The sequence below is a fragment of the Erwinia sp. MYb375 genome, from assembly GCF_037479175.1.
Classification (GTDB): Bacteria; Pseudomonadota; Gammaproteobacteria; order Enterobacterales; family Enterobacteriaceae; genus Erwinia; species Erwinia rhapontici.
The window spans coordinates 693,485-1,154,857 of sequence record NZ_JBBGZS010000023.1 but is presented as its reverse complement, the minus strand read 5'-3'; the positions used below and the strand labels follow the sequence as shown (position 1 = coordinate 1,154,857).

Annotated in this window: 392 protein-coding genes, 4 tRNA genes, 1 other RNA gene, 16 pseudogenes, 1 riboswitch and 1 other annotated feature (2 of these 415 only partly in view); of the genes and pseudogenes, 228 read left to right on the top strand and 185 right to left on the bottom strand. The window is 54.7% G+C overall.

What is annotated here, in order from left to right; all coding sequences use genetic code 11:
• Positions 1–1,008, top strand: the 3' portion of a protein-coding gene (locus WH279_RS18225) for an acyltransferase family protein (RefSeq protein WP_339457933.1). It extends 66 nt beyond the left edge of the window; the window shows 1,008 of its 1,074 coding nt (coding positions 67–1,074); the start codon falls outside the window, past its left edge; its stop codon occupies positions 1,006–1,008.
• A 651-nt stretch (positions 1,009–1,659) separates the two neighbouring features.
• On the opposite strand, the gene putA is transcribed toward WH279_RS18225, so the two are convergent.
• On the bottom strand, positions 1,660–5,607 hold the full coding sequence (gene putA, locus WH279_RS18220) for a trifunctional transcriptional regulator/proline dehydrogenase/L-glutamate gamma-semialdehyde dehydrogenase (RefSeq protein WP_339457932.1): 3,948 nt from the start codon (positions 5,605–5,607) through the stop codon (positions 1,660–1,662).
• Positions 5,608–6,047: 440 nt separating this feature from the next.
• On the opposite strand from putA, the gene putP reads away from it, so the two are divergent.
• From putP to phoH, 6 genes and pseudogenes are all read left to right on the top strand, one after another.
• Complete coding sequence (gene putP / locus WH279_RS18215; protein ID WP_339457931.1) at positions 6,048–7,532, top strand: sodium/proline symporter PutP; 1,485 nt, start codon at positions 6,048–6,050, stop codon at positions 7,530–7,532.
• Positions 7,533–7,738: 206 nt separating this feature from the next.
• Entirely contained in the window at positions 7,739–9,079 is a 1,341-nt protein-coding gene (locus tag WH279_RS18210; RefSeq protein ID WP_339457930.1) for a histidine phosphatase family protein, read from the top strand.
• Positions 9,080–9,276: 197 nt separating this feature from the next.
• Positions 9,277–10,110 (top strand): iron uptake transporter permease EfeU, encoded by an 834-nt coding sequence (gene efeU, locus WH279_RS18205; RefSeq protein WP_339457929.1) that lies wholly within the window; start codon positions 9,277–9,279, stop codon positions 10,108–10,110.
• 56 nt (positions 10,111–10,166) lie between these two features.
• A complete protein-coding gene (gene efeO, locus WH279_RS18200; protein WP_339457928.1) occupies positions 10,167–11,294 on the top strand; it encodes an iron uptake system protein EfeO in 1,128 nt (375 codons plus the stop codon).
• Positions 11,295–11,300: 6 nt separating this feature from the next.
• Positions 11,301–12,584 (top strand): annotated as a pseudogene (efeB, locus tag WH279_RS18195) (iron uptake transporter deferrochelatase/peroxidase subunit).
• 548 nt (positions 12,585–13,132) lie between these two features.
• Positions 13,133–13,921 (top strand): phosphate starvation-inducible protein PhoH, encoded by a 789-nt coding sequence (gene phoH / locus WH279_RS18190; protein WP_133841729.1) that lies wholly within the window; start codon positions 13,133–13,135, stop codon positions 13,919–13,921.
• Between the two features lie 76 nt (positions 13,922–13,997).
• Here phoH and WH279_RS18185 read toward each other — a convergent pair.
• Both WH279_RS18185 and WH279_RS18180 read right to left on the bottom strand, forming a co-directional pair.
• Positions 13,998–14,735: pseudogene (locus tag WH279_RS18185) on the bottom strand (NADPH-dependent oxidoreductase); the annotation flags it as partial.
• A gap of 223 nt (positions 14,736–14,958) precedes the next feature.
• Positions 14,959–15,046: transfer RNA gene (locus WH279_RS18180), tRNA-Ser, on the bottom strand.
• A 247-nt stretch (positions 15,047–15,293) separates the two neighbouring features.
• On the opposite strand from WH279_RS18180, the gene phoA reads away from it, so the two are divergent.
• Complete coding sequence (phoA, locus tag WH279_RS18175; protein WP_339457927.1) at positions 15,294–16,697, top strand: alkaline phosphatase; 1,404 nt, start codon at positions 15,294–15,296, stop codon at positions 16,695–16,697.
• Between the two features lie 48 nt (positions 16,698–16,745).
• Here the strand turns inward: phoA and WH279_RS18170 are convergent, their stop codons facing one another.
• Complete coding sequence (locus WH279_RS18170; RefSeq protein WP_339457926.1) at positions 16,746–17,738, bottom strand: hypothetical protein; 993 nt, start codon at positions 17,736–17,738, stop codon at positions 16,746–16,748.
• A 113-nt stretch (positions 17,739–17,851) separates the two neighbouring features.
• Here WH279_RS18170 and WH279_RS18165 point away from each other — a divergent pair, with 113 nt between their 5' ends.
• Positions 17,852–19,066, top strand: coding sequence for a low temperature requirement protein A (locus WH279_RS18165; protein WP_339457925.1), 1,215 nt, complete (start codon positions 17,852–17,854; stop codon positions 19,064–19,066).
• Between the two features lie 182 nt (positions 19,067–19,248).
• On the opposite strand, the gene WH279_RS18160 is transcribed toward WH279_RS18165, so the two are convergent.
• A tRNA-Ser gene (locus tag WH279_RS18160) sits at positions 19,249–19,336 on the bottom strand.
• Positions 19,337–19,619: 283 nt separating this feature from the next.
• Between WH279_RS18160 and ghrA the strand changes: the two genes are divergently transcribed.
• Genes ghrA through WH279_RS18145 form a run of 3 tightly spaced genes read left to right on the top strand, consistent with a single transcriptional unit; the run spans position 19,620 to position 21,901 of the window.
• Positions 19,620–20,558: a glyoxylate/hydroxypyruvate reductase GhrA gene (ghrA, locus tag WH279_RS18155; RefSeq protein WP_200642340.1), complete on the top strand. Its 939-nt coding sequence runs from the start codon at positions 19,620–19,622 to the stop codon at positions 20,556–20,558.
• 17 nt (positions 20,559–20,575) lie between these two features.
• On the top strand, positions 20,576–21,313 hold the full coding sequence (locus WH279_RS18150) for a phosphatase (RefSeq protein WP_339457924.1): 738 nt from the start codon (positions 20,576–20,578) through the stop codon (positions 21,311–21,313).
• Positions 21,314–21,349: 36 nt separating this feature from the next.
• Positions 21,350–21,901 carry a TorD/DmsD family molecular chaperone gene (locus WH279_RS18145; protein ID WP_200642342.1) on the top strand — a complete coding sequence of 184 codons (552 nt, stop codon included), beginning with the start codon at positions 21,350–21,352 and terminating at the stop codon, positions 21,899–21,901.
• A gap of 558 nt (positions 21,902–22,459) precedes the next feature.
• Here the strand turns inward: WH279_RS18145 and WH279_RS18140 are convergent.
• Positions 22,460–23,860, bottom strand: a complete 1,401-nt coding sequence (locus WH279_RS18140; RefSeq protein ID WP_339457923.1) for a CoA transferase — start codon at positions 23,858–23,860, stop codon at positions 22,460–22,462.
• A gap of 20 nt (positions 23,861–23,880) precedes the next feature.
• Positions 23,881–24,792: a DMT family transporter gene (locus WH279_RS18135; RefSeq protein ID WP_133841738.1), complete on the bottom strand. Its 912-nt coding sequence runs from the start codon at positions 24,790–24,792 to the stop codon at positions 23,881–23,883.
• Positions 24,793–25,030: 238 nt separating this feature from the next.
• On the opposite strand from WH279_RS18135, the gene WH279_RS18130 reads away from it, so the two are divergent.
• Positions 25,031–25,753: a glutamine amidotransferase gene (locus WH279_RS18130; RefSeq protein ID WP_200642344.1), complete on the top strand. Its 723-nt coding sequence runs from the start codon at positions 25,031–25,033 to the stop codon at positions 25,751–25,753.
• 239 nt (positions 25,754–25,992) lie between these two features.
• The gene (gene exaC / locus WH279_RS18125; RefSeq protein ID WP_339458778.1) at positions 25,993–27,513 is read left to right on the top strand and encodes an acetaldehyde dehydrogenase ExaC; all 1,521 of its coding nucleotides are present in this window, start codon (positions 25,993–25,995) and stop codon (positions 27,511–27,513) included.
• 52 nt (positions 27,514–27,565) lie between these two features.
• On the opposite strand, the gene WH279_RS18120 is transcribed toward exaC, so the two are convergent.
• Positions 27,566–29,746 (bottom strand): putative bifunctional diguanylate cyclase/phosphodiesterase, encoded by a 2,181-nt coding sequence (locus WH279_RS18120; RefSeq protein WP_339457922.1) that lies wholly within the window; start codon positions 29,744–29,746, stop codon positions 27,566–27,568.
• A 938-nt stretch (positions 29,747–30,684) separates the two neighbouring features.
• Here WH279_RS18120 and WH279_RS18115 point away from each other — a divergent pair.
• Both WH279_RS18115 and WH279_RS18110 read left to right on the top strand, forming a co-directional pair.
• Positions 30,685–31,656, top strand: coding sequence for a glycosyltransferase family 2 protein (locus tag WH279_RS18115; RefSeq protein ID WP_200642347.1), 972 nt, complete (start codon positions 30,685–30,687; stop codon positions 31,654–31,656).
• Between the two features lie 28 nt (positions 31,657–31,684).
• Positions 31,685–32,983: a flippase gene (locus WH279_RS18110; RefSeq protein WP_339457921.1), complete on the top strand. Its 1,299-nt coding sequence runs from the start codon at positions 31,685–31,687 to the stop codon at positions 32,981–32,983.
• Positions 32,984–32,991: 8 nt separating this feature from the next.
• Here the strand turns inward: WH279_RS18110 and WH279_RS18105 are convergent, their stop codons facing one another.
• The 4 genes from WH279_RS18105 to WH279_RS18090 all read right to left on the bottom strand — a co-directional run bounded on the left by WH279_RS18105 (position 32,992) and on the right by WH279_RS18090 (position 36,636).
• Positions 32,992–34,326: a cation:proton antiporter gene (locus WH279_RS18105; protein WP_200642349.1), complete on the bottom strand. Its 1,335-nt coding sequence runs from the start codon at positions 34,324–34,326 to the stop codon at positions 32,992–32,994.
• Between the two features lie 129 nt (positions 34,327–34,455).
• Positions 34,456–35,010, bottom strand: a complete 555-nt coding sequence (gene flhC / locus WH279_RS18100; RefSeq protein ID WP_200642350.1) for a flagellar transcriptional regulator FlhC — start codon at positions 35,008–35,010, stop codon at positions 34,456–34,458.
• A gap of 14 nt (positions 35,011–35,024) precedes the next feature.
• On the bottom strand, positions 35,025–35,363 hold the full coding sequence (gene flhD, locus WH279_RS18095; RefSeq protein ID WP_200642351.1) for a flagellar transcriptional regulator FlhD: 339 nt from the start codon (positions 35,361–35,363) through the stop codon (positions 35,025–35,027).
• Between the two features lie 712 nt (positions 35,364–36,075).
• Positions 36,076–36,636 carry an NADPH-dependent FMN reductase gene (locus WH279_RS18090; protein ID WP_339458775.1) on the bottom strand — a complete coding sequence of 187 codons (561 nt, stop codon included), beginning with the start codon at positions 36,634–36,636 and terminating at the stop codon, positions 36,076–36,078.
• 225 nt (positions 36,637–36,861) lie between these two features.
• Between WH279_RS18090 and hemB the strand changes: the two genes are divergently transcribed.
• Positions 36,862–37,842: a porphobilinogen synthase gene (gene hemB / locus WH279_RS18085; protein WP_339457920.1), complete on the top strand. Its 981-nt coding sequence runs from the start codon at positions 36,862–36,864 to the stop codon at positions 37,840–37,842.
• Positions 37,843–37,883: 41 nt separating this feature from the next.
• Here the strand turns inward: hemB and WH279_RS18080 are convergent, their stop codons facing one another.
• Both WH279_RS18080 and WH279_RS18075 read right to left on the bottom strand, forming a co-directional pair.
• Positions 37,884–38,186, bottom strand: coding sequence for an EthD family reductase (locus WH279_RS18080; RefSeq protein WP_339457919.1), 303 nt, complete (start codon positions 38,184–38,186; stop codon positions 37,884–37,886).
• Positions 38,187–38,259: 73 nt separating this feature from the next.
• A pseudogene (locus WH279_RS18075) lies at positions 38,260–39,084 on the bottom strand (helix-turn-helix domain-containing protein).
• Between the two features lie 206 nt (positions 39,085–39,290).
• Here WH279_RS18075 and WH279_RS18070 point away from each other — a divergent pair.
• The 3 genes and pseudogenes from WH279_RS18070 (at position 39,291) to WH279_RS18060 (ending at position 43,904) form a co-directional block, all read left to right on the top strand.
• Positions 39,291–40,865, top strand: coding sequence for an alpha-L-rhamnosidase-related protein (locus tag WH279_RS18070; RefSeq protein WP_445235238.1), 1,575 nt, complete (start codon positions 39,291–39,293; stop codon positions 40,863–40,865).
• Positions 40,866–40,899: 34 nt separating this feature from the next.
• Positions 40,900–42,294, top strand: a pseudogene (locus WH279_RS18065) (MFS transporter).
• Between the two features lie 23 nt (positions 42,295–42,317).
• Entirely contained in the window at positions 42,318–43,904 is a 1,587-nt protein-coding gene (locus WH279_RS18060; RefSeq protein ID WP_339457918.1) for a carbohydrate porin, read from the top strand.
• Positions 43,905–43,944: 40 nt separating this feature from the next.
• On the opposite strand, the gene WH279_RS18055 is transcribed toward WH279_RS18060, so the two are convergent.
• The 4 genes from WH279_RS18055 to WH279_RS18040 all read right to left on the bottom strand — a co-directional run bounded on the left by WH279_RS18055 (position 43,945) and on the right by WH279_RS18040 (position 49,475).
• Positions 43,945–45,420, bottom strand: coding sequence for a sugar porter family MFS transporter (locus WH279_RS18055; RefSeq protein WP_200642357.1), 1,476 nt, complete (start codon positions 45,418–45,420; stop codon positions 43,945–43,947).
• A 529-nt stretch (positions 45,421–45,949) separates the two neighbouring features.
• A complete protein-coding gene (gene malI / locus WH279_RS18050) occupies positions 45,950–46,966 on the bottom strand; it encodes a Mal regulon transcriptional regulator MalI (RefSeq protein WP_200642358.1) in 1,017 nt (338 codons plus the stop codon).
• Positions 46,967–47,025: 59 nt separating this feature from the next.
• On the bottom strand, positions 47,026–48,525 hold the full coding sequence (locus tag WH279_RS18045; protein ID WP_200642359.1) for a PTS transporter subunit EIIC: 1,500 nt from the start codon (positions 48,523–48,525) through the stop codon (positions 47,026–47,028).
• Positions 48,526–48,743: 218 nt separating this feature from the next.
• Positions 48,744–49,475 (bottom strand): YoaK family protein, encoded by a 732-nt coding sequence (locus tag WH279_RS18040; protein ID WP_339457917.1) that lies wholly within the window; start codon positions 49,473–49,475, stop codon positions 48,744–48,746.
• Between the two features lie 293 nt (positions 49,476–49,768).
• Between WH279_RS18040 and WH279_RS18035 the strand changes: the two genes are divergently transcribed.
• From WH279_RS18035 to flhE, 20 genes are all read left to right on the top strand, one after another.
• A complete protein-coding gene (locus WH279_RS18035; RefSeq protein ID WP_227534625.1) occupies positions 49,769–50,992 on the top strand; it encodes an HD-GYP domain-containing protein in 1,224 nt (407 codons plus the stop codon).
• A gap of 185 nt (positions 50,993–51,177) precedes the next feature.
• Complete coding sequence (gene otsB / locus WH279_RS18030) at positions 51,178–51,957, top strand: trehalose-phosphatase (protein ID WP_339457916.1); 780 nt, start codon at positions 51,178–51,180, stop codon at positions 51,955–51,957.
• A 4-nt stretch (positions 51,958–51,961) separates the two neighbouring features.
• Positions 51,962–53,392 (top strand): alpha,alpha-trehalose-phosphate synthase, encoded by a 1,431-nt coding sequence (gene otsA, locus WH279_RS18025; RefSeq protein WP_200642363.1) that lies wholly within the window; start codon positions 51,962–51,964, stop codon positions 53,390–53,392.
• A 965-nt stretch (positions 53,393–54,357) separates the two neighbouring features.
• On the top strand, positions 54,358–54,711 hold the full coding sequence (gene flhD, locus WH279_RS18020; RefSeq protein ID WP_133841755.1) for a flagellar transcriptional regulator FlhD: 354 nt from the start codon (positions 54,358–54,360) through the stop codon (positions 54,709–54,711).
• Complete coding sequence (gene flhC, locus WH279_RS18015; RefSeq protein WP_200642364.1) at positions 54,711–55,289, top strand: flagellar transcriptional regulator FlhC; 579 nt, start codon at positions 54,711–54,713, stop codon at positions 55,287–55,289. Before flhD (WH279_RS18020) ends, flhC (WH279_RS18015) begins: the two co-directional genes overlap by 1 nt.
• A 130-nt stretch (positions 55,290–55,419) precedes the next feature.
• Positions 55,420–56,304: a flagellar motor stator protein MotA gene (motA, locus tag WH279_RS18010; protein WP_339457915.1), complete on the top strand. Its 885-nt coding sequence runs from the start codon at positions 55,420–55,422 to the stop codon at positions 56,302–56,304.
• On the top strand, positions 56,301–57,332 hold the full coding sequence (gene motB, locus WH279_RS18005) for a flagellar motor protein MotB (protein ID WP_339457914.1): 1,032 nt from the start codon (positions 56,301–56,303) through the stop codon (positions 57,330–57,332). The genes motA and motB overlap by 4 nt, the downstream gene beginning before the upstream one ends.
• Positions 57,333–57,342: 10 nt before the next feature.
• Positions 57,343–59,343 carry a chemotaxis protein CheA gene (gene cheA, locus WH279_RS18000; protein ID WP_339458770.1) on the top strand — a complete coding sequence of 667 codons (2,001 nt, stop codon included), beginning with the start codon at positions 57,343–57,345 and terminating at the stop codon, positions 59,341–59,343.
• A gap of 24 nt (positions 59,344–59,367) precedes the next feature.
• Positions 59,368–59,865, top strand: a complete 498-nt coding sequence (gene cheW, locus WH279_RS17995; protein WP_339457913.1) for a chemotaxis protein CheW — start codon at positions 59,368–59,370, stop codon at positions 59,863–59,865.
• Positions 59,866–60,006: 141 nt separating this feature from the next.
• Complete coding sequence (locus WH279_RS17990) at positions 60,007–61,677, top strand: methyl-accepting chemotaxis protein (protein ID WP_339457912.1); 1,671 nt, start codon at positions 60,007–60,009, stop codon at positions 61,675–61,677.
• Between the two features lie 310 nt (positions 61,678–61,987).
• Positions 61,988–63,655, top strand: coding sequence for a methyl-accepting chemotaxis protein (locus WH279_RS17985; RefSeq protein WP_339457911.1), 1,668 nt, complete (start codon positions 61,988–61,990; stop codon positions 63,653–63,655).
• Positions 63,656–63,859: 204 nt separating this feature from the next.
• On the top strand, positions 63,860–65,539 hold the full coding sequence (locus WH279_RS17980; protein WP_200642369.1) for a methyl-accepting chemotaxis protein: 1,680 nt from the start codon (positions 63,860–63,862) through the stop codon (positions 65,537–65,539).
• A gap of 109 nt (positions 65,540–65,648) precedes the next feature.
• The gene (locus WH279_RS17975; RefSeq protein WP_339457910.1) at positions 65,649–67,205 is read left to right on the top strand and encodes a methyl-accepting chemotaxis protein; all 1,557 of its coding nucleotides are present in this window, start codon (positions 65,649–65,651) and stop codon (positions 67,203–67,205) included.
• Between the two features lie 80 nt (positions 67,206–67,285).
• Complete coding sequence (cheR, locus tag WH279_RS17970) at positions 67,286–68,158, top strand: protein-glutamate O-methyltransferase CheR (protein WP_339457909.1); 873 nt, start codon at positions 67,286–67,288, stop codon at positions 68,156–68,158.
• Positions 68,158–69,207: a protein-glutamate methylesterase/protein-glutamine glutaminase gene (locus WH279_RS17965; protein WP_062746328.1), complete on the top strand. Its 1,050-nt coding sequence runs from the start codon at positions 68,158–68,160 to the stop codon at positions 69,205–69,207. Before cheR ends, WH279_RS17965 begins: the two co-directional genes overlap by 1 nt.
• 36 nt (positions 69,208–69,243) lie before the next feature.
• A complete protein-coding gene (cheY, locus tag WH279_RS17960) occupies positions 69,244–69,633 on the top strand; it encodes a chemotaxis response regulator CheY (protein ID WP_133841764.1) in 390 nt (129 codons plus the stop codon).
• A 9-nt stretch (positions 69,634–69,642) separates the two neighbouring features.
• A complete protein-coding gene (gene cheZ, locus WH279_RS17955) occupies positions 69,643–70,287 on the top strand; it encodes a protein phosphatase CheZ (RefSeq protein WP_339457908.1) in 645 nt (214 codons plus the stop codon).
• A gap of 176 nt (positions 70,288–70,463) precedes the next feature.
• The gene (flhB, locus tag WH279_RS17950; RefSeq protein WP_200642373.1) at positions 70,464–71,615 is read left to right on the top strand and encodes a flagellar biosynthesis protein FlhB; all 1,152 of its coding nucleotides are present in this window, start codon (positions 70,464–70,466) and stop codon (positions 71,613–71,615) included.
• Entirely contained in the window at positions 71,608–73,698 is a 2,091-nt protein-coding gene (flhA, locus tag WH279_RS17945) for a flagellar biosynthesis protein FlhA (protein ID WP_200642374.1), read from the top strand. The genes flhB and flhA overlap by 8 nt, the downstream gene beginning before the upstream one ends.
• Positions 73,698–74,090 carry a flagellar protein FlhE gene (gene flhE, locus WH279_RS17940; protein WP_339457907.1) on the top strand — a complete coding sequence of 131 codons (393 nt, stop codon included), beginning with the start codon at positions 73,698–73,700 and terminating at the stop codon, positions 74,088–74,090. Before flhA ends, flhE begins: the two co-directional genes overlap by 1 nt.
• 149 nt (positions 74,091–74,239) lie before the next feature.
• Here flhE and argS read toward each other — a convergent pair whose 3' ends face one another.
• Positions 74,240–75,970 (bottom strand): arginine--tRNA ligase, encoded by a 1,731-nt coding sequence (gene argS / locus WH279_RS17935; protein WP_339457906.1) that lies wholly within the window; start codon positions 75,968–75,970, stop codon positions 74,240–74,242.
• 662 nt (positions 75,971–76,632) lie between these two features.
• Between argS and WH279_RS17930 the strand changes: the two genes are divergently transcribed.
• Positions 76,633–77,199 carry a VOC family protein gene (locus tag WH279_RS17930; RefSeq protein ID WP_339457905.1) on the top strand — a complete coding sequence of 189 codons (567 nt, stop codon included), beginning with the start codon at positions 76,633–76,635 and terminating at the stop codon, positions 77,197–77,199.
• A 2-nt stretch (positions 77,200–77,201) separates the two neighbouring features.
• On the opposite strand, the gene WH279_RS17925 is transcribed toward WH279_RS17930, so the two are convergent.
• On the bottom strand, positions 77,202–78,347 hold the full coding sequence (locus tag WH279_RS17925; protein WP_339457904.1) for a MalY/PatB family protein: 1,146 nt from the start codon (positions 78,345–78,347) through the stop codon (positions 77,202–77,204).
• 99 nt (positions 78,348–78,446) lie between these two features.
• On the opposite strand from WH279_RS17925, the gene cutC reads away from it, so the two are divergent.
• The 3 genes from cutC to WH279_RS17910 all read left to right on the top strand — a co-directional run bounded on the left by cutC (position 78,447) and on the right by WH279_RS17910 (position 80,232).
• Positions 78,447–79,202 carry a copper homeostasis protein CutC gene (cutC, locus tag WH279_RS17920; protein WP_200642379.1) on the top strand — a complete coding sequence of 252 codons (756 nt, stop codon included), beginning with the start codon at positions 78,447–78,449 and terminating at the stop codon, positions 79,200–79,202.
• 193 nt (positions 79,203–79,395) lie between these two features.
• Positions 79,396–80,016, top strand: a complete 621-nt coding sequence (locus WH279_RS17915; RefSeq protein WP_339457903.1) for a hypothetical protein — start codon at positions 79,396–79,398, stop codon at positions 80,014–80,016.
• A gap of 3 nt (positions 80,017–80,019) precedes the next feature.
• A complete protein-coding gene (locus WH279_RS17910) occupies positions 80,020–80,232 on the top strand; it encodes a hypothetical protein (protein ID WP_339457902.1) in 213 nt (70 codons plus the stop codon).
• A 55-nt stretch (positions 80,233–80,287) separates the two neighbouring features.
• On the opposite strand, the gene WH279_RS17905 is transcribed toward WH279_RS17910, so the two are convergent.
• The 6 genes from WH279_RS17905 to WH279_RS17880 all read right to left on the bottom strand — a co-directional run bounded on the left by WH279_RS17905 (position 80,288) and on the right by WH279_RS17880 (position 85,368).
• The gene (locus WH279_RS17905; RefSeq protein WP_339457901.1) at positions 80,288–81,385 is read right to left on the bottom strand and encodes a glycerol dehydrogenase; all 1,098 of its coding nucleotides are present in this window, start codon (positions 81,383–81,385) and stop codon (positions 80,288–80,290) included.
• A 211-nt stretch (positions 81,386–81,596) separates the two neighbouring features.
• On the bottom strand, positions 81,597–82,565 hold the full coding sequence (cmoB, locus tag WH279_RS17900) for a tRNA 5-methoxyuridine(34)/uridine 5-oxyacetic acid(34) synthase CmoB (protein WP_339458768.1): 969 nt from the start codon (positions 82,563–82,565) through the stop codon (positions 81,597–81,599).
• Positions 82,562–83,302: a carboxy-S-adenosyl-L-methionine synthase CmoA gene (gene cmoA, locus WH279_RS17895; RefSeq protein ID WP_133841776.1), complete on the bottom strand. Its 741-nt coding sequence runs from the start codon at positions 83,300–83,302 to the stop codon at positions 82,562–82,564. Before cmoA ends, cmoB begins: the two co-directional genes overlap by 4 nt.
• An 83-nt stretch (positions 83,303–83,385) precedes the next feature.
• Positions 83,386–83,781: an MAPEG family protein gene (locus tag WH279_RS17890; RefSeq protein WP_200642381.1), complete on the bottom strand. Its 396-nt coding sequence runs from the start codon at positions 83,779–83,781 to the stop codon at positions 83,386–83,388.
• A gap of 86 nt (positions 83,782–83,867) precedes the next feature.
• Positions 83,868–84,692, bottom strand: coding sequence for a DUF72 domain-containing protein (locus tag WH279_RS17885; RefSeq protein ID WP_339457900.1), 825 nt, complete (start codon positions 84,690–84,692; stop codon positions 83,868–83,870).
• A gap of 106 nt (positions 84,693–84,798) precedes the next feature.
• The gene (locus tag WH279_RS17880) at positions 84,799–85,368 is read right to left on the bottom strand and encodes a hydrolase (protein WP_200642383.1); all 570 of its coding nucleotides are present in this window, start codon (positions 85,366–85,368) and stop codon (positions 84,799–84,801) included.
• Between the two features lie 311 nt (positions 85,369–85,679).
• Between WH279_RS17880 and aspS the strand changes: the two genes are divergently transcribed.
• From aspS to ruvB, 6 genes are all read left to right on the top strand, one after another.
• Entirely contained in the window at positions 85,680–87,467 is a 1,788-nt protein-coding gene (aspS, locus tag WH279_RS17875; protein WP_200642384.1) for an aspartate--tRNA ligase, read from the top strand.
• Positions 87,467–87,901, top strand: coding sequence for a dihydroneopterin triphosphate diphosphatase (gene nudB / locus WH279_RS17870; protein ID WP_133841781.1), 435 nt, complete (start codon positions 87,467–87,469; stop codon positions 87,899–87,901). The genes aspS and nudB overlap by 1 nt, the downstream gene beginning before the upstream one ends.
• A gap of 186 nt (positions 87,902–88,087) precedes the next feature.
• Positions 88,088–88,831, top strand: a complete 744-nt coding sequence (locus WH279_RS17865) for a YebC/PmpR family DNA-binding transcriptional regulator (protein ID WP_200642385.1) — start codon at positions 88,088–88,090, stop codon at positions 88,829–88,831.
• Between the two features lie 31 nt (positions 88,832–88,862).
• Complete coding sequence (gene ruvC, locus WH279_RS17860; RefSeq protein WP_133841783.1) at positions 88,863–89,384, top strand: crossover junction endodeoxyribonuclease RuvC; 522 nt, start codon at positions 88,863–88,865, stop codon at positions 89,382–89,384.
• Positions 89,385–89,480: 96 nt separating this feature from the next.
• Positions 89,481–90,095 carry a Holliday junction branch migration protein RuvA gene (gene ruvA, locus WH279_RS17855; protein ID WP_133841784.1) on the top strand — a complete coding sequence of 205 codons (615 nt, stop codon included), beginning with the start codon at positions 89,481–89,483 and terminating at the stop codon, positions 90,093–90,095.
• 13 nt (positions 90,096–90,108) lie between these two features.
• Positions 90,109–91,119 carry a Holliday junction branch migration DNA helicase RuvB gene (gene ruvB / locus WH279_RS17850; RefSeq protein ID WP_339457899.1) on the top strand — a complete coding sequence of 337 codons (1,011 nt, stop codon included), beginning with the start codon at positions 90,109–90,111 and terminating at the stop codon, positions 91,117–91,119.
• A 36-nt stretch (positions 91,120–91,155) separates the two neighbouring features.
• Here the strand turns inward: ruvB and znuB are convergent, their stop codons facing one another.
• Together znuB and znuC are read right to left on the bottom strand one after the other, a co-directional pair.
• Positions 91,156–91,941: a zinc ABC transporter permease subunit ZnuB gene (gene znuB, locus WH279_RS17845; RefSeq protein ID WP_339457898.1), complete on the bottom strand. Its 786-nt coding sequence runs from the start codon at positions 91,939–91,941 to the stop codon at positions 91,156–91,158.
• Positions 91,934–92,692, bottom strand: coding sequence for a zinc ABC transporter ATP-binding protein ZnuC (znuC, locus tag WH279_RS17840; RefSeq protein ID WP_339457897.1), 759 nt, complete (start codon positions 92,690–92,692; stop codon positions 91,934–91,936). Before znuC ends, znuB begins: the two co-directional genes overlap by 8 nt.
• Before the next feature lie 77 nt (positions 92,693–92,769).
• Between znuC and znuA the strand changes: the two genes are divergently transcribed.
• The 3 genes from znuA to lpxM all read left to right on the top strand — a co-directional run bounded on the left by znuA (position 92,770) and on the right by lpxM (position 96,174).
• The gene (gene znuA / locus WH279_RS17835) at positions 92,770–93,729 is read left to right on the top strand and encodes a zinc ABC transporter substrate-binding protein ZnuA (RefSeq protein WP_200642389.1); all 960 of its coding nucleotides are present in this window, start codon (positions 92,770–92,772) and stop codon (positions 93,727–93,729) included.
• Positions 93,730–93,741: 12 nt separating this feature from the next.
• A complete protein-coding gene (mepM, locus tag WH279_RS17830; RefSeq protein WP_200642390.1) occupies positions 93,742–95,067 on the top strand; it encodes a murein DD-endopeptidase MepM in 1,326 nt (441 codons plus the stop codon).
• Between the two features lie 135 nt (positions 95,068–95,202).
• Complete coding sequence (gene lpxM / locus WH279_RS17825; RefSeq protein WP_200642391.1) at positions 95,203–96,174, top strand: lauroyl-Kdo(2)-lipid IV(A) myristoyltransferase; 972 nt, start codon at positions 95,203–95,205, stop codon at positions 96,172–96,174.
• Between the two features lie 42 nt (positions 96,175–96,216).
• Here lpxM and WH279_RS17820 read toward each other — a convergent pair whose 3' ends face one another.
• The 4 genes from WH279_RS17820 to WH279_RS17805 all read right to left on the bottom strand — a co-directional run bounded on the left by WH279_RS17820 (position 96,217) and on the right by WH279_RS17805 (position 102,852).
• The gene (locus WH279_RS17820) at positions 96,217–97,443 is read right to left on the bottom strand and encodes an MFS transporter (RefSeq protein ID WP_339457896.1); all 1,227 of its coding nucleotides are present in this window, start codon (positions 97,441–97,443) and stop codon (positions 96,217–96,219) included.
• 237 nt (positions 97,444–97,680) lie between these two features.
• A complete protein-coding gene (pyk, locus tag WH279_RS17815) occupies positions 97,681–99,123 on the bottom strand; it encodes a pyruvate kinase (RefSeq protein ID WP_200642393.1) in 1,443 nt (480 codons plus the stop codon).
• A 302-nt stretch (positions 99,124–99,425) separates the two neighbouring features.
• Entirely contained in the window at positions 99,426–101,369 is a 1,944-nt protein-coding gene (locus WH279_RS17810; protein WP_339457895.1) for a methyl-accepting chemotaxis protein, read from the bottom strand.
• Between the two features lie 610 nt (positions 101,370–101,979).
• Positions 101,980–102,852: a MurR/RpiR family transcriptional regulator gene (locus WH279_RS17805; protein ID WP_339457894.1), complete on the bottom strand. Its 873-nt coding sequence runs from the start codon at positions 102,850–102,852 to the stop codon at positions 101,980–101,982.
• Positions 102,853–103,238: 386 nt separating this feature from the next.
• On the opposite strand from WH279_RS17805, the gene zwf reads away from it, so the two are divergent.
• Complete coding sequence (gene zwf, locus WH279_RS17800) at positions 103,239–104,714, top strand: glucose-6-phosphate dehydrogenase (RefSeq protein WP_339457893.1); 1,476 nt, start codon at positions 103,239–103,241, stop codon at positions 104,712–104,714.
• A gap of 223 nt (positions 104,715–104,937) precedes the next feature.
• Positions 104,938–105,576 (top strand): bifunctional 4-hydroxy-2-oxoglutarate aldolase/2-dehydro-3-deoxy-phosphogluconate aldolase, encoded by a 639-nt coding sequence (locus WH279_RS17795; RefSeq protein ID WP_339457892.1) that lies wholly within the window; start codon positions 104,938–104,940, stop codon positions 105,574–105,576.
• A gap of 46 nt (positions 105,577–105,622) precedes the next feature.
• On the opposite strand, the gene purT is transcribed toward WH279_RS17795, so the two are convergent.
• On the bottom strand, positions 105,623–106,801 hold the full coding sequence (purT, locus tag WH279_RS17790) for a formate-dependent phosphoribosylglycinamide formyltransferase (RefSeq protein ID WP_200642398.1): 1,179 nt from the start codon (positions 106,799–106,801) through the stop codon (positions 105,623–105,625).
• Between the two features lie 138 nt (positions 106,802–106,939).
• On the opposite strand from purT, the gene WH279_RS17785 reads away from it, so the two are divergent.
• Positions 106,940–107,236, top strand: a complete 297-nt coding sequence (locus WH279_RS17785; protein WP_200642399.1) for a YebG family protein — start codon at positions 106,940–106,942, stop codon at positions 107,234–107,236.
• A gap of 48 nt (positions 107,237–107,284) precedes the next feature.
• Here WH279_RS17785 and WH279_RS17780 read toward each other — a convergent pair whose 3' ends face one another.
• Entirely contained in the window at positions 107,285–108,103 is an 819-nt protein-coding gene (locus WH279_RS17780; RefSeq protein WP_339457891.1) for a sugar phosphate isomerase/epimerase family protein, read from the bottom strand.
• A 200-nt stretch (positions 108,104–108,303) separates the two neighbouring features.
• On the opposite strand from WH279_RS17780, the gene WH279_RS17775 reads away from it, so the two are divergent.
• Together WH279_RS17775 and WH279_RS17770 are read left to right on the top strand one after the other, a co-directional pair.
• Positions 108,304–108,957: a tellurite resistance TerB family protein gene (locus WH279_RS17775; protein WP_159336498.1), complete on the top strand. Its 654-nt coding sequence runs from the start codon at positions 108,304–108,306 to the stop codon at positions 108,955–108,957.
• Between the two features lie 145 nt (positions 108,958–109,102).
• Positions 109,103–111,163: a S9 family peptidase gene (locus WH279_RS17770; protein WP_339457890.1), complete on the top strand. Its 2,061-nt coding sequence runs from the start codon at positions 109,103–109,105 to the stop codon at positions 111,161–111,163.
• Here the strand turns inward: WH279_RS17770 and exoX are convergent.
• The 3 genes and pseudogenes from exoX to WH279_RS17755 form a co-directional block, all read right to left on the bottom strand.
• Positions 111,160–111,825 (bottom strand): exodeoxyribonuclease X, encoded by a 666-nt coding sequence (gene exoX / locus WH279_RS17765; RefSeq protein WP_133841802.1) that lies wholly within the window; start codon positions 111,823–111,825, stop codon positions 111,160–111,162. The two genes, WH279_RS17770 and exoX, sit on opposite strands and share 4 nt — an antisense overlap.
• 12 nt (positions 111,826–111,837) lie before the next feature.
• Positions 111,838–112,596 (bottom strand): annotated as a pseudogene (locus WH279_RS17760) (carbon-nitrogen hydrolase family protein).
• 68 nt (positions 112,597–112,664) lie between these two features.
• On the bottom strand, positions 112,665–112,895 hold the full coding sequence (locus WH279_RS17755) for a DNA polymerase III subunit theta (protein WP_133841804.1): 231 nt from the start codon (positions 112,893–112,895) through the stop codon (positions 112,665–112,667).
• A 167-nt stretch (positions 112,896–113,062) separates the two neighbouring features.
• Between WH279_RS17755 and copC the strand changes: the two genes are divergently transcribed.
• The 5 genes from copC (at position 113,063) to WH279_RS17730 (ending at position 115,864) form a co-directional block, all read left to right on the top strand.
• Positions 113,063–113,425, top strand: a complete 363-nt coding sequence (copC, locus tag WH279_RS17750; protein WP_339457889.1) for a copper homeostasis periplasmic binding protein CopC — start codon at positions 113,063–113,065, stop codon at positions 113,423–113,425.
• A gap of 1 nt (position 113,426) precedes the next feature.
• Positions 113,427–114,317 carry a copper homeostasis membrane protein CopD gene (gene copD, locus WH279_RS17745; protein WP_200642404.1) on the top strand — a complete coding sequence of 297 codons (891 nt, stop codon included), beginning with the start codon at positions 113,427–113,429 and terminating at the stop codon, positions 114,315–114,317.
• 62 nt (positions 114,318–114,379) lie between these two features.
• A complete protein-coding gene (locus tag WH279_RS17740) occupies positions 114,380–114,718 on the top strand; it encodes a YebY family protein (protein ID WP_133841807.1) in 339 nt (112 codons plus the stop codon).
• Between the two features lie 462 nt (positions 114,719–115,180).
• On the top strand, positions 115,181–115,435 hold the full coding sequence (locus tag WH279_RS17735) for a hypothetical protein (protein WP_339457888.1): 255 nt from the start codon (positions 115,181–115,183) through the stop codon (positions 115,433–115,435).
• A 69-nt stretch (positions 115,436–115,504) separates the two neighbouring features.
• Positions 115,505–115,864 carry a bleomycin resistance protein gene (locus tag WH279_RS17730; protein ID WP_259150473.1) on the top strand — a complete coding sequence of 120 codons (360 nt, stop codon included), beginning with the start codon at positions 115,505–115,507 and terminating at the stop codon, positions 115,862–115,864.
• A 138-nt stretch (positions 115,865–116,002) separates the two neighbouring features.
• Here the strand turns inward: WH279_RS17730 and WH279_RS17725 are convergent, their stop codons facing one another.
• Positions 116,003–117,178, bottom strand: coding sequence for an AI-2E family transporter (locus WH279_RS17725; RefSeq protein WP_200642406.1), 1,176 nt, complete (start codon positions 117,176–117,178; stop codon positions 116,003–116,005).
• A 126-nt stretch (positions 117,179–117,304) separates the two neighbouring features.
• Positions 117,305–118,099 (bottom strand): spermidine synthase, encoded by a 795-nt coding sequence (locus WH279_RS17720; protein ID WP_339457887.1) that lies wholly within the window; start codon positions 118,097–118,099, stop codon positions 117,305–117,307.
• A gap of 303 nt (positions 118,100–118,402) precedes the next feature.
• On the opposite strand from WH279_RS17720, the gene WH279_RS17715 reads away from it, so the two are divergent.
• Complete coding sequence (locus WH279_RS17715; RefSeq protein ID WP_133841811.1) at positions 118,403–118,696, top strand: hypothetical protein; 294 nt, start codon at positions 118,403–118,405, stop codon at positions 118,694–118,696.
• Between the two features lie 284 nt (positions 118,697–118,980).
• On the opposite strand, the gene rsmF is transcribed toward WH279_RS17715, so the two are convergent.
• The 3 genes from rsmF to yebS all read right to left on the bottom strand — a co-directional run bounded on the left by rsmF (position 118,981) and on the right by yebS (position 124,435).
• A complete protein-coding gene (rsmF, locus tag WH279_RS17710; protein ID WP_339457886.1) occupies positions 118,981–120,417 on the bottom strand; it encodes a 16S rRNA (cytosine(1407)-C(5))-methyltransferase RsmF in 1,437 nt (478 codons plus the stop codon).
• A gap of 171 nt (positions 120,418–120,588) precedes the next feature.
• The gene (locus WH279_RS17705; protein WP_339457885.1) at positions 120,589–123,222 is read right to left on the bottom strand and encodes a PqiB family protein; all 2,634 of its coding nucleotides are present in this window, start codon (positions 123,220–123,222) and stop codon (positions 120,589–120,591) included.
• Positions 123,191–124,435, bottom strand: a complete 1,245-nt coding sequence (gene yebS, locus WH279_RS17700) for a membrane integrity lipid transport subunit YebS (protein ID WP_339457884.1) — start codon at positions 124,433–124,435, stop codon at positions 123,191–123,193. The genes WH279_RS17705 and yebS overlap by 32 nt, the downstream gene beginning before the upstream one ends.
• 223 nt (positions 124,436–124,658) lie before the next feature.
• On the opposite strand from yebS, the gene WH279_RS17695 reads away from it, so the two are divergent.
• The 4 genes from WH279_RS17695 (at position 124,659) to htpX (ending at position 129,080) form a co-directional block, all read left to right on the top strand.
• Positions 124,659–125,159: a GAF domain-containing protein gene (locus WH279_RS17695; RefSeq protein ID WP_200642411.1), complete on the top strand. Its 501-nt coding sequence runs from the start codon at positions 124,659–124,661 to the stop codon at positions 125,157–125,159.
• A 96-nt stretch (positions 125,160–125,255) separates the two neighbouring features.
• Positions 125,256–125,948 (top strand): RNA chaperone ProQ, encoded by a 693-nt coding sequence (proQ, locus tag WH279_RS17690; protein ID WP_339457883.1) that lies wholly within the window; start codon positions 125,256–125,258, stop codon positions 125,946–125,948.
• Between the two features lie 19 nt (positions 125,949–125,967).
• On the top strand, positions 125,968–128,013 hold the full coding sequence (gene prc, locus WH279_RS17685) for a carboxy terminal-processing peptidase (protein ID WP_200642413.1): 2,046 nt from the start codon (positions 125,968–125,970) through the stop codon (positions 128,011–128,013).
• 185 nt (positions 128,014–128,198) lie between these two features.
• Entirely contained in the window at positions 128,199–129,080 is an 882-nt protein-coding gene (htpX, locus tag WH279_RS17680; protein WP_133841818.1) for a protease HtpX, read from the top strand.
• Positions 129,081–129,131: 51 nt separating this feature from the next.
• Here htpX and WH279_RS17675 read toward each other — a convergent pair whose 3' ends face one another.
• The gene (locus tag WH279_RS17675; RefSeq protein ID WP_339457882.1) at positions 129,132–130,505 is read right to left on the bottom strand and encodes an MFS transporter; all 1,374 of its coding nucleotides are present in this window, start codon (positions 130,503–130,505) and stop codon (positions 129,132–129,134) included.
• A gap of 188 nt (positions 130,506–130,693) precedes the next feature.
• Here WH279_RS17675 and kdgR point away from each other — a divergent pair, with 188 nt between their 5' ends.
• Positions 130,694–131,485 (top strand): DNA-binding transcriptional regulator KdgR, encoded by a 792-nt coding sequence (kdgR, locus tag WH279_RS17670; RefSeq protein ID WP_133841820.1) that lies wholly within the window; start codon positions 130,694–130,696, stop codon positions 131,483–131,485.
• A 38-nt stretch (positions 131,486–131,523) separates the two neighbouring features.
• Here the strand turns inward: kdgR and WH279_RS17665 are convergent, their stop codons facing one another.
• Positions 131,524–131,760, bottom strand: a complete 237-nt coding sequence (locus WH279_RS17665) for a YobH family protein (RefSeq protein WP_133841821.1) — start codon at positions 131,758–131,760, stop codon at positions 131,524–131,526.
• Positions 131,761–131,990: 230 nt separating this feature from the next.
• On the opposite strand from WH279_RS17665, the gene WH279_RS17660 reads away from it, so the two are divergent.
• The 5 genes and pseudogenes from WH279_RS17660 to rlmA all read left to right on the top strand — a co-directional run bounded on the left by WH279_RS17660 (position 131,991) and on the right by rlmA (position 135,217).
• Positions 131,991–132,266, top strand: coding sequence for a YebO family protein (locus WH279_RS17660; RefSeq protein ID WP_200642415.1), 276 nt, complete (start codon positions 131,991–131,993; stop codon positions 132,264–132,266).
• A gap of 19 nt (positions 132,267–132,285) precedes the next feature.
• Positions 132,286–133,290 (top strand): MBL fold metallo-hydrolase, encoded by a 1,005-nt coding sequence (locus WH279_RS17655; RefSeq protein ID WP_339457881.1) that lies wholly within the window; start codon positions 132,286–132,288, stop codon positions 133,288–133,290.
• A 539-nt stretch (positions 133,291–133,829) separates the two neighbouring features.
• Positions 133,830–133,898, top strand: a pseudogene (locus WH279_RS17650) (DUF2627 domain-containing protein); the annotation flags it as partial.
• An 88-nt stretch (positions 133,899–133,986) separates the two neighbouring features.
• Positions 133,987–134,196 (top strand): transcription antiterminator/RNA stability regulator CspE, encoded by a 210-nt coding sequence (gene cspE, locus WH279_RS17645; protein WP_001062678.1) that lies wholly within the window; start codon positions 133,987–133,989, stop codon positions 134,194–134,196.
• Positions 134,197–134,359: 163 nt separating this feature from the next.
• Positions 134,360–135,217 (top strand): 23S rRNA (guanine(745)-N(1))-methyltransferase, encoded by an 858-nt coding sequence (gene rlmA, locus WH279_RS17640; RefSeq protein ID WP_200642417.1) that lies wholly within the window; start codon positions 134,360–134,362, stop codon positions 135,215–135,217.
• On the opposite strand, the gene WH279_RS17635 is transcribed toward rlmA, so the two are convergent.
• From WH279_RS17635 to manX, 4 genes are all read right to left on the bottom strand, one after another.
• On the bottom strand, positions 135,198–135,656 hold the full coding sequence (locus WH279_RS17635; protein WP_339457880.1) for a DUF986 family protein: 459 nt from the start codon (positions 135,654–135,656) through the stop codon (positions 135,198–135,200). The genes rlmA and WH279_RS17635 overlap by 20 nt on opposite strands.
• 118 nt (positions 135,657–135,774) lie before the next feature.
• Positions 135,775–136,623, bottom strand: a complete 849-nt coding sequence (locus WH279_RS17630) for a PTS mannose transporter subunit IID (protein ID WP_339457879.1) — start codon at positions 136,621–136,623, stop codon at positions 135,775–135,777.
• A gap of 15 nt (positions 136,624–136,638) precedes the next feature.
• Entirely contained in the window at positions 136,639–137,439 is an 801-nt protein-coding gene (locus tag WH279_RS17625; RefSeq protein WP_133841827.1) for a PTS mannose/fructose/sorbose transporter subunit IIC, read from the bottom strand.
• Positions 137,440–137,496: 57 nt separating this feature from the next.
• Positions 137,497–138,456, bottom strand: a complete 960-nt coding sequence (gene manX, locus WH279_RS17620; RefSeq protein ID WP_339457878.1) for a PTS mannose transporter subunit IIAB — start codon at positions 138,454–138,456, stop codon at positions 137,497–137,499.
• A gap of 517 nt (positions 138,457–138,973) precedes the next feature.
• Here manX and WH279_RS17615 point away from each other — a divergent pair.
• Entirely contained in the window at positions 138,974–140,536 is a 1,563-nt protein-coding gene (locus WH279_RS17615; RefSeq protein WP_339457877.1) for a TerC family protein, read from the top strand.
• Between the two features lie 81 nt (positions 140,537–140,617).
• Here WH279_RS17615 and WH279_RS17610 read toward each other — a convergent pair.
• The 4 genes and pseudogenes from WH279_RS17610 to pabB all read right to left on the bottom strand — a co-directional run bounded on the left by WH279_RS17610 (position 140,618) and on the right by pabB (position 145,909).
• Positions 140,618–142,180 (bottom strand): annotated as a pseudogene (locus WH279_RS17610) (EAL domain-containing protein).
• 242 nt (positions 142,181–142,422) lie between these two features.
• A complete protein-coding gene (locus tag WH279_RS17605; RefSeq protein ID WP_339457876.1) occupies positions 142,423–143,787 on the bottom strand; it encodes an L-serine ammonia-lyase in 1,365 nt (454 codons plus the stop codon).
• A 192-nt stretch (positions 143,788–143,979) separates the two neighbouring features.
• Complete coding sequence (locus WH279_RS17600; RefSeq protein WP_200642421.1) at positions 143,980–144,552, bottom strand: CoA pyrophosphatase; 573 nt, start codon at positions 144,550–144,552, stop codon at positions 143,980–143,982.
• Positions 144,542–145,909, bottom strand: coding sequence for an aminodeoxychorismate synthase component 1 (pabB, locus tag WH279_RS17595; RefSeq protein ID WP_339457875.1), 1,368 nt, complete (start codon positions 145,907–145,909; stop codon positions 144,542–144,544). Before pabB ends, WH279_RS17600 begins: the two co-directional genes overlap by 11 nt.
• 116 nt (positions 145,910–146,025) lie before the next feature.
• On the opposite strand from pabB, the gene WH279_RS17590 reads away from it, so the two are divergent.
• Positions 146,026–146,256, top strand: coding sequence for a YoaH family protein (locus tag WH279_RS17590; protein ID WP_133841834.1), 231 nt, complete (start codon positions 146,026–146,028; stop codon positions 146,254–146,256).
• A gap of 37 nt (positions 146,257–146,293) precedes the next feature.
• Here WH279_RS17590 and WH279_RS17585 read toward each other — a convergent pair whose 3' ends face one another.
• Positions 146,294–146,638, bottom strand: a complete 345-nt coding sequence (locus WH279_RS17585; RefSeq protein WP_133841835.1) for a RidA family protein — start codon at positions 146,636–146,638, stop codon at positions 146,294–146,296.
• 132 nt (positions 146,639–146,770) lie between these two features.
• Here WH279_RS17585 and WH279_RS17580 point away from each other — a divergent pair, with 132 nt between their 5' ends.
• The 5 genes and pseudogenes from WH279_RS17580 to rnd all read left to right on the top strand — a co-directional run bounded on the left by WH279_RS17580 (position 146,771) and on the right by rnd (position 153,228).
• The gene (locus tag WH279_RS17580; RefSeq protein ID WP_200642423.1) at positions 146,771–148,690 is read left to right on the top strand and encodes an ATP-dependent DNA helicase; all 1,920 of its coding nucleotides are present in this window, start codon (positions 146,771–146,773) and stop codon (positions 148,688–148,690) included.
• Between the two features lie 49 nt (positions 148,691–148,739).
• Complete coding sequence (gene tsaB, locus WH279_RS17575; RefSeq protein ID WP_339457874.1) at positions 148,740–149,441, top strand: tRNA (adenosine(37)-N6)-threonylcarbamoyltransferase complex dimerization subunit type 1 TsaB; 702 nt, start codon at positions 148,740–148,742, stop codon at positions 149,439–149,441.
• 58 nt (positions 149,442–149,499) lie between these two features.
• Positions 149,500–150,096 carry a Slp family lipoprotein gene (locus tag WH279_RS17570; protein ID WP_200642425.1) on the top strand — a complete coding sequence of 199 codons (597 nt, stop codon included), beginning with the start codon at positions 149,500–149,502 and terminating at the stop codon, positions 150,094–150,096.
• A gap of 216 nt (positions 150,097–150,312) precedes the next feature.
• A pseudogene (fadD, locus tag WH279_RS17565) lies at positions 150,313–151,998 on the top strand (long-chain-fatty-acid--CoA ligase FadD).
• A 120-nt stretch (positions 151,999–152,118) separates the two neighbouring features.
• Positions 152,119–153,228 carry a ribonuclease D gene (gene rnd, locus WH279_RS17560; RefSeq protein WP_200642508.1) on the top strand — a complete coding sequence of 370 codons (1,110 nt, stop codon included), beginning with the start codon at positions 152,119–152,121 and terminating at the stop codon, positions 153,226–153,228.
• Positions 153,229–153,282: 54 nt separating this feature from the next.
• On the opposite strand, the gene minE is transcribed toward rnd, so the two are convergent.
• Genes minE through minC form a run of 3 tightly spaced genes read right to left on the bottom strand, consistent with a single transcriptional unit; the run spans position 153,283 to position 155,112 of the window.
• Complete coding sequence (minE, locus tag WH279_RS17555) at positions 153,283–153,558, bottom strand: cell division topological specificity factor MinE (RefSeq protein ID WP_133841840.1); 276 nt, start codon at positions 153,556–153,558, stop codon at positions 153,283–153,285.
• Positions 153,559–153,561: 3 nt separating this feature from the next.
• A complete protein-coding gene (minD, locus tag WH279_RS17550) occupies positions 153,562–154,374 on the bottom strand; it encodes a septum site-determining protein MinD (RefSeq protein WP_062746173.1) in 813 nt (270 codons plus the stop codon).
• 42 nt (positions 154,375–154,416) lie between these two features.
• Positions 154,417–155,112, bottom strand: coding sequence for a septum site-determining protein MinC (gene minC / locus WH279_RS17545; RefSeq protein ID WP_339457873.1), 696 nt, complete (start codon positions 155,110–155,112; stop codon positions 154,417–154,419).
• A 156-nt stretch (positions 155,113–155,268) separates the two neighbouring features.
• Here minC and WH279_RS17540 point away from each other — a divergent pair, with 156 nt between their 5' ends.
• The 4 genes and pseudogenes from WH279_RS17540 (at position 155,269) to WH279_RS17525 (ending at position 157,919) form a co-directional block, all read left to right on the top strand.
• A complete protein-coding gene (locus WH279_RS17540; protein ID WP_133841842.1) occupies positions 155,269–155,544 on the top strand; it encodes a YcgL domain-containing protein in 276 nt (91 codons plus the stop codon).
• 91 nt (positions 155,545–155,635) lie between these two features.
• Positions 155,636–156,676 (top strand): lytic murein transglycosylase, encoded by a 1,041-nt coding sequence (locus WH279_RS17535; RefSeq protein ID WP_339457872.1) that lies wholly within the window; start codon positions 155,636–155,638, stop codon positions 156,674–156,676.
• A gap of 69 nt (positions 156,677–156,745) precedes the next feature.
• Positions 156,746–157,405: pseudogene (locus WH279_RS17530) on the top strand (fumarylacetoacetate hydrolase family protein).
• A 64-nt stretch (positions 157,406–157,469) separates the two neighbouring features.
• Entirely contained in the window at positions 157,470–157,919 is a 450-nt protein-coding gene (locus WH279_RS17525) for a YcgN family cysteine cluster protein (RefSeq protein ID WP_167863794.1), read from the top strand.
• A gap of 54 nt (positions 157,920–157,973) precedes the next feature.
• On the opposite strand, the gene dsbB is transcribed toward WH279_RS17525, so the two are convergent.
• Positions 157,974–158,504: a disulfide bond formation protein DsbB gene (gene dsbB / locus WH279_RS17520; protein ID WP_133841846.1), complete on the bottom strand. Its 531-nt coding sequence runs from the start codon at positions 158,502–158,504 to the stop codon at positions 157,974–157,976.
• 284 nt (positions 158,505–158,788) lie between these two features.
• On the opposite strand from dsbB, the gene fadR reads away from it, so the two are divergent.
• Positions 158,789–159,508, top strand: coding sequence for a fatty acid metabolism transcriptional regulator FadR (fadR, locus tag WH279_RS17515; RefSeq protein WP_200642430.1), 720 nt, complete (start codon positions 158,789–158,791; stop codon positions 159,506–159,508).
• A gap of 104 nt (positions 159,509–159,612) precedes the next feature.
• Here fadR and WH279_RS17510 read toward each other — a convergent pair whose 3' ends face one another.
• On the bottom strand, positions 159,613–161,151 hold the full coding sequence (locus tag WH279_RS17510; RefSeq protein WP_339457871.1) for a SpoVR family protein: 1,539 nt from the start codon (positions 161,149–161,151) through the stop codon (positions 159,613–159,615).
• Positions 161,152–161,660: 509 nt separating this feature from the next.
• On the opposite strand from WH279_RS17510, the gene WH279_RS17505 reads away from it, so the two are divergent.
• Positions 161,661–162,962 (top strand): D-amino acid dehydrogenase, encoded by a 1,302-nt coding sequence (locus WH279_RS17505; RefSeq protein ID WP_339457870.1) that lies wholly within the window; start codon positions 161,661–161,663, stop codon positions 162,960–162,962.
• 29 nt (positions 162,963–162,991) lie between these two features.
• Entirely contained in the window at positions 162,992–164,062 is a 1,071-nt protein-coding gene (dadX, locus tag WH279_RS17500; protein WP_339457869.1) for a catabolic alanine racemase DadX, read from the top strand.
• Positions 164,063–164,064: 2 nt separating this feature from the next.
• Here dadX and WH279_RS17495 read toward each other — a convergent pair whose 3' ends face one another.
• The 5 genes and pseudogenes from WH279_RS17495 to yeaG all read right to left on the bottom strand — a co-directional run bounded on the left by WH279_RS17495 (position 164,065) and on the right by yeaG (position 172,629).
• Positions 164,065–165,255, bottom strand: a complete 1,191-nt coding sequence (locus WH279_RS17495; RefSeq protein ID WP_339457868.1) for a multidrug effflux MFS transporter — start codon at positions 165,253–165,255, stop codon at positions 164,065–164,067.
• 151 nt (positions 165,256–165,406) lie between these two features.
• Complete coding sequence (gene wbaP, locus WH279_RS17490) at positions 165,407–166,876, bottom strand: undecaprenyl-phosphate galactose phosphotransferase WbaP (protein ID WP_200642435.1); 1,470 nt, start codon at positions 166,874–166,876, stop codon at positions 165,407–165,409.
• A gap of 429 nt (positions 166,877–167,305) precedes the next feature.
• Positions 167,306–169,033, bottom strand: coding sequence for a potassium/proton antiporter (locus tag WH279_RS17485; RefSeq protein ID WP_200642436.1), 1,728 nt, complete (start codon positions 169,031–169,033; stop codon positions 167,306–167,308).
• Between the two features lie 310 nt (positions 169,034–169,343).
• A pseudogene (locus WH279_RS17480) lies at positions 169,344–170,624 on the bottom strand (YeaH/YhbH family protein).
• Positions 170,625–170,694: 70 nt separating this feature from the next.
• A complete protein-coding gene (gene yeaG / locus WH279_RS17475; RefSeq protein ID WP_133841855.1) occupies positions 170,695–172,629 on the bottom strand; it encodes a protein kinase YeaG in 1,935 nt (644 codons plus the stop codon).
• Positions 172,630–173,061: 432 nt separating this feature from the next.
• Between yeaG and WH279_RS17470 the strand changes: the two genes are divergently transcribed.
• Together WH279_RS17470 and WH279_RS17465 are read left to right on the top strand one after the other, a co-directional pair.
• Entirely contained in the window at positions 173,062–173,811 is a 750-nt protein-coding gene (locus tag WH279_RS17470) for a MipA/OmpV family protein (RefSeq protein ID WP_339457867.1), read from the top strand.
• A gap of 82 nt (positions 173,812–173,893) precedes the next feature.
• The gene (locus tag WH279_RS17465) at positions 173,894–174,745 is read left to right on the top strand and encodes an aldo/keto reductase (RefSeq protein ID WP_339457866.1); all 852 of its coding nucleotides are present in this window, start codon (positions 173,894–173,896) and stop codon (positions 174,743–174,745) included.
• Between the two features lie 54 nt (positions 174,746–174,799).
• Here the strand turns inward: WH279_RS17465 and WH279_RS17460 are convergent, their stop codons facing one another.
• Both WH279_RS17460 and gapA read right to left on the bottom strand, forming a co-directional pair.
• Entirely contained in the window at positions 174,800–175,678 is an 879-nt protein-coding gene (locus WH279_RS17460; protein WP_339457865.1) for a D-hexose-6-phosphate mutarotase, read from the bottom strand.
• Between the two features lie 69 nt (positions 175,679–175,747).
• Positions 175,748–176,743, bottom strand: coding sequence for a glyceraldehyde-3-phosphate dehydrogenase (gapA, locus tag WH279_RS17455; protein ID WP_191932526.1), 996 nt, complete (start codon positions 176,741–176,743; stop codon positions 175,748–175,750).
• Between the two features lie 341 nt (positions 176,744–177,084).
• Between gapA and msrB the strand changes: the two genes are divergently transcribed.
• A complete protein-coding gene (gene msrB, locus WH279_RS17450) occupies positions 177,085–177,495 on the top strand; it encodes a peptide-methionine (R)-S-oxide reductase MsrB (RefSeq protein WP_159336546.1) in 411 nt (136 codons plus the stop codon).
• 8 nt (positions 177,496–177,503) lie between these two features.
• Positions 177,504–177,782: a YeaC family protein gene (locus WH279_RS17445; RefSeq protein WP_133841861.1), complete on the top strand. Its 279-nt coding sequence runs from the start codon at positions 177,504–177,506 to the stop codon at positions 177,780–177,782.
• Between the two features lie 75 nt (positions 177,783–177,857).
• Here WH279_RS17445 and pncA read toward each other — a convergent pair whose 3' ends face one another.
• From pncA to sppA, 3 genes are all read right to left on the bottom strand, one after another.
• Positions 177,858–178,472 carry a bifunctional nicotinamidase/pyrazinamidase gene (gene pncA, locus WH279_RS17440; protein WP_339457864.1) on the bottom strand — a complete coding sequence of 205 codons (615 nt, stop codon included), beginning with the start codon at positions 178,470–178,472 and terminating at the stop codon, positions 177,858–177,860.
• 17 nt (positions 178,473–178,489) lie between these two features.
• Positions 178,490–179,503, bottom strand: coding sequence for an asparaginase (ansA, locus tag WH279_RS17435; protein ID WP_200642442.1), 1,014 nt, complete (start codon positions 179,501–179,503; stop codon positions 178,490–178,492).
• 102 nt (positions 179,504–179,605) lie between these two features.
• The gene (gene sppA / locus WH279_RS17430; protein WP_339457863.1) at positions 179,606–181,462 is read right to left on the bottom strand and encodes a signal peptide peptidase SppA; all 1,857 of its coding nucleotides are present in this window, start codon (positions 181,460–181,462) and stop codon (positions 179,606–179,608) included.
• A gap of 193 nt (positions 181,463–181,655) precedes the next feature.
• Between sppA and WH279_RS17425 the strand changes: the two genes are divergently transcribed.
• From WH279_RS17425 to WH279_RS17410, 4 genes are read left to right on the top strand one after another with little or no spacing between them, the layout of a single operon-like run.
• A complete protein-coding gene (locus tag WH279_RS17425; RefSeq protein WP_200642444.1) occupies positions 181,656–182,207 on the top strand; it encodes an NAD(P)H nitroreductase in 552 nt (183 codons plus the stop codon).
• A 9-nt stretch (positions 182,208–182,216) separates the two neighbouring features.
• On the top strand, positions 182,217–183,263 hold the full coding sequence (gene selD / locus WH279_RS17420) for a selenide, water dikinase SelD (RefSeq protein WP_339457862.1): 1,047 nt from the start codon (positions 182,217–182,219) through the stop codon (positions 183,261–183,263).
• Positions 183,264–183,281: 18 nt separating this feature from the next.
• Positions 183,282–185,204 (top strand): DNA topoisomerase III, encoded by a 1,923-nt coding sequence (locus WH279_RS17415; RefSeq protein WP_200642446.1) that lies wholly within the window; start codon positions 183,282–183,284, stop codon positions 185,202–185,204.
• Positions 185,204–185,521, top strand: a complete 318-nt coding sequence (locus WH279_RS17410) for a YnjH family protein (protein WP_133842143.1) — start codon at positions 185,204–185,206, stop codon at positions 185,519–185,521. The genes WH279_RS17415 and WH279_RS17410 overlap by 1 nt, the downstream gene beginning before the upstream one ends.
• A gap of 67 nt (positions 185,522–185,588) precedes the next feature.
• Here WH279_RS17410 and xthA read toward each other — a convergent pair whose 3' ends face one another.
• The 6 genes from xthA to WH279_RS17380 form a co-directional block, all read right to left on the bottom strand.
• Positions 185,589–186,392 carry an exodeoxyribonuclease III gene (gene xthA, locus WH279_RS17405; protein WP_133841867.1) on the bottom strand — a complete coding sequence of 268 codons (804 nt, stop codon included), beginning with the start codon at positions 186,390–186,392 and terminating at the stop codon, positions 185,589–185,591.
• 134 nt (positions 186,393–186,526) lie between these two features.
• Positions 186,527–186,655, bottom strand: a non-coding RNA gene (locus WH279_RS17400) — RtT sRNA.
• A gap of 40 nt (positions 186,656–186,695) precedes the next feature.
• Positions 186,696–186,780 (bottom strand) — tRNA-Tyr (locus tag WH279_RS17395).
• Between the two features lie 72 nt (positions 186,781–186,852).
• A tRNA-Tyr gene (locus tag WH279_RS17390) sits at positions 186,853–186,937 on the bottom strand.
• A gap of 144 nt (positions 186,938–187,081) precedes the next feature.
• Positions 187,082–187,930 carry a formyltetrahydrofolate deformylase gene (gene purU, locus WH279_RS17385; RefSeq protein WP_133841868.1) on the bottom strand — a complete coding sequence of 283 codons (849 nt, stop codon included), beginning with the start codon at positions 187,928–187,930 and terminating at the stop codon, positions 187,082–187,084.
• Positions 187,931–187,969: 39 nt separating this feature from the next.
• Complete coding sequence (locus WH279_RS17380; RefSeq protein ID WP_339457861.1) at positions 187,970–188,431, bottom strand: YchJ family protein; 462 nt, start codon at positions 188,429–188,431, stop codon at positions 187,970–187,972.
• A gap of 106 nt (positions 188,432–188,537) precedes the next feature.
• Between WH279_RS17380 and rssA the strand changes: the two genes are divergently transcribed.
• The 5 genes from rssA to WH279_RS17355 all read left to right on the top strand — a co-directional run bounded on the left by rssA (position 188,538) and on the right by WH279_RS17355 (position 194,048).
• On the top strand, positions 188,538–189,446 hold the full coding sequence (rssA, locus tag WH279_RS17375; RefSeq protein WP_339457860.1) for a patatin-like phospholipase RssA: 909 nt from the start codon (positions 188,538–188,540) through the stop codon (positions 189,444–189,446).
• A 95-nt stretch (positions 189,447–189,541) separates the two neighbouring features.
• Positions 189,542–190,555, top strand: coding sequence for a two-component system response regulator RssB (gene rssB, locus WH279_RS17370; protein WP_339457859.1), 1,014 nt, complete (start codon positions 189,542–189,544; stop codon positions 190,553–190,555).
• Positions 190,556–190,749: 194 nt separating this feature from the next.
• Positions 190,750–191,658 (top strand): UTP--glucose-1-phosphate uridylyltransferase GalU, encoded by a 909-nt coding sequence (gene galU / locus WH279_RS17365; protein WP_133841872.1) that lies wholly within the window; start codon positions 190,750–190,752, stop codon positions 191,656–191,658.
• Positions 191,659–191,684: 26 nt separating this feature from the next.
• On the top strand, positions 191,685–193,025 hold the full coding sequence (locus tag WH279_RS17360; RefSeq protein ID WP_339457858.1) for a UDP-glucose dehydrogenase family protein: 1,341 nt from the start codon (positions 191,685–191,687) through the stop codon (positions 193,023–193,025).
• Between the two features lie 15 nt (positions 193,026–193,040).
• The gene (locus tag WH279_RS17355) at positions 193,041–194,048 is read left to right on the top strand and encodes an NAD-dependent epimerase (RefSeq protein WP_339457857.1); all 1,008 of its coding nucleotides are present in this window, start codon (positions 193,041–193,043) and stop codon (positions 194,046–194,048) included.
• 135 nt (positions 194,049–194,183) lie between these two features.
• Here WH279_RS17355 and hns read toward each other — a convergent pair whose 3' ends face one another.
• On the bottom strand, positions 194,184–194,591 hold the full coding sequence (hns, locus tag WH279_RS17350; protein ID WP_133842144.1) for a histone-like nucleoid-structuring protein H-NS: 408 nt from the start codon (positions 194,589–194,591) through the stop codon (positions 194,184–194,186).
• Between the two features lie 361 nt (positions 194,592–194,952).
• Here hns and tdk point away from each other — a divergent pair, with 361 nt between their 5' ends.
• Positions 194,953–195,579 carry a thymidine kinase gene (gene tdk / locus WH279_RS17345; RefSeq protein ID WP_339457856.1) on the top strand — a complete coding sequence of 209 codons (627 nt, stop codon included), beginning with the start codon at positions 194,953–194,955 and terminating at the stop codon, positions 195,577–195,579.
• A gap of 129 nt (positions 195,580–195,708) precedes the next feature.
• Here the strand turns inward: tdk and adhE are convergent, their stop codons facing one another.
• On the bottom strand, positions 195,709–198,399 hold the full coding sequence (gene adhE / locus WH279_RS17340; RefSeq protein ID WP_133841875.1) for a bifunctional acetaldehyde-CoA/alcohol dehydrogenase: 2,691 nt from the start codon (positions 198,397–198,399) through the stop codon (positions 195,709–195,711).
• A gap of 474 nt (positions 198,400–198,873) precedes the next feature.
• On the opposite strand from adhE, the gene WH279_RS17335 reads away from it, so the two are divergent.
• The 7 genes from WH279_RS17335 to WH279_RS17305 all read left to right on the top strand — a co-directional run bounded on the left by WH279_RS17335 (position 198,874) and on the right by WH279_RS17305 (position 206,891).
• A complete protein-coding gene (locus WH279_RS17335; protein ID WP_133841876.1) occupies positions 198,874–199,521 on the top strand; it encodes a YchE family NAAT transporter in 648 nt (215 codons plus the stop codon).
• A 786-nt stretch (positions 199,522–200,307) separates the two neighbouring features.
• Entirely contained in the window at positions 200,308–201,939 is a 1,632-nt protein-coding gene (gene oppA / locus WH279_RS17330) for an oligopeptide ABC transporter substrate-binding protein OppA (protein WP_200642455.1), read from the top strand.
• Between the two features lie 83 nt (positions 201,940–202,022).
• Complete coding sequence (oppB, locus tag WH279_RS17325) at positions 202,023–202,943, top strand: oligopeptide ABC transporter permease OppB (protein ID WP_200642456.1); 921 nt, start codon at positions 202,023–202,025, stop codon at positions 202,941–202,943.
• A 14-nt stretch (positions 202,944–202,957) separates the two neighbouring features.
• A complete protein-coding gene (gene oppC, locus WH279_RS17320; protein WP_133841878.1) occupies positions 202,958–203,866 on the top strand; it encodes an oligopeptide ABC transporter permease OppC in 909 nt (302 codons plus the stop codon).
• A gap of 11 nt (positions 203,867–203,877) precedes the next feature.
• Positions 203,878–204,894, top strand: coding sequence for an ABC transporter ATP-binding protein (locus tag WH279_RS17315; RefSeq protein ID WP_133841879.1), 1,017 nt, complete (start codon positions 203,878–203,880; stop codon positions 204,892–204,894).
• Positions 204,891–205,892 (top strand): murein tripeptide/oligopeptide ABC transporter ATP binding protein OppF, encoded by a 1,002-nt coding sequence (gene oppF / locus WH279_RS17310; RefSeq protein ID WP_200642457.1) that lies wholly within the window; start codon positions 204,891–204,893, stop codon positions 205,890–205,892. The genes WH279_RS17315 and oppF overlap by 4 nt, the downstream gene beginning before the upstream one ends.
• Positions 205,893–206,027: 135 nt before the next feature.
• Positions 206,028–206,891, top strand: coding sequence for an ion transporter (locus WH279_RS17305; protein WP_445235272.1), 864 nt, complete (start codon positions 206,028–206,030; stop codon positions 206,889–206,891).
• Between the two features lie 25 nt (positions 206,892–206,916).
• On the opposite strand, the gene WH279_RS17300 is transcribed toward WH279_RS17305, so the two are convergent.
• Positions 206,917–207,240 (bottom strand): HI1450 family dsDNA-mimic protein, encoded by a 324-nt coding sequence (locus WH279_RS17300; RefSeq protein ID WP_048915935.1) that lies wholly within the window; start codon positions 207,238–207,240, stop codon positions 206,917–206,919.
• A gap of 46 nt (positions 207,241–207,286) precedes the next feature.
• On the bottom strand, positions 207,287–208,747 hold the full coding sequence (cls, locus tag WH279_RS17295; RefSeq protein WP_339457855.1) for a cardiolipin synthase: 1,461 nt from the start codon (positions 208,745–208,747) through the stop codon (positions 207,287–207,289).
• Positions 208,748–208,917: 170 nt separating this feature from the next.
• Between cls and WH279_RS17290 the strand changes: the two genes are divergently transcribed.
• Complete coding sequence (locus WH279_RS17290) at positions 208,918–209,091, top strand: YciY family protein (protein WP_200642460.1); 174 nt, start codon at positions 208,918–208,920, stop codon at positions 209,089–209,091.
• Positions 209,092–209,134: 43 nt separating this feature from the next.
• Here the strand turns inward: WH279_RS17290 and WH279_RS17285 are convergent, their stop codons facing one another.
• Positions 209,135–209,431 (bottom strand): YciI family protein, encoded by a 297-nt coding sequence (locus WH279_RS17285; RefSeq protein ID WP_200642461.1) that lies wholly within the window; start codon positions 209,429–209,431, stop codon positions 209,135–209,137.
• A 202-nt stretch (positions 209,432–209,633) separates the two neighbouring features.
• On the opposite strand from WH279_RS17285, the gene tonB reads away from it, so the two are divergent.
• Positions 209,634–210,353, top strand: coding sequence for a TonB system transport protein TonB (tonB, locus tag WH279_RS17280; protein WP_339457854.1), 720 nt, complete (start codon positions 209,634–209,636; stop codon positions 210,351–210,353).
• A 414-nt stretch (positions 210,354–210,767) separates the two neighbouring features.
• Here the strand turns inward: tonB and yciA are convergent, their stop codons facing one another.
• The 3 genes from yciA to WH279_RS17265 form a co-directional block, all read right to left on the bottom strand.
• Entirely contained in the window at positions 210,768–211,196 is a 429-nt protein-coding gene (gene yciA, locus WH279_RS17275; RefSeq protein WP_200642463.1) for an acyl-CoA thioester hydrolase YciA, read from the bottom strand.
• A 73-nt stretch (positions 211,197–211,269) separates the two neighbouring features.
• Positions 211,270–211,809 carry a septation protein A gene (locus tag WH279_RS17270; protein ID WP_159336551.1) on the bottom strand — a complete coding sequence of 180 codons (540 nt, stop codon included), beginning with the start codon at positions 211,807–211,809 and terminating at the stop codon, positions 211,270–211,272.
• A 74-nt stretch (positions 211,810–211,883) separates the two neighbouring features.
• Entirely contained in the window at positions 211,884–212,621 is a 738-nt protein-coding gene (locus WH279_RS17265) for a YciC family protein (protein WP_339457853.1), read from the bottom strand.
• A gap of 370 nt (positions 212,622–212,991) precedes the next feature.
• On the opposite strand from WH279_RS17265, the gene ompW reads away from it, so the two are divergent.
• Complete coding sequence (ompW, locus tag WH279_RS17260) at positions 212,992–213,627, top strand: outer membrane protein OmpW (RefSeq protein ID WP_339457852.1); 636 nt, start codon at positions 212,992–212,994, stop codon at positions 213,625–213,627.
• Between the two features lie 62 nt (positions 213,628–213,689).
• On the opposite strand, the gene WH279_RS17255 is transcribed toward ompW, so the two are convergent.
• From WH279_RS17255 to WH279_RS17230, 6 genes and pseudogenes are all read right to left on the bottom strand, one after another.
• Complete coding sequence (locus tag WH279_RS17255) at positions 213,690–214,004, bottom strand: BON domain-containing protein (RefSeq protein ID WP_133841889.1); 315 nt, start codon at positions 214,002–214,004, stop codon at positions 213,690–213,692.
• Positions 214,005–214,155: 151 nt separating this feature from the next.
• Positions 214,156–214,962 carry a tryptophan synthase subunit alpha gene (gene trpA / locus WH279_RS17250; protein ID WP_339457851.1) on the bottom strand — a complete coding sequence of 269 codons (807 nt, stop codon included), beginning with the start codon at positions 214,960–214,962 and terminating at the stop codon, positions 214,156–214,158.
• Positions 214,962–216,152, bottom strand: a complete 1,191-nt coding sequence (trpB, locus tag WH279_RS17245; RefSeq protein ID WP_133841891.1) for a tryptophan synthase subunit beta — start codon at positions 216,150–216,152, stop codon at positions 214,962–214,964. The genes trpA and trpB overlap by 1 nt, the downstream gene beginning before the upstream one ends.
• 14 nt (positions 216,153–216,166) lie before the next feature.
• Positions 216,167–217,528, bottom strand: a complete 1,362-nt coding sequence (gene trpCF, locus WH279_RS17240) for a bifunctional indole-3-glycerol-phosphate synthase TrpC/phosphoribosylanthranilate isomerase TrpF (protein WP_339457850.1) — start codon at positions 217,526–217,528, stop codon at positions 216,167–216,169.
• Between the two features lie 2 nt (positions 217,529–217,530).
• A pseudogene (trpD, locus tag WH279_RS17235) lies at positions 217,531–219,122 on the bottom strand (bifunctional anthranilate synthase glutamate amidotransferase component TrpG/anthranilate phosphoribosyltransferase TrpD).
• Positions 219,122–220,684, bottom strand: coding sequence for an anthranilate synthase component 1 (locus WH279_RS17230; protein ID WP_339457849.1), 1,563 nt, complete (start codon positions 220,682–220,684; stop codon positions 219,122–219,124). Before WH279_RS17230 ends, trpD begins: the two are co-directional and overlap by 1 nt.
• Positions 220,685–220,707: 23 nt before the next feature.
• Positions 220,708–220,806: a sequence feature (Trp leader region), on the bottom strand.
• 156 nt (positions 220,807–220,962) lie between these two features.
• On the opposite strand from WH279_RS17230, the gene rnm reads away from it, so the two are divergent.
• Both rnm and WH279_RS17220 read left to right on the top strand, forming a co-directional pair.
• Entirely contained in the window at positions 220,963–221,874 is a 912-nt protein-coding gene (rnm, locus tag WH279_RS17225; protein WP_339457848.1) for an RNase RNM, read from the top strand.
• A complete protein-coding gene (locus WH279_RS17220; RefSeq protein WP_339457847.1) occupies positions 221,874–222,494 on the top strand; it encodes an L-threonylcarbamoyladenylate synthase in 621 nt (206 codons plus the stop codon). The genes rnm and WH279_RS17220 overlap by 1 nt, the downstream gene beginning before the upstream one ends.
• Positions 222,495–222,550: 56 nt before the next feature.
• On the opposite strand, the gene WH279_RS17215 is transcribed toward WH279_RS17220, so the two are convergent.
• Entirely contained in the window at positions 222,551–223,177 is a 627-nt protein-coding gene (locus WH279_RS17215; RefSeq protein WP_339457846.1) for a serine protease, read from the bottom strand.
• 923 nt (positions 223,178–224,100) lie between these two features.
• Here WH279_RS17215 and WH279_RS17210 point away from each other — a divergent pair.
• From WH279_RS17210 to rluB, 4 genes are all read left to right on the top strand, one after another.
• Positions 224,101–224,418: a metalloregulator ArsR/SmtB family transcription factor gene (locus WH279_RS17210; protein WP_339458764.1), complete on the top strand. Its 318-nt coding sequence runs from the start codon at positions 224,101–224,103 to the stop codon at positions 224,416–224,418.
• 60 nt (positions 224,419–224,478) lie between these two features.
• The gene (locus WH279_RS17205; protein WP_339457845.1) at positions 224,479–225,768 is read left to right on the top strand and encodes an arsenic transporter; all 1,290 of its coding nucleotides are present in this window, start codon (positions 224,479–224,481) and stop codon (positions 225,766–225,768) included.
• Positions 225,769–225,781: 13 nt separating this feature from the next.
• On the top strand, positions 225,782–226,207 hold the full coding sequence (gene arsC, locus WH279_RS17200; RefSeq protein ID WP_133842147.1) for a glutaredoxin-dependent arsenate reductase: 426 nt from the start codon (positions 225,782–225,784) through the stop codon (positions 226,205–226,207).
• Between the two features lie 203 nt (positions 226,208–226,410).
• Entirely contained in the window at positions 226,411–227,304 is an 894-nt protein-coding gene (gene rluB / locus WH279_RS17195; RefSeq protein WP_159336557.1) for a 23S rRNA pseudouridine(2605) synthase RluB, read from the top strand.
• A 63-nt stretch (positions 227,305–227,367) separates the two neighbouring features.
• Here rluB and cobO read toward each other — a convergent pair whose 3' ends face one another.
• Positions 227,368–227,961: a cob(I)yrinic acid a,c-diamide adenosyltransferase gene (gene cobO, locus WH279_RS17190; protein WP_200642473.1), complete on the bottom strand. Its 594-nt coding sequence runs from the start codon at positions 227,959–227,961 to the stop codon at positions 227,368–227,370.
• Positions 227,961–228,722, bottom strand: a complete 762-nt coding sequence (locus WH279_RS17185; protein ID WP_200642474.1) for a YciK family oxidoreductase — start codon at positions 228,720–228,722, stop codon at positions 227,961–227,963. The genes cobO and WH279_RS17185 overlap by 1 nt, the downstream gene beginning before the upstream one ends.
• A 220-nt stretch (positions 228,723–228,942) precedes the next feature.
• Between WH279_RS17185 and sohB the strand changes: the two genes are divergently transcribed.
• On the top strand, positions 228,943–229,992 hold the full coding sequence (sohB, locus tag WH279_RS17180; protein ID WP_133841904.1) for a protease SohB: 1,050 nt from the start codon (positions 228,943–228,945) through the stop codon (positions 229,990–229,992).
• Between the two features lie 35 nt (positions 229,993–230,027).
• Here sohB and WH279_RS17175 read toward each other — a convergent pair whose 3' ends face one another.
• The 6 genes and pseudogenes from WH279_RS17175 to WH279_RS22790 all read right to left on the bottom strand — a co-directional run.
• Entirely contained in the window at positions 230,028–232,046 is a 2,019-nt protein-coding gene (locus WH279_RS17175; RefSeq protein ID WP_339458760.1) for an SWIM zinc finger family protein, read from the bottom strand.
• A 5-nt stretch (positions 232,047–232,051) separates the two neighbouring features.
• On the bottom strand, positions 232,052–233,188 hold the full coding sequence (locus WH279_RS17170; protein ID WP_167863802.1) for a vWA domain-containing protein: 1,137 nt from the start codon (positions 233,186–233,188) through the stop codon (positions 232,052–232,054).
• 9 nt (positions 233,189–233,197) lie between these two features.
• Positions 233,198–235,504, bottom strand: a pseudogene (locus WH279_RS17165) (DUF5682 family protein).
• A 32-nt stretch (positions 235,505–235,536) separates the two neighbouring features.
• Positions 235,537–236,616 (bottom strand): ATP-binding protein, encoded by a 1,080-nt coding sequence (locus WH279_RS17160; protein ID WP_339457844.1) that lies wholly within the window; start codon positions 236,614–236,616, stop codon positions 235,537–235,539.
• 29 nt (positions 236,617–236,645) lie between these two features.
• Positions 236,646–239,036: pseudogene (locus WH279_RS22795) on the bottom strand (DUF4132 domain-containing protein); the annotation flags it as partial.
• Between the two features lie 1,236 nt (positions 239,037–240,272).
• Positions 240,273–240,464 (bottom strand): annotated as a pseudogene (locus tag WH279_RS22790) (WGR domain-containing protein); the annotation flags it as partial.
• 611 nt (positions 240,465–241,075) lie between these two features.
• On the opposite strand from WH279_RS22790, the gene topA reads away from it, so the two are divergent.
• The 4 genes from topA to acnA all read left to right on the top strand — a co-directional run bounded on the left by topA (position 241,076) and on the right by acnA (position 248,958).
• Positions 241,076–243,673 (top strand): type I DNA topoisomerase, encoded by a 2,598-nt coding sequence (topA, locus tag WH279_RS17150; RefSeq protein ID WP_339457842.1) that lies wholly within the window; start codon positions 241,076–241,078, stop codon positions 243,671–243,673.
• Positions 243,674–243,926: 253 nt separating this feature from the next.
• Positions 243,927–244,901 (top strand): HTH-type transcriptional regulator CysB, encoded by a 975-nt coding sequence (cysB, locus tag WH279_RS17145; protein WP_062743153.1) that lies wholly within the window; start codon positions 243,927–243,929, stop codon positions 244,899–244,901.
• Between the two features lie 501 nt (positions 244,902–245,402).
• Positions 245,403–245,561 carry a YmiA family putative membrane protein gene (locus WH279_RS17140; protein WP_133841910.1) on the top strand — a complete coding sequence of 53 codons (159 nt, stop codon included), beginning with the start codon at positions 245,403–245,405 and terminating at the stop codon, positions 245,559–245,561.
• A 715-nt stretch (positions 245,562–246,276) separates the two neighbouring features.
• The gene (gene acnA / locus WH279_RS17135) at positions 246,277–248,958 is read left to right on the top strand and encodes an aconitate hydratase AcnA (RefSeq protein WP_339457841.1); all 2,682 of its coding nucleotides are present in this window, start codon (positions 246,277–246,279) and stop codon (positions 248,956–248,958) included.
• A gap of 63 nt (positions 248,959–249,021) precedes the next feature.
• Here the strand turns inward: acnA and ribA are convergent, their stop codons facing one another.
• Positions 249,022–249,612: a GTP cyclohydrolase II gene (gene ribA / locus WH279_RS17130; RefSeq protein WP_200642483.1), complete on the bottom strand. Its 591-nt coding sequence runs from the start codon at positions 249,610–249,612 to the stop codon at positions 249,022–249,024.
• Between the two features lie 227 nt (positions 249,613–249,839).
• Here ribA and pgpB point away from each other — a divergent pair, with 227 nt between their 5' ends.
• The 3 genes from pgpB (at position 249,840) to lapB (ending at position 252,268) form a co-directional block, all read left to right on the top strand.
• On the top strand, positions 249,840–250,607 hold the full coding sequence (gene pgpB, locus WH279_RS17125; RefSeq protein WP_339457840.1) for a phosphatidylglycerophosphatase B: 768 nt from the start codon (positions 249,840–249,842) through the stop codon (positions 250,605–250,607).
• Between the two features lie 176 nt (positions 250,608–250,783).
• On the top strand, positions 250,784–251,092 hold the full coding sequence (locus tag WH279_RS17120) for a LapA family protein (protein ID WP_200642485.1): 309 nt from the start codon (positions 250,784–250,786) through the stop codon (positions 251,090–251,092).
• A 6-nt stretch (positions 251,093–251,098) separates the two neighbouring features.
• Positions 251,099–252,268, top strand: a complete 1,170-nt coding sequence (lapB, locus tag WH279_RS17115) for a lipopolysaccharide assembly protein LapB (protein ID WP_133841916.1) — start codon at positions 251,099–251,101, stop codon at positions 252,266–252,268.
• Positions 252,269–252,437: 169 nt separating this feature from the next.
• Here the strand turns inward: lapB and WH279_RS17110 are convergent, their stop codons facing one another.
• Entirely contained in the window at positions 252,438–253,430 is a 993-nt protein-coding gene (locus WH279_RS17110) for a 2-hydroxyacid dehydrogenase (RefSeq protein ID WP_200642486.1), read from the bottom strand.
• 190 nt (positions 253,431–253,620) lie between these two features.
• Between WH279_RS17110 and WH279_RS17105 the strand changes: the two genes are divergently transcribed.
• The 3 genes from WH279_RS17105 to WH279_RS17095 are packed head-to-tail and all read left to right on the top strand — an operon-like array spanning position 253,621 to position 256,760.
• Complete coding sequence (locus WH279_RS17105; RefSeq protein WP_339457839.1) at positions 253,621–256,251, top strand: YdbH family protein; 2,631 nt, start codon at positions 253,621–253,623, stop codon at positions 256,249–256,251.
• Positions 256,235–256,426: a YnbE family lipoprotein gene (locus tag WH279_RS17100; protein ID WP_200642488.1), complete on the top strand. Its 192-nt coding sequence runs from the start codon at positions 256,235–256,237 to the stop codon at positions 256,424–256,426. Before WH279_RS17105 ends, WH279_RS17100 begins: the two co-directional genes overlap by 17 nt.
• Positions 256,427–256,436: 10 nt before the next feature.
• Positions 256,437–256,760, top strand: a complete 324-nt coding sequence (locus WH279_RS17095) for a YdbL family protein (protein WP_133841920.1) — start codon at positions 256,437–256,439, stop codon at positions 256,758–256,760.
• Between the two features lie 66 nt (positions 256,761–256,826).
• On the opposite strand, the gene WH279_RS17090 is transcribed toward WH279_RS17095, so the two are convergent.
• Entirely contained in the window at positions 256,827–257,432 is a 606-nt protein-coding gene (locus tag WH279_RS17090; protein WP_133841921.1) for an FMN-dependent NADH-azoreductase, read from the bottom strand.
• Between the two features lie 237 nt (positions 257,433–257,669).
• On the opposite strand from WH279_RS17090, the gene hrpA reads away from it, so the two are divergent.
• A complete protein-coding gene (gene hrpA, locus WH279_RS17085; protein ID WP_339457838.1) occupies positions 257,670–261,569 on the top strand; it encodes an ATP-dependent RNA helicase HrpA in 3,900 nt (1,299 codons plus the stop codon).
• Between the two features lie 54 nt (positions 261,570–261,623).
• Here hrpA and WH279_RS17080 read toward each other — a convergent pair whose 3' ends face one another.
• The 6 genes from WH279_RS17080 to rstA form a co-directional block, all read right to left on the bottom strand.
• Positions 261,624–262,514, bottom strand: coding sequence for an N-acetylmuramoyl-L-alanine amidase (locus WH279_RS17080; RefSeq protein ID WP_339457837.1), 891 nt, complete (start codon positions 262,512–262,514; stop codon positions 261,624–261,626).
• Between the two features lie 121 nt (positions 262,515–262,635).
• The gene (locus tag WH279_RS17075) at positions 262,636–263,442 is read right to left on the bottom strand and encodes a trypsin-like serine peptidase (protein ID WP_339457836.1); all 807 of its coding nucleotides are present in this window, start codon (positions 263,440–263,442) and stop codon (positions 262,636–262,638) included.
• 289 nt (positions 263,443–263,731) lie between these two features.
• Complete coding sequence (gene asr, locus WH279_RS17070; protein ID WP_339457835.1) at positions 263,732–264,250, bottom strand: acid resistance repetitive basic protein Asr; 519 nt, start codon at positions 264,248–264,250, stop codon at positions 263,732–263,734.
• Between the two features lie 289 nt (positions 264,251–264,539).
• Complete coding sequence (locus tag WH279_RS17065) at positions 264,540–266,024, bottom strand: carboxypeptidase M32 (RefSeq protein ID WP_200642493.1); 1,485 nt, start codon at positions 266,022–266,024, stop codon at positions 264,540–264,542.
• A 19-nt stretch (positions 266,025–266,043) separates the two neighbouring features.
• Positions 266,044–267,333, bottom strand: coding sequence for a two-component system sensor histidine kinase RstB (gene rstB / locus WH279_RS17060; protein WP_200642494.1), 1,290 nt, complete (start codon positions 267,331–267,333; stop codon positions 266,044–266,046).
• Entirely contained in the window at positions 267,330–268,058 is a 729-nt protein-coding gene (rstA, locus tag WH279_RS17055; protein WP_200642495.1) for a two-component system response regulator RstA, read from the bottom strand. The genes rstB and rstA overlap by 4 nt, the downstream gene beginning before the upstream one ends.
• 177 nt (positions 268,059–268,235) lie before the next feature.
• Between rstA and WH279_RS17050 the strand changes: the two genes are divergently transcribed.
• Positions 268,236–268,667, top strand: a complete 432-nt coding sequence (locus tag WH279_RS17050; RefSeq protein WP_339457834.1) for a hypothetical protein — start codon at positions 268,236–268,238, stop codon at positions 268,665–268,667.
• Between the two features lie 3 nt (positions 268,668–268,670).
• Here WH279_RS17050 and WH279_RS17045 read toward each other — a convergent pair whose 3' ends face one another.
• Positions 268,671–270,062, bottom strand: coding sequence for an amino acid permease (locus WH279_RS17045; protein WP_200642497.1), 1,392 nt, complete (start codon positions 270,060–270,062; stop codon positions 268,671–268,673).
• Positions 270,063–270,272: 210 nt separating this feature from the next.
• Positions 270,273–271,223: a DUF1471 family protein YdgH gene (gene ydgH, locus WH279_RS17040; RefSeq protein ID WP_339457833.1), complete on the bottom strand. Its 951-nt coding sequence runs from the start codon at positions 271,221–271,223 to the stop codon at positions 270,273–270,275.
• Between the two features lie 518 nt (positions 271,224–271,741).
• On the opposite strand from ydgH, the gene pntA reads away from it, so the two are divergent.
• Both pntA and pntB read left to right on the top strand, forming a co-directional pair.
• Entirely contained in the window at positions 271,742–273,271 is a 1,530-nt protein-coding gene (pntA, locus tag WH279_RS17035; protein WP_167863807.1) for a Re/Si-specific NAD(P)(+) transhydrogenase subunit alpha, read from the top strand.
• A 10-nt stretch (positions 273,272–273,281) separates the two neighbouring features.
• Complete coding sequence (pntB, locus tag WH279_RS17030; protein WP_339457832.1) at positions 273,282–274,670, top strand: Re/Si-specific NAD(P)(+) transhydrogenase subunit beta; 1,389 nt, start codon at positions 273,282–273,284, stop codon at positions 274,668–274,670.
• An 87-nt stretch (positions 274,671–274,757) separates the two neighbouring features.
• Here pntB and WH279_RS17025 read toward each other — a convergent pair whose 3' ends face one another.
• Complete coding sequence (locus WH279_RS17025) at positions 274,758–275,024, bottom strand: DUF2534 family protein (RefSeq protein WP_133841934.1); 267 nt, start codon at positions 275,022–275,024, stop codon at positions 274,758–274,760.
• A 181-nt stretch (positions 275,025–275,205) separates the two neighbouring features.
• A complete protein-coding gene (locus WH279_RS17020) occupies positions 275,206–275,703 on the bottom strand; it encodes a DUF2946 domain-containing protein (RefSeq protein ID WP_339457831.1) in 498 nt (165 codons plus the stop codon).
• 266 nt (positions 275,704–275,969) lie between these two features.
• Here WH279_RS17020 and WH279_RS17015 point away from each other — a divergent pair, with 266 nt between their 5' ends.
• Complete coding sequence (locus tag WH279_RS17015; RefSeq protein ID WP_200642499.1) at positions 275,970–277,376, top strand: PTS fructose transporter subunit IIC; 1,407 nt, start codon at positions 275,970–275,972, stop codon at positions 277,374–277,376.
• Positions 277,377–277,532: 156 nt separating this feature from the next.
• Here the strand turns inward: WH279_RS17015 and WH279_RS17010 are convergent, their stop codons facing one another.
• The 3 genes from WH279_RS17010 to WH279_RS17000 form a co-directional block, all read right to left on the bottom strand.
• Positions 277,533–279,056 (bottom strand): hypothetical protein, encoded by a 1,524-nt coding sequence (locus tag WH279_RS17010; RefSeq protein ID WP_187501638.1) that lies wholly within the window; start codon positions 279,054–279,056, stop codon positions 277,533–277,535.
• Between the two features lie 379 nt (positions 279,057–279,435).
• Positions 279,436–279,672, bottom strand: a complete 237-nt coding sequence (locus WH279_RS17005; protein WP_339457830.1) for a hypothetical protein — start codon at positions 279,670–279,672, stop codon at positions 279,436–279,438.
• 138 nt (positions 279,673–279,810) lie between these two features.
• Positions 279,811–280,377: a TetR/AcrR family transcriptional regulator gene (locus tag WH279_RS17000; RefSeq protein ID WP_339457829.1), complete on the bottom strand. Its 567-nt coding sequence runs from the start codon at positions 280,375–280,377 to the stop codon at positions 279,811–279,813.
• Between the two features lie 186 nt (positions 280,378–280,563).
• On the opposite strand from WH279_RS17000, the gene WH279_RS16995 reads away from it, so the two are divergent.
• Positions 280,564–281,226, top strand: a complete 663-nt coding sequence (locus tag WH279_RS16995; protein ID WP_339457828.1) for a glutathione S-transferase — start codon at positions 280,564–280,566, stop codon at positions 281,224–281,226.
• A gap of 160 nt (positions 281,227–281,386) precedes the next feature.
• Here the strand turns inward: WH279_RS16995 and WH279_RS16990 are convergent, their stop codons facing one another.
• The 3 genes from WH279_RS16990 to WH279_RS16980 all read right to left on the bottom strand — a co-directional run bounded on the left by WH279_RS16990 (position 281,387) and on the right by WH279_RS16980 (position 284,584).
• Positions 281,387–282,547, bottom strand: coding sequence for an IS30 family transposase (locus tag WH279_RS16990; protein WP_339457827.1), 1,161 nt, complete (start codon positions 282,545–282,547; stop codon positions 281,387–281,389).
• Between the two features lie 214 nt (positions 282,548–282,761).
• Positions 282,762–283,712, bottom strand: coding sequence for a universal stress protein UspE (gene uspE, locus WH279_RS16985; protein WP_200642500.1), 951 nt, complete (start codon positions 283,710–283,712; stop codon positions 282,762–282,764).
• Positions 283,713–283,828: 116 nt separating this feature from the next.
• Positions 283,829–284,584, bottom strand: coding sequence for an FNR family transcription factor (locus WH279_RS16980; RefSeq protein ID WP_133841937.1), 756 nt, complete (start codon positions 284,582–284,584; stop codon positions 283,829–283,831).
• A gap of 356 nt (positions 284,585–284,940) precedes the next feature.
• Between WH279_RS16980 and smrA the strand changes: the two genes are divergently transcribed.
• Positions 284,941–285,507, top strand: coding sequence for a DNA endonuclease SmrA (gene smrA, locus WH279_RS16975; RefSeq protein ID WP_339457826.1), 567 nt, complete (start codon positions 284,941–284,943; stop codon positions 285,505–285,507).
• 4 nt (positions 285,508–285,511) lie between these two features.
• Here the strand turns inward: smrA and WH279_RS16970 are convergent, their stop codons facing one another.
• Entirely contained in the window at positions 285,512–286,435 is a 924-nt protein-coding gene (locus tag WH279_RS16970; RefSeq protein WP_200642502.1) for a LysR substrate-binding domain-containing protein, read from the bottom strand.
• Positions 286,436–286,781: 346 nt separating this feature from the next.
• Here WH279_RS16970 and WH279_RS16965 point away from each other — a divergent pair, with 346 nt between their 5' ends.
• The gene (locus WH279_RS16965; protein WP_339457825.1) at positions 286,782–288,107 is read left to right on the top strand and encodes an MFS transporter; all 1,326 of its coding nucleotides are present in this window, start codon (positions 286,782–286,784) and stop codon (positions 288,105–288,107) included.
• A gap of 685 nt (positions 288,108–288,792) precedes the next feature.
• Here the strand turns inward: WH279_RS16965 and WH279_RS16960 are convergent.
• The gene (locus tag WH279_RS16960; RefSeq protein WP_159336720.1) at positions 288,793–289,227 is read right to left on the bottom strand and encodes a DoxX family protein; all 435 of its coding nucleotides are present in this window, start codon (positions 289,225–289,227) and stop codon (positions 288,793–288,795) included.
• Between the two features lie 165 nt (positions 289,228–289,392).
• Between WH279_RS16960 and WH279_RS16955 the strand changes: the two genes are divergently transcribed.
• Together WH279_RS16955 and WH279_RS16950 are read left to right on the top strand one after the other, a co-directional pair.
• Positions 289,393–290,922, top strand: coding sequence for a carboxylesterase/lipase family protein (locus tag WH279_RS16955; RefSeq protein ID WP_339457824.1), 1,530 nt, complete (start codon positions 289,393–289,395; stop codon positions 290,920–290,922).
• 235 nt (positions 290,923–291,157) lie between these two features.
• Positions 291,158–292,810 (top strand): methyl-accepting chemotaxis protein, encoded by a 1,653-nt coding sequence (locus WH279_RS16950; protein ID WP_339457823.1) that lies wholly within the window; start codon positions 291,158–291,160, stop codon positions 292,808–292,810.
• Positions 292,811–292,979: 169 nt separating this feature from the next.
• Here WH279_RS16950 and WH279_RS16945 read toward each other — a convergent pair whose 3' ends face one another.
• The 3 genes from WH279_RS16945 to WH279_RS16935 form a co-directional block, all read right to left on the bottom strand.
• Positions 292,980–293,267, bottom strand: a complete 288-nt coding sequence (locus WH279_RS16945; protein WP_339457822.1) for a contact-dependent growth inhibition system immunity protein — start codon at positions 293,265–293,267, stop codon at positions 292,980–292,982.
• Positions 293,268–293,271: 4 nt separating this feature from the next.
• Complete coding sequence (locus WH279_RS16940; RefSeq protein ID WP_339457821.1) at positions 293,272–294,102, bottom strand: RNase A-like domain-containing protein; 831 nt, start codon at positions 294,100–294,102, stop codon at positions 293,272–293,274.
• A 239-nt stretch (positions 294,103–294,341) separates the two neighbouring features.
• Entirely contained in the window at positions 294,342–295,193 is an 852-nt protein-coding gene (locus WH279_RS16935) for a LysR family transcriptional regulator (protein ID WP_339457820.1), read from the bottom strand.
• 132 nt (positions 295,194–295,325) lie between these two features.
• Between WH279_RS16935 and WH279_RS16930 the strand changes: the two genes are divergently transcribed.
• From WH279_RS16930 to WH279_RS16915, 4 genes are all read left to right on the top strand, one after another.
• Entirely contained in the window at positions 295,326–296,495 is a 1,170-nt protein-coding gene (locus tag WH279_RS16930) for a pyridoxal phosphate-dependent aminotransferase (RefSeq protein ID WP_339457819.1), read from the top strand.
• Positions 296,496–296,519: 24 nt separating this feature from the next.
• Positions 296,520–297,296: a transporter substrate-binding domain-containing protein gene (locus WH279_RS16925; protein WP_133841945.1), complete on the top strand. Its 777-nt coding sequence runs from the start codon at positions 296,520–296,522 to the stop codon at positions 297,294–297,296.
• Positions 297,297–297,366: 70 nt separating this feature from the next.
• Positions 297,367–298,068 (top strand): helix-turn-helix transcriptional regulator, encoded by a 702-nt coding sequence (locus tag WH279_RS16920; protein WP_339457818.1) that lies wholly within the window; start codon positions 297,367–297,369, stop codon positions 298,066–298,068.
• 62 nt (positions 298,069–298,130) lie between these two features.
• Complete coding sequence (locus WH279_RS16915) at positions 298,131–298,499, top strand: VOC family protein (protein ID WP_339457817.1); 369 nt, start codon at positions 298,131–298,133, stop codon at positions 298,497–298,499.
• Between the two features lie 393 nt (positions 298,500–298,892).
• On the opposite strand, the gene pepT is transcribed toward WH279_RS16915, so the two are convergent.
• The gene (gene pepT / locus WH279_RS16910) at positions 298,893–300,125 is read right to left on the bottom strand and encodes a peptidase T (protein ID WP_339457816.1); all 1,233 of its coding nucleotides are present in this window, start codon (positions 300,123–300,125) and stop codon (positions 298,893–298,895) included.
• A 127-nt stretch (positions 300,126–300,252) separates the two neighbouring features.
• Between pepT and WH279_RS16905 the strand changes: the two genes are divergently transcribed.
• The gene (locus WH279_RS16905) at positions 300,253–301,845 is read left to right on the top strand and encodes an ABC transporter substrate-binding protein (RefSeq protein WP_339457815.1); all 1,593 of its coding nucleotides are present in this window, start codon (positions 300,253–300,255) and stop codon (positions 301,843–301,845) included.
• 546 nt (positions 301,846–302,391) lie between these two features.
• Here WH279_RS16905 and WH279_RS16900 read toward each other — a convergent pair.
• The gene (locus tag WH279_RS16900) at positions 302,392–303,315 is read right to left on the bottom strand and encodes a LysR family transcriptional regulator (protein WP_339457814.1); all 924 of its coding nucleotides are present in this window, start codon (positions 303,313–303,315) and stop codon (positions 302,392–302,394) included.
• Between the two features lie 160 nt (positions 303,316–303,475).
• On the opposite strand from WH279_RS16900, the gene WH279_RS16895 reads away from it, so the two are divergent.
• Positions 303,476–304,900, top strand: coding sequence for a M20 family metallopeptidase (locus WH279_RS16895; RefSeq protein ID WP_339457813.1), 1,425 nt, complete (start codon positions 303,476–303,478; stop codon positions 304,898–304,900).
• A complete protein-coding gene (locus WH279_RS16890) occupies positions 304,897–306,168 on the top strand; it encodes an MFS transporter (protein ID WP_339457812.1) in 1,272 nt (423 codons plus the stop codon). The genes WH279_RS16895 and WH279_RS16890 overlap by 4 nt, the downstream gene beginning before the upstream one ends.
• A 35-nt stretch (positions 306,169–306,203) precedes the next feature.
• On the opposite strand, the gene WH279_RS16885 is transcribed toward WH279_RS16890, so the two are convergent.
• Together WH279_RS16885 and WH279_RS16880 are read right to left on the bottom strand one after the other, a co-directional pair.
• Complete coding sequence (locus WH279_RS16885) at positions 306,204–307,244, bottom strand: acyltransferase family protein (RefSeq protein ID WP_339457811.1); 1,041 nt, start codon at positions 307,242–307,244, stop codon at positions 306,204–306,206.
• 476 nt (positions 307,245–307,720) lie between these two features.
• On the bottom strand, positions 307,721–309,610 hold the full coding sequence (locus WH279_RS16880; protein WP_339458759.1) for a sigma-54-dependent Fis family transcriptional regulator: 1,890 nt from the start codon (positions 309,608–309,610) through the stop codon (positions 307,721–307,723).
• A gap of 274 nt (positions 309,611–309,884) precedes the next feature.
• Here WH279_RS16880 and ssuD point away from each other — a divergent pair, with 274 nt between their 5' ends.
• The 9 genes from ssuD (at position 309,885) to WH279_RS16835 (ending at position 320,635) form a co-directional block, all read left to right on the top strand.
• Positions 309,885–311,057: an FMNH2-dependent alkanesulfonate monooxygenase gene (gene ssuD / locus WH279_RS16875; protein ID WP_227534558.1), complete on the top strand. Its 1,173-nt coding sequence runs from the start codon at positions 309,885–309,887 to the stop codon at positions 311,055–311,057.
• A 10-nt stretch (positions 311,058–311,067) separates the two neighbouring features.
• On the top strand, positions 311,068–312,159 hold the full coding sequence (sfnG, locus tag WH279_RS16870) for a dimethylsulfone monooxygenase SfnG (RefSeq protein WP_159336584.1): 1,092 nt from the start codon (positions 311,068–311,070) through the stop codon (positions 312,157–312,159).
• Complete coding sequence (locus WH279_RS16865) at positions 312,152–313,543, top strand: FAD/NAD(P)-binding protein (RefSeq protein WP_339457810.1); 1,392 nt, start codon at positions 312,152–312,154, stop codon at positions 313,541–313,543. Before sfnG ends, WH279_RS16865 begins: the two co-directional genes overlap by 8 nt.
• A gap of 190 nt (positions 313,544–313,733) precedes the next feature.
• Positions 313,734–315,143, top strand: coding sequence for an LLM class flavin-dependent oxidoreductase (locus tag WH279_RS16860; protein WP_227534556.1), 1,410 nt, complete (start codon positions 313,734–313,736; stop codon positions 315,141–315,143).
• Positions 315,140–316,153: a methionine ABC transporter ATP-binding protein gene (locus WH279_RS16855; RefSeq protein ID WP_200644107.1), complete on the top strand. Its 1,014-nt coding sequence runs from the start codon at positions 315,140–315,142 to the stop codon at positions 316,151–316,153. Before WH279_RS16860 ends, WH279_RS16855 begins: the two co-directional genes overlap by 4 nt.
• Entirely contained in the window at positions 316,150–316,854 is a 705-nt protein-coding gene (locus WH279_RS16850) for a methionine ABC transporter permease (RefSeq protein ID WP_339457809.1), read from the top strand. Before WH279_RS16855 ends, WH279_RS16850 begins: the two co-directional genes overlap by 4 nt.
• The gene (locus tag WH279_RS16845) at positions 316,851–317,726 is read left to right on the top strand and encodes a MetQ/NlpA family ABC transporter substrate-binding protein (protein ID WP_339457808.1); all 876 of its coding nucleotides are present in this window, start codon (positions 316,851–316,853) and stop codon (positions 317,724–317,726) included. Before WH279_RS16850 ends, WH279_RS16845 begins: the two co-directional genes overlap by 4 nt.
• Positions 317,727–317,973: 247 nt before the next feature.
• Positions 317,974–319,437, top strand: a complete 1,464-nt coding sequence (locus WH279_RS16840; RefSeq protein ID WP_339457807.1) for an MFS transporter — start codon at positions 317,974–317,976, stop codon at positions 319,435–319,437.
• Positions 319,430–320,635, top strand: a complete 1,206-nt coding sequence (locus WH279_RS16835; RefSeq protein ID WP_339457806.1) for an acyl-CoA dehydrogenase family protein — start codon at positions 319,430–319,432, stop codon at positions 320,633–320,635. Before WH279_RS16840 ends, WH279_RS16835 begins: the two co-directional genes overlap by 8 nt.
• Before the next feature lie 118 nt (positions 320,636–320,753).
• Here WH279_RS16835 and WH279_RS16830 read toward each other — a convergent pair whose 3' ends face one another.
• Positions 320,754–321,704 carry a sulfonate ABC transporter substrate-binding protein gene (locus WH279_RS16830; protein WP_339457805.1) on the bottom strand — a complete coding sequence of 317 codons (951 nt, stop codon included), beginning with the start codon at positions 321,702–321,704 and terminating at the stop codon, positions 320,754–320,756.
• Between the two features lie 160 nt (positions 321,705–321,864).
• Positions 321,865–323,304 carry an aldehyde dehydrogenase gene (gene aldA, locus WH279_RS16825; RefSeq protein WP_339457804.1) on the bottom strand — a complete coding sequence of 480 codons (1,440 nt, stop codon included), beginning with the start codon at positions 323,302–323,304 and terminating at the stop codon, positions 321,865–321,867.
• Positions 323,305–323,377: 73 nt separating this feature from the next.
• Here aldA and WH279_RS16820 point away from each other — a divergent pair, with 73 nt between their 5' ends.
• Together WH279_RS16820 and rhaT are read left to right on the top strand one after the other, a co-directional pair.
• On the top strand, positions 323,378–323,548 hold the full coding sequence (locus WH279_RS16820) for a hypothetical protein (RefSeq protein ID WP_200644099.1): 171 nt from the start codon (positions 323,378–323,380) through the stop codon (positions 323,546–323,548).
• A gap of 137 nt (positions 323,549–323,685) precedes the next feature.
• Positions 323,686–324,720, top strand: a complete 1,035-nt coding sequence (gene rhaT, locus WH279_RS16815; RefSeq protein WP_339457803.1) for an L-rhamnose/proton symporter RhaT — start codon at positions 323,686–323,688, stop codon at positions 324,718–324,720.
• A gap of 723 nt (positions 324,721–325,443) precedes the next feature.
• Here rhaT and rhaR read toward each other — a convergent pair.
• Positions 325,444–326,307, bottom strand: coding sequence for an HTH-type transcriptional activator RhaR (gene rhaR, locus WH279_RS16810; protein ID WP_339457802.1), 864 nt, complete (start codon positions 326,305–326,307; stop codon positions 325,444–325,446).
• 11 nt (positions 326,308–326,318) lie between these two features.
• Positions 326,319–327,140 (bottom strand): HTH-type transcriptional activator RhaS, encoded by an 822-nt coding sequence (gene rhaS / locus WH279_RS16805; RefSeq protein ID WP_133841969.1) that lies wholly within the window; start codon positions 327,138–327,140, stop codon positions 326,319–326,321.
• A gap of 298 nt (positions 327,141–327,438) precedes the next feature.
• Between rhaS and rhaB the strand changes: the two genes are divergently transcribed.
• The 4 genes from rhaB to rhaM are packed head-to-tail and all read left to right on the top strand — an operon-like array spanning position 327,439 to position 331,320.
• Positions 327,439–328,911 carry a rhamnulokinase gene (gene rhaB, locus WH279_RS16800; RefSeq protein ID WP_339457801.1) on the top strand — a complete coding sequence of 491 codons (1,473 nt, stop codon included), beginning with the start codon at positions 327,439–327,441 and terminating at the stop codon, positions 328,909–328,911.
• A complete protein-coding gene (locus tag WH279_RS16795) occupies positions 328,908–330,164 on the top strand; it encodes an L-rhamnose isomerase (RefSeq protein WP_339457800.1) in 1,257 nt (418 codons plus the stop codon). The genes rhaB and WH279_RS16795 overlap by 4 nt, the downstream gene beginning before the upstream one ends.
• A 9-nt stretch (positions 330,165–330,173) precedes the next feature.
• Positions 330,174–331,016, top strand: a complete 843-nt coding sequence (gene rhaD / locus WH279_RS16790) for a rhamnulose-1-phosphate aldolase (RefSeq protein WP_133841972.1) — start codon at positions 330,174–330,176, stop codon at positions 331,014–331,016.
• A complete protein-coding gene (gene rhaM / locus WH279_RS16785; protein WP_339457799.1) occupies positions 331,006–331,320 on the top strand; it encodes an L-rhamnose mutarotase in 315 nt (104 codons plus the stop codon). The genes rhaD and rhaM overlap by 11 nt, the downstream gene beginning before the upstream one ends.
• Before the next feature lie 723 nt (positions 331,321–332,043).
• Here the strand turns inward: rhaM and hpxO are convergent.
• Complete coding sequence (hpxO, locus tag WH279_RS16780; RefSeq protein ID WP_200644157.1) at positions 332,044–333,201, bottom strand: FAD-dependent urate hydroxylase HpxO; 1,158 nt, start codon at positions 333,199–333,201, stop codon at positions 332,044–332,046.
• 253 nt (positions 333,202–333,454) lie between these two features.
• On the opposite strand from hpxO, the gene WH279_RS16775 reads away from it, so the two are divergent.
• Positions 333,455–334,087, top strand: a complete 633-nt coding sequence (locus WH279_RS16775) for a hypothetical protein (RefSeq protein ID WP_339457798.1) — start codon at positions 333,455–333,457, stop codon at positions 334,085–334,087.
• Here the strand turns inward: WH279_RS16775 and WH279_RS16770 are convergent.
• Genes WH279_RS16770 through WH279_RS16760 form a run of 3 tightly spaced genes read right to left on the bottom strand, consistent with a single transcriptional unit; the run spans position 334,084 to position 338,230 of the window.
• The gene (locus tag WH279_RS16770; protein WP_339457797.1) at positions 334,084–335,262 is read right to left on the bottom strand and encodes an MFS transporter; all 1,179 of its coding nucleotides are present in this window, start codon (positions 335,260–335,262) and stop codon (positions 334,084–334,086) included. The two genes, WH279_RS16775 and WH279_RS16770, sit on opposite strands and share 4 nt — an antisense overlap.
• Positions 335,259–336,251, bottom strand: a complete 993-nt coding sequence (locus WH279_RS16765) for a methyltransferase domain-containing protein (protein WP_339457796.1) — start codon at positions 336,249–336,251, stop codon at positions 335,259–335,261. Before WH279_RS16765 ends, WH279_RS16770 begins: the two co-directional genes overlap by 4 nt.
• Positions 336,248–338,230 carry a TonB-dependent receptor gene (locus tag WH279_RS16760; protein ID WP_339457795.1) on the bottom strand — a complete coding sequence of 661 codons (1,983 nt, stop codon included), beginning with the start codon at positions 338,228–338,230 and terminating at the stop codon, positions 336,248–336,250. The genes WH279_RS16765 and WH279_RS16760 overlap by 4 nt, the downstream gene beginning before the upstream one ends.
• Positions 338,231–338,350: 120 nt before the next feature.
• Between WH279_RS16760 and WH279_RS16755 the strand changes: the two genes are divergently transcribed.
• The 3 genes from WH279_RS16755 (at position 338,351) to WH279_RS16745 (ending at position 340,267) form a co-directional block, all read left to right on the top strand.
• Positions 338,351–339,277, top strand: a complete 927-nt coding sequence (locus WH279_RS16755) for an AraC family transcriptional regulator (RefSeq protein ID WP_339457794.1) — start codon at positions 338,351–338,353, stop codon at positions 339,275–339,277.
• Positions 339,278–339,346: 69 nt separating this feature from the next.
• On the top strand, positions 339,347–339,793 hold the full coding sequence (locus WH279_RS16750) for a DUF441 domain-containing protein (RefSeq protein WP_133841980.1): 447 nt from the start codon (positions 339,347–339,349) through the stop codon (positions 339,791–339,793).
• A 48-nt stretch (positions 339,794–339,841) separates the two neighbouring features.
• Positions 339,842–340,267 (top strand): hypothetical protein, encoded by a 426-nt coding sequence (locus WH279_RS16745; protein WP_133841981.1) that lies wholly within the window; start codon positions 339,842–339,844, stop codon positions 340,265–340,267.
• A gap of 460 nt (positions 340,268–340,727) precedes the next feature.
• Here WH279_RS16745 and WH279_RS16740 read toward each other — a convergent pair whose 3' ends face one another.
• On the bottom strand, positions 340,728–342,002 hold the full coding sequence (locus WH279_RS16740) for a Glu/Leu/Phe/Val family dehydrogenase (protein WP_339457793.1): 1,275 nt from the start codon (positions 342,000–342,002) through the stop codon (positions 340,728–340,730).
• A gap of 401 nt (positions 342,003–342,403) precedes the next feature.
• Between WH279_RS16740 and WH279_RS16735 the strand changes: the two genes are divergently transcribed.
• The 4 genes from WH279_RS16735 (at position 342,404) to WH279_RS16720 (ending at position 346,588) form a co-directional block, all read left to right on the top strand.
• Positions 342,404–343,744 (top strand): D-serine ammonia-lyase, encoded by a 1,341-nt coding sequence (locus WH279_RS16735; protein WP_339457792.1) that lies wholly within the window; start codon positions 342,404–342,406, stop codon positions 343,742–343,744.
• A 192-nt stretch (positions 343,745–343,936) separates the two neighbouring features.
• On the top strand, positions 343,937–345,136 hold the full coding sequence (gene fabV / locus WH279_RS16730; protein WP_339457791.1) for an enoyl-ACP reductase FabV: 1,200 nt from the start codon (positions 343,937–343,939) through the stop codon (positions 345,134–345,136).
• 183 nt (positions 345,137–345,319) lie between these two features.
• The gene (locus WH279_RS16725; RefSeq protein WP_339457790.1) at positions 345,320–345,877 is read left to right on the top strand and encodes a hypothetical protein; all 558 of its coding nucleotides are present in this window, start codon (positions 345,320–345,322) and stop codon (positions 345,875–345,877) included.
• Between the two features lie 333 nt (positions 345,878–346,210).
• On the top strand, positions 346,211–346,588 hold the full coding sequence (locus tag WH279_RS16720; protein WP_200644149.1) for a hypothetical protein: 378 nt from the start codon (positions 346,211–346,213) through the stop codon (positions 346,586–346,588).
• A 16-nt stretch (positions 346,589–346,604) separates the two neighbouring features.
• Here the strand turns inward: WH279_RS16720 and WH279_RS16715 are convergent, their stop codons facing one another.
• Positions 346,605–347,636 (bottom strand): LacI family DNA-binding transcriptional regulator, encoded by a 1,032-nt coding sequence (locus WH279_RS16715; RefSeq protein ID WP_339457789.1) that lies wholly within the window; start codon positions 347,634–347,636, stop codon positions 346,605–346,607.
• A gap of 111 nt (positions 347,637–347,747) precedes the next feature.
• Between WH279_RS16715 and WH279_RS16710 the strand changes: the two genes are divergently transcribed.
• On the top strand, positions 347,748–348,752 hold the full coding sequence (locus WH279_RS16710) for a Gfo/Idh/MocA family oxidoreductase (protein WP_200644147.1): 1,005 nt from the start codon (positions 347,748–347,750) through the stop codon (positions 348,750–348,752).
• A gap of 153 nt (positions 348,753–348,905) precedes the next feature.
• On the opposite strand, the gene WH279_RS16705 is transcribed toward WH279_RS16710, so the two are convergent.
• Both WH279_RS16705 and WH279_RS16700 read right to left on the bottom strand, forming a co-directional pair.
• Entirely contained in the window at positions 348,906–349,949 is a 1,044-nt protein-coding gene (locus WH279_RS16705; protein WP_339457788.1) for a Gfo/Idh/MocA family protein, read from the bottom strand.
• A gap of 115 nt (positions 349,950–350,064) precedes the next feature.
• The gene (locus WH279_RS16700) at positions 350,065–350,982 is read right to left on the bottom strand and encodes a bestrophin family protein (protein ID WP_133842155.1); all 918 of its coding nucleotides are present in this window, start codon (positions 350,980–350,982) and stop codon (positions 350,065–350,067) included.
• A 227-nt stretch (positions 350,983–351,209) separates the two neighbouring features.
• Between WH279_RS16700 and WH279_RS16695 the strand changes: the two genes are divergently transcribed.
• On the top strand, positions 351,210–352,547 hold the full coding sequence (locus WH279_RS16695) for an LLM class flavin-dependent oxidoreductase (RefSeq protein WP_339457787.1): 1,338 nt from the start codon (positions 351,210–351,212) through the stop codon (positions 352,545–352,547).
• On the opposite strand, the gene WH279_RS16690 is transcribed toward WH279_RS16695, so the two are convergent.
• Positions 352,544–353,461 (bottom strand): LysR family transcriptional regulator, encoded by a 918-nt coding sequence (locus tag WH279_RS16690; protein ID WP_339457786.1) that lies wholly within the window; start codon positions 353,459–353,461, stop codon positions 352,544–352,546. The two genes, WH279_RS16695 and WH279_RS16690, sit on opposite strands and share 4 nt — an antisense overlap.
• Before the next feature lie 93 nt (positions 353,462–353,554).
• On the opposite strand from WH279_RS16690, the gene WH279_RS16685 reads away from it, so the two are divergent.
• Entirely contained in the window at positions 353,555–354,034 is a 480-nt protein-coding gene (locus tag WH279_RS16685; RefSeq protein WP_200644144.1) for a GNAT family N-acetyltransferase, read from the top strand.
• 913 nt (positions 354,035–354,947) lie between these two features.
• Positions 354,948–357,329, top strand: coding sequence for a TonB-dependent receptor domain-containing protein (locus WH279_RS16680; RefSeq protein ID WP_339457785.1), 2,382 nt, complete (start codon positions 354,948–354,950; stop codon positions 357,327–357,329).
• A 96-nt stretch (positions 357,330–357,425) separates the two neighbouring features.
• On the opposite strand, the gene WH279_RS16675 is transcribed toward WH279_RS16680, so the two are convergent.
• On the bottom strand, positions 357,426–357,713 hold the full coding sequence (locus WH279_RS16675) for a SelT/SelW/SelH family protein (RefSeq protein WP_133841995.1): 288 nt from the start codon (positions 357,711–357,713) through the stop codon (positions 357,426–357,428).
• Between the two features lie 30 nt (positions 357,714–357,743).
• The gene (locus tag WH279_RS16670; protein WP_339457784.1) at positions 357,744–358,358 is read right to left on the bottom strand and encodes a TetR/AcrR family transcriptional regulator; all 615 of its coding nucleotides are present in this window, start codon (positions 358,356–358,358) and stop codon (positions 357,744–357,746) included.
• A gap of 110 nt (positions 358,359–358,468) precedes the next feature.
• Between WH279_RS16670 and WH279_RS16665 the strand changes: the two genes are divergently transcribed.
• The 5 genes from WH279_RS16665 (at position 358,469) to yghX (ending at position 363,221) form a co-directional block, all read left to right on the top strand.
• A complete protein-coding gene (locus WH279_RS16665) occupies positions 358,469–359,131 on the top strand; it encodes a DUF3313 domain-containing protein (RefSeq protein ID WP_339457783.1) in 663 nt (220 codons plus the stop codon).
• Between the two features lie 166 nt (positions 359,132–359,297).
• The gene (locus WH279_RS16660) at positions 359,298–360,446 is read left to right on the top strand and encodes an LLM class flavin-dependent oxidoreductase (RefSeq protein WP_339457782.1); all 1,149 of its coding nucleotides are present in this window, start codon (positions 359,298–359,300) and stop codon (positions 360,444–360,446) included.
• A complete protein-coding gene (locus WH279_RS16655) occupies positions 360,443–361,315 on the top strand; it encodes an ABC transporter substrate-binding protein (protein ID WP_133841999.1) in 873 nt (290 codons plus the stop codon). The genes WH279_RS16660 and WH279_RS16655 overlap by 4 nt, the downstream gene beginning before the upstream one ends.
• Positions 361,312–362,256, top strand: coding sequence for an aliphatic sulfonate ABC transporter substrate-binding protein (locus WH279_RS16650; RefSeq protein WP_212812759.1), 945 nt, complete (start codon positions 361,312–361,314; stop codon positions 362,254–362,256). Before WH279_RS16655 ends, WH279_RS16650 begins: the two co-directional genes overlap by 4 nt.
• 77 nt (positions 362,257–362,333) lie before the next feature.
• A complete protein-coding gene (yghX, locus tag WH279_RS16645) occupies positions 362,334–363,221 on the top strand; it encodes a YghX family hydrolase (RefSeq protein WP_339457781.1) in 888 nt (295 codons plus the stop codon).
• On the opposite strand, the gene WH279_RS16640 is transcribed toward yghX, so the two are convergent.
• Positions 363,202–364,125, bottom strand: coding sequence for a LysR family transcriptional regulator (locus WH279_RS16640; RefSeq protein ID WP_339457780.1), 924 nt, complete (start codon positions 364,123–364,125; stop codon positions 363,202–363,204). The genes yghX and WH279_RS16640 overlap by 20 nt on opposite strands.
• A gap of 93 nt (positions 364,126–364,218) precedes the next feature.
• Here WH279_RS16640 and WH279_RS16635 point away from each other — a divergent pair, with 93 nt between their 5' ends.
• Positions 364,219–365,052 (top strand): SDR family oxidoreductase, encoded by an 834-nt coding sequence (locus tag WH279_RS16635; protein ID WP_339457779.1) that lies wholly within the window; start codon positions 364,219–364,221, stop codon positions 365,050–365,052.
• 38 nt (positions 365,053–365,090) lie between these two features.
• On the opposite strand, the gene WH279_RS16630 is transcribed toward WH279_RS16635, so the two are convergent.
• Together WH279_RS16630 and WH279_RS16625 are read right to left on the bottom strand one after the other, a co-directional pair.
• Positions 365,091–367,025, bottom strand: coding sequence for a PTS fructose transporter subunit IIABC (locus WH279_RS16630; protein ID WP_339457778.1), 1,935 nt, complete (start codon positions 367,023–367,025; stop codon positions 365,091–365,093).
• Positions 367,026–367,077: 52 nt separating this feature from the next.
• Complete coding sequence (locus WH279_RS16625) at positions 367,078–367,782, bottom strand: ribulose-phosphate 3-epimerase (protein WP_197931320.1); 705 nt, start codon at positions 367,780–367,782, stop codon at positions 367,078–367,080.
• A gap of 169 nt (positions 367,783–367,951) precedes the next feature.
• Between WH279_RS16625 and WH279_RS16620 the strand changes: the two genes are divergently transcribed.
• Positions 367,952–369,676 carry an SgrR family transcriptional regulator gene (locus WH279_RS16620; protein WP_339457777.1) on the top strand — a complete coding sequence of 575 codons (1,725 nt, stop codon included), beginning with the start codon at positions 367,952–367,954 and terminating at the stop codon, positions 369,674–369,676.
• Positions 369,677–369,684: 8 nt separating this feature from the next.
• On the opposite strand, the gene WH279_RS16615 is transcribed toward WH279_RS16620, so the two are convergent.
• The 5 genes from WH279_RS16615 to WH279_RS16595 form a co-directional block, all read right to left on the bottom strand.
• The gene (locus WH279_RS16615) at positions 369,685–370,470 is read right to left on the bottom strand and encodes an alpha/beta fold hydrolase (RefSeq protein ID WP_339457776.1); all 786 of its coding nucleotides are present in this window, start codon (positions 370,468–370,470) and stop codon (positions 369,685–369,687) included.
• Entirely contained in the window at positions 370,463–371,305 is an 843-nt protein-coding gene (locus WH279_RS16610; protein WP_339457775.1) for a sugar phosphate isomerase/epimerase family protein, read from the bottom strand. The genes WH279_RS16615 and WH279_RS16610 overlap by 8 nt, the downstream gene beginning before the upstream one ends.
• On the bottom strand, positions 371,305–372,375 hold the full coding sequence (locus WH279_RS16605; protein WP_339457774.1) for a Gfo/Idh/MocA family protein: 1,071 nt from the start codon (positions 372,373–372,375) through the stop codon (positions 371,305–371,307). Before WH279_RS16605 ends, WH279_RS16610 begins: the two co-directional genes overlap by 1 nt.
• 203 nt (positions 372,376–372,578) lie before the next feature.
• Positions 372,579–373,508 carry a LysR family transcriptional regulator gene (locus WH279_RS16600; RefSeq protein WP_339457773.1) on the bottom strand — a complete coding sequence of 310 codons (930 nt, stop codon included), beginning with the start codon at positions 373,506–373,508 and terminating at the stop codon, positions 372,579–372,581.
• Between the two features lie 125 nt (positions 373,509–373,633).
• Positions 373,634–374,029 (bottom strand): (R)-mandelonitrile lyase, encoded by a 396-nt coding sequence (locus tag WH279_RS16595; protein ID WP_339458757.1) that lies wholly within the window; start codon positions 374,027–374,029, stop codon positions 373,634–373,636.
• A gap of 456 nt (positions 374,030–374,485) precedes the next feature.
• Between WH279_RS16595 and WH279_RS16590 the strand changes: the two genes are divergently transcribed.
• Genes WH279_RS16590 through WH279_RS16570 form a run of 5 tightly spaced genes read left to right on the top strand, consistent with a single transcriptional unit; the run spans position 374,486 to position 380,300 of the window.
• Complete coding sequence (locus WH279_RS16590; RefSeq protein ID WP_339457772.1) at positions 374,486–376,582, top strand: TonB-dependent receptor; 2,097 nt, start codon at positions 374,486–374,488, stop codon at positions 376,580–376,582.
• A 40-nt stretch (positions 376,583–376,622) separates the two neighbouring features.
• On the top strand, positions 376,623–377,489 hold the full coding sequence (locus tag WH279_RS16585; protein WP_339457771.1) for an ABC transporter substrate-binding protein: 867 nt from the start codon (positions 376,623–376,625) through the stop codon (positions 377,487–377,489).
• Positions 377,486–378,475, top strand: a complete 990-nt coding sequence (locus WH279_RS16580) for a FecCD family ABC transporter permease (protein WP_339457770.1) — start codon at positions 377,486–377,488, stop codon at positions 378,473–378,475. The genes WH279_RS16585 and WH279_RS16580 overlap by 4 nt, the downstream gene beginning before the upstream one ends.
• On the top strand, positions 378,468–379,499 hold the full coding sequence (locus tag WH279_RS16575) for a FecCD family ABC transporter permease (RefSeq protein ID WP_339457769.1): 1,032 nt from the start codon (positions 378,468–378,470) through the stop codon (positions 379,497–379,499). Before WH279_RS16580 ends, WH279_RS16575 begins: the two co-directional genes overlap by 8 nt.
• Positions 379,500–379,511: 12 nt before the next feature.
• Complete coding sequence (locus tag WH279_RS16570; RefSeq protein WP_339457768.1) at positions 379,512–380,300, top strand: ABC transporter ATP-binding protein; 789 nt, start codon at positions 379,512–379,514, stop codon at positions 380,298–380,300.
• Here WH279_RS16570 and WH279_RS16565 read toward each other — a convergent pair.
• The gene (locus WH279_RS16565; protein WP_339457767.1) at positions 380,297–380,488 is read right to left on the bottom strand and encodes a hypothetical protein; all 192 of its coding nucleotides are present in this window, start codon (positions 380,486–380,488) and stop codon (positions 380,297–380,299) included. The genes WH279_RS16570 and WH279_RS16565 overlap by 4 nt on opposite strands.
• A gap of 591 nt (positions 380,489–381,079) precedes the next feature.
• Here WH279_RS16565 and WH279_RS16560 point away from each other — a divergent pair.
• Positions 381,080–381,293, top strand: a pseudogene (locus tag WH279_RS16560) (putative quinol monooxygenase); the annotation flags it as partial.
• A 44-nt stretch (positions 381,294–381,337) separates the two neighbouring features.
• On the opposite strand, the gene WH279_RS16555 reads toward WH279_RS16560, so the two are convergent.
• Positions 381,338–382,228 carry a LysR substrate-binding domain-containing protein gene (locus WH279_RS16555; RefSeq protein WP_339457766.1) on the bottom strand — a complete coding sequence of 297 codons (891 nt, stop codon included), beginning with the start codon at positions 382,226–382,228 and terminating at the stop codon, positions 381,338–381,340.
• 161 nt (positions 382,229–382,389) lie between these two features.
• Here WH279_RS16555 and WH279_RS16550 point away from each other — a divergent pair, with 161 nt between their 5' ends.
• Entirely contained in the window at positions 382,390–383,220 is an 831-nt protein-coding gene (locus WH279_RS16550; RefSeq protein WP_339457765.1) for an MBL fold metallo-hydrolase, read from the top strand.
• A gap of 25 nt (positions 383,221–383,245) precedes the next feature.
• On the opposite strand, the gene WH279_RS16545 is transcribed toward WH279_RS16550, so the two are convergent.
• Positions 383,246–384,427, bottom strand: a complete 1,182-nt coding sequence (locus WH279_RS16545) for an MFS transporter (RefSeq protein WP_339458755.1) — start codon at positions 384,425–384,427, stop codon at positions 383,246–383,248.
• A 28-nt stretch (positions 384,428–384,455) separates the two neighbouring features.
• On the bottom strand, positions 384,456–385,652 hold the full coding sequence (locus tag WH279_RS16540; RefSeq protein WP_339457764.1) for an MFS transporter: 1,197 nt from the start codon (positions 385,650–385,652) through the stop codon (positions 384,456–384,458).
• Positions 385,653–385,786: 134 nt separating this feature from the next.
• Here WH279_RS16540 and WH279_RS16535 point away from each other — a divergent pair, with 134 nt between their 5' ends.
• A complete protein-coding gene (locus WH279_RS16535) occupies positions 385,787–386,374 on the top strand; it encodes a TetR/AcrR family transcriptional regulator (RefSeq protein ID WP_167864917.1) in 588 nt (195 codons plus the stop codon).
• Between the two features lie 76 nt (positions 386,375–386,450).
• Here the strand turns inward: WH279_RS16535 and WH279_RS16530 are convergent, their stop codons facing one another.
• The 4 genes from WH279_RS16530 to WH279_RS16515 form a co-directional block, all read right to left on the bottom strand.
• Complete coding sequence (locus WH279_RS16530) at positions 386,451–386,807, bottom strand: nuclear transport factor 2 family protein (protein WP_339457763.1); 357 nt, start codon at positions 386,805–386,807, stop codon at positions 386,451–386,453.
• Positions 386,808–387,060: 253 nt separating this feature from the next.
• Complete coding sequence (locus WH279_RS16525; RefSeq protein WP_339457762.1) at positions 387,061–388,164, bottom strand: alkene reductase; 1,104 nt, start codon at positions 388,162–388,164, stop codon at positions 387,061–387,063.
• Between the two features lie 54 nt (positions 388,165–388,218).
• The gene (locus WH279_RS16520; protein ID WP_339457761.1) at positions 388,219–388,800 is read right to left on the bottom strand and encodes a TetR/AcrR family transcriptional regulator; all 582 of its coding nucleotides are present in this window, start codon (positions 388,798–388,800) and stop codon (positions 388,219–388,221) included.
• Between the two features lie 64 nt (positions 388,801–388,864).
• The gene (locus WH279_RS16515; RefSeq protein ID WP_339457760.1) at positions 388,865–389,497 is read right to left on the bottom strand and encodes a TetR/AcrR family transcriptional regulator; all 633 of its coding nucleotides are present in this window, start codon (positions 389,495–389,497) and stop codon (positions 388,865–388,867) included.
• Positions 389,498–389,643: 146 nt separating this feature from the next.
• Between WH279_RS16515 and WH279_RS16510 the strand changes: the two genes are divergently transcribed.
• The 3 genes from WH279_RS16510 to WH279_RS16500 are packed head-to-tail and all read left to right on the top strand — an operon-like array spanning position 389,644 to position 390,920.
• The gene (locus tag WH279_RS16510) at positions 389,644–390,027 is read left to right on the top strand and encodes a nuclear transport factor 2 family protein (protein WP_339457759.1); all 384 of its coding nucleotides are present in this window, start codon (positions 389,644–389,646) and stop codon (positions 390,025–390,027) included.
• 22 nt (positions 390,028–390,049) lie between these two features.
• Positions 390,050–390,289, top strand: a complete 240-nt coding sequence (locus tag WH279_RS16505; RefSeq protein ID WP_339457758.1) for a hypothetical protein — start codon at positions 390,050–390,052, stop codon at positions 390,287–390,289.
• Positions 390,290–390,311: 22 nt separating this feature from the next.
• Positions 390,312–390,920 carry a flavin reductase family protein gene (locus WH279_RS16500; protein WP_159336634.1) on the top strand — a complete coding sequence of 203 codons (609 nt, stop codon included), beginning with the start codon at positions 390,312–390,314 and terminating at the stop codon, positions 390,918–390,920.
• Between the two features lie 103 nt (positions 390,921–391,023).
• Here the strand turns inward: WH279_RS16500 and WH279_RS16495 are convergent, their stop codons facing one another.
• On the bottom strand, positions 391,024–391,407 hold the full coding sequence (locus WH279_RS16495) for a nuclear transport factor 2 family protein (protein WP_339457757.1): 384 nt from the start codon (positions 391,405–391,407) through the stop codon (positions 391,024–391,026).
• A gap of 86 nt (positions 391,408–391,493) precedes the next feature.
• Positions 391,494–392,570 (bottom strand): NADPH dehydrogenase NamA, encoded by a 1,077-nt coding sequence (gene namA / locus WH279_RS16490; RefSeq protein WP_167864919.1) that lies wholly within the window; start codon positions 392,568–392,570, stop codon positions 391,494–391,496.
• A 111-nt stretch (positions 392,571–392,681) separates the two neighbouring features.
• Here namA and WH279_RS16485 point away from each other — a divergent pair, with 111 nt between their 5' ends.
• On the top strand, positions 392,682–393,074 hold the full coding sequence (locus WH279_RS16485) for a winged helix-turn-helix transcriptional regulator (RefSeq protein ID WP_159336638.1): 393 nt from the start codon (positions 392,682–392,684) through the stop codon (positions 393,072–393,074).
• Here WH279_RS16485 and WH279_RS16480 read toward each other — a convergent pair.
• Positions 393,058–393,450, bottom strand: coding sequence for a SecDF P1 head subdomain-containing protein (locus WH279_RS16480; protein ID WP_339457756.1), 393 nt, complete (start codon positions 393,448–393,450; stop codon positions 393,058–393,060). The genes WH279_RS16485 and WH279_RS16480 overlap by 17 nt on opposite strands.
• Positions 393,451–393,680: 230 nt before the next feature.
• Here WH279_RS16480 and WH279_RS22785 point away from each other — a divergent pair.
• From WH279_RS22785 to WH279_RS16470, 3 genes and pseudogenes are all read left to right on the top strand, one after another.
• Positions 393,681–393,776: pseudogene (locus WH279_RS22785) on the top strand (glyoxalase); the annotation flags it as partial.
• A gap of 76 nt (positions 393,777–393,852) precedes the next feature.
• The gene (locus tag WH279_RS16475) at positions 393,853–394,455 is read left to right on the top strand and encodes a LysE family translocator (RefSeq protein ID WP_339457755.1); all 603 of its coding nucleotides are present in this window, start codon (positions 393,853–393,855) and stop codon (positions 394,453–394,455) included.
• A 280-nt stretch (positions 394,456–394,735) separates the two neighbouring features.
• Complete coding sequence (locus WH279_RS16470) at positions 394,736–395,359, top strand: pyridoxamine 5'-phosphate oxidase family protein (RefSeq protein ID WP_339457754.1); 624 nt, start codon at positions 394,736–394,738, stop codon at positions 395,357–395,359.
• 83 nt (positions 395,360–395,442) lie between these two features.
• Here the strand turns inward: WH279_RS16470 and WH279_RS16465 are convergent, their stop codons facing one another.
• Complete coding sequence (locus WH279_RS16465; protein ID WP_339457753.1) at positions 395,443–396,456, bottom strand: LacI family DNA-binding transcriptional regulator; 1,014 nt, start codon at positions 396,454–396,456, stop codon at positions 395,443–395,445.
• Between the two features lie 114 nt (positions 396,457–396,570).
• On the opposite strand from WH279_RS16465, the gene WH279_RS16460 reads away from it, so the two are divergent.
• Together WH279_RS16460 and WH279_RS16455 are read left to right on the top strand one after the other, a co-directional pair.
• Positions 396,571–397,401 carry an SDR family oxidoreductase gene (locus tag WH279_RS16460; protein ID WP_339457752.1) on the top strand — a complete coding sequence of 277 codons (831 nt, stop codon included), beginning with the start codon at positions 396,571–396,573 and terminating at the stop codon, positions 397,399–397,401.
• Positions 397,402–397,410: 9 nt separating this feature from the next.
• Positions 397,411–398,553: a phytanoyl-CoA dioxygenase family protein gene (locus WH279_RS16455; RefSeq protein ID WP_339457751.1), complete on the top strand. Its 1,143-nt coding sequence runs from the start codon at positions 397,411–397,413 to the stop codon at positions 398,551–398,553.
• A 153-nt stretch (positions 398,554–398,706) separates the two neighbouring features.
• Here WH279_RS16455 and WH279_RS16450 read toward each other — a convergent pair whose 3' ends face one another.
• Positions 398,707–399,615 carry a LysR family transcriptional regulator gene (locus WH279_RS16450; RefSeq protein ID WP_339457750.1) on the bottom strand — a complete coding sequence of 303 codons (909 nt, stop codon included), beginning with the start codon at positions 399,613–399,615 and terminating at the stop codon, positions 398,707–398,709.
• A 103-nt stretch (positions 399,616–399,718) separates the two neighbouring features.
• Here WH279_RS16450 and WH279_RS16445 point away from each other — a divergent pair, with 103 nt between their 5' ends.
• Positions 399,719–400,927: an MFS transporter gene (locus tag WH279_RS16445; RefSeq protein ID WP_339457749.1), complete on the top strand. Its 1,209-nt coding sequence runs from the start codon at positions 399,719–399,721 to the stop codon at positions 400,925–400,927.
• A gap of 185 nt (positions 400,928–401,112) precedes the next feature.
• On the opposite strand, the gene WH279_RS16440 is transcribed toward WH279_RS16445, so the two are convergent.
• The 4 genes from WH279_RS16440 to WH279_RS16425 form a co-directional block, all read right to left on the bottom strand.
• The gene (locus tag WH279_RS16440) at positions 401,113–401,727 is read right to left on the bottom strand and encodes a hypothetical protein (RefSeq protein WP_339457748.1); all 615 of its coding nucleotides are present in this window, start codon (positions 401,725–401,727) and stop codon (positions 401,113–401,115) included.
• Positions 401,699–402,229: a GDYXXLXY domain-containing protein gene (locus tag WH279_RS16435; RefSeq protein WP_339457747.1), complete on the bottom strand. Its 531-nt coding sequence runs from the start codon at positions 402,227–402,229 to the stop codon at positions 401,699–401,701. The genes WH279_RS16440 and WH279_RS16435 overlap by 29 nt, the downstream gene beginning before the upstream one ends.
• The gene (locus tag WH279_RS16430; RefSeq protein WP_339457746.1) at positions 402,222–404,429 is read right to left on the bottom strand and encodes a DUF4401 domain-containing protein; all 2,208 of its coding nucleotides are present in this window, start codon (positions 404,427–404,429) and stop codon (positions 402,222–402,224) included. Before WH279_RS16430 ends, WH279_RS16435 begins: the two co-directional genes overlap by 8 nt.
• 76 nt (positions 404,430–404,505) lie before the next feature.
• Complete coding sequence (locus WH279_RS16425) at positions 404,506–405,084, bottom strand: helix-turn-helix domain-containing protein (protein WP_339457745.1); 579 nt, start codon at positions 405,082–405,084, stop codon at positions 404,506–404,508.
• A gap of 63 nt (positions 405,085–405,147) precedes the next feature.
• Here WH279_RS16425 and WH279_RS16420 point away from each other — a divergent pair, with 63 nt between their 5' ends.
• Complete coding sequence (locus tag WH279_RS16420; protein ID WP_339457744.1) at positions 405,148–405,657, top strand: GNAT family N-acetyltransferase; 510 nt, start codon at positions 405,148–405,150, stop codon at positions 405,655–405,657.
• Between the two features lie 235 nt (positions 405,658–405,892).
• Positions 405,893–406,789, top strand: a complete 897-nt coding sequence (locus tag WH279_RS16415) for a DMT family transporter (protein ID WP_339457743.1) — start codon at positions 405,893–405,895, stop codon at positions 406,787–406,789.
• A gap of 145 nt (positions 406,790–406,934) precedes the next feature.
• Here WH279_RS16415 and idnD read toward each other — a convergent pair whose 3' ends face one another.
• From idnD to WH279_RS16395, 4 genes are all read right to left on the bottom strand, one after another.
• Complete coding sequence (idnD, locus tag WH279_RS16410; protein ID WP_339457742.1) at positions 406,935–407,981, bottom strand: L-idonate 5-dehydrogenase; 1,047 nt, start codon at positions 407,979–407,981, stop codon at positions 406,935–406,937.
• Positions 407,968–409,338: an MFS transporter gene (locus tag WH279_RS16405; RefSeq protein WP_339457741.1), complete on the bottom strand. Its 1,371-nt coding sequence runs from the start codon at positions 409,336–409,338 to the stop codon at positions 407,968–407,970. Before WH279_RS16405 ends, idnD begins: the two co-directional genes overlap by 14 nt.
• Positions 409,335–410,636, bottom strand: a complete 1,302-nt coding sequence (locus WH279_RS16400; protein WP_339457740.1) for an MFS transporter — start codon at positions 410,634–410,636, stop codon at positions 409,335–409,337. The genes WH279_RS16405 and WH279_RS16400 overlap by 4 nt, the downstream gene beginning before the upstream one ends.
• 62 nt (positions 410,637–410,698) lie before the next feature.
• Positions 410,699–411,466 (bottom strand): SDR family oxidoreductase, encoded by a 768-nt coding sequence (locus WH279_RS16395; protein WP_339457739.1) that lies wholly within the window; start codon positions 411,464–411,466, stop codon positions 410,699–410,701.
• 259 nt (positions 411,467–411,725) lie between these two features.
• Here WH279_RS16395 and WH279_RS16390 point away from each other — a divergent pair, with 259 nt between their 5' ends.
• The 3 genes from WH279_RS16390 to WH279_RS16380 all read left to right on the top strand — a co-directional run bounded on the left by WH279_RS16390 (position 411,726) and on the right by WH279_RS16380 (position 415,927).
• Entirely contained in the window at positions 411,726–412,433 is a 708-nt protein-coding gene (locus tag WH279_RS16390; protein WP_171148474.1) for a FadR/GntR family transcriptional regulator, read from the top strand.
• A gap of 88 nt (positions 412,434–412,521) precedes the next feature.
• Positions 412,522–413,775: an enolase C-terminal domain-like protein gene (locus WH279_RS16385; RefSeq protein ID WP_339457738.1), complete on the top strand. Its 1,254-nt coding sequence runs from the start codon at positions 412,522–412,524 to the stop codon at positions 413,773–413,775.
• A 190-nt stretch (positions 413,776–413,965) separates the two neighbouring features.
• The gene (locus WH279_RS16380; protein WP_159336646.1) at positions 413,966–415,927 is read left to right on the top strand and encodes a methyl-accepting chemotaxis protein; all 1,962 of its coding nucleotides are present in this window, start codon (positions 413,966–413,968) and stop codon (positions 415,925–415,927) included.
• A 72-nt stretch (positions 415,928–415,999) separates the two neighbouring features.
• Here the strand turns inward: WH279_RS16380 and WH279_RS16375 are convergent, their stop codons facing one another.
• Complete coding sequence (locus tag WH279_RS16375; RefSeq protein ID WP_212812713.1) at positions 416,000–416,209, bottom strand: YdgH/BhsA/McbA-like domain containing protein; 210 nt, start codon at positions 416,207–416,209, stop codon at positions 416,000–416,002.
• A gap of 282 nt (positions 416,210–416,491) precedes the next feature.
• Here WH279_RS16375 and WH279_RS16370 point away from each other — a divergent pair, with 282 nt between their 5' ends.
• The 3 genes from WH279_RS16370 to WH279_RS16360 all read left to right on the top strand — a co-directional run bounded on the left by WH279_RS16370 (position 416,492) and on the right by WH279_RS16360 (position 420,142).
• Positions 416,492–417,745, top strand: coding sequence for an MFS transporter (locus WH279_RS16370; protein ID WP_339457737.1), 1,254 nt, complete (start codon positions 416,492–416,494; stop codon positions 417,743–417,745).
• 125 nt (positions 417,746–417,870) lie between these two features.
• Positions 417,871–419,058, top strand: coding sequence for an aminotransferase-like domain-containing protein (locus WH279_RS16365; protein WP_339457736.1), 1,188 nt, complete (start codon positions 417,871–417,873; stop codon positions 419,056–419,058).
• Positions 419,059–419,281: 223 nt separating this feature from the next.
• Positions 419,282–420,142 (top strand): sugar phosphate isomerase/epimerase family protein, encoded by an 861-nt coding sequence (locus WH279_RS16360; RefSeq protein ID WP_445235236.1) that lies wholly within the window; start codon positions 419,282–419,284, stop codon positions 420,140–420,142.
• A 794-nt stretch (positions 420,143–420,936) separates the two neighbouring features.
• On the opposite strand, the gene WH279_RS16355 is transcribed toward WH279_RS16360, so the two are convergent.
• From WH279_RS16355 to WH279_RS16340, 4 genes are all read right to left on the bottom strand, one after another.
• A complete protein-coding gene (locus WH279_RS16355) occupies positions 420,937–421,914 on the bottom strand; it encodes a LacI family DNA-binding transcriptional regulator (RefSeq protein WP_339457735.1) in 978 nt (325 codons plus the stop codon).
• Between the two features lie 124 nt (positions 421,915–422,038).
• Positions 422,039–423,190, bottom strand: coding sequence for a Gfo/Idh/MocA family protein (locus WH279_RS16350; RefSeq protein WP_339457734.1), 1,152 nt, complete (start codon positions 423,188–423,190; stop codon positions 422,039–422,041).
• The gene (locus tag WH279_RS16345) at positions 423,183–424,256 is read right to left on the bottom strand and encodes a sugar phosphate isomerase/epimerase family protein (protein ID WP_339457733.1); all 1,074 of its coding nucleotides are present in this window, start codon (positions 424,254–424,256) and stop codon (positions 423,183–423,185) included. Before WH279_RS16345 ends, WH279_RS16350 begins: the two co-directional genes overlap by 8 nt.
• Positions 424,257–424,279: 23 nt before the next feature.
• A complete protein-coding gene (locus WH279_RS16340) occupies positions 424,280–425,521 on the bottom strand; it encodes an MFS transporter (protein WP_339457732.1) in 1,242 nt (413 codons plus the stop codon).
• Positions 425,522–425,675: 154 nt separating this feature from the next.
• On the opposite strand from WH279_RS16340, the gene WH279_RS16335 reads away from it, so the two are divergent.
• Genes WH279_RS16335 through WH279_RS16325 form a run of 3 tightly spaced genes read left to right on the top strand, consistent with a single transcriptional unit; the run spans position 425,676 to position 427,399 of the window.
• Positions 425,676–426,338 (top strand): NAD(P)H-binding protein, encoded by a 663-nt coding sequence (locus WH279_RS16335; protein ID WP_339457731.1) that lies wholly within the window; start codon positions 425,676–425,678, stop codon positions 426,336–426,338.
• A gap of 1 nt (position 426,339) precedes the next feature.
• Entirely contained in the window at positions 426,340–426,972 is a 633-nt protein-coding gene (locus WH279_RS16330) for an NAD-dependent dehydratase (protein ID WP_339457730.1), read from the top strand.
• Positions 426,973–427,003: 31 nt separating this feature from the next.
• Positions 427,004–427,399: a hypothetical protein gene (locus WH279_RS16325; RefSeq protein ID WP_339457729.1), complete on the top strand. Its 396-nt coding sequence runs from the start codon at positions 427,004–427,006 to the stop codon at positions 427,397–427,399.
• A 117-nt stretch (positions 427,400–427,516) separates the two neighbouring features.
• On the opposite strand, the gene WH279_RS16320 is transcribed toward WH279_RS16325, so the two are convergent.
• Entirely contained in the window at positions 427,517–428,791 is a 1,275-nt protein-coding gene (locus WH279_RS16320; protein WP_339457728.1) for an MFS transporter, read from the bottom strand.
• Between the two features lie 271 nt (positions 428,792–429,062).
• Positions 429,063–429,161, top strand: a riboswitch (guanidine-I (ykkC/yxkD leader).
• 55 nt (positions 429,162–429,216) lie between these two features.
• Between WH279_RS16320 and WH279_RS16315 the strand changes: the two genes are divergently transcribed.
• From WH279_RS16315 to WH279_RS16275, 9 genes are all read left to right on the top strand, one after another.
• Positions 429,217–430,275: a putative urea ABC transporter substrate-binding protein gene (locus WH279_RS16315; protein WP_339457727.1), complete on the top strand. Its 1,059-nt coding sequence runs from the start codon at positions 429,217–429,219 to the stop codon at positions 430,273–430,275.
• Between the two features lie 24 nt (positions 430,276–430,299).
• A complete protein-coding gene (locus WH279_RS16310) occupies positions 430,300–431,115 on the top strand; it encodes an ABC transporter permease (protein ID WP_339457726.1) in 816 nt (271 codons plus the stop codon).
• Positions 431,112–431,930, top strand: coding sequence for an ABC transporter ATP-binding protein (locus WH279_RS16305; RefSeq protein WP_339457725.1), 819 nt, complete (start codon positions 431,112–431,114; stop codon positions 431,928–431,930). Before WH279_RS16310 ends, WH279_RS16305 begins: the two co-directional genes overlap by 4 nt.
• Entirely contained in the window at positions 431,914–432,621 is a 708-nt protein-coding gene (locus tag WH279_RS16300; protein WP_339457724.1) for an urea amidolyase associated protein UAAP1, read from the top strand. Before WH279_RS16305 ends, WH279_RS16300 begins: the two co-directional genes overlap by 17 nt.
• Positions 432,622–432,632: 11 nt before the next feature.
• Positions 432,633–433,268, top strand: a complete 636-nt coding sequence (locus WH279_RS16295) for an urea amidolyase associated protein UAAP2 (RefSeq protein WP_133842059.1) — start codon at positions 432,633–432,635, stop codon at positions 433,266–433,268.
• Between the two features lie 99 nt (positions 433,269–433,367).
• Positions 433,368–436,964, top strand: a complete 3,597-nt coding sequence (gene uca / locus WH279_RS16290; protein WP_339457723.1) for an urea carboxylase — start codon at positions 433,368–433,370, stop codon at positions 436,962–436,964.
• Between the two features lie 364 nt (positions 436,965–437,328).
• Complete coding sequence (locus WH279_RS16285) at positions 437,329–438,168, top strand: MetQ/NlpA family ABC transporter substrate-binding protein (RefSeq protein WP_339457722.1); 840 nt, start codon at positions 437,329–437,331, stop codon at positions 438,166–438,168.
• A 10-nt stretch (positions 438,169–438,178) separates the two neighbouring features.
• Positions 438,179–439,303, top strand: coding sequence for a methionine ABC transporter ATP-binding protein (locus tag WH279_RS16280; protein WP_445235235.1), 1,125 nt, complete (start codon positions 438,179–438,181; stop codon positions 439,301–439,303).
• Positions 439,284–439,940, top strand: coding sequence for a methionine ABC transporter permease (locus tag WH279_RS16275; RefSeq protein ID WP_339457721.1), 657 nt, complete (start codon positions 439,284–439,286; stop codon positions 439,938–439,940). The genes WH279_RS16280 and WH279_RS16275 overlap by 20 nt, the downstream gene beginning before the upstream one ends.
• Positions 439,941–439,996: 56 nt before the next feature.
• Here WH279_RS16275 and WH279_RS16270 read toward each other — a convergent pair whose 3' ends face one another.
• The 10 genes from WH279_RS16270 to WH279_RS16230 form a co-directional block, all read right to left on the bottom strand.
• Complete coding sequence (locus WH279_RS16270; RefSeq protein ID WP_200641982.1) at positions 439,997–440,995, bottom strand: dipeptidase; 999 nt, start codon at positions 440,993–440,995, stop codon at positions 439,997–439,999.
• A complete protein-coding gene (locus WH279_RS16265; RefSeq protein ID WP_339457720.1) occupies positions 440,992–441,279 on the bottom strand; it encodes a hypothetical protein in 288 nt (95 codons plus the stop codon). The genes WH279_RS16270 and WH279_RS16265 overlap by 4 nt, the downstream gene beginning before the upstream one ends.
• On the bottom strand, positions 441,225–442,610 hold the full coding sequence (locus WH279_RS16260) for an ABC transporter ATP-binding protein (protein ID WP_339457719.1): 1,386 nt from the start codon (positions 442,608–442,610) through the stop codon (positions 441,225–441,227). The genes WH279_RS16265 and WH279_RS16260 overlap by 55 nt, the downstream gene beginning before the upstream one ends.
• Positions 442,607–443,425, bottom strand: coding sequence for an ABC transporter permease (locus WH279_RS16255; RefSeq protein ID WP_339457718.1), 819 nt, complete (start codon positions 443,423–443,425; stop codon positions 442,607–442,609). Before WH279_RS16255 ends, WH279_RS16260 begins: the two co-directional genes overlap by 4 nt.
• Positions 443,422–444,420, bottom strand: a complete 999-nt coding sequence (locus tag WH279_RS16250; RefSeq protein WP_200641985.1) for an ABC transporter permease — start codon at positions 444,418–444,420, stop codon at positions 443,422–443,424. Before WH279_RS16250 ends, WH279_RS16255 begins: the two co-directional genes overlap by 4 nt.
• A 9-nt stretch (positions 444,421–444,429) precedes the next feature.
• Positions 444,430–445,785, bottom strand: a complete 1,356-nt coding sequence (locus tag WH279_RS16245) for an ABC transporter substrate-binding protein (protein WP_339457717.1) — start codon at positions 445,783–445,785, stop codon at positions 444,430–444,432.
• A 120-nt stretch (positions 445,786–445,905) separates the two neighbouring features.
• Entirely contained in the window at positions 445,906–445,980 is a 75-nt protein-coding gene (locus WH279_RS22780; protein WP_445235257.1) for a twin-arginine translocation signal domain-containing protein, read from the bottom strand.
• A 48-nt stretch (positions 445,981–446,028) separates the two neighbouring features.
• The gene (locus WH279_RS16240) at positions 446,029–447,342 is read right to left on the bottom strand and encodes an NAD(P)/FAD-dependent oxidoreductase (RefSeq protein ID WP_339457716.1); all 1,314 of its coding nucleotides are present in this window, start codon (positions 447,340–447,342) and stop codon (positions 446,029–446,031) included.
• 657 nt (positions 447,343–447,999) lie between these two features.
• Positions 448,000–448,701, bottom strand: a complete 702-nt coding sequence (locus WH279_RS16235) for a hypothetical protein (protein WP_339457715.1) — start codon at positions 448,699–448,701, stop codon at positions 448,000–448,002.
• A gap of 103 nt (positions 448,702–448,804) precedes the next feature.
• Positions 448,805–449,821: a lipoate--protein ligase A gene (locus tag WH279_RS16230; RefSeq protein WP_339457714.1), complete on the bottom strand. Its 1,017-nt coding sequence runs from the start codon at positions 449,819–449,821 to the stop codon at positions 448,805–448,807.
• A 579-nt stretch (positions 449,822–450,400) separates the two neighbouring features.
• Here WH279_RS16230 and WH279_RS16225 point away from each other — a divergent pair.
• The 10 genes from WH279_RS16225 to WH279_RS16180 all read left to right on the top strand — a co-directional run.
• A complete protein-coding gene (locus tag WH279_RS16225; protein ID WP_339457713.1) occupies positions 450,401–451,615 on the top strand; it encodes an SfnB family sulfur acquisition oxidoreductase in 1,215 nt (404 codons plus the stop codon).
• 10 nt (positions 451,616–451,625) lie between these two features.
• Positions 451,626–452,834: an SfnB family sulfur acquisition oxidoreductase gene (locus tag WH279_RS16220; protein ID WP_339457712.1), complete on the top strand. Its 1,209-nt coding sequence runs from the start codon at positions 451,626–451,628 to the stop codon at positions 452,832–452,834.
• Positions 452,831–454,183, top strand: coding sequence for an LLM class flavin-dependent oxidoreductase (locus WH279_RS16215; RefSeq protein WP_339457711.1), 1,353 nt, complete (start codon positions 452,831–452,833; stop codon positions 454,181–454,183). Before WH279_RS16220 ends, WH279_RS16215 begins: the two co-directional genes overlap by 4 nt.
• 27 nt (positions 454,184–454,210) lie before the next feature.
• The gene (locus WH279_RS16210; protein ID WP_339457710.1) at positions 454,211–455,011 is read left to right on the top strand and encodes a MetQ/NlpA family ABC transporter substrate-binding protein; all 801 of its coding nucleotides are present in this window, start codon (positions 454,211–454,213) and stop codon (positions 455,009–455,011) included.
• Between the two features lie 2 nt (positions 455,012–455,013).
• Positions 455,014–456,108 carry a methionine ABC transporter ATP-binding protein gene (locus WH279_RS16205; protein ID WP_339457709.1) on the top strand — a complete coding sequence of 365 codons (1,095 nt, stop codon included), beginning with the start codon at positions 455,014–455,016 and terminating at the stop codon, positions 456,106–456,108.
• Positions 456,092–456,742 carry a methionine ABC transporter permease gene (locus WH279_RS16200; protein ID WP_133842077.1) on the top strand — a complete coding sequence of 217 codons (651 nt, stop codon included), beginning with the start codon at positions 456,092–456,094 and terminating at the stop codon, positions 456,740–456,742. Before WH279_RS16205 ends, WH279_RS16200 begins: the two co-directional genes overlap by 17 nt.
• Positions 456,743–456,855: 113 nt before the next feature.
• Positions 456,856–457,869 (top strand): sugar ABC transporter substrate-binding protein, encoded by a 1,014-nt coding sequence (locus tag WH279_RS16195; protein ID WP_339457708.1) that lies wholly within the window; start codon positions 456,856–456,858, stop codon positions 457,867–457,869.
• Entirely contained in the window at positions 457,859–459,388 is a 1,530-nt protein-coding gene (locus WH279_RS16190; protein ID WP_339457707.1) for a sugar ABC transporter ATP-binding protein, read from the top strand. Before WH279_RS16195 ends, WH279_RS16190 begins: the two co-directional genes overlap by 11 nt.
• Positions 459,385–460,416, top strand: coding sequence for an ABC transporter permease (locus tag WH279_RS16185; protein ID WP_339457706.1), 1,032 nt, complete (start codon positions 459,385–459,387; stop codon positions 460,414–460,416). The genes WH279_RS16190 and WH279_RS16185 overlap by 4 nt, the downstream gene beginning before the upstream one ends.
• Positions 460,409–461,373: the 5' portion of an ABC transporter permease gene (locus tag WH279_RS16180; protein ID WP_339457705.1), read on the top strand. Its footprint extends 25 nt past the window's final position; the window shows 965 of its 990 coding nt (coding positions 1–965); its start codon is at positions 460,409–460,411; its stop codon lies beyond the right edge, outside the window. Before WH279_RS16185 ends, WH279_RS16180 begins: the two co-directional genes overlap by 8 nt.

The window sequence follows — 461,373 nt, the reverse complement described above, 5'->3', positions numbered from 1 at the left end:
GTGGTGCTTTATCACGTGGTCCTTCCTGGTTATGCTGATATTGCCCCTTTACTGACCGCCGGGCAGTTACCGGCCAAACTCTGGCTGGCGTTTAATAACCAGCTTTCCCCGTTACGTATGCCGGCTTTTTTCTTCGTTTCTGGCCTGCTGGCGGCCAATGCTATTCTGAATCGTCCCTGGAAACAGGTATTCACCAGTCGTGTAACGAACCTGTTCTACCTCTATTTTCTCTGGGGCTTGATTCAGTGGCTGATGATTAATGGCGTGTCGGTCAGCATGATGGGTGAGCATCTCTCCGGTAATATTAATGCCGCCTGGGCCGACTCGCCGTGGCAGTTTCTCAAACTGATGTTGCTGGCGATGAGTTCCTCCTGGTATCTCTACGCACTGGCACTGTTCTTCGTGTTTGCGCGGCTGTTTCGTCAACAGAAACCGCTGATCATGCTGCTGGCGGTGGGGCTGAACTATGCGGCGGTGACCGGTATCATCCCCGGCTGGGGGCCGGAAAGCCTGTCGCAATACTTTGTCTTCTTCCTGTTCGGCGCATTTTACAGCGAGATCCTGATCCGCTGGAGCGAATGGCGACGCGATAACCTGCTGCCCTGGACGCTGCTGTTGCTGCTGACAATCGCGCACAGCCTGCTTGGCCTGGAACAGAGCCTGTTCCTGTGTGTGCTGGCCATCCTCGGCAGTATTGCGCTCTGCCGCGCACTGAACAGGATGTTTTCGATGCACTGGCTCAACTGGGTGGGGAAGAACACATTGCAGATCTACGTGCTGCACCGCATCTTTATTGAGTTCTTTGGTCTGTCAGCGATCCTGTATGCCGTGGGTCACCAGCTGTTTGCCAGCCAGGCATTTTCGCTGCTGTGGGCCGTGGGTTTCCCGCCGCTGATGGTGTTGCTGTGCGTAGGGTGTTCGGTTGGCGTGTGGACGCTGCTGAATCGCGGCTGGGGTCAGTCGCTGTTTATCTACCCGAAGCTACTGCGGATGAAATTTGAGGGGTGAGAAGAGAGGGGAGACCTCTGAGGATCCCCACAAAACAAGACCTGCATTATTTGCAGCCACCTTCTTTTCTGGTCGGCCAGTGACGCGGGCCTGCACGATGGCCAGGTTCAGGTCAACGTCAAGGGCGTTTCGCTTTCCCGCTGCGCGGGCTGAGCGACCCAGGGCGGCCAGTCGCCGCCGCCCTGGGGACCCGGGCTTTGCGGCAGGCGCTGCGTCCACTGCGTGGATGCCTTCGCAAGCGTCGTTCACCAACGCACTGGTCGTGACGGCACATCCCTGTGCCGGCACTCCCTCTCACCGCCGTCCTGGCGGTTCGTCCTGGTTCACTGCGCTTCCTCAGCGCTGCTGAATGCCGCCTCAACGTCAAAACCCAGGTCAACATCCAAACCAATGCACAGAGAGCGCCATGTTGTTGCGGTTTTAAAACCCACCGCGAGCAACGGTTCTGCGGGGATGGGGCCAGTTTGAGGTAAGCCGGACGTGCCCCGGCCGGGACGCCGCGTGCCGAGGCCCGCAGGGATGCGGATTTTGCCGCTCCGGCGTGCTCAAACTGGCCCCGGGCCTGACGCCAGACGGGAAGCCATTCATTTTTGTGGGTATACCTCAGGGGGCGGCCATTTTTCCGGTCGCCCCGTGTCATGAGATGAGGCGTTAACCGATGGTCATCAGGCTGGCATTCCCCCCGGCCGCCGCCGTATTCACACTTAGCGAACGCTCCAGCAGCAGGCGCTCCAGCAGCAGATTAGTCTCTCCACGGGCAAAGCCCTGTACGGAAATAATTGCACCGTCGCGGGCTGCCACGGCCTGGCACAGGTCACGTAACTGGTCGGCATCACCGTGGTAAATCACCGCATCAATGGTTTTGCTCGCCAGTGGCTGTGCCGCAAAATCAATGCGCTGCTGTACCGCGGGTGGCAGCTGCTGCCACAGGCTGCGATGGAGGTCATCTTCCGTCCACAGTGCACGGCTGCCCACGGCCGTCACGGCCGCCAGTTGCACCAGCGCATCCTGCTCGTTGTCTGCCAGACACAGCACCTGCTCACGCGGCAGCAACGCAAAGGTATTGCGTTCACCCGTAGGTCCTGGCAGCAGGCGGATCGTCCCGCCCTGGCCCAGCTCGGCAAAGCGTGCACAGCAGGCCGCCAGAGGGGAGCGGTCGGCTGCCCATTCACTCAGTGCATCATGTGCGGCCAGCAGTGCCGGACGCAGTGCGGCATCCACCGGGCGCTCTTTGTCCTGGCGATTGAGGGTGACGGACAGCGCGTTGTCCGGGCGTGAGGACAGCAGACGATAAAGGTAAAGCGGGCCACCGGCTTTCGGCCCGGTGCCGGACAGACCCTCGCCACCAAAGGGTTGCACCCCCACCACCGCACCGACCATATTACGGTTAACGTAGAGGTTGCCTACATGCGCCTTCTGCACCACCTGATGAATCGTCTCATCGATGCGCGTATGCACGCCCAGCGTCAGCCCGTAACCCGAGGCATTGATCTGCTCAATCACCTGCGACAGGGTGCTGCGCGTATAACGCACCACGTGCAGGACCGGACCGAAGATCTCGTGGGTCAGGTCTTCTACCTTGTTTAATTCAATCAGCGTAGGCATCACGAAGGTGCCGGTCTGCCACTCGCGGCGGCCCGGTGCCTGCGGTTGCGCCGCCTGGAACACAGTAAAGCCTTTGCTGCGCATCGCCTCAATATGTTGCTCAATGCCCGCTTTGGCATCGGCATCAATCACTGGACCAATGTCGGTGGAGAAACGTTCCGGGTTGCCCATACGGCATTCAGCCATCGCACCCCGGAGCATGGTTAACGTATGTTCTGCTACATCGTCCTGCACGCAAAGCAGGCGCAGGGCGGAGCAACGCTGTCCTGCGCTGTCGAAGGCAGAAGCGACGATATCGGTCACTACCTGCTCGGTCAGGGCTGAGGAGTCGACGATCATCGCATTCATCCCACCGGTTTCCGCCACCAGCGGCGTCGGGCGGCCCTGCTGATCCAGACGTCCGGCCAGATTACGCTGTAGCAGAGTGGCAACGGCGGTCGAGCCGGTAAACATCACGCCGCGTACACGGTCGTCCTGCACCAGCTGCGCCCCCACGGTTTCACCGCTGCCGGGCAGCAGTTGTAATGCACCCGGTGGTACGCCCGCTTCATGCAGAATGGCAACGGCCTGAGCTGCAATCAGGGGCGTCTGCTCTGCCGGTTTGGCCAGCACGCTGTTACCGGCGGCCAGTGCGGCGGCAATCTGGCCGCTGAAGATCGCCAGCGGGAAATTCCACGGGCTGATGCACACCACCGGGCCAAGCGGGCGGTGGGTTTCATTATCGAAATCGTCGCGGACCTGACCCGCGTAATAGTGCAGGAAGTCCACGGCTTCACGGACTTCGGCAATGGCATTATTGAAGGTTTTACCCGCTTCACGCACCAGAATGCCGATGAGGCGCTGTATCTGGCCCTCCATCATGACGGCGGCGCGCTCCAGAATGGCGGCACGCTCCTGCGGCGGGGTGGCGAACCAGATTGGCCCAACGCGGGTGGCAGCATCCAGTGCGGCGGAAACGTCTTCCGGGCTTGCGCTACGGACATAGCCCACCACATCCCGCGGTTCTGCCGGGTTGATCACCGGAATACTGTCGCCAGCGGCCAGTGGGGCATCAATTAGCGGTTGCACCTGCCAGGTCTGGCTGGCGCTGTTCAGCAGTGCGCTCGACAGTGACGCCAGACGATGTTCGTTGGCGAGGTCCAGCCCGGATGAGTTTTGACGGTGTTCACCATACAGCTCGCGCGGTAACGGGATTTTCGGGTGGGGCAGACCGACCGCACCTTCGCTACGTGCCAGAGCTTCCACGGCAGACACCGGGTCGGCCACCAGTTCGTCCAGCGGCAGGGTGGCATCGGCAATGCGGTTAACGAAGGAGGTATTCGCGCCGTTTTCCAGCAGGCGGCGCACCAGGTAGGCCAGCAACGTTTCGTGTGTCCCGACCGGGGCATAAATGCGGCAAGGGCGGTTGAGTTTGCCATCGGCGACTTTCCCTACCACCTGCTCGTACAGTGGTTCTCCCATGCCATGCAGACACTGGAATTCATACTGGCCGGGATAGTAGTTGTTGCCTGCCAACTGATAGATTGCCGCCAGCGTATGGGCGTTGTGGGTGGCGAACTGGGGGTAAATCAGGTTCGGCACCGCCAGCAGTTTGCGGGCACAGGCGAGGTAGGAGATATCGGTATACACCTTGCGCGTGTAGACCGGGTAGCCTTCCAGTCCGTCCGTCTGGGCGCGTTTGATTTCGCTGTCCCAGTAGGCCCCTTTTACCAGACGGATCATCAGACGGCGACGGCTGCGTTGTGCCAGGTCGGTCAGATAGTCGATCACCATCGGGCAGCGTTTCATATAGGCCTGGATCACAAAACCAATGCCGTTCCAGCCTTCCAGCTCCGGTTCAAAGCAGAGATTTTCCAACAGGTCGAGCGACAGCTCAAGGCGATCGGCTTCTTCGGCATCGATATTGATGCCGATATCGTAGCTGCGTGCCAGCAGCGTCAGTGATTTCAGGATCGGGTACAGCTCTTCCATCACGCGTTCATATTGCGCACGGCTGTAACGTGGGTGCAGCGCAGAAAGCTTGATGGAGATCCCCGGGCCTTCATAAATGCCACGACCGTTAGACGCTTTGCCGATGGCATGGATCGCCTGCTGATAGGAGAGCAGATAAGCTTTGGCGTCCTGCGCCGTCAGCGCTGCTTCACCCAGCATATCGTAGGAGTAGCGGAAACCGGTCTCTTCCAGCTTACGGGCATTGGCCAGCGCTTCGGCGATGGTTTCCCCGGTAACGAACTGTTCGCCCATCAGGCGCATCGCCATATCAACCCCTTTACGAATCAAGGGCTCACCGCTTTTACCAATAATCCGGTTGAGCGAACGCGACAGATTGGCTTCGTTATGGGTCGACACCAGGCGGCCCGTAAACAACAGCCCCCAGGTGGCGGCATTGACGAACATCGACGGGCTGCGCCCAAGGTGAGAATGCCAGTTACCGTTGCTGATTTTATCGCGGATGAGGGCATCACGGGTCGGCTTGTCAGGAATACGCAGTAAGGCTTCGGCCAGGCACATCAACGCCACGCCTTCCTGGGAGGAAAGTGAGAACTCCTGGAGCAGACTTTGCACCATTCCGGCGCGTCCACCTGCCCCTTTTTGGTGCCGGAGCTTGTCCGCCAGCTGATAAGCCAGACGATGGGTGGACTCAGCCAGAGGCTGCGGTAAACGCGCTTGTTCCAGCAGCATGGGCACTGCTTCGGTTTCCGGGCGGCGCCAGGCAGAAGTGATGGCGGCACGGGCGACCGACTGCGGCAGGATCTGCTCGGCAAAATCCAGGAAGGGCTGGTGCGTCTCTTCCGACGGGCGTACATCGCTCTCGACAACGAGGGTGCTGGTGGGGAGCTCGGCCAGCGTGGTGCCTTGTTCGATCTGTTGCAGATAGTTGAAAATGGCCTGCTTGATCAGCCAGTGCGGGGTGCGGTCAATCTGTAGCGCAGCCTGTTTAATCCGGTCGCGTGTTGCATCGTCCAGTTTCACGCCCATGGTAGTTGTGCCCATGCCTTACAGCTCCTGAATCAGTAGATAACAAATGATAGGGTGCAATATCACTGATGTTGCAACTTTGTGCAACCTCGTTAAATGTGACCCTCTCCTCAAACTTAAAAATGGGCTTTTTGTTAACGTACAAAAAGCGGCATGGATATTGCTGCAAGAAACTCGCCAGGTTGGTAAAAGCGCCGTTAAGCCTGGTTTTTATGGGGTTGCTGTGCGGGTGAAACCCGGTGAAGTGTGATGGAGTGCAACCTGCTGGCATTTAATAGTAACAACCTGGTGAAATGGATGTGCGAGCTGTGTTAAATCGTTTGTGCCACACAGCCGTTTACGGCAGGATACCGCCCCCGGCTGGATGCCCCCCCGTGCGCCGGTCTGCTACGTTCCGGCAGATGACGCATATGCAGCCTCCCGCTGTGGAAACGAATAATAAGTGGAGAACTTAAATGACTGTAAGTACACCCATGATGGTGACATTTTGTGTTTATATTCTTGGCATGGTGCTGATTGGTTTCATCGCATACCGTTCAACGAAAAACTTTGATGACTATATTCTCGGTGGTCGTAGTCTGGGTGCTGTTGTGACCGCGCTCTCTGCCGGAGCCTCGGATATGAGTGGCTGGCTGCTGATGGGCCTGCCGGGCGCTATCTTCCTCGCCGGGATTTCAAAAAGCTGGATCGCCATTGGCCTGACCCTGGGGGCGTATCTGAACTGGAAAATTGTCGCGGGCCGTTTGCGCGTGCAGACCGAGCATCACGGCAATGCCCTGACGCTGCCGGACTACTTCTCCAGCCGTTTTGAAGACACCAGCAAGCTGTTGCGCGTGATCTCTGCTGTGGTCATCCTGATCTTCTTCACCATCTATTGCGCTTCCGGCGTGGTGGCGGGTGCACGTCTGTTCGAAAGCACCTTTGGCATGAGCTACCAGACTGCCCTGTGGGCCGGTGCTGCTGCGACTATCGTTTATACGTTCGTCGGCGGTTTCCTCGCGGTCAGCTGGACTGACACGGTGCAGGCCAGCCTGATGATTTTTGCCCTGATCCTGACGCCGGTGATGGTCATTCTTGCGGTGGGGGGGCTGGACGATGCGATGGTCGTGATCAAAGCCAAGAGTCTTGCCAATGTCGATATGCTGAAAAACCTCAACTTTGTGGCGATTATTTCCCTGCTGGGTTGGGGGCTGGGGTATTTCGGTCAGCCGCATATTCTGGCGCGTTTTATGGCGGCAGATTCTCACCGTTCTATTCGTACCGCACGTCGTATTGGTATGATCTGGATGATTCTGTGCCTGGCGGGTGCTGTCGCCGTGGGCTTCTTTGGTATTGCTTACTTCCAGAACAATCCTGCCCTGGCGGGCGAGGTTTCCCAGAATAGTGAGCGTATCTTTATTGAACTGGCGCGCATTCTGTTTAACCCATGGATTGCCGGTATCCTGCTGTCCGCGATTCTGGCGGCGGTGATGTCAACGCTCAGTTGCCAGCTGCTGGTGTGCTCCAGCGCACTGACAGAAGATCTGTATAAGAACTTCCTGCGTAAAGGGGCCAGCCAGCGTGAGCTGGTGTGGGTGGGGCGCTTAATGGTGCTGCTGGTGGCGGCCATTGCCATTGGCCTCGCCGCCAACCCGGACAACCGTGTGCTGGGTCTGGTGAGCTATGCCTGGGCTGGCTTCGGTGCGGCATTTGGTCCGGTGGTTCTGCTCTCGCTTGTCTGGAGACGTATGACGCGTAACGGCGCACTGGCCGGGATGATCGTCGGTGCGGTGACCGTGCTGGTTTGGAAACAATACGAATGGTTTGACCTCTACGAGATCATTCCAGGCTTCCTGTTCGGCAGTATCGCCATTGTGGTCTTCAGCCTGCTGGGCAAAGGGCCATCTGCCGCTGCTGAGCAGCGTTTTGATGCCGCTGAAGCCGAATATCAGGCCGACTAAGCTCGCCTCTTCGCTGGTGCCGTCCGGTACCAGCGAATCTTCCCCCTCTGCGATTCGCCCGCTTTCCCGTTTTATGCCCTCGCTCCTGTTTGTCAGCCGTCTTTTGCCAGCCTGACCCACAAAGTGGCAGAACCGCCAAGGTCTGCGTGCCGCCGTTTGCCTAGACTACGCAGTGCAAATCTTTATCACTGACACGGAGTTCTACCATGAGAAACGGATTTATCCTGTCCTGCAGCAGACTGTTGCTGACTGTTTTGTTCTTGCTGCCTGTGCTGTGCAGCGCTGCCGCGAATAACGGGGAGCACGATGGCGTGCTGCGTTTTTACCTCGTGCGCCACGGGCAGACACTGTCCAATGTAAAAGAGATGACGATTGGCGGCGGTGGCAATGCTGAACTGACCCGCAAAGGGCGCTATGACGCCAGCAGTCTGGGGCTGGGGCTGTCTGAGGTGCCGTTTATTGCCGCTTACAGCAGCACCCTCGGCCGTGCATACCAGACGGCAAACCTGATCGTGCGCGGGCGCGATATGAAGGTTGTGCAGATCGATGATCTTAAAGATATTTCCTGGGGTGACGCAGAAGGCGGGCGCATCCACGATCTGACAGCGCAGTTTGGTCATTCAGGGGATGATTTTCTTTACTACTTTGGCCCGGTCAGCGACCCGGATTTTGTCTCCCCGGTTCATGCTGAAAATATGGCTGCCTTCTCTCAACGTTTTGAAGGCGCACTGCGTACGATTGCCCGGCAGCACAGGGGTCAAAGCGGCAATATCCTGGTAGCTGCGCACTCCTCAATGGCGTTTTACCTGCAAAAATACCGGGCCGATAAACCGTTATCCGGGTTATCTAACACCAGTGTATCGGTGCTGGAATTCCGCCGCGGGGAATTCCGCTTAACCGACTTCAACAACCGTCGCTGGTTGCAGTCGGGTTATGAACGAGAGAAAGCGCTGCCGCCGCTGGAAATGGTGGTCGTGGTGAACCCGCTGACGCATCTGAAGCAGATTGGGGTGATGGAAGGGACATCGGATTCTGATTTCTCGCCCGCCGGTCGTCAGGCCAATCAGAAAATCGCGGAGCAACTGCGTCAGACACCGTTTATCGGCGCATGGAGCAGTGCGCTGAACAGGGCGGTGAAAACGGCTGAGACAGTGATGCTGCCGCAGGGGATCACCGTGATTCAGGACAAGCGCCTGAATGAGATGTTCCTGGGGCCGTGGGAAGCGGAGACAATCGCCACCCTTAATACCCGCCCCGCTGCGGTCAACCTGCTTACCCCCGGGAGGGTGATTGACTTTGTCCCGGAGAGAGTAGGGGAGCGCGGACGCGTGGCTGCAGTGCGCTTCGATGAGATGCTGTCCGCGCTGGGCTACCAGTATGAATTCAGCAAGGGCAGGCTGGCGGTCTTTACCCATCCGAGGGTGCTGGATGCATTTTTAAGCCAGCGGATACCCGGTTATGTGCATCCGCAGTGGGACACTGCGTACAGTGTGACGCTGACCTATAAAAATGAAACGTTCAACGTCAAGGACGTTAAAACATTCTGAATCCAGGCTAAATCTCCCGGGCCAGCATGATGCGGGCCCGTCATCGTTACATTTGCTTAATTTTTCCCCCCTCGCAAAACACGAAAATATCGTTCCGCCATCTTGTAATTAGTCGCCCGATAATGATAATCAATATCGTTTTTATTTTACTTATCTTTACTGGTTTTGACCTAATTTCACGCTTTGAGGTGTATGGCATGTTTGTCCCGTTTCTCATTATGTTACGCGAAGGATTGGAAGCGGCGCTGATTGTCAGCCTGATCGCCAGTTACCTGAAACGCACCCAGCGCAGTCAGTGGTTTGGTGCCATGTGGATTGGGGTGTTTGTTGCTGCCGCGCTGTGCCTTGCACTCGGCTGGTTTATCAATGAAACCACGGGCGAGTTCCCGCAGAAAGAGCAGGAGCTGTTTGAAGGCCTGGTCGCCGCCATTGCCGTGGTGATCCTCACCTGGATGGTGTTCTGGATGCGTAAAGTGTCACGTAATGTGAAGGCGCAGCTGGAAGAGGCTGTTGATAGCGCGTTACAAAAGGGCAACAGCAGCGGCTGGGCGCTGATCATGATGGTGTTTCTGGCCGTGGCACGTGAAGGGCTGGAATCCGTCTTTTTCCTGCTGGCCGCGTTCCAGCAGGATGTGGGCTATGCGCCACCGCTGGGTGCGATGCTCGGCCTTGGCACTGCGGTGGTGCTGGGTATGCTGATTTACTGGGGTGGGGTGCGCCTTAACCTGGCCAGCTTCTTTAAATGGACCAGCCTGTTCATTATTTTCGTCGCTGCCGGACTGGCCGCAGGGGCGATCCGCGCCTTTCATGAAGCCGGGTTGTGGAACCACTTCCAGGATGTGGCGTTTGATTTGAGTAACACCCTGACCACCCACAGCGTTGTTGGCACCTTACTGGAGGGCCTGCTGGGCTATCAGGAAGCGCCAAGCGTCAGTGAAGTCGCGGTGTGGTTTATCTATCTGATTCCTGCGTTGCTGCTGTTTGCACTGCCTGCGCGCTCTGTATCGACCTCTGCGCGTACCACGCGCTGAATCTGTCTGGCAGGCTGATGGTCTGCCGTTAACAACACTTTGACTGGGATGACTCAATGACCACACACTTTCGCCGCCACGCACTGAATGCTGCCCTGCTGGCCGCCCTGACTTCATCCGGCGCAGCGCTGGCTGCAGATATCCCACAGGTTAACGTCAGCGTGACCGATAAACAGTGTGAACCGATGACACTGACTGTGGATGCCGGCAAAACGCAGTTCATCATTAAGAACAACAGCCAGAAAGCGCTGGAGTGGGAAATTCTGAAAGGCGTAATGGTGGTGGAAGAGCGTGAAAATATCGCGCCATCCTTCACCCAGAAGCTGACCGCGAATCTGGAAGCGGGTGAGTACGATATTACCTGCGGCCTTCTGAGCAACCCTAAAGGCAAGCTGATCGTGAAAGCGAACGGCAGTAAAGTGAACGACGGCAAGCCGGATGTACTGCAACTGGTTGGGCCGATTGCTGATTATAAGCTGTATGTCACTCAGGAAGTGGCCCAGCTGGTCACCGGCACCAAAGCTTTCACAGATGCCGTGAAAGCGGGCGATCTGGCGAAAGCGAAAGCCCTGTTTGCGCCAACCCGTCAGCACTACGAGCGTATTGAGCCGATTGCTGAGCTGTTCTCCGATCTTGATGGCCGGATTGATGCCCGCGAAGATGATTTCGAGAAGAAAGCAGAGGACCCTAATTTCACCGGCTTCCACCGTCTGGAAAAAGTGTTATTTGCCGATAACACCACCAAAGGTATGGATAAATTCGCCGACCAGCTGTACAAAGATGTGCTGGATCTGCAGACCCGTATCAGTGAACTGGCTTTCCCTCCGGGCAAAGTGGTTGGCGGTGCTGCGGGTCTGATTGAGGAAGTCGCTTCCAGCAAAATTTCGGGTGAAGAAGACCGCTACAGCCGCACTGACCTGTGGGATTTCCAGGCCAACGTTGATGGCGCGCAGAAGATCGTCAACCTGCTGCGTCCTCTGGTGCAGAAATCTGACCCTAAACTGCTGGCGAAAGTGGACGGTAACTTCAAAAAAGTCGATACCATTCTGGCGAAGTACCGTACCAAAGACGGCTATGAATCTTACGAGAAATTGACTGATGCCGATCGCACGGCACTGAAAGGTCCTATTACGGCGCTGGCCGAAGACCTTTCCCTGCTGCGTGGTACGCTCGGTCTGGATTAATCAGAAATGGCAAAACCTGTTGACGGTGTGGCGTTAGCGTCACGTCGTCGTTTACTGAAAGGAATGGGCATCCTCAGTGGTGCCCTGGTAGTGGCGGGCGGTTGCCCGGTTCATGCGGCCAGTGACGAGAAAACTTCATCACCCGGAACGCTGTCACCTGGCGCCCGCCAGGAACGTCAGCCGTTCTATGGTGCGCATCAGGCGGGGATCACCACGCCACAGCAGGCGGCGATGATGCTGGTGGCGTTTGATGTACTGGCCACGGACAAAGCCGATCTGGTGCGTCTGTTCAGGCTGTTAACCGACCGTATTGCGTTTCTGACCACCGGCGGTAAAGCCCCGCTGGTGACCAACCCGCAGCTGCCACCGATGGACTCCGGCATTCTGGGGGAGGATATCTACCCGGATAACCTCACCATTACCGTTTCTGTTGGCACATCCCTGTTTGACGAGCGTTTTGGCCTGCAAGCGTTAAAACCGCTGAAATTACAGCGGATGACGCGCTTCCCTAACGATTCGCTTGATGCCAGCCTGTGCCACGGCGATGTGCTGCTGCAGATTTGCGCCAATACCAATGATACGGTCATCCATGCGCTGCGCGATATTATCAAGCATTCGCCGGATCTGCTGAGCGTACGCTGGCGGCGTGAAGGGTTTATCTCCGACCACGCAGCGCGCAGCAAAGGCAAAGAGACGCCGATTAATCTGCTGGGCTTCAAGGACGGTACGGCTAACCCGGACAGCACCGATAACAGCCTGATGGACAATATTCTGTGGGTCAGCAAAGCGCAGGGCGAACCGGCGTGGACGCTGGGCGGCAGCTATCAGGCGGCACGTATCATTCAGTTCCATGTGGAGTTCTGGGACCGTACGCCGTTACGTGAACAGCAAACCATCTTTGGTCGTGAAAAGCACAGCGGTGCGCCACTGGGTATGCACAAAGAGCACGATGTGCCGGATTATGCGAGCGATCCCAACGGGGATGTCATCCCGATGGACGCGCATATCCGTCTGGCGAACCCGCGTACGCCGGAAACGCAAAGCAGCCTGATGCTGCGCCGTGGTTACAGCTATTCTCTGGGTGTCTCTAACGCCGGACAGTTGGAAATGGGGCTGTTATTTGTTTGTTATCAGCACGATTTATAAAAAGGTTTTCTGGCCGTGCAAAAACGACTCAATGGCGAAGCGCTGGAAGAATATATAAAACCGATCGGCGGGGGGTATTTCTTCGTTCTCCCCGGCGTTGCCGATGCCCAACACTATCTGGCACAGGGATTGCTGGAGGCTTAATCTTAATTAGCGGATTAATCTTAATCCGCTAATTCTAAGCTCATTATGCTGGGATGATTCTTAGCATCAATAAAAGCAAACTGATTAAAAATCACACAACCCATCTTCGCCACCTCGCCATTGTTAATAAACAGATAATCATAACCTTATGATTTTAAATGCATTCACCTGAATGTCATAATAACGTTAAAAAAAGTGTTGCATTTCTTCGCTAATATGAAGAATATGAAATTGCTGTTGATTTTCGCATATAGTTTTCCACTCTGGAGATAGCGAATGCAGAAGTCCTTTACCGGGCCAGTCGTCAAAAAGTCTCATATCGCGAATATTTGCGGGGAAATCATTTCCTCTTCAGCTTTCTCTTCTTTCACAATTCAACGGCTACTCAATTCCTTTAACCCTTACCGGTGCATGGCGGGCATGATTTCTGCTGCGCATTTGTTTCAACGGCCAGACAAGGCTTAAAAGGAAGCCACGACCTCTAAAGCGTTCACGTAATCGCATCGATATACCGATGCGGGAAATGAAACCAACTGTAAGGTGCCACTATGGGAAGACAGAAAGCAGTGATCAAAGCGCGTCGTGAAGCAAAACGTGTGCTTCGTAGCGATTCACGCAGTCATCGTCAGCGTGAAGAAGAATCGGTCACCTCGCTGGTGCAGATGGGTGGGCTGGACTCGATTGGCATGGCACGCGATACCCGTGACCATTCACCGATTGAAGCCAGAAATGAAGCTCAGGCGCACTATCTCCACGCCATAGAAAACAAAAAGCTGATCTTTGCCACCGGCGAAGCCGGATGCGGTAAAACCTGGATCAGCGCTGCGAAAGCAGCCGAGGCCCTGATACATAAGGATGTCGACAGGATCATAGTGACTCGTCCGGTCCTTCAGGCAGATGAGGATTTGGGATTCCTGCCCGGAGATATCTCCGAGAAATTTGCCCCGTACTTCCGGCCGGTGTATGACGTTCTGGTTAAACGTCTGGGATCGTCCTTTATGCAGTACTGCCTGCGCCCCGAAATAGGCAAAGTGGAAATTGCGCCTTTTGCTTATATGCGCGGCCGTACCTTCGAGAACGCGGTGGTTATTTTGGATGAGGCGCAGAATGTCACCGCAGCCCAAATGAAAATGTTCTTAACCCGCCTTGGGGAAAACGTTACGGTCATCGTTAACGGTGATATCACCCAGTGTGACTTGCCGGCTCATGTGAAGTCTGGCCTCAGCGACGCGATGGCGCGCTTCGAGGAAGACGAGATGATTGGCGTGGTACGTTTTGATAAAGAGGACTGTGTGCGTTCAGAGCTTTGCCAACGAGCACTGCTCGCTTACAGTTAATCAGAGATGAAAGCGGGGCGGTCTGCGATCGCCCCGTACGAATCAAAGCCCGGCATTGCCGGGCTTTTTTTGTTTTTTTATCGATGCCGAAACCCTGTTTCAGGATAGCCGGCTGAACGTTCGGGAAATAGATATTCTGATAATAGCTGGCGGTGTTGTTGCCCCAGTTATCACCATCGGTACGCCCGGTACTGTTCCAGTGTGCCACCAGAACCTCGTTGTAAGCTTTAATCACGTCTGGCAATGACGTGCTGTCATAACGTTCTTCATGACGGAAGCCTGCCAGCGACATGCGGGGTTTCTGCACGGCGGGTTGATCAACATAGCCCAGCACCACGCCCGCCACCGGGAAGGTCAGTTCAGGCAGATTCAGCAGCTCAATCATGGCTTCTGGTTCACGGCGGATCCCGCCAATCGGCACGACGCCCAGCCCGTGAGAACGGGCCGCCGTCATCACCGCACCCAGCGCGATACCAATATCGGTCGATCCAGAGATCAGGCTTTCCAGGCTTTCATGCGCAATCTGCGTTTTACCTTCTGCGGCAATACCCTGCTGGCTTTTGTACATATCAAGCACGAAGGTGATAAATACCGGTGCTTTTGCGATCCACGGCTGTCCACCGGCGATTTCGGCAATGCGGGCGCGGGTGGCGGCATCGCGTACAACAACCAGTGATACCTGCTGCGAGTTGACGGAGGTCGGTGCAAGCCATGCTGCTTCAACAATGTCATCAATAATGCTGTCGGCGACAGGTTTATCAAGGTAGCTACGATCGCTGCGATGGCTTTTCAGCAGTTGGGTAATATCATTCATGGGATACCTGGCTGTTATAAGAGGTGAGAACAAAGGGGGTCAAGATAATAAAGGTGGGGGATATTCGAGTAGTCCGTTTGTGCGACAGATCACATTTATTCTTTTGACGGGTCAATCTCTGATCCCGGGGCGAGGCATGCCTCGTTGCGGGTCGGGCATGCCCGACCCCTACGTACAGGCAAAAAAAATGCCTGAACTTTCGTTCAGGCATTCTCTCAGAATATGGTGGTGAGAGAGGGGTTCGAACCCTCGATACGTTGCCGTATACACACTTTCCAGGCGTGCTCCTTCAGCCACTCGGACACCTCACCATATTTTACTGCCGTCACCCACATGGGGTAACGGGGCGGTACTATAGGCAGTCGCCGTTAATGGGTCAAGTAGTATTTTTCCCTATGGTTCTATTCGCTTAACTCATGAGCAGTCGCAAAATTCCCTCATCAGCACACCCGGCGATGAAATCTCCCTGTCACGTGGCTGACACGAAAATGAAATAGTTGTATCGCAGACTGTGGCGCAGAAACATTAAGTTAAATTTATTCATGGAGATCGCCAACAATGAAACACAAAGCCTTTGCTCTTTCCCTACTGACCTCGCTGATTTGCTCCTCTGCTGTGGCGGATATTGCTACCTGGAATCGTGCCGCGCAGGGCGATATCACCCAGCCCGGTGGAGCACGCCGCCTGACCGGTGACCAGACTGAGGCAATCAAAGCCTCGTTAAGCAATACCACGGCGAAAAATGTCATTTTGCTGATCGGCGATGGCATGGGTGACTCTGAAATCACCGCAGCGCGTAACTATGCAGAAGGCGCGGGCGGTTTCTTTAAAGGTATCGATGCATTGCCGCTGACCGGGCAGTACACCCATTACTCGCTGGATAAAAAAAGCCATAAACCTGACTACGTCACCGATTCTGCGGCTTCTGCGACCGCCTGGGCCACCGGGGTGAAATCCTATAATGGCGCCATCGGCGTGGATGTAAACGGTAAAGATTATCCTTCACTGCTGGAACTGGCTAAAGCCGCCGGTAAAGCCACGGGTAACGTATCTACCGCCGAACTGGAAGATGCCACCCCGGCCGCGCAGATTGCCCATGTTACCTCACGTAAATGCTATGGCCCGGTGAAAACCAGCGAACTCTGTGCCACCAACGCGCTGGAAAAGGGCGGTAAAGGTTCCATCGCTGAGCAATTGCTGAATGCCCGCGCGGACGTCACTTTCGGCGGCGGTGGGAAAACCTTCAGTGAGACGGCGAAAGCGGGCGAATGGCAGGGCAAAACCCTGCAAGAGCAGGCGAAGCTGCGCGGCTATCAGCTGGTGAGCGATCTCGAGGGGATGAACGGCCTGAGCGAAGCGGGCGACGATAAGCCGGTACTGGGGCTGTTTGCTGACGGCAATATGCCGGTGCGCTGGAAAGGGCCGAAAGCCACTTATCACGGCAATCTCGACGGGAAACCGATCACCTGTGAAGTGAATGCGGAACGCCCGGCATCAACGCCAACACTGGCCCAGATGACCGATAAAGCCATCTCACTGCTAAGCAGCAAGCCGCAGGGCTTCTTCCTTCAGGTGGAAGGGGCGTCGATTGATAAACAGGATCATGCGGCTAATCCGTGCGGCCAGATTGGTGAAACGGTCGATCTGGATGAAGCGGTACAAAAGGCGCTGGAATTTGCGCGTAAGGACGGCAACACACTGGTGATTGTCACCGCTGACCATGCGCACTCCAGCCAGATCATTGCCAATGACAGCAAGGCTCCGGGCCTGACGCAGACGCTGATCACCAAAGACGGCAGCCCGATGACCATCAGCTACGGCAATTCGGAAGAAGATTCTCAGGGCCACACCGGCACGCAACTGCGCATTGCGGCATATGGTCCTCATGCGGCGAATGTGGTCGGCCTGACCGATCAAACCGATTTGTTCTATACCATCAAAGACGCGCTGGCGATTAAGTAACGATAAGGTGGGGCGACGAACGGTGCGTCGTCGCCATTCTGACGCTGGTTAACGTGACTGCTGGCAGATGTGGAGTACCTCTGAAAAAGGGATGCACACAGAGCGACTCTTCTCTGAACCTGTGGCGTGTTGCAGGATTTTCTTTATAAAAGGCCGGATTTGCTTCACGAACAATCTGGCCTCTTTATCATCAAACAGATAACCCATGACCTTGTCTTCCTGTACGCACAACGCCAGATGGCCTGCGCTGCCATCGGAATAGGTGAAATTGATATCCTGCAGGGTACGCGTAAAAATGCCCGCGCACTCCATCTTTCTCCCTTCCTCGTAATACAGGTCTATCAGCAACGCATCCGTTGGCAAATCTGGCCAGCCTTCATACAGGGGAGGTAGCACAGTGATATCTGTTTGTGGCTGACACGTCCGTTTTTTCTGCTCTTGCTGGAAAGCTTTTTCTCCGTCTTCAGACATCGCCTCATTATAAATCACCAGGTAGATTTTTCGGTCTTCAATGTCTGCGGGGCGCAGGCGTTCCAGTGCGGTGAGGGGAGCCGATGCCGTTCGGCCGGAACGTCGCTGTGACCATCGCAGCTGGGCCAGTTGCAGGTCTTTATCGCTGATGTCGCGTGCTGCTTCCCACTGCCCGGCAAACCACTGATGGATGGCCGCGATTTGTCCGGGGTCCTCGGTTAACAGTCCGGCTTCATCCCACCAGGACTGCTCGCTGCCTTCAAGATTTAACCCGTTAGCGGAAAAATTGGCCGAACCGACCAGTGCCTTTTTCGCCCCGGCGATGACTTTGGCATGCAGTTTGTCCGACTGGCGTATTGTCACGCCCGGCTTATCACGCAGCGCTTTGATCACCTGGGGATTGGTGGCGCCGCTGTCTACATTACAAATCAGCCTGGCGCGCTGACCGACGCGTGGGCAGATCATCGTGTCTGCCCCTTTTCCCCAAAATGCCACTGCCGCAAGCAGTTCTTCTTCGTCTGCTGCCAGCGATGTAACCGCCTGTTGATAATCTGAAGATGTTAAAAACATCGTATTCCCTCTTTATCATGCCAATAAGGCGCTGCCCGACATCAATAAAACATGTTCCTGTTCCGGGCGTCTCGCTATTATCAATGTAATGCCCCCTTTTCAGGAACATTTCCATGGCGCTAACTCTGCTTCGCGTACGTGATGGCCACGGCGCAACGGTGTCATTTTCTGAACTTCTTTTCGACCTGATTTACGTTTTCGCGGTCACTCAACTTTCCCATTATCTTCTGCATCATTTGACGCTCACTGGCGCACTTGAGACGCTGCTGCTGTGGTTTGCCGTCTGGCTCGCCTGGCAGTATACCGCGTGGGTCACCAACTGGTTCGATCCTGAAACCCGACAAATTCGCCTGCTGCTGTTTGGTGTGATGCTGTTGGGCCTGTTTGCCTCTTCAGCACTGCCGCAGGCATTCGGTGACCGTGGCTGGATATTTGCCCTGTTTTACGTTGCGATGCAGGTTGGGCGCAGCGCTGTCACATTATGGTTACTGCCCGCCGGGCATTTGCTGCGGCATAATTTCCAGCGCATCCTCGGCTGGATGTGTATTTCTGGGGTGTTCTGGCTGTGGGGTGGCATTGCAGAAGGGCCGGAACGCCTTGTGCTGTGGGGGATAGCTGTCGCCTGTACCTACTTTTCTCCGATGTTTGGTTTCCCGCTGCCGGGCCTGGGCCGTTCAGACAGCAGCAGTGAATGGACCATAGAAGGGCACCATCTGGCGGAGCGTTGTCAGCTGTTTGTCATTGTCGCACTGGGTGAAACCATTCTGATTACTGGCGCAACGCTCAGTGAAACCGACGTGTGGGATGCGCCGATTATTATTGCCTCGCTGGTGGCGTTTATCGGGAGCCTGGCGATGTGGTGGGTCTATTTCGATACCAGCAGTAAAGCGGGCAGCCACGCTATACAGCATGCCGATAATCCAGGGCAGATGGGCGCCTGCTTCCACTATGTGCACGTGGTGCTGGTCGGCGCGATTATTGTCTGCGCAGTGGCGAATGAGCTGGTGATTGCCCATCCCGATGGACATATCGACATGGCCGCGGCAGCCGTTCTGCTGCTCGGCCCGGCGGTCTATCTGCTGGCCAATGCGATTTACAAACTGATGGTCTACGGCCGGTTTCCGCTGTCGCATATTGTGGGGCTGGTGGCGCTGGCAGGATTAATTCCTGTGGTGTTTATCACCGACAGGTTGATGGTGAATGGTCTCACCACGGTGATTATGATCGTGGTCGCCGGATGGGAGAGCGTTTCACGACGGCCGGGTGAGTGGCATGGGCGTGGTTTGCACGGAGAAAACCCTCAGCACGGGTCGATCGAAACAGACTAATCAAGTCGCACTCGTGTCATCTCTAATGTAGGGGCGAGGCATGCCCGACCCCTACGTACAGGCATTATTCTTGAATAGGGTGAGACTCGTATCCTCCCTGATGTAGGGGCGAGGCATGCCTCGCCCGGGTCGTACAGGCAAAAAAAATTCCTGAACTTTCGTTCAGGCATTCTCTCAGAATATGGTGGTGAGAGAGGGGTTCGAACCCTCGATACGTTGCCGTATACACACTTTCCAGGCGTGCTCCTTCAGCCACTCGGACACCTCACCATATTGTTGCCGCAACCGGGTTGCTGACGGGCGCTAATGTAGGGAAAACTGCGGTTGCGGTCAACACTCATTCCCGAAATATGCGTGCGTTTAGTCAGTTTTAAATCACTTTGCTGCATAAAACGGCAGTGGGAAGGCGTCATCCGCTTTTAAGGCGGGTTGTGCACGGGTAATGGCATAAAAATTCCACCTTATGCAGGCCACCGGGCGCACATCGGGCTAAAGTTTCACTTGCCAGACGTCGCATTTTCCACGAGCTTAAGCAAAAAACAGGAGAAAAAACGTGGATATCATTTTTTACCATCCCTTTTTCAAGGCAGAGACCTGGATCAACGGATTGCAGCAACGTCTGCCTCAAGCCCGCATTCGTCAATGGCAGGTGGGAGACAACGGCCCGGCTGATTATGCGCTGGTGCGCCAGCCGCCCGTTGAGATGCTTAAGGGGCGCGAGCTGAAGGGCGCGTTTGCGCTGGGCGCGGGGGTTGACGATATCCTGGGTCAGCTGCGCGAGCACCCTGAAATGCTGGCACCGGGCGTGCCGCTGTTCCGCCTGGAAGATACCGGAATGGGGCGTCAGATGCAGGAGTACGCGGTGTATCACGTGCTCGGCTGGTTCCGTCGTTTTCCTGAATATCAGAAACAGAAAACCGAAACGCTCTGGCATCACCTGCGTAACCGTAAGCGCGATGAGTTCTCTGTCGGCATCCTCGGTGCTGGCGTGCTGGGCCGCAGCGTGGCGCAAAGTCTGCTGGCCTGGGATTTCCCGGTCAGTTGCTGGAGCCGCTCACCGAAACAGATCGACGGCGTCACCAGTTACCATGGCGAGCAGCAGTTAGGCGACTTCCTCTCTTCTACCCAGGTACTGATCAATCTGCTGCCCAATACGCCGCAGACCGAAGGGATCCTCAATCGCCAGCTGCTCAGCCAGCTCAAACCCGGTGCGTTTTTGCTGAACCTTGCACGCGGTGCGCATCTGGTGGAAGCCGATCTGCTCGCCGCCATGGAAGCGGGCGAGGTGAGCGCTGCTGCTCTGGACGTGTTTAATCACGAACCGCTGCCGGCCGAACATGCTTTCTGGTCGCATCCTGATATTGCGATCACGCCGCATAATGCGGCTGTAACCTTACCAGACGAAGCTATGGACTACATTGCGCGATCAATACTGCGATGTGAGAATGGCGAGATGCCGGAAGGGCGCGTGGATATCAGCCGCGGCTATTAATGTAGAGGAGAAACCCGATGTATCCAGTTGACCTGCATATGCACACTGTGGCCAGCACTCATGCCTACAGTACGCTGCGTGACTACGTGTTACAGGCACAAACCTGTGGCGTCAAACTGCTGGCGATCACCGACCACGGCCCGGATATGGCCGATGCGCCGCACTACTGGCACTTCGTTAATATGAAGGTCTGGCCACGCGTGATTGACGGCGTGGGCATACTGCGCGGGATAGAAGCGAACATCAAAAATAATCAGGGTGAGATTGATTGCAGTGGGCCGATGCTCGACTCGATTGATATCATTGTGGCCGGTTTTCACGAACCGGTGCTGGCCCCGCAGGATAAAGCGAGCAATACCGAAGCGATGATTGCCACGATGGCGAACGGACTGGTGCATATTATCAGCCATCCGGGCAACCCGAAATATCCCATCGATATTCAGGCGGTTGCCGAAGTGGCAGCGAAGTATGATGTGGCACTCGAGCTGAACAACTCCTCGTTTACCACCTCCCGCGTGGGCAGTGAACCTAACTGTCGTGCCGTTGCCGCTGCTGTGCGGGATGCCGGTGGCCGTCTGGCGCTCGGGTCGGATTCGCATACCGCGTTTACCCTTGGTCACTTCGACCACTGCCTGCGCATTATGCGCGAGGTGGATTTTCCAGAGGATCGCGTGTTAAATGTCACGCCACGCCGCCTGCTGGACTTTTTACAACAGCGCACCGGCAGGGAAATTGCTGAATTCGCTGATTTGTGACGGTGTCACATATTACCTTTAACGGAACTGAAACACATGAATGAGTTTTCCATCATCTGCCGCATCCTGGGCTCGCTGTATAATCGTCAGCCTCAGGACCCGCTGCTGGTCCCTCTGTTTACCCTGCTGCGCGAAGGCAAATTGCAGCAACACTGGCCGCTGGAGCAGGATGAACTGTTAACCCGCTTACAGCAGAACAGCGATCCCGCGCTGCTGGCGTCTGACTATAATGCGCTGTTTGTTGGCCCGGAATGCAAGGTATCCCCATACGGTTCTCAGTGGGAAAATGGTCCGCAGGAAGCTGACGTGCGGGCATTTCTCAGCCAGCGCGGGATGCCGCTGACTGACGCGCCTGCCGATCATATTGGTGCCTTGCTGCTGGCATCGTCATGGCTGGAAGATCAGTCTGAGGTCGATGAGTGTCAGGCGCAGATCCAGCTGTTTGATGAGTTCCTGATGCCGTGGGTCGGCGCTTTCCTCGGAAAAGTGGAGGCGCATGCGGGCAGCGCATTTTACCGTACGCTGGCCGCTCTCAGCCGTGAAGCGCTGCAGGCGATGCGTGATGAACTGGAAGACGAGCAGCCGTAAGCGTCGGGCATCGTGATCCCGGTCGAGGCGTGCCTCGACCCTACGGTGAGGGTGATAACCCTGTAGGGGTCAGGCATGCCCGGACCCTACGGTGAGGGTATAACCCTGTAGGGGTCAGGTATGCCCGGATCCTACGGAGAGGGTGATAATCATGTAGGGGTCAGGCATGTCCGGACCCTACGGTGAGGGTATAACCCTGTAGGGGTCAGGTATGCCCGGATCCTACGGAGAGGGTGATAATCATGTAGGGGTCAGGCATGTCCGGACCCTACGGTGAGGGTATAACCCTGTAGGGGTCAGGTATGCCCGGATCCTACGGAGAGGGTGATAATCATGTAGGGGTCAGGCATGCCCGGACCCTACGGTGAGGGTATAACCCTGTAGGGGTCAGGTATGCCCGGATCCTACGGAGAGGGTGATAATCATGTAGGGGTCAGGCATGTCCGGACCCTACGGTGAGGGTATAACCCTGTAGGGGTCAGGTATGCCCGGATCCTACGGAGAGGGTGATAATCATGTAGGGGTCAGGCATGTCCGGACCCTACGGAGAGGTGATAATCATGTAGGGGTCAGGCATGCCTGACCCGTGCGGGTCCACTCCGCCGCTGCCGAACCGAACGGTGAAGGGGCTTTTGACCAGTTTAGCGGCATCCCCGGCAGCCAGAAGGGTGAACGCAGACGATAAGCTACCCCCCATTGAGAAATAACGGCTTCGGCATCTTCGTCCTGAATCTGTCGCGGTCCAAGCCCTGCGGGCTGCGCATCCTGTGGATAGGGCGCATCCGTCAGCAGGCAGGCGGTGCGCGCCAGTGACAGACGGGCAGTAAACCCGGTGTTATGCAGCAGGCGCTGGCGTAATCCTTCCAGTACAGCGGCTGCCATCATATAGCCAGTGGCGTGGTCCAGTGCCTGCACGGGTAACGGCACGGGCGCATCGCTGCCCTGCCACAGGCGGCCGCGCTCAGCGATGCCGCAGGCCATCTGTACCAGGCTGTCAAATCCACGGCGATTGCGCCACGGCCCGGTCCAGCCCCAGGCATTCAGGCTGACATCCACCAACCCCGGTCTGATACGTTGCAGCGTTTCCGTGTCATAGCCCAGATTGCTGAGCGCATCGGCGCGGTAACCGTGCACCAGTACATCGCTCTGGCTGAGCAATTTTTCGAACTGCTGTCGCCCTTCGCTGGATTTCAGGTCAAGGCGTGCGCAGCGTTTTCCCAGGCTGATCTCTTCTTCCAGCGACGGTTCCTGCCAGCCGGGTGGGTCAATGCGCAGGACCTCTGCGCCCAGCCCGGCGAGAAAGCGGGTGGCCACCGGCCCGGCAATGATGCGCGTCAGGTCGAGTACGCGAACGCCGAGCAGCGGACGGGCGGGAAGCAGACGCCAGGTCGGTGCCGGGCCACAGGCCTGAAGGGTTTGTTCGATAAGCGATTCCCGGCTGACGCTCTGGCCCTGAGCATGCTGCTGCCATTCGCTGAAACTGCGCAGGGCAGCGGCGCAGCCTCCGGCATCCACCACGGCCTGCTCCAGATCGCTGCCTGTCCATTGCGCGACGGCTGCCGCCAGCGGCTGACGGTCGGCGTGCTTACCCAGCACCTTTTCCATCGCGGCCCGGTGATGCGGGGCGTTGGTGTGCAGGCGGATCCAGCCGTTCTCTGTGGCGTAATCCCCGGCGAAGGGGTCCCACAGTGGCGGCAACTGACGATTGACCGGGCGAAGGGCATGCTGGAACCAGCGTGAAGCCAGCATCCCGTCCACCTCCAGCGAACAGGGGTTTCCCGTCAGGCTGGCTGCGGCCTGAGCGGCCAGCCCGATACTGGTGGCGGCGAGCTCGCTGACCGGATAAGCCGATACCAGCGCCCGATCGCCGCGGATCGTGAGTGCGGGCAGCGGTGAACTGTTGTTACGCAGTCCGTGCCACAGCTGTTGCCATAGCGCATCGCTCAGGCGGTTATCCATCTGACTCTCCTTACAGGGTTTCAGGGCCGGGTACGGTTTTTCCTGTGCCGGTCATAACGAAAGCGCGGCAAGCGTGCATGCATTTTCAGGTTACGCAGGTTAATCACCGCAATCGCCGTGCCGACAATCACCAGCACGCCACCCATCGCCTTAAAACTGTTCATGCTGTCGCCGAGGACCACCACGCCCATAATCACCGCCAGCACCGGCGTCAGCAGTGAGTAGGGCATAATCAGGTTGACGTTGTAATGCTTCAGCAGGCTGTACCACAGCGAGTAGGCCACAATGGAGGAGCCAATCGCACTGAAAAGAATGCCAAACCAACCCCGCCATGAAGAGTGTAGCAGCAGATTGAGTTGGTCAGATTCGACCACCCAGGAGGCACATCCCACCAGCGGGATGGCAAAAAAGGAGAGCCAGCCGGTCAGCGTCAGCGGGCTGATGGCCGGGGATTTTTTCACGATCATATTGCTGATGGCCCAGCCGAAGGCGCTAAGTAACAGCAGCAGCAGCACCCACCCGTTGGGGATGGTCGGGCTGCCGGCCAGCACCACAACGCCGCTGAGTGACAGAGCAATGCCCAGCAGCTGCACCAGCCGCAGTTTTTCTTTCAGCAGCACCATCGCCAGCAACATGGCGATCGGCGTACCCAACTGCACGATCACCGCCGCCGTTCCGGCATCGGTATAGCTCAGGCTGACAAACAGCAGGGCGAAGTGCATAAAGCCGAACGTAAAGCCGAGCGGCACAAGATAAAGCAGCTGCTGACGGGTGACGCGGGTAAAAGGCACCAGGATTAATGCCACCACCACAAAGCGCATGGTAATCATCAACAGAGGCGGCAGGTCGAGCAGCCCCCATTTAATGGCGATGTTATTAAATGCCCAAATGGACACCACCAGCAAAATCAGCAAAAAATGACGCAGAGCCACTGCACAGTCCTTAGCAAACGAAGTAGTCACGATAATCATGGCATGAAATGCACCAAATGAGGCGCTGAACTCCGTAGTTTTTTTAGCAGCCTGTGGCGCAAACCAGGCGAAAATCGAAGGGCTTAACCCGATGCTTTGTTTAAAGAATGCCAGAAAATGTTATGAGACAGGTTCGTGACAAGCTGCCATGATAATCACCGGGGTGAGCGACTCCGCCGAGATTCGAGGATTGAGCAAGATGACCGTGAGACTTCCGTTAGCCATTATCCAGCTTGAAACACCGCCGCAGGCGGTCAGTACCCTTGTCGGGGAGCAGAAGCAATGGTTCGTTGATGCGCTGAATCTGTCCGTGGAGGACTATATCGTGGTGCGCCCGGACCTGGGCGAACCTTTACCAGCGCTGGAGACGATTTCTGCGGCCATTCTGAGTGGCTCCTGGGCGATGGTCACCGATCATGCTGAATGGAGTGAGCGTACCGCCGCCTGGGTACGCCATGCGGTGGCAGAACAGTTACCGCTGCTGGGTGTCTGTTACGGACATCAGCTGATGTCTTATGCGCTGGGCGGTGAAGTCGGTGATAACCCTAATGGTTGGGAACGCGGCCTGACGGCACTGGAAGCGCGCGCGGAGAGCCATCACGATCCGCTGCTGGCATCGTTGCCAACGCAGTTCTCGGCCTGGCTGTCGCACCGTCAGTCGGTGCTGACGCCGCCGCCGGGTGCCCAGGTGCTGGCGGCATCCGCGCAGGACGGTTGCCAGATTATTCGCTACTCGGCGCAGGCATTATCGGTGCAGTTTCACCCGGAATTCACCGCAGAGATCATGACGGCCTGTCTCAAAAACAGTCTGAAAGATACCGAGATCGACCACCTGGTGCCTGCGCGAGCGGAGCCGGAGTGGCCGCGTCAGTTACTGCGCGATTTTTGGCAGCAGGGCCTGCCAGTGGCAAAACGCGCCTGACCTGCTGAAGCCGCCGGGATAGCCTCTACCCGGCGGCAGTTCGTGCGCTTTCGGCCATCATGAACACCCTGTGCGCTACCTCACACCGCCTTGCTAAAATCCTGATTTCCTTTCGATGCCGTCACAGTTTATTGCCGGGCAATCTGACAAGCTCACTGTTGTCGATAATGTTAATGATGAGTTATTTTATTGTTAACGGTGAAGTCGCTACGGCGATATCTTTCTACAGGAGAGCGATGATGCGCTATGCATATCCGGGCAGTAAAGAGTCACTGATTACCCTGAAGCCGCAGTATGGCAATTACATCAACGGGGAATTCTCCGCGCCCGTGAACGGTGTTTACTTCACGAATACCTCCCCGGTCAATGGATCGGTGATTGGCGAATTTCCCCGGTCTGACAAAGACGACGTTGAAAAAGCTCTGGATGCGGCGCACGCCGCTGCCGATGCCTGGGGAAAAACATCGGTGCAGTCGCGCTCTCTGACGTTGTTGAAAATTGCCGATCGTCTGGAACAGCATCTGGAAACCCTGGCTGTGAATGAAACCTGGGACAACGGTAAGCCAGTCCGTGAGACGCTGGCCGCTGACCTGCCGCTGGCGGTGGATCATTTCCGCTATTTCGCCGGATGCCTGCGCGCTCAGGAGGGTACAGCGGCAGAGATTGATGAATTTACTGCTGCCTACCATTTCCATGAACCGCTGGGCGTGGTGGCGCAGATCATCCCGTGGAACTTCCCGTTGCTGATGGCGGCGTGGAAACTGGCACCCGCGCTGGCGGCGGGCAATTGCGTGGTGCTGAAACCGGCTGAGCAGACGCCATTGTCGATTACCTTGTTTGTTGAACTGATAGGCGACCTGCTGCCCAAAGGCGTGCTGAATGTGATCCACGGATTTGGCCGCGAGGCGGGTGAAGCACTGGCGTCCAATCCGCGTATCGCCAAAGTCGCCTTTACCGGTTCAACCGCCACCGGCGGGCATATTCTTGAACTGGCGGCGAAAAACCTCATCCCGTCCACCGTGGAGCTGGGCGGTAAATCGCCGAACATCTTCTTTGAAGACATTATGCAGGCCGAGCCGTCCTTTATTGAGAAAGCCGCCGAAGGCGTGGTGCTGGGCTTCCTCAACCAGGGTGAGGTCTGTACCTGCCCGTCACGTGCGCTGGTACAGGAGTCGATTTACGAACCCTTTATGGCGGCGGTGATGAAACGGGTAAAAACCATCAAACGCGGTGACCCGATGGATACCGATACCATGGTCGGCGCGCAGGCTTCACAGCAGCAGTTCGATAAAATTCTCTCTTATCTGGATATTGCCCAGAAAGAGGGCGCTGAAATTCTGGCGGGCGGAGGGGTGGAAAAACTGGAGGGCGATCTTGCCACCGGTTACTACATTCAGCCAACTTTGCTGAAGGGGGACAACAGTATGCGTGTCTTCCAGGAGGAGATCTTCGGGCCGGTAGTGGGGATTACCACCTTCAAAGATGAGGCTGAGGCGATTGCGATTGCCAATGACTCTATTTACGGCCTTGGCGCGGGCGTCTGGACGCGTGATATCAACCGTGCTTACCGCGTAGGGCGGGCGATTAAAGCCGGGCGCGTGTGGACCAACTGTTATAACCTCTATCCGGCACATGCCGCATTTGGTGGGTATAAGAAATCGGGTATTGGTCGTGAGACGCATAAAATGATGCTCGATCACTACCAGCAGACCAAAAACCTGCTGATCAGCTACAGCATTCAACCACTGGGTTTCTTCTGAGTGACCTGGCCGGGGTTCCCTGGCCATCTCCATTGGCGTCCTTCATCAATGACTAGCTGGCATGACGCTGATTAATGAACTGTGAGATCTGCTCTTTGGGCACCGCTTCAGAGAACAGAAAACCCTGGAGTTGGTTACAGCCAGCACGGGCCAGCGCGGTCATCTGCCCGGACGTTTCCACGCCTTCGGCGGTCACGATCAATCCCATCGCATGGCCCAGTTTCACCACGGATTCGATGATGGCACTGGAGTTACTGGTCACGCCCAGCGACTGGGTAAACGAGCGGTCAATTTTGATTTTGTCCACGGCAAAATGACTGAGGTAGTTGAGGCTGGAATAACCCGTGCCGAAGTCATCAAGGGCAATGCGGAACCCGGCTTCACGCAGCTCATCGATAATCTTCTTCGCGGCTTTTTCATCGTCAATCAGCACCCCTTCGGTGATCTCCAGCTCAATATGCGACGAGGAAATCTGCTCCTTCCTGACGATAGCCTTAATGCGATCGACAAAGCCGAGTGAGCGAAACTGCAATGGGGACACATTGACGGCGATGGTTAAATCCGGCCACAGGCGGGCAACGCGGCAGGCTTCACGCAGCACCCATTCTCCGAGCGGGGTGATCAGACCAATATCTTCCGCTATCGGGATAAATTCCGTCGGCGAGATCATGCCGTGAACCGGATGTTGCCAGCGCATCAGCGCCTCCAGCCCCACGACCTTTTGCCCGCTGATATCCATCAGAGGCTGGTAATAGACGTTCAGACCCTGTTTGGCCTGCAATGCATGCCGAAGGTCAGCGCCAATCTGTTGACGGGTTTTGAGCGACTCATCCATCGATCTTTCAAACAGGCAGTACTGTCCACGCCCCTGATTTTTCGCTTCATACAGCGCGATATCCGCTTTGCGCATCATCTCCATCCGTTCGGTGGCATCATCAGGCGCCAGCACCACGCCAATGCTGATACCTACCCAGGTTTCATTTCCCAGTAGAGTAAAAGGATGGCTCATTACATCGAGAATTCGCTGGCACAGCGCAGTGGCTTCCTGCGTTGAAGTGATGTCTTTTTGAATAATAACAAATTCATCGCCCCCCAGGCGGCCCACGGTGTCGATATGGCGCACCAGTCCGTTCAGGCGATGGGCAACCTCAATAATCAGTTCATCACCTGCCTGATGTCCAAAGGTGTCATTGATGATTTTAAAACGATCGAGATCGAGCAGCAGCACCGCCACTTTATCCTTCTGCCGTGAGAGGCGCACCAGTGCCTGGGTCATGCGTTCTTCCACCAGTGCCCGGTTGGGCAGGCCGGTCAGCACATCATGAAATGCCAGATGCTGTGCCTGCGCTTCGCTGGCACCCAACTGGAGGAGGGAATCTGAGAGGCGCACGGATGACACCCACAGCCGACGTATCATCAGAATACAAATCAGGGTGATCACCAGCGACACCAGCAGCACCAGCGGTGTCATCACCTTCAGCATTCGTGAGCCGGGGCGGTCAGCCTGCCATTGCAGGTTGCCGATCGGGAACCCGTCGAGAGCGGTGAGCGGATAATGGCCGGTCCCGGCTACGGGCGTGAGACTGTCGGTAAAATTCAGGCCGTGCAACAGACTCCGCTGTGCCAGTGTCTCCAGCCAGGCGCTGTTGAGACGGCGAATACTCAGCATTGAATATTGACCGCTGTCGGCGGCGTCGCCGCTGATCTGCCCGATAGCAACAATCGCCGGGGCATTATCGATCAGCGCGAAGCCCACCCGATCACGGCGCCCGCTATTTGGGCTGTGCGCGTGCAGCAGACTTTGCTGAAAAGGGCGGACGGGGAAGGCAATATGGCCGAACTGCTCCACCGGCACATTACGCCCATCCTCCCACAGATATACGGGGTTGCCCGAAGCATCCAGCAGAGAGATGATTTGATGGTCAAACATGGTGAACAGCCAGGCACCGACATTCTCATTCAGCCATTGAATGTCATGCGTCCCCTGCGCCAGGCGATCGGCCAGCGGCTGCCACTGCGTCAGACTGCGTTGCTGTTTAAGCATATCGCTCAGGCTTTGTGACATCGTGGTCTGAATAATGTGCTGTTGCTGGATGGCTTCGTCGTTATTGGTGCGTGCGCTCGCCCAGTACAAGGTAACAATGCCAGCACTAAAGGTGATAAACAAAACGACAATCAGAGGGAGCAGCACTTCTTTGATGAATTGCTGACGAAAATTGTCAGAGATCTTCATGATTTTAATCATCCAGGAGGCTCTTGAATGTGGCTGGAAGCACTGTAATGAGGCTAGCATAAATGGCAAAGTGCGCGGCTTCGGGGGCGCGGGGATTTGACCCAGGATTGATTTTTCAACCGATTATTTGTTTAGTTTGTGTTAAGTAATAAAATAAATTTATCAGTTTTGCGTAAATACGGGTGTTGGCGCCAGGCTAATGCCTCGCCCCCACGGTATTTTGATGATGACGGTGGTGGGGAAAAGGTTATCCGGTTGACTCTCTTCACCGCTGATAATGTCATCATAACGTCTAACCCAAATTTCCCTCCTCTCTGTTGATGATTTGGTTAATGGTGTTTAAGGGTGTTTCAATCGGATTTGTCTGTTTTTCATCTTTCACGGTGAGTCTTTTTACCTTTCATCTTGGGTGTTTTGTCGTAGCCTGACACTAAAAAGTGTAAAGAACCCTGTCATCAGATCGATCGGCTGTGCGACGACGTGATGGCCTTTGCATGGCTAACATGACGATTTTGTTAGGAAACAGGACCAGAAAAAAAATGTGTATTCACTCCTTGCTAAGATAATCCTCATTTCAGTGTTACGGCATGAAATACTTATGGGCTGAGATTTATCCTGAACGGGAGGCGGGTTTACAGAAGGTTAATGCTGTTGCAATGACGTTTTTTACTGAATGAACCCATGATGAATTCATTAATTATTTATTAATGAATGTTTTAATCTGTGACGTAATTCATTAGCCGTTTATGATTCGTTTATAAATAGATTAATTAATGATTGCCAGTATCTTGTTTATCTTTCGTTTGGGTTGTTCTTATGTAGTTCTAATAATGTTCCAGGTATTTTCCTAAACCCTTGTTCCGCACCGGAAGGCGCGTTGATCTTTGCCGTTTTCTGGTGTTAATTAAACAGATTCCCAAAACGGTGAGACAAATGAGATGACGCAAAAAAATCTGTCGGTGATTATCCCTGCGTATAACGTGGCGAATTATATTGTCGAATGCATTGATTCTTTGCTGGCGCAAATCCCTGCGCCGAATGAATTAATTATCATTAATGACGGTTCGACGGATGACACCCTGGCACGAATAGAAAAACATTACGCCCGGGAAGAGCAGGTCCGTATCTTCACCATCCCTAATGGCGGATTAGGTCAGGCGCGCGATTACGGTATTGCGCTTGCAGAGGGTAAATACATCTTCTGTTGTGATCCTGATGATGTCGTTTGCGAGGGGTTTTATGAGGAGTTAAGTCAAATTACTGCACTTTATCCGGAGCTGGAACTCTTCTGCTTTAATTCACTCATGTTTGAAGACAATAATCCGGCACGTATCTATCCTAAAGTGCAGCATCACCAATTTGGCTTGTTACGTGCGCAGGATATTTTCCAGGGCCTGCTCAATAGTGGCGCTTATACATCCGCTACATGGAATTATGTTCTTAAAAAAGAGATCATAGACCGGTTTCATTTAAGATACATTACACGGTTGCATGAAGATCATAGTTTTACCGTAGAGGCATTTATGCGCTGTCGTATTGCCTGGGTGAGTCGGCATCTTTACTATCGGCAACGTATTCGCAGTGGCTCACTGACGAATAGCCATAAAAGTGACAGTTTTTTTCGCCAACGCTATGACGCCTTTCTCGGTTCGTATGAAAAACTCGTCAAACTGACCGATGGTGTGAATGAGAAGGCCGAGCTTCGTCGTCTTTATCTTATTCACTCATTCAGATTAATGATCCACCTTTCCCTGGCCAGTGGGCAGCGAGTGCCCGACTATGTGATGAATGCGATTTCTTATTTCGGGAAAACACTGAAGCCGGAAGGTGCGGTCAACTGGCTGCTGTTAAGACAACCCGAATTATATTCTCATCTGATCAGGATAAAGCGGAGTCTGCGTAAGGCATGAATGATTTTTTACACAAGGTCAGAGACTGATGGCTAAAGTAATCGATAAAAGTCTGTTAATTAATGTGCTGTCATTGCTGGCCTATCGCGGGACATCCTTTATCTTCCCGCTGGTCACCCTGCCGTATCTGGCGCGCATTCTGGGCGTTGAGCATATGGGGCTGCTGGCGTTGGGCCTGGCGTGCGTGATGTACTGCAGCACGATTTCCGACTGGGGGTTCAATGTCTACACCACCAAGGACATTGCTCAACATCGTGACGATAAGCAGCGCGTGACGCAGCTATTCTGGTCGACGTTTAATGCCAAGTTACTCCTGGGCTGCTCAACGCTGGCGATTTTGCTGTTGGTCACCTGGTTTAACCCGGCGTGGCACGCGCTGTTCTTTATCGTGCTGGCGAACTCTACGGTGCTGTTTGGCCAGCTGCTCTCTTTTGGCTGGCTGATGCAGGGGTTTGAAAAACTGGGTAAAACCTCGATTATTTCCACCCTCGGGCAATTCTGTTCCATCCCTCTGACGTTTCTGCTGGTGAAAACGCCAGAAGACACCTGGCTGGCGGCCTTGATCCCGGGCGTAGTGGCCTTTATTACCGCCATCATCACCATGAGCCTGGTGGTGCAGATGCGGGTTATCGGTTTCTACCGCTTTGAACCGCGCGAAATAATGCAACGCATCAAAGACAGCCTGCATGTGTTTCTGGCGATCTTTGGTGCCAACATGTTCAACAACATTAACGTGCTGATCCTCGCCAGCATGACCAGCACCTATATGGTGGGGCTGTATAACGGTGCTGACCGTCTGAAGAAAGCCGCTAACTCAGTGCCGGAACAGATAGGCAATGCGTTCTTTCCACGCGTCAGTCACCTGTTTCATAAAGACCGCGCCGCTGCGATTGCCGCAACGCGGAAAAGCATCAGTCTGTCGTTTCTGATCAGTCTGTTTATCGTGGTGTTGACCTTCTTTTTTGCGGACTATGTGGTACGGATCCTGTTGGGGACAGCGTTTCATGACTCAGCCAATGTGCTGCGCGTGGCGGTGTGTGGCTTTATCTTTGGCAATATCAGTTACCCGGCCGGACTGCAAATCCTTATCCCGTACGGCCTGGCGAAACAGCGTATGCATGTGATGTTTATTGTCGGGCTGATTAACATCCCGATCTGCTGCCTGCTGGCATGGCAATATGGTGCCATCGGCGCGGCCAGTTCCCTGGTGCTGTCAGAGTTTCTGGTGTTTGCCGGCATCCTGCGCATTATGGTGAAGCACGATATTCTGAAGGTCTATCTTGCCCGGCCAGCGGGATTTAAGCAGCCAGGCAATGAACAGACATAAATCTGACGTTAGTCGCGGCGAAGGCGTGACTGACGCCAGTTCAGTAACGGCGTGACGGAAATACCATGTACCACCACGCTGGCAACGATAAGCGTGAACGCCATATCGGCCATGCGTGCCGCCTCCGGGCCATCCAGCCCGTGGGTATAGGCCCAGGCAATGTAGTTGATACTGCCAATGCCGCGTATCCCCAGCCAGCCGATGGTGGCGCGTTGTAACGGCGGGGTATCGGCTCCCAGTGTGGCAAGCCAGACTGAGAGCGGCCGGATGGCGAAAAACAGCAGGGCAGCCAGCAGGAGCCCGGTAATGTTCCAGTGCTGGGCCAGCGTCACACCCAGCACAATAATAATGGCCGCGGCAAACAGGCGTTCAATTGTATCGCCAAATGAAAGCGCATCGCTCACCACCAGTCCGGCCGATCCGACCGGATTGGTCTGTTCCCCCTGATGGCGGGCATTAGGATTGACCAGTTCCTCCGCAGGTGGATGGTAATCACTCTCCTGAAACTCTTCCGTTGGAAAATGGCGTACCACGCGCATCTCGGCGCGGCGTAAACCGACCCCGGCAGCAAAGGCCGACAGAAAGCCTGAGGCATCCAGAGACTGTGCAATGGCGTAGCTGAGTGCAATCAGCGCCAGCGCGAGAAAATCATTGGGGGCGACATCCTGATGCGTATGGCGCAGGTGCGAGGCATACTGCCCAATCAGTCGACCCAGCACAAAGCCGATCAGGCTTCCTCCTGCCACCGCCCAGAGAACATCCACCAGCGCCCAGTGGCTGAATAACGCCCAGGAGATTTCTCCGCTGCCGGTGAGCAGCAATACTGCCAGCATCAGCAGTGGCAGGGCGGTGCCGTCATTCAACCCGGCTTCACTGGAGAGCGAGACGCGCAGATTATCGTCATCGCGTGCGTCGTTCACCGAGATCAGACTGGCCAGCACCGGATCGGTGGGGGCCACGATAGCGCCAAACGCCAGCGCCAGCGGCCATGAAAACCCGGCCAGCCAGTGTGCTGCCAGCGTGACGCCCGCCACGGTGAATAGCATCCCGGGAAAAGCCAGCCGCAGCCCCATCCGCCAGCCGGGACTGTTCAGCGGCAGGCGCAGTTTTAGCCCGGTAATAAACAGTGAGGCCGCCATTGCGATTTCAGTCAGATTTTTTGCGAGGTGGGCATGAGCAGCAATATCAATCTGTAGCAGGTTAAGCACCCAGGGGCCACACAGTATCCCGGCGATTAAATAGAGAGCAAAAGCCGTCACTGGCCCCCGGCTTATCCAGCCCGATGCCAGCGACATCAATAATAACAACCCCCCTGTGGCAGCGGTCCATCCAAGAAATCCCATCTTTTCTCCTCTTGAGATAATGCATTGTTCTAATGTGCTCTATACAGGATAGAGCTTTTCCAGGCTTTGCCTGGACAAAGCGTGCGCGGGAAGAAAAGGAAAGAAATTTATTATGATGAGTCAGTCGCCCTATTCTGCATTCTCAGGTTGTTGCGAAGAAAGGGCGACGGTTCTGCGTTTTTTTACCGCACGTGAGGGGGGCTGGCACAGGCTGCAAATAAAACTGCCGGTTGGCTGATGCGAATGATTGATAAAACTGCCGCCACAGCATTTGCAATCGGTTAATTCCAGCATGCGGCCCTCAACAAAACGAACCAGAGTCCAGGCGCGTGTCAATGCCAGCAGTGGGGTTTTGTCCTGTTGCGGGCATTGCTCCAGGTAAATGCGATAGGCTTTGATCACGGCTTCTACGCCGGAACACAACCCGCTTTTTACCATGAACTGCCAGGTGTTACAGAATAACGACGAATGGATGTTTTGTTCCCAGGTCATAAACCAGTCGGTAGAGAAGGGTAACATTCCTTTAGGTGGAGAACATCCACGCACCTCTTTATACAATCTAATTAAGCGGGTACGGCTCAGGTGTGTTTCGCTTTCTAACATTTGTAAACGGGCACCTAAGGTGATGAGCTCCATCGCCAACTGAATATCGTGCACTTCCTGTACAATGCTTTTTTGTGTCATTAATTCGCCGCTCTCTATTCCCGATGTTCATTATCTTCCGATATTTCGCGTAATAAATTGCTCGATAGCAGGATGCTCGCATGAATGTGTTGTAAGTCATCCACGCGTGATTCCTGAGTAAGGCGACTGATTGACATGTGGTCATGAAAACGAAACTGGCACACCAATTGATTGGTCTCTGCCAGCCTGAGCATTTGAGTTAAGTTCAGATTCGCCAGCGCATCGGCCATTGGCCCATCGATACCCAGGCGGAACATAGCTGAAGCTTTCTCATGGATAATTAAACGTTGTGCGAGAAGTAAGTATGAAAAATTTATCTCGTAAATATTTTTGAGTAATTTAGAGGTGCCCATTTTTTATCCTGACTGACGCAGTTTTTAACGTGTACGGCTTAGGCCGTTACCCAGGTGCAATATTGGCTTTGGTTGTTGTTAACCAAACTGTATTAAATAAAAATATTTTAGCCCTGTCAATCGATGTTATTACAAGGGGCTCATGTCGTCTATTGGTATTTCTTGAGGGTGAGTGGTGCAGCATTAATTATACGGATTTTTCGTTATCTTCCTGGCGTTTTTATTGTTCTGGTTTTTTTTGATATGAAAATCCCCAGTGGATTTATTGAGTGAGAGAATACTGTGCGTAAGGTTTTCGTGTTACGTGGAGATTCATGCTGATTAGAGTTTGATGTAGCGTGTTGTGGCACCAGTAATGAGTTGGTAATAAACCAAATTTTCACTCTATATAGAGTGGGTTTTTTTTGTTTGCTATGAAGAATCCGAATATTTCCTGTTTCTTATGAATGATGCATCTTGATCATTTTTAATGAGATTACATGTCAAAAAAAACACCGCAATCCATTACGACCGTTTTTCTGGTAAATAAATGAGCGTGATTTAAATCTACGAGGGGTCAGAAATCTGGAAGCCAGGACGATCTCTTCTGATAAATGCTCTGGAAATATTTAATCAATACTGGAAGTAATTAATTTTCATTTGTCGTCCGGTTAAGTCTCTTGAAAAGATATTTATTTCCGGCAGAAAGTCATACTCTCTGCCGGGGCAGCGATTAGCGACGTGCTGCCTGCGCCAGCGCTTCCAGTTGCGCGGTCAAATGGTGGCGGGTGCTTTCATCGGTAATGGTATCGCTCGCGGCATCAATACGGTTGGTGGCCTGGCCAATCATAATTTCGGGTTTATTCAGCACCTGGGCGTTAAGAAAGACCATGCTCTGACGCAGATGATACTGCGCACGTGCGCCGCCAATCATCCCCGGAGAGGCACTCTGGATCGCTACCGGTTTATTGGCAAATGGGTTATCCGGAAGGCGTGACAGCCAGTCGATGGCATTTTTTAGCGCGCCCGGCACCGAATAGTTATATTCCGGCGTCACGATCACCACGCCATCGGCGGCGGCAATCGCTTTACCCATTTCCAGTACCGCTGCCGGGATGCCTTCATCCTGAATATCGGCGTCATAGTGCGGTAAGTCGGCAATGGAACCGAGTGCGTGAATCTCAACCCCAGTCGGAGCCAGCGCAGGGAGGTTGCGTGCCACGACGGCATTCAGTGAGGCTTTACGCAGGCTACCCAGCAGGGTGACAAACGTCAGTTTGGCGTCTTCAGACATCATATTTTCCTTTAATCAGTGTAAGAACAGTGAATCACACAGCGCCATCGTGCCCGATCTTTCAGGGTTTACGGCAATGTGCGGTCAATAAAATGAATCATTCTGTGCCGGGTAACGGCGCAAGGATTGTCATCACGCGCCCGGAGGTATAGTGTTAGCACACTATTCATGTTTATCACCATCGGTGAATATTACCGTTGCGTGACCCGCTAAACCGAGGTTGTTTTGTCCAGCTATTCTCCAGTCCAGCGCCCAAGACGCTTGCGTCAGTCTGCTTCTCTTCGCACTTTGTTCCAGGAAAATACCCTCAGCCTGAATGATCTGGCTCTGCCGATCTTCGTTGAGGAAGGTCTTGATGACTACAAACCCATTACTGCCATGCCGGGCGTGATGCGTATTCCTGAAAAACGTCTGGCGTATGAAATTGAGCGCATTGCGAAAGCGGGTGTGCGGTCAATCATGACCTTTGGGATTTCTCATCATACGGATGCGGACGGCAGCGATACCTGGAATGAGAACGGACTGGTGGCGCGGATGTCACGTATCTGCAAACAGACCGTGCCGGAAATGATCGTGATGTCCGATACCTGCTTCTGCGAATACACCAGCCACGGCCACTGCGGCGTGCTGCACGACCACGGCGTGGATAATGATGCCACGCTGATTAACCTCGGCAGGCAGGCAGTGGTTGCCGCGGCGGCGGGTGCAGATTTTATCGCGCCCTCTGCAGCAATGGACGGGCAGGTGGCAGCGATTCGCCACGCACTGGATGCAGCAGGCTTTACTGACACAGCCATCATGTCTTACTCCACCAAGTTTGCCTCTTCTTTCTACGGCCCGTTCCGTGAAGCGGCAGGTACCTCGCTGAAAGGCGATCGTAAAACCTACCAGATGAACCCGATGAATCGCCGTGAAGCGATTCGTGAGTCACTGCTTGATGAAAGCGAAGGTGCTGATGCGCTGATGGTGAAACCCGCAGGCGCCTATCTGGATATCCTGCGCGACGTGCGTGAACGCACGCAATTGCCGCTGGCGGCTTATCAGGTCAGCGGTGAGTACGCGATGATTAAATTTGGTGCGCAAGCGGGGGCAATCAATGAGCTTGACGTGACGCTCGAAAGCCTGGGTGCCATTAAACGCGCCGGTGCCGATATTATCTTCAGCTACTTCGCGCTGGATCTGGCTGAGAAGAAAATCCTTTCCTGATTTAACGGGGCCAGCAATCTGGCTGGCCCCCTTTTTATCGCTTATTCGACGCGCAAAACGTCGGAAACCAGCTTCACTGACTCAATATTAGAAAAATTCGCCACATCAGCCACAAACTCTTCGCCATGTTCAGCGATGACCTGTTCAAACGTCTCGATATTCGCACAGTAAATATGGCAGGCCGCGATAAATGGCGCGTTGTTATCCAGCGGCGTATCAATTTCATAGCTCAGACAACGTTCACCCATCCGTGATTTGATCAGCGGCAGGTGCACATCGCGATAATAATCATGGTCGAAATGGGCATCGGCCTGACGTGGATAAAGTACGCTGAATTTGATCACAGGTTTCTCCTCTGGTTAAGCAGCCACATAGGATGCTAAGAAAAAGATTATAACCAGTGATGGGCGAAGCGGGTTAGCGCATTGAGCGCTGCTGGCTGGGTGTTTGCCCAAACACCTGTTTATAGCAGGTGGAGAAGTGATTGCTGTTGGCAAAGCCACACAGATAGGCAATATAGGTAATGCTCTCCTCCGTATTGATGATCTTTTCCCGCGCCGAAACCAGCCGCAAACGCTTAATGTAATTGTCGGGCGTAAGTCCGGTGGTCTCTTTAATCTGGCGTTGCAGTGTGCGCTTACTCAGATAGAACTGTTCGCTTAACGCCTCCCAGTCAATCTCTTCAAAACAGTGTTGTTGCAGGAAACCCAGCAGTTTGTGCAACTTGTATTTGGTCTGGCTTTTGGTGTGTTCATCCTGCTGGCAGGCCATATTCATCAGCAACTGAAAGAAGCAGGCTTCCCGCTAGCCGCTGTTCGTCTCCTCGTGGCGGGTTTGTTGACCGCTAAAAAGCTGTCCGATCATCTGTTTACACTGAGCCTTGGTTTGCGGCAGCAGCCAGTGATAACTGCCCGGCTGGGTTGCATCAAAACGCGCCAGTAACGCCCCGACATTGTTCAGCCACTGAAACGGCTGCTGGCGGTTGATCAGCACATTGATCAGGCGCAGTGTGCCCAGCTCATCATAGAAATGGCAGTCACCATCCTTAACAAAGAAAACGTCACCCTCCTGGATAAAATGAGGTTTGCCGTTAATCACATGCAGACCATGCCCGCTCTCAACGATCACCAGCTCATTAAATTCATGGCGGTGCTCACAATTGTTATCTTCCGGGTCACTGGTATAGAGGGAAAACTGGTCACGCGCCGAGCTGAAATACTGGTCAAGCCGCAGGTTATTCATCTTTCACACATCTCACTCACTGATATCCGTTCAACTTAAGGGATTTCTCTAAGGTGGGCGAGTCGGGTTTATCATTTTGTGATCGCTATCGGGGGCACCTTTCCCGCAGCGCCAGTCCCGCGTTTTACCTGGCGGTTTCAGAATAGATCGCCCGCCAACCGTGGCTCTACACTCGCTGACTCTTGAACCGGTTAAAGGAGTCTGTTGTGGTCGCTGCCATGCAAAAACATCGTGAATTACGCACCCGCACTCATGCGGCATTTCTTACCCAGGCCGATGCCATGCGGCCGACGCTTTATCGTCAGCGGGTTATGCCGATTTCTGTCGTCAACATGATACCCGATGCGCTGACTCTTCACGGCTGGCGCAGTGAAGCGCGCTTTACACCGGAGCAACTGAGCCAACAGACGTTTGCCAGCGGTGATGAATTTATTGTGGATTTTGGTCAGCATTGCGTGGGGCATCTCTCGCTGCGCTGTGAGGCGGCAGGCAGTCCCCCGGATGCCCCCGCGCACCTGCAATTTATCTTCGGCGAAATCAGTGCGGAGGTCGCAGAGCCGTTCTCCCAATACGATGGCTGGCTCAGTCGCAGCTGGCTGCAACAGGAGGACAGTTATCTGGATGTTCTGCCCGTGGAGATGACCCTGCCGCGCCGCTACTGCTGCCGCTATATCAAAGTGCGGGTGGTTTCGACGTCACCGAAATACGGTCTGCGTTTCCCCACTTTCCATTTCGACACCGTCAGCTCCGCCAGTGACAGTACCCTGCAACAGGTACAGATTGCCGATCCCTTATTGCGGGAGATCGATGAGATCAGCGTGCGTACGCTCAAAAACTGTATGCAGGATGTCTTCGAAGATGGCCCGAAGCGCGATCGACGGCTGTGGCTGGGCGACCTGCGCTTACAGGCGCTGGTCAACTATCCCACCTATGCGCACAACGACCTGGTTAAACGCTGCCTCTACCTGTTCGCCGGGGTAACGCGCGAAGACGGTATGGTCTCCTCCAATCTGTTTATGCAGCCGCAGGTGATCGCTGACGATACTTTCCTGTTCGATTATGCGCTGCTGTTTGTCGCCACGCTGGAAGACTACGTGGCTGCAACGGCTGACCGGGCAACGCTGGACGATCTGTGGCCGACGGCGCTGCGCCAGATTGAGCTGTCGCTGCAACGTCTGGACGAGCGCCATATTCTGCGTGACAGCGAAGACTGGTGGGCGTTTATCGACTGGCATGAACAGCTCAACAAACAGGCCGCCGCGCAGGGCGTGCTGATCTATGCCCTGCGTAAAGGGATACAGCTGGCCCGGCGCTGTGATAACGCCAACATCGCCTGGCTGGAAACCACGCTTGAACGCGTCAGCCAGGCGGCACTGACCCATCTGTGGGATGACGAGCAGGGCTTTTTTGTCAGCGGTGAAGCGCGGCAGGTTTCCTGGGCTGCGCAAGTCTGGTTGATCCTCGGTGAAGTGGGGGACGTGGCATTTCGTCGGCAGCTGTTAGCCCGCTTGCAGCGCCATCCCCCGATGATAAAAATGCACACGCCTTATATGATGCACCACTTTATTGAAGCGCTGCTCACTCACGGTGAACGTGTGCAGGCTGTTGCTGAAATTAAACGCTATTGGGGCGGCATGGTGCAGGCCGGGGCGGAGACCTTCTGGGAATTATATGACCCGGATAATCCCGACTATTCACCCTACGGCAGCAAATTAATTAACAGCTACTGCCATGCCTGGAGTTGCACCCCGGCATGGCTGATTCGTCACTTTGAACTCTGAACAACAAATAACCTATAAATTCTGAGAGATGATTATGCCAACTTCACTTTTTGCTCTATGGCGTCAGCGGCTGGGCTACGGGGTAGCCGATCTATCCTGCAACCTGGTCTGGCAGTTAATTTCGTTGTACCTGATGTTTTTCTATACCGATATTATGGGGTTGCCTGCTTAATACGCCGGGCTGATGTTCCTGGTGACGCGGCTGGTGGATGGCGTCGCCGATGTGCTGATGGGGCTGGTGATTGATAACACGACGACCCGCTGGGGACGTTGCCGCCCCTATTTATTGCTGGGGGCGCTCCCTTTCGGGCTGCTGTGTATGCTGGCCTTTTATTCGCCGGAGCTCTCCACGACCGGGCGTTTACTCTATGCCTTCGTCACCTATCTGTGTCTGTCATTCCTTTATACGTTCGTGAATATTCCCTACAGCGCAATGCTGCCGTTTATCACCAGTGATTCCCGGGAGCGCACCACGCTGTCGGCGGTGCGCATTGTGATGGGATCGCTGGGATCCACGCTGGTCGCGGTGCTGACGTTGCCGCTGGTAAAAAGCCTCGGACAGGGGGATCAGGCACAGGGTTTTCTGTATACGGCGATGATTTTTGGCGGCATTGCGGCTTTTTTCCTGCTGCTCAGTTTTCGCAGCGTGGAGGAGCGAATTCAGGTTCAACAGGAGCGTATGACGTTACCGCGTGCCTGGCAGGGCCTGAAAAGTAACCGACCGTGGGCGGTATTTGCCGTGAATATCTTCCTGATGTGGGGGGCGTTCTTCTTCCAGACCGGGGCGTTGGTCTATTTCTTTAACTACTACGTGGGGGACGTCAATATTACGGCGGTGGCTGCCGGGATCTCCACGTTTGTGCCGTTGCTGGGGACGTTGACCGTGCCGTTACTCGCTGCGCGGATGAAAAAATGTCACGTCTATCTGCTGTCCAGTGCCATCAATGTACTGGGAATGCTGGTGATGATCGTTGCAGATACGCATGTCACGGGTCTGCTGGTGGGGGCCACCATCCTCTCCATTGGCGCCGGGCAGCGAACCGCGATCTACTTCTCCATGCAGGCCGATCCGGTGGATTACGGTGAATGGAAAACCGGGATTAATACCGCCGGGATACTCACCTCCGTGAACGGCTTCCTCGGCAAAGTGGCGATGGCGGGCGCCGGAGCGATAACGGGTATCCTGTTGTCACTGGGCGGCTACCATGCCAACCATGCGCAGAGTACAGAGGCGCTGCTGGCGATTAAAACCTGCTATCTGTATATCCCGCTAGCGCTGATTATTTTGTCGATGATCTGGATGGGGAAATATTACCGACTGGACAACGACTACGAGAATATCCGCGCGGAATTAGCGCGTCGTAAAGCCTCGTCTGCCACCGGGAACTCACCTTCAGACCCGGATTCGCTGCCCACCCCGCAGCACTGATCACCTTCAAACAGGAACGGATAATGCGTAAAACTCCTCTTTACGTGGTGCTCTGCTGCGCGCTATTTAGCTGCCCGATGACCCAAGGCGCCACAGGATTGACCATAGAACAACGCCTGGCATTGCTGGAGCAGCGGCTGGAAAAAACGGAAGCAGAGGCCAGCAGTGCACGCCTCAGCGCGCAGCAGGCGAGTGAAAAAATGGCCCAGGCCGAGGCGCGCGCCGTGCGTGCAGAACGTCAGCTGGCAGCGGCACAGCCGGCAGCATCGCCTGCTGCCCCAGCGGTAGCGGCCACTGAGAAAGACAATGGGTTTGAGTTTTCCGGCTATGCCCGTTCCGGCGCATTGCTGAGTGGCAGCGGACGCGGTGCTCACGGTGGGCCGGGGGTTTCTCCGGCCAGCTCTGTCGGCGGCGACGCGCATGTTGGCCGTCAGGGCAACGAGAAAGACAACTATGTTGAGCTGAGTTTCATTAAGAACCTGACGTTTAACGATGGCTCCTGGGCCAGATTTAAAACCATGCTGGCCGACGGCGCGAATAATCCCGATCCATGGGTACAGGATAATGACAGCCACCATCTGAATATTCGTCAGCTGTATGTGGAAATGGGTCGCCTTGCCGATTTCGGTGGTCCGGTAAAAAATGCCACGCTGTGGGCCGGTAAACGCTTCGATCGCGATAATTTCGATATCCACTTCACCGACAGCGATATTGTCTTTCTGGGGGGCACAGGCGGTGGGATAAACGACGTGCAGTGGACGCCGGGCTTCCACAGTAACTTCTCGCTATATGCGCGTAATTTTGGCGATCTGGGCAGCGACCGTTACAACGACAACGATGTGCAGAACGTGATGCTGACGGCCAACAACTACTGGGGCAATTTGCAATGGATGCTGACGGGGATGAGTGCCCAGGGCAACGATGACCTGCAAGACAACACCTCGACCACTGGCAGCTATGCCACCCGCAGCGATAACACGGCCAAAAATGGCGTCTATACGATGCTGGCCTGGCATGACAAACAGCATTTTTATGGTCTGCTGCCCGGCACTTCAGAGAGTGCGTTGCAATATGGTCGCGGCCTGGGGGCTGAAGCACGGCAGCCGGGAAGTGATGGCGATCTGACGCGTGATGCACAGTCTCTGCGCTTCGCCTCTTACGGTATTGTGCCGCTGAGTGAACGCTGGGAACTGGCACCGTCAGTGATTGCCCAGCACAGTGAAGACCGTTATCGCGAGGGGGATCGCTATGACTGGGCAACGTTCAATCTGCGTGCTTCACAGGCTATCAGCCGCAACGTTGCGCTGCTGTATGAAGCGTCCTGGCAGTATATGGATCTCGACCCTAATGGCAGAAGCTATCGCAGTGATGGCGCGCTGAATCAATACCAGGCAGTGAAAGGGGACTTTTACAAGCTGACGTTTGCCCCGACCTTTAAGGTGGGTGACGTGTTTGATATTAAGGCGCGACCGGAAATCCGTTTCTTCGTGACGTATATGAACTGGTCGAAGGATCTGGATCGGTATGCAGTGAATGATGATTTTGGCAGCGCCGGGTTTAGTGCAGGAGGGAACTGGAGTTTTGGCGTGCAGAGTGAAATCTGGTTCTGAGTGAGGCTGGCGGTCCGCACCCTGCGGACCGCCAGGGTAATCAGTGCCCCATAGGAACATTAAATGACTCGGTGTTTTTATCACCTGCCTTAGTGCCCAGCAGTTCTGATTCATCCACGTTGACATTGAACTGTTTCAGGACCAGACCGTGAATTTTCTCCAGCGACACGCCAGCCGTCTCTGGCAGATAGCGGAAGGTAAAGAAGTACATACCCAGCGAGAAAATGGCGAACAGCAGCAGCGGGAAACCACCGTGGAACACCTCCAGCAGGAAGGCGTTGCTGTTGAAAATCGGGAAGGTGGTACTGATGATAAAGTTAGCCATCGACATCATGCAGATGGAGATACCGACGCACACCGAACGGATTTCCGTCGGGAAAATTTCGCCCAGCACGGTCCAGACGATCTGGCCCCATGAAATACCGAAGAACACCATGTAAGCGAACAGACCGACCACCGCCAGCAGGCCAGGCAACTGATAATAGAAGGCGACAAACGAGTAGGTCAGAAACACGCTGGAGGCGATGGCACCCATCAGCAGCAGCTTGCGGCGTCCCACCCGGTCAATCAGTGACATACCGATCAACACCCCGACCAGCTGACAGACGGACAGCCAGAAGGTCACCAGCAGCGCGCTGTCGGTGCTGGACGAGACGTTTTTCAGCAGGGAGGGGCCGAAGTACTGGATCACGTTGATACCGCTAATCTGATTACCAATGGCCAGGCCGATACCGATCACCAGCAGAGGCACCGTGGTTTTATCAAGACGGAATTTGGTTTTGTGCTGGTTAGCCGCCTGGTGGCTGAAGGAGCGTTTGATTTCGCTAAACACGGTTTCAGCATGTTGTTTATTCGAGATTTTAGTCAGCGTGTCCAGCGCGGCTTTATCACGCCCTTTGAGCACATTCCAGCGTGGTGATTCAGGAATAAACAGAATACAGAACAGGAACAGCGCGCAGGGGATCAGTGCCGTGGCGAGGATATAGCGCCAGCCCATATCGGTCATGGCTTCCGGTGTCATGGATTTGTTGATGAAGAAGTTGGTTAACAGCACCACTGACTGGCCGCCAACGCAGCAGACAGCGTACAGCGCTGAGGTGCGTCCGCGAAACTTCGACGGTGACAGCTCGGCCAGATAGATCGGGGAGATGACCGACGCCAGACCAATCGCCAGCCCGCCCAGCATGCGCATAATGACGAAGGTGGTGAAGTTATGTGCCACCACGGTGCCCGCCACCGACACGGTGAAGATAAAGGCGGTGATCGCCAGTGAGTTTTTTCGGCCCAGTTTATCGCTGAGTTTTGGTGCGATGAAACAGCCGATCAGGCTGCCGAGCAGAATATTCGACACCGCCCAGCCGGTTTCGCTGGGGGAAAGCTGGAAATAGTCACTCAGTGGTTCGATAGCACCGGAGATCACCGAGGAGTCATACCCCAAAAGCAGCCCACCAAATGCCGCCACCGTGCAACAGAGCATTACGTACTTCATATTATAACGCGTTTGCCTGGTATCCATTTTTTAACCCTTTTCAAAGCTGGCCACAGAACGGCCTGTCACGATGGAACTGCGATTCCCATCTCGTTTTATTCGTTAACTTAGTGGAATGTATGTTCTATTCGGTACGTATTGAATTGAATATTTCGAAATTTGTGAGCGGGTTAAAACTATTTAACCGATTGTTGCAGCGAGAGGCGCTATTCGTGTGAGATAAACAAATTCCATTACCTCTGGTTATGGAAGGATTGAAGGGGTAAAGTAAAAAATGAATTTAATCAGTTATATGTAAAATAGTTACGAATAGGCATTATTACAAAATCGCAGTGTTGGGGGCGGGGATAACCGTTTTACTTTCAGGGGGGATACTATCAAAACCTCTCATTTAACGGATTAAAACTTTCAAATAAGGGTTTTTTTCGTACTGCATGGAATTTACATTCTAATTATTGATCTAAGCCGATATGGATCCCGAGGGCGGTTAGTGTGCTCTCAATGCCCATGGAAAAATATCGGCAAGCGGGTGAATACCGGACAGGGGTAGGCGCGATCAGCCGGATTCTCTGAGCACCAGTTCGCCCGAAACGACAATACGCTGAGGCGGCAGGTCGCTTTGCTGGATTTTACGCAGGATCAGCGCAGCGGCCTGTCGGCCTGTTTCATCACTGGCAGAAGAGACGTAAGTAAAGGAGGGGGAGCTGAGGTTAATCTGCAACATATCTTCAAAGCCCAGCAGCGACACCTGCTGAGTCAGAAATACATCTTTCCCGACGGTACGGCCCACCTGATGGATGCCGTTCAGGCAGCCAATAATGGCATGTGATGAGTGGCACAGCAGGGCGGTGATCTTATTATTGCTTTCCAGTAAGTGCCGGGTGGCCAGCCGGGCCGCATTGGTCTCTTCCTGACAGGAAGGCGTTAATTCTTCTTTATATGGTAAGCCGTAATGCTGCAACGCCATGCGGTAACCGGCCAGACGCTGAGCGCGGATCTGACAGCGCTCTTCCCCGCCAATATAAGCAATATTTCGATGCCCACGCTCAATCAGATAGCGTGTGGCCTGGGCCGCGGCCTGGCGGTTATCCCGCATCACCAGATCGTACTGACCTTCGATCATCGCCTGAGAAACGGTGACCAGCGGCAGTGAACAGTGGCGAACGGGATCGGGTAAGGTGAGCCGCGTGGCATTACTCGTGAGATAAATAACCCCTGCCACACCCTGGCGGTTGAAGGACAACAGACACTGGACCAGGCGCTCTTCATCATCCTGAGGATGGGCAAGAAACACCATATAACCCTGCTGCTCCAGCGCCTGCACAATGCTGGTGATCACCTTCAGGTTAAAGGTATCGCTAAAGTCACGCACGATCAGACCAATCAGATTGGAGGTATTAGAGCGCAGGTTAGCGGCGGCAACGTTATGTACGTAGCCCAGTTCAGCGATGGCCTCTTTTACTTTTTCAATGGTTTGCGCTGAAATCTTCCCTTTTTGACGGAGTACCAGCGACACCGTGGAGACGGAGACGCCCGCCAGTTTTGCCACATCAATGATGCTGACCTTCTTCATTGCAATCCTTGAAAAAAACGCCTCTCCCGTAGCATACAGGAGACGACGATTTGTGCCAGTTACCGCCCGGTCAGCTGCGTCATTTGCTGGGCGATAAACTGCGCCCGTGCACCGAAGATCACCTGAATGCCGTTATCCCCGACGAACACCACGCCGCGTGCGCCCAGATGATACAGCCCGTCTTTATCAACCAGCTCGCTGTCTTCGACTTCCAGTCGCAGTCGTGTGATACAGGCACCCACGCTGCCAATATTTTTGCTGCCTCCCAGCAGACCGACGATCTCCGTCGCCAGTTCGATATCGCTCTTATCTCCGGCATTAGCGGTGATATCAGTGCGGCCCGGTGTTTTCACGTCCAGACGGCGGATAACAAAACGGAACACAACGTAGTAGATCACCGCCATTGGCACACCGACGATCACGGCGCTGAGGAAGTTGGTCTGGAAGCCATTAAAGGAAGGCAGAATACCGAATGAGATATAGTCAATCAGCCCGGCCGAGAATGATTTGGCGATATGTGCATGCAGCAGGTACATACACATATAAGAAAGGCCCGCCATAACGGCGTTAAACACATAGAGGATCGGGGCGACGAAGATAAAGGTAAACTCTACCGGTTCCGTGATGCCGGTCAGGAAGCAGGTCAGGGCGGCAGAGAACAGAATACCGGCGGCAATTTTTTTGTTTTTGGTATTAGCTTCGTGGTACATCGCCAGACACGCAGCGGGCAGAGCGAACAGCATCAGCGGGAATTCCCCCTGCATAAACTTACCGGCGTTCTGATAGCTGTTGCTGCTAAAGGATTTGGTGCCTTCTTCCAGCATCTTGAACCAGATAGTCTGATCGCCGTGGATAAGCTGCCCGGCCTGGGTGGTGTAGTCTCCGAAGGAGTACCAGAAAGAGGGATACCAGATATGGTGCAGGCCCAGTGGGATCAGTGCACGCTCGACCAGACCAAAAATAAAGGTCGACAGCGCCTGATTATCCCCATTCACCACAATCGACAGGGCATCAATGCCGGCCTGGATATGTTGCCAGATATAAGGTAAGACCAGCCCGAGCAGGAAAGAGAGGAATGCGGTGGCGATAGCGACAAAACGTTTACCGGAGAAGAAACCGAGAAACTCAGGCAGTTGTAAGGTGTGAAAACGGTTGAAGCACCATGCCGCGAGGACGCCGCATATCAGGCCGCCGAACACCCCCATCTGTAATGTCGGGATGCCGATCACCATCGCGTACTTACCGCCAGTGGCGGCCATTTCCGGTGTAATGTGCATCACGGTGCCAATCGTCATATTGGTAATCAGCACGGAAACGGTGGCGGCCAGCGCCGCGATACCGGATTCAGAAGCCAGACCGACAGCCGAACCGACCGCAAACAGTAGCGGTAAGTTATCGAAGATCACCCCACCGGCATTCATCATCAGCGGCAGATGGAATTTATCCCCGAAGGCCAGTAACAACCCCGCTGCGGGCAGCAGTGAAATGGGCAGCATCAGCGCGCGGCCTATCATCGACAATTTTGAAAGCGATTTAACGAACCCGGTAAAAAAACGCATGGTGTCTCCTGCTGGGACAGAGTTTTAAGTATGAGTGTGCGTAATTAAAGTCAGTAGAACGTTTTAGTAGAACGTTATACCTATAGTTGTGTAGTGCGTTTATTTCCGCAACGAAAATGTCACAGCGGGTCAGATCAAATTGTTATTTTATGACGCAGCTCTGAAAAGAGCGGCGTCGGGCAGGGGGGGAAAGGGGGATGCCGGGAAAAGAAAAGGCGTTAGCGTCGGGCCATCTGCACGGTGATGGCAATCGAACTGAGGGCGATCGCCACCAGAAATCCCCCCACCGCAATCATTGAACTGAAGCCAAACTGGTTAAATAGCAGCAGCCCGGCGATACCGCCCGTAAGGAATGAGAGAATGGTGATCAGATGGGTAATAAACTGTTTACGCTGAACGCTCACCTCTTTTGACGGATCGCGGCGAAACAGGGTTGCCAGCAAAGACCCCAGCGCAATGCCGGCATCCGTCAGCGTGCCGGTAATATGCGTTGAGCGCACGCGGCCGTTTGAAAGCTGCGTGGAGGTGGCGTTATGGATCCCCATTAAAAAGCCGAGAAACACCAGTACTTCACGGTTATTGCCGGAAGAGTAGAACAACAGTTCAAACGCCGACATCATCATCAACAATACCCCTTCAGTCAGCAGGATAAGGCTGAAGATGGTACGGATATTGTTTCTGATACCGACGATCACCATCATGCGAGCGGTAACGCAGCCAGTCACAAAAGCCGTAATGATGGCGAGGAGAAAGGTCAGGTCACGGATATCAACGCGGGAGATTTCTGTCGAGAGCTGGGAGGTGTTACCGGACATATGTGAAGGGAAAACGCCGAACGCGCCAAGCGCCATGGCATTCAGTAGCCCGGCGCTGGTGGCCAGCACCAGTGCCAGATAACGATCTTCCGTGTGCCGGCGTTCACGCTTTCGTTTGATCATCATGTTTAACATTATCGCCCCTTATATTGCCTGCTGGCGCTTCAGTCGGACTGATGGCCTTATGTGTACCGAAATGTTTTACGCAATGTAGCGCATTGGCGTCGAATGTGTTGGCAGGATGAACTCACTGCCTGATATTCCAGACAGGTCCGATGCTGATTCTGTGGTTACCTTTATTTAGTTCAATTTCTGTCAATAAAAATCCGGTAAATTTCCCGCTGATTTGTCCGCCAGGCCTGCAGTTTTTTTGTTCATGTGCCGATACTAATGGAGGAATGGAATTCACATTGTCAGGGGGAGGCCGGATGATCATAAGTATTGCGGTGAATGAACTGCAAACGGGGATGTATTTATACAAGCTGGATGTGTTCTGGCTTAAGCACCCGTTGGTACACAATGAGATGCTGCTGTCTGACGCCGTGCACATCCATGCCATCCAGCAAAGCGATGTTCGTGAGGTGTGGATCGATCTGTCCCGTGGTCGTGGCCCTGAGGTGAAAAACGCCGACGAGGCACCGTTGCCGCAACCGATCGCAGAGGTTCCCGCTGTTTACGAACCGCAGCCGGTTGCTGAAGATGCCGTCGTGACCATGCAGAGTGAAATGGCACAGGCAAATAAAATCTGTCTGGCGGCAAAAGGCCCGGTGATGGCGATGTTCAGCGATGCACGGCTGGGTAAAACCATTGATGCTGACAGTACCGTCCCGCTGGTGAATGATATCGCCGGATCGCTCAATCGCCATCCGGCGGCATTGCTCAGCGTGGTGCGTCTGAAATCCCATGATGATTACACGTATCTTCACTCCGTGGCCGTCTGTGCACTGATGCTGTCGCTGTCCTCACAGCTGGAACTGAACGAGGCGCAGGCAAAACGCGCCGGGATGGCAGGGCTGCTGCATGATGTGGGCAAAGCGGCAATACCGCTGGCGATCCTCAATAAGCCTGGCAAGCTGACGGATGAAGAGTTCGATATCATGAAATACCATCCGGTGGCGGGTGCGGAGATCCTGCGTCTGAGCGGAGCCGATGACGATTTGCAGGATGTGGCATTACATCATCATGAGAAAGTGAATGGCAGCGGTTATCCGCACGGGCTGCGCGCCAATGGCATCTCGTTGTTATCGCGTATGGCGGCCATCTGCGATGTCTACGATGCCGTCACTTCCGAACGTCCTTATAAAGCAGGCTGGAACCCGGCCAGTGCGATGCACCAGATGGCGAACTGGCCTGGGCACTTCGACCGCAAACTGCTGTACGCCTTTGTCAAAGCGGTGGGCATCTATCCCGTTGGCTCACTGGTGCGCCTGTCGTCCGGGCGTCTGGGGGTGGTGATTGAACCCGGAGAGCATTCGCTGCTGCAACCCAAAGTCTGCGTTTTCTTCTCACTGAACAGCGGAAAGCGGCTGACGCCGCACGTCATTGATCTGGCCAGTCTGCACTGTGAAGATAACATCGTGGGACCCGAAGAGGTGAACCGCTGGCCGGAGTTAGATGTGAATTCTCTGTGGCAGCAGCCTGTTAGCGCCTGATTTCTGGCGGGATCTGGAAACCCCGCTATACTTTAGTCTGATGTTGTCTGCATTGAGGGCCGACGCATGAGATTTCCTGCCCTCGACCACGTCTGACGACAGGTTCCTTTTACCCCGTTCGTCAGGCTACGCTGTCCCCCTCATTGTCAGCAGCATCTTCTGAAACCCTAACTCAGGAGGAATGTGTGACAACGCAAACAGATTTCGTTCCCCCACTCCAGGCAGATACCCGCTACGCCTTTTTCTTTGATGTGGACGGCACCCTGGCAGCGATTAAGCCGCGGCCCGATGAGGTCTCTATTCCGGCGCAGGCGCTGGACGATCTCAAACGGCTGGCACATCGCTGCGAGGGGGCCGTGGCACTGATCTCCGGTCGGCCAATTGATCAACTGGATGCGCTGGCGTCTCCGCTCGTATTGCCGATGGCTGGCGTACATGGTGCGGAACGACGTGACAGCGAAGGGCATATTACGCGCATCGCTCTTGACCCCGACACCGTCAGAACACTCAATCGTGAACTGACCTCGGCGCTCGCCGCACTGCCAGGCACCACGCTGGAAAGTAAAGGCATGGCATTTGCCCTGCACTATCGTCAGGCACCAGAGCATCAGCAGGCGGTGGAACAGCTGGCGGAAGCCTGTGTTGCGCGCTTCCCGGAACTGGTGCAGCAACCCGGCAAGTGTGTGGTGGAGCTGAAACCCCGCGGCGTCAATAAAGGCGCCGCCATTGATGATTTTATGCAGCAGCCTCCGTTTGCCGGGCGTGTCCCGGTGTTTATCGGAGATGATTTGACCGATGAGGCAGGGTTTACCACGGTCAATGCCCTGGACGGCATTTCCATTAAAGTCGGTGCCGGCCCCAGCAACGCGCGGGGACATCTCAGCGATGTTGCTGCCGTTTATGTCTGGCTGGAACAGGCACGATTAAAACTAGATGAAGACGTTTTAACGTCAGAAAGGAGTTAAGGTTATGAGTCGCTTAGTTGTTGTATCTAACCGTATTGCCATCCCCGATGGTAGTAAGGCCAGTGCAGGGGGGCTCACCGTCGGGATTGTCGATGCGCTGAAAACCACAGGAGGCGTCTGGTACGGCTGGAATGGAGAGATTAATGAAATTGGTGAGGATGATGACGAGCTCAATATGCTTGAGCAGGATGGCATCACTTATGCCTCCTTTGGCCTGAACCAGAACGATTATGACCTGTATTACCTCCAGTTCTCGAATGCTGTACTGTGGCCTGCCTTTCATTACCGCCTCGACCTGGTGAATTTCCAGCGCGAAGCGTGGGAGGGTTATCGTCGCGTGAATACCCAGTTGGCTGAACGTTTAAAGCCACTATTAAAAGAAGACGATGTGCTGTGGATCCATGATTACCATCTGCTGCCGTTTGCCGCAGAGCTGCGCAAGCTGGGCATTAATAATCGCATTGGTTTCTTCCTGCATATCCCGTTCCCAACGCCGGAAATCTTCAACGCGCTGCCCCCTCATGCCGATCTGCTGGAGATGATGTGCGATTACGACCTGCTGGGCTTCCAGACAGAAAGCGATCGCATCGCGTTTCTCGAGTGTGTGTCGCTGCTCACGCCGCTGTCCACCCAGGGGAAATCCCATCGTGCGTTTGGTAACCGGTTCTCCACCGAAGTCTATCCGATAGGGATTGAGCCCGACAGTATCAAAGAGATGGCTGAAGGGCCGTTGCCACCGAAAATGGTGGCAATGAAGAAAGATTTAGGTGATGCGCAAAACATCATTGCCTGTGAGCGGCTCGACTACTCGAAAGGATTGCCGGAGCGTTTTCTGGCCTATGAGGCGCTGCTGGAAAACTACCCACAGCATCATGGGAAAATCCGCTACTCACAGATTGCGCCGACTTCGCGCGGTGACGTGCAGGCCTATCAGGACATTCGCCATCAGCTGGAAACGGAAGCAGGGCGCATCAATGGGAAATACGGCACGCTGGGCTGGACGCCACTCTACTACCTTAACCAGCATTTTGACCGCCGCCTGCTGATGAAGATATTCCGTCTGACGGATATCGGCCTGGTGACGCCGTTGCGTGACGGCATGAATCTGGTGGCGAAAGAGTATGTGGCGGCACAGGACCCGGATGATCCCGGTGTGCTGGTACTGTCACGCTTCGCCGGGGCGGCCAATGAACTCACATCAGCCCTGATCGTCAACCCTTACGATCGGGATGAGGTTGCTGCCGCACTGAACCAGGCGATGACCATGTCGCGGACGGAGCGAATATCGCGCTACAACGATATGATGACCGTACTGCGCCAAAACGACATCACCCACTGGCGTGAGAGCTACCTGAAGGATCTGCGGGCGTTGCCGCAGGAAGGGCGGGTGCAGGAAAAGGAGAATAATGTGGCCGCCTTTCCCAAACTAGCCTGATAAGACGGTCCAGCCTAAATAAGAACGGTTCGTAACAGGGGGCGATGCCCCCTGATGTTATCGCCTGCCGCTTAACCATTCCCGATCACCACATCGCTATTTATGCGGTTAATTGTGGAAAAAACACTCATCTGGCCCATAGAAACTAAAAAAAATCCACTTTTCACTAAAGAAATTTGGTCTTTTGTCGATACTCATAAGGTAATTCCTAAAACTCCCGCCAAAACATTCATATCACTTATGTAACGCTTGTTTACATCTGCTGTCACAGGCTGAACGTAAGGGGTTGACTGCTTACAAAGCATTATCACTTCCTGTAAAAAACCTGCGCTATGTCACATTTTTGACTTCATGTAGCGGTCAAATATTCACCGTGAGTAACTAACCATACTCGTCTTCCTTAGTGTCTTTTTTGGCATTAAATCCTGTTTGTTGTATTTAGTGCGATATTAACATCCAGTTATTGCCGCTTCGCCTCAGCCGCTTCGCTTTAATATACCAATTAGTCCGCTTTTGGACTGATGATGGTTACTCACGGTATGAAATTTACAAAAAATGACTGAAATGGTTAGTTAGTGAGCTAATCAACAGTATTGCTGATGGGTTTTTGGGAAGTATTTGCCTTAAAAGTGTGACCTACGTCACACTTTATCTAAAATTTGGCTGGCTTCTCGTTGTATCCCAGGAATAGAGGGGATAGAGTTGCCTTGTTTTCGGAATAGTCTTAAAAGAATGTAACAAGAAGTCACGGACGGGGTCAGGGAAGAGAGGGCTCAGGAATGGCCACTGGCAAAATGAGTTCATGATTATTTCCTGGCTTGGTTTCCCGAAAAACAAGACAGCTTATTTATACGTTTGGCGTTTGCCACTAAATTTTTTGCCATCTTTAGATTTACCAACCAGCAACCATGGTAGCGGCCTCAGCCGCACACGTTAAAAGTAGTGTCAGTCAGGATGGAAAAAAAATGGGTACATCAGAATTACTCAAACATATTTACGACATCAACTTGTCATATTTATTGCTCGCACAACGTTTAATTAACCAGGAAAAAGCTTCAGCAATGTTCCGTCTGGGCATCGATGAGCCAATGGCCGATGCGCTTGCAGGGTTAACATTGCCTGAAATGGTTAAACTGGCCGAAACCAATCAATTGGTGTGTCAGTTCCGTTTCAACGACCACAAGTCAATCAGCCGTCTCACTCAGGAATCTCGCGTGGACGACTTGCAACAGATCCACACAGGCATCTTGTTATCCAGTCGCTTATTACGTGATGTCTCGAAAGATGATGAGACACCGAAAAAGAGGGTGGCGAGCTAATGGCTGAGAAAAGTATTGTTCAGGAAGCGCGCGATATTCAGCTGGCGATGGAACTCATCACGCTGGGCGCACGCTTACAAATGTTAGAAAGCGAAACGCAGCTGAGCCGCGGTCGCTTAATTAAGTTGTATAAAGAGTTGCGCGGTAGCCCACCGCCAAAAGGCATGCTGCCATTCTCTACCGATTGGTTCATGACCTGGGAGCAGAATATTCATGCTTCCATGTTTTGCAATGCCTGGCAGTTTATGGTGAAAAGCGGGTTGTGTACTGGCGTGGAAGCGGTGATCAAAGCTTACCGTCTCTACCTGGAACAGTGCCCGCAACAGGACGAGGGCCCGCTGTTGGCGCTGACACGCGCCTGGACCCTGGTCCGGTTTGTTGAAAGTGGCATGCTGGAATTGACCGGTTGCAAATGCTGCGGCGGAAGCTTTATTAACCATGCGCATCAGCCCGTGGGTAGCTTCACCTGCAGCCTGTGCCAACCGCCATCTCGAGCGGTAAAAAGACGTAAACTTATTCCAGAAACTGCCGATAACAATTCACAACTGCTGGATGAACAGGTTAAACAAGCCGTTTAATAGTGTTCGCCACGTGGAGTGAATCCAGCAGCGGTCTTTGACCGCTGCTTTTTTTTTGCCCCACGTCTGGTGTTCCCCCTGTTTATTCTGGCTCCCTTCCACCCACACGTTTGCAGCGTAAGGATTATTTGTGCTGATTATATTGGGTTACATCCTTGTCCTCGGGTCGGTGTTAGGCGGCTTCGCAATGGTCGGCGGCCATCTTGGCGCATTATACCAACCCTCAGAGGTGCTGATTATTGCCGGTTCCGGTATCGGTGCGTTTATCGTTGGTAACAACGGTAAGGCGATTAAAGCGACGTTGAAGTCGCTACCGTTGCTGATGCGTGGCGCGAAATACAATAAAGCCGTTTATATGGATTTGATGGCACTGCTGTATCGCCTGATGGCTAAATCGCGCCAGCAGGGAATGCTGTCGCTGGAGCGCGATATCGAAAATCCACAGGAAAGTGAGATTTTTGCTAATTACCCGCGCATTCTTGCCGATAAAAGATTGGTGGACTTTATTACCGACTATTTACGCCTGATGGTCAGCGGCAATATGAATGCCTTTGAGATCGAAGCGTTGATGGACGAAGAGATTGAAACCTACGAACACGAGTGTGATGTCCCGGCAACGGCACTGGCGACGATGGGTGACTCACTTCCGGCATTTGGTATCGTGGCAGCGGTGATGGGGGTTATTCATACCCTGGCTTCTGCGGACAGGCCTGCGGCGGAACTGGGTGCGCTGATCGCCAACGCGATGGTGGGAACCTTTCTCGGTATTTTGTTAGCGTACGGTTTTATCTCTCCACTGGCGGGTGTATTACGCCAGAAGTGTGCAGAGAACACCAAGATGATGCAGTGCATTAAAGTCACGCTGCTTTCCAGCCTCAACGGTTATGCCCCGCAAATTGCGGTGGAGTTTGGTCGTAAGACGTTGTATTCAACCGACCGACCGTCGTTTACCGAGCTGGAAGAGCATGTGCGTAATGCTAAATCCACTAAGCAGACTTCGGACCAAGACGCATGAAGCATAACAATCACCCCATTGTGCTGGTAAAGCGGAAAAAGTCGAATAAGCATGCCGGCTCGCACGGTTCATGGAAAATCGCCTACGCCGACTTTATGACGGCAATGATGGCCTTTTTTATGGTGATGTGGCTGATTTCAATCTCGAGTCCTCAACAATTGATCCAGATTGCCGATTACTTTAAAACGCCGCTGAAAGTGGCGTTAACCGGCGGGCAGCGCAGCAGCGATAGCTCAAGCCCAATCCCTGGCGGTGGCCGGGACCCGACGGAGAAGATCGGCGAAGAACATAAAGTCGTGGATATGGATGCGCAGAAACGCAAGCTGGAAGAGATTCGTCTTAACCGCCTGCGTGAGAAGCTGGACCAGCTAATTGAAGCTGACCCGCGACTGCGTGCTCTGCGTCCGCACCTGATTATTAACATGGTGGAAGAGGGGCTGCGTATTCAGATTATCGATAGCCAGAACCGCCCGATGTTTAAAACCGGTAGCGCTGAAGTTGAACCTTATATGCGCGATATTCTGCGCGCCATTGCTCCGATTCTGAATGATATTCCGAACCGGATAAGCCTGGCGGGCCATACCGATGATTTCCAGTATGCCGGGGGTGACCGTGGCTACAGTAACTGGGAACTCTCTGCCGACCGCGCCAATGCATCACGGCGCGAGCTGGTACTGGGAGGACTGGACGGTGGCAAGATGCTGCGCGTGGTGGGCATGTCTGACACCATGAAACTGAAAAACCGCGGCGGAAACGATTCGGTAAACCGACGTATCAGCCTGCTGGTGTTAAACCATGACACCGAAGCGCAGATTGAGCGCGAAAATGCCGAGAGTGATGCAGTACAGATTAACGATGCAAGTAGCCTTAAAGAGATAGCGGCGCCGGAAGTTCCTTCCACTGCCACAAAAAACCAAGACACTCAACAATCACAGGCTGAGCCTGTCAGTAACGCTGCACCGGTAACCTCGTTACCTGCTGCACCGGCACCGACGACCCAGACCGATCGCGACTCACAGCCGAGGTGATACCGTGAGCATGGATATCAGCGACTTTTACCAGACGTTCTTTGACGAAGCCGACGAATTGTTGGCGGACATGGAACAACACCTGTTGGGTCTTGACCCGCAGGAACCAGATTCGGAACAGCTAAACGCTATCTTCCGGGCTGCCCACTCGATTAAAGGCGGGGCGGGTACTTTTGGTTTCACTGTTTTACAGGAAACCACGCATATTCTGGAAAATATTCTCGACGGTGCGCGCCGCGGCGAAATGCAGCTCAGTACCGATATCATCAATCTGTTTTTGGAAACCAAAGATATTATGCAGGAACAGCTAGATGCGTATAAAACCGCCTCGGAACCCGATGCCGCGACGTTTGCATACATTTGTCAGGCCTTACGTCAGCTCGCGCTGGAAGCCAAAGGCGAAGCACCGGTCACCGAGATCGCGCCTGTTGCAGCGGGTGGCACGCCTTCCTTAGCGGCCAGCGGTCTGCGCATTAAACTGACCGGGTTGAAGACGAACGAAGCCGATCTGATGCTGGAAGAGCTGGGTAACCTGGGTACGGTTTCCGATGCGGTAAAAGGTGATGATTCACTGGAAGCCACACTCGACTCCTCTGTCGGTAAAGACGATATCGTTGCCGTGCTGTGCTTCGTGATCGACGAATCGCAGATCCACTTCCCGCAGGCTGATGTGGTGGATATCGCCAGCGCCATGCCGGAAGCCCCGGTTGTTGACGCCGTGGCGGAAGCTGACGTTGCTGCAGAACCTGAACTGGCCAGCGTCAGTGACATTGTGCAGTTGAAGCGCGAGCCGGCGAAAAAAGTCGCTAATCCAAAAGTTAACGAATCCACCAGTATCCGTGTGGCGGTAGAGAAGGTCGATCAGTTGATCAACCTGGTCGGCGAACTGGTGATTACCCAGTCAATGCTGGCCCAGCGCTCCGGTGAACTTGACCCGGTTAACCACGGTGATCTGCTCAACAGCATGGGGCAGTTGGAACGCAACGCCCGTGACTTGCAAGAGTCGGTGATGTCGATTCGTATGATGCCGATGGAATACGTCTTCAGCCGCTTCCCGCGCCTGGTGCGTGACCTGGCCAGTAAGCTGGGTAAAGAAGTTGAACTGACCCTGATGGGTAGCTCGACCGAACTGGATAAGAGCCTGATCGAACGTATTATCGATCCGTTAACGCACCTGGTGCGTAACAGCCTCGACCACGGTATCGAAACGCCTGACAAACGCCAGGCGGTGGGCAAACATGCGATCGGTAACCTGACGCTGTCCGCGGAACATCAGGGCGGCAACATCTGCATCGAAGTCACCGATGATGGTGCAGGTCTGAACCGTGAACGTATTCTGGCGAAAGCCTTGTCCTCTGGCCTGCCGGTTAGCGAATCCATGAGCGACGAAGAAGTCGGCATGCTGATCTTCGCCCCGGGCTTCTCGACCGCTGAGCAGGTGACGGATGTTTCCGGCCGTGGCGTTGGCATGGACGTGGTGAAACGTAATATCCAGGAAATGGGTGGCCACGTTGAAATTTCGTCTAAACAGGGTAAGGGCACCACAATCCGTATCCTGCTGCCACTGACGCTGGCGATCCTCGATGGGATGTCAGTGCGCGTGGCGAACGAAGTGTTTATCCTGCCGCTGAATGCGGTCATGGAATCACTGCAACCGCTGGCGGACGACCTGAAAGCACTGGCAGGCGGCGAACGCGTACTGGAAGTGCGTGGTGAGTACCTGCCACTGGTTGAGCTGTGGAACGTCTTTGAGGTCCAGGGGGCCAAAACCGAAGCCACGCAGGGGATTGTTGTCATCCTGCAAAGCGCCGGAAAACGTTATGCGCTGCTGGTTGATCAACTGATCGGTCAGCACCAGGTGGTAGTGAAAAACCTGGAAAGCAACTATCGCAAAGTGCCGGGCATCTCTGCTGCCACCATCCTTGGTGATGGCAGTGTCGCGCTGATCGTCGATGTCTCAGCACTGCAGTCTCTGAACCGTGAAAAGCGTGTGGCGGGAGCCGCAGCCTGACAATAACTGATTAAGGGTAGAATTATGACTGGAATGGCCACTGTCACTAAACTCGCCGGCGAAACCGTGGGTCAGGAGTTCCTGGTGTTTACGCTGGGTGACGAAGAGTACGGAATTGATATCCTGAAAGTTCAGGAAATCCGTGGGTACGACCAGGTGACGCGTATCGCTAACACCCCGGCGTTTATTAAAGGTGTGACCAACCTGCGTGGCGTTATTGTCCCGATTATCGATCTGCGTATTAAATTAGCGCAGCCTGATGTCGAGTACAACGACAATACCGTGGTGATCGTTCTGAATCTGGAACAGCGCGTAGTAGGTATCGTCGTTGACGGCGTCTCTGACGTGCTGTCCCTGACGCAGGATCAGATCCGTCCTTCCCCTGAGTTCGCGGTCACCATGTCGACGGAGTATCTGACAGGTCTGGGTGCACTGGGTGAGCGTATGCTGATTCTGGTCGACATCGAGAAGCTGTTAAGCAGCGAAGAAATGGCGCTGATGGATACCCTCCGCAGCGCGTAATCGCTTTTTTCAGTGTGTTAAAAAAAGAGGCGAATCACTGATTCGCCTCTTTTAGTTACTAAACTCCCAGCAACATAAAGATCCCCACCTGGTAACCGATACCACCACTGTTATTTCATTTATTTCACCAAGGGTTTACTCATGTTCACGCGTATTAAAGTCGTCACCAGCCTGATTCTGGTGTTGTTTATCTTCGGATTTTTACAACTGGCGGCGGGCGGCTTGTTTATCAACGCGCTCACGCACGACAAAAACAGCTTTGCGGTTTCTGAAACGGCAAATGATAACGTCTCATTCTTTACCGATGCCTGGGTCACGCTCAACCAGACACGCATCACCCTGAACCGTGGCATGTTACGCATTCAGAGTGAAGCCGCGAACAGCGGCAGCAGCGCCTCCCTGTCTACGCTGAGTGCGCAGGCAAAACAGCAACTGGTCACCGCTCAACAATCTTACGATGCCTTCCTGGCAACGCCCGCGACACCGGGTATGGATGCAGAACTGACCGAACGTCTTAAGCAGCGCTATACCGACTATGTGAATGCCCTTGTCGCGATGACGCAGCAGATGGAAAACAAACAGCTGGACGCGATGTTCAAACAGAACATTGAAAAGAAACAGATTGCCATGCAGGCGGTGTATACCGAATGGCGTAAGGTGCAAAACCAGCTGAGTGCGCAGGGCGTTGAACAGAACCACGAAGCCTATGTGCATATGCTGTGGACCATCGCCGCCGTCATGGTGCTGGTGATCACACTGATTGTGCTGTGCTGGTTTGGCCTGCGTAATATTTTGATTCGTCCGTTGCAGGCGACTATCGCTCACATCCGCAGTATCGCATCGGGCGATCTGACGCAGAAAATTGAGGCAGAAGGCCGCAATGAGATGGCCCAGCTGGCCTCCAGTCTGCATGATATGCAGCAGTCGCTGGTGAAAACGGTCAGCGTGGTGCGTGACGGTTCTGATGCCATTTACACGGGTGCCAGCGAAATCGCCGCCGGTAACAATGATCTTTCATCCCGCACCGAGCAGCAGGCTTCGGCGTTGCAGGAAACGGCGGCCAGCATGGAGCAGTTGACGGCAACGGTGAAACAGAATGCCGAGAACGCCCGTCAGGCCTCTCAGCTGGCGCTCAGCGCGTCAGAAACCGCGCAGAAAGGCGGCAAAGTAGTGGATGGCGTGGTGAAAACCATGAATGACATCGCCGGCAGTTCGAAGAAGATTGCCGACATTATCAGCGTGATTGACGGTATTGCCTTCCAGACCAATATCCTGGCACTGAACGCGGCAGTCGAAGCGGCGCGTGCCGGTGAACAGGGCCGTGGTTTTGCGGTAGTGGCAGGGGAAGTGCGTAACCTGGCCCAGCGCAGTGCGCAGGCAGCGAAAGAAATTAAAGGGCTGATTGAAGATTCTGTCTCACGTGTGGACAGCGGTTCTGCGCTGGTGGGCACCGCCGGGGAAACCATGACGGATATCGTCAATGCGGTGAGCCGTGTGACGGACATCATGGGTGAGATTGCTTCAGCCAGTGATGAGCAGAGTCGCGGTATTGATCAGGTCGGCACGGCAGTGACCGAGATGGACCGCGTGACGCAGCAGAACGCCGCACTGGTCGAGGAGTCTGCTTCGGCGGCCGCTTCACTGGAAGATCAGGCCAGCCGCCTGACGCAGGCTGTGGCTGTATTCCGTATTGCCCGTCAGGGCAGTGCGGCACCGGCACCGTTGAAGCGTCCGGCACTGAAGGGCACCCCAGCGCGCAAGGCACCTGCCGTAGCCGCACCCGTGTCTGATTCAAACTGGGAAACGTTCTGATTTTACAGGGGTGATTTTCGATTGCCCTTGCTGGCCGACCGAAACAGACGGTCGGCCACTCCCCATCGCGACATACCTCCTCACCTCCACCTGTTCAGCCTCCGTCGGGGGCGATCGTCTTTTTCGATCGACCCGTAATGCAAGGCGCCAAACATGTTAATAGTTTATCTCCGCAACGATAATAAACTGTTTCATCGTGATGAATAACTCTCCAGCCACATGAGTCACTGGTTTTCTGATTATTTCGCGACATAAAGATCTGAATACGCCTGCCGATAACAGCATCGTCAACTGGCTAATAAGGAACATTATGTTTAAGCGTATGAAGGTCGTCACCAGCCTGATTCTGGTTCTGGTGTTTTTTGGTTCATTGCAATTAATCACTGGCGGTTTATTCTTCCAGGCCCTCAAAGGTGATAAAAATAACTTCGCCGTCTCCCAACAGCTTCGTCTACAACAGTCTGCCCTCAACCAGTCCTGGATCGCGCTGATTCAGGCGCGTAATACCCTCAACCGTTCTGGTATCCGTTACACGCTGGATGCTAACCGCGAAGGCATCAGCGATGCCGTCAAACAGTTGCTGGCCGATGCACAGGGGCAATTGACCATTGCTGACCAGAACTATGAGTTGTGGAACTCCCGCCTGTCAGAAGAAGGGAAAACCGCTGAGAACGTGCAGGCCATTCAGCAGAACTATCAGATTTTGCATGGCGCACTGAGCGAACTTATCCAGTTGATGAATGCCGGGAAAATTAACGAATTCTTTGACCAGCCTACCCAGGGTTACCAGGACGGCTTTGCTCATGCCTATGACGCGTGGCTGGCGAAAAATGATGCACAGGCTGCGGCTGGGGCAGATGAAAATCTGCGCGCATACGGTCAGGCGGTGTGGATCCTCGGCAGTGTGCTGATCCTCTCCCTGATGGTGATTTTCGGCGTCTGGACTGGCATCCGCCATATTCTGTTGCGTCCGCTACAGACCAGCATTGAGCATATTCGTCGTATCGCCAGTGGTGATTTGACGCGTCCGATCGCGGTGGAAGGGCGAAACGAAATGGCGCAGCTGGCTTCCAGCCTGCAACATATGCAGGACGAGTTGGTCAAAACCGTCAGCGTGGTGCGCGACGGATCGGATGCCATCTACACCGGGGCCAGTGAAATCGCTGCCGGCAACAACGACCTCTCATCCCGCACCGAGCAGCAGGCTTCCGCATTGCAGGAAACGGCGGCCAGCATGGAGCAGTTAACCTCAACGGTGAAACAGAACGCCGAGAATGCCCGTCAGGCCTCTCAGCTGGCCCTCAGCGCGTCAGAAACCGCGCAGAAAGGTGGCAAAGTGGTGGACGGGGTGGTGAAAACCATGAATGACATCGCCGGCAGTTCGAAGAAGATTGCCGACATTATCAGCGTGATTGACGGTATTGCCTTCCAGACCAATATCCTGGCACTGACCGCGGCCGTGGAAGCGGCGCGTGCCGGTGAACAGGGTCGTGGTTTTGCCGTGGTGGCGGGTGAAGTGCGTAACCTGGCCCAGCGCAGTGCGCAGGCAGCGAAAGAAATTAAAGGGCTGATTGAGGACTCGGTGTCCCGTGTGGATACCGGCTCTGTGCTGGTAGAAAGCGCCGGGGAAACCATGAATGACATCGTCAGCGCGGTGACCCGCGTGACGGACATCATGGGGGAGATCGCCTCCGCGAGCGACGAGCAGAGCCGGGGTATTGACCAGGTTGGCACCGCCGTGAACGAAATGGATCGCGTCACCCAGCAGAACGCCGCGCTGGTAGAACAGTCCGCTTCGGCTGCGGCATCGCTCGAAGATCAGGCAAGCCGCCTGACGCAGGCGGTGGCGGTGTTCCGCATCAGCCGTCAGAGCAGTGCGCCCTCCGTGCTGCTGAAGCGCCCGACGCTGACCGCTACAGCAAAACAGCCTAAGCTGACGGCACCGTCTTCCAGCGACAGTCACTGGGAAACCTTCTGATAATCTGATCAACCTGAACAGCAGGTCGGGCATGCCCGACTGATGACCGCTGTGAATACGGGTCGGGCATGCCCGACCCCTACAAAATGTAGGGGCGGGCATCCCCCGCCCGCTTCTTTCCCCGTTTATCTGCATTCGCTGATAAAGATCCCCGTGTAATTGCCGATAAATCTCTCAGCAGTAGCTATCCAATTGGGGAAAGGTATGTTTAAGCGTATGAAAGTCGTGACCAGCCTGGTGTTGGTCCTGGTCATTTTTGGTTCATTGCAGTTGATTTCTGGTGGCTTATTTTTCCAGTCTCTGAAAGGGGATAAAGAAAACTTCAGCCTGACACAACAGATTCGCCGGGAACAGGCCAATCTCACCTCTGCATGGATAGCGCTGGTACAAACACGTAATACACTCAACCGCGCAGCAACGCGCTATTTGCTGGACGATAAAGGGCAGGGCAGCGGTTCAACCGTTACTGACCTCGTCGCGCTGGCCAAAACGCAGCTGGCGACCGCAGAACAGCAGTTCAGTGAATATAACAAAGAGCTGCCACCGGATGTGCTCAACCTGCCGCATGTGCAAGGTGTGAACGAGAACTACAAGATCCTGCACGGCGCGTTAGTCGAGCTGATCCAGATGCTGACCAGCGGAGACTTTAAAGGTTTCGTTGACCAGCCCACCACTGGTTTCCAGAACGGGTTCGAAAAAGCCTATGACGTCTGGTTAGCCCATACCGACTCAATGCTCGCAGCGGGTTCGGCACAGAATGAGAGTGCCTATCAGCGTGCTATCTGGGTGTTGCTGGCGATTTTGCTTATCTCTGTGGTGATCATCGCGACGGTCTGGACAGGTATTCATCAGATCCTGTTACGTCCGCTGAAATCCAGCATCGACCATATCCGTCACATTGCCAGCGGCGATCTGACGCAGCAAATCGATGTGGAAGGGCGTAATGAAATGGCACAACTGGCGATCAGCCTCCAGCATATGCAGCAGGAACTGATCAAAACCGTGAGCGTGGTGCGTGACGGCTCAGATGCTATCTACACCGGGGCCAGCGAAATTGCGGCGGGGAATAACGATCTCTCCTCGCGTACCGAAGAGCAGGCCTCCGCATTGCAGGAAACAGCGGCCAGTATGGAGCAGTTAACCTCAACGGTGAAACAGAACGCCGAGAATGCCCGTCAGGCTTCTCAGCTGGCCCTCAGCGCGTCAGAAACCGCGCAGAAGGGCGGCAAAGTGGTGGACGGCGTGGTGAAAACCATGAATGACATCGCCGGCAGTTCGAAGAAGATTGCTGACATTATCAGCGTGATTGACGGTATTGCCTTCCAGACCAATATCCTGGCACTGAACGCGGCCGTGGAAGCGGCGCGTGCCGGTGAACAGGGCCGTGGTTTTGCCGTGGTGGCGGGTGAAGTGCGTAACCTGGCCCAGCGCAGTGCGCAGGCAGCGAAAGAAATTAAAGGGCTGATTGAGGACTCTGTCGCGCGTGTGGATACCGGCTCTGTGCTGGTAGAAAGCGCCGGTGAAACCATGAATGACATCGTCAGCGCGGTGACCCGCGTGACCGATATCATGGGGGAGATTGCCTCCGCGAGCGATGAGCAGAGCCGGGGTATTGACCAGGTCGGCACCGCCGTGAACGAAATGGACCGCGTGACTCAGCAGAACGCCGCGCTGGTAGAACAGTCCGCTTCGGCTGCGGCATCGCTCGAAGATCAGGCAAGTCGTCTGACTCAGGCCGTTGCTGTGTTCCGAATCCGTAAAGAAAATGTCATCGCGGCCGTTAATAACAACAGAGGCAAGGTTTCTCCTCTGCTGACACCCCCGCCAGCCACGCGTAAAGCGCTGCCGCCGGGCAACTCAGACGATAACTGGGAAACCTTTTAAGCCGTTTGTATGAAGTGATGTGATAAAGGGCCAGCCCGTTGAACGGGCGGCCCGATAAAAAGAATTTTTTTTGTTGCCTGTATCAGGTGACCTTCCCGGGGAGTGCGCAATGTTAAGTCGTTTACGTATATCTGGCACGATTATCGCCCTGCTCGGACTTTTCTGCCTGATGCAGATTATTGCCAGTGGGTTGTCCTTCAACTCGTTCCGTCTGGATGCAGACAACATTCATCAGGTAGAAATTAGCGGTGACCAGCGTGATGCGCTGGGTGAAAGCTGGGCGGCACTGCTCAGTACCCGCGTGACATTGAGCCGTGCGGGAACCCGTGCAGCACTCAATCTGCCCCGCGAACAGGTCGTTAGTCTGATGACCAAAGCGCAAAGCGACCTCGATCAGGCCGACAAAGCGTTTAAAACATTCAAAGCTATCCCTGCCGTGACACCGGAAGGGGTGGCGTTAGAAAAAGAGATCGCTGCTACCTATGACGCTTATTACAGCGAACTGGCGCAGCTGATCGCTTACCTGCAAAACAATCAATTGCAGGCGTTTCTTGATTCGCCCACCCAGGGTAAACAGGACAAATTCCAGGTGCAGTACAGCCTCTGGATGAAACATATTGATGCGCTGCGTGACCATGCAGGGGACGCCAGTAAAGGCTTCTACGCGCAGTCGAAAGTGATTTTCTTGGTCGCGGTCGCGCTGTCACTGCTGGTGACGCTGGCCGGATTATGGTGGTCGAAGCAGGGGTTGATTGCCCCCCTGGCGCGCATGCGCAGCCATTTTGAACGTATCGCTTCCGGTGATCTGAACGGAAAAGTGGAAGACGGCGGCAGCAATGAGCTGGGCCAGCTGTTTACCAGTCTCCAGCATATGCAGCAGGCGCTGGCGTCCACCGTGCGTGATGTGCGCGACGGCAGTCGTGCCATGCAAACCGGCATTCATGAAATTGCGGCCGGAAACGATGATCTGTCAGCCCGTACTGAACAGCAGGCGGCATCACTGGCGCAGACGGCGGCCAGCATGGAACAGCTGACGGCGACGGTCTCGGCTAATGCCGATAACGCCCGTCAGGCGTCAGACCTGGCGCGTGAAGCCTCAGGCACCGCTCATAAAGGCGGTTCGCTGACGAGCAACGTGGTCACGACGATGAACGCGATTGCGGGCAGCTCGAAGAAAATTGCTGATATTACCAGCGTCATTGATGGCATCGCTTTCCAGACCAACATCCTGGCCCTGAACGCCGCGGTAGAAGCCGCCCGCGCCGGGGAACAGGGACGAGGTTTTGCCGTGGTGGCAGGTGAAGTGCGTAACCTCGCCCAGCGCAGTGCGCAGGCCGCAAAAGAGATTAAATCACTGATTGAAGAGTCGGTAAGCCGGGTTGATCAGGGGGCGAAGCAGGTGGCCTCCGCCGGGGAAACGATGGATGAAATTGTCCAGTCGGTGAACCGTGTGAACGGCATTATGGGCGAAATCGCCGCCGCCAGCGACGAGCAGCGACGCGGTATTGAACAAGTTGCACTGGCTGTCAGCCAGATGGACCAGGTGACCCAGCAGAACGCCGCGCTGGTCGAAGAGGGCGCAGCGGCAACGGGCGCACTGGAAGCACAGGCAGAATATCTGACGGCGGCAGTCAGCCGTTTCGCGCTGGATGAGCGTGCAGAGTAAAGAGCGCTCCTCAGGCCTTCAGGCTGGCGGGAACGAGACACCCTATTAATATCTTTATCCGCGCTTTGCAGGATGGCTACATGAAGAAATCGACGTTGTTAGCTCCACCGGAAAACGCAACGCTGCTGTCGCAGATGGTACAGCGCTTGCCGTTATCCGATACGCACTTTAAGCGTATCAGTCAGCTGATTTATCAGCGAGCTGGCATAGTGCTCGCCGATCATAAGCGGGAAATGGTTTATAACCGCCTGGTCCGCAGGCTGCGCACGCTGAATATCGATGATTTTGGTCGTTATATGGCGTTGCTGGAAAATGATCCTAACAGCGCTGAATGGCAGGCGTTTGTGAATGCCCTGACCACTAACCTGACGGCTTTTTTCCGCGAGGCGCATCACTTTCCGATCCTGGCAGAGCATGCGAAACGCCGTACTGGCAATTATAGCGTGTGGTGTGCGGCCGCCTCGACGGGGGAAGAGCCTTACTCTATCGCCATGACGCTGGCCGAAACGCTGGGCACCGGTCCGGGTAAATTCCAGATCCACGCCACCGATATTGATACTCAGGTGCTGGAAAAAGCACTGGCGGGTGTGTATCGCCAGGAAGAGCTGCGCACGCTTTCGCCTCAGCAGTTGCAACGTTATTTCCTGCGTGGCACCGGTCCTCATGAGGGCATGGTGCGTGCGCGCCCGGAGCTGGCCAATATGGTCACCTTTGCCCAGCTTAATCTGCTGGCCAACGACTGGGCGCTACCGGGACAGTTTGATGTGATTTTTTGCCGTAACGTGATGATCTATTTCGATAAAGAAACACAGGAAAAGATCTTACGACGCTTTGTTCCGTTACTGAAACCTGGCGGCTTACTGTTTGCCGGTCACTCAGAAAATTTCAGCCAGATTAGCAAAGAATTTTATCTGCGTGGCCAGACGGTCTATGGACTGACTAAGGAAAGATAATGAGTAAAATCAGAGTTTTATGTGTTGATGATTCAGCATTAATGCGCCAGTTGATGACCGAAATTATCAACAGTCATTCCGATATGGAGATGGTGGCCTCGGCACCAGACCCGTTGGTGGCACGGGATTTGATTAAACAGTTTAACCCGGATGTGTTGACGCTGGATGTCGAGATGCCGCGCATGGATGGCCTCGATTTTCTGGAAAAGCTGATGCGTCTGCGCCCGATGCCGGTGGTGATGGTTTCCTCACTGACCGGGAAAGGCTCTGAAATTACGCTACGGGCGCTGGAGCTGGGGGCTGTCGACTTTGTGACTAAACCCTCGCTGGGTATTCGCGAAGGGATGCTGGCCTACAGTCAGATGATTGCTGACAAGGTACGCGCCGCTTCCCGTGCTCGTCTGCATACGCGTGGGCCGCAGCCGGCCCCGGTAATGCTGAAAGCCGGGCCGTTGCTGAGCAGTGAAAAACTGATTGCCATTGGTGCCTCTACCGGGGGAACCGAAGCCATTCGACATGTGCTGCAACCGTTGCCGGCGACCAGCCCGGCGCTGTTGATTACGCAGCATATGCCACCGGGATTCACCAAATCGTTTGCCGAACGTCTGAACAAGTTGTGCCAGATTACGGTGAAAGAAGCGGAAGACGGTGAGCGCATCCTGCCCGGACATGCTTACATCGCGCCGGGAGCGATGCATATGGAACTGACGCGCAGCGGCGCGAACTATCAGGTCAAACTGAATGATGGACCGCCGGTTAATCGTCACAAACCGTCGGTCGATGTGTTGTTTAACTCAGTGGCGCAGTTTGCCGGTCGTAACGCCGTTGGCGTGATCCTGACCGGCATGGGTAACGATGGCGCTGCCGGGCTACTGGCGATGAATAAAGCTGGTGCCTGGACCATTGCCCAGAACGAAGCGAGCTGTGTCGTATTTGGCATGCCACGAGAGGCTATTGCCCTCGGGGGAGCCAGTGAGGTGGTGGATCTTCACCAAATCAGCCAGCATATGCTGGCAAAAATTAGCGCCGGACAGGCGTTGCGTATCTAACGCGGTCCTCGCGGGCTACACATTACGGGAGTAGGTATGGTAGATAAAAATATGCGGTTTCTGGTGGTCGACGACTTTAATACAATGCGTCGTATCGTCCGTAACCTGCTGAAAGAACTGGGTTTCAACAACGTTGAAGAAGCAGAGGATGGTGTGGACGCGCTGAACAAGCTGCGTGCAGGCGGTTTCGACTTCGTGGTGTCTGACTGGAACATGCCGAATATGGATGGTCTGCAACTGTTGCAAACCATCCGTGCAGACGGTGCGCTGAGTAAGTTACCGGTACTGATGGTGACGGCAGAAGCCAAGAAAGAGAACATTATTGCGGCTGCGCAGGCGGGTGCCAGCGGCTATGTGGTTAAACCATTCACAGCGGCTACCCTGGAAGAGAAGTTAGGTAAGATCTTCGAAAAACTGGGTATGTAAGGAGCTGAGATGAACACTATTCCGAAACCAAATGTTGATGCAGCTTCAGCGCAGGACATTATCTCTAAAATTGGTTCACTGACGCGCATGTTGCGCGACAGCCTGCGTGAGTTAGGTCTTGATCAGGCCATCGCAGAAGCGGCAGAGGCGATCCCAGATGCCCGCGATCGCCTTGATTATGTGATTCAAATGACCGGCCAGGCAGCAGAACGTGCCTTAAACTGCGTCGAGGCTGCACAGCCTCGTCAGACAGTGATGGAGAATGGGGCGAAGGCGTTGAAAGTTCGCTGGGACGAATGGTTCGAGAATCCTATCGAACTGTCAGATGCCCGCTCTCTGGTTTCGGATACTCGTGGTTATCTCGACGCGGTACCGGAACATACTGGCTTCACCAATGCTCAGCTGATGGAAATCATGATGGCTCAGGATTTCCAGGACCTGACCGGGCAGGTGATTAAACGTATGATGGATGTGATCCAGGAAATTGAGCGTCAATTGTTGACGGTCCTCATGGAAAACATTCCAGACCAGAGTACGCGCGTGAAGAAAGATACCGACAGCCTGTTGAACGGCCCGCAGATTAATGCGGCGGCCCCCAATGTGGTGGCAAGCCAGGATCAGGTTGACGATCTGTTGGACAGCCTCGGCTTCTGATAACAGGGGCAGAGCCTTTCTGCCCCTGCTTTAAAACGGTGTCCCGCCATCCTGTGCGGGCACTGTCTTTTCTCCATTCCGTAAATAACCCCCTATTTACACGTTTACTCGTGGCATTACCCCTGCGCGAATTTGGCATTCTACCCTCAGTCATTCCGTATTGAAGGTTTGCTACCGTGTCTCAGGATAGCGATGAGGAAAAAACAGAGTCCCCCACGGCCCATCGACTTGAAAAAGCACGAGAAGAAGGGCAAATCCCGCGTTCGCGCGAACTGACGTCTATTTTGATGCTGGTGACCGGCCTGAGTATTTTATGGGCGGGTGGGGAATGGATGGGACGCAAGCTGGGTGCACTGGTCGCGGATGGGTTGGTCTTCAATCATTCCGTAGTCAGTGATACCAGTCAGATGCTGCGTCAGATAAGCGATCTGCTGATGCAGGCGGTGATGGCTATTCTGCCCATGATGTTTGGTCTGGTGGTGATGGCGATTGCAGCACCGATGTTGCTGGGTGGTCTGGTGATCAGCGGTAAAGCCATCAAGTTTGATGTCGGCAAAATGAACCCGATTAAAGGGCTGGGAAAGATGATTTCTGCCCAGTCAGCCGCTGAACTGTTGAAAGCCGTGCTGAAAGCGGTGCTGGTTGGCGTGGTCGCCTGGATATATATCCATAACCACTGGGCGGAGATGCTGCATTTGATCAGCGAATCACCCGTGACAGCCCTGGCGGGCTCGCTGAATATGATTGCCATGTGCAGCATCCTCATCGTGCTGGGGTTGTCGCCGATGGTGGGCTTTGACGTCTTCTTCCAGCTCTACAGCTATTTTAAAAATTTACGCATGTCGCGTCAGGATATTACGGACGAACATAAGCAGCAGGAGGGTGACCCGCATGTTAAAGGGCGTATCCGCCAGCAAATGCGCGCCGCCGCACGCCGCCGCATGATGTCTGATGTTCCGAAGGCTGACGTGATTGTGACCAACCCGACCCATTATGCGGTCGCGTTGCAGTATGACGAGAAAAAAATGAGTGCACCGAAAGTGCTGGCAAAAGGCGCAGGGGAGATTGCCCTGCGTATCCGTGAAATGGGGAAAGAGCACCGCATCCCGATTCTGGAAGCGCCACCGCTGGCACGTGCGCTCTATCGCCACAGTGAAATTGGTCAGCATATTCCCGGGACATTGTACGCAGCGGTTGCTGAAGTGCTGGCCTGGGTCTGGCAACTCCGCCGCTGGAAAGTGGAAGGGGGGCTGATCCCGAAGAGACCTGTTAAATTGCCAGTGCCGGACGCGCTGGACTTTGCTGGAGAACAAAAATCTGATGGCTAATCTGGCCGCTAAACTGCGCTTACCGGGCAACTTGAAAGATACACAGTGGAAAGTCCTTGCCGGACCGATACTGATCTTGCTGATCCTGTCGATGATGGTGCTGCCGTTACCACCGTTTATCCTCGATCTGTTGTTTACCTTTAACATTGCCCTGTCGATTATGGTGCTGTTGGTGGCGATGTTTACCCAGCGCACGCTGGATTTCGCCGCCTTCCCGACCATTCTGCTGTTCTCTACATTACTACGCCTGGCTCTGAACGTGGCCTCGACGCGTGTTATTTTGATGGACGGCCATACCGGTGCGGCTGCTGCGGGTCAGGTTGTTGAAGCCTTTGGCCACTTCCTCGTCGGTGGTAACTTCGCCATCGGTATCGTGGTGTTTGTCATCCTCGTGATTATCAACTTTATGGTTATCACCAAGGGTGCCGGGCGTATTGCGGAAGTGGGCGCGCGCTTTGTTCTCGACGGGATGCCGGGTAAACAGATGGCGATCGATGCCGACCTGAATGCCGGGCTGATTGGTGAAGAGGAAGCGAAGAAACGCCGTTCTGATGTGACCCAGGAAGCCGACTTCTACGGGTCAATGGACGGTGCCAGTAAGTTTGTTCGTGGTGATGCCGTCGCCGGTATCATGATCATGATTATCAACGTGATCGGCGGCCTGCTGGTGGGGATTCTCCAGCACGGTATGGATGCCGGTCATGCAGCCGAAACCTATACGCTGCTCACCATCGGTGACGGTCTGGTTGCTCAGATTCCGGCGCTGGTGATCTCCACCGCGGCGGGTGTGATTGTGACCCGCGTTGGCACCGATCAGGACGTCGGCGAGCAGATGGTTAGCCAACTGTTTAATAACCCGCGCGTGATGATGCTGAGTGCCGGCGTTCTCGGCCTGCTGGGCCTGGTGCCGGGTATGCCAAATCTGGTGTTCCTGCTGTTTACTGCTGCACTGCTGGGCCTGGCCTGGTGGATACGCGGTAAAGAGTTGAAGCCGAAAAGCGCTGCGGCGCCGCAGATGTCCATGACCAAACAGCCGGAAAGTGCGGCCAGCGTCGAAGCCACCTGGGGCGATGTGCAGCTGGAAGATTCACTGGGGATGGAAGTGGGCTATCGCCTGATCCCAATGGTGGACAGCGCACAGGATGGCGAGTTGCTCGGCCGCATCCGCAGTATCCGTAAGAAATTTGCCCAGGAAATGGGCTTCCTGCCGCCAGTGGTACATATTCGTGACAACATGGATCTGACCCCGGCCCGCTACCGTATTCTGATGAAAGGGGTAGAGATTGGCAGTGGTGATGCTTATCCGGGCCGCTGGATGGCGATCAACCCGGGCACGGCAGCGGGTTCGTTGCCAGGTGAAGTGACCGTTGACCCGGCCTTCGGGCTGGAAGCGATCTGGATTGACAGTGCGCTCAAAGAGCAGGCGCAAATCCAGGGCTTCACCGTGGTGGAAGCCAGTACTGTGGTGGCCACCCACCTTAACCATCTGATTGGTCAGTACGCCAGTGAGCTGTTCGGTCGCCAGGAAGCGCAGCAGTTGCTGGATCGCGTGACCCAGGAGATGCCGAAGCTGACCGAAGACCTGATCCCAGGCGTGATTACCTTGACCACCCTGCATAAAGTGTTGCAGAACCTGCTGGCTGAACGTGTTTCTATCCGCGATATGCGGACGATTATTGAGACGCTGGCGGAGCATGCGGCGGTGCAGACCGATCCGCAGGAGCTGACCTCAGTGGTCCGTGTGGCGTTAGGGCGTGCCATTACGCAGCAATGGTTCCCGGGCAATGGCGAAGTGCAGGTTATCGGGCTGGATACCACGCTGGAACGTCTGCTGTTGCAGGCATTGCAGGGCGGTGGCGGTCTGGAGCCGGGTCTGGCTGACCGTCTGCTGGCGCAGGCGCAGACGGCATTGCAGCATCAGGAAGGGTTGGGTGCACCGCCGGTGCTGCTGGTGAACCATCCGCTGCGTGCACTGCTGGCGCGCTTCCTGCGTCGTTCGCTGCCGCAGCTGATGGTGATTTCCAATATGGAACTGACGGACAACCGTAATATTCGTATGACGTCAACAATTGGTGGCCATTGATGAAAGTGATGCTGTGGTTGCTGCTGACGTTGCCCGGCCTGTCGATGGCGGCTGAGGGCGGCTGGCATGCCAGCGCCACAGGTCCGTCACTCTCTAATCGTGGAGTGCAGGCGTCATCACGCCCGCTCACGCCACCAGAACCGGTGACCGGCGTCATGAGTACGGTGGTATGGCGCTATACGCTCACGGCTCCCGCACCCGCCGGGCTGCAGGTTCGTCTGTGTTCAGAAAGTCGTTGCGTGCCTGTGGAAGGGGGCAGCGGCAGTACTCAGGGTCTGACCAATGTGGCCGCCGGAGAGACATTACGCTTTATTTATCAGGTAGAAGGTAAAGGGCGGGTGTTTCCGGTGCTGCATGTTCTGAGTAATGAAGTGATGGTGAATTACCAGTAATCACCAAAACAAAAGGGTCGGGCATGCCCGACCCCTACGAGGATTTATGTCGGGGCCAGGCTCCACCGATCCCCGTAGAGGCGAGGCACGCCTCGCCCGAAAGGTTCACCGGTTTACGTTGGGGTGAGGCACGCCTCGCCCGAAAAGACTTACATCCGCTCTACGGTTTCAATCCCCAGCGTATCCAGACCCTGCTTCAGGGTTTTCGCCGTTAACAGCGCCAGACGCAGACGGCTCTGTTTTGTTGCGTCATCGTCGGCGGTCAGGATAGGGCAGTGTTCGTAGAAGCCTGAGAACAGACCTGCCAGATCGTAAAGATACGCACACATCACGTGTGGCATCCCGTCACGCGCAACCTGAGTAATGGTTTCTTCAAACTGCAACAGGCGGACTGCCAGGGCGGCTTCACGATCTTCAACGATCGCAGTTGCCCCAGAGATACCGTGTTCGTCGATACCCGCTTTACGGAAGACGGACAGCACACGCGTATAGGCATACTGCATATACGGTGCGGTGTTACCTTCAAACGCCAGCATGTTGTCCCAGTCGAAGATGTAGTCGGTGGTACGGCTTTTCGACAGATCGGCGTACTTGACGGCACCGATACCAACGATGTTGGCCAGTGCTTTCAGCTCATCGGCAGGCATATCGGGGTTTTTACCGGCAACCAGTGCTGTCGCACGTTCAATGGCTTCATCCAGCAGATCAGACAGTTTGATGGTGCCACCGGCACGGGTTTTAAACGGCTTACCGTCTTTACCCAGCATCATGCCGAACATGTGGTGCTCCAGTGGCAGGGACGCTGGTACGTAGCCCGCTTTGCGCACGATAGTCCAGGCCTGCATCAGGTGCTGATGCTGACGTGAATCGATGTAATACAGCACGCGGTCCGCTTTCAGCGTCTCGTAGCGATATTTCGCACAGGCAATATCCGTCGTGGTGTAAAGATAGCCGCCATCCTTTTTCTGGATGATCACGCCCATCGGTTCGCCTTCCTTGTTTTTATACTCATCAAGGAACACAACGGTGGCGCCTTCGCTCTCTACCGCCAGACCTTTGGCTTTCAGGTCAGCAACGATGCCTGGCAGCATATCGTTATACAGGCTTTCACCCATCACATCGTCACGCGTCAGGGTGACGTTCATGCGGTCATAAATCAGCTGATTCTGTGCCATGGTGATGTCGACCAGCCGCTTCCACATCTTACGGCAGTATTCGTCACCGCCTTGCAGCTTAACGACATAACTGCGTGCGCGCTCGGCAAAGGCCGGGTCTTCGTCGTAGGTGCGTTTGGCTTCACGGTAGAAAACTTCCAGGTCTGCCAGCGCGATCTCTTCGTGGTTCTCATTCTGCTGCTTCTCAAGGAACGCAATCAGCATACCGAACTGGGTGCCCCAGTCGCCAACGTGGTTGGCACGGATCACATTATGGCCGAGGAACTCCAGCGTACGTACTGCCGCATCCCCGATGATGGTGGAGCGCACGTGACCCACATGCATCTCTTTCGCCACGTTCGGTGCAGAGTAGTCAACTACCACGGTCTGTGGTTCAACGGCGGCCACACCCAGTTTCGGGGCGGCCAGCACGCTGTCGATCTGTGCGGACAGCCATTCAGGTGCCAGGAAGATATTGATAAAGCCCGGCCCGGCGATCTCAACTTTTTTGGCAATCCCCGTGAGATCCAGCTGCTCCAGCACTTTTTCGGCCAGTTGTCGTGGTGGCATACCCAGGCTTTTGGCCACGGCCATCATGCCGTTGGCCTGATAATCACCAAACTGCACTTTTGCCGACTGACGCACCTGAGGCTCGCAATCTGCGGGTGCGCCCACTGCGATCATCGCCTGACTGACTTTTTCTGAGAGAAGGGCCTGAATATTCACCGAGTTACCTTAATTTTTTAAAACCCACACGCAGAGGTGCAGGCCATGGTCTCGACGCCGCGGCATTCCGGGGGACATTCACCCAGGGTGGCAGCGCCTAAAAAAGAAGGGGAAAAGTATACTGCATTTAGGAGCAAGTTATCCAGGAACCTGAGCCCCTGGATAACTTGTGTTTTGCGCGCGGGAAAACAGTGCTGTGAGGCTGTCTTCCACGGAAAGTCAAATTAGCGGCGACGGTGCGGGCGGTGGGGACTTGCCACCGTCGTTTTTCCGTTCCGTACCTTCCAGTGGCGTACAATCGCCAATCCCATCATCGCGATCAGCAGGGCGACAAGTAATAACATAAGCATTTAGCTTTTCCTTGTGTTGATGGTCGGGACAAATCTATAAGAAAGCAGAATAGCCTACAATGCACCCCCGGTGATTTAGGAATTGTCGCATTGTATAAATTTAACTAAACTAAAACATAAAGTTAAAGGCCATTTTCTAAAAAAATCGCTGGTACTGAACCACCAGATGCTGGATGAAATGTTTTCTAAGCGGGCAATTTATATGAATAATTCCGATTAAATGATAAATTTCTATTCCATTATCTGGTCTGTAAAATGAAACGCTTCAGGCGTAATTGATAAGAGTATTTACTGTAAATGAAGGGTTTTGAGATGTTATCCATAAACAATGCAGAAGAATTAAGCGATTTGGCTAATGATTTACCCCGTTTTTTACAATCCCTTTACCAACTGGCACAACGATTAGGTCTTGATCTTGATGTTCTGGAGGTTGACCACATCGCGGTCAGATGTCATCAGAACACCACTGCAGCGCGTTGGAAACAGGGGTTTCTGCGTTGCGGTTCACTGTTTTCGGAAAAAGAGATTGCCGGACGTCCCGTTGCGCTGTTTGAACTGGCCACAGCGCTGGAAGTGGGTCCGTGGAAGATCAGCGTGGTTGAGCTCCCCTGGCCAGGGCAGCGGCTTTATCGCCATGAAGGCTGGGAACATGTCGAAGTGGTTCTGCGCGGCGACGAAGAGACGCTCGGCGCACGTGCTCTGGCGTTGATGGGTGACGAAGGCCTGACACAGCAGGGTATTTCAATTAAAAGCAGTGCGCCAAAAGGGGACGGCGAACGCCTGCCTAATCCAACGCTGGCGGTGACGGACGGGCAGGTGACCATCAAGTTCCATCCGTGGAGCCTGAAAGAGATCGTCGCCAGTGAAGTGGCGCGCTAAACCTAGTGGCCGATAGCCAGCGCCAGCGTCATGCGGCGCAAGGCTTCGTCTAACATCGCACGCTGGCAGCCAAAGTTGAAACGGATAAACTTATCATCACCAAAGTCACGCCCCGGTGAAAAGCCCAGCCCGTGTTTTTCAAAAAACAGGGCCGGGCTGGCAACCTTCAGTTTGCTGGCATCAATCCAGCCCAGATAGCTGCCCTCTGGTGCCACCATGCTCAGTCCCGGTAGCGCATTTACGTGCTGCGTTAGTGCGTCACGGTTGCTGCGCAGGTATTCCACCTGCGCATCCAGCCAGGGTTGTCCGTCCTGCCAGGCGGCCGTCGCGGCGACATAGGACAGGACATCGACATCCGGCACCATGCCTTTGCGTTCCCGGTTAAAACGGTCACGGAGTTCACGATCAGGAATGATCGCCACAGACGCTCCCAGGCCGGCAATGTTGAAGCTTTTCGATGGAGACAGCAGGGTAATGGATCGCTGGGCGGCATCTTCGCTCAGGCTGGCAAACGGGATATGTTCAACGCCCGGCTCCAGCAGCAGGTCGCAGTGAATTTCATCAGAGCACACTATCAGGTCATGTCGCTGGGCAAAGCGCAGCTGTGCTTCCAGTTCCTCACGGCGATAGACGGTACCACCCGGATTCTGCGGGTTACACAGCAGCAGCAGTTTTTCGTTGCCCTTAAGCTCAGGCTCCAGAGCATCCAGATCCAGCACCCAGCGCTGGTCCTGAAGCTGTAACGGGGCGCTGACCTGCGTGCGTCCGGCCAGCTTTGCTGCCAGGCGGAAAGGAGGATAAATCGGTATTGGCGCAATGGTGCCCTGATGCGCCTCGGTAAAAGCACGTACGCACAGATTAAGCCCGGTAACGACACCCGGTAAAAAAACCAGCCACTCGGGTTGAATTTTCCAGCCGAAACGTGAGTTCATGCGCTCAATGACCACCTCAATAAAGGCCTGCGGTGGAACGCCATAACCGAAGATGCCATGTGAGATGCGAGTCTGCAATGCTTCAGTAATACAATCAGCTACGCGAAAATCCGTGTCTGCGATCCACAACGGAAGGATATCCCGATCACCATATTTTTGCCATTTCAAGCTATCGCTGTGACGGCGGTCTATCCGTTGGTCAAAATTGAATGCCATGCTGATGATTCCCGTTAAGATAAATACCAGTAATGCCGATCAGACTAATCATCGGCATGAAAATAAACAACCAGACAGCAGTGATAACCGGAGGATGGGATGCGAAAACTGGAAATATGCTGCTACGGAGTGGAATGTGCCGTGACGGCAGAACGAGCGGGAGCCGATCGTGTGGAGTTATGTGCTGCGCCAACGGAAGGGGGATTAACACCATCGGCGGGGACATTGATGTCAGCTCGTCGTCGTGTCGCGATCCCGGTCCATCCGATTGTGCGTCCCAGGGGGGGAGATTTTTGTTACAGCGATATCGAATTTGAGCAGATGAAGTCAGATATTGCGTTTATCCGGGAGCAGGGGTTTCCGGGGCTGGTGATCGGGTTGCTGGATGTGGACGGGCATATTGATCTGCCGCGCATGCGCTACGTCATGCAGCTGTGCCAGGGGATGGAAGTGACTTTTCATCGCGCCTTCGATTTGTGCCACAGCCCGGTAATAGCACTCAAGCAACTCACCGATTTAGGCGTGGCGCGCATTCTTACTTCCGGTCAGCAGCAGAGCGCAGAAAGCGGTTTACCCCTGTTAAGAGAGCTGACCCGCATGGCGAAGGGGCTAAAAGTGATGGCAGGCGCGGGTGTGCGCCTGAGCAATGTGCAAAAGTTTATTGATGCTGGCCTGCTTGAGTTGCACAGCTCTGCCAGCCAGCGTATCGCTTCATCAATGCGCTACCGTAAAGCCGGTGTTTCTATGTGTTCCGATGCAGAAAATGACGAATTTACCCGCACCTGCGTTGATGGTGATGTGGTGGCCGCAATGAAAAGCGTGATGTCCCTCGGCGCGCCGCTTCACGTTGCCTAGACCCGTTGCCGCCTGACGGGTAACGTGCCGATTTTGCCGCGCAGCACGCCGTTCTCTGACGTGATGTTTGCAAGTACCAGACCCCAGCGCCTTTTGTTGGGGTTTTTTTTGCTCCAGGTGCGGGTTTGTAATGCGTGTTGTACCCAAAAAAAACTACACTGAGTCATCGCCTTAATCTGCCATAAGAGCTGTGATGAAGATTCCGTTTACGGGTTGTACGCTGATGATGACGCTGGCCTTTTTGCTCACCCCGGCTGCGCAGGCGGCAAAAGACTGTGCGCCGGGCTTTCAGCAGGTGGCCAGCAATAACAGCATTGTGATGCTGGGGGGAATGGCCAGAGGCCCGATTAAACAGTTTGTTCTCGGCGAATTTGGTAAGGACGTTAATCAGCAAAAACGCATGATTGGCGAGTTTGATCGCTGCGGAACGCTGAAACGTGCCGATTTGCGCTTCGATAAACAGGAAGGCAAGCTCCAGATCTCACTGGTGCAGAGTATTGAACATGTCAGGGATGGCTGGCTTTCAAGCTATGAAATGACCGTGGCTGAATTAGGTCGTGGCCAGCCGGTGGTGATCAATGAGAAACGAGGCACCACACATTATCAGAAGGGAAGCCGCGGTAATATCATCAGCTCATCGGATACCTTTGTCCTGAATGGTGAAAAAGGCTTCACGGAAACCACCCACCATTTTGATCGTCAGTCGCGGCTGATTAGCAGCGTGGCGCGGGGGTCGGATAGCAACAGTAACGGTAAATTCACCTACCGCTGGAACAAACAGAACCTGCTGGTGGCCTCAGACTCTGAGCGATAAAAAATGACGCTGGAATACGACCGGGATCAGCGTGAGCTACGTCTGAGCAGCCGCTCGGATAACGCGATGAGCAGCATGACGACGCTGGAGGAGTGCCAGCTGTGGGATGAGCAGGGGAACTGTACGTTGAGTTATACGCGTGAAATGGACGTGTTTCCCACCGGGATTATCCGGCGCAATATTACGGCGGCTTACCGCTACGAATATTGGGAATAAACAGCGACAGAAAGTAAAAGGCCGATCGCCCGGATCGGCCTACATCATACAATGGTTATTTCACTGACAGACTAAAGGCATCTACGGCCAGAATGGCGTTCGCCACATCCTCTGCGCTCAGGCCCGGGTTCAGGTTTTTCAACGTGTCCCCTTCGTTGTTGGCCAGCGCGCCAATTTTAACCAGATCCTCCCAACTCACCTTGTCCAGATGCAACTCTTTCAGCGTGGTCGGCATCTTGATGGCGCGGTAGAAACGCACGTAGCGTGCGATCTCCTCATCAGGCCGCTGCTCCAGTACCATCTGGGTCAGGGTTCCATAAGCCACTTTTTCACCGTGCGTCAGATGATGAATATCGCCCTCAATCGCGGTAAAACCGTTGTGAATAGCGTGGGCACCGGCCAGACCGGCGTTTTCGAACCCCAGCCCTGAAAGCAGCGTATTGGCTTCCACCACGGCTTCCACCGCTGGCGTCACCAGCTGTTTTTCCACGGCCTGATAGGCACTCAGCCCCCAGGTAAGGAGTGTTTTTTCACAGGCTTCGGCAATCGCCATCCCGGCAATGGTTGGGTCACCGTTGACCATCGATTTGCTGTGTGAACGTTTCACCGCCTGCGCTTCAACATAGGTCGCCAGGCCATCCGCAATACCGGAGGCAAACAGACGCACCGGCGCACGCACGCAGACCTGCGTATCCACCAGCACCAGATCCGGGTTTTTACTGTAGAAACGGTAGCTTTCGAACACGCCGGTATCAGAGTAAATCACTGATAGCGCGCTGCAGGGGGCATCGGTAGAGGCGATAGTGGGCACGACGGCAACGGGGTGTTTCAACTCATCGGCAACCGCTTTTACCGTGTCCAGGGTTTTACCGCCACCGAGGCCGACCACAATACTTGTTCCGTTGGCTTTCGCCAGTTTAGCCAGGCGGGTGATCTCATTGCTGGAGGCTTCACCGTTAAACTCTTCGTAGTGGAATTCGACCTTGTTCGCGATCAGGGAGGCTTTAACGTCTTTTCCGATCAGCCCCCAGACAATCTTGTCAGCAACGAGGAACGCATTGCTGCCCAGTTCGGCCAGATGCTCGCCCAGGTGGGCTAGCTGACCCGCGCCCTGAATGTATTTCCGTGGTGATGAAAAAACAAATTTACTCATACCAGATACTCCTTTCAGGTGAATTTAACGCACAACGGATCCCACACTAACCCGTAAGTATTAGGCTATTTGATCAAAAAGAGTGATTTAAGAAGAATTATCATTCTCAATGACAGAGATCAGGATTTTGTTCCGCACGTTAAGCGCAGGAAGGCGCTGGGGAATAACACAGGGGGAATACAGGGCCAGCCGGCGGCCAACCCTGTTCGACTTATGGCTTGGTCGCCACCAGCACGGCACGCAGGGGGGCAGGATAGCCTTCGACCGTTTTCGTCGGATCGTTCGGGTCGAGGAACTCGGCCAGGGACTCGCTGGTCATCCAGCTGGTACGACGCTGTTCATCCGTGCTGGTGACCGAGTAATCAGCAATACGGACGTCAACAAATCCACACTTCTCCAGCCAGTTTTTCAGCGCCCCGGTTGACGGGATGAAGTAAACGTTACGCATCTGCGCATAGCGTTCACCCGGCACCAGCACCTGCAGGTCATCACCTTCGACCACCAGGGTTTCCAGCACCAGTTCGCCGCCGCTGACCAGCTGATTTTTCAACTGGAAAAGGTGGTCGAGCGGGGAGCGGCGATGATACAGCACGCCCATTGAAAATACGGTGTTGAACGCCTTCAGCTCAGGCAGTTGCTCGATGCCCAGCGGCAGCAGGTGCGCACGCTGATCGTTGCCCAGCAGTTTACGCACGGCTTCAAACTGGCAGAGGAACAGTTGCATCGGGTCGATGCCGACCACGAGGTTGGCACCCGCGCCCAGCATGCGCCACATGTGGTAGCCGCTGCCACAACCGACATCCAGCACCGTACGTCCGGCCAGTGAGGAGATATGCGGCAGCACTCGCTCCCACTTCCAGTCAGAACGCCATTCTGTATCGATAGTCACGCCGTACAGTGAGAACGGCCCTTTACGCCATGGCATCAGATTACGCAGCAGTTTTTCAATGCCGTCACGCTGGCGTGCGGAAAGATGGCTGCTATCGGCGGTGACGCTGTGCAGTAAATCCAGCGTTTCCGGGGTCAGTGCGGGCAGGTGTTCAACGGAACGGTCCCAGTTTTTAAAGTGACCGTGCAGTGACTCGCGTTGCCAGGCCGCGATCTGCGCAGGCAGGGTTTCCAGCCAGTGAGACAGCGGGCTTTTGGCAATCAGTTGATAAAAATTTCCGAAATCCATCAGGGATGACCTGCTTTTAAGGCCACCAGAGAGCCAAAGTTAAAACACTGGAACCACAGTTCTGCATGCTGGAAACCGGCATTGTGCAGACGCTGTTTATGGGTTTCCACGCTGTCGGTCAGCATGACATTTTCCAGCATGCTGCGCTTCTGGCTGATCTCCAGTTCGCTGTAACCGTTCGCACGTTTAAAGTCGTGATGCATGTTGAACAGTAGTTCACCCACGTCAGAGTCAGCAAAGCTGAACTTTTCAGACAGCACCAGCGCACCGCCGGGTTTCAGTCCCTGATAAATAGTATTCAGCAACTGCTGACGCTCTTCCGGTGCCAGAAACTGTAACGTGAAGTTCAGTACCACCAGGGAGGCATTCTCAATCGGGATCTGGCGGATGTCCGCTTCAATCACCTCAACCGGCGTATCGGCACGGAAGGCGTCAATGTGGCGGCGGCAGCGCTCAACCATGGCGGGTGAGTTATCAACGGCAATAATCTTGCAACCAGCGGCAGTAATATTGCGGCGCACTGACAGCGTGGCCGCGCCCAGCGAACAGCCGAGATCGTAGACCCGGGAGTCGGGCTGGACAAAGCGCTCGGCTAACATGCCAATCATGGAAATAATGTTGGAATAGCCGGGCACAGAACGCTGAATCATGTCGGGGAAGACTTCAGCCACGCGCTCATCAAACGTCCAGTCGCCCAGCTTGGCAATTGGCGCGGAGAACAGCGTATCGCGGTTAGACATAGTGGTAAGTCCGGGGAAGCTAACGGAAAGGGCATATTCTGGCAGAAAGCGCGGCGGGCTGCACCTTTTCTGCCAGCTGAGGGTCAGGAAGTGCCGAGAACCAGGTCCCAGGGCAGGAACAGCAGATTGACAACGACCATGCCGAAGAGCGAAAGCAGCGTCAGGATCATGCCGTTACGGCGCCACAGCACGGTGCGGCTGCGTAAACCATACGCATGCATCAGACGGCCGAAGAAGAAAAACAGCCCGAGCAGATGCAACATCCAGATATCAGCACCGTTCATCTCCATCATCACCAGCAGAAAGAGTGCGATGGGGATATTTTCGACCGCATTACCGTGGATGCGAATGGCCAGCTGTAAATCAGACACCCCACCATCACCGATCGAGACCCGGTACTGACGGCGTAAGCGCACCACGTCGAGTAAAAACTTAAGGATAAAAAGCGTACCAAGGACCACGTAAAGCGCACTGACCATGACTCACTCCATGATGTAATCATTATCTTATTGAGTAGGGTATCGAACAATGCTGGCACTGTCGCCAGGCAGCAGCATAAACCGGTTCAGAATAACGTCTCCTGCTGCGGCCATTCAGGGGCATCACCGATATGCGGGAGCACCTGCTGTAATCCGGGCCACAGCGCACGCACCAAATCAGGCGCAAAACCCACATCCGGGGTATGTATAAACAGCCACGGCTGGGCCGTTTCGCACCACTGCGGTAACCGGTCCCGCCAGGCGTTGAACCAGCGCAGGTTAGCCTCGACGTTGTCGCCGCCGATAAAACGGATCATCGGGGCGTCTGCGGTCATCACCGCATGGACCGGGAGTTTAGGTTTCTTGCGTTGCGCTTCAATAATCGCTGCCGTTGAAGGATGGGCACTGTGCACGCCGCGGGTATCCAGAATCACCCGGTTGACGCAGCGCTGATGCAGTCCGCGATTCAGCGCCTGCTCGGCCTCACCTTTGGCAAAAAACTCAGGATGCCGCACTTCCACACCGTAACGGAATTCAGCGGGCAGGCTATCAAGAAACTGCCAGAGAGCAGGCAGGTCAGCCGGCGAAAAAGCCGCGGGAAGCTGTAACCAGAACTGCCCGATACGATCGGCCAGCGGAGCGAGCAGATCGAAAAACTCTGCACTGAGATCGCCGCACTGGCGCAGCGCGGCCTGATGGCTGATGGTCGCCGGAAATTTAAAACAGAAACGGAAGTCATCGTGCGTCATTGTCCGCCAGCGCTGTACCACTTCCGGACGTGGCAGCGCATATAGCGTGGTATTGCCTTCGACACAGTTAAAGTGACGGGCATAATCTTCCAGGGTGGTCATCCCCAGTTTTTTCCATTGCGGGTGCTGCCACTGTGGCAGGCCAAGATACAACGGCTTCATCGTTTATCCACATTCAGTCAGTTGCGGGCGACTTTACCGTGTGGAGACAGGGGAGTGCAAGGCAGGCAGTGAGGAGAAAGACCGGTTCCCTCCGGTCATGCGCAGGTTAAGACAGCGCGACGATGACGTCATCTGACTGACGCACGCGGGCAATACGCGGGAAGATCCACTCGACGCTGGCCTGATGCTGCTCAGTGCTGGCGGTGCTACAGATATCTTCGGCAATCACCAGATTGAAACCCAGCTCCCAGGCGTTACGTGCGGTGGACTCAACGCCAATGTTGGTGGCGATGCCGCCCAGCACGAGGGTGTCAATGCCACGACGGCGCAGTTGCAGTTCCAGATCGGTACCGTGGAATGCCCCCCACTGGCGTTTGATGACGTGCAGATCGCTCTCCTGAACACCCAGCGTGTCAGGGTATACCCACCAGTTATCCGGCAGTGCGCCTCCGGCGTGGGCGGCATCAACAGGCTGTTTTGGTGCATCGGCAAAATCCGCTGACCAGCCTACACGTACCAGCACGACCGGTGCGTTGTGTGCACGAAAGTGGTCGGCCAGTTTCGCGGCACGTGCCACGACATCACTGGCCGCGTGTGGTGCCTTGCCAAAAGGCAGAATGCCTTCCTGTAAGTCGATCAGCACCAGTGCGGTGGTCTGGGGATTGAGGTTGAGCATGCGTTTCTCCGGGGTAAGGGGGAAAACCATTGAGAATACAAAGGAACAGATAAACGAGGCGACGAAAATAATGTCGGTAAAGCGCTGAGATTTGTTAGCGGTTATGTCGTGGTGATGATGTTTTGTTAACCACAGCGTCCGGTGGCAGCACATCGCAGCGTTTTTCTGCCACTTTCCCCTGATGACAGCACTTATCCTGTGAGCCATTTTCCATTATAATGGCAGCCATTTTTCGCGGCAGCAGCGCTCCTCAGAGCAGGATAGTGATCATAAAGCTGCGGCAGCAGCGCTGAAGTTAAAAGGATATCGTTATGCGTACTGAGTATTGTGGGCAGATCAATCTGTCTCATGTAGGCCAGCAAGTGACACTGTGCGGTTGGGTTAATCGCCGTCGCGATCTGGGCAGCCTGATCTTTATAGATATGCGTGACCGTGAAGGCATCGTGCAGGTGTTCTTCGATCCGGACCGTCAGGCGGCTTTCGATCTGGCGTCTGAACTGCGTAACGAGTTCTGCATCCAGATCACCGGCACCGTGCGTCCGCGTGATGAGAAGAACAAAAATAAAGATATGGCCACCGGTGAGATCGAAGTGTTCGCCACCGACCTGACCATCATCAACCGCTCAGAGCCGCTGCCGTTAGACTCCAATATGGCGAACAGCGAAGAAGCGCGTCTGAAGTATCGCTACCTTGACCTGCGTCGCCCGGATATGGCGAACCGCCTGAAAGCCCGTGCGAAAATCACCAGCTTTGTGCGCCGCTTTATGGATGAGCACGGTTTCCTCGATATCGAAACCCCGATGCTGACCAAAGCCACGCCGGAAGGTGCCCGTGACTATCTGGTGCCAAGCCGCGTGCATAAAGGCAAATTCTACGCCTTGCCACAGTCGCCACAGCTGTTCAAACAGCTGCTGATGATGTCCGGTTTTGACCGTTACTATCAGATCGTCAAATGCTTCCGCGACGAGGATCTGCGTGCTGACCGTCAGCCTGAATTTACCCAGATCGACGTAGAAACCTCGTTCATGACCGCCGCTCAGGTGCGTGAAATCATGGAACGTCTGGTGCGCAATCTGTGGGTTGATGTGAAGTCTGTTGAACTGGGTGACTTCCCGACCATGACCTTCGCCGAAGCGATGCGTCGTTTTGGTTCCGATAAGCCAGACCTGCGTAACCCAATGGAGCTGGTTGACGTCGCAGACCTGGTGAAAAACGTTGAGTTCAACGTCTTTGCTGGCCCGGCTAACGATGCCAAAGGCCGTGTTGCGACACTGCGTGTGCCGGGTGGCGCGACGCTGAGCCGTAAGCAGATTGACGACTACGGCAAATTTATCGAAATCTACGGCGCGAAGGGCCTGGCTTACATCAAGGTCAACGAGCGTGCTAAAGGCCTGGAAGGGATCACCAGCCCGGTAGCGAAATTCCTTAATGCAGAAATCGTTGAAGAGATTCTGGCGCGTAACGGCGCGGCCGATGGCGATATGATCTTCTTCGGTGCGGGCAGCGCGAAAGTGGTGGCCGATGCCCTGGGTGCACTGCGCCTGAAACTGGGTCGTGACCTTAAGATCACCAACGAGGCCTCCTGGGCGCCGCTGTGGGTGGTGGACTTCCCGATGTTTGAAGACGATGGCGAAGGCGGTCTGACCGCGATGCACCATCCGTTTACCGCGCCGAAAGAGATGACGCCGGAAGAACTGAAGAACGCACCGGAAACCGCGATTGCTAACGCCTACGATATGGTCATCAATGGCTATGAAGTGGGTGGCGGCTCCGTGCGTATTCATAACGGTCAGATGCAGCAGACGGTGTTCGGCATTCTGGGTATTGAAGAACACGAACAGCGTGAGAAGTTTGGCTTCCTGCTGGACGCGCTGAAATACGGTACGCCACCGCACGCGGGTCTGGCCTTTGGTCTTGATCGCCTGGTGATGCTGCTGACCGGCACGGATAACATTCGTGACGTGATTGCCTTCCCGAAAACCACCGCTGCGGCCTGTCTGATGACCGAAGCGCCAAACTTTGCTAACCCGGCTTCACTGGCCGAGTTGGGCATTGAAGTGGTCAAGAAAGTGAAAGATCAGCCGTCAGAGAATAACTGATGGCGTATAAGCATCCGGTGTCGGTTCTGGTGGTGATTTATGCCCAGGATACCCGGCGGGTGCTGATGTTGCAGCGACGCGATGATGTGGATTTCTGGCAGTCGGTGACCGGCAGCCAGGAGCCGGGCGAAAGCCTGGCGCAGACCGCGCAGCGGGAAGTGATGGAAGAGATTGGCATTGATATAAACGCCGGGCAGCTCACATTAGTGGACTGCCAGCGTCATATAGAATTCGAAATCTTTACGCACTTTCTTCATCGTTACGCACCGGGCACCACCCATAATCGGGAACACTGGTTTAGCCTCATGCTCCCTGCGGAGTGCAGCATCACATTGAGCGAGCATCTGGCTTTTCAGTGGCTGGATGCCCCGGCCGCCGCCGCGCTCACTAAGTCCTGGAGTAACCGCCAGGCAATTGAAGAATTCGTACTGTAATTTTGTTTAATTTTTATCTTTTGAACTTAGCTTGATGTCCAGGCGTTATCGGCGCAGATAGTTTGCGCACGGCCAGCGCGGAGCAACCGCAGCATACTTATGTATGTGAGGATTGCGAGCACTGCCCGGGTGCAAAATAGCAAGCAAGATAGCCTGTGCAATAGGCAATCTGGAGACTCAGTGTAAATGGCGGGACATAGTAAATGGGCGAATACCAAGCACCGCAAGGCTGCTCAGGATTCCAAACGCGGTAAAATCTTCACCAAAATCATTCGTGAGCTGGTGACTGCTGCCAAACTGGGCGGCGGTGATGCTAACTCCAACCCGCGTCTGCGCGCGGCGATGGACAAAGCACTGTCAAACAACATGACCCGTGACACCATGAACCGTGCGATTGCACGCGGCGTGGGCGGTGATGATGACAGCAATATGGAAACCATCATTTATGAAGGTTACGGCCCAGGCGGCACCGCTGTGATGGTGGAGTGCCTGAGTGATAACCGTAATCGCACCGTGTCAGAAGTGCGTCATGCCTTCACCAAAACCGGCGGTAACCTTGGGACGGATGGTTCTGTGGCCTACCTGTTCACCAAAAAAGGCGTGATCACCTTCGCACCGGGCCTGGAAGAAGACCAGGTGATGGATGCGGCGCTGGAAGCCGGTGCTGACGATGTGATGACCTGGGACGATGGCACCATCGACGTGTTCACCGCATGGGAAAACCTGGGTGCCGTTAAAGACGCGCTGGACGCGGCGGGTCTGAAGGCAGAAAGTGCCGAGGTCACCATGATCCCCTCGACCAAAGCCGATATGGATGTGGAGACCGCACCAAAACTGCTGCGTCTGATCGATATGCTGGAAGACTGCGACGACGTGCAGGAGGTTTACCATAACGGTGAAATTTCTGACGAGGTGGCGGAAACCCTGTGACACTCCGTCCATCACATCGGGTGAGCGCGTAATGGCTATTATTTTGGGGATCGACCCCGGTTCGCGCATCACCGGTTACGGTGTGATTCGGCAGGTGGGGCGGCAGTTAACGTATCTGGGCAGTGGATGTATCCGCACCAGTGTGGCTGACCTGCCGTCGCGCCTGAAGCTGATTTATGCGGGTGTCAGCGAAATTATTACTCAGTTCCAGCCGGAATTTTTCGCCATTGAGCAGGTCTTTATGGCGAAGAACGCCGACTCAGCCCTGAAACTGGGCCAGGCGCGCGGGGCAGCAATTGTCGCCGCCGTGAATCAGGATCTGCCCGTGTTTGAGTATGCGGCGCGGCAGGTGAAGCAGACCGTTGTGGGCATCGGTAGTGCAGAGAAAAGCCAGGTACAGCATATGGTACGTACCTTGCTCAAGCTGCCAGCGAACCCCCAGGCGGATGCCGCCGATGCGCTGGCGATTGCCATCACCCATTGTCATCTGAGCCAGAACGTCAATCGTATCGGTGAGGGCAAGCTTAACCTTGCTCGTGGTCGTCTGAGTTAATAGCAAATGACCCGCTAATCTCAACAGGCTGGATATTCATCCAGCCTTTTTTATGCTATAAACTCCCCTCTAAATCGTTATCAGAAGGAAGCGAATGTGATAGGTCGTCTGAGAGGCATTATCCTGGAAAAACAGCCGCCCGTGGTGTTACTGGAAGCCAGCGGTGTGGGTTATGAGGTGCAAATGCCAATGACCTGTTTTTATGAGCTTCCCGATATCAACCATGAAGCGATTATCTTTACTCACTTTGTGGTGCGCGAAGATGCGCAGCTGCTGTTTGGTTTTAACAGCAAGCCAGAGCGGGCGCTGTTCCGTGAACTGATCAAGGTTAACGGCATCGGGCCTAAGCTGGCACTGGCTATTTTGTCCGGTATGTCAGCGCAGCAGTTCGTCACCGCCGTTGAACGTGAAGAGATTGCTGTGCTGGTGAAACTGCCAGGCGTGGGTAAGAAAACCGCCGAGCGCTTAGTGGTGGAAATGAAAGACCGCTTCAAAGGGATGCACGGCGATCTGTTTGCCACCGATGCACCGTTTGCACTGACCAGTGAAATGCCGACAGAAGCCGCCAACGATGCCGAAAGCGAAGCCGTTTCTGCGCTGGTGGCGCTGGGGTATAAACCTCAGGAAGCCAGCCGCATGGTCAGCAAAGTGGGTAAACCGAACGCCGACTGCGAAACATTGATTCGCGAAGCCCTGCGCGCCGCTATTTGATTTGAGGTAGAGCATGATTGAAGCCGACCGCCTGGTCTCCGCCGGGGTCATCACCGAAGAAGAAGTTATCGACCGCGCTATTCGCCCGAAAATGCTGGCAGAGTATGTTGGTCAGCCGGTGGTGCGTGAACAGATGGAAATCTTCATCGAAGCCGCTAAGAATCGCGGTGATGCGCTCGACCATTTGTTGATCTTTGGCCCGCCGGGCCTGGGAAAAACAACGCTGGCAAATATTGTTGCTAACGAGATGGGCGTTAACCTGCGTACGACATCCGGCCCGGTGCTGGAAAAAGCAGGCGATCTGGCGGCAATGCTGACCAACCTCGAACCTCATGACGTCCTGTTTATTGATGAGATCCATCGACTGTCGCCCGTGGTGGAAGAAGTGTTGTACCCGGCGATGGAAGATTATCAGCTGGATATCATGATCGGTGAAGGTCCGGGTGCGCGTTCGATTAAACTCGATCTGCCGCCGTTTACCCTGATTGGCGCCACTACCCGCGCTGGCTCACTGACATCACCGTTGCGTGACCGTTTCGGCATTGTGCAGCGTCTGGAGTTTTACCGGGTAGAAGACTTGCAGCACATCGTTGCCCGCAGTGCGTCCTGCCTCGGGTTGCCATTGAGTGATGATGGTGCGCTGGAGATCGCCCGTCGTGCACGCGGTACGCCGCGTATCGCTAACAGACTGCTGCGCCGCGTGCGTGACTTCGCGGAAGTGCGAGCGAACGGCAGTATGAGCGGTGACGTGACGTCAAAAGCACTGGATATGCTGAGTGTGGATACCGAAGGTTTCGACTATATGGACCGCAAACTGCTGCTGGCGATTATCGATAAATTTATGGGTGGCCCGGTCGGGCTGGATAACCTGGCGGCGGCAATTGGTGAAGAGCGCGAAACCATTGAAGATGTGCTGGAGCCGTATCTGATCCAGCAGGGCTTTATTCAGCGCACGCCGCGTGGCCGTATGGCCACCCAGCATGCTTACAAGCACTTCGGCATCGACCGACCAGATTCACAGTAGGGGCGAGGCGTACCTCGCCCGTGCAAAAACGGCGGGTTACACCGCCGTTTTCTTCACCATACTCATCATAAACATCACCGCCGCACCCAGCACCACAGAAGGGCCGGCTGGCGTATCGTAGAAGGCTGAAAAAGTCAGACCGATGCTCACCGCCAGAATGCCAATGACCACCGCCAGTGCCGCCATCTGCTCCGGTGAGCGGGCAAAACGGCGTGCGGTGGCGGCAGGGATTATCAGCAGTGAGGTGATAATCAATGCCCCGACAAATTTCATCGCGACCCCAATCGTCAGCGCGGTAATCAGCATCAGAATCATTTTGGTCCGCTGAATGTTTACGCCATCCACCTGAGCCAGTTCCGGGCTGATGGTGATTGACAGCAGGGCACGCCATTGCCATGCCAGCAGAAGCAGAACCACCGCTACACCTGCGACAATCGTCCACAGATCCGTGGGTGTCACAGCCAGCAGGTCACCAAACAGATAGGCCATCAGATCCACACGCACATCAGACATCAGGCTGACCACCACCATGCCCAGCGACAGCGCACTGTGCGCCATAATGCCCAGCAGGGTATCAATCGCCAGATGCGGACGACGTTCCAGCCACACCAGCACCAGCGACAGCAGCAGAGTGACCACGATAACCGCATAAAACGGGCTGACATTAAGCAGCAGGCCAAAAGCCACGCCCAGCAGGGAGGCATGTGCCAGCGTGTCGCCAAAATAGGACATGCGACGCCACACCACAAATGAGCCCAGCGGCCCGGCTGCCAGCGCCAGTAATACGCCTGCTAACCAGCCGGGTAATAATAATTCAATCATGACGGCCAGTCCCTTTGCGCAGAATAATTCGTCCCTGGAGATCGTGACGATGGTTGTGGTGGTGGCGATAAATCGCCAGCTGTTCAGCACCGCGTTGGCCGAACATCGAGATAAATTCAGGGTGTTTGGACACCGCTTCCGGCGTACCTGAACAGCAGATATGGTGATTGAGGCACAAGACCTCGTCGGTTTTCGCCATCACCAGATGCAGGTCGTGAGAAACCATCAGTACGCCACAGTTGAGTTCGCGGCGCAGCTGGTCGATCAGGTCATACAGCGCCACCTGGCCGTTGACGTCAACGCCCTGCGTGGGTTCATCGAGTACCAGTAACTGCGGCTGGTTGAGCAGTGCACGCGCCAGCAGTACGCGTTGCATTTCACCACCGGACAGTTTTTGAAGCGGGTATTCCAGCAGATGAGCCGCCTGTACGCGTTTCAGCGCGGGCAGAATATCGTCTGATTTTACCCCGGGGCGCAGACGCATAAAACGCGCAACGGTGAGGGGCAGGGTGACATCAAGATGGATTTTTTGCGGCACGTAGCCAATACGCAGTTGCGCCGGGCGCAGCAGAGTACCGGAGGTGGGGGCGATCAGCCCGAGCACCACACGCACCAGCGTTGATTTACCTGCCCCGTTCGGCCCGAGTAGGGTCAGAATACGGCCAGGTTGCAGCGAAAGTGACACATCGGACAGGACACGGCGCTGTCCAAAGCTCACAGAAATTTTTTCAAGGGCGATCAAAGATGACATGTCGATTACAGGTTGCAGAAATTTTCGAATGTTATAATATCACAATCCATCAGCTCTTCACGATGGATTGAATCATTATGTTACACAAAAAAACACGTGCCTTATCAATGCTTGCAGGCGTGAGTATTGCCGCTTCGCTAGCGCTTCCTGCCCACGCAGACGTTGTTGCCTCCGTTAAACCTGTTGGATTTATCGCTGCAGCCATTGCTGATGGCGTCACGCCGGTGAATATTTTGCTGCCAGACGGTGCCTCAGAGCATGATTATGCCCTGCGCCCTTCCGACATTAAACGCTTAAAAAGCGCGGATTTAGTGGTGTGGGTTGGCCCGGAAATGGAAGCCTTTATGACCAAATCTGCCGCCAGTTTACCGGCGCAAAAGAACATCGAGATGAGTGCCCTCCCGGGCGTTAAAGGCTTGCTGTTGAAGGGCGGTGAAGACGAGGAAGAAGAAGAACATGACGCGCATGCGGGGCACTCGCATGGGGCTGCTGACAGCCACGATCACCACCATCATGGTGAGTATAATATGCATCTGTGGATGTCTCCGGAGATCTCAAAGCAAACGGCGATTGCAATCCATGGAAAATTGTTGGAACTTATGCCGCAAAGCAAGGACAAACTAGACGCAAACCTGCAGCACTTTGAGGCAGAATTGGCGTCAGCCGATGCGAAAATCAGTAAGCAGTTGGCCCCGGTTAAAGGCAAAGGGTATTTCGTTTTTCATGATGCTTACACTTACTTTGAAAAACACTTCGGTCTGACCCCATTAGGTCATTTTACCGTCAACCCTGAGATCCAACCCGGCGCGCAGCGTTTACATCAAATACGAACACAGTTGGTTGAGCAAAAAGCAGCCTGCGTTTTTGCTGAACCACAATTCAGGCCAGCCGTGATAGAGGCCGTTGCCAGAGGGACCACCGTGCGTTCGGGCACACTGGATCCACTCGGGACGGACATCACCCCAGGTAAAGACAGCTATGTGACATTCCTCTCACAGTTGTCCAGCCAGTATGAGAGCTGCCTGAAAGGAGAATAGAGGAACATTTAAGTGCAGCAGATATCCCGCGCTGTCGCCATGGCGTTTAATAATTTACCCCGGCCCCACCGCATCATGTTGGGGTCGCTTACTGTTGTTACGCTGGCCGTCACGCTGTGGCGGCCTTACGTTTATCATCCCAGCAACGAAAGCCCGATTGTTAAAACCGTCGAGCTTGAGAAAAATCAACTACGGACCTTGCTTCCTGAAGCCAGTGAGCCGATAGATCAGGATACCCCGTCCCCGGCTGACGATGCCCCGAAAGATGAAATCGATGAAGATGTAGCGGATGAAAGCGGCACACACGATTACGTTGTTTCAACAGGCGATACCCTCAGCAGCGTATTAAACCAGTACGGCATTGATATGTCGGAAATCAGCATGCTGGTGAAAAGTGATAAAGATTTGCGCAACCTGCAAGTCGGACAGCAGCTCTCATGGTCGCTGAATGATAATGGGGATTTACAGCGCATCACCTGGGAAGTGTCCCGTCGTGAAACGCGCACTTACGATCGCTCCGGTGACGGCTTCAAACCCTCTTCTGCCATCCAAAAAGGGGAGTGGCAGAACAGCGTATTAAGCGGTGTGGTCAACGGCAGCTTTGTCAGCAGCGCCAGGAAAGCGGGGCTCTCCAGCAGTGAGATCAGCGCGGTAATTAAATCCCTGCAATGGCAGATGGATTTCCGCAAGCTGCGTAATGGTGACAAGTTCTCCGTACTGATGTCACGCGAAATGCTGAATGGTAAAAGCGAGCAGAGCGAACTGGCGGGCGTGCGCCTGAACAGTGGTGACAAAGATTATTACGCTATCCGTGGTGCAGACGGTAAGTTCTATGACCGTAACGGCTCCGGCCTGGCGCGTGGCTTTATGCGTTTCCCAACCGTGAAACAGTATCGCGTGTCATCGAGCTTTAATCCGCGTCGTTTAAACCCGGTGACCGGGCGTGTCGCGCCACACAAAGGTGTGGACTTTGCGCTGCCAGTGGGCACGCCAGTGCTGGCAGTCGGTGATGGTGAAGTTATCGTTGCCAAACGCAGCGGTGGGGCGGGAAATTATGTTGCCGTTCGTCATGGACGCCAGTATATGACGCGCTATATGCATCTGAAGAAGCTGCTGGTGAAACCGGGCCAGAAAGTGAAACGTGGCGATCGCATCGCACTTTCCGGTAACACCGGGCGTTCTACGGGGCCGCACCTGCACTTTGAAATCTGGATCAACAATCAGGCAGTGAACCCGTTGACGGCCAAACTTCCGCGTATGGAAGGGCTGACCGGTAAAGACCGTCGTGATTACCTGGCGAAAGTTCGCGAAGTCGTGCCTCAACTTCGCTTCAAGTAAGATTGCTGCACATAAAAAAGCCGATGGTGGATGCCATCGGCTTTTTTTTAGCGTAAACAGGCGCATTCACGGCAATAACTTTGCAAAATCTCCTGTCAGCACTATCATAAGCCCGTTATTGTCCGAGGCCAGTGCATGGAAAACAGAAAAAACAATCAAATTGAGTTCATTCCCACGTTTAACAAAAGTTTCTTATTGCCACGCTATTGGGGAAGCTGGCTGGGTGTTGGCGCGTTTGCCAGTCTGACGCTGGTACCCCCGCGTCTGCGTGACCCGTTACTGGGTGCATTAGGTCGTCTGGCAGGGAAATTTGCCCGCAGTGCGCGTCGTCGTGCACAGATTAACCTGTTGTACTGCATGACCGATAAGTCGGAACAAGAACGGGAAGCGATCATCAACGAGATGTTTGCCGTTGCCCCACAGTCGATGGCGATGATGGCCGAACTGGCCCTGCGTCCGAAGAGCGCCAAGAAGCGTATTCGCTGGCACGGACGTGAGATTATCGATGATTTGCAGAGCTCCGGGCAGAATGTCATTTTCCTGGTACCCCACGCCTGGGCGGTTGACCTGCCTGCGATGGTGCTGGCGTCTGAAGGGCAGCCGATGGCGGCGATGTTCCATAACCAGAGCAATCCGGTAATGGATTACGTCTGGAACCGGGTACGACGCCATTTTGGCGGCCGTATGCACGCGCGCAACGACGGCATCAAACCGTTTGTCCTGTCTATTCGTCAGGGGTACTGGGGTTATTATCTGCCGGACCAGGATCACGGTGCAGAGCAGAGTGAATTCGTTGATTTCTTCGATACTTACAAAGCTACGCTGCCCGCGGTAGGGCGTATGATGAAAGTCTGCCGGGCGAAAGTGGTACCGCTTTTCCCGGTGTATGACAGCAAGCGCCATTGTCTGGATATTTATCTGCGTCCGCCAATGGACGATCTGCCGGATTCCGATGATGCTTCACAGGCGCGCCGGTTGAATAAAGAAGTGGAAGATTTTGTGCGTCCGCATCCTGAGCAGTACACCTGGATACTCAAGTTGCTGAAAACACGCAAACCGGGTGAGAAAGAACCTTACGATCGCAAAGAACTTTATCCAAAGAAGTAATCCTGGCAGGGGACAACGCGCAACGTGTTGTCCCCTGACTGATCAGTTGAGTGAGGATCGACGTTTCCATTCCCGCAGAAATGCCCGTACTAATACGAACCACACCAGACCGCAGGCCAGATTCGCCAGGCTGAAAGCGCGGGCCCCATCGCTAAAGTAAGCAAACTTTGCCAGCTCTATCCCCAATGCAAACACCAGAATACTCACCATGCCGAGCATCGCGGCGACACTACCTTTGCCTGCCTGACTGGAAAACAGTGTCAGACGGTACAGACCCGCGTTCACCAGTCCGGTACCAAAACCGTAGAGACTGAGTCCGGCCGTCAGCCACAGGTAGCTGTGTTGGTTGATCACGGAGGCCAGCGCGGCCACCCCAAGGCCCAGTAAAATCGGCCAGGCTCCCAGACGCAGGGGGTGATCGATAGGCACGCGAGAGGCAAGTTTGCCCAGCGTCAGGTTCCCGGCAATCATGGCGACGAACACGGGAAGCTGCAACAGTGCGTAATCCAGCCGTGTCAGCCCCTCATCGTGGATCAGGATCACGGGCGACAGCGCCACCCAGGCCAGGCACGGGATCGTCACCAGGCCGATTGCCAGTGAACCACTCATCACCTGACGGTCTTTCAGCAGGGCCAGATACCCTTTGCCGAGAGAGGGCAGGGACAGCGACATTTGCGGGTCACCGGCCGTGTCCGGCATGGTACGCCACAGGCCCAGCAGGGCAATGGCCGTGACGCCTCCAAACAGCCAGAACATGGTCCGCCAGTCACCGATTTCCAGAAATGCAGCCCCGGCCAGCGGGCCCGCGAGCGGAGCCAGCAGTGCAACGTTGGCCATTAACGCCATCATACGCACGCTAAGGGCTTCATCGAAGGCTTCCTGTATTGCGGCATAACCCACGGCGCCAATGAAGCACAGGCTGATACCTTGCAGGAAACGCAGCAGGATAAATTGCTCAATACTTTGCACCCAATGGGTCGCCATACAGGTCAGCATAAAGAAGGCGACACCGGCGAGCATCACCGGGCGACGACCCAGCTTGTCCGACAGGGGGCCCAGCAACCACTGCAGCACAATGCCGCCAATCAGATAGGCGGTCAGAGAGGCGGATACCCACTCTGGTCCGACGTTAAATTCCTGAGTCACCAGCAGCATCCCAGGCTGGATCATGTCATGGGCGATATACGTCGCAAACTCGAAGAGGACTAATGACAACGGGAATATCAGGTGTCGGCGGGTCAGGCTCGACAGTGGAACAAATGACGCCATTCTGGCTCCCTCCAGGGGGTGTTTCATGCAGCAGCATGTCAGCGTTTGGAACCGCGCTAACATAACGTATTCTCGCCCGATCACAATGCATAAATATCAAGGTGAGGTCGCTGGCCCTTGAACGACATAAGGTGATGGAGAGCAGAGGGGTAATACGTTTTGCAGAGTGAGTCTAAGGCGAGAACGAAGTGAGGGTGAAAGCTATTGGGCCTTGCGGCCCAATAAGGTCAGGCGGGATTACTCAACGCGCAGCACACGGCTGGTATTGGTGGTTCCGGTGGTGCTCATCACATCGCCCTGGGTAACAATAACGAGGTCCCCTGACATCAGGAAGCCTTTTTCACGCAGCAGGTTTATCGCATCATGTGCAGCGGCAACACCATCATTATTGCTGTCGAAGAAGACCGGGGTGACGCCACGATACAGCGCGGTCAGATTCAGCGTACGCTCATGACGCGACATCGCGAAAATTGGCAGACCCGAGGTGATACGTGAGGTCATCAGCGCAGTACGGCCCGACTCGGTCATGGTGATAATGGCCGTGACGCCCTGCAGATGGTTTGCGGCGTACATTGCCGACATCGCAATGGCTTCTTCGATATTGTCGAACTGCACATCAAGACGGTGTTTGGAGACGTTAATGCTTGGGATCTTCTCTGCACCCAGGCAGACTTTCGCCATCGCTGAAACGGTTTCTGCCGGGTACTGACCTGCTGCCGTTTCCGCAGACAGCATAACGGCATCGGTGCCGTCGAGCACGGCGTTGGCCACGTCCATGACCTCTGCACGCGTCGGCATCGGGTTGGTGATCATCGATTCCATCATCTGGGTGGCAGTGATCACAGAACGATTTAACTGGCGAGCACGACGGATCAGGGCCTTCTGAATACCGACCAGCTCCGGATCACCAATCTCAACGCCCAGGTCGCCCCTGGCCACCATCACCACATCGGAGGCAAGAATGATGTCATCCATCGCTTCCTGGCTTGCCACGGCTTCGGCACGTTCCACTTTGGAGACGATTTTTGCATCACAGCCGGCTTCACGCGCCAGACGACGTGCATAGTTGAGATCTTCACCACAGCGCGGGAAAGACACGGCCAGGTAGTCGACGCCAATTTTGGCGGCGGTCAGGATATCGGCCTTGTCCTTTTCCGTAAGCGCTTCTGCTGACAGGCCACCACCAAGTTTGTTGATGCCTTTATTGTTCGACAGTGGCCCACCAACGGTCACTTCGGTGAAGACTTTCATGCCCTGGACTTCCAGTACCTTCAACTGTACACGGCCATCATCCAGCAGCAGGATATCGCCCGGTACCACATCGGCAGGCAGACCTTTATAATCAATCCCCACTTTCTCTCTGTCACCTTCGCCTTTGCCCATGCTGGCATCCAGCAGGAATTTTTCCCCGATGTTCAGGAAAACTTTGCCTTCTTTAAAGGTAGAAACGCGGATCTTTGGCCCCTGGAGGTCACCAAGAATCGCGACATGCCGTCCCAGTTTAGCGGCGATCTCGCGCACTTTGTCGGCGCGCATTTGGTGATCTTCTGGCGTGCCATGTGAGAAGTTAAGACGAACGACGTTGGCGCCGGCAGCGATGACTTTTTCGAGGTTATTATCGCGATCGGTAGCGGGGCCCAAGGTGGTTACAATCTTGGTTCTTCTGAGACGACGAGACATAGAGTTTCCTTAGCTAGGGAGACCGAAAGTGATGTGTAGAGTATTCACTTAAGAGGTCTAAAGATGATTATCTATTCAGATGTACGGTTTAGTTATTCATTCTCGTACACCAGGCTTCTTCTGCATTCGAATAAGACTGGCGTACTGTGAAGGCCTCGACTGATACAATACTGACACAACCCGCCAAAGTCACTCCTATCGTAAGACATTACCTTAAGAATAACCTTGGGGGTGCAGGAACCTGCTATAACCTTGACGCCGGGCGAGGATACAGAGCGTTTCGCCCGACAGTGTTGAAGTGACTAAAGTCGATTCTCCTCGGTGCGGAACACCGCCACCAACTCGCGTAATTGATTCGCGCGCGCGGCAAGCTCGTCCGCCGACGAAGCCGACTGTTCAACCAGAACGGCATTCTGCTGGGTGACCTGATCCATCTGATTGACTGCAATATTGATCTGCGCAACACCCGCACTCTGTTCCTGTGAGGAGGAGGCGATGTCGTTGACCAGTTGGGCCGTCTGCTCAATCGCTGCCACACTTTGCTTCACTTTGTCCCCTGCATCCTGCGCCATAGAAATACCCTGACGGGCATTTTCAACCGAATGAGTAATCAACTGCTTGACCTCTTTAGCCGCGCTGGCGGAACGCTGAGCCAGTGCTCTGACTTCGGCCGCCACAACCGCAAACCCTTTTCCATGTTCACCCGCACGCGCGGCCTCAACGGCGGCATTCAGGGCCAGTATGTTGGTCTGAAACGCGATACTGTCGATCACACGGATAATTTCTTCAATCTGACCGGCACTGGTGCTGATCTTTTGCATCGATTCCAGAACGGACTCCATGGCATCCCCACCCAGCAGCGCAGCATCGGTTGCTGAACTGGCCATGCCGGCAGCGTGGCGAGTGTTATCCGCATTCTGCAAAATAATCGATGAAAGCTGTTCCATACTGGCAGCGGTTTGAGCGAGAGAGGCGGCCTGTTCTTCTGTGCGTGCAGAGAGATCGCCATTTCCCTGAGCGATCTCTTCAGAAGAGGTGGCGATGGTTGTCGCATTATTTTTTATATCAGCAACCAGTTCCGAGAGGCGGTGACGCATTTGCATTAAGGAGTTAATTAGCGCCGCCATTTCATTGGTGCCGTTAACCTGAACCTGAGACGTCAAATTACCCGAGGCAACCTCTCTGGCAACGTGCGCCACATCACGCAGCGGGTCAGTGATAGAACGGATGATATAAACCGCCAGAGTCACAACAATAAGCATAATCGTGGCCAGTACGCCTAACAGTTCATATTGATTATATCTATGCTCACTAATCTGCGCAGACAGCATGTTATCTAATTCATCCGCCGCTTCATTCGCGAAGGTAGAGTACTGATTGATCGCATTGGTGAAAACAGCAACAAATTCGGTCGGTTTGAGATTATTCAGACTACGATTAACAAAGACAGCTTCTGCCATTTTCAATGCTTCATCGGTTTGTTTAAAAGCATTGCTCGTGCGAGTACTGAATTTTGTGCGCAAAAAATGATCGGTCTCGAATGATTTCAGCAGATTGTCATTATAAAGTCGCAGGGCATTTCTGCCATTCAATATCTGAAATTCCATGCGGGCATAGTCGCTGTCATTAATACCTTCCTTACTTGCCAGTAATGAGGTCCCCCGGGCACGGATCTGTCCGAGTGTTTCAGTCAATTCCGGCAACCGGTTAAAGGTGCTGATGATAAACTGATACGTATTTAAATCTGGATCCAGCGATAATCCGTAGAAATCGACGACCTGCATATTGGTATCCAGCAATGTACGTATCAGTTGGGCATGATGCGTTAAACTGGTTGCCAGGGTTAAATTTCGGTTATCAATATCATTTTGTAATTGACGCCAAAGGCCGGTCAGCCGGCTAAAACTTTGCAGGGCAGCACTTTCGCTGGCAGAGCTGCGCAGCGTGGCCTGAATGGCATCGCTTAAGACGTTAATCTGCTCTTTTAACGCCAGCCGTGCCGGTGCGTCGGGCGTGTTTTGAGCGATAGCGATAGCGGATTCTGCACGATGGCGCTGCATAAGATTCAGCAATACCAGCATCTGTTTTTCAACGGGGATGCCCTGTAGTTCTAACTCTTTTGCACCGATCTGCTGATTTCCCTCATCAATAAACAAGGCGGTAGGGACCGCAAAAAGTATCAGTGCAAAGAAAGCAAGGAGCATAAATTTTGCAGGTAGATTGATATTATTCAGTATCTTTTTCATTTTGTATTTAGTTTCCGCAGGTGAAATTTTGTACTCAAAGTGTGCTGTTAATACGTTGCGCTCAGTTTGTATTTTTTTTTCAGAGCCAGAATGTAGTGATTAACGAAAATGAATAAACTGAATTTTTTAAAAGCATTTTCATGCCATGACGGGCAATAAGTTGTTTTTTACCAATTGGTCGATTAATTTTTATGAATTATAGGTAGGGATTCGTGATTGTCCACGAGGTAAATAGATGATATTTATTAACGTAATTTCTGAATCCAGTTAATTATTAGCAAGTTGATTTTTATCGTTATTTTTTAATTTTGCTGTTTAAACCACCGGTGTTGCTTTATCCGGTCATAGGTATTTCTTATGATTGTAAAAAAAGGTTAAAGTTTAGGGAGATATTGCCGATAAGGGCTTTTTTGAGATGTGTATCTTATTATTCAATGAAATGAGTAAGCCATTATCTGCTTTTAACGCGCCGGGGGCAGGGAATGCATCGACGCAGCGGCAGTATCAATGTGCCTTGGTGATTTAATCTTGGCGGTAAGGTTTTCTTCCTATCAGCCAGCGTGGGGCAAATGAATTTCCCTCACGCATTGCCGGTAGAAAAAGGGTTCTCTTAATGAGGTTTCAGCACAGGATCAGGGCTGTCTTTGTCGAATCGTGATTCTCTGAGCGCCTCTTTGACCCGTTTGAGATTATCGCGGAATTTTGCTCCGCGCCGCAGGGTGAATCCGGTGGCCAGCACATCAATCAGCGTTAATTGCGCCAGGCGTGAAACCATCGGCATATAAATATCGGTATCCTCTGGAACATCCAGCGTCAGGGCGAGCGTGGCTTCGCGCGCCAGCGGTGATCCAGGTGAGGTGATGGCCAGCACCGTGGCATCGTTTTCCCGCGCCATCATCGCCAGCTCAACCATATTTTTGGTGCGGCCGGTATGAGAAATCAGCACCATCACATCGCCTTCACCGCTGTTCATGCAGCTCATGCGCTGCATCACAATGTCATCGGAATAGATGACCGGCACATTGAAGCGAAAAAATTTATTCATTGCATCGTGCGCTACGGCAGCAGAAGCCCCCAGACCGAAGAAGGCAATTTTCTTTGACTGTGTCAGCAGATCGACGGCACGGTTAACGGCACCGACATCCAGACTTTGTTTCACCCGATCCAGCCCGGCCATCGCGGACTCGAAAATTTTCCCCGAATAAGACTCGACGCTGTCGTCCTGTTCAACGTTACGGCTGACATAGGGCGTTCCGCTGGCCAGGCTTTGTGCCAGCTGCAATTTGAAGTCAGGGAAACCTTTGGTTTTCAGCCGGTGGCAAAAGCGATTCACTGTGGGTTCGCTCACGCCCGCCGCGCGAGCCAGCAGGGCAATGCTCGAATGCATGGCAGTGGTGGGAGAATCGAGAATAACTTCGGCGACTTTACGCTCTGATTTGCTCAGATTTTCCAGCTGTGATTGAATTTTTTCCAGCATATTCATAGTGCTACCTGTTCATACATTCTGACGATTTCAATCAAAGGAGAAATCGATGTCATTTTGTAGAGAATATACAATGCGCTACAGCCTCGGTGGCAGTAGCATAACGACATTAATTTACATTTTTTGCCAGAGTTTGAGCTGTGTCTGATTTTCAGAATGGTAAGAACAGTAACAAAAATGACGAAAAATTACGCACAATCTGATGGTAGCCCTTAGACGGTTGCCACTAAATTAAGCATTGATTGAATACATTGTGCCGCAGTGGCCTCCCCTGGTTTACGCGGAGCAGGCAAAAGCAGTACATTGTATTGAAACAAAATGACAATAAGAGTCTGTCCGACTACGGAATCTCAGGGACAGGCTAATCCTGCAACGAGGAGAATGAAATGGCGGTTACACAAACAGCCCAGGCATGCGATCTGGTAATTTTCGGTGCCAAAGGCGATCTTGCGCGCCGGAAACTGTTGCCCTCTCTGTATCAACTGGAAAAAGCCGGTCAGATCCATGAAGATTCACGCATTATCGGTGTTGGCCGTGCGGAATGGGATAAGGCTGCTTATACCAAGGTGGTGCGTGAGGCACTGGAAACCTTTATGAAGGAGAAGATCGACGAAGCGCTGTGGGATAAACTCAGCAGTCGACTTGATTTCTGCAACCTGGATGTTGATGACCGTAGCCATTTCCCTCGTCTGGGAAAAATGCTCGACCAGAAAAAACGCGTCACCATTAACTACTTCGCGATGCCGCCAAGCACCTTCGGAGCCATCTGTAAAGGGCTGGGTGAAGCGAAGCTTAATGCGCAACCTGCACGCGTTGTGATGGAAAAACCACTGGGTACGTCTCTGGAGACATCACGCGAGATCAACGACCAGGTGGGCGAATACTTCGAAGAGAACCAGGTGTTCCGTATTGACCACTATCTCGGTAAAGAGACGGTGCTCAACCTGCTGGCGCTGCGTTTTGCTAACTCCCTGTTTGCCTCTAACTGGGATAACCGTACCATCGATCACGTGCAGATCACCGTGGCGGAAGAAGTGGGTATCGAAGGTCGCTGGGGTTACTTCGATAAAGCGGGCCAGATGCGCGATATGATCCAGAACCACCTGTTGCAGGTGCTGACCATGGTGGCCATGTCGCCGCCAGCCGATCTCTCTGCGGATCGTATTCGTGACGAAAAAGTGAAAGTACTGCGCTCCCTGCGTCGCATTGATCACACCAACGTACGCGAGAAAACCGTACGCGGTCAGTACACCTCCGGTTTTGTCCAGGGCAAAAAAGTCCCTGGCTATCTGGAAGAAGAGGGAGCCAACAAATCCAGCACCACCGAGAGCTTTGTTTCTATCCGCGTGGATATCGACGACTGGCGCTGGGCAGGGGTTCCGTTCTATCTGCGTACCGGCAAGCGTCTGCCTACCAAGTGTTCCGAAGTGGTGGTGTATTTCAAAAACCCGGCACTGAACCTGTTTAAAGACACCTGGCAGGAACTGCCTCAGAACAAACTGACCATTCGTCTGCAGCCGGATGAAGGCATGGATATTCAGATCCTGAACAAAGTGCCAGGGCTGGATCACAAACATAACCTGCAAACCACCAAACTGGATCTGAGCTTCTCAGAAACCTTCAACCAGTCGCATCTGGCGGATGCCTATGAGCGCCTGCTGCTGGAAACCATGCGCGGTATCCAGGCCCTGTTCGTGCGTCGTGACGAAGTTGAGGAAGCCTGGAAATGGGTTGACTCCATTATGGATGCCTGGTCTTCCGATAATGAAGCACCTAAGCCTTATCAGGCGGGAACATGGGGGCCTGTGGCTTCCGTGGCCATGATCACCCGTGATGGCCGCTCGTGGAATGAATTCGAGTAATCTGTCCTGACAGGTCAAGCCCGCTTCGGCGGGCTTTTTTATGGGCAAAATACGGCTTCATAAAAAATGAACCTGCATTTTAAAAACACCACGATCGCGTAGACGCTCGCGGTGCTTCTCCTGTATGGTAGATCGCACAATCACTTCCTGACGCCGCGAGCGTCACTTTTGCCTGCTACGATCCACCAGGACGGAAGGCAGGCCAGACAGGAGAACGTCGTTGATGAGTAACTGGAAAATAAGCGCTGAACAGATTCTGAAAACGGGCCCGGTTGTGCCGGTGATCGTGGTGAACAAGCTCGAGCATGCTGTTCCTATGGCGAAAGCGTTGGTGGCGGGTGGGGTGCGCGTGCTGGAAGTGACGCTGCGCACGCCCTGCGCGATGGATGCCCTGAGGGCCATGGTGAGAGAAGTGCCTGAAGCGATTGTTGGGGCAGGTACCGTCCTGAACGCGCAGCAGTTAAAAGAAGTCACTGATGCGGGCGCGCAGTTTATCATCAGCCCGGGCCTGACCGAGCCGTTGCTCAGAGCGGCAGTAGACGGTTCAGTGCCGCTGATCCCAGGTATCAGCACCGTGTCTGAATTGATGACCGGTCTTGATTATGGTCTGCGTGAGTTTAAATTCTTCCCGGCGGAAGCTAACGGCGGCGTGAAAGCCTTACAGGCGATTGGCGGGCCTTTCCCTCAGGTGCGTTTCTGCCCAACGGGTGGTATCTCGCCGGCTAACTACCGCGACTATCTGGCGCTGAAAAGTGTGCTGTGCATTGGCGGATCGTGGCTGGTGCCAGCAGATGCGCTGGAAGCGGGGGATTATGACCGTATTACCCGCCTGGCGCAGGAAGCCGTCGCCGGGGCGCGATAAAATCACAAGGGGCGGAATTCCGCCCCTTGCATGATCAGCAGGTCTGTCAGCCGCTGACTTTTACGCTGGCAGCGGCACCGATCGCACGCTGCACCGCATCTTCCACGTCATTGCCCGTTGCCAGTGCCACTCCAAGACGACGTTTGCCCTGAATTTCTGGCTTGCCAAACAGGCGCAGTTGCAGCCCGGCGCCCAGTGCCGCAGACAGGTTGGCGAACTGCACATTGTTGCTGTCCAGCTCTGGCAGGATCACCGCGGATGCCGCCGGGCCGTACTGGCGGATGCCGCCGACTGGCAGACCGAGGAACGCGCGCACATGCAGCGCGAACTCTGAGACGTCCTGAGAAATCAGCGTGACCATGCCGGTATCATGCGGGCGTGGCGACACTTCACTGAACACCACCTCATCACCGCAGACAAACAGCTCAACGCCAAACAGGCCGCGCCCACCCAGTGCCTTCACCACTTTTTCAGCAATCTCCTGCGCACGTTTCAGTGCGAGCTCGCTCATCTGCTGTGGCTGCCAGGACTCGCGATAGTCGCCATCTTCCTGACGATGTCCGATAGGCGCGCAGAAGTGAATGCCATCGACAGCATTGATGGTCAGCAGGGTAATTTCGAAATCAAACTTCACCACGCCTTCAACGATCACCCGACCGGCACCGGCACGGCCACCCTGTTGTGCATATTCCCATGCGGCATCCAGCTGTGCGGCTTCACGGATAAAACTCTGCCCTTTACCGGAAGAACTCATCACAGGTTTGACGATGCACGGGAAACCGATCTCATCAGCGGCGGCCAGGAAAGCCTCGCGGCTGTCGGCAAAGCGGTAGGATGATGTCGGCAACGCCAGATCCTCCGCAGCAAGGCGGCGGATACCTTCACGGTTCATGGTCAGTTTCGCGGCGCGTGCGGTCGGCACTACGTGCTGTCCCTGTTTTTCCAGTTCTATCAGCATATCGGTGGCAATCGCTTCAATTTCCGGTACCACGAAGTCCGGCTTTTCCTGCGCGACCAGTGCGGCCAGGGCCGCGCCATCCAGCATATTGATCACATGGCTGCGGTGGGCAACGTGCATCGCAGGGGCGTCGGCATAGCGATCCACGGCGATCACTTCCACACCCAGACGCTGGCATTCCAGCGCTACTTCTTTGCCCAGTTCACCGGATCCCAGTAGCATTACACGGGTTGCATTAGGGCGCAGCGCAGTTCCAAGAGTTGTCATAATCTCTACCTGAATGGATTGAAAAAAACGCGCGAAGTATAAACGAAAACGTTTGCGTAATCATCCGCACTTTACGCTTGAGTGAAAAAAGCGACGCTGCTACACTGTATAAAAATACAGTTAAACAGGACGGAAATCATGGCTGTTGAAATCAAATACGTTGTCGTCAGAAAAGGTGAGGAAAAGATGACATTTGCCAGCAAGAAAGAAGCCGATGCTTACGACAAAATGCTCGACCTGGCGGAAGTCTTTGCCGACTGGCTGACCGCCAGCCCGCTGGAAATGGAAGAACAGCAGGGTGAAGCGCTGGGACTGTTTATGGCGGAAAATAAAGACGCCCTGCAACAGATCCTCCGCACGGGTAAACTGCCTGAAGAGAGCAGTGCGGCTGATAACAGCGACGCAGCTGATGAAGGCAAACTGCGCGCGGTATAACCCGCCCCTGTTGTGGCTGCTCTTTTTTCTGATCAGCCTTTCAGATCATTATGTGCTCAGCACACTGCGCAATGACGCCATCGCTGCCTGTGCCGTTTCCAGCGGGTCAGCAGCATGGCGTTGATCGTTAAACACTTCCAGGCCTATTGGCCCCTCGTAACCGATCTGCTGCAAATGCGCTAACAGCGCCTTCAGTGGATAATGCCCTTCACCGGGTAACAGTCGGTGATGCCGGGCCGTATCGACCAGATGTTCTGCGTCCGGTTGCTCATTCAGATCGGACAACTGCACCAGAAAAATCTTCTCAGCCGGGATCCCGGCCAGGTCTGCCAGCGTTCTCTGGCGTACAAAAATATGAAAAGCATCCACCACCAGCCCAAGGTTTGGTGCGTCAATCTGCTGGATAAGCTGCCATGCCTGGGCGGTGTTATTAATATGCTGGCTCCAGGCCATTGCTTCATACGCTACGCGCAGGCCATGATCTGCCGCCTGCTGCACCAGCCAGCGTAAATCCGCTTCGATACGTTCTGTGCAACAGTGTGGATGAGTGGAAGCCGGCACCAACAGCGTTGATGCGCCAAGGCGTTGCGCCGTTGCCATCATCTGCAAGGCTTCATGCCGTTTATCTTCTCGCAGGCTCTCTGGCGCCCCATCAAAATCCAGCAGCACCTGGTAATCCGTCAGCCCGAGGGAAAGCTGCTGGCAGAGATCGGCCAGTGCGGCGGCATCGCCCACGGCGTCACTCACATCCTGCTGCCACAATTCTACCTGACTGAAACCCGCTGCCGCCGCTGCGCGCAGTTTCTCTTCACTGCTGCCACCGAGCAGGATGGTATTGATAAACAATGGGTTCGCTGAAAATGCCATTCGCACCGATTCTCCTCTGCGTGATTGCCTTTTCAGGGTAGAGGTAATGCAACCATCCAACAACTTATCCATGACTGACTGCAGAATATCTGTCCATCTGGCGTTGGAAAGAACAGGAAATTTTACAGCCTTTTCATCGTTTGACGTTTCCTGACGTGGGCTGCTTTATTGTGATGTTTTAGGGTAATGAAGGACTGACTATGAGCAACTGGCTGCAACAGATTCAGACGGTATTAGGCAAGGCAGGCAAATCCTCCTCCGGCGGAGAAGGGCTGAGCAAAATGCTGGCCCCCGGTGCACTCGGTGGCCTGGCGGGATTGCTGATTGCCAGTAAATCTTCCCGCAACCTGTTGATGAAATACGGGAAGAACGCCGTGATCATCGGCGGCGGGGCTGCTGCGGGTGCCCTGTTGTGGAATAAGTACAAACAGCGTGTCAGTGAAACCCATCAGGATCAGCCTGAGTTTGGGCAGCAGAGTTCCCCGGTTGACCGTCGTGCCGAGCGTCTGATTGAAGCGCTGGTCTTTGCGGCCAAAAGTGACGGCCATATCGACAACGATGAGCGTAAAGCCATTGATGAACATATTCGCCAGTCTGGTTTAGGTGCGCAGGGCGAGCAGTTGGTGCAGCGTGCTATTGACTCTCCGCTTGATCCGCAGAAGCTGGCGGCCGATGTGAAAAACGAAGAAGAAGCGCTGGAGGTCTATTTCCTCAGCAACCTCGTCATTGATGTTGACCACTTTATGGAGCGCAGCTATTTGCAGGCGCTGGGAGATGCCTTGAAAATCCCACAGGACGTGCGTCAGTCGATTGAAACCGACATTCGCGCCGAGAAGCAGAAGCTCCCTGCCTGATAGATCAGTTAATCCTTCGCGGGTGTACACTGTCACCCGCGCAAAAAATATCCCCTGAAAAGCACGTTGTTGCACTGATAACGGCTTGTTAATCAGTCTGGTTGCTGCCAACCTTACACACAGGCACAGCAACTGCGAAGAGACTATGACACCTCCTAAAGCGAATAAAATTCCCCATCAGATGACCCTGCACGGTGATACCCGTATCGATAACTATTACTGGCTGCGCGACGACGAGCGCGAAGCGCCAGAGGTGCTTGCGTATCTGCGGGCTGAGAACGACTACTGTCAGCAACAGTTGCTGCCGCAGCAGGCCTTACAGGCGGAGCTGTTGCAGGAGATCATCGACCGCATCCCTGCCCGTGACCATTCGGTGCCTTATGTGAAGCGGGGATATCGCTATCAGAGCCGCTATGAAGAGGGCAATGAATACACGATTTATGCCCGTCAGCCCGCCGACACGAAGACGCTGGAGCACTGGGATACGCTGCTGGATGGCAATCAGCGTGCTGCTGACCATGAGTTTTATACCCTCGGCGGCGTGGCGATCAGCCCGGATAACCAGAAAATGGCCGTGGCAGAAGATGTCCTCTCGCGCCGGGTGTACGGCATTCGTCTGTGTAACCTTGAGAACGGCGAGTGGTACCCGGAAGTGCTGGAAGGTGTCTCCTCCGCGATGACGTGGGCCAGTGATTCGCGAACCCTCTACTATGTGCTGAAAGATAAAAAGACGCTGCTGCCGTATCAGGTATGGCGGCATACGCTGGGCACGCCGCAGCAGCAGGATCAGTTGGTGTATGAAGAGGAAGATGACACCTTCTACGTCAGCGTTTACAAAACCACATCCGAAGAGTTTGTGGCGATTGCTCTCGGCAGCAGTACCACCAGTGAGATCCTGTTGCTGGATGCCGCTAAATCCGATGCTCAGCCCCAGCTGTTCTCTGCACGCCGTAAAGATCATGAGTACAGTGTGGATCATTATCAGGGGCAGTTCTATGTGCGGTCCAACCGGGATGGCAAGAACTTCGGGCTGTACCGCACTGACAGTGCGGACGAGCAGCAGTGGCAACCGCTGATTGCGCCACGGGATACGATTGTACTGGAAGGCTATACGCTGTTCCGCGACTGGCTGGTGGTGGAAGAGCGTCAGCAGGGGCTGACCAGCCTGCGTCAGATAAACTGGAAAAGCGGGGAGAGCACCAGCATTGCCTTCGACGATCCGGCCTATGTGACCTGGATTGGCCATAACCCGACGCCGGACAGCAGCAAAGTCCGCTACGGCTACTCATCCATGACCACGCCGGATACGCTGTTTGAACTGGACCTGGATACAGGTGAGCGTGAAGTCCTTAAGCAGACTGAGGTGAAAGGGTTTGATGCGGCGCGCTATCGTAGCGAACGCCACTGGATCACCATGCGTGATGGCGTCGAGGTTCCCGTCTCACTGGTATACCGTAAAGACAGCTACCAGCCGGGAAGCAACCCGTTACTGGTTTACGGTTATGGTTCTTACGGCAGCAGCATGGATGCTGATTTCAGTGCCAGTCGTCTCAGCCTGTTGGATCGCGGGTTTGTCTTTGCCCTGACGCATATTCGTGGTGGCGGAGAGATGGGTCAGCAGTGGTACGACGATGGACGTCTGCTGAATAAAATGAACACTTTCCATGACTTTATCGATATCACCGATGCGCTGGTGGAGAAAAAGTACGGCGATCCGGAAAAACTCTATGCGATGGGCGGGAGTGCCGGTGGGTTGCTGATGGGCACCGTCATTAATATGGCCCCGGAGCGTTTCAAGGGTGTCGTCGCGCAGGTGCCGTTCGTTGATGTGGTGACGACGATGCTGGATGAAACCATTCCGCTTACCACTGGCGAATATGACGAGTGGGGCAATCCGGCTGAGGAGCAGTATTATCACTACATCAAACAGTACAGCCCGTATGACAACATTAAGGCGCAGGATTATCCGCATCTGTTGATCACCACCGGTCTGCATGACTCCCAGGTTCAGTACTGGGAGCCGGCAAAATGGGTGGCTAAGCTACGTGAGCTGAAAACCGATAATCATCTGCTGCTGCTGCAAACGGATATGGACTCCGGTCATGGCGGAAAGTCAGGCCGTTTTAAAGCCTATGAAGGGGTGGCGCTGGAGTATGCATTTCTTATCGGGCTGGCCAGCGGCCTGCTGACCACACCCGCGGCTTAATCCGTCGCACTCAACGCCCGCTGCATGGCACTGCGTAAGTCGGGCTTCAGATCCGTGATATTTTTTAGCATCCACTTTAAATATCCCGGATCTTTCTTCGCCACATCATCCACTTTCTGCCCGCGATACTTACCGAACGGGAAGGTATTAAACGATCCCTGCACCTGCATCCGACGGATCATCTCTGGCGCATCCCAGCCGCTGAACGACATAATACGGATCAGCAGCGCCGCAGTGATGTAGCAGTCATATAGCGCACGGTGGGCATGTAAATTTTCCGGCGGCGTCACCTCCAGCTGTAAGGATTCGCGCAGCGCCAGATTACTGTATTTCAGGCCCGGCCACAGGCGGCGCGAAAGCGCCATTGTGCAGATCCATTCACCGGGCATCTCTGGCAGCATACGGCGGTCAAAGCTGGCATTGTGTGCCACATAATAAGGGCTGCCGTGATAGCGGCCGATCGCCTGCTCAATGGTGGGTTTCCCCCGCACCATGGCCTCGGTAATTTTATGGATGGCCATGGCTTGATGGCTGATAGGGCGGTCGGGTGAGATCAGGTCGCTCATTGGATTGACGATCTGTCCGTCAATCACATCCACCGATGCCACTTCGACAATACCACCCTGCAGGCCGCAGGTTTCCGTGTCTATCACGCGTAACATAGCTTCTCCCGTTTACAGAACTGACGGGCAGGGTAACGAATGCGCCTCTCCTTGCCAATGATTACCGTTGCGACGGGCAATAATCAGTTGCTCGCCTTCGCCCCCGCGTATGACCTGGCGTCCGGTCGGGTCCCAGAAGGCACTTTTACCCGCACACTGGTAGCCGCCCGTGGGCCAGGCGTGATTTGCCATCACCACTGCCATTTGATAATCACGCGACCAGCGGGCGAGGTAGTTGCAGTCGGCTTCATATCCCTGTTCGGAAACCAGCACGCTGGTGGCATAGAGGTCGGCCCCGCGAACGGAGGCATCACGGGCAAAGGCTTCCACGCTGATATCGGCACAAATGGCCAGCGCCACCTGATGACGCTGATAGCCAAATAACGGCACCGTATTACCTGCCGCGAAAATCTCTTTTTACTGACCGTACAAATTGCGCTTACTGTAGGCGATGCGCGTACCGTCCGGCAGGAATGTCAGTGCGGAGAGGCGAACATCATCGTCGTCCTGTAACGGCAGACCGATGCTGATGCCCATCTGATGCTGCTGTGCCGCGTGGGCAAAGGGTTGCAGTCGCTCGTCGTCCAGCGAGAGCGCCAGTTCAGCCATCAGCGGCAGCTCATAGCCAGTCAGCGAAAGTTCAGGGAACATCAGCAGCTCAACGCGCAGCGACGCGGCCTGCTGGATAAATTCGAGGTGGTGTTGAATATTCCAGGCGATATCGCCCGGACGGGAACCTGACTGTGCTGCCGCGATAGTCCAGCTGGACATAAAAAAACCACCCTGAAGAGTAAAGTAAGGCCTTCATCTCAACCGAAGCGGGAGCAAAAAACAAGCCACTATTTTTGTTTAGGTTCGTACGGCAGACGCGAGAGTGACAGGGAGGCCTGGCGGTAGTGAGTCAGACGCTCACGGAACCACTCCTGCAGCGCTGGCGGTTGCTCACGCAGCACCATTTCGGCAATAACCGGCATGTTATAGCGTTCTTTAAACGCCACCCCGGCAGCGGCCAGATCAACGTTGATTTTGTCTTTATCTGTCTGCGGCAATGTGGCCAGATTGTAGCTCATGGTATTCCCCCCCTTAGTGTGTGGCAGAAAATAATGCAGAAGGCACGGATTAGCAAGTCTGACGGCCAATTGATAGTCGCTATCACCTCGACACCCGTTTTTAAGCGGAGTATTCTTTCGCCCTCAGGCAGCAAGGCGCTGCGATTTGCTAAGGATCATTGCGACATATGCGACATTTCTTCAGGGTTTCCGGCTTCTTACTCGCCGCACTGTTTACCCAACAGGTTTCCGCTCATGCCCACCTTAAAAGCCAGTATACCGCGGTTAATCCCGCCGGTAGCGAATGGCCTGAGTCACTGACCATCTCCTTCAGCGAGGATATCGAGCCAGCGTTTAGCGGCGTGGTCGTCAGCCGTACCGACAACAAGCCGGTCGATCAGATCAAAGCCGCCCTTGACCCGAAACAGCACAATACCCTGCGGGTACAGTTTAAACAGCCGCTGAGCAGTGGTGAGTACAAGGTGAAATGGCATGTGCTGTCAGTTGACGGGCATAAGACCAAAGGGAACTACACCTTCAGCGTGAAGTGATATGTCACTCACCGGCTTCTATATTCTGTGCCGCTGGCTGCATTTTTGCGCACTGATGTCGCTGGTCGGGGCCGGAGTCACCACGACGTTGCTGGCTCCGGCACGTTATCGTACCGATCTTATCCGGCGGCTGATGCCGTTAATCCGGGTGAGTACCTGGCTGACGTTGCTGAGTGCGGTACTGTTGCTGGCGGCCCAGACAGGACAGATGGGGGACGGCTGGCAGGATACGCTTGAAGGTGATATCTGGCTGGCGGTGTTACAGACGCAGTTTGGCCGCGCATGGCAGTGGCAACTGGCGCTGGCCGTATTGTGTTGTCTGGTGCTGTGCTTTCGCAGACGACTGAGTGGGCAAGGGTGCCAGCAGACGGTGCTGCTGTTAGCCATATTGCAGCTCAGCGGGCTGGCCTTTACCGGACATGCTGCGATGCTGGATGGCTGGAGCGGTGTATTCCAGCGCGCCAATCAGATAGTGCATCTGCTGAGCGCGGCATTCTGGGCGGGTGGCCTGCTTCCGGTCGTTTACCTGATGCGCGCAGCGCGCAGCCCCGAGCATCGTTACGATGCCATTGGCACCATGATGCGTTTTTCACGCTACGGTCATCTGGCCGTCATGCTGGTGGTCATCAGCGGAGTGATCAATGCGTTGCTGCTGCTCGGCTGGCCGCCTGCCAGTTTCCGCCTGTACAGCCAGCTGCTGGTGCTGAAATCCCTGCTGGTTGGCGTGATGATGGGCATTGCTCTGTTTAACCGCTACTGGCTGGTACCGCGTTTTCAGCATTGCGGGGCAGGGGCGCAGCAGTCATTTATCACCAGTACGCTGGTGGAGATCGCTCTGGCGGCGGTGGTACTGCTGGTGGTGGGCATTTTTGCCACACTCGAACCCGCCTGATCGACACCTGTTTTCGCTTATCCCGATTCAGTTTATGTTTTATCGTTTGAGGTACTAACAAGATGAAAAAGTTGGCATTATTTTGCGTCGCACTCGGCATCAGCAGCAGTGCAATGGCTGGCATCGAAACCGTGAGCCGTTTCGATATGGGCAAAGAGAACTGGCCGTTTGTGCGTGAAGAGATGATGTTAAGCTGTGAAAAAGGCAATGTGCTGCTCGCCATTAACGATGGCACGCTGGTGCAATATCCGCTGAACGATGCGGCGGAAGCCAAAGTCAAAGCGGGCCAGATAAAGGCCGGATTCCCAATCAGTAAGATTCTGGCTGACGACCCGGCCAACCCGGGCCAGAAGAAGAGCCTGGCCCCGATTATCGCGCGCGCCGAAAAGCTCTGTAACTGATTGCACGACGCTGGCGCATACCTTTCGGTGCGCCAGTTATTTCCCATTCCACTCTCGCTGAAAAGCGCAGCCCGCCCGTTTCTGCCGCCGTGATCACAATGCTAACAATCAGTTATTACGTTGTTTACAACTGGCTGGTAAACCCCCACAACTGGTCTATCTTTTAAAGTGCAAGGCGAATCGCCTGCAATAATGCCAACTTTTAGCGCACGGCTCTGAAAAGAGCCATTTCCCTGGACCAAAGACAGGAATCGTCTTTGGTCTTTTTTTGGATAGTATTTTGTACTGACGCCGTACCGTGCCCCCAATCCCAACATCTCCACCTCCGTTTGCTTTTCCCCCTAACATAACGCAGTATCTTCAACGGCTTGCCGCTACATGGGCAACTTGCACTGCGGCATTACGCTGCCACGGGTTCCGATGCCCGATATCAATAAATCACATGTACAAAAGGGTATTGCGATGGGAACCATGTTGGGGCTGCTGGGATTGATGTTGGGTGCATGGGCGGTACGCAGTATCTGTATGAAACCCATAAACAATGTGAAGAAGGTGATCCTTGCACTGATTGCCGGGCTGTATTTTCTCTCAGCAGGCGGGATAGGGGGCACGGAAGAGGACAAGATCCCGTACGTTATCGCTGCGATGCTGATTGGGGCGGCGGTGGTGTGGTACGGAAATCGTGTCTATAAAGAAGATGCCGCCAACGAAGAGTAAAGCCAACATTTTGGCCCCTGCAATGACGTTGCAGCGGAATGCTGCTCACTGCCTCTCAAGGAACCTCGTATGACCGATCGCGCCACGCCTAATCTGCCCTCGCGGAATTTCACTGAGACAGAACATTTTTATCGTCAGATGGGTTTTACCACGCAATATAAAGATGAGCACTGGTTGATTATGCTGCGTGGGGACCTGACGCTGGAGTTCTTCCCGCACAGGGATCTTGACCCTTACAGTAGCTGGTTTAGCTGCTGTCTGCGGCTGGATGATCTCGATGGGTTTTATGCGGTGTTGCAGGCGGCCGGCATTGAGGAGAAGTGCGAGGATTTCCCGCGTATTCATCCGCCCGTGGAACAACCCTCGGGGCTGAAAATGGCGGCGCTGGTGGATCATGATGGAACGTTGATTCGCTTAATCAGCAATTGAGCCAGTCGGATACCTGAGAGTTGCCGCCGACAACAAGCACACGGTGCCCAAATACGTCAGCCGTCATCGTTGTGCTAACGGTCAGCGTTCTTGTGAACACGATAGAAAAAAGTGGGGCTGATTCAGCCCCGTTGTTGTTTATGGCTTGCTCTTGTGCTCGAGCTTCTCTTTTTCCAGCTGTTCTCTTTCCTGACCCTCTCTCTCCTGATTTTCCTGATGTGTCTGACCTTCTTCAATAAAGTCAGGATCAATCCCATCGGTATTGCCTTTATGGTCCTTACCGGACAACAGGTTCCAGCAGGAGATAAACAGCGCGGCAATCAAGGGACCAATCACGAAGCCATTGAGACCATAGATTTCCATGCCACCGAGGGTCGAAATGAGAATCAGGTAGTCCGGCATCTTGGTGTCTTTCCCCACCAGCAGTGGGCGCAGGATGTTATCGATAAGACCGATGACCACCACAAAGAAGAACGTCAGTGCCAGACCTTTCACCATCGCACCGGTGAAGAAGAAATACAGCACCACAGGCAGCCAGATAATCGCTGAACCCACCGCCGGGATCAGTGACAGGAAGGCCATCAGCGACCCCCATAAAATACTGCCCTGAATATCCGCAAACCAGAATGCAATACCACCCAGCGCACCCTGTACTGCAGCTACGACGATGGTGCCTTTAACCGTTGCGCGCGATACCGCCGCAAACTTCACAAACAGATGTTGTTTAACAAACTGCGACAGCGGAATGGCATCCAGCGCCAGGCCGACAAGATAGGCTCCATCTTTCAGAAGGAAGAACAGCAGATACAGCATCACACCAAAGCCGATGGCAAAGCTGAAGGTGCTTTTACCAATCATCATCAGGCTACCCGCAAAGAACTGGCCGCCTTTCATCGCCACACCAGACAGCTTTTCCTGAATGGCGCTGGCATCGTTCATGTTGTTTTCTTGCAGGAAGTGACGCAGCCAGTCAGGCAAATGATTGATAACGCTTGCGGCTACCGTGGTGAGTTCAGTCTGGTTGCCCTGCAAACGGTTGTAGAGGGCGTTGAACTCCACCGCCAGTGAGGAGGCGACTACCGCCAGGGGGATAAATACAATCAGGCAGATCACCACCAGTGTCAGCAGCGATGCAAGGCCGTTTTTATCACCAAGGTGTTTTCTGATTTTGGTTTTGAGCGGATGGAAAATAATCGCCAGAATGGCGGCCCAGAGTATCGCCGAAAAATAAGGCCCCAGTATGTGAAAAAAAGCCAGCGTGGTTGCCGCCAGTATAAAGATAAAGAATCCCTTACTAATGCCCTGAATGATCATTTTATTGTCTCTGTTTATGGTCTCGGTAATGAACGTATTCCCTTTGATCGCTAAAAATAGACCACGCTCCGGTTACCAGCAATGTTCGCCGGAAAATTTAAAGGAAATGAAGTCTGAACAACGGTCTCAGGCCGGTTGACCAGGCCAGCGATAGATCTTATGCGCCAGCAGAGAGAAATCAGACTGATACCCTTCACCGCTGGCTTTCATCATGGCGCGCAGTTGCGTCAGCGGTGTGCGGCAATGCCCGACGCTGGCATAGATCACCACATTGCCACTGGGTGTGGTGCAATAGAGTACGGTGCGAAACAGGGTTGTGAGTGCATCGGAAAACGCGGAGTCTTCATCCGGGGCCTGCGGATGGTTCAATACCAGCCAACCGTCAGGCTTCAGCGTTTGCGCACACTGACGCAAAAACTCACGTGAAGACTGCAAGGGCACAATGGCACTGGCGGAATACAGGTCAGAAAAAATCAGTGAGTAGCGGGCAGGGTCTACCTGCGCCATGAAGTGGGCGGCATCATCCACCCGATAATGAATATCTGGGGTCACCGGCAGGTGAAAATGCGCCAGGGCAACATCCAGCACTGCCTGGCGCAGTTCCACGACGTCCATCGCGATCTGTGGGTTATTTGCAAACAGCGGACGTACCAGGCATCCCCCTCCCAGCCCAAGCATCAGTACGTTGGTCGCGGGAGTCAGCGCCGTGGCCATCAACATCGCACAAATGTATTTATGCACGGGGATCGCCGGGTTGCTTTTCTGCATTTTGCTTTGTTCGAAAACCCGGTCAAAGCTAAGAAGGCGGTAGACCTTATTATCGATCACGGTAACTTCACCGTATGCATCTTCTGCGGTGGCCACAATGTCGCCCCGAATGCGAAACAGCATGGAAGAAGTATAAACATCGTTGTCAGACATGATGGTGATTCCGTGACTCTCAGCCGCAGCCGAGTCCTTGATGATCATTTTTTTACTATGTTTACATTTTACCGCAGGGCAGAGCAATGTGTGCTGATCCTATAAGGGGGAGACCCTGAGGCTTTTTACCCGCAAGAAATCATTCAGAATATCGTAGCATAAGGGTTTCATGATGAAATAGGGACAATTCGACCCCACTTTCTGCCATCGTGACTTGTACATCATCGTCCGGCACTCTACGATGTCACGTGGCCCGGTGCTGCGGATAACCGCAACACTGATGACTGGCCAGGAGCCTGTTGCATGAAAAGCGAGAAAGAAATTTCCATCGACCAGTTTACGGATGATGAAAAAGTATTGGTGGAGCAGCGGGTTAAAACGTTGACCGATAAACTCAGTCACGTCGCCAGTAAGAAAGAAGAGAAAGAGATCCTCAAAGAGGCCAAGCGGTTAGTGATGAAAGAGCGCGTTGTGCGCGAAAGCAGCAAAGTGGTACTGGCTAAGAAACCGCGTAAACCGTCAGCGGCAAAAGAGAGCGAAGTGAAAGATTTTAGCTGGAGTGGTTCACTGCGTAAAAATCCGCGCGCACTGAAATAATGCTGTTATCGGGGCTGTGATGGCCCTTGTATTCCTGCCTACTTATCTCGCCTATCCCACGATAATCAGATGTACCAGTCGCGCCAGCACCTCAATAATTAATAAACTGCCTGTGGTAATCAGGGCCAGCGTCAGATAAAACTGCTTGCGTTTGCTCATCTCTGTCAAATCCGTGAAGGTCAGAAAGACGTCATTTTAAAGCAATTGCGCTAAACCATGCCTCAATATCGTGCGAATTGGCCGTGCCCTGAGGGCACTGGCGGCTCCGAAAAGCCGCCAGTGAGTTACATGCTGAACAGCTTGCCATCGCGGACCAGTTCTCGAGGGTAGTTATTTTTAATGCGGCTTCCGACCTTTTTAGCGATACCAATCGGCTGCTGCTGATAACAAATGATCAGTTCATCACCTGGCAGTTCACGCTCAGGGTAAATATCCCGTCCACGATACCACTCTTCCGCTTCGCTGCTGCTCAATTCAACGGCATGGGCTGCAGCCGGATCAGCCAACGCGATAGCGGCTTCATGCTGCCAGCGATAACCTTTCGGGAATGTTTCAGCCAGCTTCAGGCCAATTCGAGAAAAACGTACGCGGCCCAGCAGTGCTTCCATCGCGCGTGGGAACAACCACAGCTCTTTATCACGCTGCCAAAGCGCCATGTCATCTTCCCAGTGCAGTCCCGATTTTGCCGCTGCAGCGATCACCTCGTCCTGCTGTTTACGATTGAGCGGGCTGAAGGGCGGTTTCCCCACTTTATAGCCGGGCACCGGCAGAGGAGGTACGCTGGCCGTTTTGCGTAGACGGGCAACAAAGAAGCCTTCGCTGTCGAAAATGTGCGGGAATACATGGAGGAAACCCTCCGGCGTGGTCGCCTTTTCCGCACCCTCGAACAGCGAGTTCAGGGGCTCAATCTCTACGGCATCCGGGTACTGTTCCTGCAACCAGGTAATGACCTGCTGATTTTCACTGCGGTTCAGGGTGCAGGTGGAATAAATCAGTGTGCCGCCCGGGCGCAGGGCATGAAACGCACTGTTGATCAAATCCTGCTGTGTGGCGGCAATCTCTGCGTTGCTGGCCTCAGACCAGTTACGCAGCGCGTCCGCATCTTTGCGGATAACGCCTTCGCCCGAGCACGGGGCATCCAGCAGAATAGCGTCAAAGCATTCGGGTAGCGCCGGGCCGAAGACGCGTCCATCGAAATGGGTCATCGCGGTATTACTCACGCCGCAGCGGCTGAGGTTTGCGTGCAGCACTTTCACACGGCTGGCGGAGAACTCGTTGGCGAGGATGGCGCCACGATTGTTCATCCGGGCAGCAATCTGCGTGGTTTTTGAACCTGGCGCAGCCGCCATATCCATAATCCGCTCAGGGGAGGTATCACCGGAAAACAGTGCACTTACCGGCAGCATTGAACTGGCTTCCTGGATGTAGAACAGCCCGGCGAGGTGTTCAGCGGTGCTACCCAGCGGCAGGGTGTCTGCATCGTCACGGCTGATCCAGAATCCTTCTGCACACCAGGGGACCGGCGTTAATGCCCACTGATACGGCGCCACCAGGGCGAGGAAGTCCGCCACGCTAATTTTTAACGTATTGACGCGAAGGCTGCGGCGAAGAGGTTGTTCACTGATGGCAAGAAAACGTTGGTATTCGGTGTTATCTGGCAGTAACTGCTGCATTTGATCGAGAAAGGCTTGCGGAAAATAGACGCGGGAAGAGTGAGACACAGGCTGAATCCAGGGGAAATAAGTGCCGGGAGTTTAGCATGGTCACGCCGGAGGTAAAAAATAAGAAGTCAAAAAACCCTGTTTTTTCCTATAAAAAATCGCGGATAAAGAACGGGGCCTTATGTTGCGACATAAGGCCCCGTTGTATTTTTTCTCCGGTGTATTACCGCACTACTGTGGCAGGGCGGTGCCCCATTTGCGCCACTCTTTCGGTTCTTCATCCTCAAGCAGGAAGTGTTTACCGGAAGAGGCTTGCGGAGCCAGTGGCACGGTTGGTGGTGTGGCGAAGGCAATGCCACCCTGAATGAACTGCTGGAAGGTTCCGGTTTTCACTACCCCACCGATCAGGCCAAATTTCAGGTTGTAGCCCGATGCCAGCCAGAACACCGAGTTATTACGCACCAGGTGTTGATATTTTTTACTGATGCGCAGCGTAATCTGTACGCGGTCGGCCATGGCTCCCAGTGATGTCCCTGTCACCGTACCGACTTCCACGCCGCGGAACAGTACCGGTGTACCGACCGACAGTGAGCCGCCTTCCGGTGCGTCCATCACCACATTCAGTCCGTCAAGATAACGCGCATCGGTGATGGTGGATTCCTGGAGCTCAAAGGTGCGCTGAGCACGGCCTTTGCCCGGGTCAACGTTGATATAAGGCTGAAGCAGGGTTTCCAGGTGGTTAACGCCGGCAGCCGAAATCTGCGGCGATACCACGGAGAAGCGGGTGCCAAGACGGGCGAAATCCTGCACGTATTCAGGGTAGAGCACCGCTTTGGCGATCACCTGATTATTATCGGCCCCCAGTGCCAGTGATTCTAACTGTCCAATGGTGATACCGAGATAGCGGATAGGCATACCCGCTGACAGCTTACTGGCATCATAAGTCCGCAGGGTGATCTGGCTGCCCACGGCGCGGGCTGTGGTTTCTGAATCATACAGAACGCGTTTATCCTGACGGGTTAAACCCACGCCCGCACCGGTTAAGTTATCAAAGCTGATGGCACCTTTCAGAGCACGATTCAGCGGTGAGGCCTGCACGGTCAGGCCGCTACCGTTCAGCTGCACGCGTGCACCGCCTTCGGCCCAGAAGACGCTGCTTTGTGTCAGCAGGCGTCGGTATTCCGGCTTGATATGTACGTTGACGTCGAAAGCATCGGAGCGCGGGTTCACGCTGACAATCTCACCGACCTGGAACTTACGGAAGAGCACCACAGAACCTGCCTGGATGTCGGGCAGACTGCTGGCGGTCAGGGTGAGGGTGGTGGGCAGAGTGTCACCGAGGATGCCTTCCTCAGCTTTCTCACTGTTGGCATACAGCGGATAACGGGCTTTCACCGCGCCTTTATTACCCGGATCGAGGCGAATGCCTCCGTCGACCCACTCGCGGGCGCTGGCGCCCAGCACTTCCATCCCGTCGATGCCGAGCTTCACATCCAGGCGACTGTTAATGATAAATTTGCTGTCACCATGCACCAGGTGGCGGTATTCGGCCGCCACGGCAACATTAAAAGTTACGCCTTTTTCATTCAGGGTACGCTTGATCACCTGGCCTATGCGCATTCCGTGCAGCATCAGCGGCTGCCCGGCATCAATGCCGTAGCTTTCCGGGGCGTTGAGCGTCAGCTCAAGTGCGTTGGGTTGCTGTAACAGCGATTCATTGCTAGGCAAGACCGTATAATGAGTTTGTGGCTCTCCATCACCCGGGATCAGCTCGAGCGTATTGCCTGTCAGCAGGCTGCTGAGGCTGGAATCACTCAGGCTGATTTTCGGGCTACGCATTTCAATGCGGGTTCCTGTTCGCATCAGGTTGGTCACGGACGGATCGAGTGTCAGTTCACCGCTGACTTTGCCGCTGTCAAGCAGCGTCATTTTTGTCAGTGTGCCGACCTCCAGCCCCTGATAAATCAGCGGGGTACTGCCTTCTTTCAGATTCTTACCATCCGGCAGATCGAGCGAGATCATCACGCCGCGCTGGCTTTGTGCCAGGTCAGGATAGAGGGCGTAACTGTCGTCAGATTTCGCGGTCTCCGATGTTTCTGGTGAATCGAAAGCAATGGCACCATTGACCAGCGCGGCCAGGCTTTCCAGCTGCACTTTTGCGCCGCTGAGGCCGACATCAGCTTTCACGCCAGAAACATTCCAGAAGCGGCTTTCTTTTTTCACCAGATTGGTAAAACGCCGTTCAATCAGCACGTCGATGCTCACGCCCTTGTTGCCCGAATTCAGGCTGTAGTCGTAGACGCGTCCGACCGGGATTTTGCGGAAATAGACCAGCGATCCGCTGTTCAATGCCCCGAGATCCGGGGCATGCAGGTGGATCATCATTTCACCCGTATTGACGCGATACTTCGGCTGAGTATCCAGCGCTACAAAGTTCTCGCGCGGTTCGCCTTTGCCGGGCATCATCCCGATGTAGTTCCCGCCAACCAGCGCATCCAGGCCGGAAACACCCGCCAGTGAGGCTTTGGGCGTGACCAGCCAGAACTGCGTATCTTCACGCAGCGCATCCTTCATATCGCTTTTAATACTGGCCTTGATCTTAATGGTGCGCAGATCGTCAGTCATGCTGATGCCCTGCACCAGACCGACTTCCACCCCCTGGTAACGCACTGGCGTGCGGCCGGGCACAATACCGTCGGCGGTAGCGAAATCGATGGTGACCGTGGTGCCGCGCTCCTGGTAATTGGTCCAGATCAGCCAGCCGGCAATCAGCAGCGCAATAAACGGCAGCAACCAGAACGGCGATATTTTGCGCCGATTTTTGATGCGTGCGCTAGTCGGTGTAGTCGGCGTTTCCTGTTGCATGAGCATCCCAAAGTAAACGGCTATCCAGCCACTCAACGGCAAGGATAGTAAGTATGACCGCCGATCCGAAGTAGAACGCAGCGGGTCCCATTGTAAAAGCCAGAAGCTGGTCGCGATTGACCAGCGACATGGTTAACGAAATAACAAAGAGGTCGAGCATTGACCAGCGGCCAACCCATTTCACGACGCGCAACAGGCGTATGCGGGTTTTCAGCCCTTGTTCGCAATTAAAGTGAATACTGATTAACAATGTCAGTAACACGATGACCTTAGTGAAGGGCACCAGGATACTGGCAATAAACACCACGGCGGCCACCGGAATATTACCGGAGGCCAGCGAAAGTATCCCGGAAAGAATCGTGTCTTCCTGGCGTGCGCCATTCAGATAAATGATTGAGATTGGCAGCAGGTTTGCCGGGATCAGCAACACGATGGAGGCAATCAGCGATGCCCAGGACTTTTGCAGACTGAAGTGGCGGCGAAAACGTAGTGGAGTATGGCACCGAGTGCAACGCCCCCGATCGTCAGCCACGCCGGTATGGTGGCAGCTCAGACAAACCTGCAATTGCGCGATGGGCACATTGGGGTTTGGCTGCGGATAGAAACGGTGCCAAAGCTGTTCAACATTCAGGTGAATTAACGTCAGCAGGCTCAGTAGTGTCAATATAATGAAGGCAATCAACCCGATGCCTGGTGTGATCGCCGCATAGTCCTGAACCTTGATGGAGGCGATGGCAACACCCACCAGATAAATATCCAGCATCACCCACTCCTTCAGGCGATCGAGCATCAGGAGTACCGGGCGCAGGTTCATGCCCAGCTTTTCACCAAAATAGAGATAAGCAATGGAAGCGACCAGCGTCACCGGTGCACCAATGGTACAGAACGCTACCATCGCAGCGGTGATCACATCGCCCTGTTGCGCCATCTGCATGATGCCGCCCAGCAGGCTGGCATAAATGTTGGTTCCCAGCAGACGCACCGACATCAACGATTCATTAAATGCGAAAGGCATCAGCAATATCATGGTGACGGCCATGGCCGTCAGACGCGTCATTGACCAGTCACGTCCATTAAGGATAAGCGCATTGCAACGTGGGCAGTGTGCTGACTGACGCGATTTCACATCTGGTAAGGAAAAAAGGGTATCACATTGGGGACATCGCTGATAACGTGCCTGTGGCAGAGCATGACTGATGGCGTGTATTTTCATATTCCCGATCGTGCTTTAGCCCAAACAGCGCAGGTGCAGGGCAGGGTTAGGCTGATTAACGCCATGAGAGCAAGACTCAGTATAGCCATGCTTCAGTATTCGGATAATTCTAAGGTTATAGTAACTAACAGAATGATTCATCTAATCCGCTGGTTTTTTAATGCTTAATTTTTTGGACGATGCAGCCCGGCTGTGTCGTGTTCGTTTCTACAATTGTTAAACAATGACAAAAGCAGAATTTTATACCGACCTCAATCGTGATATGCGTGCATTACTCAGTGGCGAAACCAGTTTTCTGGCAGTGATGGGCAATTGTAGCGCGCTTTTATACGAACGTCTTGATGGGGTTAACTGGGCAGGTTTTTATTTGTTAACGGAAGAAAAAACGCTGGTTCTGGGTCCATTCCAGGGAAAAATCGCCTGTGTGCGTATTCCTGTGGGGCGTGGTGTCTGTGGTACGGCTGTGGCAGAGAATGCCGTTCAGCGCGTTGATGATGTGCACGCATTCCCCGGACATATCGCTTGTGATGCCGCCAGTAATGCAGAAATTGTGTTGCCGCTGGTGGTTAATGGCAGTGTCATTGGTGTTTTGGACATTGATAGTGTGGAATATAACCGCTTTGACAGTGAGGATGAAGCGGGGCTTAAAGCGTTGACGGACGGGCTTTGTGAGGTGCTTGCCGGATCGGATGTGGAAAAATTTATTCACATGAAACGCACCTAAAGCGCTGGATCACGTAGCAATTGCTGATGGTGTCATTATAATGACGCCTGTTCATGCCCGCGCTGATTGGCAAACCCGTTGTAATCAGGAAATTTCATGGAAAATCAACCTAAGTTGAATAGCACCAAAGAAGTCATCGCCTTTCTGGCAGAGCGTTTTCCACAATGCTTTAGCGCAGAAGGGGAAGCTCGACCACTTAAAATCGGCATCTTTCAGGATTTAGTCGACCGCGTGCAGGGCGAAATGAACTTGAGCAAAACTCAGCTTCGTTCAGCACTGCGTCTTTACACATCCAGCTGGCGCTATCTTTATGGCATCAAAGCTGGTGCAGCGCGTGTTGACCTCGATGGCAATGCCTGTGGTCAACTGGACGAACAGCATGTTGAACATGCGCGTAAACAGCTTGAAGAAGCCAAAGCGCGCGTGCAGGCACAACGCGAACAGCAGCAGGCGAAAAAGCGTGAAGCGGGTGAAGACACCACACCGCGTCGTCCGCGCAAACCTGTTCGTAAACCTGCGGCAGAAGGTGAGCAGCCACGTAAAGTGCGCAGCAAGCCCGCTCGTCCTCAGGTCGAACCGGGCTCTTCCGCACCTCGTGCAGAAACTCAGCCGGAGCCACGCAAACCGGTTACCGACACATCAGCGTTGCAAGTTGGCCAGAGCATTAAAGTTACCGCAGGTAAAAGTGCAATGGATGCCACTATTTTGGAAATTTCCAAAGATGGCGTTCGGGTGCAGTTAGCTTCCGGCCTGGCAATGATAGTACGCGCAGAACACTTGCAGTTCTGATACGGAGGCTAATCAGGGCATGAACACTCTTTTTAAAAGCACCATCATTGCGGGCCTGTTTATCGCAGGCAATGTTTTTGCGGCTGACAATATTACACGTGCCGATCAAATCCCGCAGTTACATCAGGAAGCACAACATGCCACTGTCAGTGAGCGTGTCACCTCCCGTTTCACCCGTTCCCATTATCGCCAGTTCGATCTCGACAAAGATTTTTCCGTTAAAATCTTTGAGCGCTATCTGAACTTGCTCGACTACAGCCACAATGTGTTGCTGGAGTCGGATATCACGCAATATGCGGACAAGAAAACAACGCTGGGCGACGAGTTAAAAACCGGCCAGCTTTCGGCGTTTTATGATCTGTATAACCTGGCACAGAAACGCCGTTTTGAACGTTATCAGTACGCACTCTCCGTGCTGAATAAGCCGATGGTTTTCACCGGTAATGACACCATTGATATCGACCGCAGCAAAGCGCCATGGCCTAAAAGCACCGCAGAGCTCAACGCCCTGTGGGACGCGAAGGTCAAATATGATGAGCTGAGCCTCAAGCTGGCCGGTAAAGATGAGAAAGAGATCCGTGAAGTTCTCACTAAACGTTATCAGTTCGCAGTGCGCCGCCTGGCGCAGAGCAACAGCGAAGACGTTTTCCAGCTGGCAATGACGGCGTTCGCGCACGAAATTGATCCGCACACCAACTACCTCTCTCCACGTAACACTGAGCAGTTCAATACCGAAATGAGTCTGTCTCTGGAAGGTATTGGTGCGGTGCTGCAAATGGATGATGACTACACCGTGATCAATTCCATGGTGGCGGGTGGCCCTGCTGCTAAAAGCAAAACGATCACCGTTGGCGATCGTATTGTCGGTGTTGGCCAGCCAGGTAAGCCAGTTGTCGATGTGATCGGCTGGCGTCTGGACGATGTGGTTGCGCAGATTAAAGGACCAAAAGGCAGCAAAGTGCGCCTGGAAATCCTGCCTGCCGGTAAAGGAACCAAAACCCGTACCGTCACGCTGACGCGTGAGAAAATCCGTCTGGAAGATCGCGCGGTGAAAATGACCGTGCATAACGTTGGCAAACAGAAAGTCGGCGTGCTGGATATCCCCGGCTTCTATGTGGGTCTGACCGATGACGTGAAAGTGCAGTTGCAGAAACTGCAAAAGCAGAATGTTGACAGTATTGTTATCGACCTGCGTACTAACGGCGGTGGGGCACTGACGGAAGCGGTATCGCTTTCTGGTCTGTTTATCCCGGGCGGCCCTGTTGTGCAGGTGCGTGATAATAACGGCAAAATTCGTCAGGATAGCGACAACGACGGTGTGACCTATTACAAAGGTGCGCTGGTGGTGCTGGTTGACCGCTTCAGTGCTTCAGCGTCTGAAATCTTTGCCGCGGCGATGCAGGATTATGGCCGTGCGCTGATTGTCGGTGAACCGACGTTCGGTAAAGGCACCGTGCAGCAGTATCGCTCACTGAACCGTATCTACGATCAGATGTTGCGCCCTGAGTGGCCAGCGTTGGGGTCCGTACAGTACACCATTCAGAAGTTCTATCGTATCAACGGCGGCAGCACACAGCGGAAAGGGGTGACCCCTGATCTGCTGATGCCAACCGGCGTGGAAGCGGTGGAAACCGGCGAGAAGTTTGAGGATAACGCCTTGCCGTGGGACAGCGTTAAAGCGGCGACCTACGTGAAAATGGGTGACCTCAAGCCGCTGGAACCGAAACTGATCCAGCAACATCAGGATCGCATCGCGAAAGATGCAGAGTTCCAGTACATCATCAAAGATATTGCTCGTTTCAATGCGAATAAAGAGAAACGCAATATCATCTCGCTCAATCTGGCCGAGCGTGAAAAAGAGAACCGGGAAGATGATGCGCTGCGTCTGGAACGCATCAATGCGCGTCTGAAAGCAGAAGGCAAAAAGGCCCTGGTAAAACTGGATGATTTGCCGAAAGATTATAAAGAGCCTGACCCGTATCTTGATGAAACGGTGAAGATTGCTGAAGACCTGGCGCAGCTGGAAAAACAGCAGCCGCCAGCGACCCCAGCCGCGGCGAAATAAGCCCAACAGGCACAGCATTCGCTGTGCCTTTTTTATTCCCTCCTGGCGTGGTGCGTAAAAAGTAAGACAAAGTGTAAAGTTATGTCTTTTTAAGCACTTAAAGATTAAGAGTGCTTGAAATGCACAGTATTGACCTTACGATGGTGTTACGCGAATAGCGGAATAACTGAGGAAGAATAAATTTTATGATGCGTATTGCGCTTTTCCTGTTAACCAACCTTGGGGTTATGGTGGTGTTCGGGCTGATCCTCAGCCTGACAGGGATCCAGTCAAGCAGTGTTATGGGCCTGATGATCATGGCGGGTCTGTTTGGCTTCGGCGGTGCGTTTGTCTCACTGCTGATGTCGAAATGGATGGCGTTACGTTCCGTTGGCGGTGAAGTGATTGAACAGCCGCGTAACGAAACCGAACGCTGGCTGATGGAAACCGTAGGCCGCCAGGCACAGCAGGCAGGCATCGCGATGCCGCAGGTGGCTGTGTACCATGCGCCCGATATCAATGCTTTTGCAACGGGTGCGCGTCGTGATGCTTCACTGGTCGCGGTATCAACCGGCCTGTTGCAGAACATGAGCCGTGATGAAGCAGAAGCGGTGCTGGCACATGAAATTAGCCATATCGCTAACGGTGACATGGTCACCATGACGCTGATTCAGGGTATTGTGAACACCTTTGTGATCTTCATCTCGCGTATTTTAGCGCAGCTGGCGGCAGGCTTTATGTCTGGCAACCGCGATGAAGAAGGGGGCAGCAACGGTAACCCGATGGTGTACTTTGTGGTTTCAATGGTACTGGAGTTGGTCTTTGGTATTGTCGCCAGCATCATCACCATGTGGTTCTCACGTCACCGTGAGTTCCATGCGGACGCGGGGGCTGCACGCCTGGCCGGCCGTGAGAAGATGATTGCCGCGCTGCAACGTCTGAAAACCAGTTATGAGCCACAGGAAGCCAGCAGCATGATGGCGTTCTGCATCAACGGGAAGTCTAAGTCGCTGAGTGAGCTGTTTATGTCTCACCCGCCGCTGGACAAACGTATTGAAGCACTGCGTAGTGGTGAGTACCTGAAGTAACCACCCACTCTGCTCAATTAAAAACCCGCCTTCTGGCGGGTTTTTTTATGCTCAAACGTTACGTGGTTGAGTGATGCGCAGGGCGCTGACCAGCGCGGCTACGGTGGCGAAGCTGCCTGCCAGTAGCAGCGAAAGATGAGTACCCTGGGTGGCAAAGAGGTTAAACATCAGTGCCACCAGCGCAGCACCGCTGGCCTGACCCAGCAGTCTTGCCGTACCCAGCATCCCGCTGGCACCCCCGCTACGATGGCGCGGGGCAGAGGAGATAATGGTGTGGTTGTTGGGCGACTGGAACAGACCAAATCCGGCACCGCACAGTATCATGCGCCAGATAATATCGCCGTCAGCCGGGCTGGCAGGCAACAAAGCCAGAGCAAATAACCCGCTGGCAAACATTGCCAGCCCAATAGCGCCTAACAGCCCGGCGTGAACGCGTTCAATCAGCCTGCCAGCAATCGGTGCCATCACCATGGTGGCCAGCGGCCACGGCGTTAGCAGCAGCCCCGTGGCGACCTCGCTCCGCCCCAGTGCGCTTTGCAAAAAGAACGGCAGTGAAACCATCGCCAGCATCTGCGCACAGAAAGAACAGACCGATGTGCCAATTGACAATGCAAAGACCGGGATGCGGAAAAGATCCACCGGCAGCAGCGGAAATGCCATTCTAAGCTGACGGCGAATAAACAGGGTGCCAACAACCAGGAGCAACAACAGCTCTGCCAACAGCAGCCTGCCATCCACCCCCTGGGCGAACCCACTCAGCAGCGAGATAAGCAGGCCGAAGGTGAGGGCGTTCATCACACCGCTGGCGACGTCAAAACGCTGCCCCTGAGACTTCTGCTGATTGTCTGGCAGGAAACGCAGGGCGAGATACAGTGCGGCAATGCCGACCGGGATATTGATCAGAAACAGCCACTGCCAGGAGGCGAAAGACAGTATCGCAGCGGCCACCGTGGGCCCCGCGGCGCTGGAGACGGCGACAATCAGCGAATTAATTCCCATACCGCGCCCGAGGTGGCGCTGAGGATAGATAATGCGTATCAGTGCGGTGTTGACGCTCATCAGCGCTGCGCCGCCGAACCCCTGCAACACGCGGGCGAAGGTTAACATGCTCAGTGAGTCAGAAAGCGCGCAGAATAATGACGTGCAGGTAAACAGCACCAGGCCGCACTGGTAAACGCGGCGATAACCCAGCATATCACCGAGAAAAGAGAGCGACAGCAACGAGACAATAATCGCCAGCTGGTAGGCATTCACAATCCAGATGGACTGTGCCGGGCTGGCATGAAGCTCGCGGGCGATGGTCGGTAGTGCAACGTTGGCAATGGCACCATCAAGCACAGCGACAGTAATGCCGAGCGCAATCGCCACAATGGCCCCGTAGCGTTGGGGTAACGGTAAACCGTCAGTCGGTGATTCAGGCGGCATGGTGATGAAATAGTCAGAGGGGCGAATATCACCATGCTAATGGTTTTTACGATTTTTTCCAGTCTGTAACTGGCTGAAAACTATCACCGGATGTGTCCGTCATCACGCGCAGGTCGTTGCACACTCAGGGTGCGGGCCGTATAATGGAAATAGCGTTCCATTTTTTATAAAACACTTAAAGGTAAAACATGATCAGTGCCGATTCAGATAAACAACCAGACTCCGTCTCTTCGGTCATGAAAGTGTTTGGCATTTTGCAGGCGCTGGGCGAGGAACGTGAAAATGGTATCACCGAGCTTTCACAGCGGGTGATGATGTCGAAAAGTACCGTTTACCGTTTTCTCCAGACCATGAAAACCCTGGGCTACGTCTCACAGGAAGGGGAGTCTGAGAAGTATGCGCTGACCCTTAAACTCTTCGAGCTGGGCGCAAAAGCGTTACAGAATGTCGATCTGATCCGCAGTGCCGATGTGCAGATGCGTGATATTTCGCGCCAGACGAAAGAAACGATCCACCTTGGGGCCCTGGAAGAAGACAGTATTGTTTACATCCATAAGGTGGATTCATTATACAACCTGCGGATGTATTCCCGTATTGGTCGTCGTAATCCACTCCACAGTACGGCAATTGGTAAAGTGTTGCTGGCCTGGCGAGACCGCGCAGAAGTCGAGGAGATTCTGACGGGGGTCGAGTTTACTCGCAGCACGTCAAGGACGCTCGACAGCGCTGCAGCACTGTTACCTGCGCTGGACCAGGTGCGTTCTCAGGGTTTCGGTGAGGATAATGAAGAGCAGGAAGAAGGGCTGCGTTGTATTGCCGTGCCAGTCTTTGATCGCTTTGGCGTGGTGATTGCCGGTCTGAGTATCTCATTCCCGACTATTCGTTTCTCAGAAGAACATAAAAAAGGATACGTCGCGATGCTGCATCAGGCGGCGAAAAACATCTCCGAGCAGATGGGTTACCACGACTATCCTTTTTAATCCTCAACGGGCCAGCAGTGCGCTGGCCCGATTGTCTGTCAGTTGTCGACCACTTCCGAGCTCTTCCTCAGCAGAGGACAGTCTGTCACGCCGATGATCCCGCTATCAGTATGCAGATACTGCGCAATCACCATGCCGCGCGCTGTCAGATACTGGCACTGAAGCCCCATTCCCGCGACATTTTTGTTGCTGCCTGTCAGAACGCCATAGCCTGTCAATAGCATTGCCAGCCAGATGATGACCAGCAGTGCAACGATCCGTAGCAAAAATTTCATGTGTATCCCCTTATTATTGTTCAGGCGGTGTCCTCACTGCCCGCGCTAAGCATAGCACCATGCAGGTTACTGGTACTGAAAACGATAAGAGGATACTGAAAGCGCGGAACATTTCTGTCGCAGTACGTTGAGTATTTTGTGATGCAGCTATCAATTAACGCCCGAGCAGGTAAAATCATCTCGGCGGCGCTAACGTACTTCGGTAGCCCATTTTCAGTTTTGAGGCATGTATGAACGAAATGACGACAGGTGCGATGGATATCGCATCAATGGGTGTGGTGACTGTCCTGGTTATTATTGGGCTGGTCGTCTGGTTTTTTGTTAATCGGGCCAGCGTCAGGGCAAATCAGCAAATTCAGTTGCTGGAAGCGCTGCTGGAAGAGCAGAAAAAACAAAATGTGTTGCTGCGCCGTCTGACCGATTCGGTTGCGGGTAAAGAGCAGGCAGAAAAAACCACGGATACCACTGAGAACAAAGATTTTACCCGTCTGATTCCGGAGCGTTAATTTCATCAAGGAGCCGTCAATGGCCTGGCAGAATCCCTGGTTCGACCCAGAAAAACCTCACCATACCCCGGAGGGGTTTCGTAACCTGGAACCAGACCTGCGTCAGAACGGCGATCTCAGGCGCTGGCGGCAAGAACGTAAGCAGCAGGGATTACCCCGGCCCCCGGCGCAAGGCTATGAACCGTTCATCAGGCAATGGTGGCAGCCCGCCGATCTGAGCGGTGAGCAGGATGCCGTCTGGTGGCTGGGTCATGCCTGCATGCTGCTACGTACCGCCGGACATTATACCCTGATCGATCCGGCGCTCTCCTCACGCGCTTCTCCCCTCAGTTTTTATGGTCCACAGCGTCAAACACCGCCTGCACTGGCGATTGACGATTTACCCCGGCTGGATGTGGTGCTGATCTCCCACAATCATTACGACCACCTCGATCGTCCAACGATAAAAAAAATTCTCCGTCGTTTTCCGCAGGTCACCTTTGTGGTGCCGCTAGGACTGGAAACGTGGTTTAAGCATCGCGGTGCACGTCAGGTCGTGCCGCTCGACTGGTGGCAGCAGACTCAGGCGTGCGGGTTAACCTTTCACGCAGTGCCTGCACGCCACTGGAGTATGCGTGCGCTGTGGGACCGAAATCGTTCATTGTGGTGCGGCTGGGTCATAAAAAGTCAGACGCTTAATTTCTGGTTTAGCGGCGACAGCGGTTATTGGGAGGGGTTACTGGAGATCCCAAGACGGTTAGGGCCGTTTACACTTGCTGCCTTGCCGGTCGGTGCTTATGCACCAAAATGGTTCATGCAGTCTCAGCATATGGACCCTGACCAGGCCGTCTCGCTCCATCAGGCAATAGGTGAGCCTGTGACGATCCCGATCCACTGGGGGGTATTTGAGCTTGCCGATGAATCACTGGATGAACCCCCTCAGGTACTGGAGCAGGCAATGCTGTCCGCAGGGCTGGATTTGACCCGTTTTAAGCCGTGGATAATCGGGGGTAAAATGCTGCTGGATAATATCGATTCGGATTGACCTTAACCCTGTTTTCTTATATCGCAGTGAAAATTAAGAACCCGGATCTAATAATGCAAATAGAGTGATTTGATTGTGATAATACGCGGGGTCAGATCAATGCTTTTAAATGGGGCAATGCGTTAGCGACTTTCATGATTTTGGTGCAATACAAATATACACTGGCGCTAATGCCGGATTTTTGTACAATTCGAGTTGGCCTTACCCCAGTTATTCTGTGTTTATCAACGATATCTTTCGTCAATGCTTTGCCATATTTATGCAATAATTTTCGCGCAAAATATCAGGTTTACGCAGTATCAGCATAGACTTCATGCCATCTGCGGTTTAAAATATCGTTCAGCCTGAGCAGGCAGTAAAAGGGGTCAGCAGGGGGCTGGTGTGTTCATCGTTGATGAAGCGTCATGCATGTACGTGCAATCTGTATCAGCTATCGTTTCAAATGTGTGCGACATCACTATCTCTGTTTAAAAATGACTTGCCATTAATTAACGGATATGTGATAAAACATTCGGGTAAAACGAGGTACAGTTCTGTTTATGTATGGCATCTTCAGTAAAGAAGTTCTGAGTAAAGACGTTGACGTTGAATTCCACTTCCTTGCCGATCTTTAATTTAGTGCCTCATGCAGTTATGTCTCTGGTTTTTCTGTAAGTAAAGCCCACGGGCGAATAAACACTCTAAGGAATTTGCAAAATGGCAAAGATTAAAGGTCAGGTTAAGTGGTTCAACGAGTCTAAAGGTTTTGGTTTCATCACTCCTGCTGACGGCAGCAAAGATGTATTCGTACATTTCTCTGCAATCCAGGGTAATGGCTTCAAAACTCTGGCTGAAGGCCAGAACGTTGAGTTCGAAATCCAGGACGGCCAGAAAGGCCCTGCTGCTGTGAACGTCACCGCTATCTAATTTTCGATCTGAGCCTGTCATTGCCGCCCTGCGTGTAATCCAGGCTGAAATCTGAATACTAAAGCCTCGTCAGAAATGACGGGGCTTTTTTGCATCATTGTCTGCGGGATTTTCATCGGGCTTTGCAGTAAACTGCCGCGTCATCTGTTTATGGAGTGTTGTTATGTCGTACCAGTGTCCTCTTTGCCAGCAACCGCTGCTGTTGAATCAGCGCGTTTACAGCTGCTTAAATCATCATCAGTTTGATCAGGCGAAAGAAGGCTATGTCAATTTGTTGCCGGTACAGCATAAACGCTCCAAACAACCCGGTGACAGCGCGGACATGATGCAGGCAAGACGTCACTTCCTGGATGCCGGGCACTACCAGCCGCTGCAACAACAGGTCTGTGATTTACTGGTGCGTGTTTTGCCACAGCCGCCTGTCAGCGTGCTGGATATTGGCTGTGGGGAGGGGTATTACACCCATGAAGTGGCCAACCGCCTGGAAGCGCAGGGGGAGGCGAAAGTCTACGGTCTTGATGTGGCGAAGATTGCCGTTCGTGCCGGGGCAAAGCGTTATGGCAACGTTGAGTTCTGCGTGGCTTCCAGCCATCGTCTGCCGTTCAGTGATAATCAGTTTGATGCCGTGCTGCGCATCTACGCACCCTGCAAGGCTGAGGAGTTGGCACGCGTAGTCAGACCTCAGGGCTATGTGTTGACAGTGACGCCCGGTCCACGCCATCTGATGCAGTTTAAAGCGCTGATTTACCAGGATGTGCAGTTGCACGACACCACGCCTGAAGAGATGCCTGGCTTTACGCTGGTTGAAGAGCAGCAGCTAAGCTACCCCATGACATTGAACAGCGAAGAGTCTGGCGCACTGTTGCAGATGACGCCTTTCGCCTGGCGTGCGCGCCCTGAAGTGTGGGGCATTCTGGCCACCACCGAACAGTTCTCCTGTGAGACCGACTTCACCCTGCGTCTGTGGCAGCGCGACAGCGCTTCTGCCATCGCGATGGACGTTAGCGACTCTCCAGCATAACCTGATAAATCTTCTCCAGATCATCGAGCTGACGCACATGGATCAGTAAACGACGGTTTTCCAGTGCAATCACCAGCACGCCATCTTCAGACAGGTTGATGGCGCTGATACGCCCCCAGGGGATAAAAACGTTAGCGTAGAAAAAGCCATGCTGTTTAAGCAGCAGCTTCGGTGCGCGAATCCAGAATAACCACGCCGTCAACGCACCCAGCGCCATGAGCAACAGCGTGGTGAGCTGCGGACCCTGGTCACTCACATTCTTGTACAAGAGAATACCCAGCAGGACGATGAAAATCAGGCTGTCGAGCTTATTACGCCGTTGCAACAGGACTTTCAGCCGTGTTGGGCCCTGCAAACGGTCCATGATGAGTTCGTCGTAAAGCCCATAAAGAAAAATCAAAACAATAAACAGAATAATCAGGTAATCAGTCAAAAACATATCAGCGTCCAAAAAACGGGCCAGACTGTGCTGGCCCCTGAGAGAATATGTGATGAACTCGTCATACTTCAAGTCCCCAGGAGGGGACTTGAATGATGTAGAGTTGAGTTATACGTTGTTAAACGCCCAGCAGGCCGACCCAGTAACCGAAAATACCAATCACGAAGAAGCCCATAATAATCCACAACGCGTTGACTTTGCGACGCAACAGCCACATACACCCGAAGGTCAACAGCAGCGGAATTAAGCCCGGCATCAACTGATCAAGAATGGATTGCACAGTGGTGACCGTGGTTTTTCCGGTCTGGTCGGTGATCCTTGATACCACCAGCGGTACGTTAACGTGGGTCCATTTGTTGACCAGTGCCCCCATCACAAAGAGGCCGAGAATGGACGCCCCCTCAGTCAGTTTTTGCAGGAAGCCGCCGCCCATATCACTGACGATATCCACCCCTTTGCGGTAGCCATAAGCCACGCCGTAATAACGTACCAGTAAACGTACCAGGTTAAACAGTACGAAGAACAGCAGTGGGCCCAGAAGGCTGCCACTCATGGCAATACCCGCACCCAGTGCCGCAAATACCGGGCGCACGGTTCCCCAGAAGATCGGGTCGCCCACGCCGGCCAGCGGCCCCATCAGACCTACCTTGATACCGTTAATCGCCGCATCATCGATGGCGGCACCGTTCGCACGCTGCTCTTCCATCGCCATCGTTACGCCGAGCACGGGGGCAGCAACGTAAGGATGGGTATTAAAGAATTCCAGATGGCGTTTGATCGCCTGTTTACGGTCGTCGTTGTTGTCCGGATACAGACGGCGGATCACCGGGACCATGGAATAACAGAATCCCAGTGCCTGCATACGTTCGAAGTTCCACGAACCCTGGAACAGGTTTGAGCGTAAGAACACACCGCGGATGTCGCCTGGTGTTAATTTCTTCTGCGTAGTGGTAGTTGTATCAACCATTTCTCTCACCTTTCCTTAATCGAGTTCGTTATCAAGGTCATTATTCGCCGGGCCTGAGGCCTGCGCACCAGCTACACGGTTATATTTCGGTGCCAGCTGGATATACAGGATGGCCATCACCACACCGATCACGCCCAGTGCAACCAGGTTGAAGCTGGTGAATGCCGCGGTCACGAAACCGAGGTAGAAGAACGGCATCAGATAACCGGCACGCATCATGTTGATCACCATCGCGTAACCGACGACCACGATCATGCCACCGGCAATATTCAGGCCGTTAGTGACCACGTCTGGGATCGAGTTCAGCAGTTCCTGCACGATGTGGGTACCCACAGAGACGCCAACAATCAGTGCCGGGATGGCGATACGCATAGCCTGTAAGACCAGCGCGGAAACGTGAATCCATGAGATAGCGGTTAAATTACCTTTTTCGGCAGCTTTATCGGCCGCATGCTGGAAGGCCACGGTGATGGTACGCACAATGATGGTCAACACCTGACCGGCTGCCGCCAGCGGGATAGCAAGGGCAATACCGGCACCCACGCTCTGCCCACCCGCAATAACCAGAATGGTCGAGATGATAGACGCCAGTGCGGCATCCGGGGCCACGGCGGCACCGATGTTCATCCAGCCCAGCGCGATCATTTCCAGCGTACCGCCGATGATAATGCCGGTTTTCATATCGCCGAGAACGGCGCCAATTAACGTACAGGCCACTAATGGCCGGTGGAACTGAAATTCATCGAGGATTGATCCCATACCTGCAATACAGGCTACGATAAAAATCAGAACAATTTGCAGCGTGGTAATCTCCATTACACTTTTCCTCTTTAATGCCAGAACGGAGTTCAACCTGAAACATCAGGCCACGGGCTACTGAGCTATTTTGCCGATCAGGTCCATCATTTTCAGTTTCTGATCGCTGGACACTTTGCGCACTTCCAGTTCGATACCGCGATCGTTCAGCTTTTTAAACGCCTCAATATCTTTCGCATCGACCGAAACGGCATTGTTCACCTGGGTTTTACCCTGACGGAATGCCATACCTCCGATGTTCACTGAGGGGATGGTGACACCTTCTTCGACCAGGCGGACAACGTCGGTGGGATTGGTGAATAACAGCATGACTTTGTCTTTGCCGTATTTCGGGTTATTCCACACACGGATCATCTTAGCGACATCAACCACATGCGCGGTGACACCGGGTGGGGCAACCTGGGTGAGGAGCGTTTTACGGACGTTGTCAGCGGCCACTTCATCACTGACGACAATAATACGTGTGACGTTGGTTTCTTTGGTCCAGCGTGTAGCAACTTGCCCGTGGATCAGGCGGTCATCGATGCGCGCCAGCCCGATTTTCATATGCTCACCGGGCTGAAGAGGAGCCTGCGGAGCGGCAGGGGCTTTCGTTACAGCGGCAGGTGTCGCTTCAGGAATTTTGGCTTTCAGTGCTTTGACGCCCTCGCGTCCGGTTTCAACGGCCAGTGCGACCAGTTCATCGAACGTGGGGTTATCGTCACGTGCCATCAGCACTTCGACCAGCATCGGAATATTGACCCCGGCGACAACGTCATAACCTGGTTTATCGACAACAAGGCGGCTGGCGGCGTTAAACGGGCTGCCTCCCCATGTATCAACCAGAAACAGCACACCCTGCGTACTGTCCATCTCAGCCAGCCGCGCCTGGTATTTCTCCATCAGCGTTTCGGCATTTTCCCCGGGGACAAAGTCGATCCAGCCGACATTTTCCTGTTCCCCTAACAGCATTTCGGCGGTTTTCAGCAGTTGCTCTGCTGCCCAGCCGTGCGTGCCAATCATAATAGCAATAGTCACTTGCTACCTCCTGTATCAGTTGGCAACGGCTTTGTCTGCAAGCCGCGCGAGGTTCACCTGAATCCTGTTGCATCCAGTATGATTGAGGTCCAACTTTTAGTGCAGCGCGGTGAGAATGTATCAGCGCCTTTAAACACACAGCGTAGTAACGGGAATTATTTTAGTACGCGAAAAAATAAATTATGTGACGGTGCTCAGCTATTTAGACGTTAATCGCGATTTCTGGAACGTTGATGAAACATTATCCAGAAATGCGCAGCATGCCGCGGTAGTGTAAGAAATTATTTTGACGCGCATGTTTCACCTGATAGAGTAGGGATCCTTTTTCAATACAGGAGTAACGGGCCTCAGCCCTCCCTATGGACTGTCACCGAAGTCGCTCAATGATGCCGCCGGGCTTTCCGGTACCGCTTTTAACGTCTCCTGACGTAACCGTACATTCCTCTTGTTGTCATCCCTGCTGCACGCTCATTCGAACGTCTGCTGCGTATTGCCGTTCCTTTTTCCGGAGTCTGTCATGGAATTTCTCTTAGACCCCTCAATCTGGGCAGGTCTCTTCACGCTCATCGTTCTTGAGATCGTGCTGGGTATTGATAACCTGGTCTTTATTGCCATCCTCGCCGACAAACTGCCACCGAAGCAGCGCGATAAAGCGCGTCTTATTGGCCTGTCGCTGGCGCTGATTATGCGTCTGGGACTGCTGTCGCTGATTTCATGGATTGTGACGTTAACCACCCCGCTGTTTAGCATTGGCGAGTTCAGCTTCTCCGGACGCGACCTTATTCTGCTGCTCGGGGGACTTTTCCTGTTGTTCAAAGCCACGATGGAACTCCATGAACGGCTGGAAAACCGCGACATGAACGCCGGCGGTAATAAAGGTTATGCCAGTTTCTGGGCGGTGGTAGTGCAGATCGTTATTCTTGATGCCGTGTTCTCGCTTGATGCCGTGATCACAGCGGTCGGGATGGTAAACAATCTGGCGATTATGATGACGGCCGTGGTGATCGCGATGGGTGTGATGTTGCTGGCCTCTAAGCCGCTGACAAACTTCGTCAATGCGCACCCGACGGTAGTGGTGCTGTGTCTGAGCTTCCTGCTGATGATTGGTCTCAGCCTTGTGGCAGAAGGCTTTGGATTCCATATTCCGAAAGGTTATCTGTATGCCGCGATTGGTTTCTCAATCCTGATTGAGCTGTTCAACCAGATTGCACGCCATAACTTTATGCGCCATCAGGAAAGACGACCAATGCGTGAGCGGACGGCTGAGGCGATTCAGCGCCTGATGGGTGGCCGCCGCCAGAGCGAAAATCACAGCAGTGAGAGCAGCGAAGTTGCCGCCATCATGCCGCAGGAAGCGTTTAAAGACGAAGAGCGTTACATGATCAATGGCGTACTGACGCTGGCTTCACGCTCTGTACGCAGCATTATGACGCCACGCGGTGAGATTTCCTGGGTGGATGCAACGCGCCCGATGGACGAAATTCGCCTCCAGCTTCTGGACACGCCGCACAGCTTATTCCCGGTCTGTCGTGGAGAGCTGGATGAAATCATTGGCGTGGTGCGTGCGAAAGAGCTGCTGGTTGCCCTTGATCATGGGATTGATGTCGCCAGCTTTGCCTCGGCAACGCCGCCGATTATCGTCCCGGAGACGCTTGATCCGCTGAATCTGCTGGGCGTGCTGCGCCGCGCCAAAGGCAGCTTCGTGGTGGTGACCAATGAGTTCGGTGTGGTGCAGGGGCTGATTACGCCGCTGGACGTGCTGGAAGCGATTGCGGGTGAATTCCCGGACGAAGATGAAACCCCGGATATTATCGCAGATGGTGATGGCTGGCTGGTGAAAGGCGGTACGGATCTGCACTCACTGCAACAGTTGCTGGATACGCAGGAACTGGTGAGGCCGGAAGACGATCATGCGTCGCTGGCGGGGCTGCTCATTGAGCAGAAAGGGCAGTTACCTAAACCTGGCGAAGTGATTGAGCTGTTGCCGCTGCGCTTCCAGATTATCGAAGCCACCGATTATCGCATAGACCTGGTTCGTGTGACGAAACAGCGCGATGAGCACGACGAAGACGATAACTAAAAAAAGGGTGCCAGGTCTTTACCTGGCACCCCTTAATCATCATGTCACGGGCAGATCCTGCAAAGGTCTGCCCGTTTTCGATCAGGCATCCAGCGTTTCTTCATGATTGACCAGCCAGTCAGGGAAATCCCCTAACGGCATTGGACGAGCATAGAAGTAGCCCTGCAACACATCCACGCCTTTCTCGCGCAGATAAGCGGCCTGTTCGGCGGTTTCCACCCCTTCGGCCACCAGGCTGATGTTCAGCCGTTGGGCCAGCGAGATCACCATATCGGTCACCGTCGCGTTAATCGCATCTGTACCAATCGCCGCCGTGAACACCTTATCGATTTTCAGCACGTCCGGGCTGAGTGTCTTCAGGTAAGAGAGCGAACTGTGCCCCGTACCAAAGTCATCAATAGCCAGTTTGACCCCAATCTTATGCAGATGTGAGACGACACGCTGATCGACAACCGGCAATGAATCACGTTCCGTCAGCTCAACAATAAGCTGAGGTTTCGGGTTCGCCGGCCACCACAGACGCTGTAAATCATCAATAATCGCCCGATCGTGGAAGTGGCTAGCCGCAACGTTGATAGCAATATGAAACGACTTACAGGCGGGCAGATCGGGCAGATGGCGGACCACCTCGCTGATCACAAAGCGGGTCAGCGGGGCAATCAGATTCTGCCGTTCAGCCAGCGGGATAAACACATCCGGGGGTATCCATCCCTGACGGGGATTATGCCAGCGTAACAGCAGTTCAATACCGTCGCAGGCGCCGCTGCGGGCGTTGATCAGCGGTTGACAGTAAACCATAAACTCGCGAGCGGTAATGCCATAGCTGATTTGCCAGGACAAACTCATGCGGTTGGCGGTGGCCAGCCAGACAATGTATCCCATCAGCAAACTTAACAGCAGCGCCAGCGGCAGTTGCGAAGGCACGGTCATTAGCGCCAGTCGGGAAGGGGATGGCCCGAAAAGCGTAATGGAGAACGGGTAACGTAACGACGATTCTTCGTAGCTGACTTCATCTTCCGACGGTACCGCCGTTTCGATCATTGGGTTGCCGTATTAGAGACTCTTCCCGCCCACATTGAAAATGGCGCGCTCTACCCAGGGGAGCGTTGGCTCCAGCAGATAGTTGGTCATCAGCTCAATGTTAATGATCTGAATAATGCCTGAACGGTTATCCAGCGAACGCGGTGTCCAGAAAAGTAATACCGGAGATCCTTTAATCAGGTGCTCATCCACGGCCAGCAGCATACGCTGATTATTCACCGCCAGTTCGGGGTAGTTATCCGTAAAAGGAATATCCGAACTGCCATAAATGCTCGAACAATAAATCCGGTCTTCATCGACCAGTAAAATGGATCTGACCGTCTGTAACGACGCCAGCTTTTCAATCAGTGGGAAACGAATTTCGCCACAGGTGAGCCCTACCAGACCAATGGTGTTATTCGCCGCCACATCCAGTGGCGAAAACATGCGATCAAAACGCTGGATGGCATTATCGGCAAATGTGCGCGACTGCTGCTCTATTCGGCCTTTCTCTTCCATAAAACGGAAGGTTAATGTGAGAATGAGCACCAACGCGGCAACAACCGCAGCGATGAGTAACCGCTTACGGCGAAACTGTCCGAATACTTCCTGGGACATTTGCATCAGTAACCACCCTTAGATCAAGACGCGTATATAGAGAGACCGAACACCAATTATCGGCAACTGAGGCATTAAGTTTAGTCGTGCTGAAGAGAAAAGCTGAATGGCTCTAAAACAGGAACTTACTCTCATAAGACCCGCCAAAACACTTTAGCTATTTCCTGTTGTTGGCGATAGCCGGGCGCTAAACTATTTTTGATGAATGGCGCAAAAAGAAACGCCACCGGGGAGGTGGCGTTGATGAATCAATCACACTGGACTTTTATCGCCAGCCCACCGCGCGATGTCTCGCGGTATTTGGCATTCATGTCCTTGCCCGTCTCGTACATGGTCTCGATCACTTTATCGAGTGAGACGCGTGCTTCGCTGGTACGGCGCATCGCCATACGGGCGGAGTTAATCGCTTTTACCGAGGCAATCGCATTACGTTCAATGCACGGCACCTGAACCTGTCCGGCAACCGGGTCACAGGTCAGCCCCAGATTGTGCTCCATGCCGATTTCCGCCGCGACGCAGACCTGTTCCGGGCTGGCACCCAGTAGTTCTGCCAGACCTGCCGCCGCCATGGAGCAGGCAACGCCCACTTCACCCTGGCAACCGACTTCCGCACCGGAGATAGAGGCGTTCATTTTATACAGAATACCAATGGCGCCGGAAGCCATAAAGTAACGGGTAAAGATTTCCGGAGTTACGGGCTCAATAAAGTGGTCATAGTAAGCCAGTACCGCAGGGACGATGCCGCATGCGCCGTTAGTCGGAGCCGTCACAACACGGCCACCGGCCGCGTTCTCTTCATTCACGGCCAGAGCAAACATATTGACCCAGTCGATGACAATCATCGGGTCGCTGGACATTTTATCAGACGACACCAGCAGGCGGCGCAGCGCAGAAGCACGGCGCGGTACGCGCAGTGGACCAGGCAGCACGCCTTCGGTGTTCAGACCGCGATCGATACATTCACGCATCGTTTGCCAGATATCGGTGAAATAGCGTTCGATATCTGCACGGCTGTGTACGGCCTGTTCGTTCTTCATGATCATGCCGGAGAGCGACAGTCCGGTCATCTGGCAGTGGGCCAGCATCTCTTTGGCTGAGTTGAACGGATAAGGAACGGCGACTTCATTCACCACCGATTTACCGAAATTCTCTTCATCAACGATAAAGCCGCCGCCAACAGAATAGTAGGTTTTGCTGTAGATACGCAGATCACCAGCAAAAGCGTGAATGGTCATGCCATTCTCATGCAGGGACAGGTTATCGCTGCGGAACACCATGCCGCCTTCACGTGGGAAATCAACTTCGTGGGCACCACTGGCCAGCAGCAGGCGCTGGCGTGCTTCGACATCGCGGATAAAAGCAGGAATCGCATCGATATCAACGCTCTCCGGCGATGCGCCAGACAGCCCCATAATGATGGCGATATCCGTATGGTGACCTTTGCCCGTCAGGGACAGAGAACCATAGACATCGACAGCAATACGCGTCACCGAAGAGAGCTGGCGATTGTTCACCAGATCGTCGACGAACTGTTTGCCGGCTTTCATTGGGCCAACCGTATGAGAACTTGACGGGCCAATGCCGATCTTAAACATGTCGAAAACGCTAATCACGTTGTACGCTCCTTGGAGGATTTTTAATCACGCAGTGGGAGAAGAATTCGGGTACCCACAATTTGCGTGAAATATAAATGAAAAAACGCCGTATTGCAGTGATTTGGATCGCCATGTGGCAATAATCTGGTGAAAAATAATGTAAAGGCGCTTTTTGAAGCAACTAATGGCTGTATTTTAGCCTGTTTATCGTTATTTAGCCACTTGCAGGCTTAACTGGCGAATAATTCCGGCGGTCATGCCCCAGATAAAGTAGTCATCGAACCATGAAAGCCAGACGCGGTGCATCTGTCCCGAGCGCTGGATATCCAACGGCGCATAACGCCCGAGACGCAGCGCTTCACGCAACGGCATCTCAAATACCGATTCCACTTCATCTTCATTTGCATGCCAGTTAAGACCCGGCGGCAGCACGCCAACCACTGGCGTGACCTGAAAACCGGTGCTGCTGGTCACCGGGGGCAGCACGCCAATAACCCGCACAGCATCGGGCGGTATGGCGACTTCTTCCTGCGCTTCACGCAGGGCGGTGGCGACCAGAGAGCTGTCGCTGCTGTCCATCATGCCACCGGGGAAGGCCACCTGGCCCGCATGCTTGCGCAGTGACGCGGCGCGACGTGTCAGCAGTAATGTCGGTTCAGGATGCGCAATAATCGGCACCAGTACGGCCGCCTGTCGACGAGGCAAATTGCGCTGGCCTGCCTCTGGCGGTTGCAAAATGAAACGCGTCAGAAAGCGCGTGAGTGATGGATGTTCAGTGTTCATCAGGCGGTGACTCCAGGCAGGGCAAAATGCGATTCACTTTATCCAGCGTCTCCTGATACTCAGAGGCTTCATCGCTGTCGGCGACAATACCGCCGCCGGCAGCACAATATAGCGTGCTGTCCTCAGCAATCAGGGTGCGAATGGTGATGCTGGTATCCATCCGCCCGCAGACGCTGATATAGCCGATACTGCCACACCAGGCATTACGCCGTTGAGGTTCCAGCGTTTCAATAATTTCCATCGCCCGTACTTTTGGTGCGCCGGTAATCGACCCACCGGGGAAACAGGCGCGCAGCAAATCACAGGCGGTCAGTTCAGGCTTCAGCACGGCGGTAATGGTGCTGACAAGATGATGCACTGCCGGGAAAGGCTCGACGACAAATAACTCAGGGACGTTGACACTGCCCGGCGTTGCTACCCGACCGATATCATTGCGCAACAGATCCACGATCATCAGATTCTCGCTGCGATCCTTCGGAGACTGCGCCAGCTTCTCGCCTTGCAGGCGATCTGCCACCGGGTCCGCGAGGCGGGGCAGCGTGCCTTTAATCGGGCGGGTTTCAATCTGCTGGTGGCGCAGTTTAATAAACCGTTCCGGAGAAAGGCTGAGGAGCACGCTGCCTGGCAGACGGATAAAGGCGCTAAACGGCGCGCGGTTAGCACGGCACAGCAGTAAAAAGGCCTGCCATTCATCACCGCAATAACGGGCGGCGAAGCGCTGCGCCAGATTGACCTGATAGCAGTCACCGGACAGTAACCACTGCTGGACCTGACGAAATTTTTCGCCGTATTGCTCACGCGTCATATTCGCCTGCCACGCGCTGGTGAGCTGGAAGGGGACGGCGGGTGTTGCCTGCTGAGCATCCAGCCACGCCAGACGCGCTGCGAGGTCGCCCTGAACCACCAGCGTTAGCGTCTTCTTGTGATGATCGGCGATTAACGCCCAGTCATAGATGCCCACCGCCATATCCGGTGTGGTCAGCTGTTGCTCGGCCGTCGTGGGTATCCGCTCAAAACGGCGGCCCAGATCGTAACCAAACAGGCCAAGTGCGCCACCCTGAAAAGGCAGGTCATCCTGCTGCTGCGCCTGTAATCCGCAGGCTGTTAACTGCTGCTGGAGCAGCGCCAGCGGATCGTCTTCGCTGACGCAGCGGGTGCTATCCTGTTCAATCACGGTCTGCATACCACGCGTGGTCAGCGTCACCCGGGGGTCAGCGACCATAATATCGAATCGGTTATCACTGTGATCGGCGAAACCGGAATGCAGCAGCATCGCCCAGGGCCGATGGGACAGGCGGGCAAAATGATGCTCAACGGCATCTGGCGTATACTTGAGAAGATGATAAACAGGCGACATGGTTCTTCAGCAGAGAAAATTTCAATGAGACGCCAAGCGTGACATATTTTTATGCTGCTGGCATCTCTTTGTCGCCCGTGGAATAATCCGCACCGCAAATCACCCCAGGAGTCACTATGTCTACAGGATTACCCGCGTTATCACACGAACAGCAGCAGGATGCGGTTGAACGCATTCATAAGCTGATGTCAGAGGGCATGAGCAGCGGCGAGGCGATTGGCCTGGTGGCAGCTGAAATCCGTGAGAACCACACTGGCGGCAATGTTCCGGTGATGTTCGATGAAGATGAAGAAGATTACATGGGTGACAACAACCACGACGACGAAGAAGAAGAGTACGACGAATAAGTGGTGAACCCCTGCCAGCCCGGCAGGGGGAAAAGCGTTACCTTGCGGCAATCACTTTAATTTCGACCAGATATTTCGGGTTCATCAGGTTGGCCTGCACGGTGCAGCGCACCGGTGCGTTACCCGGAGACACCCACGCATCCCACGCGCGATTCATCGCCGCAAAATCCGATTTATTCACCAGAAAAATGGTGGCATCCAGAATCTTACTTTTGTCTGAACCGACGCGGGTCAGTAGCTTATCGATCACCGCCAGAGCATTCGCCGTCTGCGCTTCAGCATCGTCATCCAGATTTTCCGGCACGCTGGTGTAATACACCGTATCGTTATGTATAACGGCTTCTGACATACGGTGTTCAGGATCAATACGTTCAATGGTCATGCTGGCTCCTTTTAAATGCACTCAAAACCGCGACAGACTGGCACAGATTAGCGGTGTCTGTCATCTAAAGGGTGGAGTGCGCTGGCGGATACTGCCATAATCACTGTCGATTTAACCAGGTGGTGAGGGTATGTGGTAGACGATTTTGCAGCAGATGGCGCTCTGGCGCAGGCGATTCCCGGCTTCAGGCCACGTGAACCTCAGCGCGAGATGGCGGCTGCGGTCGCGCATGCAATAGACAGCAAAAGTGAGCTGGTCGTGGAAGCGGGAACCGGTACAGGGAAAACGTATGCCTATCTGGCCCCGGCGCTGCGGTCGGGTAAAAAAGTGATCGTCTCAACCGGATCAAAAGCGTTGCAGGATCAGCTCTACAGCCGCGATCTGCCAACGGTGGCGAAGGCGCTCAAATTCAAAGGCATCATGGCGCTGCTCAAAGGGCGGTCCAACTATCTCTGCCTGGAGCGTCTGGAGCAGCAGTCGATGGCCGGGGGCGAACTGGCGGTGCAGGCAATGAGCGATCTCGTTCATCTGCGCGGCTGGTCAAACGAAACGGTGGATGGTGATATCAGCACCTGCGGTGGCGTAGCGGAAGACAGCACCATCTGGCCGCTGGTCACCAGCACCAACGATAACTGTCTGGGCAGTGACTGCCCGCAGTATAAAGACTGTTTTGTGGTGAAAGCGCGACGTAAAGCGATGGATGCCGATGTGGTGGTGGTCAATCATCATCTGTTCCTGGCCGATATGGTGGTGAAGGAGAGTGGCTTTGCCGAGCTGATCCCCGATGCCGACGTGATGATTTTCGATGAAGCACATCAGGTTCCGGATATCGCCAGCCAGTATTTCGGGCAACAACTTTCCAGTCGCCAACTGCTCGATCTGGCGAAAGACATCACCATTGCCTACCGCACCGAAGTCCGTGATATGCAGCAACTCCAGAAGTCGGCCGATCGCCTGGCGCAAAGCACCCAAGATTTTCGTCTGTCATTAGGCGATCCCGGTTTTCGCGGTAACCTGCGTGAACTGCTGAGCAACCCGCAGATCCAGCGTGCCCTGCTGCTGTTGGATGATGCACTTGAACTGTGTTACGACGTGGCGAAACTCTCACTGGGGCGCTCTGCGCTATTGGATGCGGCATTCGAACGTGCGTCACTCTATCGCGGGCGCCTGAAGCGCCTGAAAGACACCACACAGCCAGGTTTCAGCTACTGGTATGAATGTAACGCGCGTAATTTTGTGCTGGCGCTGACGCCGCTCTCCGTTTCTGACCGTTTTCGTGAAGTGATGGATGAGCGCCCGGCGAGCTGGATATTTACCTCAGCGACGCTGGCGGTGAATGAACAGATGACACACTTTGTTGAGCGGCTTGGTGTGGGGAAGGCGGAGACGTTGATCCTCAACAGCCCGTTTGATTTCGCCCGCCAGGCGCTCCTCTGCGTGCCGCGTAATCTGCCTTCACCCAATCAGCCTGGCGGTGCCCGCCAGCTGGCCAGAATGATGAAGCCGCTGATTGAAGCCAATAATGGCCGTTGCTTTTTCCTCTGTACGTCACATCAGGTGATGCGTGAGCTGGCGGCCGAGTTCCGTGCCTCGATGACGCTTCCGGTTTTGCTCCAGGGGGAAACCAGCAAGGGACAGATCCTCAAGCAGTTTGTTGCGGCAGGCAATGCGCTGCTGGTGGCGACGAACAGTTTCTGGGAAGGGGTGGATGTGCGTGGCGATGCATTATCACTGGTGATTATCGATAAGCTGCCGTTTACCTCGCCAGAGGATCCGTTGCTGAAAGCCCGCATGGAAGACTGTAAAGTCCGGGGCGGTGAACCGTTTGACGACGTCCAGTTGCCCGATGCGGTGATCGCGCTTAAACAGGGTGTGGGACGTTTGATTCGTGACGTTGACGACCGTGGCGTGCTGGTGATCTGTGATAATCGTCTGGTGATGCGTCCTTACGGGGCGGTATTTCTTAACAGCCTGCCGCCAACGCCGCGCACGCGCGATCTGCAAAAAGCCGTGGACTTTCTCCAGTCAACGACGCAGCAGTCATTAATCTAACGGCGATGTGCTATGATGCGCGCCGAAAATTTTCTCCCCTGAGGTTGGTATGTCCACGCGAATTTTAGCCATTGATACGGCAACGGAAGCCTGTTCGGTCGCACTACTGAATGAAGATCGGTTGCTGGCACATTTTGAACTTTGTGCTCGGGAACATACGCAACGCATCCTGCCGCTGGTGCAGCAGATTTTGCAGGAAGGCGGCGTTGCGCTGAAGGACCTGGATGCGCTGGCCTTTGGCCGGGGGCCCGGCAGTTTTACCGGTGTGCGTATTGGCATCGGCATTGCTCAGGGGTTAGCGCTGGGGGCAAACTTGCCATTAATCGGTGTGTCTACTCTGAAGACCATGGCGCAAAGCGCCTGGCGTCTGCACGGTGCCAGCCGTGTTCTGGCGGCGATTGACGCACGGATGGGTGAAGTATACTGGGCCGAATATCAGCGTGATGAGCAGGGCCACTGGCAGGGTGAAGAAACAGAAGCCGTGCTGAAACCCGATGCCGCTGCGGCGCGGATGGCAGCGCTGAGCGGGCAGTGGGCCTGTGTGGGCACCGGCTGGCAAGCCTGGCCGCAGCTGGCGGAAAACAGTACGCTGGCATTGACGTTATCAGACGTGACGCTGCCCTGCGCCGAAGATATGCTGCCGCTGGCGCAACAGGCGCTGGCAGCCGGTATGACAGTCGCACCCGAACATGCTGAACCGACCTATCTGCGTAACGAAGTGACATGGAAAAAATTACCGGGCCGCGAGTAGCGGCAGCAACTATTTGAATCGGTAGCAGTCGAAGTAGCATAACAACGGGGGAGTTTCTATGCGTAAATCCAGTGTCTGGCAGTGCAGTGTTCTGTTCTTAGCGTCGCTGGTATTAAGCGGCTGTGTTACCGTGCCTGATTCGATAAAAGGGCATTCAGAGACCCCGCAACAGGATCTGGCGCGTGTGCTGAATGCCCCTGAGCTGTTTACCGGCCAGGAGTCACGTTTTGGCGGTAAGGTCCTCAAGGTGGACAATCGTAACGGGATGACACGCCTGGAGATTGCCGCAATGCCCCTCGACGAAGGCGCCAGGCCGACGCTGGGTTCACCGTCTATTGGCCGCATTTTCGCCGATGTGAATGGTTTTATCGATCCGGTCGATTTTAATCAGCAGATGGTTACCGTTGTCGGCACCATCAGCGGGACTGAGAAGGGCAAAATTGGTGATGCGCAGTATAACTTCGTGGTCATCAAGGTCACGGGCTATCAGCGCTGGCATATGTCCCAGCAGATCGTGACGCCACCGCAGCCGATTGACCCATGGATCTGGTACGGCCCCGGCTATGGCCGCCATCGCGGAGGCTACTGGGGGCCCGCTCCATGGGGTTACTACAATCCCGGTCCCGCGCAGGTGCAGACCATTCTTACCCCATAATTCGCAACGTATAAAAGAGACACGGCAGATCCGCTGAATATCAGCGGATAGGCCTTTTTTTATTGATTCTCTCAGGATGAGAGAAATTTAGTGATGGACTTCGCAACCTCTCAACAGAGACCTGAGCAAACTGGTACGCTGAGTTAAAATAATGTTAACAGGCGCTGAACGGTTGAGGCTGCGATGACGACAAATTATCATTTTCGAGGTGATTCCTTGCATAAGGTTTGGTTAAACCGTTATCCGGCGGATGTTCCGGCGGAGATTAATCCTGATCGTTACGGCTCTTTAATTGATCTGTTTGAACACGCGGTGTTGCGTTATGCCACGCAAACGGCGTTTATCAATATGGGGAAAAGCCTTTCTTTCCAGCAGCTGGATGACCGTAGTCGGGCCTTTGCGGCCTATTTGCAACAGGGATTGGGGCTAAAGAAAGGTGACCGTGTGGCACTGATGATGCCCAATCTGTTGCAATATCCGATCGCGTTGTTTGGCATTCTTCGTGCCGGGATGATCGTGGTTAACGTCAATCCGCTCTATACCCCGCGAGAACTGGAACATCAGCTCAATGACAGCGGCGCCAGCGCTATCGTGATTGTCTCTAACTTCGCCCATACGCTGTAAAAAGTGGTGGCTAAGACGACAGTGAAACATGTGATCCTCACCCGCCTGGGCGATCAGCTTTCGCCTGCAAAGGGAACGCTGGTTAACTTCGTGGTGAAATATATTAAAAAGATGGTGCCCAAATACTATCTTCCCGGTGCGATATCTTTCCGTCAGGCGCTGCAAAACGGTGCGCAGATGGAATATATCAAGCCCGCGATCATTAATGACGATCTCGCTTTCCTGCAATATACCGGCGGGACCACCGGGGTGGCAAAAGGGGCGATGCTGACGCACCGTAATATGCAGGCCAACCTCGAACAAACGAAAGCGACTTACGGCTCGCTGTTGAAAGCGGGTGAAGAAACCGTGGTAACGGCATTGCCGCTGTATCATATCTTCGCCCTGACGGTAAACTGCCTGCTGTTTATCGAACTGGGTGGCGCTAACCTGCTTATTACCAATCCGCGTGATATTCCGGGCCTGGTTAAAGAACTGGGTAAACATCCGTTCACCGCCATTACCGGGGTGAATACGCTGTTTAATGCACTGCTCAATGATGATGCCTTTAATAAGCTGGATTTCTCCACGCTGACGTTATCCGCAGGCGGCGGGATGGCGGTACAAAAAGCGGTAGCCGAACGCTGGGAAAAACTGACGGGTCACTATCTGCTGGAAGGGTATGGTCTGACCGAATGTTCCCCGCTGGTTTCAGTGAACCCGTATGATATTCAGTGCCACAACGGCAGCATCGGCCTGCCGGTTCCCTCTACCGATATTATGCTGGTGGATGATAACGGTAATGAAGTGCCAGAAGGGGAGCCGGGTGAACTGTGTATAAAAGGGCCGCAGGTGATGCTGGGCTACTGGCAGCACCCGGATGCGACCGATGAAGTTTTAAAAAATGGATGGCTTCGCAGCGGTGATATTGTTACCGTTGATCACGAAGGTTTCCTGCGTATTATCGATCGTAAAAAGGATATGATTCTGGTTTCCGGTTTCAATGTTTATCCTAATGAGATTGAAGATGTTCTGATGCTGCACCCGAAAGTGCGTGAAGCGGCCGCTATCGGTGTTCCTAACGATGTGGCGGGCGAAACGGTGAAAATTTGTATAGTGAAAAAAGATGATTCACTGACCAAAGAAGAGCTGATAACCCACTGCAAGCGGCATCTGACAGGCTATAAAATACCCAAAATTGTTGAGTTTCGGGATGAACTTCCGAAGACCAACGTCGGCAAAATCCTGCGCCGTGAATTGCGCGAGGAAGCGATAAAAACCCAACCCCCCTTAGACTGAGAGGGGTTGCTTTTTGCCGATACGAATCATGCCGGGTTACCCGGCATTTTTATTGCGCACTTACAGTTGACCACTGGCATCATCCGTCAGTGGCGAGAGAACGCTATTTTGAATTACATCATGATCACCACCAATGACGCGCTGGCTGAGGTTTGTCTGCGTGCCCGCCAGGTTCCTGCTCTGGCGCTGGATACTGAATTTGTTCGCACCCGCACCTATTACCCGCGACTGGGTCTGATACAACTGTTTGACGGTGAAACCATCTCGCTGATTGACCCTCTGCCGATTACCGACTGGACGCCGTTCCGTGAGCTTCTGATGGACCAGCAGGTCGTTAAATATCTGCATGCCGGCAGTGAAGACCTTGAAGTCTTCCAGCATGAGTTTGGGGTGTTGCCGCAGCCGATGATTGATACACAGATCCTCGCCGCGTTCAGCGGCCGCCCGCTCTCCTGCGGTTTTGCTACCATCGTAGAGTCCTTCACCGGGATCGCGCTGGATAAAAGCGAATCACGCACTGACTGGCTCGCGCGTCCGTTAACGGAAAAGCAGTGCGTCTATGCTGCAGCCGATGTTTTCTATCTGCTACCGATTGCCGTCAAGCTGGTGGCAGAAACGGAAGACGCCGGGCAAATGGCCGCTGCACTGGATGAGTGTCGTCTGCTGTGCCAGCGCCGTACCACCGTGGTTGACCCGCAGGAAGCGTATCGTGAGATCACCAATGCGTGGCAACTGCGTCCGCGTCAGCTTGCTGCATTGCGCCTGCTGGCGGCGTGGCGTCTGACGCTGGCCCGCGAAAAAGATATGGCAGTGAATTTTGTGGTGCGTGAAGAGAACCTTTGGAAGGTCGCACGCTACATGCCGGGTTCCCTTGGCGAGCTTGATCATCTGGGGTTGCCGGGGCAGGAGATCCGTTTCCACGGTAAGGCGCTGGTGGCGATGGTCGCTGAAGCGAATGCGCTCGGGGAAGATCAGCTGCCGGAAGCGGTGCCGAATCTCATCGATTACCCGAACTACAAGCAGGTGTTCAAAAGTCTGAAAGCCCTGGTGGCAGAAACGGCGGAGCAGCATGGCGTCAGCCAGGAGTTACTGGCATCGCGTCGCCAGATTAATCAGTTGCTGAACTGGCACTGGAAATTAAAGCCACAGGCCGGTAAACCGGAGTTGGTGGATGGCTGGCGGGGGACATTGCTTGAAGACGGGATTGCTGAGATTTTAGCGGCACACTAAATCCTGCAATTTTCCCCTGCACCATAGCAGGGGAAAATCATGAGCAGGAGAAGGTCATTTCGGTGCTTCTTCCGTTTCCGTTTCCGGTAACGTTACGTTCAGTTCGAGAATAGAAATATCATCATCTTTTTGATCCAGCTTCACAGTGAGCATCTCCGGATCAATTTTCACGTATTTACAGATCACTTCCAGAATGTCCCTTTTCAACTGTGGCAGATAGTGGGGCTCGCTATCGCCCCTTCTGCGCTCCGCCACAATAATCTGTAGCCGTTCCTTGGCAATATTGGCTGTGCTCTTTTTACGGGATAAAAAGAAATCGAGTAAGGCCATGGTTTATCCCCCAAACAGGCGTTTCAGGAAACCCTTCTTCTCTTCTTCAATGAAGCGGAAGGGACGTTCTTCTCCGAGCAGGCGGTCAACAGTATCAGCATAGGCTTTACCTGCGTCGGATTCGGCATCCAGGATCACGGGCTCACCCTGGTTCGAGGCACGCAGTACTGACTGGTCTTCCGGGATAACGCCGGCCAGAGGAATACGCAGAATCTCAAGCACATCTTCCATGCTCAGCATATCACCACGATTCACGCGTCCCGGATTGTAGCGGGTCAGCAGCAGGTGTTCTTTAATCGCATCCTGGCCTCTTTCAGCGCGGCGTGATTTAGAGGACAGAATGCCGAGAATACGGTCGGAGTCACGCACTGAAGAGACTTCCGGGTTGGTGGTAATAATCGCTTCATCGGCGAAATAGAGCGCCATCAGCGCACCGGTTTCGATGCCCGCCGGTGAATCACAGACAATGAACTCAAAATCCATGGTCGCCAGATCATCCAGCACTTTTTCCACGCCTTCGCGGGTCAGCGCATCTTTATCACGCGTCTGAGAGGCAGGCAGGATAAACAGATTTTCCGTACGTTTGTCTTTGATTAGCGCCTGGTTCAGCGTGGCATCACCCTGAATGACGTTAACGAAGTCATACACCACGCGGCGCTCACAGCCCATAATTAAATCAAGATTACGCAGGCCGATATCAAAGTCGATAACGACAGTTTTCTTCCCTTTCTGCGCCAAACCGGTAGCGATGGCCGCGCTGGACGTGGTTTTACCCACGCCTCCCTTACCCGATGTAACAACAATAATGCGTGCCATAAAATATTTTCCTTAAGAAAAGAAAGGGCTCGAGAGCCTGGCTCAGTTCAGTGTCTGTATAGTCAATGCGCCGTCCTTGAGACAAAGACGAGACGCTTTTCCGAAAAATTCAGCAGGAATTTGATCCATAAGCCAGTAATTTCCAGCAATGGATACCAGCTCTGCAGATAAACTGGTGCAAAAAATCTGAGACTGCTTGTCGCCGGACGCGCCTGCCAGCGCGCGGCCGCGCATCATGCCATAAATGTGGATATTGCCATCGGCAATCAGCTCGGCACCCGCGCTGACGCTGCTGGTGACGATCAGGTCGCAGTTTTTTGCATAAATCTGCTGACCGGAACGTACCGGGGTACTGATAAGCCGGGTTTTTATGGCGGGTTGTTCGACAGGAATGGCCACAGGCGGTGCACTATCGGCACTGAATTTCTGTTCTTTGCCTTCGTTCAACACCGGCAGGCCGGAACGGGCGATCATGCGTTTCAGCTGCTCATCTTTGCAGCCGCTGATACCCACAATATGCAGACCTGTTTCGGCGATCGCCTGCTGCATTTGTCGCCAGTTCACCTCTCGGGTTAACGAGGATACGTTGATCACCACCGGAGCATTTTTCAGAAAAGCCGGCGCCTGGCTGACTTTTTCCTGAATGGCTTTACGCACCGTTTCAGGGTCGGTGTGATGCAAATGAACGACTGACAGCGTAAAACTGCTGCCCTTTAACTCGATTGGCGATTGTGACATCTGTCCCGCTCAGTCCTGTTATTTCCTATCCTGGCTAAATCAACGCCACTTTCAGGCGTTAAATCAAGACAGGCAATATTCCGAAGTTCTGCAAGCATGTTATAGTTACTGTAATATTCAGGCAAGTCACCATCCCGGTTAATTCGAGTAAAAAATATGTTTTGTGTGATCTACAGAAGTCCCCAGCGCGACCAGACTTATCTTTATGTTGAAAAAAAAGACGATTTCTCACGCGTCCCTGAAGCCTTGCTGAAGGGTTTTGGTAAGCCGAAGCTGGCGATGTTGCTGCCGTTGGACGGCAGCAAGAAGTTGGTGGGGGCGGATATTGAAAAAGTGAAAACCGCGCTGCGTGATGAGGGGTTTTATTTACAATTGCCTCCGCCGCTGGAAAGTCTGCTTAAGATGCATCTTAACGATGTTAAAAAAGATTAATTCGGAATCATCTGCAAATATATCTTCGCCGGTCAGGGATCCCCTTTTATTTTTAAATTCCCGGTGGAGATAGCGATAAAAGGATGCCCGCATGAAGCTCTCAGCCCGAAATGTCCTCGTATTCTCTCTCTTTCTGGTGGGGAGCTCTGCCAGCCACGCCGCCTTCCTTAACTCCGGTAACAGCACAAACACGTCAGACACAACGCTGGCACAGCAGGGCCGCGATCCGGCACAGTTTCCTGCTTTCGTTGAGCAACTCAAAGCGCAGGCTCGTCAGCAGGGCTATGATGATGCCACTATCGAGACCGCTTTTAGCGGTGTGCATTTTGTTGACCGGGTCATTAAATCCGATCGCGGACAGCTGGAAAACAAAGTCACCCTAAACGATTATCTGACCCGCGTGATCACGCCGGAAAAGATCGCTCAGGCCCGGGAATATTGGCAGCAATACCACAACCAGCTGCAACCGATAGCTGATACCTCCGGCGTTCAGACCCAATATATTGTCGCGCTGTGGGCGCTTGAGAGTCACTTCGGCAGGATTCAGGGCAAGGAGGAGGTGGTCTCTGCTCTGGCCACGCTGGCCTTTGAAGGCCGGCGAGAAGCCTTCTTCACCAAAGAACTGATGGCAGCGCTACGTATTATCCAACGCCAACAGATGACGGCCGCTGAGCTGAAAGGATCGTGGGCAGGAGCGATGGGTCAGAGCCAGTTTATGCCCAGCTCCTTCCTGAATTACGGTAAGGATGGTGATGGTGACGGCAAAATTGATATCTGGAACAATCTGGATGATGTCTTTGCCTCTACCGCGAATTATTTACAACGTGAGGGCTGGCGAGCCGGGCAAGGGTGGGGCGTGGAAGTGACGTTGCCGGCTGATTTTAATGCGCAACTGGCGGGATTAAAAACGGCACAGGCGAAAACCCCGGCGCAGTGGCAGCAGTCAGGCGTACAGATACTGCATCCCGAACAGAACAGCAGCGCGCAGCGCGCCTGGATCATCACGCCACAGGACGGTGACGGCCGTTCATTCATGGTTTATGACAATTTCCGAACGTTGATGCACTGGAATCGGTCTTATTATTTCGCTATCAGTATTGGCATGATGGCCGATGCCATAGCAGCGCAGTAAAAAGAACAGTCAGCAGATATGCGGCGGCATGATGTCGGCGCAGCCACTCTAACGAAGCAGGGGAAAAGCATGTATCAGCACCATAACTGGCAGGGCGCATTGTTAGATTTTCCGGTCAGCAAAGTGGTTTGCGTCGGGAGTAACTACGCAAACCACATCAAAGAGATGGGCAGCGCGACACCAACGGAACCCGTTCTGTTTATTAAACCGGAAACTGCGCTGTGTGACATCCGCCAGCCGCTCTCTATTCCAAAAAACCTCGGTGCCGTGCATCACGAGGTCGAGCTGGCGATACTGATTGGCGCCACACTCAAGCATGCGAACGAAGAACACGTCGCGCAGGCGATTGCCGGGTATGGTGTTGCGCTGGATTTAACCTTACGCGATGTTCAGGCAGGCTGTAAGAAAGCCGGACAGCCCTGGGAAAAAGCCAAGGGATTCGATAATTCCTGCCCGCTGTCCGGTTTTATTCCAGTGAGTTAATTCAAACACGACCCTCAGGATGTCGAGCTGAAATTGATCGTCAACGGAGAGGTCCGCCAGCAGGGGACTACCGCCGACATGATCCATAAAATCTTGCCGTTGATTGCGTATATGAGCCAGTTCTTCACACTGCGCGCGGGCGATGTGATCCTGACCGGGACACCGGAGGGCGTGGGCCCGATGGTCTCAGGCGATCGTCTTGAAGTGTCGATCGGTGGCCACGGTGTTGCCACGCGCGTGCTGTAAAACTTGCAACTGAAGCCTAAACCCTCTATAAGGTGCGGGCTTTTACTTTTACCGGACACCCAACATGACTGATACCCCTTTCTGGCAGCGTAAAACGCTGGAACAAATGAGCGACGAGGAATGGGAGTCCTTATGTGATGGCTGTGGCCAGTGTTGCCTGAACAAGTTACAGGACGCCGACACCGATGAAATCTATTTCACCAATGTTGCCTGTAATCAGCTGAATATCAAAAGTTGTCAGTGCCGTAACTATGAGCGCCGCTTCGAACTGGAAGAGGACTGTATTAAGCTGACGCGTGAAAATCTGCCCACCTTTCAATGGTTACCGCCAAGCTGCGCGTACCGTGTGCTGGCCGAAGGGAAGACCCTGCCACCCTGGCATCCGCTGCGAAGTGGTTCACGTGCGGCCATGCATGCTGCGCGTATTTCGGTACGGCATATTGCCGTGCATGAAAGTGAAGTGGTTGACTGGGAAGAGCATATTATCAACCGCCCGCGCTGGTACGGTAAATAGACGTTCAGAGTGGGTATGATAAGTAAAAAAGCTCCGCGAAGGCGGAGCTTTTTTTTAACGTGAGAACAGGTCGCGTCTTTTAGGTTTGCATGGCTGACCGATCAGCACCAGCACACCAACGACCAGGTACGCGGCAAAGATGCCGACCAGCCACTGCGGCATACCCAGGGTCAGAAATGACCAGGACTTCTCTGCACAGTCGCCGCTGGCGACAAACACGGAAGGTAACCATTTATCCAGCGGCAGCCAGGACGGAAAGCGGGCGGCAAAATCACAGGTCGCAAACGGAGAGGGATGCAACTGAATCATGGTATGTTCCCACGCCAGTCGCAGGCCTTCCCATGCACTGTATAACCAGATCAGAATAGCGGCCCAGCGCAAAGGTGATTTCGGTGCGATGGCGCCGACGATACCCGCACCCATAATGCCGAACAGGGCACAGCGTTCATAAATACACATCACACACGGCTTCAGCAGCATCACATGCTGAAAATAGAGCGCGGTCATCTCAAGAGCGAAAGCGGTCAGTGCCATCAGCAACCAGGCGCCCCGGCCACGGGAGCAGCTATTCAGGTATCTCAACATTAGTTTATCCGTCTGTAATACATTTAGACGGCAGTGTAAACGAAAAGCGTCCGCAATCCAGCCAGGAGGGAAAAATTTAAGCAGGAAAGTGACTTAAAATAATGTTTCCGATGATAAACGAAGATCGGTGAACGTGCTGCATCGTGCTTTCGGCACCAGGACAGCAATGTCAGATTTTTGCAGACGATCGTCTTTTCCCATACAGGCAGGCTAGGTGATGCCTGGTGCCTCTGGTATGATGAGCCGAATTTTTGACGTATTGAACGCAACGGAAGAAGAACGCTATGGTTATTAAGGCGCAGAGCCCTGCGGGTTTCGCGGAAGAGTACATCATTGAAAGTATCTGGAATAACCGTTTCCCTCCGGGTTCAATTCTGCCCGCTGAACGCGAACTCTCCGAACTGATAGGTGTCACCCGAACCACATTACGAGAAGTATTACAGCGCCTGGCGCGCGATGGCTGGCTGACCATTCAGCACGGCAAACCGACCAAAGTGAATAATTTCTGGGAAACCTCCGGGTTGAGTATTCTGGAAACACTGGCCCGTCTCGATCATGACAGCGTACCGCAGTTAGTGGATAACCTGCTGTCTGTTCGCACCAATATCTCGTCTATCTTTATTCGTCGCGCTATCCGTACTTATCCGGATAAAGCGCGTGAAGTGCTGGAAACCGCAAGTCACGTGGACGACCAGGCAGAAGCCTATACCAATCTCGATTACAGCATCTTCCGTGGGCTGGCGTTCGCGTCGGGTAACCCTATTTACGGCTTGATCCTGAATGGTTTGAAAGGGCTGTATACACGCGTTGGACGTCACTATTTCTCCAACCCGGAAGCGCGACGTCTGGCACAGGCTTTCTATCAGCAACTGCTGAATATCCTTCATACCCAACAATATGACCTGATTGTGGACAGCGTGCGCGACTATGGCCGTCGCAGTGGGGAAATCTGGCATGCCATGCAGACCAGTATGCCAACCGATCTGCCGCCTGCTCGCCGTTAAGTCGATAAAAAGGGCTGACCTCTTTATGCGGTCAGCCCGAAAAAACAGAAAAAGAGGGCGACCCATTGGCGGGTCGCCCTCTTCACATTAAGGCTGGCCTCAGATCAGAGAGTGGTGCCCGGGCGAGGAGGGCAGCGTTCGAGGATCTCCACTGTGCCATCATCGTTCTGTTGTTCCAGATTAATGTCAAAGCCCCACAGACGATGCACATGCTTCAACACTTCCCGACGACTCTTATCCAGCGGTGCACGGTTATGCGGCACATAGCGTAAGGTCAGCGATCGGTCCCCACGCAGATCCACGTCATAAACCTGTATATTCGGTTCGAGATTGCTCAAATTATATTGCGCGGAGAGCTGCTGACGGATCGCCCGGTAGCCCGCTTCATCATGAATGGCCGCAATTTCGAGGAAATTATTGCGATCGTCATCCATCACCGTGAACAGGCGGAAATCGCGCATGATCTTCGGTGAAAGGAACTGGCTGATAAAGCTCTCGTCCTTAAACTCCTTCATCGCAAAGTGTAGAGTATCCAGCCAGTTAGAACCGGCAATATCCGGGAACCAGTGACGATCTTCTTCCGTTGGCTCCTCGCAGATGCGCTTAATATCCTGGAACATCGCAAAGCCAAGCGCATACGGGTTGATACCGTTATACCACTGGCTGTTGTATGGGGGCTGGAAGACCACATTGGTATGGCTGTGCAGGAACTCCAGCATAAAGCGCTCAGAGACTTTCCCTTCATCATACAGATGATTAAGAATGGTGTAGTGCCAGAACGTGGCCCATCCCTCATTCATCACCTGAGTCTGTTTTTGCGGGTAGAAATACTGACTGACCTTTCTGACAATACGCAGACATTCTCGCTGCCAGGGTTCCAGCAGCGGCGCATTCTTTTCCATAAAGTACAGCAGGTTTTCCTGTGGTTCAGATGGGTAGCGTGTGTTGGCGAATTGCGCTTCCTCACGCTCACGTCGTGGCAAGGTGCGCCACAGCATATTCACCTGGCTTTGCAGGTACTCTTCACGGCTCTGTTGCCGCGCTTTCTCTTCCTGCAAGGAGATTTTCTGCGGACGTTTGTAGCGGTCAACGCCATAATTCATCAGCGCATGGCAGGAGTCGAGCAGCCGTTCCACGTTTTCCACGCCGTAGCGCTCCTCACACTGCGTAATGTAGTTACGGGCGAAGATCAGGTAGTCGACGATAGAGCTGGCATCGGTCCAGCTGCGGAACAGATAGTTATTCTTGAAGAAGGAGTTGTGACCATAACAGGCATGCGCCATCACCAGCGCCTGCATCGTCATGGTGTTTTCTTCCATCAGATAGGCAATACACGGATTGGAATTGATGACAATTTCATAGGCCAGACCTTGCTGGCCGTGCTTATAGCGCTGTTCTGTCTCGATAAATTTCTTACCGAAAGACCAGTGTGCATAGTTGATTGGCATCCCGACACTGGAATAAGCATCCATCATCTGTTCGGAGGTAATGACCTCAATCTGATGCGGGTAGGTATCCAGTCGGTAGGATTTAGCGACGCGGTCGATCTCCTTGAGATACACATCAAGCAGGTCGAAGGTCCAGTCTGGTCCATCATCGAGTCGTGTGGTGTGCTTTATAGGATCGTCAAAGATCGTGGTCATAGCGCACCCCTTTTTATAAAACCGGATTACCTTACGGCAGAATGTCCGTTTTCATCTCGGCTCACCCGCACAATGGAGGCGCTGATAAGCCTGGAATTAAAGCCAATATCTCAATGATAGTTCACTGTCTCGTATCCCTCTCGTTAAAACAATTGAAATCTTCGATACAAAATCCAGTGCTGTTTAAAAAAAGATTTTTACGTAACAATAAATTCATGAAAAAAGGTATTTAGCAGGATAATATCCTGTTTATAGCATTATGTTATGACAGAGTGGGATTGTTCTGATGCTTGCGCAAATATGCTGTCATTAAATTATTATCTGCTACTTAATGTGTTATGGCGGAGTTTTTAACTGAATTAGGTTGGGCATCTTGTTTTTATTTACCTGAAGGGTAAAAAAGATTTGAAATATGTCAGCGGAATGTGAATGTTATCACTGGTGTTTTCAACCATGTTGGTGCCGATCATCCAGTGCATAATTCTTTAATGTTTCTCTATGAGGTGGGTATGCGAGTTGTCATTCTGGGTAGTGGCGTGGTAGGTGTGGCAAGTGCCTGGTATCTGGCGCAGGCCGGACATGAGGTAACGGTGATCGACCGTCAGCCCGCAGCAGCACTGGAAACCAGTGCGGCGAATGCAGGGCAGATATCACCCGGATATGCCGCCCCCTGGGCGGCACCGGGTGTGCCGTTTAAAGCCGTAAAATGGATGTTTCAGCGCCATGCTCCGCTGGCGATCCGCCTTGATGGCAGCCGCTTCCAGTTGGAATGGATGTGGCAGATGTTGCGTCATTGCGATATGCGCCATTACCAGCAGAATAAAAGCCGCATGGTGCGAATTGCGGAATACAGCCGGGACTGCCTCAAAGCATTGCGCCAGGAAACGGGCATTGCCTATGAAGGACGTCAGGGGGGAACATTACAGTTGTTCCGTACCGCGCAGCAGTTTGACAGTGCAGCGAAGGATATCGCGGTCCTGAAAGAAGCCGGCGTCCCCTACGAGCTGCTGGAGGCTACGCAGCTGTTGCAGGCAGAACCGGCACTGGCGGCAACCCAGCACAAGTTGACGGGCGGTTTACGCTTGCCCAATGATGAAACCGGTGATTGCCAGTTGTTTACCCAGCGTCTGGCGGCGATGGCGGCAGACGCGGGAGTCACTTTCCGTTTCAATACCTCTGTCGATGCTCTGGTACAGGATGGTAATCGCATCAGCGGCGTCAAATGTGGCGGGGAGATGGTGACTGCGGATGCTTATGTGGTGGCATTCGGGTCATTCTCGACGGCGTTGTTAGAGGATATTGTTAAGGTGCCTGTTTACCCCCTAAAAGGGTATTCACTGACGATACCGATCAAAGATGCGGCTGCGGCACCGATTTCAACGGTGCTGGACGAAACCTATAAAGTGGCGATCACCCGTTTTGACGATCGTATTCGTGTGGGGGGAATGGCAGAAATTGTGGGATTTAATACCAAACTGTTACCGGCACGCCGTCGCACGCTGGAAATGGTGGTCGGCGATCTCTTCCCGCAAGGTGGGTATATTGAGCAGTCGGTCTTCTGGAGTGGTTTACGTCCAATGACACCCGACGGCACGCCAATTGTGGGTCGTACCCCGTTGAAAAACCTGTTCCTTAATACCGGACATGGTACTCTTGGCTGGACAATGGCCTGTGGTTCAGGGCAGCTTCTTGCGGATATTATTAGCGGTGTGACACCGGCGATTTCCGCTGACGATCTGTCTGTCATGCGCTATCTGCCAGGTTTTATTCCGGCGCCGGCTCGCTCACTGCACAGTGCCCATGTTCGCTAACTCAACGTATTTTTTTACAAGGAGAGAGTATGTCTCGTCCTATTCTCGCAACGATTAATCTCGCTGCGCTGAGGCAAAATCTGGCAGTAGCGTGCCAGGCGGCGGGGGTCGCGCGCCTGTGGTCAGTCGTGAAGGCGAATGCCTACGGACACGGTATTGCGCGAGTCTGGCAGAGTCTGGTGGAAACGGATGGTTTCGCCTTGCTCAACCTGGAAGAGGCGATTCTGTTACGCGAACAGGGCTGGAAAAAACCGATTCTGCTGCTGGAGGGCTTCTTCCATCAGGATGAACTGGCGATTATTGACCAGTATCGCCTGACCACCAGCGTTCACAGTAACTGGCAAATTCAGGCGCTGGCAAAAGCTAAACTCTCGGCGCCACTGGATATTTATCTCAAAATGAACAGCGGTATGAACCGACTGGGCTTCCCACCCGATCAGGTGCATAACGCGTGGCAAAAATTACGTTCACTGGATAACGTTGGTGAAATGACGCTGATGGCCCACTTTGCTGACGCTGAAACCAGTGAAGGTATTGCCGGACCCTTGCAGCGCATTGAGCAGGCGGCAGAAGGGCTGAATTGTGCGCGTTCGCTGGCGAACTCCGCTGCAACGTTGTGGCATCCGCAAACGCATCATGACTGGGTACGTCCCGGTATTATCCTGTATGGCGCATCCCCCAGCGGCCAGTGGCAGGACATTGCCAGCAGTGGTTTGCAACCCGTGATGACGATGACCAGCCAAGTGATCGGCATTCAGCACCTGACGGCCGGTTCTGCTGTGGGATACGGCGGCCAGTACCGTGCATCAGGTGAACAGCGTATCGGTGTGGTAGCTTGCGGCTATGCTGATGGCTATCCCCGTCATGCGCCGACCGGAACGCCTATTTTGGTTGATGGTGTGATGACGCAGACGGTCGGGCGGGTCTCAATGGATATGATCACTGTCGATTTAACCCCGTGCCCGCAGGCGGGCATAGGCAGCCAGGTTGAGCTGTGGGGCAATAACGTCAAGATTGATGATGTGGCCGCCGCCGCCGGCACCGTGGGGTATGAGCTGATGTGCGCGCTCGCCCCCCGCGTGCCGGTGATCGTTGAATAATCTCAGAGCGCGGTCAGCGTACCGCGCACATTTTTACTGATACGCCAGGCGGTCAGTGCCAGCAGCGCACCGGCCGCCATCATCAGTGCCAGCGCGGATTTCTCCGCAATCGGCAACGCCATGACTAAAAGACCCGCCGACGATCCTCCCGCCATCTGAATAAAGCCAGCCAGCGCAGAGGCGACACCGGCCTGCTGCTGATAAGGTTCCAGGGCGTAGCTGGTTGCAGGGCCCACCGTAAAGGCCAGTCCGGCAACGGAGATAGCAACGGGCAGCATATACAGCGCCCAGTGTGTCTGCATGGCCGCCGGGAACAGCATCACACCGCCCATTAACGTTATCGCACCAACAGTCATTGCCAGTGCGCCAATCGCCAGACAAATCGGCCGACCCAGTTTTCGGATCATCTTATTCACCAGCACGCTGACCAGCATAATCCAGAAGCCGTTAGCACCAAACGCGATGGAGAATTGCAGTGCACTGAGTTTTCCTTCGGTCATCAATACCTGCGGCGCCAGAGAAACATAGGTCAGTACCATGCCCAGTGCGCCCGCGTTGGCAAAAGCAAAAGCGAGGAAACGTGGTTGACGCAGGATTTGCCAGTACTGACGCACGGGTAAACCTTTCACCTTCTGCGTATCAGCAGGGCGGGTTTCCGGCAGGAACAGCATCACCAGTACGGCAATAAACAGCGCATAACCGGTCAGGAACCAGAAATTCGCCCGCCAGCCGAATGCGTCGGCCAGGAAGCCACCCAGCATCGGTGCCAGGGCCGGGACGATATTTAACGCACCATTTAAGAATCCATAAGCGCGCGCCGCTTCTTCACCATTAAGACGGTCGCGTACGCCGCTGAACGCCACGACGGCGGTACAGCACACGGCACAGCCCTGAATGACACGGGCGCTGAGGAACTGCGGCCAGCCGGTGGCAGTGGCGGCCAGGATGCTTCCGGTGACATACAGCAGAAGACCAATCAGCGCGATGGGTTTACGGCCCAGATTATCCACCAGCGGTCCGGCGATAATTTGCCCCAGACCCATCACCAGTAAAAACAAAGGGATCGTTGTCTGGATGGCAGAAACGGGCGTGTTCAGACCGACAGCGATATCGGGCAGCGTGGGCAAATAGAGGTCAATGCCTAACGGTGCAAGCAGCACCAGGCTGAGTAACAGTAGCGTAAATTTTTGCATGGCAGGTGTGGCGTCCAGATTAAAGCAAGCCGGACAGGGTAGAGATAACAGAGGGAAAAGAAAAGGAGAAAGTGATAAAAGCGCTCGGGGATGTGGCCATCGTCATGGCCGGATGCAGGCAATGACGATGGCTGGCACTGTTCAGCTCAGGTTAGTACGCGCCGTCGCGACGCAGTACCACACCGGCTGTTTTGAACAGAATGGCAATATCGGTCCACAACGCCCAGTTTTTGACATACCAGGAGTCGAAGTAAACACGGGTGTCGTAGTCAATATCGTTACGACCACTCACCTGCCACAGTCCTGTCATACCCGGTTTCGCCATCAGGTAGTAATCCACGTCACCGGCATAACGCTCCAGTTCTGCTTCAATCACCGGACGTGGGCCCACCAGACTCATCTCACCACGAATCACGTTCCACAGCTGCGGCAGTTCATCCAGGCTGGTCTTACGCAAAAATGAGCCAATCTTGGTGACACGCGGGTCGTTCTTCAGTTTAAAGTCTTTGTCCCACTCAGCGCGTGCTTCTTCACTGGTGGCCAACAGCGTTTCCAGCACTTCCTTCGAATTCATCACCATCGAGCGGAATTTCAGGCATTTAAACTTCTTCCCATCCTGGCCAACACGCTCGTGACCGTAGATCGGGCTGCCGCCATCACGGCTGACCATCCAGCAGATCAAACCAAATGCCGGAGCAAGGAACAGCAACAGCAGAGAGGCCACCACCACGTCAAAGGTCCGTTTGAGGAAGCGTGAAGAGCGCTTCGCCAGATTATTGCTGACGCGCAGCAGCATCACTTCATGGCTGAAGATAAAGGACATATCCGTACCGTACAGCGGCACGCCACGTAGCGTCGGCACCACGGAGACGGAGCGGCACTTTTTCTTCGACAGCAGCTTCAGCCACTTATCGCGGATGGCGCGCTGGTCGTTCTCCATCGCCACAATAAACTGGGTGTTATCGAGGTCGACAGTCTCCCAGACAATGTCTTTATGGGTGATCACCGGGATGCCATTGAAACTGTCAGCGCCGTTCTTTTCACCGCTCGGGGCAACGAAGGCTTTCACGTCGTAGCCCAGCAGCTCTTCGCTTTGCAGCGCGGCATAGGCCTCACGGGCATTTTTACCGGAACCAATAATGATGGTGTGTTTCTGCCACTGTCCCGCTTTCAGGATGGCATTCTTAACGCATGAGCGCAGGAGAGGCACCAGAATCAAGGCATACAGCCAGGTGAAACTCCAGAGCATGCGGGAGAAATCCCATTTGGAAAACGCAATCAGAGCCAGGTCTAACAATGAAAAGATCACCAGCGTTTTAATAATGTCTTTTAATTCAAACCAGAAGGGTTTGCGATAGGTATAGTGGCGCAGGCGCATCCAGAACCATGCGGTACACAATACTGACATAATGAATTGCGCGATAAAGCGGACTTCAACTTCTTGCGGCGGGATAAAAATATCCAGATTACCCCAAATACCCTGCAGCGTAGCTGCGGATAAAAACAGTGCCAGATTGATGGAGAGTAAATCTGAGAAACTTAACGCGACTTTCGCAATAATGTTTTTTCGTGTGCCGCTGAATGTCCGGCGACGTTCATTCAGTACCAGAGTACTTGCCATAATGCCTGCTCTCTTATCATGAGAAATCAATGACCTGACGAGGATAAAGCACGCGTCCAGGAGTCTTTTCAGTAAACCTTCTGGGTTTATCAGACTGACGTCGGTGTTGCCATTATCGTAACTGTGTTCAGGGCAGCGGAGCGGTGGGAGATGAGATAACCACGCTATATCCGTCACATAATGAAGTGATGAGTATGCAGGAGTTATTTGAGTTAGTTAATACGGGATAATCCTAAAAGAAGATGAAAAATCAAACAGGGGGATTAATCTTAAGTTCTGGCGCTAAATGAAAGATATAAATAAAAAATATGACACTACGATAAACAAAAAATCACTATTTGATGAATCTGAAACCGCCAGGGTTAAATATGACGGTTTCAGATAAATCTTGCGGAGTGGGATTCCTGTTCTGAATGAAATCAGGAAAAATTATTCTCTTTCTTCCTGAACCCTGACACCGATTTTGACGATCTCGTTAGCTTCTTTCTCAGCCACGGTCCAGACCATGTTTTTCCATTCCACCTGGTCACCGACCACGGGTGCGCCGCCAATCATCCCCAGCACCAGCTGTCCCAGCGTTTGCTGAGTATCAGAGTCCTCATCCAGTTCAATACCGTAAATCTCGGAGACATCGTGCAAGCGGGCATCGGCTTGCAAAATGAAGTCACCAAAGAAGCGCTGATCCAACGACACCGGCGGGGACTGGCTGAACAGCTTGCCAAGTGCGGGCAGGTCACGTTCACGGCCAATGACGCACAGCACATCATTCTCTCTCAGGCGAGTGCTGCCGGATGGGTGTAACAGCAGGTTATCGCGGAACAACGCGGCAATACGCGTTTCTCGCGGCATTCTGAGGTCACGCAGCGCGGCGCCCACACACCATTTGTCGGCACTGAGCTGATAAACAAACTGCTCCCAGGGATTCTCAGGGTGAATATCCAGACCAATGCGGGAAATAGGAGAAGCCATCGGCGGAACGACAACCCTGGCTTTACGCGCTGCCCAACCCAGTGATGTGCCCTGAACCATCAGTGACACCAGCACCACAAAGAAGGCAATGTTGAAGAACAGAGAGGCATGGGGCAACCCGGCCATCATCGGGAAGACGGCCAGAATAATCGGCACGGCACCTCTGAGTCCGACCCAGCTAATAAAAATCCTTTCACGAATATTGAAACCGCGAAACGGCAACAGCCCAATCATTATCGACAGCGGGCGTGCGACCAGAATCAGGCAGAGTGATAACAACGTGGCCGGAATAGCGATATGCCAGAGATCGAGGGGATTGACCAGCAGGCCGAGCACAAGGAACATGCCGATCTGACTCAGCCACGCCATGCCGTCAAAGGTTTGCAAAATGCCATGACGGTTGCGAATAGGGCGGTTACCCAGCACAAAGCCGCACAGGTAGACGGCGAGGATGCCGCTGCCTTCCAGAACAGTGGTCAGGGCGAAGACCAGAATGCCTCCGCTGACGGCAAGCAGTGGATAGAGACCGCTGGCCAGCGAGACACGATTAATCAGTTGCAGTAAGGCCCAGCCGCCGCCCAGCCCGAGCACAATGCCCAGTCCAAACTGCTGCACCAGGTGCACCACAAACATCCAGCTTAATCCGCTCTGACCCTGCTGGATCATCTCAATCAGGGTGATGGTCAGGAAGACTGCCATGGGGTCGTTACTGCCGGACTCTATTTCCAGCGTGGCGCTGACGCGTTCATTCAGGCCTTTACCGCCCAGCAGTGAAAACACGGCAGCGGCATCGGTGGAACCGATAATGGCCCCGACAAGAAAACCGTTCATCAGGTTGAGATCAAACAGCCAGGCGGCGGCAAGACCTGTCAGCCCGGCAGTGATCAGCACACCCACCGTTGCCAGCGACAGCGCCGGACCGAGTGCGACTTTAAACGAGCTGGCCTGGGTTCGCATACCGCCATCCAGCAGGATCACTGCCAGCGCCAGGTTACTGATCAGATAGGCCGCGGGGTAGTTGTCAAAGGCGATCCCCCCAATACCGTCAACACCCGCCAGCATACCGAGGGCCAGGAAGATAACCAGAATCGGGATACCCAGTTTCGATGAAAATGAGCTGAGTAAAATGCTCGACGCAACCAGCACAGAACCAATAATGAACAAACTATAAATCGCGCTGGCTTCCAATGGGCATCTCTCCTGTGATGAGTAAAAAAACCGCTTCACTCAGTGAAGGGGACAAAATCTGTACGCAATTCATTTGCGGCCAGAAGAATAAGGTCAGTCAGAATAAAATATCGTAAAACAGCCATAAGTAAATGCCGCTGAGTGCGACCAAAATGGGCTTTATTTGACGCATTAGCGGTGCAGACTCGAAAAAAGGCGTGAAAGCCAGATAAAAGCCTGACAGGGGGGCAGTATGACACGGGTTAAAAGCGGGGAAGGGACTATATGCAAAATTTCTCAGCCGACGGCAAGCGTCGGCTGAGGGCAGACATCAGTAATTCTCTTCTGCCTGTTTGTGGAACAGCGCGCGGAACACCGGATAGATATCTTCCGGTTCACGGATGTGCTGTATGGCAAAGTTATCGAAGGTCGATTGCAGATGTTCATATTCACGCCACAAAGTCTGGTGAGCGCGCCGGGTGATCTCGATATAGCTGTAGTAACGCACCACGGGCAGAATATTTTTTGCCAGGATTTCGTGACACAGCGGTGAGTCATCGGCCCAGTTATCGCCATCGGAAGCCTGTGCGGCATAGATATTCCACTGGGTCGGGTCGTAACGTTCTTTCACGACTTCATCCATCAGTTTTAGTGCGCTGGACACGATCGTCCCACCCGTTTCCTGTGAGTAGAAAAACTCCTGCTCATCGACTTCTTTTGCCTGAGTGTGGTGGCGTATATACACCACATCGACGTTTTTATAGGTCCTGCTGAGGAACAGATACAGCAGAATATAAAAACGTTTAGCCATATCTTTGGTGGCCTGGTCCATTGAACCCGACACGTCCATCAGACAGAACATCACGGCCTGGCTGGAAGGCTCCGGGCGTTTTTAGAAGTTTTTATAGCGCAGGTCAAAGGTATCAATAAAGGGCACGCGTTTGATGCGGGCACGCAGCTCTTCAATTTCTTTCCGCAGCCGGTCTTCTTCCAGCAACTGAGCAGGCTCACTGTTTTCAACCAGCAACAGCGATTCTTCCAGTTCGGCCAGCAGACGCCGTTTCCCCGCCGTCATGGCGGTACGCCGCGCCAGCGAATTCTGTAGTGAGCGCACCACGCTGATATTGGCCGGTACACCGTTAGCGGTATAGCCCGCACGGTGGGTTTTATACTCATTGAGCTGACGATGCTGATTCTTTTTCAGATTCGGCAATGCGAGATCTTCAAACAGCAAATCGAGATATTCATCTTTCGAGATATTGAAGACAAACTCATCCTGGCCTTCACCATCCTTTCCGGCATTACCCTGACCACTGCCGCTCCCGCCGCCACCGCCCTGTGGGCGCTCCACGCGGTCATTCTGCACGAAGTGGTCATTACCTGGATGAACGCGATGGCGCTGGCCGCCGCGTCCCTGATGGAAACTCGGTTCGTTAATATCTTCAATTGGAATAGAGACGGATTCACCGCTCTCAACGTCGGTAACCGAACGCTTATTAATGGCCTCGGAGATCGACTGTTTGATTTGCGATTTATAGCGGCGCAAAAAGCGCTGACGATTGACCGCGCTTTTGTTTTTACCGTTAAGACGCCGATCGATAAAATAGGCCATAGCTCCCCCAAACAGTGTTGCCAGACGGGTCAGGACATCAGCCCTGACCCGAATGGATGCGACTTCCGAATCAGGACGATTTTCTTACGCGCAAATACCATTCGCACAGCAGGCGAACCTGTTTGCGGGTGTAGCCTTTTTCCATCATACGGTCGACAAAATCGTCGTGTTTTTTCTGTTCGTCGGTGGACGTTTTAGCGTTAAAGGAAATGACCGGCAGCAGCTCTTCGGTGTTCGAGAACATTTTTTTCTCGATCACGGTACGCAGCTTCTCATAGCTGGTCCAGTTCGGATTACGCCCATTATTATGAGCACGGGCGCGCAGGACAAAGTTAACGATCTCATTACGGAAGTCTTTCGGGTTACTGATCCCGGCCGGTTTCTCAATTTTTTCCAACTCTGCGTTCAGGGACTCACGGTCAAACAGCTGCCCGGTGTCCGGGTCACGATACTCCTGATCCTGAATCCAGAAGTCAGCGTAGGTCACATAGCGGTCGAAGATGTTTTGACCATATTCAGAGTAAGATTCCAGGTAAGCCGTCTGAATTTCTTTACCAATAAACTCAGCATATTTCGGGATCAGGTAGCCTTTCAGGTGTTCAAGGTATTTCTCAGCCTGTTCCTGTGGGAACTGTTCACGATCGATCTGCTGTTCCAGCACATAGAACAGGTGCACCGGGTTAGCCGCGACTTCAGCATGATCGAAGTTGAACACACGGGAGAGAATTTTGAAGGCGAAGCGGGTAGATAACCCGTTCATTCCTTCGTCCACACCTGCGTAATCGCGATATTCCTGGTAGGATTTCGACTTAGGATCGGTATCCTTCAGGCTTTCACCGTCGTAGACGCGCATTTTCGAATAGGTACTGGAGTTTTCCGGCTCTTTCAAGCGCGACAGAATCGAGAAGCGAGCCAGTGTTTCCAGCGTACCCGGCGCGCAAGGTGCGTGGGTCAGCTCACTATTAACCAGCAGCTTGTCGTAGATTTTGATCTCTTCCGACACGCGCAGGCAGTAAGGCACTTTGACAATGTAAACACGGTCAAGGAACGCCTCGTTATTCTTGTTGTTACGGAAGGTCACCCACTCAGATTCGTTGGAGTGCGCGAGGATTATCCCGTTAAACGGCAGGGCAGAGATCCCTTCAGTCCCGTTATAGTTCCCTTCCTGGGTGGCCGTCAGCAGCGGATGCAGCACCTTGATAGGCGCTTTAAACATCTCAACAAACTCCATAATCCCCTGGTTCGCCCGGCATAACGCTCCGGAATAACCATAAGCATCAGGATCGTTTTGCGCGTGGTTTTCCAGTTTACGGATATCCACTTTACCCACCAGCGCCGAAATATCCTGGTTGTTTTCATCGCCAGGTTCGGTTTTGGCAATCGCGACCTGTTCAAGAATGGACGGCCAGACCTTCACGACCTTAAAGCGGGTGATATCACCGCCGAAATCATGCAGGCGTTTGGCGGCCCATGGCGACATGATGGTGCCAAGGTAACGACGTGGAACGCCGTATTCTTTTTCAAGAATGTTGGCATCTTCCTGAGGATTAAACAGGCACAGCGGATGGTCATTCACCGGGCTGCGTTCGCCATCTGCCGTGAGCACATAGATGGGCACACGCTGCATCAGTGATTTCAGACGTTCGGCCAGAGAGGATTTCCCGCCACCGACCGGACCCAGCAAATACAGGATCTGTTTCTTCTCTTCCAGCCCCTGTGCCGCATGTTTCAGGTAGGAAACGATTTGCTCAATGGCATCCTCCATACCATAAAACTCTTCGAATGCAGGATAGCGCGCAACAACACGATTGGAGAAAAGTCGGGAAAGGCGTGGCTCCAGCGCGGTATCCACCATTACTGGCTCACCAATAGCCATTAACAGTCGTTCCGCCGCATTGGCGTATGCACTGCGATCTTGCCGGCAAACCGTAAGAAATTCCTGCAGTGTGAACTCTTCGTCCTTGGCAGCTTCATAGCGCTGACGGTAGTGATCGAATATATTCATGGCGATGCCCGTCCTTTCGTTTTTAGCACAGGTACCAGGAGCCTAAGTTTGGTCAGCCCCTGAAGGAACTTACAGTGAGTACAGCAACCCTTATGCCAACCTGACTTTTTTTATCGGGAAACACAAAATTGCTGGTCACTCTGCTCGTTGGAATTTAGCGTCTTATAAATAAGCGTAGATCGCATTTAGGAAATTTCCTGATTCGCTTGGCATTTTCAATGAAATTTCAATAACAAAGTTATAAACCAGCTATACCAACCCCATGGTTGATGCGGTCTGACGAGCTTTTGTAAACCTCAACAACAGCCATCTTCAGCCGCATTCTCTCGGGTTATTGATTATATGTGCTACTAATAATGTAAATGTATGACTCAAAACGACCATAATGTTTAGACTGATGACCGATTGTTATATTAATGGACTGAATAAATTGTGAACCAATTCAAACTTACAGTGCTTACTGCACTTTTACCTGTCTGTTTTGCTGCGCCTCTCGCACAAGCCAATCCGTTAACGTTGGGCGCGTCGCTGCTCTATAGCCAGAGCCCTTATAAAAGCGGTCAGGACCGTTACTATCCGGTTCCCATCATCAATTATGAGGGCGACAGCTTCTATATCCGTAGCCTTCAGGCCGGGTATTTCCTGTGGAAAGACCAGCAGGACCAGCTGTCTCTGACCGTCCTGGGTTCGCCGCAGAACTATGATCCGGATGATGCCGATGACGGGGATATGAAATCGCTGAATAAGCGCCATATGACCCTGATGGGTGGCCTGGCGTATCGTCACTCTGCCGACTGGGGCATCGTGCGCACCACGCTGGTGGGTGACATGCTGGACAACAGTAACGGCATTATCTGGGACCTGACCTACCTGTATCGCTTTGAATTCGGACAGTTTAACCTGACTCCGGGGATTGGCGCGTTGTGGAACAGCTCAAACCAGAACGGGTATTATTATGGTATCTCGTCAGCGGAATCCCGCCGCAGCGGCCTGGATCGTTATGACCCAGACAGCAGCTGGAGCCCGTACGTTGAGCTGACCGCAGGCTGGGCCATCAGTGAGAACTGGAATGCGACCCTTTCAGGTCGTTACAGCCGTCTTGCGGATGAAATTAAAGACAGCCCGATGGTGGACAGAGATTCGCAGATGCTGTTGTGGACCGGGGTAAGCTATACCTTCTGATGACCTCACTCTGCACTAAAAAAGGGCGCTCTGCGCCCTTTTTTATCATGGTGTCGCCCTAAAAAAGTGCAAGGAGAGAAAGATGAACCGAGTCGTCACGTTTGCCGATGGCACCGAGCTGCCTGCGATAGGTCAGGGTACATGGTTTATGGGGGAAGATGTTGCTCAACATCATCAGGAAGTCGCTGCTTTGCAAGCCGGGCTGGAGCGGGGGCTGAAGCTGATCGATACCGCCGAGATGTATGCCGATGGCGGCGCTGAACGGGTGGTGGGTGAGGCCTTGCGCGGGCGTCGTGACCAGGCTTATCTGGTCTCCAAAGTTTACCCGTGGAATGCCAGTGAGGTGGATGCTGTTGATGCCTGTGAACGCAGCCTGACTCGCATGAACACCGATTATCTCGACCTCTATCTCCTGCACTGGCGGGGAAATATTCCGCTGGAAGAGACGCTACGTGCGATGCAAACGCTGCAACAACAGGTAAAAATTCGCCGCTGGGGTGTGTCTAATTTTGACAGCGATGATCTCCACGAGTTACTTGCTGAAGAAGGCGGTGCGCAGTGCGCCACTAACCAGGTGCTTTACCATCTGGCATCCCGTGGAATTGAGTACGATTTGCTGCCTGACTGTCAGCAGCTGGCGATGCCGCTGATGGCTTATTGCCCTCTGGCGCAGGCGGGTCGATTACGCGCAGAGCTGATGAGTCACCCGGCGCTGACCCGAATTGCACAACAAAAGGGCATCAGCGTGGCGCAACTTCTGCTGGCGTGGGTGATCCGTAAAGAAGGGGTGATGGCGATCCCGAAAGCGAGCAGCATTGCACATGTTGATGACAATGCGGCTGCGCTCGGGATGGTACTGACCAGCGAGGAACTGGCACTGATCAATCAGGCATTTCCGCCGCCAGAAACAAAGCAACCGCTGGATGTGGTCTGAATCTGGGGAAGGCAGAGCAGGGAGCGGCCCGAAAAGGGGCGCTCCGGCCCATGCTTAACGCTTGCTGCGTACCCGGAAGGTGGTCGCCAGGCGGGCAGGTTGTTCACCCGCGCTTTTCATCGGCTGGCTGACATGGGCTGTTTCAACGCACACCATGGTTTTAAAACCTTCGTTAGCCATATCACTCATACTGCATGACAGCTCCGCGCCGGGATTCCAGGTGACAACGTCACTTTGGTGATGATGATAAACCTCAATCACACGCTGACCCGTCTTGTCGTCAATCACACTGCAATCTGCCGGTTGGGTATAGATGCGGTCGATGCGTTGCGGATAGGTTTGCTTACCCTCCGCAGAGGTTCCGGTGACACCGTTGTTGACCTTGTCGATATAACTCGGGCCCAGACCGCTGACTTCAACACCGGCGATGTCAGCCACTTCGAAGTAGCTATGCAGTGCGGCGGTGGCATCGAAGTCACCGTGGGCTTCCAGTTCAATTTCACAGCGATCGCTCAAGCGGAAACGGGCAAACAGCGTAAAATCGTGCGGCCAGAGTTTCTTCGTTTGTTCACTGCTTTTTAATTCGAACGTCAGCATCACGCTGTTTTCATTTTCATCGTGAGCGGTCAGCGTCCACGGCAGGATGCGGGCAAAGCCATGCGCAGGTTCACCCGCCGGGCCAAACCACGGCCAGCAGATCGGCACACCTCCGCGGATAGCTTTACCCGCATTCCAGGCGGTTTTATCGCTTAACCAGATCACCGGTTTTTCACCGGCAGGTTGCCAGGCAATCAGCTGGGCACCCTGTAAGGTCACGGCAGCACGCACTTTAGGATGCGCCACGACAACAACGGGCAGATCGCCAATCTGGCGCTGGGAGAGGTAAGGGGTAATCTGGTTAATCACGGGCAGTGAAAAGAGTTTCTCGTTCATGAGTCAGCCTTCTGAAATTTAACCAAAAAAAAGGGCGACTTCCGTCGCCCTCAGTCTCATTCACGTCGCTTATTTAGCGATGTGAGCAACCAGGTCCAGGACCTTGTTGGAGTAGCCAGTTTCGTTATCGTACCAGGAAACCAGTTTAACGAAAGTATCGCTCAGTGCGATACCCGCTTTCGCATCAAAGATAGAAGTCAGCGTTTCGCCGTTGAAATCGGTAGAAACCACTTCGTCTTCGGTGTAACCCAGAACGCCTTTCATCTCGCCTTCGGCAGCGGCTTTAATCACAGCACAAATTTCTTTGTAAGATGCTGGTTTAGCCAGACGTGCAGTCAGGTCAACAACAGAAACGTTAGGGGTAGGAACGCGGAACGCCATACCTGTCAGTTTGCCGTTCAGCTCAGGAATCACTTTACCTACCGCTTTAGCAGCACCGGTAGAAGAAGGGATGATGTTCTGAGATGCGCCGCGGCCGCCGCGCCAGTCTTTGTGAGACGGGCCATCAACGGTTTTCTGAGTCGCGGTAGTGGCGTGAACCGTGGTCATCAGAGCTTCAACGATACCGAAGTTGTCGTTGATTACTTTAGCCAGCGGTGCCAGGCAGTTGGTGGTACAGGACGCGTTAGAAACGATATCTTGGCCAGCATAGGACTTGTGGTTTACACCCATAACGAACATTGGGGTGTCATCTTTAGATGGGCCAGTCAGTACAACTTTCTTCGCGCCAGCTTCGATGTGTTTACGTGCAGTTTCGTCAGTCAGGAAGATACCGGTCGCTTCTGCAACCACATCCACGCCTACTGCATCCCACTTCAGGTTAGCCGGATCACGCTCAGCGGTAACACGAATGGTTTTGCCGTTAACAACCAGATGGCCGTCTTTGACTTCCACGGTGCCGTTGAAACGGCCGTGAGTTGAGTCGTATTTCAGCATGTAAGCCATGTACTCTGCGTCCAGCAGATCGTTGATTGCAACGATTTCTACATCAGAACGTTCCTGAGCAGCACGGAAAACGATGCGACCGATACGGCCAAAACCGTTGATACCTACTTTGATAGTCATATATTCCACCAGCTTGTTGATAGTGAATAAAAGGTTGGCTGTAAAATTACAAAAACCATACCAGGCGTCAAGCGGAATCGTGTCAATTGTTGCGACAAATCAAACTGTCGACCAGGAATTATTCAACACAAAACCTATTTCTTGACGGGTGAACACCATTGATCTTGGGGCAAGTTGCCCGGATATAAAGGGGTGATGGATCCAAAGGGTGATCTGCGTCACAAATTCAACGCAGACTGGATCACCTTGTGCACCCGATACGAAAAATTCACCTGCTCTTGTTAAGTATTTGTTAGAATACTAGCCGATAATTTCAGAATAACACTGCCAGAGAGTCTAACATGGCTAAAGATGATACACCTTTCTCACCCGAAAATGTGTTAACCGAGATGCAGCGCTACGTGACCCAGCAGCGCGGCACAGAACCGCCGTATTCCGGCAAATTGCTGCATAACAAGCACGAAGGCATCTATCACTGCTTGGTTTGCCAGGCACCGCTGTTTCTGTCCGGGTCAAAATATGATTCAGGCTGCGGCTGGCCCAGCTTCTATGAGCCCTACAGTGATGATGCGATTCGCTATCTGGAAGATGACACTCATGGCATGCAACGCATTGAAATCCGGTGCGGAAGCTGTGATTCTCACCTCGGTCATGTGTTCCCGGATGGCCCACAGCCGACGGGAGAGCGCTTCTGCGTCAACTCCGCTTCGTTGAGTTTTACTGACGAAGACGGCAACAGTACTCAGGGCTAGGAGTCGCGATGGAACTGGATGAGATGATTGCCAGTATGACGCCAGACGTGTATCAGCGACTGGTGACGGCGGTAGAAACCGGCAAGTGGGCTGATGGCGTGGCACTGACGCCGGAGCAGAAAGAGAACAGCTTGCAATTAGTCCTGCTGTGGCAAGCACGTCACAATGAAAACCCGCAACATATGAGTGTCGCAAAAGGCGGGGAAATCGTGATGAAAAGCAAGAAACAGCTCAAAGAAGAGTTCGGGATCAGCGACGACGCGATCACACGAATAAAACTCCAGTAAATTATTCCTTCCGGAATAATTCGTCCTGGTGATATGACCGGGTGGGCCTCAGACCCGCCCGGAAATTTGTGGCCTTTAGATAATTTTCGCGCCCGCCACGGCCATTTCGGCCAGGGCTTTCTGGCTGTCATCAGCCTGCAAATTGACCCCACGGCATCCGGCGCTCACCAGAGTGACTTGATAGCCCAGCGCCAGTGCATCCAGCACGCTGTATTTAACACAGTAATCCGTTGCCAGCCCCATTACCGTCAGCGCCGTAATGCCGTTCGCCTGGAGCCAGGCATGTAACGGCGTCTGGTGACGCTGGCCGTTATCATAAAATGCACTGTAGCTGTCGATATCCGGGTTCTCGCCTTTGCATACCTGCAGTGTCAGCAGCGCCTGGTTAAGCTGAGGGTGTAACTGCGCGCCGTGACTATGCTGCACGCAATGATCCGGCCACCACACTTGCGGCAGGCCATGAAGCTCCCCCAGGGTTCCTGACGGCATGCCAGCGCTGCTGGCAAAACTACCGTGCCCAGCCGGGTGCCAGTCCAGTGTGGCAATCACCGGCTCGCCGCGCTGGTGGAACTCGGCAGCGAGGCGGTTTCCCACCGCAATCGTCTGATCGCCTTCACTGACAGCCAGCGCGCCACCAGAACAAAAGTCATTTTGCAGATCAATCAACAACAACGCCTGGCGGTCACGCATCAGTTACTCCGTTGGAATTAGTCCGGGGTCAGTTCACCACGCAGGTTCTGTTTCATCAGCTGACGAATTTCATCGCTGGTCAGGTCCTGGCTCAGAAGGAAGTGCAGTTTGGTCAGTGTGGCCTCAACGGTCAGGTCGGCACCACTCACCACGCCCGCAAGGGCCAGAGCGTTTCCGGTGGCGTAGCCCCCCATATTAACCTTACCGGACATGCACTGCGTAAGGTTAACGACCACTATGCCGCGTTCAGAAGCGTCTTTCAGCTCCTGCAAGAACTCTTTGTTTTGCGGCGCATTCCCCACGCCATAAGAACGCAGGATCAGTGCTTTTACCGGCTGTTGCAGGAAGTTACGTACCACGGCAGCAGAAATGCCCGGATAGATTGTCACTACACCAATCGGCTGCGGCGTAATCGGATGCACGATCAGCGCTCCCTGGCCTGCGGGCGCAGCAGGGGTATTCAGACGACGAATATGGATGCCGGCTTCCAGCAGCGGGGCGAGGTTTGGCGAATCAAACGCATTGAAACCGTCAGCGTGCGCTTTGGTGGTGCGGTTACCGCGATAAAGCGTGTTATTGAAGAATAACGTCACTTCATTAATCGGGTAATTTGCGGCGACAAACAGTGAGTTCAGCAGATTTTGCTGGCCGTCGGAGCGCAGTTGCTCCAGCGGGATCTGTGAGCCTGTCACAATGACCGGCTTGGCCAGGTTTTCCAGCATGAACGACAGTGCAGAGGCCGTAAAGGCCATGGTGTCGGTGCCGTGCAAAATGACAAAGCCATCGTAATTGTCATAATTCTGACGAATGTCATCCGCAATCGATTGCCAGTCCTGCGGTGTCATATCAGAGGAGTCAATCAGCGGCTGGTATTCATGGATGGTGAAATCAGGCATCTCCGGGCGGTGAAACTCCGGCATATTGGCCAGCTGACGTTGCAGATGGCCGGAGACCGGAATAAAGCCGTGTTCAGAACGCTGCATACCGATCGTACCGCCGGTATAGGCGACGTAAATGGATTTCTTTTGCATTAGTAAACTCAAGACTGGCCAAAAAAGCGCAGTATAAGGGGAAAGGAGAGGAAAAGCAGCCCGACCAGATGGCGTCGGGCTGAATAGTGATCGCGGTCACTGCTATTTGACGTTACCGCAGCTCAGACAGAACGCGTAACGGTTCTGAGGATCATTCAGATCGTTCATCAGTCCTGGCTGATCCTTCATGGCATTCATCACATCCATCATCGGAGCGGGCAGCCAGGCTTTCAGTGTTTCAGGCAGCGCCGCCTGTGCAGAGGCATCGACCTGGCTGAACAGTACCTCAATCAGGCTGGGGTCATTCTGATACCAGCTGAGCTGTGGCTGCGTGAGTTTAGCCAGCTCTGCGGCTTTGGCGACGGCATCGTCAAAGTCACCCAGGGCATCGACCAGTCCGTTCGCTTTCGCGTCGCTGCCGGTCCAGACATGGCCCTGTGCAATCTGGTCAATCTGCTCCGGTGTTTTGTTGCGCGACGCTGCCACCAGATTAAGGAAGTTTTTATAGCCGTTCTCAATGCTTAACTGCATCAACTGCTGTACTTCCGTCGGCAGCGCCTTGGTGCTGGCAATATCAGCCAGCGGTGAGGTCGCTACGCCGTCCGTGTGCACGCCAATGGCATCCAGCGAATTCTCAACGGTGTTAATCACGCCGAAAATGCCGATGGAGCCGGTCAGCGTATTCGGGCTGGCAATGATGTAGTTAGCCGGTGTAGAGACCCAGTAACCGCCTGAGGCTGCCATACCGCCCATCGAAACGACCACCGGCTTACCGGCTGCCTTCGCGGCTGCCAGCTCTTCACGGATGGTTTCAGACGCCGTCACGCTGCCGCCCGGGCTGTTCACGCGGAAGACGATCGCTTTGATTTTCGGATCAAGGCGGGCATCACGGATTTCCGATGCTGTGGTGTCACCGCCCACGCTGCCTGGTGTCTCTTCGCCATCCATAATCGCGCCATTAGCCATGATCACCGCGATGTTGCCATCGGTGGTGGGGGCATTTTTCAGCGGATAGTCATAAATACTGGTACCGTTGTAGTCTTTCGACTGTTTATCCCAGCCGAATGTTTTCACCAGTTGCTGGTCCACGATGGACGGAGAGGCCAGTTCATCCACCAGTTTTGCGTCTTTGGCATACTGAGCGGTATCGCCACCGACTTTCTTCAGGCCATCCAGCACGCCCTGTGCACCCGGGAAGACCTGGTCTGCCGTGATCTGACGGTTGGCCGCCAGCGTATTGACATAGTTTTGCCACAGCTCACCGACCCAGCGACTGTCGGCATCGCGTGCCGCAGGTGACATATCATCACGCAGGAAAGGTTCAACCGCTGATTTATAGGTCCCGACGCGGAAGACATGGGAACTGACTTTCAGTTTATCCAGCAGCGTTTTGTAGTAGAGACCATTGGTGGCAAAGCCATGCAGATCGACCGTACCCTGTGGGGAGAGGTAAATCTTATTAGCAAAGCTGGCGAGATAATATTGTGCCTGACTATAGCTGTCGCCCGTAGCGTAGATCGGTTTGCCGCTGTCGCGGAACTCGCGCAGTGCCTTACCAATATATTGCAGTGACGGCTGGTCCGCGCCAGCAAAGTTGCGCAGGTCCAGCACCATGCCAGTAATTTTGGCATCACCTTTGGCTTGGCGAATCGCATCCACCACGTCAAACAGTGAGTTTTCTTTTAGGCGATCGCTGCTGGCACCCAGCAGTTGGCGGCCCAGTTTACTCATGGTGTTGCTGACAGAAGGTTTGTCGACAACCACACCGCTGAGGTCGACAGTCAGTGCGCCTTTCTGAACATCGGCAGGCGTACTGGCACTGTTATACTGGAACCAGATACCCGCGCCCACCAGGATCAACAGGATAAGGAAAAGGTTGAGAATAAATTCGCGTACGAAATTCAGCACCCGCCATGTCCACTTAAAAAAATTAGCGATAATTCGCCACAAGACGCGCATAAACTCTCCATAATCGCAATAAAATACCCGATAAGCGGGATGTCGGTGACAGCGTAACCGCTAAACCGGGCAGTAATAGCTCACATCCTAATTAGCAGTGGCGTAATTGTCAGCAGGAAAAAGCGCAATGCTGTAACAAAACATCATCCTGTGCTAGTTTCTGCGGGATACAAATTATTATCAGGAGGAAGTTATGGACGCTCTGGAATTACTGGTTAACCGTCGCTCGGCATCCCGTCTGGCTGCGCCAGCGCCGACCGGTGAGGCACTGGAAAACATTCTGCAGGCAGGTATGCGCGCTCCCGATCACGGTACCTTACAGCCGTGGCGTTTTATCATCATTGAAAATGAAGGCCGTGACCGCTTCAGTACGCTGCTGGAAAACGTCTCGCGTGATGCACAGCTGGATGATAAAGCTATCGAAAAAGCGCAGCAGGCACCGTTCCGTGCTCCGATGATTATTACCGTGGTGGCTCACTGTGAAGAGCATCCAAAAGTCCCGCGCTGGGAGCAGGTGGTTTCTGCTGGCTGCGCCGTGATGGCAATGCAGATGGCCGCAGCGGCACAGGGTTTTAACGGCATCTGGCGCAGTGGTGCCTGGACAGAAGACGAAGCGGTACGTCAGGCATTTGGTTGCCGTGCACAGGATGCCATTGTCGGTTTCCTCTATCTGGGTACGCCACAGTTGAAATCCTCTACCACTATCCAGTCGCCAGACAGCGCGCCATTCGTCAGCTATTTCTGAGTGATGCAGATGAACGAGAACACGATTCGTCTGACGCAGTACAGCCATGGAGCAGGCTGCGGTTGTAAAATTTCCCCGGCGGTGCTGGACCGTATTCTGCACAGCGATCACCCGCTGCGCAAAGATCCCAATTTGCTGGTGGGCAACGAAACCCGCGATGATGCGGCCGTGTACGACCTGGGCAACGGCACCTCAGTGGTCAGCACTACCGATTTTTTCATGCCAATCGTCGACGATCCCTACGATTTCGGGCGTATTGCTGCGACTAACGCCATCAGTGATATCTGGGCGATGGGCGGCAAACCGATTATGGCGATTGCCATTCTGGGCTGGCCAGTTAACGTACTGGCACCCGAAATTGCGCGTAGAGTAATAGAAGGTGGGCGTAGCGTCTGTGAACAGGCGGGGATCAGCCTGGCGGGGGGGCACTCTATTGATGCGCCGGAGCCAATCTTCGGCCTGGCTGTCACGGGCATCGTCAATACCGACCAGGTAAAACGCAACAGCGAAGCCTTGCCGGGCTGCCGCCTTTATCTCACCAAACCCTTAGGGATTGGTATCCTCACCACCGCAGAGAAGAAATCGTTGCTGCGTCAGGAGCACCAGGGCCTTGCCACGGCCACCATGTGCCAGCTTAATCAGGTCGGTGCGGCCTTCGCGTCTGAAGCGGGGGTCAGTGCCATGACGGATGTGACCGGATTTGGTTTACTGGGACATCTGAGCGAGATGTGTCAGGGCGCCGGATTGCATGCCGATCTGTGGTTCCACGCGATCCCGCGTTTGCCGGGCGTTGAAGAGTATATTTCCCTGGGATGTGTGCCTGGCGGCACCGGGCGTAACTTTGCCAGCTACGGTCAGCTGGTGGGGCCCATGACCGACATGCAGCGTCATCTGTTGTGCGACCCGCAAACCTCGGGTGGCCTGTTACTCGCCGTTTTACCGGGCGCGGAAGCTGCCGTTGAGGCGATGGCGGCCGCCCAGGCTATTTCGCTAACACCTATTGGCGAACTCCTGACGGCGCAGGCCGGAAGGGCCGTTATTGAAGTCAAACCCTGAGCAGGAATTCACCCCCGGATGCGTTTGTTTATTGCCGAAAAACCCAGCCTTGCCCGTGCTATTGCGGATGTCCTGCCGAAACCACATCGCCGCGGTGATGGTTATATTGCCTGTGGCCCCGACCAGGTGGTGACCTGGTGCGTGGGGCATCTGTTAGAACAGGCGCAGCCTGACAGTTATAACAGCCGTTTCGCACGCTGGTCGCTGGCGGACCTGCCTATTGTGCCGGAAAAGTGGCAGTTGAAGCCGCGCCCCTCCGTCGCTAAACAGCTCAATGTGATTAAAGGTTTGCTGGAGCAGGCCAGTGAAGTGGTTCACGCCGGTGACCCGGATCGCGAAGGTCAGCTCCTGGTCGATGAAGTGCTGGACTACCTCACCATGCCGGTAGAAAAGCGGGCAAAGGTACAACGCTGCCTGATTAACGATCTCAACCCGCAGGCGGTAGAAAGAGCCATTACACGACTGCGCGAAAACCGCGAATTTATTCCACTGTGCGTTTCTGCGCTGGCGCGTTCACGCGCTGACTGGCTGTACGGCATCAACATGACGCGTGCGTATACCCTGCTGGGGCGTAATGCAGGCTACGATGGCGTACTGTCCGTGGGGCGTGTTCAGACACCTGTACTCGGGCTGGTGGTTCGCCGTGATGAAGAAATTGAAAACTTCGTGGCGAAAGATTTTTTTGAAGTCAAAGCGCATATCGTCACGCCAAAGGATGAGCGATTTGTCGCGTTATGGCAGCCCAGTGACTCCTGTGAACCTTATCAGGATGAAGAGGGGCGTTTGCTGCATCGCCCGCTGGCGGACCATGTGGTGGCGCGTATTGATGGTCAGCCCGCGCTGGTCACCAGCTACAACGACAAGCGTGAGAACGATACTGCACCGTTGCCGTTTTCACTGTCGGCGTTACAGATTGAAGCGGGTAAACGTTTTGGCCTGAGTGCGCAGAGTGTTCTCGATACCTGTCAGCGTCTGTATGAAACCCATAAGCTGATCACCTACCCGCGTTCTGACAGTCGCTATCTGCCCGACGAACATTTTGCCGGGCGTCAGGCGGTACTGAATGCCATTAATGCCCATCAGCCCGATCTGACACCGCCTGCTGATTTCAACAGCGATCAGAAAAATCGCTGCTGGGATGATAAAAAGGTTGATGCTCACCACGCCATTGTCCCCACAGCACGCAGCAGCCGGGTCTCTCTGACGGAGAACGAACAGCAGATCTATCGGCTGATCGCCACCCAGTACCTGATGCAGTTCTGCCCGGATGCGGTCTATCGTAAGTGCGTGATCGAGCTGGATATCGCAGGCGGCAAGTTTGTGGCGAAGGCGCGTTTCCTTGCTGAAGCGGGCTGGCGTGCGCTACTGGGCAGCAAAGAGCGTGATGAAGAGAACGATGGCACGCCGCTGCCCGTGGTGGCGAAGGGCGATGAGTTGCTGTGCGAGCGCGGGGAAGTGATCGATAAGCAAACCCAGCCGCCGCGACCCTTTACCGATGCCACGTTACTGTCGGCGATGACGGGCATTGCACGCTTTGTTCAGGATAAAGATCTCAAGAAAGTGCTACGTGCGACCGATGGTTTAGGAACGGAAGCTACGCGCGCCGGTATTATCGAGCTGTTGTTTAAACGCACGTTCTTATTTAAGAAAGGGCGTTATATCCACTCCAGCCCGGCGGGCCGCGCGTTAATCCATTCACTGCCGGAGATGGCCGCGCGGCCGGATATGACCGCGCAGTGGGAGTCAACGCTGACTAAAATCAGTGAGAAGCAGTGCCGCTACCAGGACTTTATGTTCCCGCTGGTAGAGACATTGCACAGTCTTATCCATCAGGCGCGGCAGCAACCCGCTGCGCATGCCTTCCGGGGCTTACCGGCACCGTCGACAAACAAAGCGAAAAAACCGCGCCGTAAGGCGGCAAAAGAGAAGGAAAGCGAGTGATGAAATTGCGTCTGGCTATGTTACTGCTGCTTGCTATCAGCGCCCCAACGATGGCTGAACGTTACATCAGTAACGGTCATGGTAATAATAATGGTAATAACGGCGGCGGAAATGCTGACGTCGTGGTCGATATGCCACCGGAAGTCTGGACTCAGGGTAGCCGCAACAGTCAGCCTCCGTGTCAACGCTGCTGTATCTATGAGAACCAGAGCTATACCGAGGGGGCCGTACTGAAAAGTGAAGGGGTGCTGTTGCAGTGTGTGCGTGATGAGCAATCGTTGGGAACGAACAATCTTATCTGGCGTATTGTGAAGTAACAGGCATCATCGTTGATGTTGCAGGGCGATGAATCGCCGCCCTGCAACATGACATCAGAACGATGAATTACAGTGAAAACTCTGCCCAAATCGGCGCATGGTCTGACGGTTTTTCCATCCCACGAATATCATAATCAATCCCGGTTGCGATGCAGCGCTCCGCCAGTGGTTTGCTGGCCAGCACCAGATCGATACGCAATCCGCGGTTGTCATCAAAACCCTTAGAGCGGTAGTCGAACCATGAGAAACGGTCGTTAGCGTCCGGATTCTGCGCACGCCATGTATCGACCAGCCCCCAGTTCATCAGACGATCCATCCATTCACGTTCTTCCGGAAGGAAAGAGCACTTGCCGGTGCGTAACCAGCGCTTACGATTCTCCTCACCGATACCGATATCGAGATCGGTGCTGCTGATATTCATATCGCCCATGATCAGAATCTGATTGTCGGTGCTTTGCTGCTCCAGATAGCTTTGCAGGTCGCGATAGAATTTCTCTTTTGCCGGGAATTTGGTCGCATGGTCACGGCTTTCGCCCTGAGGGAAATAACCATTCAGCACGGTCACAATGCCGGATGCCGTCGGGATATCGGCCATGATCATACGACGCTGAGCGTCTTCATCATCACCGTCAAAGCCACGGCGCACGGCAAGTGGCTCTGCTTTGGTCATCAGCGCCACGCCGTAGTGGCCTTTCTGCCCGTGGTAAAACACGTGGTAGCCGAGTTTAGCGACCTCTTCGAGGGGGAACATATCGTCGTGAACTTTCGTTTCTTGCAGGCCGATGACATCCGGCTGATGCTGCTCAACGATTGCTTGTAGCTGATGAGGGCGCGCACGCAGCCCATTGATATTAAAAGAAAGAAATTTCATAGCACAGGCCATTTTGCGTGGAAAAAGTGGGCGGAATGGTAGCAGGTTTTGCCAGCAGAAAGAAATATTGCTGCGATAGATAAAGAGAATATGAAAGTGTGGAAAAAGTTTGGAGGTGTTTGGGTATGTGAAGATGGTGGTGGGGGAAGGATTATTCGTCGCGTCGCTCCTCACCCTTCGGGCCGCCATCAATGGCGTTGTCTCACTGCGTTCGACGCAAACCTTCGGTCGAAGCTTCTCATTCTTCCCCAACGGGAAGTTGAAAGTGTGGAACACGTTTGGAAGTGTTTAGGTATTTGAAGATGGTGGTGGGGGAAGGATTCGAACCTTCGAAGTCGATGACGGCAGATTTACAGTCTGCTCCCTTTGGCCGCTCGGGAACCCCACCAGGGGAAGCGTGTTAACAAGTTAAGAAACTTTGCTGGGTAAGGGTAACTGCGTCGCTACGCGCTTCCAGAGATGGTGGTGGGGGAAGGATTCGAACCTTCGAAGTCGATGACGGCAGATTTACAGTCTGCTCCCTTTGGCCGCTCGGGAACCCCACCACTGGCCTGATTACTGTGCTTGTTAAGCGGGGCGCATCATATCAAATGAAGTGATGCTGTAAAGCCCCGTTTTGCATTAAACAGCGTGTTTGCCGGTTTTTTGCCCGGGATGCTGTTTTGTCAGACAAAACAGCATCATCCGGCTCACAAAATGATGGTGCGGTTGCCGTAAACAAACACGCGCTGGGCCAGTACCTGGTAGAGAGCACGGCTCAGGGCATTTTTCTCAACGTCACGACCCGCCCGCATCATATCTTCGGCGGTGTAGGTGTGATCAACATGGATCACGTCCTGCATAATGATCGGGCCTTCATCCAGATTGTCATTCACGTAGTGCGCCGTTGCACCAATGATCTTCACACCGCGCTCATAGGCCTGATGATAAGGACGCGCACCGATAAAGGCCGGCAAGAATGAGTGGTGGATATTGATAATCTGATTTGGATAACGCTGCACAAAGCCCGGCGTCAGCACGCGCATATATTTTGCCAGCACAACATAATCAGGCTGATAGCGGTCAATTTCCGCAGCCATATTATTATCATGCTCTTCACGGGTTAAGCCTTCATGGCTGACCAGAACGAAGGGAATGTCAAAACGCTCAACCAGCGTGCGCAGCGTGTCATGGTTACCAATCACAGCGGCAATTTCGACATCCAGACCACCGTAGGCGCTTTTCATCAGCAGGTCGCCCAGGCAGTGCGCTTCTTTCGTCACCAGAATGACAATTCGGCGACGACCGGCGGGTTGCAGCTCACGCACGGATCCAACAGGCAGGGCGCTGTCGAGATCGGCCAACAGCGTACTGTCGTTAAAGATGCCTTCCAGCTCAGTGCGCATAAAGAAGCGACCGGTGCGGTGATCAACAAACTCATTGTTTTGCACAATGTTCAGTTCGTGTTTGTAGCAAATATTGGTGATTTTCGCGATCAACCCTTTAGCATCAGGGCAGATAGTGCGTAGAACTTTACGTTGCAGTGTTTGCGCTTGCATTGCGATGGTAATCCTGTCGATACAAAAGGGAAATCCGGGTCACGACTGACCACAGCATTTCTTGTATTTTTTGCCAGAGCCACAAGGGCACCGGTCATTACGCCCGATTGGCGGGAAAGTTCCGTCAATATAGTACCAGCGTTGTTCCTCACGAAGAAAGCGCGAACGTTCATGAATAAAACTTTCACGCCCATTTTCCGTCAATCGGGCAAAAAATGTCACATAACCCTGGGGTTTATCCGGCAATATTTCACTGCTAAGAATGGTTAATCCCCGCCAGTGAGTGTGAGCATAGCTCTCTTCAATGCTGGTTGAGAACCGCTCTGCGTGGCACGACGGATGCCAGGTTGCCACCAGATAAGCCGTATCATGTTTCACATAAGCACTATAGCGCGAGCGCATCAGGCTTTCTGGCGTGGCAGGGAGAGCGTTCCCGTTTAGATACGATTCGCAACATAGGCTATACTGCAATCCGCTACCGCACGGACAATGTTCAGACACGTTGACTCCGGAAGTTTTATAACAGGTAAGAAGATTTTCAGGCGTAATGATAACCGGGCAGACGCGGTGATGCCATTTTGTTCGTTGAGCACTGGCCAGAGGTGGAATGAGAAAAGTAAAAATCGGGCTTGCGTTGGGATCGGGAGCAGCCAAAGGATGGGCGCATATTGGTGTGATTAATGCCCTTGAACGCGCCGGGATTCGCATTGACGTGGTAGCAGGATGCTCCGTTGGCGCGCTGGTGGGCGCAGCCTATGCCACTCAGCGCCTGCCGCTGATGGAACGCTGGGTGCGTTCTTTCAGCTACTGGCAGGTCATTCGCCTGATGGATTTCTCCTGGCAGCGTGGCGGATTAATCCGTGGCGAACGCGTCTTCAGTCATGTCCGTAGTGTGATCAACTGCGACACTATCCAGCAGTGCGACATGCCTTTTGGTGCCGTAGCGACGAACCTCAGCACCGGGCGCGAGCTGTGGCTGACGGAAGGTGATCTGCATCAGGCCGTACGTGCTTCCTGCAGTATGCCAGGCTTACTGGCACCAGTGAGCTGGAATGGCTACTGGCTGGTGGATGGTGCGGTCGTCAATCCTGTCCCTATCTCTCTGACGCGCGCGCTGGGAGCAGATATCGTTATTGCGGTCGACCTTCAGCATGACGCACATCTTATGCAGCAGGAACTTTTCTCCGTAACGCCAGAATCGGATGGCGATACTCACTTACCTGTGCCAGACAGTTGGAGCGGTAGACTGCGCCAGCGTATCGGGCGCATCACGTCGCGTAAAATGCACTATACGCCCGGTGCGATGGAAATCATGTCCACCTCTATTCAGGTTCTGGAAAACCGGCTTAAGCGTAATCGCATGGCAGGGGATCCTCCTGATGTACTGATACAACCACTCTGTCCGCAAATCTCCACTCTGGATTTTCACCGGGCAGAGGAAGCGATTGAAGCGGGGAGATTATCCGTTGAGAAAAAAATGGACGAACTGTTACCGCTGGTGCGTGACAGACAATAGCGTGGTCGATTAAGCATGCTACTTCAGGCAATTCTGAGAGGCGCAAAAGGCGTTTATAGACCACTATTGAGGTATCTGTCATGCAGGGGGACACAATGGAAAAACCATTAAGCGGAAAACATATTCTCATCGTCGAGGACGAAGTCGTTTTCCGGTCCCTGCTGGATAATTTCCTCACCGCGTTAGGCGCTATTGTCAGTCTGGCGGATGACGGTGTCCATGCTCTTGAAACTATGGCGCATTCGCTTCCTGACCTGATGATTTGTGACCTCGCTATGCCGCGCATGGGCGGCATTCAGCTGGTTGAGCATGTGCGTAGCAAGGGCGGAACACTGCCCATTCTCGTTATCTCAGCCACGGAGAACATGTCGGACATTGCGCATGTTCTCCGTCTGGGCGTGCAGGATGTCCTGCTAAAGCCGGTAAAAGACCTCGGACGCCTGCGCGAAGCCGTTTTTGAATGTCTCTATCCCTCTATGTTCACCTCTAAAGTAGAAGAAGATGAACAGCTGTTTCAGGACTGGGACGCGCTGGTCAGCGATCCGAAGGCTGCCGCAAAACTGTTGAAAGAACTGCAACCCCCCGTGCAACAGACGATTGCCCACTGCCGGGTGAACTATCGTCAGCTCACCATGGCCGAACAGCCAGGACTGGTGCTGGATGTCGCGGCACTGTCAGAGAAAGATCTGGCTTTCTACTGTCTGGATGTCACCCGGGCAGGCGACAACGGGGTACTGGCTGCCTTGTTATTGCGGGCACTGTTTAATGGCTTGTTGCAGGAACAGTTATCAGGGCAAGGACCGCGTTTACCCGAATTGGGTGCATTACTTAAACAGGTCAATCTTTTATTGCGTCAGGCCAACCTGAAAGGGCAATTTCCGTTGCTGGTTGGCTATTACCACCAGGGTTTAAAGAACCTGATCCTGGTTTCTGCTGGTTTAAACGCCACTCTCAATGTTCATCCTCACCAAATCCAGTTGAGCAACGGTGTCCCTCTTGGCACGCTCGGTGGTACACATCTTAATCAAATCAGCCAGCGTTGTGATGCCTGGCAATGTCAGGTATGGGGCGCCGGAGGGCGGCTGCGCCTGATGTTGTCTACAGAATGACCACCCCGTGACTATTTTCATCTGGCCCTGGCAGACAGGGCCAGAGATAAGCTTTACACTTGGGTAATAGTCTTAATTTACGCTGAAATGGTTTAACCAGGATAAATCCGCGTGGGTTCAACTGGTATACTCACTTCGTTTTTTAACTCGACATATCAAGTAATAACTTGAACGGCCTAAAGAGAGGTACTTTGATGTCTGCCTATAAGTCCAAAGTAAAAAAAGCGGTTATCCCGGTTGCTGGTTTGGGAACGCGTATGTTACCTGCCACAAAAGCGATTCCAAAAGAGATGCTGCCGCTGGTTGATAAGCCGCTGATTCAGTATGTCGTAAACGAATGTATCGCCGCAGGAATTAATGAAATTGTGCTGGTTACGCACTCTTCCAAAAACTCCATCGAAAACCACTTCGACACCAGTTTTGAGCTGGAAGCGATGCTGGAAAAACGTGTTAAGCGTCAGTTGCTGGAAGAGATTCAGTCCATCTGCCCTCCGCACGTCACCATCATGCAGGTCCGTCAGGGTCTGGCAAAAGGCCTGGGCCACGCCGTCATGTGTGCCTGGCCGGTGATTGGTAATGAGCCTGTTGCAGTGATCCTGCCCGATGTGATTATCGACGAATACGAATCTGACCTGTCTAAAGAAAACCTGGCAGAGATGATGAAGCGCTTCGACGAAACCGGTCACAGCCAGATCATGGTTGAGCCGGTCGCGGACGTAACGGCCTATGGCGTTGTTGATTGCCAGGGCGCAGAGCTGAAGCCAGGCGACAGCGCACCGATGGTCGGTGTGGTTGAGAAGCCAAAAGCGGACAAAGCACCTTCCAACCTCGCGGTTGTAGGTCGCTACATTCTGTCTGCGGATATCTGGCCACTGCTGGCGAAAACCCCTCCAGGTGCGGGTGATGAAATCCAGTTGACGGATTCTATCGCTATGCTGATGGAGAAAGAGACCGTAGAAGCTTACCACCTGAAAGGTGTGAGCCACGACTGTGGTAACAAACTGGGCTACATGCAGGCTTTCGTTGAGTACGGTGTGCGTCACAACACACTGGGCAGCGATTTTAAAGCCTGGCTGGAAACCACCGTCGGTAATAAAAAGTAAGTTTAATTTCTAACCGGGACAATTCAATGAAAGTCACCGTATTTGGTATCGGCTATGTTGGTCTGGTTCAGGCTGCAGTTCTGGCCGAAGTCGGACATGACGTTCTTTGCATCGATGTCGACGAGAACAAAGTCGAGAATCTGAAGAAAGGGATCATTCCTATATTTGAACCGGGCCTGACGCCGCTGGTTATGCAGAACTATGAGGCGGGTCGCCTGAAGTTCTCCACGAACGCTGAAGATGGCGTCAACCATGGTGTTATGCAGTTTATCGCTGTTGGTACGCCTCCGGATGAAGATGGTTCGGCTGACCTGAAATATGTTACAGCGGTTGCGCGTACCATCGCGCAGCACATGAAAGACCACAAAGTGGTGCTGGACAAGTCAACCGTGCCAGTGGGTACGGCTGACCGTGTGCGTCAGGTCATGGAAGAAACCCTGAAAGGGCGCGGCGCTTCGCTGACCTTTGATGTGGTCTCTAACCCTGAATTCCTGAAAGAAGGTGCGGCAGTCAGCGACTGTATGCGCCCGGAACGTATCGTTATCGGTACGGATAATGATGAGGTCGTCGAGCTGCTGCGTGAGCTGTACGAGCCGTTCAACCGTAATCACGATCGTATGATCCTGATGGATATTCGTAGTGCTGAACTGACCAAGTATGCAGCAAACTGCATGCTGGCGACTAAAATCAGCTTTATGAACGAAATCTCCAACCTCGCCGAGCGCCTGGGTGCAGATGTTGAAAAAGTCCGTCAGGGAATTGGTTCTGATTCACGCATTGGCTACTCGTTCATCTATCCGGGCTGCGGTTACGGTGGTTCCTGCTTCCCGAAAGATGTGCAGGCACTGATCCGTACTGCTGAGCAGATTGGCTATACGCCACGTCTGTTGAAAGCCGTGGAAGATGTTAACGACTCGCAGAAAAATAAGCTGCCAACGTTTATCAAGCGTCATTTTGGTGAAAATTTGCAGGGCAAAACCTTTGCCGTGTGGGGGCTGTCATTTAAGCCAAACACCGATGATATGCGTGAAGCCTCCAGTCGTGTTCTGATGGAAGCATTATGGCAGGCAGGGGCAACGGTTCAGGCCTTTGATCCAGAAGCCATGGACGAAGCACAGCGCATCTATGGTCACCGCAGCGATCTGAAGCTGATGGGAACCAAAGAAGCGGCACTTCAGGGAGCAGATGGCCTGGTTATCTGTACTGAATGGCAAAACTTCCGTGCGCCTGATTTTGATGTGATTAAAAATGCTCTGAAAGAACCCGTGATTTTTGATGGTCGTAACCTGTATGATCCAGAAAGAATCAGCAAACGCGGTTTTGTTTATTATGCAATCGGCCGCGGAGCATCTCTACAAATTGCATAATTAAACGAGGGTAGTATGAAATATCTGGTCACCGGCGCAGCAGGCTTTATTGGCTTTCATGTCACGCAACGTTTGCTTGCCGCCGGTCACCAGGTTGTCGGCCTCGACAACCTGAATGATTATTATGATGTTAATCTCAAGACAGCACGTCTTGATCTGATTAATACTCACCCCGAATTCACCTTTGTGAAAGGCGATCTTGCCGACCGTGAAGGGATTGCCGAATTGTTCCTTAACCAGGGCTTCCAGCGCGTTATCCACCTTGCCGCACAGGCAGGTGTGCGTTACTCACTGGAAAACCCGCTGGCCTACGCAGACGCTAACCTGATTGGCCATCTTAATATTCTGGAAGGGTGCCGTCACAATAAAGTGGAACATCTGCTGTATGCTTCTTCCAGTTCAGTCTATGGCCTCAATCGTAAAATGCCATTCTCGACGGATGACTCCGTTGACCATCCTGTATCGCTGTATGCGGCGACCAAGAAGGCGAATGAGCTGATGTCGCATACCTATTCTCATCTGTACGGTATTCCCACTACGGGCCTGCGCTTCTTTACGGTATATGGTCCCTGGGGGCGTCCGGATATGGCGCTGTTTAAGTTTACCCGCGCTATTCTTGCGGGTGAAAAAATCGACGTTTATAACCACGGACAGATGCGTCGCGATTTTACCTATATTGACGATATTGCCGAGGCGGTTGTACGCCTGCAGGACGTCATTCCGCACGCAGATAAAGACTGGACGGTGGAAAGTGGCAGCCCGGCAACCAGCTCTGCACCGTACCGGGTATATAATATCGGCAACAGCCAGCCTGTGACGCTGATGGCGTATATTGAAGCGCTGGAAAAAGCACTGGGGCAGGTAGCTGAGAAAAATATGTTACCGATGCAGCCCGGTGATGTGATGGAAACCAGTGCCGATACCACAGCTTTATATCAGGTTATCGGCTTTAAGCCGAAAACGTCGGTAGAAGAGGGTGTGGCGAGCTTTGTCGACTGGTACAAAGGCTTCTACCCGGTTTAATTTGGGTTTGCGTAACTAAAGAAAAAGGAAGCCATCGGCTTCCTTTTTTTATCCGTGCCCGGTGATAACGACTAAAAATAGGACCAAAAAAACCCCATTTAATTATGGGGTAGTAGAAAAGGACCCTGAGCAGAATTACAGAAGAAAGTCTTCCAGCTTTTTGCCTTGCTCTTCAATGGCTTTTTTGATAACTGCTGGAGTACGACCCTGACCTGTCCAGGTTTTGCTTTCGCCATTCTCATCGATGTAAGAATATTTAGCAGGACGTGCAGCGCGTTTAGCTTTACCTGGTGCTTTAGCCGCGGCCAGAGTAGACAGTAATTCATTTGGATCAATACCGTCAGCGATCAGCATATCGCGGTATTGCTGAAGTTTACGTGTACGTTCTTCAACTTCTGCCTGCGCCTGGTTATCTTCATCGCGACGTTCATTCACGACAACTTCCAGTTTTTCGAGCATTTCTTCCAGAGTTTCCAGGCTACATTCTCTTGCCTGAGCACGCAGTGTACGGATGTTGTTCAGAATTTTAAGTGCTTCGCTCATTGTCCAATTCTCTAAATTATATTGATAGGGATGTTTCTGCCTGATAATAATAGTGTTCGCCATTCGGAACTGCAATAGTTAATTTTGTAAGAAAGCTGAATGAGCTAATAAAGCATAATGTTGAGTTAAAAAATGAGAGCCAAAATATGATGTGCTAGCTAAATAATACGCTTTTTAGTCGATGATTGCACAGATGGAACACTCTCTCGTTAACATTTGTTAATTGTTAAACCCTGCACGGACTGTGCGATACATACCACTTTGCTACTATTTACCCCCTGGTTATTACATGTGGCAGGGCGTGAACAACCGTGTTTATGTTACACTCCGGCCATCTTAAGTGACATTCGGAGCGGAGCTCATGGCTCAACTTTATTTCTATTACTCGGCCATGAACGCCGGTAAGTCAACGGCATTGCTGCAGTCCTCATATAACTATCATGAGCGCGGCATGCGCACGCTGGTGTATACCGCAGAGATTGATAATCGCTTTGGGGCGGCCCGGGTGAGTTCACGTATTGGGCTTTCTTCTCCGGCTAAATTGTATAATAACAGCACGTCGCTGTTTAGTGAGATAAACGCAGAGCATGAGATCGAACCGGTTCACTGTGTGCTTGTGGATGAAAGTCAGTTTTTGACACGCGATCAGGTGAAAGCATTATCTGATGTTGTTGATAATTTAGATATACCTGTACTTTGTTATGGTTTGCGTACAGATTTTCGCGGGGAGTTATTTATCGGCAGTCAGTATCTGCTGGCCTGGTCAGATAAACTGGTTGAATTAAAAACCATCTGCCACTGTGGCAGGAAAGCCAGCATGGTATTGCGTCTTAATGAAACAGGAAAGCCCTTTAAAGAAGGGGCTCAGGTAGAGATTGGCGGCAATGAGCGTTACGTTTCAGTGTGTCGTAAACACTACTATGAAGCGCTGGACAGTGGCTCTTTGGTGGCTATCTATGGACATCGTCATTCTGAAGACAATGCCTGACAGTATTCTTTTACGTTAAAGGTTTAGGTAGTACGCGTTATTCCGTTTATAAGCATTGCTTACTATTCTATGCCCCTTTATGTATAAAAAAACCCGCCAGATGGCGGGTTTTTTTGTGTCACGATGGATTTAACGTTTCACTTTACGTTCTGTTTTCTTAACGTCGGCGGCAGAATCAGTCGCTGTTACCGCTTCGGCCAAATTGGCGAAGGGCTCAACAAAGTCACGGCCGTAGAAGCTATCCAGCATAATCTGTTTCAACTCAGCAATGAGCGGATAACGTGGGTTAGCGCCGGTACACTGGTCATCGAAAGCATCATCAGCCAGTTTGTCGACTTTTGCCAGGAAGTCTGCTTCCTGGACGCCCGCTTCGCGGATGGATTTAGGAATGCCCAGTTCCGCTTTCATGCCATCCAGCCAGACCAGCAGTTTTTCGATTTTCTGTGCAGTACGGTCGCCCGGTGCGCTGAGACGCAGGTGATCGGCGATTTCTGCGTAACGACGACGCGCCTGAGGACGGTCATACTGACTGAACGCGGTCTGTTTGGTTGGGTTGTCGTTGGCGTTATAGCGGATGACGTTGCAAATCAACAGTGAGTTCGCCAGACCGTGTGGGATGTGGAATTCAGAACCCAGTTTATGGGCCATTGAGTGACAAACCCCAAGGAAGGCGTTGGCAAAGGCGATACCTGCAATGGTCGCGGCGTTGTGAACGCGCTCACGTGCTACCGGGTTTTTTGCCCCTTCGTTGTAACTGGCTGGCAGGTTTTCCTGCAGCAGTTTTAACGCCTGAAGCGCCTGGCCGTCAGAGTATTCGTTAGCCAGCACGGAAACGTAGGCTTCCAGTGCGTGGGTCACGGCATCCAGTCCACCGAAGGCGCACAGGGATTTCGGCATATCCATCACCAGATTGGCATCGACAATCGCCATGTCCGGGGTCAGCGCATAGTCTGCCAGTGGGTATTTCTGGCCTGTAGCATCGTCGGTAACAACCGCAAACGGTGTCACTTCTGAGCCAGTCCCTGAGGTGGTGGTCACCGCGATCATTTTCGCTTTCACGCCCATTTTCGGGAACTTGTAGATACGTTTACGGATATCCATAAAGCGCAGCGCCAGTTCTTCGAAAGAGGTTTCAGGGTGTTCGTACATGACCCACATGATTTTCGCTGCATCCATCGGTGAACCACCGCCCAGGGCGATAATGACGTCAGGTTTGAACGAAAGCATCTGCTCAGCACCTTTGCGCACGATACTCAGCGTTGGGTCGGCTTCCACTTCGAAGAACACTTCGGTTTCAACGCCACGTGCTTTCAACACGTTAACGACCTGGTCTGCATAGCCGTTGTTAAACAGGAAGCGGTCGGTCACGATAAAGGCGCGTTTCGCCCCATCGGTAGCCACTTCGTCCAGAGCAATAGGCAGTGAACCGCGGCGGAAGTAGATAGACTTAGGAAGCTTGTGCCACAACATATTCTCTGCTCGCTTGGCCACGGTTTTCTTGTTGATCAGATGTTTTGGTCCGACGTTTTCAGAAATCGAGTTACCACCCCATGAGCCGCAGCCCAGCGTCAGTGATGGGGCGAGTTTGAAGTTGTACAGGTCACCGATGCCCCCTTGAGAAGCTGGGGTGTTAATCAGAATACGTGCGGTCTTCATTTTGTCGCCGAAGTAGTTCACACGTTCACGTTCGTTATCCTGGTCGGTATACAGGCAAGAGGTATGGCCGATACCGCCCATTGCCACCAGTTTTTCTGCTTTGCTTACTGCGTCATTGAAATCTTTGGCACGGTACATGGCCAGGGTCGGAGACAGTTTTTCGTGAGCAAAAGGCTCGGACTCATCGACCAGTTTCACTTCACCAATCAGAATCTTGGTAGTGCCCGGAACGGTGATGCCGGCCATTTCTGCAATTTTCACCGCAGGCTGTCCAACGATGGCAGCATTCAGTGCGCCATTTTTCAGGATGATGTCCTGAACGGCTTTCAGCTCTTTGCCCTGCAACATATAGCCGCCGTGGCTGGCGAAGCGTTCACGAACGGCTTCATAAGCGCTGTCGACAACAATAACGGATTGCTCAGACGCACAGATAACGCCGTTATCGAAGGTTTTTGACATCAGAATAGAAGCAACGGCACGTTTAATATCCGCCGTTTCATCGATCACAACAGGGGTATTACCTGCGCCAACACCGATGGCAGGTTTACCCGAACTGTAGGCCGCTTTCACCATACCCGGACCGCCGGTTGCCAGAATCAGGTTAATATCCGGGTGATGCATCAGCTGATTGGACAGTTCAACAGAAGGGACATCAATCCAGCCGATGATATCTTTCGGGGCACCCGCAGCAATGGCGGCCTGCAACACGATATCTGCGGCTTTATTCGTGGCGTTTTTAGCACGTGGATGTGGCGAGAAGATGATCCCATTACGGGTCTTAAGGCTGATCAGTGCTTTAAAGATAGCGGTAGAGGTTGGGTTAGTCGTTGGAACGATACCGCAGATAATGCCGGTGGGTTCTGCGATAGTGATCGTACCGAAGGTGTCATCGGTGGCGAGAATACCGCAGGTCTTTTCGTCTTTGTAGGCATTATAGATGTATTCGGAAGCGAAGTGGTTTTTGATCACTTTATCTTCAACGATGCCCATGCCAGATTCGGCAACGGCCATTTTAGCCAGTGGGATGCGGGCATCTGCTGCAGCAAGCGCAGCGGCCCGGAAGATTTTGTCTACTTGTTCTTGGGTGAAGTTGGCATATTCACGCTGTGCTTGTTTAACACGTTCAACCAGTGCATTAAGTTCAGCGATATTAGTAACGGCCATGGGGCTCTCCTGAAAGTTAAACTCTATTAGTAAACAAGTCAGAACTAGCAATTATAGTCATGTCGGGGAACACTGCCCGTCAGGGCTTGCCGAATGGCTAAAAACGTTCTAATAGGTTTACTAAAAGAGTCTGTGGTACAGGTCATTACAGACCCCTTTCGGTACGTTATCACTTCCCTTTGATGTCCTTGAGCATAGCGGTTGTGCAGGGGCGAAAACATGATTTAGATCATTAATTATGTAAGCTGATACCATTCAGCTGTAGGAATAATCTGTTCTGAAGCAAAGTGCTTTGTTACGCAAAAAAGCTGCGCATTTTTGTTTTTTATTGTGCTGGAATGTGATTCTCAGGCAGTCAGAATCGCTGGGTTTATGTCGATAATTTGGTGTGATATTCCAGTCTTCAGGGGATAGTCATTATCGGCAATTTCCATTACATTAGCCGCCATCAACCGTCCCCCTACAGGAGCGCATGTGAATCCTGCACTTTTAGATCTCTCTGGCTATATCAAATTTTTCGTTGGTCTGTTTGCACTGGTCAACCCCATTGGGATCATTCCGGTGTTTATCAGTATGACCAGCTACCAGATTCCGGCAGCCAGGAATAAAACCAATCTGACGGCCAATCTGTCCGTGGCGATTATCCTGTGGACAGCGCTGTTTCTCGGAGACGGCATCCTGCATATTTTTGGTATTTCGATTGATTCTTTCCGTATTGCGGGCGGCATTCTGGTGGTCACTATCGCGATGTCGATGATCAGTGGCAAGCTGGGTGAGGACAAACAGAACAAGCAGGAGAAGTCAGAAAGCGCTAACCGTGAAAGTATTGGCGTCGTACCGCTGGCGCTGCCGCTGATGGCCGGGCCAGGGGCTATCAGCTCAACCATTGTCTGGAGCACCCGCTACCATAGCTGGCAAAACTTACTGGGCTTTACCCTGGCGATTGCGTTGTTTGCTTTTTGCTGTTGGCTGTTATTCCGCGCCGCCCCTTTGATGGTCAGAGTGCTGGGGCAAACGGGTATAAATGTCGTCACACGTATTATGGGCTTACTATTGATGGCGCTGGGGATTGAATTTGTCGTCACAGGCATTCGGGCACTGTTTCCCGGGCTCACAAATTAACCCGGTTAAAATTCTGAATTGGTGAATATAAAGCGCATTTAATGCGCTTTTTTTAAACATCTCTACATTGTCATGCACTATAAAAGTGCAACACACCATTTTGGTGTATTGTTTTTGTGCATTTATTCATTTCTCTTACATTGGTACGTCGATCATTAATGTAATTACTGAAAACAATATGATTATCCATGCAATTGTAGGGGGTGTGATTTTTTTAACATTACAACATAGCGCATTTTTGTATATTTGTAGTTGTTGATGCTGGTTCTTATTTAGTTGGCAGTGTTAATGTAATTATTACTCATATTTTTACGATATTTGTTTAAAAATCACTCAAAAAAAGTTCTTTTTTTGAAGATCCTCACGATGTAACTCATATTTATTGATATTTATCATCAGGTTAGATGTTATTTTTCAATAATAAATAACGCTTTGCCCCTGCTTTTGATCATGATAAAAGAGAAATGGTTAACATTTTTGCTATTTAGCTTTAGCGGAAATGGAGTCCTTCTGATAATTTTTTAGTGGCTTTGATAAAAAGTGGCACTGGAAATGCAAACCGAAGGGGAGCGTTCTGAAGCGTTTCAGATCCCATGGTTAAACGAACACAACAACGTGCGGCACCGCCGGGCGTTGAAAGGTGATAGCAGCAGTTCTCAGCAGTACAGATTAAAAAAAAACAAGCCGGGTGGCCTCGTTCCGCTGCCCGGTTAAGTTTTCCCGAAAATAGGGTAACCGCGGTGCCTGTCACTCGTTGGTATTAATAAAAACTGGAGTAGGTAAAAAATGATCAACATCACGAAGAAGAGTCTGATCGCCATGGGCGTGATGGCTGCCTTTGCAGGTAACCAGGCCTGGGCGGCTAACGTCCCTGCGGGCGTTCAACTGGCGGATAAACAGGAGCTGGTAAGAGGCAACGGTGCTGAATTGCAGTCCCTTGATCCACATAAAATTGAAGGCGTCCCGGAGTCGAACGTTAACCGTGATGTGCTGGAAGGCCTGGTGATTAATGATGCTGACGGCAAAATCATTCCCGGCGTAGCCGAAACGTGGGAGAGCAAAGAGGGCGGTAAAGTCTGGGTATTCCACCTGCGTAACACCGCTAAGTGGTCAAATGGTGAGCCTGTGACCGCGCAGGACTTCGTGTACAGCTGGCAACGACTGGCCGATCCGAAAACCGCCTCGCCTTACGCCAGCTACCTGCAATATGGTCATTTGCTGAATGTTGATGAGATCATTGCGGGTAAAAAAACACCGGATACACTGGGCGTGAAAGCGCTTGATGAGCACACGCTGGAAGTGACGTTGAGCGATGCCGTTCCCTATTTCTATAAGCTGTTGATTCATCCTTCCATGTCACCTGTCTATAAGCCGGTGGTTGAGAAATTTGGCGAGAAGTGGACTCAGCCCGCTAACTTTGTTGGCAATGGTGCGTTCAAACTGAAAGAGTGGGTGGTGAACGAACGTATCGTCGTTGAGCGCAATCCTCAGTACTGGGACAATGCCCACACCGTGCTCAATCAGGTTACCTTCCTGCCGATCTCTTCTGAAGTCACTGATACTAACCGTTATCGCAGCGGCGGTAGCGATATCACCTATAACTATCTGCCCATTGAGCTGTATCAGAAACTGAAGAAAGAGATCCCGAACGAAATTCATGCCGATCCGTATCTCTGTACGTATTATTACGAGATCAATAACCAGAAGCCTCCATTCAACGATGCGCGCGTGCGTACTGCCCTGAAACTGGGTCTGGATCGCGATATTATTGTCAATAAAGTGAAAGCCCAAGATGAAGATCCTGCTTACAGCTTCACGCCGCCATTCACCGACGGCATCAAACTGGACAAGCCTGAGTGGATGGGCTGGTCGCAGGAAAAACGCAACGAAGAAGCGAAAAAACTGCTGGCTGAAGCAGGGTATACCGCCGACAAACCTCTGACGTTTGACCTGCTTTATAACACCTCAGATCTGCACAAAAAGCTGGCGATTGCAGCGGCGTCTATCTGGAAGAAAAACCTCGGTGTGAATGTGAAGCTGCAAAATCAGGAATGGAAAACCTTCCTTGATACACGTCATCAGGGCACGTTTGATGTTGCACGTGCGGCATGGTGTGCTGACTATAATGAACCGACCAGCTTCCTGAACATCATGCTGTCTGACAGCAGCAACAACACCTCGCATTATAAGAGCGAGGCGTTTGACAAAATCATGTCAACCGCACTGGCGGCAGGCGATGAAGCAAAACGTGCAGAGGTTTATGCTCAGGCTGAAAAAGTGCTTGATGCCGACTCGGCCATTGTTCCGGTTTACTACTATAAAAACCTGCGCTTAGTGAAACCTTATGTGGGCGGTTACACCGGTAAAGATCCGCTGGATAACAGCCACGATAAAGATCTTTACATCATCAAACACTAAAACTTCGGGCAGCGTGGCTGCCCTTTTTAAGCAATGTCACCGCAGGGTTTCCCTCTGCGGTTCAAAGCCAGCAGGTATGGGCAATGTTAAAGTTCATTTTTCGTCGTTTTCTTGAAGCGATTCCGACGCTATTTATTCTGATCACCATCTCCTTCTTTATGATGCGTCTGGCACCCGGTAGCCCGTTTACCGGTGAGCGTGCGCTGACGCCGGAAGTCATGGCTAATATTGAAGCCAAATATCATTTAAACGACCCGATGTGGAAACAGTATTTCAACTATCTTGGACAACTGGCACACGGGGATTTTGGTCCATCGTTTAAATACAAAGATTACTCTGTCAACGACCTGGTGGCCGGGTCATTCCCTGTGTCGGCCAAACTGGGGGCGGCTGCGTTTCTGTTTGCCCTGGTACTGGGCGTCAGTGCTGGCGTGATTGCCGCGCTGAAACAAAACACCAAATGGGATTATGCCGTTATGGGCGTGGCAATGACCGGGATCGTTATCCCCAGTTTCGTGGTCGCGCCGCTCCTGGTGTTGCTGTTCTCCATTACCTTGAAGTGGTTGCCCGGAGGAGGCTGGAATGGTGGGGCGCTGAAATTTATGATCCTGCCGATGGTGGCGCTCTCGCTGGCCTATATTGCCAGCATCGCGCGTATTACCCGTGGCTCCATGATCGAAGTGCTGCACTCCAACTTTATTCGTACCGCACGCGCCAAAGGGTTGCCGATGCACCGCATCGTTTTGCGCCACGCGCTGAAGCCCGCGCTGTTGCCTGTCTTGTCTTACCTTGGCCCGGCCTTTGTCGGCATCATTACCGGTTCAATGGTCATTGAAACCATTTATGGTCTGCCCGGTATTGGTCAGCTGTTTGTTAACGGCGCGCTGAACCGAGATTATTCGCTGGTATTAAGCCTGACGATCCTGGTCGGAGCCCTGACCATCCTGTTCAATGCGATTGTTGACGTGCTGTATGCGGTCATCGATCCAAAAATTCGTTACTGATCCGGGAGCTGGAGATGATTTTTGTTAAGAAAAACAGCGAAGCTCTGGATAACTTCAGTGAAAAGCTAGAGATCGAAGGACGCAGCCTGTGGCAGGACGCGCGCCGCCGTTTTATCCATAACCGTGCGGCCGTCGCCAGCCTGTTTGTGCTGCTGCTGGTCGCCCTGTTTGTCATTTTCGCACCGATGCTGTCTGCGTTCACTTATGACGACACCGACTGGGCAATGATGTCAGCGGCACCAGACATGAGTTCGGGCCACTATATGGGCACCGACTCGTCAGGGCGTGATCTGCTGGTGCGTGTCGCCATTGGCGGACGTATCTCCTTAATGGTGGGGATTGCTGCGGCGCTGGTGGCGGTGGTGCTGGGAACACTTTACGGCACACTGGCGGGCTACCTGGGCGGTAAAATCGACTCCGTGATGATGCGTGTTCTGGAGATCCTTAACTCCTTCCCGTTTATGTTCTTCGTTATCCTGCTGGTTACCTTCTTTGGTCAAAATATTCTGCTGATTTTCGTCGCTATCGGTATGGTGTCGTGGCTGGATATGGCACGTATTGTCCGTGGACAGACCCTGAGCCTGAAACGTAAAGAGTTTATTGAAGCGGCGGAAGTCGGCGGTGTGTCCACGCTGAATATCGTGCTGCGCCATATCGTTCCCAATGTGTTGGGCGTGGTCGTGGTGTATGCCTCACTGCTGGTGCCGAGCATGATCCTGTTTGAATCCTTCCTGAGCTTCCTCGGCCTCGGCACGCAGGAACCGCTGAGCAGCTGGGGCGCGTTGCTCAGCGACGGTGCTAACTCGATGGAGGTTTCACCCTGGCTGTTGCTTTATCCGGCCGGTTTCCTGGTGATTACCCTGTTTTGTTTCAACTTTATTGGCGATGGCCTGCGTGATGCCCTCGACCCGAAAGACCGTTAAGGAGTTTCCCTATGAGCGTAATTGAACTTCAGCCAGCAATGGCAAAAACCCAGGGAAGCGAACGGCTGCTGGATGTGAAAGATCTGCGTGTGACGTTCAGCACTCCCGATGGCGATGTCACGGCAGTGAACGATTTGAATTTCAGCCTGAGTGCGGGTGAAACCCTCGGGATTGTCGGCGAGTCCGGCTCGGGAAAATCGCAGACCGCGTTTGCCCTGATGGGGCTGCTGGCCAGTAATGGCCGCATCGGCGGTTCAGCACGGTTTAACGGCAGTGAGATCCTTAATCTGCCGGAAAAACAGCTCAACAAGCTGCGTGCCGAACAAATTGCCATGATCTTCCAGGACCCGATGACGTCGCTGAACCCGTATATGCGTGTCGGCGAGCAGCTGATGGAAGTGCTGCAATTGCATAAAGGCATGAGCGGGGCACAGGCGTTTGAAGAGTCAGTCCGTATGCTCGATGCGGTAAAAATGCCGGAAGCCCGCAAACGCATGAAAATGTTCCCTCACGAGTTCTCAGGGGGAATGCGTCAGCGTGTGATGATCGCCATGGCGCTGTTGTGTCGTCCAAAACTGCTGATTGCGGATGAGCCAACGACGGCGCTCGATGTGACGGTGCAGGCGCAGATTATGACCCTGCTGAACGAACTGAAGCGCGAATTTAACACCGCGATTATTATGATCACCCACGATCTGGGTGTGGTTGCAGGGATCTGTGACCAGGTGATGGTGATGTACGCCGGGCGTACGATGGAGTATGGAAAAGCGCGTGACGTCTTCTACCATCCGTCACACCCTTATTCCATTGGCCTGTTGAATGCAGTGCCGCGCCTGGATGCTGATGAGGGTGACACACTGATGACCATTCCTGGCAATCCGCCAAATCTGTCACGTCTGCCGAAAGGCTGCCCGTTCCAGCCGCGCTGCCCGCATGCGATGGACATCTGTGCCAGCGCGCCGCCTCTTGAGGCGTTCGGTGACGGACGGCTGCGTGCCTGCTTTAAGCCCGTGGAGGCGTTGGTATGACAACGGTTGCAGAGAAAAAAGTGTTGCTCGAAATCGCCGATCTGAAGGTGCATTTTGATATCAAAGACGGACGTCAGTGGTTCTGGCAGCCGCCAAAAACCCTGAAAGCCGTTGATGGCGTCAGCCTGCGTCTGTACGAAGGGGAAACCCTGGGCGTGGTGGGTGAGTCCGGTTGCGGTAAATCCACGCTGGCGCGCGCGATTATCGGGTTGGTGAAAGCGACAGAAGGCAGGGTAGCCTGGCTGGGGCGCGATCTGTTAGGGCAGAGTGCAGACGAATGGCGTGCCGCGCGCAGCGATATCCAGATGATCTTCCAGGACCCGCTGGCATCGCTGAACCCGCGTATGAATATCGGAGAGATTATTGCGGAGCCGCTGCGCACCTATCACCCGCGTATGCCACGCCAGGAAGTGAAAGACCGCGTGAAGGAGATGATGCTGAAGGTGGGGCTGCTGCCTAACCTGATCAACCGTTATCCTCATGAGTTTTCGGGTGGACAGTGTCAGCGTATCGGTATTGCGCGTGCGTTGATCCTCGAACCAAAACTGATTATCTGTGATGAACCGGTATCGGCACTGGATGTTTCTATTCAGGCGCAGGTGGTCAATTTGCTGCAAAAGTTGCAGCGTGAGATGGGGCTGTCGCTGATCTTTATCGCGCACGATCTGGCTGTCGTAAAACATATTTCTGACCGCGTACTGGTGATGTATCTAGGGCACGCTGTGGAGCTGGGCACCTATGATGAGGTGTATCAGAATCCGCAGCATCCTTATACGCGGGCGCTGATGTCAGCGGTACCCATTCCCGACCCCGATCTGGAAAAGCAGAAAGTGATTCAACTGCTGGAAGGGGAACTGCCATCACCGATCAACCCGCCATCCGGGTGCGTGTTCCGCACACGTTGCCCGATTGCCGGGCCGGAGTGCGCAAAAACACGGCCCTTGCTGGAGGGCAGTTTCCGTCACGCTGTCTCCTGCCTGAAAGTGGATCCGCTCTGACCGTTCGTCACAACCCTCTCGTTATCTTCCCGCATTGAGCTTTCAATGCGGGTTTTTTTTGTTTATCCGCATATTGCTTGATCTTCCGTCTGGCCCCTTCTAGTAATACAAATTCGCAAAGGATGGCCTGAGGGCATGCAGATGGCTAAACAGGATCGGAGCTGGCGTCAGCGCCTCTATATTTTTTTGTTTGATGTGAGCAGCCCGGCGGGTCGCCGGTTTGAAATTTTATGGGTTATTACGACGCTGGTCAGTGTGATTACGCTGTTTATTGAGTCTGCAGAACCACACAAAATAACCCTGCAGTTGAAAGAAGCCTCGGTGTTTCTCCTGCTTGAGTATGCTTTTACCCTGCTTTTCAGTCTGGAATATGTACTGCGGGTACTGACCACGCAACGCCCCATGCGGTATGTATGCAGTTTTTTTGGCATTGTCGATCTGATCACCACGCTGCCGTTGTATATCTTCTGGCTTTGGCCGGATATCGCCCTACGTTACATGATGGCGATAAGGCTGCTGCGTGTGTTGCGCCTGCTTCGGCTGATAAAGCTACTGCGTTATATGGGCTCTGCCAATGTGCTGTGGGACAGTCTGGTCAGTGCGCGGAAAAAGCTCTCGCTGTTCTTCGGCGGGGTAATGATATTGCTCTGTGTTTTTGGCGGATTGATGTATGTCATTGAAGGGCCGGAGAACGGCTTTACCAGCCTGCCGGTTGCCGTCTACTGGGCGGTGGTGACCATGACCACGGTCGGTTATGGAGACATTACGCCACATACACCGCTGGGCCGGATGATCTCATCAATACTGATCTTGCTCGGTTATTCACTGATCGCTATACCGACTGGGGTGATGAGCTCGTATATGACGGAGGTAATGCAGCGTAATCGTCACCGGCGTCACTGCAACCTGTGTCAGCAGACGGGCCATGAGGATGATGCGCATTTCTGCAAAGGGTGCGGGGGGAGACTGGGCTATAAAAATAAAGAAGGCCCGGATTAACCGGGCCTGAAAGCAGTAACAGGGATTACTCTTTCCACAAAATATGGCAGAGCTTATGGTCCTTCTCGCGGCAGAGAAGCACGCGGGCAAACACATCGGTAATCGGTTCGCCGTCTTCTTCGCCCAGCCCAATCACCACTTCGGCGAAAAAGTCAGGGTTCAGATCGAAATCGACATGTTCCGCCCAGTCTTCAGCAGGATCATACAGCTCTGCGCCGCCGCGCTCTTCAAACTGGAGGTTGAACAGAATAACATCGGCCGGGTCGAGATTATCGACCGCCAGCTCAAGGAAAATATCGTAAGCCTGTTCCAGCGTCTCGTCTTCGGTAAGGCGGTTGTTCAAATCCATAATATGTCCTGTGGTGCCCTTGGGGTGCTGTACATTTTCGCTCGTTTTACAGCAATGGACTGAAGAAGTAAAACAGTCGTTCAACAATGCGCTGCCAGTAAGCACGGCGTGACCAGCGTTTTCCGTCAACCAGACGTGAACGGGCGATATAATCATCCTGCACGCGTGCCAGATCGCTGCCAAAGCCATCATCATCGATTACCAGAGTAATCTCGAAATTAAGCCACAGACTGCGCATATCCAGGTTTACTGTCCCCACCAGGCTGAGCTGCCCATCCACCAGAATACTTTTGGTGTGCAGCAGACCGCCTTCGAACTGATAGATTTTTACCCCGGCTTCCAGCAGCTCACCAAAGAAGGCACGGCTGGCCCAGCCGACCAGGACGGAGTCATTGTGTCGCGGCACAATAATGCTGACGTCAACGCCCCGGTACGCAGCCGTACAAATAGCATGCAGCAAATCATCACTGGGAACGAAGTAGGGCGTGGTCATGATCAGCTGTTCACGCGCGGAATAGACCGCGGTGAGTAGCGCCTGATGGATCATATCTTCCGGGAAACCGGGACCTGAGGCGATCACCTGAATGGTGTGGCCGCTCTCAGCTTCAAACGGCATCACATTATCATCGGGCGGTGGCGGCAAAATACGCTTGCCGGTTTCAATTTCCCAGTCGCAGGAGTAGATAATACCCATCGTGGTCGCCACCGGCCCTTCCATACGCGCCATCAAATCCACCCACTGGCCGACGCCCGCATCCTGTTTAAAGTAACGTGGATCGACCAGATTCATGCTGCCGGTGTAGGCAATATAGTTATCAATTAACACGACTTTCCGGTGCTGACGCAGATCCATACGGCGCAGGAAAACACGCAGCAGGCTGACTTTCAGCGCTTCCACCACATCGACTCCGGCGTTACGCATCATGGCAGCCCACGGACTGCGTAAAAAGTCGACGCTGCCCGCGGAATCGAGCATTAAACGACAGTGAACTCCCCGGCGTGCCGCCGCCATCAGTGCTTCTGCCACTTCATCGGCCTGTCCGCCAGGCTGCCAGATATAGAACACCATCTCAATGTTATGGCGTGCCAGCTGAATATCGCGCACCAGCGTACGCAGGGTATCGTCAGTGCTGGTCAGCAGTTGCAGTTGATTGCCTTTTACCCCGGCGATCCCCTGACGGTTCTCACACAGCTGAAACAGTGAACGGGCAACGTCACTGTTGGTTTCAGCAAAAATATGATGACTGGATTTCAATTCGACGAGCCAACGGGCCGTGGAAGGCCACATGGTCCTCGCGCGCTCTGCCCGTCGCTTCCCCAAATGAAGTTCCCCAAATGAAAGATAAGCGATAATACCCACCAGCGGCAGGATGTAGATAATCAGCAGCCATGCCATAGCAGAGGGCACCGCGCGGCGCTTCATCAGAATGCGCAAAGTCACACTGGCAATCAGTAACCAGTAACCAAATACCAGCAGCCAGCTCATCACGGTGTAAAAAGTGGTCATTAAGTGAAAGTCCTGTTCACGCGGAAGTCTTTGGAGTTTACGTGCAGATGACAACGCTGGGAACCTTTAAACCATCATCAGGCTAAAGACATCGGACCTTATGAGGGTAAAGAAAGGTCTATAATGCGCCGCGAGTTTTTCCGTACACAGAGCTACAGACTGAGGGTGTAATGAGACGAAGCAGAAATGAAGTTGCGCGCTGGCGCATGAGTCGCCAGGTTCAGCGTCGCCGGGCACGTTGGTTAGAAGGGCAGTCACGTCGTTATGGCCGCATGCACTCTTTCCGACATATGGTCAGCCAACTGCAGCGTCGTTCAATTCTGTTTATTACTCAGCCTCACTGAGGCTCGCCGTACTTCCGGCGGTTCATCGAACCGCCGGCCGCGATTAAAATGCGCGCTTGAAAGGCTTAACATCCACCTTTTTATAAACGCCAGCAGCGATATAAGGGTCATCCTGAGCCCAGGATTGTGCCGCCTCCAGTGAAGGAAACTCGGCGATAATCGTCGACCCGGTAAACCCTGCCACGCCAGGTTCATTCGTGTCCACCGCAGGCATTGGGCCAGCAATAATCAGACGACCTTCATCACGCAGTAACTGCAGGCGCGCAAGGTGGGCAGGGCGCACAGCGGTGCGTTTATCCAGTGAGTCAGCATTATCTTTAGCGTAAATTACGTAGAGCACCTTCAGAACTCCTGTCGGGGATGAGATTCGGCATCACGTTAAGTGATCGTTAACATTTGTGCAAATGAAAGATAATTTGCCCTTGATAAAGGTCAGGTTGTTGCCCTTTAAAGCGTTAATCCGCGATTGATTGTGAGAGGTTATTGAAATTGATTGCTATTTGCATTTAAAATCACCCCTTCACATTTTGACCAGAAAGATTATGACGACGCTAACAACTGATCTACCTCGCCGCTCACCTTTGCCATTGCTGATTTCGGTCGTACTGCATGGTTCGGTGATCGGGGCACTGCTGTACGCCTCATTTCATCAGGTGGTCGAAATGCCCAAAGCGTCTCAGCCCATTAGTGTGTCGCTGGTGGCCCCTGAAGTGCAGCCGGAACCGCAACCCGCGCCCCCTGTTGTTGAACCTGAGCCGGAGCCGGTAGTGGAACCTGAACCGGCTCCGGAGCCACCGAAGCCCGAACCCGTGCCGATCCCGAAACCGGAACCTAAGCCAAAACCTAAACCGAAGCCGGTGAAGAAAGAAGTGGTGAAGCCGAAGCAGGAAGTGAAACCGCGTCCTGCCGCCCCGGTGGAAACCCGGCCGACAGAGCAGACAAAGCCCTCTACGGCACCGAAGACCTCTCAGGCGCCGTCTACGGCCGTTTCAACAGGCCCGCGGGCGTTGACCGTCGGTAAGCCATCCTATCCGTCACGCGCCTTTGCGCTGCGTGTGGAAGGGCGTGTACGTGTGCAGTTTGACGTCGATAGCTCAGGGCAGGTCGATAACATCCGTATCCTGTCTGCGGAACCTCGTAACATGTTTGAGCGGGAAGTGAAGCAGGCGATGCGTAAATGGCGCTATGAAGCAGGCAAACCGGGCAAGGACATTACGATGAATATTGTCTTCAAGATCAATGGCGGCACCAGCATCGAATAAAATTAGCCAGCATCTTTTGCACCTTAGCGGCGTTGGCTGCTCTCGCTAACCCCGGTCACTTACTTGTGTAAGCTCCCGGGGATTAGCTTAATTGCCGCCTTGCTCTGGCACAAAATCCACAGGCTAAAATTAGCCAGCATCTTTTGCACCATAGCGGTTTATACCCGAAATAATTCGAGTGGCAGGAAGGCGGCAAACGAGTGAATCCCGATGAGCTTACTTGTGTAAGTGATTCGGGTGAACGAGAGCCGCCAACGCACCTGCCGCTTGAAGTATGAAGGGTATGGCTGCTCTCGCTAACCCCGGTCACTTACTGATGTAAGCTCCCGGGTATTAGCTCAATTGCCGCCTTGCTGTAATGCAAAATCTACTCGCTAATTAAAGTGTTCTTCCGAAACCATTTTTTAAAGTGAATTACTGCGAAGTATCTAACGTGAAATTGATTTTATCATCCGGCAGGGAGCGCGGTTTTCCGTCCGGGTCGACGGCGACGTAAATAAACACCGCTTCGGTGGTGCAGTAGCGTTGCCCGATGGGTTCTGACGATACTTTTTTTATCCACACTTCAATATTGATGGTGATGGAGCTGGTGCCGGTGCGGATGCAACGTGCATGGCAGGTGACGACATCCCCCACCGCGACCGGCTTCAGAAAGGTCATCCCGTCAGCGCGCACGGTAACCACACGTCCTTCAGCAATCTCTTTAGCCAGAATGGCGCCGCCCATATCCATCTGCGACATCAGCCAGCCACCGAAAATATCACCGTTAGCATTGGTGTCTGCTGGCATGGCGAGGGTGCGCAGCACCATCTCACCCTGCGGTGTTCTTAATTCTTCGCTCATTGTTATGTTCCTGACATTGCTGATTTCAAATAACCAACGTGCCCGACCGAGTGTTCGGTGGGGCATTTAACGCTTATTTTTCTTCTTGTTGTGGCATCAGACGGTAAATATAGACACCGCTTAATAGTGTAAACAGCAGCGTTAACGCACTCAGACCGAAGACTTTAAAGTTCATCCAGATGTCCTGGGAAAGCCAGAACGCCACGTAGATGTTAGCCAGCCCGCAGGCTAAGAAAAAGAGCGCCCAGGCGATATTCAGACGTCGCCAGGCAAATTCTGGCAGTTGAATCTCCTTGCCCAGCATTTTCTGGATAAGGGGTTGTTTCATAAACCACTGGCTGAACAGCAGTGCGACAGCAAACAGACCGTAAATAATGGTGACTTTCCATTTGATAAAGTCCGGGTTATGCAACGCAATCGTCAGGGTGCCAAAAATAGCCACCAGTGCGAAGGTGATCAGCGACATTTTTTCCAGCTTGCGATACAGCAGCCAGCTGGCGACCAGCGCCAGACCTGAGGCCACAATCAGAGCACCAGAGGCAACAAAAATGTCGTACAACTTGTAGAAAACAAAAAATACTACAAGCGGGAGAAAGTCGAGTAACTGCTTCATAGCGGCTTCCAAATAACAGACTAAACCGGAATATTATGAATCGGGAATGACTCTGTCGAGGCATTCCCGATGAATTAACGTAACAGCATATACAGACGTGACAAATAGATAATCAGTATGGCTGAAATCAGATTGCTAATGGCGTTCAAGAGGACGGAGGCGACATCAGGCGGCAACCACAGCAATGAAGATGCCAGCAGTAACACAATCAGTTTCGCCACAATCCACAGCACGACGGCCGGCGCCACCAGTTTCATCTGGCTCCATCCAAGGCGAACGCTGGTGCGCATGGCCGCGAAAACGCCGATTTTCTCTGTATTCATGATCATCGGTGACAACGCCAGCGTCACGGCCAGCAATACACCCGGAACCACCAGCACCATAAAGCCAAGCTGGATCACTAACGTCATCAGGAACGTCAGCAGCAGCAGGCGCGGTAACAACGGCGCTGAAGCACCAATCGCTCGCAGTGCACTGACACGCTGACCGGATGACACCATCGGGATCAGGCACAGCATGCCGCCCAGCAGCAGCACATTCCCTACCAGCGAAGCAAAAGTCCCCGCAGCGGAGGCTTTTAACAGCACCTGTTGTTGCTCCGGCGACATGTTTTGAATCATTTCCATCAGGCTGCCGGCTGAACCTGCGGCACCGTCACCCAGGATCTGCATCTGATCGGCGTCAGGCGTAAAAGCCTTGCCGAGCATCATGGTGATAAATGAGGTCAGTAGCGCCATCAGTGTAATGGTAACCAACTGATGACGGAAAAAATTCCCCGTGTCACGGTATAGCGAACCCGCCGTGATAGACATGTACTCTCCTTGAAAGGCCGGTGTTATAGACCCGGCGATTGTACATGCTCTCATGGGGTGCTGGCACTCAGATTGACATAACTTTCGATTTAAGAAGGTATTACCGCAACTTTCACACCCTGCTGCGTCACATTTCCCTGCATCTGAACTGACGGTGCGTCATTTTTCGTTTTCCCTCTCTGGATCATTAAGATTCATCCCGGGGTTAATTGGTTAAAATTGATCTAAATCAACTCTATGTTTTTTATCAAGTTTATACGGATTGATTCACATGATCTTTTGCGTAAATCAGCGTAAATATGTTCGTGATTTCGCACTAAGGCCTCGTAGCAGGCCACATGCTGACAACAATTCGACAAAAGGAATGGTTATGAAACTGAAAGCACTGGCACTGGCTCTTGTTACCCTACTGCCTGCTGTTGCCTCCGCCCACGAAGCCGGGGACTTCTTTATGCGCGCCGGTTCAGCGACCGTACGCCCGACCGGTGGCTCTGATGATGTCATGGGGCTGGGTGAGTTCGATATCGATAACAATACCCAGCTTGGTCTGACTTTCACCTATATGGCGACGGACAATATTGGTATTGAGTTGCTGGGTGCAACACCGTTCAAACATCACGTAGGACTTAAGGCCACCGGAACACTGGCAACGGTGCATCAACTGCCGCCAACGTTAATGGCACAGTGGTACTTCATGGGCAATACCAGCAAATGGCAGCCTTATGCCGGTATCGGCGTTAACTACACCATGTTCTATGACACGGACTTTAACGACACCGGGCGAGCGGCAGGGCTGAGTAACCTGAAAGTGAAAAACTCCTGGGGTGTGGCGGGGCAGTTAGGCCTGGATTATCAATTAACGCCTGACTGGATGCTGAATGCGTCACTGTGGTACATGGATATTAATACGAAAGTCAGTTTCGACTCTCAGACGGCAGGTCATCAGAGTATTGATACACACATTAATCCGTTCGTGTTCTTCTTCGGTGCGGGTTACCGTTTCTAAGCCTGTCTGGGCCAGAAACAAGAAAGGCGCGAAGTTCGCGCCTTTTTCTTTTATACAGTTCGTTACTTAATCTGCATATTGTTGACTACCGATTTCACCCCTGCCACACCGCGAGTGACCTGCACGGCACGGTTTGCCGCCTGTGGTGAACTGACAAAACCACTTAACTGCACGCGACCTTTAAAGGTCTCAACATTGATTTCCGTGGACTTCAGTGATTTATCATTCAGCAACCCGGCTTTCACCTTAGTCGTTACTACCGTATCGTCAATATACCCGCCAGTACCTTCTTTGGTTGCCGTCGGCGCGCAGGCGCTGACGGACAGTGCCACAACAGCGGCAATAACCATACCCGATAAGACTTTAAACAATTTCATTGCATCTCTCCCTGTCATCATCAAAAGGCAGTCATCCGCGTGATTGCGGTTCACAATAATAGTTGTTCACAGAAGGAAAGAAAGCAAATCAGGATTGTGACAAACAGAAAGAAAATAATGCCTTATCGCGCAGATAAGGCATTAACAGAGATTAGCTGCGGGTAGCGGCCTTCAGTGCACTGGCGAAGGCAGTCAGCTCTTTCAGCATCACGTCCGGGTGGGAGGCGTTCCGCTCAATGATTTTGACAATCGCCGAGCCTGAAATCGCCCCGGCGGCACCGGAAGCGATGGCCTCTTTAACCTGTGAAGGTTCAGAAATGCCAAAGCCCTGTAAGGCAGGCGCAGCGTGGTATTCGCGCAGCTTATCGACCAGATGTTTCAACGGCAGATTGGCACGGGTTTCGGAGCCGGTGACGCCAGCACGTGACAGCAGGTAGGTATACCCCCGGCCGTGCGAGGCGATTTCACGCAGCAGATCGTCACTGGCGTTCGGCGGGCAGATAAAGATCGGGGCGACGTTATGGCGCATCGCCGCCTGACGGAAGGGGGCGGACTCCTCCACCGGCACATCCGCAATCAGCACGGAATCAACGCCAGCCTGCTGGCAGCGGGCATAGAAATTATCGATGCCGTTTGAGAATACCAGGTTCGCGTACATCAGCAGGCCAATCGGCAGTTCCGGGTATTTCTGGCGAATGGCGGCCAGCATCTCGAAGCATTGTGATGGCGTCACGCCTGCGGCGAAGGCGCGCAGATTGGCATTCTGAATGGTCGGGCCATCCGCCAGCGGATCGGAGAAGGGGATGCCAAGTTCAAGGGCATCCGCGCCTCCGGCCACCAGCGCATCAATAATCTGCAATGACAGCTCCGGATTCGGGTCACCGAGGGTAACGAAAGGCACGAAAGCGCCTTCTTTACGTTCTGCCAGGCGTTTAAAACAGAGGTCGTAACGTTCCATCAGATTTCTCCCTTAGCGGTAAAGATGTCATGCACGGTGAAGATGTCTTTGTCACCACGGCCGGAAAGATTCACCACCAGCAGCTGCTCTTTCTCAGGGTTTTCACGCATCATTTTCAGGGCATGGGCCAGCGCGTGTGACGATTCCAGCGCAGGGATAATCCCTTCGCTGCGGCACAGTGTTTTAAAGGCATCCAGCGCTTCGTCATCCGTAATAGAAACGTAATCAGCGCGGCCAATGCTGTTGAGATAGGCGTGCTGAGGGCCGACGGACGGGAAGTCGAGACCGGCAGAGATAGAGTAAGACTCTTCAATCTGGCCATCGTGGGTTTGCATCATGGGCGCTTTCATCCCGAAATAGATGCCTACGCGGCCGTGCTTCAGTGGTGCGCCGTGCTCACCGCTTTCAATCCCGTGACCCGCCGGTTCAACGCCAATCAGGCCAACACTGGTGTCATCAATAAAATCAGCAAACATGCCGATGGCGTTAGAGCCGCCACCCACACAGGCAATCAACGCATCCGGCAGGCGGCCCTCTTTTTCCAGAATCTGCGCTTTGGTCTCTTCACCAATCATGCGCTGGAACTCACGCACGATGGTCGGGAACGGATGCGGGCCCGCTGCGGTACCCAGCATGTAGTGAGCGGTTTCATAGCTGCCCGACCAGTCGCGCAGCGCTTCGTTACAGGCATCTTTCAGCGTTGAGGAACCGCTGTGAACCGGGATGACTTCCGCACCCATCAGCTTCATACGGAATACGTTAGGAGACTGGCGTTCGATATCTTTCGCGCCCATATAGATGCGGCATTTCAGGCCAAGCAGTGCGCTGGCAAGGGCAGACGCCACGCCATGCTGACCGGCACCCGTCTCAGCGATAATCTCCTTTTTCCCCATGCGTTTCGCCAGCAGTGCCTGGCCCAGCACCTGGTTAGTTTTGTGCGCGCCGCCGTGCAGCAGGTCTTCACGCTTCAGATACAGGCGGGTTTTGGTACCTGCCGTCAGGTTCTTGCACAGCGTAAGCGCGGTAGGGCGGCCAGCATAGTTTTTCAGCAGGTCAGTAAATTCCGCCTGGAACGCCGGGTCGCTCTGAGCGCTGATAAAGGCATCTTCCAGTTGGAGCAGTGCAGGCATCAGGATCTGCGGCACATACATGCCGCCAAACTCACCAAAATACGGATTTAATCGGGTCATGTTGTTTCTCTTTATCAGTAGGCTTTCAGTGTCTGAAACACGGAAGCAATTTTACCGGCATCTTTCACTCCAGGGGCACTTTCCACGCCGGAGTTGAAGTCGAGGCCCGCACAGCCAAGCTGTGCCGCCTGTACGCAATTTTCTGCACCCAGACCACCGGCCAGCAGCACATTGTCCAGCGACTGGTTGGCAAGCAGTGACCAGTCAAACGCCTGACCGCTGCCCCCGTTTCCGTGGTCGAAGACGTAGCGGTCAACGCCAGCCCAGTCACGGTCAGGCAGGCTGTCGCTGATGCTGAACGCTTTCCAGATTTTTACCGTTTCCGGTAGCTGGCTGCGTAACTGGCTGACGTAGTCGCGGTCTTCGTCGCCGTGCAACTGTACGGCGGAGAGATTCAGCTGTTGCGCACAGGTGACAACGTCACTGATGACATTGTTACGGAACACGCCGACATACTTCAGTGTAGCGGCAGGGATAATCTGCTGAGCCTGTTCGATACTGAGCTGGCGAGGGGAACCCTCGGCGAAGATCAGGCCGCCATACAGTGCACCTGCCTCCAGCGCGTTGCGGGCATCTTCGGCACGCGTCAGGCCGCAGACTTTGTTATCGCCGATAATCACCCGACGCACGGCGGCAGCCAGGTCATCTTCTGACATCAGCGCCGAGCCAATCAGGAAGCCGTTAGCAAAGTGGCTCAGTTCGCGCACTTGCGCATAATTGTTGATGCCGGACTCGCTGATCACCGTGACGCCATGCGCCACTTTCGGTGCCAGGCGGCGGGTGCGGTCCAGATCGATGGAGAGATCGCGCAGGTCACGGTTATTAATGCCGACCACTTTGGCACCCAGCGCGGTGGCGCGTTCAAGCTCTTCATCGCTGATCACTTCCGTCAGGACGCCCATGTGCAGGCTGTGCGCCACGGCAGCCAGCTGGCGATACTGATCGTCGTTGAGCACGGAGAGCATCAGCAGGATGGCATCGGCCTGGTAATGGCGCGCCAGGTAGATCTGATACGGGTCAATAATAAAGTCTTTGCACAGTACCGGCTGGGTGACAATACTGCTGACGATCGGCAGAAAATCGAAGCTTCCCTGGAAGTATTTCTCATCCGTCAGCACCGAAATGGCAGAGGCATAATGCTTATACACGCCGGCAATCACCGCCGGGTCAAAGTCTTCACGGATGACGCCCTTTGAGGGCGAAGCCTTCTTACATTCCAGAATAAAGACGGTGCGCGCACCTTTCAGCGCATCGTAAAAGCTGCGCGTGGAGGGTGTGATGTCGTTCTGAAAGGTGGCCAGCGGCTGCTGCTGCTGACGTTCTGCCAGCCAGATTGCTTTATCCTGAACGATTTTAGTGAGTACGGTTTCCTGCATGATTATCCTCTTGCTGCCAGTGCGACCACGTGCTCGTAGGCTTTGCCGCTGCGAATGGTTTTCAGCGCCTGTTGGGCATTGTGTCGTAAGTCTTCATGACCAAAAATTTTCAGCAACAGGGCGACGTTTGCCGCGACGGCTTCTTCGTGCGCCAGCTCGCCATTACCCTGGAGTAAACGGGTTAAAATGTCACGGTTTTCTTCCGGTGAACCCCCGGCCAGCGCCTCTTGCGGATGGTAGCTCAGGCCAAAATCTTCAGCCGTTAACTGATAGCTGGTGATCTCGCCGTCACGCAGTTCGGCCACATGGGTGGCGCTGTGCAGAGCCACTTCATCCATCCCCCCGCCATGCACCACTGCTGCACGCTGGTAACCCAGCACTTTCAACGTCTGAGCAATGGGTAGCACCAGCTCCGGGCTGTAAACACCGATCACCGCCAGCGGCGGACGTGCCGGGTTAATCAACGGGCCGAGCACGTTAAAGATAGTACGGGTTTTCAGTTCTTTACGCACCGGCATCGCATGGCGAAAACCGCTGTGATACTGAGGGGCAAACAGGAAACACACGTTTAAATCATCCAGTGCCTGGCGCGCCTGCACTGCGGGTAAATCCAGGCTGATACCGAAAGCGGCCAGCAAATCTGACGAACCTGATTTGCTGGAAACACTGCGGTTACCGTGCTTCGCCACCTTCAATCCACACGCGGCGGCAACAAATGCGCTGGCGGTGGAAATATTAATGCTGTTACTGCCGTCACCGCCGGTCCCGACAATATCCGCAAACGGATAGTCCGGGCGCGGGAAAGGTTTAGCGTCTTCTAACAAGGCGGTGGCTGCCCCGGCAATCTCCTGAGGACGTTCTCCACGGATCTTCATGGCGATCAGCGCTCCCGCCAGCTGGGTTGGCTCCAGCTGCCCGGTAATAATCGCCGAAAACAGCTGGTGGCTTTCTGCCTGCGTCAGGATCTCGGCCTGGTATAATTTTTCCAGAATAGTGTTCATTGCTGTCTCCTTGATCACGCCAGCGCCCAGGCAAGAGTTTGTTCCAGCAGGCGTGCGCCCTGGCTGGTAAGAATAGATTCCGGATGGAACTGGAAGCCACAGACACGGTTGGCGTCATCACGGACGGCCATCACCATGCCGTTATAGGTGGCGTTAACCGTTAATCCATCGGGAATATTGCTGCCGACCAGCGAGTGGTAGCGTGCTACCGGTAACGGGTTGTTCAGCCCGGCAAACATGCCCTGATCGTCATGATCAATCGCAGAGGCTTTCCCGTGCAGGATTTCGCCCGCCTGACCCACGTGGCCGCCATAGGCTTCAACAATCGCCTGATGGCCGAGGCAGATACCGATAATCGGCAACTGGCCGCGTAAGGCCTGCAGCAGCGCTGGCATACAGCCCGCTTCTGATGGCGCGCCCGGACCGGGAGAAAGCATCAGTACCGGATTTTCCATCTGCTGCAGACGGGCAATCAACTGGTCCGCCGGGACGTTGTTACGGTAAATCACCACGTTATGGCCAAAGGCACGTAACTGGTCGACGAGGTTGTAGGTAAATGAGTCGAAGTTATCGAGCAGCAGAATATCGGCCATCAGAACATCTCCTTGCTGTGGTGCGCTGTCGCGATGGCACGCAGAACCGCGCGCGCCTTATTACGGCTTTCATCCGCTTCCGCCTGCGGATTGGAATCCAGAACCACCCCGGCACCGGCCTGAACCGTTGCCACGCCGTCTTCGACGTACGCAGAGCGGATCACAATGCAGGTATCCAGATCGCCGCTGGCGGTGAAGTAACCGACGGCGCCACCGTAGCTGCCGCGACGGGTGCCTTCGGCTTTGGCAATCAGCTGCATAGCGCGGACTTTCGGTGCGCCGCTCAGCGTGCCCATGTTCATGCAGGCACGGTAAGCGTGCAGCACATCAATATCCGCACGCAGCTGGCCGACCACGCGGGAGACCAGATGCATGACAAAGGTGTAACGGTCAACTTTGGTCAGGTCTGCCACATAACGCGTTCCCGGCTCACAGATACGCGCCAGATCGTTACGGGCGAGGTCAACCAGCATCAGATGCTCGGCCATCTCTTTATGGTCAGTGCGCATTTCCAGCTCGATGCGGCTGTCGAGGTCGCGATCCAGTGAGCCATCCGCATGGCGGCCGCGTGGGCGGGTGCCGGCAATCGGGTAGATTTCAATCTGGTTACTGGTGGCGTCATACTTGAGTGAGCTTTCCGGCGAAGCGCCAAACAGGCTGAACTCGCGATCCTGCATAAAGAACATATACGGGCTTGGGTTACTGTTCTTCAGCGTGTCATAGGCGGCCAGCGGGGACGGGCAGGGCAGTGAGAAGCGACGGGATGGCACCACCTGGAAGATCTCGCCGATGCGGATCGCATCCTGCATCTGGCGCACCACCTGGCAGTAATCCTCATCGCTCTGGCTGACGCTGAGCGTCATGCTTTCGACGGTCTTCACCGGCAGTGCGCTGGCAGGCTGCAGCATCTGACCGTGCAGTTGCTCAATGCGGCTTTGCAGGCGCATAAACTCGGAAGGTGAATGGGTGAAAAGGCTGGCCTGCAGTCGCGCGCTTTGCGTCTGATGGTCAATCACCAGCAGCGTTTCTGCCAGATAGAAGCAGTAATCCGGGCAGCGCTGTTCATTCTTTAATTCCGGCAGAGACTCAAAACCTGCTACCAGATCATAAGCAAACAGGCCGCCGAGCAGCACGGCTTCACGCTCTTCTGCCGGGGCATTAACCAGCTGTGGGATCAGGCGTAATGCATCAAAGACCGACAGCGCACGAAGATTGGCGTCCTCATCGAGGAAAGCGTGGTTAATCGGGAACACCAGTTCGCGGCCATCCGGGCGCACGCGGTTCTCAACCGATTCCGGCAGCGCGGCATCCAGCAGCGGCAGGAGCGCGCGGCCATTCTCAGACAGTGCCTGCACCTGTACCCGGTTATCAAGGGCGCTAATGCGCAGGGCACTATCCACAATCAGCAGGCTTTTCAGGTTGCGCTTGCTGTCAACGTCCGCAGATTCCAGCAGCAGCGTCTCGGAACGGGCGGCACACAGCTTATGAAAAACAGCGGCCGGATCTTCACGGTAAGGTGCGTTGCCGGTAATCAACTTCACTGTAGGTTTGGCATTTTGCATGTGATGTTCTCTGTTTTTTGCTCAAAAAAAAGCCCGCATCAGGCGGGCTTGAGTATCTGCACTACGTATTGACCGTGCATGACAACCTCGCCCTTTCAGGGAGAAGTACGCCACCAACCAGTCATCAGAGAGAATGAATACGTCATGATACAGATACCTTGCTTGTGAACTTGCGTACTAGTTAACTGGTTCGCAGGAGAAAAGTCAATACTCTTTTTCCCTTAGGGCAAAATGTCGGTATCATGCTGCGATATTTTTCTGTCTTTCCCGGAGTCGTTTTGACCGCAGTTGCCGCCTCACTCAGCGCTTTTCCTATCTATGATCTTCACAGCCACACGCGGGCTTCCGACGGGTTACTGACCCCGGAGCAACTGGTTCTGCGTGCGGTGGAACAGCGCGTGGGCGTGCTGGCCATCACCGACCACGATACAACGTACGGCATTAAACCCGCGCGTGAAGCGATTGCACGTCATGCGTTGCCGTTGCAGTTGATCAATGGCGTGGAGATCTCAACGTTGTGGGAGAACCATGAAATCCATATCGTTGGCCTGGGTATTGATATTGACCACCCAGAGATGATCGCCTTCCTGGCTGAACAGGGGCAGAGGCGCCTGGCGCGTGCGGAACTGATCGCTGAACGGCTGGAAAAAGCGCATATTCCCGGCGCATTAGCGGGCGCGCTGGCGCTGGCAGAAGGCGGTGCCGTGACGCGCGGGCATTTTGCCCGCTTTCTGATTAACGCCGGGAAAGCGGACACCATGCAACAGGTGTTCAAAAATTATCTGGCACGCGGCAAAACCGGTTATGCCCCGCCACAGTGGTGTTCAATTAAACAAGCTATTGATGCTATTCATCATTCAGGTGGCCGTGCCGTGGTAGCCCATCCGGGTCGCTACGGTCTGTCGGCAAAATGGCTGAAACGTCTGCTGGCTCACTTCAGTGAGCAGGGCGGCGAGGCGATGGAAGTGGCTCAGTGTCAGCAGGCGCCCAATGAGCGTCAGCAACTGGCACGCTATGCGCAGGACTACCAGTTAGCGGCCTCGCAGGGTTCTGACTTCCATCAGGCCTGTCCCTGGATTGAACTGGGAAAAAAATTGTGGCTGCCGGGCGGCGTCGAAGCGGTATGGCACCGTTTTCCTGAAATTGTCAATCAGGTTTGTGGCAGTGAAGCGCAAACAAGAGGTGTGTAATGAGTCAATTTTTCTATATTCATCCTGATAATCCTCAGCCGCGTCTGATCAAGCAGGCGGTTGAAATGCTCAATAAGGGCAGTGTGATTGTCTATCCGACGGATTCTGGCTATGCACTGGGCTGTAAGCTGGAAGATAAAAGTGCGATGGAGCGTATCTGTCGCATTCGTCAGCTGGATGGTAACCATAACTTTACCCTGATGTGTCGTGACCTCTCAGAGCTGTCGACCTATGCGCACGTGGACAACACCGCATTTCGCCTGATCAACAACAACACGCCGGGGAACTACACGTTTATTCTGAAGGCAACCAAAGAAGTGCCACGCCGTCTGATGAGCGAGAAACGTAAGACGATCGGTCTGCGCGTCCCCTCAAACCCGATTGCGCTGGAACTGCTGGAAGCACTGAACGAGCCGATGATGTCAACGTCGCTGATGCTGCCGGGAAATGATTTTACCGAGTCCGACCCGGAAGCGATCCAGGATGAAATTGGCAAGCTGGTGGATTTGATTATTCATGGCGGGTATCTCGGGCAGCAGCCAACCACCGTCATTGATTTAACGGAAAATACCCCGGAAGTGATCCGCGAGGGTGTGGGCGATATTCAACCCTTTCTCTAAGCGATAAATAACAGGCCGCTGAGAATGGGCCTGTTATTTATTCTCATTCATTGTTATTACGATGTTGATTTGCCCAGCCACTCTTTAAAATCCTTATAGGGGATATACAGTGAAACATCCTTAAGCGGAACTGGAGATTTACGCGGTCTTTTTATTTCGCTAGTAAAGCCAACAATGACGCCACCAATGGTGTCATCGCTATTATAAACCGCACCACCCGACATGCCTTTTACCACGCCAGCATTGGATGCCATCGCTACGCAAGGTCGTTTATTCCATTCATTGCGAATTCCCGTCAGGGCCAGATTGACGCCTGCTGATTCAACGGGCATGGCGGAAATAAAGCTGTAACCGTACATTTTCACTGACTCGCCAATGGCACCGTCGCGAAATTTAGGCAGCGTTTTGATGTCGTTCTTGTGGTAGATGATCGCCAGGTCGCAGTAAGGGTGATAGGCCTTCACTTTCTGTACGGAAAGCTTTGCCACATGCGCTGCAGTCAGGCTGTACTCCGGGGTGATAGGGATACTGCTGCCCAGCGCACCGATGCCGAGAATGGTCGGAATGCCGGTAAAGTTCATATCTACGCGTTTCATAGCTTCGCTGCTGTAGTCATATTTGCCTACAGAGCAGCCGGTCAGCATTAGCAATGCCAACGCCGGCAGGGTGTTTTTAATTTTCATAATATTCACATTTTGTCGGACACGTCAGTAAAATCCCTGGTGAGGAGTAATGACGTGTAATGCCGATGCCGAGTGTGACTCAGCGTATTTTTTTCAGGAGCATTCACTCCCGTGTACTGCTAACAACGAAAAGAAAAACGAAATTTTTATGTTCACGTTAAACGTGTATTTATAATATTTATTTAACTATCTATTTATATGGCGCTCTTCTGCCTGAGTGAATTCTACACAAACTTATAAGTTCAGCAAATTAATATCTGAGCCTTAATCTTAATATGCCGGATAATCCAGAATTAACCCAACCTGCTGTGTAAATTAACTGAATATTTGGTATTTATTCTCCTGTATCCTCGGTTGATAGTGATTATGGCAGCATAATATAATGTAAAATAGTTTCAGTCTGGTATTTGAAACTAAAAAAATCAAAAAAACTGGAGTGGCGGGCTGGTGTTCACGCGTAGATACGGGATTTTTGGGCTGGCGCCAGGCCTGGTGCGGGCTGAAAGGTTCAACAAATAAGGGGAGTGTAAGGCAGTAACCTGCTGTTATTTCGGTTAATTCATTTTTTAACGAATGAATGAAAAATACGCTAAATGATAAGTATTTATACTTTCATTCAGGTGGGTAACTGTTAAGTCTTTTAAATGCAATGAAAATGGTGCGGTCACGCACTGCGTCCTTTGGGTTTGATGACCAATGGCACGGGGCGCAATCAAATCTTTGCCTGATTGACGGCGTTGAACGACGGCGACCCGCCGCAAACTCCGTCACTGCCAGCGTTTTTCCCTGAGAAGAACAGATCAACGTGTTCAGCATCAAGGGCTGGAAATGCTGGCATAGGAAATTTTCCAGTGATTGAAATCCACTTTTACTTTTAACATATATGAATTATCATATTTGTCTTGTTTTCACTGGAACGTTTGATTATGCATCCTGTTCAACTTTTCAAATTGCTTGCCGACGAAACGCGGACAACCATTATTTTGCTGTTACGGGAAGCGGGAGAGTTGTGTGTGTGCGACCTTTGCGCAGTGACAAACCAGTCGCAGCCGAAGATTTCCAGGCATATTGCCCTGTTACGTGATGCAGGATTAGTGCTGGATCGCCGTGAGGGCAAATGGGTTCATTATCGTCTTTCACCTCATATGCCGGCATGGGCTGCCTCGATTATTGATACCGCATGGAGCAGTCAGCGTGAGGAAGTACGTGAATCACTCAAAAACGCTAACGCTAATGTGTGAAGCTGATCGCAAAAACGCATTCACAAAAACGTATGTATTTTTTCGAGGTGGGAGATTTCAATGTTACTCGCAGGCGCAATATTTATCCTGACCATTGTGTTGGTTATCTGGCAGCCTCGCGGGCTTAGCATTGGCTGGACAGCGTCAATAGGTGCAGTACTTGCGTTGGTGACCGGAGTCATTCAGTTGAATGACATTCCGGCTGTCTGGCATATCGTCTGGAACGCAACGGCTGCATTTATCGCAGTAATCATCATCAGCCTGCTGTTGGACGAATCAGGATTTTTTGAATGGTGTGCGTTGCATGTTGCCAAATGGGGTAACGGGCGAGGGCGGTTGCTTTTTACGTATATCGTGCTGTTAGGTGCTGCGGTGGCCGCGCTATTTGCTAATGATGGTGCAGCGCTCATTCTGACACCCATTGTTATCGCTATGCTGCTGGCATTAGGTTTTAGCAAAGGAACAACACTGGCTTTCGTTATGGCAGCCGGGTTTATCGCTGACACCGCCAGTGTGCCGCTGATAGTCTCCAATCTCGTTAATATCGTTTCTGCAGATTTTTTCCAACTGGGGTTTAGTGACTATGCGTCAGTCATGGTGCCGGTTGATCTCGCCGCTATCATTGCCACGCTGATTGTCCTTCATCTTTTCTTCCGTAAAGACATTCCCGCTACCTACGATCTTTCACTGTTGAAATCTCCTGCGAATGCCATCAAAGACCCGGCGACATTCAAAATGGGCTGGCTGGTGTTGGTTCTGCTGTTGGTTGGCTTCTTCCTGCTTGAGCCGCTCGGCATTCCCGTGAGTGTTATAGCTGCGTCTGGTGCGATCATTCTGTTTGTTGTGGCTAAACGCGGCCATGCCATTAACACCGGGAAAGTGCTACGCGGTGCACCTTGGCAGATTGTTATTTTCTCACTGGGGATGTACTTGGTTGTCTACGGTCTGAAAAATGCGGGCCTCACCCAGTATCTCACCTCACTATTAAATACCTTCGCAAACGGGGGGCTGTGGAGTGCCACCTTTGGTACTGGGCTGGTCACGGCGATGCTTTCATCAGTGATGAACAATATGCCGACTGTTTTGATCGGCGCGCTCTCAATCGAGGCAAGTGCGGCGGAAGGTGTCATCAAAGAAGCCATGATTTACGCCAACATTATTGGCTGCGATCTGGGGCCGAAAATTACACCGATTGGAAGTCTGGCGACGTTACTTTGGCTGCATGTACTCGACCAGAAAAACATCAAGATTAGCTGGGGTTACTACTTCCGGGTTGGCGTGGTGATGACACTGCCCGTGCTGCTTGTCACCCTGAGTGCGCTGGCTTTGCGCCTGGCGCTGACCCAATGAGATGAGAATGAACATGACAGATATTACCCTCTACCATAATCCGGCCTGTGGAACATCACGTAACACGCTGGCGCTGATTCGTAATAGCGGTGTTGAACCAACAATTATTCTCTATCTGGAGACACCGCCCGATCGCGATAAGCTCGTACAGTTGATCACTGCAATGCAGATTAGCCCCCGTGCATTGCTTCGTCAGAACGTGGAACCTTACGAGCAACTGGGATTAGCCGAAGAGCGCTTCAGCGATGATGAATTGATTGCATCCATGCTGACATATCCGATCCTGATTAATCGCCCGATTGTTGTCACACCGATTGGCACGCGGTTATGCAGGCCGTCAGAAATCGTTCTTGAAATATTGCCAGACCCGCAGCAGGGCGAATTCAGCAAGGAAGGGGGTGAAAAACTGATCGACAAACAAGGAAAGCGGCTGGTGTAGTCCAACAATGCTCACTCTTTCAATGGGTCGCACGGGTTATGGGGACGAGGTGTAGGGCTTTTTTTGGGCCTGCGCGGTGTAAGAAGGTTACACCGCAGTAAAAAGGCTGTATAATGACACGCGATACACACTTTAAGTTATTGAAAACAAAAGAAATTCTGTTTTCACCATGACGCCTGGGAAGGCGACACAGAGGTAGCTCCATGAGCGAGAAATTACAAAAAGTTTTAGCACGCGCCGGGCACGGTTCCCGTCGTGAAATCGAAACCCTGATCTCTGCCGGACGCGTCAGCGTTGATGGCAAGCTGGCCACACTGGGTGACCGTGTTGAGCCAAGTGCCTCAATGAAGATCCGTGTTGACGGCCACATTGTTCCTGTCAGTGAATCCATTGCCGAAGTCTGCCGCGTACTGGCGTATTACAAGCCGGAAGGTGAGCTTTGTACCCGTAATGACCCGGAAGGCCGTCCAACGGTATTTGACCGTCTGCCGAAGCTGCGCGGTGCGCGTTGGGTGGCCGTTGGCCGCCTGGATGTGAACACCTGTGGTCTGCTGTTGTTCACTACCGATGGTGAACTGGCAAACCGCCTGATGCACCCGAGCCGTGAAGTTGAGCGCGAATATGCCGTCCGCGTATTTGGTGCCGTCGATGACGAGAAGATCAAACAGTTAAGCCGTGGCGTGCAGTTAGAAGACGGCCCGGCAGCCTTTAAAACTCTGAAGTTTACGGGCGGGGAAGGGATCAACCAGTGGTACAACGTCACGCTGACCGAAGGGCGCAACCGTGAAGTTCGTCGTCTGTGGGAAGCGGTCGGCGTGCAGGTGAGCCGTCTGATCCGTATCCGCTATGGCGATATCGACCTGCCGAAAGGTCTGCCGCGTGGCGGCTGGACAGAGCTGGAACTCCAGCCGACCAACTACCTGCGTGAGCTGGTCGGTCTGGCGCCGGAAACGGTCACCAAAGTTGCCGTGGAAAAAGATCGCCGCCGTACTAAAGCGAACCAGATCCGCCGTGCGGTCAAGCGTCATACCACCACGACCACGAAAGCCAGCAAGCCGGGCAGCAATCGCCGCTCGTCTAAGCGTCAGCAAGGCTAACGTTGCGTGATGCAGTTGTGTGATGTCAAAAGGGACCTTCGGGTCCCTTTTGCGTTATAGCGCTTACCAGTCAATGCCCTGTTGTGCCTGGATCCCGGCATCAAAGGCATGCTTAACCGGGCGCATTTCACTGACAGTATCCGCCTGCTCCAGAATGTCCCGATGACAGCCGCGGCCAGTGATAATCACACTCTGATGAACAGGGCGTTGTTGCAATGCTTCAAGCACCTCTTCCAGCGGCAGATAGTCAAAACTCACCATATAGGTCAGCTCATCCAGCACCACCAGGTCCAGCGTGGGATCCTGCAACATGCGTTTGCCATGCTGCCACACGCTCAGGCAGGCGGCGGTGTCCGTTTCACGGTTTTGCGTGTCCCAGGTAAATCCGGTGGACATCACCTGAAACTCTACGCCATGAGGCTCCAGCAGGTTCCGCTCACCGTTGGGCCATTCGCCTTTGATAAACTGGATGACGCCGACACGCTTCTGATGCCCGACGGCACGCGTGGCGGTGCCAAACGCCGCCGTGGTTTTTCCTTTACCGTTACCAGTAAATACCATCAGAATACCGCGAACATCGGTCGCCGCCGCAATGCGCGCGTCCACCTGCTCTTTCAGCCGTTGCTGGCGCTGTTGATGACGATCTTCTGCGGCCATTATTCTGCCGCTCCGGGTTTACGTCCAGGCTGCGCATCAAAGCTGATCCCGGTTTTACGTTTACTGTCATCACCCATCAGCCAGAGATAAAGCGGCATAATGTCGGCAGGGGTTTTCAGCTTATTGGCATCTTCCTGTGGGAAGGCACTGGCGCGCATTTTGGTGCGGGTGCCTCCGGGATTTATGCAGTTCACCCGTAGCTGGCGTGCATCGTACTCTTCGGCAAGCACCTGCATCATGCCTTCGGTGGCAAACTTCGACACCGAATAGGCCCCCCAGCCTGCACGCCCCTGGCGGCCAACGCTGGAAGAGGTGAACACCAGCGAAGCCGCATCGGACTTCAGCAGCAGCGGCAGCAGGGCCTGGGTCAGGAAAAACGTGCCGTCGATATTGACGCGCATTACCTGCTGCCAGGTGGCCGGGTCCTGCTGATCCATCGGTACGACGTCACCTAACAACCCGGCGTTATGCAGCACGCCGTCCAGGCGCGGCACCTCTGCTGCCACCGACTGCGCCAGCTGGTGGCAGCTTTCCGGCGTCGCGGTTTCCAGATCGAGGGTAAACCACAGTGCCGGGGCTTTGCTGTGCTGATTCACTTCCTCACAGACCCGTTGCAGTTTTTCGGCATTGCGGCCCAGTAACACCACCTGCGCGCCGTAGCGGGCATAGGAGAGGGCGGCCTCGCGCCCGATGCCATCGCTGGCGCCGGTCACAAGAATAATTCGGTGATTAAGCAGATCGCTTTTCGGTTGATAATGCACGTAAAGATCCTCTGGCGATGGGGATGATATCCGCGGGCTGATGGTTCTGGCTGACGTAAGCCTTTGCACGGATTGAATAAAGTGATTTATGCCTGAAAACGGTGATGAGTTCAATCGCGCTGCCCGGATTTACGGTGAAGTCACGTCAGCAGGCGACTCCTGAGCGCGACTCCGCTACAATAAGTCAATCTCTAACATAATGTAAATCAAGGCGGTTTGAGTGGACTTACTCTCTTATTATGGACTTTTTCTGGCAAAAACCGTCACCGTTGTGGTGGCGATTGTGGCCATCGCCGTGGTGATCGCTAATCTTGCCATGCGGAAACGCGCCCAGAGCGGCCAGCTAAAACTGACCCACCTGGATGAACGCTACACGGAAATGCAGGATACGATGCGGCTGGCGAAGATGAAGCCGTTACAGCAAAAACTGTGGCACAAAGAGCAGAAGAAAAAAGAGAAGCTGGAGGCAAAAACCGCCAAACAGCAGGCGAAGCTGGGGCGTCCACCGGCAGCGACGAAACCCACGCTGTATGTGATCGATTTCAAAGGCAGCATGGATGCCGGTGAAGTCTCCTCGCTGCGTGAGGAGGTGTCGGCGGTCATGGCGGTGGCGACGGCCGGGGATGAAGTCCTGCTGCGTCTGGAAAGCCCTGGCGGCGTGGTGCATGGTTACGGCCTGGCAGCCTCTCAGCTTCAGCGCCTGCGTGAGAAAAAAATCCCGCTGACGGTGGCCGTCGATAAAGTGGCGGCGAGCGGCGGTTATATGATGGCCTGTGTGGCGGATCGTATCGTTGCCGCTCCGTTCTCGATCATCGGATCCATTGGCGTGGTGGCGCAAATCCCTAACTTTAACCGTCTGCTGAAGCGCAATGAGATTGACGTTGAGCTGCACACGGCCGGGGAATACAAACGTACGCTGACGCTGTTTGGTGAGAATACCGAGCAGGGACGCGAGAAATTCCGTGAGGACCTGAATGAAACGCACCTGCTGTTTAAGCAGTTTGTACACCAGATGCGTCCTTCGCTGGATATTGACAGTGTCGCGACCGGGGAGCACTGGTACGGGACGCAGGCGCTGGATAAAGGCCTGGTTGATGCCATCAGCACCAGTGATGATCTGATTATCGCTCAGATGGAGAAACACCAGGTGATTGGGGTGCGTTATGCGCGCCGCAAAGGGGTGATGAGCCGCTTTACCGATAGCGCGACGGGGAGTGTTGAACGTCTGCTGCTGCGTCTCTGGCAGCGTGGTGATAAACCGCTGCTGTAATCCTCATCACGCCCGCGTCTGCGGGCGTGATGCTTTTAACGGGCGTTCGCGTCCTGCGGCGTCAGCAGACACTGTTGTTCCAGTTCATCCCGCAGCAACACAATCGCGTTCAGCGTATTCACCCGTCGTTCTTGATCCGTGCCCGCCAGCAACTCAGGCAGTTGGCGGAGCAGACGTGCCAGCCGTTCAAAGCCACATTCGTTCAGCGCCTGCGCCAGCGTTTCCGCTTCACGACAGGCACGCTGTTCCTGGTGGCGCAACCCGTTGTGCAACCACTGGATCAGCATCTGCTGGCACTGCTGTAGCAGGGCCAGAGGCAGCGGTAATGCCGGAGGGGATGCGCTGACGGGCAGCGCCTGAGATGGCGCATTCCCGGCATTCAGCACCCAGGCACGCTGGCGCGTCATGATCACCAACGGTTCCAGCACCAGAACACCTTCAAGCACCGACACCCGACCGGAGACCTTGCAGGGCGGATCATCATGCTGTTGCAGCAGGGCTGTCAGGCAGTCAATGGCGCGTGGGGCCGAAGGCGATGCACTCAGTGATAACCGCAGTACATTCTCTTCACCTGCACCGCTGATAACATCGGCTTCCAGCGTTTGTCGTCCGGCATCCCAGCGGATATCCAGACATTCACCCAGCGGCAGGATAAACAGGCTATCACTGTGGCTGAGTGGTCGGGTGAAAGCGGGCGGGCGTTGTTGCAGATGGTGCCGCAGGGCTTCGACACCCGGCTGGCAAAGGGGAAACTCGGGCATCTCCCATGCCGAGGGCGTCAGGGGCGCGACGGTGCTCAGACGATCGCGGGCCGCCAGGTGCAACTCCCCGCGCGCATCGCGCTGTGCCGCCTGCGAGATGATTTGCCCGCCTGCCAGAATCGAAGCCTGGAACCCCGCAATACGGCGCTGCCAGCCGGGTGCATTCTGCTGTTCGGCCAGCGGCCACTGACGTGACAGATGCAGAACGCTGCCCGTATCCGGATCGGTAAACCAGATGCGTACCCCGTAATGGCGGTTGTCCTGCCAGCAATCCATGCCGAGTGATACCAGCCGCAGATGGTCGAGTTTGACCCGATCCTGTATCCCGAGGCCAACAATGTTGCGCCAGGGGTGTACGGGCGTCTTGCCCTCCGAGGCCACGCGTGCCATCTCGCGCGCAGCCAGCACGCGAGCCGTTAACCCGGCGAACTGGCTGAGAAACGGCCCGGCGCGATAATGGGATGCACGCTGGTGAAAGTGGTCGATACCCTCAGTCATTTGCTGGAGTGACAGTGTCACCCAACGCCAGTTGGCCTGCTGAGCGCTGCGTTGTGCCTGGGTCAATCGCGGCGCAAAGGTAACAGAAGGCTGGCTGAGACCCCCGCTCCATAGCTGGTGGCTCAGGTGACAAAGCTCTGCCAGATTGCCTTCACTCTCCGCCAGGTCAGTCACATCATCCTGCCGTTCGCCCTGTAATTGCCAGACGAGGTGTTCAAAACCCGGATGTTGTGCTTCGGCCGCGGCAAAGGCCTGCACCGCGAGAACAATATGTTCGCACAGCGTGCCTTCAACACAGTCGCAGCGGGCAAACTGCATGCTGCTGCGTGAGAAAAAACGCACATCGCTCATCGGCAGTTTCGCTGCGGGCACTTTGCCTGGTTCGCACTGGAGTTCTATCACCAGCCCTTTATCAGCTAATTGCTGTGCGCGTTTTAGCGTTGCCGCAGGCAGTGAGCGTAGTTCCGCCAGCCACTCGCCGGGCTGCCAGCGGACAGAGGCGGCGGGTGCCGTCGCCTCGGTGGCGCACAGTTGCTGATAGCCGAGCACCAGCATAACCCGATGGCGGCACATGCCGCTGGCCCCACAGCTACACTGTGCTTCTTTCAATGCCTGACCCTGGCTCAACCGGGTCAGGATGCCATCGCTAAACTGCGCTGTCAGCACGCCGTCCTTATCGCTGAACGAGGGCAGATTTCCGGCGGCGATCTCTTTCTGGCTGCGTTTAACAAAACCCGCATTGCTGAGGGCGATTAACGCCTGCGGGGTCAGTTCGAGCAGCTCGCTGCGTAGCATCTCACTCATGATTGCAGGTTCTCCGCCAGCCAGGCCGCCAGTTCACCCGGCGTCATGGCTGCAATCTGCGCCCCGGCATTGACCAGTCGTTGGGCCATATCACGGTCATAACTGGGGGCGGCTTTACTGTCGAGTGCGGCCAGTCCCAGCACTTTACTGCCGCTCTGCACACACTGCCTGACCTGGTTGACCAACAGTGAGGGCGATCCGCCCTCGAAGAAATCGCTGACCAGTACAATCGCGCTTTTTTGCGGCTGTTCGATCAGCTGCCGCGCATACTGCACGGCTTTACCAATATCGGTGCCGCCACCCAACTGAACTTTCATCAGCAGGTCAACCGGGTCCTGCACGTCAGCCGTCAGATCCACTACGCTGGTGTCGAATGCCACCAGATGGGTACGGATCCCCGGTAGCTGCCAGAGACAGGCGGCCATCACGGCGGAGTGGATCACCGAATCCACCATCGATCCGCTCTGATCGACCAGCAAAATGAGCTGCCATTTCTCGCTGTGGCGTTTTACCCGACTCATAAAGACCGGGGATTCAATAAACAGCCGTCCGCGCTGTGGGTCCCAGCGGTGCAGGTTATCACGCAGTGTGCCTTTAAAATCGAAGTTACGGGCAATGGCCACCGGCGATCGGCGTCGGCGGTCGCGGGTGCCGGAAAACGCCTGCCGGACCTCCGTCGCCAGCCGCGCCATAATCTGTTCCACCACCTGACGCACCAGACGTCGGGCGGCCTGTAACACCTGTGGATTCATCAGGTGTTTGGTGTGCAACACCGCGCGCAGCAGGCCTTCAGAGGGGGCGATGCGTTCCAGTACCTCAATGTTGGTGACCACATCATCGATGCCGAAGCGCAATACGGCGTCACTTTCCAGCCGTTCAATCACCTCTGCAGGGAACAGTTGATGGATGGCGTTGATCCATTGCGGAGTGGTGAGCTGCGATCCCTCGCTGCCGCCGTGGCGCTCACCGCGTTGCAGGCGCTGTGGATCGCGGCCGTACAGCCACTCCAGGGCGTTATCCACCGCGCGGGCATGTTCATCAAGCCCGCCGAGACTGCTTTCCGCAGCCTCACCGAGCATCAGCCGCCAGCGTTGTAGCTCAGTACTGGTTAACATATCGGAGAGTTCAGGCATCCGGGGTCCTTACAGTATGCCCCAGGCGCGGAGCGCATCGACGGCGCGCTGCTCCTGCTGCTGGTGACGAAGAAAATCGGCAGGTGCACAGGCAGCCGGCAGCGGCGTTTGTAACAGATGTTCTGGCAAGTGGGAGAGTTGGTAATGCGCCAGCACCTGACGTGCAAGCGCAGCCCGTTCACGCGGCGGCAGCCACGCCAGTGCGGCACGCAGATCGGGCAGGGCGGCGATAAACTGATCGTCCGCCAGCAGCATCAGTTGCTGATTAAACCCGGCCACAAAGGCCGGATGCGATGCCAGCTGGTGGCGTGCCAGCGCGATGAGTCCGTGCAGCGCCTCGCCCAGCCGTGACGGAGGCAGCGCCGCCAGCAGCGCCAGTGCCGCCTCTGCATCGGCACTGGGATGTTCAAGACGAATTAACGCACCCAGGGCCGCGCCGCGGCTGAGCGCACTCGCCTCCGCTGCACGACAGCGGCGTTCCAGCACGGCAAGCGCACGCGGCAGCAGCACCAGAGCGCGATCGGGCTGCGGGTGGCTCTGCTCATCGCGCAAAATATGGCACAGTGCCTGCCAGCTGTGCAGATGGGCATTGATCTGCGTGGCATCAATCAGCCCGGTCGACTCCGCCAGCCACAATGTGCGGTCTATCGCTGCACGTAGGGTGGTGTGCAGGATGGCGGCGTCACGCATTCCGTTGAAGGTGTCGTGGCGCCACAGCGCGTAGAGGATCTCCATCGCGGGGCCCATCTGTTCAAACTGGCTCTCCAGCGCGATCTGCTGCTCCAGCCGGGAGAGCAGTTGCAGGCTGAATGTGGACAGCCCGGCGAGGGCGGCGCGTTGCAGCCAGGCGGCCAGTGACGCAATGTCATCGGCCCCGGCCATCGCGGATTCCAGACGGTTGCGCGCGGCCTCGATCAGCGTGGCGCCATAGCGTGCGGCTTCGATCAGGGCGGCATGTTGCTGCAATGGCCGGGTCAGCGTCCACTGCTCTTCACCGTCGCCGGAAAGCGCCAGTGTGTGGCCCTGCTGGCAGAGAATGCCGGGGATATCCAGCACCGCAAGGCGATGCAGTACCTGACTTTGCCCTAATCCTGCCGCATCAAAGCGGTTAAGGGTCAGGGTGGATGGGAGCGTAATGCTGGCGTGCGCAAGCTCACGTATCACATCCCGGGGTAAGGGAGGTTGGGGTGTGTCGGCGGCCAGTTCGCCAAAGCGATGTCCTGCCAGCACGTCCACCAGGGTGATCAGGATCGGATCCGTGCCCGGCTGCAACTGACCACGATAGCTCCACGGCAATGGGGTATGCAGGGCTTCTTTGATCAGACTGCCAGCCAGCGCATCCAGCCAGTCGTTGCGCAGCGGCAGCCTGTGACCGCGCAGTGCCGCCAGCCCCCGCGCCATGGAGACGACATTCGCCATATCCGCGGTTGAGGCGGGCAGATGCTGGCGGCGCAGATGGGTCAGAACGGTCTCCAGCAGGCGCATTCCGGCCTGCCGCTGCCCGTATTGCCAACACCAGTGCTGCCACACCGGCGCGGGCATCCCGGAGAGATAGCCTGTCAGCACATCCAGCCGCTTTTCACTGTAGGGGGTCAGATAGCTGCCGGTGACGGCACCGGGAAGGGGCGGGTCAGGCAGGCCGGGTTCACCGGTATCTGAAACGCTGCGCCACAGACGGGCAAGGACAGGAGCATGCCAGCCTCCGCAGACCACCAGCACCGGGCCGTTATCCTGTGCCATCGCCCAGGCGATCCAGCGTGCCATATACGCCTCGCGCTGCCGATCCTGCGGGCTGCCAGGGCAACCGTCACGCAGCTGCTGAAACCACAGATCCAGCGTGCGGGGGAGCTCGTTATGCTGATCGTCATCTTCGAACAGATGGTCCCATAACGCATCGCTGCTTTCCATTCCGCAGGCCGCCATCATCGCCTGCTGGCGCTGGTGATAGTGCTGGCTGTCGCTGTCGTCTTCGTCATCGTCAGTTGTCTGCGCCCAGATCGGCATATAGATAAAACGCGTTTAAGCCTTCAGCCGTTGTGCGGCCAGCAGTGCCTGCCATTCAGGTGACCATTCGGCAAACGGTGTCCAGGCACCGATACCGGGCGTATCGTGATCCTGAAACTGGCAGTAACCGTAAATGGCGATCGGCAACTGATGCGCCAGCCGCAGTTCATCGAGTCGGGGGTTAAAATCCGCCGGGCCTTCAATCAATACCCAGGCCGGGCGCAGCTGTTCGATGCTGTGCTTAACCCTCCTGGCGCAGGCCGGGCTGTGGTGGCGGATGCCGAGGATGAGCGGTTCACCGGCCGGGGGCATCGTGACTGGAGGACGATCTGTTGCCGGGAGGGTCATGGCAGCCGGTGACGCGCCTGGTAATACGCCTGCCAGTGCGCTTCTTTACGGCTCCCCACGCGCTGCTCAAAGTAGCGTTGCAGGCGTGCGCGATCGTCTTCATTATCTTTGACGATGGTGCCACCAATGCAGTCAACCAGGTCAGCCGGTTCACCGGCGCGCTGTTGCAGGAACCAGGCGCGCACGCCCACCGCATGTGCCACATTGACCGCTTCAGCCGTCGACATAATGGCGTTCAGGCTGTCCATCGCGCTTTTTCTCTCTCCACCGCTGCGCAGATCGCGGAAGGTTTGCACCAGCAGTTCCAGCACGTCATCCGGCACTTTATGCGGGATGCCGCTGTGCGTCAGCAGACGTGCAGACGCAGAAGAGACCAGCGCCAGCTCCTGCTCGAAATTCATAATCGGGAACACGGTTTCGAAGTCAAAGCGGCGTTTCAGCGCGGCACTCATCTCGTTAACGCCACGATCGCGGGTGTTGGCGGTGGCGATAATATTGAAGCCTTCACGGGCATACAGCTGGCTGTCATCACCGCTCAATTCTGGCACTGCCATCACGCGGTCAGACAGCATCCCCAGCAGGCAGTCCTGCACTTCGAGCGGCGCGCGGGTGATCTCTTCGAAACGTACGATTTTACCCTCACGCATGCCCTGATAAAGCGGGGCCGGGACCAGGGCATCAGTTGATGGCCCCTGGTTAATCAGTAAGGCATAGTTCCAGGCGTATTTAATCTGATCTTCGGTCACGGATGCGCCGCCCTGAATGGTCAGCCCGGCATCACCGCTGATGGCGGTTGCCAGCAGCTCTGACAGCAGCGATTTTGCGGTGCCGGGTTCACCGACCAGCATCAGACCGCGCCCGGTAGCCAGTGTCACCAGCATGCGCTCAACGCTGGCGATCGACGTGACGACTTTTGCACTGATATCCCGGGCATCATCGCCCAGGATAAATGCCCGTGCTGCCGGCAGACTGAGTTGCCAGCCGGGGGGCAGGGGGCCACTGTCATCCTGTTTCAGCCGCGCCAGTTCCGCAGCGTAAAGTACCGCGGCCGGGGGCCGCGGCAATACATCAGACATGGTCTTTCCTTAACAAACGGGTTCAGGCATTAATCAAACAGCGCATCAATATCACTCAGCATTTCGCTGGCGGTAATCGGATGCAGTTGTGAGAACGGATGCTTTTGCGGGTGCTGCTGGCCCCAGCCATACTGGTGGGCATCGCCGTGCCACAGCCAGATGCTTGCCAGCGACTGCTCCTTGTTAAATTCATCCGGCGCCATGCCAACGCCCAGGCCTTCACCCATTTCCAGCACCAGTGTCAGGTTCCCCAGGGGTTTTAACATCCAGCAGATCCATCCCGCATCCTGTGGCACGCCACGCAGCCAGCCTTTGCTGGTCAGTCCGGCCAGACGTCCACTTGGGCATAGCCTGCCCTGCCAGCGTTGTAAATCGGTGGCTTCACGCTCTTCATCGGTCAGCAGATAGCGGTTACGATCCAACTGGCGGAAGGGAGGCAGCAGCTCATAATCCGCAAACAGCTGACCAAAGGCGGCGGCATCTTCGGGCGGCATTTCCAGAATATGCGGAATACCGATTTCAACAGCGTTGTGTGGCAGTGTGAACAGGTCATCGTCTGCGGTGCTGTAACTGTTGTCTTCCGCGACGCGGAAGCAGCTCAGCAACTGGTTATCGGCATCATAGGCGCCCCAGACCAGGCGGCGGGTCAGGTGACCGACCAGCGGATGCCCCACCAGGAACTGGATGAACTGAGCTTCCGTCCAGCGGCGGCGCAGGCACATTGCGCTTTCCAGACGGGCGATCTGCTGGCTGGCGATGGTGCGCGCATCTTTTTTCAGTAATTTGAAGCGATTGACCGCCTCTGTCGCCAGCGCAGCATCGTCACTCTTGTTCGGTTTTGGCAGGTCTTTCAGGCGGCTGCCGCTGCTGTCACGTACGAAAGGTTTGAGCGACTCATCAAAACTGACGCTGAACTGGCGCGGACCGAAATCAAGCAGCAATGAGCCATTGTCATCCAGCCCCAGGTCTGGTGCCAGACGGTCTTCCAGCTCTGCGACACTCAGTTCGCGTTTTTCGGCAATCTGGCTGATTTTTTCACGCGCCCGCTCCTGCAGCGCTTTGAACTTCAGCTTCTGTGCAATGCCGTTGAGCTGCATCAGCGCGATATCCGAGCCAATATCCGCCAGAATATCCAGACCCGCAACGGCACGTTTATGCTGAGATTCCCCCGGCCAGCTGCGGATCAGCGGGGTTAACTGACGGGCGATATCATCGTTGCCGAACAGCCCGAGCGTGCTGAACGCCCAGCCCTCTTTTGACGGTGCAGAGGCGGCCATCCACGCGGTGTACAAATCCCAGGCAAACGCTGCCAGTGAGTCCGGTGTGCAAGCTTCTTTGACCTGGACCAGCCCCGGATACAGGCCATTTTCCGTCGGGAATCGTAGCATGGTGCCGAGGTGCATCAGGGCATCCTCTGGCAGGGCTTTACCGTTATGGAGCAGAGGACGCGTCCACAACACGGGTTGCCAGAAGTCCGGCAATGCAGGGCGCTTTGCCGGGAAATCGTCCAGTGGGTCAAGCTGTACCAGGGCATTGACCGCCGCCAGCACCTCGGGTTGCGCATAGCGTCCAGCCACCGCTTCCAGCAGTTCCTGATAGCCGTTATCCAGCAGCAGACGCAGCGCCAGACGCGCGTGATCCTGCGCTTCTCCGGCTTTGCCGAAAGCCACCGGCAGCAGGCCCGCTACCGCATGTTCCGGGTACTTCAGCAGCCAGTTACGCGCCTCTGCACGCAGGGTTTTCAGTTTGGAAAACGCACGTGAAACCAGCGGTGCGAGGTCGGTGCTACCCACGCAGAGTGCGACGGGCAGCGCTTCCTGCGGCTGGCGGCCAACACTGTTGATAAAGCCGGGTAGCCCGTCCAGGCCGAAATGTGCCATGACCAGCGCAATACCGGTGTGATGCTCCGTACTGAGTGCATTCCACAGGTTGAGGCCTTTTTCACGCGGCAACCCGGGTAAAATAGTGAGGTTCCAGTCACTGGCGTAATGCGAGTGGTTGGTCGCCCAGTCGGCAATAAGCTGACTGTAATTATCCTCTTCATAGGCCTGCACCGCTGTGTCTGGTAATGACTGGTTCCATGAATTGAAGCCAAAACGCGCGAGGATCTCTTCTGTCTTCAGACCCTCTACCTTGAGCTTACGATGATTCGACCACATCGACAGCTGGTCTTCTGGCACGCCGTCGAACTGCGGCGCGACAGGCTGCACCGATAACGTCAACTGCGGAATGGTGCCGACTTGTTTTTTGACGGTCCACGGCGGAGACACGAGGATCGCCGGTAACATCTCCGCGCTGGCGCAGTCGGTTTTAACGTTCAGCTGCGCAAGACTGCTCTCCACCAAAGCGCGTTCCTCCGCGGAGAGCCAGGGGGCAACCTCAGCAGCCAGCTGCGGCTGAGTGTGCAGCAGGGCATGAAGCTGACTACGCCACAGCGCATCCTCTTTACCGTTCAGCAGGCGAACCAGGGCCGCGAACGCGGCGTGAGGGAAGCGTTTACTGGCTTTTGCTGCGCGCTCATAGCTGCGTTTTCCCTTACCGGCAGCGTCAATTAACATCATGAGTGCCTGCGGATGGTTGACGTGCATCAGCACTTCGCCACAGCGATCGCCGTGAGCGTAGGGCGCCAGACGCGGTAGCGCGCGCACACCCTGCTCCAGCAGCACAGTGCTGGTCAGTATTTCGCCGTAATACCAGCTATCAAACAGTTCTAACGCCTGGTAATACTCCAGCACGTGCAAGGTCGCTGCATCCGTCGCGGTCATTTTCAGCCACTCCAGCGCCGTCAGATCCCGGTCGCGTCCTGCACGCAGGGTGATTTCATCGGCCAGTTCGGGGCGCTCCGGCAGCAGCAATGACACCAGCGGCTGACGCCAGAGTGGGATCAGTGGCAGGGCGGCGACCAGGCGGTCTGCGCAGCGTTGCCACAGGTCTGGCTGTGCCGCAGAGAGGTGCCAGCGCAGACGCATTTCATAATCAACGATATTCTGCTGGTAACCCGCAGGTGGGTTATCCGCCGGATAAAACGAGATGTTGCGCGAGCGGTAATCCCGGTCGAGACCAATCTGCAGGCTGGCGATGATCATCTCAACGGCATACTCCAGGCCATAACTGGCCACGATGGCATCGATCAGCAGCGAAGTGTCGCGCCCCGCATAGGTTTGATTGATTTTCATCAGGGCCGCAGCGGCCATCGGGGAGTCCTGCGGCAGCGGTTTCGCCTCGGCGAGACAGGCCTGCGCGATGGCGAACGCCTGCTGCCAGCTGCTATCGCAGCGACTGCCGTCCAGGACCATGCCGCCGTTCTTTTTGGTTTCCTGGCTCAAGACCTTCAGACGACGTAACTGTTCTGCGGGTTCTTCGACTTTACCGATGGCCGGGAGTGGCCTGTCACGGTGGCTGAGCGCCAGTACCGACAGCTTCTGCGGCAGCGTAATGGCATCATCTTCTGTCAGCCACAGCGGCGCCGTAGGGCTGACAACGGGGTTGAGTGGGGCAGCTACGGGTGAAACGGTGAGAGGCTCGTCAGCCGTTGGCGCGGCGGACGGTGTTTTTTTCGGGCTGGCTGGCGCCACGGCTGCGGGTGGCACGGCCTGGACTGAGGCTGCACTGCCAGCAGAAGCGATGCTCTGTTGTTTATCTTCACCTGCCGCCAGATAGCCTTTACGGCTCTTCTCTTTAATGAGCTTCTCGCACGCTTTTCTGGCCTGTTCATCATCGTCAAAACTTTTTATCTGGCTTTGACCCTGAGTTCCCACACGTCCCCAACTGAGATGGAGTTCCTGTTGTTTTTGTACAATGGTCCAGAATTTGTGGGATTTTTCATCCTGATAAATCAACGTGGTCATGTGGTTTCCATTTGTGTTGAACAGGACATCGATAGCGCAGCGATATCCGTAAAAGAGAAGCGATTCTCTGCCTCCGGTCACTTTTTTTGCAGCAGCGGCGGTAGACCGGTGGGTCAATGTAATCAACGTCAGAAAGGGGTTCAAGCGGAAAAATCTCGCTTTTATCAATCGGTTGATTATCCAAATATCATATCCGCAGGCAAATCGTTTTTTTCTTCCTTTATAAGGCAGTCGTCTCAGTGAACAAATGCTGTGCTTCGTGGTGCCCGGGCATTGCGGCGAACAGCACAAATTTATCTCTTTTTGCTGCCTTTCCTGGCGTAAATGGGGGCTTGATGCTAATTAAGTTGCGTAACAGATTTTATCAGGTAGAGTGTGGGCGTTTCGGGTTCCGGGCGTAAAACAGACTTTACGCTCTGTTAGAGATTCGCTTAACAGGTGGTAAAAAGTACCGTTAATCAACTAGTTGCAACGTGCGTTATTATGTTGGAATGGATAAAAAGTTAACCGGGTTGAATCTGTTATCCCGATAACCCTATCGTTAGTGCGCGATGTGACGAGTGCAAAACGGCACACTTACTCTCGGATGTTTTAATCAGGTAAAGGTAACTATGGGAAAAGCTCTCGTAATAGTTGAGTCCCCGGCAAAAGCCAAAACGATCAATAAATATCTCGGTAATGACTTCGTGGTGAAATCCAGCGTAGGCCATATCCGTGATTTGCCGACCAGTGTATCAACAGTTAAAAAGAGCGCTGACTCTACAACCAGTAAAACAACCAAAAAGGTCAAAAAAGACGAGAAGACGGCGTTAGTTAACCGTATGGGCGTCGACCCTTATCACGGCTGGGATGCGAATTATCAGATCCTGCCGGGCAAGGAAAAAGTTGTCGCTGAACTGAAGGCGCTGGCTGAGAAAGCTGACCATATCTATCTCGCAACGGACCTTGACCGCGAAGGGGAAGCCATTGCCTGGCACCTGCGGGAAGTGATCGGTGGCGATGAATCGCGCTATAGCCGCGTGGTGTTTAACGAAATCACCAAGAATGCGATTCGCCAGGCATTTGAAAAGCCGGGTGAGCTGAATATTGACCGTGTTAATGCCCAGCAGGCGCGCCGCTTTATGGACCGCGTTGTGGGTTACATGGTGTCTCCACTGCTGTGGAAAAAAGTAGCACGTGGTCTTTCCGCTGGCCGTGTTCAGTCGGTGGCCGTTCGACTGGTGGTTGAGCGTGAGCGCGAAATCAAAGCGTTTGTTCCGGAAGAGTACTGGGATCTGAACGCGGATCTGACCACGCCGAAAGGGGTGGATTTGCCGATGCAGGTTACGCATCAGGGCGATAAACCGTTCCGTCCAGTCAACCGCGAGCAGACCTACGCCGCGGTCAGCCTGCTGGAGAAAGCCCGCTATGTGGTGGCCGATCGTGAAGATAAGCCCACCAGCAGCAAACCCGGTGCACCGTTTATTACCTCTACGCTGCAGCAGGCGGCCAGTACCCGTCTTGGCTTTGGCGTGAAGAAAACCATGATGATGGCCCAGCGTCTGTATGAAGCCGGTCATATCACCTATATGCGTACTGACTCAACCAACCTGAGCCAGGATGCTGTCGGCATGGTGCGCGGCTACATCGAAGATGAGTTCGGCGCGAAATACCTGCCGAAAGCCGCTAACGTCTACAGCAGCAAAGATAATTCTCAGGAAGCGCATGAAGCCATCCGACCATCGGATGTGAAAGTGCAGTCTGAGCAGCTGAAAGATATGGAAACCGACGCGCAGAAGCTGTATCAGCTGATCTGGCGTCAGTTTGTTGCCTGCCAGATGATGCCGGCGCAATACGATTCCACCACGCTGACGGTGGAAGCCGGCGATTTCAAACTGAAGGCGAAAGGGCGTACATTGCGCTTTGATGGCTGGACGCGTGTGATGGCTGCGCTGCGTAAAGGTGATGAAGATCGCGTGCTGCCAGCGGTGGAAGTGGGCAGTGAGCTGAGTCTCCAGCAACTGGTGCCAAGCCAGCACTTCACCAAACCACCGGCCCGTTTTAGCGAAGCCTCGCTGGTTCGTGAGCTGGAAAAACGCGGTATCGGCCGTCCTTCTACTTATGCCTCTATTATCTCGACCATTCAGGATCGTGGATATGTGAAGGTGGAAAGCCGTCGATTCTATGCGGAAAAAATGGGTGAAATCGTTACAGACCGTCTGGAAGAGAACTTCCGTGAGCTGATGAACTATGACTTCACCGCGCACATGGAAGACAACCTCGACAAAGTCGCGAAGAATGAAGCCCAGTGGAAAGCCGTGCTGGATAAGTTCTTCAGTGAGTTCAGCGAGCAGCTGGCGCAGGCAGAGAAAGATCCTGAAGAAGGCGGTATGCAGCCTAATCAGATGGTCCTGACTTCAATTGACTGCCCAACCTGTAGCCGCCAGATGGGGATCCGTACTGCCAGCACCGGGGTATTCCTCGGGTGCTCTGGCTACGCGTTGCCGCCGAAAGAGCGTTGTAAGCAGACCATTAACCTGATCCCTGAGAATGAAGTACTGAATATTCTCGAAGGTGATGACGCGGAAACGAACGCACTGCGCGCCCGTCGCCGCTGCCAAAAATGTGGCACGGCAATGGACAGCTATCTGATCGACCCTCAGCGTAAGCTGCACGTCTGTGGTAACAACCCAGAATGTGATGGTTATGAGATCGAGCAGGGCGAGTTCCGCATCAAGGGTTATGACGGTCCGATCGTTGAGTGTGAGAAATGTGGTTCCGAAATGCACCTGAAAATGGGTCGCTTTGGTAAGTACATGTCCTGCACCAATGACGATTGCAAAAATACGCGTAAAATTCTGCGCAGCGGCGAAGTCGCGCCACCGAAAGAAGATCCGGTGCCGTTACCTGAGTTGCCGTGTGAGAAGTCAGACGCTTATTTCGTTCTGCGTGATGGTGCTGCTGGTGTGTTCCTCGCGGCCAATACGTTTCCTAAATCGCGTGAGACCCGCGCGCCGCAGGTGGAAGAGCTGCAACGCTTCCGTGACCGTTTGCCGGAAAAACTGCGTTACCTGGCCGATGCGCCAGCGACCGATGATGAAGGCAACAAAGCCGTTGTGCGTTTCAGTCGCAAAACAAAACAGCAGTACGTCAGCACAGAAAAAGACGGAAAAGCCACTGGCTGGTCTGCTTTCTTTGTTGATGGTAAATGGGAAGTCACCAAGAAGTAACGTTGCGTGAATTATCCCTGTCGGGGGCGGTCAGTCATCGCTGCCCCCACACCTTTTTTTCTTCTGTTCCCGCTGATGAATTCCCCTGGCTGTGGTATACATATCCCACATTTTTGATATAGTTGTTATAGATAACCCCTTTCTTATTATCTAATTGCATTAGAGCGATTGCCTGATGAGAGCGCCAGCCACAGAGTTGAACACTGTTGCTCGGTTTTCGGCGCATTGTTTCAAACCCTGGATGGAACGAAAAATGAAATTGCAGCAGCTGCGCTACATCGTTGAAGTGGTGAATCACAATCTCAACGTCTCTTCAACGGCCGAAGGGCTGTATACCTCGCAACCGGGCATCAGTAAGCAAGTACGTATGCTGGAAGATGAGCTTGGCATTCAGATCTTTGCCCGCAGCGGCAAACATCTGACTCAGGTGACGCCTGCCGGGCAGGAGATCATCCGCATTGCACGAGAAGTGTTATCGAAAGTGGATGCGATTAAATCCGTTGCCGGAGAGCACACCTGGCCAGATAAGGGTTCTCTGTACGTTGCCACTACGCATACACAGGCACGTTACGCTTTGCCCAATGTAATAAAAGGGTTTATTGAGCGCTATCCGCGCGTCTCCCTGCATATGCATCAGGGATCGCCTACGCAGATCGCAGAGGCGGTTTCGAAAGGCAATGCTGACTTCGCGATTGCCACCGAAGCGCTGCACCTTTACGACGATTTGATCATGTTACCGTGCTACCACTGGAACCGTGCCATCGTCGTCACGCCGGATCACCCCCTCGCGGCGAAGAGCAAAGTCTCCATTGAGGAACTTGCAGAATACCCATTAGTAACTTACACCTTCGGCTTTACGGGCCGCTCAGAACTGGATACCGCATTCAACCGTGCCGGGCTGACCCCGCGTATTGTCTTTACTGCGACCGATGCAGACGTGATTAAAACCTACGTCCGGCTGGGACTGGGTGTTGGGGTAATTGCCAGCATGGCGGTCGATCCGGTGTCCGATCCGGACCTGGTGCGTATCGAAGCAACCGATGTATTCAGCTTCAGTACGACCAAAATCGGTTTCCGTCGCAGCACATTCCTGCGCAGCTATATGTATGACTTTATTCAACGTTTTGCCCCACATCTGACGCGCGATGTTGTTGATACTGCTGTAGGTTTGCGTTCGAATGAAGATATTGAAGCGATGTTTAAAGATATTAAATTGCCCGCAAAATAATCACTCAGGTGATGAAAAAACCTGTCCGGAGCCGCTTTGCGGCTCTTTTTTTTTCCATTGATGCCTGCTGGCACCCCATTCGTTAATGTCCTTTGATTATTTTTTCGTAAATGAAAGATGTATCACATGTTCTCCTATTGTTATTTCTTAAATGAGAAACAGTACACAGTTTTCATTGTCCCCCTTTGCGCTCAGCTAGTATGATTCTCATACTCTAGTTAAAAGCGGGTGAGAACAGCTGCAACGAAAGGATGAGTAAAGAAAACTCTAATTTAGAATGGACCTGTAATGGAGCCCGGCGTTGTTAATTTGTGTTAAGTGATAATTAATCAGACTGAGTTGAGTGAGCGTTTTTAATTAATGTTGTTCATGGTTGATGAATCCTGTTAATCGTTTTGTTCAATAAAAATTACTGGATTTTGCAACAGAGAATGTTTAGGATTCATCCTAATTTCTGATTGGTTCAAACAATCGTTTTAATGAGAGTGATTATCAAAAACTATGGCGACTAGATTATCTGTACAACCCGGCTTCGGGGACAAAACCATCAAGGTTGAGCGTAACAGCAATCTGAAACGCAAAGCCTGGATGACGGTATTCGCTGCTTCAGCCCTGTTTTGGGGAGTGGTTGGCTTATTCGTATGGCGCATATGGGGATAACAATGTACCTGAGACAGCCAGAGCAAAAAGCACAGCAAGTCCGCAAAACGAACGATCGTTTCTGTAAGGGCAAGAACAAGCCTCAGGACGCCATTCCGGCATCATGGGATTTGAATGACCTGCAGCGCAATTTTATTGAGTCAATGTTCGAAGAGAAGAAAGTTAAATAAAGCAGTTATTAAAATTCACTCAGCGTTTTGCTGAGAATCAAAATTAAAACAGCGTTAATTATCATTCAGGCCGAATCACTGGTCAGGGCATCTTGACGCCCATTTTTGATGCTAACCCCATCATTTAACGGTAAAACCCTCGCTTTAAATGCAGAGTGTTTAATGTGGTACGTTTTGGTCAGAGATGGCCTGTAGGAGTTTAAAGATGAACTTAACCCAAATTACCTGGTTCAGCACCTGGACATTCTCAGCATTGTTCTGGACCAGCGCGGTATGGATTGGAATGATGGTGCGTTAATCGCACTATTTAATCATCACCCGCGTAATAACAAATAACGCCTCGCTGGCCAGTACAGCGGGGCGTTTTTGTATTTTAATTTCAGTTTGTTTGAGCTGTTGTGAATTAGTGTTGTTATAAAATAGTTGCGATTTGCTTGTGCTATGTTTAAACAAACCTTGTGCTTACTAAGGTCATACTTTTATCTCCGCAGCAACGGCTCCGGTGACTTAAGGTCAATGTTAAAATAATACGCAATGGAGGAGCAATGTCGACGACCCTACGCCAACTCAGTCAGGATGTGCTGTCTGTCCATGAGCAACGCTACCAGTATTACAGTCTTCACCTGGCTGAGGCTGAACTGGGCGATATTTCACGCCTGCCGAAATCAATGAAAGTGTTGCTGGAAAACCTGCTGCGCTGGCAGGACGGTGACTCCGTGACCGCAGAGGACATCCATGCACTGGCCGGCTGGCTGAAAAATGCGCATGCTGACCGCGAAATTGCCTATCGCCCGGCACGTGTCCTGATGCAGGACTTTACCGGCGTGCCTGCTGTGGTTGATCTTGCCGCCATGCGTGAGGCGGTGAAACGGCTGGGCGGCGATGTTGCTCGGGTGAACCCATTGTCGCCTGTTGATCTGGTCATTGACCACTCGGTAACGGTTGACCACTTTGGTGATGACGATGCGTTTGAAGAAAACGTGCGTCTGGAAATGGAGCGTAACCATGAACGTTACGTCTTCCTGCGCTGGGGGCAGAAGGCCTTTAATCGTTTTAGCGTGGTGCCACCGGGGACCGGTATTTGTCACCAGGTTAATCTGGAGTACCTGGGTCAGGCTGTCTGGCATGAAGAACAGGATGGAAAAGAGGTGGCTTACCCCGATACGCTGGTGGGGACCGATTCACACACCACAATGATTAATGCGCTGGGCGTGCTGGGCTGGGGCGTTGGCGGGATTGAAGCGGAAGCCGCGATGCTGGGGCAGCCGGTGTCAATGCTGATCCCGGATGTGGTCGGGTTCAAACTGACCGGTAAGCTGAAAGCGGGTATCACCGCCACTGACCTGGTGCTGACCGTAACGCAGATGCTGCGTAAGCACGGCGTAGTGGGTAAATTTGTTGAATTCTACGGCGACGGGCTGGATGATTTGCCGCTGGCCGATCGTGCCACCATTGCCAATATGGCCCCGGAGTACGGTGCGACCTGCGGGTTCTTCCCGGTGGATGCCGTAACGCTGGGCTATATGAAACTGACCGGCCGGAGCACAGAGCAGGTGGCGCTGGTCGAGGCCTACAGTAAAGCGCAGGGATTATGGCGCAATACCGGTGATGAACCGGTCTTTACCAGCACGCTGGCGCTGGATATGGGGGAAGTCGAATCCAGCCTGGCCGGGCCGAAGCGCCCGCAGGACCGTGTCGCGCTGGGCGATGTCCCGGCGGCCTTCCGCGCCAGTAATGAACTGGAAGTGAATCACGCGCAGAAGGCCCACAAAGCCGTCAGTTATCTGGACAGTAAAACGCATCAACAGTATCAGCTGGATGACGGTGCGGTGGTGATTGCCGCGATTACCTCCTGTACCAATACCTCCAACCCCAGTGTATTAATGGCGGCGGGTCTGCTGGCGAAAAAAGCGGTAAACCTGGGTTTGGTTCCTAAACCCTGGGTAAAGGCGTCTCTCGCACCCGGTTCCAAAGTGGTGTCTGACTATCTTGCCGCTGCACGTCTGACGCCGTATCTCGATAAACTCGGTTTTAACCTGGTCGGTTATGGTTGCACGACGTGCATCGGTAACTCTGGCCCGCTGCCGGATGAGATCGAATCCGCGATCAAACAGGGCGATCTGACCGTCGGCGCGGTGCTGTCGGGAAACCGCAACTTCGAAGGGCGTATCCATCCTTATGTTAAGACCAACTGGCTGGCTTCGCCGCCGCTGGTCGTGGCCTATGCGCTGGCAGGCAATATGACCCTGAATCTGCAAACGGACCCACTCGGCGAAGATGCAGCAGGTCATCCGGTGTATCTCAAGGATATCTGGCCTTCGCCGGAAGAGATCGCCGAAGCCGTGCAGATGGTTTCTACCGATATGTTCCATAAAGAGTATGCCGAAGTCTTCGAGGGCACGCCGGAATGGCAGCAGATCAAGGTCAGTGAAGCCGCGACCTATGACTGGGACGGCAGCTCGACCTACATCCGCCTGTCGCCGTTCTTTGATGATATGGAAAGAGAGCCGAAGCCGGTTAAGGATATTCAGGGTGCACGCATTCTGGCCATGCTGGGTGATTCGGTGACCACAGACCATATCTCACCGGCCGGCAGTATTAAAGCTGACAGCCCGGCCGGACGTTACCTGCTGGAGCACGGCGTCGAGCGGACGGATTTCAACTCTTATGGCTCACGCCGTGGTAACCATGAAGTGATGATGCGCGGCACCTTTGCCAATATCCGTATTCGTAACGAAATGGTACCAGGCGTGGAAGGGGGGATGACGCGTTACATTCCTGGCGATGAGCAGATGGCGATCTATGATGCCGCCATGCGTTATCAGCAGGCTGGCATTCCGCTGGCGGTCATCGCCGGGAAAGAGTACGGCTCTGGCTCCAGCCGCGACTGGGCAGCGAAAGGCCCCCGTCTGCAAGGGGTTAGGGTGGTCATTGCCGAATCCTTTGAACGTATTCACCGCTCGAATCTTATTGGGATGGGGATCTTGCCGCTGGAGTTTCCGTCAGGCGTCACACGGAAAACGCTGGGGCTGACCGGGGATGAGCAGATTGATGTGCAGGATCTCAAGCAGTTAACACCGGGAGGGGGGGTGAAAGTGACGTTGACGCGCATTGATGGGCGTCAGGAAGTGCTGGAAGCGCGTTGCCGTATTGATACCGGCAATGAGCTGACGTACTACCAGAATGACGGCATCTTGCATTACGTGATCCGCAATATGTTGCAATAGCCCGCGCCGTGTTTCTCTGGCGACCTGCAAGCTGCCGGTCGCCAGAGTGCTAACCCGGAAGGGTTATTTGGATAGCAGATGGCCCATTTTCGCAGCTTTCGTATCCAGGTAATGCGCATTGCTAGGGTTTCTTCCCACAATCAGTGGTACACGCTCAACAATATTGATACCCGCTTCAGTGAGGATCTCAACCTTGCGCGGGTTATTGGTCAGCAGGCGGACTTCGTGGATACCCAGCAGTTTGAACATATCGGCGCAGAGGGTGAAGTCGCGCTCATCAGCCGCAAAACCTAACTGGTTATTGGCCTCAACCGTATCAAAGCCTTTGTCCTGCAGCGCATAGGCACGGATCTTGTTCAGCAGACCAATATTACGGCCTTCCTGACGGTGATACAGCAAAATTCCACGTCCCTGTTCAGCAATCTGCGTCAGGGCCGCTTCCAGCTGGAACCCGCAATCGCAACGCAGGCTGAACAGCGCATCGCCCGTCAAACACTCAGAATGGACGCGTGACAGCACAGGTTTGCTGTCGGAAATATCGCCGAACACCAGGGCGACATGATCGTGCCCGGTGGCGAGTTCTTCAAAACCAACCATGAGGAAATCCCCCCAAGGCGTGGGCAGATTGGCTTCTGCTACCCGTTTAAGCTGCATGTGACTCTCCAGAAACTTCAGGTGTTGCGCTATCATCAGATATCGCGTGTCAGTTGCCTGACACAAACAATTGTGCCTATTTTGCCACAACATATCGCGTGGCAGTTAACACGTTAGAGCGATTGTTGTAATAACGCAGAATTATCACTATAACAATCCTTATGTTATTATTTTTTAAGATAATCTTATAACAAACTCGTGAACATAACGGTTCGAAAGGAAGATAAATGGCAGAGATCCTCAAACGTACCACCCTGGGTATGCTGGTATTGTTGATGATGCCGGTCGGGGTGATGCTGTCAGGCTGGCACTGGCAGCCTGTATCAATGGGATGGGGGCACAAGCTGCTATTCTGGTTTACCGAAACGGTCACCAGCCCCTGGGGGACACTGACCAGTGCGATTCTTTGCGGCTGGTTCCTCTGGTGCCTGCGCTTTCGCTGGAAACCCGCGGTATTTCTGCTGGGGATCATTATTGCCACACTGCTCTCCGGGCAGTACACCAAAAGCCTGATTAAAGAACATGTACAGGAGCCGCGCCCCTATGTTCTGTGGCTGGAGAAAACGTACGGTATTAATGAGCAGCAATTCTATGACCAGAAACGCAAACAGCGCAGTGAGATGGTCAGCGCCGCCGTTGCGGAGAATAGCCAGTTACCTTACTGGCTAAAAAAACACTGGGCATTTGAAACCGGTTTTGCTTTCCCATCGGGGCATACCATGTTTGCCGCCAGCTGGGCGTTGCTCGGCGTGGGGCTGCTGTGGCCACGCAGGCGCTACGTCACTATCGTGTTGCTGATGAGCTGGGCGATAGCGGTAATGGGCAGCCGCCTGGTGCTGGGGATGCACTGGCCGCGTGATTTGGTTTTCGCTACGCTTATCAGCTGGTTATTAATTACCCTCGCAACCTGGCTGGCTCAGCGGTTCTGTGGGCCTCTAACGGTGCCTCCGCAGGAGCAGCAGGAGATCGCGCAGCGGGAAAATGAGGCCTCCTGATTGTAAAGACGGTATCCTGTCCCCATATCTTTTGTTCGGCTCTTTTATGGCTGCCCGCTGGCAGGACGTGCAGTGCAAAATGATGGGGCGGCCAATCGCACGTGACATCAATGCAAGCATCAGACCGATTTTTTTGGCATAATTCATCTGGTTAACACCAGGTTATGGGATGAACTGTGAAATATTTGCTGATTTTTTTAGTGGTCCTGGCGATTTTCGTCATTTCAGTCACGCTGGGCGCGCATAACGATCAGGTAGTGAAGTTTAACTATCTGCTGGCGCAGGGTGAGTTCCGTGTTTCAACGTTGCTGGCTTCACTGTTTGCCGCTGGATTTTTACTGGGCTGGGCGATTTGTGGGTTGTTCTGGTTACGTGTGCGGGTTTCACTGGCACATACGCAACGCAAACTTAAACGTCTTCAGCAGCAACTGGGGCAGACAGAGCCATCCGTGACAGTGTCACAGGCACCTGCCGTCAAGGAATAATCATTTATGTTAGAACTGCTGTTTCTGTTACTTCCCATTGCTGCCGCCTATGGCTGGTATATGGGGCGCAGAAGTGCGCAACAGGATAAGCAACAGGAAGCCAGCCGCCTGTCGCGTGACTATGTGACCGGGGTGAACTTCCTGCTCTCTAACCAGCAGGACAAAGCCGTCGACCTGTTTCTCGATATGTTAAAAGAGGACAGTGGCACGGTGGAAGCGCACCTGACACTGGGTAATCTGTTCCGCTCCCGCGGTGAAGTCGATCGCGCTATACGCATTCACCAGGCGCTGATGGAAAGCGCCTCCCTCACTTACGATCAGCGCCTGCTGGCGATCCAACAGCTGGGCCGCGACTATATGGCTGCGGGGTTCTACGATCGCGCTGAACAGATGTTCGGTCAGCTGGTGGACGAAACGGATTTCCGCATCAGCGCTTTGCAGCAACTGCTGATTATCCACCAGGCTACCAGTGACTGGCCGAATGCCATTGAAGTGGCTGAACGTCTGGTTAAGCAGGGCAAAGATCGCCTGAAGATGGAAATCGCGCATTTCTATTGTGAACTGGCGTTGCAGGCTATCAGCAGTGATGATCTCGATCGTGCCATGAATCTGCTCAAGAAAGGGGAGTCAGCCGACCGCAACAGTGCCCGCGTCTCCATTATGATGGGCCGCATCCATATGGCGAAGAATGAGTTTGCCAAAGCCGTGGTGCATTTGCAGCGGGTGATCGAACAGGATAAAGAGCTGGTCAGTGAAACGCTTGAGATGCTGGAAGGCTGTTATGAACATCTTAATCAGCCTCAGGCCTGGTCCGAATACCTTAAACGCTGCGTGGAAGAAAATACCGGTGCCGCAGCCGAACTCTACCTGGCGGGGATCCTTGACCGTGAAGAGGGCGCTGAGGTGGCGCAAACTTATATAACCCGCCAGCTTCAGCGCCATCCGACGATGCGTGTTTTCCATCGGCTGATGGATTTCAATTTGCAGGAAGCCGAGGATGGCCGCGCGAAAGATAGCCTGATGGTGCTGCGCGATATGGTTGGCGAGCAGATCCGCACCAAACCCCGCTATCGGTGCCACAAGTGCGGCTTTACGGCCCATGCGCTTTACTGGCATTGCCCGTCGTGCCGAGCCTGGTCTTCTGTTAAACCTATTCGTGGCCTCGACGGCCAGTAATACGTGGGCGTTACGGCTTACTTTATCCCACATTAGTTACAACATACTAGTGAATCGGAATAAAGAACGATGCCAGCAGCACCGCGTTCTTTATTTTCTACAGGATAAAAGGCGAAAAGGCATAGCCAGGGAGGTTGGCTATGCCGGGGTTGTGCAGGCCACGTGTGTATTACGCGGTCAACACATTGTCACAAGGTTCACCTTTCTCCAGACGACGCAAATTTTCCAGTGTGGTCTCAGAAATACTGGTCAGGGCTTCCGCGGTGAGGAAAGCCTGGTGGCCGGTGAACAGGACGTTATGGCAGGCTGATAAACGACGGAACACATCATCCTGGATCACGTCGTTAGATTTATCCTCAAAGAACAAATCACGTTCGTTTTCGTAAACATCCATGCCCAGTGCGCCGATTTTTTGCTGCTTCAGCGCCTCAATGGCTGCCTGGGAGTCAATCAGGGCGCCCCGGCTGGTGTTGATCACCATGACGCCATCTTTCATCTGTGCAAACGCACTGCTGTTCAGCAGGTGATGATTATCCGCCGTCAGCGGGCAGTGCAGGGTGATGACATCGGACTGGCTAAACAGCGTTTTAATATCGACATATTCCGCACCCAGTTCCAGTGCCTGCGGGCTTGGATAAGGGTCGAACGCCAGCAGGCGCATACCGAAGCCTTTCAGAATACGCATCGCGGCGATACCAATTTTCCCGGTGCCGATCACCCCGGCGGTACGTCCGTGCATGTTGAAACCAATCAGCCCTTCGAGGGAGAAGTTCGCATCACGCGTACGCTGGTAGGCGCGATGAATACGGCGGTTCAGGGTCATCATCATGCCGACCGCATGTTCAGCCACCGCTTCCGGAGAGTAGGCAGGAACACGTACCACCTGAATACCCAGTTCACGCGCCGCGTCGAGATCAACGTTATTGAAACCGGCGCAGCGCAGCGCAACACACTTCACGCCCAGTTCTGCCAGCTCCTCTAACACCTTGCGGCTGCCGTCATCGTTGACGAAAATGCAAACGGCATCGCAGCCCACGGCGTTTTTCGCCGTACGTTCACTCAACAGAAAGTCGAAAAACTCCAGTTCAAAACCAAAGTCCTCATTAACCTGTGTGAGGTATTTCCGGTCATACTGCTTGGTGCTATATACCGCAAGTTTCATCGCCTTTTCCTTTCGCCATGCGTCAGTGATAAAGCAGTGTAACAATAATTTATCCCAACGCGGGAGAGGACCGCTGTTTAGCTGGTGTTAAAAGCAGCGAATCGATTGATTACAGGCGAAAAACTTCACCCTTCAGGGATTCCATGCCATCATTCAGGGATAATCACGGAATGAACAGGATGTCACCGCCATGAACCGGGGCTGGAAAATAGCGCTTGCTGTGCTGATGGCAGTTATCCTGCTGCTGACCGGCATACTCCTTACTGTTACCCAATGGCTGCCTCGGCTGGCCGGCCTCTGGCTGCCCGCAAAAACCTCCGTCGTCCTTGACGGTAACCCCGGCTGGCATCAGGGTGCGTTACGCCTGCCGGGCGTGCATTATCGGGTGGGAGACTGCGAACTGGCGAGTGTGAAAGGCGTGGCGCTCAGTTACCACCAGAGCCGCTGGCAACTGATGGTCGATGACGCCACCGTGGATACTTCATGCGCAGCTAACCTTGCCAGTGCCGACAATAACAATGCACCGCGTACGTTGGCAGAATGGCAACAGATGCTTCCCGCCGCCAACGTCACTCTCCGACAACTCACGATTACGCCCTGGCAGAACTGGGCCGGGCAGCTTCAGCTTAATCTCGATCCTCAACGTCAGCACCTGCACTATCAGGGAAAAAACCTGTCACTGGCTGCCGAACTCAACGGACAGCAGCTGACGCTGACATCATTGAACATTCAGGCACCTGGCGTGCCGAAGCCCGTGAGCCTGAGTGGCACGCTGACGTTACCGCGCATCCCTGACTCCTTACCTGAAGGCGGTGCATTACAGGGCGATCTGGCGCTGGATAGTGTGCCTGAACCGCTGCATCTGCGCCTTGACTGGCAGCAGCAGGTCGGCACGTTGGTCGTGACCGCGAAGGATCAAAAACAACCGCTGTTAACGCTGCCCTGGAACATCACGCGTGAGAACATCGTGGTGCAACAGGGGCAGTGGAACTGGCCCTGGGCGGTCCAGCCCCTTTCTGGTGGTTTCGCGCTGACGGCAAAAGGCTGGCAGCAGGGTTTACCTGCCACGGAACTGAACGGCCGCTTTAATATGGTGACCGAGGGACGTGGTGGGAAAGGTAACGTGGTATTAACGCTGGGGCCGGGAAATCTGGACTGGCTGAACAGCCAGCTACCGTTCCGGCTGACAGGAGAAACCAAACTCGACAGCCTGCAATTTTTTGCCGGGTTGCCGGGAGAGTTACGTGGACCGCTGCTCGATCCACAGATAGTGATGCGGCCGGGTGCATTACTGCGTATGAAAGGGCGGTTGCTCTCCACCCTGGAAGTGGATGAAACACGCTGGCCGCTGGCGGGCGTCTCGCTTTCTTCCGCCGGTATTGATGGGCGCCTACAGGCGATCCTCAGCGCTCATGACCGTGAAATGGGGCGGTTTCGTCTGCATCTGGACGGACGGGCCACTGACTTCTGGCCGGACAAAGGCACGTGGTTATGGCGTTACTGGGGTGATGGTTATCTGGCCCCGCTGAACGCAAAATGGGATGTCAAAGGTCAGGGACGCTGGCAGGATCGGTTGATTGAATTAACCTCGCTGTCGACCGGGTTTGATCATCTTGCCTATGGCAGCGTCACGATGGATGCCCCACGATTAACGCTGGACCAGCCTGTTCGCTGGCAACGTGACCCGGAGTCACCCTCATTCAACGGGCAATTAAGCCTGAACGCCAGGGAGACGCACTTCAGTAGTGGCGGCTATTTGCCCCCATCGACCCTGACACTGACTGTCAATGGGCGCGACCCGGAGGCATTTCTTTATAAGGGGAGTTTGCAGGCGAAGAAAATTGGCCCGGTTCAGGTACGGGGCCGCTGGGATGGCGAGCGTCTGCGTGGCCAGATGTGGTGGCCGGAACAGCCATTAAACGTGTTTCAGCCGCTGATCAGTCCGGAGCTGAAACTGGCGATTCAGGGGGGCATGTTAAAAGCTCAGGTCGCTTTCTCTGCGGCCAGCGATCAGGGGCTGAAAGCCGGTGGTCACTGGCTGGTGAGCAATGGCAGCGTGCTACTGCCGGATAATGAATTTGAAGGTATCGACTTCTCGCTACCGTTCCGCCTGGAATCCCATCGCTGGTATTTCGGCGCTCACGGGCCCGTATCATTACGGATAAAAAAGATTAACAACCAGTTTGCGATGCACAATGTCACGGCCGATCTTCAGGGCTGGTATCCCTGGAGTGACAGGCAGCCGCTCACCCTGAGTAACGTGAACCTTGAGCTGCTGGGCGGGCAGTTGAGTATGGCCAGCTTGCAGATGCCACAAACGGAGGCAGCCACGATCCATGTCACGCATCTGAGCTTGTCCGAACTGGTCACCACCATGAAGCTTAAACAGCTGGCGATGTCGGGCTACATTAACGGTGCGCTACCGTTGTGGCTGAATAACTCACACTGGCTGGTGAAAGAGGGCTGGATTGCGAACAGTGGGCCGCTCACTGTTCGCATGGATAAAGACATGGCCGATGCCATCAGTCGTAATAATTTTGCCGCCGGGGCGGCCATCGACTGGCTGCGTTATATGGAAATTTCCCGCAGCTGGGCCACGATCGATCTCGATAATTTAGGCGTGATGAACATGACCGCTAAAGTGGATGGCACCAGCCGTTTCAGCAACAAAAACCAGCGTGTATCGCTGAATTACAGCCAGCAGGAAAATCTGTTCCAACTGTGGCGCAGCCTGCGCTTTGGCGATAACCTGCAATCTTGGGTGGAACAGAATGCCACCTTGCCGTCGCAAAAGGAAAACAGTGATGAAACCCCTCATTAGCCTTTGGATAACGGGTGGAACGATGCTGCTTTGCGGATGTATCCCGCGCATTGAAGTGGCCGCCCCGAAAGAGCCGATCACCATTAATATGAATGTCAAAATCGAACATGAAATTCATATCAAGGTGGATAAGGACGTGGAAGCGTTATTAAAAACCCAGAGTGGTCTGTTCTGAGGACGGGCATATGAAACGACTTAACTGCGGTATATTGCTGGGCTGTTTGCTGCTGTCACCTGCTGTGATGGCACTGACGCTGGATGAAGCCCGCCAACAGGGTCGTGTGGGTGAAACGCTGAATGGCTATATTGCGGCGGTTCAGCAGGATGCGGAAACCCTGACGCTGGTTAAACAGATTAACGAGGGTCGTACACGTCAATATCAGTTGCTGGCACAGCAAAATAATATGACCACGCGCGACGTTGCCAGTATTGCGGGTTCCAAACTGGTTGAGAGAGCGAAATCAGGGGAATATGTACGCGGAATAAATGGTCAGTGGCTGAAGAAGTAGCGGTGGCACCGACACAGTGCCACCGCGCAGGTTGAGGAGGGTTAGCTCAACCTGTTTTTCGGATAATCAGGCCGTCACGATCTGAGAAATCACCGCTTTCGCATCGCTGGCGGCTTTCGCTGCCACTTCAGGACCGTAACCGATACCTTCCGCAAACACGAACTGCACGTCAGTCAGACCCAGGAAGCCAAGGAACAGGGTCAGGTAAGGGGTCAGCAGGTCGCTTGGGGTGTCTTTATGGATACCACCACGGCTTGACAGAACCACGACTTTTTTGCCTTTGATCAGGCCTTCAGGACCCTGTTCGGTGTAACGGAACGTTACGCCAGCACGGGCCACCAGGTCAAAGTAGTTCTTCAGCTGAGTAGGGATATTGAAGTTGTACATTGGCGCCGTGATCACGATGGTGTCATGGGCCTGCAGTTCAGCAATCAGTTCGTTGGACAGGTCCAGCGCTTCCTGCTGACGTGGGGTCAGGGCGGCATCGGATGGACGCAGTGCGCCAACCAGCTCACCGTCCAGTACCGGGATTGGGTTAGCAGCCAGATCGCGTTCGGTCACTTCATCACCAGGGTGGGCCGCTTTCCATTCGGAAACCAGGTGGTCTGCCAGCTGGCCAGACTGTGAATAACCGGCAAGAATACTTGATTTCAGGACTAATACTTTGCTCATGGTTCTTTTTTCCTGTTTTGTCACGCGGATCACATACCGCTCAATAAGGAACACTTTACGGATAAATTGCCGACAGTGTAAGTGCGAGTTTTCGATAGCAATGTTCGAAAATCTTGAATAAGACGCGCCGGGCAATTAAAACCCTAAGTGCTTGTCTGTGTTACACTACGCAAAATTCTTATCCCCTGTTTAATCCATGTCGCCCGATGTCGCGGCGACAAAGCGAGCTTTACTACCATGTCTGATACGCCACAATCTGCCCTGACGCCGCTCTATTCGCGGCTGGATTCGCTGATGCTGCGTGACCGCCAGCGTCTGCAGCGCCGCCTTCAGGGGGCAAAAAAAATTAAAAATCCAACGGCGCTGAATGCGCTGATTGAGGAGCTGAGTGGCGATATTGCGGCCGCAGAGTCGCGGGTCAGTGCACGTCTTGCCGCCAGGCCGACTATCCGCTACCCGGAAAATTTACCGGTCAGCCAGAAGAAACAGGGTATTGCTGACGCGATCCGCGATCACCAGGTGGTGATTGTGGCGGGGGAAACCGGATCAGGTAAAACCACGCAGTTGCCGAAGATTTGCATGGAGCTGGGTCGTGGTATTCGTGGGCTGATTGGTCACACTCAGCCGCGCCGTCTGGCAGCGCGTACCGTTGCCGATCGTATCGCCGCCGAACTGGAAACCTCGCTGGGTGGCTGTGTGGGTTACAAGGTGCGATTCAACGATCAGGTTGGCGATACCACGCAGGTCAAGCTGATGACCGACGGCATCTTGCTGGCTGAAATTCAGCAGGATCGCCTGCTGATGCAGTACGACACTATCATCATCGATGAAGCGCACGAACGTAGCCTGAATATCGATTTTCTGTTGGGCTATCTGCGCGAATTGCTGCCAAAACGCCCTGACCTTAAAGTGATCATCACATCGGCGACCATCGACCCGCAGCGTTTTTCCCGACATTTCCATAACGCGCCCGTGATTGAAGTTTCCGGCCGTACCTACCCGGTGGAAGTACGCTACCGCCCGGTGGTGGAAGATGCTGACGATACTGACCGCGATCAGCTTCAGGCTATTTTTGATGCGGTGGATGAACTGGGCAGAGAGAGTCGTGGGGATATACTGATTTTAATGAGCGGCGAACGCGAAATTAGCGACACGGCTGATGCCCTGATGAAACGCGATCTGCCGCACACTGAGGTGTTACCGCTCTACGCGCGTTTGTCGAATGCAGAACAGAACCGCGTGTTCCAGTCCCACGTTGGACGGCGCATAGTGCTGGCCACTAACGTAGCCGAAACGTCACTGACGGTGCCGGGCATTAAATATGTGATTGACCCGGGTACGGCGCGTATTAGCCGCTATAGCTTCCGTACTAAAGTGCAGCGCCTGCCGATTGAGCCGATATCACAGGCGTCAGCCAATCAGCGTAAAGGGCGTTGCGGGCGCGTATCCGAAGGGATCTGTATTCGTCTGTATGATGAAAATGATTTCCTCAGCCGTCCGGCATTCACCGACCCGGAAATTCTGCGTACCAACCTGGCCTCCGTCATCCTGCAAATGACTGCGCTGGGGCTGGGTGATATTGCCGCCTTCCCGTTTGTGGAAGCCCCCGACCAGCGCAATATTCAGGACGGTGTGCGCCTGCTGGAAGAGCTGGGTGCGATCACTCTGAATGAGAGCCAGCACTATCAGCTGACGACGTCGGGTCGTGCGCTGGCCCAACTCCCGGTTGACCCGCGTCTGGCAAAAATGGTGCTGGAAGCCCAGAAATATGGCTGCGTGCGTGAAGTGATGATCATTACCGCCGCACTGTCGATTCAGGACCCGCGTGAACGTCCGGCCGAGAAAAAGCAGGCATCAGACGAAAAGCACCAGCGATTTGCCGATAAAGACTCTGATTTCATCGCCTTTGTTAACCTGTGGAACTACGTGCAGGAGCAGCAGAAAGCGCTGTCTTCCAGTCATTTCCGTCGTCAGTGTAAAACGGACTACCTGAACTACCTGCGGGTGCGCGAATGGCAGGATATCTACACGCAGCTGCGTCAGGTGGTGCGTGAACTGGGGCTGCCGGTGAACAGCGTTCCGGCCGAAATTCGCGAGATTCATACCGCATTGCTCACCGGATTACTGTCACATATTGGCCAGAAAGACGCCGACAAACAGGAGTTTACCGGCGCGCGTAATGCGCGTTTCGCCATTTTCCCTGGTTCTGGCCTGTTTAAGAAGCCGCCGAAGTGGACGATGGTGGCCGAACTGGTAGAAACCAGCCGCCTGTGGGGGCGCATTGCTGCCCGTATTGAGCCGGAGTGGATAGAGCCGGTGGCACAGCATCTGCTCAAACGCAGCTACAGTGAACCGCACTGGGAAAAAGGCCAGGGCGCGGTGATGGCCAATGAAAAAGTGACGCTTTACGGGCTGCCGATTGTCGCGGCGCGCAAGGTGAATTACGGCCAGATTGATCCGGTGCTGTCGCGTGAGCTGTTTATCCGTCATGCGCTGGTCGAAGGCGACTGGCAAACGCGCCATGCGTTCTTCAAGGCCAACCTCAAGCTGCGCACGGAAGTGGAAGAGCTGGAGCACAAATCCCGCCGCCGCGACATTCTGGTTGACGACGAAACGCTGTTTGATTTTTATGACCAGCGCATCAGCCACGAGGTGGTCTCTGCCCGGCATTTTGACAGCTGGTGGCGAACCGTCAGTCGCGAAGAGCCGGACCGCCTTAATTTTGCCCGCGAGATGTTGATCAAGCAGGGCGCGGAGAACGTCAGTAAGCTCGACTATCCGAACTTCTGGCATCAGGGCAACCTGAAGCTGCGTCTGAGCTATCAGTTTGAACCGGGTGCCGACGCGGATGGGGTCACGGTTTATGTTCCGCTGCCGTTGCTCAATCAGGTGGAAGAGCGGGGCTTTGAGTGGCAGATCCCGGGCGTGCGCCGGGAACTGGTGATTGCGCTGATCAAATCACTGCCTAAACCGCTGCGTCGTAACTTTGTCCCGGCCCCGAACTACGCTGAAGCATTTCTCGGACGAGCCACGCCGCTGGAGCTGCCGCTGCTGGAGTCGCTGGAGCGTGAGTTCCGCCGTATGTCGGGCGTCACGCTGGATCGCGAAGCCTGGCAATGGGAACAGGTGCCCGATCATCTTAAAATTACCTTCCGCATTATCGACGAAAATAACCACAAGCTGGCCGAAGGCAAAGATCTCTCTGCGCTGAAACTGCAACTCAAAGGTAAGGTTCAGGAAACGCTGTCTAAAGTGGCCGATGACGGACTGGAACAGAGTGGGCTGCATATCTGGAGCTTTGGCGATCTGCCGGACCATTTCGAGCAGAAGCGCGGCAATTACAGTGTGAAAGCCTGGCCTGCGCTGGTGGATGAGAAAGACAGCGTGGCGATCCGCCTGTTTGACTCTCAGCATGAACAGCACAAAGCGATGTGGCGCGGGCAGCGGCGTTTACTGCTGCTGAATATTCCCTCACCGATTAAGTATCTGCACGAAAAATTACCGAATAAAGCCAAACTGGGGCTGTATTTTAACCCTTACGGTAAGGTGCTGGATTTGATTGACGACTGTATTGCCTGCGGTGTCGATAAACTGATCGCTGAGTCGGGTGGCCCAAGCTGGCAGGAACAGGGATACGCTAAGCTGCATGACAAAGTGCGCGCTGAGCTGAACGACACGGTGGTGGTAATAGCCAAAAAGGTCGAGCAGATCCTGACCTCGGTATTCAATATCAATAAACGCCTGAAAGGGCGCGTCGATATCACGATGGCGCTGGCGCTATCGGATATCAAAGCGCAAATGAGTGGCCTGGTGTATCGCGGCTTCGTGACGGGTAACGGCTGGAAGCGGCTGGCAGATACCTTACGTTATTTACAGGCGATTGAGCGCCGTATGGAGAAGCTGGCGGTCGATCCGCACAGCGATCGTGCGCGTATGCTCAAGGTGGAATCTGTTCAGCAGGCATGGACACAGTGGTTCAACAAGCTGCCGCCGGAACGTAAAGATGATGAGGAAGTGCAGGATATCCGCTGGATGATTGAAGAGCTGCGTGTCAGCTTCTTTGCTCAACAGTTAGGGACGCCTTTCCCCATCTCGGAAAAACGTATCTTACAGGCAATGGAGCAGGTGACGTTGTAACGAAGAGTTGGGGAATAATACCCTGCCAGCCGGTTCAGGCTGGCAGGGACAACGTTATAAATCGCTATTGCTCTCCTGTTGCGAAGCGATACGTTGCATACCACCGCGATATTTTTCCACCAGCGCAGCGGCAATGGCCTCGGTTTCTGCATCGGCGATGCCGCTGTAATCAGACGGACGAAAGTGCATCTGAAACACCGCAATCACCTGCCGGGTAGTGGCATCCATGACCCCCGTCTGCGGGATTGAATAACCATAACGCGCCAGATAAGCCTGAATTTTACCTGGTGAGCCGGTATCACTGGGTGCGCGGCCCGCCAGAAACTGCTGTACGGTGGTGCTATCCGGCCAGGCACCGATACCCTCATCGGCTAACTGTTTCCACGGGAAGAGTGGGCCCGGGTCAACTTTTCGTGTGGGGGCCACATCGCTGTGACCGAGCACGTTATCCGGCGTAATATCATAGCGTTTGATGATATCGCTGGCGAGACGGGCAAGCAGTTTGATTTGCCTGGCATCCCACGCATACCATTCCCGCTCCATCAATTTCTGTTCATAGCCCAGATTCACATTTTCGATGCCAATAGCGCTGTCATTCAGGTTCGTGCGACCATTCCAGGCGCTGACACCCGCATGCCACGCGCGCTTATCTTCGGCAACCAATTGATAAACCGTATTTTTTCTCAGTAACGGGTTGTTGGCGGATGGCACGAGGTAATGTGCGCTGACATTACCCTGGGTGAGCAGACGCATTGAGTCAGTATCATTTGCCGCGGTGTAATGGAGGATCAGAAATCGCACGCGCTCATTCTGGCTTTGAGAAGGGTGTTGGGTGTTAACCAGATAACCCGTCCGTTGGATCGGATTACCTGATTGCGGGGGATTTTGGGTTTTGGTGCAGCCCACGATGGACAACATCAGGGCCATCAACACTATTTTTTTCATACCTCATCCTTGAACACTGAAAAGTCAGTGGCATTATCGACGAGGGACTTAAATGGAAATATCCACTAAATAGCGATAAAAACGGCGATGCCACGCCGGCGCATTTTTTACCGTGCCAGCTTTACTGTGCCAGTGCTTCCAGGCTGTCACGAAATGCGGTCACAGCAATGGCCCGGTTATCCGCCAGATAGCGATCTTTGGGCGCCGGTGCCGAACTCTGCACCGCGATCAGTTGCCAGTTACCATCAACCTTTAACAATAACGGTGAACCGCTGTCACCTGGTAGCGTATCACACTGATGTGACAGCACGTTTTTTTGCGCCCAACCGGTGATCAGGCAGTCGTTGTGAGAGTAGAGCGTATCGAGATGGTCTTCCGGATAACCCGCCTGAGTGACGCGGCGCCCCGTCATTTTTAACGCGGCAGTAAGATCTTTGCGCGAACCGGAAAACAATGGAAGAGGGACAATCCCGGAAGGGGGATTGCGCAGAATAATCAAGCCAAAATCATAAGGTGCAGCGGACGCCGGGACAATCCAGCCATCACCATCAGCTTTCAGTTTTTTCCCCAGGGCCGGATCCACACGGGCTTCAATATCGTGGATCTCATAACGCCAGCGGCCGTTATCACTGGAGATAAAGCGCAGGGCAACGGCTTTATCGGGTTTTCCCGGTGGGGCAAGGAGGCAGTGTCCGGCGGTCAACGCCAGATGAGGAGCAATCAGCGTGGCGCTGCACAGGTTGCCGCTTTCAGTTTCCAGCTGGCCAATGGCTTCCCAGGGCGCAGAAGCGGTCTCGCTGACGGGCTGGCGGTCATCTTTACCAAAAAACAGTGTTTGCGTGTCGGCGTCGCTCCGCTCGGGATCTTCAGCATGGGTGTAACAGGACACGGCAAGGAAACCTATCAATAACACAGCGGTCAGACGCATATTTTTCTCAGGCTGGAAAAACGTTGATATCAGTGATTATGCTAGTGCAGTAACTATAGACGGATAGTGCTGGAAAAGGGAGATTAATTTGGAATATCAGCACGCTACAGCAACCCTGATTACAGGTAGAAGCTGGCGGCCACCAGGCCACATAAGATCATCACAGCCAGAATGATTTCGAATAAATAGCGACGAACCATCATCCGAAACTCCTTAAAGAAACACCCGGCAGAACCGGGTGTTTGAGTGAACTAATGTACGTGAGGTATGACACCCCGGCCGTCAGTCATTACGCTTTAGGAGCGGCTTTCTTCACTGCTTTGTGGTGTTTTTTAGCAGCCTGGGCTTTCTGAGCAACAGGTTTGGTTGCTGCTTTATGGTGCTTTTTAGCCGCCTGAGCTTTCTGGGCAGCAGGTTTGGTTGCTGCTTTGTGATGCTTTTTAGCTGCCTGGGCTTTCTGAGCTACAGGTTTGGTTGCTGCTTTGTGGTGTTTTTTGGCAGCCTGAGCTTTCTGAGCTACAGGTTTTTTAGCCGCTTTGTGGTGCTTTTTAGCGGCCTGAGCTTTCTGTGCAGCCGCTTTTTTCGCTTTGTGATGTTTTTTAGCGGCCTGGGCTTTCTGAACAGCCGCTTTCTTATGTTTTTTCACATGTTTAACAGACGCTTTCACTGGTGCTGGAGCAGCGGTGGTGTTGGTAGCAGCAACAGTCGGTGCAGCGGTGGTTGCTGGAGCAGCCGTTGTTTCAGCCGCGAAAGCAACAGAAGACAGACCCATTGTAGCAGCGACAACCAGAGCAAATAATTTTTTCATTGCAAAACCCTCAAGGTGTTTTTAGTTCAGGTGTCAGCCCACTCTGGGGCCGGTGAAAAGACTATAAGGGAATCAGTGAGGGCTTTCCGTGAGTGATTGGTATCGGCGTGTAACCGATTGTACAAGAGGGGCGATACGCAGAAAAAGGTCGAGGCATGCCTCGACCAGGGGTAGAAACGCGCAGGGGTCAGGCATGCCTCGACCAGGTGTAGAAACGTGTAGGGGTCAGGCATGCCTCGGCCAGGGGCCGGAACGTGTAGGGGTCAGGCACGCCTGACCCACAGGCAGGTTACTTCAAATAACGGCTTTCCAGGTGCTGACGGAAATAGTGTGGATTCAGATCTTCCCCGGTGGCATTTTCAATCAACTGGCGGGTACTGAAGCGGCTGCCATGTTGCCAGATATTCTGCTGTAACCAGTCAAACACCGGCTGCAGGTCACCCTGACGGATCTGCTCATCAACCTGCGGGATTGCGCGCTTCACGGCCTGGAACAGCTGTGCGGCATACATCGCGCCCAGTGTGTACGTTGGGAAGTAACCGAATGCACCATCTGTCCAGTGAATATCCTGCATACAACCGTCACGGTAATTGCCACGCGTATCCAGGCCCAGCCAGGCCAGCATTTTCTCGTCCCACAGCGCCGGAATATCCTCGACTTCAATCTCGCCGCTAATGAGCGCACGTTCAATTTCATAGCGCAGAATAATGTGTGCCGGATAGCTGACCTCATCGGCATCCACGCGGATCAACCCAGGCTTCACACGCTGGTTCAGAGCAATAAAGTTCGCTTCATTGAGTTCCGGGCGGTCACCCAGCAGCAACTGTACCTGCGGGCGGATCAGGCTGAGGAATTCAGGGCTGCGGCCGAGCTGCTTTTCAAAGAACAGGCTTTGCGATTCGTGAATGGCGGTGGAACGCGCCAGCGCCACGGGTTGATTGGCCCACTGTTTAGGCAGATTTTGCTCGTAGCGCGCGTGTCCGGTTTCATGGATAACCCCCATCATGGCGCTGATAAACTCGGCTTCGTTATAGCGCGTGGTGATACGGACATCTTCCGGAACGCCACCACAGAAGGGGTGTGCGCTGATATCAAGGCGCCCGGCGTTAAAATCAAAGCCCAACTGCTGCATAATCGCCAGGCCCAGCTGTTGCTGTGATGCCTGGGGGAAAGGGCCTTCAGGGCGATCGACAATTTCGCCTGCCTGCTGTTCAACGATCTGCTGTAACAGATTCGGCAGCCACTGCTTCAGGTCACCAAAGGTTTTATCCAGTTTGGCGCTGGTCATGCCGGGTTCGAACACGTCCAGCAGGGCATCGTAACGCGATTGGCCACTGGCCTGAGCGCGAATTTCAGCCTCCTCACGGCTCAGCTTTACCACTTCTTTCAGATTGGCGGAAAACCCGGTCCAGTCATTTGCCGGTCGCTGCTGACGCCAGGCATGTTCACAGCGTGACCCCACGATAGACTTGGCTTCAACCAGAGATGCCGGCAGTAACGACGCCTGCTGCCAGGCGCGCTGCATTTCAGCCAGGTTGGCCTGTGCCACATCATCCAGATCTTCCTGCTGTGCCTGTTGCAGCCAGACGCCCACCTCTTTCGCGGTGAGGATTTCATGGCGCAGGACGCTCAGCTCTGCCAGCGCTTCACCGCGCGCACGGCTGCCGCCAGCAGGCATCATGGTCATCATATCCCAGCCAGCAATGGCCGACAGATGGCCGAAGCGGGAAAGGCGCTGGAAGGTACGTGTCAGGTGTGCATAGGAAGAAGACATAGATTTCCTTATTGAGAGATTAAGAGTGCAGAGCGGGGGTCACCGGCCAGCAAAAACGTACGCTGGCGCCCCCAAGCGGACTGCTGTCGATAATGACATAGCCGCCAAAAGCCTGGGCGATCGAGTGGACAATGGCCAGGCCAAGTCCACAGCCTCCGGTCGCGCGGTCGCGGCTGGGATCAAGGCGTACAAAGGGTTCGAAGACCCGCTGACGTTCGTCCAGTGGGATCCCCGGACCGTCATCCTCAACCTGCAAGAACGCCATATCGCCATCAAACCACAGGCCGACCCGCAGACGCTGCTCGGCGTAACGCAGGGCATTATTCACCAGATTATCAAGCACGCGTTCCATCAGACGGGTATCCGCAACGCCAATATTCTCGCGCTGCGGTGTATCCAGCGCAATATCAAACGCCGGCTTCACCGAACGGATATCCTCCAGCCGCTCGTGCAGCCAGAGGGCCAGATCGAGCGTTTGCAGATTCAGGTTAACCTGCGGACGGTCCAGGCGGGCATAGGTTAACAGTTCTTCGATCAGTGACTCCAGCTGGCCGATATCGCGATTAAGCGCCGCAGACTCGGCTTCCGTCAGGTTATCACTCATTTCCAGGCGGTAACGCAGGCGAACCAGCGGGGTGCGTAATTCATGCGCGATGCCGTCAATCAGCTGTTTCTTACTGGTGACCAGTGTATTGATATTATCGGCCATCTGGTTAAATGCCACGCCAAGGCGCAGCAGGCTGGAGGTGCTGTCAAAATGAATACGTTCCTCAAGGTGGCCCTGACCAAAGCGTTGCGCAGCATTCTCCAGTTTTAACATGTCCTGCCAGTGCGGTCGCATCCAGATAAACACGGGCAACGCCAGTGAAATACCGATAAACGCCAGCAGTGCGATATCCAGAATGCGCATCTCATGCAGGTAAAACAGATAGGGGATCGGGCCGACGGCCAGTACATAGTGGCTGCGCGGAATATGCTGTAAGAAGGTGTATTCATCGTCCAGCGCCACGATCTCACCCGAACGCAGGCGGCGCAGCGTCCCGGGGTCGAGCTGGTATTTGCTCATTGGCTCAATATGCAGCTTAAATGACAAATTGAGGTCGAGGTTGTCGATGGTTTTGTTCCAGTCGCGTGGGGGGATCTCCCTCAGCTCGCTGCGCATCAGGTACAGCGAGCTTTTCATCAGATCGTCCATCGACTGTCGCCCGGCGCGCTCGGCGGTAAATTTGTACACCAGCCCGACCAGCATTGCCATCACCAGGAAACAGACAAACAGCAGCAGGTAAAACTGGATAAACAGTTTTTTCATTGTGCATCCCAGGCGTGCGGCGCAAACAGATAGCCCTTATTGCGGATGGTTTTAATCCGGTAAGGCTCGGTGGCGCTGTCCAGCAGCTTCTTACGCAGGCGGGAAATCGCCACATCTATACTGCGGTCCATGCCGTCATAACTGACGCCGCGCAGCGTTTTTAGCAGCGCATCACGATTAAGAATGGTGCCTGCATGGGTTGCCAGCTCCCAGAGCAGGTCGAAATCGGCGGTGGAGAGGGCGACAATCTCATCGGAAAGCGTGACCTGGCGGTTAATCGGATCGATGCTTAAGGTGCCAAAACGCAGGGCTTTCTGACCCGCAATGCCAGGGGCTATCTCTTCATGCTGGCTGCTGATCCCGGCCTGGCGCAGATGCAGCCGCAGGCGGGCAAGCAGCACTGCAGGCGGCGTGGTCTTGAGGATATAGTCGTTTGCACCCATCTCCAGCGACAGAATATGATTCATATCACTGTCCAGCGACGTCAGCAGCACGATAGGGCCTGACCAACTGTGACGCGTACGCAAATCGCGGCACAGTGTCATGCCATCTTTGCCAGGCAGCATAATGTCCAGCATCACCAGGTCAGGATTCGCGGCAGCGATCGTCTCTTCCGCACGATCGCCGCGGCTTTCTACAATAACGTCAATGTCATGCCGGCCGAGGTAGGCAGCAATCAGTTCACCAACATCTTTATCATCTTCGACAAATACAATTTTGTTCATAGGGCCGGGTATCAGGCTATTGGAAACCGTAGCTTATCCTTTCCTGGTCGCAACGACCATTAATCAGCGCTAAATGTTAGGGGGAATGTAGTACAAACTCAGCCGAATATGTCATTATATCCCGCGCCTGAAAAGGCGTGCGGTGTCGGGCCCAGTCAGGGCTGTTCTTGCGTTGAAATGGATAAGGAGATAAGCGTGTCAGAAGAGAAGCTGGCTGCAGCAGAGTACAGTGATCGTATCTGCCTCAACTATATCGATTTCCTCTCCGCATCCTGTAAAAAACGCTGGAGCTTTGTTGACGCCATCTATGGTGTGATCCCGTTTTTTGGCATGATTACCCGCAAGTCAGCCACCAGCCCGCCTTCATCATCCGAACCGCTGAAAGATCTCGCGCTGCAAATCATCTCGACTCAGGTCAGTGATGAAATCAATATTGCCCGTCTGATCACCCTGGCGCAGCAGCAGCATATCGGGCAGTTTGATATCCTGATGCCTTACCCCTTGTCCGAATCACAGCTCGTTGCTATTCGCCAGGAGTACGCCAGGCCGCTCGACCTTGAGCAGCTCGACGATCGCCTCAGTGTGATGCTTCCGCAACTGGCACACTGACCCTCAGCGGGTCAGTATCCATACGGCAGGCAGGGCGGTGATCGCCAGCAGCACCATGATCGATTTTTCAACGCGGTGCAATGACGTCCCGGCGCGGCCACCACGGCGGGCAAACAAAAACACCACCATCCCCGGTGCGTACAGCACCACCGACAGCAGCAGATGCATCGGGCCTGACGCGTACAGCAGCCACACACCATAGACGCTGGCACCCAGCGCTACCATCATCGCCCCGGGTTTATTTAATTCACGCGCGACCTTAAACAGATAAGCACCGACCAGCAGATAGGGCACCAGAATCATCTCAGAAGCAATGGTCAGCAATGTGTTGTAGTCGGAGCCGGTCAGCCAGATCAGGATCAGACACACCTGCACACAGCCATTGGTCAGCCACAGCGATGCAGAAGGGGCCCCCCGCGCATTCTGCCGACTCAGACCGCGTGGGAACGCGCCATGCTGTGCCGCTACCAGCGGCACTTCCGCTGCCATGATGGTCCAGCTCAGATAAGCTCCGCAGACAGAAACAATCAGGCCGCTGACAATCACCAGGTTGCCCCAGGGGCCGATCAGCGTGGTCATCAATCCGGCCATTGAGGGATTACGCATTTCAGCCAGTTCGGCACGCGGGACGATCCCGAGCGACAGCAGTGTCACCAGCAGATAGATTGCCAGCGCCGCCGTGACCGCCAGCAGCGTGGCACGGCCCACGTCATGACGGTTTCGCGCACGCGATGAAACGACCACCGCACCTTCAATACCGATAAATACCCACAGCGTGATCAGCATGGTGTCTTTCACCTGCTGCCACACTGGTTTACCCAGCGCGACACCACTGAAATCGAAGCGAAAACGATCGTAATGGAACGCGGCAATAGCCAGCAGGACAAATAAGCCCAACGGCAGCAGTTTGCCCAGTGTCGCGATCAGATTAATGCTGGCCGCCGTCTGCACACCGCGCAGCACCAGTGCATGCACCAGCCACAGCAGGATTGAGGCTGCAAGCATGGCCTGCCAGGTGTTGCCATCGCCGAAAATGACATGGCCGGGAGAGTCAGTGAAGAAGCTCATGGCGGAGAAAACGATCACCAGGTAGGACACATTGGCAATCACGGCACATAGCCAGTAACCCCAGGCAGAACAGAAGCCAATCAGTTCGCCAAATCCCGCCTGTGCATAAGTGAAAATGCCGCCATCTAATTCGGGTTTCAACCGGCTCAGCAGCAGCATGGCCAGCGCCAGCAGCACGATCCCCACACCGGTGATGGCCCAACCAATCAGCAGGGCTGCCGGGCTGGCGACCGCCGCCATATTTTGTGGCAGGCTAAACACGCCCGCGCCCAACATGGAACTGAGTACCAGTGCCGTCAGCGCAGTAAGACCTAACTTTTTGTCCAAGAAAAACTCCGGTTACAGAATAAAATACCAGTTGTAACGACCATGTTGGTTTTAACTCAGGATGTGAGGCCAGAAAAAGCAACGAAACGCCTGAAAGTGGCGGGGGATTTTACGGACAGCGGCGGCAGGATGCAATGACTTACTATGCAAAAAGAGACGGGGATTATTCAGAACGACGGGGCAACCAGGCGGCTGCCCCGAAAAGAGACGTTACTTAAACAGGTCCGCAGAGACGGTCAGGTTACCGCCGCTCTGATTCGACCACTGACGGGTGACGTGATAATACTTGGCACCTTTGGCGATCGCACGGCGACCCACTTCTTCAGACACTTCAGTCGGGGTGCTGTAGTGGCCGGTAAAGGTCACGCTATCGTACGGCTGCATCTGCGCCGCCGTAATGGCATTCACTTCCTGCACACTTTTGCCATCCGGGGTAGTCACGGTATAACGCTTACCGGTTGAGCTTTGGGTTTCATAGAAACGGCCCACTTTGTTGCTTGGGGTTTCATTGGATGCCACACCCGGCAGTTCAACCGTTTTCGCTGCCGCACCGCCTGCTGCCAGCGCGGCTTTACCTGCTTCAGAATCCGCCGGGATCAGGTTAGGAGACTGTACCTGACGCTTAGGCGCATCGGCTTTATAGATGTAAGCCGTGATGATCTGGTTGCCACCGCTGTTGGTGTCGATCTGACGCACGATAAAGAAAGACTCTGCACCTTTCTCTTTTGCTGCGCGCGTAATGGCATCATTGACATCCGGCTGGCTGCGGAAAAAGCCGCTGGCGCTGACGGTGTCGTAAGGCTCAATAGTAAACGCTTCTGCTTTGGTCAGCTCACGCACGCCATTAATGATGCGATCTTTATTTTTCGGCGCGGCAGGCGCATCGGCATGATAGAGATCGGCCGTCACATTCCAGTTGCCGCCGTTGCCGTTGGTATCGTTGATACCCTGAATATAGTAAGAGGCTGCGCCAAGCGCATCAGCACGTTTTGATACGGCGTCGCTGGCCTCGTAGATGGCATTAAAACGCCCGCTAATGGTGATCCGATCAAACGGTTTCAGCGCAGCGGCTTTCTCCGGCGTCAGTTCCTGCGCCGCATGGGCGGTCAATGCTGTGAGTGACAACAGGGCTGATGCCAGAATGGTATTCTTCAGCTTCATAAAAATTAATCCTTCGCCTTACGCAAAAAATGAGTACAAAAACGTGCTGGACTCTTGATGTGTAACAGATTAGCGGATGATTATTGCATGTAATAATGTTCGCTGTCTCAGCCATTTTGTGGGGATTTGATGTCAGTGCAATTCCCGTTTTCAGAATAATGAAGAAAGCTGGCTGAAGCGTATCATTTTTCGAATATTAACCACTTAAGCGGGTAATTGTTAACACTTATATCGTTAAAGCATTGTTAATCAATGTTTTTTGATAACAGTTGTCGATGAATGTTAAAATTTATCGTAGCAGAACATGCGTTCTTTATGCCCTGATTCAGGCTCAATATATCGCTGGAAGGGGGGTGTACTGCTTTTTTATCGGTTAGTCATCATCAGGCACTGACTGCAGGTGGATCGGAACACTTATTTTCAGTAGGTTATAACCAGTTTGAGCCTGTTACGTTTCGGTCATAAGGGCCGGGACGATGAGAACATACCATCGTACTCTCTGAAGAAAAGGGAAGATTATGCTTATTGGTATTACCAAAGAGCGGTTACCCAACGAAGCCCGTGCTGCTGCCACACCGAAAACGGTTGAACAGTTATTAGCTCTGGGTTTTAGCGTCGCTGTAGAAAGCGGCGCGGGTAAACTCGCCAGTTTTGAAGATGCAGCCTTTGAAGCGGCTGGCGCAACCATTACCGATTCGGTGAATGTCTGGCAGTCCGATATCGTATTAAAAGTGAATGCGCCGACCGACGAGGAGATTGCTCTGACGCGTGCCGGAAGCACGCTGGTGAGCTTTATCTGGCCTGCGCAAAACCCGGAGCTGCTGGCAAAACTGGCCGCGCGTAACGTCACTGTGATGTCAATGGATGCCGTGCCGCGTATCTCGCGTGCACAGTCTCTTGATGCGCTAAGTTCGATGGCCAACATCGCCGGTTATCGTGCGATTGTTGAGGCCGCGCATGAATTTGGCCGCTTCTTTACCGGGCAAATTACCGCCGCCGGTAAAGTGCCACCTGCGAAAGTGATGGTGATTGGTGCCGGGGTGGCCGGTCTGGCCGCTATCGGTGCAGGGCGCAGCCTGGGCGCTATCGTACGTGCCTTTGATACTCGCCCTGAAGTGAAAGAACAGGTACAAAGCATGGGTGCGGAGTTCCTCGAACTTGATTTTGAGGAAGAAGCGGGCAGCGGTGATGGTTATGCGAAAGTCATGTCAGAAGCCTTTATTAAGGCCGAAATGGCACTGTTTGCGGCTCAGGCGGAAGAAGTGGACATTATTGTCACCACCGCGCTGATCCCGGGCAAACCGGCACCGACGCTGATCACCGCAGAGATGGTCGCCTCCATGAAACCGGGCAGCGTGATCGTCGATCTGGCTGCGCAAAACGGCGGTAACTGTGAGCTGACCGTGGCCGATACCATCACCACCAGCCCGAACGGGGTGAAAATCATCGGTTACACCGATCTGCCAAGTCGTCTGCCGACTCAGTCTTCACAGCTTTATGGCACCAACCTGGTGAACCTGATGAAGCTGCTGTGCAAAGAGAAGAACGGTGAAATCACTATCGACTTTGACGATGTGGTGATCCGCGGTGTGACCGTGATCCGTGATGGCGAAATCACCTGGCCTGCACCGCCGATTCAGGTATCTGCTGCGCCGAAAGCGGCCAAAGTGGAAACCCCGATCGAAAAACCGGTGGAAAAACCTGTCTCACCGCTGCGTAAATACGGGCTGCTGGTGCTGGCGATTGTGCTGTTTGGCTGGCTGGCCAATGTGGCTCCACCTGAGTTCCTTTCGCACTTCACCGTCTTTGCGCTCTCCTGCGTGGTGGGTTACTACGTGGTGTGGAACGTCAGTCATGCTCTGCATACGCCGCTGATGTCGGTGACCAATGCCATTTCAGGCATTATCGTCGTCGGTGCCGTGTTGCAGATTGGTCATGGCGGCTGGGTCAGCTTCCTGTCCTTCGTTGCGGTGCTGATTGCCAGCATCAATATCTTTGGTGGCTTTACCGTCACCCAGCGCATGCTGAAAATGTTCCGTAAAAACTGAGGGGAAGTCCATGTCTGGCGGATTAGTGACGGCAGCTTATATCATCGCTGCGATCCTGTTTATTTGCAGCCTTGCCGGGTTGTCTAAACATGAGACCTCGAAGCAGGGGAATATTTTTGGCGTAAGCGGAATGGCGCTGGCGCTGGTGGTGACCATCTTCGGTCCGGATACGGGCAACGTTGCCTGGATCCTGCTGGCGATGGTGATCGGTGGTGCTATCGGTATTCGTCTGGCGAAGAAAGTCGAAATGACCGAAATGCCAGAGCTGGTGGCCATGCTGCACAGCTTTGTGGGGCTGGCTGCGGTGTTGGTCGGTGTTAACAGCTACCTGGATCACGGCCCGGGCCTGCTTCCGGTGATGGAAAACATCCATCTGACCGAGATCTTCATCGGTATCTTTATCGGTGCGGTGACCTTTACCGGTTCTATTGTGGCCTTTGGTAAGCTGTGCGGCAAAATTTCTTCGCGCCCGCTGGCGTTGCCACATCGTCATAAGCTGAACCTGCTGGCACTGGTGGTTTCACTGGCATTGTTGATTATGTTTGTGCGCAGTGACAGCACCGGAACCCAGGCCTTTGCGCTGGTGATAATGACGCTGATCGCTCTGGCGTTCGGCTGGCATCTGGTGGCGTCTATCGGCGGTGCGGATATGCCTGTCGTGGTCTCCATGCTGAACTCCTACTCGGGTTGGGCAGCGGCAGCGGCGGGCTTTATGCTCAGCAACGACCTGCTGATCGTCACCGGGGCGCTGGTCGGTTCAAGCGGTGCCATCCTCTCTTACATTATGTGTAAGGCGATGAACCGTTCATTCTTCAGCGTGATTGCCGGTGGGTTTGGTACTGACAGCAGCTCAACCGGTGAAGGCGAAGAGATGGGCGAGTATCGCGAAATCGATGCCGCGGGCACCGCTGAACTGCTGAAAAACTCCACCACGGTGGTTATCACCCCAGGCTACGGCATGGCGGTGGCGCAGGCTCAGTATCCGGTGGCAGAAATTACCGCCAAACTGCGTGAGCGCGGCATCAAGGTGCGTTTCGGTATTCACCCGGTAGCGGGTCGTCGTCCTGGTCACATGAACGTCCTGCTGGCCGAAGCCAAAGTGCCGTATGACATCGTGCTGGAAATGGATGAGATCAACGATGATTTCAGCGATACGGATACCGTACTGGTTATCGGCGCCAATGACACCGTAAATCCGGCGGCACAGGAAGACCCACGCAGCCCAATCGCAGGCATGCCCGTGCTGGAAGTGTGGAAAGCGCAAAATGTGGTGGTGTTTAAGCGTTCGATGAATACCGGCTATGCGGGTGTGCAGAATCCGCTGTTCTTCAAAGAGAACACCCAGATGCTGTTCGGTGATGCGAAAGCAACGGTAGAAGCGATTCTGAAAGCGCTGTAACAACATAGCGGGGCGACAGGACCAACGTGGCCCCATACACCAAGAGCTGACCCTGGATACGGGGCAGCTCTTTTTTTTGCCGGTGGTCTAGCCCCGGCTATCCGGGTTCTGCTCGCCGATAAACCAGTACCACAGTGGGATAGACAGCAGCACGGTAAACACGGAGCTGTAAATCAGGATCATAAAGAACTCAGAAACATACAGTTCTACCGGCCAGGTAGAGAAGGGCATATTATATTCATCGATGGCACCACCGATGATCGCTTTGGTCATCACGATCGCGGCGCACACCCACAGGCAAGCCTGAGCGATAAAGAAATTCCGGCGTTTTTTGCCCGGAGGGAATAATGACATGATGTGTACTCCTTTACTGTTTTCTAAAATTTAACGTCAAGTGGCATCAACGTTACCCGCCCGGCTGATGCGGACATTGTAGCGTTTCTTCCACACGGGCCGAAAGCACTGAAATTACATTCCTGCGAGTGTCGCATATTCATTTCAGGCGTAAGCAGTGACTAAAATAAAAATAACAACCTTAGAAAGAGAATGAAAAAACAGGCGGTGCGCGCGGTTGTACAATACCCGGTAAGAAGGCGGAAGGGTGCCAGGATTCATAGCGTGAGGGTGGCATCCGTAACGTCAGACGGTACAGCAGCCAAATTAGTGGGATAAAGACGATGAGCAGTACGGGGAAATGTGCCAGCAACTGGCAATATCCGCAGGCAACGTCATCCATCATACCCATACCGCCCGGCATCGTATGATGCTGGCCCTGGTATGACGGAGGCGTTGCTGCCATTGACGATGGCGCTGAGTGCAGAGTAGACATCTCATCCATCGTCATGCCGCTCATGTCTCCATGATGCATCGACGCCATTTCTGCGTGATCTTCATGTGCAGTGGCATCCGGTGCGGATACACGCTGATGTTCCAGACGTTGAGAGACATCCGGTGCAATGAACAACAGCAGGACAGCCAGAATAGCGATAAATGCCGGTATTCGACGCTGCGACAGGCGATAAAAAGAAACCAACAGGCAACCCATAGCAGAGTGAAAAGATAGATGAAGTGTAGCGATTTTTATTCCCGATGTTAACGGGAAATTTAATTAATCATCTTCTTTCCCTTTTATTTGGTTACAGGGGGAATACCCGCGATAAATAAGGTGTGCGATTCAGTGACAGTACAGGGTTTGTCCCGCCTGTGGGACAGTGTTTGGTAGTGTTTTTCCCATCTGCCTCTGTTTAGATAAGACTCCGGCCGGAACCGACAGTTATTTTATTGTTACCGGAGAACACCATGAATATTATCGCCATCACCGCCTGTCCCACCGGGGTGGCCCACACTTATCTGGCCGAAAGTAATTTGAAAAAAGCCGCCAGAAAGCTGGGCCTTTCCCTGCGAGTGGAGACTCAGGGTGCTATTGAGAGCAAGTACATCCTCAGCCCTGATGATATTTCTGCCGCAGATATTGTCCTGATCGCCGCTGATAAAAAAGTTGATATGGCGCGTTTTCAGCACAAGAACATTGTCGAAGTCCCGGTCGCCCGGGCGGCAAGAGACGCCGAAGGGCTGCTCAACGCCATCACCGCCGGAGAGTTAACCCCACACCGGCTGGAGATTGCCCGCGAAGAGGGCGATGTGGTGCCCGTAGTCAGTAGCAACAGCTGGTATTCCAGCATCTATGTCCACCTTATTACCGGGGTCAACCTGATGATCCCGTTTGTGGTTGCCGGAGGGATACTGATTGCTCTCAGTTTCTCATTTGGGATCACCGCCGCCACGCCGGGTGATGCCAACTTCAGCCCGCTGGCGAAAATGCTGTCCGATATCGGCGGGGGATCGGCGTTTGCCCTGATGCTGCCGATCCTGTCACTGGGTATCAGCCAGTCCATTAGTGGGAAAATGGGTATCGTCTCCGGTGCGGTCGGCGGAATGATGGCCATCCACACCGGCTCGGGCTTTCTTGGCGCGCTGCTGGCGGGTTTTCTTGCGGGTTACGTCACACTGATGATTGTCCGCTACATTCGCCTGCCAGAGGTGATTGCCGGGCTGAAGCCGATTTTGATTGTGCCGTTACTGAGCGTGTTGATCACCGGGGCGCTGATGGTGTGGCTGATCGGCGAGCCGATTAAATTACTGCTTGGCTGGTTGACGGACTTCCTCAATGCACTGGGACACACCAACTCGGCCATTCTTGGTCTGCTGTTTGGCATGATGGTGGCCTTTGATATGGGGGGGCCATTGAATAAAACCGTGTGTATGTTTGCCATTGGCCTGATGTCCAGCGGCATCTACGGGCCGATTGCCGCGTGTATGGCTGCCGGAATGGTGCCACCGCTGGGGATAGCGCTCGCTACATTGCTGTTCCGGCGTAAATTCAGCCGCAGCGAACGTGAGACGGGCAAAGTGACGTGGGTGCTGGGGCTGTCGTTTATTACCGAAGGCGCTATCCCCTACGCGGTGTCCGATCCGCTGCGGGTAATCCCGGCGATTGTGGCGGGTTCTGGGCTGGCTGGCGCATTATCGATGGCACTGGGTTGCGCATCGCGTGCACCTCATGGCGGTATTTTTGTGATGTTTATTCCGAATGTGATCGCTAATCTGGCCGCGTATCTGCTGGCTATTGCTGCCGGCTCACTGTTAACGGCATTGATCCTGTGGTTCCTGAAAAAGGATGTCGTGGAGACAGCAACGTCATCATAGGGGTCCGCTTGGAAAACGGAAAATATCCTACGTTAAGGCCGTTTCTTAAGCAGACATGACAGGCAGCTCTGAGCGAAGAGCAGACATTGCTAACAGCTTTAAGCGTGTTTAAAAGGAGATTGGGAGGTTGTAGCAGTCTTAGCAAGCCAAGTCTTACTAAAAGGGTTCAATCTCCTCCTTCCAATCTTTACCGAGAGGATGCTTAAAATAATGTTCATTCAGAGCATCAACTATCGTATTTAGGCGGTCTTGACGGGCAATCTGAAGAATCTGCTGACCGTCTTTCCAGTCAACCGAAATGCGTTGATTTTTATCTCGAAAAGCTTTCAATTTTTCTTCTGCTTCCGGGGTGAAGGTGGAAGAGGTCCAGTATTCAAATGTGAGTTTCCGGTCTCTGTAAGCTTCGCTATTCTGATAAAACCGGCGTATGCGCTGTACTCGATCAAACCATTTCTCGACCATATCAACGGTAATGTGTCTGCGAACCTCGTATCCCTTACACTCATAACATTTGATCTCAACCTCATGCCTGAAGCCGATTACGTCTATCTCTGCGCTCTCATTTTCATGAGTAACAACTTTATTCATATCAACGTTTGAAACGTTCTGAGTCTTCAGAACCACATGGCAGGCCAGCATCTCAAACATTACGCCGCGTAGGTTGATTGCTGCGCCTTCAATGCGATTAATACCCTTTAACAGTTCATTTATCTTCCCCGGATTTGCCGCAGCAACACGCGCTGCCCGAGCAAGAGTACTAAGAAGACTGTCGAGAAGGTGCGCAATATCTGTTCCGAGAAAATTATTCACAGTTGTGAGCACCACTCCCGCATTTCGGGCCAAAAGAATGGATTCATTATCGAATGATGCTGCGATCAGCATTGCCATGAAAGGTCTGCTGTTTCGCAAACTACGGCATCGGTTGACCTTGGCAATAAAGGCTTGAATGCCTTCTTCTGTAATATTGGCATAAACAATATCTGCGACCACAAATCCGTTCTGAGTATCCTGATTGGCAACAGTTGAGATGGGACGGATATAAGATGGGGCTGTTATATCCCAGTGATGGTGAGAAAAATCAGGCATTTTTTCCGGATTTCGCACCTGCACTTTATTAAAACTGGCCATACCATTCTTGCGCAGCCATTCTGACACCCCCTTTATAAGGATTTCTTCGATAAGTAACTGTCCGCGAACATCTCGCGGCGACTTATGGCCCTCATGCAAATGGACGTAAGAAATCAGGCACGCGCCAAGGGCATCATCTTTATCACGCCTTATGAGTTCCCCCCTTACCATCTGGTCTTCAAGCAGTTTAACGGGCACATGTTTGGTCAGTTTGACAGGCGCACCTGAAACTTTTGCAAGGAGATAAGCTGGTATTACGCCCTGATAGGCTCTCAAAGCGAAGAATGTATTCGCATAAACCGAACGGGCCTCACTATGGGCTGATAACAGTGCATTCCAGAAGTTGCGAGTATTGTAATCTTTGTTCAAATACAGAAATGCCTCACGCTTTGGTAAGGGCATATGGGGAAAACGCATGATGTTTTCTCCAGCACGGGAAATGCGCTGGCGTGCAGCCTCCTCGGATAGTCCCTTTTTGATCAGGATTTCTTTCATTTTCGAAGAAGCCATTGGGCCATGCGTGTACAGCAGTCCTTCAATATCGACTTTCATAAGATGTCACACTGCGCTATTTATAATAATACTACTATGGCTGGTCTCCTTTTCAAGAGGAACCGATATCCATTCTTAACTATATGATTTAATTAGCTCACGTGCATCCAAATGTTGTGCAAAAAAAAAGCAAATGTCACAGTACTTTTTTTGACCTGCTTTTTTCAGTGATCATTTGCATCAATTTATGCTTTTATCTCTAAACTGCTAGGTGACTAATGACCATATGATCCATATGGCAAATATGAACATTTTCTCTACTGCTAATCATTGCTACCGCCTGAATTACAAGGTTTTTTTGTAGAGCTGTGTCCCAATAAATAATGCTGAATAGAGATAGCAATGTCCGCTTCTGGCACTCAGCAGACGTTCAGGCCTATCAAGATTCCTGCTTTGCTGGCGGAAGCAATTTTTTAGCTTCGTGAATGAGCTTTTCAATCTCTTCCAGAGGGATGCATCCTTCGTAGCAAGAAAAAGAGAACTCATGAGTGACATCGGAATAGAAGACTTCAGCAATTTGCCGGAGCGGGGATGTTCCAGTCTCAGAAAGCTCGAGGAACATCCCATCACGGATGACATCGCTTCCACGGGTGAGGTTGTATTGGATCTTAGTCATAGATTTAATTTTCCATCTTTCCTATTAACAAGGCCTCTGTTCGAGCGCAGTAAAACATACCCCAGAAGATAACGTGCACAGATCCGCAAAGAGCGACAAGCCGATGTTCTGTTCGCAGAAGACATGGCAGTTAACTGTCTATATGGTCGGGATCAGTCCTGCTTGCTGATATGTCACCATCAGTTCGTCAAACAATTCAATGTCCTGACGAGTACGTGCTATCAGCTGAGCCCCCGCAACAGCTGTATAAATAGCCAGAGCATGCTTTTTATAATCCTCAGAATCGCCTCCACCTTTCTCACTAAGCATTTGGCTCAGCCACACTACATTGGCATCAACAAAAGCCTGCACTTCGGCCTTAACTTCTTGAGGCAGATCTTCATATTCAGCAGCCATGAAGCTGGACAAACAAAGCCTGTTGTCGTTTTCAAGAGATTGTCGGAAAATGCTGGGATAACGCTTCAGCGCCTCGCCGATGCTGGGACTCGTGTTGCGTATTGTCTCTAAATGCTGAGCAGTATCCTGCCAGTAGCGGTGAGCAACCGCAGCGCCAAGCTTCGCCTTACTGGCAAAGTGATAATAGATACTGGCATTTTTAATGCCTACCTTCGTCGCAATACTGCGAAAGTTTATCCCGTTATATCCGTGCTTCTGAGCCGCACACTTCGCTTCGGCCAGTATCGCTTCCCGTGCATTTACGCTCATATTAGCCTCTTTCTGAAACGTTCAGAACGTCACTATACACGGTCCGAAGTCACCTGCCAATTGACAGGTAGGTATTGACATCAGTCAAGAGCGGGTTCACTCTTAACCCTGAAACTACCAACTGGTAGGCAGTTACTGTCTTTTACTTATGAACTCTTACTCACAGAAGTTAAGGAACTCCCTCACATGAAAATCTATGACTGGTATGACGGCCCCTATCCTGCACGTGTCCGTATCGCGCTTGCCGAGAAAGGGATGCTTTCCACAACAGAATTTGTCCCGGTTAACTTATGGACTGGTGAGCATAAAAAGAACGACTTCCTCGCCATCAACTATTCAGGCACGCTGCCTGTTCTGGAGCTTGATGATGGCACGCTCATCGCAGAGTGTACGGCTATCACGCAGTATCTGGATGCCCTTGACGCGCCATACAGTCTGACCGGTACAACTCCAGCAGATAAGGGCATCATTCATATGATGACTAAGCGCGCTGAAATTGAGTTTCTCGATGCAGTTAGCACTTATTTTCATCATGCCACGCCAGGGTTGGGACCGGAGGTTGAACTGTATCAAAATCCTGAGTGGGGCAACCGGATGCGAGACAAGGCAGTCCGGGGGATGCATTACTTTGACCGAGTTCTGCAAATGCAACCTTATGTTGCCGGTGATACTTTCTCAATGGCAGATATCGCGGTAATCGGAGGGATGATCTTTTCTACGTTAGTGAAGCTTTCCGTACCGTCAGAGTGTGCAGCCTTGCATGAGTGGTATAACCGAATGCAGGCAAGGCCATCCGTTCAGCAGTGGAAGGCGATGGTTGATGCTGAACGTTTGCAGAGAAAGGTGTGATTACTATGCCTGCTTAATTTGCTTAACCCTCCGCATACCCTGTGCGGAGGGGCTGGAACTGACAAGGGCAGTTGATTCCGTTCGATATGCCATACCCAGAATGAGCGAACTGTTCACCGACGCGCCTTCCGACATGCTACGTCCGCTTTTGGCTGTGAGTTCAACCGATGGATGCAACACACTGATTGAACCGCTCTGCGGGTGATTCATAGTCTAGCGTTTTCCTTGGTCTCTCGTTGAGCTGTCTGGCAACATTGTTTAGTCTTTGCTGACTGTGAACTGATAAGTCAGTTCCTTTTGGAAAATATTGTCTGAGCAATCTGTTCGTATTTTCATTTGAGCCACGTTGCCAGGGAGATTGGGGATCACAGAAATAAACCTGAATGTCTGTGGCCACAGTAAATCGGGTGTGGTTGGTCATTTCAGCACCCCGATCCCATGTTAATGTTTTATAAAGCTCAACGGGTAATTCCCGGGCTTGTTTGATGAGTGCAGATATAACCGTTATGGTCTTGTTGTCTCTGATTTTAGCCAGCATAACAAAGCGGGAATGGCGTTCTACGAGAGTGACGATATAGGAGTTTTTCGAGCCCTGGATCAGATCGCCTTCCCAGTGACCTGGTATGGCTCTGTCTGCGGCTTCAGGTGGCCTTTCTCTGATAGGTATCGCATCCGGGATTGACCCTAATCCTTTCCCTTTAAGCGATGACGTTCTGGATCTACGCACAACTCTTCCGCTTCTGAGGCATTGCTGTAGTTCTTTTTTTAATGCTCCCCGGGTTTGTATAAAAAGCGTTTTATAAATCGTTTCGTGTGACACATGCATTTCCTGATTATCCGGATAACAGCGTTTCAGCCAACCGGCGATTTGTTCCGGCGACCAGTCCTGATGCATCTTCTCTGCGATGATTTTACACAGTGTGGGTCTTTCAATTAGCTTGCAAGGTTTTGGTCTCAAAGCATTTTCCCACGCAGCAGTGTCCGCTTTTGATGCACGGTATTGTTTTGCACCTCCGTGCCTCTTGATCTCGCGGCTAATCGTTGAGGGGGCTCTTGATAATTTGTCAGCGATGTCCCTGATGCTACGTTTTGCTACCAGCCCTCTGGATATCTCCTCTCTTTCATCAAGCGAAAGCGCTAACCGGTGCCGCTTTCGGACAGGGGGACGGTATCCACCAGTCTGATGGATAGTGGGCATGATCGAAGAATGGTATCTGTCGAACATTCTGGCGATATCATGCAGGGAATCCCCTTGCTTATATCTGTCCCAGATAATCGCTTTCTGTTCTGGCGTGTAGTTAATTCGAGTTCTTCGTTTCATGGTAACGTCCCCCCTTGATTAAGGATAGCGTTGCATCGATCCGTTGAACTCACAGCACAAAGCGGCCTGTCATACCTCATTAAGACACAGGCCTAGCGTAGGATATTTTCCGTTTTCCAAGCGGACCCCAAAAAGGATGTCGTGGAGACAGCAACGTCATCATAACGCAGGGGAGTGAGAGGGCGAACCTGGGGTTCAGGCTCGCCCATGCCCATTAATCGTCTTCGTCATCATCCAGTTCGACCGGAGAGGTGAAACCGTCAGGCTTGATCGCCAGCAGGTCACAGCGCAGATGGTCAATGACCTGCTCGGCGGTATTCCCAAGGAACGCTGCCGACAGCCCGGTACGGCCTATAGTGCCGAGCACCACCACACCCGCATCCAGGTGTGCGGCCAGTTCCGGGATCACCTCTTCAGGTAGTCCTTTCTCCACATGGGTGAACTTCTCATCAATACAGAATGACTGACGCAGCGCCTTCATTGCCACCAGATGCTGACCACGGATGGCATCGTTGTAGACGCTCGGATCAAAGTCTGGCAGCTCAATGGCGATATTGATTGGTGTAACAGGGTAAGCGCCGACCAGATGCACTTCCGTATGGTTAACCCGTTCGGCCAGCTCCAGCGTTTCTCTGACCAGTTTGCTGTTTAACGGATCGTGATGTGGCTCTTCGCTGGCGAGGTTTACCGCCACCACCGCCTTGCCGCCTTCCGGCCAGGCCTGATCTTTGACCATCCAGACCGGGCACGGGCATTTGCGCAGCAGGTGCCAGTCGGTTGGGGTAAATACCACCGCCTGTAAGCGGTCATGCTGGTGGGCCATCTTAATCACCAGATCGTGTTTGCTGTTCAGCACTTCCTGGATAATCGCTTCGAACGGACGATTGTGCCAAATCACCTTGATATCAATCTGCACGCCGGCCGCGAGATAGGCCTGCGCCTGTTCGCGGATCCACTCAGTGCGTTGGCTGATGACCCCTTTACGCATGGTGACGCGTTCATCGGGTGAAAGCAGCGTGGTCATCTCATAGGAGAAGTCGTAAATGGGAAGAAAACAGGTAATCTTACCGCCAAGCCGCTGATTAAGGTAAACAGCACGACGAAGTGCGGGCTGGTCGTCCTGTTGCGGATCGATCGCCACCAGAATGTTTTGATATTGAGCCATAACGGTTTCTCCTTACACTGAGCGTGTCAGCTTAAAGATAGCCCAATCGCGGCAAAGGAAGAAGAGGAAAAGTTGTTGCCGGATCAATAAAATAAGAAATATTGATCCGGCAATGGTCAGGCGATGGCACGACTCTGGCCTGCCAGTTCTGACAGAATTTCATGATTTTCGATGGTGATGTATTTACCTTTCACCGCCAGCATGCCGCTTTTCTGGAAGCGACCGAGCAGACGGCTGATGGTTTCTACCGTCAATCCAAGGTAGTTACCAATATCACCACGGGTCATGGTCAGACGGAATTCACGCTGTGAGAAACCACGCTGGCCGAAGCGGCGCGACAGACCGTAAATAAAGGCGGCCAGACGTTCTTCCGCATTTTTCTTCGACAACAGCAGGATCATTTCCTGGTCGCCCTTAATTTCGCCGCTCATCAGGCGCATCATCTGCTGACGCAGGCTGGGCATTTTACCGGAAAGATCGTCGAGGGTTTCGAAAGGAATTTCGCACACCATGGCGGTTTCTAACGCCTGAGCGAAGCTGGGATGCTGGTTACCGCTGATGGCATCAAAGCCGACCAGGTCACCCGCCAGATGAAAGCCGGTAATCTGCTCATCACCTTGTTCGGTGATGGTGTAGCTTTTAATGGTCCCGGAGCGAATCGCGTACAGGGAACGCAGTTCGTCACCCGCTTTAAACAGCGTTTGTCCTTTCTGAATCGGTTTTTTACGCTCGATGATGTTATCAAGCTGGTCCAGCTCATGCTCGTTAAGCGTGAAGGGAATACAAAGCTGACTGATGCTGCAATCCTGGCAGTGAATGGCGCAACCACCCGATTGTATGCGTCTAGTGATAATTCGCTTTTCCGGAATCATAATGTACGCTCGATGATAATTGACTGACATCAATTTACCATTTTTCCTGCGCATAAGGGAACTCATCTGAGCAGTTTTAGGCACAATAAATATGTGGACGTTATTAACAATCGTCATCTCTGTAAAAGTTGTGTGAAAAATAATCCGTAATCAGATGATTCGTAGGCTAACCTCCGCCAAATTAGGCTTGATACCCGATTTTTTAGTTAAGCTCACCACAGAATCCACCTCCATGATCCGTATCAATAAGCGGACAAACACAACCCGGATGAAGCCTGTCCGTTTTTTGCTAAACTCACAGCTGTAGAAAAATGCAGAAAACGCGCGCAGGGCGCGTATTGATCGGGGATAACGTGATGAGCGACAACGCTGATGAGCTTGAGCTGTTTAAACAGGCGATGGGAGACGTTAAGCCACTGAAAGCCTGTTCCAGCACCTTATGGTTACCTTCTTCGCAAAATAAAGTGCGCCAGGTGCTCGATCCACAGCTGGATAATCCGCTGACCACTGGCCTGCTGGATATTGTCCCGTTGACCACGCCGCTGGAATACAAAGCAGAAGGAATTCAACAGGGCGTGCTGGACAAACTCTTTCAGGGAAAATACCCGCCGCAGGCCACGCTGAATCTCATTCGTTACACCGTCGAACAGTGCCGTCAGGCCCTGTATCTGTTTATGTTGCAGTGCGTACAGGATGGTCTGCGCAATGTGTTGATCGTGCATGGAAAAGGGCGTGATGATGCCTCACATGCCAATATCGTGCGCAGCTATCTGCTGCGCTGGCTGCCGCAGTTTGAGGACGTACAGGCATTTTGCTGCGCCCGGTCACAGGATGGCGGCACGGGGGCCTGCTACGTTGGGTTGCGCAAGAATGAGCAGGCACGGCTGGAAAACCGTGAACGTCATGCCAAACGCAGCCGATGAGGTGTTAGCCAGAATGGGATTTTCGGATCGTGGCCAGCAGGATTTCGGCACTCAGCGTTAGAGATGTACCTGAGCGGGTCATGATGCCGACTGCTTCGCCAGGGCCATGTGAGGCAACCGGCAGCGCAGCCAGCGCATTATGCAGTAAGTCTTCTTTAATCGCGCCCGATGGCACAAACCACACATAGTTGTAACGCAACGCCAGTTGGCGAGCCAACGACGTTGAGGATGTCTCCACCAGGGTGCCGGGCAACGTGCAACCTTGTTCTTTCAGCATGGCTTCGGCAATGCGACGCGGGGCGGTGCCCTCCGGTGAAATGACCACGGGCCAGGAGAGGGCTTTAGAGAGCGTGACGTTGTCACTTAATAGCGGGTGGTCTGGCCTTACCACCAGGCGCAAGGACTCCAGAAACAGCAGTTCGTAGGTCAGCCCGGTCATCAAATCGGGATCGGCCATGCGCCCAATCCCAACGTCAAATTCTCCGGCTTTGAGTGCCGCGATCAGCACGTTGTTATGTAACGTTGCCACTTGCACAATCGCCTGCGGCTGTTGCTGATGAAAACGATCGAGAATAGACGGCAACATACCCAGCGCCACAGTGGTCAGTACCCCGAGGCGCATCACTTCAGGGGATTTCTCCTGCGGTAACGTAAACGACTGCCCGGCATGATTCAGTGCATCAAGAACACGTACTGCGTGGGTGAGAAACTGTTCTCCCATTGTGGTCAGCTGTGCACCCAGACGCCCGCGATCAAACAGCCGCACTCCGGCCAAATCCTCCAGCTCGTTCAGTGTCTTCGACAGAGCGGGCTGGCTGAGTGACAAGGTTTCGGCGGCACGCCCCAGCGTCCCTTGCTGTGCAACGGCGACGAAGGTATGTAAATGGCGCAGACGAATACGCTGATTAAACTGATATTTTTTGTCCATTACGCAGAATAATAACGGCCCGGATAAACTGGCAAGTTTTCTGTGAGTATTTTGTTAACCTTATTGCAAAATTTAATTAACATTTGCCGCATTTCCGACGTTATCCATTACTTCTGGTATGACTACAGAGTGAAAGGGTATTGCAGAGATTATTAATCCTTTGAAAAAGTGAGCGAATATCGTCATACCGTATTGAGATCATTCCTGTCACATTTCAGGATAAAACGGACATATTTTTCCAGGAGAATTCCATAACAATCCGTTATGATAGCCGGCACTTTTTCTGTAAACCTCTGCAACGTTGTCATCCGGGCGAGGTTAACACTGGCCTGTTATGGAGCGCGAAGTGGACAGTACCGCAGCGATCGATATCCGTACGTTGATTAATCAGGGATCGTTGAGTCGTTATCAAAAACGCATCATCGCCCTGAGTTTTGCCGTGGTGGCAATGGATGGTATGGATATTGCGCTGATGGGTTTCATTGCCCCGGCGTTAAAAAGCGCATGGGGAGTGACGAACCATCAGTTAGGTGCCGTCATCAGTGCTGCGTTGATCGGGCTGGCGTTGGGCGCGATGTTTGCCGGGCCGCTGGCCGATCGCTTTGGCCGCCGGGTGATCATCATTTGCAGCGTGTTCTTCTTTGGCTTATGGACGCTGGCCACCGCCTTTTCGCAAAACCTTGACCAGATCATGTTGTTCCGCTTTCTCACAGGGCTTGGGCTGGGCGCTGCCATGCCCAATGTCGGCACGCTGGTAGCGGAATACTCTCCCGAACGAAAACGTGCCTTTCTCATCACCGTGGTGTTCTGCGGCTTTACCTTTGGTGCCGCCAGCGGCGGGTTCGCCGCCTCATGGTTAATCCCGAACTTAGGCTGGCATGCGGTGCTGGTGATGGGCGGTATTCTGCCGCTGCTGATGGTGCCCTTGCTGCTGCGCTGGCTGCCGGAATCCGTGCGTTTTATGATCACCCGTAACGCCCCGGCGGCGCAGATCCGGCAAATCGTTGAGAAGATGCATCCCGGCAGTATAGGAGAAAAGTGCATCTTCACGCGCAGCGAAGCCGCCACCAGTGAAGGTGCGGTAAAAGTGGTGCTGTCGCGCCGTTACTTCTTCGGCAGCATGATGCTATGGGGCAGTTATTTTATGGGGCTGTTTCTGGTCTATCTGATCGGTTCCTGGCTGCCGTCGCTGGTGAAGGATGTCGGTATGACGGTGACGCAGGCGGCGCTGGTTACGGCGATGTATCAGGCGGGTGGCACCGTGGGGTCGTTGTTTGCGGGCTGGATGATGGATCGTTTTAACGCCAATCTGGCGTTGGCGGCGATCTATTTCACCGGCTCAATTGCCACGGTGTGCATTGGCTATGCGCCAGCGGATGTCTGGGTACTGGGGTCGGTGGCCTTTTGCAGCGGTTTTTGTCTGAACGGGGCGAATACTGGCATGAATGCACTGTCAGCCAGTTACTATCCTACCCATGCCCGCGCCACGGGTTCCAGTTGGATGCACGGCGTGGGGCGTATCGGGGCCATCCTGAGTGCGTTCGCGGGTGCGCAAATGCTGTCGCTCGGCTGGAATATCACGGATGTTTTCTCTTTCCTGGCGATTCCGGCAGTGCTGACCACCCTGATGCTGGTGGCGAAATACCGTTATGGTTATCAGCGCGAGGCGTGATGTATGCGGTCGACCCGAAAGGCCAGGGTCTTAAGGTCAACGTCTTAAGGTCAACGGCGTTTCGCTTTCCCGCTGTCGCGGGCGAAGCGACAAGGGGCGGCCAGTCGCCGCCGCCCCTTGACCCCCGGCTTGCGGCAGGCGCCCCGCCCGTTTCACGGGTGCCTTCGTCAGTTCCGTTCACCGACGGACCGCTCGTGACGGCACTTCCCTGTGCCGGCCCGAGCTTTCACCGCCGTCCTGGCGGTTCATCCTGGTTCACATCACTTCCTCAGCGCAGCTTAATTGCCGCCTCAACATCAAAACCCAGGTCAAAATCTAAAGAATAAAAATGAGTCAAAAGGTTCTTTTGTATTAGGTTTATTTTATTTTGTCTTTGATTTTCTTTTGATTTTGACCTTTTGAGCGGCAATTAAGCCTCGCCGAAGGAGAGCGGATTTCCAGGACGAGCCGACAGGACGTCGGCGAGAGGGTGAGCCGGGACAGGGATGTCCCGTCACGCCCGGTCCGGCGGGAAAACCGACCGACTGAGGGAACCCGCTTTAGCGGGCGATGCGCCTGCCGCAAGCCCGGGTCCCCAGGGTGGTGGCGATTGTCCACCCTGGGTCGCTCAGCCCGCGCAGCGGGAAAGCGAAACGCCCTTGACCTTAAACATGAAAATTAACGCATCACCAGCCCGCCAGGCATACTATTGCAACTGACTATTACTGATCACAGTAAAACGGCCCGCGCCCAGAAACATCACGGCCAGCGCGCCGAAGAAATAGAGCGCTTCCCCTTCCAGTGCCCAGGCCCCCACGCCAGTGCGGTCCCACACTGCGCCTGTTTTCACCAGCAGGGTGGCCACCGCCAGATTCACGACGATCACAAACGCCGCCGGGCGCGTCATCAGGCCAATGATGATCATCAACGGTGCCACCACTTCCCCAAGATAAGCACCATAAGCCACAAAGCCGGGGATTCCATGCGCATGCAGCAGTCTGGCTATCCAGCCAACGCCATGCTGCACTTTAAACACGCCATGAAACAGCAGCAGTGCACCAAGCGAAACGCGTAAAACCAGCTTGCCCAAATCCGGGTGATCGCTGAGGCGGGAAAATCCATTATTAATCGCGGTAAACATAACGTAATCCTTGAAGGTAACGGCGGAATGCGCATGAAGCGGTGTGTCGATCATCGCACTGAGTAAAACACGCGTCATATCAGCATAATCTGCAAATCAAAAGCCGTGATGGACTTTCTCCCTTCGTCTGCAAATAATTAACCCAGAGATGATGTGGAAAAACCTATGAGAAACGAACGATCATTACGGATTATGACGGCGGAAGGCAGCCTGCGTGGGAGTGTGGAAGAGGGGATTTTCGTCTTCAAAGGGATTCCTTATGCGGCACCGCCCGTGGGCCAACTTCGCTGGAAGGCGCCGAAACCGGTGAATGCCTGGCAGGGAGATAAAGACGCCACAGACTGGGGGCCGGCCAGCTGGCAGAGCCGGGAGTATTGCCTGGCGGTAGGCGGCGGCGACCCCGGCCGTGTTGATGAAGACTGCCTGTACCTCAACGTCTGGACCCCGGATATTTACCCGACAACACAGCTGCCGGTCATGGTGTGGATTCACGGTGGCGGCTACGCCGTTGGCTCCGGTGGATTAACCCCGTATCTGGGGGAACCGCTGGCGCAGCGTGGTGCGGTGATCGTGACGATAAACTACCGCCTGGGCCAACTGGGCTTTTTTGCTCACCCGGCGCTGGATCGCGAATATGCCGACGGTGAAGTGGTCAATAACTTCGCCTTACTCGATCAGATTGCCGCCTTGCAGTGGGTGCAGCGCAATATCCGTGCCTTTGGTGGAAACCCGAAAAACGTCACGCTGATGGGGGAATCCTCCGGTGCCCGCAGCGTACTCTCGCTGTTTGCTTCACCCCTGGCCGAGGGGTTATTCCATAAAGGCATTGTCCAGAGCGCCTACGGTGTACCGGATGTGTCACGTGCAGAGGCACTCAGAAAAGGGCAGGCGCTGGCCAGCCATTTTAATCTGCCTGATGCCAGCGCGGAACAGCTGCGTGCCTTACCCGCTGAATCATTCTGGCCACTGGATCGTGCGCTGAGTATTGGTCCTGTGGCGATTCACGGCGACCGCGTGCTGCCGCAGCCGATGCTCAGCGTGTTTACCGCAGCCAGACAGCAGCGCCTGCCGCTGATGATTGGCAGCAACAGTGATGAAGCCAGCGTACTGGCCTATTTTGGTGTGGATGCGGCTAAGGTGATTGCCGATATGCGCCGCAAGCATCCGCTGGCGCTCCGACTGATCAAGCTGCTGTACCCGGACGTCTGGGATGATGATGAACTGGGCAGGCAGGTGGCGCGTGACATGACCTTCACCACGGCAGGGTACATTGTGGCGCTGGCGCAGCACCGCATCGGGATGCCAGGCTGGCGCTACTATTTTGATTATGTTTCTGAAAACGCGCATGATCTCTATCCTCATGGCACCTGGCATGGCAATGAAATCCCGTACGTCCTCAATACGCTGGGCCAGTTAGATCCTGTTGACATCGCACGTCCTTTCACTGAAGGAGACCATGATTTTTCCCGGCGTGTCAGCGAATACTGGCTGCGTTTTGCCCGCGATGCGACGGTATTCTCACATCAGATAAACGGGGAAACCGACTGGCCGGCGTGGCATCCCTGGAGTGACATCACGCTGCGCTTTGGCCGACACGGCCTGGCCTGTATTGCCCCTGAAAAACGCTTTATGCGGCGCAGAATGCAGGTTTTTCGTCTGCTGATGCGGGCATTTGTGCATCTCAGACACGATTAATTAGGGTTGCTCAGGGGATAGTTAATTTTTACTGCTGTATTTTAAATGACCTAAATCGTCAGAAAACGGCATCATAGCAATAACTTATGATTTACCAGGGAGAATATAAGGAATAAAACGCAGCAATATAAATCGTGTTAATTTCTTAATTTTTTAAAGTCTCCGTGCCGATAATCTTTCCTGATAGCCCCAGATAACAACACTTTTATCGGTATCACCAGGTCACGGAGTCATTATGAAACTATTAAAAAATTATACCATCCGCGCAGTTTTGCTGTGGATTTTGGGCTTTTTCTGCCTGCTTTGGGGCGCTGTGGGTCTGTACAGCGTGTATTCACTCAATCAGTTAAGTGAAGGTAATGCTGTTGATCGCCATCTGGTCGGTCAGATGAGCACCTTAAGCAAAGGTAACGATCAGTATTTCCGCGTGATCACCCGTTTAACGCGCGCGATAGATTCCAAAAAACCGGAAGATATGGCGTCGGTGCAGAAAGCACTGGATAACATGGCCACGTTGCTGGCTGATTTCAAACAACAGTCGCCGGGCCCGCTGGATCAGCAGTACGCTTCCGGCGCCATTGACAGCTGGCAGAAGCTGCTGGATGACGGGGTTAAACCGCAGGTTCGCCTGGCACAGCAGGGTTCACCGGATGACTACCGTCGCCATGCCGCCAGCATTACGCCAGCCCTGAGCCGTGATTTTGGTGCCAGCGTAGAGAAATTCAACGTGGCGGCGGCGGCTAAACTCGATGCGACTCGTGTTACGGTCGACCATCTGACCCACGTCACCAAAACCGTGCTGGTACTGGCGGTGATTGCCGGGTTGCTAATTCTGGTGTTTACCGACCGCTATCTGGTGGTGATGCTGGTGCGTCCGCTGGACACCATCCGCGAGCACTTCCGTGTGATTGCCGAAGGGGATCTGACCCAACCGGTTAACGACTTTGGCCGTAACTGTGTCGGCAAACTGGTGCCACTGCTGCGGGCGATGCAGGACAGCCTGCGTGACGCCGTCAGCGCTATTCGCAGCGGTACGGAAAATATTCATCGTGGAGCGGCAGAAATCTCCTCCGGCAACAACGATCTGTCCTCACGTACTGAAGAGCAGGCCTCGGCGCTGGAGCAGACGGCAGCCAGCATGGAACAGCTGACCGCCACGGTGAAATTCAATGCCGACAATGCGCGTCAGGCCAGCTCACTGGCGGATACTGCCTCGTTGACCGCAAGCAAAGGGGGCAAGCTGGTGAATGAAGTGGTTAACACCATGCAGGGCATTGCTGGCAGCTCGAAGAAAATTGCCGAAATTACTACGGTCATTAATAGCATTGCCTTCCAGACCAATATCCTCGCACTGAACGCAGCGGTAGAAGCCGCTCGCGCCGGAGAGCAGGGGCGCGGTTTTGCCGTGGTCGCCAGCGAAGTGCGTAACCTTGCACAACGTAGTGCCGGTGCAGCGAAAGAGATCGAAACGCTGATTGCGGACTCTGTTTCCCGCGTCGATACCGGTTCGAAACTGGTCGGTGAAGCCGGAAGCACGATGGGCGATATCCTGACATCGGTGGCGGAAGTCACCGAAATCATGAAGCAGATCGCGTCAGCTTCCGAAGAGCAGAGCAAAGGCATTTCTCAGGTGGGCACCGCGATTTCAGAAATGGACAGCGTCACCCAACAGAACGCCTCGCTGGTTGAACAGGTTTCTGCGGCGGCCAGCGCGCTGGAGCGCCAGACGGAAGAGCTGACGCTATCGGTGTCGAAGTTCCGCCTTTCCGCCAACAGTGCACCTGCCAGTCATTCTGCCGCAGCACCGGCAGCGTTGAAAAGCCCGCTGAAAACCCTGGGTGCGCCAAAAAACCGCGCCGCCTCTGCTGACGAGTGGGTGTCTTTCTAAGGCTGTTCACATAACCAAGCCACCAGCTCATCCAGCAGCGGTGGCGAAACTGACGGCGGGCGACGGATCAGGCTGTAGACCGCGCCCGTTTTTACACTGCCCGCAAAGGGCGCGACCAGGCGCTGCATCGTCAGATATTTCGTCGAAAAATGTTAATTTCGCTTCTTTGTCAGCGGCTGTCGCGTTGCTGTTTTAGATAGTGAGATAACCAGGACAGGAACGCTACCGGGGAGGGGCGTAAAAAAGCCATACTCACACTGCACACTTGCTCCAGGGCCCGGTTTGCAGAGTCATCATCAGGATAGTGTTTTAGAAAGTCGTCAATTTCCTCAATCAAGTTATTATAAACCTCATCCTGATCGTCAATATATGCATCCACGATTTCTTGATAACTGTCTCCCCAGTCGGGGCCAAAAAAAAACCGAAAAAAAATCCTTATCGATTCGTATTTTTTCATCGTGTTAACCCAAAATTGGAAACGCAGTTAAAATATAATAAGCTTTGTTATTATATTGTTTTTTTGAAAGAACAAATTCAATTTTATTTGTTTCAATCATCTTACCTGACCGCACTGCGATAACGCTCCCTACCGGGCTACTGTGAGTGTAGCTAAGCTCTAAATAGTTTCCTGTACGATCAGGTGAAGTACTCTTGGCCCAGATTCGGATCCGACTCCGATTTGCTTTGATTGCTTTGCTAAGAGCCTTCTCAGCAATATTTAAGTTATAGAATGAACTGGTGGCGCCACTAAAAGGGTTTAGAGATCCTGATTGCAGGCCTCTTTTTATTTTATCCCTCATTTCCGACTCAGACTGACCAATGTGTTTTTTAATCGTATGTCCGCCTCCCTTAGTCCCTTTCACTGCTTCATGTTTCATCAGACTCATCTGTCCCATCCTGACAGAGGCTACACGTGCTACCCCGGCAATTGAGAATGGAATAACAACATCCACAGCGATACCAATCTGGTCAGCGGTGGGCTTATCCACGCCTAAATCTTTTGCTATTCCTGCCGTAGCGCGTGCAGTCATTGAAGCCGTTGGTTTGCCTGAATAGACCTGGTAAGCCGAGGCACTCATCCCGTCCAGGCTGTGTGCCCCAACAATGATGCATCCCGCTTTCGTTACCCCAGTAGGCTCAGGGACCAGACAAAGTGTAGTGGCACTGGCAAGCTCGAGCACACTACCGAGAAACCCGATGCTGCCCCAGATACGCTCAGTGAGCACAGATTCATCTGCCATGACGGCTGCCAGCTGGACCGGGGTTAATGCAATACTAAAACCGTTTTCCATAACATTTCCTTGTTATTTAATAATCCAGAACGGATGGTAAAGGAGTGGGATTAACGGGTAAATATTATCCTGTTCATCATCGGCTTTTTCATAAAAAACACTGACTTTGCACTAAGCTGGCATGTCACCAATAAATACGCCATTTCTCTGATGGGTACCTGGATTTCCGGGGGTAACATCACCCTGCATGTCGCTGGCAACGCAACCCGCGCCGCCTCTGCTGACGAGTGGGTGTCTTTCTAAGGCTGTTCACATAACCACGCCACCAGCTCATCCAGCAGCGGTGGCGAAACTGACGGCGGGCGACGGATCAGGCTGTAGACCGCGCCCGTTTTTACACTGCCCGCAAAGGGCGCGACCAGGCGCTGCATCGTGAGATCTTCCGCTATCAGTGTGACATCGGCCACGGTCACGCCAAACCCCTGAATGGCTGCGCTAATCGCCAAATCCATCGTCGAAAAATGCTGATTCCGTTTCATCGCCAGCGGCTGTTGCTGTGCCTGTAACCACAGCTGCCAGTCGCGGTTGTCGGCAGTGGGATGCAAAAACGTCATGTCTGCCAGGGATGTCGCTGTCGCAGGCCCGTCGGGGAGCAGGGAGGCGGCCATGACCGGTGTCAGCGCCTCTTCAAACAACAACACGCTGTTGCGCGGGCTGCTGCCATACAGAATGGCCGCATCAAAGTTATCCAGCTGGCTGCTATGATCCACGGTCGTGGTCAGGGAGACGTGCAGTTCCGGGCGTGGTTTCTCCAGCGCCACCAGCTTTGGCACCAGCCAGCGCATCGCGCAGGTCGGGGCTTTCAGACGGATCATCGCATTCTGCCTGCTGGCCTGCTGCGCCGCTTCGTGCATCTGCTGATAGCCACTTTGCAGCGCGGGCAGCAGGCTGGCACCCTGCGGGGTCAGCGTCAGACCGCGTGCATGGCGGTCAAACAGCGCAAAACCCAGCCAGGCTTCCAGCGCGGCAATTTTACGGCTCACAGCACCCTGGGTAATACAGAGTTCGCTGGCGGCACGCGTCAGATTGAGATGACGGGCAGTCACAATAAAAGCATGGATGGCATTTAACGGCAGCGGGCGCTGAGGCATGGGGTTCTCTGAGCTATGATTAAACGTCATGGCTATTATGACAACAATTCGCTTGTCGCCTCAAGTGCCGCCGCGTTGAATAGGGCTAACGAAATTTACCCTGTTTGGCTAATGTCCTGACCTGGAGCTTCCATGACCATCACCTCTTCGGTGCAGCAACGTTCTAAATTACCCGATGTCGGTACCACGATTTTTTCGGTGATCGGCCAGCTCTCTGCACAGTACAACGCGATTAACCTGTCGCAGGGTGCCCCTAACTTCCCGTGTGATCCTCAGTTGGTGAACGGTGTGACCCGCGCCATGCAGCAGGGTCATAACCAGTACGCCCCGATGACCGGCCTGGCCGCGCTGCGTGAGGTGCTGGCAAACAAAGTTGAAACGCTGTACGGCCAGAAGTATGACGTTGCCAGCGAAGTGCTGATCACCGCCAGCGCCAGTGAAGGGCTGTACTCGGCCATTGCCGGGTTGGTTCATCCGGGTGATGAAGTGATTTTCTTCGAACCCGCGTTCGACAGCTATGCGCCAATTGTGCGTCTGCAAGGTGCAACGCCCATCGGCCTGAAATTACAGGTGCCTGATTTCGCCATCAACTGGGATGAAGTCAGTGCGGCGATCACGCCGAAAACGCGCATGATCATTATCAATACCCCGCATAACCCGAGTTCACAGGTCCTCAGCCGTGACGATCTTGACCGTTTGGCATTACTGACCCGCAACACGGATATCGTGGTGCTGTCGGATGAAGTCTATGAACATATTCTGTTTGATGGCCGTCAACACCACGGAATGGCAACCCATTCTGAGCTGGCGCAGCGCAGTGTGATTGTTTCGTCCTTTGGAAAAACCTTCCATGTGACCGGCTGGCGCGTCGGTTATCTGCTGGCCCCGGCTGAGTTGATGGATGAAGTGGTGAAAGTGCATCAGTTTATGATGTTCTCCGCCGACACCCCCATGCAGGTGGCGTTTGCCGACTATCTGCATCAGCCCGCTAACTATCTGGGCCTGGGGGCGTTTTACCAGCGTAAACGCGATACGCTGGCCAGCCTGCTGAAAGATTCACCGTTTACGCTGCTGCCTTCGGCCGGATCGTTCTTTATGTTAGCCAGTTATGCAGATTTCAGTGACGAGACTGACAGTGAAATGGTAAAACGTTTGATTGTTGATCACGGTGTGGCCACCATTCCGCTGTCGGCGTTTTATACCGATGGCACCGACAATAAATTAATCCGTCTTTCTTTCGCAAAAGACGAAGCCACCTTGCAGGCGGGCGCGCGCGCACTCTGTCAGGTCAAGCCTCGCTAACAGCACCACTCTGAGGGTAAATGAATGAAAAAACTGAATGCGTTGTTTGTGGCAGTAGGGTTGCTGACGTCCATGTCAGCGCTGGCGCAGGACACACTGCGTTACGGTCTGGAGTCACAGTACCCACCGTTTGAAAGCCGCAACGCCTCAGGCGAGCTGGAAGGGTTTGATATCGAACTGGGCAAAGCGATTTGCCAGGTGGGAAATTTCAAATGCAGCTGGGTGGAAAGCAGTTTTGATGCCCTGATCCCGGCGCTGGCAGCGAAGAAATTCGATGCCATCAACTCGGCGATGAACATCACCGAAGCGCGTATGAAAAGCATCGGTTTCACCAATCCTATTTACCGTATCCCGAGCATGCTGATTGCGAAAACCGGTTCCGGTCTGCTGCCAACCGTTGACAGCCTGAAAGGCAAGAGCATTGGTGTGTTGCAGGGTTCCGTTCAGGAAACCTTCGCCAAAAAACACTGGGAGCCACAGGGTGTGACTGTGACGCCTTACCAGGATCAGAACCAGGTTTACAACGACATGGTCGCGGGCCGCCTTGACGGTACGCTGGTGATGTCGGCTGCCGGGCAGTCTGGCTTCCTGGAAAAACCGCAGGGTAAAGAATTTAGCTTTGCCGGTAAGGCCGTGGAAGATCCGGTGGTACTCGGTGTCGGCATTGGTTTTGGTCTGCGTAAAGACGATGCCAAATTGAAAGAAGCGCTGGATGCCGCCATTGTGAAAGTGCAGAACGACGGCACCGTCACCAAACTGGCCGCGAAGTTCTTCCCAGGTATTGATGTGGCAGTGAAATAACGTTACGCCACTCCGGCGGCCAGCCCTGCTGGCCGTCCCTGACATCCTCCCCGAACCGCCGATAACCACTATGTCACGTGCTCAACGTCTGCTCGATCTGCTGCAACTTTTGCGTAACCACCGTTTCCCCATTACGGCTGAACAACTTGCCAGCGAATTGCGTGTGAGTACGCGAACGCTTTACCGTGATATTGCCACTTTGCAGCAACAAGGGGCGGATATCGTGGGTGAACCCGGATTGGGCTATGTTTTAAGACCCGGGTTTACCCTGCCGCCGTTAATGTTTAACACTGCGGAAATTGCGGCGCTGGTACTCGGTTCCCGTTGGGTTGCGCGCCGGACCGATAACGAACTCGCCGCCGCGGCGCACTCCGCATTAAGCAAGATTGCCGACGTTTTGCCACCCGAACTGCGTTCGCAGCTGGAGTTATCGCCGCTGATGGTCGGCCCGGCGAAGGCGGAGTTGGCTATCAGTATTGATGTTGGCGCATTACGTCAGGCTATCAGCCGGCAGAACATCATAGAAATCGACTACCTTGATCTGAAAGACGTTAGCTCCCGGCGCAGAGTCTGGCCCATTGCGATTGGTTTTTTTGACTCTGTGCAGGTGCTCGTAGCCTGGTGCGAAACACGCGATGATTACCGCCATTTTCGCCTTGATCGTTTCACCCACCTGCAGGTCACCGCGCAGCGGTATCCACGCGCCCGCACACAGCTGCTGAAAGAGTGGCGGGAACGCCATAATATTTCTGCTCAGGGATTTGGCTACTGACAAAAACTGTCAGTCGCATCGCCTAGTCTGTTCCCGTCCAGCCACTAAACGGGAAACCCCAAATGAAAGCACTTGATTTCACCATTCTGTATGTTGCCAGCCCGGCTAACAGCGCCGCTTTTTACCAGCGGATACTGAACGTCGATGCCGTCGAATTTTCACCCACCTTTGCGATGTTTATCCTGCCTTCCGGCGGTCGTCTCGGGTTGTGGCTTACATCAGGAGTGACGCCACCGATCAGTGCCGGCGCCAGCCAGTCAGAGATCGTGTTTACTGCCGAAAGTCGTCAAGAGGTGGATAGTCTCTTCAGCCAATGGCAGGAAGGAGGCGTTGAGATCCTCGACCCGCCAGCAACACTGGATTTCGGGTATACCTTTACCGCCTGCGACCCGGACGGGCATCGTCTGCGTGTGTATGTTTATGAGGAGTGAGGCGTACTCGCGGGTGCAGGTCAACGTCAAGGGTGTTTCGCTTTCACCCGAAGTGGGCGGAGCGGTCGAGGGCTTGCGTCAGGCACATCGCACACTTGCAGCGAATCCCTTCGTCTGCTTCGTTCACCGACGCACCGGTTGTTGACGGCACATCGGGTTGCCGGTTTTAAAACCGACAGCGTGCAACCGTGCTGCGGGGATGGGGCCAGTTTGAGGTAAGCCGGACGTCACGCGACAGGACGTCGCGTGCCGAGGCCCGCAGGGATGCGGACTTTGCCGATCCGGCGTGCTCAAACTGGCCTCAGACCTGAAGCCAAACTGTCAGCCACAAAAAATCCCAGGTGATCCTTCAGCCCCACGGAAGGTCGTATTTCCCGGTAAGCCCACTAGATATTACTCCGCTGCCAGCAGGCAGATTTTCTCAGCCAGCTGGTAAGACTTCACAAAGGACGGGATCGGCAGGAACTCAAACTTTGAGTGGAAATTATGCGCGCCAGTAAAGAAGTTCGGCGTTAATAACCCTTTTGCAGACAGCGCTGCACCATCCGTGCCGCCGCGCATCGGGATCACCTTCGGTTCAATATCCAGCTGTTTCATCGCGGCAAAAATCAGGTCAATCGGGCGTTTATCCGTGCCAATAGCATTGCTGATATTGCTGTAGGTATCCGAAATACTGACCTCCACCTTGCCCGTTGGATACGCCTGGCGAATGATTTCCGCCACCTGATGCATCTGCTGTTTACGTTGCTCAAAGCTTGCGAGATCGAAATCACGAATCGAGGCCTTCAGGCGCGTTTCGCTGGCGTTGGCCTGCATATCATTAAACCAGGTGTAACCTTCACGTCCGGCAGTATGTTCCGGCGTCTGCTGGCGATCAAAGTGGCCGATAAAGTCCCAGGCCATCAGCAGCGGGTTCACCAGCACGCCTTTGCCTGACATCGGGTGGGCGGTAACGCCCGTCAGGATGATCTCAGCGGCGGCGGCATTGAAGTTCTCATACACCACTTCGCCCAGTTCGCAGCAGTCGATGGTATAAGCAAAGTCCACATCAAAGCGCGTCTTCAGATCCAGTGCTTTCGCGCCGCGCAGGCCGATCTCTTCATCCGGCACAAACGCCACCACAATATCGCCGTGCGGCTGCGCATCGCTCAGGTTTTCCATCAGCGTCATCACCACCGTCACGGCGGCTTTATTGTCGGCACCCAGCACGCTGGTACCATCGCTGAAAATAATATCCTGCCCGTGATAAGCGGCGATCTCCGGGTGTTGCGCCTGGCGCAGCCAGATGTCCTGTTCTGCATTCAGGCACAGATCTTCGCCCTCGAAGCGCAGGGTCTGCGGGTGAATATGCGGCGAGAGGCCGACATCCACGGTATCAATATGCGTAATAAAACCGATGCGCGGGGCGCCAGGGCGATTACCGGGTTTCACGGCGGTCACGGTGGCGAATTCATCAATCACCACGTTGTGTAACCCCAACTGACGCAGTTCATCCGCCAGCAGCCGTGCCATATCATGTTGTTCTGGCGTGCTGGGCAGCACGGTGGACGCGGCGTCACTCTGGCTGGTGACCGCCAGATAGCGGTAAAAACGTTGAGTCAGCTGACGTGCCAGTAAATCAGTCATAAGCTTTCCTTATTTGTCTCGAGCGGTATGATTTCGGTAATGTGCAAAATCATGTTATTCATGAACAGGTTATTTACAGGTTTACGCACCACCCCCTGATAATGTCAAATAAAAAGCGAGGATGGAGATGAAGAAAGCGGTATTACGCACGGTTCTGGCGGCTCTGGCGCTGACCGTCGCTTCAGCGGTTTCGGCGAAAACGCTGGTGTTCTGCTCTGAGGGATCGCCAGAAAACTTTAACCCGCAGCTGTACACCTCAGGCACCAGCGTGGATGCCAGCGCGGTGCCGATTTATAACCGGCTTGTCGATTTCACCCCCGGCACCACCCAGTTGATCCCCTCGCTGGCCGAAAGCTGGGATATCAGCCCGGACGGCACGGTTTACACCTTCCATCTGCGTAAGGGCGTGAAGTTCCATAGTAATAAAAACTACAAACCAACGCGTGATTTTAACGCCGACGATGTCATCTTCTCGTTTATGCGCCAGAAAGATCCCGCGAACCCTTATCACAAGGTGTCTAACGGCAGTTACACCAACTTCGAAAGCCTGGAGTTCGGCACCTTGCTGAAAGGCATCGATAAGATTGACGATCACACCGTGCGCTTTACGCTTGCCCATGCGGAGGCGCCATTCCTCGCCGATCTCGGCTGGTACTTTGCCTCGATTCTCTCGGCCGAATATGCTGATGCGATGCTGAAAGCGGGCACGCCGGAAAAAGTGGATCGTGAACCGATCGGCACCGGGCCCTTTGAACTGGCGCAGTACCAGAAAGATTCGCGCATCCTGTACCGTGCGTTCCCGCAATACTGGCAGGGTAAGGCGAAGCTGGACCGTCTGATCTTCACCATTACGCCGGATGCCTCAGTACGCGCGGCCAAGCTGGAGAAAAATGAGTGTCAGGTGATGCCGTTCCCGAATCCGGCCGATCTGAAGCGCCTGGAGGAAAACCCGAATATCACCATGATGCAGAAAGCAGGGCTGAACACCGGATTCCTCGCGTTCAATACGCAAAAAGCCCCGCTGGATAATGTCAAAGTGCGTCAGGCACTCAGCATGGCGATTAACAAATCTGCGATTATCGAAGCGGTATTCCAGGGGACGGGCACCGCAGCAAAAAACCTGCTGCCGCCGGGCGTATGGAGCGCGGATAAAGACCTGAAAGATTACGACTATGCGCCAGATCAGGCCAAGGCTTTGCTGAAAGAGGCGGGTATTGCACCGGGTACCACCATCGACCTGTGGGCGATGCCGGTTCAGCGGCCCTACAACCCGAATGCACGGCGTATGGCGGAGATGATCCAGGCGGACTGGGCGAAGGTCGGCATCAAAGCCAATATCGTCAGCTTTGAGTGGGGCGAATATCTCTCAAGGGTGAAAAACGGCGAACATCAGGCGGCACTGATGGGCTGGACCACGGCAACGGGCGACCCGGATAACTTCTTCGGCCCGCTGTTCAGCTGCACCTCTGCCAACGGCGGTTCTAACTCAGCGAAGTGGTGCTATGCGCCGTTTGATCAGCTGATCACCAAGGCGCGTGCCGAGCAGGATCACGACAAGCGGGTAGTGATGTACCGCGAAGCGCAGCAGATCATGCACGATCAGGCGCCAGCGGTGATGATTGCCCACTCCACCATTTTCGAACCCGTACGCAAAGAAGTGACGGGTTATGAAGTGGACCCGTTTGGCAAACACATCTTCTATCAGGTGGATGTGAAATAAAACGCAGTGATGCTGATCTGCGCGATTGTCCAGATCAAGGTCAACGTCAAGGTCAACGTCAACGTCAAGGGCGTTTCGCTTTCCCACTTCGTGGGCTGAGCGACCCAAGGCGGCCAGTCGCCGCCGCCCTGGGGACCCGGGCTTTGCGGCAGGCGCTGCGTCCACTGCGTGGATGCCTTCGCAAGCGCGGTTCACCGACGGACTGGTCGTGACGGCACCTCCCTGTGCCGGCTCTCCCTCTCACCGCCGTCCTGGCGGTTCGTCCTGGTTCACTGCGCTTCCTCAGCGCTGCTGAATGCCGCCTCAACGTCAAAACCCAGGTCAACCTCCAAACCAATTCGCAGAGAGCGTCATGTTATTGCTGTTTTAAAACTTACAGCGAGCAACGGTTCTGCGGGGAGGGGGCCAGTTTGGGGTAAGCCGGACGTCACGCGGCAGGGACGCCGCGTGCCGAGGCCCGCATGGATGCGGCTGTTGCCGCTCCGGCGTGCTCAAACTGGCCCCAGACCTGAAGCCAGGCTGTCAGCCAATACACCCCGTGCCACATTAAAAAACAAACGCCGCCCGGATACTCTCATCCTTCTGCTTCAACTCACTGCGCACAAATTCCAGAAACAGCGTCAGCGCCGTCCCCGGTTTACGGCCAATGGCGGTCTGAACCTGCAATGAACGCTGGCTGAGCTGCTCAGCACCCACTGATTTCAGCATCAACCCGTGTTCAACCGCCTGGTACATCACCGTGAACTGGCTGCAAATGGTAATTGCCGTGGGGGTCTGTAACAGGAACGTATACAGCGTGCTGAAGTTATTGCAGGTCAGCACAGGTTCAACAAACGTCCCGCTCATACGGCAGGAGAGGTCAAACAGCTGGCGTACCGTGGTTCCCGCATCCGGTAATGCCAGCGGGTACGCCATCAGGTCACTGAGCTGTATCTGCTGTTGCGCCAGCGGGTGACTTTCATGCATCACCAGCAACACCGGGGCGGGCCAGGCGGCCACCACCTCCACGCCGCGTTCCGGGTGAAGACTGAACTGGAACGCCACGTCACATTCGCCACGCCGCATAATTTCGGCCACCTCCAGGGCACTGGCGACCGTCAGATCAAAACTGACGCCGGGATGCAACTGACGAAACTGGGTGCACAGCACAGGCAGCAGGCTAAACGCCATGCCGTCGGTGCAGGCCACCCGCAGCGCGGTGCGGCGAATGGCTTTCAGTCCTTTGATCTCGGCGATGGCATGTTCCATATCCATCATGCTCTTGCGCACGTGGTTTTCGAATATCTGCCCGGCATCATTCAGCACCATGCCCCGTGCATGCCGTTCAAACAGCGGAGCGCCGACCCGCGCCTCCAGACGCTGGATCTGGCGGCTGATTGCAGACACGGCAACAAACAGCTGCTGACTGGCGGCACTCAGCGAGCCACTGTTGGCGACGGCAAGAAAATAGCGAATTTCACTGCTGTGCATCGGGCTGCCTCGTTATGGTGCATGTTCACTGATCGTGCAGAACAGCATTGCTTTTAAAGCAACGCTAACTTGATTATTTGATGATTGTGGCAAAGAGCGATTCTAGCTTAAAACGGAGGGGCAAACACAAAAAGTAAACACAATAAAAACGGACCGACATATGACAGGTGAACAGGCGGTAGCGCTGGCCACGGCGTACTTTGACAGTGGCAAATTCAAACAGGTGCTGGCACGCCGCGTCGCCCTACGCAGCGAAAGCCAGCGTGACGATCGCGATGAGGTGATCCAGCGCTATCTTGATGAAGAGATGGCGCCAGTTATGCAGGCGCTGGGCTTCACCACGGAACAGCTGGCGAACCCGCAGGCGCCGTTACGGCCTTTCCTGTTGGCAACCCGCATTGAAGACCCGGAACTGCCGACCGTGCTCTGCTACGGCCACGGTGACGTGGTGTTTGGTGATGATGAAAACTGGCGCAGCGGCCTCACGCCCTGGGAACTGATGGAAGAGGGCGACCGCTGGTACGGACGTGGCAGCGCGGATAATAAAGGCCAGCACTCGGTGAATATCGCCGCGCTGGAGCAGGTTGCAGCCGCGCGCGGCGGCACGCTGGGCTTTAACTGTAAATTCCTGTTTGAAATGGGCGAAGAGATCAGCTCCCCAGGCCTGATGGAGCTGTGCCAGCGCCACGGCGAGAAGTTGAAAGCCGATATCTTTATCGCCTCCGATGGCCCGCGTCTGAACGCCGTGCGCCCAACGCTGTTCCTTGGCTCACGGGGGGCGGTGAACTTCCGCCTCAGCATTCAGGCCCGCGACCGCGACTACCACTCAGGCAACTGGGGCGGCCTGCTGACCAACCCCGGCACCCAACTGGCCAGTGCGCTGGCCTGCCTGGTCAATCAGCACGGCCAGTTGCAGGTGTCAGCGCTGAAGCCGCCCGCGATCAGCGCGGCGGTCAAAGCGATCCTCAGCGACATTGAAGTGGGCGATGAAAATGGCCCGCAGATTGATCCGAACTGGGGTGAGGCCGGTTTGACGCCGACAGAGCGCCTGTATGGCTGGAACACGCTTGAGGTACTCTCATTCCTCGCCGGAAATCCGGCACGACCAATGAATGCCATTCCCGGCAACGCGACCGCTGTCTGCCAGCTGCGTTTTGTGGTGGACACCGACTGGCAAAATATTGCCACGCATCTGCGCAACCATCTGGATGCGCACGGTTTTCCGCAGGTGACGGTTGAGGTGCTGCGCGGTTCCCCGGCGACACGTCTTGACCCGAGTGACCCGCTGGTGGACTGGGCGCTGGAGGTGATTGCCAACACCAGTGGCAAAAAACCGGCGCTGTTGCCCAACCTTGGCGGTTCACTGCCGAATGATGTCTTCGCCCACGCGCTGGGATTACCGACGTTGTGGATCCCGCACTCCTATCCGGCCTGCGGCCAGCATGCGGTGGATGAACATATGCTGAAATCCATTGCCCGCGAAGGATTACAAATCATGACCCGGCTGTTCTGGGATTTAGGCGAACAGGGCAGCACGTTGCTGGCCCGTCATCGTGCGCATCGCGCACAGGGGGAAGGCCAGTGAGCACTATCGTACAGCAACAACAGCCGGTCACACCGAACCTGTATAAAACCCTGTTTGCCACCTGCGTCGGTAACGCGCTGGAGTGGTTTGATATCGCGGTATACGGTTTTTTTGCCAACTATATTTCCCACGCCTTTTTCCCGACGGAGGACGCCTCAGTCTCCATGCTGCTGACCTTCGGCAGCTTTGGTGTCGCGTTCCTGATCCGTCCTCTGGGGGCCGTTGTGCTGGGGGCGTATGCGGACAGAGTCGGACGTAAAAAAGCGTTGCTGATGTCGATCACCCTGATGATGTTGGGTGGTCTGATGATTACCGTGATGCCGTCATATGAAAGCATTGGCCTGCTGGCACCGATCATGATCCTGCTGGCGCGTCTGATTCAGGGTTTATCCGCCGGGGGGGAATTAGGCAGTTCGACGGCTTTCCTGGTCGAGCATTTCCCGGAACGTCGCGCATTTATTTCCAGCTGGCAGTTTGCTACCCAGGGTGCCAGTACCCTGATGGCGTCGGCGTTTGGCCTGGGGCTGACCGCCTGGCTGACAGAGGCGCAGATCCAGGACTGGGGATGGCGCATTCCGTTCGCGTTTGGTCTGCTGATTGGTCCGGTGGGTCTGTATATTCGCCGTCATGTGCATGAGCCAGCCAGCTTTGTTGCCCAGCCTAAATCACATGCCCCGCTGAAGGACCTGATGGGGCGCCAGAAAACATTGCTGCTGCTGGCCATCGGGCTGATGGTGATCTCAACGGGCGTTAACTACATGCTCAACTATGTGCCAACGTATGCAACGAAAACGCTGCATCTGCCAGGTTCAGTGGCCTTTACCGCCACGCTGGTCGCCGGGATTATTCTGACGGTGGTCACGCCGCTGATGGGGCTGTGGGCCGAGAAAGTGGGACGCGTGCCGCTGATGTGGGGATCGCTTATTCTGCTGGCGCTGACCATTTATCCTGCCTTTAAGATGGTGGTAGATAACACCACACCAACAACGTTGATCCTGTTGGTTGGCTGGATGGCCTTACTGAAATCGGTCTACTTCTCTACCGTGCCGTCGATGATGGCTGACCTGTTCCCGATGTCGACCCGCGCAAGCGGCATGGCCATCAGCTACAACGTTGCGGTAACGGTGTTTGGTGGTTTTGCCCCGCTGATTTGTACGCTGTTGATTAGCATGACGGGGTCCAGTCTGGCACCGAGCTATTATCTGATGCTGCTGGCGGTATTCAGTGCGGTGGCACTGTTTAAAAGTCAGTACCGGGTAGGGCGTTAAGCTGCGAGAGGGCCGGATTATCCGGCCCTTTTGCTTTAGCTGGTTTTAACGCGGAAGGTCATTGTGGCACGCTTCTCAATCATCCAGTAAATCAGATAACCGACTACGGCCGACGCCGCGCTGAGGATCACCATCGCCAGATACATCGTGGCAGTACTGGGGGTCGGCAACAATACATGGAGTACCTTCTGCAGCGCGCCCATAAACAGACGGTGGCAAAGATAGATAGAGTAAGAGGCCAGGCCAATGCCGGTGACGATTCGCGTAAAGTGGGTCTGACGCTGTGAGGCGAACTCCATCCCGGTGAGAATAAAGAAACTGAGCGACAGCAGCAGTAACTGCGGATAGCCCTGCAACCACAGCGTCGATACCGCCAGTAATCCAGTAATCACGGCAAGCGATAAAACATTATGGGCATAACGTTGACTGAATCGTTTTTGCAGCATAAAACAGACAATGCCACTGAGGAAATAAAGCATGATCTCATCGGTATAGAATTGGAAATAGGGCCGCTGTGAATCGCCCACTGATCCGATCGCAATGAAGGCGAAAATAGTGATGAAAATAAACCACATTCCACTGCGGCGATTGAATAACATACCAATGGCAAACACCAGATAGAACAGCATTTCATAACACAATGTCCAGCCTACCGATAATACCGGTGTCAGTGTGTCCAGTTCTTTAATATATACAGAGGGAATAAACAGCAAGGAGAGAATATCATCCAGCGGCGTTAATACCGTCGACGGGAACCAACCCGGATTAATGACCCAGGCCACAATCGTCAGCAGGGTGAACAGATAGTACATTGGCAAAATACGCACGAGACGTTTTTTGACAAACAACCCCATCTTGCCCTTACCAAAGTCCTCCCAGTGCACGCAGGCCATCAGGTAACCGCTGATCATAAAGAACAGGTATACGCCGAGTTTCCCCACGGCGCCGCCGTAACCAAACAGACCGGAAAAATAAGCCGGACTCAGTTTGGCAGAAAAACTTTCAGCATGACAAACGACTACCAGCATACAGGCAATGGCCCGTAGATAAGTAATCGACAGGATATTTGTTTTCACCGACAACCCCCTCGGATTTTTAAATTTCCAGGAACCACTCAATAGCAAGGATGTAAAATTTAATCTTCTTAAATAAAATTAAGGCAAAAGAGGGCTAATAACAGCCAATTCTATAAGTCTGCTATGGAGGAACGATCCCCTGGTGTTATTGCGCAACCGCATATCATCTCGGATCATGGCGATCTGACAGGCTACGGCGAATAAACTTTACTCCAACAGGGAGATGAATTCCAAAGGTAAACTATTGTCAGGAAGTATTTAGGAATAACTCGCAGGGTGGCGGAATAAACTCATTAGCCTGGTGTGACTAATTTATCAGTTTATTTGATGTTTTCTCGCCGAAATGGCGATTATTATCTTTCTGATTTATAACGATAACCTTACATAAAGCTATCGGTTACCATTGGAAACATTATCAGAAAGTTGAAATTATTCAGACAAATTTTGTGACAAGTAAGCTTGGCTAATCATTGGCCTTATCCACGCCACACGGCATCACGTACATTCACCGCTTTCGGCAGTAACCCCAGCGCAAAGAAACGGTCAGCAATCGCCTGCTGGGCGCGGATCACCGACAAATCCATGCGGCGGGTTTGATGGCTGCGGCGCTGTAAAGCATGTGACACCGCCTGCGGGGAGAGGCCGAGCTCAGCAGAGAGCAGGGCAGCCGCCTCCGGGCGATGGGCATCAATGTAGCTGCCAGTTTGTACCAGCGCCGCCAGCAGCTGATGCAACAAATCTGCGGAGTGGGCGGCAAAATCACGATGCGCCAGATAGAACTGATGGTTGTTCACCCGCCCGCGTCCATCGGCAATCACGCGCAGCTGACCGCTCAGTTCCGCATCGCTCAGCAGCGGGTCCCACATCATCCAGGCATCAACGGCATGATGATCGCTGGGGGTCAGAGGATATTTGGGCGGTGCGTACAGCACACGGACATCATTCAACGTCATACCTGCTTCATCCAGCATCTGCACCAGCAGGTAATGCACATTAGACCCTTTATTCACCGCAATGCGCTTACCGCGCAGATCGGCAATCATCTGGATTGGGCTGTCCGGTGTCACCAGCAGGGCGACGCTCTGCGGTGCCGCGGGTTCCCAGGCAACGTACAGCAGTGGGCTGTTGCCCGCCTGGGCAAAAACAGGCGGCACTTCACCCGTGGTACCAAAGTCAATTTCGCGATTATCCAGCGCATGTAACAGCTGTGGCCCGGCGGGAAACTCGCTCCACAGCACGCTGATCCCCCGCTGGGTAAATTCAGCTTCAAGGCTCTGGCGCGCTTTCAGGATGCCGAGATTGCCAAACTTCTGATAGCCGATACGCAGTTCACGATCCTGGTGGCCCTGGCGTGAGGCATCGTGCCGTGCTGTGCTGACCAGGCTACGGCGGGCTTTAATCAGGCCAAGATGGCCTAAGTGAGTGCGCAGGGTATTACGGCTGATCCCCAGTAAAGCAGCGGCCTGAAGCTGATTTTCGCCGCTCAGTTCAAACGCATTACGCACCAGCGCATCCAGTACCCGTTGATACAAGGGGCCGCCATCGCCCTGTAACTGCTGGCGCAGAAACGTATCCAGCGCCTGTTCGCTGACGGGGTGTGGTTCGAGTCTTTCGGTGTTCAGCCGGAGCTGATGCGGCGAGATCAGCGACTCTTTACTCAGCAGTACGGCGTTATGCAGGGTATTTTCCAGCTCACGCACATTGCCCGGCCAGGCATAGTCCATCAACGTGGCGATGCTCTCTTCACTCAGCCGCAACTGTGGACGCCCCAGACGGCGGGCATACAGCGTCAGAAAGTGGTCGGCCAGCAGGGGAATATCTTCGCGTCGCTGACGCAGCGGGGGCAGGGTGACCGCTGCCACATTAAGACGATAAAACAGGTCTTCACGGAAACGGCGCTCGCGAATGGCATGGGCAAGGTCGACATGCGTGGCAGCAATCACCCGAACGTTGACCTTCACGGGGCGGCGTGAACCCACGCGCGTGACTTCCCGCTCCTGCAAAACACGCAGCAGTTTGACCTGCAACGGCAGGCTCAGCTCACCGATCTCATCCAGCAATAGCGTGCCGCCCTCAGCCGCTTCAAACCAGCCCTGATGACGTTCAGTTGCCCCGGTAAATGCCCCTTTCTCATGGCCGAACAGTTCCGACTCCGCCAGACTCTCGGTCAACGCCCCGCAGTTCACTGCCACAAAGGGCTGTGACTGACGCAGGCTGTGATGGTGCAGATAGCGCGCCACCACTTCTTTGCCGGTGCCGGTTTCACCAACAATCAGCACCGTGGCGTCGGTGGGTGCCAGCCGATCCAGTACGCTTTGAAACGCAATGGAGGCGGGATCAATCAGTAATGGGCCGGGATGCGACATGCTGTATTCCTGACGAGAGAAGAGAGGAAAAGAGTATCCTGGCGCGCCATCCGGGGCGAGGGGGTAACCGGCAGGATTGCTGCAAATGCAACAGACTTCCGTCAGTGGCTGCTGCATTTGCAGCAGAGAAGGCCGATTTTTATCAACGGCAATGTAATGATAAATAACGATTTTTACACCGATAACAGTTGGCACACTTCCTGCTAATGGTTTTATAACCAAAGCGTAACTTTGTATCGAATAAATTCAGATATAGTTATATAGGAAACAGATAATGAGCGAGTCAGCGCAGGACAATATCAACGTATTTTGGTTTCTCCCGACCCACGGAGACGGCCGCTATCTCGGCACCACCGAAGGCGGGCGTCCCGTCGACCTGCCGTATCTGCAACAGGTGGCACTGGCCGCCGACAACCTCGGCTATTACGGCGTGCTGATCCCGACCGGAAAAAGCTGTGAAGACTCCTGGCTGGTCGCTGCTGCGCTGGCACCGATCACCAAACGACTGCGCTATCTGGTTGCCGTGCGTCCAGGCCTGCAACCACCCAGCCTTGCCGCACGAATGGCTGCCACGCTGGACCGACTGTCCGAAGGGCGCCTGCTGATCAACGTGGTGACCGGGGGCGATCCGGTGGAGAACAAAGGTGACGGCATCTTCCTCAGCCATGCGGATCGCTACCAGGTGACGCGCGAATTCCTTGAAGTCTATTCACGCCTGCTGAAGGGTGAAAAGGTTGATTTTCACGGCGATCATATTCGCGTGGAAGGATCGGAGATCCTGTTCCCGCCCGTGCAGGAAGATGGCCCGCCGCTCTACTTTGGGGGGTCTTCCGATGAGGCGATTGATGTTGCCGCCAGCCAGATCGATACTTACCTCACATGGGGTGAACCCGTTGCGCAGGTGGCTGAAAAGCTGGCGGTAGTACGGAAGCGTGCAGAAGAGCGCGGCCGCCAGTTGAGCTACGGCATCCGTCTGCACGTCATTGTGCGGGAAACGGAAGAAGAGGCCTGGGCTGCCGCTGACCGTCTGATTTCTCATCTGGATGAAGACACCATCGCTGCGGCTCAAAAGATTTTTGCCCGTATGGACTCCACCGGCCAGGCCCGCATGAGTGCGTTGCACAGCGGTTCGCGTGATGACTTAGTGATTGGCCCGAACCTGTGGGCCGGTGTTGGCCTGGTCCGTGGCGGTGCAGGCACGGCGCTGGTGGGCAGCCCGCAGCAGGTGGCGGACCGCATCCGCGAATATCAGGCGCTGGGCATTGAGAACTTTATTCTGTCGGGTTATCCGCATCTGGAAGAAGCCCACCGTTTTGCCGAACTGGTGATGCCGCTACTGCCACTGGCATCGAACGCGGAAAAACGTCAGCGTACGGTCAATACCGGTCCATTTGGTGAAACGATCGGCGGCGACCGCCGTCCGGCGAAAAACAGCAGCGCCAGCTGAGGAGAGAACGATGAGTCATCAACCAATACAGTTTGCTTACTGGGTGCCTAACGTTTCTGGCGGGCTGGTGATCAGTAACATCCCCCAGCGTACTGGCTGGGATTTCGACTATAACCGCAAGCTGGCACAAATCGCGGAAAAAGCCGGTTTTGACTATGCGCTGACCCAGATACGTTTTACGGCCGGATACGGTGCAGATAATCAGCATGAGTCGGTCAGCTTCTCGCAGGCATTGCTCGGCGCGACTGAAAAACTGAAAGTCATCGCCGCCTTGCTGCCCGGACCGTGGAATCCCACGCTGGCTGCGAAACAAATTGCGACGATCAGTCATCTGTCGAATGCGCGTATTGCCGTGAATGTGGTCAGCGGCTGGTTTCGTGGGGAGTTCAAGGCGATTGGTGAGCCGTGGCTGGATCATGAAGAGCGCTATCTGCGTTCAGAAGAGTTCATTCGCTGCCTGCGCGGTATCTGGCAACAGGATGTCTTCAACTTTTCCGGCGATTTCTATCGCTATCGCGACTATTCGATGAAGCCAAAACCGCTCGATCCATTGCCGGAAATATTCCAGGGAGGGAGTTCACGCGCCGCCCGGGATATGGCGGCACGGGTATCTGACTGGTACTTCACCAACGGCAACAGCGTGGAAGGCATCCGCCAGCAGGTAGACGATATCCGCCAGAAAGCGGAACAGAACCAGCATCAGGTCAAAATCGGTGTTAACGGTTTCGTCATCGCCCGCGATACAGAGCAGGAAGCTCAGCAGGCGCTACAGGCGATCCTCGACCATGCCAACCCGGATGCGGTAAAAGGCTTCCAGCATGAGGTCAAAAATGCGGGAAGCGCTTCACCCGAAGGCGAAGGTAACTGGGCGAAATCGACGCTGGAAGATCTGGTGCAGTATAACGATGGCTTCAAAACCAATCTGATCGGCACGCCGTTGCAGATTGCTCAACGTATCATCGCGCTGAAAGAGGCTGGCGTCAGCCTGATGCTGCTGGGGTTCCTGCATTTTCAGGAAGAGGTCGAATTCTTTGGCCGCGAGGTGATTCCTCTGGTGCGTGAGCTTGAACGTCAACAGCAGCGAGAGCACAGTCATGGCTGAGCGTCATATCGTTATCGTCGGCGGCGGCTTTACCGGCACCGCAGTGGCCATCCATCTGGCAAGGCTCGGTGACGCCGGGCTGACGGTAACGGTGGTGGAGCCGCGTTCACAGCTGGCACGCGGAGTGGCCTATGGTACCCGCGATCCGGCGCACCGCATTAATGTCCCCGCTGACCGCATGCAGCTTTCGGGGGCGGAACAGGGGGATTTTGATCGCTGGTTCCGCGTCTCACCGGCTTACCAGACGGACCCGGATGCACGTTGGCACGATGGCAAGGTTTATCCACAGCGCGGTCAGTTTGGCGCGTATATCGCCGAACAGTTTGCCCGCGCGCAGCTGCACTCTCCGGTCAAACTGCACCATCTCTGTGACCGGGGGGTGGCGCTGGAGCAGGGAACGCTACGTACCGCGTTGGGTAAAAAGCTTCAGGCCGATGATGTGGTACTGGCGATCAGTCATCCGCCTCCGGCGCTGCCGCGTGCGGTGGCACTGGCGCTGGAGGGGCATCCGGGGCTGATTGCCGATCCCTGGCGTCATGATGCGTTGACCGCGATTGCCCCTGATGAACGGGTCGCCGTTATGGGCAGTGGCCTGAGTATGTCGGATGTGGTGGCAACGTTACACCGTCACGAACATCGCGGGCCGATTGTGGCGTTTTCACGCCGGGGGCTGCTGCCTCGCCCGAACCTCAGTGGCCCGTTTGAAGCACGTCCACTGGACTACCAGCAGCCGCAACACGCCTCGGCGCGCGCGTGGCTGCACCGTATTCGCCAGGAAGTGGCTGCTGCCGCTTTGCAGCAACTGCCGTGGCAGCTGGTCCTCGATGATATTCGCGTTAACGGACAGCGCCTGTGGCAGCAGCTGTCCCTCAATGAACAACGCCGGTTCCTGCGGCATCTGCGCCCGTGGTGGGATGTGCATCGCTACCGTATTGCGCCACAGGTCAGTGCGGTACTGCAACAGCTGCAGCAGCGCGGCCAGTTAACGGTTCAGGCTGCGCGTCTGGCAGCGGTTACCGCAGCAGGTGCCGACATCACCCTGCGGCTGCAACCGCGCAGCGGTGAAGCGCAGAGCCTGAACGTGGATCGGCTGATTATCACCACCGGACCTGCGCACGGCGGGCTGCTGCAAAGCGATGTATTGCTGCACCAACTGGCCGCGACGGGCGTAATACAGGCCGATCCGCTGGCGCTGGGGATCCAGGTTAATGCGCGTTCGCAGACGGAACGTGCTGACGGTAGCGCCAATCCACATCTTTATGTTGCCGGTCCGGCGGCGCGCGCCCGCTTCGGTGAACTAATGGGGTTGCCGCAGGTGGCAGAACATGCGGAAAGCGTTGCCCGGCAGTTGCTGGGGCTGGATGCGGAGCGATGTCCCGTCTGACGCGTTAACTCACCGAAAAATAACCTAAATAATTCGAGACCCTAAATAATTCGAGCTGAAGGAAGGCGGCAAGCCCGAGAGTTCCCAGGAGCATAGATAACTATGTGACTGGGGTGATCGGCGCAGCCAACGCACCTGCAGCTTGAAGTATGACGGGTGTCGGCTGTCTGGAATCTGGAGTGTGCTATCTATGTCTCAACAACGTGAAATTCGCCTGAATGCCTTTGATATGAACTGTGTCGGTCACCAGTCGCCGGGCCTGTGGGCGCATCCGCGTGACCGCTCCTGGCAGTACAAAGATTTAAGCTATTGGACCGATCTGGCGCGTCTGCTGGAGCGCGGCAAGTTCGATGGTCTGTTTATTGCGGATGTGCTGGGGGTTTACGACGTGTTGAACGGCGATAACCAGGCCGCGATTCGTAACGCCACCCAGGTACCGGTCAACGATCCGCTGGCGCTGATCACCCCGATGGCGCTGGTGACCGAACATCTCGGCTTTGGCCTCACGGCCTCGCTGTCGTTTGAACATCCGTATCCGTTTGCCCGCCGCATCTCAACGCTCGATCACCTGACAAAAGGGCGCATTGGCTGGAACATCGTTACCTCCTATCTGGAGAGCGGGGCACGCAACATTGGCCATCAGTCGCAGACCGATCACGATGCGCGCTATGACTATGCCGATGAGTATCTTCAGGTGATCTACAAACTGCTGGAAGGGAGCTGGGAAGAGGGGGCAATCCTGCGCGATCGTGAGCGCCGCATCTTCAGCGACCCGAGCAAAATTCATCCGATTAACCATCAGGGCACCTTCTTCCAGGTGCCGGGCATCCACCTGTGTGAGCCTTCGCCGCAGCGTACCCCCGTGCTGTATCAGGCCGGTGCGTCCAGCCGTGGCAAACAGTTTGCTGCCGAACATGCTGAATGCGTGTTTGTCGCCGCACCGTCCAAAGTGCTGCTGAAGAAAACCGTGGCGGATATTCGCCGCCGCGCAGCCGAAGCCGGACGCGACCCGCGCAGCATCCTGATTTTCAACCTGCAAACGGTGATCGTCGATGAGACGGACCAGGCGGCACAGGCCAAATGGCAGGAGTACAAAAGCTACGTCAGTTACGAGGGCGCGCTGGCGCTGATCTCCGGCTGGACGGGCATTGATTTCGGCCAGTATCAGCCTGACCAGGTGCTCAAACACCTGCACACCAATGCGATTCAGTCGGCCGTGGAAACCTTCTCTACCGCCGATCCTGATCGCCAGTGGACGGTGCAGGCACTGGCCGACTGGGTGGGCATTGGCGGCTTTGGTCCGTTGCTGGTCGGCAGTGCGCAAACGGTGGCCGATGAGCTGCAAAGCTGGGTGGAAGAAACGGATGTTGACGGATTTAACCTCGCGTATGCGGTAACGCATGAAACCTTCAGCGATGTGGTGGAACACCTGATCCCGGAACTGCAAAAACGTGGCGTGTACAAGAAAGAGTACCAGCCCGGCACCCTGCGCGAAAAACTCTTTCACCAGGGCGCTCGTCTGGCCGAACCACATCCGGGCGCGGGCTACCGCCGGGCGTCACAGCCTGCGATCGTGGCAGAAGATGAGGTCACTCCATGATTGAAATCGACGGTCTGCGTAAACACTACACCGCGGCAGGGGGCCGCACGGTGGAGGTGCTGAAAGGCATTTCACTGACGGTGCCCGCCGCGTCGATCACGGCAGTGGTTGGCCCGAGCGGTGCCGGGAAGTCGACGCTGGCAAAGTGCATCAGCCTGCTGGAACGGCCCAGCTCCGGCAGTATCCGGGTCAACGGCGAAGATCTCTCTCGCTTGTCCGGTGTCGCGCTGCGGCGTGAACGGCGTGCCATTGGCACCGTCTTTCAGTCCTCCGCGCTGCTGCAACGCAAAACCGCCTGGGAAAACGTCGCGCTGCCGCTGGAGTGGCTGGGCGTGGTGCCTGGGGAAATTAAACGCCATGTTGGTCAATTGCTGGACAGCGTGGGGTTGTCGGACAAAGCGGGGTATTACCCGGCTCAGCTCTCCGGCGGTCAGCGTCAGCGCGTCGGTATTGCCCGCGCCCTGGCGCTGAAACCTTCCGTATTGCTGGCCGATGAAGCGACCTCCGGGCTGGACCCACAGGCCACCGCTGCCATTCTGCTGTTGCTGAAACAACTTCGTCAGCAGTTTGGATTGTCGATCATCCTGATTACCCACGAGATGGACGTGGTGCGCAGCACCGCCGATGCCGTGGCAGAAATCCGCGACGGTCAACTGGTGCAGCAGGGGCCATTACAGCAGCTGCTCAGCACCCCGGATTCGGCGCTGGCCGCACAGCTGTTCCCGCTGCGTCCGGTTACCGCCAGCGGTGACCTGCTGCTGCGTCTGACCTGCGCACCGCCGCTGGCCACCGACTGGATCAGCCGGCTCAGCGTGCAGCACAACGTCCAGGTCGATCTGCTGGCGGCGCATGTGGAAGAGGTGGCGGGGCAACTCGCCGGGCGGATGCAAATTGCGGTGCGTTTTAACCAGCGCCCGCTGTCACCAGAGGCGCTGATTACCGCTCTGGCACAGCTGGGCATGAAGGCACAAATCATTGAGGCGCGTCCGCGCTTGCAGGAGGCCGGATGAAACCCATTGACGTCACCAGTCAGGACACCCCCTGGAACCAGATCCATGAACTGATGCTGCCTGCCTACGGTGAAACCTGGCTGATGGTCGGCATTGTGATGCTGTTTGTTGTCACTCTCGGCGGGACGCTGGGCGTGGTGTTGTTTAACACCTCGCGCGCCGGATTATTTCCGCAAGCGGGGCTGAACCGTATCCTGAGCGCGTTGGTGAATATTGGTCGTTCACTGCCGTTTCTGGTGCTGATGGCGGCGATTATTCCGTTCACCTTCTGGCTGACTGGTACCACCATCGGCATTCCGGCGGCGGTGATCCCGATGATTGTTGCCGGAACGCCGTTTTTCGCCCGCCTGGTGGAGAACGCACTGCGTGAACTGCCGCCGGAAGTGACGGCGGTCGGACTGGTGTCCGGCGGTTCGCGCTGGCAGGTGATCACCGGGGCGCAGCTCAGTGAGGCGCTCCCCGCCATCGTCGCTGCGATCACCCTGAACGTTATCTCGATGATCGAATACTCCGCCATTGCGGGCACCATTGGTGCCGGGGGCATCGGCTATCTGGCCGTGGTGTATGGCTACCAGCGTTTTGATAATCACATCATGATCGCCACCATTGTGGTGCTGATTGTGACCATCCAACTGATTCAGTTTATTGGCGACCGCGTGGTTGCCGCACTTCAACACTCACAGGGTACACACTCATCATGACGCAGCAGAATTTTGAACTGAAAAAGAAGAAAACCTGGCCGTGGCAGGTCGCCATTGTGGCTATTGTGCTGATCGCCGGGCTGGGCTGGTACTTCACTGCCCAGCAGCGTCACAGCGTGACTTTCGGCACCACGCTGAAAGTGCATTTTGAACCGGCGATGGCCGGAGAGCAGCGCCTGATCGAATATGTCGCGCAGAACATTGCGCCAGATTATGGCATCAAGCTGGAAGCGGTAGGGCTGCAGGACCCGGTGCAGGCTGACCGTGCGGTGGCAGAAGGCCAGTATGCGGCAACCATCTATCAGCACCAGTGGTGGCTGAAGCAGGTGGTGGATGCCAACAAGTTTGAACTGACCTCGACCCTGCCGGTATTCCAGTGGGCATTCGGCATCTACTCTGACCGTTACAAGACTATTGCTGACCTGCCGCAAGGCGCGGAAATCGTGGTACCGAATGACGGTGCTAATCAGGGGCAGGCGCTGTGGCTGTTACAGCGTATTGGTCTGATTGGTCTGGATCCGGCGGTAGAACCGCGTACGGCGAAATTAAAAGATATTACAGAGAATCCACATAAGTTTAATTTTAAAGAACTCGATCTGTTAACCATGCCACGGGCATTAAATTCTGTGGATGCGGCGATTGGGTATGTTTCCCAGTTTGATGCCGGTAAAGTCTCCCGTGATAAAGGCATATTATTCCCGCCTGCGCCACAGACCTTTGCCTCACAGTTGGTGATTGGAACGCCTTATTTAAATGATGAGAATATTATCAAGCTGAAAAAAGCGTTTGCCGATCCCCGTGTTCAGCAGTGGTTAAAGGAAACCACCGATCCGCTGGTGCAGGGTGTGCTGGTGCCTGTTTCCGATAAGTAAGTATTAAATAAGAGTAAAAAAAACCGGACTGGCGCAAGCCTTTCCGGTTTTTGTGCTGAGGCTGAAGAAGTTAATTATCTTATTGATTTAAATGGTATTTAAATCATATTTTGTTGTTTGTTATTACAGGTTTTCCTCTTTATAACAGTATTCAGATGCCCAAAATAATTTTAGCCGTAGCCCGTTCCTGCGCAGCTTGAATATGAAGGGTGCACCTGCCAGTAAAATAATAGAGATAGGGGATACTATGAGTTCAATTAATATTGACGATGGCATTGCAATACCGCCATCCCATTCAACACCGGTTCGATCTGTCAGTGACGTGGCACAACTTATTAATACCCGTACCAGTAAAAATAGTTACGCACGCTGGATAGTCTTTCTGGCTCTGGGCGGCGTGTTTCTCGATGCCTACGATCTGACCACGCTGTCCTACGGCATTGACGATGTGGTGAAAGAGTTTGGCTTAACGCCGGCGATCACCGGGCTGGTGACGTCATCGATCATGATCGGCACCATAGTGGGCAACCTGCTGGGTGGCTGGCTGACCGATAAATATGGTCGCTATTCCGTCTTTATGGCCGATATGCTGTTCTTTGTGGTCTCCGCGATTGCCGCCGGATTAGCGCCGAACGTTTGGGTGCTGATCGGTGCCCGTTTCCTTATGGGCATTGGCGTTGGCATCGATTTGCCCGTGGCGATGGCCTATCTGGCTGAATTCTCGAAGTTTGCGGGCAAAGGCAACAAAGCCGCCCGGCTGGCGGCCTGGTGCCCGATGTGGTACGCCGCTTCGTCCGCCTGTTTCTTTATTATCTTTGCGCTCTACTTCCTGCTGCCTGCCGAACACGCCGACTGGCTGTGGCGCGCCTCGCTGCTGTTTGGTGCGGTGCCTGCGCTCTTGATCATCGCCGTGCGCAGCAAGTTTATGAATGAATCCCCGCTGTGGGCCGCCAATCAGGGTGACCTGGAAGGGGCGGCACGTATTCTGCGTGACTCCTATGGCATTACGGCGCATGCCGCCGAACCCGATGAAAGAGAGCCCGTGAAGAAGGCCCCCCCGAAGGTGAGCTTCCGCGTTTTGTTCCAGAAACCGTACCGCGAACGCACCATTGTGACGGCGGTCATGAATATCTGTATCTCGTTTGAATACACCGCGATTGCCTTCTTCCTGCCGTCAATTCTGGCGCAGTTCCTGGGGGCAGGCGTGTTTGAAACCATCTCGGCTTCACTGGGGCTGAATGCGCTGTTTGCCTTCACCGGCGGTCTGCTGGGCATGCGTCTGGCATGGAAATTCCCATCCCGTCATGTGGCGATTGCCGGTTTTGCCCTGCAATTTATCGCGTTGATCTCGCTGGCGCTGATTGGTCACCCAAGTGCCACGATGGGTGTGGTGTTCGCCATCCTGATGTTGGGTCTGTGGCTGTTTGCTGAAGGTTTCGGCCCAGGCGCGCAGATGATGATCTACCCGGCACTCTCTTATCCAACGCATATCCGAGCCACCGGCGTCGGCTTTGGCCGCTCTCTGTCAGGTGTCGGCAGTGCGCTGGCGCTGTTTATCCTGCCCATTTTGCAGGCTTCTTTTGGCACTAATATGTTCTGGATTGTCTCGCTGGCCGCGATTATCCCGATTATTTTCCTGCTGGTGATCCGTTTTGAACCGACGAAGCAGGACATTGATGACCCATCCGAAAAGGAAGAATCCTATGTCTGAATCTGTTGCTGATTACGCCGCGCTGGCGGCCCGTTTTCGCCCGGTATTTGCCCGCATTGCTGCAGGCGCTGCCGAACGTGAAGTGACGCGTACGCTTCCGCTGGAGCCGATTCGCTGGTTGAAAGAAGCCGGGTTCGGCACCCTGCGTATCCCGCAGGCGGAGGGCGGTTTTGGCGCCACCTTGCCGCAGCTGTTCCAGCTGCTGACGGAGCTGGCGGAAGCCGACTCTAACCTGCCGCAGGCGCTGCGCGCCCATTTCGCTTTTGTGGAAGATCGCCTGAATCAGCCTGACAGTGAAGAGCGTCAGCGCTGGTTCCGCCGCTTCCATGATGGCGAGCTGGTGGGCAGTGGCTGGACGGAAATCGGCAATCTCAAGCTGGGTGAGGTGATCACCCGCGTCACCCCGTCAGAGAAGGGCTGGTTGATCTCCGGCGAGAAGTTTTACAGCACCGGCACGCTGTACGCCGACTGGATTGATGTTTATGCCCAGCGCAACGATAACGGTCGTGATGTGATTGCGCTGGTGAACACCCATCAGCAGGGCGTGGAGCGTGAAGATGACTGGGACGGCTTCGGCCAGCGTCTGAGCGGCAGTGGGACCACCCGTTTTCATCAGGCAGAGGTTGAGCAGGCGCATGTCTATGATTTCACCGAGCGTTTTCGCTATCAGACCGCGTTTTATCAGCATGTTTTACTGTCGACGCTGGCGGGTATTGGCCGCGCCGTGAAACGCGATGCCGCGGCAGGCGTTGCCAGCCGTAAACGTGTCTACAGCCACGGCAATGCCACGCAGGTGAAAAACGATGTACAGATATTACAGGTAGTGGGGCAGATCTCCAGCTGGGTCTATGCGGTGGACGCCGCCGTTCAGCAGGCAACGCATGCGCTGCAACGTGCTTATGAGGTCCATAACAGCGGGGATGAGGGGATGATCCAGCAGGCCAATGTGCTGGCGGAACTGGCGTCAGCACAGGCGCAGGTGATTGCCACCGAGCTGATCCCGCGTGCCGCAACCGAGCTGTTTAATGCACTGGGGGCATCAGATACTCGCATCAGTAAAGCGCTGGATCGCCACTGGCGTAATGCGCGCACCGTGTCGTCGCATAATCCGGTGATTTATAAGATCCGTAATGTGGGCGACTGGGAGGTGAACGGTAAGGAACCGACGTTTATCTGGCAGATTGGCGAAGGGGAGTAACACCCAAACCTACCCACTCTTAGCAGCGGGGGGCCCTTTTTGGTGGGCCCCCGCATTGTTGGGGGGGGACCTTTTCTGGGCCACCCGCGATTTGGATGGGGTGGAATTCAGGCCGAAATTATTTCTTATCCAGCGACCATGTCGCCGAACTGACATCCACCTTCACTGGCAATAATCCAATCTGGGTAAACTTATCCGCCAGTGCCTGCTGCTGCTTAAACACTTCCGGTGTCATGCGCTCTGCACCGTAGGGCATTCTCGCCAGTGCACGCTGCCAGATGGGCTGAGGCAGGCCGGTCGAGGTTGAGAGGATCTTCGCGGCGTCTTCCGGGTGGGCGTTAGCCCAGGTGCTCAGGGTTCCCAGCTCATCGACCACCTGTTTCGCCGTCTGCGGATAGGTATCGGCAAACTTGCGGCTGGCGAGATAGAAGGTGTAGTGCGGTACCAGACCTTCGGCATTTTTCACCAGACGCGCTTTGGCGTTGGTTTCCACTTCGGCGTAGTACGGGTCCCAAATCACCCAGGCGTCCACCGCGCCGCGCTGGAATGCGGCGCGGGCATCGGCCGGAGGCAGATAAACCGGGATGATGTCTTTATAGCTCAGACCGGCATCTTCCAGGGCGCTGACCAGTAGATAGTTTACGTCAGAGCCTTTGTTCAGCGCCACGCGCTTGCCTTTCAGGTCCGCGACGGTTTTGATCGGCGAGTTCTCCGGTACCACAATCGCTTCTGTTTTCGGGTTTGCCGGGGAGTGGGCGAGATAAACCAGATCGGCCTGGGCTGCCTGGGCAAAGGTCGGCGGGGCATCACCCGTAGCCGCGAGGTCAATGCTGCCTACGTTGAGGCCTTCCAGCATTTGGGGCCCGGCAGGGAATTCAACCCAGCGAACGGAAATGCCCTGTTTTTTAAACTGCTCGTCCAGCGTGCCGCGATACTTCAGCAACGCGAAGATATTGGCTTTTTGGTAGCCGATATTGATGGTTTTTGGTGCGGTTTCAGCGGCGGTGGCCGAAAAGGTCGAGCCAATAACGATCCCGGCAATCAGTCCGCTTAGTAATGCTTTATTCATGTTATTTCCCCAGGTAATAAGCGCTATGGGAAAAACATAACAAACTGCATGAAACGGGCTTAACGAGTAGTTGTGCTAACGATATGTGCAGGATAGATAAGGGCGGAGGGCGATCGGAAAAAATGATCGCCCCCTACGACAAATACGGCAGGAAGATCGGTTACTGGTATTGCAGATACGCGACGTGGGTTTGCAGGTATTCCTCCAGGCCATGACGGCCATCGGCCCCACCGATACCGGACTTACGCCAGCCCGCGTGGAAGCCCTGCATGGCTTCGAAGTGTTCACGGTTAATGTAGGTTTCACCAAACTTAAGCTGCTTCAGGGCCAGCATCGCGGTGTTCAGATTCTGGGTAAAAATGGAGGAGGTGAGGCCATATTCACTGTCGTTGGCCAGTGCAATGGCTTCATCCAGCGTGCTGAACTTCATCACCGGCAGCACCGGGCCAAAGGTCTCTTCCTGCATAATATTCATCTTTTGCCCGACATGGGTCAGCAAGGTGGGCTCGAAGAAGAAACCGGTGTTGCCTGCACGCTTGCCGCCTGTCACCACCTTTGCCCCGGCAGCCACTGCATCCGCCACTTTTTGTTCCACGCGTTGCAGTGCTGCCGCCGTGATCAGTGGCCCCATGTCCAGACCTTTTTGGCTGGCCGGGTCGCCCCAGGTGACCTGCTTAAAGGCAGCACTCAGACGTTCAACCACCTCGTCATACACTCCGTCCTGCACATACAGACGTTCAGCGCAGTTACACACCTGCCCGGTATTGATCATGCGCGATGCCACAATCGCTTTTACCGCCAGATCGAGGTCGGCGTCGTTCATAATGATGGCCGGGGCTTTGCCGCCCAACTCCAGCGAGACCCTGGTAATGTTCTTTGCCGCCGCCTGCATGGTGGCGATCCCGGCACCCACGCTGCCGGTCAGGCTGACCAGTCCGACCTTCGGGTTTGCGGCCAGTTCGTGGCCGACCACCGGGCCATAGCCGGTAACCAGGTTAAACACCCCGGCAGGCAGACCAATCTCATCAACAATCTGCGCAAAGATAATCGCGTTGTTCGGGGTCAGTTCACTCGGTTTGACCACGATGGTGTTGCCCGTTAACAGGGCCGGCGCGGCTTTACGGGCAATCAGGAAAAACGGGAAGTTCCACGGCAGAATCCCTGTCGTGACGCCAATCGCTTTCTTAAATACCAGGATGTTCTCCTGCGGGCGATCGCTCTGCACGATTTCACCTTCATAGCGGCGCGCCCATCCGGCCATATAGTCCAGATAGTCCGCGGTAAAGAACACTTCCGTTTCGGCGAGCTCCTGGGTTTTTCCCCCTTCGGCAACGATGGCGGCGGTCAGCTCTGCGGCACGCTGGCGCACACCCTGGGCGATTTTTTGCAACCAGTTACCGCGTTCGATAGCGGGCAGCGCTTCCCAGGCGGGCTGGGCCGCCTCTGCCGCATCAATAGCACGCTGCGCATCTTCTGCGCTGCCTTCAGGAATGCGCGACAGCACGGCTTCGGTTGCCGGATTGATCACTTCTATCCAGCGATCGGCGCGATTTTCGACAAACTCACCATTGATATACATGTGTTGCTGAACTGGGTTCATGGCTGATTCTCCGTGACACACTTTTTATAGGGTTGTTAATTAACAGCGCAAAAACTGTTGCAGGTCTGAGAAGGTGCTACAGCTGGCGGTGAATCACCTTGATGTGGCTGCCATCAATGAGAGCTGGCTGGCAAAAACGGCAAGAACCCCATGCCTGCGCTGGCATTATCTCTATTTAGTGATGAATATGAGCGGCTTAGGCAAAAATCACGATTTAGCACGTTGCGGCGAATCAGATGATTGATTTGTGACAGCGGAGGGGAGAAGGTGCTCAATTTTGCCAGGTTTGGTGCCAGAGGGGCAACCAGCCTAAGGTTGAGCACCTGACCTTCTCCGTAGACTCCTTCGTCATCAGGGCAAACAACAACGAAGGATTAAAAAATGAGTGAAGCCATTGTCTCCGGTATTTTGTGGCATCTGGTCGGGGCCGCAAGTGCTGCCTGCTTTTATGCACCGTTCAAAAAAGTGCGCAACTGGTCATGGGAAACCATGTGGTCGGTGGGCGGGATCATGTCGTGGATCGTGCTCCCCTGGGCCGTCAGTGCGATCCTGCTGCCCAATTTCTGGGCTTACTACAGCGCGTTCTCGCTTGAACAGCTGATGCCTGTCTTCCTGTTCGGCGCGATGTGGGGGATTGGTAACATTAACTACGGTCTGACCATGCGTTATCTCGGTATGTCGATGGGCATCGGTATTGCCATCGGCATCACTTTGGTGGTCGGAACGTTAATGACGCCGCTGCTTCAGGGGCGCTTTGTGGAGCTGTTCAGCTCTGACGGAGGACGATTGACGCTGCTGGGCGTGCTGGTTGCTCTTGCCGGCGTGGCGATCGTCTCCCGTGCCGGGTTGTTAAAAGAACGGGCAATGGGCATCACTGCGGAAGAGTTCAACCTGAAAAAAGGGCTGGTACTGGCGGTGATGTGTGGGATTTTCTCGGCCGGGATGTCCTTTGCCATGGACGCCGCCAAACCGATGCATGAAGCGGCAGCGGCGCTGGGTATCGATCCGCTGTACGTAGCGTTACCGAGCTACGTGGTGATTATGGGGGGCGGGGCGCTGGTGAACCTTGGTTTCTGTTTTATCCGTCTGGCCACCAAGTCAAACCTGTCAGTGAAAGCGGACTTCTCTGTGGCGAAATCACTGCTGATTGCCAACGTTTGTCTGTCATTGCTCGGCGGCATCATGTGGTATCTGCAGTTCTTCTTCTATGCCTGGGGCCATGCACGCATTCCGGCGCAGTATGACTTTGTCAGCTGGATGCTGCACATGAGCTTCTATGTATTGTGTGGTGGTCTGGTGGGTCTGGTTCTGAAAGAGTGGAATAACGTGGGGCGTAAGCCGGTGCAGGTCCTTAGCGTGGGATGCTTCGTGATTATTATTGCGGCTAATATTGTTGGTCTGGGTATGGTTTCCTGACCTGGGAGAGAGCCCCGGGACTCTCTGGCTTGATGTCAGTTTAAGGTCAAGGTCAAGGTCAAGGGCGTTTCGCTTTCCCGCTGCGCGGGCGAAGCGACAAGGGGCGGCCAGTCGCCGCCGCCCCTTGTCCCCGGGCTTGCGGCAGGCGCCGCGCCCGTTTCACGGGTGCCTTCGTCAGTTCCGTTCACCGACGGACCGCTCGTGACGGCACTTCCCTGTGCCGGCCCGAGCTTTCACCGCCGTCCTGGCGGTTCATCCTGGCTCACATCACTTCCTCAGCGCAGCTTAATTGCCGCCTCAACATCAAAACCAAACCCAAGATTAAAAAAACAAAAAGACTCAAAACATTTTTGTGTTTTTTGATTTTGACCCGGCCGTTGACCTTTTGAGCGGCAATTAAGCCTCGCCGAAGGAGGGCGGATTTCCAGGACGAGCCGACAGGACGTCGGCGAGAGGGTGAGCCGGGACAAGGATGTCCCGTCACGCCCGGTCCGGCGGGAAAGCCGACCGACTGAGGGAACCCGCGTCAAGCGGGCGATGCGCCTGCCGCAGCCCGGATTCCTAAGGGCGGGGCGACTGCCGCCCTTAGGTCGCTTCGCCCACGAAGTGGGAAAGCGAAACGCCCTTGACCTTAAGACCTTGACCTGGGCTTGACCTGGCCTTGGCTCAAGCCCAAGCCCCTGGCCTTATGCCTCAAAGGTCAACCCTCCCGCATTATGGCCATCAGGCCTTTTCCGACCGAACGTGCAAAGTGGAAGGACGCACAAATCGCTGGCGCCAGGCGCTGGGGGTCAGCCCGGTATCACGGGTGAACACCACGGAAAAGTAATTACTGTCATCAAAGCCACAACGTGCGGCCACTTCACCGATCAGACATTCGCTGGTACGCAACAGGTGCTTCGCCTGGCATAGCTGCAACTGACGTAAATAGTGCCCGATGGTCATGCCAGTTTGCTGACGGAAGAGTTGTTTCAGCGCACGCTCTGACAATTGGTGCTGGCCACAAAAGGTGGCAAGGTCAAAGGGGACAGCAATCTGCCCCTGAATCGCAGCCATCAGCAGATCGAGCTGTTCTCCCTCCGGCATCTGCCAGGCGCGATCGGACGCATAACGATGGCGTTGCAACACTAAGGCCAGCTGTAAAAACAGCGCCTCCGTCAGTTGACGTGACAGCACATCACTTTTCCTGCTTTCCTGTTCAAGCTGCTGGATCACGCCACGCGCCAACGCCATGCCACGTGTGGTTAAACGCCAGGCGGCGGATTCACGCGGGGGAATAAGTTGCTGCCAGTCGAGGCTCAGTTGAAAACGCTCCGGGCAGTAAAGAATATTATCCAGCGCCAGTTCATTGACTGATTCATAGCTGTGGCAGTCATGGGCATTGAGATATAAAATATCACCGCAGGTGACCAGCCAGGGGCGGTCATTCATCACGTGCAGGCCATTACCGCGCCAGACCAGCACAATCTCATTGAATTCGTGGACGTGAGGCGGGAAAGAGGGTTGAGAGGTGCGTTCAGCCACCGCGACAGGCATCTGTTCAGAAGGGAAGTAGTCAGCTTTTGCCAGTCGCAGGGGAGCAGTCACGGGTCACCTCATCAGTCATTTTGTCGCAGTGTACGTGGAGAAAGGCCAAATTCACGCTTGAACAGCGTAGAAAAGTGATTGCTGTCACCAAAACCGCAGTGAAACGCAATATCTGTCACCCGCATTTCACTGTGACGCAGCAGGTGGCGTGCTTCCAGCAATCGCAGCCGATTAAGGTAACGTTGAGGTGTGCTGCCGGTCTGCTGTTTCAACTGGCGGTGCAGCGTGCGCAGCGACAGCGAAAAACGGTCGGCAAGATTTTCCCAGTCCACATCCTCACTGTAGTGATCCGCCAGCCAGTCCAGCAATCCACGCAGGCGACTGTCCTGATCGTCGTTGCTGGCGCTGCCCCCCTGGCGTAACAGCAACAGCAGACGCATAAAATGCATCTCCTGTTCTGCCTGGCAGGCCAGGCTGTCACTGAGCGGTGGCTGCTCTAACTGCTCGATTAACTGCCTGGCCTGGGCCAGTACCTTGTTACCGATGCGCCAGTGCGAAGGGTAGTTTCCGTCCTGCTCCTGCGGTAGCAGATGCTGCAGGCCGGAGAGAAAACGAAAGGATTCCGGCCCGCGATAGAGCACGTTGGTCAGGCACAGATTTTCCGTTTGTTCATACAGATGGCGATCATGACTGCGTACAAAGCAGACGCAGCCGCTGCATAAAGGCTGTGACTGGCCGTTAAAAACATGAATACCTGCACCCTGTTCAACAATGACAATTTCATGAAAATCATCATGATAATGCTCCGGGAACACCCCTTGTGGCGCACGGGGTTCAATGGCAACCGGGAAATGCCCTGTCGGGAAGAAATCAGCGCTGTGTAACACGGTCATGATCGTTTCCTCTTTAACATATCAGCAACAGAGTCTACGCAGCGTGATGGCAGTCCACCTTGAATTTTTGACAGCGAAAGCGACTATCCCGGTGATATTTTTAAGAAAGTGGGGGAAAGAGTGAGAAATGAGGGCAGGGTCACATCCCGTGATTCTGCGTGCCAGTAATCAAATTGTGATCTTCTTCACGTTCATCTTTGCCAGGCTGCCAGCGGTCAGATCCGGCTGGCAGTAGCGAGAAGGTGGCAAAATCAGGCTCTTTTACACTGGTGACATTGAATCATCAGGAAGCGAACACATGAGCCTTCGTCACTTTGTCGCCATCGATCTTGGCGCGTCCAGCGGCCGCGTTATGCTGGCCCGGCACGACTCAGAAAGCGGTGCGATGACGCTGAATGAAGTCAGCCGTTGCGTAAACCAGCTGGTCACCGTTGATAACCATCAGTGCTGGGATCTTGATGCGCTGGAACAGTTTATTGTTGCGGCACTGGAAGACATTGACCGCCAGGGCATCGTGCCCGAAAGCATCGGGATTGATACCTGGGCGGTCGACTATGTGCTGCTGGATGCGCAGGGGAACCGGGTGGGTCTGCCCGTGGCCTATCGCGATGACCGTACCCAGGGCGTGATGGCACAGGCCTGCCGTGAACTCGGCCATGACCGTATTTATCAGCGCACCGGCATCCAGTTCCTGCCGTTTAACACCCTGTATCAACTGCGTGCACTGTGCCGTGATGCCGCGCCAGAACTGGCGCAGGTGGCGCATGCACTGATGATCCCTGACTACCTGCATTACCGCCTGACGGGTGAACTTAACTGGGAATACACCAACGCCACCACCACGCAAATGCTGAACATCACCAGCGGTGAGTGGGACGCGGATCTGCTGCGCTGGAGCGGGGCGAACCCGTCATGGTTTGGCAAACCGTCACAGCCAGGTAAACGCGTCGGGGGCTGGACCAGCCCGTCAGGCAAGGTGATCCCGGTGGTGGCCGTTGCCACCCATGACACCGCCAGTGCCGTACTGGCGACGCCGCTAGCGGGTGACAATGCGGCTTACCTCAGCTCCGGCACCTGGTCATTAATGGGCTTTGAAAGCCGTCAGCCCTTTACCTGTCAGGCTGCCCAGGACGCCAATATCACCAACGAAGGTGGGGCCGAAGGGCGCTTCCGGGTGTTGAAAAACATTATGGGTCTGTGGCTGCTCCAGCGTGTGTGTAGCGAGCTGGCCATTACCGATCTCTGTCAGTTGATTGCGGATGCGGAGCAGCAGCCAGCCTGTCAGTGGCTGATTAACGCGAATGACGCTCGCTTTATTAATCCCCCCAGCATGGTGCGTGAAATTCAGGATGCCTGCGCCGGGCAGCGAATGCCGGTGCCGGGCACCCCGGCTGAGCTGGCGCGTTGCATCTTTGACAGCCTGGCCTTCTGCTACCGCCAGGTGTTGCAGGAGCTGGAACAGCTGCGCGGTGCGCGCTTCAGCCAGTTGCATATTGTCGGTGGCGGCTGCCAGAACCCATTCCTTAATCAGTTATGTGCCGATGCCTGTGGCATTTCGGTGTTCGCTGGCCCGGTGGAGGCCTCCACGTTGGGCAATATCGGCTGCCAGCTGATTACCGCCGGTGCGGTGGCGGATGTCACGGCTTTCCGCCAGCAGCTTGGCCAGCATTTTCCTCTTATCCGTTTTGACTCTCACGGGAGTGACGTGTTTCGCCGCAATCTGGCGCGTTTCGTGTCACTCACCTCTTCAGCAAAGGAGCTATGTATATGACCCAGGCCATCGAACAGGCTTTCGTCCTGGCGAAACAGCGTTTCGCCGATATCGGTGTGGATGTAGAAGCCGCACTGTCACAGCTCGACCAACTGCCCGTTTCCATGCACTGCTGGCAGGGCGACGATGTGCGCGGTTTTGAAAACCCGCAGGGCGCACTGACGGGCGGTATTCAGGCCACGGGCAACTATCCTGGCCGCGCACGTAATGTGGAAGAGTTGCGTTCGGACCTTGACCAGGCGATGGCGCTGATCCCCGGCCCGAAACGTCTCAACCTGCATGCGATCTATCTGGAAAGCGAGCAGGCCGTCAAACGCAATGAAATCAAACCCCAGCATTTTGCCGGGTGGGTCGCGTGGGCGCGCGATCGCCAGCTGGGGCTGGATTTTAATCCCAGCTGCTTTTCGCATGAGCTGAGTGCAGATGGCTTTACCCTGGCACATAACAATGCCGACATCCGTCAGTTCTGGATTGAGCACTGTCAGGCGAGCCGCAAGGTGTCGGCGTACCTGGGTGAGCAGCTCGGTACGCCCTCAGTGATGAATATCTGGGTGCCGGATGGCATGAAAGATCTGACTGTGGATCGCCTTGCGCCACGCCAGCGCCTGATGGAATCCCTGGATGAAGTGATTGGCGAAAAACTCAACCCGGCTCACCATATTGATGCTGTCGAAAGCAAGCTGTTCGGTATTGGCGCGGAGAGCTACACCGTGGGTTCGAACGAGTTTTGCCTCGGGTATGCCGCCAGCCGCCAGATCGCGCTGACGCTGGATGCCGGTCACTTCCATCCGACCGAAGTGATCTCCGATAAGATCTCTACCGCGATGCTGTATGTGCCACGCCTGCTGCTGCATGTCAGCCGTCCGGTACGCTGGGACAGCGACCACGTGGTGCTGCTGGATGATGAAACCCAGGCGATTGCCAGCGAAATCGTGCGTCAGCGTCTGTTTGATAAGGTGCACATCGGCCTCGACTTCTTTGATGCCTCCATCAACCGTATTGCGGCCTGGGTGATCGGCACGCGCAATGCCAAAAAAGCGCTGCTGCGTGCACTGCTGGAACCGGTCGATATGCTGAAAACGCTGGAAAACGACGGGGATTACACGGCACGGCTGGCGCTGCTGGAAGAGCAAAAATCCCTGCCCTGGCAGGCCGTGTGGGAAACCTGGTGTCTGCGCCACGATGTCCCGGCCGGTGCCAGCTGGTTAAACGACGTCCGTCATTACGAACAACAGATTCTCAGCCAACGTTAAGGGTATGACATGCAAAAAATTATCAACGCCTGGTTTGTCCAGGGAATGGTCAAAGCGACCACCGATATGTGGCTGAAGGGCTGGGATGAACGTAACGGCGGTAACGTCTCGCTGCGGCTGCTGGACGAAGAAGTACAGCCGTTTGCGGCAGACTTTGACCGTCAGCCGCGTACGCTTGAACTGAGCCAGCCTGCACCTCAGCTGGCTAATGACTGGTTCCTGGTGACCGGTTCGGGCAAGTTTTTCCGCAATGTGCAGCTCGATCCGGCTGACTGTCTGGTACTGCTGCGCGTTAGCGAAGATGGCCGTGCCTTTACCATCCACTGGGGCCTGACCAACGGTGGTGTGCCCACCTCTGAGCTGGCATCACACTTCCAGTCGCACAGTGTGCGTAAGCAACTGACCAACGGCGCGGATCGCGTGATTATGCATTGCCATGCCACTCACTTTATGGCGTTAAGCTATGTGGTGGATTTGGATTCAGCCAGTTTCACCCGCCTGTTATGGGAAGGCAGCACCGAGTGTCTGGTGGTGTTCCCGGATGGTGTAGGAATTGTGCCGTGGATGGTGCCGGGCACCGATGGGATTGGTCGTGCAACCGCCGAGAAAATGCAGTCACATACACTGGTGATGTGGCCGTTCCATGGTATTTTTGGTGCGGGACCGACCCTCGACGAAACTTTTGGCCTGATTGATACCGCTGAGAAATCATCCGAAGTGGTGGTGAAAGTGCTGTCAATGGGCGGTATGAAGCAGAGCATAACGACTGAAGAACTGGTGGCGCTGGGTGAACGTTTCGGCGTGCAACCCTGGCGCGCGGCGCTGGAGGCGAAGCATAACCATGTTGCGTAAAGCGTTTGTGATGCAGGTGCATCCTGATAAGCATCAGGAGTATCAGCAGCGACATAACCCGATCTGGCCGGAACTGGCGCAGACGCTGAAGGATCACGGCGCGCATCATTACAGTATTTTTCTTGATGCGCCGCGCAATCTGCTGTTTGCGGTGGTGGAGGTGGAGTCAGAAGAACGTTGGAATGCCGTGGCTGAGACGGCGGTGTGCCAGCGCTGGTGGCAATCGATGTGTGAGTTGATGCCGTCGAATGCGGATCATAGTCCGGTGAGTGCGGAGTTAACGTCGGTGTTTTATCTGGCGTGAGGGGGGCCGGTTCTGGGCTAAGCCCAGGGCCAGGTCAATGTCTTAAGGTCAACGTCAACGTCAACGTCAAGGGCGTTTCGCTTTCCCGCTATCGCGGGCGAAGCGACCCACGGCGGCCAGTCGCCCCCGCCCTGGGGACCCGGGCTTGCGGCAGGCGCCGCGCCCGCTTTCAGCGGGTGCCTTCGCAAGCGTTGCTCACCGACGGACCACTCGTGACGGCACATCCTTGTGCCGGCCCGAGCTTTCACCGCCGTCCTTGCGGTTCATCCTGGTTCACATCGCTTCCTCAGCGCAGCTTAATTGCCGCCTCAACATCAAAACCCAGGTCAAACCCTAAAACCCAAATTTAAAAAAATAAAATGACCAAAAGCCCAAAAAGGCTTTTTGTGTCTGGTTTGTCTGACTTGTCTTTGATTGTTCTTTTGACCTGGTCGTTGACCTTTTGAGCGGCAATTAAGCCTCGCCGAAGGAGGGCGGATTTCCAGGACGAGCCGACAGGACGTCGGCGAGAGGGTGAGCCGGGACAGGGATGTCCCGTCACGCCCGGTCCGGCGGGAAAACCGATCGACTGAGGGAACCCGCTTTAGCGGGCGATGCGCCTGCCGCAAGCCCGGGGTGCAGGGGCGGCGGCGACTGGCCGCCCCTTGACCTGGACCTGGCCGTAGATCAGACCGTAGACCTGGCTCTGACCAAGCGCCTGGCCCCGCCAGCCCAAAACTGCCCCTACGCTAATGGCCCACCCTGAATCGTCTCACACATCCCACTGATAATACGTTCCCCGGATTCCTGCCTCAGCCCGGCGTACCACTCCGCGGTTAACAGCGGGTCCTTCGCATGAGTTACATCGCAGCGCTTACGTGCTTTCAGCACCAGATCTTTCACCCGATCGGCTCGCTTGTGCTGATAACGCAGCAGAGCATCCTCAATCCCCAGCGAGTTGCTGTGCAGCGTCATCGCCAGAACCACCGCATCTTCCATCGCCGCACAGCCACCCTGACCAATATCCGGCGTGGTACTGTGTGCCGCATCGCCCAGCAGCGCCACGCGGCCCTTAACCAACTGCGCGAAAGGCTCAATGTCGTGGATCTCCACGCGATTGGTCGTTTCCGGATTCAGCTGCGCAATAAGCTGCTGCACCGGCGCTGCCCAGCCAGCGAAGTAACGGGATAAATCATCACGCAGGCTGATGCGATCCTCCGCCAACCCCTTCGGCAACGGCACGTCGAAGAAGAAGTAAAAGCGGTTACCCGCAATCGGCATCAGCGAAACACGTTTACCTTCACCCACAAAGGTCGTCCACTGGTTGGCCGGGGCGAGTGACTCATCAATCTCGACCAGCCCGTTCCAGTTCACATACCCCGCATATCGGCGCTCGGTGGCGTAACCCAGCACGTGCTCGCGCACCACCGAGTGGGTGCCATCACAGGCAATCAGCAGATCCCCCTGTGCTTCACTGCCATCTTCAAAGAAAGCCGTGACACCGTCACTTTGTTGTTCAACGCGACTCACGCGTTTACCGAACTGCACGTTATCAAAGCCCCAGGTATTCAGTAGCATCGCCTGGAGTTCGGAACGCGCCACCGGGTAAGGGCGTTCGCCAGAATCCTGTACCAGCGCATCAAGGCTGAACTGCGTCAGGGTTTCCGCGCTCTGATAATCTTTATACGCCATATAATGCATCGGGCCGCCAATGGCGCGCAGGGCATCTTTCATCCCAAGATAGTTAAGGCATTTCACACCGTTGGGCCAGATGGAAATAGCCGCGCCGACCGGCTTAATCTCTTTCACCGCTTCATATACTTCGCTGTCGATCCCGCAGCGCTTCAGCGCAATCGCTGTACACATCCCACCAATACCGGCACCTATGATAATTGCTTTCATCCGTTCCTCCTCTCGATCTATATGTAAAGGAAGCAATTTCCATACCAGCCTCTCAAGGCACACTGCATGCCGCCCTGCGGGCCACCGATGAAAGAATGAAACAAAGGTTGCAACGATGTGCGGCGCGATAATGATGCAGTGCACGCTTATGGTGCTATAAGAGTGAAACTTTCGTTCGGGTGTGAATAGTTTCGCTGGCAATTTCTGTTATTTTTGCCAAAGTAACCTTCTGCCCCTTAAGAGAGATGCGGTTATGACCATCATTGCCTGCCTGCACGCAGCCAGAAGCAATATCGAGGTGTTTGAGCAGGCGTTAACCACGCTGGATTACGACGAGGTTGAACTGCTGCACCGTGTAGAGGCTGAGCTGTTTGCACAGACGCAGGGCGAACAGGGCGTCACTCCCGAAATTGTGGCCGCTACGCGCCGTGCGATTGAAGAGTTGTGCCAGCAGGCCGATGCGGTCATTGTCACCTGTACCACATTGGGTGTGGCGGTGTGGGAAGCCGAGTTCAGTAAACCCGTGCTGCGGGTGGATGCCACGCTGGCCAAAATTGCCTCGCGTTATCACGGCACCATCCTGGTGCTGTGCACCGCTCAGTCGACGCTGGAGTCGACCAGGCAGCTGTTCAGCGCATTTATCCCCGGCGATCGTCTGTATGTCGAGCTGGTTCCCCGTGCCTGGGCCTGGTTTAACCAGGGCGACATCGACGGTTATCATCAGCAAATTGCCGACTATATCCAGCAACGACCGGAATGCGCACTGGGCTGCATCGTGCTGGCGCAGGCGTCGATGAGCGGGGCAGAGAAACGCGTGAACAGCACGCTGGCGGTGCTCAGTGGCCCGCAGGTCAGTTTGCAGGCCGCGCTTGATCTCCTGGATTAAAGGCGCTGGCCGATGGCCTGCCGCTGGTGCCAGGCATATATCGCCACCAGCAGTGTCAACAGCGCCAACGTGGAGAGCATGGCTCCGGCACCCAACCGATCCAGCAGCAGCCCGCTGAACAGCGGCACCGTCAGGCGCGACAGCGTAAACAGGCTGGCCTGCAAACCGTAATCCACCGCCCGATTTTCCGCACGGCTGAATGCCATCATCAGCATAAACATCAGTGCTGACAGCCCGCCAATCGCCGCCGCCATCAGCGTTGAAATTGCCAGCAGATAACGGGCAGGCAGTTGCCCAATCACACCCAGCGCCATCACGGCCAGCGAGAGGCTGGCAAAAGCCAGCCAGCCCGGCAGTGCCGCCGCCGCATTGCGGCGTGTCAGCCAGTGGGCGCTGAGTAAACTCACCCCCGCTCCCAGCGCACTGCCACCAACACCGACCCAGAGGATCACCTGTTGCAGCGGTAGCCCGGCATCCAGCAGCAGGGGTTTCAACCACAGCCAGCCGCAGCCGAGGAAGGGAAAGGCCAGCAGGCAGATCGGCAACCAGCTTTTACCGCCGGGCTGGTGCAGGAAACCCCGTACCGCCACGGCAGGAGGGTCGTCCCGGGCTGGTTCCGGCAGCAGGCGCAGCAGCAGGGCGCTGCTCAACGCCGCCGCACTCATCAGCCAGCAGGGAAGCGCCCAGCCATAGTGCTGCCATAGCAGCAGCATAACGCCGCTGCCCCCCACCGCACCGGCAAACAGCGCCGCCGCACGTACGCTGCCCGCCCGGGGTTGCTCGCCGTCATGAAACAGCGCGATGGCCAGCGCATTCACCGGCACATCGCACCAGGCCAACAGCAGGCTGCCCGCGAGCAGCAGCATAAACAGCACGGTTTTATCCTGCTGCAACGATATCTGGCTCAGCAGCGCAAACAGTGCCGCCAGCAACAGCCAAAGGAGGCTGCCCCAGTCTTTATAGCGCTGGCGAAACAGACGGCTGCGCTGCACCGGAAACGCCAGCCACAGCTTGATCACGGCGGGCAGGGCGGCCAGCTGAAACAGCCCCAGTTCACTGCCGCTCCAGCCCTGCTGGTGCAGGATCAGCGGCAGCCCCAGCATCAGCCAGGTGACGGGCAGCGTCAGGCTGAAGTTAAACCAGAAAAACAGCAGCTGTAATCCTGCGCGCCTCATGGTGTGGCGTCCTGAAACGCCACATGCACCATCAGCGGTGCCATTGGGAACGGATACGGCTGGCAGCGGATACCGCTGAATCCGGCATCAGCCAGCATCTGCGTCATCTCGCCGTGATGGAACACATGTTTCCCGCGCAGTATCAGCGGCAGGAAGAAGGGCAGCACTTCGCGCGCCTGGTCGGGCTGTGGACCAATTTCGGCATGGGCGGCGATCAGCACGCCACCGGGGCGCAGCCGTGCCCGCAGCTGGCGTAATGTTTCCAGTGGATCAGCGACAAAATGCAGGAACGAGGAGCACCAGATAATGTCGAAACGCGCCTCTGTTGTCAGCTCACTGCGCGCGCTAAAGCGGCCATCCAGTCCGGCGGCACTGAGATTCTTTTGGGCAACGGCGGCGGTTAATGGCAGGTCCTGTACCACGCCGTGCAGCTGAGGATAGCGCTGCCCCAGCGCGGCGCTCACCAGCCCGGGGCCACCCCCCATATCCAGCAGGGTTGCCGGGCGGGTAAAGTGCGGTAGCGTGGCGGCAATGGCGCAGGCCGTATCCGCCGTCAGCGCCCGCTGCTCCTGAGCAATCTGTGTGCTGGCGGCTTCGGCCCAGGCCGCATCCTGCGCCAGCTGCGCGCTGAAACCAGGGCGCGGTTGAGTGACCCGCGCCGGAAGCTGCTGGCCTAAAGCACGCAGTGAACGCAGACGATAGCGCCAGGCATCGCCCACATAGCGATCCCCCTGCGGGCAGAGCAACGCGTGTACCGCCTCCGTTACCCGATAACGATCGCCTTCGCGATTCAGCCACCCGTCACTCCACAGCAGCTCCAGCAGCGGGGCCGTGGGGTCCGGGTGCCAGCTCAGTCTGGCCGCCAGCTGTGCCGCCGTTTGCGGCTGTTGCAAATGATGGAAAAGACGATGGTCGAGGGCCACCGCCAACGCGTCGGCGATCACGCTGCTGGCGGCCAGCCGGTCCAGGTGTTTCAGCACAGTATTCATAATTGATAGCTCACTTTAAGGCCCATTTCACGCGCCGGGCTGTAAACACGTACGGTGCCATTGATGTAGCCCACCGCGTCGTACTCTTTGTCCGTCAGATTATCGACGTACAGCGACACATCGAGGTCGCGCCAGGCATAGCCGATGGTCATATCCAGAACACCGTAGCCAGCCTGCTGATATTGATTAGCGGCATCGAGGAAGCTGCGGCCTACGCCGTGCCATTGCAGCTGGCTGTAAGCCCCGCTTTTATGGTCGTAACGCAGACCGAGGCTGGCGGTGGCATCCGGGGCGAAGGGGTTATGGTTCCCGGCATAGTTATTCGCACCGTCCTGATAACGATCAAAGCGCGTATGGTTAAGGCCCAGCGAGCCTTGCACGCGCAGCTCTGGCAGCAAGGCGTAATCTGCCTCCAGCTCCCAGCCTGTCGAGCGGGCTTTGGCGGCATTGCCGATGTACACCACGCCCGCCTGAACGATCTGCTGCACCTGCATATCGCTGATATCCATCAGATAGATGGAGCTGCTGTAGCGCAGGCGTTTATCGTCGGACAGCCCTTTGATCCCCAGTTCCCAGGATTTCACTTTCTCCGGGTTGTAGGGGGCATACTGCGTGGCCGGGGAGAACAGGTTAAACCCCCCGGCACGGAAACCCTGGCTGTAGCTGGCGTACGTCTGTACGTCAGGTCGCCACTGGTATTGCAAGGCCAGTTTGGGTGACAGGCTGTGCCAGCTGGCTTCGCGCTTGTCCACTGTTGAAGGCGTGACGCTGATGGCGCTGCGTTCAGCGCGGCCGCCCAGCGTCAGGCTCCACGGCCCGCTCAGCATTTGCGTCCATTCACCAAACATCGCCTGCGTGTTACCACGCTGCGCAATGCGTTGCTCAGTCAGCATCAGCGGCAGTTTCTGCTGATAGCGGAAATGATGATCGTCGGCGTCAAAATAGAGCCCGGCCAGCCAGCGGTGGCGGTCGCCTTCGCCCTGTAAGCGGAACTCTTGCGAACGGGTGGTCAGATGGTAGTCGCGTTGCAGATGCAGACGATCGGCGGCGATAAAATCGGTGTCCTGCTGCACACGATCCCAGAAGTCGCTTTGTGCGCTGATGGAACGGAACTGCCAGCCGTTCGCCAGCAGATGGCGATAGTCGAGGGAGATCACGCTGGCACGGGAATGGTTCCAGGAATCGGTGCCGCTGTTGACGACCCGATCGCGGCTGGCCACCGGACCCCATTGTGAACCGCCATCGTGATAGTTCTGATGGCTGTAACGCAGACGGAGATCGTCAGCATCGGTGGGCGTCCAGCGCAGTTGCAGCCGCTGATTATCACGCTCACGGTCATCGGCTTTACCGCCGCGCAGGGCATTGTCAATGTCGCCATCATGGGATTTCCACTCCCCGGCAACGGCCATATACAGCCGATCCTCAACCAGCGGCGTGCTGAAACTCCCGCGCAGCTGCTGACGGTTGCGGCTGCCATAAATCGCGTCGATCCTGCCGCGTTGCAGGTTGTCCGGAGTGCGGGTTACCACATTGATCACCCCGGCCTCGGCGTTACGGCCATACAGCGAGGATTGTGGCCCACGCAGGATCTCCACGCGCTCCACGTCCATAAAGGCATTATCAAACCCCTGATTCGTCAGCTGCGGCACACCGTCTTCGCTGAGTAATACGGAGGAGGAGAAGCCGGTCGCACTGCCGCTCAGGCCGCGCATCACGGGCAGGTTGGTGCCCGACTGTCCCCAGGGTTGAAACACCAGGCCTGGCGTGCGTGCCGCCAGCTGGCTTATCTCCTCCACCCGTTGTGCCTCCAGATCCTCGCCATACAGTACCGACAGTGAGGCAGGCACCTCGACGGCAGGCAGGGCCGTTTTTGTGGCGGTCACCACCATCTCATCGCCGGCGGTTTGAATAGGGGTATCGGTGGCGGCAGCAGCGATGCCGGGCAGGGCCAGCAATAGCCCCCAGTAACCTGTACTCATGGTGATCCTCATTGTTGTCGATAGCGCAGAAACGCCAACTATGCTATCTATAAATGAGAATGCTTATTATCCTCGTTTATCTGCGAGGCGGTGATTTTACTCTGGGAAACGGTGAACCTGATGATCCAGCCTTTTCAGGGCACACAAAGCTATCGCATCAGCGCCGCTGATGCGCAGGTGACGGGTGCCATCCGCGCATTACCGCCAACGGTCGGTGACTGTCGTTCGCATTTCACCACGCTTGCGGACGGCATGACGCTGGTGCGCTCGTTGTATCAACCTCAGCGGCCGCTGATTGAAGAAACCTGCAATCCTCATGCACAGCCGATGCTGGTGCTGACCTTCGGTCTGGCAGGCCATTCGGTTTATCAGGGGCGGGAAGGGCAGGAAACCCGCTTCAGCCAGCACTATCTGACCATGACCAGCTTCCACGGCAGCGTGGGCGAGCGGCACTATCGTGCATGCGAAACGGTCAGTCAGCTGCGTCTGCTGATTGGGGCCAGCGGCGTGAAACACTATTTTGGTGAAGAGGTGTGTGAACGCCTGTTCCGGCTGCCCATACTGACCCACCATGCCTGGACGCCGTTTAACCCGGCCACAGAGACGCTACTGGCACAGCTGGAAGGCAGCCGCCATGATCCGCTGATGCAGCAGATCCACGCGCTGAATCTGCTGGCGCTTTACCGGCATTTGCTCCCGTCGGCGGAGAACCGGCCGCTGCACCCCCAGGACGATCGGCGGCTGGAGCAGGCACGGGAATGGATGCTGGCGCATCTGGACGAGCCGTTCTCCCTCAGCACGCTGGCGATGGCGGTGGGGTTGAGTGATTACAAACTAAAGCAGGGTTTTCATCAGCGTTTTCATACGACGCCGGGACAGATGCTGTTACAGCTGCGCATGGAACAGGCGCACCGCCTGCTGGAGCAGGGATATCAGGTGGCGCAGGCGGGCTGGCAGGTAGGTTATCGCCATGCGAATAACTTCAGCGTGGCGTTTCATCGCTATTTTGGCCGTCATGCCAGCGCGGTGATGGGAAAAAAACAGTAGAGTCGATACGGAAAATGCTTATGCTGTTAGCACAAGATGTTATGTAACTGTTATTTCAGGAAGAGAAAAATGTTCGATCTGACCCTCGTTATTCTGCTGTTTCTTGCCGCTTTGAGTTATTTCAGCCACAACCTCACTGTCACCATTGCCCTGTTAGTGCTGGTCGCCATCCGTATGACGCCGCTGCAACAGACGTTCCCGTGGATTGAAAAGCAGGGGGTAACGGTCGGGATCATTATTCTGACCATCGGCGTCATGGCACCGATTGCCAGCGGTACACTGCCTTCCACCACCCTGATGCACTCCTTCCTGAACTGGAAATCACTGCTGGCGATTGCGGTGGGCATTTTTGTTTCCTGGGTTGGCGGGCGCGGCGTGGCATTAATGAGCAGCCAGCCTACCGTGGTCGGGGGGTTGCTGATTGGGACGATTATTGGCGTTTCGTTATTCCGTGGCGTTCCGGTTGGTCCGCTGATTGCCGCAGGGCTGGTCTCGCTGATGATCGGGAAATCCTGAGCAAATATGTTATCCTGCCGCCAGAATTTTATCTGACAGAGAAACAGTGTGAGCACTAAACAAGATAAACGTAATAAACGCGCCAAACTGAAGCAGAAACAGGCCAATAAAACCCGCGCCCACGGTCGCCAGATGGATGCCATCGGCCGCCAGAACTATGAAGCGACGCCAGAGATGGTAGAACTGTTTGCCACGCTGCCGGAGCTGGATGAAAGCGGCGATATGCCGTTTGTCGTGCCGGTGTATCACTGGTCGCGGGCCGAGTATCAGTTTGATGGCAGCAACGACGAGGGCGATAAGCTTCAGGTTGCGGCATTGTGCGTGATGTACATCCACTGGAAAACCAGCGAGGGTGCAACCACCCTGGTGCAGAACGAGCTGGTGGAAGCGGCACTGCGTCTGGTCGAAGAGAACGAGGCCTTTAAGCAGCGTTATCAGCAGGCAGAAGTGGAAGCCGGTATCAAAGAAGCCTAAAAAAAGGGCAGGCGCCCTACGGTGCCTGCCTAGTCATCCTGCCAACCCTACTTCAATTTATCCTTCATACTTCGAGCTGCGCCTGCGTTAGCTGCGGCTGCGCGCCCCGGTCATAGAGTTATCTTAGTTGCGCTGTACGCGTTCGTCCCAGGCTTCACCCGGGAGCCACATGCACTCAGAGCTATCAGCATTAATGATAGAAAACTATCTTACTTTAGCGGTTTAATGCTCGCTCTGAGGCGAAACTGTCTGTTGCAGAAGGGCTCAGACTAAGTGAAAAGGAATTTAAATTCTATTTATTGTCACAATGAAATATAAATTCTTTGAAGTATGTCAAAGTTAACAGAGGGAAATGTCAGCCAATGATAGGTTTGATAGAAATTATCATCCGCTGAAAGAGGTCAGGATCGCTGGGGGAGGCGGGTAAAAAGCGGGGTGGTGGAGACCACCCCGTTGGGGATCATCCAGGGTAGATGCCGCGATCTTTACGCGCCATCAGGATGCGTTCGCAGGCCACAATGTAGGCCGCTGTGCGCAGGCTGCAGGTTTTCTCACGGGATTTATCCCAGACGTGGACCATCGCTTCGGTCATGATCTTATCCATGCGCTCATTGATTTCGTCTTCGCTCCAGAAGAAGCTGGCCATATCCTGAACCCACTCAAAGTAACTGACGGTCACGCCGCCTGCGTTACAGACCACATCCGGCACCACGGTAATGCCGCGTTCCGCCAGCACATCATCGGCTTCCGGGAAGGTGGGGCCGTTAGCGCCTTCCAGCACCAGACGGCAGTGCAGTTTTTCCGCGCGCTGACGGGTGATCTGACCTTCCAGCGCTGCCGGGATCAGGATATCCATTTCAACGTCCCAGAAGGCCTCATCATCAATCACCTGCGCACCGCTGAACCCGGCAATCTTCTTGTTGGCCAACTGCCATTCGCTCAGTGCCACCAGGTCAATCCCCGCCGGGTTATACAGGGTGGCGGTATGATCCTGAATAACGATCACGCGGGCGCCTGCCTCATTAAACAGCCGCGCCGCTTCGCTACCAACGTTACCGAAGCCCTGCACGGCGACTTTCGCCCCTTCAATCTCGATACCGCTGCGGCGTGCCACTTCGCGCCCGGTAATAAACACCCCGCGTCCGGTCGCGTTTTCACGGCCCAGAGAACCGCCAAGGTGAATCGGTTTGCCCGTGACCACGCCCGTGATCGTGGTGCCCTGGTTCATGGAATAGGTATCCATCATCCATGCCATCACTTTGGCATTGGTGCCCACGTCCGGCGCAGGAATATCTTTTTGCGGGCCGATAATCAGACCAATTTCGCTGGTATATCGGCGAGTCAGGCGTTCAAGCTCACCTTCTGACAGGCTAAACGGATCAACACGAATTCCGCCTTTCGCCCCGCCGTACGGCAGGTTGACCGCTGCACACTTGATCGTCATCCAGGCTGAGAGCGCCATCACTTCGTTCAAATCGACGTTAGGATGGTAACGCACACCGCCTTTGCCCGGGCCGCGCGACAGGTTGTGTTGCACGCGGAAGCCTTCAAAGTGGCGAATGCTGCCATCGTCCATTTGCAGAGGAATATCAACAATCAGGGAACGTTTAGGGTGACGCAGGGTATCCACCCAGCGCGACAGGTCACCGAGATAAGGTGCGACACGATCGATCTGTTGTAAGTAAGTTGACCAGGCCGTTTTGCTGCCTTCAGAAACGTAAGAGAGCTTTTCCATAACAAACCTTTTTTGTTTAGCGCCTGTCCGTCTGGCGTATGACATAGCGGGCGGGTGGCGCTTAGTTATAAATACTGTAATACCGTGGATGGCTCAGTGCATCTCACTGAGTTGCCCCTAACTTAACATCAAAAAAAGGTTTCCAACTCTTTAAAATATTGTGAAATTCTACGTTAGTGAGGCAATTTCCGGGATGTAAATGCATAGTTAGCTGGTCATATTGCATTGGCCTGTTACGCTGCCCGTTGGCAGGTGGTAATTATGCAGATAAAATGCATATCAGAATTTTCTTTATATTTTTCAAAAATTTGAATGAGATCAAACTTTGGGTTTTAACGCGTGTGCCTGTGGCAATGGTCGGGCGTTACCCCCGAATATTTTCAAAGACAGGAGAAGTCACCATGTTAACGGACCTCGAACATCTCAAGCAGGATTTTCCACTGCTTAACACGCTAAGTGCCTTACAACCGGTTACCTGGTTCAATCCCGGCACCACACCGCTGGCCGAAGGCTATCCTCATGTTGGATTGACGCGTGAACAGGTTGCCGATGCCAGCGCACGACTACAGCGATTTGCGCCCTGGCTGGTGGAGGCATTTCCGGAAACGCGTGCGCGGCAGGGGATTATCGAGTCTGATATCTGTGCACTGCCACGGCTGCAGCCGGTGCTGGATGCCCGTTACGGGCAAGTGCTTGCGGGTAAACTGTGGCTGAAAAAAGACAGCCATCTGCCGGTATCGGGTTCGATCAAAGCGCGCGGCGGCATTTATGAAGTGCTGGCCCATGCCGAGCAACTGGCGCTATCCGCCGGACTCTTGACGCTGGACGAAGATTACCGTCGTCTTGCATCGCCTGACTGTCGTGCACTTTTCCGCCAGCAGCGGATTGCTGTCGGCTCAACGGGAAATCTTGGCCTGTCGATTGGTATCATCAGTGCCAGCCTGGGGTTTGATGTCACGGTACATATGTCGGCCGATGCGCGTGCCTGGAAGAAGCAGAAACTGCGCGATCATGGCGTGAATGTGGTGGAGTACCAGCAGGATTATGGCGTGGCGGTGGCTGAAGGGCGTCGTCAGGCGGCATCCGATCCACACTGTTTCTTCGTTGATGACGAGAACTCGCACAATCTTTTCCTCGGCTATGCGGTGGCCGGAGAACGGCTGAAACAGCAGTTTGCCGCTGAGAATATAACCGTGGATGCCGACCATCCGCTGTTTGTTTATCTGCCCTGTGGCGTGGGGGGCGGCCCCGGCGGTGTGGCCTTCGGCCTAAAGCTGGCTTTTGGCGATCACGTGCATTGTGTTTTTGCCGAACCGACGCACTCTCCCTGCATGCTGCTGGGGGTCCACACCGGGCTGCATGATGCGATCTCGGTGCAGGATCTGGGCATTGATAATCGCACGGCAGCCGATGGCCTGGCCGTGGGGCGCGCCTCCGGTTTTGTCGGGCGCGCCATGGCGCGGCTGCTCAGCGCCTTTTATACGCTGAGCGACGAGGAAATGTACGCCCTGTTGGGGTTATTGCACCAGCATGAGTCGCTGGCATTAGAACCTTCGGCACTGGCGGGAATGTGCGGGCCGTGGCGCATCAGCGCTGAACCGCAGCGCCTGGCAGAGCAGGGCATCAGCGCCTCATCGCTTGCCGGTGCCACACATCTGGTGTGGGCAACGGGCGGCGGTATGGTGCCGGAAAGCGAAATGGCGCATTACCTCGCGCAGGCTCAGAGTTTGCTCACTCCCTGAGCAAAGCGTGGTGATAAAGTGACGGGATAACGATAAGAATGTTTCGGCACTTTGCCTGAACCGGCATACGCGGTATTCTAACGCGCTAATTTTATGGAAAAGACGATGAATTATACCCGGAAGCGTCCTGTTGCGGGCTACGCACCAGCAACAAGAAGCATGACGGGTATAGTGACTATTACTGAGGTCAATATGATTATTAAACCACGCATCCGTGGCTTCATCTGTGTTACTGCCCATCCAGAAGGCTGTAAAGCTAACGTAGAAAAACAGATCGAGTACGTCACCGCTCAGGGCGCGATTGCCTCCGGTCCGAAAAAAGTGCTGGTGATTGGTGCCTCTACCGGTTACGGCCTTGCTGCCCGTATCTCTGCGGCATTTGGCTGCGGCGCTGACACACTGGGTGTGTTCTTCGAGCGTGCAGGCGAAGAGACCAAACCCGCTACCGCTGGCTGGTACAACTCTGCGGCATTTGAAGAGTTCGCGACTGAAAAAGGCCTGTATGCAAAAAGCATCAATGGCGACGCTTACTCCGATGCGGTTAAGCAGAAAACCATCGAACTGATCAAAGAAGATCTGGGTCAGGTTGACCTGGTGGTTTACAGCCTGGCTGCGCCACGCCGTACCCATCCGAAAACCGGTGAAGTGTTCAACTCAACCCTGAAACCGATCGGTAAGCCGTTGACCACGCGCGGCCTGAACACCGATAAAGAAACCCTGACTGACGTGTCGCTGGAGCCTGCTTCTCAGGAAGAGATCGATGGCACCGTCGCGGTAATGGGCGGCGAAGACTGGCAGATGTGGATTGATGCGCTGCTGGAAGCCGGTGTGCTGGCGGATGGCGCGAAGACCACGGCGTTCACCTATCTGGGCGAAAAAATCACCCACGACATCTACTGGAACGGTTCTATCGGCGAAGCGAAAAAGGATCTGGACAAGCGTGTTCTGACCATTCGTGACACCCTGGCCGCTCACGGTAACGGTGACGCACGCGTTTCTGTACTGAAAGCGGTTGTGACCCAGGCAAGCTCTGCAATTCCTGTGATGCCACTGTATCTGTCACTGCTGTTTAAAGTGATGAAAGAGAAGGGTACCCACGAAGGTTGCATCGAGCAGGTGTACGGTCTGTTTAAAGACAGCCTGTACAACGCCTCACCGATTCTGGATGACGCTGGCCGTCTGCGCGCTGACTACAAAGAGTTGCAGCCAGAAGTGCAGGACGAAGTCGCCCGTCTGTGGCAGACCGTGACCGACGAGACCCTGAACGATGTCTCTGACTTCGCTGGCTACAAAACCGAGTTTATGCACCTGTTCGGCTTCGGTCTGGACGGCGTAGACTACGCTGCGGATGTTAATCCCGATGTGAAAATCAAAAATCTGGTACAGATGTAATTTCTGTTAAGGATATTATCTAAGGGCGGCCACGGGTCGCCCTTTTTTTATCTTCATCACCCTGTCATTTGTCATGCGATATCAGGTAAACAGGATGAAAATAAGGATCGAGAGTAATCTGATGGTTGATTGAATAACAATATTAATACAATGAATCTTAATTTGAAGAAGGAAGCTCGAATAATGAAATTATCAAAATCAATGACTCTGGCAGGATCACTGTGTATGGCGATGGCATTAAGCAGTGCGGCAAATATGGCTGTTGCGGCAGAAGCTAAAGCACCCGCAGCCAACGCGGCCGCGGCAGAGAAAGTCTCCTTACTTGGCGGACATCTGGCGTTTAACCTGAAGGGTTATGAGATGCAGCCTGTTCCTGGCGGCGGCCCGGGTAATATGTACGTCAGCAAAGCGGAAAAACGCGTATTGCTGATCGGTGAAGATGCTATCCCGGTTGTGGCCCGTGGCGCCACCGATGCTGATTTCATTGATGGCATGAAATCCATCAAAGACAAACAGAAGCAGGCTTCGCCTGATTATACGGTGATCAGTGAGAAAACCGAGAAGGTGAAAGGCCTTGAGGTTTATCACATTGAAGCGACCGATAAAATGGACGGCAAGAATGTCCAGCAGGCCACGCTGTTATCGGCCGCTGATAATAAATTCACCGTGATTCAGGTGATCTCCGGCTCAAAAGATAAAGTGGGCCACGCTGCTGCGGTGAATAATATTCTCGCGAAGTAACGATTACCGTGTAATGACGGCATGAACCTCGTAGGGGCGACCTTTTTTCCGGTCGCCCCTGGTTTATGGTGTGCGCTAAAATCAGGCAGGTACTGATGGCCGACGGAACAAAAAGCCGGTCATGATGGCTTCATTCCCCTCCCGCTGAGGCTCCAGCAGCAACACTCTCCGTACCCCAGGCGTTAACGTCAGGTTAAAATATCGCTAAGGTATTAAAAATAAAATTTTATGTTTGCTGAACACCTTTGTGGTAATCAGGCGACATTTTTTGCTATTATTTGCTGAGAACGTAAATATATCCTGCAAAAGCAGGACCCTAACTCGGGTGATATAATGACGAAATTTGCACCGGTTTTGATTGCCGCATTACTGGCAACGGGTTGTGCCATGCCTCCTGAACGTGCTCCATCTCATAATCCACCACCGCCACCTGTCGTGTCTGAGCAGAAGTCTCTGTCCAGCTTTGACGCACGTGTCGACCAGTGCCGCAAAGAATTGCAGGTGATGCAGGCTTATAACGTCACGGTATTCGAGCAATACAACCAACGTTTCCTGCGAGCGAATGGTCAACTGGAAAAATATCGTGAAATCCAGGACAAGGTGGGCAGTGAGATCGATGAAATCGCCACACCAAAATATCAGTACAACGTGCGCCGTGTGTGTGAAGAAATTCGCAGTACGCTGATGCAGTTGATCATCAAAGAAGTGTGATTCCCGTCAGGGCCGGTTATTCCGGCCCTGGTGACATATTCTCCCGCGTATAAAGCATGAATTCGACTTTCCCGTCCTGATATTCATCAGGCCTCTTTTGCCATTCCAGTTTTTCCAGCATCAGTGTCAGCGCGCGCTGCGCATGTTCACGGGTATTTTGATCCAGCGTCAGTATCACGGCCTCTTCCGCCAGCAATTGACGCGTGGTGGGGTAGAGTTCGTGGGTGATAAATAACGATTTTTTCAGCAGACGATGACGCGCCAGGACGTCAGCGATCTCCCGGTTGCCCAGCCCGGTGTTATAGATGCCGTGCAGCTCCCGGTTGTGATAGAGCTGCTCCTCCAGCAGGCGGCCGACCTGCTGACGATCGTCGAGCGCTGCCAGCACTTTGTGGACACGCAGATGTGGAAATTTGCTGGTGATGACTTCGCTAAAACCGTCCACCCGCTGGCGGTGCGCCAGATAGTCAAAACGCCCGCTGATAATGATGATGTCGCCAGCCGCAGTCAGCATATTGCCCATCAGTAACCCGGCGGTGCGTCCGGCCTGGCGCTGGTTAATCCCCACATGACACAGACGCGGTGCGCCGGGCAGATCGGTGACCAGGGTGATCACCGGAACCTGCTGCTGCTGGCACTGTTCCAGCGCGGCAAAAATGGCCGGATGCTCATGGGCAAAAATGATGATGCCATCGCGCCTTGCAGCGGCCTTTATGATCTGCGTCGCCAGCATGTCAGGTTCCGATTCAGCAATCAGGGTGCGATGCAGCGTGACGTGACCGTAGCCGAGCTGCCCGGCGAGCTGGCTGAAATCCTGAGAAAGCTGGTGGAAGAAAAAGGCATCGCTGCTGCTGAGGAGCAGCTCAATTTGCCACGGCTGGCGATGTTCGTCCGGTAACGGGCGTTTCAGCCCAACCTCCTTTGCCGCCTGCAATACCCGTCGGGTGGTGGCAGGGGAAACGCCTCCGCGTTCATTCATGACCCGGTCAACGGTGGCGACGCCCACACCCGCCTGTTTAGCCACCGCTTCCAGCGTGATCTTCTTCACTCTTTGCTCCGCATGATGGCTTTCCATCAAAATGTCGTTTCAGCAAGTATATTCGCGGACGCTATTCTGGCAACGAAACGTTAACATTCTATCGATACAGGCGTCGCAACAATGGTACAGAAACGACACTTTGCCCTGCTGGGCACAGGATTTATTGGTCAGGTCCATGCAAAAAACCTGGCGGCACATCCGGACATTGAACTGGTGATGGTGGCGGATCAGGACAGCGCCCGCGCGGATGCCATTGCCACCTGCTACGGTGCCCGGGTGGGCAGCGTGCTGGAGGCCATCAACAGCGATGCGATCGACAGCGTGCTGATTGCCACCTCCACGCCGTCCCATGCCGAATTTCTGACGGCCGCTGTGGCCGCAGGCAAGGCGGTGTACTGCGAAAAGCCGATCGATCTGTCGCTGGATAAAGCACGCAGAGTCGTGGATGAAGTGTCACGTTATCAGGCTGCCGTCACCGTCGGATTTAACCGGCGCTTTGATCCCAGCCACAATCAGTTGAAACAGCATTTTCAGCAGGGATTGTTGGGCAAAGCCGAACTGATTCAGATGGTGTGCCGCGCGTCTGAATTGCCCCCGCTAAGCTATCTGCAAACCTCGGGCGGGCAGATGCGCGACCAGGCGATCCATTTCTTCGATCTGCTGCGCTGGCTCACCGGGGATGAAGTCGACACCATTGGTGCGCTGGGTTCGGCGTTGGCGATGCCGGAGATCGCTCAGTTTGGCGATGTGGATACCTCGGTGCTGATCATGAAGATGCACAGCGGGGCACTGGCACAGCTCGATAACACACGTCGTACTGGTTACGGCTACGAGGAGCGGATTACGCTGTTGGGGGCGAAAGGGATGTCAGAGTCCGGTGCGCAAAGCCCTGCGGGCGCCACGCTGTATACCACTGAGGGTATCACGCGTCCCGCGCTGTATGCCGACTGGTTTAACCGGGTGAAAGAGACGTATTACCTGCATCTGGATGCGTTTGTGCGTTCGCTGAACGGTGAGTCAGTGTCTGTGCCGGGGTTACAGGATGGTTTGCAGGCGCAGGCAATTGCTGAGGCTGCGGTGAAATCGCTGGAGACGGGGCGTTTTTGTCAGGTTCAGACGTTGTAACCGATCGTTTTCCCGGTCGACCCATGCCAATGATATGCACATAATTCATGTAGGGGTCGATCATCTTTTCCGATCGACCCGTGCTGATGATTTGCACCTGCGCCGCTGGCCCCCCCAAACAGAAGGCCGCCCACTACGGGGAATTCTTTTTAATCAATGTGTTAAATTTTGTTCCTCGTTAAACACCTGGCCAATCTGCCGCCGCACTTCATCCATCGCACTTAACGTTGCCAGCGAGGCCGACAACGGACGCACCGGCGACTCGGTTTTCCCCTGACCGACACACCAGGCAAAATGTACCGCCTCGTGGAACAGCTGGTCATAACGGTTGCGCGGTTCGTCGAAATGCAGCACGTTGCCACCCTGGCTGGCCGTCAGTGTAAATGGCCCCGGCGCATAGAATGATCCGGCAATATTCAGTGACGCATCGCGTCCGGCAATCACTGCGCCTCCCGGTGTGTTGCTGAACAGGGTGGTATTCAGCACGGAATGCATGCCGTTGTGATGCGTCAGCAGCATTGATGCCTGGCCGTTAACCCCGCCGGGTACCTGCTGCCCGGTGGCATAAATCGAGTCAGGCGCACCGGCGACCTTAATGCTGAAGCCAATCAGGTAGCTGCCAAGATCCAGCATCGGGCCACCGGCAAGGTCGGCATTAAAAATACGGTGATCGGGCGTGAAAAACTCGCCGTGGTCGGCCAGCAGCGTATGCAGGTCCCCCAGCACGCCATCTTCCAGCAACTGGCTGATCACATCGTATTTTGGCAGGAAATCACACCACATTGCCTCCATACACAGCAATCCTTTCGCCTGCGCCAGCTCGGCCAGCGCCTGGCCTTGTTGCGCGTTGAGTGCCAGCGGTTTCTCAATGAGTACATGCTTGCCGGCCTGCAATGCCTGTAGCCCGTCCGGATAGTGATGATTATGCGGTGTGGCGATATACACCGCATCGATATCCGGTTGTGCCAGCAGTTCAGCGGCGCTGCCAAAGGCCTGTGGGATGCCCATTTTATCGGCAAATGCAGCGGCACGTTCCTGTGATCGTGACGCGATAGCCACCAGCTGTTGCGAGGTGCCTTCTTTCAGGGCTTTGGCAAAACGTTCAGCAATCCAGCCCGGTCCGATAATGCCCCAGCGCAGGACAGGGACAGCCTTGGGGTCAACAATACGTGGTTGAGGTAACTGTGACGGAAACATGGAGGCTCCTGATTATTATAGAGAGTAGGGTCACCGCCCGGTCACGCCCGGCGGCGATCCTTTCACTATAAATAGCCAGAATCGCAGGGGAAAACGCTTTGATGATGGAAAACCATCAAATGAGATTGAAACGTGCGTCCGGCTGATGGGCGGCAGGCAGCGGCGTCAAATCGTTCATTTCGCTGAGGATGCGTTCAATGGTGTTACAGATAGCATCCAGCGGCAGATCGTTAGCCGCCGTGCCGAACGGATCTTCCAGCTCTTCAGCCAGCGATTCCAGCGACAGAAAGGTGTAAGAGATAAACACCGACACCAGCGGTGTCATGTAGTGCAGGTCTGCCACCAGCGCGAACGGCAGCAGGGTACAGAACAGATATACGGTACGGTGCACAATCAGGCTGTAGGCAAAAGGAATTGGTGTGGTACTGATGCGTTCGCAGCCGCTAAGAATATGCGCCAGTTCATTCAGGTTGCCGTCCATACCGTTATACAGCAGGTCGGAAATCGCCCCTTCTTCCCGTCTATCCGCCAGCCAGCGCCCCATACAGAGCAGCAGACGGTTGGCGCGAAACGGGCTGGCCAGCACCTCATCCTGCACACTTTTCGGTGCCAGACGGCGGATATCGTCACTGGCATCGGTGCCGCGTAGCTGATGTTTCAGGCTCCAGCTAAAGGCCATCAGCAGGCCGCCAAACTCGCGTACCGCTGCCGGGTCGCGGCGCAAAGCCCCCTTCGCCTGGCGCAGCAGCGAACGCTGCGCCACCAGCAGGCCGCCCCACAGGGTGCGCGCTTCAACAAAACGGCCATAGCTGGCGCTGTTGCGAAACCCGAGGAAGATAGCAATCGCCACGCCCAGCAGGCTGAAAGGCGCTGTCGTCAGACGAATGCCCAGCGTCTCATACCACTGAAAGCAGATCACCGCGAAGATGGCCATCATCAGATTCAGGCTGAGGCGGAACAGAATTTTTGATAACACCGCACCGTGCCAGGAGAAAAGGCGCGGGAACCAGTGTTGATGGGGGCGAACGATCATAGCGAAGGTATCCGAATAAGGTGCAGGCAAACAACATTTGTATAACCAAAGTGCAGCATCATACGCCTCTGGCCGGGTCAGGAAAATGGGAACCTCTTTCCATGCGCGCGACCCACCGTCACGGGGTTTGCCACAAAGCGGCATTACAAAGCCGATATTGGTATTTAATTCCGTCGGGGTTTTATGAAAATCTGAGCTCATATTCCATCGAACAGGGAGCAGCACACATGAGCCAGAAAACCCCACAACGGATTAAACTCGGCCTGATGTTACAGGGCGCAGGCGGCTTTATGAATGCCTGGCGGCACCGTAGCGTTCCCGCCGACGCCAGTGTTAACGTCAACTGGTATCACCAGTTAGCGCATCAGGCGGAAGAGGCCGGTCTGGATTTTCTGTTCGTTGCCGACGGTCTGCACATTAACGAAAAATCACTGCCACACTTTCTGAACCGCTTTGAGCCGGTTGCACTGCTGTCGTCGCTGGCGGCAGTGACCCGGCGTATCGGGCTGGCGGGAACCATCTCGACCTCTTACAGCGATCCCTTTACCGTGGCGCGCCAGCTGGCATCACTCGATTTGTTAAGTAACGGTCGTGCGGGCTGGAATGTGGTGACCTCGCCGCTGGCGGGATCGGCGCGTAACTTTGGTAAAGATCATCCGGAACACGGGCAGCGTTATCAGATTGCCCGTGAGTATATCGAGGTGGTGCAGGGCTTGTGGGACTCCTGGGAAGAGGGTGCATTTATTCGTGACCAGCAGAGCGGCGAGTTCTTTGACGCACAGAAACTGCATAAACTTAATCATCAGGGCGAACACTTCTCGGTAGAAGGTCCGCTGAATATTCAGCGCTCCTCGCAGGGCCAGCCGGTGATCTTCCAGGCGGGCGCTTCAGAATCAGGTATTCGTCTGGCGGCGGCCTCGGCGGATGCCGTGTTTACCAATGCGCGTTCGCTGGAAGAGGCGCAAACCTATGCGGCCCAGTTGAACCAACAGGTGAAGCAGCAGGGGCGCGAACCGGTGGGGATCTTCCCGGGCATCAGCCCGATTGTTGGTGCCACAGAGCAGGAAGCGGAAGAGAAATATCGCTATCTGCTGTCGTTGTTATCACTGGAGCAGGCGCTGAACTACCTTGGCCGCTTCTTCGACCATCACGACTTCAGCCAGTACGATCCGGACGGCCCGTTCCCTGAGCTGGGTAATCTGGGGGAGAACAGTTTCCGCTCCACCACCGATCAGATCAAACGCCTGGCGGCAGAAGAAAAGCTGACGCTGCGCGAAGTGGCTTTCCGTACCACCCTGCCAAAAGGCGAGTTTTTCGGCACCCCTGAGCAGGTGGCCGATACCTTTATTCGCTGGGTGGAACAGGGCGGTGCCACCGGCTTTATTATCTGTGGCCCGGTGCTGAATGAAGCGCTGGAGGATGTGGTGCGCTATGTGCTGCCGATCCTCGAAGCGCGGGGTTACTGGCATCAGGATGACAGCAGTACGCTGCGTGAGCGCCTGGATATTCCGGCGCGGCCAAACCGTTACAGCCAGGCCCGCGAGCATCTGCGCGAGGCGGGTTAAGCCGTTTTCAGCTCACGCAGACGCGCCAGCAGCCAGTGGCAGGCCTCGCGCTGGCTGTTTTTCTGCCAGCTGTAGACCTTCACCCTGAACGGAGGGATGCGGAACGGCAGGGGGTGGATCACATAGTCCGCGCTGGCATTCAGCGTCTGCGCGGCGTGGCGCGGTAGCGTCAGCAGCAGCGGGCTTTGGGCAATAATAAACGGTGCGCCCAGCATTGAGGGCATCCTGAGCGCCACTTCGCGCTTCAGACCGATGGCGGCCAGTTCACTATCAATATACCCCGATTCCTCATTCCACGGGGTGATCACCAGATGGCGGGCAGCGATATACTGCTGCTGCGTCAGCGGCGGGTCAGCGGGGAAAAACGTCGGGGAAGCGATGGTGACATACTCATCTTCCAGCCAGTCCAGTTCATCAATTTCCGGCCATTTTCGGTCGTGATTCTCACTGAATCCCAGCGCAAAATCCACGCGGCCCGACATCAGCTCATGCAGGGCCACTTTCTGCTGGCTGTGAACCAGTTGAAAACGCAGCCCCGGAGCCACGTGCTGTAAGTGACCGATCAGCCGCGGGAACAGGCTGAAGGCGGTAAAATCGGTCACGGCAAAGGTAAAGCTGTGCTGACTGCTGGCCGGGTCAAAGCGCGGGCGTTTCTGTACGCCCTGATTCAGCAGGTGCAGGCTGTCGTGTACCGTCACGGCCAGGTCGCTGGCGAACAGGGTAGGCTGCATCTGATGGCCGACGCGGTAGAACAGCTCATCGTCGCAGTAGCGGCGCAGGCGGCCCAGCGCATGGCTTATCGCCGAGTTGCTGAGTGCCAGTTCGCTGGCAGCACGCGTCACCGATTGATGGTGGTACACCGCATCAAACACCAGCAGCAGATTCAGGTCGAGGGAACGAAGATTAAGATGCATGGTATTCACTATTCGCTGAGGATAATGCACTTCATTCAGCAGAGATTAGCGGTTATGCTGGCGACCATCAACTGTCTGCTCCAGGGAATGATTATGAATACCGTTATCCGCCGCGCCGAACGCCAGGACGCCAAACTGATCCTCGCGATGATCGCCGAACTGGCTGAATATGAGAAAGCGCTGCACGAAGTGGTCGCCAGTCAGCAGGATATTGAAACGTCACTGTTTGCTGATGATTCCACCAGTGAAGCGCTGATTTGTGAAGTGGATGGTGTTGCAGCGGGCTACGCGGTGTTCTTTACCAGCTACTCTACGTGGCTGGGGAAAAACGGTATTTACCTTGAGGATCTGTATGTCAGCCCGCGTTTTCGCGGTCAGAAAGCCGGTAAAACGCTGCTGCGCCATATTGCACAACTTGCGGTGGCGCGCGGCTGCGGACGACTCGAATGGAGCGTGCTGGACTGGAATCAGCCTGCCATCGATTTTTATAAAAGCATTGGGGCTGCGCCGCAGGATGAGTGGGTGCGTTACCGGATGGAAGGGCAGGTATTGACGGATTTTGCTGAATCCTGAGTTTTTTGCGCTCTGCGTTGAGGTCAAGGTCTTAAGGTCAAGGGCGTTTCGCTTTCCCGCTGCGCGGGCGAAGCGACAAGGGGCGGCCAGGCGCCGCCGCCCCTTGACCCCGGGCTTGCGGCAGGCGCCGCGCCCGTTTCACGGGTGCCTTCGTCAGTTCCGTTCACCGACGGACCGCTCGTGACGGCACTTCCCTGTGCCGGCCCGAGCTTTCACCGCCGTCCTGGCGGTTCATCCTGGTTCACATTACTTCCTCAGCGCAGCTTAATTGCCGCCTCAACATCAAAACCCAGGTCAAACCCTAAAACCCAAATTTTAAAAAAAACAAAATGACCAAAAGCCCAGAAAGGCTTTTTGTGTCTGGTCTGTCTGACTTGTCTTTGATTATTCTTTTGACCTGGCCGTTGAGCTTTTGAGCGGCAATTAAGCCTCGCCGAAGGAGGGCGGATTTCCAGGATGAGCCGACAGGACGTCGGCGAGAGGGCGTGCCGGGACAGGGATGTCCCGTCACAACCAGTCCGGCGGGAAAGCCGACCGACTGAGGGAACCCGCTTTAGCGGGCGATGCGCCTGCCGCAAGCCCGGGTCCCCAGGGCGGCGGCGACTGGCCGCCCTGGGTCGCTCAGCCCGCGCAGCGGGAAAGCGAAACGCCCTTGACCTTAAGCACTTGACCTTGACCTTGCCCTTGTTTTTCGGGTCGACCAAAAAAAGGTCATCCCCTACATTTGTAAGACAAAAGAAATAATGACGCCGCCAAGGGTAATCTTTTGCAACATTAGTGTTGATAATGATTATCATTCATATATTATGTCGCAAATTATAAACGTTGTTTGCCCTGCCACAGGGCTTTGCTAATTGCTATTCCTGAAGCCGTTGTTGAGCGAATACCCATAATAACATCGCAGGTATTTCGCATGATTAAGTTTTCATCCCGCCAGGGATTACTGCACACGTCTCTCGTCGTGGGGACACTGTTCACCGCAGCCGTCTCCACGCCGGTTACCGCGGCTGAGCAGACCGATGAATCGTCCGCCAAAGCCCGCCAACAAAACACGCCGCAGAATGATGCGGTGATGACCGTCTTGTCGCCAGAAGTGAAGAAGGCGGCAGGAAGTTCAGTTACCCTTAATGCTGCTGAAATGCAGCAGCGTGGTGGCAATAACTTCGGTACCATCATGCGTTACCAGCCGCTGATCGGCGCGGTAGGCAGCAGCAGTGGTTCTTCCTCAGGCAAAAGCGGCTTCGACCGGGGCGGCTACACCGGCTATAACATCCGTGGTCTGGAAGGTAACCGCGTGGCGCTTGACGTCGATGGCATCCCGCAGCCAGAAGCGACCGGGCGCAGCTACGCCAGCCGTGCCGGGGTGAACACCTTCGGCATCGGCCGTGACTACATTGACCCTTATCTCTACGGTCGCGTCGAGATTGAATCCGGCGCAACGATAACGTCACGTGCGAATACCGCACTGGGCGGTACCGTCTCCTTCCTGCCGAAATCAGCCGATGATTATCTGACGCCGGGCAAACACACTGCGTTTGGCTTCCAGAGCGATTACGACTCCTCCAGCCGCAGCTGGCATAACGGCATCACCGCTGCAGCCGGGGATGAAACCCTGCGTGGTCTGATGGTGTACAGCCGCCGTGATGGTCAGCAGACCCGTAATAACAGCGATGAACTTGACGCTTACCCGGAAAACTGGCACTCCGACGCGTTGCTGACGTCCGGTATCTGGCAGCCGAACGATGAGCACAAGCTGACCGGAACGGTCGATTTTTACAGCAAAGTGAATCACAGCCGCTATGACAGCTGGGCCACTGACGGCAATACCTTACTGGGCGATGCGAACCAGCAAAGCAACACCCGCCGCTGGGGTGTCAGCCTGAAAGATGAGTGGACACCGGGTAACGACTGGGTCGACAGCCTGAGTAATAAAATTTATTACCAGCACACTGAAGCACACGACAATACGCTGATGCCATTAGGCACTGCGGGTGCTATGCAGCGCGTGTACTCTGATTACAACGTGGAAACGTACGGCTACGAAGCCCAACTGGCGAAGACGCTGGGTCGCCACGATCTGCTGGCCGGGATCAACGGGCGACTTTCAGAAACCGAACGCCCGTTCAGCCAGTCTCCGGCACAGAGCGGCACCAGCATGACCACCAAACCTGAGGGTGACAGCCGTACCCTGGTGCTGGGCGCGTTTGTGCAGGACAGTATCCTGTTTGACCTTGATGGTCATGCGTTCTCTGTGGTGCCGGGCGTGCGTGTGGCGCATCAGGAAACCAAACCGCAGAACCTCGCCAATATGGCCGCGGGCACGGATGTGCTGACGCCTGCCGATGCAGAGAAGCTGTACGGAAAAACCAACAGCGATACGCAGCTGCTGCCGTCCATCAGCTTTAACTATGATATTACCCCGCAGCTGATGACCTACGTGCAGTACAAGCGCGGCGCGCAGTTCCCGAACGCCAGCCAGCTGTATGGTTCATGGAACCTCGGTTCCAGCTACGCCGGAAACCGTCAGTATGCCTTGCTGGGCAATACCGATCTGGAAACGGAAACCAGTAACAACGTTGAATGGGGCGTGAAGGGCCAGGCAACGGAAGGCGTAACGCTGCATGGTGCGATGTTCTATAACACCTATAAAAACTTTATTGCGTCGACCCGTTATTCTCGCGCTACGGCACCGGACAAATTCGTCAATGTTCCTGCGAATATAGCCACTATCTATCAGGCAGAAAACCGTGATAAAGCCTATATCTGGGGCGGAGAAGTCAGCACCAAAATCAACTATGGCACCTGGTTTGATCAGGTTAACGGCCTGAGTACCACCTTTGCGTTGGGTTACAGCAAGGGCCAGGCCAAATCCCGCTATGATGGCGACAAGTATGTTGACCTCGACAGCGTGGCCCCGATGAAAGCCGTGGTTGGCGTGGCGTTTGACGATCCGGCGCAGCGCTTTGGTACGGCGATCACCGCGACTTTTGTTAAAGGGAAGCAGGCGCAGAGCACCAACCGCAACAGCTACCAGAACAGCGGAGGCGCCCTGACGGACGCCACCACGGAATATGCGCGCGTGCCGGGTTACGGCATGGTGGATATGACGGCCTGGGTGAAAGTGACGAAGAACGTGAAGCTGAGCGGTGGGGTATATAACCTGACCGATCGTAAATATTGGGATTATCTCAGCAGCCGTAATATGACCGGGGAAACTCAGGTGGATATCAACGACCGCTCACTGGCCGTCCAGCCAGGACGTAACTTCCAGTTAGGTGTGAACGTCGATTTCTGATGTAAAGCAAATGCTGAACACCAGCACGGGCGACCAGAAAAAAGGGTCGCCCCTTACAGGATGCGTAGGGGCTGACCTTCTTTTTTGGTCAGCCCTTTATTTTGCGTGCTGATCAATATGCCCCAAATCCCGCTCCGGGAAGCAGACGGCGCGCAGGCGGCGTTTGATCTCGGCGGCATCCGGAAAGCCGTCATCGGTTTTACGGTTCCAGATCACCTGCTGATTTACCGTGATCTCATACACGCCGCCGGTACCGGGGATGAGGGTAACCGCACCGAGATCGGTACTGAAGGTATGCAGCAGTTCCTGCGCCATCCAACTGGCGCGCAGCATCCAGTTGCACTGGGAACAATATTGGATCGTGACAACCGGTAATTGGCTCATGCAAGTAACCTCACCATCGTATTGAGAAGATTATTTTCCAGCCCCGGCCATAAACATCCGGACCGCGCAGGCTGTCATTTCACGTACCCGCTTCTCGCTCATTGGCGGAGCGGTGCGCTGATAAATACGGATTTCAATTTCAGCGGTCAGCAGTGCCAGAAACTGCAAGGCGCGTACCTGTGGATCGCCGAGGCGCAGCGCGCCGTTATCCATCGCTGACGAGAACAACCGCGCCAGTTTTTCCACGCTCTCACGCGGGCCGGATTCATAAAACAGCATGCCCATATCGGAATGCCCGGCTTCTCCCACCACCATACGATAAACCGACAGGGCGGTATTATCCGTGGTCATCACCTGCAACATCTGCTCGCCAAAGCGCTGTAGTTTCTCTTCCAGCGTGACGCTTTTCGCCATCGCATCGTTAAGTACATTGGCGGCGTCTGTCAAATGTTGAGTGGCATAGGTGCGGATCACCGCGCTGAACAGCTCCTCTTTCGAGGGAAAATAGTTATACAGCGTGGCTTTGGAGCCGCCAAGGCGCTTTGACAGCTCATTCATGGACGCGCGCTCGTAACCCATCTCCTGGAAAAGCTGTGCGGCAGCTTCCACGATTGCCTCACGGCGTGCTTCAGTTCGGACTTTCATCGGCTCTCCCGCGAAAAATAAACCCGAGTGTACATTTTATTGACAGAAAAATCCTGCCAGGGCATAACTATACCGTACAGTACGGTTCACTTACAAAAAAGGATATTCTTATGTTCACTCAACGCCAGGTTTTTACATCGTCTTTATTACTCCTCTCACTAATACTGGCAGGCTGTGCGGGCACGCAGCCGCCACGTTATGCCGGGTTATCGTCTGCTGAACAGCTGCGGCCTAACAGCGGTGAGGATGCCTATCGCCAGCCGTGGCGCACCGCAGGCCAGGTCGACTGTAAAAAATACACCACAGTGACGGTGGATCCGGTCATCGTCTATCAGGGCGCGGATAATCAGTTTGGCGATCTCAGCCAGGCCGATCGTCAGGAGCTGGCCGATTATCTGTACCAGCGCTGCAACGAGGTACTGAAAACCCGGTTTTCACCCAGCCAGCATCCCTCGCCACAGGCGCTGCGCATTAAGCTGACGCTTACCGGAGCCGAGACCACCACGCCGGTGCTGGGAACGTTCACCAAGTTCGATCTGGCGGGTGGGCCGTACAATATTGTGCAGGCGGTGCGTGGGCGGGAAGGGCTGATGAACGGCTCAGTCAGCTATGCCGTTGAGATCTATCAGGCCGACAATAACCAGTTATTACAGGCCTGGGTGACGAAACAGTATCCCAATGCAATGAATGTCGGGGCCAGCTTTGGTTCCCTGTCTGCCGCTAAAGTGGGCATTGATAAAGGGGCTGACCAGTTGCTGGCTGTGCTGAAATAGTCTGACGTCAACACCAGGAAATACCCGGAAACAGAAGCGGCCGCAGAGCCGCTTTTTTTCTAAATGCTTTTTAACGCTGAACTTTCCCCGATTTCTTCTTTGTTCTGTCTGTGCGGCTTTGTTATTGCTGTCGTTTACTTCAGGCAAAAAAAAGAAGGAAGCCTTAATGGAAATCTACTGGTATCTCACCGCCCCCGACGGGCCGCAGCCCTGGACCGCCTCCGGCAGTCGCAAAATCGACTATGCCTGGTTTCAGGAAGTGGCGCAGGCGGTGGATAATCTGGGGTTTACCGGCGCGCTATTGGCCACCGGCGCGCACGATCCCTGGATTGTCGGGGCTTCGCTGATCCCGCTGACGCAACGGATGAAGTTCCTGATCGCGATCCAACCCGGGCTGGTTTCCCCCACGCTGCTGGCCAAAATGGCGGTGACGTTCAACCAGTTCTCCCAGGGACGCGTGCTGCTCAATGTGGTGAGCGGCGATAAAAATACCCTGGGTGCGTATGGTCTGCATCTTGAACACGACCAGCGCTACCAGCTAAGCGATGAGTTTCTTACCGTGCTGAAGCCGTTGCTGGCTGAACAGACGGTGGATTTCGAAGGTGAACACCTGCATATCAGCAACGCCCGTCTGGCGCTGGGCAACGGTGGCTACCTACCGCCTGCGCTATGGTTCGGCGGTTCATCGGAGGCAGCACAGGATGTTGCGGCAAAACATATTGATACCTATCTCTCCTGGGGGGAAACGCCGCCGCAGGCCGCAGAGAAAATTGCCGCTGTGAAACAGAAAGCGCTTCAGCATCAGCGCACGCTGCGCTTTGGCATTCGTCTGTATGTGATCCTGCGGGAAACGGATGAAGCCGCGTGGCAGGCGGTGGAGGAGCTGTACCGTTCAATGGACGATAAAGCGATTGCTGCCTGCCAGGCGCTGGCCGCCGGATCGGATTCTGTCGGTCAGGCACGCATGAGCGCACTGCACAATAACGCCCGCCCGGAAAACCCGCGTGAGCTGGAGATTTACCCGAATCTGTGGGCTGGCATCGGCCTGGTCCGTCCGGGGCCGGGCACCGCGATTGTCGGCAGCCCGGAAACCGTTGAGCGCGTGCTGCGTGACTATCAGCAGGCCGGCGTGGAGGTGTTTATCCTGTCCGGTTTCCCGCTGGTGGAGGAAGCACAACGCTTCAGCCAGCTGGTGTTACCGCGTCTGTCGCTGGACGCGCCCACGGTGACGCACGTGGCCGATGATTCCGGTAATACTTTCACCTGGAGCAATCTGTGGGACAGCCCGGTGGGGCAGCAGGAGGATCGTGGATGACGTTACGTATTGGCAGTCACCCGAACAATCTTTCACTGTTTATTCTGCGCCATCGCGGCGTGCTGGAAACGGCACTGGCAGCGCAGGGCGGCGTGGTCTGGACGGATTATCTGCATGGGGGCGACAGTGCCACTTTTCTGGCAGAACAACGGCTGGATGTCGTCGGCACCGGGTCCACGCCGCCGCTGCTGGCACAGGGCAACGGTCTGGACGTGGCCTATCTGGCGGCTTCACCCGACCGGACGGCAAACTGCGCGCTGCTTGGGATGAAAGACGGGCCGCGTCAGAGCACCAACGATCTCAAAGGCGCGCGCATTGCCTGCATGAAAGGATCGTTTACCGACCATTTCCTCGCCCGGCTGCTGTTGCAGAACGGGCTGACCCTGGACGATATCCAGCTGGTTGATCTTAACGGCAGTGAGTCTGCCCGTGCGCTGCGCGAGGGACGGGTGGATTTGTGGGCGGCTATCGATCCCTGGCTAACCGCGGCACAGGATGCTAAAAAGGTGCGCTGCCTTGTTCAGGTGGGCGAGGTGATCCGCAACCGTTCCCTGTTCTGGTGCCGTGAACGCTGGCTGCATCAGTCTGCGCAGCAGGCGGAAATCCTGCTGACGGTGCTGGCCGAGAATGACCGCTGGATCGCCAGCAACAGTCAGCAGGCCGCGGAGCTGATCCATCGGCATCTTCCCGGCTCACTCAGCGTCACCAGCTGGCTCTCGACTATTCGGTCCCGCCCGTGGGGCATTCACCGGGTGACCCCGGAACTGCTGGCAGAGCAGCAACAGCAGGCCGACGATCTTTTGGCCGCCCGATTTATCACCCAGGCGCTGCGGATAAACGTCGCGCTCGACAATGGAGTACAGGCATGAATAAGGGAGTGCTGCGCTGGCTGGTCGCCGCGGCGTTAGGGGTAACGATGACGGCGCAGGCCGCAGACGAGATCACACTGAGAATAGGGTTTTTACGGGCACCAACCGACCTGGCGCTGGCGAAAGAGAATGGCAGCCTGGAAAAAGCGCTGGCTGCGCACAACGTAAAACTGGAATGGGCAGGGCCGTTCTCATCAGCGGCACCCGCCTATGAAGCAATGAATGCCAACGCTATTGATATGACCACCGGCAGCTCCACGGCCTTTGTCACCGCCATTGCCGCCGGGCTGCCGCTGGTGTTCTTTGGTTATCAGGCGATGTCGCCCGATGGCGAAGGCATTGTGGTGCGCAACGATTCCACGCTGAAAACGCTGGCGGATCTGCGCGGTAAAAAAGTGGCGGTGAACAAGGGCGGCACGGGAGAGTATCTGCTGTCACGCGCGTTGCAGACGGCCGGGATCAAAGAGAGCGAAGTACAGAAAGAGTACCTGACGCCGACGGACAGCGGCAGTGCCTTTGTCGGCGGTCATGTGGATGCCTGGGCGGTGTGGGACCCGTTCCTGTCGCTGGCGCGTCAAAGCTACGAAGGGCGTCTGCTGACCAATGGTAAACAGCTGGGGTCGGAGAACGCCGTGGGTTACTTTGTCACTGAGCAGTTTAACCGCCAGCATCCGGAGGTGGTGAAGATCGTCTGGCAGGTGATGAAAGAGCAGAATGTCTGGGCCAAAGCGCACCCACATGAAGCCGGGAAAATCTGGGCACAACAGATGGGCCGTCTGGGCGAAGGGCTGGGCGATCGGCTGGGCGAGGTCAATACCGTTCCGCTGTCGTCAGTAGGGGCAGAGCAGCGCCAGCATATTCAGCATGTTGCTGAGTGGTACTTGCAACAGGGGCTGATTAAGGCTATTCCTGATATTCAGGGGCACAGCGTGGAACTGTAACTCACGCGCTATCCTGCCAAACCGGGCCGACCAGTAACGTCGGCCCCACGTTTTATGCACCGTACGGAGCCTGGCTAATGACACGTATGACGGCAAAAGATTTCCCTCCTGAACTGCTCGAATATTTTGACTTCTATGTACACGGTAAAATCACGAAACGTGAGTTTCTGGATATCGCGGCGAAGTTTGTTGTCGGTGGCCTGTCGGCGGCGGCACTCGGCACCTTGCTGACGCCGAATTATGCCTATGCGCAGCAGGTTGAGTTTACCGATCCCGATATTCTTGCGGAGTATATTCACTACTCGTCCCCGCAGGGACACGGGAGCGTGAAGGGTTACCTCGTCCGTCCGGCGAAAGTCACGGGTAAGGTGCCTGCAGTGGTGGTGGTGCATGAAAATCGCGGGCTGAACCCGTATATCGAGGATGTGGCGCGGCGGGTGGCGAAAGCCGGCTTTATTGCGCTGGCCCCGGACGGATTAAGTTCGGTTGGCGGCTATCCGGGCAATGATGAGAAAGGGCGCGAGCTGCAACAGCAAATTGACCCGACAAAGCTGATGAACGACTTTTTTGCGGCGATTGAGTTTCTGATGCAGCACGATGGCGCCAGCGGCAAAGTAGGCATAACCGGCTTCTGTTATGGCGGCGGGGTGGCGAATGCGGCGGCCGTGGCCTATCCCGAACTGGGCGCTGCCGTGCCGTTTTATGGTCGCCAGCCGAAAGCGGAAGATGTGGCCAAAATCAACGCGCCGCTGCTACTGCATTATGCGGAGCTGGATACACGGATTACCGAGGGCTGGCCGGCTTATGAAGCTGCGCTGAAAGAGCATCATAAAGTCTACGAAGGCTATGTGTATAAAGGCGTGAACCACGGTTTTCATAATGATTCGACGCCGCGTTATGACAAAACGGCGGCAGATCTGGCGTGGGAGAGAACCATCGCCTGGTTTAAACAGTATCTGGTGTAACCGGACTCTGGCGTTTGATCATATCTACCAGCGCCCTCAGGCTGACGGGCATATGGCGATTCGCCGGGAAATAGAGGCATAAACCAGGGACTGGCGGGCACCATGCCTCCAGTACCCTGACCAGCGTGCCCTGATTGAGCGCTTCCCGCACATGGCTTTCTGGCACATAGGCGATCCCCAGCCCCTGGAGGGCGGCCCCGGCCATCAGGGCTGAGCTGTTCAGCGTCAGCGTGCCGGGAACATCCAGCGCAACCTGCTGCCCGTGGCGCGAAAATTCCCAGCGATAACGCCTGCCGCCGGGCAGACGCTGGCGAATGCAGCGATGCTGTGCCAGATCATCGGGCACGCCGGGGGCCGGATGCTGCGCCAGATAGGCGGGTGAGGCCACGGCAACAAACCGGATATCCTCACCAAAACGCACGGCGATCATATCGGCGGCTACATCCTCCGCCAGCCGGATCCCGGCATCAAACCCCTGTGCCACAATGTCAACCAGCCTGCCATCCACCACCAGATCCAGCTCCACGCCCGGATAACGTGCCTGATACTCCGGGATGACGGTCATCAGTAGCTGCTGAATTGCCTCTTCACCGCCGTTAATCCGCAGCGTTCCCAGTAATTGTCCCTGTGCATCCGCCACCTCTTCCAGCGCCTGCTCCAGCCCGTTGAGGTGCGGTGTAATGCGCCGCAGCAGCTTTTCTCCGGCATCGGTCAATGCCACGCTGCGCGTGGTGCGGTGCAGCAGGCGCACGCCAAGGCGCTCTTCCAGCCCGCGAATGGCATGGCTCAGGGTTGAGCGGGTCACGCCTGATAATTCTGCCGCCCGGCGAAAACTGCGTTGCTCTGCCACGGCGATAAAGACTTTCAGGTCAGAGATCGAGGGGGTTCGTATTGGTGATTTCATTTCACCTCTTCATGCCAATTGTTGAGTCTTATCATGCCAGTCAGCGTGCCATAAGCTGTGCGGGTGAGTAAACAACATTGATGGAGAGCAGCGATGAGCAACAAAACATGGTTTATTACCGGCACCTCGACAGGCCTGGGGCGTCTGATGACAGAACGCCTGCTGCAGCGGGGCGACCGCGTGATTGCCACCCTGCGCAGGCACGGCCCGCTGGACGATCTGTTAGCTCGCTGGGGAGAACAGCTCTCGGTCGTGCTGCTGGATGTGACGGATACCGCCACGATGCGCACGGTGATACAGCAGGCCTTCGACCGCGCCGGGCGTATCGATGTGCTGGTCAGTAACGCAGGTTACGGGCTGTTTGGTGCCGCGGAGGAGGTCAGTGACGCGCAGATCGCACGGCAAATCGCCACCAATCTCACCAGTTCTGTGCAGCTGATCCGCACCGCATTGCCGTTTCTGCGCCAACAGGGAGGAGGACGGATTGTGCAGATTTCCTCGGAGGGCGGGCAGATCGCCTGGCCTAATTTCAGCCTTTATCACGCCAGTAAATGGGGGATTGAAGGGTTTATTGAGTCCGTCGCGCAGGAGGTTGCGCCGTTCGGTATCGATTTCCTGCTAGCCGAACCGGGGCCGACCGATACGCAGTTTGTCACCGGGATTGATATCGCCGAACCGATGGCGTGTTACGACAACACGCCCGCAGGAGCCGTGCGGCGGGGGATTGCCGATGGCAGCATTGCGATTAATGGCGATGCGAAAAAAACTGTGGATGCGATTATTGCCGCAGCGGATCTCGATAACCCGCCGTTTCGTCTGGCGCTGGGCAGCAAGGCGTACCACTCTATTCGGGAAGCGCTGACCTCGCGTTTGCAGGTGCTTGACGCAACGAAAGACATCGCATTCAGCGTTGATAAACAGGGCTGAAGTGCAGAGCGCGCCGCCCGGCGCGCTCTGTCGGGGGGTTAGTGGGTGGCGGATTTTTGCATGGAGGTGGTGGTGACGGCGCGCTTATTCTGTGCCGCCTTCACGCGCATATATTTCACCGCAATGGCAATCACCGCCGTCAGCAGAGCACCGGTAAACATGGTCAGCAGGGCCAGTGACGGTTTGTTCATCGCGCCCAGCAGGACCACAATTGGCCCGCCGTGCGCAACCTGATTGGTGATGCCCAACTGGAACGCCATCACCGCTGCCGCCATACTGCCGATCACGTTAGCCGGGATCACGCTAAGCGGGTCGCGTGCCGCAAACGGAATGGCCCCTTCAGAAATACCCACCAGACCCATCGCAAACGAGGCTTTACCGGCTTCATTCTCTTCTCCGGCAAACAGCGACAGCTTACGGGACAGGAACGTGGCCAGACCCATCCCCAGCGGGGCTACCGGAATGGCGCAGGTGATTGCGCCCATATACTCCGCATGGCCAGCCGTCAGCATACTCAGGCAGAACAGGAAGGCGACTTTATTCACCGGCCCGCCCATATCAAATCCGGCCATGCCGCCGATCACAATACCCAGCAGCACCAGGCTACTGCCATTCAGCGACACCAGCAGATGATTCATTCCGGTCATGGCGCTGGAAATCGGTGCGCCAATCACAAAAATAAACAGCCCGGCAATAAACAGCGTACCCGTCAGGGGCACGATCAGGATCGGTACGAGCGGTTGTACCATTTTGGGGTAGCGGCGCGTGGCCAGCCAGCGCACCACATAGCCCACAATCAGCCCGGCGAGGATCGCACCGATAAACCCGGTTCCCGCTTCTGCGCCGTAGAAACTGCCGGTATTGGCAATCCAGCCGCCGATAAAGCCGGGAGCCAGCGCGGAGCGGTCGCCGATAGCGTAAGCGATATAGGCGGAAAGGATCGGGATCATCAGTTTGAAGGCCACCACGCCGACATCCAGCACCGACTGCCAGATACTGCCTTCAGGAATACTCATGCCGGAAGGGCCGGGCTGGCCGCCAATAGCCAGCGACAGGGCGATCATCAGCCCACCGGTGACCACAAAGGGGATCATATGCGATACGCCGTTCATCAGAAACCGGTAGATATCGCTGCGGCCTGAAGGCTGCGCAGCCGCGCTGCTGCTGCCGGAAGATTTATCCGCCTGGTACAACGGGGCTTCCAGCCCCTGGCGAATCACCTGCTGCGCGGCTTTAATCGGGGCTTTGACCGGAGTTTGAATCAGCTTCTTTCCGGCAAAACGCGCCATCTCCACCTGCTTATCACTGCACACCAGAATGGCGTCGGCCTCGGCAATTTGCTGTGCCGTCGGGCTGTTACGCACACCGATGGAGCCGTTGGTTTCCACAATAATCTGGTAACCCAGTTCACGCGCTCCCTGTTCCAGCGCTTCCGCCGCCAGGTAAGTGTGCGCGATCCCGGTCGGGCAGCCGGTAACGCCGATCAGCAAGCCTTTGGTTGCTGTAACCGTGGACGCAGACGTCTGGGTGGGGGCGGTCAGCAGCGCCATGACGGCCGCCGGGCTGTCGGCGGCCAGCAGACGTTCACTGAAACCGTCCTCAATAAACTTCCCGGAGAATGCCGCCAGCACTTCGATATGGTGGTCGGCACCCTGCTCAGGCGAGGCGATCATAAAGAACAGGCGGCTGGGCTGGCCGTCTTCAGCACCATAGTCGATGCCCTGGCGGCTGATGCCGATAGCGACGGCGGGGTGTTTCACCGCGGCACTTTTTGCATGAGGAATGGCAATCCCATCTTCAAACCCGGTGTTCGCAATGGCTTCGCGCGCCTGCACATCGGCAATAAACTTCGCTTTATCCGTAATATTGCCGGCACGGAACAGCAGTTCAGCCATCTCGCTGAACACCTGCTCTTTGCGGGTGGCGTGTAAATCAAGGCAGATTAATGTTTCATTTATAAGTGTGTTAATCATTATGCAGCCTCTCGGTCGGTCAGTAGGGGGTACAGCAATAAGATCGGGTGACTTACGGCAGGGTGCGTATCCAGTTCATGGTGGCCGGGTAGTCGGGGGCATTAAACGCCAGCGATCCCATGACCACGGTATCCGCTCCGCTGCGGCGCAGTTCCGGCACGGTATGTTCACGGATGGCACCATCGGCCGCGAGGAAGATGTGTTGCTGCGCAGGGGAATCCTGGATCAGACGGCGTGCCTGTTGCAGCCGGTCGTAAGCCTCATCGGCCAGTCCCTGACCTTTGACTCCCATGCGCGTGCCGAGCAGGGTGACAAACGCCAGGCGGGAGAGATACGGCGTTAAATCGCTGACCGGGGTATGCAGTTGCAACACCATCCCGGCGGCACAGCCGTGGTGTTCAATCCGCGCCAGCGCCTGTTCGATGGGCTGATTTTCCCCCTGAATCGAGATGATATCGGCACCGGCCTCGGCAAACTGGTCGATCTGCTCCAGCAGGATCGCGTCGGATACCATCAGGTGAACATGCAGCGGTTTGGTGGTGACCTTGCGCAGCGCCGCCACCAGGTCCGGGAAAAACAGCATTGAGGGGGTAAAGTGGCCGTCAGCAACGTCAACATGGTAGATATCCGCCAGCTCATCGACGCGAGTGATGTCATCGGCCAGATGGGCGAGGTCCGCTGACCATACCGACATTTCAGCCAGGAGGCGGTCAGTAGGCAGCTGTTGCAGGCAGTGGGTACGAGGGGTTGTGGTCATCATCATGTCCTTGTTCACAGAGTCGATTAATTCGGGCCAACAGGCTGACCCGCCTTATCTTCATCATTGATTTTTTGCTGTCGCTTAAAAACACAGCGTCACGGATAAATTCATTTCCGGTTTTCGTTAAAACCGGAAATGAATATGAATACGATCACAGTCAGGCAACATGTCTTGCCCTAAAATAGGAAAAAATGGCAAAACAGGTAAGATGATGGCCGCACTGGGTGAGCATTTTCAGCGACTCTATATGCTTTACGCCGCGCATGATGTTGCGCATTTGCAGGTGGATGAAGTGGCCCATGCCCTGAGCAGTACGCCGCGTAATGCGCGCATTCTGTTAAGCCGGATGCGGGAATCAGGGTGGATAGACTGGCAGCCCCAGCGCGGTCGGGGAAAACGCTCTTCGCTACGCTTTTTGATCACCCCGCAGGCGCTGCAACAGCACAATCTCAGCGACTTACTGGAGCACAGCCAGTTTGATAAAGCGCTGAAAATGGTCGGCGGCAGCAGTCCGAAGATCAAAGATCTGATCCGCGATAATTTCGGCACCTTTATCACCAACGATGAAGTGCAGCTCAAAATCCCGTATTACCGGGCGATTGACGGGCTGAATCCGCTGCTGCCGCAGCGTCGCACCGAGCGCCACCTGATCCGCCAGTGCTTTAGCGGCCTGACGCGTTACGATCCCTTTCAGCGTGCGGTGGTGCCGGACCTGGCGCACTACTGGCTAAACAACGACAGCTTTACTCAGTGGCAGTTTTTTCTGCGTAAAAACCTGCACTTTTCAGACGGCAGTAAAATCAATGCGGATGAGGTGCGCCGCTGCCTTGAACATGCCCGCCATTCGGCGCAATTTCGCGCTCTGTTTAGCGATATCAGCGAGATTTCACTTGATGGTGAGTTGAAACTGAGTTTTTTGTTACAGCGGTCACTGGAAAACTTCCCTGGTCTGCTTTCGGTGCTGGCCGCGCGGCTATTCAAAACGCGTAACGGTCAGTGGTTGTGCAGCGGTCCGTTTTGCATCAGCGAGCATAGCGATACCGTTCTCTGTCTGCGGCGCAACAGTCACTACCATCAGAGCAGGCCGATGATTGACGAGGTGAATGTCTATCGCTTCGATACGCAGGAGCTGAACATGAGCTTTATCACGCTGCTGCATACGCATCAGGCCGAGTCGATCAATAAGCCCACCGAACGCAAGCTGGAGCAGGGCGGCTGTTTCCTGCTGATTGACAGTGAAGGTCACTGCGCGGATATGCACTGGCGGCGCTTTCTCAATGAGGTGCTGCAACCGCTGGATATTCTGCGCCGCAGCCAGCTGACGCCAAACTACTCAACGGCGCTGGCTTATGCCACCGGGATGCTGCCGGAATGGAACCACCGTATTATCGATTACGGCCAGCCGAACCCCTCCTTTGGCAATAATCGCCCGCTGGTGCTGGCCACTTTTGAACAACCGGAGCTGAGTGAGCTGGCGCGTGGCATTGTCGCTATCCTTCAGCAGCATGGCATCAGCTGCCAGATCAAACAGGTCAGCTGGCTGGAGTTTATGAGCGGGAAAGTGGAAGGGGCCGATCTGTGGCTGAGCAACTTTATGATCGACTTCGACGATATTTATTCGGCCCTGAGCTGGATGATCCCGGACCCGGTGTTAAAACATCTGCCGCAGGAGATGACGCAGAGCCTGCATCTGCTGATCCAGCAATACAGCCAGCACGAGAACGAGCGCTTTATGCCCGCCATCGCCCGCTGGTTTATGCGCATCACCCAGCAGCGCTGGCTGTTGCCACTGTTTCATCACTGGCTGGATTACGAATCGGACTCTGCCTTTACCTGGCGCGATCTCAGTACGCTAGGCTGGCCAGACTTCAGCCAGCTGTGGATTGAGTAATGTGAGGGTTATGCGTGTATCTGCTGCTGAAGGATGGCGGTCAGTTCGGCGAAATAGGCTGCTTTATCGCGGGATTTGGCCGTGATTTCATCACACGGAACGCGCAGATCGGCAGCCACCGCCTGCGCCAGTGCCAGCGGGTGGATCTCATCCTCCGCGCACCCCACCACACGAGGTGAAACCGGCAGGGCACGCAGTGCTTCGCTGTCGAAACCCGGGTCGCACAACACCAGACGCCGCAGTAACTGCGGGTCCACGCCCTTGCTGAACAGCGCCTCCAGCGCACTGGCATTATCAGGGGACAGGGCAGCCAGCGTGGTGAACAGGCCGCACTCACGGAAGGCCTCAAGCCCGGCGTGCACCGGGAAATAGTGCAAATAATCGGCCGCGAGGGCAAACGGCACCATATTGGCGGGGCTGCGCCGCTGGTGCCAGGCCGGGCGCACCAGCGTCAGGCTGCTCACACGCTGCGGCTGCTGTGCGGCCAACCGGGCAACGATGGCCGCTCCCATTGAAATACCGGCAAAATGCGCCTGTTCAATCTCCAGATGATCGAGCAACGCGCTCAAATCGCTGGCGAACGGGATAATGCCCAGCTGCGCTTCATCCCCCTGCGCAGTACCGCCGTGACTGCGGCACTCCAGAGTGATCAGACGGCAGTCATCGGCTGTATAACTTTGACGTGTCTGCTGGTGGTCCCCGGTCAGACCGTGCTGGAACACCAGCACCGGGCCCGCCGCACGATTATCGCTGTAAGTTAGCGCCAGCCCCTGATGCGTAAAGGTACTAAGCATGAACCCCTCCCGACTGCGGTATCAGGCGTGCCAGCAGAGCACTGACGCCAGCGGCATCGTCCGCTGGCAGGCCGTGCGTGACCACACAGCCGTCAAATCCGGCGGTATGCAGCGCGTTGATATACCAGGGATAATCGAGTACCCCGTGCCCGGCGGTAACAAACTCACCGCGGGCATCACGGTCTTTAGCATGGGCAATGGCAATGGCCGGGGCGAGAAGATCCAGGGCCTCACCCATCACGCGCTGCTGCTGCGCCGCATCCGCCTGTTCAAACAGGTTTGCTGGGTCAAAAATAATTTTCAGACGCGGGTGCTGAAGTTCATCGATCAACTGACGCGCCCGGGCAGCGGAGTTCACAATATTGGCCAGCTCCGGCTCAATACCGAGGTTGACCTGGTACTGGTCGGCGATCGCCAGCGCCTGTTCCATCGAGCGTAACAGCGTGCGCCAGGCGGCGGGGCTGTTGTTCTCCAGGTGCGCACGCCACTGGTCATCGGCATCCAGCGTACCGCTGCACAGGGTGAGCAGCGGGCAGTGCAGGCGGGCGGCCGCGGCCGCAATCACCTCCAGCGACGCCATTCCGCGTGCAATTACCGCCGGGTCAGGATGCGTCAGGTTAAAGGTGGCCGAAATAGCCTCAATCTTTATCTGATGTTTAATGCGTGCAGCGTTGATCTCTTCCAGGATACTTGCCGGGATCGCCGTGGGCAGGGAAGGCAGCCCGGCGCTGGCGTAGTTAAACTGGGTGGCCTGAAAGCCACACTGTTTTATCAGGGCGAAGTTTTCCTCCACGCTGGCGGTGGCGAACGTTTTCGAGAAGATGCCGCTATACATCAGACAGACCCCCGCGCGCTGGTGACCGATACGCTGCGACCTTCCCGTACCGACTGCTGGATAGCGGCCAGCACCTGAACCACATGCAGACCTTCCTCCACGCTGGTACCGGTCACCGGTTGTTCAGTCAGGATAGCGTGGGCAAAGGCCTCCAGCTGGCGGCGATAAAAATGACCATCGGCGGCTAACGGGCGCTGCCAGCATGCCGTTTTTTCATGGAAAATATAGACATCGCTGGATTTGAACAGCCACGGGTTATAGGTTTTTGCCAGCACGCTGCCGTTTTCGCCATAAAGCTGGAAACCTTCATGCCAGTCCATGCGTACACCAACGCTCAGATCAAGCTGGCCAAGCGCGCCGTTGGCAAAACCGATATCAATAAACCAGCAGTGGACCCCGCCGCGATGCAGGAAACGCGCTTCCACATCGGTGATGGTGCCATTAATGTAAAAGGCGGTATCCACCAGATGGCTGCCGTGTGCCAGCAGATAGTATTGCTGCAAGTCCGCTTTCGGATCGACGCTGGGTTTGCGTTTTGCTGCGCTGGTAATCATCTTTGGCTGCACTGCATCGGTGACAGTGTAACGGTGGCTGTTATCGCCATACCAGCCTTTATACGCCACCGCCTGGCCCATCTCCTGCTGAACGAAATCACGTGCTGCCTGAATGCCGCCATCAAAGCGTTTCATATGACCGACCTGCAATAATTTGCCGCTGGTCTGCGCAATCTGTACCAGCTCTTCGCTCTCTTCTACCGTGATCCCGAGGGGTTTCTCACACAGCACGTGTTTACCTGCTTTTAACGCTTTAATCGCCAGGGGCACGTGGAACGCATCGGCGGTAGCGATAATAATCGCATCGACGTTTTCATCATCCAGCATCTGCTGATAATCGGCATACGCCACTTCCGGCGCCCACATCGCGGCCATGCGCTGGCGCAGGTCATCGGCGCTGTCGCAAATGGCATACAACCGGGCGTTACTGGCTTTGATGCAGGATTCAAAATGGCCCGCCTGCGAGATCGGCCCGCAACCCAGTACACCGACGTTAATTTTACCCGAAGTTTCCATCACGCTCTCCTTTACCCCTACAGGGATAGTTGAGCTACGGCGGCAGCCGCAGCCTGATGGAGTGATTATCGTCAGGGAAAGAAAACCGGAAAACTGAACATCCATGCGGGGTTTTTTTCCGGTTTTAGCCAAAACCGGTCATTTATCGCGGGAGAGGTCACAGTTTACTGCTGTAAGAGGCAGTAAAAGCGGAAACTGCGTGTTTAAAGGGAGGGTGCAGCGGGGGCGGCAAACGCGTTCTGGCGCGGATAGCGCAGTGCCTCAATCATGCGTGAAAATGCCGCTGTATGCTGCTTACGGCTGGGATAATAGAGATAATACCCCGCAAAGGGTTCGCTCCAGTCGAGCAGCACACGCTCAAGTGTGCCGCTGGCAAGGTGATCGGCAACGGTATCTTCCGGTAAGCAGGCCAGCCCCAGGCCGGAGAGGGCGGCATCAATGCGTGGCACCAGCGAATTCACAATCAGCTGCCCTTCAACCCGCACGCGTATTTCCCGCTGATCCTTCTTAAATTCCCACGCATATAGCCCGCCCATGGTCGGCAGGCGCATATTAATACAGTTGTGCTGCTGCAAATCCTGCGGTATTTGCGGGCGACCATAGCGGGCGAAATAATCCGGTGAACCGACCACCGCCATACTCCAGTCGGGCCCGATACGCACTGCGATCATATCTTTCGCCACCTGCTCACCTAAACGCACTCCGGCATCGTAGCGGCCGCTGACAATATCCGTCAGGGTGTTGTCGACGGTGATTTCCACATTCACATCGTGGTACTGATGCAGAAACGGTTGCAGGGCTGGCCAGATGGTGGATTGCGCCGCGTGCTCCCCGGCCGTCAGTCGAATATTCCCGGCGGGTTTGTCGCGCATTTCTGTAATGGCGATCAGCTCAGATTCTATTTCTGTCAAACGCGGGCCAATGGAATTGATCAAGCGCTCACCGGCTTCGGTGGGGGCCACACTGCGAGTGGTGCGCGTGAGTAAACGCAGGGCAAGCCGCTCTTCCAGCGCCCGAATTGAGTGGCTGAGCGCCGACTGAGAGACCCCGAGTTTCGCGGCCGCTTTGGTGAAACTGCGTTCGCGCGCCACCACCATCAGGGAAATAAGATCGTTGAAATTATCTTTTAACACGCGAGACCTCGGCACATCTCAGGGGGAAGGCAGGCAGTGTAGCGCCTGACGGCATTCACGGGTAGGGGGCTTGTGTTCAGGTCGGGCGGGGCTGACCGGAGAAGGTCAGCCATCAAAGTCAGCCACTAGCGCTGATACTGCGCCTCGCTCACATGCTCCAGCCAGTCGACCGCTTTACCGTCCTGCGCCTCAGCAATCGCAATATGCGTCATGGTGGTATCCGCTCCGGCACCGTGCCAGTGCTTCACACCCGGGCGGATCCAGACGATATCCCCGGTGGCAATCGCCTGTGCTTCCTTATCCCACTCCTGCACCCAGCCCTGGCCTGCGGTGACAATCAGCGTTTGCCCCAGCGGGTGAGTGTGCCACGCCGTGCGCGCCCCGGCGGAAAACGTCACGGTCGCACCGCCCACGCGGGCCGGTTCAGTAGCGCTGAACGGTGCGTTGATTTCAACCTTACCGGTGAAGTAGTCAGCCGGGCCAGCCGCCGCAGGTTTACTGCCGTGTTTAATAATATCGATCATCATTTTTACTCTACATTGATATCTGTCCATCATAGAGGATTAGCGCCATACGATTGAGAACGTCTGGTGTATAGAAGTGATGAAAAAAATTCATAAATACGTGATCTGGAAAGTCACACTGGCATTTATCGGATCTGTTTACGCGCCTGAGCTGTTTTTTTGAGACGGAAAAGAGTGATGTGCATCACATTTATCAGTAAAAAATAGCGTTCGTCCGGAGACAAATCAACAAGGGGGAGAGCCGATATTTTTTGTTCTTCATCAGTTAGTTAAGCCAAATTTAAGTGACTTTTCACCTTTGGTGTAAGGAATATGTAAGGAAGAATGTCTAATTATTCCTATTGTTACCGTAAATGATAATGATAATAATCGCATTCGCATTACCACTGGTGCCCTTTGGCACATTTAACCTGCCCCAAAGCGGGTTTTTCTCCAGGTAAAAAGGATCGTGAGATGAAAGTCAGGGCGCTATGTTCGCTGATGCCGTTATTAATGGCAGGGCCACTTTATGCTGAAGAAACAGCCGATAGCGGGGGAGATATGGTGGTCAGCGCCAGCCGTACCGCCAGTGAGAAGAAAGATTCCCCGCAGGTCATCACCATCATTACCAAACAGCAGATTGAACAGCAGCGGCAGATCACCTCTGATACCTCACAGATTTTAAGCAACCTGTTACCGTCGTTTTCCCCCAGCCGTCAGAAAATGAGCGGCAGCGGCGAAACCCTGCGCGGCCGCATCCCGCTGGTGATGATTGATGGTATTCCCCAGTCGAACCCGCTGCGTCCTACCGGGCGCGAAATGCACACCATTGATGCCTCAATGATCGAACGTATTGAGGTGATCCACGGTGCCAACGCCAGCAACGGCATTGGTGCCGCGGGCGGGGTGATTAACCTGATCACCAAACGGCCGGAACCGGGTGCCTTTAATCAGCATTTTGGCGTGGAAGCCTCATCTCCGACCTCGCAGCTCAAAGGCGACACCATGGGGTACAAAACCACCTATGGCGTTGATGGCCGCGAAGAGTATCTCGATTACCTGTTCTCGGTAAGCTATGAAGATCAGGGGCTGTATCTGGATGGCAATAACCGCCCGGTGGGGGTGGATAACACCCAGGGCGATCTGATGAACTCACGCGCTTATGATCTGTTAGGCAAAGTCGGTTACTGGCTGGATGACGATCAGCGCATCCAGCTCAGCGCCAGCTACTACCAGCTTAAAGGCAAAAATGATTATCTCAGCGTCACCGGCGACCGTGAACGCGGCATCCCGACCACTTCGATCAAGGGTACGCCGGAAGGGGAAGCGCCACATAATGAGGTCTGGAGCACGGCGATAACCTACGACAACTACAATCTGGCCGGCATGAAACTGTCTGCGCTGGCGTATTACCAGCAGTATGAAGCGCTGTTTGGATCAACGCTGTCCGGCTCCTTCCAGGATGCCAACATTGCCCCGGTGGGCACGCTGTACGATCAGTCGCGCGCGGTCACCACCAAGTACGGCACCAAAATGGCGCTGACCAAAGACGATATCTGGGACGACTACCTGAAAGTCACCCTGGGCTTCGATACGCTGTTCGACCAGTCGAAGCAGGATCTGTGGGGCACACATCGCACCTATGTACCGGAAATTAAATACACCGATCTGTCGCCGTTTGTGCAGCTTGAAGTCGCCCCCGTGGACTCACTCAAACTGTCCGGTGGCGTGCGCTACGAATATGCACGCCTGGATATCGACAGCTACCAGACCATCGCCAGCGCCAACAGTGTGACGGTCGGCGGCGGGAAACCGAGTTTCGATAAAACGCTGTATAACGTTGGCGCGGTATGGACGCCGGTTGAGCCACTCAGCCTGTTTGCCAACTACTCTCAGGGCTTTGCCATGCCGGATGTCGGCCGTGTGCTGCGCGGCATTAACCAGCCGGGGATGAGTGCAGGGACCTTCCTGAACCTGCAACCGATTGTGACCGAGAATACCGAATACGGTTTCCGCATCGATCAGCAGCCGTTTGATTTTGAACTGAGCTACTACCAGTCCCGCTCCAAGCTGGGTAGCCGTGTTGACCGCGTGGGGGATGTCTACGTGACGCGCCGTGAGAAAACCGAAATCGACGGCTTCGAAGGCACCCTGGGTTATGCGGTCAATGATGATCACCGCCTGAAACTCAGCTACTCGCATATGCGCGGCCGCTATGACAGTGATGAAAACGGTAGCCTGGATGCCAAACTCGATGGTCTGAATGTTTCACCGGACCGCATTATTGCCAGCTGGTCGGCGAACTGGACGCCACAGTGGAGCTCCTTTATTCAGGCCAACTGGGCGTTAAGCCGTGAGTTTGATGAAGAGGATAAAGACTTCAGCGGTTACGCGCTGGTGGATGCCGCCGTAGGCTATAAACTGCCGCGGGGGCGGGTGAACCTGGCGGTCTCTAACCTGTTTGATAAGCAGTACATCACCTATTATTCGCAGAGTGCCCTGGTGGAGCCGGACCGCTACTTCTCCGGCCGTGGCCGTACGGTGACGCTGGGTTACAACGTTGATTTCTGATGCAGTAAACGATGATCGCCGCAGGGTGCTGCGGTTTGGTATGGGCATATTGGCCGCCGGTGCGCTGGTGCCCTTCAGGGCGCAGGGCACCGCTTCCTTACGCGTGATTACCCTGTTTCAGGGGGCGACCGATGCCCTCGTGGCGCTGGGGATCACCCCCAGCGCCGTGGTGGACTCCTGGAGTGAAAAGCCCACCTACCGCTATCTGCGCACGGCATTAAACGGTGTGCCGCACGTCGGGCTGGAAACCCAGCCCAGCCTTGAAGATATCGTGCTGCTGCGGCCAGATGTGATTATCGCCTCGCGCTTTCGCCACCAGGCGCTTGCGCCACTGTTGAAGCAGATCGCGCCGCTGGTGATGCTCGATAACGTCTACGAATTTAAGCAGACCGTTGAGGCGGTGGGCCGGGCGGTCAATCGTCAGCAGATGGCTGCCGCGTTGCTACTCCGCTGGCAACAGCGCGTTAATCGCCTGCGTCAGTTACTGGAACAGCACTATGCAGCACGCTGGCCGCTGACGGTCTCCGTGCTGGATATCCGCGCGGACCATCTGCGTAGCTATCTGCCACAGAGTTTTCCCGGCATGATCCTCAGCGAACTCGGCTTTCACTGGAATGAGGCCGCACGTCAGGCAACAGGCGTGTCGATCAAACTCAGCGGCCGTGAAAGCCTGCCGGTGGTCAATGCCGATCTGTTTTTTGTCATGCTGCACGCGGAAAAGTCCGTGGTGCGGGATAATTACCGCACGCTGGTCAGTCATCCACTCTGGAAACAGATGCAGGCGCCGCAACACCACCAGGTGTGGCAGGTGGACAGCGTGACCTGGGTACTCTCCGGCGGGATTATCGCCGCGAATGCGGTGCTGGACGATATCGAACGCCTGCTGATTACGGGGCAGCCAGCATGACGCCAGCGATGAAACTGTGCATCCTGGCGCTGCTGCTCCTGATGGCCGTGTTGCTCAGCCTGATGGCCGGGGCCAACTGGATATCACTGCCGCAGGTGCTGGCGGCGCTGACCCGGCACGATAGTATGAACCTCCAGCATATTCTGGTGACCACCTCCCGATTGCCGCGTACGCTGATGGCGCTGGCCGTGGGGGCCAGTCTGGCCGTTGCGGGTGCGCTGATGCAGGCGCTGACGCGTAATCCGCTGGCGTCACCCGGCCTGTTTGGCATCAATGCCGGAGCCACCTTCTTTATTATCCTGTGCAGCGCCGTATTCTCACTGGCTTCCCTCAACGCGTTGGTCTGGTGCGCCTTTGCCGGCGCCGCCGTGGCGGGAACGCTGGTGTGGCTGATCGGTACGGCCGGGCGTGGGCGCCTTAATCCGCTGCGTATTGTGCTGGCCGGGGCATCGATCACCGCGTTGTTTACCGCCTTTAGCCAGGCGATGCTGGTGATCGACCAGCAGGGGCTGGATACGCTGCTGTTCTGGCTGGCCGGATCGCTCAGTGAGCGTGAACTGACTGCTGCATGGCCGATCCTGACGCTCAGCGCTGTTGGGCTGGCGGTCACGCTCCTATTTGCCGGGCAGGTGAACGTGCTGAATGCCGGGGACGATATAGCCACCGCGCTGGGCCAGCGTGCCGGGCCTGTTCGCCTGCTGCTGGCAGGGCTGATTGTGCTGCTGGCTGGGAGCGCCGTGGCGCTGGCCGGCAGCATTGGTTTTATCGGCCTGGTGGTGCCGCATATGGTACGCAAAGGCCTCTCCATCGATCATCGCTGGCTGTTGCCAGGCTGCGCGCTGGGGGGCGGGTTACTGTTGCTGCTGGCCGATATCCTGGCCCGCGTGGTGATCCTGCCCCAGGAGGTGCCGGTGGGGGTGATGACCGCGCTGTTTGGTGCGCCTTTCTTTATCTGGCTGGCGCGGCGTGGAGGACGCTATGGATAAAATTATCGCGCTACGCTGGGGCGCTTTTTCACGCCAGATCAATCTGAACACCGTGTTACGGCTGTTGCTGGCGTTGGGTATTCTGCTGCTGGTGATGCTGCTGTCGCTGACGCAGGGAAAAGTGACAATGTCACCCATAACCGTGTTGCGGCTGCTGTTGAGCGATGACTCCGGCGGGCTGACGTTTATTGTGCAGCAGCTTCGTCTGCCGCGCATCGTACTGGCGGGGCTGGTGGGTGGGGCGCTGGCGGTATCGGGTCTGATCCTGCAAAACATTATTCGCAATCCATTAGCCTCGCCCGATCTCCTGGGGATCACCAGCGGTGCCGGGACGGCCGCCGTGATCTACCTGGCCTTCTTCAGTATGACGCTGGGCGACAGCCTGCTGCCGCTGGCGGTTATCGCGGGTGCCGGACTGGCTACCGCCAGCGTCTGGCTGCTGGCCTGGAAGCAGGGGGCATCACCGCTGCGACTGGTGCTGATCGGCGTGGGTGTGTCGGCGCTGCTCGGGGCGGTGACCACGCTGATCCTGGTGTTCAGCCCGCTGACCACCACGCTATCGGCCTACGTCTGGCTGACCGGCAGCGTATACGGAGCCACCTGGTCGCAGGCCGTGGCTCTGGCGCAGTGGCTGCTGGCGATCCTACCCTTATTGTTCTGGCTGGCCCGTCAGGTAATGGTGCAACAGCTGGATGAGGCGCTGGCAGGCGGCATTGGCGTGCGCGTGCAGTGGCAGCGCGGCGGACTGTTACTGGTGAGCGTGGCGCTGGCAGGCGTGGCGATTGCCTGGGGCGGGGCGATGGCGTTTGTCGGGCTGATTGCCCCGCATATCGGCAAACGCCTGGTTGCCGCCGAATTTGCCGGGCAGGCGTTGATGAGTGCGATGGTTGGTGCCATGGTGCTGATACTGGCCGATCTGATCGGCCGCGTGCTGTTTCTGCCCGCCGATCTGCCTGCCGGGATTTTTGTCGCGGTACTCGGCACACCGTTCTTTTTAACTCTGCTGATCACCCAACGTCACTAAGGAAGCTGAACTATGACGGCCATTGCCGCCCGCGATCTGACCCTGAGTTACCAGAATCAGACCATTATTGACGGTCTGGATATTGACCTGCCGCAGGGGAAAATCACGGTGCTGATCGGCAGCAACGGCAGCGGAAAAAGCACGTTGCTGCGATCATTCGCGCGCCTTCTGAAGCCGCAGTCCGGATCGGTCCGCGTCAACGGTCAGGATATTCAGCAGCAGTCGACCGTTGCGGTGGCCCGTGAGCTGGCGATCCTGCCGCAGAACCCGGTAGCCCCGGAAGGCATTAACGTGCGCCAGCTGGTGAGCCTGGGGCGTTACCCCTGGCAGAACTGGTTGCAGCAGTGGTCAGCCCGGGATGAAACCGAGGTTAATGCCGCTCTGCACGCTACCCATGTTGCGGGGCTGGCCGCTCGCCCGGTTGAGGCGCTGTCGGGTGGGCAGCGCCAGCGGGTGTGGATTGCCATGACGCTGGCGCAGGGCACCGAAATTTTGCTGCTGGATGAGCCGACGACCTTTCTTGATGTTGCCCACCAGATTGAGGTGCTGGATCTGCTGCGTGACCTGAATCGCCAGCAGAATAAAACCATTGTGATGGTACTCCACGACCTCAATCTGGCCTGTCGTTATGCCGACCATCTGGTCGCTGTGCATCAGCGCGGCGTGGTGGCGGCAGGGGCGCCGCAGGCGATCCTCAGTGAAGCGTTGGTAAAAACCGTGTTTGACCTGAACTGCCGCATTATCGATGACCCATTCTACGGTACACCGCTGGTGATCCCGCTCAGTAAAGAACACGGCTAGCGGGGGCACGCCTGCACGCAGCGTTGCAATGCGCCGCTGCAGCCGCTGTTTTTATCCCGATCGCAGCGGCTGTTCTGCACATAGCAGCTTTGCTGGCAGGCGCCATTATCGTTAGCGGCGATGGCGGCAACGCCGGGAGTGAGCAGGGCAATCAGTAACGCGATGAGCAGTGGTAGGTTGAGTGACATCGTCTGGCTCCGTCGTGGCTTTACTCTTAGCGTAATCCAGGTCTGTTAATAGCGCCTGTCCATACATCGAAATGATATCCCCCGCGGCTAAACCTACCCGTAGTGGTCGACCCTCTTTTTCGGTCGACCAGTGCTGATGGTTGGCACATCAGGCCAGGTCAAAATCCTGAGGTCAACGGCACAGGTGTTGCTGACATCATTTGCAACCGGGCTAAGGCCAGCTTGAGCACGCCGGAACGGAAAAACCCACATCCCTGCGTGCCTCGGCTCGCGCCATCCCTGGCGCGTGACGTCCGGCTTACCTCAAGCTGGCCTCATCCCCACCGACAGGGTGCACGCGGTGGGTTTTAAAACCACGACGGCGATCTCCTGTGGGGATGACATCTTTCCGGTGGGTCGGTGTCAAGAAAACGCCTGATATAGTGGTAGGATGGGACTGGCGGCTATCAGCGACAAGCAAACACAAGGATGGATAGAAACAGTCATGTTGGATAATGATTTTTAATATTTCTCAGACACAGCTCTGAGCCATTTTTCCAAAACATTTTTTTCGCCATTTTATGTATATTCTTTTTATCTTTAGAGGCTGTAATGCTAAAAGTCATTGCCGAAGATTTTATAAAACCTGATGGGGTTGAAAAAAGTTATGCCTTTGTACCGTGAGCTAATATCGGCCACAAAAAAGGAACCTCTTTGCATCGCTTATGATCTGTATATCGATGAAAAGGATCCGGGGCATTTTATTTTTATAGAGGAATGGCCGGATCGTGCAGCGCTTGAATTGCACTGTGCCGCCCCTCTCTTTTTGATGTGAGGTTATGTCTGCTCCCGGCACAAAGCTGCCCACCATTATGTCTTCAGCAATGATTCTGCCTGCAACCAGTGCTCAAAATCGTGCAATGCGGATTCATTGACTGCGGTTTCAACCGATTTGACTAAACAAAATGTCTTGCTCAGTTGTTCTGATTGCGGCCAGGGCGCAACCAGCGACCCACTGTTAAGCTCTTTTTCGATGTAGATGCGAGGCAGCATGGCGATCCCTTGTCCTGCTAATACGGCCGCTATCGCCATTTCATGAAGGTCATAGCGAACACCCTGAGCCGGGTTATCAAGGACGATCCCGCTTTGCCCGGCATAATGAGGCCACGCTTCCGGATTCTGCCGTCGGTGAATACGGGGCAGAGTATTCAACTGACTAAAGATATCCTCGTCTGTTAACAGGCCGGGATGGCACACCGGCACCAGTTTCTCCTCAAACAGAACGTGCATACGCATGCCTGCCCATGCGGGATGCTCAAAATGAATGGCTGCGTCAAAGCCACTCCCGGTGAGAATGAAGGGATCGGTTCTGGCCGCGATATTCAAGGTGATGTCCGGGTATAAAGACTGGAAGCCATTGAGGCGAGGGATAAGCCAGCGGCTGCAAAACGTCGGCAGGACGGCAATTTCCAGCGTTCTGCTACCTTCGGGCATTCCCATAACGTATTGAGTATCGCGTTCGAGCCGTTCCAGTATTTGCCGCACGTGATGGGCATAGCGAGCCCCCACTGGATTGAGCTTTACCCGGGTTCCCGTCCGGTCAAACAGTCTGCAATCGAGCAGAGACTCCAGGCGGGCAATCTGACGGCTGATGGCGCCTTCCGTTAATGACATTTCCTCTGCGGCTCGCGCAAAATTACCGTGCCTGGCGGCGGCCTCAAACGCCTGAAGTGAAGCACTGCTGGGAATTTTTCTGCGCATGAATATGACCTTCTTCAAAAAGGGTGGTGAGCTGTCAGTGACATAATGTCACTAATGGTTGAGTAAATATCGATTTATTACCGAACTGGCGGCTTATAGGATGAGTAAAAGTCACTAAGCAGGCTATTGAGCACCTGTTATTTATTCATGCCGAGGTCACTATGAGCAATCCGTCATTACCATGCCGTCAGATTGGGGATTTTTGGGTGACAGCCCTCAGCGATGGCACGATGTCAGCGAGCCTGGAGTTATTGTCAGGGATTGAGACCGCAGAAGCGGCGGCTATTCAGCATAACGCCCGGATCGCTGAACCCGGCAATATCCCTATCAACGGGTACCTTATTCAGGGCAGGGGGCGGACCCTGCTGGTCGATGCCGGTGCGGGAGGTCTGAACAACGTCGGCGGGCAGCTTAAAGAGACGCTTGCTACTGCTGGCGTCAGCCCCGATGACGTGGATACCGTATTACTGACGCACGGTCATCCTGACCATATTGGGGGGCTGCTGGATGCTGAAGGGCAACCAGTATTTAATCAGGCAGAACTTTATCTTCATCCGCTCGAAGCGAGATACTGGCAGGATGATGAAAAACGAAAAATGGCGAATGAACGTGGGCAGCGCAATTTTGATCTGGCCCGACGAACGTTAGACGCCTATGCCCGTAAAGTGCGCCTGATTGGGAAGGGCGAGGTGGCTGACGGCATTCTTCCGGAATGGTTGCCGGGTCACACGCCAGGGCATACGGGTTTTCGCATCACTTCAGGCGATGAATGTTTATTGATTTGGGGAGACATCGTCCATTTCCCCCATATCCAGTCAGCACGCCCCGACGTTTCAATTGTCTTTGACTGTGACCCCCCTCAGGCCAGAGAAACACGGAAAAAAATCATGGCTCAGGCGGTAAGAGAAAATCTCCTCATCGCTGGAATGCACTTAGACAGTACGGGATTTGCCAGGGTGTTTAAGGCGGGTGAGGGATACCGTATTGCCTGACCGGAAAATGAATGGGGGGTCACTCTCATCGTGTCTCCCCTCTATTCATGCCAGCAGCGACTGCCAAAATTAAGGCGACAGTCGCTAAGCCACAGGCCAGCCAGAGTGTATCTGTCAGGGCCAACCTGTCGACGATCTGGCCCCCGCTCCACGACCCCAGCGCAATCCCTGTATTGAAAACCCCGACATAAAGTGCAGCGGCGATCTCCACGGCACGGGGTGCGGCTTTCATCATCCAGGTCATTAGTCCGACCGAAAGCCCACCGTAAGCCAGCCCCCAGAAAATGAGGACACCGCTACCTCCTGTGACCGATTGCCCGGCGACAATGAACAGTAACGGCGTTAACACCAGCCCTGTCGCAATCGCAGTCAGGGTGAATGCCGTATAGCGCGCTGCGGTGATACCTGCCAGAAAATTACCGGCGATACCGGCGATACCGTAGGCCAACAAGATGGCACCTATCCATTGGGTTTCAAATCCTGACACTGAGATCAGTAGTGGGCGTACAAAGGTAAAGGCCACGAAATGGCTTGTTACGAGTAATAACGTCAGGAACAGACCGGTTTGTATTTTGCGGTTGCCAAGCAGCGCGATGAAATGGCTGAGGTTAGCCGAACCCGTAACGGGCAACGCCGGAATGACCGCAAGATGGAATGCCAGCACCAGTGCGCTGAAAATGGCCATGATGCCAAATGCCCAGCGCCAGCTGATGACATCGCCAATAAATGCCCCCAGGGGCACGCCCAATACTGATGCAGCAGCAACACCGCCGAAGATAATGGAGGTGGCCAGGCCAATCGCCTTCTCCGGGACCAGACGCGAGGCAAGCCCGCCGGCGATTGCCCATATTCCCCCCATGCAGAAGCCAACCAGAATCCTGGCTGCAAGCATGATGATCAGATCAGGGGCCAGCGCGGAGGCAAGGTTTGCCACAACCAGCAACGCCAGCAGGCCACACAGTATCCGTCGGCGATCTATTCCACCCGATGCAATGACGACGAATGGCGCGAACAGAGCGGCCAGCAATGCTGGCAGGGAAATCATCAGACCTGCGCTTCCTGTCGTAATGCTGAGTGTGCCGGCAATGGATGTCAGCAACCCCACCGGCAGCATTTCTGTTGTGACAACAGAGAACGTCGCCAGACCGACCGCGATCACTGCCGTCCAGGTGTGGCGAATAGAGTCCATGGAAGAAAATGTATTCATCATTCAGATCCTAAAGAATGCACCGAACTCAGGCGCGATTATCCTGCTTGTGCAGGGTTAAATGACTTAACAGTGCCATGAGCAGTACCAGGACTCCGGCACCTAAGGCGACATAGAATCCAGCGGGTGATCCATTGCTATCAACCACCTGACCCGCGAGGGCGGCGCCCAGCGCAACGCCCACATTCAGCCCGGCCAGCAGCCAGGTCATGCCTTCTGTTAACTGACTTTCAGAAACCTGACGTTCAACGAGCGACATGGCCACGATCAGGGTTGGGGCGAAAAAGAGGCCCGCCACCAGGACGGCGGCCGCCAGCGCGGTAAGATGGGTGACCAGTATCAGTGGGACAGTGGTTGTGGCAGTGGCCAGCCCGCCCAGCCACAACAGCCGATGAAGTGGGGTTTTCAGCTTGAGTGAGCCATACAGCAATCCGGATACACATGAACCCACGGCATAGGCTGATAACACCAGGCTGGCCGCCGCCGGGTGCCCCAGCGCTTCGGCCCAGGCGACACTCACGATATCAATCGTGCCGACGATAACGCCCATCGCTACCATCAGCAGCGCCAATAGCCGCACGCTGGTTATCCGGATGACCGAACCTGAGCCAGTCTTGCTGCAGGAGACCGCCATGACCGGAGGTTCCGTTCCGCGCTGTATCACCAGTGCAAACACGCCTGAAAACAGCAAAAGTGCCGTGAGCAGCAGACCCGCCTGGGGAAACAGCGCGATGGAAAGGCCAATCGAGAGGGGTGGGCCAACAATAAACGTCAGCTCATCGAGCACCGTTTCAAGCGAATAGGCAGTCTGCAAACGCGGCTGGCCCCGGTAAAGTGCCGTCCAGCGTGCCCGTACCATGGCCGACATGCTGGGCATAAACCCCGCCAGGAATGCACCAAAAAACAGAGCCCAGCTGGCAACACTCCAAAAGGAACAGGCGATGAGGATAACAAAACCCGCGACACTGATCGCCGTAGCCGCAGGCAAAACGCGGTGCTGCCCATAGCGATCCACATATCGGGAGATCTGAGGTGACAGCAGGGCGTAGGTCAGAACAAAGGTCGCGGAAATGGCTCCCGCCAGCGCATAGCCTCCGTACTGCTGCGAAAATAGCGTGATAATCCCGATGCCTGCCATCGGCAACGGGATGCGCGCTAACAGGCCTGCAACGGCAAAATGTGCCGTGCCAGGGGCAGTAAAAAGGTCTCGATACAGATTAGCCATCATCATCTCCGGTAGCATTTGCTTGCCACAACGAGGTGACACAGCGACAATACATACAACGCGTATGAATCCAATCCTATATTCATACGGAGTGTTTGTAAATAATCATTCATGTCGTATGTAAGGAGAAGATTATGGTTCGCCGCACCCGTGCCGAGATGGAAGAGACCAGAGCCACATTGTTAGCCACTGCCCGTAAGGTCTTTTGTGAATATGGCTACGCTGATACCTCAATGGATGATCTGACTGCGCAGGCAGGGCTGACCCGTGGTGCGCTTTATCATCACTTTGGTGATAAGAAAGGATTGCTGGTGGCAGTGGTGGAGCAGATTGATGACGAGATGGATCAGCGTCTGCAGGCGATTTCCACTCATGCAAATGATCCGTGGGAGGGCTTTTGCAACCGCTGTCGGGCTTACCTTGAGATGGCGCTGGAACCTGAATTTCAGCGTATTGTGCTGCGTGATGCTAAAGCGGTGCTGGGCGGTTCTTCACCTGAATCGCAGCGTCATTGCGTGGAATCCATGCGCGGCCTGATTCGCAATCTTATTCAGCAAGGTGTCGTAGACGACGTCGACCCTGAGGGACTGGCTTCGCTGATTTACGGTAGCCTGGCAGAAGCGGCATTCTGGATTGCCGAGGGTGATGAGAGCAATACGCGGCTGACACAAGGCATTACCGCGCTGAACCTGCTACTTCGCGGATTGCGACGGGCGGGCTGAGAGCATATTGGCACGCGCGGGTAGGGGGAGGCTACAGGAAAACTATCCGTATTGGGCGACGTACCGTCATTCACATCTACTCGCTAACGGCCTCGGGTGTTCCTTGATGGAAAACCAGTGTCCATTGCCCACGATGAGAGCATTCCCAGCAAGAAGAACGCAACGCGGGGCGACTGCCATCAGCATTAATCGTTCTGTAGTGTAATATCGCGGCATCATCGCTTACTCGGATAATCCGGAAGTCGCTGCTGAAAATAGTAGGTGCACAGACTTCTCCCACAAGAGATTCGATTGTCTGCGCACGATCAATCAACATACCCGATCGTGTGATTTCAGTGAATTCGTGATGAAGTATCTGTTCAAGCCATTCCCGGTCATTCCGTTTAGCTCCTTGAAGAGAGCATTCGAGCGCTTTCAGCTTTTCCAGGAGCATGGCATTCATCCTCATTAAATGGTGACGGTCACTTTAATGACCATGATAGTTCTGCGTCAGGATTTCCGCTCCTGGCACTAAGCAAGCATGGCGCACAGGGTTCAGGAATAACGCTGTAGCGCCACAGTAGGGCATCGAGAAAATCAGGAACTTTTCTTAATATCACCTTTACCATTTTTGCTTAGCTGGCGAAACGATAAGATCATTGACGATGACGTTCAGGGGCGGGACGAATACCCGCCATCAATGTTTATCAATGATTCGCTTCTGGCCAGTCGGTGTAGCCCTTCGCGCCACCGCCGTAATAGGCTTCTTTCGGCGCGATGGTCAGTTCGGCACCATAACGCAGGCGCTTCACCAGGTCCGGGTTGTAAATAAACAGGCGGCCGAAGGCGACGGCATCAATGATCCCGGCATGACGACGACTGATGGCCATCTCCAGGTCATAGTTGTTGTTACCGATGAACGGGCCGTCGAACTGGGCGCTCAGCGCATCCATATCCACATCAGCAGGAACTTCACGCGACGTTGCCGTTGCCCCCTCAACAAAGTGCAGATACGCCAGATTAAAGCGATTCAGCTGCTGGATCAGATAGCCATACATCGCCATCACATTGCTGTCCGGCGGCGTGTTACCCGCATCAGGGGTCACCGGTGACAGGCGGATGCCAACGCGTTCATTGCCCCAGATGTTGACGATAGCTTTCGTCACTTCCAGCGTCAGGCGGGCACGGTTTTCAATTGAGCCGCCCCAGTCATCGGTACGGTGGTTAGTGGAATCGCGCAGGAACTGATCGAGCAGGTAACTGTTGGCAGAGTGCACTTCAACACCGTCAAACCCGGCGCGCAGGGCGTTTTCTGCCGCATGCTTGTACTGCTCGATAATGCCGGGAATTTCGTCTGTTTCGAGCGCGCGCGGCGTGGAAACCGGAACAAAGCCGTTAACGGTGTAGGTCTGGCCTTCAGCTTTGATGGCCGACGGGGCCACCGGACGTTCCCCATCAGGCTGTAGCTCAACGCTGGAGAAACGGCCCACGTGCCAGAGCTGGCAGACAATTTTTCCGCCTTCAGCATGAACGGCATCGGTGACTTTCTTCCAGCCTGCAACCTGTTCTTCACTCCAGATCCCAGGCGTAGCCGCATAGCCACGGCCCTGAGCGGAGATGTTAGTCGCTTCTGAAATAATCAGGCCAGCGCTGGCACGCTGCGCGTAGTAAGTTGCATGCAGTTCGTCAGGAACACCTTCCTCGCCATAACGGCTGCGGGTTACCGGCGCCATGACAATACGATTCGACAGCTGAAGTTTCCCCATGGCAACGGGTGAAAATAAATCGGTACGGGTGGTGTTATCAGTCATAGATACTCCAAATAGTTGACCAGTCGTCTAGTTAATTGGTGAAAAAAAATGCGGCTATCTAAGCAGCCGCTTTGTCGCATTCATTGCTTTATCGAATGACGTATCCGGGTCGTGAATTTTTGCCATAAGTGAAGCACCCAGCCAGAGCTGGTAGAGCTCTTCAGCGAGATCTTCTGCATCATCATCACCGGATAATGAGCCATCCTGCTGGCCCTGGCGAATGCATGCCGAAATTCTCGCCACGATGTCGAGGGTTCCTGTCGCCAGAACACTTCGCATGCTGTCATATTGGTCGCACACTTCCGCGCCAAGCTTAACGACAAGGCACTTACTTTCCGGCAGGTCGGCACCCTGTGTCGTTTTCCAGAAGGAAAAATAACGCAGCAGCCGCTCGCGGGCGGGTTCGGCACCGCGCAGTTGTTCATCCACCTGAATAAGGTAGTTGCTGAAATAGTGCTCTAACAGCGCCTGAGCAAACTCTTCCTTGGACTGGAAGTAGTAATAAAACGATCCTTTGGGGATCCCGGCGGCTTTAACAATTTCAGCCAGGCCGACGGCGCTGTAGCCTTTGTGAGTAATCAGCGTTCTGGCCACATCGATGATGTGCTGACGCACGTTAGTCGCGTGTTTTTTCATAGTCCGGTTACTGTAAATTAAAAACTGACCAGTCGTCTAGTATTGTGAGTAGCATTTTGTGCGATCAGTTTTTGTTCACTGGCAGCAATCGGGTGGCATGCTGTCCGATCGTCTTGAGGCTCTGCAGCGTCGCGCCGTCTTTAGCTTCAATCGACATCCCTTCCAGCAAGGTGTTGAGAACGGTTGCCAGCGCGGCGGTATTGGTGTCTACCGGCAGCTGCTTTTCCCGTACGGCCCTGGTGAGTCGCTTATCGAAGAGATCTTTGCCTTCCTGCCTGAGCACGCTGACCGCCTTGACAACATCGGCGGACTCCTGCGAGACATTGATTGCAGCAAGCACCACCATGCAACCGCACGGCGCGGAGGGTGACAGCAGTATATCGGCCGATTCACTGAAGAAGTTATCAATCGCCTCGTGAATATTCTCTACCTCTTCCAGCCGTTCCCAGGTCGCTTTCCAGTAAACCTTTTCGTAATAGCTCACGGCTTCCAGAAACAGTTTCGCTTTGTTACCGAAGGCGGAGTAGAGGCTGGGCGGATTGATCTCCATCGCTTCACATAGCTCGGCGACCGATGCTGGCTCAAATCCTTTTCGCCAGAAGATATCCAGTGCGCGGAGCAGGGCTTTATCACGATCAAAACTTCTCGGTCTGCCCTTGGGCTTTCCGCTGGCTGTGTTTACACCTGGCGTTTTCATTTCTGGGTTCTCAATCTATCGCTTGACACTTTACATAGTGATCACTATACAATAATAACATTACTTAGTGGTCACTACAAAATGGTACCAGCAAGTGAAAGAGGGGATCTGAACGGATACCCGGTTTATCACTACGGAGAAAGAAGATGAGCGAAATAACTTACGTACAGGATTACAACGCCATTGTGGCTGTACTTAATCAGTACAACGAAGGCGGTAAACAGGCTAAGAGCGAGATCATGAAGCCCGCTTTCAGTGAGCAGGCCACCATTTTTGGCGCTGACGGCGACGGTAATCTCACCGGTGGCCCCATTCAGGGGTTGTTCGACGTTATTGACTGCGATTTCCGTCCCTCTCCTGAGGCGAAGGCCGCTATCGTTCGCGTGGATATCGTCGGAACCGCAGCTAGCGCACGCATTGATACCGATGACATTTCAGGCTTTCGCTTCACCGACTTTTTCAATCTTCTGAAGGTGAACGGCAGCTGGACCGTGGTCAGCAAGATTTACCATACCCACGTCGCATCCTGATATCCATTTGGTCAGCTCACTGATGCAGCCTGCAAGCACTACCGGACTCGTCGGTAGCCATGTGCTGGAGCTGGAGCTGGCCAGCTCAGCCTTGCGTACGGTGAGCCTGATTCTGCTGACGGGAAAAGAGGAAACTGTCATTGTGTGGCAGGCCAGTTTTGAAGCCCGCTCGCGCGGTGAAACGCAAAAGATGGAAGACGTCGTTATGCATCTCATCATGTCAGGGCATAACAGCCTGGCCGATTATCTACAGCAACAGTGAATACTGAGGAGACCGTCTGAAAATGAACGATTACATCCAGCCTGTTGAACTGGCAAAGGCATATCGTCTGATTAATCATGGCCCGACAACGCTGGTTTCGGCGCAGCATGACGGAACGGAAAACGTCATGGCTGCGTCATGGGTTTGTGCGCTGGATTATGGGCCAGCGCGATTGACCGTTGTCCTTGATAAGGCGACCTTCACCCGCGCGCTGATTGAGCAGAGCGGGCACTTTATGATTCAGGTACCGATCGCATCACAGGCTCCGCTGGTACATCATCTGGGCTCACAATCCTTCTTCAGCGATAAGGACAAACTGGCCCGTTCAGGCGCGACGCTTTTTCACCTTCCTGACGTAGATGCACCACTGGTTTCTGGATGTGCCGCCTGGCTTTACTGCGAGCTTATCCCCGAAGAGCATAACCAGCAGGCCTATGATTTGTTTATTGGCGAGATCAAGGCAGCGTGGGCTGACACGCGCATTTTCAGGGACGGACACTGGCAGTTTGAACACGCGTCTTCAGACTGGCGAAGCCTGCACTATATTGCCGGCGGACATTTCTACACCACCGGCGAGGTGCTTGAGGTGTCGGATGTCCCTTCAGACACGCCGGGTGCTCCGCAGGGCTGAAAATGCAAGTGATGTCCGTCACAACTTACCTCTCTTCTGGCCACGCGGTTCATGCCTGGCCAAAGAATACGTTTTTTCAAATGCGCTTTACGTCATCTTCCATTTACTGATTTGGGTGTGTGTAAAAAATCTTGCTGACCACAGTCCATTTGCCTTCGACCTTTAGCAGATGGAAGAAGTCGGTGAACGAGATGCCAGACATGTCGTTGGCGTCGATACGGGCGCTAGCCGCCGAACCAACGATCTCGATGCGGGTGATCGCGGCCTGGGCGTCTGGAGAGGGGGTAAAACCGTTGTCGATTCCATCAAACAGGATTGGAATCGCGCCGCCAGCGAGCTGACCATCGTCATCGACGCTGAACATCGTGGCTTGCTTACTGAATGCTAGCTTCATAATGCTGCTTTTGGCCTGTTTGCAGCCCTCAATGTACTGGTTCAGCACCTCGTTGATGGCTTGGTATTCGTGCACGTAAGTCGGCTTGTTCATGTCATTACTCCTGGTTGTTAATTCGAGTCGCAGCAATATCAGTGCCATTTTGCAAATGACGCACCTGGGCTTCGAAGGCTTTCAACTTAACGCTCTACAGTGCTCTCTAGTTCAGCTGCTGGCTGACGTGGCTGAGAACGTTGCCAGCCTGAACCATAACGCGTGTACTGCGCCGGAACCGGAAGTTCGACATTCAGATTATCCGCAGCTGTACGTGCCCAGAACGGATCTTTGAGCATATCGCGACCCACCAGAATGATATCGGCGCGACCGTTCTGCAAAATCTCTTCAGCCTGACGACCTGTTTCGATCAGACCGACTGCACCGGTTTTGATATCCAACTCGCGGCGCAGCAACTCAGCAGCCGGTACCTGATAACCGGGATAGGTAGTTACCGGCACCATGGCGATCCCACCGCTTGAGCAGTCGAGTAAATCAATACCTTGCTCTTTCATCCATTTCCCATATATCAGGAAGTCTTCTGGACGGTTACCACCTTCCACATAATCAGTCGTGGAAATACGCAGGAACAGCGGGCCTTTCCACTCACTGCGTACCGCATCGATAACTTCACGCATAATGCGGTAGCGGTTTTCGTGGCTTCCTCCGTACTCGTCGGTACGGTTGTTAGCCAGCGGAGACAGGAACTGATTCAGCAAATAACCATGCGCACCGTGAATCTCGATAACGTCGAAACCGGCTTCACGTGCACGACGCGTACTCTGGCGGAAAGCTTCTACAACCTCTTTGATCTGCTCAATGCTCATGGACTGCGGTACGCGGGACTGCGGCGTGAAAGGAATCGATGAAGGCGCGATTGACGGCAGGTCAATACCCAGTTGACGACCAGCATGACCGATTTGCGCGCCGGCTTTCCCACCAAAACGATGAATAGCGTCGGTTACGCGAGACAGCCCTTCAACGTGGCTGTCGTCCCAAATACCAATGTCGCCCGGGCCAATCGGGCCATTTGGCAATACGGAGGCGGTTTCCAGCATGATCAATCCCGCGCCGCCCAAGGCCCGCGAGCCGTAATGAATAACGTGGAAATCGTTAACATGGCCGTCCTCAGAAGCAGAGTGCATGCACATCGGGGACATGGCTATACGGTTACGGAATTCAACGCCATTAATGGTAATGGGCTCAAAAAGTAAAGCTGACATTTCTTCTCCAGAAAGTGTTTTATATTTGACCCGCTCAAAGTACCATGCGGTCATCTTTAGTAAATACGCTAAAAAAAAGCACCTACTTACCAAAAGGTAACCGTGAAAATTATGACAAAATTACGTAATTATAACTGCGCACCGGGATGTTCGATGGAAGCGGCTCTTCACATCATGGGGGGAAAGTGGAAAGGGGTGATCCTCTATCATCTCTTTAAGGACGGTACACAGCGTTTCAGTGAGCTTCAGCGATCTATGACCACTATCAATCAGCGGCTACTGACGAAGCAGTTACGCGAGCTTGAGGAGGATGGTCTGATCCTGCGAAAGGTTTATCCTGTTGTTCCGCCTAAAGTAGAGTATTCGTTGAGTGAGGAAGGTCGTGAGCTCAACAAGATCGTCATGGATTTAAGTATCTGGGGCAGAAAGTGGCTCGAGAGACGCGGTCTTAAAACCGCAGTGCAAGAAGATATGGATGAGCTAAAAGTTATTCTGGGCGAATAATAACTGTTTCATAATCATGAAATATTTTCATCAACAGAACCCTTGGTATTTCCTTTGCAGATATTCTGAAACGAGTGCTCAGGCGCGAGGCAATCACAGCGGATGTAAGTTTGTTACCGTTATAGGCGATGGTCATCTGCTTGCCGATGTTCTGTTGGGTCAGGGTCGATAATTTCTTCCCACATTCATCGGTGAATTTCATGATTATATTCTCATTATCCACTTCATCCGTCTCAACATATTGAATGGACTCTACACATCCAGAGTCGAAGGAAGTATTTTCCCCTGAGACCGAAAAATCAAAATCTCCTTTTGCTGCAACCGATGTCAATGGGATGAGTGCTACGATTAACAACGCCCCAGATTTGATATACATTCTCATCTCCTTGTTTTGGTAAGGATTATACATTAATCCTTATGAAACACAGCCTGTCTGCTTCCCATAAATTAGCCTATCGCAATGTAAGCAACACCCGCTCCTGGCACGGTGAACAGTCTCGGGAACATCAAGGTCCGCGGTGAGCGAGAAGCAAAGGTTCTGGTTGCTACTTAGAGTAGGATAAGATGTCGAAGTTAGCCGTGGTGATATCTGAAGAAGGGCTATAGAAGGGCGTTAAACATTTTGCCGTCTGGCCGCTATCGCAGGCCGCAAAATCATGCTTTGGCACAGAGCAGTGGCCAACTGAGCGCCCAATACGCCAAGGATAGGTTGAAATATAACATCTCCAAAGCGCCTTGACGGGCAATACACTAGAGCGTCAATGACTAACAAAAATCTATGGATATAAACCTTCTTGGCTTTATGCCAGCGTTACTCCCTGTTGCACTGTCCCCCGGAGCAAGCTTCACTCTTGTTATGAGCGGTGCTCTGGCAGGTGGTCAAAGAGGATTGTTCAGGACTCTTGCCGGAACGGCTTTGGGCATTTACACCCACGCAGTTCTAATAGGCCTTGGGATAACCGCTGTGCTCATCTCGTCTCCAGAAACTTTTGCTGTGTTGAATGTTTTTGGAACCGCCTATCTGCTCTGGTTAGGAGTGATGCTCATCCGCAACGGCATAAGGGCAAATCCAGGAGGGTTTGCTGATACAAAGCATTCTGTGACATTAAGAGAGGCCTGGATAGCGAATGTTTTGAATCCTAAAGCCATTATTTTCTATCTGACTGTCGTTTCGCAGTTCGCAGGGATACAGGGAGGCGTTTGCAACTATCTGACACTGGCGTCAGTACATGTCGTGGTGATGTGCATTTGGCTTTACGCCGTCAGTCAAACACTGATCTTTTCAGTTAAAAAAGCCAACCCAATAAAGCTCAAAAAATACGTCAACATTGCTGGCGGGATGTTGCTTATTGTTTTTTCTCTGCACAGCCTGATCCCGTAATTCATCACTTATAGCGATAACTGCCGCTCCTGTCACCTGGATGCCGAGGATAAGGCTTGAGGGGTAGCGGTGAGCGAGGAGTGGAAGTTATGCCTGAGCGCTTACGGTTCACTCTTCATATCAGTCAGCGCGATCAGAAAAACTACGCGTGGGCGATTGCCCGGCCTGATATCTACAACTACAGTCAAAAGTAAACATAACAAGCGTTCATAATGCCCGGCCACGAGTCCTTTGAGAGTACAAGTTCTGCTTTTAGCAGAAAACAGCGGAGGTGAATGAGATGGTTGATGAAAACATGCGAATTACGGACAGTCATGAGCTTGAGAAACTTTACGGTGCGGTCGCAAAATCTTCTTTAATGAAGGTGACAGACCATATTCATCCTGCCTACCGACCCTTTATTGAGGCATCAACATTTGTGGCGCTAGCGACTTCAGGGCCTGATGGTCTGGATGTATCGCCAAGAGGTGATCCTGCAGGCTTCATTTATATCGAGGATGCTAAGACTCTACTTTTGCCTGACCGCCGGGGTAATAACCGCATTGATAGTCTGCACAATATATTAAATGACAATCGGGTTGCGATTCTCTTTTTAATTCCCGGCATTGGCGAAACTTTGCGTATAAGTGGGACCGCTGAAATACGTAAAGACCCGGCTTTGCTTGATAAATTCGCCATCAATAATCAATCCCCTAAAACGGTGCTACGCATTTCAGTGGAAAGCGTTTTTTTCCAGTGTAGTAGAGCAATCATTCGCTCAAAACTCTGGGATCCAGCCGCACAAATTGACAGGCAGTCTCTTCCCAGCACAGGGAGTATCCTGAGTATGATTTCACGGTCAGAAATTGATGGTTTGGCTTACGACGAGGCCTTGCCGGAGCGGTTGAAAAACACACTTTACTGATTGTTTACCGCTAGTCTGGCGTACTACTTTTAGCCAAACTAGCGACAAGAATTTCGTATCAATGAGTTGCCATCGCAAGTGCTTTAAATATTGAACGGCGTGACGACAATGACGCGAGATGATGCCGTTTCATCTTCTGTTTTTGGCAAAAAACCATGAAAACGCAGGATGGCACCAAATGCAGCTCGCGCATCTTCTTGCAGATCATGGTCAATCACTGCATCCATCTCTTCAGCAGCCAGTAGCCTGCGATTCTCTTCATCAAGGTCGTGTCCAATAAAGACTTTTATGTCTCGTTGCATCGCTGAAAAAGCCTGCAAAACGGCACTATTTCCTCCGCCCACGCTGTAAACAGAATGAATCGAATGATCCTGTTCAAGCGCGGCACACATCTGTTTAAACGTCAGTGTATCGATACCGTAACCTTCACTGACAGCTTTAATCTGCAAATACGGGGCCCGCTGACTCAACGCCTGAATGAAGCCCTCCATTCGCTGCTCTTCTCCGCGAAAGCCCGTGCTGCTGATCACCACGGCGACCGTTTGCACTTCTGCAGATAGCCACCGCGACATCAGCCAGGCCGCCGTTCGGCCAGCACCTTCATTATCCATGCCGACATAACGGATCCGCTCGCTACGTGGCAAGTCAGTAACGAGCGTCACCACCGGCACGTTGATCGCCGCCAGTTCGGCAATTGCGCTCTCCAGCAAAAGGTGATCGCTTGCCTTGAGCAGGACCCCGTAGCTGTCATTGCCACAGCGGCGCAGCTCACGTTGCAGCTCCTCAGGCGCGATTTCCTCATAAATGTGGCAGCGCAGCGTCAGCCGAAAAGGCGCGAAGCTTTTAATTTGGCTGAGTAGTGCCGCTACCGTCAGCGAACTGAATCGCTCTGGCGCGTGCATCACCAGATCGATCGGTAACGTGCGACCGCTTGCCAGGCTCGCGCGCTGCTGTAATTCCAGATCGCGGATCGCCTGAGCAATCCGTCGGGCAGTGCGGGGACTTACGCTGCCGCGCTGATGCAATGCTCTGTCGACCGTGGCTTTGCTGACGCCAGACTGGGCCGCGATTTGGTTAATGGAGAATGACCTTGCCATAAATTGAGGTCTTTTTGAGGTTATGTCGACGTATTGTTAATCGAATGTAGCTGCTAAGGTCATTGTGAGCAAGCGGACAGATCTTACCTTACCCAAAATAAGAAAGGACAATAAATGAGCCCGAATGAAAGCAGCCAATTTAAAAACAAAGTGTTCGTCGTGACCGGCGGAACCCAGGGATTAGGCGCAGCCGTTGCCAGTCTTCTGGCAAATCGCGGAGCCCGGGGCATTGTGATTTGTGGTCGTAACGTTAAAGCCGGACACCAACAGGTGGATACCCTCAGTCATACCGGTTGTGAAGTGATATTTGTTGAAGCTGATATCAGTTCGCCAGAAGCCTGCGAAAAAGTGGTGGCTGCCGCAGAAACCGCGTTTGGAACCCTGCATGGGCTGGTGAACTGCGCTGGCATGTCCGATCGCGGCACCATCCTCAGCACCTCTCCGGAATTATTCGACGCGATTATGGCAGTCAACGTTCGCGCGCCTTTTTTCCTGATGCAGGCAGCGATCAAACTGATGATTGCCAAAGGCGTTGAGGGCAGCATCGTCAATATTATCACTATGACTTCTCACGGCGGCCAGAGCTTCTTAACGGCATACGCCGCATCAAAAGGTGCGCTGGTCACGCTGACCAAAAACGTGGCCTTCAGCGCCATGCGCAATCGCATCAGGGTAAACGGTCTGAACATTGGCTGGATGGATACGCCACACGAGCACGACATCCAGCGGCAATATCATGACGCTGAAGAAGACTGGCTTTCCAAAGCTGAGCAGGTGCAACCTTTTGGCCGCCTGCTGAAACCAACCGAAGTCGCGCGTGGCGTAGCATTTCTCCTTTCTGAGGAGTCAGGAATGATGACGGGTGCGGTGATCGATTTTGATCAAAGTGTGGTTGGCTGTGGTGACAACGGTGGCTTCCACCCACCGCACGCTCTGACTCTGTGAGGACAATAAATGAATAGCATCTACATTAATGACAGCCATATTTCTCTCGACGATTTCGCCACGATTTGCGCACAAACCCTGCGTAAAGACGATTTCCCGCTGGCACGTTCGGCCGAAAAAAATGTGCTGATTTATCATCGCGACGACCTGCTGGCGGCATCAACTGTCGATCGTCAGGCAATGCTGGCTGAACTTCATCGCGGATTGTCCAGCGGACCCGGCGTCCTGGTCGTTCAGGGGTTATATGGCGATGTTTCAACCGTGGATCGCAGCAGTAAAGTCTTTGAGGATATCCTGGCCTGTGAAGCGGCAAACGGCGGCGGTGGCGATCACTTTGCCAAAGCGGGCAGCAATGGGCGTATCTGGAATGCGCTGCAAAAAGTCGCGGAGCGTGATGCTGATGCCTTCATCGATTACTACAGCAATCCTTTGCTGGCGCTGATTTGTGAAGCATGGGTTGGACCCGGCTATGAAATCACAGCGCAGGTAAATCAGGTCCGTCCGGGCGGTAAAGCGCAACAGCCGCACCGGGATTACCATCTCGGTTTCCAGGTAAATGATGTGGTTGCTCGCTTCCCGTTGCCGTTGCAGATTTTGTCGCAATATCTGACGCTACAGGGCGCGGTGGCTCATAGTGATATGCCGATTGAATCAGGTCCGACGCAACTTTTACCCTGGTCGCAGCAATATGCTGAGGGATATCTGGCGTGGCGCGATCCGCGCGTTATTGAATTATTCCAGCAGCATGCCATCCAGTTGCCGCTGAAAAAAGGTGACGGGCTGTTCTTCAATCCGGCTCTGTTCCATGCCGCCGGAAATAACGTCACGCAGGATCACGTACGTACAGCCAATTTGCTGCAGGTCTCATCCGCTTTTGGCAAAACAATGGAGAAAGTGAATCACGTTAAAGTGATGGAAGCGATTTATCCAACCCTGCTGAGTAAACATTTGAGCGATGAACAGTTACAGGCAATTGTGGCGGCGAGCGGGGAAGGCTACTCCTTCCCGACCAATCTGGATACCGATCCACCACTGGGTGGCCTGGTCCCCAAAACACAACAGCAGCTGTTACTGGAAGCATTACAGCAACGTTGTTCACTGGAAGAGTTTACACGGCAATTAAACAACCACGAGAGTAAGAGAAAAGCGTAGGCGTGGTTTACATCGACATGACGCAATGCCATAAGGTTGGGTATTACGTCATACCCGTAAGGGTATCTTCACCACCCATTCTGAATTCGATAACTCTGCCATCATCAAACTGCATGAGTGCGATGGCACCGGGACTGTTAAATAATAAATTGGTCATGATATATCACTCAATTTCTGATGCATGTAATCAATGAGCGCTCGTGTTTTAGCGGGCAAGTAACGTCGATCTGAATAAAGTGCAAACAATCGCAATGGGGCTACCGATTGTTCAAACGCAATCTCAATTAACCGTCCATCGTTAATGTAGGGCTGGCAGGCTTGTTTCGATAGAATGGCAAAACCGACACCTGATACCGCCGCTCGTCCTGCCATCTCTCCACTGTTTACCCGATAATGCGCTTTAACCTTGACTGTCTCGAATCCCCCCTTTTTATTGACAAACTGCCAGGGTGCACCCTTCAGTGCACTTACTGTTGTAATACAGGGTAATTCTTCAAATTGCTGGATCTGGGTAGGGGTGCCATAACGCTGAATGACGGAGGGGGCTGCGACAATGGTGCAAGGGATAGTCACCAGATGACGGGCTATGTAGTCACTGTCATCCATCTGACCACGGGTAATAATGATCGCTAAATCCAGATCATCTCGCAGGGATTCGAAACCTGACAAATTTGTGACGCAGCTGATCTCCAGGTCCGGATACTGGCAGGCAAAATCGGCAATAACAGAACCCAGTAATGCAGGACCGACTTCATTGGGGATACAGAGGCGTAGTGGACCCTTGAATTGCATCTGCCTCAAGGTTAATTCTGTCTCAGTTTGCTCCAGGGCCTCCAGTAATGGTTTCGCCCGGATATAGAGTAAGTGCCCCGCCTGGGTGAGTTTCATATGTCGGGTACTGCGTTCAATGAGCTGAAGATTCAGTTTTTCTTCTAACTGAGAAATACAACGACTCACATTTGATGTCGGCATTTCAAGGACTTTCGCTGCCCCAACAAAACTTTCTCTTTCAACCACAGCAATGAACACTTTCAGGGTATTAAAATCAAGAGCTGGACGCATTAACTATCCCACATATGATAACAATTAGTGCCATTTTTACCATCTAATGAACAACAATGATAGCAGTTAAACTCGGATATCTTTCATCTACAGGTTGCTTGCTATGCCACTGGTCACACAGAAGTTTAATCATAAAGCCCTTATGCGGATAGCCTTTGTAATGGCTTTTATCCAGTTCACGAATGCGCTGGAATATATGATGTTCAACCCTGTTTTTGCTTTTATGGCGGCAGATTTCGCCGTTCCCGTATCATTCTCAGGCTATGTATCCGGTATGTACACATCGGGTGCTGTCATTTCGGGAATAATCGCCTTTTACTGGATTGGTCGTTTCAATAAGAAACATTTTTTAATCGCCAATATGGCACTCTTAGGCCTACTGACGTTTTTTGCGACATTTACCTCCAGTTTTAGTGTTCTGCTTACGCTACGATTCTGTGCAGGATTGGTTGGCGGTACGACAATGGGGGTGGGTATCAGTATCTTGATAAACAACGCACCGACTAACGTGCGCGGGAAAATGTTGGCGACGGTAATTGCGTCATTTTCAATGGTAAGCATTGTAGGAATGCCCACTATATTATTTTTGTGTGCACATTATGGTTGGCATGTCGCTTTGTGGTTAATAAGCATTCTGTGTTTGTTGGCGTTGCCACTGATTGTATCCATCATCCCCCACGAACCCGTCTCTTTAGACAGGTTCGACGCGCAACCTATCGATGTGGATACTTTGCTGTTCGCCTCCAGTAATGCGCTTGTACAGTTTAGTCCAATGCTGGTTATTCCTGTTATGGTGCCCTTACTGACACAGCAGTTGGGCGCTTCGCAAGACCTGTTGCCCTGGTTGTTCTTCGGCGGGGGGGTTACAGGTTACCTGTCCACAAAAATGACTGGCGTGTTAACCTTGCGTTTTTCTGCTTTGATTCTGGCGACAGGGTCAACGATAGTCTTTATATTGAGTCTGTTATTACCATTCCTGGGCTATCAGCATGCGGCGTTGTTTATTACTTTATTTCTCGGTGCATCATACAGCCGTCTGGTTTCATCTTCGGCAGTGTCTATTCAGTATCCTGATGACAGGCAACGCGCTGGATTTTCTTCATTACAGACATCGATAATGTATCTGATTACCACCGTCGCATTTTTCCTGTCTGCTTTTCTATTACCCGATTACGGTATGGCACCCCAAAATCTGAATACGTTGTTGGCGGTATGTGCAATTTCCGCATCAGGGTTCCCAATCATCGTGATCATTCTGCAAAAGAAACTGGCTAAACGTAAGATCCGGCCAGATCATCTCATCACTGATTAGCATAACGTCCGCTCCTTGCACTGAGCTGCCCATCATGACAAAGGGCAGCGTTGAGCGAGAAATGGACGGTAAAAGTGCCTTGTAAACATCCGGTAACTGTTTATTTTTATCTGGACGAAAAACGACGCTACTAGCCTATTTCTTTAACTGTCCGTATACCTCGAACCTGATTTATGCCATGCGTATCAATTCCAGTAAACCAGATAAGTCAGTGCGGCAGCTGAACATAAAGCATAGGGGCTTAAAAGCAAAACATCCGAATAAGGCGTTTCAAATATCCGGGTAACAGGCCATGCCAGTACAACCAGCCACATGAAGAGCGTAGAGAACACGATAAAAAAGCTCCCCTTTAAGGAAGCGTCAGGATAAAATCGCTTTGCAATCATGGCTAATGGCATGCCGATTATTAATGAACCCATCGTCGTCCCAATAATACTCGTCATCACGATGAAAAAATAAGTTACAATCAGACCCGGTACGGATGTGCTGCTATTTCCCCAGGAAAGATAGATTAAAACCAGCAATGAACCCACTATACTACTAAATATTGCTGATATCGTCGATTCCCTAATCAAGTTGTCGTCAATAATTTTCGGCATAATTTTCTCTACGTCTGAGCAGCTATATTTCATGCGGCGTACCCGCTTGAATTTTTCGGCATGAGGTTTGATCAAAAAACAGGCTTCAGGCACGACATCCTCTGCAGAGTCGCAGGACATTAAGGCAGCCGTCAGGTTTTTTTGTGGGCAGGCCAGTGAGTGTCTCGCATCGTTAAGGCTGAATCGCCTTTCCCTGCTCATCAAGCAGATCCGTCAGGAGTGCCGTACCATCACTCCCCACCCGGAATGCTCCGTAACGTGCCTGAGCAAAACGCTCGCCATGGCCTTCCTGAAAGAACCAGGCGTTGGTGCCGACGGTCAGCGAGCCGTCATGCTGATGGTATTTCACCCGAAGCTGATTCGGCTGCAAAGGCTCACCCTGATCAAAATGGGCCTGAGTCGCATGACGCTGCGCATCGAGGTCAACAATCAGGGTTCCGCTGGTCGGCAGGCATGGCGCTGACAGGGTCGCGCCGCAGGACTCAGCCTGTTGATACAACGTCAGCTCCAGAGGGCGGGTAAGGGCATAATTCAGCGCCATGTAATCACCCTGCATCAGGGAGCGCGGGTCAACCGGGGCAAGGGGTAAAATCATGATCACGCCTTGCTTCAGCAACTGCTCTTTTTGCCAGATGCTGACATTGACGGCCACCAGCGCCAGCGCTACTACTGCGCCAGCCAGCCATCGGCTCTGTTTATGCATTCTCACTTGCACCTCCGATCTGTGCGGGTAATATTTTTTTGACTGCCCACGCCAGCCCCAGTAAAACCAGACCGCTGACCAGCAGCAGCAGGGATTTCTGCAGCAGAATGACCTCCAGGAAGTAATACCAGCCAATAACATACAGCACCATGAAACCGCCACTTACCACCAGTAACCCCAGACTTCCCTGATAACGCGCCATCAGAATTAACCACAGTCCCAGCCCAATACCCGGTGCATAGAGGGCGGCAGCCCCGCAGATAAGCGCAGCGGGCAGTGTGATAATCGAAAATAGCAGCCGGCTGCTTTTTTTCTGAAAGATCGCACTCAACACTAAACCTGCCGCGATCCCTGTGCCTGTTGCAGACTGAAGCGTGGAAAATTGCGATTCTGACCAGAAGAAATCCGTGAGATAAGCCGCGTTTATCCCGAGGAAACTCAGTAACATCAGCCCCCCCGGAATGCCATACAGCAGCGGATGTAACGCCTCAGCATACGTTCCTGCCTGTAACCTCAACTGATGACTGACAGTCCACAGCCACAAAAATACGACCGCCGCCACCAGTACGGACACAGCAAGGTGTCCCCCCGTCGGCGACAGGTAAAGCCGGGCCAGAGAATGGCCCGCCAGCACCAGAAAAAAGGTCAGGGCAGTGATGGCCATAAACCGATAAGTGCGGTTGGGCATAGCCACCGCCATCGCGGCCAGGATCGGTAATGCAGTGAGTGAACTCAGCATAATAAAGCTGGCATCATTGCTCTGAATTTGCAGCAGAACGCCGGATATCAGCCCGCACGTTGCCGCAATCGCCCATGCCAGTCCGAGGTGATGATGACCGTCACGCTGACTGCTTAACAGGACATGCGCAATGGCGGCGAGCAGCAGCGAAGGAATAATAAGGGTGGCAGCATTCGGGTCTTCGAGCATATCAGCGACATAGAGCATCAGTATCATCAGTAACAGAATGATGACCGCTGCGACCCAGCCTCCGACGCTTAGCGCCAGCCTCAGATACCAGGGCAGGTCGGACGCGTGACCGCGTTGCTGAATTTCCTCAACCTGCGAGGCGCTCAGCAAACCCTCCTGACGCAAAGTGTCCGTGAGTAAGGTCAGCCTGGCCGGAACCCGATCGATCGGCCCTTTATCAACCAGTTTGCGATGCCACTTCAGCAGGATCGAACCATTTACCCCCATCCAGAATGCCATCAGGGCGCCGGTCAAAAACAGATCACCCGTATCGTAGGCTGAAAGAAATAACTGCATGATTAGCGCACAGCCAACAACGGTCAGGCTGGCGATGCCCAGCGTCAGCATGCAGAGATCCTGATAGCGGAAACGGTAGAGGTAATAACCTGCCAGCAGGATGATCACCCAGCCGCCCGTGATATAAGGAAGGGGAATACCGCCGCCCCAGTCAGAGAGGTTCCCGGCCACGATGCCGGTCAGCAGCAGCAGTAAAAATCCCGCCATGACTCGCGAGAACCAGCGGCTTGCCAGCCAGCTCTCGGGGTGATGCGTTATCGCCCGCCAGGCCAGCGCTTCCCTGACAATCAGGCAGGCTGCCAGCAACGCCAGATACCCGTGGAGCATAACCGACGGCAGCCTGGTTAAACTGTCAGACACGGCGAGATCCAGCAGTGACGTCGGCAGCGTGTTGTAGTAGAACTGGAACGCCAGGTTAGCGACCAGCCAGCTGCAAAACCACAGGCTGTTTTGCCGGGCAATCAGCGCCAGCGGCAGAAGAACGCATAACCAGGCCCGGAATAGCTCCCAACTGTCAGCACCGGTCTGATAAATCTGTCCATACAGCGCAAACAGGGCGCCGAAACTTAACCCTGTCGCCAGCAATGCGCTGCGTGCCAGCGTGCTGTACCAGCGCCACCAGACCACCGCCGCCAGCGCGACGATCAGCAGCTCGACCAGGGCAAATTTCGCCATTTTTGGCAGCCAGGCCCAGTTCCAGGCAACAAAGAACACTGCTCCGGCAACCAGCGACAATAATCCCAGACAGGAAAGAACCGTAATAAGAAACTGACGCCACTGAGCATCTGACGGTCTGATTCCACAAAAAGCATAGATACGCTGGCAGGTCTCCGGGGTCAGGCTTCCTCCTCTCACCAGGCGTGCGATCTGTCGGCAAAGATACTCTGCCGTCCGTGACGGCATGCCGGTGATGCCAACGGGTGCAAGCTCCCTCATACTTTCCCTGCCTCTGTTTGCGGTATGACTTTGATAAGTGTGTCATGAAATTGCTGTGGGGCTCAATGGGTTCTGTTCATGCAGGCTTTAGCACCACCACCGCATATCGGCATATCTCATCAGTCTCATTTTTGAAAACACAATCAGCCGGATCGCCTACCTCCAGACAATCCCCCGTGGACATTTTAAACGTATGCGCACCTTCTTCAAACGTCAGCCTGCCTTCGAGCACCCATATGAGCTGATGACGGGAAAGGTAGGCAATGGCCGGCATGGGCACCGCAGTATGGGCCGGAAGATCGATGCTGACCAGGTCGACAGGAATATGACCCGGTGAAACGTGGCGGCGAATATAACCGGTTTCGGGATCCTGCCAGACAGGCTGATTTTCAAACGTGACCAGCGTACCCGGACGTACTTCTGTCAGGGCAATGAGATGCGACATTGACATATCGAATGCGCCTGAAAGTCGAGCCAGCAGCGTCGCTGTGGGGCTGCTTTCTCCGCGTTCTATTTTGTGGATCATGGCGCGCGAGACGCCGGAACACTCGGCCAGCTCTGTGAGCGACCATCCTCTGGCTTCTCTTTCCTGCCGCACTTTCTCACCGATACGTGCATTAAGGTTGTCTTCTTTATTGGACATTTCATCTGACATAGTGGATAACTACAATAGTGTACGATTCATCTACTTTAGTGAATGACAAGAGGGGTGTCTACCATGCTTATTCGTTCTGCCCGAGAAAGTGACGCTGAAATGATTGCGGAAATTTATAACGACGCGGTACTGAACACCACCGCGATCTGGAATGAAAAAACCGTCGATCCGCTAAACCGGATTAAGTGGCTTAATGACCGGCATGATGCCGGTTTTCCTGTCATCGTGGCGGTGGATAACACCGATATCGTGCAGGGATACGCGTCTTATGGTGACTGGCGTCCCTGGGACGGTTACAGACACACCGTTGAACACTCTGTCTATGTTCATAAAAGTGCCCGTGGAAAGGGGGCAGGCACAGTGCTGATGCAGGAACTCGTCAGACTGGCGACAGAGCAGGGTAAGCATGTCATGGTGGCAGGGATTGAGTCTGAAAACACGGCATCCATCTCGCTACACAAAAAACTGGGCTTCTCCGAAGCAGGCCGTGTTTCTGAGGTCGGGAGCAAATTTGGCAGATGGCTGGACCTGACCTTTTTGCAATTGCGTCTGGATGCGCGCGAAGCCCCCTGAAGGGCATGTGTCATGAGTATCATCCGTCGTTTTAAGGTTTCTGGATTGACGGTGTCGATCCAGAACCGCATTCAAGAGGCATACCAGGATGATGTTCAATATATTCCCTGTGTCGCATAAGCCAGGCTTTCAGGTGTTCGCACGGAGTCAGATTGCGGTTATAAAGCGTTGCTGCTCTCATGTCCGTAAATGAGGCAAAATAAGCATTCACCGTTGCACAGACAGAGGAAAGACCATGCCACCCTGGAAAGCCATTACACCGCGCACGTCGGGACTCATTCTGGTGCTTTCATCAGCCATTCTGTGGAGCACGGCAGGTATTTTCGTGAGACAACTCGATATGAACACCTGGGCTATAGTCGCCTGGCGCTCCCTGTTTGCTTTCCTGTCACTTGGCCTGTTACTGGCGGTGTGCGGTAACCTGCGCCACTTTTCGTTCCGGCGCGATTTAGGGTTACCAGGTTTGATAACCGCTGCAGTTATGGCTTCATCAATGTTTTGTTACGTGGCGGCGTTGAAACTGACCAGCGTGGCCGGTGTGATGACGGTCTATGCCACCATTCCTTTCTTTGCTATGGGGTTTGGCTGGCTCATGCTCCGGGAAAAAATCACAAAACGTGCGCTACTGGCTGCGGTGGTGAGCCTGTCGGGTGTCATCCTGATGGCCACTTCAGCGGTGGGGCCGGGCGATATCCAGGGTAATCTGTTGGCTCTGACGATGACGGCGGGCTTTGCTGCAAGCATAGTGATGTCAGGCAAGTGGCCAGAGATGAACCTGCCAGCCGTAACTGCCCTGGCCTGCGCACTTTGTGGCGCATTCTGTTTTATCATGATGCCTCGCGGTCTCCCCCTTCCTGGTCTGAAGGATATAGGATGGCTGCTGGTTTTTGCGCTTGCCACTCAAAGTTTGAGTTATCTGCTGTTTATGGTTGGAAGCCGGTATGTCGCCTCGGCAGAGGCGAGCTTGATTGCCCAGGTCGACATCGTGCTGGGCCCCTTCTGGGTCTGGCTATTTGTTAGCGAACTGCCAACCCGATACACGTTACTGGGCGGGAGCATAACCTTCATTGCTGTCACTCTTTATCTTGCGAGTGAATATTATCTTAAAAGAAAAATTCAAAAGTCTGGCTGAGGGATAACGCTGCTTCTTTCACAGGGCCAGATCGCGTGCTTTAGCTAAAAGGCATTGGCATCATCAACAAGGAGGTGTGCGACAGGATAGGAAGTCGCTTAACGTGCTGTAACCGCAGGCGGCCCGGAGCGGGCCGCCCGTGGCATCAGGCAAATACCACCTGAACTTTAGCCGCCCGGGATTTATCGGCGGCCATCTCCAGCGCCTCGACAATTTGCTGCTGTGGGAACTCGGCAGAGAGCAGGGGCAGGGGATTGATGCGGCCGCTCTCCAGCCATTGCACCGCCAGGCGGAACTCATCGATAAAGCGGAACGATCCTGCCAGCGTAATCTCCTTCACCAGCAGCGGGCCGAGCGGGAAGTCCAGCGAGGCTGCCCCCATGCCCAACTGCACAATGCGCCCTTTAGGGCGCGTGAAACCGACGGTGGAAGCAATCGCCGCCGGGGCGCCAGAGGCCTCGAAGCACAGATCGAAATAGCCGCCATCCTCCTGCCAGCCTGCCGTCAAGGCGCTATCCGTCGGGTCAATGGCGCGCGTTGCGCCCATCTCCAGTGCCAGCTCGCGGCAGCGGGCGCTCATATCGGTGGCAACAATTTCTCCGGCGCCAGCGGCAAAAGCCGCCGCCATCACCAGGCAGCCTATGGGGCCAGAGCCGGTCACCAGCACTTTTTTTCCCACCAGATCGCCGGCCTGATGAATGGCATGCAGCGCGACTGCCAGCGGTTCGGCAAAAGCCACCACTTTAGGATCCACATGGTCGGAGAAGGGGATGCACTGCGCGGGGCTGACCGCCACATAGCTGGCAAAGCCGCCGTTCACATGGGGGAAGAACTGCGCGCTGCCCATAAATTTCATCGTGCGGCACAGGTTCTGCTTACCCTCCAGGCACAGCACGCAGCGATTGCAGGGCTGCGACGGATTGATCGCCACACATTGCCCGGCGCGCAGGCCACTTTCTAAGGGGGCCAGTTCAATGCGGCCGACAAACTCATGCCCCAGGATCAGCGGCTGTTTGAGAACCGACATGCCTGCGCGGCCGTGCTGGTAATAGTGGATATCGGAACCACAAATGCCGCCGCGTTCAACCTTCACCAGCACCTGATGATCGTCCCACGTCAGTGAACGGGTTTCATTACTGACGTGATGCGCCGCGCTGACGACGCTGGCCAGGATCGCTTTACTGTTCTGCATGATTTTCCCTCAGTGTGTTGACCGGTTTAGTGGATGACGTGTCGTCATCCGGCAACGCAATCACGTCGATTTTGCCGACCAGGAACAGGTACGCCAGGAAGCCCATCAGCGCCACGGCGGCGATGTACCACATGGCGTACTGGAAGTTATGGGTGCGTTCGAGGATCACACCGATCACAATCGGGCTGATAATCCCCGACAGGTTGCCAAAGATATTGAGGAAACCGCCGAGCGTGCCAATCAGATGGCGCGGGATAACATCACTGCACACCACCCAACCGAGGTTAGAGAAGGCGTTGGCGAAGAACGCCACTGACAAAATGGCAATAGCAATCGTCGGGCTATCCTGGAAGAAGTTGACCAGTGCGATGGAGGTGGTCACCAGCAAACCGGACATGACCGGCAGCTTGCGGGCAAAGGTGCGCGAATAGCCTTTTTTCAGCAGCATATCGCTTAATGTGCCGCCACACAGTACACCTGCCATCGCCATCAGATAGGGGAACATCGCACCGATCCCGGCCTTAGCAATTGACAGACCCAGCCCTTTCTCCAGATAAACGATAAACCAGGTGAGGAAGAAGTAGAGGGTGGATGAGGCAGCGAACTGTGCGATAAACAGTCCCCATACCGTGCGCTGGCGCAGGATATGCTTCACGCTGGCCCAGTTCACCTTGCCGCTGCTGCCCTGCTGATTCTGTGACCCATAGCCGCCGCCATCGCGAATGTAATCCAGCTCAGCCTGATTCACCGTTTTGCTGTGCTGCGGGTCGCGATAGGCAATCAGCCAGTAGATGCCGAACACAATGCCGATAGCGCCGGAGAGATAAAATGACATTTCCCAGCCGTATTCCGCGACAATAAAGGAGAGCAGGGGCGTCAGCAGCGCCAGGCCAATGTATTGCGCACTGGAGTAGAACGCGGTGGCACGGGCACGTTCATGGTCCGGGAACCAGGTGGCAATGATCTTGGTATTGGAAGGGAAAGAAGGCGCTTCTGCTACGCCGATCAGCGCCCGGCAAACCAGCAGCATGGCGAATGAGGCGCTGGCGGTGGCAAACAGATGATGCGAAGCAAACCCCATCACGAAGGTGAACAGGCTCCACAGCACAATAGCGCTACCGTAGAGAATGCGCGATCCCACGCGGTCAAGAATATAGCCCACCGGGATCTGGCTCATGGCGTAGAACCAGGTAAACATTGAAAACAGCAGACCAAGCTGAGTGGGTGTCAGGGCGAACTCGCCCTGAATATGGGAACCGGCCACCGACAAATTGGCGCGGTCCATGTAGTTTATTGCCGTGACCACAAACAGCATCAGCAGGATCGACAGGCGTGAACGGGTGGGTTTGACAGTCATTCAGCCCCCTTCGCGGCATGCAGGGCAGGGGTTGATGACGAGGAGTGGCTACTAAACGTGGTCAGTGCCGCCAGCAGCACGGCGACGACCAGCGAACCGCCCATAAAGATGTAGGAGGCCGCCGGGCTTCCGGTCAGGCCATTGAGGTAGCCGACGATCCAGGCACCCACGAAGGAGCCGAGTGCGCCAAAACAGACCACAAAGGACATCGCTCCGGCGACCACGTTACGTGGGATCATCTCAGGGATCGCCGCAAAGAATGGACCGTACGGGGTGTACATCGCCCCCCCGGCAATCACCAGCAGTCCCCAGGAGAGCCAGAAGTGGGTGGCACCCAGTGTGAACGAGGCGATAAAGCACACGGCACCCAGGCCGAGAAACACCAGTACAATCGCTTTACGTTGCTGATATTTATCCGAGAACCACGAGGCAGTGAGCATCAGCGGTACGGCCAGCAGGTAAGGGGCTGCGGAGAGCCAGCCCGTGGCGACAATGCCCATGCCGGAGGCGGTTTTCAACATTGACGGCAGCCACATAATGAAGCTGTACATGCCGATGTTCCAGAAAAAGTGAATAAACGCCAGTGCCAGCACCTTCGGTGAACGGAAGGCTTCACGGTAGTTTTTCACCGGCTTGATTGCCTGTTGCTCAGCCGCCAGCGCCTGTTCGATGGCGCGTTTTTCCGCATCATTCAGCCATTTTGCATCGCGAGGACGGTCGGCGTATACCAGCCACCAGATCCCGGCCCACAGAATGGCGGGTACGCCTTCGATAATAAACATCCCACGCCAGCCAAAGGCGTTAACCAGATAGCCGGAGAGAATGGACATCCACAGCACCGTGATCGGGTTACCGAGGAATAAGAAAGTGTTGGCTTTTGAGCGCTCTTCGCGGGTAAACCAGTGACTGAGGAAAATCAGCATGGCGGGCATGACTACGCTTTCGGCCACGCCCAGCAGGAAGCGGATCACTGCCAGCGCTAACACGCTATGCACCATCCCGGTGGCGGTAGCGAGTGCCCCCCAGAGGATCAGACTCCAGAAGATCAGCCGTTTGGCAGAGTGTTTTTCCGCATAAATGCCACCGGGCACCTGGAAGAAAAAGTAGCCGAGAAAAAACAGTGCGCCGAGCAGGGAAGAGATACCCGGCGTGATATTCAGATCCTCCGCCAGACCCGCCGCCGCACCGAAGCCGTAATTGGCACGGTCGAGATAGGCGAGGCTGTAGGTAATAAACGCAATGGGGATCAGTTTCCCCCAGCGACGGGTGGGTAATGCCCCTGCAATTGCCTGATTCATATTGCTGACCTCTGTTGTAAGGATGGGTTGAGTCTTAACGCTCAACTCCGGGTAAGGTGCCTCTACAGTGTGGCGAGCCAGCCGCCATCGACGTAAATCATCTGGCCGTTAACGTAGTTGGACGCGGAAGAGGAGAGGTACACGGCGGTGCCGATCAGCTCTTCCGGCAGGCCCCAGCGGCCCGATGGATTACTGCTGCGCACCCACTGGTCAAACTCTTTGTTCTCCACCAGCGCCTGATTCATATCGGTGAGGATGTAGCCCGGGCCAATGCCATTGGTCTGGATGTTGTATTGCGCCCACTCCGCCGCCATGGATTTTGTCAGCAGCTTGATGCCGCCCTTGGCCGCGGTGTAAGGGGCCACGGTGGCGCGGGCCGCTTCGCTGGTGAGCGATCCGATATTGATAATCTTGCCGCCCTGGTTGCGCGCCACCATTCGCGTGGCCGCTGCGCGTGAGACAATAAAGGCGCTGGTGAGATTGATATCCAGCACGCGCTGCCAGTCGCTGAGTGCCAGTTCCAGCATCGGTTTACGAAACTGAATCCCGGCGTTATTGATCAAGATATCCACCGCGACCTGCTCCTGGTCGAGCTGGCTGAACATCGCTTCGACGGCAGTTTCATCGGCCACATTAAACAGAAAACCTCTGGCCTGAGCCCCCTGAGACGCCAGCGTGTCGAGGGCCTTTTGCAGATGCTCTGGCTGTGTGCCATTAACGATCACGGATGCCCCGGCCGCCGCGAGTCCCCGGGCATACGCCAGCCCAAGGCCGCGGGTTGATCCAGTGATCAGTGCTGTTTTACCGTGAAGAGAGAAGAGGGAAGACATAATGGCTCCAGATAACGTGATATGTAACATGACTAACAAGTTGTGAGATAAGATCTACGTGATGGCGTGGAAATCGGCAATGAAGTGATAATAAAAATGTCGACTATGTCACAACATCGGCGTAACTTTTTAGCCTAAAACAACCTAATTCCATTAAAAACAGTGGTTTAATTATTTCTCAGCAACGCCTTGCCAATCATGGTGGGACAATGTTAAAACTAGATCCAGCTTGTAGGACAGGTATGAAGAGAGGAAGCCGGTGACTCTGGAAAGCGTGCAGAAGCACAATGTCGTGAATTTGATTTACGAACAGATGAAGCAAAATATTCAGGATGGCGTGTGGGAACCGGGCTGCAAATTGCCATCAGAGGCAGAGCTGACCGCCACCTTTAACGTTAGCCGCGTCAGCGTGCGCAGTGCGGTGCAGAAGTTACGCGACCTCGGCGTGGTCATCACCCATCAGGGGAAGGGCACCTATGTCACGCGGGACGTGGCGCGCTATGGGGCATTCAGCGACAATCAGCCGATCCTGCATCTGTCACAGGAAGAGTTTGATGATATGCGGGTTTTCCGCCAAACCGTCGAGTTTCGCTGTATGGATCTGGCGGTGGTGAATGCCAACGATGAAGATATTCAGCGACTGGAACAGGCGCTGAATCGGATGCTGGTGAGTAAAGACGACTACAAAAAATACTCGCAGGCTGACTACGATTTTCACCTGGCCATTGTAAAAGCGTCCCATAACAAGGTGTTTATCCATGTGATGGAGTCGCTAAAAAACATCTACATCCACTACCTGGAGGAGCTGAACCGGGTGCTGGGCATTACGCTGGAGAGCGTGGAAGCGCACATAAAAGTGTTTATGGCGCTGAAAAACCGCGATGCGGCCACCGCCAGCGATACGCTGAACAGTGCGATGGCGCATAACGTCAACGCCATCGAGGGAGTGAAATCCGGCGAGAAATAAACGCCCACATAAAGCCTCTTAACCGGGGCTTTATTTAATCTTATACCTGTAGGACATCATACATCATTGCGGTGATTTGGAGACATTTATGGAAACGTTGAAAATAACCAATATCAGAACCCTGCTGACTGCACCGGGCGGCATCGATCTGGTCGTGGTCAAAGTCGAAACCAACCAGCCGGGTCTGTATGGACTGGGCTGTGCCACCTTTACGCAGCGCATCTTCGCCGTGGAAGCCGCCATCGAAAACTATATGCGTCCATTCCTGCTGGGCAAAGATCCGCTGCGTACTGAAGATATCTGGCAGTCGGCGGCGGTCAGCGGCTACTGGCGCAGTGGTCCGGTCATGAACAACGCGCTGTCCGGGATTGATATGGCGCTGTGGGACATTAAAGGCAAAGTCGCGGGTCTGCCGGTGTATCAACTGCTCGGCGGAAAATGCCGTGATGCCATTCCGCTCTACCGTCATTGCGACGGGGCTGACGAGGTGGAAGTGGAAGACAACATACGGGCGCGGATGGAAGAGGGCTACCAATATGTGCGTTGCCAGATGGGAATGTACGGCGGCGCAGGTACCGACGATCTGCGGCTGATTGCCGGGAAGCTGGCCAAAGCACGGAATATTCAGCCGAAGGTGTCGCCACGCAGCCAGACGCCGGGGATCTACTTCGACCCCGATGCCTACGCGCGCGCGGTGCCGCGTCTGTTTGACCATCTGCGCAATAAGCTGGGTTTCGGCGTGGAATTTATTCATGATGTGCACGAGCGTATCGCGCCGATTGCCTCTGTGCAGATGGCGAAAAGCCTTGAGCCATATCAGCTGTTCTTCCTGGAAGATCCGGTGGCACCGGAAAATCTCGACTGGCTGAAAATGATCCGGGCACAGAGCAGTACGCCGATTTCGATGGGGGAACTCTTCACAAATATCAATGAGTGGAAACCGCTGATCCAGCAGCAGCTGATCGACTTTATCCGCTGTCACGTCAGCACCATTGGCGGCATTACCCCGGCGAAAAAGCTGGCGACCTACGCCGAGCTGCACGGCGTGCGCACCGCATGGCACGGCCCTGGCGATATTTCTCCGGTTGGCGTGGCGGCCAATATGCACCTGGATATGAGCGTGACCAATCTGGGAATTCAGGAATACACCCCGATGAATGATGCGCTGGTGGAGGTATTCCCGGGATGCCCGGAAATCGATCGCGGTTACGCCTATCTCAGCGACCGTCCAGGGCTGGGCATTGATATTGATGAAGAAAAAGCGAAACGCTATCCGGTGAGCGGTGGCCTGCCGGACTGGACCAATGCGCGCCTGCCGGACGGTAGCGCTGCACGCCCCTGATCCCACCTCAACAGGGCGGCGGCGAGGTTGCCGTCCTGTCATCCTTTGTTACCCTTGCCGTTAAGACTTTTCCCTCTTTGTGCCGATAACCCCCCCGCATGGCAGCGGAGGTAACATCGCCGTTCTGCCGCATCACCTGTGACGGATTACTTAGATCAATAAACTATCGTCAGCACTTAAGTAGGCAACAATGAGTCAATCTTCTTTCTGGAACACGGCCGCCCGGCTGAAAAGAAGCGGCAGTCAGCCGCGCGCGGGTGTCTTTGATTCCAGCCAACCCCCGGTGAGTATGAATGCGCTGGGGTTGAGCCGTAACAGCGCCGGCCTGCTGTTAAGTTTTGTTCCCCCTTTTGCGGAATTCAGCCGTGTCAGTCAGGCATGGCAGAGCCTTAACGGTACGCGCCGCAGCGTGGTGACCCTCTCTTCCAACGGTGCATTGTGCAGCGGTCGCGGGCAGAGCACCTATTGTGATGGCGCAAGCCAGCAGGGGAGCTGGCTCTGGCTGCCGGAATCTCTGATCGCCCGGCATGAAGTGCATGAAGTCGACCTGCATGTGCAGGATACGCAGACCGCCCAGCAGCGCGTGAGCGCGATCCAGCACGAGCTGGAGCGGGTTGTGGTGAATATGCCGCTCTCGGCCGATCGTACCTTTGCGCTCATTTTCTGTGATGGCTTATCCGCTTCCGAAGGGTTCCTGATGCAGGCATGGTATGCGTCCGGGCGTTTCCCGTGCCTGGCGATTGGCGGCTCTGCGGGCGGAACGCTGGATTTCGACGGCACCTGGATTGGCAATGGCGGGCGGATATTGCAGGGCAAGGCGGTGATCGTCTTTTGCCAGATGGCGGAAGGAAAGTCGTTTGCGCCGTTTAAAAGCCAGAACTTTGAGCCCACTCAGCAGAGCTGGCTGGTGGCCGAAGCCGATCCCGTGGCACGCACCGTCTCGTCGCTGTTTGATGCCCAGGGGCGGCAGCACAATGTGATTGAAGCCCTGTGCGCACGTTTGCAGTGTGTTCCCGCTGATTTACAGGCCCGTCTTCAGGGACTGACGTTTGCCGTAAAAGTGGAGGAAGAGTTCTTTATTCGCTCCATCGCTAAAATCTTGCCGGATCGCATCCAGTTCTTCTGCGATCTGGAGTTTGGTGACCGTCTGCATCTGTTGAAAGAGACCGATTTTGCCAGCGCCACGCGCACCGACTGGGAGACGTTCACCGCACAATACGGCCAGCCCGCAGCCATGCTGCTGAACGACTGCGTTCTGCGCCGCGTCGGTAATCAGGCCCGCCTGCCGCAGTCGCACTTCTTCAGCGGGATCCCGTCTGCCGGCTTCTCCAGTTTCGGTGAAATCCTCGGTGTTCCGATTAACCAGACGCTGTCGGCACTGGCGTTCTTTAACCGTCCGTCCGATGCGATGCGTAACTTCCCGGTGCAGTATGCCGCGTACGCCAGCCATTATGCCCAGCGCGCGCTGCGTCGCTGGGAAGCGCTGAATACGCTGCAAACGCGCATTGTGAACCAGGTGGTGGAGTATCAACAAAAGCTGGACCCGTTGATGAAATCGCTACCGTTGCTGGAAAATGCCACCCGCAGTCAGAGCGATGCGCTGAAGGCGGCGGAAAGTAATATCCGCTCCATCAGTGATGCCGCGCTGCACAGCCAGCAGGCCCAGCACCAGCTCAGCGCCGGGCTGGATGAGCTGGAAACCATCTCTTCCGGCATTACCACGATTAACAGCGGCATCAGCAATATTGCCTTCCAGACCAATATTCTGGCGCTGAATGCCGCAGTGGAAGCCGCACGCGCCGGGGAAGCTGGGCGCGGTTTTGCCGTAGTGGCAAGCGAAGTGCGCCGTCTGGCACAGTCATCGAAAGATCAGGCCGATGCCACCTCACACAGCATCAGCGATGCCGTCAGTACCATTTTGCACATCAGAAAGGTCGCGGTGGATACGGTAGAAAGTGCCAGGCAGATGGCGCAGGAGAGTATCGACGCGGCTAACGCCATTGCGGAGATGAGCAGCCAGACGGCCAATGAGCGTAAAAGCATCAGCGAAAATCTGGACAAACTGAGCGAGATGACCTCCGGTATTGATGCCATGCAGGAAGCCGTGGCCCAACTGAAGGTGTTGCAGAAACTGGTGGTAACGAAAGCATGACGGTGTCACCTTAATAACGACAAAAAGCCCCGAAAGGGGCTTTTTTATGGGCTTAATTCAGTGGTGCGTGACTTATTTAGTCAGTTCGGCGGTCATATGCACGCCGTTGTTGAAGTTGGCTTCGATGATTTTGTAGCTGCTGCCTGTCTGCTGTGCCTGAGCGGCAATCTGCGCTTCAGCGGCTGACAGGGTAGAGGCAGTGGCGGTCACGCTCTGTGCAAAGCTACCGAAAGAGATCAGTGAAAGAGCGGCAACTGCTACGAAAGTTTTGATGGATTTCATGGTTAATTCCTCAGAGTATTTTATGTAAGTTGAGACGTTCTGTCTCGATGTGATAAATACTACGCCTGCTAATAATAAACTTAAATCGGAATTTATTGCCAATAACTGTCAAATAATTTGAATGATAAAATGTACTAAGCAAGTAACAATTAACGTCATATTGCGCCGGATTTCTCTGGCATAATCAGGTCGATACCCGGGCTTCACCGGGATAACAATAAAACGAACAAAGCTGTCTGCCAGTCCTGCGCTGGCTGGAGCACTTGCAGGTAGGGATAGTTAATGACGTTGAATCACCGCCAACTGGACAGCAATGAATCGTTGCTGCGCCATCCTTCGTTCGTGCGCTTCTGGCTGGCGCGAACCTTCTCTTCATTCGGTTTCCAGATGTTCTCGGTGGCGGTGAGCTGGCAAATCTATGCCATCACTAACAGTGCAATGGCGCTGGGGATGATCGGTCTGATGCAGTTTCTGCCTTCGGTGCTGCTGGCATTACCGGCCGGGCAACTGGCGGATCAGTACGACCGTCGCCGGATTGTGTTGTTCGGGCAGGTGCTGGAGTGGGGCGCGCTGCTGGCGCTGATCCTGCTGACGTTCTATCAGTGGTCGGATAAAAACGCACTGTGGGGGCTGGTGTTCCTGATCTCTGTGGCAAAAGCCATTGAAGGCCCGGCGATGCAGTCAATGCTGCCTTCGTTGGTGCCGCCTGCGATGCTGGCACGCGCCACGGCGGCCGCCGCCGTTAGCGGGCAAAGTGCGGTGATTATGGGTCCCACGCTGGGCGGGCTGCTGTATGTTGCCGGGCCGGATGTGGTGTATAGCGTGGCTGCTGCGTTCTATCTGCTGTCGATTGTGATGATTGCTTACATCCGCTTTATTCGTGCGCCGCAGCCGCGCCTGCCCGCCAATATCAAGACGCTGTTTGCCGGGGTGAAGTTTATCCGTGAGCGGCGCGATGTGCTGGGGGTGATTTCCCTCGATCTGTTTGCGGTGCTGCTGGGTGGTGCGACCGCGCTGCTGCCGATTTTCGCCAAAGATATTCTGCATACCGGCCCCTTGGGACTGGGAATGCTGCGCGGTGCGCCGTCAGTGGGTGCGCTGCTGGTCGGTATCTGGCTCAGCCGTAACAAGCTGGAGAAAAACGTCGGTATGATCATGTTTGGTTCGGTGGCTGGATTTGGCGTTGCCACGCTGATTTTTGCACTCTCCAGCCAACTGTGGCTCTCGCTGCTGGCGCTGGCCGCGCTGGGCGGGTTTGATATGGTGAGTATGGTGATCCGTGGGGCGCTGGTGCAGCTGGATACCCCTGACGATATGCGTGGCCGCGTTAATGCGGTGAACAGTATCTTTATTAACACCTCAAACCAGCTTGGCGAGTTTGAGTCCGGGATGCTGGCCGCGCTGATGGGGGCAGTTCCCGCTGCGGTGCTGGGCGGTGTCGGCACACTGGTGGTGGTGGGGCTTTGGATGACGCTGTTCCCGCATTTAAGACGCAGGCAGAAGCTGGAAAGCGATCCTGATGCCGGTCTCGGCTAAATTTTTGGAATATTGCGTGTTAAACGCCGGCATCAGATTGAAATAAAAAGTTAATTAATTGACAGCTTATGCCAATTTCTCATAACGTGATTTCCAGTCCAATACCAATAAAGAGAATACGGAACATGACCACGCGTTACGCTGACAGAATGGAGGGCGTGAAGCCTTCGGCAATCAGGCAACTGCTCCAGTTCGGTGCAGATCCGTCGATTATTTCATTCGGCGGCGGTTACCCGGATTCCAGCCTGTTCCCGGCAAAGGCATTGCAGGATATTTTTGCTGAACTGCTGTCAGGGCCTGGCGAAGTATCTCTGCAATACACCCATTCCACCGGGATGCCCAGGCTGCGTCAGCAGATCGCGCAGCGTATGGCAGCAGACGGCATCGTCTGTGAAGAAGACCATGTTCTGATCCTGCAGGGAAGCCAGCAGGGGCTGGATCTGGCGGCCAGATTGCTGATTAACCCTGGTGACCTGGTGGCCACCGAAGCGCCCACCTTCCTCGGGGCACTGATCGCTTTTAATACCTGCCAGCCAGATTATCTGGCCATCCCGATGGATGAGCAGGGGCTGATGACCGAGGTGCTGGAAGAAAAACTCAAGGCCGGGCAGCGGATTAAGCTGCTGTATACCGTGCCGGACTTCCATAACCCAACCGGGATCACCCTGTCACTGGCACGCCGTCAGCATCTGATCCAACTGGCGAATCAGTATGACTTTATTATCCTCGAAGATTCACCGTACCGCGAAGTGCGTTACCAGGGCGACAAAGTCGCCACGCTGAAAAGCATGGATACGGAAGGGCGGGTGATCTACTTCGGTAGCTTCTCGAAGATCCTTGCACCGGGTCTGCGCCTGGGCTGGTCGGTGGCTTCTGCTGAGATCACTGAAAAGCTGGGGCTGCTGAAGCTGGCCGCCGATACGCAGTGTAGCACGCTGAATATGGCGGCGGTGTCGATGTATCTGGAACGACACAATATCGATGACCATATCCAGACCATCAAAGCACAGTATCTGCGCAAGAAGGAAACCATGCTCTCGGTAGTCAGAAGCGAATTCCCGCAGGGGATCAGCTGGACCGATCCTGACGGTGGCCTGTTTACCTGGATGGAGTTCCCGCAAGGGTTTGATACGGCGAAATTTATGCTGGAACACGCGGTGCCGGAAGCCAAAGTGGTCTGGGTGCCGGGCGCAACGTTCTTCCCGACCGTGCAGCGTGACAATTTTGCCCGCTTCAGCTATTCCACCCACAGTGATGAGAAGATCATCAAAGGCATGACGGCGCTGGCTGACCTGCTAAAGAAACACCTCTAATCTGCTGCTGAATGCGGGGCTGAACAGGGTTTGGCTCCGCATTATCTGTGATCTGCTTCATAAATCCCGTCTAATTTAGCGGTCTGCAACCGGTGCCACTTGCTCTGTTATCAGAATACTCGTTAGCATAAGTAATCGATTACAAAATGGTTAATAGATAAAGTAATCGATTACACGCAAGAAAGAGACTGACATTCCGATTACTGACCACTAAGGAACCGTTATGAAGCTGGTAAAAGCAGTGACTTCTACGTTATTCATTGGCGCACTGACGCTGGGCGCGATTCATCCTGTGCTGGCCGATGACACCGCAGCGAAAAAGCATCTCGCGCTGCAAATGTACACGTTGAGAAACGTCGGTACGCTGGAGCAGCAGTTTGCTGTGGCGCAGACATCAGGGTTCAGCGCGGTGGAGCTGGTGGGGACGCAGGGCGTCAGCGCCGATGAGATGAAAACGCTGCTGGAGAAATATCAGCTTAAGGTGACATCTGACCATGTTCAATTAGCCGATTTGCGCAGCAACGCCGCTGAAATCATCGCGTTTAACAAAGCGGTCGGCAATAAGGTGCTGGTGGTGCCGTACCTGCAAATTCCGGATCGCCCGGACTCTGCCGCAGGCTGGAAAAAGCTGGCGCATGAGCTGGATGCGCTCGGCAGTCAGGTGAGAAAGCAGGGCATGGTGCTGGCTTACCATAACCATGACTTCGAAATGAAAAAGTATGGTGGTAAGACCGCGCTGGAAATTCTGTTTGATAACAGCGCACCAGCAAACCTGCAAATTGAACTGGATGTGGCGTGGGTATCACGTGGCGGCCAGGATCCGGTGCGTCTGCTGAAGAAATATCAGGGGCGTATTTACGCCATTCACGCCAAGGATAATGCCGGTATTGGCATTCGTAGCGATGAGATGAATTTTGCCCCGGCGGGGGAAGGTCTGCTGGCGTGGAACGAGGTATTGCCCGCAGCGGTGAAAGCCGATACGCGCTGGTTTATTGTAGAGCATGATTTGCCGAAGGATCCGCAGTCGATTATCCGTCAGGCGAATCAGTATCTGGTGGGTGCGCTGTCTCCGCTGGAGAAGTAGTTTTTATCTTTTTTTTGGTCGACCATCCGTTTAGGTCGACCCGTCACACGGAGTTGATTTGTACTATTGTCCAGGTCCAGGTCCAGGTCCAGGTCCAGGTCCAGGGCGTTTCGCTTTCCCGCTTCGCGGGCTGAGCGACCCAGGGTGGCCAGTCGCCACCCCCCTGGGGACCCGGGCTTGCGGCAGGCGCATCGCCCGCTTACAGCGGGTTCCCTCAGTCAATCGACTTTCCGGCCGGAGCGGGTGTGACGTGACATCCCTGTCCCGGCACGCCCTCTCGCCAACGTCCTGTTGGCTCATCCTGGAAATCCGCTCTCCTTCGGCGAGGCTTAATTGCCGACTCAACGTCAAAACCCAGGTCAAAATCTAAAAATTAAAAAAGACAAAAAACTAAATAAGACCAAAAAGGGTTTTTGTATTTGGTCTGTTGTCTTTTTTTTGATTTTGACCTGGCCGTTGATGTTTGAGCGGCAATTAAGCAGCGCTGAGGAAGCGATGTGAACCAGGATTCACCGCCAGGACGGCGGTGAAAGGTCGTGCCGGGACAGGGATGTACCGTCACGAGCGGTCCGTGGGTGAGCAACGCTTGCGAAGGCACCCGCTACGCGGGCGATGCGCCTGCCGCAAGCCCGGATCCCTAAGGGCGGGGCGACTGCCGCCCTTAGGTCGCTTCGCCCACGAAGTGGGAAAGCGAAACGCCGTTGACCTTGACCTTAAGACGTTGACCTGGCCTTCGGGCTGACCGAAACAGAAGGCCAGCCCCTGCAACGGCAGACAGGCAGACGCATTCCCGCTTACGATCCCCGCGCCACATACCGCCACTGCAACGTGGTCTTCTGCGCCGGGCTAAGCGGGTCATTAATCTTCTTCAGCAGCAAACTCACTGCCTCGCGGCCAATATCCTGTGAGGGCAGCTCAATCGTCGACAGCGGCGGCGAGGTCATATGCCCCAGCTCCGTGCCATCAAATCCCATTACCGCCACATCCTGCGGCACCCGCAGACCGGCTTCATCCAGCGCACGGATAGCCCCGGCGGCCAGCGTATCCGAGACGGCGAACACCGCATCAGGACGCGGTGACAGTTGCAGCAGGCGCGTCATGGCCTCTTTCCCTGCCTGATAGCTCAACTCACTGGCGTATTCCACCGCCGGGGGCGCAAGATGCTGTTCTTCCAGCACCGCGCGGTAGCCCTGTTCACGCTGTTTAGCGTATTTATACGTAAGATCGTGATTAATCATCGCCAGATGCTGACGTTCGCGGCGGATAAACTCCCCGGCGACAAAGCAGGATGCCTGATGATCATCAATGCCCACGCTCGAGACCGCAGATGCCTCGTCGTACTCCGCACACTGCACCCACGGTGAATCACCAATCAGGGTGGTCAGCTCAGGCAGGGCGGAAAGGGCATCCATCGTGATCACGCCGTCAACCATCTTACCGGAGAGCAGTCTCAGGCTGGACTGGGAGCGGGCGATATCGGAGCCGGAGTTGCACAACAAAATGCGGTAACCGTTGCGCTCCGCTTCGGCTTCAATACCCTTTACCACGTCGGCACAGAACGGGTTGGCAATATTCGACACCATCACCAGCAGCATATTACTGCGTGCAGTACGCAGTTGTCTGGCGAGCAGATTCGGCTGATAGTTACTCTCTTTGATCGCGTTGAGCACGCGCTCCCGATTCTGCGGTTTCACCGAGCCGAGGTTGTTGATCACGCGTGATACCGTGGCGACAGACACCCCGGCGAGGCGGGCAATTTTTTGGATCGACATCCTGATAAGCCTTCCTGCTGACCATGTTGACCATGTTGACTATTGAAAAAACAGGGTAACACACTTCGGGAAACGGCTGAATTCAACGGATGAACGGCCACGGGAAACCGTGACCGGGAGAGCGTCAGTCCTGGACGGCGATCCAGCGCTGCTGTTGATGGCTTTGAACCATCGCGTCAATAATGAACATGATATTCGCGCCATCGTGGAAGGTGGCAAAGTTGCCGACATCGGTACCCGGCTGCTTGCCCGCCTGAATGTAACGGTAGAAGTTAAGCATCATGTTTTTAAAGGCATCTGGCCAGCCTTCGATATGCCCACCGGGGAAATGCGCCGACGCGGCGACATCCGGGTTCAGCAAAGAGGGGTCGTCCGACAGACGCTGATTCGGCCCGTCGCGCTGGCCGAGCCATAACGTCTGCGGGGCTTCCTGATCCCAGCCCAGGGACAGTTTGCTGGCGTTGATCTCAAATGCCAGGCGATTTTTACGTCCGGCGCTGACCTGCGATACCGTCATGCTGCCTTTGCTGCCGTCGTCGAAACGCAGCAGGACAGAAGCAAAATCTTCGGTTTCTACCGCCACCTCTTGGTAGTCCTCCGCTGCCTGGCCCGAGGTGAAGGTGCTGCCGCCGCTAAGGCTGGCTTTCCGGCTTGGATGAACGATGGCGAAATCGGCCATAACGGCGCTGATTTTACGCCCGGTGACAAATTGCAGAGTATCGCACCAGTGCGAACCAATATCCGCCACGGTGCGCGACACGCCGCCTTTATCCGGCAGAATACGCCAGTTAAAGTCCGTGTCATGCAGCATCCAGTCCTGTAAATAGCTGCCGTGAACCGCAAAAATACGCCCGGCCTGCTGATGACGGATCATACTGGCCGCCTGCTGCACCATCGCGAACTGTCGATAGACAAAACTCACCGCATGCACCACGCCCGCCTGTTCTGCCAGCGTCAACAGTTCGCGTGCTTCGGCGGCCGTCATACAGAGTGGCTTCTCGGAGAAGACGTGTTTTCCCGCCAGCAGGATCTGCCGGTTGATTGCCGCATGCAGATGGTTTGGCGTGCAGTTGTGCACCACCGCCAGCCCCGGATGCTGGAGCAGCTCGGCCACATCGCCATAGGCAAAAGGCACGTTGTACTGCTGTGCTTTCTCCTGCGCTACCGCCAGTGAACTGTCGCACAGCGCCACCACCTCAACGAAACCAAGGCGACGGATCGCCTCAATATGCGCCGGGCCAATGAAGCCCGACCCGACAATGCCCACTTTAATCATGTGAGTTGACTCCTGTGATGCCCAGCATCGAACGAATGGCGGCATCGGACTCGCCGGTAGCAGCGAAATCATCAAACGCGCGGTCGGCGACCGGAATAATATTCTGCGTAATAAACTGCGCCCCTTCGCGGGCGCCCGTGGCGGCGTCTTTCAGGCAGCACTCCCACTCCAGCACCGCCCAGCCGTCATAGCCGTACTGCGCCAGTTTGCTGAAAATGGCCTTGAAATCGATCTGCCCGTCGCCAGGTGAACGGAAGCGCCCGGCGCGCTCAATCCATGTCTGGTAGCCGCCATAAACGCCGCTGCGCCCTGATGGGGTAAACTCCGCATCCTTGACGTGAAAAGCTTTAATTCTGCTGTGATAAATATCGATAAACGCCAGATAATCCATCTGTTGCAGCAGCATATGGCTGGGATCAAACAGGATGTTGCAGCGTGGATGATGGTCCACTGTGGCGAGGAAACGCTCAAAACTGATGCCATCGTGCAGATCTTCTGACGGATGCAGCTCGTAGCAAACGTCCACGCCGTGATGGTCGAAAACGTCGAGGATCGGCTTCCAGCGCGCGGCCAGCTCGCTGAACGCGGTATCAATCAGTGCGGCTTTACGCGGTGGCCACGGATAGAAATAGGGCCAGGCCAGTGCACCGGAAAAGGTGGCGTGCGCCGTCAGCCCCAGGCGGGCAGACGCCTGCGCCGCCTGCATCAGTACCCCAGTGGCCCACTGCTGGCGGGCGCGGGGATCATGACGTACCGCCTCTGGGGCAAAGTCGTTAAACGCTTCGTCATAGGCGGGGTGCACGGCAATCAGCTGACCTTCCAGATGGGTGGACAGCTCGCTGATCGTCAGCCCGTATGCCGCCAGGCGTTCACGAATATCATCGCAATAGCTCTGGCTGTTCGCCGCTTTTTCCACATCGAAAATGTGTGGGTGATGACAGGGGATCTGCAACGCCTTGAAACCTAAATCCGCCGCCCACTGTGCGAGGTTATCCAGCGTATTAAAGGGCGCATCCTGGCCGATAAACTGTGACAGGAACAAACCCGGGCCTTTTAATGTCTTCATTGCATTCTCCTGAAGGGTAAAAATTAACGCTGTTCTTTGTAGCGGAACGAGAACAGGAAGATCACGGCGATCACCAGCGCGGCAACGGCCGGGATTAACCAGAACGTCGTCCAGTCACTCAGTGCATGAGGGCTCCCCGCCGTGAACAGATGGTTGTACAGCGCGCCGGAGATTTGCGAACCCAGCAGCATGCCGATGCCGTAGGTGAACATCACAATCAGGCTCTGCGCCTGGCCTTTCACCTGGGTGCCGGCCACGCGGTCGGTGTAGATAAAACCGATAACAAAGAAGAAGTCGTAGCAGACCCCGTGCAGCAGGATCCCGGCGTACAACAGCCAGCGCGCTTCATCGCTCACGCCATAAGCAAACAGCATGTAGCGCACGAACCACGCCACCATGCCGATCAGCAGCATGTATTTCACCCCCAGCCGGCGGAACAGCAGCGGGATAATCAGCATAAAGACGATTTCCGACATCTGACCGAAGGACATCGCGCTGCTGACATCCTGGATACCGACATCGGCAAGGAAGGTGGCGGTAAAGGCGTAATAGGTGCCCAGCGGGATAGAGATCAGCGTGGCGCAGAGAGCGAAAATCAGGAAGTGGCTCTGCTTCAGCAGGCTGAAGGCATCCGCACAGAACAGGTCCCGTACCCGGAACGGCAGGCCTTTGGCCGGAGCAGGGGTGTGCGGCAGCGTCAGGCTGTAGGCAGCCAGCAGCAGCGAACAGGCGGCAGCCAGCTGGAAGATCATCACGCTGGCGGAAATCCCACTGACGCCAATGCAGATCCCGGCAACAATCCAGCCGATGGTGCCGAACACACGCACCACCGGGAAACTTCTCTCACTGTTGCTCAGACTGTGAAACGCAATATTGTTGGTCAGTGCCAGTGTCGGCATGTAGCACAGCGTGTAAGCGAACAGCAGCGCAATCAGCAGCGAACCGTTTTGTGCTTCCAGCGCGCCGGGCACAAACCACAGGATCACAGCACCCGCCAGATGCAGCAGCGCCATCACTTTCTGCGAGGGGAAGAAACGGTCAACGATCATCCCCAGGACAAACGGCGAGAGGATCGAGGCAATCGGCCCGGCGGAGAAGGCATCGCCAATGATCGTCCCAAGGTTATGTTGGGTCATCACCAGGCCCAGCGTCACCGACCAGGTGCCCCAGATAAAGAACTGTAAAAACATCATTAATGCCAGGCGTGGCACCAGTAAAACCTGTTTACTGCCCGCAACGCCTGCATGCTCAACGGAAGAAACCATCGTCAGACCCCTTCATAAAGTAATCGATTACAATTAATCTCACGCACAATGTAATCGATTACTTTTATGCTTTCCTGTGGCATTGCTGCGAAGTGCGAGGCGAGTCACAATCAATCAGCTAAGATTGAGGCTGGTTCATGATCTGGAGATCGCAATGAGTAAGGTATTTATTATTGGTGCGGCAGGCAATGTGGGCCGCCGTCTGGTCAGCCAGCTCGCACAGCGCGGGCATCAGCCGGTGGCACTTCACCGCCATCCCGAACAGGGTGAAGAACTGCAAAAGCTCGGTGCCCAAAGTGCGCCGGGGGACCTGACACGGCTGACCGTGGCCGGGCTCAGCGAGTTACTGCGCGGCTGTGACAGCGTGATATTTACCGCCGGTGCGGGCGGGAAAGGAGGGAAGGAAACCACGCAGGCCATCGATGGTAAAGGACTGGAGCTGGCCGTGGCGGCGGCGCAGCAGGCGGGGGTCTCACGTTTTCTGCTGGTGTCCGCTTTTCCTGAAGCCGGGCGCGCTAAGACAATTTCAGAGACCTTTGAATATTACATGGCAGTGAAGAAACAGGCCGATGTCCATCTGGCCGCCAGCGACCTTGACTGGGTGATCCTGCGCCCTGGCACGCTGACTGACGAGGCCGGAACGGGCCGCGTCAATGCCGGGCTGGCGATCCCTTACGGGAATATATCGCGCGATAACGTCGCCGCCGCGCTGGTGGCGCTGGTTGAACAGCCGCAGGTGTCGCACAAGCTTATTGAGCTGACCGACGGCGATACGCCGGTGGATTCGGCTATCGGACGTCTGGCCGGGGAAGCATAAAATGAAGTTATTGCTGGCAGGAGCAACGGGACTGGTAGGCGGACAGGTATTGCGCCTGGCACTGCAAGATGAACGCGTCACATCGATAGTGGCTCCGGTACGACGGGCGCTGCCTGCACATCCCAAACTGCTGGCCCCGGTGGTCAATTTTGACAGCCTGCCGTGGAACGAACCCTGGTGGCAGGCCGATGCAATGGTCTGCACGTTAGGTACCACCATGAAAAAGGCACAAACGCGTGAGGCATTTAAGCGGGTTGATTACCATTACCCGCTGGCGATTGCGCGTCAGGCAAAAGCGCAGGGTGTTCAGACCTGTGTACTGAACTCGGCTACCGGTGCTTCTATCGCGTCGCGCTTTTTTTACAATCGGGTCAAAGGGGAGCTGGAGCGCGATCTTGCGCAGCTCGGGTTTGATTCACTGACGCTGGTGCGCCCGGGCCTGATTGGCGGAGAGCGTGAGGAAGCGCGGACGATGGAAGCATTGATGATGAGCTTCCTGCGGGTGGCGGGGCCGCTGCTGCCAAAACGGATGCGCCTGAATCCGGCGCAGAATATTGCGCGTGCGCTGCTGGAGTCTGCGCTGAATCCACCGCCGGGGACCCATATTATCCCGGCGGCGGCATTATCGGACTGAGGGCAGGGTGAGAAAAAATGGAAATGGAAATATGAATTTAGTCACTGGAAAAAACAAAATCCTCGCGTTTAAAATTCTTTTCTCACTGACTGGCTGCCTGGTTGTCGTTGTCGTCCATCAACTGGGGTATCAGTGGTATATGGAACATTATCGGCCGCGAAGCCGAGGTGTGACTTTGGGATTTGTTAAGTTTTATATGCAATATGCTGTTATGCCGTTTATTTTCATCTCATCTTTCTTGAAAATTACGTTTTCGCTTGCCGTCATGGCTTTTATTTTTATTTTGATGTTTTATGCCTGGTACGAAACTAACCCTCTCCGGGTATTATTGATGTTCATTTCAGGGTTGGCTGGCTATTGTTTTATCCTGCTATGTCTTTTGTTTGAAAAGAAAAAACTATCCAGGTGGTTTCTTAAAGATAAGTAATCAGCAAAACGTTTGAAACCGCTCAGCGTCATTATCATGATATTTCCAGAGGACAGATGGGCTGGAGGGCACCCCGGAGTTCTTTCCGTGGCGCCATCAAAAAAATCTGCCCGTCAGTCACTCATCCAGATCCCGGCGGTGATCGTCCCCCCGCAGTGTCATCAGCGCAGCGATGCTGATCACCGCAGTCGCCATCACATAAAATGCCGGGATGTCGTTGTTGCCGGTCTGCTTGATCAAGCCGCTGATAATCAACCCGGCGCAACCGGAGAAGATTGCATTGGAGAGCGAATAGGCCAGCCCCAGTCCGGTATAGCGCACCCGGGTAGGGAACATCTCCGACAACATCGCAGGCCCCGGCCCGGCCAGCAGTCCCACCAGCCCTCCGGCAAACAGCACCACCAGGCACTTCACCCACAAGCCGATATCGGGCATCTGCAATACCTTCAGCAAAGGCCAGGCGAAAATCAGTAACATCACGCTGGCAAACACCATCACGTTACGACGACCGAGGCGGTCGCTGAGTATCCCGGCGGGTAAAATCGTCAGGGCAAAGCCGATATTGGAGAGCACGGCAATCACCAGCGCCTGATTCAGCCCGGTATGCAACACTGACTGTAAATAGGTTGGCATCACCACCAGATAGGTGTAGCCCGCCGCTGACCACACCATTACCCGGCCAATACCCAGCAGGATCACCCGGAACACCAGCCCGCCGTCTGGCGCGCGGTGCTCAACGCTGGCCTTGCTGAAGGTGGGCGTTTCTTCCAGCTGCATCCGCAGCCAGAGCGCCACCAGCCCCAGCGGCAGCGCCGTCAGGAAGGGAATGCGCCAGCCCCAGCTGTGCAGCGCCTCACTGCTCAGGGTGGCCGTCAGCACCGCCACCATCGCCGCCCCGGCCAGCAGGCCAAAGGCCACGGTCAACGACTGCCATGCACCGTATAACCCTCTTTTCCCTTTTGGCGCAAACTCGGTCATCAGTGACACAGCACCGCCGTATTCGCCCCCGGCAAACAAGCCCTGAAGAATGCGCAACAGAGTAATAATCAGTGGGGCAGCCAGACCGACAGAGGCATAAACGGGCACCAGGCCTATCGCCGCTGTCGCCAGCGTCATCAGTATCAGCACCGCGATCAGCGTGGGTTTGCGGCCAATTCTGTCGCCGATGCGACCAAAAACAATCGCCCCCAGCGGCCGGAAGAAAAAGGCAATGGCGAAGGAGGCCCAGGTGAGGATGATCCCGGTCAGTTCAGATTCGCCCTGTAAGGTAAAAAAGTTACGGGCAATCACCGTGGCGAGAAAGCCATACACGGCAAACTCATACCACTCGATAAAGTTACCGACGGCACCGGCAATCAGCGCCTTTCTGCGGACAGATTCAGACTGTGTCATGGTTCTCAGGACCTTATGATGAATAGAACAGCGTACTGCAAGGGTAGACAGGCAAACCGTTACCGACAATGCATTGTTTTAACGGGAAGTGATGATCGGGTGTCAGTATCGGAATGCACACTTCTGATGCAGTCTGCCAGAAAATGATGCCCCATAAACGATCGTGAGCGTTCACGCGTGATCAATAACCTCTTGTTTTGCAGTGAAAACCCTCCTGGCATAACTCTTGCTTTATCTTTCCCAAGCAGCAGCGTTATACCGATCACTGAACACAATAGCAGGCTAGGGTTCCGGTCCACGACGTGGATGACTGGTCCGAGAGCTGGCGACCTCGGTTGGGGTTACACGGCGGGATAAAAGCCCGGGAGACAGCAACACCACTGGTGTAGCGCTGCCCCGTATTATCCGCCAACACCGAGGTTACAATGAAATTTTCCCACATCCTCAGCATTTGCCTTCTCAGCGTCACCGCGCTGATTAGCGTTCCTTCCCAGGCCGCCCCTAAGAAAGAGTTCAATGTCTGCTGGACTATTTACGCAGGCTGGATGCCATGGGGCCAGATTGCCACTTCCGGCATCATCGATAAGTGGGCGGCGAAATACGGCATTAAAGTCCACGTCACTCAGCTCAACGACTATATCGAATCCATCAACCAGTACACCGCCGGACAGTTTGACGGCTGCACGATGACCAATATGGATGCGCTGACCATTCCCGCCGCCGGTGGCGTGGACTCTACCGTGCTGATCCTGGGCAGCTATTCCGAAGGCAACGACGGTGTGGTGCTGAAGGGGAAAGGCAAAACCCTGAACGACCTGAAAGGCATGAAGGTCTATCTGCCTGAGCTGTCGGTGTCGCATTACCTGCTGGTACGCGGCCTGGAAAAAGCCGGATTGCAGGAAAAAGACGTTACGGTGGTCAACACCTCGGATGCCGATATTGTCTCTGCCTTTGCCACCAATGGCGTGCAGGCCGCTGTCGCCTGGAACCCGCAGCTGTCGGTGATCAAAAACACCCCCAACACCAGCGAAGTGTTTGAGTCTTCACAGGTGCCCGGCGAGCTGATCGACATGATGGTGGTGAACAGCGCAGTACTGAAAGATAACCCGGCACTGGGTAAAGCACTGACGGGTGCCTGGTATGAAATGATGGCGCAGATGAAAGCGGGCGATAAAGACGCGCTGAGCGCGATGGCCGTCGCCTCCGGTACCGATCTCAGCGGCTATCAGGCCCAGCTCAAAACCACCCATCTGTTTTACACCCCGGCCGACAACCTGAAGTTTGTCACCGATGCCGAACTGGCGAAAACCATGCAGCGTGTGGCGAACTTCTCCTTTGAAAAAGGCCTGCTCGGCGATGGCGCGCAGAGTGCGGATTTCATCGGCATGAGCTTCCCCGGCAACGTGACGCTGGGCGACAGCAGCAATATCAAACTGCGCTTCGACGATAGCTATTTGAAAATGGCGGCTGCCGGCACGCTGTGATCATCACTTTGAGGAGGCCACGCGATGCGGAAAATTAATCGACACCCTGAAAAGGGCCTGCACCTGATGCTGATTCTGCTGCCCTTTGTGCTGGTGATCGCCGCGTACTTTATCGGTTCTGCGGTGCGGCTGGAGGCAAACCCCCACGACAAGCTGTTACCGGGACTGGGGCAGATGGCCGATGCGGTTTGGCGGATGGCATTTACCCCGGATAAACGCAGTGGCGAATACCTGTTATGGATGGACACTGCCGTCAGTCTCGGCAGGCTGCTGATCGGGCTGGGCATCGCCTCACTGCTGGGGCTGTGCTTCGGTATTGCGTCCGGGGTTTTCCCGATGTGGCGATCGCCGCTGTCGTCGTTTATGACAGTGGTCTCGATGGTCCCGCCGCTGGCGATCCTCCCGGTGCTGTTTATCGTCTTCGGCCTCGATGAACTGTCGAAAATCATGCTGATCGTCATTGGGATTACACCCATGCTGGCGCGTGATCTTGAGCAGCGGGCGCGGGAAATCCCGGTGGAAATCCTGATTAAGGCGCAGACCCTTGGGGCCAACAGCTGGACAGTGGTGCTGCGGGTGGTCTTACCGCAGCTGTTAACCCGGCTGCTGACCTCGCTGCGCCTGCTGCTGGGGTCGGCCTGGTTGTTCCTGATCTCCGCAGAAGCCATCTCATCCACTGCCGGGCTGGGCTACCGCATCTTCCTGGTGCGCAGGTACATGGCAATGGACGTCATTCTGCCGTACGTCATCTGGATCACGCTGCTGGCGTGGCTGATGGACCTCGGGCTGCGCCACCTTAACCGGCTGTGCTTCCCCTGGGCACAGGGAGAAAAATCATGAGTTTTATCGACATCAACCATCTCTGGCAGGAGTACGGCAACCACGTGGTGCTGGAGAACCTCAATCTGAGCATTAACGAAGGGGAGTTCTGCACCCTGGTCGGGGCCTCGGGCTGTGGGAAGTCGACGTTTCTGCGCCTGCTACTGGGCCAGGAGAAACCGAGTCGCGGTAGCATCCTGCTGGAAGGCCAGCCGCTGACGGCAGAGCCGGACGCCAGCCGTGGCGTGGTGTTCCAGCGCTACTCCGTGTTCCCCCATCTGAATGTGCTTGATAACGTCGCCATCGGGCTGGAACTGCCGCAGGCAGTGTTTCTCGGGCGTCTGTTTGGACGGCGTAAAAAAGCGGCACGTGAACAGGCCGCTGAGATGCTGGCGCGGGTTGGGCTGGGGCATGCACTGGAGAAGTATCCGGCCCAGCTCTCCGGCGGCATGCAACAGCGGCTGGCGATCGCCCAGGCCTTTATTATGCGCCCGCGCATTCTGTTGCTGGATGAACCGTTCGGCGCGCTCGATCCCGGCATTCGCAAGGATATGCACAGTCTGCTGCTCTCGCTGTGGCAGGAAACTCAGCTGACGGTGTTTATGGTCACCCACGACCTGTCAGAAGGCTTCAACCTCGGCACCCGTCTGCTGGTGTTCGACAAAGTCCGCATCGACCCCCATGAACCCAACGCCTGGGGCGCGCGCGTGACCTACGATTTGCCGCTGAATGAAACTCGCCTGCGGCAGCGGCAGCAGCCGGGTGTGGTGATCCCGCACCCGGCACTGGCAGCACAATTATTTAACCCGGAGATTTCACATGACACATCCCTATGAAGAGACGTTACCCGGCGGCGGTCATACCTCGTTTGTGGTGAAACAAGGGCAGAGCCTGCGTTTGACGGATATCGAGGGCGGCGCCAATGTCAGCCTGATGTTGTTTAACGCGCATGAGAAAAGCGAGCGGCTTAACCTGCCGGACACGTTGAAAGGGCAACACACCGCGCGGCTGGGCGCAGGGCACTGCCTCTACTCCGATATGGGCCGCGTGCTGGCGGCCATCGTCACTGACACCTGCGGCTGGCACGACAGCTTCGGCGGCGTGCTCAACGCGGAGGAAGTGGCGGAAAAATACGGTCAGGGGCGCTATCAGGAACGGCGCAACGGCTTTCATCGCAACGGTTTGGATAACCTGCTGGTCGAGATGGGTAAGTGGAATCTTAACCTCGAAGATCTGCACATGGTGCTCAACCTGTTCAGCAAAGTGACGGTAGATGAGCAGGGCGCATTCACCTTCCATGCGCAGCATTCGGCCGCTGGCAGCACGGTAGAGCTGTATGCGCCGATGGATATCCTCGTGGTGCTGACCGCGCTGCCGCACCCGATGGACCCAAACCAGCAATACACGCCACGTCCGGTACAGCTTGCGCTGATGCCTGCCAGCGATCCGGCAGGGCTGACGCTGTGCAAAACCTCGCGCCCGGAAAATCTGCGCGCTTTCCAGAATATTGAGCGCTTTGTCGTATAAGGAGCCACCCGATGACGTTAACCACCAGTGATAAAAACCCTGCCGATGCGGTCTATCGCCACACGATCCCGGCGGGAGAGCCGTTCCTGTTTGAGGTAAAAAAAGGCCAGACGGTGCGCCTGCACGATCTGGAAGGTAACCAGGCGGTGGATACGCTGTTTTACCGCGCCGCCAGCCCGCGTGAGCGCTATGACGCTCAGCGCACGTTACGCCGTCAGAACAATGCCTATCTGACCTGCGGCAGCGTGCTTTATTCCAACCTCGGCAACCCGCTGCTGACCCTTGTTGCCGATACCTGTGGCCGCCACGATACGCTTGGCGGAGCCTGTGCGCAGGAAAGTAACACCGTGCGCTATCACGCCGATACGCGCTATATGCACAGCTGTCGCGATAACTTCCTCTGCGCCTGCCTGCACGACGGGCGGCTGAACAAGCGCGATATCACTGCCAACATTAACTTCTTTATGAATGTACCGGTGACGCCTGAGGGCGGTCTGACGTTTGAAGATGGGATCTCTGCCGCCGGGAAATACGTGGAACTGCGCGCGGAATGCGACGTGATTGTGCTGATCTCCAACTGCCCGCAGTTGAATAATCCCTGCAACGGCTGGAACCCCACAGCCGCCGAAGTGCTGGTGTGGAACTGACCGCTGACACGCTGTTGAGATAACGTATTTTCCCCTGGGGACGACCTCAGGCGGCCAGGATTCTGGCGGGACGGCCCGCCCTGATGTGAGTCTGCCTCTATGTTTACAAAACTGCTGATTGCTAACCGTGGCGCGATTGCGTGCCGTATTTTGCGTACGCTGCGGGCGATGGATGTCACTGGCGTGGCGGTCTTCTCCGAAGCGGATGCCACCAGCCTGCATATCCGCGAGGCCGATGAGGCCATCAGCCTCGGCGACGGTCCGGCGGCGCAAACCTATCTGGTGGTGGAAAAAATCATTGCCGCAGCCCTGGAGAGTGGTGCGCAGGCGATCCATCCCGGCTACGGTTTTCTCTCGGAAAATGCCGCCTTTGCCGACGCCTGTGACGCAGCGGGCATCGCCTTTGTTGGCCCCACGGCAGAACAACTGCGGCTGTTTGGCTTAAAACATACGGCGCGTGCGCTGGCGCGAGAGCAGCAGATCCCGCTGCTGGAAGGCACCGACCTGCTGGAGGATATTGACGCGGCGCTGACGGCGGCCCGCCAGGTGGGATACCCGGTGATGCTGAAAAGCACCGCCGGCGGGGGCGGCATCGGTATGCGCGTCTGTCACGATGCCGAGGGGCTGAGCCAGGCGTTTGATGCAGTGAAGCGTCTTGGTCAGAACAACTTCAGCGATGCGGGTGTGTTTATCGAGAAATACATCGAACGCGCGCGGCATCTTGAAGTGCAAATTTTCGGTGACGGTCAGGGTGAGGTGATCGCGCTCGGCGTGCGCGACTGCTCCGTGCAGCGCCGCAATCAGAAAGTGATTGAAGAAACCCCGGCACCGAATCTGCCGGCCGGGATGGCGGAGGCGCTGTGCAGCGCGGCCATCACGCTGGCAAAAGCGGTGAACTACCGCAGTGCCGGTACGGTGGAGTTTGTTTATGACAGTGCGGTACAGCAGTTCTGGTTCCTGGAGGTGAATACCCGGCTTCAGGTAGAGCACGGCGTGACTGAACAGGTATGGGGCGTGGATCTGGTGCGCTGGATGATCGCCCTGGCCGCGGGCACGTTGCCGCCGCTGAATGACCTTTACGTGACGTTGTCACCTACAGGTCATGCCATTCAGGCGCGTGTCTACGCGGAGGATCCGGGCCGCCAGTTCCAGCCGTCACCGGGGCTGCTGACCGAGGTCAGTTTCCCGCCTGCCGATGGTCAGCAATTACGTATCGATACCTGGGTCGAGTCCGGCTGCGACGTTCCGCCGTTCTTCGATCCGCTGCTGGCAAAAATCATCACCTGCTGTGCCACCCGCGAACAGGCGATTGTCGCGCTGGACACGGCGCTGAACGAGACACGCCTTTATGGTGTCGAGGTCAATCGCCAGTACCTGCAACAGATCCTGCACGCCGCGCCGTTTGCCAGTGGTGAACCCTGGACGCGCTTCCTGGATGCCTTGCACTATCAGGCCACTACCGTTGAAGTCCTGAGCGCCGGAACCCAGACCACGGTGCAGGATTTCCCCGGTCGCCTGGGTTACTGGGCGGTGGGGGTGCCGCCGTCCGGGCCGATGGATGACCGCGCGCTGCGCTTCGGCAATCGCCTGCTGAACAACGCGACCGATGCCGCCGCGCTGGAGATCACCCTGATCGGGCCAACGTTGCGCTTTAACACCGCCAGTGTGGCAGTGGTGTGCGGTGCAACCATCCCCATCACGCTGGACGGGGAAGTGTTGCCGATGAACCAGAGTTTCCTGATCCCGGCAGGCGCGACGTTAACCCTCGGGGCCATCGAGGGCGCCGGGGTACGCAGCTATCTCTGCCTGCGCGGCGGCATTGCCGTGCCCGATTATCTGGGCAGTAAAAGTACCTTCACCCTCGGCCAGTTTGGTGGCCACGCGGGCCGGGCGCTGCGTACCGGGGATGTACTTCACCTCACAGAACTGACGGATACGACCGCTGGCGAGGTACTCCCTGCGGCACTGACCCCGGCACTGCCCGCCACCCGCACGCTCAGGGTGATCTACGGCCCGCATGCGGCACCGGAATATTTCACGCCTGGCTATATCGACACCTTCTTTGCCACTGACTGGGAAGTGCACTTCAACTCCAGCCGCACCGGGGTACGCCTGATTGGCCCGAAACCGGAGTGGGTGCGTGACAGCGGCGGCGAGGCCGGGCTGCATCCGTCCAATATCCACGACAACCCGTATGCGGTGGGCGCGGTCGACTTTACCGGAGATATGCCGGTTATCCTCGGCCCGGATGGCCCAAGCCTGGGCGGTTTTGTCTGCCCGGTCACCATCATCGAGGCTGACTTGTGGCAGGTGGGCCAGCTTAAAGCGGGCGACCGCCTGCGCTTTGTTCCGGTGAATATCACCACGGCGCGCCAGCTGAACGCCGCACGCCATACCGAGCTGCAACAGCTCGCCCCGGCTGAACCGGTCTGGCAGGCTTCGGCGTTGATCTCCCCGGTGGTGCTGGATATCGGCGAGGGCGATCGCCGCCTGGTGGCACGGCTGTCCGGGGATACCCATCTGCTGCTGGAAATGGGGGCGCCGGAGCTGAACCTGGTACTGCGTTTTCGCGGTCATGCGCTGATGCAGGCGCTTGAGGCGATCAAGCATCCGGCGATAATCGACCTGACGCCGGGTATCCGCTCACTGCAAATCCACTATCAACCCGACAGATTGCCGCAGGACGAACTGCTGACGATGATTCGGGATCGCTGGCAGACGGTGAGCAGCCGCGACGATCTGCGTGTACCGTCGCGGGTGGTGTATTTACCGCTCTCGTGGGATGATCCTGCCTGTCAGCTGGCGATTGATAAATACATGACCACGGTGCGCCGCGACGCCCCCTGGTGCCCAAGCAATCTGGAGTTTATTCGCCGCATCAACGATCTGCCGGATATCGATGCCGTGTTCAACACGGTGTTTGCTGCAAACTATCTGGTGATGGGGCTGGGGGATGTTTACCTCGGTGCACCGGTAGCAACGCCGCTTGACCCGCGCCATCGTCTGGTCACCACCAAATACAACCCGGCGCGCACCTGGACGGCGGAAAACTCGGTGGGTATCGGCGGGGCGTATCTGTGCGTGTACGGCATGGAAGGGCCGGGCGGCTATCAGTTTGTCGGGCGCACGCTGCAAATGTGGAATCGCTACCGCGAGGTCGCCGACTTTGGTGGCAAACCCTGGCTGCTGCGCTTCTTTGATCAGATTAAGTTTTACCCGGTGTCATCGGAAGAGCTGCTGCGCATCCGCCGTGATTTCCCGCTGGGTCGCTACCCGCTGCGTATTGAGCAGACCGAGCTGGCGCTGGCCGACTATCAGCAGTTCCTGGCGGAGCAGGCGACGGGCATCAGCGATTTCCGTCAGCATCAGCAGTCGGCGTTTAATGCCGAGCGCGAGCGCTGGATCGCCAGCGGTCAGGCGCATTTTGACAGCCAGGAAGTGGTGGTGGAGGTGACCGAGGACGCAGTACTGCCTGAGGGAAAACTCGCAGTAGAGAGCGCGATCGCTGGCAATCTGTGGCAGGTGAAGTGCGCAGTGGGTGACAGTGTCACGCAAGGTGATGTGCTGGTGATTATCGAAGCGATGAAAATGGAGATCCCGCTGCTGGCGCCAGTCAGTGGGGTGATTGAGTCCATCCGCGTGGAACCGGGGTCATCGGTGCGGGCAGGGCAATGTGTGGTGGTGATGGGCGTTTAATATCCTGGGCTGTGGCGCTGGCCGACCTAAACAAATGGCGACCTAAACAGTGGCCGACCGGAAAAAGGTCGGCCACTACAACAAATCCCGAAATGAGCACAATCCCGTAGAGGTCGACCTTCTTTTCCGGTCGACCTTTTTTACCTGAGTAGACGAACCCTCGACTCACACTCAATAAATATAGTTAGCTGCATAACCATTATTAAACCCCATCGATTAAAAACAAATTTAAATACTATTAAATAGCGTTGCGACATTTTATAAATAGCATTTGCTTATAAAGCATAATGCAAAAATAAATAACTCAGTATACTGCCGCTATCTGCCAAAAACGGCAGCAAATAACTTATTTCAGGACACTCTTATGCACACAAGCCTGGCGTATGCCAAAAATAAATTACACCGTACTCTGTTTGCCACTGCGGGCGTTTTCCTGTTAGCGGGCGCGGCGCTGGCACCGTTCTCCCTGGCGCAGGCCGCGGACAAAACCACGGTCAAAGTCGGCATCATCAGTGGTGAAGATGAAGACGTCTGGCGTGAAGTGATCAAACAGGCTGCCAGCAAAGGATTGACGGTGAAAACCGTGGTCTTCAATGACTACAACCAGCCCAATGAAGCGCTACAAAACGGCGAAGTCGATGCCAATGCTTTCCAGCATCAGCCCTTCCTCGATAACCAGATCAAGGTCAATCATTACGATGTGGTACGCGTGGGTGACACCGCCGTCTGGCCGATTGGTCTTTATTCTAAAAAGGTCAAATCATTGAGCGAACTGAAAGACGGGGCAGTCATTGGTGTGCCAAATGATCCGGCGAACGAAGCGCGTGGTCTGAATCTTTTACAGCGTGAAGGGGTCATAAAATTAAAACCGGGGGCCGGGATTTTTGCCACCATTGCCGATATCACTGAGAACCCGCACCATATTAAAATTAAAGAACTCGATTCCGGTATTATTGGCCGTTCCGTGCCTGATCTGGATGCTGCCGTAGTCAATACTGACTGGGCATTAAAAAGCGGCCTGACAAAAGAAGATCGTATTGCTCAGGAAAACGTTAAAGGTAACCCGTACAATAATTTTATTGCCGTAAAAAAAGAGAACGTGAATGCGCCGTGGGTGAAAACACTGGTGGCGTCGTATCAGAATGATGACGTTAAAAAAGTCTTTGATCATGTCTATAAAGGCACGGGCATTACCGCCTGGTAAGGACAATATCATGACGTTATTTGCAGGCACTGAGGTGCCTTTTAACGCCGTCATGCGCAATGTGGCAGAGGCGGAGCAGGACAGACTGCACGCCCGCGACAACCTGAGCGTGGTGCGCCTGCAAGGCGTATCACGCCAGTTTGGGGAAACCCATGCGCTGCGCGACGTCTCTCTGATGGTGAACAAAGGCGAAATTCTCGGCATTATTGGCCGCAGCGGTGCAGGAAAGTCCACGCTGATCCGCTGCCTGAATGGCCTGGAACGCCCCGATGCGGGCGTGATTGAAATTGAAGGCCGGGCGATTAATAATTTAAATGAGAAACAGCTCCAGTCGGTACGTAGCCGGGTGGGTATGGTGTTTCAGCACTTCAATCTTTTGTCGGCCAAAACCGCTGCGCAAAACGTCGCTTTACCTCTCAAAATCGCCGGAATGGACAAAGCCCAACGCACACGGCGGGTGGCGGAGTTGTTGAAACTGGTGGGTCTGGAAGACAAAGCCGATCACTATCCCGCCGCGTTATCGGGTGGGCAAAAGCAGCGTGTCGGGATTGCGCGCGCGCTGGCGGCCAACCCGGCATTACTGCTGTGTGATGAAGCCACCTCCGCGCTGGACCCGGAGACAACGCGATCCATTCTGGCATTGCTGAAATCGCTGAATCAGCAACTGGGCATCACCATTTTGCTCATTACCCACGAGATGGAAGTGATCAAGTCGGTGGCGCACCGGGTAGCGGTAATTGATGGTGGCGAAATTATTGAACAAGGCCCGGTGTGGCAGGTGTTTGCCCATCCGCAGTCTGAACTCACCCGCACGTTATTACGCGGATTACTGCCGCAGTTACCGGAGAATCTCAGCGCCTGCCTGAATAGTGAGCCGGATGGCGATGCCATCTTCAGCGTGCACTTTGCCGGAGAGAAAGCCGAAGGGGAGTTGATCACCCGTTTTGCGGCGGAATTTCCTGGAAAGTTTCGTTTATTGCAGGGTGGCGTTGACCACATTCAGCACTATGCGGTGGTACGTTTCTTTATCTCCGTTCCCGCGCAGAATCGTGCGGATCAACAACAGGTTATTGCCTGGCTGCGTCAGCAGCAGGCTCAGGTGGAGATAATGGGCTATGTCGCCAGTAATGATTGACCTACTGATTAATGCTGTTGGCGAAACGGTGCTGATGACCGCCGTTTCCGGGCTATTCTCGCTGATCGCGGGTCTGCCGTTGGGGTTAATTCTGGTGATGGCCAGCCCCGGCGGTATTGCCCAGCACCGGGGCATCAATCGCTCGCTTGGCCTGATCGTCAACAGTTTCCGCTCTCTGCCGTTTATCATCTTACTGGTGGCGTTGATCCCCTTCACCCGCTTTTTAGTCGGCACGTCGCTGGGAACCTGGGCTGCCATCGTACCGCTTTCGATCACCGCGACGCCGTACTTTGCGCGTGTGGCGGAAGTGTCACTGCGAGATGTTGATCGCGGGCTGATTGATGCGGTGCGGGCGATGGGTGCCAGCAAACTGCGGATTGTCTGGGATGTGTTGATCCCGGAAGCGTTACCCGGTCTGCTGTCCGGCTTTGTGGTGACGCTGGTGGCGCTAGTCGGTGCCTCGGCCATGGCGGGAGCCATCGGTGCGGGCGGGCTGGGCGATCTGGCTATCCGCTACGGCTATCAGCGCTTTGAAACCTCCGTGATGATGGCGGTAATTGTCGTGCTGATTGTACTGGTCTGCGGGATCCAGTGGTGCGGTGATAAGATCGTGCAAAAAATCGACAGAAGACATTAAGTCAAAACGGACAGGCCCAATAAGCGTATCAGGACCTGTCCGTGGGCCTTGTGATCTTATTTCCAGATCTCGTGGGCCAGACGCAGGAAGTTCTCCCCCAGTACCGCTTTCACGGTTTTCTCGCTGTGACCGCGTGCCAGTAACTCCGCAGTGACGTCAAACAATGCCTCCGGGGCGACATAACCATGTCCACCCTGGTACTCTTCCGCTGGCCAGTATTCAGCATGATTAGCGAGTATCTCTTCCACACTGAAGCTGCCTACCGGAAAGGCGTAGTCTAGTGCAATGCCGACGTGACGAGGCCCGGCCAGATTCAACAGATAGTCGATATGGTCGGCGAAACGGGCAGCATCCGGCTGGTCACAGCCTAAAAAGCCGCCGATGCCGTTAACGCCAATCAGGCCGCCGGTTTTGACGCAGGCAAGGATCTGTTCATCGGTGATATTGCGACCGTGTGGCGTGAGCTGGCGAGGATTGGAATGTGAGAAAATCACTGGCTGCTGCGAATATTCCATTGCTTCCATGCTGGTGCGATAACTGCAATGCGAAACGTCGACAAACATCCCGAGCCGGTTCATTTCATCAATCACTTCGCGGCCAAAAGCAGTCAGCCCGATATCCTCATCGTGACAGCCGCCTCCGGCCAGATTATTGCGGTTATAGGCGAATAACATCTGGCGAACACCCAGCCGATGATAAAATTCCACCATCTCTACGCGGCCATTCAGGGCGTTCATGCCCTCGATATCAAAGGTAATCCCCAGCCGACCTTCGCGACGGGCGCGGAGAATATCTTCAGGGCGCTCGACCAGCAGATAATCATCGCTGTGATCGAGGATCCAGTGCCTGAAAACCGCCAGATTTTCAACCGTCTGCGTCCAGGGCAAAACATCAAATCCGACATCCACCGAAAGATAGTGGACGCCTGCATTGCGCCATCGCTGAAGATTATTTAAATCAGCAGCCGGGTCCGGCATAAAACCGGAGTGGCCATCCCAGACCAGCGCCTCATTAAACAGCGTGCGGGCACGCTGAACGATCGCTTCATTTTTCATAGCACAGCATCCTTTAATGTCGTCGTAAAACAGTCATCTTCCGTCTCATCCAGCCAACCCGGATGTGCCGAAGGTTCAGCGCGCAACAGCTGCCCGGTATAACTATCGAAAGGGGGATTCAGCACCTGCTCCCGGTCGCCCTGACGCACAATGTTACCGCGATACATCACGGCAACCTGATGGGCGATGGCGCGAACAATCGCCATATCATGGGTGATAAACAGCAGCGTCAGGCCCTGGTCCTGCTGCAAGCGACGAAACAGAGCGAGGATCTCTTGTGCCACCAGGGGATCCAGCGCAAAGTCGGTTCATCACAGATTAAGATGTCCGGTTCACAGGCAAGGGCACGGGCAATGGCGACGCGCTGTTTCTGCCCCCCTGAAAGCTGCGCCGGAAAGCGACTGGCGAATGCCGGATCAAGCTCAACCTGGCGCAGGAGCTGATCGATACGGGCAGTGCGTGCCGCACCGCGTAAACCCTGCGTTCGTGCCAGCGGACGTCCGATCAGATCGCGTACCCGCTGGCGCGGATTCAGCGAGGTATCGGGATGCTGATAAAGATACTGAATTTTCTGCAATTGTTGCACAGTGCGTCGGCGACAGTTGAAATCAAGAGGCGATCCCGCAAAGGAGAGAATCCCCGTCGAGGGCTGCTGCAACCCCGCCAGCGTGCGGGCCAGCGTCGATTTTCCCGACCCGGATTCGCCGACCAGCGCCAGCGTACGCCCACGCTGTAAGCTGAGCGAGAGATCGTTGATCACCGGTGCGCCTTCGCCGTATCCCACCGTTAACGCGCTGACCTGTAACAATGCTGGCGTTGTACTCACGGGGGCGGGCGGTGAGGGATGTGTCGCTGCTAACAACGCCCGGGTGTAGGGATGCACCGCCGCAGAGACCAGTTGGGTTGGTGTACCGGCCTCAATCATTTTCCCGTCACGTAACACCAGCAGATGGTCGGCGATCTGATTGACCACGGCGATATCATGCGAAATATACAACGCTGCCGTATGCGTCTGGCGCACCGCGTGGCGGATCGCCTTGAGAACGTCCCGCTGAGTGGTCACATCCAGCGCGGTGGTGGGTTCATCGAACACCACAATGTCAGGATCGGGGCAGAGTGCCATCACCGTCATGGCGCGCTGTAGCTGACCACCGGAAACCTGATGCGGATAGCGTCTGGCAAACTGTGCGGGCTGCGGTAAATCGAGCAGCATCAGCAGTTGCAGCATGCGCTGACGGGCCTGGTCAGCGTTCAGTAATCCGTGATAACAGGCGGCCTCGACAATTTGTTCACCCAGCGTCAGCGCCGGATTAAACGCCGCGCTGGCCGACTGTGCCACATAGCCAATATGCTTGCCGCGCAGGCGCGCCAGTCGCACCGTATCGCGTGCATCCAGACGCTGCTGCTCGTAAGTCAGGGTGCCAGCAACCGGGGTTAACTCCCCGCGGTAGTACCCCATAATCGCCAGACCGAGCGTCGATTTACCGGCACCGGATTCGCCAATTAACCCCAGCACTTCGCCGCGCGCCAGGCTGAACGAGATGTTGTCAATCACGGTACGGCCCTGATGGGTGACCTGCAGACCTTCAAGTTTAAGCAACGGTGTGTGCATCATTGTCCACCTGCCTGGCGTTGCCAGTAACGACTCAGCGCATCAACTACCATATTGGTGGAAATCACCAACAGGGCAATGGCGATGGCCGGATAGAATGCGGCGCTGACGCCAAACAGTATGCCGTCACGATTTTCACGCACAATGCTGCCCCAGTCGGCGGTTGGCGGCTGAACCCCCAGCCCAAGGAAGGAGAGCGTGGAAACAAACAGCACGCAGTAGCCAAAACGCACGCCGAACTCGGTGAGCAGTGGCACCCAGGCATTGGGTAACATTTCATGAAAGATGCGCCAGCGGTGAGACTCGCCAGCCAGTAACGTCGCTTCCATATACTCCATCGCTGAAATCTGTTTCGCCAGCGCATACCCCAGACGATAGACGCGGGTGGCTTCAATCGCCGCCAGTACCACAATCAGCGTGAGGTTCTCCTGGGGTAATACGGCCAGCGCCACCAGTGAAAGGATCAGCGACGGCAGAGACATAAACAGATCGTTGATGCGCGAAATTACCTGCTCCTTGCGTCCACCGAGACTGACCGCGAGAAAACTGATTAAGGTGCCTGCTATCATCGCCAGCAGAGCAATGGCGAAGGCAAACAGCAGCGTTAAGCGCGTGCCGTACAGCAGACGGGAAAAGAGATCGCGCCCAAGATTATCGGTACCCAGCCAGTGCTGAGCGCTCATCGGTTGCCACAGATCGCCAGTAATCGCCGACCCGTCATACGGTGCCAGCCAGGGGGCAATCAGTGCCGCCGTCAGTAACAGGGCGAGCACAAAGATCGCTATCACCGTGCCCGGCAGTGAGCCTGGCGTCTTCATCGTGGATACCTCAGGCGGGGATTGGTGAAAAGGACAATGCCATCCACCAGTAAGTTGATCACAATATAAAGGCTGGCAAAGACCAGGCCACAGGCCTGTACCACCGGGATATCGCGTACCGTTACCGCATCGACCATATATTGGCCCATGCCGGGATAGACGAAGATCACCTCAACAATCATGGCACCGACAATCAGTGCGGCCAGATTGATAGCAATCACCGTCACCACCGGCGCAATGGCATTGGGGGCGGCGTGCTTCAGCAGAATGCGCAGAGGAGCAAGCCCCTTGAGCCGAGCCGTCTCCATCCACGGTGTATCGGTTAACTGCAACAGCGCGCTGCGCGTCGACCTTAACAGATGAGCCAGCACCGACAGCGCCAGCGTGCACATCGGCAGGATCATGGCGGAAAATCGCTGAGAAAAGGTCATATCATCGTAAAGCGTTGAAGGGAATGTAGTCAGCCCGGCCTGTACTACCACGGCTTCAATCAGCAGGTAGCCAATAAAGAACTCTGGTAGTGACAACGTCACTAAACTCAGCCACTGCAGCACCCGATCGGGTAAGCGATGCAGGTATCTCACTGCCAGAAGTCCACCACCCAGTGCTACTGGCACTGCCAGCAGCATCGCGCCGCCGGCCAGTGACAATGAGTTGATTAGACGGGGCCAGAGTAAGGTGCCGACCGGCTGATGACTGCCCCAGGAAATGCCCAGATCTCCCTGCAACAGCTGTGTTACCCAGCTGAAATAGCGTATTACCAGCGGCTGATCCAGCCCAAGGCTTTGACGAATGGCCGCCATGGCTTCCGGGGAGGCATTTTGCCCGGCCGAGGCCGCCGCAAAGTCGCCGGGTAAGGCATTGATAGACAGAAATATTAGTACGGACACACTCCACAGTAGCAGCAGGGCAATGAGCACCCGCTGGCCAAGCGCCTGTGCCAGTGGATGGCTGAACCCCGGGATCCGGATGCCGTGCAAGCGGTCAAACAGCATACGTTTCCCTTAACTCGTCAGCCACACGCGTGAAATCACATGGCCATTGGAGAGATCGTTGCCAACATCCTCCACATAACCTTGCAGACGGTTGCTACTGGCGTTCAGATAGTTATTAAACACCGGCAGCAGGGTGCCGCCCTCATCGCGGACAATCAGCGCGATATCGTGATAGAGCGCGCGACGTTTAGCTTCATCCTCTTCGCCACGAGCCAGTTTCAGCAGGCTGGCAAATTGCGGGTTGGCAAAATGGGTTTCATTACTGGCTGACGTCGGGCCCAGCTCCAGCGAATAAATTAAATCCTGAGTAAGTCGTGTGCCCCAGGAAGAGACGCAAAACGGCTTGCTGCGCCAGACATTGTTCCAGTAACCGTCGTCGGGCTGGCGGCGAATATCCAGCTTAATCCCGGCTTTCTGTGCGCTTAACTGAAACAGCGTGGCGGCATCGACAGCACCCGGGAAGACGCCTTCAGCGGTATCGAGAACAATCGGGCCGCTATAACCGGACTTTTTAAAATGAAACGCCGCTTTATCAGGATCATAAGTGCGCTGCGGGATCTCTGACGGGAACAGCGGATAGGCTGCATTGACCGGAAAATCATTGCCGAGTGAACCGTAGCCGCCCAGCACACGCTGTAAAATTTGCTCGCGGTCGATGGCATATTTCAGCGCCAGGCGCAGGTCATTATTGCTGAACGGCGCCTGGTCAACCATCATCGGCAGGGTGTAATGTCCGCGCCCTGGCGTGTTATACAGCGTGACGGGGCCGCGTTGCAGCAGCGCAACAATTTTCGGGTTCAGGCTGCTGATAAAATGGACCTTACCGGTGGAAAGGGCCGCAACACGTGCCGAAGCATCATTAATGGCAATCACTTCCGCACTGTCGACATGACCACGTTCGGCATCCCAGTCGTGTGGGTTTTTCTCCAGCTGCGCATACACGCCCGGCTCAAACTTCACCAGACGGTAAGGACCGGTGCCAATACCGGCGTTCGGATTGTCAAAGCCGCCGTCCGGCTGAATTTGTAAATTCCACAATGACAGCACCAGCGGGAAATCGACGTTACTCTCGCTCAGGACGATCTCAATTTTATCGCCCTGTGCGGTGACGCTTTTAATCGCGGAGAGATAGGCAATAACGCCAGAGCGGAATTTGGCATCGCGGTGACGTTCAATCGTCTTTACCACATCGTCTGCCGTTAACGACTGGCCGTTATGGAACAGCACGCCCTTGCGCAGGGTAAACAGCCAGCGCGTTGATTTATCGCTGGCCTCCCAGGATTCTGCCAGTCCGGGCAGCGCTTTGCCCGTTTTGGCATCGGTGCGAATGAGCGTATCGCCCCAGGCACAGCCCACCACCATCATATAAGCACTGATCCAGCTTGCCGGATCCAGTTGATCCGTGGTGGCGGCCCCGTCGATGCCCAGTTTGAGGTGTCCGCCTTTTTTGACCGTAGTCTCTGCCGCACGGGCCGTGAGCGTCAGCTATAAGCCACTGGCCACGACGCTGGCGGCCAGCGATGCTTTAATAAAATCCCGTCGATTAAATGAGTGCGTCATAAGATAACCTTAAGAAGGGGCCGAAACCCGCTGATGATGATGTTGGCATTAACATTCACTGCGCGCTTTCCAGCGCTCGCGTGCCAGATAACCTTTTACGCCGATATCCAGAACCGGGCGCGGCGGCAGCCAGTTGGCAAGACCCACTGAGGCCATGTCGCTGAGCAGCGGATGGTCCTGCTGCAAGGCGTATTCCGCCAGCAGGTGCCCAAAGGCACTCTGTTTGGAGATCCCCGCACCGTTACACCCTGCCGACGCATAAATATGGGGCGCGACCTTGCCCCAGACCGGGGCGCCATTCCCCGTAATCCCAATCATTCCCGACCAGCTCCAGTTCATCGCAACATCACTGAGTTGCGGATAGAGTCGATTGAACAACGCTTGATGACGGCGAGCATGCAGGCCGGTTTCACGCACACTGGTGGTCAGGCCTGGGGTGAAATTGACGTGTTCACGGATCAGGAAACGGTGATCGTGGGTGTAACGTAAGGTGGCACCCGCCAGCGCATTCATCGGCGTCAGGCCCCAGGGCTGAATATCCCCCAGGCGCTGGCGCTGCGCGGTAGTGAGGGATTCTGTCAGGGTGGCGAAGGTTGCCATGGCGAAGACGTTACTTTTGCCCGGCAACAAGCCGCGAATCGCCCCGTTCATGCCCAGCATCAACTGCGATGCCTGAATGTCACCGTGCGGCGTTTGCACGCGAATACCGCTGTGGGTATCGATGTTCAGCGCCGGGGTGTTGGGGTAGATCGTGACGTTGTCAGGCAACGATGTCGCCAGGCCCCGCACCAGCGCGGCGGGGTTGACGAGAATGCAGTTAGGCGTGTAAACCGCGCGGCGATAAAAATCGGTGCCCAGCAGTGAAGCAAGCTCAGCTTTTTCCATCACCTTATGGGGTTCATCAAGCCGGTTCAGTTCGGCGCAGTAGGCATCAATCAGCCCGTCAAACTGGGGAGTAACGGCGCAGTGATATTTGCCCGTATTGCTCCAGTGACAGTCAATGTTATGGGTCTGGACGGTTTTTTTTAGCTGGCTGACGCCAAACTGCAGCAGGCGGCGATAGGTCTGCGCGTGCGCCAGCTCTTCCGTTGAACTGCCGACATTGTGCGGTAAATCGATCATAAAGCCGGAGTTGCGTGCAGACGCATTATCCGCAATATCAACGGCATCAATCACCACCACCTGCTGATGCGGGCGCAGCTCGGCAATACGTCGGGCGAAAGCCAGCCCGGCGTAGCCGGCACCGATCACCAGCCAGTCTGCCTGGATGGAACGATTCAGCGCGGGCAGGCGCGCAAGAGGGGGCAACTGCGCCGCCCAGCCATTGATATTTTGATCAAAAGGAAGTGAACGAATATCCATACTATATGTTGTTCATCGGTGGCGTCGTCAGGTTGGAGACGGACACGGCCGACGCTATCAACGGCCGTGAAAAAACAAGGAAGAGGCGAAGCATAGGAGAAACGAGGCGGGAGACTAAACAATTTTAAATCATTAGCTTATGCGGAATTCATCATCTGTTGCTACCGACGTTTTTTAGGGTCGGCCAGTGCCGTTGACATGACTGTCGGGAAAAAGGTGGATCGAAGAAGGTCGACCTATGAGGGCGTTCCTGTCATTTTTTGTGGCTGACAGTTTGGCTTCCGGTCTGAGGCCAGTTTGAGCACGCCGGATCGGCAAAATCCGCATCCCTGCGGGCCGCGGCACGGGGCGCCCCGGCCGGGTGACGTCCGGCTTACCTAAAACTGGCCCCATCCCCAAAGAACGGTTGCTCGCTGTAAGTTTTAAAACCGCCACGGCATGACGATGTCAGCGGATTGATTTGGGATTGAGGTTGTATTGAGCTGGGCCATCGTCACGGCTCAGGTAAGCATCACTGGCTGGTGTAAAAATAAGCTCGTCAATTACGGGGAATGCGGGTCATGTTTTGTGGGGAAACCTCAGAGGTCAACCTTTGTGCGCTGTGCATTATGCTGCTCCGCGCTTGTGAGCTAGATTAAAGGATGAGCTTATACCTTTCTACATTTTGAAAGTATAATCACTATTAATATCTATTTTTACGAGTTCATTTTCGAATAACGCAGCAAGTTTATTCATTTTCATATTTAGTTTGTCCATCGAAATAGAGTCAGGATTTTGATCTCCCGACAACACAACTTTGGTTAAATCAGAAATGTAATCATTATGTTCATTTAAATATTCTTTTCTTGCTTTCATTATTTCATCAAAAAGACGATTGAGATGTTCACTGGTTAATATGTTATATCGTTCAAGTCTTATCTTGGTGTTGTTAATTTTAGCGTAATAAGATAATTGCGTTGATGTTGATTTTTCCTCCTCTAATTTAAGTGTCGCTAACAATTCTGCTGTTTTTTGGCTATCTCTATGTTTTTTAGATCTAAAATGGAGGTCTGCTCGTATTAGTACATCGTTGAATATTTCTTCATTTATTTCCCATAACAAACTGTCGAATTTTAGAGCAAAAACATGGGCGGAATCCAAAGTATTGAGAAGTGTTTTTTGTTTGAACCATTTTTTTGCTTTGAAAGCCGCATAGACTGCGGACAATGCCATAACTAAATTACATATAGTGCTCATCCAATCAGACAGATTCCCACTTTCCCAAGTTGGCAGAACACTGTTCTTGACAAGGAAGAACGCCAAAATCCAAAAAGGAAAGAGTACTAATACAATAATTATGACCAGAATAATTTTAAACATGATGTGTTTTCCACTTACCATTTACTTATTGCAATGCCAGTAGGCAGGATAATGACTTCGCGCTGATCTTCTGCTTTTGTCAACTGGCCTGCCAATGCGGTCATCATCGCACACTCTCCGCCAGCCACTGCTCCAGCTCCGTCAGCTCCACTTCTTGCTGAGGGAACGCCTCCCTCAGCCGTGCCACCTTAGCGGCCAGCGCCTCCGGGCGATATTCGGTGCCGGGCAGCAGTTCCGCCAGTTTCTCCAGCGGCGCCAGGTTCAGACTATCGCTGAAAATCTGGCAGCGGCTGACCTTGCCGCGCTCAACATCGACGTGGATTTCCACGCCACCCCAGCTAAAACGGGTATCCAGCAGGTGCTGGAACTGCGGTGCCTGGCCAAAATTCCACTGCCAGCTGCTCTGTTTGGCAAACTGCGCCTCAAAACCGGGCAGGTCGGGCAGGGAGGTCGGGGAGATATGTTCGGGCTGGCATTCTCCGCCAAAATGGTCGAAAAACGCCGCCGTTACTGCGCTGCAAATCGCTTCAAAGGTAATCCCTGGCACCAGCTCTTCCAGATTCGCCACGCGCGAGCGCACGGAAGTAATGCCTTTGGCCTGCAATTTCTTGATGTCAGGGTTGAGGTAATCGGCCAGGCGCGAGAGGTCCGCATCGCGCAGGATAGTGCCGTGATGAAAACCGCGATCGTGGGTTTCATGGTAGGCAGAACCGGAAATTTTACGCACGCCATCGGCGGTATTCACCACCAGATCGTTTCGTCCTGAGGCTTCAGCCTGAATACCCAACGACGCCAGCGCCCGCAGAATAATCCCGGTGGACACGCTTTTATCGTATTCCGGCTTCCCGGCCATAAAAGTAAAGCAGCAGTTACCGAGATCATGAAACACCGCGCCACCGCCGCTGCTGCGTCGCGCCAGGCGGATGCCGTCTTCTTCCATACGCCGCGTATTGCACTCTTTCCACGGATTCTGCGAACGGCCAATCACCACCGTTTCGGCATTGCGCCACAAAAACAGCACCCGCTGCGTCGCTGGCATCTGGCGTAAAATAGACTCTTCCACGGCCAGGTTAAACCACGGGTCCCAGGAATCCGATAACAGTAAACGCAGTGTGGACATGCTTGACTCCATTGAAGTTTTGGCGGCGCAGGGATAATACCATCATCGGGGAAAACGTCCAGATTGCCGCCTGATGCCCGTCATCAGCACGGGTTGATCGGAAAAGATGATCGACCCCTACATTAGATCGCGATGCCGTGGAGGTTTTAAACTCACAGCGAGTAACGGTTCTGCGGGGATGGGGCCAGCTTGAGGTAAGCCGGACGTCACGCGACAGGACGTCGCGTGCCGAGGCCCGCATGGATGCGTTTTTTGCCGATCCGGCGTGCTCAAATTGGCCCCGGACCTGACGCCGAACGTTCAGCCAGGGAATATAACCGGGGATCCCACCGTGATCGCCCATAGAGTTCGGCAATTTTATATTGCCAATAATTAACACCGTTATAAATTAACCGCGCCCATTATTATTTTTAAATAAAACCGCTATAGCTAAATATCAGCAATCCAACGTCATATTTGTCATAAGTACGACGCTTTACTTCATATTATCGCTCTGATTATATTAATGAAATCTGAAAAATCTCTTTGCTGATGGCCTGCGCCATCTGGCATTTATTTGCCTGTTAATTAAGGGACATCATGAGCCAATCAGCGAGTACTACCGGCCAGAATAAAACAGCGGCAGTGATCCTCAGTCACGAACAGGCGATCCAGGCCGCACAGGCCGTGGCCGACCTCGCCCGGTTCGATGTGGTGGCCCGCGACCGGGATCGCATCTACCCGCTGGAGGCGCTGGCACTGTTCAGTCGCAGCGGACTGGGCAGCATCTCTGTGCCTCGCGCCTTTGGCGGTGGCGGGCTGTCATACCGCACGCTGTCGGAGGTGTTCCGCATTATCTCGGCCGTGGACCCCTCACTGGGGCAGATCCCGCAAAACCATTTCGCCCTGATCCAACTGCTGCTCGATGAAGGTACACCCGCCCAGCAACACACCCTTTTCAGCGCCGTGGTGCAGGGGCAGCGCCTCGGTAACGGCGGCCCGGAAAAAAATACCCGGCATACCCGTGAAGTGACGGCTCGCCTGGTCCAGGGGCCGGATGGCCTGCGTCTGACCGGCAGCAAGTTCTACTCCACCGGCGCACTGTTCGCCGACATTATCGTTACCACCGCATTGAATGATGACGGGCAGGCGGTGATGGCCTTTATGCCGCGCAAATCGGTCGGTCTGGAGATTGTCGATGACTGGTCCGGCATGGGTCAGCGCACCACCGCCAGCGGAACAATCCATCTCGATGCGGTGCGGGTGGATGCCGCACTGGTGATCCCGATGCCAGCGGGCGACAAACCGTCACTGCGTGGCCCGGTCTCGCAGCTGTTACAGGCGGCCATCGATGCCGGAATTGGCCGGGGGGCCTTTGATGAGGGCTGCGAATTTATTCGTCGACACTCGCGCCCGTGGGTGGATGCCGGGGTAGAGCGAAACGCTGACGATCCCCATTTACAGGCCGATGTGGGCCGGGTGTTTATTGAACTGGTCGCGGCGGAATCCCTGCTGCGCCGCGCGGCCAGCACGCTGGATAACATCGACCCCGCCCAACTGGATGCCCGGACCGCCGCGCTGGCTTCTATTGCGGTAGCCGAAGCCAAAGTACTGACCACCGAGATTGCACTGAAAGCCAGCGAAAAGCTGCTGGAGTGGGGCGGCAGTCGCGCCACGCTCAGCGAGCATGGCCTTGACCGCCACTGGCGCAATGCACGCACCCATACCCTGCACGATCCGCTCCGCTGGAAGTTTCACGCCATCGGTAATTACTACCTCAACGGTCAGCTTCCGGTGCGTCATGCCTGGATTTAAGGAGCCCTTTATGCCTCTCAGCCAGGTGAAACCAAAACAGCAGGCCAGCCGTATCACCAGCGCCGCGCAGGCGATAGACGTTGCGCAGCAGCTGGCGCAGGATTTCCGCAGCGGTGCCGCACGCCGTGACCGCGAGCGTGAACTGCCTGTCGCGCCTCTGCGGTCGCTGTTTGCCTCCGGGCTGGGGGCGATCACCGTGCCCGGGGAATTGGGTGGAGCAGATGTGTCCACCGCCGTGCTGGCGCAGGTGATCGCCATGATCAGCGAAGCAGATGCCGCGATTGGTCAGGTGCCGCAGAACCACTTTTATGCGCTGGAAGTGCTGCGCCTGAACGGCAACACGGCTCAGCAACAGCGTTTTTATCAGGAAGTGCTGGAGGGCGTGCATCTTGGCAATGCGCTGGCTGAGTTCAGTTCGGCCGCCGCCCACCAGCGCAGCACTTCGGTACTGCCGCAGGACGACGGCTGGCAGCTTAACGGCCAGAAGTTTTACGCCACGGGCGCCCTGTTTGCCGACCGCATTCCCACCGCGGCACGCGGGGAGGACGGTAAAGAGCAGCTGGTGTTTGTGCCGCGTCATCAGCCAGGAGTGACCGTGACCGACGACTGGTCCGGTTTTGGTCAGCGCACAACGGGCAGCGGGACGGTACAGTTTGATGCGGTAGCGGTGGCGGCTGACGATATCATCCCGTTCCAGAGCGCCTTTGAGCGGCCAACCCGCCTCGGGCCGTTCGCACAAATCCTCCATGCCGCGATCGAACAGGGCATCGCCCGCGCCGCCTTTAACGACATGCTGAACTTTATCAATACCCGCGCGCGTCCGTGGCCGGATGCCGGGGTTGATCATGCCGGGCAGGACCCGCTGACCATTGACCGCATTGGCCAGCTGGCCCCGCGTTTGCAGGCCGGAGACGCACTGCTGGCCGACGCTGGCGATGCGGTGGATGCCGCACGGCATCAGGCCAGCGAGAGAACGGTGGCCGAGGCCTCGATTGCCGTCGCCACGGTAAAAGCCTGGACCACCGAACGTGCGCTGGAAGCCGCCAACCTGCTGTTTGAGCTTTCCGGCACACGCTCGGCGCTGCGTGAGCACAATCTGGATCGCCACTGGCGTAACGCCCGCACCCACACGCTGCATGATCCGGTGCGCTGGAAATATCCGGCCATTGGCAACTACGTGCTGAATGATGTACTGCCGCCGCGCCGGGGAACCTTATGAGCCAGCCGAAAAAAATCCTGCTTAACGCCTTCAATATGAACTGCGTGGGGCATATTCATCACGGCATGTGGACTCACCCCCTTGACCGTTCGACCGAATTTAACGATTTGCGCTACTGGCTGGATCTGGCGCGCACCCTGGAGCGCGGGCTGTTCGACGGGCTGTTCATCGCCGATATTCTCGGTGTGTACGACGTTTACCAGCAGGGGATTGGCCGGACGGCCAGCGAATCCATCCAGCTTCCGGTCAACGATCCGCTGATGCTGGTCTCCGGCATGGCGAGCGTAACCGAACATCTCGGCTTTGGGCTGACCGCCAACCTGAGTTATGAAGCGCCGTATCCGTTTGCCCGCCGCTTCTCCACCCTTGATCATCTCACCGGGGGCCGCGTGGGCTGGAATATTGTCACGGGTTACCTCGACAGCGCCGCGCGTGCGATGGGGCAGACTCAACTGCTCGGGCACGATCAGCGCTACGACCAGGCTGACGAGTTTCTCGATGTCAGCTATCAGCTGTGGGAAGGGAGCTGGCAGGACGATGCCGTGTTGGCTGACCGTCAGCGGCGGCAGTATGCCGATGCGGCAAAAATCCACCCGGTACATCATCACGGCGAGTATTACCAGGTGGAAGGCTATCACCTCAGTTCACCGTCTCCCCAGCGCACGCCGCTGCTGTTTCAGGCAGGCAGTTCCGATCGCGGCATTCGCTTTGCCGCCCGCCACGCGGAGTGCAGCTTTGTTAACGGCAGCACCCCGGCCGCCATGCGCAGTCAGGTCGATCGGTTGCGTCAGGCCGCGGTCGGGGCCGGGCGCGAAGCCGAGGATCTGAAAGTGTTTATGGGCGTGTCGGTGATCGTCGCTGGCAGCGAGAAAGAGGCGCAGGAAAAACATCAGGAGTATCTGCGCTATGCCAGCCCGGAAGCGGGGATCGCCCACTTTTCCAGTTCGATCGGCCTCGATCTGGCCGCCTTCTCGTTAGACGAGCCGATCCACAGCGGATCGGGGCGCGCCATTGAGTCGGTAAGTAAAACCTTTAGCGGCTGGACGCGTCGTCGCCTGCTGGAGCAGCACGCCCTGGGCGGGCGTTATCCGCTGATTGTCGGCAACCCGTCACAGGTAGCCGACGCACTGATCCGCTGGATGGATGAGGCGGGCATCGACGGTTTTAACCTGACGCGCATCGTCAATCCACAGAGTTATATCGATTTTATTGATCTGGTGGTGCCGGAATTACAGCAGCGAGGCCGCTATAAGACCGCGTATCAGCCAGGCACATTGCGTCACAAACTGTTCAGCCACGATCGTCTGCCCGCTCGCCACCCGGCGGCGCGCTGGCGTCGTGATGCCTGAACCCTCCGGGAACATAAGGATAAAAAAATGAAATTACTCAACACCCTGGTGCTGACGGCACTGTTAAGCACTACCGTGAGCGCCCATGCCGCCGACTACAGCGGGCCGCTGAAAGTCGGCACCACCGCTGCGTTTGCACCGCCGCTGGAAACCGCCGTTGAAGAGGCGAAAAAGCAGGGGCTGAAGGTGGATCTGATCGAGTTCAGCGACTGGACGGCGCCCAACGTCAGCCTGGAAAACGGCGACATTGATGTGAACCTGTTCCAGCATCAGCCGTTCCTGGATAACGCCAATCAGCAGGGCGGTTTCCACCTGGTGAAATACGCCCCAGCGATCATCAATAATGTCGGCCTTTACTCTAAAAAACATACCGCTATCAGCCAGTTCCCCGATGGTGGCACCGTGGCGATTGCGAATGACCCGATTAACGGCGGGCGCGGCCTGCTGCTGCTGCAAAAATCCGGGCTGATTACTCTCAAACCGGGGGCTGGCCTGAAATCTACCGTTGATGACATCGTCAAGAATCCGAAGCATCTGAAAATCATTGAAGTGGAAGCGGTGCAGCTCTCCCGTTCACTGGAAGAAGTGGACCTGGCCCAGGGCTATCCGCACTATCTGCGCGCGTCCGGGGTGATTGACCCGAATAATGCGCTGCTGTTCGACGGGCTGGAAAACCCGGAGTATGTGATCCAGTTTGTTATCCGCGACGGCCACCAGGATGACCCGCGTCTGAAAAAGTTTGTTGATATCTATCAGCATTCCCCGGCGGTGCGCGCCAGCCTGGATAAATTTTACGGCAAGCTCTATCAGCCAGGCTGGAAGCCGTAATTATGGTCAGCCTGAGCTGGCCGGACAGTGCCGAACAGAGCGCTACCGTCTCCCGTCAGCCGGGAGCGGCGCATGTGGCCATCGACGGCCTGTTTAAACGTTATGCCGGGCAGCAAACCGATGCGCTGCATAACATTAACCTGCATATTCCACGCGGTACTATTTTCGGCATTATTGGCCGCAGCGGTGCGGGGAAATCCTCACTGATCCGCTGCCTCAACCGGCTGGAAAACCCGACGGCAGGCAGCGTGGTGGTGGATGGCGTGGATATCGGCAGCCTGAGCGACAACGCGCTGGTGAACTGGCGGCGCGGCACCGGGATGATCTTCCAACACTTCAACCTGCTGTCGGCGAAGACGGTGCGTGAGAACATTGAGCTGCCACTAAAGGTCGCCGGGGTTGAGGCGCGCGCACGCCAGCAGAAAGTGGATGCGCTGCTTAAACTGGTCGGGCTGGAGGAGCGCCAGCACGCCTGGCCCGCCCAGCTCTCCGGCGGGCAGAAGCAGCGCGTGGGGATTGCCCGTGCGCTGGTGCATGAACCGCAGCTGTTGCTGTGCGATGAAGCCACCTCGGCGCTCGACCCGGAAACCACCGCCTCGATTCTGGCGTTGCTGCGCGAGATCAACCAGCAGCAGGGCATCACCATTGTGCTGATCACCCATGAGATGAACGTGATCCACGATTTGTGCCATCAGGTGGCAGTGCTGGAACAGGGCAAAGTGATTGAGCAAGGCCCGGTCTGGCAGGTGTATGGCGATCCGCAACAACCGACGACGCAGATACTACTCAGCCCGCAACAGCATGCGCTGCCTGCGGCGCTGGCTGACCGTCTGCGTCCGCAACTCAGCAGTGCCAATGACCGGGCGCTGCTGCGCCTGACCTGGACCGGAGAGGGCGCGCTGCCGCAGCTGGCGGCGATTATCGCCCTGGTGGGCAGTGAAACGCAGTTGATACAGAGTGCGCTGGAGTGGGTGCAGGATCGGCAGATTGGTCAGATGATCTTACTGAAACCGGCCGGACCTGCGCCGTTTGACGCCAGCTCACTTGAATCGTTAGCCGACCGTGTGGAGGTGCTGGGCTATGTCACTGCAGATTGATCGTTTATGGCAGGGATTGCTGGATACGTTAATGATGGTTGGGGTGTCCTCACTGGCCGCGCTGCTGCTGGGCCTGCCGCTGGCGGTGGTGCTGGTGATCACCGACAAACAAAACCTGTTTGCCAACCCGTTACTGAACCGTCTGCTGGGCTGGGTGGTGAATCTGTTCCGTTCGGTGCCATTCCTGATCCTGATGGTCGCATTGATCCCCTTTACCCGTATGGTGGTCGGCACCTCGTATGGCGTCTGGGCCGCCGTGGTGCCGCTGACGCTGGCAGCTACGCCCTTTTTTGCCCGCATTGCGGAGGTCAGCCTGCGTGAAGTGGATAAAGGGCTGGTAGAAGCGGCACAGGCGATGGGCTTTCACCGACGGCATATTATCTGGCACGTGCTGTTGCCGGAGGCGCGTCCGGGCATTGTCAGCGGATTTACCATTACACTGGTGACGATGATCAATGCTTCGGCGATGGCGGGGGCGATTGGCGCAGGGGGGTTAGGGGACCTTGCCTATCGCTACGGTTACCAGCGTTTTGACTCACAGGTGATGCTGACCGTGATTGTGGTACTGGTGGCGCTGGTCACGGTATTACAGCTGTGCGGCGACCGGTTATCGCGGCGGCTAAATCACCGTTAGTTCAGTTTTTCTTAATAACCAAAGATGCCGGATCCTTAGTTGAAATCGGCATTATTCCTGTCAGATGACTGTGCTACTTTGGCATTCATTCATCTGACAGGAATACTATAAAAATGGCTAAGAATAATAAAACAAAAATCGTCTCACTGATTAAAGCCTCACTGTCCGCGCTGGTCGCTTCGGCGATATTCATGGCCTTGCCGGCACAGGCAGAAAATAATGATGCCGATGTGCCGTCATTAAAAGGGAAACGTATTGGCATTACCGTGGCGGGCACCGATCACTACTGGGATCTGAAGGCCTATCAGGGTCAGATTGATGAAGTGAAACGCCTGGGCGGCACGCCCATTGCGCTGGATGGCGGGCGTAAAGAGGCGCAGCAAATCTCTCAGATTCAAACGCTTATTGCCCAAAAGCCGGATGCCATTATTGAAACCCTCGGCACCGCGTCGGTCCTCGAACCCTGGCTTAAAAAAATCCGCGCCGCGGGTATTCCGCTGTTTACTGTGGACACCGCCAGCCCTTCCAGTATTAACGTCACCACCTCGGATAACTTTTATATTGGTGAACAGCTGGCGCTGAAACTGGTTAACGATCTGCGCGGCGAAGGAAATATCCTGGTATTTAACGGATTTTATGGCGTGCCAGTGGTGGCAATGCGTTACGACCAGTTAAAAGCGGTACTGAAATGGTATCCGAAAATTAAAATCATTGAACCGGAATTGCGCGATGTGATCCCGAATACCGTGCAGGATGCTTATTCACAAATCAGCCAGCTGCTAAATAAATATCCAAAAGGCTCGGTACAGGCGATCTGGGCCGCCTGGGATGTACCACAGATTGGTGCCACGCAGGCGGTGGATGCCGCCGGGCGCAGTGAGATTAAAACCTATGCCGTCGACGGCAGCCCGGATGTGGTGTCGCTGGTGAAAGATCCAAAATCCAGCGCAGCGGCGGTGGTGGCCCAGCAGCCTTACCTGATTGGTAAAACCGCCGTACAAAACGCCGCACGTTATCTGGCGGGGGATCGCAACCTGCCGCCAGCAACCTATGTGCCTTCGCTGGTAGTGACCAAAGAGAACGCCGCCGAGGTGCAGAAAACGCTGGGTCAGAGCGATGCCAAATAAACCGCCGCTGTTAGCGCTGCATCAGATTGATAAAGCCTTTGACGGCGTACCGGCCCTGCGCGGGGTATCTCTCAGCCTCGCGCCGGGGGAGATTCACGGCCTCATTGGCCATAACGGGGCGGGAAAATCGACGCTCATCAAGATCCTCGGCGGACTGCAACCCGCCGATGGCGGAGAGATCCGCTTCGACGGTCAGCCGGTGCGCATTGATTCGCCGGGTAGGGCGCAGGCGCTGGGCATTGAGATTGTGCATCAGGAGCGCCTGCTGGCCCCCAGCCTGACGGTGGCGGAAACGCTGCTGCTGGGCGAGGAGCCGATTTATCCCGGCGTGCGGCTGCTGAATCGTCGTCGCCTGCGCCATATTGCGCGCCGGGCGATCCGCCAGCATTTCGCGTTGGAGATCAATCCGGACAGCCTGATTGCCGACCTCAGCGTGGCAGAACAACAAATTGTGCAGATCACCCGTGCGCTGCAGCACTCGCCGCGCGTACTGGTGTTTGACGAACCCACGGCGGCGCTGGCCCGCCATGAAGTGGACGCACTGTTTCGCGCTATCCGCACGCTGCGCGGCCAGGGGCTGGCGGTGCTGTACGTTTCACACTACCTCGATGAAATCACCGAGTTGTGCCAGCAGGTCAGCGTATTACGTGACGGGCAAAACGTGGCACAGCATCAGGTCAGCGAGGTCACCGGCCCGAAGCTGATCCACGATATGCTCGGCGATGCGCTGCAAACCCAGTCCCGGCCGACGTCAACGCGTCGTGAACAGACGCTACTGCGCGTGGACAATCTGTCGGCTCCGGGGCGTTTCAGTGATGTCAGCTTCAGTGCGCAACGCGGCGAGATTATCGGCGTCACCGGGCTGCTGGGGTCCGGCGGTAAAGCGCTGGTGCGCTCACTGTTTGGGCTGGAGAGTGGCCTGAGCGGCAGCATCACCTTGAACGATCGGCCCCTGTTGCCACGTTCACCCCATCAGGCGGTGCAGCAGGGCATTGCGTTTGTACCGGAAGATCGCCGTGCCAACGGCATCGCACCCGATCTCAGCGTGCGGGAGAATATTGCGCTGACTTCACTGAAAAGCCTGGTCCGGCGGCTGTTTATCGATCGCGGGCGCGAGAGGGCGCTGGTCGCGGGCAATATTCAGCAACTCGGTATCCGCACGCCGGGTGCGGAGGCACCGCTGCGGTCGCTCTCCGGGGGCAACCAGCAGAAGGTGGTGCTGGCGAAATGGCTGAATACCGATGCACAGCTCTACCTGCTTGATGAACCGACGGTCGGGGTCGATATTGGCGCAAAAACCGAGATCTATCAGGCGCTGCAACAGCTGGTTGCGCAGGGGGCACTGGTGATCGTCTTCTCAACGGACCTGCTGGAGCTGCAGTCCTTGTGTGACCGTATTCTGGTGCTGGCACGCGGGCAACTGGTCAAAACGTTGGACACTGCTTCCGCCGACCATCATGACATCCTCGCCTGGGCTTCGGGTGCAGCACAGGACCTGACGAAAGGAGCTGCCGCATGACAGAACTCACGTCACAAGACGCCGTGCTGACCCCGCCTGCCTCTGCGGCGCCGGTATCCGGGCAGGCCACGCAGTGGCTGCAGGGCGGTGCTCTGCTGATCATTATTGCGGTGCTGGCCGTGTTTGCCGTGCTGTCACCGATATTTCTCACCCTCGGGAATCTGGGTAACGTGCTGCAACAGGCCGCGGTGACCGGAACGCTGGCCTTTGGTCTGACGCTGGTTTTGACCGGCGGCGGCAGCCATTCTCTGACCGGGGGCATTGATCTGTCGGTGGCGGCTAATATGGGGCTGAGTGCGGCGGTGTTTGCCACGCAGCTGGCGGCAGGCCATTCCCTTGCAGTGGCGCTGGGCCTGGCGCTGTTAAGCGGTGCCGCCCTCGGCGCGCTGAATGCGCTGGCGGTAGTGTGGCTACGTATTCTGCCGCTACTGGCAACGCTGACCACCATGAATATCGCCATCGGGCTGGAGATGGTGCTGACGCAGAACTCCACCATTCCGGTCAGTGGGCCGCTGTTTGATGCTCTGCTGGCGGCAGGTCCGCTGACGTTGCCCTGGCTGGCCTGGGCCTTTGCCCTGCTGGCGCTGCTGGCAATTCTGTTGACACACAGCACCCGCTTCGGGCTGCGCTTACAGGCAGTGGGCAGCCATCCCCTGGCTGCGCGAGCAAATGGCCTGGTGGTGTGGCGCTATATCGCTGCCAGCTATGTGCTGTGTGGCGTAGCGTCGGCATTAGCCGCTTTCGGTTCAGTGACCGTGCTCAGCGGCAGTTCGCCGGGGGCGGGCGATAACCTGCTGATGGTGATTGCCGCCGTGCTGCTGGGCGTGGTGTTTTCACGGCGTCTGGTGCCGACCGTGGCCGGAACCCTGGTCAGCGTGCTGTTTCTCAGCCTGATTGCCAACGGTTTCCAGTTAATTAATGTGTCCAGCTACTGGATTAACGGTGTGGAAGGGGTGCTGATCCTCTCGGTGGTCTCACTGACCGCACTGCTGCGCCAGCGCCAGCAAAGGAGGAAAGTCCGTGTCTGAGTTAACTGTACGTCCTGTGGCGGCAAGAGCAGGCGGCAACCTGCTCAGCCTGTTGATGCTGCTGGCCTTTGCCCTGTTACTGCTGCTGTTCAGCCTGACCGCACCCGGCTTCTTTACCCTGAGTAATATCGAAAGTGTGCTGCTGAATAATGTTGCACCGCTGGCGATTGTCGCCCTGGCGATGACGGTGGTGGCTTCGATGGGTGCGGTGGATCTCTCCGTCGGCACCGCGATCGATTTTTCCTGCCTGGTGCTGGTGACCTTGGTGCTGCATCAGGTCGGGCTGCCGCTGGCGATCGGTGCGGCGTTGCTGGCGGCACTTTGCGTGGGATTGTTTAACGCATTTCTGATTGCGGTACTCGGGGTGGAACCCTTTCTGGCCACGCTGGGTACGCTGTTTATTGGTCAGAGCGTGCAGCAGCTGGCATCGAACGGCGGTCAGCCGATCTACCTGTTGACTCTGGTGCTGCCACCGGGCTTCTCGGCGATCAGCCACGGCAGCTGGCTGGGCATTCCCCTGCCGCTGTGGGTCGTTGCGCTGCTGGCGACAGGTTTACATCTGCTGTTGCAGCGCAGCCGTCATGGCCGGGCGCTGAACGTCTTCGGCAGCCAGAGTAGCGTGGCGCACTATTCGGGTATCCATACCAAACGGCTGATCACGCTGGCCTTTGTGATCAGCGCCGTCACCGCTGGTCTGGTGGGACTGATGCTGGCATCGAATGTGAAAGCCTGGGTGTCGTTGTCGGGCAATGCCTATCTGTTGAATGCCATCGGCGCGGCCTTTATTGGCAGCACCTTCTCCCGCTCGCGGCGGCCCAGCGTGCCGGGCACCTTGCTTGGCGTTGTCCTGCTCAGCTTTGTCGCCAATGGGTTACTGTTGATCGGCTGGAACTTTTACTGGCAGCAGGTGGCGACCGGGGTGCTGATCTTCGTGGTGCTGGCCGCCGGAGCGCTGAA

Coding starts and splice junctions, on each gene's coding strand:
- sfnG (WP_159336584.1), top strand. CDS start 311,068: ATGAGTCATCAACCAATACAGTTTGCTTACTGGGTGCCTAACGTTTCT.
- WH279_RS17755 (WP_133841804.1), bottom strand. CDS start 112,895: ATGAGCTACAATCTGGCCACATTGCCGCAGACAGATAAAGACAAAATC.
- idnD (WP_339457742.1), bottom strand. CDS start 407,981: ATGCAGAACAGTAAAGCGATCCTGGCCAGCGTCGTCAGCGCGGCGCAT.
- WH279_RS16430 (WP_339457746.1), bottom strand. CDS start 404,429: ATGAGGGAGCTTGCACCCGTTGGCATCACCGGCATGCCGTCACGGACG.
- WH279_RS16480 (WP_339457756.1), bottom strand. CDS start 393,450: ATGTATATCAAATCTGGGGCGTTGTTAATCGTAGCACTCATCCCATTG.
- WH279_RS18040 (WP_339457917.1), bottom strand. CDS start 49,475: ATGTTAAACATGATGATCAAACGAAAGCGTGAACGCCGGCACACGGAA.
- WH279_RS16510 (WP_339457759.1), top strand. CDS start 389,644: ATGAGCGAAATAACTTACGTACAGGATTACAACGCCATTGTGGCTGTA.
- fadR (WP_200642430.1), top strand. CDS start 158,789: ATGGTTATTAAGGCGCAGAGCCCTGCGGGTTTCGCGGAAGAGTACATC.
- WH279_RS18140 (WP_339457923.1), bottom strand. CDS start 23,860: ATGGATAACCGCCTGAGCGATGCGCTATGGCAACAGCTGTGGCACGGA.
- WH279_RS16915 (WP_339457817.1), top strand. CDS start 298,131: ATGAAAGCACTTGATTTCACCATTCTGTATGTTGCCAGCCCGGCTAAC.
- WH279_RS17655 (WP_339457881.1), top strand. CDS start 132,286: ATGGCCTGGCAGAATCCCTGGTTCGACCCAGAAAAACCTCACCATACC.
- WH279_RS16400 (WP_339457740.1), bottom strand. CDS start 410,636: ATGAATCAGGCAATTGCAGGGGCATTACCCACCCGTCGCTGGGGGAAA.
- WH279_RS16615 (WP_339457776.1), bottom strand. CDS start 370,470: ATGCTTAGTACCTTTACGCATCAGGGGCTGGCGCTAACTTACAGCGAT.
- WH279_RS16765 (WP_339457796.1), bottom strand. CDS start 336,251: ATGAATACTGTGCTGAAACACCTGGACCGGCTGGCCGCCAGCAGCGTG.
- WH279_RS16555 (WP_339457766.1), bottom strand. CDS start 382,228: ATGCGCAGAAAAATTCCCAGCAGTGCTTCACTTCAGGCGTTTGAGGCC.
- kdgR (WP_133841820.1), top strand. CDS start 130,694: ATGATCAGTGCCGATTCAGATAAACAACCAGACTCCGTCTCTTCGGTC.
- flhA (WP_200642374.1), top strand. CDS start 71,608: ATGGCTAATCTGGCCGCTAAACTGCGCTTACCGGGCAACTTGAAAGAT.
- tdk (WP_339457856.1), top strand. CDS start 194,953: ATGGCTCAACTTTATTTCTATTACTCGGCCATGAACGCCGGTAAGTCA.
- WH279_RS16650 (WP_212812759.1), top strand. CDS start 361,312: ATGAATAAGGGAGTGCTGCGCTGGCTGGTCGCCGCGGCGTTAGGGGTA.
- WH279_RS18170 (WP_339457926.1), bottom strand. CDS start 17,738: ATGTTTTTAACATCTTCAGATTATCAACAGGCGGTTACATCGCTGGCA.
- WH279_RS17775 (WP_159336498.1), top strand. CDS start 108,304: ATGAGCAACTGGCTGCAACAGATTCAGACGGTATTAGGCAAGGCAGGC.
- malI (WP_200642358.1), bottom strand. CDS start 46,966: ATGAAGAAGGTCAGCATCATTGATGTGGCAAAACTGGCGGGCGTCTCC.
- msrB (WP_159336546.1), top strand. CDS start 177,085: ATGGCTAAAGATGATACACCTTTCTCACCCGAAAATGTGTTAACCGAG.
- rhaB (WP_339457801.1), top strand. CDS start 327,439: ATGAGCCTTCGTCACTTTGTCGCCATCGATCTTGGCGCGTCCAGCGGC.
- WH279_RS16475 (WP_339457755.1), top strand. CDS start 393,853: ATGGATATAAACCTTCTTGGCTTTATGCCAGCGTTACTCCCTGTTGCA.
- rlmA (WP_200642417.1), top strand. CDS start 134,360: ATGTCGTACCAGTGTCCTCTTTGCCAGCAACCGCTGCTGTTGAATCAG.
- WH279_RS16380 (WP_159336646.1), top strand. CDS start 413,966: ATGAGTCAATCTTCTTTCTGGAACACGGCCGCCCGGCTGAAAAGAAGC.
- WH279_RS17050 (WP_339457834.1), top strand. CDS start 268,236: ATGGATAAGGAGATAAGCGTGTCAGAAGAGAAGCTGGCTGCAGCAGAG.
- WH279_RS16530 (WP_339457763.1), bottom strand. CDS start 386,807: ATGCTCCTGGAAAAGCTGAAAGCGCTCGAATGCTCTCTTCAAGGAGCT.
- purT (WP_200642398.1), bottom strand. CDS start 106,801: ATGACAACTCTTGGAACTGCGCTGCGCCCTAATGCAACCCGTGTAATG.
- WH279_RS16635 (WP_339457779.1), top strand. CDS start 364,219: ATGAGCAACAAAACATGGTTTATTACCGGCACCTCGACAGGCCTGGGG.
- WH279_RS16525 (WP_339457762.1), bottom strand. CDS start 388,164: ATGACTGATAACACCACCCGTACCGATTTATTTTCACCCGTTGCCATG.
- WH279_RS16955 (WP_339457824.1), top strand. CDS start 289,393: ATGAGAAACGAACGATCATTACGGATTATGACGGCGGAAGGCAGCCTG.
- WH279_RS17465 (WP_339457866.1), top strand. CDS start 173,894: ATGAACCGAGTCGTCACGTTTGCCGATGGCACCGAGCTGCCTGCGATA.
- WH279_RS16300 (WP_339457724.1), top strand. CDS start 431,914: ATGACACATCCCTATGAAGAGACGTTACCCGGCGGCGGTCATACCTCG.
- WH279_RS17735 (WP_339457888.1), top strand. CDS start 115,181: ATGGGAACCATGTTGGGGCTGCTGGGATTGATGTTGGGTGCATGGGCG.
- WH279_RS16545 (WP_339458755.1), bottom strand. CDS start 384,427: ATGAATACATTTTCTTCCATGGACTCTATTCGCCACACCTGGACGGCA.
- WH279_RS17865 (WP_200642385.1), top strand. CDS start 88,088: ATGGCGGGACATAGTAAATGGGCGAATACCAAGCACCGCAAGGCTGCT.
- WH279_RS17205 (WP_339457845.1), top strand. CDS start 224,479: ATGTTACTCGCAGGCGCAATATTTATCCTGACCATTGTGTTGGTTATC.
- WH279_RS16305 (WP_339457725.1), top strand. CDS start 431,112: ATGAGTTTTATCGACATCAACCATCTCTGGCAGGAGTACGGCAACCAC.
- WH279_RS17965 (WP_062746328.1), top strand. CDS start 68,158: ATGAGTAAAATCAGAGTTTTATGTGTTGATGATTCAGCATTAATGCGC.
- WH279_RS16995 (WP_339457828.1), top strand. CDS start 280,564: ATGAAAATCTATGACTGGTATGACGGCCCCTATCCTGCACGTGTCCGT.
- WH279_RS16340 (WP_339457732.1), bottom strand. CDS start 425,521: ATGGTTTCTTCCGTTGAGCATGCAGGCGTTGCGGGCAGTAAACAGGTT.
- WH279_RS16195 (WP_339457708.1), top strand. CDS start 456,856: ATGGCTAAGAATAATAAAACAAAAATCGTCTCACTGATTAAAGCCTCA.
- lapB (WP_133841916.1), top strand. CDS start 251,099: ATGTTAGAACTGCTGTTTCTGTTACTTCCCATTGCTGCCGCCTATGGC.
- WH279_RS16535 (WP_167864917.1), top strand. CDS start 385,787: ATGGTTCGCCGCACCCGTGCCGAGATGGAAGAGACCAGAGCCACATTG.
- WH279_RS16675 (WP_133841995.1), bottom strand. CDS start 357,713: ATGAGCCAATTACCGGTTGTCACGATCCAATATTGTTCCCAGTGCAAC.
- dadX (WP_339457869.1), top strand. CDS start 162,992: ATGTCTCGTCCTATTCTCGCAACGATTAATCTCGCTGCGCTGAGGCAA.
- tonB (WP_339457854.1), top strand. CDS start 209,634: ATGACGACGCTAACAACTGATCTACCTCGCCGCTCACCTTTGCCATTG.
- rssB (WP_339457859.1), top strand. CDS start 189,542: ATGGAAAAACCATTAAGCGGAAAACATATTCTCATCGTCGAGGACGAA.
- oppF (WP_200642457.1), top strand. CDS start 204,891: ATGACAACGGTTGCAGAGAAAAAAGTGTTGCTCGAAATCGCCGATCTG.
- WH279_RS17725 (WP_200642406.1), bottom strand. CDS start 117,178: ATGATCATTCAGGGCATTAGTAAGGGATTCTTTATCTTTATACTGGCG.
- WH279_RS17105 (WP_339457839.1), top strand. CDS start 253,621: ATGAACCGGGGCTGGAAAATAGCGCTTGCTGTGCTGATGGCAGTTATC.
- WH279_RS16185 (WP_339457706.1), top strand. CDS start 459,385: ATGACAGAACTCACGTCACAAGACGCCGTGCTGACCCCGCCTGCCTCT.
- WH279_RS17460 (WP_339457865.1), bottom strand. CDS start 175,678: ATGAACGAGAAACTCTTTTCACTGCCCGTGATTAACCAGATTACCCCT.
- dsbB (WP_133841846.1), bottom strand. CDS start 158,504: ATGTTGAGATACCTGAATAGCTGCTCCCGTGGCCGGGGCGCCTGGTTG.
- trpB (WP_133841891.1), bottom strand. CDS start 216,152: ATGACCCGATTAAATCCGTATTTTGGTGAGTTTGGCGGCATGTATGTG.
- WH279_RS16250 (WP_200641985.1), bottom strand. CDS start 444,420: ATGCTGTTTGACCGCTTGCACGGCATCCGGATCCCGGGGTTCAGCCAT.
- WH279_RS16515 (WP_339457760.1), bottom strand. CDS start 389,497: ATGAAAACGCCAGGTGTAAACACAGCCAGCGGAAAGCCCAAGGGCAGA.
- WH279_RS16670 (WP_339457784.1), bottom strand. CDS start 358,358: ATGAAAGTCCGAACTGAAGCACGCCGTGAGGCAATCGTGGAAGCTGCC.
- WH279_RS16385 (WP_339457738.1), top strand. CDS start 412,522: ATGGAAACGTTGAAAATAACCAATATCAGAACCCTGCTGACTGCACCG.
- WH279_RS17270 (WP_159336551.1), bottom strand. CDS start 211,809: ATGAAGCAGTTACTCGACTTTCTCCCGCTTGTAGTATTTTTTGTTTTC.
- rssA (WP_339457860.1), top strand. CDS start 188,538: ATGAGAAAAGTAAAAATCGGGCTTGCGTTGGGATCGGGAGCAGCCAAA.
- WH279_RS16945 (WP_339457822.1), bottom strand. CDS start 293,267: ATGAAAAAATACGAATCGATAAGGATTTTTTTTCGGTTTTTTTTTGGC.
- WH279_RS16225 (WP_339457713.1), top strand. CDS start 450,401: ATGAGCCAATCAGCGAGTACTACCGGCCAGAATAAAACAGCGGCAGTG.
- rnd (WP_200642508.1), top strand. CDS start 152,119: ATGATCACCACCAATGACGCGCTGGCTGAGGTTTGTCTGCGTGCCCGC.
- WH279_RS16905 (WP_339457815.1), top strand. CDS start 300,253: ATGAAGAAAGCGGTATTACGCACGGTTCTGGCGGCTCTGGCGCTGACC.
- WH279_RS16960 (WP_159336720.1), bottom strand. CDS start 289,227: ATGTTTACCGCGATTAATAATGGATTTTCCCGCCTCAGCGATCACCCG.
- otsA (WP_200642363.1), top strand. CDS start 51,962: ATGAGTCGCTTAGTTGTTGTATCTAACCGTATTGCCATCCCCGATGGT.
- WH279_RS18055 (WP_200642357.1), bottom strand. CDS start 45,420: ATGGATACCAGGCAAACGCGTTATAATATGAAGTACGTAATGCTCTGT.
- flhE (WP_339457907.1), top strand. CDS start 73,698: ATGAAAGTGATGCTGTGGTTGCTGCTGACGTTGCCCGGCCTGTCGATG.
- WH279_RS16970 (WP_200642502.1), bottom strand. CDS start 286,435: ATGGACAAAAAATATCAGTTTAATCAGCGTATTCGTCTGCGCCATTTA.
- WH279_RS17570 (WP_200642425.1), top strand. CDS start 149,500: ATGCGTAAATCCAGTGTCTGGCAGTGCAGTGTTCTGTTCTTAGCGTCG.
- WH279_RS17675 (WP_339457882.1), bottom strand. CDS start 130,505: ATGCCGCCTGAATCACCGACTGACGGTTTACCGTTACCCCAACGCTAC.
- htpX (WP_133841818.1), top strand. CDS start 128,199: ATGATGCGTATTGCGCTTTTCCTGTTAACCAACCTTGGGGTTATGGTG.
- WH279_RS17220 (WP_339457847.1), top strand. CDS start 221,874: ATGAGTCAATTTTTCTATATTCATCCTGATAATCCTCAGCCGCGTCTG.
- WH279_RS16255 (WP_339457718.1), bottom strand. CDS start 443,425: ATGAAGACGCCAGGCTCACTGCCGGGCACGGTGATAGCGATCTTTGTG.
- WH279_RS17975 (WP_339457910.1), top strand. CDS start 65,649: ATGTTAAGTCGTTTACGTATATCTGGCACGATTATCGCCCTGCTCGGA.
- gapA (WP_191932526.1), bottom strand. CDS start 176,743: ATGACTATCAAAGTAGGTATCAACGGTTTTGGCCGTATCGGTCGCATC.
- WH279_RS16200 (WP_133842077.1), top strand. CDS start 456,092: ATGTCACTGCAGATTGATCGTTTATGGCAGGGATTGCTGGATACGTTA.
- uca (WP_339457723.1), top strand. CDS start 433,368: ATGTTTACAAAACTGCTGATTGCTAACCGTGGCGCGATTGCGTGCCGT.
- WH279_RS16345 (WP_339457733.1), bottom strand. CDS start 424,256: ATGAAGACATTAAAAGGCCCGGGTTTGTTCCTGTCACAGTTTATCGGC.
- phoA (WP_339457927.1), top strand. CDS start 15,294: ATGAAACACAAAGCCTTTGCTCTTTCCCTACTGACCTCGCTGATTTGC.
- yeaG (WP_133841855.1), bottom strand. CDS start 172,629: ATGAATATATTCGATCACTACCGTCAGCGCTATGAAGCTGCCAAGGAC.
- WH279_RS16755 (WP_339457794.1), top strand. CDS start 338,351: ATGATCCAGCCTTTTCAGGGCACACAAAGCTATCGCATCAGCGCCGCT.
- WH279_RS17590 (WP_133841834.1), top strand. CDS start 146,026: ATGTCTACAGGATTACCCGCGTTATCACACGAACAGCAGCAGGATGCG.
- WH279_RS17585 (WP_133841835.1), bottom strand. CDS start 146,638: ATGACCATTGAACGTATTGATCCTGAACACCGTATGTCAGAAGCCGTT.
- WH279_RS16435 (WP_339457747.1), bottom strand. CDS start 402,229: ATGCATAAACAGAGCCGATGGCTGGCTGGCGCAGTAGTAGCGCTGGCG.
- WH279_RS16325 (WP_339457729.1), top strand. CDS start 427,004: ATGAATTTAGTCACTGGAAAAAACAAAATCCTCGCGTTTAAAATTCTT.
- WH279_RS16625 (WP_197931320.1), bottom strand. CDS start 367,782: ATGACCACAACCCCTCGTACCCACTGCCTGCAACAGCTGCCTACTGAC.
- WH279_RS17015 (WP_200642499.1), top strand. CDS start 275,970: ATGAATATTATCGCCATCACCGCCTGTCCCACCGGGGTGGCCCACACT.
- WH279_RS17625 (WP_133841827.1), bottom strand. CDS start 137,439: ATGGAGATTACCACGCTGCAAATTGTTCTGATTTTTATCGTAGCCTGT.
- ruvC (WP_133841783.1), top strand. CDS start 88,863: ATGGCTATTATTTTGGGGATCGACCCCGGTTCGCGCATCACCGGTTAC.
- WH279_RS17090 (WP_133841921.1), bottom strand. CDS start 257,432: ATGAGCAAAGTATTAGTCCTGAAATCAAGTATTCTTGCCGGTTATTCA.
- WH279_RS16540 (WP_339457764.1), bottom strand. CDS start 385,652: ATGGCTAATCTGTATCGAGACCTTTTTACTGCCCCTGGCACGGCACAT.
- WH279_RS17495 (WP_339457868.1), bottom strand. CDS start 165,255: ATGCAAAAATTTACGCTACTGTTACTCAGCCTGGTGCTGCTTGCACCG.
- WH279_RS16900 (WP_339457814.1), bottom strand. CDS start 303,315: ATGCACAGCAGTGAAATTCGCTATTTTCTTGCCGTCGCCAACAGTGGC.
- WH279_RS16630 (WP_339457778.1), bottom strand. CDS start 367,025: ATGATTAACACACTTATAAATGAAACATTAATCTGCCTTGATTTACAC.
- WH279_RS16245 (WP_339457717.1), bottom strand. CDS start 445,785: ATGATGGTGGTGGGCTGTGCCTGGGGCGATACGCTCATTCGCACCGAT.
- WH279_RS16660 (WP_339457782.1), top strand. CDS start 359,298: ATGGAAATCTACTGGTATCTCACCGCCCCCGACGGGCCGCAGCCCTGG.
- WH279_RS17880 (WP_200642383.1), bottom strand. CDS start 85,368: ATGCTCAACCTCAATCCCCAGACCACCGCACTGGTGCTGATCGACTTA.
- xthA (WP_133841867.1), bottom strand. CDS start 186,392: ATGAAATTTCTTTCTTTTAATATCAATGGGCTGCGTGCGCGCCCTCAT.
- adhE (WP_133841875.1), bottom strand. CDS start 198,399: ATGGCCGTTACTAATATCGCTGAACTTAATGCACTGGTTGAACGTGTT.
- WH279_RS18110 (WP_339457921.1), top strand. CDS start 31,685: ATGGCTAAAGTAATCGATAAAAGTCTGTTAATTAATGTGCTGTCATTG.
- WH279_RS16310 (WP_339457726.1), top strand. CDS start 430,300: ATGCGGAAAATTAATCGACACCCTGAAAAGGGCCTGCACCTGATGCTG.
- WH279_RS17535 (WP_339457872.1), top strand. CDS start 155,636: ATGAAGCTCTCAGCCCGAAATGTCCTCGTATTCTCTCTCTTTCTGGTG.
- WH279_RS17820 (WP_339457896.1), bottom strand. CDS start 97,443: ATGGCGTCATTTGTTCCACTGTCGAGCCTGACCCGCCGACACCTGATA.
- WH279_RS17720 (WP_339457887.1), bottom strand. CDS start 118,099: ATGTCTGACAACGATGTTTATACTTCTTCCATGCTGTTTCGCATTCGG.
- WH279_RS16685 (WP_200644144.1), top strand. CDS start 353,555: ATGAATACCGTTATCCGCCGCGCCGAACGCCAGGACGCCAAACTGATC.
- WH279_RS16220 (WP_339457712.1), top strand. CDS start 451,626: ATGCCTCTCAGCCAGGTGAAACCAAAACAGCAGGCCAGCCGTATCACC.
- WH279_RS18060 (WP_339457918.1), top strand. CDS start 42,318: ATGCGTAAAACTCCTCTTTACGTGGTGCTCTGCTGCGCGCTATTTAGC.
- WH279_RS16585 (WP_339457771.1), top strand. CDS start 376,623: ATGGGCATATTGGCCGCCGGTGCGCTGGTGCCCTTCAGGGCGCAGGGC.
- nudB (WP_133841781.1), top strand. CDS start 87,467: ATGGCGTATAAGCATCCGGTGTCGGTTCTGGTGGTGATTTATGCCCAG.
- WH279_RS16655 (WP_133841999.1), top strand. CDS start 360,443: ATGACGTTACGTATTGGCAGTCACCCGAACAATCTTTCACTGTTTATT.
- WH279_RS17795 (WP_339457892.1), top strand. CDS start 104,938: ATGAGTAACTGGAAAATAAGCGCTGAACAGATTCTGAAAACGGGCCCG.
- WH279_RS16465 (WP_339457753.1), bottom strand. CDS start 396,456: ATGGCAAGGTCATTCTCCATTAACCAAATCGCGGCCCAGTCTGGCGTC.
- WH279_RS16925 (WP_133841945.1), top strand. CDS start 296,520: ATGAAAAAACTGAATGCGTTGTTTGTGGCAGTAGGGTTGCTGACGTCC.
- WH279_RS17175 (WP_339458760.1), bottom strand. CDS start 232,046: ATGCTACGCAGCGAGCTGCTCGAACTGACCCCGCAGGCGTTAATCGCC.
- WH279_RS16860 (WP_227534556.1), top strand. CDS start 313,734: ATGTCTCAACAACGTGAAATTCGCCTGAATGCCTTTGATATGAACTGT.
- WH279_RS16405 (WP_339457741.1), bottom strand. CDS start 409,338: ATGACTGTCAAACCCACCCGTTCACGCCTGTCGATCCTGCTGATGCTG.
- selD (WP_339457862.1), top strand. CDS start 182,217: ATGAACGAGAACACGATTCGTCTGACGCAGTACAGCCATGGAGCAGGC.
- WH279_RS17505 (WP_339457870.1), top strand. CDS start 161,661: ATGCGAGTTGTCATTCTGGGTAGTGGCGTGGTAGGTGTGGCAAGTGCC.
- WH279_RS17005 (WP_339457830.1), bottom strand. CDS start 279,672: ATGACTAAGATCCAATACAACCTCACCCGTGGAAGCGATGTCATCCGT.
- WH279_RS16230 (WP_339457714.1), bottom strand. CDS start 449,821: ATGTCCACACTGCGTTTACTGTTATCGGATTCCTGGGACCCGTGGTTT.
- WH279_RS17025 (WP_133841934.1), bottom strand. CDS start 275,024: ATGTCATTATTCCCTCCGGGCAAAAAACGCCGGAATTTCTTTATCGCT.
- cmoA (WP_133841776.1), bottom strand. CDS start 83,302: ATGTCTAACCGCGATACGCTGTTCTCCGCGCCAATTGCCAAGCTGGGC.
- WH279_RS17890 (WP_200642381.1), bottom strand. CDS start 83,781: ATGGTCAGTGCGCTTTACGTGGTCCTTGGTACGCTTTTTATCCTTAAG.
- WH279_RS16750 (WP_133841980.1), top strand. CDS start 339,347: ATGTTCGATCTGACCCTCGTTATTCTGCTGTTTCTTGCCGCTTTGAGT.
- cheY (WP_133841764.1), top strand. CDS start 69,244: ATGGTAGATAAAAATATGCGGTTTCTGGTGGTCGACGACTTTAATACA.
- WH279_RS16935 (WP_339457820.1), bottom strand. CDS start 295,193: ATGCCTCAGCGCCCGCTGCCGTTAAATGCCATCCATGCTTTTATTGTG.
- WH279_RS16370 (WP_339457737.1), top strand. CDS start 416,492: ATGACGTTGAATCACCGCCAACTGGACAGCAATGAATCGTTGCTGCGC.
- pyk (WP_200642393.1), bottom strand. CDS start 99,123: ATGTCTCGTCGTCTCAGAAGAACCAAGATTGTAACCACCTTGGGCCCC.
- ribA (WP_200642483.1), bottom strand. CDS start 249,612: ATGCAGCTTAAACGGGTAGCAGAAGCCAATCTGCCCACGCCTTGGGGG.
- trpA (WP_339457851.1), bottom strand. CDS start 214,962: ATGGAACGTTACGACCTCTGTTTTAAACGCCTGGCAGAACGTAAAGAA.
- WH279_RS18120 (WP_339457922.1), bottom strand. CDS start 29,746: ATGAAGATCTCTGACAATTTTCGTCAGCAATTCATCAAAGAAGTGCTG.
- WH279_RS17980 (WP_200642369.1), top strand. CDS start 63,860: ATGTTTAAGCGTATGAAAGTCGTGACCAGCCTGGTGTTGGTCCTGGTC.
- WH279_RS16840 (WP_339457807.1), top strand. CDS start 317,974: ATGAGTTCAATTAATATTGACGATGGCATTGCAATACCGCCATCCCAT.
- WH279_RS18165 (WP_339457925.1), top strand. CDS start 17,852: ATGGCGCTAACTCTGCTTCGCGTACGTGATGGCCACGGCGCAACGGTG.
- WH279_RS16285 (WP_339457722.1), top strand. CDS start 437,329: ATGCACACAAGCCTGGCGTATGCCAAAAATAAATTACACCGTACTCTG.
- WH279_RS17930 (WP_339457905.1), top strand. CDS start 76,633: ATGTTATCCATAAACAATGCAGAAGAATTAAGCGATTTGGCTAATGAT.
- WH279_RS16350 (WP_339457734.1), bottom strand. CDS start 423,190: ATGATTAAAGTGGGCATTGTCGGGTCGGGCTTCATTGGCCCGGCGCAT.
- efeO (WP_339457928.1), top strand. CDS start 10,167: ATGACCACACACTTTCGCCGCCACGCACTGAATGCTGCCCTGCTGGCC.
- WH279_RS16240 (WP_339457716.1), bottom strand. CDS start 447,342: ATGGATATTCGTTCACTTCCTTTTGATCAAAATATCAATGGCTGGGCG.
- WH279_RS16450 (WP_339457750.1), bottom strand. CDS start 399,615: ATGCGTCCAGCTCTTGATTTTAATACCCTGAAAGTGTTCATTGCTGTG.
- WH279_RS16835 (WP_339457806.1), top strand. CDS start 319,430: ATGTCTGAATCTGTTGCTGATTACGCCGCGCTGGCGGCCCGTTTTCGC.
- cutC (WP_200642379.1), top strand. CDS start 78,447: ATGCGAAAACTGGAAATATGCTGCTACGGAGTGGAATGTGCCGTGACG.
- WH279_RS17925 (WP_339457904.1), bottom strand. CDS start 78,347: ATGGCATTCAATTTTGACCAACGGATAGACCGCCGTCACAGCGATAGC.
- WH279_RS16550 (WP_339457765.1), top strand. CDS start 382,390: ATGAGCAATCCGTCATTACCATGCCGTCAGATTGGGGATTTTTGGGTG.
- WH279_RS16950 (WP_339457823.1), top strand. CDS start 291,158: ATGAAACTATTAAAAAATTATACCATCCGCGCAGTTTTGCTGTGGATT.
- WH279_RS17000 (WP_339457829.1), bottom strand. CDS start 280,377: ATGAGCGTAAATGCACGGGAAGCGATACTGGCCGAAGCGAAGTGTGCG.
- WH279_RS17905 (WP_339457901.1), bottom strand. CDS start 81,385: ATGAGTAAATTTGTTTTTTCATCACCACGGAAATACATTCAGGGCGCG.
- WH279_RS18210 (WP_339457930.1), top strand. CDS start 7,739: ATGAGAAACGGATTTATCCTGTCCTGCAGCAGACTGTTGCTGACTGTT.
- WH279_RS16725 (WP_339457790.1), top strand. CDS start 345,320: ATGAAATTATCAAAATCAATGACTCTGGCAGGATCACTGTGTATGGCG.
- WH279_RS16260 (WP_339457719.1), bottom strand. CDS start 442,610: ATGATGCACACACCGTTGCTTAAACTTGAAGGTCTGCAGGTCACCCAT.
- WH279_RS16495 (WP_339457757.1), bottom strand. CDS start 391,407: ATGAACAAGCCGACTTACGTGCACGAATACCAAGCCATCAACGAGGTG.
- rstB (WP_200642494.1), bottom strand. CDS start 267,333: ATGAAAAAACTGTTTATCCAGTTTTACCTGCTGCTGTTTGTCTGTTTC.
- pntB (WP_339457832.1), top strand. CDS start 273,282: ATGTCTGGCGGATTAGTGACGGCAGCTTATATCATCGCTGCGATCCTG.
- WH279_RS16850 (WP_339457809.1), top strand. CDS start 316,150: ATGAAACCCATTGACGTCACCAGTCAGGACACCCCCTGGAACCAGATC.
- flhD (WP_133841755.1), top strand. CDS start 54,358: ATGGGTACATCAGAATTACTCAAACATATTTACGACATCAACTTGTCA.
- rhaM (WP_339457799.1), top strand. CDS start 331,006: ATGTTGCGTAAAGCGTTTGTGATGCAGGTGCATCCTGATAAGCATCAG.
- pabB (WP_339457875.1), bottom strand. CDS start 145,909: ATGTCGCCTGTTTATCATCTTCTCAAGTATACGCCAGATGCCGTTGAG.
- ssuD (WP_227534558.1), top strand. CDS start 309,885: ATGAGCGAGTCAGCGCAGGACAATATCAACGTATTTTGGTTTCTCCCG.
- cheW (WP_339457913.1), top strand. CDS start 59,368: ATGACTGGAATGGCCACTGTCACTAAACTCGCCGGCGAAACCGTGGGT.
- WH279_RS17615 (WP_339457877.1), top strand. CDS start 138,974: ATGGAATTTCTCTTAGACCCCTCAATCTGGGCAGGTCTCTTCACGCTC.
- WH279_RS16335 (WP_339457731.1), top strand. CDS start 425,676: ATGAGTAAGGTATTTATTATTGGTGCGGCAGGCAATGTGGGCCGCCGT.
- cheA (WP_339458770.1), top strand. CDS start 57,343: ATGGATATCAGCGACTTTTACCAGACGTTCTTTGACGAAGCCGACGAA.
- WH279_RS17410 (WP_133842143.1), top strand. CDS start 185,204: ATGAAATTGCGTCTGGCTATGTTACTGCTGCTTGCTATCAGCGCCCCA.
- WH279_RS16420 (WP_339457744.1), top strand. CDS start 405,148: ATGCTTATTCGTTCTGCCCGAGAAAGTGACGCTGAAATGATTGCGGAA.
- rhaT (WP_339457803.1), top strand. CDS start 323,686: ATGAGTGAAGCCATTGTCTCCGGTATTTTGTGGCATCTGGTCGGGGCC.
- wbaP (WP_200642435.1), bottom strand. CDS start 166,876: ATGGCAAGTACTCTGGTACTGAATGAACGTCGCCGGACATTCAGCGGC.
- WH279_RS18145 (WP_200642342.1), top strand. CDS start 21,350: ATGAATGAGTTTTCCATCATCTGCCGCATCCTGGGCTCGCTGTATAAT.
- putA (WP_339457932.1), bottom strand. CDS start 5,607: ATGGGCACAACTACCATGGGCGTGAAACTGGACGATGCAACACGCGAC.
- WH279_RS16575 (WP_339457769.1), top strand. CDS start 378,468: ATGGATAAAATTATCGCGCTACGCTGGGGCGCTTTTTCACGCCAGATC.
- WH279_RS17510 (WP_339457871.1), bottom strand. CDS start 161,151: ATGACCACGATCTTTGACGATCCTATAAAGCACACCACACGACTCGAT.
- WH279_RS17140 (WP_133841910.1), top strand. CDS start 245,403: ATGGCGACTAGATTATCTGTACAACCCGGCTTCGGGGACAAAACCATC.
- rhaD (WP_133841972.1), top strand. CDS start 330,174: ATGCAAAAAATTATCAACGCCTGGTTTGTCCAGGGAATGGTCAAAGCG.
- znuC (WP_339457897.1), bottom strand. CDS start 92,692: ATGTCATCTTTGATCGCCCTTGAAAAAATTTCTGTGAGCTTTGGACAG.
- exaC (WP_339458778.1), top strand. CDS start 25,993: ATGCGCTATGCATATCCGGGCAGTAAAGAGTCACTGATTACCCTGAAG.
- WH279_RS16375 (WP_212812713.1), bottom strand. CDS start 416,209: ATGAAATCCATCAAAACTTTCGTAGCAGTTGCCGCTCTTTCACTGATC.
- WH279_RS17300 (WP_048915935.1), bottom strand. CDS start 207,240: ATGGATTTGAACAACCGCCTTACCGAAGACGAGACGCTGGAACAGGCT.
- WH279_RS16845 (WP_339457808.1), top strand. CDS start 316,851: ATGACGCAGCAGAATTTTGAACTGAAAAAGAAGAAAACCTGGCCGTGG.
- WH279_RS16505 (WP_339457758.1), top strand. CDS start 390,050: ATGCAGCCTGCAAGCACTACCGGACTCGTCGGTAGCCATGTGCTGGAG.
- arsC (WP_133842147.1), top strand. CDS start 225,782: ATGACAGATATTACCCTCTACCATAATCCGGCCTGTGGAACATCACGT.
- WH279_RS16425 (WP_339457745.1), bottom strand. CDS start 405,084: ATGTCAGATGAAATGTCCAATAAAGAAGACAACCTTAATGCACGTATC.
- WH279_RS17785 (WP_200642399.1), top strand. CDS start 106,940: ATGGCTGTTGAAATCAAATACGTTGTCGTCAGAAAAGGTGAGGAAAAG.
- WH279_RS17910 (WP_339457902.1), top strand. CDS start 80,020: ATGACGCTGGAATACGACCGGGATCAGCGTGAGCTACGTCTGAGCAGC.
- WH279_RS17770 (WP_339457890.1), top strand. CDS start 109,103: ATGACACCTCCTAAAGCGAATAAAATTCCCCATCAGATGACCCTGCAC.
- WH279_RS16190 (WP_339457707.1), top strand. CDS start 457,859: ATGCCAAATAAACCGCCGCTGTTAGCGCTGCATCAGATTGATAAAGCC.
- WH279_RS18130 (WP_200642344.1), top strand. CDS start 25,031: ATGACCGTGAGACTTCCGTTAGCCATTATCCAGCTTGAAACACCGCCG.
- WH279_RS16680 (WP_339457785.1), top strand. CDS start 354,948: ATGATTAAGTTTTCATCCCGCCAGGGATTACTGCACACGTCTCTCGTC.
- WH279_RS16775 (WP_339457798.1), top strand. CDS start 333,455: ATGACCATCATTGCCTGCCTGCACGCAGCCAGAAGCAATATCGAGGTG.
- WH279_RS17305 (WP_445235272.1), top strand. CDS start 206,028: ATGCAGATGGCTAAACAGGATCGGAGCTGGCGTCAGCGCCTCTATATT.
- minE (WP_133841840.1), bottom strand. CDS start 153,558: ATGGCCTTACTCGATTTCTTTTTATCCCGTAAAAAGAGCACAGCCAAT.
- asr (WP_339457835.1), bottom strand. CDS start 264,250: ATGAAAAAATTATTTGCTCTGGTTGTCGCTGCTACAATGGGTCTGTCT.
- pntA (WP_167863807.1), top strand. CDS start 271,742: ATGCTTATTGGTATTACCAAAGAGCGGTTACCCAACGAAGCCCGTGCT.
- WH279_RS16710 (WP_200644147.1), top strand. CDS start 347,748: ATGGTACAGAAACGACACTTTGCCCTGCTGGGCACAGGATTTATTGGT.
- WH279_RS16705 (WP_339457788.1), bottom strand. CDS start 349,949: ATGTTTCCGTCACAGTTACCTCAACCACGTATTGTTGACCCCAAGGCT.
- WH279_RS16215 (WP_339457711.1), top strand. CDS start 452,831: ATGAGCCAGCCGAAAAAAATCCTGCTTAACGCCTTCAATATGAACTGC.
- WH279_RS17525 (WP_167863794.1), top strand. CDS start 157,470: ATGACTGATACCCCTTTCTGGCAGCGTAAAACGCTGGAACAAATGAGC.
- WH279_RS16700 (WP_133842155.1), bottom strand. CDS start 350,982: ATGATCGTTCGCCCCCATCAACACTGGTTCCCGCGCCTTTTCTCCTGG.
- oppB (WP_200642456.1), top strand. CDS start 202,023: ATGTTAAAGTTCATTTTTCGTCGTTTTCTTGAAGCGATTCCGACGCTA.
- acnA (WP_339457841.1), top strand. CDS start 246,277: ATGTCGACGACCCTACGCCAACTCAGTCAGGATGTGCTGTCTGTCCAT.
- purU (WP_133841868.1), bottom strand. CDS start 187,930: ATGCAAGCGCAAACACTGCAACGTAAAGTTCTACGCACTATCTGCCCT.
- aspS (WP_200642384.1), top strand. CDS start 85,680: ATGCGTACTGAGTATTGTGGGCAGATCAATCTGTCTCATGTAGGCCAG.
- rhaS (WP_133841969.1), bottom strand. CDS start 327,140: ATGACCGTGTTACACAGCGCTGATTTCTTCCCGACAGGGCATTTCCCG.
- WH279_RS16445 (WP_339457749.1), top strand. CDS start 399,719: ATGCCACTGGTCACACAGAAGTTTAATCATAAAGCCCTTATGCGGATA.
- WH279_RS17255 (WP_133841889.1), bottom strand. CDS start 214,004: ATGAAATTGTTTAAAGTCTTATCGGGTATGGTTATTGCCGCTGTTGTG.
- WH279_RS17080 (WP_339457837.1), bottom strand. CDS start 262,514: ATGAAAAAAATAGTGTTGATGGCCCTGATGTTGTCCATCGTGGGCTGC.
- WH279_RS17635 (WP_339457880.1), bottom strand. CDS start 135,656: ATGTTTTTGACTGATTACCTGATTATTCTGTTTATTGTTTTGATTTTT.
- WH279_RS16795 (WP_339457800.1), top strand. CDS start 328,908: ATGACCCAGGCCATCGAACAGGCTTTCGTCCTGGCGAAACAGCGTTTC.
- WH279_RS16690 (WP_339457786.1), bottom strand. CDS start 353,461: ATGCATCTTAATCTTCGTTCCCTCGACCTGAATCTGCTGCTGGTGTTT.
- cobO (WP_200642473.1), bottom strand. CDS start 227,961: ATGGCCGCAGAAGATCGTCATCAACAGCGCCAGCAACGGCTGAAAGAG.
- WH279_RS18045 (WP_200642359.1), bottom strand. CDS start 48,525: ATGCGTTTTTTTACCGGGTTCGTTAAATCGCTTTCAAAATTGTCGATG.
- proQ (WP_339457883.1), top strand. CDS start 125,256: ATGGAAAATCAACCTAAGTTGAATAGCACCAAAGAAGTCATCGCCTTT.
- WH279_RS16460 (WP_339457752.1), top strand. CDS start 396,571: ATGAGCCCGAATGAAAGCAGCCAATTTAAAAACAAAGTGTTCGTCGTG.
- cspE (WP_001062678.1), top strand. CDS start 133,987: ATGGCAAAGATTAAAGGTCAGGTTAAGTGGTTCAACGAGTCTAAAGGT.
- WH279_RS16235 (WP_339457715.1), bottom strand. CDS start 448,701: ATGTTTAAAATTATTCTGGTCATAATTATTGTATTAGTACTCTTTCCT.
- WH279_RS18115 (WP_200642347.1), top strand. CDS start 30,685: ATGACGCAAAAAAATCTGTCGGTGATTATCCCTGCGTATAACGTGGCG.
- WH279_RS18090 (WP_339458775.1), bottom strand. CDS start 36,636: ATGTCTGAAGACGCCAAACTGACGTTTGTCACCCTGCTGGGTAGCCTG.
- zwf (WP_339457893.1), top strand. CDS start 103,239: ATGGCGGTTACACAAACAGCCCAGGCATGCGATCTGGTAATTTTCGGT.
- WH279_RS16470 (WP_339457754.1), top strand. CDS start 394,736: ATGGTTGATGAAAACATGCGAATTACGGACAGTCATGAGCTTGAGAAA.
- WH279_RS16520 (WP_339457761.1), bottom strand. CDS start 388,800: ATGAAAAAACACGCGACTAACGTGCGTCAGCACATCATCGATGTGGCC.
- WH279_RS16355 (WP_339457735.1), bottom strand. CDS start 421,914: ATGTCGATCCAAAAAATTGCCCGCCTCGCCGGGGTGTCTGTCGCCACG.
- WH279_RS17915 (WP_339457903.1), top strand. CDS start 79,396: ATGAAGATTCCGTTTACGGGTTGTACGCTGATGATGACGCTGGCCTTT.
- WH279_RS17075 (WP_339457836.1), bottom strand. CDS start 263,442: ATGCGTCTGACCGCTGTGTTATTGATAGGTTTCCTTGCCGTGTCCTGT.
- WH279_RS16590 (WP_339457772.1), top strand. CDS start 374,486: ATGAAAGTCAGGGCGCTATGTTCGCTGATGCCGTTATTAATGGCAGGG.
- WH279_RS17540 (WP_133841842.1), top strand. CDS start 155,269: ATGTTTTGTGTGATCTACAGAAGTCCCCAGCGCGACCAGACTTATCTT.
- pepT (WP_339457816.1), bottom strand. CDS start 300,125: ATGACTGATTTACTGGCACGTCAGCTGACTCAACGTTTTTACCGCTAT.
- pncA (WP_339457864.1), bottom strand. CDS start 178,472: ATGCGTGACCGCCAGGCGTTGTTGTTGATTGATCTGCAAAATGACTTT.
- smrA (WP_339457826.1), top strand. CDS start 284,941: ATGAGCGACAACGCTGATGAGCTTGAGCTGTTTAAACAGGCGATGGGA.
- fabV (WP_339457791.1), top strand. CDS start 343,937: ATGATTATTAAACCACGCATCCGTGGCTTCATCTGTGTTACTGCCCAT.
- WH279_RS16830 (WP_339457805.1), bottom strand. CDS start 321,704: ATGAATAAAGCATTACTAAGCGGACTGATTGCCGGGATCGTTATTGGC.
- cls (WP_339457855.1), bottom strand. CDS start 208,747: ATGACCACTTTTTACACCGTGATGAGCTGGCTGCTGGTATTTGGTTAC.
- galU (WP_133841872.1), top strand. CDS start 190,750: ATGTCTGCCTATAAGTCCAAAGTAAAAAAAGCGGTTATCCCGGTTGCT.
- WH279_RS17160 (WP_339457844.1), bottom strand. CDS start 236,616: ATGTCTGATGTATTGCCGCGGCCCCCGGCCGCGGTACTTTACGCTGCG.
- WH279_RS16440 (WP_339457748.1), bottom strand. CDS start 401,727: ATGAGCAGGGAAAGGCGATTCAGCCTTAACGATGCGAGACACTCACTG.
- WH279_RS17780 (WP_339457891.1), bottom strand. CDS start 108,103: ATGGCATTTTCAGCGAACCCATTGTTTATCAATACCATCCTGCTCGGT.
- WH279_RS17990 (WP_339457912.1), top strand. CDS start 60,007: ATGTTCACGCGTATTAAAGTCGTCACCAGCCTGATTCTGGTGTTGTTT.
- WH279_RS16455 (WP_339457751.1), top strand. CDS start 397,411: ATGAATAGCATCTACATTAATGACAGCCATATTTCTCTCGACGATTTC.
- aldA (WP_339457804.1), bottom strand. CDS start 323,304: ATGAACCCAGTTCAGCAACACATGTATATCAATGGTGAGTTTGTCGAA.
- WH279_RS17100 (WP_200642488.1), top strand. CDS start 256,235: ATGAAACCCCTCATTAGCCTTTGGATAACGGGTGGAACGATGCTGCTT.
- WH279_RS17630 (WP_339457879.1), bottom strand. CDS start 136,623: ATGGTTGATACAACTACCACTACGCAGAAGAAATTAACACCAGGCGAC.
- WH279_RS17730 (WP_259150473.1), top strand. CDS start 115,505: ATGACCGATCGCGCCACGCCTAATCTGCCCTCGCGGAATTTCACTGAG.
- WH279_RS17715 (WP_133841811.1), top strand. CDS start 118,403: ATGAAAAGCGAGAAAGAAATTTCCATCGACCAGTTTACGGATGATGAA.
- yebS (WP_339457884.1), bottom strand. CDS start 124,435: ATGAAAATACACGCCATCAGTCATGCTCTGCCACAGGCACGTTATCAG.
- WH279_RS16360 (WP_445235236.1), top strand. CDS start 419,282: ATGAAGCTGGTAAAAGCAGTGACTTCTACGTTATTCATTGGCGCACTG.
- znuB (WP_339457898.1), bottom strand. CDS start 91,941: ATGATTGAATTATTATTACCCGGCTGGTTAGCAGGCGTATTACTGGCG.
- WH279_RS16485 (WP_159336638.1), top strand. CDS start 392,682: ATGACAAAATTACGTAATTATAACTGCGCACCGGGATGTTCGATGGAA.
- tsaB (WP_339457874.1), top strand. CDS start 148,740: ATGTCCACGCGAATTTTAGCCATTGATACGGCAACGGAAGCCTGTTCG.
- WH279_RS16580 (WP_339457770.1), top strand. CDS start 377,486: ATGACGCCAGCGATGAAACTGTGCATCCTGGCGCTGCTGCTCCTGATG.
- WH279_RS18105 (WP_200642349.1), bottom strand. CDS start 34,326: ATGGGATTTCTTGGATGGACCGCTGCCACAGGGGGGTTGTTATTATTG.
- flhC (WP_200642350.1), bottom strand. CDS start 35,010: ATGACACAAAAAAGCATTGTACAGGAAGTGCACGATATTCAGTTGGCG.
- znuA (WP_200642389.1), top strand. CDS start 92,770: ATGTTACACAAAAAAACACGTGCCTTATCAATGCTTGCAGGCGTGAGT.
- WH279_RS17740 (WP_133841807.1), top strand. CDS start 114,380: ATGAAAAAGTTGGCATTATTTTGCGTCGCACTCGGCATCAGCAGCAGT.
- WH279_RS17215 (WP_339457846.1), bottom strand. CDS start 223,177: ATGAAAATTAAAAACACCCTGCCGGCGTTGGCATTGCTAATGCTGACC.
- uspE (WP_200642500.1), bottom strand. CDS start 283,712: ATGGCTCAATATCAAAACATTCTGGTGGCGATCGATCCGCAACAGGAC.
- ompW (WP_339457852.1), top strand. CDS start 212,992: ATGAAACTGAAAGCACTGGCACTGGCTCTTGTTACCCTACTGCCTGCT.
- WH279_RS16865 (WP_339457810.1), top strand. CDS start 312,152: ATGGCTGAGCGTCATATCGTTATCGTCGGCGGCGGCTTTACCGGCACC.
- WH279_RS16990 (WP_339457827.1), bottom strand. CDS start 282,547: ATGAAACGAAGAACTCGAATTAACTACACGCCAGAACAGAAAGCGATT.
- WH279_RS16415 (WP_339457743.1), top strand. CDS start 405,893: ATGCCACCCTGGAAAGCCATTACACCGCGCACGTCGGGACTCATTCTG.
- WH279_RS16500 (WP_159336634.1), top strand. CDS start 390,312: ATGAACGATTACATCCAGCCTGTTGAACTGGCAAAGGCATATCGTCTG.
- WH279_RS16610 (WP_339457775.1), bottom strand. CDS start 371,305: ATGTATAGCGGCATCTTCTCGAAAACGTTCGCCACCGCCAGCGTGGAG.
- WH279_RS16930 (WP_339457819.1), top strand. CDS start 295,326: ATGACCATCACCTCTTCGGTGCAGCAACGTTCTAAATTACCCGATGTC.
- WH279_RS17065 (WP_200642493.1), bottom strand. CDS start 266,024: ATGTCTTCTTCCTATGCACACCTGACACGTACCTTCCAGCGCCTTTCC.
- WH279_RS16895 (WP_339457813.1), top strand. CDS start 303,476: ATGACAGGTGAACAGGCGGTAGCGCTGGCCACGGCGTACTTTGACAGT.
- WH279_RS16365 (WP_339457736.1), top strand. CDS start 417,871: ATGACCACGCGTTACGCTGACAGAATGGAGGGCGTGAAGCCTTCGGCA.
- exoX (WP_133841802.1), bottom strand. CDS start 111,825: ATGTTACGCGTGATAGACACGGAAACCTGCGGCCTGCAGGGTGGTATT.
- WH279_RS16940 (WP_339457821.1), bottom strand. CDS start 294,102: ATGGAAAACGGTTTTAGTATTGCATTAACCCCGGTCCAGCTGGCAGCC.
- WH279_RS16275 (WP_339457721.1), top strand. CDS start 439,284: ATGTCGCCAGTAATGATTGACCTACTGATTAATGCTGTTGGCGAAACG.
- WH279_RS17095 (WP_133841920.1), top strand. CDS start 256,437: ATGAAACGACTTAACTGCGGTATATTGCTGGGCTGTTTGCTGCTGTCA.
- namA (WP_167864919.1), bottom strand. CDS start 392,570: ATGTCAGCTTTACTTTTTGAGCCCATTACCATTAATGGCGTTGAATTC.
- WH279_RS16735 (WP_339457792.1), top strand. CDS start 342,404: ATGTTAACGGACCTCGAACATCTCAAGCAGGATTTTCCACTGCTTAAC.
- copD (WP_200642404.1), top strand. CDS start 113,427: ATGTCACTCACCGGCTTCTATATTCTGTGCCGCTGGCTGCATTTTTGC.
- WH279_RS16210 (WP_339457710.1), top strand. CDS start 454,211: ATGAAATTACTCAACACCCTGGTGCTGACGGCACTGTTAAGCACTACC.
- prc (WP_200642413.1), top strand. CDS start 125,968: ATGAACACTCTTTTTAAAAGCACCATCATTGCGGGCCTGTTTATCGCA.
- WH279_RS16205 (WP_339457709.1), top strand. CDS start 455,014: ATGGTCAGCCTGAGCTGGCCGGACAGTGCCGAACAGAGCGCTACCGTC.
- ydgH (WP_339457833.1), bottom strand. CDS start 271,223: ATGAAGCTGAAGAATACCATTCTGGCATCAGCCCTGTTGTCACTCACA.
- yciA (WP_200642463.1), bottom strand. CDS start 211,196: ATGAGCGAAGAATTAAGAACACCGCAGGGTGAGATGGTGCTGCGCACC.
- WH279_RS16770 (WP_339457797.1), bottom strand. CDS start 335,262: ATGAGGCGCGCAGGATTACAGCTGCTGTTTTTCTGGTTTAACTTCAGC.
- WH279_RS16280 (WP_445235235.1), top strand. CDS start 438,179: ATGACGTTATTTGCAGGCACTGAGGTGCCTTTTAACGCCGTCATGCGC.
- WH279_RS16395 (WP_339457739.1), bottom strand. CDS start 411,466: ATGTCTTCCCTCTTCTCTCTTCACGGTAAAACAGCACTGATCACTGGA.
- cheR (WP_339457909.1), top strand. CDS start 67,286: ATGAAGAAATCGACGTTGTTAGCTCCACCGGAAAACGCAACGCTGCTG.
- minD (WP_062746173.1), bottom strand. CDS start 154,374: ATGGCACGCATTATTGTTGTTACATCGGGTAAGGGAGGCGTGGGTAAA.
- WH279_RS17705 (WP_339457885.1), bottom strand. CDS start 123,222: ATGCAACAGGAAACGCCGACTACACCGACTAGCGCACGCATCAAAAAT.
- WH279_RS17695 (WP_200642411.1), top strand. CDS start 124,659: ATGACAAAAGCAGAATTTTATACCGACCTCAATCGTGATATGCGTGCA.
- WH279_RS17805 (WP_339457894.1), bottom strand. CDS start 102,852: ATGAATATGCTGGAAAAAATTCAATCACAGCTGGAAAATCTGAGCAAA.
- WH279_RS17290 (WP_200642460.1), top strand. CDS start 208,918: ATGAGACGAAGCAGAAATGAAGTTGCGCGCTGGCGCATGAGTCGCCAG.
- WH279_RS16605 (WP_339457774.1), bottom strand. CDS start 372,375: ATGGAAACTTCGGGTAAAATTAACGTCGGTGTACTGGGTTGCGGGCCG.
- WH279_RS17360 (WP_339457858.1), top strand. CDS start 191,685: ATGAAAGTCACCGTATTTGGTATCGGCTATGTTGGTCTGGTTCAGGCT.
- WH279_RS16695 (WP_339457787.1), top strand. CDS start 351,210: ATGAGCCAGAAAACCCCACAACGGATTAAACTCGGCCTGATGTTACAG.
- WH279_RS16270 (WP_200641982.1), bottom strand. CDS start 440,995: ATGAAAAATGAAGCGATCGTTCAGCGTGCCCGCACGCTGTTTAATGAG.
- WH279_RS16565 (WP_339457767.1), bottom strand. CDS start 380,488: ATGTCACTCAACCTACCACTGCTCATCGCGTTACTGATTGCCCTGCTC.
- WH279_RS17315 (WP_133841879.1), top strand. CDS start 203,878: ATGAGCGTAATTGAACTTCAGCCAGCAATGGCAAAAACCCAGGGAAGC.
- oppA (WP_200642455.1), top strand. CDS start 200,308: ATGATCAACATCACGAAGAAGAGTCTGATCGCCATGGGCGTGATGGCT.
- WH279_RS17885 (WP_339457900.1), bottom strand. CDS start 84,692: ATGAAGCCGTTGTATCTTGGCCTGCCACAGTGGCAGCACCCGCAATGG.
- efeU (WP_339457929.1), top strand. CDS start 9,277: ATGTTTGTCCCGTTTCTCATTATGTTACGCGAAGGATTGGAAGCGGCG.
- WH279_RS16315 (WP_339457727.1), top strand. CDS start 429,217: ATGAAATTTTCCCACATCCTCAGCATTTGCCTTCTCAGCGTCACCGCG.
- hns (WP_133842144.1), bottom strand. CDS start 194,591: ATGAGCGAAGCACTTAAAATTCTGAACAACATCCGTACACTGCGTGCT.
- putP (WP_339457931.1), top strand. CDS start 6,048: ATGACTGTAAGTACACCCATGATGGTGACATTTTGTGTTTATATTCTT.
- ansA (WP_200642442.1), bottom strand. CDS start 179,503: ATGCAAAAGAAATCCATTTACGTCGCCTATACCGGCGGTACGATCGGT.
- WH279_RS17985 (WP_339457911.1), top strand. CDS start 61,988: ATGTTTAAGCGTATGAAGGTCGTCACCAGCCTGATTCTGGTTCTGGTG.
- flhD (WP_200642351.1), bottom strand. CDS start 35,363: ATGGGCACCTCTAAATTACTCAAAAATATTTACGAGATAAATTTTTCA.
- sppA (WP_339457863.1), bottom strand. CDS start 181,462: ATGCGCGTCTTGTGGCGAATTATCGCTAATTTTTTTAAGTGGACATGG.
- WH279_RS17010 (WP_187501638.1), bottom strand. CDS start 279,056: ATGAAAGTCGATATTGAAGGACTGCTGTACACGCATGGCCCAATGGCT.
- phoH (WP_133841729.1), top strand. CDS start 13,133: ATGGGAAGACAGAAAGCAGTGATCAAAGCGCGTCGTGAAGCAAAACGT.
- WH279_RS16640 (WP_339457780.1), bottom strand. CDS start 364,125: ATGAAATCACCAATACGAACCCCCTCGATCTCTGACCTGAAAGTCTTT.
- WH279_RS17445 (WP_133841861.1), top strand. CDS start 177,504: ATGGAACTGGATGAGATGATTGCCAGTATGACGCCAGACGTGTATCAG.
- WH279_RS17665 (WP_133841821.1), bottom strand. CDS start 131,760: ATGAAATTTTTGCTACGGATCGTTGCACTGCTGGTCATCATCTGGCTG.
- WH279_RS16760 (WP_339457795.1), bottom strand. CDS start 338,230: ATGAGTACAGGTTACTGGGGGCTATTGCTGGCCCTGCCCGGCATCGCT.
- cysB (WP_062743153.1), top strand. CDS start 243,927: ATGAAATTGCAGCAGCTGCGCTACATCGTTGAAGTGGTGAATCACAAT.
- WH279_RS16740 (WP_339457793.1), bottom strand. CDS start 342,002: ATGGAAAAGCTCTCTTACGTTTCTGAAGGCAGCAAAACGGCCTGGTCA.
- WH279_RS16855 (WP_200644107.1), top strand. CDS start 315,140: ATGATTGAAATCGACGGTCTGCGTAAACACTACACCGCGGCAGGGGGC.
- hpxO (WP_200644157.1), bottom strand. CDS start 333,201: ATGAAAGCAATTATCATAGGTGCCGGTATTGGTGGGATGTGTACAGCG.
- ruvB (WP_339457899.1), top strand. CDS start 90,109: ATGATTGAAGCCGACCGCCTGGTCTCCGCCGGGGTCATCACCGAAGAA.
- WH279_RS16330 (WP_339457730.1), top strand. CDS start 426,340: ATGAAGTTATTGCTGGCAGGAGCAACGGGACTGGTAGGCGGACAGGTA.
- rstA (WP_200642495.1), bottom strand. CDS start 268,058: ATGAACAAAATTGTATTTGTCGAAGATGATAAAGATGTTGGTGAACTG.
- hrpA (WP_339457838.1), top strand. CDS start 257,670: ATGTCTGATACGCCACAATCTGCCCTGACGCCGCTCTATTCGCGGCTG.
- WH279_RS17415 (WP_200642446.1), top strand. CDS start 183,282: ATGCGTTTGTTTATTGCCGAAAAACCCAGCCTTGCCCGTGCTATTGCG.
- WH279_RS16720 (WP_200644149.1), top strand. CDS start 346,211: ATGACGAAATTTGCACCGGTTTTGATTGCCGCATTACTGGCAACGGGT.
- rluB (WP_159336557.1), top strand. CDS start 226,411: ATGAGCGAGAAATTACAAAAAGTTTTAGCACGCGCCGGGCACGGTTCC.
- flhC (WP_200642364.1), top strand. CDS start 54,711: ATGGCTGAGAAAAGTATTGTTCAGGAAGCGCGCGATATTCAGCTGGCG.
- WH279_RS17600 (WP_200642421.1), bottom strand. CDS start 144,552: ATGAACACTGAACATCCATCACTCACGCGCTTTCTGACGCGTTTCATT.
- trpCF (WP_339457850.1), bottom strand. CDS start 217,528: ATGCAGGAAACCGTACTCACTAAAATCGTTCAGGATAAAGCAATCTGG.
- WH279_RS17810 (WP_339457895.1), bottom strand. CDS start 101,369: ATGAAAAAGATACTGAATAATATCAATCTACCTGCAAAATTTATGCTC.
- WH279_RS17355 (WP_339457857.1), top strand. CDS start 193,041: ATGAAATATCTGGTCACCGGCGCAGCAGGCTTTATTGGCTTTCATGTC.
- WH279_RS17265 (WP_339457853.1), bottom strand. CDS start 212,621: ATGTCTATCACGGCGGGTTCGCTATACCGTGACACGGGGAATTTTTTC.
- yghX (WP_339457781.1), top strand. CDS start 362,334: ATGACACGTATGACGGCAAAAGATTTCCCTCCTGAACTGCTCGAATAT.
- topA (WP_339457842.1), top strand. CDS start 241,076: ATGGGAAAAGCTCTCGTAATAGTTGAGTCCCCGGCAAAAGCCAAAACG.
- WH279_RS16570 (WP_339457768.1), top strand. CDS start 379,512: ATGACGGCCATTGCCGCCCGCGATCTGACCCTGAGTTACCAGAATCAG.
- oppC (WP_133841878.1), top strand. CDS start 202,958: ATGATTTTTGTTAAGAAAAACAGCGAAGCTCTGGATAACTTCAGTGAA.
- WH279_RS16880 (WP_339458759.1), bottom strand. CDS start 309,610: ATGTCGCATCCCGGCCCATTACTGATTGATCCCGCCTCCATTGCGTTT.
- WH279_RS16620 (WP_339457777.1), top strand. CDS start 367,952: ATGTCTTGCCCTAAAATAGGAAAAAATGGCAAAACAGGTAAGATGATG.
- WH279_RS16320 (WP_339457728.1), bottom strand. CDS start 428,791: ATGACACAGTCTGAATCTGTCCGCAGAAAGGCGCTGATTGCCGGTGCC.
- WH279_RS17230 (WP_339457849.1), bottom strand. CDS start 220,684: ATGCAAAATGCCAAACCTACAGTGAAGTTGATTACCGGCAACGCACCT.
- minC (WP_339457873.1), bottom strand. CDS start 155,112: ATGTCACAATCGCCAATCGAGTTAAAGGGCAGCAGTTTTACGCTGTCA.
- WH279_RS18035 (WP_227534625.1), top strand. CDS start 49,769: ATGATCATAAGTATTGCGGTGAATGAACTGCAAACGGGGATGTATTTA.
- motB (WP_339457914.1), top strand. CDS start 56,301: ATGAAGCATAACAATCACCCCATTGTGCTGGTAAAGCGGAAAAAGTCG.
- copC (WP_339457889.1), top strand. CDS start 113,063: ATGCGACATTTCTTCAGGGTTTCCGGCTTCTTACTCGCCGCACTGTTT.
- lpxM (WP_200642391.1), top strand. CDS start 95,203: ATGGAAAACAGAAAAAACAATCAAATTGAGTTCATTCCCACGTTTAAC.
- WH279_RS16665 (WP_339457783.1), top strand. CDS start 358,469: ATGTTCACTCAACGCCAGGTTTTTACATCGTCTTTATTACTCCTCTCA.
- WH279_RS18150 (WP_339457924.1), top strand. CDS start 20,576: ATGTATCCAGTTGACCTGCATATGCACACTGTGGCCAGCACTCATGCC.
- WH279_RS16920 (WP_339457818.1), top strand. CDS start 297,367: ATGTCACGTGCTCAACGTCTGCTCGATCTGCTGCAACTTTTGCGTAAC.
- WH279_RS17660 (WP_200642415.1), top strand. CDS start 131,991: ATGAACGAAATGACGACAGGTGCGATGGATATCGCATCAATGGGTGTG.
- cheZ (WP_339457908.1), top strand. CDS start 69,643: ATGAACACTATTCCGAAACCAAATGTTGATGCAGCTTCAGCGCAGGAC.
- WH279_RS17170 (WP_167863802.1), bottom strand. CDS start 233,188: ATGCCTGAACTCTCCGATATGTTAACCAGTACTGAGCTACAACGCTGG.
- WH279_RS16295 (WP_133842059.1), top strand. CDS start 432,633: ATGACGTTAACCACCAGTGATAAAAACCCTGCCGATGCGGTCTATCGC.
- WH279_RS16980 (WP_133841937.1), bottom strand. CDS start 284,584: ATGATTCCGGAAAAGCGAATTATCACTAGACGCATACAATCGGGTGGT.
- WH279_RS17110 (WP_200642486.1), bottom strand. CDS start 253,430: ATGAAACTTGCGGTATATAGCACCAAGCAGTATGACCGGAAATACCTC.
- pgpB (WP_339457840.1), top strand. CDS start 249,840: ATGGCAGAGATCCTCAAACGTACCACCCTGGGTATGCTGGTATTGTTG.
- WH279_RS17425 (WP_200642444.1), top strand. CDS start 181,656: ATGGACGCTCTGGAATTACTGGTTAACCGTCGCTCGGCATCCCGTCTG.